This window comes from Rummeliibacillus sp. TYF-LIM-RU47 (genome assembly GCF_008638315.1).
Lineage (GTDB): Bacteria > Bacillota > Bacilli > Bacillales_A > Planococcaceae > Rummeliibacillus > Rummeliibacillus stabekisii.
The window spans coordinates 1,090,793-1,552,165 of sequence record NZ_VVIR01000001.1; the positions used below are offsets into that span (position 1 = coordinate 1,090,793).

The 461,373-nt window shown below is 36.5% G+C and carries 513 protein-coding genes, 2 pseudogenes, 5 riboswitches and 1 other annotated feature (1 of these 521 running past the window's edge); of the genes and pseudogenes, 428 read left to right on the top strand and 87 right to left on the bottom strand.

Features of this window, described 5'->3' with window-relative positions:
• Window positions 1-1,104 carry the 3' end of a DNA internalization-related competence protein ComEC/Rec2 gene (locus F0527_RS05350; protein ID WP_150284022.1) on the top strand. 1,173 nt of this gene lie to the left of the window's left edge, so only the last 1,104 of its 2,277 coding nucleotides appear in the window; its start codon lies beyond the left edge, outside the window; the stop codon is at window positions 1,102-1,104.
• Between the two features lie 24 nt (window positions 1,105-1,128).
• Here the strand turns inward: F0527_RS05350 and F0527_RS05355 are convergent, their stop codons facing one another.
• Window positions 1,129-1,263 carry a YqzM family protein gene (locus tag F0527_RS05355; protein WP_084246865.1) on the bottom strand — a complete coding sequence of 45 codons (135 nt, stop codon included), beginning with the start codon at window positions 1,261-1,263 and terminating at the stop codon, window positions 1,129-1,131.
• A gap of 159 nt (window positions 1,264-1,422) precedes the next feature.
• Here F0527_RS05355 and F0527_RS05360 point away from each other — a divergent pair, with 159 nt between their 5' ends.
• The 3 genes from F0527_RS05360 to F0527_RS05370 all read left to right on the top strand — a co-directional run bounded on the left by F0527_RS05360 (window position 1,423) and on the right by F0527_RS05370 (window position 4,691).
• Window positions 1,423-1,962, top strand: a complete 540-nt coding sequence (locus F0527_RS05360) for a GrpB family protein (RefSeq protein ID WP_150284023.1) — start codon at window positions 1,423-1,425, stop codon at window positions 1,960-1,962.
• A 92-nt stretch (window positions 1,963-2,054) separates the two neighbouring features.
• The gene (holA, locus tag F0527_RS05365) at window positions 2,055-3,065 is read left to right on the top strand and encodes a DNA polymerase III subunit delta (protein WP_150284024.1); all 1,011 of its coding nucleotides are present in this window, start codon (window positions 2,055-2,057) and stop codon (window positions 3,063-3,065) included.
• Between the two features lie 117 nt (window positions 3,066-3,182).
• Window positions 3,183-4,691 (top strand): MDR family MFS transporter, encoded by a 1,509-nt coding sequence (locus F0527_RS05370; protein WP_150284025.1) that lies wholly within the window; start codon window positions 3,183-3,185, stop codon window positions 4,689-4,691.
• A gap of 123 nt (window positions 4,692-4,814) precedes the next feature.
• Here the strand turns inward: F0527_RS05370 and rpsT are convergent, their stop codons facing one another.
• Complete coding sequence (gene rpsT / locus F0527_RS05375; protein ID WP_066786268.1) at window positions 4,815-5,063, bottom strand: 30S ribosomal protein S20; 249 nt, start codon at window positions 5,061-5,063, stop codon at window positions 4,815-4,817.
• A gap of 161 nt (window positions 5,064-5,224) precedes the next feature.
• Here rpsT and gpr point away from each other — a divergent pair, with 161 nt between their 5' ends.
• The 5 genes from gpr (at window position 5,225) to hpaB (ending at window position 12,031) form a co-directional block, all read left to right on the top strand.
• A complete protein-coding gene (gpr, locus tag F0527_RS05380; RefSeq protein WP_150284026.1) occupies window positions 5,225-6,232 on the top strand; it encodes a GPR endopeptidase in 1,008 nt (335 codons plus the stop codon).
• 52 nt (window positions 6,233-6,284) lie between these two features.
• Window positions 6,285-7,127, top strand: coding sequence for a stage II sporulation protein P (spoIIP, locus tag F0527_RS05385; RefSeq protein WP_150284027.1), 843 nt, complete (start codon window positions 6,285-6,287; stop codon window positions 7,125-7,127).
• Between the two features lie 179 nt (window positions 7,128-7,306).
• Entirely contained in the window at window positions 7,307-9,142 is a 1,836-nt protein-coding gene (gene lepA, locus F0527_RS05390) for a translation elongation factor 4 (RefSeq protein ID WP_066786277.1), read from the top strand.
• Between the two features lie 524 nt (window positions 9,143-9,666).
• Complete coding sequence (locus F0527_RS05395; RefSeq protein ID WP_150284028.1) at window positions 9,667-10,209, top strand: hypothetical protein; 543 nt, start codon at window positions 9,667-9,669, stop codon at window positions 10,207-10,209.
• Window positions 10,210-10,597: 388 nt separating this feature from the next.
• Window positions 10,598-12,031: a 4-hydroxyphenylacetate 3-monooxygenase, oxygenase component gene (gene hpaB, locus F0527_RS05400; protein ID WP_150284029.1), complete on the top strand. Its 1,434-nt coding sequence runs from the start codon at window positions 10,598-10,600 to the stop codon at window positions 12,029-12,031.
• 141 nt (window positions 12,032-12,172) lie between these two features.
• Here hpaB and F0527_RS05405 read toward each other — a convergent pair whose 3' ends face one another.
• Window positions 12,173-12,958, bottom strand: a complete 786-nt coding sequence (locus F0527_RS05405; RefSeq protein ID WP_150284030.1) for a phosphotransferase family protein — start codon at window positions 12,956-12,958, stop codon at window positions 12,173-12,175.
• Between the two features lie 101 nt (window positions 12,959-13,059).
• Window positions 13,060-13,458 (bottom strand): hypothetical protein, encoded by a 399-nt coding sequence (locus tag F0527_RS05410; protein ID WP_150284031.1) that lies wholly within the window; start codon window positions 13,456-13,458, stop codon window positions 13,060-13,062.
• A 199-nt stretch (window positions 13,459-13,657) separates the two neighbouring features.
• On the opposite strand from F0527_RS05410, the gene hemW reads away from it, so the two are divergent.
• From hemW to F0527_RS05500, 18 genes are all read left to right on the top strand, one after another.
• On the top strand, window positions 13,658-14,791 hold the full coding sequence (gene hemW / locus F0527_RS05415; RefSeq protein WP_150284032.1) for a radical SAM family heme chaperone HemW: 1,134 nt from the start codon (window positions 13,658-13,660) through the stop codon (window positions 14,789-14,791).
• A 99-nt stretch (window positions 14,792-14,890) separates the two neighbouring features.
• Window positions 14,891-15,910 (top strand): heat-inducible transcriptional repressor HrcA, encoded by a 1,020-nt coding sequence (gene hrcA / locus F0527_RS05420; protein WP_147193844.1) that lies wholly within the window; start codon window positions 14,891-14,893, stop codon window positions 15,908-15,910.
• Window positions 15,911-15,938: 28 nt separating this feature from the next.
• Window positions 15,939-16,547, top strand: a complete 609-nt coding sequence (grpE, locus tag F0527_RS05425; protein ID WP_150284033.1) for a nucleotide exchange factor GrpE — start codon at window positions 15,939-15,941, stop codon at window positions 16,545-16,547.
• A gap of 36 nt (window positions 16,548-16,583) precedes the next feature.
• Window positions 16,584-18,413, top strand: coding sequence for a molecular chaperone DnaK (gene dnaK, locus F0527_RS05430; RefSeq protein ID WP_150284034.1), 1,830 nt, complete (start codon window positions 16,584-16,586; stop codon window positions 18,411-18,413).
• A 270-nt stretch (window positions 18,414-18,683) separates the two neighbouring features.
• Window positions 18,684-19,817, top strand: coding sequence for a molecular chaperone DnaJ (dnaJ, locus tag F0527_RS05435; protein WP_066786293.1), 1,134 nt, complete (start codon window positions 18,684-18,686; stop codon window positions 19,815-19,817).
• 19 nt (window positions 19,818-19,836) lie between these two features.
• Window positions 19,837-20,775, top strand: coding sequence for a 50S ribosomal protein L11 methyltransferase (gene prmA, locus F0527_RS05440; RefSeq protein ID WP_150284035.1), 939 nt, complete (start codon window positions 19,837-19,839; stop codon window positions 20,773-20,775).
• A 17-nt stretch (window positions 20,776-20,792) separates the two neighbouring features.
• Window positions 20,793-21,530, top strand: coding sequence for a 16S rRNA (uracil(1498)-N(3))-methyltransferase (locus tag F0527_RS05445; protein WP_150284036.1), 738 nt, complete (start codon window positions 20,793-20,795; stop codon window positions 21,528-21,530).
• A gap of 15 nt (window positions 21,531-21,545) precedes the next feature.
• Window positions 21,546-22,880, top strand: coding sequence for a tRNA (N(6)-L-threonylcarbamoyladenosine(37)-C(2))-methylthiotransferase MtaB (mtaB, locus tag F0527_RS05450; RefSeq protein WP_150284037.1), 1,335 nt, complete (start codon window positions 21,546-21,548; stop codon window positions 22,878-22,880).
• Between the two features lie 81 nt (window positions 22,881-22,961).
• On the top strand, window positions 22,962-23,792 hold the full coding sequence (locus F0527_RS05455; protein WP_150284038.1) for an N-acetylmuramoyl-L-alanine amidase family protein: 831 nt from the start codon (window positions 22,962-22,964) through the stop codon (window positions 23,790-23,792).
• A gap of 234 nt (window positions 23,793-24,026) precedes the next feature.
• On the top strand, window positions 24,027-24,830 hold the full coding sequence (locus F0527_RS05460; RefSeq protein ID WP_150284039.1) for an SDR family NAD(P)-dependent oxidoreductase: 804 nt from the start codon (window positions 24,027-24,029) through the stop codon (window positions 24,828-24,830).
• Window positions 24,831-24,978: 148 nt separating this feature from the next.
• Window positions 24,979-25,647: a deoxyribose-phosphate aldolase gene (gene deoC, locus F0527_RS05465; RefSeq protein WP_147193830.1), complete on the top strand. Its 669-nt coding sequence runs from the start codon at window positions 24,979-24,981 to the stop codon at window positions 25,645-25,647.
• 118 nt (window positions 25,648-25,765) lie between these two features.
• A complete protein-coding gene (rpsU, locus tag F0527_RS05470) occupies window positions 25,766-25,939 on the top strand; it encodes a 30S ribosomal protein S21 (protein WP_004227078.1) in 174 nt (57 codons plus the stop codon).
• Window positions 25,940-26,317: 378 nt separating this feature from the next.
• Window positions 26,318-27,058 carry an NfeD family protein gene (locus F0527_RS05475; RefSeq protein ID WP_150284040.1) on the top strand — a complete coding sequence of 247 codons (741 nt, stop codon included), beginning with the start codon at window positions 26,318-26,320 and terminating at the stop codon, window positions 27,056-27,058.
• 10 nt (window positions 27,059-27,068) lie between these two features.
• The gene (floA, locus tag F0527_RS05480; protein ID WP_147193827.1) at window positions 27,069-28,073 is read left to right on the top strand and encodes a flotillin-like protein FloA; all 1,005 of its coding nucleotides are present in this window, start codon (window positions 27,069-27,071) and stop codon (window positions 28,071-28,073) included.
• Between the two features lie 23 nt (window positions 28,074-28,096).
• Entirely contained in the window at window positions 28,097-28,552 is a 456-nt protein-coding gene (locus F0527_RS05485) for a hypothetical protein (protein ID WP_150284041.1), read from the top strand.
• Window positions 28,553-28,602: 50 nt separating this feature from the next.
• On the top strand, window positions 28,603-28,842 hold the full coding sequence (locus tag F0527_RS05490) for a hypothetical protein (RefSeq protein WP_066786320.1): 240 nt from the start codon (window positions 28,603-28,605) through the stop codon (window positions 28,840-28,842).
• Window positions 28,843-28,847: 5 nt separating this feature from the next.
• Complete coding sequence (locus tag F0527_RS05495; protein WP_150284042.1) at window positions 28,848-30,014, top strand: sporulation protein YqfD; 1,167 nt, start codon at window positions 28,848-28,850, stop codon at window positions 30,012-30,014.
• The gene (locus F0527_RS05500) at window positions 29,968-30,924 is read left to right on the top strand and encodes a PhoH family protein (protein WP_066786326.1); all 957 of its coding nucleotides are present in this window, start codon (window positions 29,968-29,970) and stop codon (window positions 30,922-30,924) included. Before F0527_RS05495 ends, F0527_RS05500 begins: the two co-directional genes overlap by 47 nt.
• A 41-nt stretch (window positions 30,925-30,965) precedes the next feature.
• On the opposite strand, the gene F0527_RS05505 is transcribed toward F0527_RS05500, so the two are convergent.
• Entirely contained in the window at window positions 30,966-31,607 is a 642-nt protein-coding gene (locus F0527_RS05505) for a GDSL-type esterase/lipase family protein (RefSeq protein WP_190323382.1), read from the bottom strand.
• 545 nt (window positions 31,608-32,152) lie between these two features.
• Between F0527_RS05505 and F0527_RS05510 the strand changes: the two genes are divergently transcribed.
• The 6 genes from F0527_RS05510 to recO are packed head-to-tail and all read left to right on the top strand — an operon-like array spanning window position 32,153 to window position 37,286.
• Entirely contained in the window at window positions 32,153-34,267 is a 2,115-nt protein-coding gene (locus F0527_RS05510) for an HD family phosphohydrolase (RefSeq protein ID WP_150284044.1), read from the top strand.
• A gap of 16 nt (window positions 34,268-34,283) precedes the next feature.
• On the top strand, window positions 34,284-34,772 hold the full coding sequence (gene ybeY / locus F0527_RS05515) for an rRNA maturation RNase YbeY (protein WP_150284045.1): 489 nt from the start codon (window positions 34,284-34,286) through the stop codon (window positions 34,770-34,772).
• Window positions 34,759-35,115 carry a diacylglycerol kinase family protein gene (locus F0527_RS05520; RefSeq protein WP_150284046.1) on the top strand — a complete coding sequence of 119 codons (357 nt, stop codon included), beginning with the start codon at window positions 34,759-34,761 and terminating at the stop codon, window positions 35,113-35,115. The genes ybeY and F0527_RS05520 overlap by 14 nt, the downstream gene beginning before the upstream one ends.
• A 16-nt stretch (window positions 35,116-35,131) precedes the next feature.
• Window positions 35,132-35,539: a cytidine deaminase gene (locus F0527_RS05525; RefSeq protein WP_150284047.1), complete on the top strand. Its 408-nt coding sequence runs from the start codon at window positions 35,132-35,134 to the stop codon at window positions 35,537-35,539.
• The gene (gene era / locus F0527_RS05530; protein WP_066786343.1) at window positions 35,526-36,437 is read left to right on the top strand and encodes a GTPase Era; all 912 of its coding nucleotides are present in this window, start codon (window positions 35,526-35,528) and stop codon (window positions 36,435-36,437) included. The genes F0527_RS05525 and era overlap by 14 nt, the downstream gene beginning before the upstream one ends.
• 21 nt (window positions 36,438-36,458) lie before the next feature.
• On the top strand, window positions 36,459-37,286 hold the full coding sequence (gene recO / locus F0527_RS05535) for a DNA repair protein RecO (protein ID WP_150284048.1): 828 nt from the start codon (window positions 36,459-36,461) through the stop codon (window positions 37,284-37,286).
• A gap of 81 nt (window positions 37,287-37,367) precedes the next feature.
• On the opposite strand, the gene F0527_RS05540 is transcribed toward recO, so the two are convergent.
• Entirely contained in the window at window positions 37,368-37,682 is a 315-nt protein-coding gene (locus tag F0527_RS05540) for a hypothetical protein (protein WP_150284049.1), read from the bottom strand.
• Between the two features lie 286 nt (window positions 37,683-37,968).
• On the opposite strand from F0527_RS05540, the gene F0527_RS05545 reads away from it, so the two are divergent.
• The 5 genes from F0527_RS05545 to F0527_RS05565 all read left to right on the top strand — a co-directional run bounded on the left by F0527_RS05545 (window position 37,969) and on the right by F0527_RS05565 (window position 41,384).
• Window positions 37,969-38,424: a hypothetical protein gene (locus F0527_RS05545; protein WP_150284050.1), complete on the top strand. Its 456-nt coding sequence runs from the start codon at window positions 37,969-37,971 to the stop codon at window positions 38,422-38,424.
• Window positions 38,425-38,454: 30 nt separating this feature from the next.
• Window positions 38,455-39,063, top strand: coding sequence for a hypothetical protein (locus F0527_RS05550; protein ID WP_150284051.1), 609 nt, complete (start codon window positions 38,455-38,457; stop codon window positions 39,061-39,063).
• A 182-nt stretch (window positions 39,064-39,245) separates the two neighbouring features.
• The gene (locus tag F0527_RS05555) at window positions 39,246-39,566 is read left to right on the top strand and encodes an ArsR/SmtB family transcription factor (RefSeq protein ID WP_066786355.1); all 321 of its coding nucleotides are present in this window, start codon (window positions 39,246-39,248) and stop codon (window positions 39,564-39,566) included.
• An 11-nt stretch (window positions 39,567-39,577) separates the two neighbouring features.
• Window positions 39,578-40,540 carry a cation diffusion facilitator family transporter gene (locus F0527_RS05560; RefSeq protein ID WP_150284052.1) on the top strand — a complete coding sequence of 321 codons (963 nt, stop codon included), beginning with the start codon at window positions 39,578-39,580 and terminating at the stop codon, window positions 40,538-40,540.
• A gap of 142 nt (window positions 40,541-40,682) precedes the next feature.
• Window positions 40,683-41,384, top strand: coding sequence for a class I SAM-dependent methyltransferase (locus tag F0527_RS05565; RefSeq protein ID WP_150284053.1), 702 nt, complete (start codon window positions 40,683-40,685; stop codon window positions 41,382-41,384).
• A 4-nt stretch (window positions 41,385-41,388) separates the two neighbouring features.
• On the opposite strand, the gene F0527_RS05570 is transcribed toward F0527_RS05565, so the two are convergent.
• Window positions 41,389-42,231 carry a DUF2268 domain-containing putative Zn-dependent protease gene (locus F0527_RS05570; protein WP_150284054.1) on the bottom strand — a complete coding sequence of 281 codons (843 nt, stop codon included), beginning with the start codon at window positions 42,229-42,231 and terminating at the stop codon, window positions 41,389-41,391.
• A gap of 233 nt (window positions 42,232-42,464) precedes the next feature.
• Here F0527_RS05570 and F0527_RS05575 point away from each other — a divergent pair, with 233 nt between their 5' ends.
• Together F0527_RS05575 and F0527_RS05580 are read left to right on the top strand one after the other, a co-directional pair.
• Window positions 42,465-42,710, top strand: coding sequence for a hypothetical protein (locus F0527_RS05575; RefSeq protein ID WP_150284055.1), 246 nt, complete (start codon window positions 42,465-42,467; stop codon window positions 42,708-42,710).
• A gap of 182 nt (window positions 42,711-42,892) precedes the next feature.
• Window positions 42,893-43,039 (top strand): lmo0937 family membrane protein, encoded by a 147-nt coding sequence (locus tag F0527_RS05580; protein WP_147193796.1) that lies wholly within the window; start codon window positions 42,893-42,895, stop codon window positions 43,037-43,039.
• Between the two features lie 12 nt (window positions 43,040-43,051).
• On the opposite strand, the gene F0527_RS05585 is transcribed toward F0527_RS05580, so the two are convergent.
• Window positions 43,052-43,966: an NAD(P)/FAD-dependent oxidoreductase gene (locus tag F0527_RS05585; protein ID WP_190323383.1), complete on the bottom strand. Its 915-nt coding sequence runs from the start codon at window positions 43,964-43,966 to the stop codon at window positions 43,052-43,054.
• Between the two features lie 208 nt (window positions 43,967-44,174).
• Here F0527_RS05585 and F0527_RS05590 point away from each other — a divergent pair, with 208 nt between their 5' ends.
• Window positions 44,175-45,134 carry a D-2-hydroxyacid dehydrogenase family protein gene (locus F0527_RS05590; protein WP_150284056.1) on the top strand — a complete coding sequence of 320 codons (960 nt, stop codon included), beginning with the start codon at window positions 44,175-44,177 and terminating at the stop codon, window positions 45,132-45,134.
• Between the two features lie 236 nt (window positions 45,135-45,370).
• On the opposite strand, the gene F0527_RS05595 is transcribed toward F0527_RS05590, so the two are convergent.
• Window positions 45,371-45,829, bottom strand: a complete 459-nt coding sequence (locus tag F0527_RS05595; protein WP_150284057.1) for a GNAT family N-acetyltransferase — start codon at window positions 45,827-45,829, stop codon at window positions 45,371-45,373.
• A 147-nt stretch (window positions 45,830-45,976) separates the two neighbouring features.
• Here F0527_RS05595 and uvsE point away from each other — a divergent pair, with 147 nt between their 5' ends.
• The 6 genes from uvsE (at window position 45,977) to F0527_RS05630 (ending at window position 51,173) form a co-directional block, all read left to right on the top strand.
• Window positions 45,977-46,930: a UV DNA damage repair endonuclease UvsE gene (uvsE, locus tag F0527_RS05600; protein WP_150284058.1), complete on the top strand. Its 954-nt coding sequence runs from the start codon at window positions 45,977-45,979 to the stop codon at window positions 46,928-46,930.
• Window positions 46,931-47,111: 181 nt separating this feature from the next.
• Entirely contained in the window at window positions 47,112-47,375 is a 264-nt protein-coding gene (locus F0527_RS05605) for a transcriptional regulator SplA domain-containing protein (RefSeq protein WP_147193788.1), read from the top strand.
• The gene (gene splB, locus F0527_RS05610) at window positions 47,372-48,400 is read left to right on the top strand and encodes a spore photoproduct lyase (RefSeq protein WP_150284059.1); all 1,029 of its coding nucleotides are present in this window, start codon (window positions 47,372-47,374) and stop codon (window positions 48,398-48,400) included. Before F0527_RS05605 ends, splB begins: the two co-directional genes overlap by 4 nt.
• A 982-nt stretch (window positions 48,401-49,382) precedes the next feature.
• A complete protein-coding gene (locus F0527_RS05620; protein WP_150284061.1) occupies window positions 49,383-49,847 on the top strand; it encodes a VOC family protein in 465 nt (154 codons plus the stop codon).
• A 57-nt stretch (window positions 49,848-49,904) separates the two neighbouring features.
• Window positions 49,905-50,582 carry an HAD family hydrolase gene (locus tag F0527_RS05625; protein WP_066786391.1) on the top strand — a complete coding sequence of 226 codons (678 nt, stop codon included), beginning with the start codon at window positions 49,905-49,907 and terminating at the stop codon, window positions 50,580-50,582.
• A 51-nt stretch (window positions 50,583-50,633) separates the two neighbouring features.
• Window positions 50,634-51,173 carry a helicase gene (locus F0527_RS05630; RefSeq protein ID WP_150284062.1) on the top strand — a complete coding sequence of 180 codons (540 nt, stop codon included), beginning with the start codon at window positions 50,634-50,636 and terminating at the stop codon, window positions 51,171-51,173.
• Between the two features lie 89 nt (window positions 51,174-51,262).
• Here the strand turns inward: F0527_RS05630 and F0527_RS05635 are convergent, their stop codons facing one another.
• Window positions 51,263-51,817 (bottom strand): histidine phosphatase family protein, encoded by a 555-nt coding sequence (locus F0527_RS05635; protein WP_150284063.1) that lies wholly within the window; start codon window positions 51,815-51,817, stop codon window positions 51,263-51,265.
• A gap of 14 nt (window positions 51,818-51,831) precedes the next feature.
• Window positions 51,832-52,263 (bottom strand): NUDIX hydrolase, encoded by a 432-nt coding sequence (locus F0527_RS05640; protein ID WP_150284064.1) that lies wholly within the window; start codon window positions 52,261-52,263, stop codon window positions 51,832-51,834.
• A 170-nt stretch (window positions 52,264-52,433) separates the two neighbouring features.
• Between F0527_RS05640 and F0527_RS05645 the strand changes: the two genes are divergently transcribed.
• The 5 genes from F0527_RS05645 to F0527_RS05665 all read left to right on the top strand — a co-directional run bounded on the left by F0527_RS05645 (window position 52,434) and on the right by F0527_RS05665 (window position 57,982).
• The gene (locus F0527_RS05645; RefSeq protein ID WP_150284065.1) at window positions 52,434-52,853 is read left to right on the top strand and encodes a GNAT family N-acetyltransferase; all 420 of its coding nucleotides are present in this window, start codon (window positions 52,434-52,436) and stop codon (window positions 52,851-52,853) included.
• 121 nt (window positions 52,854-52,974) lie between these two features.
• A riboswitch (cobalamin riboswitch) is annotated at window positions 52,975-53,178 on the top strand.
• A 227-nt stretch (window positions 53,179-53,405) separates the two neighbouring features.
• Window positions 53,406-53,580: riboswitch (cobalamin riboswitch) on the top strand.
• Window positions 53,581-53,742: 162 nt separating this feature from the next.
• Window positions 53,743-53,931, top strand: a complete 189-nt coding sequence (locus F0527_RS05650) for a hypothetical protein (protein ID WP_150284066.1) — start codon at window positions 53,743-53,745, stop codon at window positions 53,929-53,931.
• 145 nt (window positions 53,932-54,076) lie between these two features.
• The gene (locus F0527_RS05655; RefSeq protein ID WP_150284067.1) at window positions 54,077-54,823 is read left to right on the top strand and encodes an amidohydrolase family protein; all 747 of its coding nucleotides are present in this window, start codon (window positions 54,077-54,079) and stop codon (window positions 54,821-54,823) included.
• 343 nt (window positions 54,824-55,166) lie between these two features.
• Window positions 55,167-56,186: a C45 family autoproteolytic acyltransferase/hydrolase gene (locus tag F0527_RS05660; RefSeq protein WP_150284068.1), complete on the top strand. Its 1,020-nt coding sequence runs from the start codon at window positions 55,167-55,169 to the stop codon at window positions 56,184-56,186.
• A 179-nt stretch (window positions 56,187-56,365) separates the two neighbouring features.
• The gene (locus F0527_RS05665) at window positions 56,366-57,982 is read left to right on the top strand and encodes a thiamine pyrophosphate-binding protein (RefSeq protein WP_150284069.1); all 1,617 of its coding nucleotides are present in this window, start codon (window positions 56,366-56,368) and stop codon (window positions 57,980-57,982) included.
• Window positions 57,983-58,023: 41 nt separating this feature from the next.
• On the opposite strand, the gene F0527_RS05670 is transcribed toward F0527_RS05665, so the two are convergent.
• Window positions 58,024-58,476 (bottom strand): hypothetical protein, encoded by a 453-nt coding sequence (locus F0527_RS05670; RefSeq protein WP_150284070.1) that lies wholly within the window; start codon window positions 58,474-58,476, stop codon window positions 58,024-58,026.
• A 33-nt stretch (window positions 58,477-58,509) separates the two neighbouring features.
• Window positions 58,510-59,049, bottom strand: coding sequence for a GNAT family N-acetyltransferase (locus tag F0527_RS05675; protein ID WP_150284071.1), 540 nt, complete (start codon window positions 59,047-59,049; stop codon window positions 58,510-58,512).
• Between the two features lie 392 nt (window positions 59,050-59,441).
• On the opposite strand from F0527_RS05675, the gene F0527_RS05680 reads away from it, so the two are divergent.
• Genes F0527_RS05680 through F0527_RS05690 form a run of 3 tightly spaced genes read left to right on the top strand, consistent with a single transcriptional unit; the run spans window position 59,442 to window position 62,450 of the window.
• Window positions 59,442-60,587: an acyl-CoA dehydrogenase family protein gene (locus F0527_RS05680; protein ID WP_150284072.1), complete on the top strand. Its 1,146-nt coding sequence runs from the start codon at window positions 59,442-59,444 to the stop codon at window positions 60,585-60,587.
• The gene (locus F0527_RS05685; protein WP_150284073.1) at window positions 60,584-61,627 is read left to right on the top strand and encodes an acyl-CoA dehydrogenase family protein; all 1,044 of its coding nucleotides are present in this window, start codon (window positions 60,584-60,586) and stop codon (window positions 61,625-61,627) included. Before F0527_RS05680 ends, F0527_RS05685 begins: the two co-directional genes overlap by 4 nt.
• Before the next feature lie 13 nt (window positions 61,628-61,640).
• Entirely contained in the window at window positions 61,641-62,450 is an 810-nt protein-coding gene (locus F0527_RS05690) for an enoyl-CoA hydratase/isomerase family protein (RefSeq protein WP_150284074.1), read from the top strand.
• Between the two features lie 36 nt (window positions 62,451-62,486).
• Here F0527_RS05690 and F0527_RS05695 read toward each other — a convergent pair whose 3' ends face one another.
• Complete coding sequence (locus F0527_RS05695) at window positions 62,487-63,869, bottom strand: glycine--tRNA ligase (protein ID WP_147193751.1); 1,383 nt, start codon at window positions 63,867-63,869, stop codon at window positions 62,487-62,489.
• A gap of 316 nt (window positions 63,870-64,185) precedes the next feature.
• On the opposite strand from F0527_RS05695, the gene ccpN reads away from it, so the two are divergent.
• From ccpN to F0527_RS05745, 11 genes are all read left to right on the top strand, one after another.
• Entirely contained in the window at window positions 64,186-64,824 is a 639-nt protein-coding gene (gene ccpN / locus F0527_RS05700; RefSeq protein ID WP_066786422.1) for a transcriptional regulator CcpN, read from the top strand.
• A gap of 11 nt (window positions 64,825-64,835) precedes the next feature.
• A complete protein-coding gene (locus F0527_RS05705; RefSeq protein ID WP_066786425.1) occupies window positions 64,836-65,651 on the top strand; it encodes a pyruvate, water dikinase regulatory protein in 816 nt (271 codons plus the stop codon).
• A gap of 474 nt (window positions 65,652-66,125) precedes the next feature.
• Window positions 66,126-67,946, top strand: a complete 1,821-nt coding sequence (gene dnaG, locus F0527_RS05710; RefSeq protein WP_150284075.1) for a DNA primase — start codon at window positions 66,126-66,128, stop codon at window positions 67,944-67,946.
• A gap of 33 nt (window positions 67,947-67,979) precedes the next feature.
• Complete coding sequence (rpoD, locus tag F0527_RS05715) at window positions 67,980-69,128, top strand: RNA polymerase sigma factor RpoD (RefSeq protein ID WP_066786431.1); 1,149 nt, start codon at window positions 67,980-67,982, stop codon at window positions 69,126-69,128.
• Window positions 69,129-69,386: 258 nt separating this feature from the next.
• Complete coding sequence (locus F0527_RS05720; protein ID WP_150284076.1) at window positions 69,387-69,950, top strand: hypothetical protein; 564 nt, start codon at window positions 69,387-69,389, stop codon at window positions 69,948-69,950.
• A gap of 324 nt (window positions 69,951-70,274) precedes the next feature.
• A complete protein-coding gene (gene cccA / locus F0527_RS05725; protein ID WP_066786436.1) occupies window positions 70,275-70,649 on the top strand; it encodes a cytochrome c550 in 375 nt (124 codons plus the stop codon).
• A 109-nt stretch (window positions 70,650-70,758) separates the two neighbouring features.
• Entirely contained in the window at window positions 70,759-71,457 is a 699-nt protein-coding gene (locus F0527_RS05730; RefSeq protein ID WP_150284077.1) for a tRNA (adenine(22)-N(1))-methyltransferase, read from the top strand.
• Window positions 71,454-72,572 (top strand): Nif3-like dinuclear metal center hexameric protein, encoded by a 1,119-nt coding sequence (locus F0527_RS05735; RefSeq protein WP_150284078.1) that lies wholly within the window; start codon window positions 71,454-71,456, stop codon window positions 72,570-72,572. The genes F0527_RS05730 and F0527_RS05735 overlap by 4 nt, the downstream gene beginning before the upstream one ends.
• Before the next feature lie 144 nt (window positions 72,573-72,716).
• A complete protein-coding gene (locus F0527_RS17325; protein ID WP_255476066.1) occupies window positions 72,717-72,848 on the top strand; it encodes a cytidine/deoxycytidylate deaminase family protein in 132 nt (43 codons plus the stop codon).
• Window positions 72,849-72,887: 39 nt separating this feature from the next.
• Window positions 72,888-73,346 (top strand): GNAT family N-acetyltransferase, encoded by a 459-nt coding sequence (locus tag F0527_RS05740; protein WP_150284079.1) that lies wholly within the window; start codon window positions 72,888-72,890, stop codon window positions 73,344-73,346.
• Window positions 73,347-73,357: 11 nt separating this feature from the next.
• Window positions 73,358-73,885, top strand: coding sequence for a GNAT family N-acetyltransferase (locus F0527_RS05745; protein ID WP_150284080.1), 528 nt, complete (start codon window positions 73,358-73,360; stop codon window positions 73,883-73,885).
• 148 nt (window positions 73,886-74,033) lie between these two features.
• Here the strand turns inward: F0527_RS05745 and F0527_RS05750 are convergent, their stop codons facing one another.
• Window positions 74,034-75,005, bottom strand: a complete 972-nt coding sequence (locus F0527_RS05750) for a 4-hydroxy-3-methylbut-2-enyl diphosphate reductase (RefSeq protein ID WP_066786454.1) — start codon at window positions 75,003-75,005, stop codon at window positions 74,034-74,036.
• A gap of 69 nt (window positions 75,006-75,074) precedes the next feature.
• The gene (gene vrrA, locus F0527_RS05755) at window positions 75,075-75,902 is read right to left on the bottom strand and encodes a VrrA/YqfQ family protein (protein ID WP_150284081.1); all 828 of its coding nucleotides are present in this window, start codon (window positions 75,900-75,902) and stop codon (window positions 75,075-75,077) included.
• A gap of 207 nt (window positions 75,903-76,109) precedes the next feature.
• On the opposite strand from vrrA, the gene F0527_RS05760 reads away from it, so the two are divergent.
• The 6 genes from F0527_RS05760 (at window position 76,110) to F0527_RS05785 (ending at window position 80,576) form a co-directional block, all read left to right on the top strand.
• Window positions 76,110-77,408, top strand: a complete 1,299-nt coding sequence (locus F0527_RS05760) for a DEAD/DEAH box helicase (RefSeq protein WP_150284082.1) — start codon at window positions 76,110-76,112, stop codon at window positions 77,406-77,408.
• A gap of 17 nt (window positions 77,409-77,425) precedes the next feature.
• Window positions 77,426-78,322 carry a deoxyribonuclease IV gene (locus tag F0527_RS05765; protein WP_150284083.1) on the top strand — a complete coding sequence of 299 codons (897 nt, stop codon included), beginning with the start codon at window positions 77,426-77,428 and terminating at the stop codon, window positions 78,320-78,322.
• Window positions 78,323-78,406: 84 nt separating this feature from the next.
• Window positions 78,407-78,961, top strand: coding sequence for a hypothetical protein (locus tag F0527_RS05770; RefSeq protein ID WP_150284084.1), 555 nt, complete (start codon window positions 78,407-78,409; stop codon window positions 78,959-78,961).
• A 233-nt stretch (window positions 78,962-79,194) separates the two neighbouring features.
• A complete protein-coding gene (locus F0527_RS05775) occupies window positions 79,195-79,671 on the top strand; it encodes a PaaI family thioesterase (protein WP_150284085.1) in 477 nt (158 codons plus the stop codon).
• Window positions 79,672-79,744: 73 nt separating this feature from the next.
• A complete protein-coding gene (locus tag F0527_RS05780; protein ID WP_150284086.1) occupies window positions 79,745-80,002 on the top strand; it encodes a hypothetical protein in 258 nt (85 codons plus the stop codon).
• A 70-nt stretch (window positions 80,003-80,072) separates the two neighbouring features.
• On the top strand, window positions 80,073-80,576 hold the full coding sequence (locus F0527_RS05785; protein ID WP_150284087.1) for a GNAT family N-acetyltransferase: 504 nt from the start codon (window positions 80,073-80,075) through the stop codon (window positions 80,574-80,576).
• A 43-nt stretch (window positions 80,577-80,619) separates the two neighbouring features.
• Here the strand turns inward: F0527_RS05785 and F0527_RS05790 are convergent, their stop codons facing one another.
• Window positions 80,620-81,918, bottom strand: a complete 1,299-nt coding sequence (locus tag F0527_RS05790) for an MFS transporter (RefSeq protein ID WP_150284088.1) — start codon at window positions 81,916-81,918, stop codon at window positions 80,620-80,622.
• A gap of 120 nt (window positions 81,919-82,038) precedes the next feature.
• Here F0527_RS05790 and F0527_RS05795 point away from each other — a divergent pair, with 120 nt between their 5' ends.
• The 9 genes from F0527_RS05795 to F0527_RS05835 all read left to right on the top strand — a co-directional run bounded on the left by F0527_RS05795 (window position 82,039) and on the right by F0527_RS05835 (window position 91,946).
• Complete coding sequence (locus F0527_RS05795; protein ID WP_150284089.1) at window positions 82,039-83,262, top strand: helix-turn-helix domain-containing protein; 1,224 nt, start codon at window positions 82,039-82,041, stop codon at window positions 83,260-83,262.
• Window positions 83,263-83,518: 256 nt separating this feature from the next.
• Entirely contained in the window at window positions 83,519-84,142 is a 624-nt protein-coding gene (locus F0527_RS05800; protein ID WP_150284090.1) for a TetR/AcrR family transcriptional regulator, read from the top strand.
• A 63-nt stretch (window positions 84,143-84,205) separates the two neighbouring features.
• Complete coding sequence (locus F0527_RS05805) at window positions 84,206-85,348, top strand: acyl-CoA dehydrogenase family protein (RefSeq protein WP_147193710.1); 1,143 nt, start codon at window positions 84,206-84,208, stop codon at window positions 85,346-85,348.
• A gap of 32 nt (window positions 85,349-85,380) precedes the next feature.
• Complete coding sequence (locus F0527_RS05810; RefSeq protein WP_150284091.1) at window positions 85,381-87,024, top strand: AMP-binding protein; 1,644 nt, start codon at window positions 85,381-85,383, stop codon at window positions 87,022-87,024.
• Between the two features lie 11 nt (window positions 87,025-87,035).
• Window positions 87,036-88,397, top strand: a complete 1,362-nt coding sequence (locus F0527_RS05815) for an acetyl-CoA carboxylase biotin carboxylase subunit (RefSeq protein ID WP_150284092.1) — start codon at window positions 87,036-87,038, stop codon at window positions 88,395-88,397.
• 98 nt (window positions 88,398-88,495) lie between these two features.
• Complete coding sequence (locus tag F0527_RS05820) at window positions 88,496-88,714, top strand: acetyl-CoA carboxylase biotin carboxyl carrier protein subunit (RefSeq protein WP_066786491.1); 219 nt, start codon at window positions 88,496-88,498, stop codon at window positions 88,712-88,714.
• Complete coding sequence (locus F0527_RS05825; RefSeq protein WP_150284916.1) at window positions 88,710-89,636, top strand: hydroxymethylglutaryl-CoA lyase; 927 nt, start codon at window positions 88,710-88,712, stop codon at window positions 89,634-89,636. Before F0527_RS05820 ends, F0527_RS05825 begins: the two co-directional genes overlap by 5 nt.
• The gene (locus F0527_RS05830; RefSeq protein ID WP_150284093.1) at window positions 89,614-90,393 is read left to right on the top strand and encodes an enoyl-CoA hydratase; all 780 of its coding nucleotides are present in this window, start codon (window positions 89,614-89,616) and stop codon (window positions 90,391-90,393) included. Before F0527_RS05825 ends, F0527_RS05830 begins: the two co-directional genes overlap by 23 nt.
• A 14-nt stretch (window positions 90,394-90,407) precedes the next feature.
• Window positions 90,408-91,946, top strand: coding sequence for an acyl-CoA carboxylase subunit beta (locus F0527_RS05835; protein WP_150284094.1), 1,539 nt, complete (start codon window positions 90,408-90,410; stop codon window positions 91,944-91,946).
• 84 nt (window positions 91,947-92,030) lie between these two features.
• Here F0527_RS05835 and F0527_RS05840 read toward each other — a convergent pair whose 3' ends face one another.
• The gene (locus F0527_RS05840) at window positions 92,031-92,276 is read right to left on the bottom strand and encodes a DUF2624 family protein (protein WP_066786506.1); all 246 of its coding nucleotides are present in this window, start codon (window positions 92,274-92,276) and stop codon (window positions 92,031-92,033) included.
• A 104-nt stretch (window positions 92,277-92,380) separates the two neighbouring features.
• Between F0527_RS05840 and F0527_RS05845 the strand changes: the two genes are divergently transcribed.
• The 3 genes from F0527_RS05845 to F0527_RS05855 are packed head-to-tail and all read left to right on the top strand — an operon-like array spanning window position 92,381 to window position 94,437.
• Window positions 92,381-93,148, top strand: coding sequence for a metal ABC transporter ATP-binding protein (locus F0527_RS05845; RefSeq protein ID WP_147193695.1), 768 nt, complete (start codon window positions 92,381-92,383; stop codon window positions 93,146-93,148).
• Window positions 93,148-93,999, top strand: a complete 852-nt coding sequence (locus F0527_RS05850) for a metal ABC transporter permease (RefSeq protein ID WP_150284095.1) — start codon at window positions 93,148-93,150, stop codon at window positions 93,997-93,999. The genes F0527_RS05845 and F0527_RS05850 overlap by 1 nt, the downstream gene beginning before the upstream one ends.
• A 12-nt stretch (window positions 94,000-94,011) precedes the next feature.
• A complete protein-coding gene (locus F0527_RS05855; RefSeq protein ID WP_066786515.1) occupies window positions 94,012-94,437 on the top strand; it encodes a Fur family transcriptional regulator in 426 nt (141 codons plus the stop codon).
• Between the two features lie 79 nt (window positions 94,438-94,516).
• On the opposite strand, the gene F0527_RS05860 is transcribed toward F0527_RS05855, so the two are convergent.
• The 5 genes from F0527_RS05860 to F0527_RS05880 all read right to left on the bottom strand — a co-directional run bounded on the left by F0527_RS05860 (window position 94,517) and on the right by F0527_RS05880 (window position 98,042).
• Entirely contained in the window at window positions 94,517-95,164 is a 648-nt protein-coding gene (locus tag F0527_RS05860) for a DUF421 domain-containing protein (RefSeq protein ID WP_150284096.1), read from the bottom strand.
• 111 nt (window positions 95,165-95,275) lie between these two features.
• Window positions 95,276-96,118: a zf-HC2 domain-containing protein gene (locus F0527_RS05865; RefSeq protein WP_150284097.1), complete on the bottom strand. Its 843-nt coding sequence runs from the start codon at window positions 96,116-96,118 to the stop codon at window positions 95,276-95,278.
• A gap of 6 nt (window positions 96,119-96,124) precedes the next feature.
• Window positions 96,125-96,592 (bottom strand): RNA polymerase sigma factor, encoded by a 468-nt coding sequence (locus F0527_RS05870; protein ID WP_150284098.1) that lies wholly within the window; start codon window positions 96,590-96,592, stop codon window positions 96,125-96,127.
• Window positions 96,593-96,763: 171 nt separating this feature from the next.
• The gene (locus F0527_RS05875) at window positions 96,764-97,072 is read right to left on the bottom strand and encodes an excalibur calcium-binding domain-containing protein (RefSeq protein WP_150284099.1); all 309 of its coding nucleotides are present in this window, start codon (window positions 97,070-97,072) and stop codon (window positions 96,764-96,766) included.
• A 241-nt stretch (window positions 97,073-97,313) separates the two neighbouring features.
• The gene (locus F0527_RS05880; protein ID WP_066786525.1) at window positions 97,314-98,042 is read right to left on the bottom strand and encodes a ZIP family metal transporter; all 729 of its coding nucleotides are present in this window, start codon (window positions 98,040-98,042) and stop codon (window positions 97,314-97,316) included.
• A 627-nt stretch (window positions 98,043-98,669) separates the two neighbouring features.
• Here F0527_RS05880 and F0527_RS05885 point away from each other — a divergent pair.
• A complete protein-coding gene (locus F0527_RS05885) occupies window positions 98,670-99,152 on the top strand; it encodes a hypothetical protein (protein ID WP_066786528.1) in 483 nt (160 codons plus the stop codon).
• Between the two features lie 45 nt (window positions 99,153-99,197).
• Here F0527_RS05885 and F0527_RS05890 read toward each other — a convergent pair whose 3' ends face one another.
• From F0527_RS05890 to F0527_RS05905, 4 genes are all read right to left on the bottom strand, one after another.
• Window positions 99,198-99,770 carry a 5' nucleotidase, NT5C type gene (locus F0527_RS05890; protein WP_150284100.1) on the bottom strand — a complete coding sequence of 191 codons (573 nt, stop codon included), beginning with the start codon at window positions 99,768-99,770 and terminating at the stop codon, window positions 99,198-99,200.
• A gap of 22 nt (window positions 99,771-99,792) precedes the next feature.
• Window positions 99,793-100,908 (bottom strand): flavodoxin-dependent (E)-4-hydroxy-3-methylbut-2-enyl-diphosphate synthase, encoded by a 1,116-nt coding sequence (gene ispG / locus F0527_RS05895; RefSeq protein ID WP_147193676.1) that lies wholly within the window; start codon window positions 100,906-100,908, stop codon window positions 99,793-99,795.
• Window positions 100,909-101,004: 96 nt separating this feature from the next.
• On the bottom strand, window positions 101,005-101,343 hold the full coding sequence (locus F0527_RS05900) for a hypothetical protein (protein ID WP_066786537.1): 339 nt from the start codon (window positions 101,341-101,343) through the stop codon (window positions 101,005-101,007).
• 50 nt (window positions 101,344-101,393) lie between these two features.
• Entirely contained in the window at window positions 101,394-101,906 is a 513-nt protein-coding gene (locus F0527_RS05905; protein ID WP_221297932.1) for a DUF1189 family protein, read from the bottom strand.
• Window positions 101,907-102,028: 122 nt separating this feature from the next.
• On the opposite strand from F0527_RS05905, the gene F0527_RS05910 reads away from it, so the two are divergent.
• From F0527_RS05910 to pstB, 7 genes are all read left to right on the top strand, one after another.
• On the top strand, window positions 102,029-102,508 hold the full coding sequence (locus tag F0527_RS05910) for a DUF456 domain-containing protein (protein ID WP_147193674.1): 480 nt from the start codon (window positions 102,029-102,031) through the stop codon (window positions 102,506-102,508).
• Window positions 102,509-102,638: 130 nt separating this feature from the next.
• Complete coding sequence (locus F0527_RS05915; RefSeq protein ID WP_147193672.1) at window positions 102,639-103,247, top strand: superoxide dismutase; 609 nt, start codon at window positions 102,639-102,641, stop codon at window positions 103,245-103,247.
• 186 nt (window positions 103,248-103,433) lie between these two features.
• Entirely contained in the window at window positions 103,434-105,614 is a 2,181-nt protein-coding gene (locus F0527_RS05920) for a peptidoglycan D,D-transpeptidase FtsI family protein (protein WP_150284101.1), read from the top strand.
• 148 nt (window positions 105,615-105,762) lie between these two features.
• Complete coding sequence (locus tag F0527_RS05925; protein WP_150284102.1) at window positions 105,763-106,719, top strand: PstS family phosphate ABC transporter substrate-binding protein; 957 nt, start codon at window positions 105,763-105,765, stop codon at window positions 106,717-106,719.
• Between the two features lie 23 nt (window positions 106,720-106,742).
• A complete protein-coding gene (gene pstC / locus F0527_RS05930) occupies window positions 106,743-107,684 on the top strand; it encodes a phosphate ABC transporter permease subunit PstC (protein WP_150284103.1) in 942 nt (313 codons plus the stop codon).
• Window positions 107,684-108,562, top strand: a complete 879-nt coding sequence (pstA, locus tag F0527_RS05935) for a phosphate ABC transporter permease PstA (protein WP_147193664.1) — start codon at window positions 107,684-107,686, stop codon at window positions 108,560-108,562. The genes pstC and pstA overlap by 1 nt, the downstream gene beginning before the upstream one ends.
• Before the next feature lie 13 nt (window positions 108,563-108,575).
• Complete coding sequence (gene pstB, locus F0527_RS05940) at window positions 108,576-109,403, top strand: phosphate ABC transporter ATP-binding protein PstB (protein WP_150284104.1); 828 nt, start codon at window positions 108,576-108,578, stop codon at window positions 109,401-109,403.
• 71 nt (window positions 109,404-109,474) lie between these two features.
• Here pstB and F0527_RS05945 read toward each other — a convergent pair whose 3' ends face one another.
• Both F0527_RS05945 and F0527_RS05950 read right to left on the bottom strand, forming a co-directional pair.
• Entirely contained in the window at window positions 109,475-109,939 is a 465-nt protein-coding gene (locus F0527_RS05945) for an endolytic transglycosylase MltG (RefSeq protein WP_150284105.1), read from the bottom strand.
• Entirely contained in the window at window positions 109,936-110,322 is a 387-nt protein-coding gene (locus tag F0527_RS05950) for a hypothetical protein (RefSeq protein ID WP_066786558.1), read from the bottom strand. The genes F0527_RS05945 and F0527_RS05950 overlap by 4 nt, the downstream gene beginning before the upstream one ends.
• A gap of 162 nt (window positions 110,323-110,484) precedes the next feature.
• Here F0527_RS05950 and rpmG point away from each other — a divergent pair, with 162 nt between their 5' ends.
• The 4 genes from rpmG to F0527_RS05970 all read left to right on the top strand — a co-directional run bounded on the left by rpmG (window position 110,485) and on the right by F0527_RS05970 (window position 113,614).
• Entirely contained in the window at window positions 110,485-110,634 is a 150-nt protein-coding gene (rpmG, locus tag F0527_RS05955) for a 50S ribosomal protein L33 (RefSeq protein WP_066786565.1), read from the top strand.
• A 58-nt stretch (window positions 110,635-110,692) separates the two neighbouring features.
• A complete protein-coding gene (locus F0527_RS05960) occupies window positions 110,693-111,262 on the top strand; it encodes a 5-formyltetrahydrofolate cyclo-ligase (protein WP_147193657.1) in 570 nt (189 codons plus the stop codon).
• Between the two features lie 17 nt (window positions 111,263-111,279).
• Window positions 111,280-111,486 carry a YqgQ family protein gene (locus F0527_RS05965; protein ID WP_150284106.1) on the top strand — a complete coding sequence of 69 codons (207 nt, stop codon included), beginning with the start codon at window positions 111,280-111,282 and terminating at the stop codon, window positions 111,484-111,486.
• A gap of 229 nt (window positions 111,487-111,715) precedes the next feature.
• Window positions 111,716-113,614: an LTA synthase family protein gene (locus F0527_RS05970; RefSeq protein WP_066786572.1), complete on the top strand. Its 1,899-nt coding sequence runs from the start codon at window positions 111,716-111,718 to the stop codon at window positions 113,612-113,614.
• A gap of 110 nt (window positions 113,615-113,724) precedes the next feature.
• Here the strand turns inward: F0527_RS05970 and F0527_RS05975 are convergent, their stop codons facing one another.
• Window positions 113,725-113,904 carry a DUF2759 domain-containing protein gene (locus F0527_RS05975; protein ID WP_066786576.1) on the bottom strand — a complete coding sequence of 60 codons (180 nt, stop codon included), beginning with the start codon at window positions 113,902-113,904 and terminating at the stop codon, window positions 113,725-113,727.
• 187 nt (window positions 113,905-114,091) lie between these two features.
• On the opposite strand from F0527_RS05975, the gene F0527_RS05980 reads away from it, so the two are divergent.
• From F0527_RS05980 to F0527_RS05990, 3 genes are all read left to right on the top strand, one after another.
• The gene (locus F0527_RS05980) at window positions 114,092-114,730 is read left to right on the top strand and encodes an MBL fold metallo-hydrolase (RefSeq protein WP_150284107.1); all 639 of its coding nucleotides are present in this window, start codon (window positions 114,092-114,094) and stop codon (window positions 114,728-114,730) included.
• A 254-nt stretch (window positions 114,731-114,984) separates the two neighbouring features.
• Entirely contained in the window at window positions 114,985-115,866 is an 882-nt protein-coding gene (locus F0527_RS05985) for a GNAT family N-acetyltransferase (protein WP_150284108.1), read from the top strand.
• Between the two features lie 54 nt (window positions 115,867-115,920).
• On the top strand, window positions 115,921-116,823 hold the full coding sequence (locus F0527_RS05990; protein ID WP_150284109.1) for an aminoglycoside phosphotransferase family protein: 903 nt from the start codon (window positions 115,921-115,923) through the stop codon (window positions 116,821-116,823).
• A 101-nt stretch (window positions 116,824-116,924) separates the two neighbouring features.
• Here the strand turns inward: F0527_RS05990 and F0527_RS05995 are convergent, their stop codons facing one another.
• Together F0527_RS05995 and F0527_RS06000 are read right to left on the bottom strand one after the other, a co-directional pair.
• The gene (locus F0527_RS05995) at window positions 116,925-117,164 is read right to left on the bottom strand and encodes a DUF2626 family protein (RefSeq protein WP_066786585.1); all 240 of its coding nucleotides are present in this window, start codon (window positions 117,162-117,164) and stop codon (window positions 116,925-116,927) included.
• A gap of 130 nt (window positions 117,165-117,294) precedes the next feature.
• On the bottom strand, window positions 117,295-117,996 hold the full coding sequence (locus F0527_RS06000) for a helix-turn-helix transcriptional regulator (protein ID WP_223823526.1): 702 nt from the start codon (window positions 117,994-117,996) through the stop codon (window positions 117,295-117,297).
• A 254-nt stretch (window positions 117,997-118,250) separates the two neighbouring features.
• On the opposite strand from F0527_RS06000, the gene F0527_RS06005 reads away from it, so the two are divergent.
• The 14 genes from F0527_RS06005 (at window position 118,251) to F0527_RS06075 (ending at window position 133,670) form a co-directional block, all read left to right on the top strand.
• The gene (locus F0527_RS06005) at window positions 118,251-118,931 is read left to right on the top strand and encodes an ATPase, T2SS/T4P/T4SS family (RefSeq protein ID WP_150284110.1); all 681 of its coding nucleotides are present in this window, start codon (window positions 118,251-118,253) and stop codon (window positions 118,929-118,931) included.
• Between the two features lie 57 nt (window positions 118,932-118,988).
• Window positions 118,989-120,272 (top strand): site-specific integrase, encoded by a 1,284-nt coding sequence (locus F0527_RS06010; protein WP_150284111.1) that lies wholly within the window; start codon window positions 118,989-118,991, stop codon window positions 120,270-120,272.
• Window positions 120,273-122,882, top strand: coding sequence for a hypothetical protein (locus F0527_RS06015; protein ID WP_150284112.1), 2,610 nt, complete (start codon window positions 120,273-120,275; stop codon window positions 122,880-122,882).
• Window positions 122,883-122,895: 13 nt separating this feature from the next.
• A complete protein-coding gene (locus F0527_RS06020) occupies window positions 122,896-124,509 on the top strand; it encodes a site-specific integrase (protein ID WP_150284113.1) in 1,614 nt (537 codons plus the stop codon).
• Window positions 124,496-125,122 carry a hypothetical protein gene (locus F0527_RS06025; RefSeq protein ID WP_150284114.1) on the top strand — a complete coding sequence of 209 codons (627 nt, stop codon included), beginning with the start codon at window positions 124,496-124,498 and terminating at the stop codon, window positions 125,120-125,122. The genes F0527_RS06020 and F0527_RS06025 overlap by 14 nt, the downstream gene beginning before the upstream one ends.
• Before the next feature lie 285 nt (window positions 125,123-125,407).
• Complete coding sequence (locus F0527_RS06030) at window positions 125,408-126,877, top strand: AAA family ATPase (protein WP_150284115.1); 1,470 nt, start codon at window positions 125,408-125,410, stop codon at window positions 126,875-126,877.
• 239 nt (window positions 126,878-127,116) lie between these two features.
• A complete protein-coding gene (locus F0527_RS06035; protein WP_285842936.1) occupies window positions 127,117-127,434 on the top strand; it encodes an ArsR/SmtB family transcription factor in 318 nt (105 codons plus the stop codon).
• A 1-nt stretch (window position 127,435) separates the two neighbouring features.
• Window positions 127,436-128,488, top strand: a complete 1,053-nt coding sequence (gene arsB, locus F0527_RS06040; RefSeq protein ID WP_150284116.1) for an ACR3 family arsenite efflux transporter — start codon at window positions 127,436-127,438, stop codon at window positions 128,486-128,488.
• 6 nt (window positions 128,489-128,494) lie between these two features.
• A complete protein-coding gene (gene arsC, locus F0527_RS06045; RefSeq protein WP_150284117.1) occupies window positions 128,495-128,917 on the top strand; it encodes an arsenate reductase (thioredoxin) in 423 nt (140 codons plus the stop codon).
• 61 nt (window positions 128,918-128,978) lie between these two features.
• Window positions 128,979-129,347: an arsenite efflux transporter metallochaperone ArsD gene (arsD, locus tag F0527_RS06050; RefSeq protein WP_150284118.1), complete on the top strand. Its 369-nt coding sequence runs from the start codon at window positions 128,979-128,981 to the stop codon at window positions 129,345-129,347.
• Entirely contained in the window at window positions 129,347-131,122 is a 1,776-nt protein-coding gene (gene arsA, locus F0527_RS06055) for an arsenical pump-driving ATPase (protein ID WP_150284119.1), read from the top strand. The genes arsD and arsA overlap by 1 nt, the downstream gene beginning before the upstream one ends.
• 1 nt (window position 131,123) lies before the next feature.
• Complete coding sequence (locus F0527_RS06060) at window positions 131,124-131,408, top strand: iron-sulfur cluster assembly accessory protein (RefSeq protein WP_150284120.1); 285 nt, start codon at window positions 131,124-131,126, stop codon at window positions 131,406-131,408.
• Between the two features lie 216 nt (window positions 131,409-131,624).
• Window positions 131,625-133,052 (top strand): NAD(P)-binding domain-containing protein, encoded by a 1,428-nt coding sequence (locus F0527_RS06070; RefSeq protein ID WP_150284122.1) that lies wholly within the window; start codon window positions 131,625-131,627, stop codon window positions 133,050-133,052.
• A gap of 120 nt (window positions 133,053-133,172) precedes the next feature.
• On the top strand, window positions 133,173-133,670 hold the full coding sequence (locus F0527_RS06075) for a GNAT family N-acetyltransferase (RefSeq protein ID WP_150284123.1): 498 nt from the start codon (window positions 133,173-133,175) through the stop codon (window positions 133,668-133,670).
• Window positions 133,671-133,759: 89 nt separating this feature from the next.
• Here the strand turns inward: F0527_RS06075 and F0527_RS16955 are convergent, their stop codons facing one another.
• The 3 genes from F0527_RS16955 to F0527_RS06085 form a co-directional block, all read right to left on the bottom strand.
• Window positions 133,760-133,915: a hypothetical protein gene (locus tag F0527_RS16955; RefSeq protein WP_190323385.1), complete on the bottom strand. Its 156-nt coding sequence runs from the start codon at window positions 133,913-133,915 to the stop codon at window positions 133,760-133,762.
• 505 nt (window positions 133,916-134,420) lie between these two features.
• On the bottom strand, window positions 134,421-134,714 hold the full coding sequence (locus F0527_RS06080; RefSeq protein ID WP_150284124.1) for an HNH endonuclease: 294 nt from the start codon (window positions 134,712-134,714) through the stop codon (window positions 134,421-134,423).
• Window positions 134,707-135,303, bottom strand: coding sequence for a hypothetical protein (locus F0527_RS06085; RefSeq protein ID WP_150284125.1), 597 nt, complete (start codon window positions 135,301-135,303; stop codon window positions 134,707-134,709). Before F0527_RS06085 ends, F0527_RS06080 begins: the two co-directional genes overlap by 8 nt.
• A 109-nt stretch (window positions 135,304-135,412) precedes the next feature.
• On the opposite strand from F0527_RS06085, the gene F0527_RS06090 reads away from it, so the two are divergent.
• From F0527_RS06090 to F0527_RS17195, 3 genes and pseudogenes are all read left to right on the top strand, one after another.
• Entirely contained in the window at window positions 135,413-135,766 is a 354-nt protein-coding gene (locus tag F0527_RS06090; protein WP_150284126.1) for a helix-turn-helix domain-containing protein, read from the top strand.
• Window positions 135,767-136,331: 565 nt separating this feature from the next.
• Entirely contained in the window at window positions 136,332-137,558 is a 1,227-nt protein-coding gene (locus F0527_RS06095; RefSeq protein ID WP_150284127.1) for a hypothetical protein, read from the top strand.
• A 417-nt stretch (window positions 137,559-137,975) separates the two neighbouring features.
• A pseudogene (locus tag F0527_RS17195) lies at window positions 137,976-138,053 on the top strand (ATPase, T2SS/T4P/T4SS family); the annotation flags it as partial.
• A 22-nt stretch (window positions 138,054-138,075) separates the two neighbouring features.
• On the opposite strand, the gene F0527_RS06105 reads toward F0527_RS17195, so the two are convergent.
• Both F0527_RS06105 and F0527_RS06110 read right to left on the bottom strand, forming a co-directional pair.
• Window positions 138,076-139,539: a recombinase family protein gene (locus tag F0527_RS06105; protein WP_150284128.1), complete on the bottom strand. Its 1,464-nt coding sequence runs from the start codon at window positions 139,537-139,539 to the stop codon at window positions 138,076-138,078.
• 80 nt (window positions 139,540-139,619) lie between these two features.
• Window positions 139,620-140,246 (bottom strand): LexA family protein, encoded by a 627-nt coding sequence (locus F0527_RS06110; RefSeq protein ID WP_150284129.1) that lies wholly within the window; start codon window positions 140,244-140,246, stop codon window positions 139,620-139,622.
• Window positions 140,247-140,378: 132 nt separating this feature from the next.
• Here F0527_RS06110 and F0527_RS06115 point away from each other — a divergent pair, with 132 nt between their 5' ends.
• From F0527_RS06115 to F0527_RS06370, 59 genes are all read left to right on the top strand, one after another.
• On the top strand, window positions 140,379-140,615 hold the full coding sequence (locus F0527_RS06115) for a helix-turn-helix domain-containing protein (RefSeq protein ID WP_150284130.1): 237 nt from the start codon (window positions 140,379-140,381) through the stop codon (window positions 140,613-140,615).
• A 19-nt stretch (window positions 140,616-140,634) separates the two neighbouring features.
• On the top strand, window positions 140,635-140,784 hold the full coding sequence (locus tag F0527_RS16965; RefSeq protein ID WP_190323387.1) for a hypothetical protein: 150 nt from the start codon (window positions 140,635-140,637) through the stop codon (window positions 140,782-140,784).
• On the top strand, window positions 140,769-141,485 hold the full coding sequence (locus F0527_RS06120; protein ID WP_150284131.1) for a hypothetical protein: 717 nt from the start codon (window positions 140,769-140,771) through the stop codon (window positions 141,483-141,485). The genes F0527_RS16965 and F0527_RS06120 overlap by 16 nt, the downstream gene beginning before the upstream one ends.
• 5 nt (window positions 141,486-141,490) lie before the next feature.
• Entirely contained in the window at window positions 141,491-141,694 is a 204-nt protein-coding gene (locus F0527_RS06125; protein ID WP_150284132.1) for a hypothetical protein, read from the top strand.
• Between the two features lie 92 nt (window positions 141,695-141,786).
• Window positions 141,787-142,044, top strand: a complete 258-nt coding sequence (locus tag F0527_RS17365; protein ID WP_150284133.1) for an AbrB/MazE/SpoVT family DNA-binding domain-containing protein — start codon at window positions 141,787-141,789, stop codon at window positions 142,042-142,044.
• 14 nt (window positions 142,045-142,058) lie between these two features.
• Window positions 142,059-142,481: a replication terminator protein gene (locus tag F0527_RS06135; RefSeq protein WP_150284134.1), complete on the top strand. Its 423-nt coding sequence runs from the start codon at window positions 142,059-142,061 to the stop codon at window positions 142,479-142,481.
• Window positions 142,482-142,486: 5 nt separating this feature from the next.
• A complete protein-coding gene (locus F0527_RS06140) occupies window positions 142,487-143,239 on the top strand; it encodes a hypothetical protein (RefSeq protein ID WP_223823528.1) in 753 nt (250 codons plus the stop codon).
• A 21-nt stretch (window positions 143,240-143,260) separates the two neighbouring features.
• Complete coding sequence (locus tag F0527_RS06145; RefSeq protein ID WP_150284136.1) at window positions 143,261-144,562, top strand: AAA family ATPase; 1,302 nt, start codon at window positions 143,261-143,263, stop codon at window positions 144,560-144,562.
• Window positions 144,562-145,689 carry an ATP-binding protein gene (locus F0527_RS06150; RefSeq protein WP_150284137.1) on the top strand — a complete coding sequence of 376 codons (1,128 nt, stop codon included), beginning with the start codon at window positions 144,562-144,564 and terminating at the stop codon, window positions 145,687-145,689. The genes F0527_RS06145 and F0527_RS06150 overlap by 1 nt, the downstream gene beginning before the upstream one ends.
• A gap of 22 nt (window positions 145,690-145,711) precedes the next feature.
• Window positions 145,712-146,326, top strand: a complete 615-nt coding sequence (locus tag F0527_RS06155) for a hypothetical protein (protein ID WP_150284138.1) — start codon at window positions 145,712-145,714, stop codon at window positions 146,324-146,326.
• A gap of 11 nt (window positions 146,327-146,337) precedes the next feature.
• On the top strand, window positions 146,338-147,915 hold the full coding sequence (locus tag F0527_RS06160) for a DEAD/DEAH box helicase (RefSeq protein ID WP_150284139.1): 1,578 nt from the start codon (window positions 146,338-146,340) through the stop codon (window positions 147,913-147,915).
• 20 nt (window positions 147,916-147,935) lie between these two features.
• Window positions 147,936-148,511 carry a hypothetical protein gene (locus F0527_RS06165; RefSeq protein WP_150284140.1) on the top strand — a complete coding sequence of 192 codons (576 nt, stop codon included), beginning with the start codon at window positions 147,936-147,938 and terminating at the stop codon, window positions 148,509-148,511.
• Window positions 148,512-148,727: a hypothetical protein gene (locus tag F0527_RS06170; protein ID WP_150284141.1), complete on the top strand. Its 216-nt coding sequence runs from the start codon at window positions 148,512-148,514 to the stop codon at window positions 148,725-148,727.
• Window positions 148,728-148,789: 62 nt separating this feature from the next.
• A complete protein-coding gene (locus F0527_RS16970) occupies window positions 148,790-148,957 on the top strand; it encodes a hypothetical protein (protein WP_190323388.1) in 168 nt (55 codons plus the stop codon).
• A gap of 147 nt (window positions 148,958-149,104) precedes the next feature.
• Entirely contained in the window at window positions 149,105-149,320 is a 216-nt protein-coding gene (locus F0527_RS06175; protein ID WP_150284142.1) for a hypothetical protein, read from the top strand.
• Window positions 149,321-149,380: 60 nt separating this feature from the next.
• The gene (locus F0527_RS06180) at window positions 149,381-149,602 is read left to right on the top strand and encodes a hypothetical protein (protein ID WP_150284143.1); all 222 of its coding nucleotides are present in this window, start codon (window positions 149,381-149,383) and stop codon (window positions 149,600-149,602) included.
• 44 nt (window positions 149,603-149,646) lie between these two features.
• A complete protein-coding gene (locus F0527_RS06185) occupies window positions 149,647-149,826 on the top strand; it encodes a hypothetical protein (protein WP_150284144.1) in 180 nt (59 codons plus the stop codon).
• Window positions 149,827-149,847: 21 nt separating this feature from the next.
• Complete coding sequence (locus F0527_RS16975; protein ID WP_190323389.1) at window positions 149,848-149,988, top strand: hypothetical protein; 141 nt, start codon at window positions 149,848-149,850, stop codon at window positions 149,986-149,988.
• A 30-nt stretch (window positions 149,989-150,018) separates the two neighbouring features.
• Complete coding sequence (locus F0527_RS16980; RefSeq protein WP_190323390.1) at window positions 150,019-150,186, top strand: hypothetical protein; 168 nt, start codon at window positions 150,019-150,021, stop codon at window positions 150,184-150,186.
• Window positions 150,187-150,243: 57 nt separating this feature from the next.
• Window positions 150,244-150,414 carry a hypothetical protein gene (locus F0527_RS16985; RefSeq protein ID WP_190323391.1) on the top strand — a complete coding sequence of 57 codons (171 nt, stop codon included), beginning with the start codon at window positions 150,244-150,246 and terminating at the stop codon, window positions 150,412-150,414.
• A 296-nt stretch (window positions 150,415-150,710) separates the two neighbouring features.
• Complete coding sequence (locus tag F0527_RS06190) at window positions 150,711-152,942, top strand: AAA family ATPase (RefSeq protein ID WP_150284145.1); 2,232 nt, start codon at window positions 150,711-150,713, stop codon at window positions 152,940-152,942.
• A 348-nt stretch (window positions 152,943-153,290) separates the two neighbouring features.
• The gene (locus tag F0527_RS06195; protein ID WP_150284146.1) at window positions 153,291-153,641 is read left to right on the top strand and encodes a MazG-like family protein; all 351 of its coding nucleotides are present in this window, start codon (window positions 153,291-153,293) and stop codon (window positions 153,639-153,641) included.
• 11 nt (window positions 153,642-153,652) lie between these two features.
• Window positions 153,653-154,054: a RusA family crossover junction endodeoxyribonuclease gene (locus tag F0527_RS06200; protein ID WP_066787724.1), complete on the top strand. Its 402-nt coding sequence runs from the start codon at window positions 153,653-153,655 to the stop codon at window positions 154,052-154,054.
• Entirely contained in the window at window positions 154,051-154,293 is a 243-nt protein-coding gene (locus tag F0527_RS06205; protein ID WP_150284147.1) for a hypothetical protein, read from the top strand. The genes F0527_RS06200 and F0527_RS06205 overlap by 4 nt, the downstream gene beginning before the upstream one ends.
• A gap of 14 nt (window positions 154,294-154,307) precedes the next feature.
• Entirely contained in the window at window positions 154,308-154,832 is a 525-nt protein-coding gene (locus F0527_RS06210) for a hypothetical protein (RefSeq protein ID WP_150284148.1), read from the top strand.
• A 395-nt stretch (window positions 154,833-155,227) separates the two neighbouring features.
• Complete coding sequence (locus F0527_RS06215; RefSeq protein ID WP_150284149.1) at window positions 155,228-155,419, top strand: hypothetical protein; 192 nt, start codon at window positions 155,228-155,230, stop codon at window positions 155,417-155,419.
• Between the two features lie 373 nt (window positions 155,420-155,792).
• Window positions 155,793-156,098 (top strand): Acb2/Tad1 domain-containing protein, encoded by a 306-nt coding sequence (locus F0527_RS06220; protein WP_223823529.1) that lies wholly within the window; start codon window positions 155,793-155,795, stop codon window positions 156,096-156,098.
• Window positions 156,099-156,115: 17 nt separating this feature from the next.
• Complete coding sequence (locus tag F0527_RS06225; RefSeq protein WP_150284150.1) at window positions 156,116-156,403, top strand: hypothetical protein; 288 nt, start codon at window positions 156,116-156,118, stop codon at window positions 156,401-156,403.
• Window positions 156,384-156,632: a hypothetical protein gene (locus F0527_RS06230; RefSeq protein WP_150284151.1), complete on the top strand. Its 249-nt coding sequence runs from the start codon at window positions 156,384-156,386 to the stop codon at window positions 156,630-156,632. Before F0527_RS06225 ends, F0527_RS06230 begins: the two co-directional genes overlap by 20 nt.
• A 17-nt stretch (window positions 156,633-156,649) precedes the next feature.
• Complete coding sequence (locus F0527_RS06235) at window positions 156,650-157,012, top strand: HNH endonuclease (protein ID WP_150284152.1); 363 nt, start codon at window positions 156,650-156,652, stop codon at window positions 157,010-157,012.
• A gap of 107 nt (window positions 157,013-157,119) precedes the next feature.
• Window positions 157,120-157,602, top strand: coding sequence for a phage terminase small subunit P27 family (locus tag F0527_RS06240; RefSeq protein WP_150284153.1), 483 nt, complete (start codon window positions 157,120-157,122; stop codon window positions 157,600-157,602).
• The gene (locus tag F0527_RS06245) at window positions 157,599-159,284 is read left to right on the top strand and encodes a terminase large subunit (protein ID WP_150284154.1); all 1,686 of its coding nucleotides are present in this window, start codon (window positions 157,599-157,601) and stop codon (window positions 159,282-159,284) included. Before F0527_RS06240 ends, F0527_RS06245 begins: the two co-directional genes overlap by 4 nt.
• 25 nt (window positions 159,285-159,309) lie before the next feature.
• Window positions 159,310-160,530: a phage portal protein gene (locus F0527_RS06250; protein WP_150284155.1), complete on the top strand. Its 1,221-nt coding sequence runs from the start codon at window positions 159,310-159,312 to the stop codon at window positions 160,528-160,530.
• Window positions 160,514-161,254, top strand: coding sequence for a head maturation protease, ClpP-related (locus F0527_RS06255; protein ID WP_150284156.1), 741 nt, complete (start codon window positions 160,514-160,516; stop codon window positions 161,252-161,254). The genes F0527_RS06250 and F0527_RS06255 overlap by 17 nt, the downstream gene beginning before the upstream one ends.
• A gap of 19 nt (window positions 161,255-161,273) precedes the next feature.
• Window positions 161,274-162,494: a phage major capsid protein gene (locus F0527_RS06260; RefSeq protein ID WP_370454643.1), complete on the top strand. Its 1,221-nt coding sequence runs from the start codon at window positions 161,274-161,276 to the stop codon at window positions 162,492-162,494.
• 50 nt (window positions 162,495-162,544) lie between these two features.
• Window positions 162,545-162,778: a hypothetical protein gene (locus F0527_RS06265; protein ID WP_150284157.1), complete on the top strand. Its 234-nt coding sequence runs from the start codon at window positions 162,545-162,547 to the stop codon at window positions 162,776-162,778.
• Window positions 162,778-163,092 (top strand): head-tail connector protein, encoded by a 315-nt coding sequence (locus tag F0527_RS06270; RefSeq protein ID WP_066785491.1) that lies wholly within the window; start codon window positions 162,778-162,780, stop codon window positions 163,090-163,092. Before F0527_RS06265 ends, F0527_RS06270 begins: the two co-directional genes overlap by 1 nt.
• Window positions 163,085-163,417 carry a phage head closure protein gene (locus F0527_RS06275; RefSeq protein WP_150284158.1) on the top strand — a complete coding sequence of 111 codons (333 nt, stop codon included), beginning with the start codon at window positions 163,085-163,087 and terminating at the stop codon, window positions 163,415-163,417. The genes F0527_RS06270 and F0527_RS06275 overlap by 8 nt, the downstream gene beginning before the upstream one ends.
• Window positions 163,418-163,849 carry an HK97-gp10 family putative phage morphogenesis protein gene (locus F0527_RS06280; RefSeq protein ID WP_150284159.1) on the top strand — a complete coding sequence of 144 codons (432 nt, stop codon included), beginning with the start codon at window positions 163,418-163,420 and terminating at the stop codon, window positions 163,847-163,849.
• Entirely contained in the window at window positions 163,846-164,238 is a 393-nt protein-coding gene (locus F0527_RS06285; RefSeq protein ID WP_150284160.1) for a hypothetical protein, read from the top strand. The genes F0527_RS06280 and F0527_RS06285 overlap by 4 nt, the downstream gene beginning before the upstream one ends.
• Window positions 164,239-164,820: a major tail protein gene (locus tag F0527_RS06290; protein WP_150284161.1), complete on the top strand. Its 582-nt coding sequence runs from the start codon at window positions 164,239-164,241 to the stop codon at window positions 164,818-164,820.
• Window positions 164,821-164,877: 57 nt separating this feature from the next.
• Entirely contained in the window at window positions 164,878-165,204 is a 327-nt protein-coding gene (gpG, locus tag F0527_RS06295) for a phage tail assembly chaperone G (protein WP_150284162.1), read from the top strand.
• A 14-nt stretch (window positions 165,205-165,218) separates the two neighbouring features.
• Window positions 165,219-165,386: a hypothetical protein gene (locus F0527_RS16990; protein ID WP_190323392.1), complete on the top strand. Its 168-nt coding sequence runs from the start codon at window positions 165,219-165,221 to the stop codon at window positions 165,384-165,386.
• 15 nt (window positions 165,387-165,401) lie between these two features.
• Entirely contained in the window at window positions 165,402-170,345 is a 4,944-nt protein-coding gene (locus F0527_RS06300; protein ID WP_150284163.1) for a phage tail tape measure protein, read from the top strand.
• Entirely contained in the window at window positions 170,342-171,991 is a 1,650-nt protein-coding gene (locus tag F0527_RS06305; protein ID WP_150284164.1) for a distal tail protein Dit, read from the top strand. The genes F0527_RS06300 and F0527_RS06305 overlap by 4 nt, the downstream gene beginning before the upstream one ends.
• A 12-nt stretch (window positions 171,992-172,003) precedes the next feature.
• Window positions 172,004-174,529 carry a phage tail spike protein gene (locus F0527_RS06310; protein ID WP_150284165.1) on the top strand — a complete coding sequence of 842 codons (2,526 nt, stop codon included), beginning with the start codon at window positions 172,004-172,006 and terminating at the stop codon, window positions 174,527-174,529.
• On the top strand, window positions 174,529-176,049 hold the full coding sequence (locus F0527_RS16995; RefSeq protein WP_190323393.1) for a tail fiber domain-containing protein: 1,521 nt from the start codon (window positions 174,529-174,531) through the stop codon (window positions 176,047-176,049). The genes F0527_RS06310 and F0527_RS16995 overlap by 1 nt, the downstream gene beginning before the upstream one ends.
• The gene (locus F0527_RS06320; RefSeq protein WP_150284166.1) at window positions 176,049-176,240 is read left to right on the top strand and encodes a hypothetical protein; all 192 of its coding nucleotides are present in this window, start codon (window positions 176,049-176,051) and stop codon (window positions 176,238-176,240) included. Before F0527_RS16995 ends, F0527_RS06320 begins: the two co-directional genes overlap by 1 nt.
• On the top strand, window positions 176,218-177,540 hold the full coding sequence (locus F0527_RS06325) for a hypothetical protein (RefSeq protein WP_150284167.1): 1,323 nt from the start codon (window positions 176,218-176,220) through the stop codon (window positions 177,538-177,540). Before F0527_RS06320 ends, F0527_RS06325 begins: the two co-directional genes overlap by 23 nt.
• A gap of 3 nt (window positions 177,541-177,543) precedes the next feature.
• On the top strand, window positions 177,544-177,873 hold the full coding sequence (locus F0527_RS06330) for a hypothetical protein (RefSeq protein WP_150284168.1): 330 nt from the start codon (window positions 177,544-177,546) through the stop codon (window positions 177,871-177,873).
• Between the two features lie 2 nt (window positions 177,874-177,875).
• Complete coding sequence (locus F0527_RS06335; RefSeq protein WP_150284169.1) at window positions 177,876-178,286, top strand: hypothetical protein; 411 nt, start codon at window positions 177,876-177,878, stop codon at window positions 178,284-178,286.
• A 1-nt stretch (window position 178,287) separates the two neighbouring features.
• Window positions 178,288-178,524: a hypothetical protein gene (locus tag F0527_RS06340; protein WP_150284170.1), complete on the top strand. Its 237-nt coding sequence runs from the start codon at window positions 178,288-178,290 to the stop codon at window positions 178,522-178,524.
• 53 nt (window positions 178,525-178,577) lie between these two features.
• Window positions 178,578-178,718: a hypothetical protein gene (locus F0527_RS17000; protein ID WP_190323394.1), complete on the top strand. Its 141-nt coding sequence runs from the start codon at window positions 178,578-178,580 to the stop codon at window positions 178,716-178,718.
• Window positions 178,719-178,808: 90 nt separating this feature from the next.
• Entirely contained in the window at window positions 178,809-179,207 is a 399-nt protein-coding gene (locus F0527_RS06345; RefSeq protein WP_150284171.1) for a hypothetical protein, read from the top strand.
• Between the two features lie 362 nt (window positions 179,208-179,569).
• Window positions 179,570-180,871, top strand: coding sequence for a M1 family metallopeptidase (locus F0527_RS06350; protein ID WP_150284172.1), 1,302 nt, complete (start codon window positions 179,570-179,572; stop codon window positions 180,869-180,871).
• Window positions 180,872-180,999: 128 nt separating this feature from the next.
• A complete protein-coding gene (locus F0527_RS06355) occupies window positions 181,000-181,365 on the top strand; it encodes a hypothetical protein (protein ID WP_150284173.1) in 366 nt (121 codons plus the stop codon).
• Between the two features lie 151 nt (window positions 181,366-181,516).
• Complete coding sequence (locus F0527_RS06360) at window positions 181,517-181,909, top strand: hypothetical protein (protein WP_150284174.1); 393 nt, start codon at window positions 181,517-181,519, stop codon at window positions 181,907-181,909.
• 11 nt (window positions 181,910-181,920) lie between these two features.
• Window positions 181,921-182,172: a phage holin gene (locus F0527_RS06365; RefSeq protein WP_150284175.1), complete on the top strand. Its 252-nt coding sequence runs from the start codon at window positions 181,921-181,923 to the stop codon at window positions 182,170-182,172.
• 1 nt (window position 182,173) lies between these two features.
• Window positions 182,174-182,989: an N-acetylmuramoyl-L-alanine amidase gene (locus F0527_RS06370; RefSeq protein WP_150284176.1), complete on the top strand. Its 816-nt coding sequence runs from the start codon at window positions 182,174-182,176 to the stop codon at window positions 182,987-182,989.
• 124 nt (window positions 182,990-183,113) lie between these two features.
• Here F0527_RS06370 and F0527_RS17005 read toward each other — a convergent pair whose 3' ends face one another.
• A complete protein-coding gene (locus F0527_RS17005) occupies window positions 183,114-183,251 on the bottom strand; it encodes a hypothetical protein (protein WP_190323395.1) in 138 nt (45 codons plus the stop codon).
• A gap of 145 nt (window positions 183,252-183,396) precedes the next feature.
• Here F0527_RS17005 and F0527_RS06375 point away from each other — a divergent pair, with 145 nt between their 5' ends.
• The 5 genes from F0527_RS06375 (at window position 183,397) to F0527_RS06395 (ending at window position 185,754) form a co-directional block, all read left to right on the top strand.
• Window positions 183,397-183,618, top strand: a complete 222-nt coding sequence (locus tag F0527_RS06375) for a transcriptional regulator (protein ID WP_150284177.1) — start codon at window positions 183,397-183,399, stop codon at window positions 183,616-183,618.
• Window positions 183,615-183,998: a YhjD family protein gene (locus F0527_RS06380; protein ID WP_150284178.1), complete on the top strand. Its 384-nt coding sequence runs from the start codon at window positions 183,615-183,617 to the stop codon at window positions 183,996-183,998. Before F0527_RS06375 ends, F0527_RS06380 begins: the two co-directional genes overlap by 4 nt.
• Window positions 183,999-184,012: 14 nt before the next feature.
• On the top strand, window positions 184,013-184,288 hold the full coding sequence (locus tag F0527_RS06385; RefSeq protein WP_150284179.1) for a YolD-like family protein: 276 nt from the start codon (window positions 184,013-184,015) through the stop codon (window positions 184,286-184,288).
• 285 nt (window positions 184,289-184,573) lie between these two features.
• Window positions 184,574-185,143 (top strand): hypothetical protein, encoded by a 570-nt coding sequence (locus tag F0527_RS06390; RefSeq protein WP_150284180.1) that lies wholly within the window; start codon window positions 184,574-184,576, stop codon window positions 185,141-185,143.
• Between the two features lie 80 nt (window positions 185,144-185,223).
• Window positions 185,224-185,754, top strand: a complete 531-nt coding sequence (locus F0527_RS06395; RefSeq protein WP_150284181.1) for a hypothetical protein — start codon at window positions 185,224-185,226, stop codon at window positions 185,752-185,754.
• Between the two features lie 196 nt (window positions 185,755-185,950).
• Here F0527_RS06395 and F0527_RS06400 read toward each other — a convergent pair whose 3' ends face one another.
• From F0527_RS06400 to F0527_RS06410, 3 genes are read right to left on the bottom strand one after another with little or no spacing between them, the layout of a single operon-like run.
• Entirely contained in the window at window positions 185,951-186,490 is a 540-nt protein-coding gene (locus tag F0527_RS06400; RefSeq protein WP_150284182.1) for a hypothetical protein, read from the bottom strand.
• Window positions 186,491-186,503: 13 nt separating this feature from the next.
• Window positions 186,504-187,106: a replication-relaxation family protein gene (locus F0527_RS06405; RefSeq protein ID WP_150284183.1), complete on the bottom strand. Its 603-nt coding sequence runs from the start codon at window positions 187,104-187,106 to the stop codon at window positions 186,504-186,506.
• The gene (locus F0527_RS06410; protein ID WP_150284184.1) at window positions 187,045-188,340 is read right to left on the bottom strand and encodes an FtsK/SpoIIIE domain-containing protein; all 1,296 of its coding nucleotides are present in this window, start codon (window positions 188,338-188,340) and stop codon (window positions 187,045-187,047) included. Before F0527_RS06410 ends, F0527_RS06405 begins: the two co-directional genes overlap by 62 nt.
• A gap of 448 nt (window positions 188,341-188,788) precedes the next feature.
• Between F0527_RS06410 and F0527_RS06415 the strand changes: the two genes are divergently transcribed.
• Window positions 188,789-189,004 (top strand): helix-turn-helix domain-containing protein, encoded by a 216-nt coding sequence (locus tag F0527_RS06415; protein WP_190323396.1) that lies wholly within the window; start codon window positions 188,789-188,791, stop codon window positions 189,002-189,004.
• Between the two features lie 57 nt (window positions 189,005-189,061).
• Here F0527_RS06415 and F0527_RS06420 read toward each other — a convergent pair whose 3' ends face one another.
• Window positions 189,062-189,271 carry a helix-turn-helix domain-containing protein gene (locus F0527_RS06420; RefSeq protein ID WP_150284186.1) on the bottom strand — a complete coding sequence of 70 codons (210 nt, stop codon included), beginning with the start codon at window positions 189,269-189,271 and terminating at the stop codon, window positions 189,062-189,064.
• A gap of 183 nt (window positions 189,272-189,454) precedes the next feature.
• Between F0527_RS06420 and F0527_RS06425 the strand changes: the two genes are divergently transcribed.
• From F0527_RS06425 to gcvPB, 13 genes are all read left to right on the top strand, one after another.
• Window positions 189,455-190,333, top strand: a complete 879-nt coding sequence (locus F0527_RS06425) for a helix-turn-helix domain-containing protein (protein ID WP_190323397.1) — start codon at window positions 189,455-189,457, stop codon at window positions 190,331-190,333.
• Window positions 190,334-190,441: 108 nt separating this feature from the next.
• Window positions 190,442-190,786, top strand: coding sequence for a hypothetical protein (locus F0527_RS06430; RefSeq protein WP_150284188.1), 345 nt, complete (start codon window positions 190,442-190,444; stop codon window positions 190,784-190,786).
• Window positions 190,787-190,817: 31 nt separating this feature from the next.
• On the top strand, window positions 190,818-191,159 hold the full coding sequence (locus F0527_RS06435; protein WP_150284189.1) for an ATPase, T2SS/T4P/T4SS family: 342 nt from the start codon (window positions 190,818-190,820) through the stop codon (window positions 191,157-191,159).
• Entirely contained in the window at window positions 191,119-192,195 is a 1,077-nt protein-coding gene (gene comGB, locus F0527_RS06440) for a competence type IV pilus assembly protein ComGB (protein WP_223823579.1), read from the top strand. Before F0527_RS06435 ends, comGB begins: the two co-directional genes overlap by 41 nt.
• 14 nt (window positions 192,196-192,209) lie before the next feature.
• Window positions 192,210-192,521 (top strand): competence type IV pilus major pilin ComGC, encoded by a 312-nt coding sequence (gene comGC, locus F0527_RS06445; RefSeq protein WP_150284191.1) that lies wholly within the window; start codon window positions 192,210-192,212, stop codon window positions 192,519-192,521.
• Window positions 192,505-192,963, top strand: a complete 459-nt coding sequence (gene comGD / locus F0527_RS06450) for a competence type IV pilus minor pilin ComGD (protein ID WP_190323398.1) — start codon at window positions 192,505-192,507, stop codon at window positions 192,961-192,963. The genes comGC and comGD overlap by 17 nt, the downstream gene beginning before the upstream one ends.
• Window positions 192,953-193,258: a hypothetical protein gene (locus tag F0527_RS06455; protein ID WP_150284193.1), complete on the top strand. Its 306-nt coding sequence runs from the start codon at window positions 192,953-192,955 to the stop codon at window positions 193,256-193,258. Before comGD ends, F0527_RS06455 begins: the two co-directional genes overlap by 11 nt.
• Window positions 193,259-193,410: 152 nt before the next feature.
• On the top strand, window positions 193,411-193,680 hold the full coding sequence (locus F0527_RS17390; protein ID WP_370454666.1) for a ComGF family competence protein: 270 nt from the start codon (window positions 193,411-193,413) through the stop codon (window positions 193,678-193,680).
• Window positions 193,595-193,864: a hypothetical protein gene (locus tag F0527_RS06465; protein WP_190323459.1), complete on the top strand. Its 270-nt coding sequence runs from the start codon at window positions 193,595-193,597 to the stop codon at window positions 193,862-193,864. The genes F0527_RS17390 and F0527_RS06465 overlap by 86 nt, the downstream gene beginning before the upstream one ends.
• 248 nt (window positions 193,865-194,112) lie before the next feature.
• Entirely contained in the window at window positions 194,113-194,676 is a 564-nt protein-coding gene (locus F0527_RS06470) for a shikimate kinase (protein ID WP_150284196.1), read from the top strand.
• Window positions 194,677-194,760: 84 nt separating this feature from the next.
• Window positions 194,761-194,853, top strand: a riboswitch (glycine riboswitch).
• A 3-nt stretch (window positions 194,854-194,856) separates the two neighbouring features.
• Window positions 194,857-194,930, top strand: a riboswitch (glycine riboswitch).
• Between the two features lie 44 nt (window positions 194,931-194,974).
• On the top strand, window positions 194,975-196,087 hold the full coding sequence (gene gcvT, locus F0527_RS06475; RefSeq protein ID WP_150284197.1) for a glycine cleavage system aminomethyltransferase GcvT: 1,113 nt from the start codon (window positions 194,975-194,977) through the stop codon (window positions 196,085-196,087).
• A gap of 20 nt (window positions 196,088-196,107) precedes the next feature.
• Window positions 196,108-197,457, top strand: a complete 1,350-nt coding sequence (gcvPA, locus tag F0527_RS06480) for an aminomethyl-transferring glycine dehydrogenase subunit GcvPA (protein ID WP_066786615.1) — start codon at window positions 196,108-196,110, stop codon at window positions 197,455-197,457.
• The gene (gene gcvPB, locus F0527_RS06485) at window positions 197,450-198,928 is read left to right on the top strand and encodes an aminomethyl-transferring glycine dehydrogenase subunit GcvPB (protein ID WP_150284198.1); all 1,479 of its coding nucleotides are present in this window, start codon (window positions 197,450-197,452) and stop codon (window positions 198,926-198,928) included. The genes gcvPA and gcvPB overlap by 8 nt, the downstream gene beginning before the upstream one ends.
• A 373-nt stretch (window positions 198,929-199,301) precedes the next feature.
• Here the strand turns inward: gcvPB and F0527_RS06490 are convergent, their stop codons facing one another.
• Window positions 199,302-199,682 carry a rhodanese-like domain-containing protein gene (locus F0527_RS06490; protein ID WP_066786621.1) on the bottom strand — a complete coding sequence of 127 codons (381 nt, stop codon included), beginning with the start codon at window positions 199,680-199,682 and terminating at the stop codon, window positions 199,302-199,304.
• Between the two features lie 104 nt (window positions 199,683-199,786).
• Between F0527_RS06490 and F0527_RS06495 the strand changes: the two genes are divergently transcribed.
• A complete protein-coding gene (locus F0527_RS06495) occupies window positions 199,787-200,620 on the top strand; it encodes a lipoate--protein ligase family protein (RefSeq protein ID WP_066786624.1) in 834 nt (277 codons plus the stop codon).
• A gap of 30 nt (window positions 200,621-200,650) precedes the next feature.
• Window positions 200,651-201,010, top strand: a complete 360-nt coding sequence (locus F0527_RS06500) for a hypothetical protein (protein ID WP_150284199.1) — start codon at window positions 200,651-200,653, stop codon at window positions 201,008-201,010.
• A gap of 19 nt (window positions 201,011-201,029) precedes the next feature.
• On the opposite strand, the gene F0527_RS06505 is transcribed toward F0527_RS06500, so the two are convergent.
• Window positions 201,030-201,920, bottom strand: a complete 891-nt coding sequence (locus F0527_RS06505; protein ID WP_150284920.1) for a DUF1385 domain-containing protein — start codon at window positions 201,918-201,920, stop codon at window positions 201,030-201,032.
• A 183-nt stretch (window positions 201,921-202,103) separates the two neighbouring features.
• Between F0527_RS06505 and F0527_RS06510 the strand changes: the two genes are divergently transcribed.
• From F0527_RS06510 to F0527_RS06640, 28 genes are all read left to right on the top strand, one after another.
• Window positions 202,104-202,541, top strand: a complete 438-nt coding sequence (locus F0527_RS06510) for a hypothetical protein (protein WP_150284200.1) — start codon at window positions 202,104-202,106, stop codon at window positions 202,539-202,541.
• 44 nt (window positions 202,542-202,585) lie between these two features.
• The gene (gene aroQ / locus F0527_RS06515; protein ID WP_066786631.1) at window positions 202,586-203,014 is read left to right on the top strand and encodes a type II 3-dehydroquinate dehydratase; all 429 of its coding nucleotides are present in this window, start codon (window positions 202,586-202,588) and stop codon (window positions 203,012-203,014) included.
• 14 nt (window positions 203,015-203,028) lie between these two features.
• On the top strand, window positions 203,029-204,090 hold the full coding sequence (locus tag F0527_RS06520) for a M24 family metallopeptidase (protein ID WP_150284201.1): 1,062 nt from the start codon (window positions 203,029-203,031) through the stop codon (window positions 204,088-204,090).
• Between the two features lie 24 nt (window positions 204,091-204,114).
• The gene (gene efp / locus F0527_RS06525; protein ID WP_066786635.1) at window positions 204,115-204,672 is read left to right on the top strand and encodes an elongation factor P; all 558 of its coding nucleotides are present in this window, start codon (window positions 204,115-204,117) and stop codon (window positions 204,670-204,672) included.
• Window positions 204,673-205,783: 1,111 nt separating this feature from the next.
• Window positions 205,784-206,014, top strand: a complete 231-nt coding sequence (locus F0527_RS06530; RefSeq protein WP_066786641.1) for a SpoIIIAC/SpoIIIAD family protein — start codon at window positions 205,784-205,786, stop codon at window positions 206,012-206,014.
• Window positions 206,014-206,388, top strand: a complete 375-nt coding sequence (locus tag F0527_RS06535) for a hypothetical protein (protein WP_066786645.1) — start codon at window positions 206,014-206,016, stop codon at window positions 206,386-206,388. Before F0527_RS06530 ends, F0527_RS06535 begins: the two co-directional genes overlap by 1 nt.
• A gap of 20 nt (window positions 206,389-206,408) precedes the next feature.
• A complete protein-coding gene (locus tag F0527_RS06540; RefSeq protein ID WP_066786649.1) occupies window positions 206,409-207,314 on the top strand; it encodes a stage III sporulation protein AE in 906 nt (301 codons plus the stop codon).
• Window positions 207,314-207,457 (top strand): hypothetical protein, encoded by a 144-nt coding sequence (locus tag F0527_RS17010; protein ID WP_158512567.1) that lies wholly within the window; start codon window positions 207,314-207,316, stop codon window positions 207,455-207,457. Before F0527_RS06540 ends, F0527_RS17010 begins: the two co-directional genes overlap by 1 nt.
• Before the next feature lie 257 nt (window positions 207,458-207,714).
• The gene (locus F0527_RS06545) at window positions 207,715-207,969 is read left to right on the top strand and encodes a hypothetical protein (RefSeq protein WP_147193618.1); all 255 of its coding nucleotides are present in this window, start codon (window positions 207,715-207,717) and stop codon (window positions 207,967-207,969) included.
• Window positions 207,966-208,511: a SpoIIIAH-like family protein gene (locus F0527_RS06550; RefSeq protein WP_066786653.1), complete on the top strand. Its 546-nt coding sequence runs from the start codon at window positions 207,966-207,968 to the stop codon at window positions 208,509-208,511. Before F0527_RS06545 ends, F0527_RS06550 begins: the two co-directional genes overlap by 4 nt.
• A 255-nt stretch (window positions 208,512-208,766) precedes the next feature.
• On the top strand, window positions 208,767-209,267 hold the full coding sequence (accB, locus tag F0527_RS06555; RefSeq protein ID WP_147193617.1) for an acetyl-CoA carboxylase biotin carboxyl carrier protein: 501 nt from the start codon (window positions 208,767-208,769) through the stop codon (window positions 209,265-209,267).
• A 15-nt stretch (window positions 209,268-209,282) separates the two neighbouring features.
• Entirely contained in the window at window positions 209,283-210,641 is a 1,359-nt protein-coding gene (accC, locus tag F0527_RS06560; RefSeq protein WP_066786659.1) for an acetyl-CoA carboxylase biotin carboxylase subunit, read from the top strand.
• Window positions 210,642-210,661: 20 nt separating this feature from the next.
• Window positions 210,662-211,063 (top strand): Asp23/Gls24 family envelope stress response protein, encoded by a 402-nt coding sequence (locus tag F0527_RS06565; protein WP_066786662.1) that lies wholly within the window; start codon window positions 210,662-210,664, stop codon window positions 211,061-211,063.
• A gap of 260 nt (window positions 211,064-211,323) precedes the next feature.
• The gene (nusB, locus tag F0527_RS06570; protein WP_150284202.1) at window positions 211,324-211,698 is read left to right on the top strand and encodes a transcription antitermination factor NusB; all 375 of its coding nucleotides are present in this window, start codon (window positions 211,324-211,326) and stop codon (window positions 211,696-211,698) included.
• A gap of 24 nt (window positions 211,699-211,722) precedes the next feature.
• Window positions 211,723-212,592 carry a bifunctional methylenetetrahydrofolate dehydrogenase/methenyltetrahydrofolate cyclohydrolase FolD gene (gene folD / locus F0527_RS06575; protein WP_150284203.1) on the top strand — a complete coding sequence of 290 codons (870 nt, stop codon included), beginning with the start codon at window positions 211,723-211,725 and terminating at the stop codon, window positions 212,590-212,592.
• Window positions 212,593-212,721: 129 nt separating this feature from the next.
• Window positions 212,722-214,071 carry an exodeoxyribonuclease VII large subunit gene (gene xseA / locus F0527_RS06580; protein WP_150284204.1) on the top strand — a complete coding sequence of 450 codons (1,350 nt, stop codon included), beginning with the start codon at window positions 212,722-212,724 and terminating at the stop codon, window positions 214,069-214,071.
• A gap of 2 nt (window positions 214,072-214,073) precedes the next feature.
• Window positions 214,074-214,316, top strand: coding sequence for an exodeoxyribonuclease VII small subunit (locus F0527_RS06585; RefSeq protein ID WP_066786674.1), 243 nt, complete (start codon window positions 214,074-214,076; stop codon window positions 214,314-214,316).
• Window positions 214,313-215,197, top strand: a complete 885-nt coding sequence (locus F0527_RS06590; RefSeq protein WP_147193611.1) for a polyprenyl synthetase family protein — start codon at window positions 214,313-214,315, stop codon at window positions 215,195-215,197. Before F0527_RS06585 ends, F0527_RS06590 begins: the two co-directional genes overlap by 4 nt.
• Before the next feature lie 319 nt (window positions 215,198-215,516).
• Window positions 215,517-217,427 (top strand): 1-deoxy-D-xylulose-5-phosphate synthase, encoded by a 1,911-nt coding sequence (dxs, locus tag F0527_RS06595; protein ID WP_150284205.1) that lies wholly within the window; start codon window positions 215,517-215,519, stop codon window positions 217,425-217,427.
• On the top strand, window positions 217,424-218,245 hold the full coding sequence (locus F0527_RS06600) for a TlyA family RNA methyltransferase (RefSeq protein ID WP_150284206.1): 822 nt from the start codon (window positions 217,424-217,426) through the stop codon (window positions 218,243-218,245). Before dxs ends, F0527_RS06600 begins: the two co-directional genes overlap by 4 nt.
• A 97-nt stretch (window positions 218,246-218,342) precedes the next feature.
• The gene (gene ahrC, locus F0527_RS06605; RefSeq protein ID WP_066786684.1) at window positions 218,343-218,792 is read left to right on the top strand and encodes a transcriptional regulator AhrC/ArgR; all 450 of its coding nucleotides are present in this window, start codon (window positions 218,343-218,345) and stop codon (window positions 218,790-218,792) included.
• Between the two features lie 20 nt (window positions 218,793-218,812).
• A complete protein-coding gene (recN, locus tag F0527_RS06610) occupies window positions 218,813-220,513 on the top strand; it encodes a DNA repair protein RecN (RefSeq protein ID WP_150284207.1) in 1,701 nt (566 codons plus the stop codon).
• Between the two features lie 120 nt (window positions 220,514-220,633).
• A complete protein-coding gene (locus F0527_RS06615; RefSeq protein ID WP_150284208.1) occupies window positions 220,634-221,593 on the top strand; it encodes a SpoIVB peptidase S55 domain-containing protein in 960 nt (319 codons plus the stop codon).
• A gap of 288 nt (window positions 221,594-221,881) precedes the next feature.
• Window positions 221,882-222,673, top strand: a complete 792-nt coding sequence (gene spo0A / locus F0527_RS06620) for a sporulation transcription factor Spo0A (protein ID WP_066786694.1) — start codon at window positions 221,882-221,884, stop codon at window positions 222,671-222,673.
• A 180-nt stretch (window positions 222,674-222,853) separates the two neighbouring features.
• The gene (locus F0527_RS06625; RefSeq protein WP_370454644.1) at window positions 222,854-223,303 is read left to right on the top strand and encodes a site-specific integrase; all 450 of its coding nucleotides are present in this window, start codon (window positions 222,854-222,856) and stop codon (window positions 223,301-223,303) included.
• 37 nt (window positions 223,304-223,340) lie between these two features.
• Window positions 223,341-223,520, top strand: a complete 180-nt coding sequence (locus tag F0527_RS06630) for a hypothetical protein (protein ID WP_150284209.1) — start codon at window positions 223,341-223,343, stop codon at window positions 223,518-223,520.
• The gene (locus F0527_RS06635) at window positions 223,498-224,619 is read left to right on the top strand and encodes a hypothetical protein (RefSeq protein ID WP_150284210.1); all 1,122 of its coding nucleotides are present in this window, start codon (window positions 223,498-223,500) and stop codon (window positions 224,617-224,619) included. Before F0527_RS06630 ends, F0527_RS06635 begins: the two co-directional genes overlap by 23 nt.
• Before the next feature lie 139 nt (window positions 224,620-224,758).
• Window positions 224,759-225,340 (top strand): hypothetical protein, encoded by a 582-nt coding sequence (locus tag F0527_RS06640; protein ID WP_150284211.1) that lies wholly within the window; start codon window positions 224,759-224,761, stop codon window positions 225,338-225,340.
• A 159-nt stretch (window positions 225,341-225,499) separates the two neighbouring features.
• Here the strand turns inward: F0527_RS06640 and F0527_RS06645 are convergent, their stop codons facing one another.
• The gene (locus F0527_RS06645) at window positions 225,500-226,399 is read right to left on the bottom strand and encodes a hypothetical protein (protein WP_150284212.1); all 900 of its coding nucleotides are present in this window, start codon (window positions 226,397-226,399) and stop codon (window positions 225,500-225,502) included.
• A gap of 122 nt (window positions 226,400-226,521) precedes the next feature.
• Between F0527_RS06645 and F0527_RS06650 the strand changes: the two genes are divergently transcribed.
• The 5 genes from F0527_RS06650 to F0527_RS06670 all read left to right on the top strand — a co-directional run bounded on the left by F0527_RS06650 (window position 226,522) and on the right by F0527_RS06670 (window position 229,345).
• Entirely contained in the window at window positions 226,522-226,989 is a 468-nt protein-coding gene (locus F0527_RS06650; protein ID WP_150284213.1) for a hypothetical protein, read from the top strand.
• A 160-nt stretch (window positions 226,990-227,149) separates the two neighbouring features.
• Window positions 227,150-227,560, top strand: a complete 411-nt coding sequence (gene gvpU, locus F0527_RS06655) for a gas vesicle accessory protein GvpU (RefSeq protein ID WP_150284214.1) — start codon at window positions 227,150-227,152, stop codon at window positions 227,558-227,560.
• Between the two features lie 317 nt (window positions 227,561-227,877).
• Entirely contained in the window at window positions 227,878-228,138 is a 261-nt protein-coding gene (locus F0527_RS06660; protein WP_150284215.1) for a BhlA/UviB family holin-like peptide, read from the top strand.
• A complete protein-coding gene (locus tag F0527_RS06665; protein ID WP_150284216.1) occupies window positions 228,138-228,389 on the top strand; it encodes a phage holin in 252 nt (83 codons plus the stop codon). The genes F0527_RS06660 and F0527_RS06665 overlap by 1 nt, the downstream gene beginning before the upstream one ends.
• Window positions 228,390-228,598: 209 nt before the next feature.
• Window positions 228,599-229,345, top strand: coding sequence for an N-acetylmuramoyl-L-alanine amidase (locus F0527_RS06670; protein WP_190323401.1), 747 nt, complete (start codon window positions 228,599-228,601; stop codon window positions 229,343-229,345).
• Window positions 229,346-229,531: 186 nt separating this feature from the next.
• Here the strand turns inward: F0527_RS06670 and F0527_RS06675 are convergent, their stop codons facing one another.
• Entirely contained in the window at window positions 229,532-230,473 is a 942-nt protein-coding gene (locus tag F0527_RS06675; RefSeq protein WP_150284218.1) for a hypothetical protein, read from the bottom strand.
• Between the two features lie 482 nt (window positions 230,474-230,955).
• Between F0527_RS06675 and F0527_RS06680 the strand changes: the two genes are divergently transcribed.
• The 4 genes and pseudogenes from F0527_RS06680 (at window position 230,956) to F0527_RS06695 (ending at window position 234,073) form a co-directional block, all read left to right on the top strand.
• Entirely contained in the window at window positions 230,956-231,282 is a 327-nt protein-coding gene (locus F0527_RS06680) for a hypothetical protein (RefSeq protein ID WP_150284219.1), read from the top strand.
• A 181-nt stretch (window positions 231,283-231,463) separates the two neighbouring features.
• Window positions 231,464-231,559, top strand: a pseudogene (locus F0527_RS06685) (sporulation initiation factor Spo0A C-terminal domain-containing protein); the annotation flags it as partial.
• Between the two features lie 218 nt (window positions 231,560-231,777).
• The gene (locus F0527_RS06690) at window positions 231,778-233,349 is read left to right on the top strand and encodes a flagellar assembly protein A (protein ID WP_150284220.1); all 1,572 of its coding nucleotides are present in this window, start codon (window positions 231,778-231,780) and stop codon (window positions 233,347-233,349) included.
• The gene (locus F0527_RS06695; protein WP_150284221.1) at window positions 233,342-234,073 is read left to right on the top strand and encodes a glycerophosphodiester phosphodiesterase; all 732 of its coding nucleotides are present in this window, start codon (window positions 233,342-233,344) and stop codon (window positions 234,071-234,073) included. Before F0527_RS06690 ends, F0527_RS06695 begins: the two co-directional genes overlap by 8 nt.
• Window positions 234,074-234,141: 68 nt before the next feature.
• Here F0527_RS06695 and F0527_RS06700 read toward each other — a convergent pair whose 3' ends face one another.
• Window positions 234,142-234,381: a DUF2627 domain-containing protein gene (locus F0527_RS06700; protein ID WP_066786703.1), complete on the bottom strand. Its 240-nt coding sequence runs from the start codon at window positions 234,379-234,381 to the stop codon at window positions 234,142-234,144.
• A 133-nt stretch (window positions 234,382-234,514) separates the two neighbouring features.
• Between F0527_RS06700 and F0527_RS06705 the strand changes: the two genes are divergently transcribed.
• The 14 genes from F0527_RS06705 to F0527_RS06770 all read left to right on the top strand — a co-directional run bounded on the left by F0527_RS06705 (window position 234,515) and on the right by F0527_RS06770 (window position 251,850).
• Entirely contained in the window at window positions 234,515-236,563 is a 2,049-nt protein-coding gene (locus F0527_RS06705; protein WP_150284222.1) for a sigma 54-interacting transcriptional regulator, read from the top strand.
• Between the two features lie 171 nt (window positions 236,564-236,734).
• On the top strand, window positions 236,735-237,832 hold the full coding sequence (locus F0527_RS06710; protein WP_150284223.1) for a Leu/Phe/Val dehydrogenase: 1,098 nt from the start codon (window positions 236,735-236,737) through the stop codon (window positions 237,830-237,832).
• Window positions 237,833-237,972: 140 nt separating this feature from the next.
• Complete coding sequence (lpdA, locus tag F0527_RS06715; RefSeq protein WP_150284224.1) at window positions 237,973-239,400, top strand: dihydrolipoyl dehydrogenase; 1,428 nt, start codon at window positions 237,973-237,975, stop codon at window positions 239,398-239,400.
• Window positions 239,401-239,412: 12 nt separating this feature from the next.
• On the top strand, window positions 239,413-240,417 hold the full coding sequence (locus F0527_RS06720) for a thiamine pyrophosphate-dependent dehydrogenase E1 component subunit alpha (RefSeq protein WP_150284225.1): 1,005 nt from the start codon (window positions 239,413-239,415) through the stop codon (window positions 240,415-240,417).
• Between the two features lie 3 nt (window positions 240,418-240,420).
• Window positions 240,421-241,404 (top strand): alpha-ketoacid dehydrogenase subunit beta, encoded by a 984-nt coding sequence (locus F0527_RS06725; RefSeq protein ID WP_066786718.1) that lies wholly within the window; start codon window positions 240,421-240,423, stop codon window positions 241,402-241,404.
• A 17-nt stretch (window positions 241,405-241,421) separates the two neighbouring features.
• Window positions 241,422-242,699: a dihydrolipoamide acetyltransferase family protein gene (locus F0527_RS06730; RefSeq protein ID WP_150284226.1), complete on the top strand. Its 1,278-nt coding sequence runs from the start codon at window positions 241,422-241,424 to the stop codon at window positions 242,697-242,699.
• Between the two features lie 200 nt (window positions 242,700-242,899).
• On the top strand, window positions 242,900-244,564 hold the full coding sequence (locus tag F0527_RS06735) for a methylmalonyl-CoA mutase family protein (RefSeq protein WP_150284922.1): 1,665 nt from the start codon (window positions 242,900-242,902) through the stop codon (window positions 244,562-244,564).
• On the top strand, window positions 244,561-246,711 hold the full coding sequence (gene scpA, locus F0527_RS06740; protein ID WP_150284227.1) for a methylmalonyl-CoA mutase: 2,151 nt from the start codon (window positions 244,561-244,563) through the stop codon (window positions 246,709-246,711). Before F0527_RS06735 ends, scpA begins: the two co-directional genes overlap by 4 nt.
• A complete protein-coding gene (gene meaB / locus F0527_RS06745) occupies window positions 246,704-247,786 on the top strand; it encodes a methylmalonyl Co-A mutase-associated GTPase MeaB (protein ID WP_150284228.1) in 1,083 nt (360 codons plus the stop codon). Before scpA ends, meaB begins: the two co-directional genes overlap by 8 nt.
• 189 nt (window positions 247,787-247,975) lie before the next feature.
• Window positions 247,976-248,710, top strand: coding sequence for an SDR family NAD(P)-dependent oxidoreductase (locus F0527_RS06750; protein WP_150284229.1), 735 nt, complete (start codon window positions 247,976-247,978; stop codon window positions 248,708-248,710).
• Between the two features lie 109 nt (window positions 248,711-248,819).
• Complete coding sequence (dacB, locus tag F0527_RS06755) at window positions 248,820-250,271, top strand: D-alanyl-D-alanine carboxypeptidase/D-alanyl-D-alanine endopeptidase (protein WP_190323402.1); 1,452 nt, start codon at window positions 248,820-248,822, stop codon at window positions 250,269-250,271.
• Window positions 250,272-250,347: 76 nt separating this feature from the next.
• Window positions 250,348-250,788, top strand: a complete 441-nt coding sequence (locus tag F0527_RS06760; protein ID WP_066786736.1) for a BrxA/BrxB family bacilliredoxin — start codon at window positions 250,348-250,350, stop codon at window positions 250,786-250,788.
• Window positions 250,789-250,970: 182 nt separating this feature from the next.
• Complete coding sequence (locus tag F0527_RS06765; protein WP_150284231.1) at window positions 250,971-251,273, top strand: hypothetical protein; 303 nt, start codon at window positions 250,971-250,973, stop codon at window positions 251,271-251,273.
• An 88-nt stretch (window positions 251,274-251,361) separates the two neighbouring features.
• Window positions 251,362-251,850 (top strand): DinB family protein, encoded by a 489-nt coding sequence (locus F0527_RS06770; RefSeq protein WP_150284232.1) that lies wholly within the window; start codon window positions 251,362-251,364, stop codon window positions 251,848-251,850.
• Between the two features lie 39 nt (window positions 251,851-251,889).
• Here the strand turns inward: F0527_RS06770 and prli42 are convergent, their stop codons facing one another.
• Window positions 251,890-251,985 (bottom strand): stressosome-associated protein Prli42, encoded by a 96-nt coding sequence (gene prli42 / locus F0527_RS06775; RefSeq protein ID WP_150284233.1) that lies wholly within the window; start codon window positions 251,983-251,985, stop codon window positions 251,890-251,892.
• Between the two features lie 227 nt (window positions 251,986-252,212).
• Here prli42 and mce point away from each other — a divergent pair, with 227 nt between their 5' ends.
• The 5 genes from mce to F0527_RS06800 all read left to right on the top strand — a co-directional run bounded on the left by mce (window position 252,213) and on the right by F0527_RS06800 (window position 257,583).
• Complete coding sequence (mce, locus tag F0527_RS06780) at window positions 252,213-252,626, top strand: methylmalonyl-CoA epimerase (RefSeq protein ID WP_150284234.1); 414 nt, start codon at window positions 252,213-252,215, stop codon at window positions 252,624-252,626.
• Window positions 252,627-252,628: 2 nt separating this feature from the next.
• Complete coding sequence (locus tag F0527_RS06785) at window positions 252,629-254,185, top strand: acyl-CoA carboxylase subunit beta (protein ID WP_150284235.1); 1,557 nt, start codon at window positions 252,629-252,631, stop codon at window positions 254,183-254,185.
• 235 nt (window positions 254,186-254,420) lie between these two features.
• Window positions 254,421-255,542, top strand: a complete 1,122-nt coding sequence (locus F0527_RS06790) for a M20/M25/M40 family metallo-hydrolase (protein WP_150284236.1) — start codon at window positions 254,421-254,423, stop codon at window positions 255,540-255,542.
• Window positions 255,543-255,556: 14 nt separating this feature from the next.
• The gene (locus tag F0527_RS06795) at window positions 255,557-256,027 is read left to right on the top strand and encodes a chemotaxis protein CheW (protein ID WP_150284237.1); all 471 of its coding nucleotides are present in this window, start codon (window positions 255,557-255,559) and stop codon (window positions 256,025-256,027) included.
• A gap of 179 nt (window positions 256,028-256,206) precedes the next feature.
• Window positions 256,207-257,583: an amino acid permease gene (locus F0527_RS06800; protein WP_190323403.1), complete on the top strand. Its 1,377-nt coding sequence runs from the start codon at window positions 256,207-256,209 to the stop codon at window positions 257,581-257,583.
• On the opposite strand, the gene F0527_RS06805 is transcribed toward F0527_RS06800, so the two are convergent.
• Window positions 257,580-258,206, bottom strand: coding sequence for a LysE family transporter (locus F0527_RS06805; protein WP_066786755.1), 627 nt, complete (start codon window positions 258,204-258,206; stop codon window positions 257,580-257,582). The two genes, F0527_RS06800 and F0527_RS06805, sit on opposite strands and share 4 nt — an antisense overlap.
• A gap of 114 nt (window positions 258,207-258,320) precedes the next feature.
• Here F0527_RS06805 and F0527_RS06810 point away from each other — a divergent pair, with 114 nt between their 5' ends.
• The 4 genes from F0527_RS06810 to rnz all read left to right on the top strand — a co-directional run bounded on the left by F0527_RS06810 (window position 258,321) and on the right by rnz (window position 261,880).
• The gene (locus F0527_RS06810; protein ID WP_150284238.1) at window positions 258,321-258,662 is read left to right on the top strand and encodes a hypothetical protein; all 342 of its coding nucleotides are present in this window, start codon (window positions 258,321-258,323) and stop codon (window positions 258,660-258,662) included.
• Between the two features lie 90 nt (window positions 258,663-258,752).
• Window positions 258,753-259,583 carry an MBL fold metallo-hydrolase gene (locus F0527_RS06815; protein ID WP_150284239.1) on the top strand — a complete coding sequence of 277 codons (831 nt, stop codon included), beginning with the start codon at window positions 258,753-258,755 and terminating at the stop codon, window positions 259,581-259,583.
• Window positions 259,584-259,681: 98 nt separating this feature from the next.
• Window positions 259,682-260,929: a DNA polymerase IV gene (locus F0527_RS06820; protein WP_150284240.1), complete on the top strand. Its 1,248-nt coding sequence runs from the start codon at window positions 259,682-259,684 to the stop codon at window positions 260,927-260,929.
• Window positions 260,930-260,932: 3 nt separating this feature from the next.
• Window positions 260,933-261,880, top strand: coding sequence for a ribonuclease Z (rnz, locus tag F0527_RS06825; RefSeq protein ID WP_150284241.1), 948 nt, complete (start codon window positions 260,933-260,935; stop codon window positions 261,878-261,880).
• A gap of 396 nt (window positions 261,881-262,276) precedes the next feature.
• On the opposite strand, the gene F0527_RS06830 is transcribed toward rnz, so the two are convergent.
• Window positions 262,277-262,621, bottom strand: a complete 345-nt coding sequence (locus F0527_RS06830) for a hypothetical protein (protein ID WP_066786769.1) — start codon at window positions 262,619-262,621, stop codon at window positions 262,277-262,279.
• Between the two features lie 202 nt (window positions 262,622-262,823).
• Here F0527_RS06830 and F0527_RS06835 point away from each other — a divergent pair, with 202 nt between their 5' ends.
• From F0527_RS06835 to F0527_RS06850, 4 genes are all read left to right on the top strand, one after another.
• On the top strand, window positions 262,824-264,350 hold the full coding sequence (locus F0527_RS06835) for a DEAD/DEAH box helicase (RefSeq protein WP_150284242.1): 1,527 nt from the start codon (window positions 262,824-262,826) through the stop codon (window positions 264,348-264,350).
• A 31-nt stretch (window positions 264,351-264,381) separates the two neighbouring features.
• Window positions 264,382-265,161: a YqhG family protein gene (locus F0527_RS06840; RefSeq protein ID WP_150284243.1), complete on the top strand. Its 780-nt coding sequence runs from the start codon at window positions 264,382-264,384 to the stop codon at window positions 265,159-265,161.
• Window positions 265,162-265,308: 147 nt separating this feature from the next.
• On the top strand, window positions 265,309-265,806 hold the full coding sequence (locus F0527_RS06845) for a DUF1648 domain-containing protein (protein WP_150284244.1): 498 nt from the start codon (window positions 265,309-265,311) through the stop codon (window positions 265,804-265,806).
• 27 nt (window positions 265,807-265,833) lie between these two features.
• Window positions 265,834-266,109: a DUF2087 domain-containing protein gene (locus F0527_RS06850; RefSeq protein ID WP_150284245.1), complete on the top strand. Its 276-nt coding sequence runs from the start codon at window positions 265,834-265,836 to the stop codon at window positions 266,107-266,109.
• 31 nt (window positions 266,110-266,140) lie between these two features.
• On the opposite strand, the gene F0527_RS06855 is transcribed toward F0527_RS06850, so the two are convergent.
• Both F0527_RS06855 and F0527_RS06860 read right to left on the bottom strand, forming a co-directional pair.
• Window positions 266,141-267,508, bottom strand: coding sequence for an amidase (locus tag F0527_RS06855; protein WP_150284246.1), 1,368 nt, complete (start codon window positions 267,506-267,508; stop codon window positions 266,141-266,143).
• Entirely contained in the window at window positions 267,487-267,690 is a 204-nt protein-coding gene (locus tag F0527_RS06860; protein WP_150284247.1) for a hypothetical protein, read from the bottom strand. The genes F0527_RS06855 and F0527_RS06860 overlap by 22 nt, the downstream gene beginning before the upstream one ends.
• Before the next feature lie 278 nt (window positions 267,691-267,968).
• Between F0527_RS06860 and F0527_RS06865 the strand changes: the two genes are divergently transcribed.
• The 7 genes from F0527_RS06865 to F0527_RS06895 all read left to right on the top strand — a co-directional run bounded on the left by F0527_RS06865 (window position 267,969) and on the right by F0527_RS06895 (window position 277,186).
• Complete coding sequence (locus tag F0527_RS06865) at window positions 267,969-270,041, top strand: catalase (protein ID WP_150284248.1); 2,073 nt, start codon at window positions 267,969-267,971, stop codon at window positions 270,039-270,041.
• Window positions 270,042-270,195: 154 nt separating this feature from the next.
• Entirely contained in the window at window positions 270,196-271,041 is an 846-nt protein-coding gene (locus tag F0527_RS06870; protein ID WP_150284249.1) for an MBL fold metallo-hydrolase, read from the top strand.
• 99 nt (window positions 271,042-271,140) lie between these two features.
• Window positions 271,141-271,746: a hypothetical protein gene (locus tag F0527_RS06875; protein ID WP_150284250.1), complete on the top strand. Its 606-nt coding sequence runs from the start codon at window positions 271,141-271,143 to the stop codon at window positions 271,744-271,746.
• A 148-nt stretch (window positions 271,747-271,894) separates the two neighbouring features.
• On the top strand, window positions 271,895-273,316 hold the full coding sequence (locus F0527_RS06880; RefSeq protein ID WP_150284251.1) for a polysaccharide pyruvyl transferase family protein: 1,422 nt from the start codon (window positions 271,895-271,897) through the stop codon (window positions 273,314-273,316).
• A gap of 147 nt (window positions 273,317-273,463) precedes the next feature.
• Complete coding sequence (locus F0527_RS06885; RefSeq protein WP_150284252.1) at window positions 273,464-274,276, top strand: metallophosphoesterase; 813 nt, start codon at window positions 273,464-273,466, stop codon at window positions 274,274-274,276.
• Between the two features lie 86 nt (window positions 274,277-274,362).
• Entirely contained in the window at window positions 274,363-275,262 is a 900-nt protein-coding gene (locus F0527_RS06890; RefSeq protein ID WP_150284253.1) for a patatin-like phospholipase family protein, read from the top strand.
• Between the two features lie 211 nt (window positions 275,263-275,473).
• Window positions 275,474-277,186: a methyl-accepting chemotaxis protein gene (locus tag F0527_RS06895; protein ID WP_150284254.1), complete on the top strand. Its 1,713-nt coding sequence runs from the start codon at window positions 275,474-275,476 to the stop codon at window positions 277,184-277,186.
• Window positions 277,187-277,244: 58 nt separating this feature from the next.
• Here F0527_RS06895 and F0527_RS06900 read toward each other — a convergent pair whose 3' ends face one another.
• Window positions 277,245-277,463, bottom strand: a complete 219-nt coding sequence (locus F0527_RS06900) for a hypothetical protein (RefSeq protein ID WP_150284255.1) — start codon at window positions 277,461-277,463, stop codon at window positions 277,245-277,247.
• Between the two features lie 129 nt (window positions 277,464-277,592).
• Between F0527_RS06900 and F0527_RS06905 the strand changes: the two genes are divergently transcribed.
• From F0527_RS06905 to F0527_RS06940, 8 genes are all read left to right on the top strand, one after another.
• Complete coding sequence (locus F0527_RS06905) at window positions 277,593-277,832, top strand: hypothetical protein (RefSeq protein WP_147193571.1); 240 nt, start codon at window positions 277,593-277,595, stop codon at window positions 277,830-277,832.
• A 174-nt stretch (window positions 277,833-278,006) separates the two neighbouring features.
• On the top strand, window positions 278,007-280,442 hold the full coding sequence (locus tag F0527_RS06910; protein ID WP_150284256.1) for a bifunctional diguanylate cyclase/phosphodiesterase: 2,436 nt from the start codon (window positions 278,007-278,009) through the stop codon (window positions 280,440-280,442).
• A 168-nt stretch (window positions 280,443-280,610) separates the two neighbouring features.
• Window positions 280,611-280,943 (top strand): antibiotic biosynthesis monooxygenase family protein, encoded by a 333-nt coding sequence (locus F0527_RS06915; protein ID WP_150284257.1) that lies wholly within the window; start codon window positions 280,611-280,613, stop codon window positions 280,941-280,943.
• Between the two features lie 243 nt (window positions 280,944-281,186).
• Window positions 281,187-282,203 carry an NADP-dependent oxidoreductase gene (locus F0527_RS06920; protein ID WP_190323404.1) on the top strand — a complete coding sequence of 339 codons (1,017 nt, stop codon included), beginning with the start codon at window positions 281,187-281,189 and terminating at the stop codon, window positions 282,201-282,203.
• A 203-nt stretch (window positions 282,204-282,406) separates the two neighbouring features.
• The gene (locus F0527_RS06925) at window positions 282,407-283,081 is read left to right on the top strand and encodes a VOC family protein (protein ID WP_150284259.1); all 675 of its coding nucleotides are present in this window, start codon (window positions 282,407-282,409) and stop codon (window positions 283,079-283,081) included.
• A gap of 286 nt (window positions 283,082-283,367) precedes the next feature.
• Entirely contained in the window at window positions 283,368-284,585 is a 1,218-nt protein-coding gene (locus F0527_RS06930) for an MFS transporter (protein ID WP_150284260.1), read from the top strand.
• A gap of 471 nt (window positions 284,586-285,056) precedes the next feature.
• On the top strand, window positions 285,057-287,030 hold the full coding sequence (locus F0527_RS06935; protein WP_150284261.1) for a thioredoxin domain-containing protein: 1,974 nt from the start codon (window positions 285,057-285,059) through the stop codon (window positions 287,028-287,030).
• Between the two features lie 213 nt (window positions 287,031-287,243).
• A complete protein-coding gene (locus tag F0527_RS06940) occupies window positions 287,244-289,103 on the top strand; it encodes a dynamin family protein (RefSeq protein ID WP_150284262.1) in 1,860 nt (619 codons plus the stop codon).
• A gap of 14 nt (window positions 289,104-289,117) precedes the next feature.
• Here the strand turns inward: F0527_RS06940 and F0527_RS06945 are convergent, their stop codons facing one another.
• Together F0527_RS06945 and F0527_RS06950 are read right to left on the bottom strand one after the other, a co-directional pair.
• On the bottom strand, window positions 289,118-289,360 hold the full coding sequence (locus tag F0527_RS06945) for a hypothetical protein (protein WP_150284263.1): 243 nt from the start codon (window positions 289,358-289,360) through the stop codon (window positions 289,118-289,120).
• A gap of 93 nt (window positions 289,361-289,453) precedes the next feature.
• Window positions 289,454-289,825 (bottom strand): nucleotide excision repair endonuclease, encoded by a 372-nt coding sequence (locus F0527_RS06950; protein ID WP_066786822.1) that lies wholly within the window; start codon window positions 289,823-289,825, stop codon window positions 289,454-289,456.
• A 149-nt stretch (window positions 289,826-289,974) separates the two neighbouring features.
• Here F0527_RS06950 and F0527_RS06955 point away from each other — a divergent pair, with 149 nt between their 5' ends.
• From F0527_RS06955 to F0527_RS06965, 3 genes are all read left to right on the top strand, one after another.
• Window positions 289,975-291,432 (top strand): aldehyde dehydrogenase family protein, encoded by a 1,458-nt coding sequence (locus F0527_RS06955; protein WP_150284264.1) that lies wholly within the window; start codon window positions 289,975-289,977, stop codon window positions 291,430-291,432.
• Between the two features lie 114 nt (window positions 291,433-291,546).
• On the top strand, window positions 291,547-292,011 hold the full coding sequence (locus tag F0527_RS06960) for a hypothetical protein (RefSeq protein ID WP_150284265.1): 465 nt from the start codon (window positions 291,547-291,549) through the stop codon (window positions 292,009-292,011).
• Window positions 292,012-292,075: 64 nt separating this feature from the next.
• Window positions 292,076-292,261, top strand: coding sequence for a hypothetical protein (locus F0527_RS06965; protein WP_066786829.1), 186 nt, complete (start codon window positions 292,076-292,078; stop codon window positions 292,259-292,261).
• 97 nt (window positions 292,262-292,358) lie between these two features.
• On the opposite strand, the gene F0527_RS06970 is transcribed toward F0527_RS06965, so the two are convergent.
• From F0527_RS06970 to F0527_RS06990, 5 genes are all read right to left on the bottom strand, one after another.
• Window positions 292,359-293,519: a cation:proton antiporter gene (locus F0527_RS06970; protein ID WP_150284266.1), complete on the bottom strand. Its 1,161-nt coding sequence runs from the start codon at window positions 293,517-293,519 to the stop codon at window positions 292,359-292,361.
• A gap of 143 nt (window positions 293,520-293,662) precedes the next feature.
• The gene (locus F0527_RS06975; protein ID WP_066786833.1) at window positions 293,663-293,989 is read right to left on the bottom strand and encodes an AzlD domain-containing protein; all 327 of its coding nucleotides are present in this window, start codon (window positions 293,987-293,989) and stop codon (window positions 293,663-293,665) included.
• Window positions 293,986-294,711 (bottom strand): AzlC family ABC transporter permease, encoded by a 726-nt coding sequence (locus tag F0527_RS06980; protein ID WP_150284267.1) that lies wholly within the window; start codon window positions 294,709-294,711, stop codon window positions 293,986-293,988. The genes F0527_RS06975 and F0527_RS06980 overlap by 4 nt, the downstream gene beginning before the upstream one ends.
• 229 nt (window positions 294,712-294,940) lie before the next feature.
• Window positions 294,941-295,036, bottom strand: coding sequence for a YjcZ family sporulation protein (locus F0527_RS06985; RefSeq protein WP_084246876.1), 96 nt, complete (start codon window positions 295,034-295,036; stop codon window positions 294,941-294,943).
• 189 nt (window positions 295,037-295,225) lie between these two features.
• Complete coding sequence (locus F0527_RS06990) at window positions 295,226-295,447, bottom strand: KTSC domain-containing protein (RefSeq protein ID WP_150284268.1); 222 nt, start codon at window positions 295,445-295,447, stop codon at window positions 295,226-295,228.
• A 258-nt stretch (window positions 295,448-295,705) separates the two neighbouring features.
• Here F0527_RS06990 and cyoE point away from each other — a divergent pair, with 258 nt between their 5' ends.
• The 4 genes from cyoE (at window position 295,706) to F0527_RS17015 (ending at window position 300,712) form a co-directional block, all read left to right on the top strand.
• On the top strand, window positions 295,706-296,638 hold the full coding sequence (gene cyoE, locus F0527_RS06995; protein ID WP_150284269.1) for a heme o synthase: 933 nt from the start codon (window positions 295,706-295,708) through the stop codon (window positions 296,636-296,638).
• Window positions 296,639-296,786: 148 nt separating this feature from the next.
• Window positions 296,787-297,251 (top strand): MarR family winged helix-turn-helix transcriptional regulator, encoded by a 465-nt coding sequence (locus F0527_RS07000; RefSeq protein WP_066786843.1) that lies wholly within the window; start codon window positions 296,787-296,789, stop codon window positions 297,249-297,251.
• Window positions 297,248-300,364 (top strand): MMPL family transporter, encoded by a 3,117-nt coding sequence (locus F0527_RS07005; RefSeq protein ID WP_150284270.1) that lies wholly within the window; start codon window positions 297,248-297,250, stop codon window positions 300,362-300,364. Before F0527_RS07000 ends, F0527_RS07005 begins: the two co-directional genes overlap by 4 nt.
• Window positions 300,365-300,547: 183 nt before the next feature.
• Window positions 300,548-300,712, top strand: a complete 165-nt coding sequence (locus F0527_RS17015; RefSeq protein WP_158512568.1) for a hypothetical protein — start codon at window positions 300,548-300,550, stop codon at window positions 300,710-300,712.
• Window positions 300,713-300,766: 54 nt separating this feature from the next.
• Here the strand turns inward: F0527_RS17015 and F0527_RS07010 are convergent, their stop codons facing one another.
• Window positions 300,767-302,029 (bottom strand): glycosyl hydrolase family 18 protein, encoded by a 1,263-nt coding sequence (locus F0527_RS07010; RefSeq protein WP_150284271.1) that lies wholly within the window; start codon window positions 302,027-302,029, stop codon window positions 300,767-300,769.
• A 173-nt stretch (window positions 302,030-302,202) separates the two neighbouring features.
• On the opposite strand from F0527_RS07010, the gene F0527_RS07015 reads away from it, so the two are divergent.
• The 5 genes from F0527_RS07015 to F0527_RS07035 all read left to right on the top strand — a co-directional run bounded on the left by F0527_RS07015 (window position 302,203) and on the right by F0527_RS07035 (window position 307,189).
• Window positions 302,203-302,754: a glycerol-3-phosphate acyltransferase gene (locus F0527_RS07015; RefSeq protein ID WP_150284272.1), complete on the top strand. Its 552-nt coding sequence runs from the start codon at window positions 302,203-302,205 to the stop codon at window positions 302,752-302,754.
• Between the two features lie 2 nt (window positions 302,755-302,756).
• A complete protein-coding gene (locus F0527_RS07020; RefSeq protein ID WP_150284273.1) occupies window positions 302,757-304,313 on the top strand; it encodes a GNAT family N-acetyltransferase in 1,557 nt (518 codons plus the stop codon).
• Between the two features lie 137 nt (window positions 304,314-304,450).
• Window positions 304,451-304,672 (top strand): hypothetical protein, encoded by a 222-nt coding sequence (locus tag F0527_RS07025; RefSeq protein ID WP_150284274.1) that lies wholly within the window; start codon window positions 304,451-304,453, stop codon window positions 304,670-304,672.
• A gap of 122 nt (window positions 304,673-304,794) precedes the next feature.
• Complete coding sequence (locus F0527_RS07030; RefSeq protein WP_150284275.1) at window positions 304,795-305,793, top strand: tetratricopeptide repeat protein; 999 nt, start codon at window positions 304,795-304,797, stop codon at window positions 305,791-305,793.
• A 142-nt stretch (window positions 305,794-305,935) separates the two neighbouring features.
• Window positions 305,936-307,189 (top strand): dicarboxylate/amino acid:cation symporter, encoded by a 1,254-nt coding sequence (locus tag F0527_RS07035; protein WP_150284276.1) that lies wholly within the window; start codon window positions 305,936-305,938, stop codon window positions 307,187-307,189.
• Between the two features lie 233 nt (window positions 307,190-307,422).
• Here the strand turns inward: F0527_RS07035 and F0527_RS07040 are convergent, their stop codons facing one another.
• Both F0527_RS07040 and F0527_RS07045 read right to left on the bottom strand, forming a co-directional pair.
• Entirely contained in the window at window positions 307,423-308,724 is a 1,302-nt protein-coding gene (locus F0527_RS07040; RefSeq protein ID WP_150284277.1) for an aminotransferase class I/II-fold pyridoxal phosphate-dependent enzyme, read from the bottom strand.
• A gap of 230 nt (window positions 308,725-308,954) precedes the next feature.
• Window positions 308,955-311,015, bottom strand: coding sequence for a methyl-accepting chemotaxis protein (locus F0527_RS07045; RefSeq protein WP_150284278.1), 2,061 nt, complete (start codon window positions 311,013-311,015; stop codon window positions 308,955-308,957).
• Between the two features lie 268 nt (window positions 311,016-311,283).
• On the opposite strand from F0527_RS07045, the gene F0527_RS07050 reads away from it, so the two are divergent.
• The 4 genes from F0527_RS07050 to ade all read left to right on the top strand — a co-directional run bounded on the left by F0527_RS07050 (window position 311,284) and on the right by ade (window position 315,824).
• Complete coding sequence (locus tag F0527_RS07050) at window positions 311,284-311,658, top strand: hypothetical protein (RefSeq protein ID WP_150284279.1); 375 nt, start codon at window positions 311,284-311,286, stop codon at window positions 311,656-311,658.
• Between the two features lie 16 nt (window positions 311,659-311,674).
• Window positions 311,675-312,184: a DNA-deoxyinosine glycosylase gene (locus F0527_RS07055; RefSeq protein ID WP_150284280.1), complete on the top strand. Its 510-nt coding sequence runs from the start codon at window positions 311,675-311,677 to the stop codon at window positions 312,182-312,184.
• A 153-nt stretch (window positions 312,185-312,337) separates the two neighbouring features.
• Window positions 312,338-313,918: a long-chain-fatty-acid--CoA ligase gene (locus tag F0527_RS07060; RefSeq protein ID WP_150284281.1), complete on the top strand. Its 1,581-nt coding sequence runs from the start codon at window positions 312,338-312,340 to the stop codon at window positions 313,916-313,918.
• A gap of 139 nt (window positions 313,919-314,057) precedes the next feature.
• On the top strand, window positions 314,058-315,824 hold the full coding sequence (gene ade / locus F0527_RS07065; protein ID WP_150284282.1) for an adenine deaminase: 1,767 nt from the start codon (window positions 314,058-314,060) through the stop codon (window positions 315,822-315,824).
• A gap of 44 nt (window positions 315,825-315,868) precedes the next feature.
• Here the strand turns inward: ade and F0527_RS07070 are convergent, their stop codons facing one another.
• Window positions 315,869-316,192 (bottom strand): hypothetical protein, encoded by a 324-nt coding sequence (locus F0527_RS07070; protein WP_066786871.1) that lies wholly within the window; start codon window positions 316,190-316,192, stop codon window positions 315,869-315,871.
• Between the two features lie 589 nt (window positions 316,193-316,781).
• On the opposite strand from F0527_RS07070, the gene F0527_RS07075 reads away from it, so the two are divergent.
• From F0527_RS07075 to F0527_RS07090, 4 genes are all read left to right on the top strand, one after another.
• The gene (locus tag F0527_RS07075) at window positions 316,782-317,354 is read left to right on the top strand and encodes a YitT family protein (RefSeq protein ID WP_150284283.1); all 573 of its coding nucleotides are present in this window, start codon (window positions 316,782-316,784) and stop codon (window positions 317,352-317,354) included.
• A 127-nt stretch (window positions 317,355-317,481) separates the two neighbouring features.
• Window positions 317,482-319,611 (top strand): type IA DNA topoisomerase, encoded by a 2,130-nt coding sequence (locus F0527_RS07080; protein ID WP_150284284.1) that lies wholly within the window; start codon window positions 317,482-317,484, stop codon window positions 319,609-319,611.
• 456 nt (window positions 319,612-320,067) lie between these two features.
• Complete coding sequence (locus F0527_RS07085) at window positions 320,068-320,250, top strand: hypothetical protein (protein WP_150284285.1); 183 nt, start codon at window positions 320,068-320,070, stop codon at window positions 320,248-320,250.
• 300 nt (window positions 320,251-320,550) lie between these two features.
• Entirely contained in the window at window positions 320,551-320,736 is a 186-nt protein-coding gene (locus F0527_RS07090; protein WP_150284286.1) for a hypothetical protein, read from the top strand.
• A 77-nt stretch (window positions 320,737-320,813) separates the two neighbouring features.
• Here F0527_RS07090 and F0527_RS07095 read toward each other — a convergent pair whose 3' ends face one another.
• On the bottom strand, window positions 320,814-321,410 hold the full coding sequence (locus F0527_RS07095) for a DUF421 domain-containing protein (RefSeq protein ID WP_223823531.1): 597 nt from the start codon (window positions 321,408-321,410) through the stop codon (window positions 320,814-320,816).
• Window positions 321,411-321,554: 144 nt separating this feature from the next.
• On the opposite strand from F0527_RS07095, the gene F0527_RS07100 reads away from it, so the two are divergent.
• Window positions 321,555-322,001, top strand: a complete 447-nt coding sequence (locus F0527_RS07100) for an SRPBCC family protein (RefSeq protein ID WP_150284287.1) — start codon at window positions 321,555-321,557, stop codon at window positions 321,999-322,001.
• Between the two features lie 63 nt (window positions 322,002-322,064).
• Here F0527_RS07100 and F0527_RS07105 read toward each other — a convergent pair whose 3' ends face one another.
• The gene (locus F0527_RS07105) at window positions 322,065-322,271 is read right to left on the bottom strand and encodes a DUF4017 family protein (protein WP_150284925.1); all 207 of its coding nucleotides are present in this window, start codon (window positions 322,269-322,271) and stop codon (window positions 322,065-322,067) included.
• 458 nt (window positions 322,272-322,729) lie between these two features.
• Between F0527_RS07105 and F0527_RS07110 the strand changes: the two genes are divergently transcribed.
• From F0527_RS07110 to F0527_RS07150, 9 genes are all read left to right on the top strand, one after another.
• Window positions 322,730-323,161, top strand: a complete 432-nt coding sequence (locus F0527_RS07110) for a helical membrane plugin domain-containing protein (RefSeq protein WP_066786888.1) — start codon at window positions 322,730-322,732, stop codon at window positions 323,159-323,161.
• A 31-nt stretch (window positions 323,162-323,192) separates the two neighbouring features.
• Window positions 323,193-324,377 (top strand): NAD(P)/FAD-dependent oxidoreductase, encoded by a 1,185-nt coding sequence (locus F0527_RS07115; RefSeq protein ID WP_150284288.1) that lies wholly within the window; start codon window positions 323,193-323,195, stop codon window positions 324,375-324,377.
• Window positions 324,378-324,444: 67 nt separating this feature from the next.
• Entirely contained in the window at window positions 324,445-324,681 is a 237-nt protein-coding gene (locus F0527_RS07120) for a hypothetical protein (RefSeq protein WP_147193532.1), read from the top strand.
• A gap of 25 nt (window positions 324,682-324,706) precedes the next feature.
• A complete protein-coding gene (locus F0527_RS07125) occupies window positions 324,707-325,375 on the top strand; it encodes an HD domain-containing protein (protein WP_150284289.1) in 669 nt (222 codons plus the stop codon).
• Window positions 325,376-325,824: 449 nt separating this feature from the next.
• A complete protein-coding gene (locus F0527_RS07130) occupies window positions 325,825-327,507 on the top strand; it encodes a methyl-accepting chemotaxis protein (RefSeq protein ID WP_066786897.1) in 1,683 nt (560 codons plus the stop codon).
• Window positions 327,508-328,013: 506 nt separating this feature from the next.
• Entirely contained in the window at window positions 328,014-328,781 is a 768-nt protein-coding gene (locus tag F0527_RS07135; RefSeq protein WP_066786900.1) for an alpha/beta hydrolase, read from the top strand.
• Window positions 328,782-328,945: 164 nt separating this feature from the next.
• A complete protein-coding gene (locus F0527_RS07140) occupies window positions 328,946-330,115 on the top strand; it encodes an exonuclease SbcCD subunit D (RefSeq protein ID WP_150284290.1) in 1,170 nt (389 codons plus the stop codon).
• Window positions 330,112-333,189, top strand: coding sequence for an AAA family ATPase (locus F0527_RS07145; RefSeq protein WP_150284291.1), 3,078 nt, complete (start codon window positions 330,112-330,114; stop codon window positions 333,187-333,189). Before F0527_RS07140 ends, F0527_RS07145 begins: the two co-directional genes overlap by 4 nt.
• 112 nt (window positions 333,190-333,301) lie before the next feature.
• Window positions 333,302-333,622 (top strand): LPXTG cell wall anchor domain-containing protein, encoded by a 321-nt coding sequence (locus F0527_RS07150; RefSeq protein ID WP_190323406.1) that lies wholly within the window; start codon window positions 333,302-333,304, stop codon window positions 333,620-333,622.
• Between the two features lie 72 nt (window positions 333,623-333,694).
• On the opposite strand, the gene proC is transcribed toward F0527_RS07150, so the two are convergent.
• The gene (proC, locus tag F0527_RS07155) at window positions 333,695-334,510 is read right to left on the bottom strand and encodes a pyrroline-5-carboxylate reductase (RefSeq protein ID WP_150284293.1); all 816 of its coding nucleotides are present in this window, start codon (window positions 334,508-334,510) and stop codon (window positions 333,695-333,697) included.
• A gap of 78 nt (window positions 334,511-334,588) precedes the next feature.
• Window positions 334,589-334,796 (bottom strand) — a binding site (T-box leader).
• 120 nt (window positions 334,797-334,916) lie between these two features.
• Between proC and F0527_RS07160 the strand changes: the two genes are divergently transcribed.
• The 7 genes from F0527_RS07160 (at window position 334,917) to F0527_RS07190 (ending at window position 341,408) form a co-directional block, all read left to right on the top strand.
• Window positions 334,917-335,861, top strand: a complete 945-nt coding sequence (locus F0527_RS07160; protein ID WP_150284294.1) for an MBL fold metallo-hydrolase — start codon at window positions 334,917-334,919, stop codon at window positions 335,859-335,861.
• Window positions 335,848-336,603 carry an SDR family NAD(P)-dependent oxidoreductase gene (locus F0527_RS07165; RefSeq protein ID WP_150284295.1) on the top strand — a complete coding sequence of 252 codons (756 nt, stop codon included), beginning with the start codon at window positions 335,848-335,850 and terminating at the stop codon, window positions 336,601-336,603. Before F0527_RS07160 ends, F0527_RS07165 begins: the two co-directional genes overlap by 14 nt.
• Before the next feature lie 247 nt (window positions 336,604-336,850).
• The gene (locus F0527_RS07170) at window positions 336,851-338,062 is read left to right on the top strand and encodes an argininosuccinate synthase (RefSeq protein ID WP_150284296.1); all 1,212 of its coding nucleotides are present in this window, start codon (window positions 336,851-336,853) and stop codon (window positions 338,060-338,062) included.
• Entirely contained in the window at window positions 338,059-339,450 is a 1,392-nt protein-coding gene (gene argH, locus F0527_RS07175; protein ID WP_150284297.1) for an argininosuccinate lyase, read from the top strand. Before F0527_RS07170 ends, argH begins: the two co-directional genes overlap by 4 nt.
• 337 nt (window positions 339,451-339,787) lie before the next feature.
• On the top strand, window positions 339,788-340,498 hold the full coding sequence (locus tag F0527_RS07180) for a cytochrome c biogenesis CcdA family protein (RefSeq protein WP_150284298.1): 711 nt from the start codon (window positions 339,788-339,790) through the stop codon (window positions 340,496-340,498).
• 26 nt (window positions 340,499-340,524) lie between these two features.
• Window positions 340,525-340,884 carry a response regulator gene (locus F0527_RS07185; protein ID WP_173668472.1) on the top strand — a complete coding sequence of 120 codons (360 nt, stop codon included), beginning with the start codon at window positions 340,525-340,527 and terminating at the stop codon, window positions 340,882-340,884.
• Between the two features lie 23 nt (window positions 340,885-340,907).
• On the top strand, window positions 340,908-341,408 hold the full coding sequence (locus F0527_RS07190) for a CcdC family protein (protein WP_150284299.1): 501 nt from the start codon (window positions 340,908-340,910) through the stop codon (window positions 341,406-341,408).
• A gap of 41 nt (window positions 341,409-341,449) precedes the next feature.
• Here F0527_RS07190 and F0527_RS07195 read toward each other — a convergent pair whose 3' ends face one another.
• A complete protein-coding gene (locus F0527_RS07195) occupies window positions 341,450-341,878 on the bottom strand; it encodes a DUF2621 domain-containing protein (RefSeq protein ID WP_066786929.1) in 429 nt (142 codons plus the stop codon).
• A gap of 241 nt (window positions 341,879-342,119) precedes the next feature.
• Here F0527_RS07195 and F0527_RS07200 point away from each other — a divergent pair, with 241 nt between their 5' ends.
• From F0527_RS07200 to F0527_RS07215, 4 genes are all read left to right on the top strand, one after another.
• Window positions 342,120-342,242, top strand: a complete 123-nt coding sequence (locus F0527_RS07200; RefSeq protein ID WP_084246878.1) for a YvrJ family protein — start codon at window positions 342,120-342,122, stop codon at window positions 342,240-342,242.
• A gap of 93 nt (window positions 342,243-342,335) precedes the next feature.
• A complete protein-coding gene (locus tag F0527_RS07205; protein ID WP_150284300.1) occupies window positions 342,336-342,932 on the top strand; it encodes an SCO family protein in 597 nt (198 codons plus the stop codon).
• 240 nt (window positions 342,933-343,172) lie between these two features.
• On the top strand, window positions 343,173-343,490 hold the full coding sequence (locus tag F0527_RS07210) for a PadR family transcriptional regulator (protein WP_150284301.1): 318 nt from the start codon (window positions 343,173-343,175) through the stop codon (window positions 343,488-343,490).
• Entirely contained in the window at window positions 343,487-344,218 is a 732-nt protein-coding gene (locus F0527_RS07215; protein ID WP_150284302.1) for a DUF2812 domain-containing protein, read from the top strand. The genes F0527_RS07210 and F0527_RS07215 overlap by 4 nt, the downstream gene beginning before the upstream one ends.
• 102 nt (window positions 344,219-344,320) lie before the next feature.
• On the opposite strand, the gene mscL is transcribed toward F0527_RS07215, so the two are convergent.
• Window positions 344,321-344,689, bottom strand: a complete 369-nt coding sequence (gene mscL / locus F0527_RS07220; RefSeq protein WP_150284303.1) for a large conductance mechanosensitive channel protein MscL — start codon at window positions 344,687-344,689, stop codon at window positions 344,321-344,323.
• A 131-nt stretch (window positions 344,690-344,820) separates the two neighbouring features.
• On the opposite strand from mscL, the gene F0527_RS07225 reads away from it, so the two are divergent.
• A complete protein-coding gene (locus F0527_RS07225) occupies window positions 344,821-346,260 on the top strand; it encodes an MDR family MFS transporter (protein WP_150284304.1) in 1,440 nt (479 codons plus the stop codon).
• 47 nt (window positions 346,261-346,307) lie between these two features.
• Here the strand turns inward: F0527_RS07225 and F0527_RS07230 are convergent, their stop codons facing one another.
• Window positions 346,308-346,856: a cysteine hydrolase family protein gene (locus tag F0527_RS07230; protein WP_150284305.1), complete on the bottom strand. Its 549-nt coding sequence runs from the start codon at window positions 346,854-346,856 to the stop codon at window positions 346,308-346,310.
• Window positions 346,857-347,530: 674 nt separating this feature from the next.
• On the opposite strand from F0527_RS07230, the gene F0527_RS07235 reads away from it, so the two are divergent.
• The 8 genes from F0527_RS07235 (at window position 347,531) to F0527_RS07270 (ending at window position 358,244) form a co-directional block, all read left to right on the top strand.
• Complete coding sequence (locus F0527_RS07235) at window positions 347,531-348,913, top strand: amino acid permease (RefSeq protein ID WP_084247010.1); 1,383 nt, start codon at window positions 347,531-347,533, stop codon at window positions 348,911-348,913.
• Between the two features lie 145 nt (window positions 348,914-349,058).
• The gene (locus tag F0527_RS07240; RefSeq protein WP_150284306.1) at window positions 349,059-350,168 is read left to right on the top strand and encodes a carbohydrate kinase; all 1,110 of its coding nucleotides are present in this window, start codon (window positions 349,059-349,061) and stop codon (window positions 350,166-350,168) included.
• Window positions 350,165-351,076 carry a pseudouridine-5'-phosphate glycosidase gene (locus F0527_RS07245; protein ID WP_066786941.1) on the top strand — a complete coding sequence of 304 codons (912 nt, stop codon included), beginning with the start codon at window positions 350,165-350,167 and terminating at the stop codon, window positions 351,074-351,076. Before F0527_RS07240 ends, F0527_RS07245 begins: the two co-directional genes overlap by 4 nt.
• Window positions 351,077-351,320: 244 nt before the next feature.
• Window positions 351,321-353,372 (top strand): carbon starvation CstA family protein, encoded by a 2,052-nt coding sequence (locus F0527_RS07250; protein WP_150284307.1) that lies wholly within the window; start codon window positions 351,321-351,323, stop codon window positions 353,370-353,372.
• Between the two features lie 13 nt (window positions 353,373-353,385).
• Entirely contained in the window at window positions 353,386-353,589 is a 204-nt protein-coding gene (locus F0527_RS07255) for a YbdD/YjiX family protein (RefSeq protein ID WP_066786950.1), read from the top strand.
• Window positions 353,590-354,059: 470 nt separating this feature from the next.
• The gene (locus tag F0527_RS07260) at window positions 354,060-355,400 is read left to right on the top strand and encodes an allantoinase (protein WP_066786953.1); all 1,341 of its coding nucleotides are present in this window, start codon (window positions 354,060-354,062) and stop codon (window positions 355,398-355,400) included.
• A 35-nt stretch (window positions 355,401-355,435) separates the two neighbouring features.
• A complete protein-coding gene (gene allB, locus F0527_RS07265) occupies window positions 355,436-356,791 on the top strand; it encodes an allantoinase AllB (protein ID WP_150284308.1) in 1,356 nt (451 codons plus the stop codon).
• A gap of 76 nt (window positions 356,792-356,867) precedes the next feature.
• Entirely contained in the window at window positions 356,868-358,244 is a 1,377-nt protein-coding gene (locus tag F0527_RS07270; RefSeq protein ID WP_066786959.1) for an NCS1 family transporter, read from the top strand.
• A 37-nt stretch (window positions 358,245-358,281) separates the two neighbouring features.
• Here the strand turns inward: F0527_RS07270 and F0527_RS07275 are convergent, their stop codons facing one another.
• Window positions 358,282-359,940 (bottom strand): PucR family transcriptional regulator, encoded by a 1,659-nt coding sequence (locus F0527_RS07275; protein WP_150284309.1) that lies wholly within the window; start codon window positions 359,938-359,940, stop codon window positions 358,282-358,284.
• Between the two features lie 169 nt (window positions 359,941-360,109).
• Between F0527_RS07275 and F0527_RS07280 the strand changes: the two genes are divergently transcribed.
• A complete protein-coding gene (locus F0527_RS07280) occupies window positions 360,110-361,012 on the top strand; it encodes an oxamate carbamoyltransferase subunit AllH family protein (RefSeq protein WP_150284310.1) in 903 nt (300 codons plus the stop codon).
• Between the two features lie 21 nt (window positions 361,013-361,033).
• Complete coding sequence (locus F0527_RS07285) at window positions 361,034-362,356, top strand: uracil/xanthine transporter (protein ID WP_066786968.1); 1,323 nt, start codon at window positions 361,034-361,036, stop codon at window positions 362,354-362,356.
• Between the two features lie 53 nt (window positions 362,357-362,409).
• Here F0527_RS07285 and F0527_RS07290 read toward each other — a convergent pair whose 3' ends face one another.
• Window positions 362,410-363,279 carry an alpha/beta hydrolase gene (locus F0527_RS07290; protein ID WP_150284311.1) on the bottom strand — a complete coding sequence of 290 codons (870 nt, stop codon included), beginning with the start codon at window positions 363,277-363,279 and terminating at the stop codon, window positions 362,410-362,412.
• Between the two features lie 257 nt (window positions 363,280-363,536).
• Here F0527_RS07290 and F0527_RS07295 point away from each other — a divergent pair, with 257 nt between their 5' ends.
• From F0527_RS07295 to F0527_RS07345, 11 genes are all read left to right on the top strand, one after another.
• A complete protein-coding gene (locus F0527_RS07295; RefSeq protein WP_150284312.1) occupies window positions 363,537-365,204 on the top strand; it encodes a PucR family transcriptional regulator in 1,668 nt (555 codons plus the stop codon).
• Between the two features lie 327 nt (window positions 365,205-365,531).
• Window positions 365,532-366,764, top strand: a complete 1,233-nt coding sequence (gene allC, locus F0527_RS07300) for an allantoate deiminase (protein WP_150284926.1) — start codon at window positions 365,532-365,534, stop codon at window positions 366,762-366,764.
• A gap of 43 nt (window positions 366,765-366,807) precedes the next feature.
• Window positions 366,808-367,572 carry a (S)-ureidoglycine aminohydrolase gene (gene allE / locus F0527_RS07305; protein ID WP_066786979.1) on the top strand — a complete coding sequence of 255 codons (765 nt, stop codon included), beginning with the start codon at window positions 366,808-366,810 and terminating at the stop codon, window positions 367,570-367,572.
• A gap of 152 nt (window positions 367,573-367,724) precedes the next feature.
• Entirely contained in the window at window positions 367,725-368,774 is a 1,050-nt protein-coding gene (allD, locus tag F0527_RS07310; protein WP_150284313.1) for an ureidoglycolate dehydrogenase, read from the top strand.
• A gap of 31 nt (window positions 368,775-368,805) precedes the next feature.
• Window positions 368,806-369,855, top strand: a complete 1,050-nt coding sequence (allD, locus tag F0527_RS07315) for an ureidoglycolate dehydrogenase (protein ID WP_150284314.1) — start codon at window positions 368,806-368,808, stop codon at window positions 369,853-369,855.
• A 71-nt stretch (window positions 369,856-369,926) separates the two neighbouring features.
• Window positions 369,927-371,672 carry an acyl-CoA synthetase FdrA gene (fdrA, locus tag F0527_RS07320; RefSeq protein ID WP_066786992.1) on the top strand — a complete coding sequence of 582 codons (1,746 nt, stop codon included), beginning with the start codon at window positions 369,927-369,929 and terminating at the stop codon, window positions 371,670-371,672.
• A gap of 62 nt (window positions 371,673-371,734) precedes the next feature.
• Window positions 371,735-373,009: a YlbE family protein gene (locus F0527_RS07325; protein ID WP_150284315.1), complete on the top strand. Its 1,275-nt coding sequence runs from the start codon at window positions 371,735-371,737 to the stop codon at window positions 373,007-373,009.
• A gap of 85 nt (window positions 373,010-373,094) precedes the next feature.
• The gene (gene arcC / locus F0527_RS07330) at window positions 373,095-374,030 is read left to right on the top strand and encodes a carbamate kinase (RefSeq protein WP_066786998.1); all 936 of its coding nucleotides are present in this window, start codon (window positions 373,095-373,097) and stop codon (window positions 374,028-374,030) included.
• 155 nt (window positions 374,031-374,185) lie between these two features.
• A complete protein-coding gene (locus F0527_RS07335; RefSeq protein WP_150284316.1) occupies window positions 374,186-375,469 on the top strand; it encodes an MFS transporter in 1,284 nt (427 codons plus the stop codon).
• Between the two features lie 308 nt (window positions 375,470-375,777).
• Complete coding sequence (codB, locus tag F0527_RS07340; protein ID WP_066787010.1) at window positions 375,778-377,061, top strand: cytosine permease; 1,284 nt, start codon at window positions 375,778-375,780, stop codon at window positions 377,059-377,061.
• Window positions 377,058-378,323: a cytosine deaminase gene (locus F0527_RS07345; protein WP_150284317.1), complete on the top strand. Its 1,266-nt coding sequence runs from the start codon at window positions 377,058-377,060 to the stop codon at window positions 378,321-378,323. Before codB ends, F0527_RS07345 begins: the two co-directional genes overlap by 4 nt.
• A 646-nt stretch (window positions 378,324-378,969) precedes the next feature.
• On the opposite strand, the gene F0527_RS07350 is transcribed toward F0527_RS07345, so the two are convergent.
• Together F0527_RS07350 and F0527_RS07355 are read right to left on the bottom strand one after the other, a co-directional pair.
• On the bottom strand, window positions 378,970-380,142 hold the full coding sequence (locus tag F0527_RS07350) for a site-specific integrase (protein WP_190323407.1): 1,173 nt from the start codon (window positions 380,140-380,142) through the stop codon (window positions 378,970-378,972).
• A gap of 359 nt (window positions 380,143-380,501) precedes the next feature.
• Window positions 380,502-380,894, bottom strand: a complete 393-nt coding sequence (locus F0527_RS07355) for a helix-turn-helix domain-containing protein (protein ID WP_150284319.1) — start codon at window positions 380,892-380,894, stop codon at window positions 380,502-380,504.
• Between the two features lie 170 nt (window positions 380,895-381,064).
• On the opposite strand from F0527_RS07355, the gene F0527_RS07360 reads away from it, so the two are divergent.
• From F0527_RS07360 to F0527_RS07455, 22 genes are all read left to right on the top strand, one after another.
• Entirely contained in the window at window positions 381,065-381,292 is a 228-nt protein-coding gene (locus tag F0527_RS07360) for a helix-turn-helix transcriptional regulator (RefSeq protein WP_150284320.1), read from the top strand.
• Between the two features lie 92 nt (window positions 381,293-381,384).
• The gene (locus tag F0527_RS07365) at window positions 381,385-382,143 is read left to right on the top strand and encodes an ORF6C domain-containing protein (protein WP_150284321.1); all 759 of its coding nucleotides are present in this window, start codon (window positions 381,385-381,387) and stop codon (window positions 382,141-382,143) included.
• The gene (locus F0527_RS07370) at window positions 382,124-382,435 is read left to right on the top strand and encodes a hypothetical protein (protein WP_190323408.1); all 312 of its coding nucleotides are present in this window, start codon (window positions 382,124-382,126) and stop codon (window positions 382,433-382,435) included. Before F0527_RS07365 ends, F0527_RS07370 begins: the two co-directional genes overlap by 20 nt.
• 61 nt (window positions 382,436-382,496) lie before the next feature.
• Entirely contained in the window at window positions 382,497-382,760 is a 264-nt protein-coding gene (locus tag F0527_RS07375) for a hypothetical protein (protein WP_150284323.1), read from the top strand.
• Between the two features lie 291 nt (window positions 382,761-383,051).
• Entirely contained in the window at window positions 383,052-383,387 is a 336-nt protein-coding gene (locus F0527_RS07380; protein ID WP_150284324.1) for a hypothetical protein, read from the top strand.
• A gap of 12 nt (window positions 383,388-383,399) precedes the next feature.
• Window positions 383,400-383,591 carry a hypothetical protein gene (locus F0527_RS07385; RefSeq protein ID WP_150284325.1) on the top strand — a complete coding sequence of 64 codons (192 nt, stop codon included), beginning with the start codon at window positions 383,400-383,402 and terminating at the stop codon, window positions 383,589-383,591.
• Between the two features lie 76 nt (window positions 383,592-383,667).
• Window positions 383,668-384,573 (top strand): hypothetical protein, encoded by a 906-nt coding sequence (locus F0527_RS07390; protein ID WP_150284326.1) that lies wholly within the window; start codon window positions 383,668-383,670, stop codon window positions 384,571-384,573.
• Window positions 384,545-385,348 (top strand): PD-(D/E)XK nuclease-like domain-containing protein, encoded by an 804-nt coding sequence (locus tag F0527_RS07395; protein WP_223823533.1) that lies wholly within the window; start codon window positions 384,545-384,547, stop codon window positions 385,346-385,348. Before F0527_RS07390 ends, F0527_RS07395 begins: the two co-directional genes overlap by 29 nt.
• 172 nt (window positions 385,349-385,520) lie before the next feature.
• On the top strand, window positions 385,521-385,724 hold the full coding sequence (locus F0527_RS07400) for a hypothetical protein (protein ID WP_150284327.1): 204 nt from the start codon (window positions 385,521-385,523) through the stop codon (window positions 385,722-385,724).
• Window positions 385,725-385,741: 17 nt separating this feature from the next.
• Entirely contained in the window at window positions 385,742-386,656 is a 915-nt protein-coding gene (locus tag F0527_RS17205; protein ID WP_150284328.1) for a DnaD domain protein, read from the top strand.
• Window positions 386,541-387,542: an ATP-binding protein gene (locus F0527_RS07410; protein WP_223823580.1), complete on the top strand. Its 1,002-nt coding sequence runs from the start codon at window positions 386,541-386,543 to the stop codon at window positions 387,540-387,542. The genes F0527_RS17205 and F0527_RS07410 overlap by 116 nt, the downstream gene beginning before the upstream one ends.
• Window positions 387,532-388,146, top strand: coding sequence for a hypothetical protein (locus tag F0527_RS07415; protein WP_150284330.1), 615 nt, complete (start codon window positions 387,532-387,534; stop codon window positions 388,144-388,146). The genes F0527_RS07410 and F0527_RS07415 overlap by 11 nt, the downstream gene beginning before the upstream one ends.
• On the top strand, window positions 388,143-388,358 hold the full coding sequence (locus tag F0527_RS07420; protein WP_150284331.1) for a hypothetical protein: 216 nt from the start codon (window positions 388,143-388,145) through the stop codon (window positions 388,356-388,358). Before F0527_RS07415 ends, F0527_RS07420 begins: the two co-directional genes overlap by 4 nt.
• A 550-nt stretch (window positions 388,359-388,908) precedes the next feature.
• On the top strand, window positions 388,909-389,082 hold the full coding sequence (locus tag F0527_RS17210; protein WP_223823534.1) for a DUF6011 domain-containing protein: 174 nt from the start codon (window positions 388,909-388,911) through the stop codon (window positions 389,080-389,082).
• Between the two features lie 138 nt (window positions 389,083-389,220).
• Entirely contained in the window at window positions 389,221-389,445 is a 225-nt protein-coding gene (locus tag F0527_RS07425) for a hypothetical protein (RefSeq protein ID WP_150284332.1), read from the top strand.
• Window positions 389,446-389,536: 91 nt separating this feature from the next.
• A complete protein-coding gene (locus F0527_RS17020; RefSeq protein ID WP_190323409.1) occupies window positions 389,537-389,677 on the top strand; it encodes a hypothetical protein in 141 nt (46 codons plus the stop codon).
• A gap of 36 nt (window positions 389,678-389,713) precedes the next feature.
• Window positions 389,714-389,944 (top strand): hypothetical protein, encoded by a 231-nt coding sequence (locus F0527_RS07430; RefSeq protein ID WP_150284333.1) that lies wholly within the window; start codon window positions 389,714-389,716, stop codon window positions 389,942-389,944.
• A 633-nt stretch (window positions 389,945-390,577) separates the two neighbouring features.
• Window positions 390,578-390,817: a hypothetical protein gene (locus F0527_RS07435; RefSeq protein ID WP_150284334.1), complete on the top strand. Its 240-nt coding sequence runs from the start codon at window positions 390,578-390,580 to the stop codon at window positions 390,815-390,817.
• A gap of 27 nt (window positions 390,818-390,844) precedes the next feature.
• The gene (locus tag F0527_RS07440) at window positions 390,845-391,126 is read left to right on the top strand and encodes a hypothetical protein (protein WP_150284335.1); all 282 of its coding nucleotides are present in this window, start codon (window positions 390,845-390,847) and stop codon (window positions 391,124-391,126) included.
• A gap of 15 nt (window positions 391,127-391,141) precedes the next feature.
• Window positions 391,142-391,660, top strand: a complete 519-nt coding sequence (locus F0527_RS07445) for a Holliday junction resolvase RecU (protein WP_150284336.1) — start codon at window positions 391,142-391,144, stop codon at window positions 391,658-391,660.
• A gap of 19 nt (window positions 391,661-391,679) precedes the next feature.
• Complete coding sequence (locus F0527_RS07450) at window positions 391,680-391,859, top strand: hypothetical protein (protein WP_150284337.1); 180 nt, start codon at window positions 391,680-391,682, stop codon at window positions 391,857-391,859.
• 333 nt (window positions 391,860-392,192) lie between these two features.
• The gene (locus F0527_RS07455; RefSeq protein ID WP_223823535.1) at window positions 392,193-392,672 is read left to right on the top strand and encodes a sigma-70 family RNA polymerase sigma factor; all 480 of its coding nucleotides are present in this window, start codon (window positions 392,193-392,195) and stop codon (window positions 392,670-392,672) included.
• A gap of 137 nt (window positions 392,673-392,809) precedes the next feature.
• Here F0527_RS07455 and F0527_RS07460 read toward each other — a convergent pair whose 3' ends face one another.
• Entirely contained in the window at window positions 392,810-393,565 is a 756-nt protein-coding gene (locus F0527_RS07460) for a DUF4393 domain-containing protein (RefSeq protein WP_150284338.1), read from the bottom strand.
• Between the two features lie 254 nt (window positions 393,566-393,819).
• On the opposite strand from F0527_RS07460, the gene F0527_RS07465 reads away from it, so the two are divergent.
• From F0527_RS07465 to F0527_RS07670, 42 genes are all read left to right on the top strand, one after another.
• Window positions 393,820-394,026 (top strand): hypothetical protein, encoded by a 207-nt coding sequence (locus tag F0527_RS07465; RefSeq protein ID WP_150284339.1) that lies wholly within the window; start codon window positions 393,820-393,822, stop codon window positions 394,024-394,026.
• 70 nt (window positions 394,027-394,096) lie between these two features.
• On the top strand, window positions 394,097-394,990 hold the full coding sequence (locus F0527_RS07470) for a terminase small subunit (protein ID WP_223823536.1): 894 nt from the start codon (window positions 394,097-394,099) through the stop codon (window positions 394,988-394,990).
• Window positions 394,987-396,279 carry a PBSX family phage terminase large subunit gene (locus F0527_RS07475; RefSeq protein ID WP_150284340.1) on the top strand — a complete coding sequence of 431 codons (1,293 nt, stop codon included), beginning with the start codon at window positions 394,987-394,989 and terminating at the stop codon, window positions 396,277-396,279. Before F0527_RS07470 ends, F0527_RS07475 begins: the two co-directional genes overlap by 4 nt.
• A gap of 8 nt (window positions 396,280-396,287) precedes the next feature.
• On the top strand, window positions 396,288-397,640 hold the full coding sequence (locus F0527_RS07480) for an anti-CBASS protein Acb1 family protein (RefSeq protein WP_223823537.1): 1,353 nt from the start codon (window positions 396,288-396,290) through the stop codon (window positions 397,638-397,640).
• On the top strand, window positions 397,641-397,916 hold the full coding sequence (locus tag F0527_RS07485) for a hypothetical protein (RefSeq protein WP_150284341.1): 276 nt from the start codon (window positions 397,641-397,643) through the stop codon (window positions 397,914-397,916).
• Between the two features lie 2 nt (window positions 397,917-397,918).
• Entirely contained in the window at window positions 397,919-398,665 is a 747-nt protein-coding gene (locus F0527_RS07490; RefSeq protein WP_150284342.1) for a phage head morphogenesis protein, read from the top strand.
• Window positions 398,666-398,681: 16 nt separating this feature from the next.
• Window positions 398,682-398,945, top strand: a complete 264-nt coding sequence (locus tag F0527_RS07495) for a hypothetical protein (protein ID WP_150284343.1) — start codon at window positions 398,682-398,684, stop codon at window positions 398,943-398,945.
• Between the two features lie 24 nt (window positions 398,946-398,969).
• On the top strand, window positions 398,970-400,067 hold the full coding sequence (locus F0527_RS07500) for a DUF2213 domain-containing protein (protein WP_150284344.1): 1,098 nt from the start codon (window positions 398,970-398,972) through the stop codon (window positions 400,065-400,067).
• Between the two features lie 11 nt (window positions 400,068-400,078).
• A complete protein-coding gene (locus F0527_RS07505; RefSeq protein ID WP_150284345.1) occupies window positions 400,079-400,360 on the top strand; it encodes a DUF6275 family protein in 282 nt (93 codons plus the stop codon).
• Window positions 400,360-400,806 carry a structural cement protein Gp24 gene (locus F0527_RS07510; protein WP_150284346.1) on the top strand — a complete coding sequence of 149 codons (447 nt, stop codon included), beginning with the start codon at window positions 400,360-400,362 and terminating at the stop codon, window positions 400,804-400,806. The genes F0527_RS07505 and F0527_RS07510 overlap by 1 nt, the downstream gene beginning before the upstream one ends.
• A 15-nt stretch (window positions 400,807-400,821) precedes the next feature.
• The gene (locus F0527_RS07515) at window positions 400,822-401,718 is read left to right on the top strand and encodes a DUF2184 domain-containing protein (protein ID WP_150284347.1); all 897 of its coding nucleotides are present in this window, start codon (window positions 400,822-400,824) and stop codon (window positions 401,716-401,718) included.
• 12 nt (window positions 401,719-401,730) lie between these two features.
• Window positions 401,731-402,030: a hypothetical protein gene (locus F0527_RS07520; RefSeq protein ID WP_150284348.1), complete on the top strand. Its 300-nt coding sequence runs from the start codon at window positions 401,731-401,733 to the stop codon at window positions 402,028-402,030.
• A gap of 17 nt (window positions 402,031-402,047) precedes the next feature.
• Window positions 402,048-402,392, top strand: coding sequence for a DUF4054 domain-containing protein (locus F0527_RS07525; protein WP_150284349.1), 345 nt, complete (start codon window positions 402,048-402,050; stop codon window positions 402,390-402,392).
• The gene (locus tag F0527_RS07530) at window positions 402,392-403,006 is read left to right on the top strand and encodes a hypothetical protein (RefSeq protein WP_150284350.1); all 615 of its coding nucleotides are present in this window, start codon (window positions 402,392-402,394) and stop codon (window positions 403,004-403,006) included. Before F0527_RS07525 ends, F0527_RS07530 begins: the two co-directional genes overlap by 1 nt.
• Window positions 402,990-403,367 carry a hypothetical protein gene (locus F0527_RS07535; protein WP_150284351.1) on the top strand — a complete coding sequence of 126 codons (378 nt, stop codon included), beginning with the start codon at window positions 402,990-402,992 and terminating at the stop codon, window positions 403,365-403,367. Before F0527_RS07530 ends, F0527_RS07535 begins: the two co-directional genes overlap by 17 nt.
• A complete protein-coding gene (locus F0527_RS07540; protein WP_150284352.1) occupies window positions 403,360-403,830 on the top strand; it encodes a phage neck terminator protein in 471 nt (156 codons plus the stop codon). Before F0527_RS07535 ends, F0527_RS07540 begins: the two co-directional genes overlap by 8 nt.
• Window positions 403,830-404,849 carry a DUF3383 family protein gene (locus tag F0527_RS07545; RefSeq protein WP_150284353.1) on the top strand — a complete coding sequence of 340 codons (1,020 nt, stop codon included), beginning with the start codon at window positions 403,830-403,832 and terminating at the stop codon, window positions 404,847-404,849. The genes F0527_RS07540 and F0527_RS07545 overlap by 1 nt, the downstream gene beginning before the upstream one ends.
• A gap of 46 nt (window positions 404,850-404,895) precedes the next feature.
• Window positions 404,896-405,297 (top strand): phage structural protein, encoded by a 402-nt coding sequence (locus F0527_RS07550; RefSeq protein WP_150284354.1) that lies wholly within the window; start codon window positions 404,896-404,898, stop codon window positions 405,295-405,297.
• Between the two features lie 67 nt (window positions 405,298-405,364).
• A complete protein-coding gene (locus F0527_RS07555) occupies window positions 405,365-405,655 on the top strand; it encodes a hypothetical protein (RefSeq protein WP_150284355.1) in 291 nt (96 codons plus the stop codon).
• Window positions 405,639-405,842, top strand: coding sequence for a hypothetical protein (locus F0527_RS07560; protein WP_150284356.1), 204 nt, complete (start codon window positions 405,639-405,641; stop codon window positions 405,840-405,842). The genes F0527_RS07555 and F0527_RS07560 overlap by 17 nt, the downstream gene beginning before the upstream one ends.
• Window positions 405,835-410,223: a phage tail tape measure protein gene (locus F0527_RS07565; protein ID WP_150284357.1), complete on the top strand. Its 4,389-nt coding sequence runs from the start codon at window positions 405,835-405,837 to the stop codon at window positions 410,221-410,223. The genes F0527_RS07560 and F0527_RS07565 overlap by 8 nt, the downstream gene beginning before the upstream one ends.
• On the top strand, window positions 410,223-410,807 hold the full coding sequence (locus tag F0527_RS07570; protein ID WP_150284358.1) for a LysM peptidoglycan-binding domain-containing protein: 585 nt from the start codon (window positions 410,223-410,225) through the stop codon (window positions 410,805-410,807). The genes F0527_RS07565 and F0527_RS07570 overlap by 1 nt, the downstream gene beginning before the upstream one ends.
• Window positions 410,808-410,848: 41 nt before the next feature.
• A complete protein-coding gene (locus F0527_RS07575) occupies window positions 410,849-411,226 on the top strand; it encodes a phage baseplate plug family protein (protein WP_150284359.1) in 378 nt (125 codons plus the stop codon).
• Window positions 411,219-412,181, top strand: coding sequence for a phage protein (locus F0527_RS07580; RefSeq protein WP_150284360.1), 963 nt, complete (start codon window positions 411,219-411,221; stop codon window positions 412,179-412,181). Before F0527_RS07575 ends, F0527_RS07580 begins: the two co-directional genes overlap by 8 nt.
• Window positions 412,182-412,228: 47 nt before the next feature.
• The gene (locus tag F0527_RS07585) at window positions 412,229-412,537 is read left to right on the top strand and encodes a hypothetical protein (protein ID WP_150284361.1); all 309 of its coding nucleotides are present in this window, start codon (window positions 412,229-412,231) and stop codon (window positions 412,535-412,537) included.
• Complete coding sequence (locus F0527_RS07590) at window positions 412,534-412,905, top strand: contractile injection system sheath initiator (RefSeq protein ID WP_150284362.1); 372 nt, start codon at window positions 412,534-412,536, stop codon at window positions 412,903-412,905. The genes F0527_RS07585 and F0527_RS07590 overlap by 4 nt, the downstream gene beginning before the upstream one ends.
• On the top strand, window positions 412,892-414,073 hold the full coding sequence (locus tag F0527_RS07595) for a baseplate J/gp47 family protein (RefSeq protein WP_223823538.1): 1,182 nt from the start codon (window positions 412,892-412,894) through the stop codon (window positions 414,071-414,073). Before F0527_RS07590 ends, F0527_RS07595 begins: the two co-directional genes overlap by 14 nt.
• Window positions 414,066-414,680 carry a DUF2612 domain-containing protein gene (locus F0527_RS07600; protein WP_150284363.1) on the top strand — a complete coding sequence of 205 codons (615 nt, stop codon included), beginning with the start codon at window positions 414,066-414,068 and terminating at the stop codon, window positions 414,678-414,680. Before F0527_RS07595 ends, F0527_RS07600 begins: the two co-directional genes overlap by 8 nt.
• 10 nt (window positions 414,681-414,690) lie before the next feature.
• Complete coding sequence (locus F0527_RS07605; RefSeq protein WP_150284364.1) at window positions 414,691-415,443, top strand: tail fiber protein; 753 nt, start codon at window positions 414,691-414,693, stop codon at window positions 415,441-415,443.
• Between the two features lie 2 nt (window positions 415,444-415,445).
• The gene (locus tag F0527_RS07610; RefSeq protein ID WP_150284365.1) at window positions 415,446-416,528 is read left to right on the top strand and encodes a hypothetical protein; all 1,083 of its coding nucleotides are present in this window, start codon (window positions 415,446-415,448) and stop codon (window positions 416,526-416,528) included.
• Between the two features lie 4 nt (window positions 416,529-416,532).
• Window positions 416,533-416,841 carry a hypothetical protein gene (locus F0527_RS07615; protein WP_150284366.1) on the top strand — a complete coding sequence of 103 codons (309 nt, stop codon included), beginning with the start codon at window positions 416,533-416,535 and terminating at the stop codon, window positions 416,839-416,841.
• Between the two features lies 1 nt (window position 416,842).
• A complete protein-coding gene (locus F0527_RS07620; RefSeq protein ID WP_150284367.1) occupies window positions 416,843-416,983 on the top strand; it encodes an XkdX family protein in 141 nt (46 codons plus the stop codon).
• Between the two features lie 134 nt (window positions 416,984-417,117).
• The gene (locus F0527_RS07625) at window positions 417,118-417,408 is read left to right on the top strand and encodes a hypothetical protein (protein WP_150284368.1); all 291 of its coding nucleotides are present in this window, start codon (window positions 417,118-417,120) and stop codon (window positions 417,406-417,408) included.
• 229 nt (window positions 417,409-417,637) lie between these two features.
• Window positions 417,638-417,913 (top strand): hypothetical protein, encoded by a 276-nt coding sequence (locus F0527_RS07630; protein WP_150284369.1) that lies wholly within the window; start codon window positions 417,638-417,640, stop codon window positions 417,911-417,913.
• Window positions 417,914-418,053: 140 nt separating this feature from the next.
• Window positions 418,054-418,248: a hypothetical protein gene (locus F0527_RS07635; RefSeq protein WP_150284370.1), complete on the top strand. Its 195-nt coding sequence runs from the start codon at window positions 418,054-418,056 to the stop codon at window positions 418,246-418,248.
• A gap of 95 nt (window positions 418,249-418,343) precedes the next feature.
• Window positions 418,344-418,748: a hypothetical protein gene (locus F0527_RS07640; protein WP_150284371.1), complete on the top strand. Its 405-nt coding sequence runs from the start codon at window positions 418,344-418,346 to the stop codon at window positions 418,746-418,748.
• 6 nt (window positions 418,749-418,754) lie between these two features.
• On the top strand, window positions 418,755-419,012 hold the full coding sequence (locus F0527_RS07645; RefSeq protein WP_223823539.1) for a phage holin: 258 nt from the start codon (window positions 418,755-418,757) through the stop codon (window positions 419,010-419,012).
• Between the two features lies 1 nt (window position 419,013).
• Window positions 419,014-419,826: an N-acetylmuramoyl-L-alanine amidase gene (locus tag F0527_RS07650; protein WP_150284373.1), complete on the top strand. Its 813-nt coding sequence runs from the start codon at window positions 419,014-419,016 to the stop codon at window positions 419,824-419,826.
• Between the two features lie 140 nt (window positions 419,827-419,966).
• Window positions 419,967-420,956, top strand: a complete 990-nt coding sequence (locus F0527_RS07655) for a DUF6731 family protein (protein WP_150284374.1) — start codon at window positions 419,967-419,969, stop codon at window positions 420,954-420,956.
• Window positions 420,957-420,974: 18 nt separating this feature from the next.
• Window positions 420,975-421,532: a hypothetical protein gene (locus tag F0527_RS07660; protein WP_150284375.1), complete on the top strand. Its 558-nt coding sequence runs from the start codon at window positions 420,975-420,977 to the stop codon at window positions 421,530-421,532.
• Window positions 421,533-421,790: 258 nt separating this feature from the next.
• Window positions 421,791-422,012, top strand: coding sequence for a WYL domain-containing protein (locus F0527_RS07665; RefSeq protein WP_150284376.1), 222 nt, complete (start codon window positions 421,791-421,793; stop codon window positions 422,010-422,012).
• Window positions 422,009-422,392: a YhjD family protein gene (locus F0527_RS07670; RefSeq protein ID WP_150284377.1), complete on the top strand. Its 384-nt coding sequence runs from the start codon at window positions 422,009-422,011 to the stop codon at window positions 422,390-422,392. Before F0527_RS07665 ends, F0527_RS07670 begins: the two co-directional genes overlap by 4 nt.
• A 41-nt stretch (window positions 422,393-422,433) precedes the next feature.
• On the opposite strand, the gene F0527_RS07675 is transcribed toward F0527_RS07670, so the two are convergent.
• The 3 genes from F0527_RS07675 to F0527_RS07685 are packed head-to-tail and all read right to left on the bottom strand — an operon-like array spanning window position 422,434 to window position 424,795.
• Window positions 422,434-422,973 (bottom strand): pilin, encoded by a 540-nt coding sequence (locus F0527_RS07675; RefSeq protein WP_150284378.1) that lies wholly within the window; start codon window positions 422,971-422,973, stop codon window positions 422,434-422,436.
• A gap of 12 nt (window positions 422,974-422,985) precedes the next feature.
• A complete protein-coding gene (locus F0527_RS07680) occupies window positions 422,986-423,588 on the bottom strand; it encodes a replication-relaxation family protein (protein ID WP_223823540.1) in 603 nt (200 codons plus the stop codon).
• Window positions 423,524-424,795: an FtsK/SpoIIIE domain-containing protein gene (locus F0527_RS07685; RefSeq protein ID WP_150284379.1), complete on the bottom strand. Its 1,272-nt coding sequence runs from the start codon at window positions 424,793-424,795 to the stop codon at window positions 423,524-423,526. Before F0527_RS07685 ends, F0527_RS07680 begins: the two co-directional genes overlap by 65 nt.
• A gap of 491 nt (window positions 424,796-425,286) precedes the next feature.
• Between F0527_RS07685 and F0527_RS07690 the strand changes: the two genes are divergently transcribed.
• Window positions 425,287-425,505: a helix-turn-helix domain-containing protein gene (locus tag F0527_RS07690; RefSeq protein WP_150284380.1), complete on the top strand. Its 219-nt coding sequence runs from the start codon at window positions 425,287-425,289 to the stop codon at window positions 425,503-425,505.
• 47 nt (window positions 425,506-425,552) lie between these two features.
• Here the strand turns inward: F0527_RS07690 and F0527_RS07695 are convergent, their stop codons facing one another.
• Window positions 425,553-425,759 (bottom strand): hypothetical protein, encoded by a 207-nt coding sequence (locus F0527_RS07695; protein WP_150284381.1) that lies wholly within the window; start codon window positions 425,757-425,759, stop codon window positions 425,553-425,555.
• Window positions 425,760-426,639: 880 nt separating this feature from the next.
• Between F0527_RS07695 and acnA the strand changes: the two genes are divergently transcribed.
• Together acnA and F0527_RS07705 are read left to right on the top strand one after the other, a co-directional pair.
• Entirely contained in the window at window positions 426,640-429,345 is a 2,706-nt protein-coding gene (gene acnA, locus F0527_RS07700; RefSeq protein ID WP_150284382.1) for an aconitate hydratase AcnA, read from the top strand.
• A 135-nt stretch (window positions 429,346-429,480) separates the two neighbouring features.
• The gene (locus tag F0527_RS07705) at window positions 429,481-429,903 is read left to right on the top strand and encodes an acyl-CoA thioesterase (RefSeq protein ID WP_150284383.1); all 423 of its coding nucleotides are present in this window, start codon (window positions 429,481-429,483) and stop codon (window positions 429,901-429,903) included.
• A gap of 61 nt (window positions 429,904-429,964) precedes the next feature.
• Here F0527_RS07705 and F0527_RS07710 read toward each other — a convergent pair whose 3' ends face one another.
• Window positions 429,965-430,252: a HesB/YadR/YfhF family protein gene (locus F0527_RS07710; protein WP_150284384.1), complete on the bottom strand. Its 288-nt coding sequence runs from the start codon at window positions 430,250-430,252 to the stop codon at window positions 429,965-429,967.
• Between the two features lie 15 nt (window positions 430,253-430,267).
• On the bottom strand, window positions 430,268-430,870 hold the full coding sequence (gene plsY / locus F0527_RS07715) for a glycerol-3-phosphate 1-O-acyltransferase PlsY (protein ID WP_066787024.1): 603 nt from the start codon (window positions 430,868-430,870) through the stop codon (window positions 430,268-430,270).
• A 240-nt stretch (window positions 430,871-431,110) separates the two neighbouring features.
• Here plsY and parE point away from each other — a divergent pair, with 240 nt between their 5' ends.
• The 12 genes from parE (at window position 431,111) to F0527_RS07775 (ending at window position 448,008) form a co-directional block, all read left to right on the top strand.
• The gene (gene parE, locus F0527_RS07720; RefSeq protein ID WP_150284385.1) at window positions 431,111-433,084 is read left to right on the top strand and encodes a DNA topoisomerase IV subunit B; all 1,974 of its coding nucleotides are present in this window, start codon (window positions 431,111-431,113) and stop codon (window positions 433,082-433,084) included.
• Window positions 433,081-435,519: a DNA topoisomerase IV subunit A gene (gene parC, locus F0527_RS07725; protein ID WP_150284386.1), complete on the top strand. Its 2,439-nt coding sequence runs from the start codon at window positions 433,081-433,083 to the stop codon at window positions 435,517-435,519. Before parE ends, parC begins: the two co-directional genes overlap by 4 nt.
• A 768-nt stretch (window positions 435,520-436,287) precedes the next feature.
• Window positions 436,288-436,536 carry a hypothetical protein gene (locus tag F0527_RS07730; RefSeq protein WP_147193494.1) on the top strand — a complete coding sequence of 83 codons (249 nt, stop codon included), beginning with the start codon at window positions 436,288-436,290 and terminating at the stop codon, window positions 436,534-436,536.
• Between the two features lie 387 nt (window positions 436,537-436,923).
• Window positions 436,924-439,290, top strand: coding sequence for a heavy metal translocating P-type ATPase (locus tag F0527_RS07735; RefSeq protein ID WP_223823541.1), 2,367 nt, complete (start codon window positions 436,924-436,926; stop codon window positions 439,288-439,290).
• A gap of 174 nt (window positions 439,291-439,464) precedes the next feature.
• A riboswitch (SAM riboswitch) is annotated at window positions 439,465-439,585 on the top strand.
• A gap of 92 nt (window positions 439,586-439,677) precedes the next feature.
• On the top strand, window positions 439,678-440,865 hold the full coding sequence (metK, locus tag F0527_RS07740; protein ID WP_149031991.1) for a methionine adenosyltransferase: 1,188 nt from the start codon (window positions 439,678-439,680) through the stop codon (window positions 440,863-440,865).
• On the top strand, window positions 440,865-442,361 hold the full coding sequence (locus tag F0527_RS07745) for an aminotransferase class I/II-fold pyridoxal phosphate-dependent enzyme (protein WP_150284387.1): 1,497 nt from the start codon (window positions 440,865-440,867) through the stop codon (window positions 442,359-442,361). The genes metK and F0527_RS07745 overlap by 1 nt, the downstream gene beginning before the upstream one ends.
• The gene (speD, locus tag F0527_RS07750; protein WP_066787050.1) at window positions 442,362-442,802 is read left to right on the top strand and encodes an adenosylmethionine decarboxylase; all 441 of its coding nucleotides are present in this window, start codon (window positions 442,362-442,364) and stop codon (window positions 442,800-442,802) included.
• A complete protein-coding gene (speE, locus tag F0527_RS07755) occupies window positions 442,802-443,656 on the top strand; it encodes a polyamine aminopropyltransferase (RefSeq protein ID WP_150284388.1) in 855 nt (284 codons plus the stop codon). The genes speD and speE overlap by 1 nt, the downstream gene beginning before the upstream one ends.
• A 4-nt stretch (window positions 443,657-443,660) precedes the next feature.
• On the top strand, window positions 443,661-444,506 hold the full coding sequence (speB, locus tag F0527_RS07760) for an agmatinase (RefSeq protein ID WP_150284934.1): 846 nt from the start codon (window positions 443,661-443,663) through the stop codon (window positions 444,504-444,506).
• A gap of 242 nt (window positions 444,507-444,748) precedes the next feature.
• Entirely contained in the window at window positions 444,749-446,059 is a 1,311-nt protein-coding gene (locus F0527_RS07765; RefSeq protein WP_370454667.1) for an aspartate aminotransferase family protein, read from the top strand.
• Window position 446,060: 1 nt separating this feature from the next.
• Window positions 446,061-446,846: a transporter substrate-binding domain-containing protein gene (locus F0527_RS07770; protein WP_066787066.1), complete on the top strand. Its 786-nt coding sequence runs from the start codon at window positions 446,061-446,063 to the stop codon at window positions 446,844-446,846.
• Window positions 446,847-446,946: 100 nt separating this feature from the next.
• On the top strand, window positions 446,947-448,008 hold the full coding sequence (locus tag F0527_RS07775; RefSeq protein WP_190323410.1) for an SLAC1 family transporter: 1,062 nt from the start codon (window positions 446,947-446,949) through the stop codon (window positions 448,006-448,008).
• A gap of 347 nt (window positions 448,009-448,355) precedes the next feature.
• On the opposite strand, the gene F0527_RS07780 is transcribed toward F0527_RS07775, so the two are convergent.
• Window positions 448,356-448,691, bottom strand: coding sequence for a 2Fe-2S iron-sulfur cluster-binding protein (locus tag F0527_RS07780; protein ID WP_150284391.1), 336 nt, complete (start codon window positions 448,689-448,691; stop codon window positions 448,356-448,358).
• A gap of 645 nt (window positions 448,692-449,336) precedes the next feature.
• Between F0527_RS07780 and F0527_RS07785 the strand changes: the two genes are divergently transcribed.
• From F0527_RS07785 to F0527_RS07795, 3 genes are read left to right on the top strand one after another with little or no spacing between them, the layout of a single operon-like run.
• Window positions 449,337-450,122 carry a transporter substrate-binding domain-containing protein gene (locus tag F0527_RS07785; protein ID WP_150284392.1) on the top strand — a complete coding sequence of 262 codons (786 nt, stop codon included), beginning with the start codon at window positions 449,337-449,339 and terminating at the stop codon, window positions 450,120-450,122.
• A 22-nt stretch (window positions 450,123-450,144) separates the two neighbouring features.
• A complete protein-coding gene (locus F0527_RS07790) occupies window positions 450,145-450,807 on the top strand; it encodes an amino acid ABC transporter permease (protein WP_066787081.1) in 663 nt (220 codons plus the stop codon).
• Window positions 450,800-451,522: an amino acid ABC transporter ATP-binding protein gene (locus tag F0527_RS07795; RefSeq protein WP_066787084.1), complete on the top strand. Its 723-nt coding sequence runs from the start codon at window positions 450,800-450,802 to the stop codon at window positions 451,520-451,522. Before F0527_RS07790 ends, F0527_RS07795 begins: the two co-directional genes overlap by 8 nt.
• A gap of 56 nt (window positions 451,523-451,578) precedes the next feature.
• On the opposite strand, the gene F0527_RS17025 is transcribed toward F0527_RS07795, so the two are convergent.
• The 3 genes from F0527_RS17025 to F0527_RS07805 form a co-directional block, all read right to left on the bottom strand.
• Window positions 451,579-451,731, bottom strand: coding sequence for a hypothetical protein (locus tag F0527_RS17025; RefSeq protein WP_184117487.1), 153 nt, complete (start codon window positions 451,729-451,731; stop codon window positions 451,579-451,581).
• Between the two features lie 102 nt (window positions 451,732-451,833).
• Entirely contained in the window at window positions 451,834-452,679 is an 846-nt protein-coding gene (locus F0527_RS07800; protein WP_150284393.1) for a DUF1129 domain-containing protein, read from the bottom strand.
• Between the two features lies 1 nt (window position 452,680).
• On the bottom strand, window positions 452,681-453,010 hold the full coding sequence (locus F0527_RS07805; RefSeq protein WP_150284394.1) for a PadR family transcriptional regulator: 330 nt from the start codon (window positions 453,008-453,010) through the stop codon (window positions 452,681-452,683).
• A 169-nt stretch (window positions 453,011-453,179) separates the two neighbouring features.
• On the opposite strand from F0527_RS07805, the gene F0527_RS07810 reads away from it, so the two are divergent.
• From F0527_RS07810 to F0527_RS07840, 7 genes are all read left to right on the top strand, one after another.
• Window positions 453,180-453,758, top strand: a complete 579-nt coding sequence (locus F0527_RS07810; protein ID WP_150284395.1) for a hypothetical protein — start codon at window positions 453,180-453,182, stop codon at window positions 453,756-453,758.
• A gap of 130 nt (window positions 453,759-453,888) precedes the next feature.
• Window positions 453,889-454,665: a hypothetical protein gene (locus F0527_RS07815; RefSeq protein ID WP_150284396.1), complete on the top strand. Its 777-nt coding sequence runs from the start codon at window positions 453,889-453,891 to the stop codon at window positions 454,663-454,665.
• 3 nt (window positions 454,666-454,668) lie between these two features.
• Window positions 454,669-455,046 (top strand): GntR family transcriptional regulator, encoded by a 378-nt coding sequence (locus F0527_RS07820; RefSeq protein ID WP_066787093.1) that lies wholly within the window; start codon window positions 454,669-454,671, stop codon window positions 455,044-455,046.
• A complete protein-coding gene (locus F0527_RS07825) occupies window positions 455,036-455,752 on the top strand; it encodes an ABC transporter ATP-binding protein (RefSeq protein ID WP_150284397.1) in 717 nt (238 codons plus the stop codon). Before F0527_RS07820 ends, F0527_RS07825 begins: the two co-directional genes overlap by 11 nt.
• A complete protein-coding gene (locus F0527_RS07830; RefSeq protein WP_150284398.1) occupies window positions 455,745-456,650 on the top strand; it encodes an ABC transporter ATP-binding protein in 906 nt (301 codons plus the stop codon). Before F0527_RS07825 ends, F0527_RS07830 begins: the two co-directional genes overlap by 8 nt.
• The gene (locus F0527_RS07835; RefSeq protein ID WP_150284399.1) at window positions 456,643-457,596 is read left to right on the top strand and encodes an ABC transporter permease; all 954 of its coding nucleotides are present in this window, start codon (window positions 456,643-456,645) and stop codon (window positions 457,594-457,596) included. The genes F0527_RS07830 and F0527_RS07835 overlap by 8 nt, the downstream gene beginning before the upstream one ends.
• 361 nt (window positions 457,597-457,957) lie before the next feature.
• On the top strand, window positions 457,958-458,494 hold the full coding sequence (locus tag F0527_RS07840; RefSeq protein ID WP_150284400.1) for a hypothetical protein: 537 nt from the start codon (window positions 457,958-457,960) through the stop codon (window positions 458,492-458,494).
• Between the two features lie 123 nt (window positions 458,495-458,617).
• On the opposite strand, the gene F0527_RS07845 is transcribed toward F0527_RS07840, so the two are convergent.
• Window positions 458,618-459,787, bottom strand: a complete 1,170-nt coding sequence (locus F0527_RS07845; RefSeq protein ID WP_150284401.1) for an acyl-CoA dehydrogenase family protein — start codon at window positions 459,785-459,787, stop codon at window positions 458,618-458,620.
• Between the two features lie 268 nt (window positions 459,788-460,055).
• On the opposite strand from F0527_RS07845, the gene F0527_RS07850 reads away from it, so the two are divergent.
• Window positions 460,056-460,706 carry a DedA family protein gene (locus F0527_RS07850; RefSeq protein WP_150284402.1) on the top strand — a complete coding sequence of 217 codons (651 nt, stop codon included), beginning with the start codon at window positions 460,056-460,058 and terminating at the stop codon, window positions 460,704-460,706.
• A 152-nt stretch (window positions 460,707-460,858) separates the two neighbouring features.
• Here the strand turns inward: F0527_RS07850 and F0527_RS07855 are convergent, their stop codons facing one another.
• Window positions 460,859-461,197 carry a DUF3889 domain-containing protein gene (locus tag F0527_RS07855; RefSeq protein ID WP_150284403.1) on the bottom strand — a complete coding sequence of 113 codons (339 nt, stop codon included), beginning with the start codon at window positions 461,195-461,197 and terminating at the stop codon, window positions 460,859-460,861.
• Window positions 461,198-461,373: the final 176 nt, after the last annotated feature.

Below are 461,373 nucleotides of genomic sequence, written 5' to 3' on the forward strand. Positions count from 1 at the left end.
GGTATATCTTTACCGCTTTCTAATCTAATTTTTGCAGTATATGAACCACTGAGAACATGGTTAACCTCAGGGATCTTGTTTTGCAAGGAAATACCCTATCAAATGTGGGTGTCAGGCAGGCCGGACATTCTTCTTTGTGTCTTAGCAATGATAGGTGTATTAACTGCTTTTGTTTATATTGAGAAAAAATATTTTGTCCGAGCAGCTGCATGTATTTTATTCCCGGTTTTGGTCATTTATTTTTCATCAAGCTTGCACCGAGATTTACGCATTACTTATCTAAACGTTGGCCAAGGGGATAGCGCAGTGATTGAACTACCATATCGCAAAAAAGTATATGTAATTGATACAGGCGGTTTACTTCGTTTTGGCCAGGAAAAATGGAAGGAACCTAAGAATGAGTATGAAGTAGGTAGGAGGGTGGTGGTCCCATATTTAAAAGGTCGAGGGATACGCTCAGTGGATGCAATGATTTTAACGCACGCAGATGCAGACCATGTTGAAGGTGCGGAAGAAGTAATTGAGGAATTGCGTGTGAAAGAAATACACATAAGTCCAAACTCTTGGGAGAAGGCAGTGATGGGAGAGGTACTTAAGCTCGTCAAGGAAAAAAGAATTCCTCTAAAAGAAAGAATGGCAGGTTATAGCTGGGCAGAACACCGTACTGAATTCAAATATATTTCACCTACGGATACTAATTATGAGGGTAATAATGATTCTCTTGTCCTGCTGCTAAAGTTTGGCAAATTTAAAAGCGTTTTTACCGGTGATTTAGAAGAGTTGGGGGAGAGGCAGCTCATCGGAAATAACGTAGCGGATATAGCGGGACTAACGATACTAAAAGCTGGCCATCATGGAAGTAAAACGTCAAGCTCGGAGCCTTTTTTGAATATAACAAAGCCTTTGCTTACCATATTCTCTACAGGCTTAAATAATCGGTATCGTCATCCGAGCCAGGAAGTGGTCGATCGTTATCAAAGATTAGGTTATACTACTTTAAACACAGCGGAATCAGGATCAATCGAGTTGTCAGTCAAAGAAGACTCATGGCAAATCCATACAACGGCAGAGTTTCTTGAAAAGAAAAAAGCTTTGTCCAAATGACAAAGCTTTTTTCGGAATAAAGACTTATAAATTCACATACTCAATAACTGTTGCGATGATGAACATGATTGCGAAGAATGCGAATGATACGCCGAATCCAACGCCTGAATCGATCGCGTCATTTCTTTTGCTTTGTACCTCTTGTTCAAATGGATTCATTACTATCCCTCCTAGTTCGATTTAATTATACGGTAACGGCTGTGAAAAATCTAGATTGAATGCGGAAAATGGCATTCTCTGCAATAGATTTAAAATAGGGCTTAAAGTAGTAATATGTCAACTAAATTTAAACTTAAACAAATTATTAGGAGGCATTTCATGAAGTTAGGATTGAAGCGGGATGAAGTAAAGTTGATAGATTATTCGCTTGAATGGAATGAAGAGTTCCAGCAAACACGGAAAGCTATAGAAGAACATACAGGTCTAGCTGCAGAGCGTATCGAGCATATCGGCAGTACGGCAATTAAAGATATGCCTGCCAAGCCGATCATTGATATTTTAGTAGGAGTAGACAATCTAAAAAAAGTAGATGAATCATTGCTGAGAGACTTTTTAAAAGTTGGTTTTTTAAGGTTGAAAGTAGAACGGCCTGAAGAAAAGGTGTTGGCTAAGTTTACGGATGATACTTATCAAGAAAAAACCCACTTTGTACATTTGGTTGATTATCAAAAAGATCTTTGGCATAATCTCCTATTCTTTAGGGATTATTTAAATGCGAATGAAGCAGTTAAACATCGCTATATGAAGCTGAAACAAGAATATATTAATAATACAGCTACAGGGTTAAATATCAATGATTATACTAAGTGTAAAGAAGACTTTGTAAAGAATATTTTTAGTATAAGAAATAACAATTAGAAAAATCCACTATCCATTTCCTTAGCGAAGACAGTGCATATCCACCAAAACACATGTATACTTAAAGGAGCAGTAGTAGGGGGAGTATCATTATGTTTTCAAAATTATGGGCTGATATTCAAAAAGGGAAATTGGCGCCTGTTTATCTTTTAGCGGGCCTCGAATCTTATTATATAGACGAAACGATACGCAGAATCAAAGATAAGTTAGAAGAAGAAGGAGAGGTTGAATCAGTTACAATAGATTTGGATGAGAAGCCAGTAGATCTAGTAATTGATGAATCAGATACGATTCCTTTTTTCTCAAACAAGAAGTTGATTATTGCAAAGAATGCTTCGTTTTTAAAGGCAACGGATAAAACAAAAGAAAAAATCCAACATGATTTGACACGGCTTGCTAGATGGTTAGAATTTCCATCAGACACATCTGTGACAATTTTTATTGCACCGTATGAAAAGTTAGATGAACGAAAAAAGGTAACAAAGCAAATGAAAGAGCATGCGGTATATTTGTTAGCTGAAACCCCGAAAGAGCAAGATTTGGCTGTTTGGGTGCAACATGAGGTAGCCAGGTTTGGCAAGTTAATTGAAGATGAAGCAACAGCTAAACTAATTGAACTCGTTGGCTTGGATATGCTTCATCTGAAATCAGAAGTAGATAAAATTTGCTTATATCTTGGTGAAGAAACAACTATCACTGCTTCTTTAGTGGAGGAACTCGTTTCAAAGACATTGGAACAGGATGCATTTAAAATGTTGAATGCTTATATCCGCCATGATGTTTCTGAAGCGCTCTCTATTTATCACGATTTAATACGGCAAAAGCAAGAACCCATTATGCTTGTCGCGCTTTTAGCTTCACAAATTAGGTTGATGTCTAATGTCTATTATTTATTGAAGAAAGGTTATCATTCAGGACAAATCGCCAAGCAGTTAAAGGTCAATCCTTATCGGATCAAACGTATAGTAGAAGACAGACGAAATATATCGGAAGAAGCTTTATTGAAAGCATTGTATGGACTGAGTGAAGTCGACCTCAAGTTAAAGTCGGTCAGCGGTAGACGAGAGAGATTCCTAGAACTCTTTTTAATGAAACCATTATAGATAGAAGGAAAGCTAGCTTATTTGAGCTAGCTTTTTTCTATTTTAAAAACGAATATTATAGCGATACCACAATCCTTTTTACTATATACTGTGAATTAGAGAAGGGAGAGTGAATACATGATTACAAAAGAGAGCAATATCCGGTTTGTTGTTGCGGGATTATTGCTAGGGATTTTGATGTCCGCCATGGACAATACTATCGTGGCAACTGCAATGGGAACGAATGTGTCGGATTTAGGGGACTTTGACATGTTTATCTGGGTAACATCCGCTTATATGGTGGCTGTTATGGCAGGGATGCCGATTTTCGGAAAATTATCGGATATGTTTGGACGTAAGCGTTTTTTTATATTTGGATTAGTCGTTTTTTTAATTGGGTCAGCACTTTGTGGAATTGCACAGTCAATGACACAACTAAGCATTTACCGCGCGATCCAAGGTATAGGCGGTGGCGCTTTAATGCCAATTGCCTTTACGATCGTGTTTGATATATATCCACCTGAGAAGCGAGGGAAAATAACGGGATTATTGGGTGCAGTATTTGGTGCATCTAGTGTGCTCGGTCCGTTATTAGGCGCATACATCACAGAGTATATCAGCTGGCATTGGGTGTTTTATGTGAATGTGCCCATCGGCATTATTTCATTATTTTTCATTCTTCGCTACTATAAAGAATCCTCAGCACTCGAAAATCAAAAAATTGATTGGGGTGGGGCAATTACTCTCGTAGCAGCAATCATCTGTTTAATGTTTGGATTAGAGCTAGGCGGCAAGAAGTTTGATTGGTTATCCATTGAAATTGTCAGTTTGTTTAGTGGATTTATAATTTTTTTTATAGCATTTATTATATTCGAGATAAAAGCAAAAGAGCCAATATTACCATTTTGGCTTTTCCGCAGACGTCTATTTGCTGCTTCACAAATATTAGCTTTTTTATATGGCGGTACGTTTATTATTTTGACGATTTTTATTCCGATTTTTGTTCAAGCTGTTTATGGCGGGTCGGCAACAAATGCAGGGTTAATATTAATGCCCATGATGCTTGGGTCAGTAGTAGGCAGTGCGATGGGTGGTATTTTCCTTACTAAAACAAGCTTCCAAAGATTAATGATAATTTCTGTTATATCCTATTTTGCAGGTATGTATCTTCTTAGTACATTGACGCCTGATACAGCAAGGCTACTTTTGACCGTTTATATGATTTTAGTGGGATTTGGCGTTGGCTTTTCGTTCTCTCTTCTGCCGACAGCTTCTATCCATAACCTTGAACCGAATTTTAGAGGGACAGCTAACTCAACTAACTCTTTCTTGCGTTCGTTTGGCATGACACTTGGTATTACCATTTTTGGTGCTATACAAAGTAGTGGGTTTTCACAAAAATTGACTGATGCCTTTAAGGGAATGGGGAATGGCAACTATATACCGGATACAGATAATTCGAGGCAACTTTTTGAAGCCAGTGAACGCGCAAAGATTCCTAGTTTTATACTTGATAAAATAGTCCATGCTTTGTCGGACTCTGTTACTTTCACATTTTCTATGGCTTTAATTCCTATTGCCATTTCTGTCATTGTTGTACTATTGATGGGGAAAGATAGAGTTGAAGTTGTAAAAAAGGAAAGTTAAGTTAATTCTAGCATTAAATAAAGGAACCTTCCGTAGTCGAACGGTTCTTTTTACATGTTCAAAAGTTATGCAATAAAAAAAGGCTAGAGATTTCTCTCTAGCCTTTTTGAATCCCATCAAGGATTAAGCTTTTTTCATTAAACGAGCTTTTTGACGAGAAGCTGCATTTTTGTGGATCAAGCCTTTTGAAGCTGCTTTGTCTAAAGATTTAACAGCAAGAGTTAATAGTTCGTTTGCGTTTTCTTCTTTAGCAGTTAGTGCAGCGTCAGCTTTTTTTACAGCAGTACGCATTGCTGATTTAGCTTGTGCGTTTTGTGCGTTAGCTTTAGTGTTAACTTTTACGCGTTTGATTGCAGATTTAATATTTGGCATTTCAAATTCACCTCCTAAAAAGGATCGAGATGAGTAAATTCTCAACTGTATGTGTCTATACAACAAGCATCATTATAGCAAATGCCTACTATAAAAATCAAGAGACAATCGCAAAGAATATTTACTTGACACAATGGTCAAACTAACGAAGAGGTGATAGAATGGAAAATTTTAAATGGTCAACTGTTGATTTAGTCGATGAAACAACAGCCTTTATCAATCATAAGACAGAGGAAGAGCGAGAGACACTAAGGGAATCTAATGGAATTGATATAAAAGAAACTTGGGAAAATATTGTAAAGGTCACAGAAGTTATTGTGTCCCAAAAAGGAGAAGAACATATCGGTAAAAAAGAGGGCACGTATGTTACTTTATCTGTACCTACGTTAGACCCTTATGACCAAGAAGGTCTTGAGATGTTCGAAGAGTCAATCATTAGAACACTGCAAAAACTTCATAAAAAAGAGTCGCTTGAAAAAGTATTGATAATAGGGTTGGGCAATCGCACAATTACACCAGATGCCGTGGGTCCAATGACGATTGAACAGCTCCACAACCAGGATGAACTAATTCAAGATAGATGTATGATTTATGCGCCAGGAGTAACAGCGCAAACAGGATATGAAACGAGCGAGTTTGTCAAAGCGTTGGCGGATCGTATTAAGCCATCCTTAATCATTGCAATTGATGCTCTCGCGACTAATTCGAGCGAACGACTCTGTAAAACAGTTCAAATTACAAACACAGGCATTCAGCCTGGGGCGGGAGTAGGGAATGCCCGCAAAGAGATTTCGCTTGAAACAATGGGATGTCCTGTCACAGCAATTGGATTACCAACGGTGGTGGATGGTCCTGTATTGATAACAGATGCAATTGACACCATGTTCAAATATATCTCCGCACAGATATCAGAAGGGAAGTCGCCGTCCAAAGCTTTATCTGTTTCTGCCTATACGCCTAGCGAAGATACGAAGATACAAACAGAGGCACTGATTCCCATCTTTGGTGATTGGGTGAAGTGGGACAAAGAAGAGCGACTTCAGCTATTCCAAGAGGTTCTAACAGGCCAGCAACGGCTTTTTGTGACGCCAAAAAATATTGATGATTGGCTCTCTGCTTATATCAACATGCTATCGAGTGTTTGTACGCGATGGATTAGTAATGCATAACGGTTCTATCTCTCTCTCCTCCTTCATAAGCTGACAGGAGGAGGGATATAGAATGCGAAGACGCAAACAACGATGGAAATTTAGTTTATTATTCTTAGCAATCTTCTTTTCACTACCTATTATTGCAGCTAAGATCCCGGTGTTGGCTGAACAAAAGCCAAATGGAAAACCAGTCATTGAGTCCCCTGTACAAGAAACAAAAGTTGCTTATGCTGCTAAAAAGGGGTTAGCAACAAAAGTATCGGACAAAAAATCAAAAGCTTCTTTTGATGCATTGGTATATTTTACACATTCGCATGAAGCATATGCGCCTATACTTCGAAAGCATCAACAGGCAGTAACTGCGTATCATAATACAGAGAATATCCAATCCCTAGGAAAATTGTTCACAAATCATTTTAAACAAAATAATATTCAATTGGACCTTTTGGATGTTGATACTCAGAAAGTGATGAGTCAAAAACAAATGAAATTTTACCAGGCGTATGATGCAGTACGTCCTTATGTTAAAAAGCAAATTGAAAAAAAAGATTATGATTTAATCTTGGATATTCATAGAGATTCTGCAAAAAGAAATTTATCGACTATCACATATAATGGCACTTCTTATGCACGCATGGCCATTGTCATCGGAACAAAAAATCCAAGTTACCAGGCAAATGAAGCGTACGCTGAGAAGTTGTCTAAAAAAATGGCAGAATTAGTGCCTGGTATCTCGCGTGGTGTTATTGCTAAAAAAGGTGCGGGCGTAAATGGAATTTATAATCAAGATTTGTCGAAGCAATCCATCTTAGTTGAAATAGGTGGTGTGGATAATACGGAAGAAGAGTTAAATCGATCAGTCGCGATTTTGGCACGTGCAATCGAAGAAGCGTTTGCTAATCCTAATTCCTAACATTGCAATATATGGCGTTTCACTGCTATAATTCTTAATAACAACATTTCAGTAGATCACCGCTTCTATAGTGGTGTGATAGAAAGAGAAATGAAGCTGAAAAAAATGAATTAGTCTAAGGCGACGCATGCAAATAGACGATTCAAAAATGAGGCGCATAGATTATAGGAGCGGAACGAATGAATCGAGAAGAATTAATTAACAGACAAGAACATATACGAAATTTCTCTATTATCGCACATATTGATCACGGCAAATCAACATTAGCAGACCGGATACTAGAGAAAACCCAAGCGCTAACAGCAAGGGAAATGAAAGAACAGCTGCTAGATTCCATGGATTTGGAAAGAGAACGAGGCATTACAATTAAACTAAATGCCGTACAGTTGAACTACACAGCGAAAGATGGAGAAACATATATTTTACATTTAATCGATACACCGGGGCATGTCGATTTTACTTATGAAGTTTCACGAAGCTTGGCTGCATGTGAAGGTGCGATTTTAGTTGTCGATGCAGCACAAGGTATTGAAGCCCAAACGCTTGCAAATGTATATCTTGCGCTAGATAATGACTTGGAAATCTTACCAGTCATTAACAAAATCGACCTTCCATCAGCTGATCCAGAGCGTGTACGAGGAGAAATAGAGGATGTCATTGGCCTCGATGCATCTGAAGCTGTGCTTGCATCAGCCAAAGCGGGCATTGGAATAGAAGATATTCTGGAGCAAATTGTTGAAAAAGTGCCGGCACCAATAGGAGATCCGGAAGGGCCATTACAAGCACTGATATTTGACTCTGTATATGATGCATATCGTGGCGTAATTACCTCTATTCGGGTTGTTGAAGGCACTGTGAAACCAGGAGATAAAATTCGCATGATGGCAACAGGTGCAGAATTTGAAGTCATCGAAGTAGGCGTGCATACTCCAAAAATGACGCCAGCGAAGTTTTTAACTGTCGGGGATGTTGGCTATCTCACAGCTTCTATTAAGAATGTAGGAGATACACGTGTAGGGGATACAATTACTTTTGCAAATCGCCCAGCCACAGAAGCATTACCTGGCTATCGTAAGTTGAACCCAATGGTGTATTGCGGTCTTTATCCAATTGATACATCAAAATACAATGATTTACGGGAAGCATTAGAAAAATTAGAGCTGAATGACTCTGCTCTCCAATATGAGCCTGAAACATCACAAGCTCTAGGATTTGGTTTCCGTTGCGGATTTTTAGGTCTCTTGCATATGGAGATCATTCAAGAACGTATTGAGCGTGAATTTAATATTGATCTAATTACAACAGCACCATCAGTTATTTACCATGTGCATATGACCGATGGTGAGGAAGTTAAAGTGGACAACCCTTCAATGATGCCGGATCCACAAAAGGTTGATCGTATTGAAGAGCCTTATGTTAAAGCAAGTATAATGGTGCCAAATGATTATGTGGGTGCTGTAATGGAGATCTGCCAACGAAAACGCGGGAATTTCCTGACGATGGATTATATGGATTCTATACGCGTAAATATCCTGTATGAAATTCCGTTATCCGAAATTGTTTATGATTTCTTTGATCAATTGAAATCCAGCACAAAAGGATATGCATCTTTTGACTATGAATTGATTGGTTATAAACCATCAAAACTAGTGAAGATGGACATTCTCTTGAATGCAGAACAGGTCGATGCTTTAAGTTTCATCGTTCACAAGGATTTTGCTTATGAACGAGGAAAGGTTATTGTTGAAAAATTAAAAGAGTTAATTCCACGTCAACAATTTGAAGTACCAGTGCAAGCTGCAATTGGTCAAAAAGTTGTTGCACGCTCAACTATTAAAGCGATGCGTAAAAACGTTTTGGCTAAATGTTACGGCGGCGATATCTCGCGTAAACGTAAACTTCTTGAGAAACAAAAAGAAGGTAAAAAACGTATGAAGCAAGTCGGCTCCGTTGAAGTCCCGCAAGAAGCGTTTATGGCTGTACTTAAAATGGATGATGATCAACCGAAAAAATAACATTAATACCATAAGGTTATTGAAGAATTTAATAAAGCGGTTAGGTAATACTTGGTGGATTTTCACACCGTATTCCTACCGCTTTTTTTATATGCTAGCAAATTTTAATTTATTTGCAAATGAGTCAAAAATGTCGTCTGTAGCATATCATACAATCTTTTTAGTTAGATGAATGTTTCTTTCTTTAGTAATAGAAGAACTGAATTGCGGATTTAAAGAATGTAGCAGTAATAAATTTATATCTCTGGCGTAAAAAAGAATAATATGCTTCATGATTCTTCCTTTGGGGAAGGGTCACTCGAAAAGAGTGGTCTTTTATTATAAATATTAAATATGGATATGTAATATACTTCCTTCTATGTCTCGACTGAAAGTATTACGTAAACAAAATATGCTGCTGGATAAGATGCTAAGGCTATTGGAAGGGTGTAGTATTCACCCAAAAAGATGTACTTGGTAGTCCAAACAATTAAATTTTTCTAGCATAAAATAATCTAATCGAAATAATAGAAGGGAGGATACATTTGTCTAACAATAATGGATTTAATAAGATTTGCAATGATTGCGAGAGGTTTGAAGAATGTAAAAGTTTATCCAAATTTAAGGTTTCTAGTTGTCCCAATGTACCAACTCAAGAAGAGCCAGTACAATTTACCCCAGTTTTTGGTTCAATATATAACGTAGCTGGAGGAGATCCTACAACTAATCCAAATGTAGATTTCGACACTGTCGGACCTTCCAGTGGAACAACACCAAGTACAGTTGATGATTCTATTACTGTTAATAGTCAAGGGGTATATACTGTTACGTTCACAATTCAATTAAATGCAGAATTAGCAGGAACATTTAACAATATTATTTTCCAGCTCACTATAAATGGGACTCCTCTTCCAACAAAACAGATTGAATTTCAAACCTTTGTAGATGGCGTGACTGAAATAGATGTAGTATCAAGAACGGACCAAATCGCGTTAAACCAAGGTGATGTTATACGAGTTGCCATAGTGAGTACAGCTGGGATTATTACTTATGATAATGCTGCATTGGTAGTAACAAAAGTTGCATAGGGTGTAATTGTGCCATATAGCAAATAACGACAAAATCGTAGTAAAGTGATAGCATAAAGTTTTTGGTAAGATGCTTCATGATTCTTCCTTTGAATATGGGCCACTCGAATTAAGATTGATCTTTTTAAAATAATAATTGTGCAACCGTTTTTCTATGGACACGAAGTTACAGAAAGAACAGATGATTAGTAAACTTTAATTCTTTCCCTCACCCTTACCCTCACCATTAGGTGGAGGGTTTTATCTTCCGCAGTTAGAGAAATAGTAGAAGCTTCCCCTTTACTTTTTACTCCATCAAATTACAATGTCACCGCCTGTAAAGAATTGTCATATGATACTTTTAGACGAATAACTAAAAGTTGATGATTAAATAGGTAGGAGGAGAGTTATGCCCGTAAGAACTGGATCCCAATATATTGAACAGATTGATCAATTGAAGGCTAATATTTGGGTTGATGGAGAACAGGTGACAGGCAATATTTCTGAACATCCTGCATTTAAAGGTGTAATGAAGAGTCAGGCTAGGTTATATGATTTACAACAGGATGAGAAACTAAAAGATAAATTAACCTATCCTTCTGAGGAAACGGGTAATCCTATAGGACTTTCCTTTCTCATGCCAAGGTCTAAAGAAGATTTAGCCAAGAGAAGAGAGGCTATCCAGCTCTTAGCAAGAGAAAGCAATGGCATGATGGGAAGAAGTCCAGACTATATGAATACAGCTCTCATGGCCTTGGCTTCTTCGGTCCATTTATTGGAGGGTGAGGAAAATTGTTTTCCTGAAAATATTCAAAACTTTTATGAATACGTACGTGAAAATGATTTATCGATGACACATACGTTTATTGAACCTCAAGTCGATCGTGGTAGCGTTTTAGATAAACCGACGAGTGAACCAATTTCTGCTGAGGTTGTAGAAAGAACGAGTGAGGGTCTTATTGTCAAAGGCGCGCGTTTACTCGCAACACAGGGTGGCATCACCGATGAAATGTTATTCATTAAAGCGGGGAAGCCATTTGATGAAGAGAGCGGGTTTGCATTTTCCATTCCAAGTAACACAAAGGGACTCAAATTTATTTGTAGAGAATCTTTTGTAGAAGGGGAGTCTGTCTTTAATTATCCTTTAAGTTCTCGCTATGAAGAAATGGATTCAATCGTAGTCTTTGATAATGTTTTAGTACCGTGGGATCGTGTATTTTATTATGATAATATTGATGTCGCACAGTCCTTTTTAGGTAGGAGTTCTTTTCAACCTTTTGGATTACATCAGGTGTTATCCAGACAAATTGTGAAAACAGAATTTATGCTGGGAATCGTTCAATCAATTATAGAATCTATCAATATTTCAGGCTTTCAACACGTACAAGAAAAGGCTACCGAAATTATTGTGGCACTTGAAACTTTAAAAGCCTTGTTGATCAAATCCGAAGTTGAAGCAAAGATGAACGAAGCAGGTTTGATGCAGCCAGATTATACGACTCTTAGAGTTGCCATCAGTATTTTTCCTAAGGTATATCCACGTTTTACTGAGATAGTTCAATTGTTAGGTGCGAGCGGCTTAATGTCTATTCCAACCGAAAAAGCATTTCACTCATCAATTCGAAAAGACATAGACCTATATCTACAATCTGCTGCAAATAATGCAGAAGACCGTGTAAAACTTTTCCGGCTCGCTTGGGATGCGACAATGAGCTCATTTGGTACCCGTCAGACCTTATATGAACGGTTCTTCTTTGGAGATCCAGTGAGATTGTCAATGAGCCTCTATCAAGAATATGACAAGAAACCTTATGTAGAATTGGTGAAAAAGAAACTTAAATAGAATCTTGGCTTTATTTCTAGTCAACCTGAGAGAAAGTACTTAGAAACGAAAAATCGGATAGCCATGGGCTATCCGATTTTAATAATTAAATAATAGATCATCTAATGATGTTGGAGATGCCTTGACTTGGATAGGGTATGATTAAAAGAATTCATATAATCCGTCCGCAAAGTATTTATATTCCTCTTGATTTATAATTCTTTTGCCGTATCCTTCAAAGAAAATCTCTCTATCGCTATTTTCAAAAACATAGGGTTTAGGACGAATGGCAAGCGCTACATCATATCTTGGATCACCATAAGCGCCTCCGGACCAATCAATCACCCCAGACAATGTACCGTTATGGACCAATACATTATCTATTGTAAAATCACCATGTATTAATGTTTGTTTAATAACCTTAGGCTTTTGTGATTGGATTTTTTTTAATATTGCTTCTGATCCATCTACTTCATAGTGTGTGAAGTTATATGCGGCTTTTAGTAGCATTTCATCAATCCAAGGCGTTTTATATTTCAATTCAGCGGGACATGAAGTTGAATGTATACGTGATAATGTCTTGCCAAAGACAAATATTATTTCCTCTCTAGTTTCCTTATTCTTCTCTTTAGATAGAGCTTCTCTAACAGTTAGTCCTTCAAGATATTCAATTAGAGCCCAAGATTGATCTTTGTCACATTTAAATACTTTTATTTGTGGAATCGGTAAATCTGTTTTACCAGATAAACAATGTAGTACAGAAATTTCTTTGTTCAACCAAGTATTATATAAAGGATCTTTTGTTCTTTTAAGCGCGAAAATAGACTTATCACCCTTAATAATGGCAACATCTGATGTACAACCCTGCTTTGGGAAACGAATTGAATGGATGGTACCCATGTACTTTTTTATCTCATTAGGAATTTCACTTATATCAATTGGCTGCAAAACAATACACCTTCTTTACAAAGTATTCTAGTTTTCTATTAAATTATAGTATTACTGTGTACTAAAAAGAACGGACAGCTAGATGCCATCCGCCTTTTATATTAATCTAAATCACGTTCTGTCGAATACTCGTTGCCATCCAAATCACTAATGACACGTTTGCCGACTTTCTTTAATTTTAATTCTAATCCATTAGATCCGGTAATCGTATACGTGTTGCCAGCTGTTTTAATTTTTATATTGTTGTAATGATTTTCGCTACTTTTTTCATTAGTGTTTTTTTGAGGATTAGTAGAGGGTTTAATATTGTTCAAAGTGGGATTTGTAATAATCGTTAAGTTATCCTTATTAAAAATAAGTTGGTTGGCTTCTTCGGTTTGTCCACTAAATACGGTGTTTTCCAAATCACTTTTCTTTGCAATATATTCCCCCGTATCTGTGTTGCTTGCACAACCAGCTAAAACGGAAATTGACAATAAAGCAATCAAAAATCTTTTCATTATACACTCATCCCCTTTAATGTTTATACAAATTATAGGAAAATTAAAATAATTTTACAAGTTATAATCTAAATAAAACTTTTTATATCAACGCGTCTGATTTTCATTAACAGTAAAAATAAACTAAACTATATGACAGGATTAAAAGATGTTAGTTAAGAAGCAGTTTAGAATTTTCAAAAGGAAGAAGGTTTTCAGATTGGCTAGAGGTATTTATATTCATATTCCGTTTTGCCATCAGATCTGCAACTATTGTGATTTCAACAAGGTATTTTTTAAAAACCAGCCAGTCGATGAATATATAGAAGCATTGGGTGAAGAAATGCGCATGTGGGCAAGCGACTATAAGGATCACAAAATTGAAACAGTTTTCTTAGGGGGAGGCACACCAACCGCACTTTCACCTGAGCAACTTCAACGTTTATTGTCATTAATTCGCATGTATATACCAATGGAACATGTCACAGAATTTACTTCAGAGGCTAACCCAGATGAATTGACGGAAGAAAAACTGCGTGTTTTATACAATGGGGGCGTTAATCGGCTTAGCATGGGTGTTCAAGCATTCCAAGAGGAGCTTTTGAGAAACTTAGGGCGTACTCATTCCAATGAACATGTATTTGAAACGATCAACAATGCCAGAAAGATTGGTTTTGAAAATATCAGCATTGATTTAATGTATGGTTTGCCTGGACAAACGATGGAACAATGGAAAGAAACATTAGCATATGCTTTCTCTTTAAACCTCACTCATTTTTCTGCATATTCATTAATCGTAGAACCAAAAACAATATTTTATAATTTGATGGTCAAAAGAAAGCTTAGTCTTCCAGGTGAAGATTTAGAAGCAGAAATGTATGATGTGTTGATGGAGGAGATGGAAAAACACGGGTACCATCAATATGAAATTAGTAATTTTAGCCAACCTGGCTACTCTTCTATTCATAATCAAATATACTGGGACAACGATGAGTATGCTGGATTTGGGGCAGGAGCTCATGGGTATATGAATGGTGTGCGTTATTCTAATATTGGTCCGTTAAAGAAATATATGGAAGCTATTTCTCGAGGCGAAAAGCCTATTCAACAGACACATGTTGAAACAAAGCAAGAGAAAATAGAAGAAGAACTCTTTCTTGGACTTCGCAAAACAGCGGGTGTCAGCAAAAAGCATTTCTACGAAAAATATCAATGTACTATCGAAAATGTTTATGAGGATCAGCTGAAAGATTTACTTGAAAGAGAGCTTATTGAAGATGATGGTGACTTTGTCAAACTCACTCGAAAAGGGCGTTTTGTAGGTAATGAAGTATTTCAGCAATTTTTATTGTAGGGTTAGGCATTTCCGTTGACATCATTCTTGAGAGGTGTTAAATTAATAATTGTATTAGCACTCCTCCTTATTGAGTGCTAACAATGTGAGGTGATGATCATGCTAACGAATCGACAGCTGCAAATTCTGCAAGTAATCATAGATGATTTCATTGCGACCGCACAGCCTGTAGGATCTCGCCAAATTGCGAAAAAAGAAGGTATAGGTTTTAGCGCCGCTACCATACGGAATGAAATGGCTGATTTAGAAGAGCTTGGTTACTTAGAGAAAACCCATACTTCTTCTGGTCGGGTTCCTTCCGAAAAGGGTTACAGGTTTTATGTGGATCATATGTTAAAACCTCAAATTATTACAAATCAAGATATCATAACTATTCAATCCTTATTTCAAGATCGGATGATGGAAACCGAGCAAGTAATTCGCAAATCCGCTGATATTTTATCAGAATTGACCACCTACACGTCGATTATTTTGGGACCGGATGTTCAGCTTCATAAAGTAAGGCGATTTTCAATCGTACCGATTTCAGTGGGATCTGCTGTAGCCATTATCGTAACAGATCATGGTCATGTAGAAAATCGATTAATATCAATACCTGAAAACTATTCGCTATCGGATATTGAAAAAGTCGTTAATATATTAAATGAACGGCTTGTTGGAGTTCCACTGGAGCAGATTCATAAAAAACTGGAAGAAGAGGCAACGGCTGTTATTGCGCAGCATATTGGCTCATATGATGGATTGCTTACGTCAATTTTCGACCTCAATAAGTACCACGGTGAAGGTAAAATATACTACGGTGGTAAAACGAATATGCTGAAGCAACCTGAATTCCATGACTTAAATAAAGTTCGAATGCTGATGGAGCTAATGGAAAAAACAAGTCAAATACAGACTATTTTCCCTCATCATCAATCAGGCATTCAAATCCGAATAGGCTCTGAAAACCATCATATAGCAATGGAGGATTGCAGCGTCATCACAGCAACCTACACTATAGGTGAAGAGCAAAAAGGATCAATCGCGATCATCGGTCCTACTCGCATGGATTATAGGCGAGTAGTTTCTATATTAGATTTAATGAGCAGTGGTCTTAGTCGATTTATCGAACGCCACTAGCATGGCCGGTAGAAGAGGAGGATATTAATTGTCTAAATCAGAAGAAGAAAAAGAACAGTTCGCTGCAAATGAAGAGACAGCTAAAGAAAATGCAGCACCAAAAGCTGATGAAAACGTAGAAGCTGTACCGGAAGAAAAAATGGAAGCAGCTAGAAACGATGAAACAGATGAAAAGGTAGAAGAACAAGTAGACGAGCTAGCGCTACTAGAAGAAAAGCTGGCTAAAGAAGAAGAACGTTACCTTCGTTTGCGTGCAGACTTTGATAACCTAAAACGCCGCACGCAACTTGAACGTGCAGCACAAGAGAAGTATCGTGCTCAAAGCTTGCTGACAGACTTATTGCCAGCACTAGATAACTTCGAGCGCGCTATGCAAGCTGAAGCGACAACGGACGAGGCAGTATCGATGAAACAAGGAATTGAAATGATTTATCGTTCTCTTGTTGAAGCGACTAAGAAAGAAGGTCTTGAGCCGATTGAATCGCTTGGCGCTGAATTTGATCCCAACATACACCATGCAGTGATGCAAGAACATGACGAGTCAAAAGACCCGGGTATTGTTTTGCAAGAGCTGCAAAAAGGGTATATGCTGAAAGACAGAGTGCTTCGACCAGCAATGGTAAAAGTAAACGAGTAGTCGGATTAAGTAATGAATCACTAGGAGGAATTTTTAATGAGCAAAATTATCGGTATTGACTTAGGAACAACAAACTCATGCGTCGCTGTACTTGAAGGCGGCGAACCAGTTGTAATCGCTAATAAAGAAGGAGCGCGCACAACTCCATCTGTTGTGGCATTCAAAAACGGTGAACGCCAAGTAGGTGAAGTAGCAAAACGCCAATCTATTACTAACCCAAACACAATTAGTTCAATTAAACGCCATATGGGTACAGACTACAAAGTAACAATTGAAGATAAACAATATACACCGCAAGAAGTATCTGCCATGATTCTTACACACTTAAAAGAGTATGCAGAAGACTATCTAGGTGAAAAAGTATCAAAAGCTGTAATTACAGTACCTGCTTACTTCAACGATGCAGAACGCCAAGCTACTAAAGATGCTGGTAAGATTGCTGGTTTAGAAGTAGAACGTATTATCAATGAACCTACAGCAGCTGCACTTGCATATGGTTTAGAAAAAATGGACCAAGACCAAAAAGTTTTAGTATTTGACCTTGGTGGCGGTACGTTTGATGTTTCTATTCTTGAATTAGGCGATGGTGTATTTGAAGTACTAGCCACAGCTGGGGACAACCGTCTTGGCGGTGATGATTTTGACCAAAAAATTATTGATTATTTAGTAGCGGAATTCAAAAAAGAAAACGGCGTAGATTTATCTCAAGATAAAATGGCTATGCAACGCTTAAAAGATGCTGCAGAAAAAGCGAAAAAAGAACTTTCTGGTGTGACTTCAGCACAAATTTCATTACCTTTCATCACTGCAGGCGAAGCTGGCCCATTACACTTAGAAGTAACTCTTTCTCGTGCTAAATTCAATGAATTAACAGCTGATTTAGTTGAACGTACAATGGTACCAACACGCCAAGCATTGAAAGATGCTGGATTATCTGCATCAGAAATCGATCAAGTAATTCTTGTGGGTGGTTCTACTCGTATTCCTGCTGTACAAGAAGCAGTGAAAAATGCAACAGGTAAAGAACCTCATAAAGGCGTTAACCCTGATGAAGTTGTAGCAATGGGTGCAGCTGTACAAGGCGGCGTATTAACTGGTGATGTGAAAGATGTTGTTCTTCTTGACGTAACACCTCTATCACTTGGTATTGAAACAATGGGCGGTGTATTCACTAAATTAATCGACCGTAATACAACAATTCCAACATCTAAATCTCAAGTTTTCTCAACAGCTGCAGACAATCAACCAGCTGTAGATATTCATGTGCTTCAAGGTGAACGCTCAATGGCAGCAGACAACAAAACACTTGGCCGCTTCCAATTGACTGATATTCCGCCAGCACCACGTGGTATCCCTCAAATCGAAGTAACTTTCGATATTGATAAAAACGGTATCGTGAATGTTAAAGCGAAAGATCTAGGCACACAAAAAGAACAAAAAATCACAATTCAATCAGATTCTGGTCTATCAGAAGAAGATATCGAGCGCATGGTTAAAGAAGCTGAAGCAAATTCAGAAGCTGACAAAAAGCGCAAAGAAGAAGCAGATCTTAAAAATGAAGCAGATCAACTAGTATTCCAAGTTGATAAAACAATTACTGACTTAGGCGATCAAATTACAGATGAAGAAAAAACTTCTGTAACAGAAGCAAAACAAGAATTGCAAAATGCGCTTGAAGCTGGTGAAACAGAAAACATCAAAAAAGCGAAAGAAAAACTTGAAGGCGTTCTACAACCTCTTGTAATGAAAGTTTATCAACAAGCAGCTGAAGCGCAACAAGCACAAGCTGGCGCTGAAGGAGAAGGCAAAAAAGACGATGGTGTCGTTGATGCTGACTTCACTGAAGTAGAAGACGATAAAAAATAATTGTGCAAAATCTATATAAAATCTGAACTTACGCAATGTACCTTTTATCAGAGTATTAAAAAGGAAGACAATGCTCTCGGTTGTAATCCGGTACTATAGTAAAAGTTCGTTTATGTAGAATAAAAAGATAATCAAAAGCCAAAGACCGCTCTCGGGCTTTGGCTTTTTTAAATGAGAGCTGAAATACACCTTTTCAATAAAAGTGTGTTTTTGCCATTTTATAAATACATGATACAATAATATTTATGTTAAAAGAGCGGAGTGTGAAAGATGGAAAAACGCGATTATTATGACGTCTTAGGAATTAGCAAAACGGCTTCTCAAGACGAAATAAAAAAAGCATACCGTAAGTTATCAAAACAATATCATCCTGACATCAACAAAGAGGAAGGCGCAGATGAAAAGTTCAAAGAAATCGCTGAAGCATATGAAGTATTAAGCGATGAACAAAAAAGAGCGCGTTATGACCAATTTGGACATCAAGATCCTAACCAAGGCTTTGGCGGATTTGGCGGCGGATTTTCAGGTGCTGAAGGTTTCGGTGGCTTTGAAGATATTTTCAGTACCTTCTTTGGCGGTGGCGGCCGTAGCAGAAGAGATCCGAATGCACCGCAAAAAGGCGATGATTTGCAATATCGCATGACTATTAGCTTTGAGGAAGCAGTATTCGGGAAAGAAAAAGAAATTGAAATTCCTCGTGAGGAAACATGCGAAACATGCCATGGTAACGGTGCAAAACCGGGCACATCCAAAGAAACATGCTCACACTGTAATGGTTCTGGGCAAATTTCAGAAACAGTCAATACACCGTTCGGTCAAATGACAAATCGCCGTACCTGTGGCTATTGCGAAGGAACTGGCCAAATCATTAAAGAAAAATGTCCAACATGCCATGGTGCAGGAACAGTTAAAAAACGTAGAAAAATCAAAGTCAATATTCCAGCAGGTGTAGACGATGGTCAACAATTACGCATAAGCGGCCAGGGAGAGGCTGGGAAAAATGGTGGCCCTTCAGGTGACTTATATATCGTTTTCCATGTACGTGCACACGAAAAATTTGAGCGTGATGGCGACGATATTTATTTGAAATTGCCAATCACCTTCCCTCAAGCAGCCCTTGGCGACGAAATTGAAGTGCCAACAATCAATGGCAAAGTAAAAATGAAAATCCCTGCAGGCACTCAATCAGGCGACCACTTCCGCTTAAAAGGAAAAGGTGTTAAAAACGTGCATGGCTATGGCAATGGTGATCAACACGTCATCGTTCAAATCAAAACACCAAGTAAACTAACTGAGAAGCAAAAGGAACTACTTCGAGAGTTCGCAAATATTTCTGGAGATATCCCAGAAGAACAAAGCAGTTCATTAATTGATAAATTGAAGAAAAAATTTAAAGGCGAATAATTAGAGGAGTGATTTGCAAGTGAAATGGTCGGAAATTTCGATTCATACTGCCAATGAAGCAGTAGAACCTATTTCAAATATATTATATGAAGCTGGGGCAAGCGGTATAGTTATTGAAGATTCTCAAGAGCTAGCAAAAACAAGAGAAAATGTATACGGAGAAATTTACGATTTAGACCCGTCAGACTTTCCGGTAGATGGAGTTGTCGTGAAAGCATATTTGCCTGTTACCAGTTTTTTAGCAGAAACAGTAGAAGAGATCAAGCTTGCAATCACAAATCTCCATCAATTTGATATAAATATTGGAGCTAATGAAGTTACCACGAGTGAAGTACAAGAAGAAGATTGGGCAACTGCATGGAAGCAATACTATCATCCTGTTAAAATATCAAATCGCTTCACCATCGTTCCATCATGGGAAGAATATAAGCCAGTTGAGAGTGATGAATTAATCATCGAGTTAGACCCTGGCATGGCATTTGGTACAGGAACACATCCGACAACCGTTCTTAGTTTGCAGGCGTTAGAAAAGTATATTAAGCCAAATTCTACAGTCATTGATGTCGGCACAGGCTCAGGCGTCTTGGCAATTGGCGCGGCGCTCTTAGGAGTGAAAAGCGTTCATGCCTTAGACTTGGATGAAGTAGCAGTTCGCTCTGCGAAAGAAAATGTTGTTTTGAACAAAGTTGAAAATAGTATTAATGTGGTACAAGGAAATCTTCTAGATACAGTAAAAGAACCAGCAGACTTAGTTGTTGCAAATATTTTGGCAGAAATCATCATGACATTTACGAATGACGCTTATTCTATTGTGAAACCAGGTGGATACTTTATCACTTCTGGGATCATTGAAGGGAAAAAAGAAGACGTAAAAAAATCACTGCTTGATGCTGGCTTTGACATCGAAGAAGTGATGATGATGGAAGACTGGGTTACAATTATTTGTCGTAAATCCTAATAGGTTGGAGTGGTATAATGCAAAGGTATTTTATAGAGCAACCCTTTAATGATGAAATAGCCACGATTCGAGAGGACGATGCGCATCACATTATCAATGTGATGCGCATGCGTCTTGCTGATGAGCTAATCGCTGTACATAATGGAGAAGCATTCGTCTGCAAGATAACAAAGATAGATAATGGTTCGGTCGAAGTGCAAAAAACAGGCGAAGTGCGTCCGAACACAGAGTTACCAATCCATGTAACGATTGCATGTGGATTGCCTAAGGGAGATAAGCTTGAACTTATCGTACAAAAATCAACAGAACTTGGTATGTACGATTTTATCCCATTTGAAGCAGAACGTTCCATTGTAAAATGGGATGCGAAAAAAGGGAAAAAGAAACAAGAACGACTTCAAAAAATCGCAAAAGAAGCAGCAGAGCAATCACATCGAACGCATATTCCAACAATTCATGAACAGTATAGCTTTAAACAGCTATTGCAAGTTGTAGGAGATTATGATGTTGTATTTCTTGCAGATGAAGAAGATGCTAAAGAAACATCGCGAACGCGATTTGCCGAAAGATTAAAAAAGGTGTATGATTATAAATCAATGCTTGTGATTTTCGGTCCTGAAGGTGGGATTGATAGATCTGAAGCCCAAGCACTACAACAATTAGGATGTCAGAGTATCTCGCTCGGACCTAGAATATTAAGAGCAGAGACAGCGCCACTATACGTTTTATCTGCTATATCATATGAATTTGAATGAAAGAGGTGAGCAGCCTTGTCATCAGTGGCTTTTCACACACTTGGTTGTAAAGTGAATCACTATGAAACAGAAGCTATTTGGCAACTGTTTAAAGATGAAGGCTATGAACGAAAAGATTTTGATCATCAATCGGACGTATATGTAATCAATACATGTACTGTAACGAATACAGGCGATAAAAAAAGTCGCCAAGTAATTCGCCGGGCGATTCGTCAAAACCCAGACGCAGTCATCTGTGTAACTGGTTGTTATGCTCAAACATCTCCTGCTGAAATTATGGCTATTCCAGGAGTAGATATTGTCGTAGGTACACAGGATCGTATGAATTTGCTTTCTTATATCGAACAATACAAAAAAGAGCGTCAACCTATCAATGCTGTAAAAAACATTATGAAAAACCGTGTTTATGAAGAGTTGGACGTGCCTTACTTTACAGATCGTACGCGAGCGTCTTTAAAAATTCAAGAAGGATGTAACAACTTCTGTACATTTTGTATTATACCTTGGGCTCGTGGGCTGATGCGTTCTCGTGATCCGCAAGAAGTTGTTCGTCAAGCGCAACAATTAGTGGATGCAGGCTATTTAGAAATTGTCTTAACAGGAATTCATACAGGAGGTTATGGTCAGGACCTTAAAGATTACAATTTAGCGCAGTTGCTTCGTGATCTTGAAGCGAATGTGAAAGGGTTAAAACGTTTGCGAATTAGCTCAATTGAAGCTAGCCAGTTGTCTGACGAAGTAATCGAAGTGTTAAGAGATTCTAAAATTGTCGTCAACCATCTTCACATCCCAATCCAATCAGGATCAGACACTGTATTAAAACGCATGCGCCGCAAATATACAATGGAATTCTTCGGTGAGCGCCTTGATCGCTTGCGTGAAGTTTTACCTGACTTGGCTATTACATCAGATGTTATTGTTGGATTCCCAGGCGAGACAGAAGAGGAATTTATGGAAACATACAATTTCATTGCTAAACATCAATTTGCAGAATTGCATATCTTCCCTTACTCAAAACGGACAGGAACACCTGCTGCACGTATGGAAGATCAGATTGATGAAGAAATCAAAAATGAACGTGTTCACCGCTTACTGACATTAAATGATCAGTTGGCAAAAGAATACGCCTCTAGATTTGAAGACCAAGTCCTTGAAGTCATCCCGGAAGAAGTGGTTCAAGAAGGCGAAGATACTGGGCTTCTTACTGGCTATACAGCAAACTACATGAAAGTAGTTTTCGAAGGTAGTGAGGATATGATTGGTAAGTTAGTGAAAGTTAAAATTGAAAAAGCCTACTACCCGCATTCTTATGCACAATTTGTGCGTGTAATGGATACGGTAGAAGTATAAAGACAATAACAGAAAGCCTAGCGAGACGAATGCTAGGCTTTTTGTTATAGTTAGGAGTAACACAAGAATTGAGGCGATTGAATGAAAAAATTAGCACTATCCTTAATCATCTTGGCATTTATTATTTCTGGCATTACATTACTTGTAAATTATAAAACCAACGAAGGTTTAGTAAACACCCAACAAACTCACCAAAAAAATGCGGCTAAAGAAAACCCCCAAAATCATATGAAATCACAGGAAAAGAAAAAGACAAAAGCTCCACACCAGAGAAAGAAAAAACAATTGGTCATTACGATTGACCCCGGACATCAATTGAAAGCGAATGTTGGACAAGAGCCAGATGCTCCACATTCTTTACAAACCAAATATAAAGCAACAGTAGGATCTATTGGTATTACAACAAAAAGACCAGAGTACGCTGTTACATTAGAGGCTGCAAAAAAGTTATCTGCACAACTAAAGAAAAAGGGATTTAAAACGATTTTGACAAGGCATGCGAATGATGTGGATTTATCCAATGTAGAACGAACCAAACAAGCGAACAAGAATAAATCATTTTTGTATATTAGAATTCATGCTGATGGAGCTGAAAATCCAAATGCTTCTGGCTTTTCTGTGATTGCGCCGGCAAAGAATGAACATACAGCTTCTTTCTATAAAGATAGCAAGAGGGCAGCAGAGGATATTTTAAAACAAGTCTCTCACAGGACGGATATTTACCAAAATGGCATAAGCTATCGTGGTGATCAAGCCGGTTTTAATTGGTCAAAAGTACCAGTGGTGTTAGTTGAATTAGGTTTTTTAACTAACCCTAATGACGAAAAAAGACTGTTAGACAGCGATAAACTTGATAAGTTAACAGTCGATATTGCTAAAGGTGTTGAAGTTTACTCAAAACGAAAAAAATAATTATCTATTACCGAACAAATTAATTTGAAATCTAATATTTAAGTGTTAAAATATATTAGTAGAAATAATTAAGTCTATATCACATTACCAACCCTATAATGGCACACACTACCTTTCATAAAGAGTAGTTAACTATGGATTATTAGCTTTGGAATGTCGATTGAAACTAATGATCAGCGAGGATAAAGGTCCCACTGATGAATAGGTTTCATTTTAATTTGGGAGGTTTTTTAAATGGGACGTGTAGAAGGTAAAGTAGCATTAGTGACAGGCGGTGCATCAGGTATTGGTTTATCATCAGCTCAATTGCTTGCAAAAGAAGGAGCAAAAGTAGTTATTGGTGATTTTAATATAGAAGGTGCCAAAAAAGAAGCTGAAGCATTGCAACAACAAGGTTTTGAAGCAACAGCAATCTTTTTAGATGCTGGAAACGCAGATTCTATTAAAGAAGCAGTAGAATTCACAGTCAACACTTATGGTACCATCACTACTTTATTTAACAACGTAGGCCTAACTAATCTACGTAAAGATTTAGATGTTGTGAATATGGATTTAGATGAATGGGATCGTTTGATGAACGTTAACTTAAAATCTGTATTGCTTGGTTCTCGATTTGCTATTCCATATATGCAAAAAGCGGGCGGCGGTTCAATTATTAATACAACATCTATGGCTGCCTTTGCATCTGATGCGGTACGTTCAGCATATGGTGCATCAAAAGCAGCTGTAGCTCAATTAACAAAATACATTGCTACTCAATACGGCAAAGATAACATCCGTTGTAATGCAGTGGCACCGGGATTAATTTTAACTCCTGCTGCTAAGAACAATATGCCACAAGGTATGTTAGATATTTTCTCTAAATATAATGCTTTACCTTATCATGGTGAACCAAATGATATTGGCTATACTGTCGTATTCCTTGCATCAGATGAGTCAAAATTCATGACAGGACAAGTATTGCAAGTTGAAGGCGGTCACTATATCGCAAACCCATCTATTGCAGATGTTCAAGCTTGGACAGAACAACAAAAATAATAATATTAAAATCCATATGCCGAGCATATGGATTTTTTTATTCTACTTTGGGTAAGTGGTTTTAGTTCTTCTTTTTTATGGATAAACTATATTAAGTCATGGTAGACTTTAGAGGTACGTACAACTTTATTTAAAGGAGAATTTCCAAATGGCTAAAAATTATGCATCATATATCGACCACACATTATTAAAACCCGAAGCAACAGAGGAACAAATCAAAAAGATCTGTGCAGAGGCAAGAGAATATAACTTTGCATCTGTTTGCATCAATCCTTCTTGGGTTAGTCTAGCAGCCGAAGAATTAAAGGGTGCTGACTCTAAGGTGTGTACAGTAATTGGATTTCCTCTAGGGGCTTCAACATCAGCAACGAAAGCATTTGAAACAAAAGATGCCATCGCTAATGGCGCTGACGAAATTGATATGGTCATTAATATAGGCGCTTTAAAGAGCGAACAATATGATGTAGTAGAAAAAGATATAAAAGCTGTTGTTGATGCAGCAGACGGTGTGTTAGTGAAAGTTATTATTGAAACTTGCCTACTATCTACAGAAGAAAAAATCAAAGCATGTGAACTTTCAATCGCAGCTGGTGCTGACTTCGTAAAAACTTCTACTGGTTTTTCAACAGGAGGTGCGACGGTTGAGGATGTTGCATTAATGCGTAAAACAGTTGGAGAACATACAGGTGTAAAAGCATCTGGCGGCGTGCGAAGCCTAGAAGATTTAGAAGCAATGATAGAAGCAGGAGCTACAAGAATCGGTGCAAGCTCTGGCGTCCAAATCATGAAGGGCAACCGTGCAAAAACTGACTATTAATTGAAGCAATAGTATTGACCAAAACCTATTAATAAGTTATACTTTTTTAGTACACAATGATATGACGTATGATTTTATTATTGTGTTTTGACGTGTGTTCGGAGGGAGGGAAAGAGAGATGTCAAAAACTGTCGTTAGAAAAAACGAATCGCTTGAAGATGCTCTTCGCCGCTTCAAACGTACTGTTTCTAAAAGTGGTACAATTCAAGAGGTAAGAAAACGCGAATTCTATGAAAAACCTAGCGTAAAACGCAAAAAGAAATCAGAAGCTGCACGTAAACGTAAGTGGTAATTTAAATTCCTAGACAATCCCTACGTTCTAAACACGCACTATCATGATTTATAAACTCGCAAATGAACTAAGCTGAGAAGTCTTACTAGATTTCTCAGCTTATTTTTTTGAAAGAAAGCAATAAAATTACTCAAAGGAACTAGATATTCCTTTGGCCAGATGTGATATTTTCAGTTTTTAATCTACAAACTCTTAAAATATTAGACAAATAAGACATGTTATAAATATTTCTTAAATAACTGCGTAATATAATACACAAGCTTAAATTATGCTACATATCGACCAATTTTAAATGAAAATAAAATGAAACTTCTAGCACTTTCAAACGTAAGTTAGAGTATAAGCTTGTGCGAAGAGGAGGGATCACATACATAACTAATGAAAAAGATCATCATTATATTTATTTGTACGCTATCTGCCGCATTTATTGCGGAAACTAGCTTTGCAGCCCAAGCCTCTGCTGCTTCTTTACCAGGCTGGCAACTTTTTATGACCCATCCCATAACGGTAACAGTATTGCTGTCGCTCGCCAGTTTCGGCCTTGTATTGCAGCTGTTTTCACCGCATTTTGGTTTTGGAGGAATACTCAGCATCCTTGCATTGTTGATATTCTATGTCGTTCATTTTATTGCAGGCTTTGCATCTTGGCTTGGTATTATAATGCTTCTAATTGGTGTTGGGCTTGTTTTATTGGAATTTTTACTGCCAGGCGGCATAGTCGGCATTATTGGTTTTGCGGCAATCATTGTCAGCTTGATAAGTTCAGGCGCAAATACAACGCATATGGCTTATGCAGTCTTGATTGCTCTTATTATAGCAGTCGTAGGAATGGTGATTATGATGAAATTTTTCGGCAAAAAACTAAATTTGTTGAACAAAATGGTGTTAAAAGATTCAACTGATACAGAACATGGTTATGTATCTAATCTGAATCGCACTGATTTACTTGGAAAAGTGGCCGTTACCGCTACGCCGCTCCGTCCCTCTGGCACTGCCATGTTGGGGGATGAAAGAATCGACGTGGTAACGGAAGGCGGCTACATTGAAGCGCATAGAAATGTAATCATTATTAAAGTAGAAGGCGTCCGTATTGTTGTACGGGAGTCTGAAAACGTATAGGAGGATTAGAATGGCCATTACAGGTAGTTTTATCTTTACAATTATCGGCATTGTTGTTGTCTTTTTGGCTTTAATTATTTTATTTACTTTTGTACCAGTGGCTCTATGGATTTCAGCCCTTGCAGCTGGTGTTAAGGTAAGCATTTTCACATTAATTGGTATGAGGCTACGCCGGGTTATTCCTTCTCGTATTGTCAACCCGCTCATTAAAGCCCACAAAGCAGGACTTCCTGTTACCATCAATCAATTGGAAAGCCACTATTTAGCAGGTGGTAATGTAGATCGTGTTGTAAATGCATTAATCGCAGCACATCGAGCGAATATCTCGCTTACCTTTGAGCGTTGTGCAGCAATTGACCTAGCGGGCCGTGATGTTTTAGAAGCTGTTCAAATGTCTGTAAATCCAAAAGTTATTGAAACGCCATTTATTGCAGGGGTTGCAATGAATGGGATTGAAGTAAAGGCAAAAGCTCGTATTACAGTACGAGCAAATATTGAACGTCTAGTCGGTGGTGCGGGTGAAGAAACAATTGTAGCTCGAGTTGGCGAAGGGATTGTAAGTACTATCGGTAGTTCAACAAGTCATACAGAAGTTTTAGAAAACCCTGACTCCATTTCTCAAACGGTATTATCAAAAGGCTTAGATTCAGGTACTGCGTTTGAAATCTTATCTATTGATATCGCGGACGTAGATGTAGGCAAAAATATTGGGGCAGAACTTCAAATCGAGCAAGCCCAAGCGGATAAGAATATTGCACAAGCGAAAGCGGAAGAACGTCGTGCTATGGCTGTTGCATCCGAACAAGAAATGATTGCGAAAGTACAAGAAATGAAAGCTAAAGTAGTAGAAGCTGAAGCAGAAGTGCCGATGGCAATGGCAGAGGCGCTTAGAACCGGTAACATCGGTATTATGGACTACATGAATTATAAAAACATCCAAGCTGATACAGGGATGCGTGATTCAATTGGCAAAATGAATCAACAACATGACGGTGGTTCATCTACTGAAAGCTAGGCCTTTGAAAGGAAGCGTTTTGAATGGAAGCACTAATATTCTTGATTATTACATCACTGGTGGGTTACCTTTTCAAAAATAAAGATGAAGAAGCTTCAAAAACAACGCCTCCAATCAATCGAAAAATAAAGCGTGTTGATCAGTCTATACCGAATCGGACGCTTCAAAAAGCAGAAGAATATACACGTAAAGCGATTGGCGAGCTTGAAGGCAAGATGCCCAGGACTATGCAAAAGCGTGGGGCAGAGACGGTTGAAAAGGCATTGCCAAAAGCTCAGGAATTGATTGAAAGGCAATCGGTAGGAAGAACGCAAAATCCTATTTTTGAAAAGCATAGACATACCACAACTGTACCTGCAGAAATAAAGAAAACAGTTGATAAGAAATCAACCGGTTTCAAATTTCCTCAAAGTACAAATGAAATGGCAAATGCCATCATCATGGCTGAAATTTTAGGCCCACCAAAATCTAAAAGATAACACATGACCTCCTCTCTTCTAGCATATGCTAAAAAGAGAGGAGGTTTTTTATGTCGAAAAGGCTATTGCAAATAGTGCCGCTGATCGAAATCGAAAACTTCCAGGGAATTCGAATCAGAGGGGATATATTGCTAGAAGCTATTCATGATCATCAAATGGTATTCATTCATGAAAATTTTAAGATAAAGATAGAAGCTGATTCATTTCATGTCAATCTTCTCCGAGATGAATTATTGGCGCTTGATATGAGCAATGTAAAAAAAATTGAGCTTACCAGAATTGAGGATTAGGGATAATGAAAAAAAGCAGAGATTATCGTATGATAGAAATTTGCATAAAACGCACAAAGAAAGTAGAAGCTTTCTTAAATGCTTTAACTAAAAATAAAATTATACTTAGAAATTTACGTCTTTCTGAAGAAGAAGTCCGATTTGAAACCATTCGGAAGCATCTAAAAACGATTCGAAGATTACGTTACCAATACGGTGTTACATTTTACATTGAGTCTTTAGATGATAATCAAATTTTAAGGAAAGAATGGACTGTATTTGCCGGCATTTTGATTTTGCTCTTCATACCATTTTTCTTTTCACAATGGATTTGGCAGGTGTCCATCGACAATGCGACACCTGAGCAAGAAGATGAGTTAACTGAAACATTGCATGAATTAAACTTAGACGGCCCCATTATGAAAAAAGACAAACCAGACGATTCAGTGATTCGGCAATATATTCTATCAAAACATCGCGACCTTTCATGGGTTCATATCCATCGGAAAGGCAGCAAAATGAGTTTTGAGCCATTAAATGCTCCAGCTGTAGATCAAGAAGAAGAAAAGAATTCAATGAAAGGTGAATTATATGCTAATAAAAGTGGCGTAATTACACACTTTAATCTACAAAGGGGAGAGCGTGTAGTCGATGAAAATGATGCAGTAAAAAAAGGAGACCTTTTAGTAACTGGTATTTTAAAACAAGGTGAAAAAGCAATTTATTATGGTGCAGATGGAGAAGTGTATGCGGATTATTGGATTGAGTCAACATTTACTATGCCCAAGAAAATCACATATGGAACAATGGGTGAAAAAACGTATCATTTTAGATGGGCAAATGAAAAGAAGAGCCCAAATGAATGGAAGGTCGTAAAATTACCAAAATGGCTATCTTCAATAGGTGAAGTGTCTATTGAGCAAGAACAGATTGACAAAAAAGTAACACTTGATAAGAATGCGGTAGAAGATATGATTGTTCCCTTGCTACATCAAAAATATCTACGGGACTTGCCGCCGAAAACAGTCATCAAAAAAGAAAAACTTTTGAATGTTACCATTGATAATGATACAGTAAAAGGGAAAGTTTTATTTTTAATAAATGAGAATATTGCGGTAAAAAGTGCGATAACCAAGGAGATTGAGAATGACAGAACAACAACCGATCCAACTCAAAATGCAAGATCCGAATGAGGCAGTCATGCTACTTGGCATATCGGATGCCAATTTGAAATTAATCGAAGAAGCTTTCCAAATCCAAATGATCACCCGTGGTGACAGTATTGTCATTGTCGGTGATGAAGAAAATAAACAACAAGCAAGCGAGTTAGTTGAACAATTGCTGAAAGTGATCCGTAAAGGTATAAATATCAATCAACGTGATGTAGTCTCAGCTCTTGAAATGTCCAAAAGTGGTACAATGGAGTACTTTTCTGAGCTATATGATGAGGCGATTGGCCGCAATACAAAAGGAAAGATTATCCGTGCTAAAACCATCGGCCAGCGAGAATATATCCAAGCGATTCGCCATAAGGATTTAGTTTTTTGTATAGGGCCTGCTGGTACAGGTAAAACATATTTAGCTGTCGTTATGGCAACACAAGCTTTAAAAAATGGGCATGTAAAACGTATTATCCTAACAAGACCAGCAGTTGAGGCCGGTGAAAGTTTAGGCTTCTTGCCAGGTGATTTGAAAGAAAAAGTAGATCCTTATTTAAGACCGCTCTATGATGCATTGCATGATGTTCTAGGAGCTGAGCAAACTGCTCGTATGATTGAACGTGGCACAATTGAAATTGCTCCACTTGCCTATATGCGAGGAAGAACGCTGGATGATGCGTTTGTTATCTTAGACGAAGCACAAAATACAACAGAAGCACAGATGAAGATGTTTCTTACCCGTCTGGGTTTTGGTTCCAAAATGGTTATTACAGGAGACGAGACACAAATTGATTTACCTAAAGGGGCAAAATCCGGTCTCATCAGCGCTGAAAAAACATTGCGCTATGTAAAAGATCTTGAAATTAAGTTTCTAGAGCAAGCTGATGTAGTGAGACATCCACTCGTTGCAAAGATTATCCAAGCATATGAACAACAAAAATAAGAAAGAGTAGCGAATCTCTCGCTACTCTTTTTTTCTGGAATTCAATACTCTAAAGGTGCATAGCCAAGCTTAGAAAAAGTTAAAGCCATTTGATGATAGCCCTCTTGGTTAGGATGAACTCCATCTTTTGATAAGAGCGCCTTTTCCTTACCGCTAAAGACATGATAGACATCTGCGACTTTGATATTCTTTTGTTTTGCGAATCTTGAAATGGCGATGTTAAATGTTTTAATTGCTTCATCCGCCACTGGTATATGAGGAAACGGGTTATATAAGTTCATTAATCTCAGGATAGATGGATTTTCTTTATCTATTATCTGAATCTTTTTAATGATTTTAGAATAGTTCTCTTGAGATTGTTGCATCGCATGAATCACACTTTTTTTGTCATTATGCCGTAGAAGATTTTTAGCTGCATTAATTAAATCATTTCCACCTGCTGTGATCGTGATTATGTTAGCGCACTTAATAGCTCTTCTAACAGTTGGGGAATCCAGCATATTTAATATATCTCCTGTTGTTGCGCCAGACTTTCCGAATTTGTGAAGATAAATACGCTTTTCCAATGTATGCTCACTCAGTTTTCTATAAAACTCTGGGAATCCTGAATTGAGGAAAGGGATGCCGATTCCAGCAGTAAGGGAATCACCTATTGCAATATATTGTAAAGAGTTGTAACTCATCATACACCTCGATGCTTTTCTTATTTTTATATCTTATGACTTTTTTGACACAAATGTGCCTAAAGGGTAATTAGTCAATTTAAAGAGCGCTAAAATTCTATCTGAAGGCAAATAGGAGAGTGTTTATATGTAATTATCATTGTCATGTATTTCAATTGATATAAAAAAGCAAGAATCATAAAAATGTCCACCAGGAAAAGATAATGTGATTAAAAATTAAAAATAGGGATTTTTGAATTTCAGTAACTGGTTTAGCATAATGTAAGCACTAATGTTAGTGATATGAAAACGGGAATTGAAAGAGCATAAAACAAGAAATATCAAGAATGTTGAATCCATCATTCTTTTTTATTTTATAATGAATATTGGAGTGATTGTAAAAAGCAACGCACAACCAATAAGAGAGCTCATTAAGATGGAAGAAACTCTATTTAATTTAAATGGAAATTTATTTAATTTTTTTAATATATTATCCTTTATCTCCAAAATAAAGCTGGAAAATATTTGCCTAATTGGTATAGTAATATTAGATGGGAGGCGCTTTAATGAGTAATTTTATTCGGACATTAAACAGATATATACGTTTTCCTATACTTTTAGCGATTCTATTAATAGTAGCTGGCATTCTTCAATTTGCTTTGACAGTTAATGATATAAAGGGAGAGCATTATGATCTAAAGTTATTTCAGCTATCACCTGAAACAATACGATCTGCCAAAACGGTAGAGGATACCGAAAAGACAGAAGCAGATCGAGAAAGAATTGCAGCTGAAGTAAACCCTGTCTATACCTTTTCAACAGAAATAGGGAAGAATCAAGTAACACTGTTGAAAACTACCTTTGATTACATAATAGAAGCAAAGCAAAAGGTTGAAAAAGTAACAAAAAAATCTAAAAAAGAGGATCAAATAAATAAATTAAGAGCAAAACTAGATAAAATTGATCAAAGTGGGCCAAGTGTAAGGTTGACTGAACAAGAAATTGTCACATTGCTTGCACAGGATGAAGATGGTTTAAAGAATACGCAAGATGCCTTAGTTTCAATTGTTAGCAAGCAAATGGCAGAACCGATTAGGGAAGAACAACTGACTGATGCGAAGGGAAGCGTGGAGCGATCGGTTAGAGGAAGCTTTTCAATACCTGATGCTGTTCGTACGATCGCCATTACACTCGCAAGGTCGTCGATAGTTGCGAATGATAAAAGAGACGGAAGGTTGACCAAAGAGCGTATTGAACAAGCGAAGGCAAATGTTGATCCAACGCGCATACTACAAGGGCAGATTATTGTACAGGAAGGCCAATTAATTGACCGTGAAGTCTATCATCAATTAGAAATTACAGGCATGCTGATTAATCAAAAATCTCCAAAACCAATTCTAGGATTAGCATTATTCGTTCTATTGCAAATGGCTTTCTTTTATATTGCTTTATATCATGAGAGAGATGATAAGGAAACTAAAACCCGCCATGCTATGATTACAATGATTATTTATTTGGCGTCTATCATCGTAATGAAACTGTTAAACCTAATTTCTAGCGAGTTTGATGTAATCGTAGGCTTTTTATTCCCGGCTACTATTTTGCCTATGATGTTCCGTATCCTAATTAATGAGCGTATTGCTATATTAGCAACAATTATGTCGGCAGCTGTGGCAGGAATTATATTTCAAAAAGGCTATTCTTCTGTACTGCAAATGGAAGTTTCGCTTTACATTATTTTTAGCGGTTTGGCGAGTATTTACTTTATGCGTAATGTAAGAAAAAGGTCAAGCGTAATGACAACAAGCTTGGGAGTCGCATGTGTGAATATTGCATTTATCGCATTTTATCTGCTTTTATCGCAGTCGAATTATGGACCGAAAGAACTGTTGTTTTATCTAAGTGCCGCCATTGTTTCAGCAATCGTATCTGGCGCTTTAATGCTTGGTTTATTGCCATTCGTCGAATCAGCTTTTGGTATGCTGTCAACTTATAGGCTAGTGGAGCTTTCCAATCCAAACCATCCATTGCTCAAGAAAATTTTAGTAGAAACACCAGGCACATATCATCACAGTGTAATGGTTGCAAATTTAGCTGATGCTGCCTGTGAAGAAGTGGGGGCGAATGGCCTTTTAGCACGTGTCGGATGCTATTATCATGACATTGGTAAAACAAGAAGGCCAGGCTTTTTTGTTGAAAACCAGATGGGCAGTAATCCGCATGATAACTTGCCTGCAGTAACAAGTAAAGATATTATTATCGCCCATGTAGAAGATGGTGTTAAAATATTAGAAAAGCATAAAATGCCAAAAGAAATTGTCGACATTGCAAGACAACATCATGGGACAAGCTTAGTGAAGTTCTTCTATTATAAGGAGAAGAAAGAAAACCCTGATGTGAATGAAGCGGACTATCGTTATGCAGGACCGAAGCCACAAACGAAAGAAATTGCTATAATAAGCGTAGCAGATAGTGTAGAGGCAGCAGTGCGTTCGATGAAAAATCCAACTGCAGAGGCTATTCAACAGCTTATCCACAGCATTATCCAAGACAAATTACAAGACGGCCAGTTTGATGAATGTGATATTTCCCTTCGTGAGTTGCAACGAATTGAATATGTATTTTGTGAAACATTAAAGGGGATCTTCCACTCGAGAATTGAATACCCGAAGTCAGAATAAGATGAGGAGATAACATATGAGCTTGAACATCGACTTTTTAGATGAAACAGAAAAAGTGAAAGAAAAAGATATTGAATTGGTTGAAAAACTATTGCAGCACGCTGCAAAGATTTTAGAGATTGAGGATGAAGCTGAATTATCAGTAACATTTGTTACTAATGAATCGATCCATGAAATTAATCGCACCTATCGTCAAAAGGATGCACCGACAGATGTTATTTCATTTGCATTAGAAGAAATAGGCGAGGGCGAAACACCAATTATTGCGGAAGGCATGCCTCGCGTGTTAGGAGATATCATTATTTCAACCGACCGGACAAATGAACAAGCAGAGGAGTATGGACATTCTTTTGAACGTGAACTAGGCTTCCTTGCTGTTCATGGTTTCTTGCACTTGCTTGGTTATGATCATATGGATCCTGAAGATGAGCGCGTAATGTTCGGTAAACAAGATGAGATTTTAAATTCATTCGGTTTGACTCGCGACGAGAATGGACATTCGTAAATTTTTCCGTTCGTTTACATTTGCAGCAGCGGGGGTTAAGCAAGCATGGCGCGAACAGAATTTTCGTTTTGATATATTTGCAGCATTGCTTGCCATTTTTTTAAGTATTGTTACTGGCTTATCTCAGATGGAATGGATTGTCGTTATCCTGTTGATTGCCTTGATGCTTAGCTTAGAAATGATTAATACGGCGATTGAGAATATAGTAGATCTTGCTTCGCCTGATATTCACCCGCTAGCTCGCGCTGCAAAAGATATTGCGGCGGGTGCTGTATTTGTTTTTGCCTGTGCGAGTGTTATAATCGGAATACTCATCTTTTTGCCAAAGTGGATGAATCTATGAATTTGAGGTGTATAAAATGGAGAAACAACAATTAATGGACCTTGCGAAAGAAGGAAGAGAAAAGGCTTACGTTCCCTATTCAAAATTTAAAGTGGGAGCAGCCCTATTAACAGAAGATGGCAAAGTCTATCAAGGCTGTAATATTGAAAATTCTGGGTACTCTATGGCGAATTGTGCTGAACGTACTGCTATTTTCAAAGCAGTTTCAGAGGGAGAAAGAAACTTCAAGGCAATTGCAGTGGTTGCAGATACAGAAGGACCTTGTGCACCATGCGGAGCATGCAGACAAGTAATGTCTGAATTCTTTCCAAAAGATATGCCAGTATACTTAACTAATATGAAAGGCGATGTACTAGAAACAACTGTTGCTGAGTTGTTACCAGGCGCCTTTTCACCGGAGGATTTAGTGAATGCAGGAAAATAAAGAATTTAAATCAGGGTTTGTTACTATAGTAGGGAGACCCAATGTAGGGAAATCAACATTTTTGAATCGAGTTATCGGGCAAAAGATTGCAATCATGAGCGATAAGCCTCAAACAACACGTAATAAAGTGCAAGGTGTCTATACAACTGAAGATACCCAAATGATTTTCATCGATACACCTGGAATCCATAAGCCAAAGCATAAGCTAGGCGAATTTATGTTAAAGGTTTCAAAAAACGCATTACGTGAAGTAGAGGCCATTATGTTTATGGTCAATGCAACACAAAAGATGGGTGCGGGTGACCGTTTTGTCATGGAAATGTTAAAAGGGACAAAAACACCTGTTTTTTTAATCGTTAATAAAATTGATGCCGTACATCCTGATGAATTGTTATCAATAATTGACGCATACAAAGCTGAGTTTGATTTTGCTGAAATTATACCTATTTCTGCACTGCAAGGCAATAATGTGGATAAATTATTAGAAACATTGAAGAAATACTTGCCTGCTGGGCCGCAATATTATCCAGCAGATCAAGTGACTGATCACCCTGAACGTTTTATCATTGCTGAGTTAATTCGAGAAAAAGTATTACATCTTACTCGTGATGAAATACCGCACTCAGTGGCTGTTGAAATCGAAAAGATTGCAAAAGATGAAAATAAAGACCTAGTGCGTATTAACGCATCTATCATTATTGAACGCGATTCGCAAAAGGGAATTATCATTGGTAAGCGCGGAGCTCTATTAAAAGAAATCGGTACACGTGCAAGGCATGATATCGAAACATTGCTTGGCAGTAAAGTATATTTAGAACTATGGGTCAAAGTTCAAAAAGATTGGCGAGATCGTGCATCGCAATTGCGAGATTATGGTTATCGCGATGATGAATACTAAACGACTAGGAAGTGAGGACAATTGCTGAACAAATGGGAAGGGATTGTCTTAAAAACCAAAGCATACGGAGAAACAAATAAAGTAGTAACTATTATGACAAGGGAAGTTGGCAAAACAGCAGCTATGGCAAGGGGAGCAAAAAAGCCGCAAAGCCGTTTAGCTGCCATTAGCCAACCATTTGTTCATGGTATTTTCATGATTCAACAAGGTCGGGGTATGGGGACTTTGCAGCAAGGAGAACCCCTTGAGAGCATGCGTCATATACAAGAAGATATCACGGCTACAGCTTATGCAAGCTATGTAGTTGAAATCATCGACCGATTGATTGAATCAGACCGTCCAGAGCCTTATGCATTCGATATAATGGTGCAAGCTCTCCATGCGATTGAGGAAGGTTACGATCCTGAATCGATTGCCATGTTTGTGGAGTGGAAAATGCTTCCCTATACAGGCGTACAGCCAGTATTACATGCTTGTGCTAGCTGTGGAGCAGTGGAAGGGGAATTTGCTTTTTCCTTTTCTCAAGGTGGATTTCTATGCCATCGCTGTTTTCATCTAGATCCGTATCTCATTCGACTAACGCCAACACAGGTTAAACTCATACGCATGTTCTATACAGTACCGATCGACCAAATTGGTAAACTGACATTAAAAAAAGAGACAAAGCAATTTATCCGTAAAATTGTGACGACCATTTATGAAGAACAAACAGGTATGCGTTTTAAGAGCCGCTCTTTTATTGAACAATTAGAACGAACGCCATTGTTATTTAATAAGCATATGGACAGTGAAAAACCGGATGAGGGCCAGCCTGATACAGCATTACAAACTGATGAGGATAATGAATAAATGCTTAGAGATTATTGAGTTTATAGATTAAATAAAAAATAAGAGTCACTCTTTGTAAGAGTGACTCTTATTTTTCCATAATCACCTTTTGCCTGTATTTATATTCTTTAAAATAAATAACGATACAGCATGAACAACAAACGTGCCAGTTACCAATAACCATATAGCTGTTTTATAGCTTTCTAAAGAAAAAGGTAAAACATAGCTATCGATTAAATCTATAACAAACCAGCCCAATAAAACTAATGGAAATGCAATTCTGTAAGATATGTTCAATATTTTTTCGCCTTGCTCGTTATGATTTTCTCGACTGAATTGGAATTTTAGACTGTAAATTACACTTATAAAAAACAATAGTATATATCCGAAAATTGCTATCTTTATCATACTCCCCATTATGTTCTCTCCTTTAATCCCTCACCATATACTTTATATTTAAAAGATTAAAATAAACCATGCCTACATTAATTGCTTCATTTAGTCTAACAAGTCTTAAAGTATTTATATACTATAATTTGGAATTTATAAAATTATATATAGATATAGGAGTAATTTATTGTATTATTAAGGGAGAGCTAAATAGTTATAAATAGGTGATTTTTCAATAGCAAAAACGAGGAATATACATTTAAAAATGGATGGCAAAAGTTTCATATACCTAATAAGAAAAAGGAGCAATGGATTGAAAAAGAAAATAATTTATCGCATTGTTGCTTTTTTTTTAGTGATAGGCGGATGTATCTATTTTTATAATGAATACAAAACAAAAAATCTACTGCAAGATCTATTACATATTGAACAGTATAAAAATAAAGATCGAATAACGATAATGGATGATACAAAATATGAAAAGATAAAAACTGAAGATCTTATAGTGAGTATTGATGAAAACAACACAAATTTCAAAAGCCTCTTAAATGTATTAGAAGGTTTGAATATTAAAAGAAATGTTAAAGCTGAACCCTCAGGTACGGAATACATGTTTATCATCCGCCATAATCATCTACCGAATTACGTCTCTATTTATGAGAATGGTGTATTACTATATGAAGACAAAGTTTATAGAATACAAGGCCAGGATTCATTGGAAAGATTGCTGAAGATCATAAAAGAGTGCTTTACCGATGTAGACAATTAAAAGACGAAAATAACTCCGAGGAGAGAAAATATGAAGAAATGGTTTTTCTTATTCATTTGTTGTTTCTTATTATTAATCGGATGTTCAAATGAAAAAAAAGTAAGCACGAATGGACATACAAAAATCTCAATAGAGCCCTACTCATTAAGTGATAAAGAAGAATCACTAATGATGTATGCTGGAGTAAGCCAAATAGAATTCTTTCAGTTTGATGGTGAATTGGGGCAGAAGGATGATTTAGAATTCAAAATTGAGCATTATAAAAAAGGGAAATTTAAAGGGGAATTAACTTCCCTGTCAAACATGGTAGAAAGTAAATACAAAAATACTCTTTTCTCCTTTGCCATTGATAATAATATAGATTATAAAAGAACATCTTTAAAGTTGATTATGGGTACGCCATCTGGAGTTGCCACTACGAATTTCTCTAATAATATGAAAGGGTATTCTTTTGAATCACTAGTAAACGAGCGTATTACGTTAAAGAAGAACAAACCCATTTATTTAGCTGCTTGGTACGGGACTTCTGAAAATCATTTAAGTTCGCCCAGCAGTAAAAATGGGGAGCTGCCACAAGGTATTCAGGATGTAGAAGAAACTATTTTATACAGTGTTGTTTGGAAGGCGAAAGATAAATAAAGAATGAAAGAGAGCTTTTGTTAAAGGTTCTCTTTTGTTATAGTTATTCTGGACTACTATTCGGAAAGAAAATTTTGTTGATTTTCCGTACATATCTTTGACTTGCATGTTTAACAACAATATAATATGTGTATATATGAGTATATGCACATATTATATATAACAAGAGGGGGGCTTTTCCATTGAAAGAGGAACCGCTATCAAAAGAACCAGAAGATTTGGATGAAGAAAGTCTATTCCTTGTAGCGCAAACTTTTAAAGCTATAAGTGATCCAACAAGGATACGAATCTTAAATTTACTTTGCCAAAAAGAATTCTCGGTCAATGAATTGAGCGAAAAGCTGCACCTAAAACAATCTACTGTATCCCATCAGTTACGTTTTTTAAAAAATCTACGTTTAGTGAAATTTCGCCGTGAAGGGACGACCATCATTTATTCACAGGATGATGATCATGTGATGCAGATACTGCAGCAGACGATTGACCATGCGACGCACAATTAGGAGGGAGTATTATGGCTCATTCACATGATGGACATCAGCATAACCATACCCATGGTGCGAATAAGAAAACTTTACTGATAGCCTTTTTCATTATTACAGTTTATATGATTGTAGAAGTTATTGGCGGTTATTTGACCAATAGTTTGGCTTTACTTTCTGATGCCGGCCATATGCTAAGTGATGCAATATCGCTCGGAGTTGGCGTAGTTGCCTTTAGCTTTAGTGAAAGAGTAGCCAATTATCGTAATACATTTGGATACAAACGCTTTGAAATCTTGGCAGCTGTATTTAATGGTGTAGCATTAATTGTTATATCCATCTTTATCTGTATAGAAGCAGTCAAACGTTTCGCCTATCCACCGGAAGTTGCTTCAAATGGCATGCTACTGATAGCTATTATTGGTCTGCTTGTCAATATTCTTGTGGCTTGGATCCTAATGCGTGGCGGTGATACGCACGGTAACCTTAATATGCGAGCTGCCTTCTTGCATGTTATTGGTGATATGCTTGGTTCAGTCGGCGCAGTGTTGGCAGCAATTCTTATCATGCTATTTGGCTGGGATTGGGCAGATCCATTAGCAAGTATTATTGTAGCAATATTGATTTTAGTCAGTGGTTGGCGTGTAACTAAAGATTCTATTCATGTCTTGATGGAAGGAACGCCAAGCAATGTGGAAATTGAAAAGATTATTCAAGTTATAGAAGGAACCGATGGGATTCTAGCCATTCATGATTTGCATATATGGAGCATCACGAGTGGTGAAAATGCGCTTTCATGCCATGCAGTTGTGAATGGTTCACTAACAGTGCAAGAAAGCCAAGGAATCCTACAACACTTAGAGCACGAATTGCTACATATGGGCATTGGCCATATGACAATTCAACTTGAAAATGATGGACATCAACACGGTGACGACATCCTGTGTAACTTAAATGTGAATCAAGAAAAACCACATGACCATAAATTAAGTTAACTCAACGCTAAAAAGCTCTTCCCTACATATATGAGGGAAGAGCTTTTTAAATACGGGTACTTATTCTAGGTTAATGTATGGCTTCTACCTCTTCATTCCTGCATACGATAATTTATATGACTAAAATGGGGGAGAACTAACTATGAATGAGTATATTGATTTGCTTGCATACTTTGGTATCGGGAGTGCACATCCTGGAGGGGCGAGTTTGACGAGGTCTATTTTTGAAAAGGTATCAATTAATCAGGACGACCTGATTTTAGATATTGGTTGTGGTACTGGCCAAACAGCTCAATATTTAGCCAAACAATTTAAATGTAGTGTAACAGCTATTGACCATCACCCTCTCATGGTAGAAAAAGCGAAAAGAAGATTTGCTAAAGAAGATCTACCTGTTCAAGTGATTATTGGTAACGCAGAAAAGTTAGATATCGAAAGCCAAACGTTTAACTTTATTCTTTCAGAGTCTGTTATTAGCTTTACTCATGCAAAAGAGACGATAAAGGAGCTCGCACGCGTGCTCAAAGAAAAGGGTCAATTGCTTTTAATTGAAATGGCGGCAGAAGCTTCTATTCCTAAATCAATGAAAGAAGAAGTTCAAAGGCTCTATGGAATTCATGATATTTATACAGGAGAAGAATGGCGTTCCATTCTAGAAGAAGCGGGATTTGCTACTATTGAGGAAATCCAAACACATTCCTCTCTTATTTCAAGTGAACTTAATGAAATGGATCTATCTGAATCTATTCCAATGTCGCTCTATGATGTATGGGATGAACATAATGAAATGACAGAAAAAGTGCATGGGCATATAGGGTATATAGTTTATCTTGCTTCTAAATAATAGGCTACTCCAATATAAAAGCAGAACCTTTGATAAGCGTATCCGCTGATTTTTGATAGAGTTCATTAGAAGTAAAAGGGCCATTTTTTTCAACATAAGAATGAACAATATGATAACCGATTGCATAACCGATCCATTTAGTAAATGGGCTTCTTTTTTGACCATATAAGAATTTTTGATGGGCATCAATACCTGTCAGATTAAGAGAATTGATGAAATGCTCCTTCCATATTTTTTGCAAAGAATCTAGCGAATACAGATTAACCCAGGGGGCAAGCCACTTCTCGCCATATAACTCATTCACCGCATATTCACCAAGCCCTTCCACGACAAGCGATTCTTTTAATGGTGTTATTTTAGGTGGAATATCTATTAGATTAATTCTACACACATGGTTGTATTCATGGGCAAGCATTGCTTTTAATTCTTCTTTATGCAATTCTGTCGATACAAATAAAAACAATGCATTTTTATAAGCCACTCCGTTTTTTCGAAATTGTTCTTTTTCTGAACGCCGCTTTCCTTTTTTAATAGGAAAAATATATATAGGTATATCGGGGCCTTTCCATCTTTTTTTCAATTTCAAAAATTCGTGTTCAATCCTTTTCCATACTTTTTGTTTTTCTAATTCTTCCATCACATATTCTATTCTGTACCAATCTTTCGGGTCAAATAACCCATACTGAAGCAGTTCATACTGAATCGCTTGAGGGGGCAATTTTTCAAATACATTCTCCAATGGTTTGCAAAGTAAATCAATATGGTTATTATTTATTTCTTTTATAGAGGTTTCCTTACATCTTTCATTAAAAGTATGAAGCCATTTTTGTGTTTCGATTACTGCCAATCAAATCATTCCTTTACATGTTTTCTATCATCCTAGCCAAAATCATAAAATCTAAAGGAATTAACCAAATGCCATTCCTTTAGATGGCGTTACGCTTTATAACTATCATATGTTGACTCCTAAGGTATGCTGAATATTTTTTGAAATTAGACCTTTGTCCAAAGGGAGAAAAGGGCGAGACATATAATATGGAGGCATACACGTATGTAGAAATGAATGGGAGGAGGCATAGGATGAACGCATCAGAAGCTTATAATATGTGTCGTCGTTACCATGGAAGACATGTGCGGATTACAGATCGTGATGGCAGAGTGCATGAAGGTCATATTACTCGAGTAGACCGCAATATGGTATGGATTCGCCCTCAGGGCGGCGGTGGTTATGGACTTGGTTGGGGCTGGGGCGGAGGCGGCTTTGGCTATGGCATTGCATTAGGTGCTATTACAGGGATCGCTCTTTCAGCTGCATTTTTCTGGTAAAATAATAACTCAAACAAACGTGGAAGAAAATTTCACGTTTGTTTTTTGTTCTTTTATTAATACATAAGATCAGGGCATAAGAATTCATTCATTTTCTTGGTTTACGTGCCAAAACACAACCGTATTCAATTTTATTTAATGGGTATATTAGTAAATAAGTATGTAGGAAGGAGGGAATGAAGTTGCTTTGGACCATTATAGGAATACTGATTGTACTTTGGGTGCTAGGTCTTATATTTAAAATTGGCGCAGGCTTGATTCATATTCTTTTAATTATTGCAGTCATCTTGATTATAGTAAAGTTGATTAAAGGCATGGCAAATCGATAAAAGGGGAGCCGTTTAGGCTTCCCTTTTTTGTTTCAATAATCGTTTGTGAATCCAAATAGCGGCTTGGGAACCATCTCCCATAGAAATAGTGACTTGTTCAGAATGGGCGGTAAGATCTCCTCCTGCCCAAATGCCATCAACCGAGGTTTCTTTTGTTCGAGGATTGACTATTATATGGCTGCTGTCATTAAGATTTACACCCACTTGTTCAGCCAACTCTGCATTTATTTTATTGCCGCTAAAACCTGTAAAGCCTTTCTCGCCAGAAATAGTTTTACCATTCTCAAGCTCTACACCAGCAAAATTGCCTTTATCATCTAAAAGAATGCGCGTTAATGTTTCATTGATTATTTCGATATTTAAACTTTCTAGCTCTTTGACTTTTTCTGAGTCAGGTTGCTCTTTGGTATGATTAATAAATGTTACATCATTAGTCCAATAAGTGAGGGTTGCGGCCATAGAAGCGCCTGTATTCCCGCTGCCTAAAACGATCGTTTTTTTGTCAGATACTTCATAGCCATCACAGTCAGGACATACATAAATAGACTTTCCTAGGCAAGGAAGCAAGTTTTCAAGCTTAGGAAGATGATCAACTAATCCTGTTGCAAGAAAAACGGTGCGCGCTTGAAAAGTTTGATTTGACGATGTTTGTATAAGAAAGTGGTCCTTTTCTTTTCGAAGAGATATTACAACACCATTCAAGAATTCGACACCATACTTCTCTGCATGGATTTTACCTAGCTTACGCAATTCCTCTCCGCTAACACCATCCGGCCAACCCAAAATATTTTGATAGCCTTTACATATAGTGGACCGTCCTTGATTAGAGTCAATGACCATAATTGAGTGTTTATATCTTCCCAATTGGATGGCAGCTTGCAAGCCTGCAATCCCTCCGCCAATAATAATACAATCCATTGTCTTCATTTATCTAACCGCCTGTTCTTTAAAGATATTTTAGTATTAGAGGTTCATTTGAAAAATATACCACTGACTTGTTAGTTTTAAACTAGTGAGCGCTTTCTAAGACTTAAAATATGAAAATCAAATTAATTGCCTTTTATACACCAAATTGGTGTTCAATATCTTATAATATGAGTAATAAAGGAAATAGTTCAAACTACTGGAGGTACATATGAAATTAAAATGCGCTATCCTTGATGATTATCAAAAAACGGCACTTGATTTTGCAAATTGGAGTTCCATAGAGGATCAGGTTGAAGTAACTGCATTTCACCAACATTTTCATACTGAGAATCAAATTGTTGATAAAATTAAAGACTTTGATATTGTCATTATTATGCGGGAGAAAACGCCATTTAATGCAGCCATGTTCGGAAGACTGCCAAAGCTAAAATTGTTAGTAACGACAGGTATGCGGAATGCATCTATCGATCTAACAGCAGCTAAGAAATGCGGAGTAACAGTGTGCGGCACATCAAGCGGATCAGAACCGCCGACTGAACTTGCTTGGGGGCTCATACTGAACTTAGCACGCCACATAACAGAAGAACATAATAACTTTAGACAGAAAGGATCTTGGCAATTGTCGGTTGGAGAAGATCTTTATGGTAAGTGCTTTGGGATAATTGGACTTGGAAAAATCGGTACAAAGATGGCAACGATAGCCCAAGCCTTTGGAATGGATGTAGTCGCATGGAGTGAAAACTTAACAAAGGAAAAGACAGATTCGCTGGGAGTAAGAAAAGCGGCTTCATTGGCGGAACTTTTGAGGCAAAGCGACTATGTATCGATTCATCTGGTTTTAAGTGACCGGACAAGAAACTTAATCACCTCAAATGAATTGAAGGAAATGAAACCCTCAGCCTTTCTAATCAATACATCAAGAGCACCCATTATAAATCAACGTGATTTAATAGAAGCGCTTGAAAACGAAGTGTTAGCTGGAGCGGGATTAGACGTCTATGAAGAAGAACCGTTAAGTGAAAATCATCCTTTTAGAACTTTACCCAATGTACTTGCTACACCGCATCTTGGATATGTGACACGATCAAACTATGAAAAATATTATGGAGAAGCTTTGGAGGATATCCGGGCATATTTGTTAGGTTCACCGATTAGAACTTTAATTTAATGATTTTAGAAGTATTCTCAGAAACAAAATTTGTAGCAAAGTTCATAAATACGAAAGTGAAAGGGAGATTTTTTGAAAAAGGATCTAATTAAAGTCATATCTGTGACGACTTTGGGTGCAATTGCTGTATTAATGATTCCTTTCTTGTTTTAAATATAATTGAATATGTATTAGGGAATTAAGGTGTGAGAAATGTTCACACCTTTTTTTAACCCTTGAATAGTACCTCAAGCTTCTTAAAAACTATTATTTTGAATCCATTTATATTGAATGTCAGGCAAATTTTCCTCATTTTCGTGGCCTCTTGCTACTATTTTAAATCCATTCTTGTCATAAAACCGTTGTGCGTTTTTATTAATATCAAAGGTAAATAAAGTTAAACTACCGCTTGATTGTTCTTTAGCCCTATCAAGTAACGTTCTGCCTATCCCTAACCCTTGATAATCGTTATGAATATAAAGCTGGCTTACCTCCTTGTCATTATAGGCAATCATTCCGACTACTTTGTCATCAATTAAAGCTAATTCTATTTGGTGCTGTTCAGGTAAAATATGATTTAAAAAGTAAATGTGATTTTCAAAGCTATGAATTTCTTTTTGACCTATAGCTCGTTCCTTGCTATTTCGCCACATGTCAACAGTCTGTTCAGCATACTCAGGTTTATACTGAGTGATCACGAGTTGATGTTGGTTCAACTTAATCTCTCCTTAAAAACTATTTTCTGAATTATAACAATGTTTAAGCGAAAACAAAAGAAGTCAAAAATGTTAAAGAGGTAGGTAAAAGATAGGGGAATTAGGGAATTACTCATTATGTAGTGACATGTAATGGAGGATAACGACATGAAAATTAATTTTGGGTTTGTAGCAAATGCATTAGGTTTATGGGATGCGAGTCCTTCAAAGACAATGACCTTTGCTCGCTATTCAGCTCTTTCAGAGTATGAGCGAATGGACAAATTAAGAGCTGTAACTGCTTTAAACTTACACCACACTAAAAGAATTCTTCACTATAATATTGCAAACGAAATTGGTTTATATCGTCTTTCAAGCTCACTTGTTCCTTTGGCTACACATCCAGAAGTGATGTGGGATTTTGTAACACCCTTCAAAGATGAATGGCAAGAGCTGGGGGAACTCATCAGGCAATACAACATGCGGCCAAGCTTTCATCCGAACCAATTCACCCTTTTTACAAGTCCACGTGAAGAAGTAACGCAAAATGCTGTAAAGGACATGGAATTCCATTTCAACATGCTTGAAGCGATGGATGTATTGGAAAAAGGGTTGATCAACATTCATATCGGTGGAGCATATGGGGATAAGACTGCTACGTTAAAACGTTTCCATGAAAATTTAAAAATGTTGCCGAGTAAGGTTAAAAAACATATGACGCTTGAGAATGATGATAAAACCTATAATGTTGAAGAAACACTGATAGCCTGTGAAAAAGAAAACGTTCCAATGATCCTTGATTATCATCATTATATGGCGAATCAAGGGGATATCGAACTCGAGGTATATTTACCGCGCATTTTTGATACATGGAATCACACAAACGTAGTGCCGAAAGTTCATTTATCATCTCCCAAATCAGAAGGTGCTTTTCGTTCACATGCAGACTTTGTCTCGTTGGATTTTGTGTTGCCCTTCTTAAAAATGGCAAAAGAGCTTAACCGTGACTTTGATGTAATGATTGAAGCCAAGCAAAAGAATCTCGCTATGCTGCAATTGGTTGAAAATATTTCAAACATCCGAGGTGTCAAACGTGTTGCAGGAGGAAAGGTTGAATGGTAATAATACTGGAATAGACGGCAGCTAGCATCTTTTAGCGCCGTTTTTTTGTATACATAATTTATTTCTATTCGCATCTTGAACAAACTTTTGCTATTTCATCTAAATAAGTAACATAATTTTTATTATGTAAAGCAAAATAGGAATAGGATCACTAAGTAATAGAAAAAGGAGACGTACGAAAATGAACGAGATGAATAGCAGTGAGTCTTATAATCCAGGTGATATCGTCTATGTATTTTATAGAAATCCTCACACGCAAGATGTTGCCAATTTACAAAGTGCAGCAGTTGTAAACCATCCTGAAAATCCAAATGAGCTCGCACTCTTTTTATATGAAAATTATTATCCACTTTCAAATGAAATGGCAGTCTATACAACAGAAGAAGAAGCAAATAGGGCTTTTAATTATTATTATGGAACATCTTCAGAAGGACCATTACAATGAATAAACCATTCTCACCAAGGCTTGTCTATTTTGAACCAAAAGCCCTTGACTATCCGCTCGGCCAACAGTTGCTGAAGAAATTCGAAAACAGTGGTGTGGAAATTCGATACACTACATCTCATAACCAAATTAGAAATCTTCCCGGTGAAAATGATTTCCAAAAGTATCGGGTTGCAAAATCTACCCTTGTCGTAGGTATTAGAAAAACGCTAAAATTTGATACATCTAAACCATCAGCTGAATATGCAATCCCTTTCGCGACAGGCTGTATGGGTCATTGCCACTATTGTTATTTGCAGACGACAATGGGAAGCAAGCCGTACATCCGAACGTACGTCAATGTAGAAGAAATCTTAGAAGCAGCAGATCAATATATGGCAGAGCGCGCACCTGAAATCACGCGTTTTGAAGCTTCGTGTACATCAGATATTGTTGGGATTGACCATCTGACGCATACCTTAAAACATGCGATTGAACATTTTGGAGAATCTGAATATGGTAAATTGCGCTTTGTGACAAAGTTCCATCATGTCGATCATTTGCTAGACGCCAAACATAACGGAAAAACAAGATTCCGATTTAGCGTTAATGCTGATTATGTAATAAAGAACTTTGAGCCTGGCACCTCACCCTTAGCCAAAAGAATTGAAGCGGCGGGCAAAGTCGCAAGAGCAGGGTATCCGCTTGGATTTATTGTGGCTCCTATATACCTACATGAGGGATGGGAAGAAGGGTATTATCATATGTTCGAACGCCTAGATGCAGAGCTTCCTGATGAAGCGAAGAAAGATTTAACCTTTGAATTCATCCAGCATCGTTTTACGAAACCAGCCAAACGGGTTATCGAAAAAAATTATCCCATGTCAAAGCTGGAGTTAGATGAAGAAAGACGAAGATATAAGTGGGGAAAATATGGTATAGGGAAATATATTTATCAAAAAGACGAAGAGGAAGATATAAAAAACCACCTCTATAGTTATATGGAAAAATTCTTTCCACACGCTAAGTTGGAGTATTTTACGTAATTAAAAAAGAATAAAAGCTTCTACTAGTTGGATCGACATTTTATCCTAAGTTTTTTATTGATTATTTCCCAAACAAATGCAAGTAAATCGCCTTTTAATCATTAAGTCTTTGATCTCTTTTGAGATGAAGGGCTTTTTTATTTAAAGTTAACGATAGATGAAAAATAGCGAAAAATAGGGGAAATAGAGAGTTTATTTATGTTAATTCTTATATTTCGTCATTTCCCGCTAAATTTTGCTTAGCTGTATTAAAGGGGGAAGTGGCATTTTTTTCTTCTTTCTATAAAAAGAAAGTGATTTTAAGAGATTGAAATGAATGTATAATTATACTTCTTTTATGCAAGCGCCAGAATATGAAGTAGAGCGAAGTAGTTATTGATGAGAGAATTCAGAAATAAACTAAGGCTTGTTTTAAGAAAGAAGAGCACTGATTATAAGATATAAACCATTGAAACGAAAATAAAAAAGCCCCTGCCATAAGCGAGGGCACATAAAATATTAAGGTTCATTGAATCCATAAATTCCCAATATATAAATACTAGTAAATACAATTAGAATAAATAGATGTAAGACAACGACCACCATTCGAATTTCACCTTTACTCCCGAATAAAGCACTTATTAGGCCTATTAAGACTAATGATAATGGTATAATAAAATGGAAAAGTAAAATAAATTCTGGGGCAAATACGAAAAGAAGAATAGTTAAAAATAAAATAAGTAAGGAAAAATATGTGTAATAGATTTTTTTCATAACACTTCATCCTTTTATATGTTTTATTTTAATTTCTTTATGATGAAGACGTGTATACAATTTATATTTTTAATAACCAATAAATTATTTGAATAGACTACTAGTATAACATGAAAAATTTTACCAGTCAGAGGGCTTTTATTTACATTAAGAGAATTTCTAAAATTTTGATTATTAGTTTCTATGCGATGCTATAATGAATGTATTATTTTGTAAGAAGGAGATCGAAATGATAAAAGGATTATATGAAGCACATTTACCAGTTAGCGATCTAAAACAATCTGTACTTTTTTACAAAGAGCTCGGTTTAGAACTAGATCATATTGTCGACGATAAAATTGCTTTTTTGTGGATAGAAAAAGATAAAAGTTGGTTAGGTTTATGGGAAACTGACAATGTAAAACTGGAATACCATCCTTCCATCAGGCATGTAGCTTTTCAAGTAACTCTAGAAGATTTGAAGACTTCAGTGGCTTGGCTTAGGGATAGAGGAGTTAAACCAAGAGAAGCATTTGGTTTTGAACCGATTGAACCTTTTGTGATGCCCCACCAACAATATGCTCATGCTAAAATCCATTTTAATGATCCGGATGGCAATAGTTTAGAGTTTATTTGCAAACTTAAGAATCCTAAAGAAATTGCTACACGTATGTATTTAAGTGAATGGGAACAATTAAATAAAGATGATTTTTAAAAGGAATAAAGTAGAAGTTAATAAACCCTAGAAATTTGATAGAAAAGGAGAAAGGTAATGTTGAGCTCAATCATTTTTGATATGGATGGTACTCTTTTTCAAACAGACACAATATTAGAGCTAGCGCTTGATGAAACTTTTGAACATCTTTGTTCAATGAATAAATGGGAGGGAGCAACACCTATCGATAAATATCGTGAAATAATGGGGGTTCCTTTGCCTAAGGTATGGGAAACGCTATTGCCCAATCATTCTAGCGAAGAAAGAAGATACACAGATCAATATTTCTTGAAGGTATTAATAAACAATATAGAACGAGGAAATGGTTCTTTATATCCCAATGTAAAGGAAGTCTTCGATTTTTTAAAGGAGCAAGGACTTTCAATCTACATAGCTAGTAATGGATTGCAGGAGTATTTAAACGCCATCATCCGTTATTATGATTTAGATAAATGGGTAACCGAAACGTTCAGTATTCAACAAATCGATTCACTGAACAAATCAGACTTAGTGAAATGTATTGTAGAGAAATACAATATTAAAGATGCAGCAGTAGTAGGTGATCGCTTATCTGATATCAATGCCGCAAAAGATAATGATCTGCATTCTATTGGATGTAATTTTGATTTTGCTAATGAAAATGAACTTTCCCATGCCGATTTTGTTATAAATGATTTAATTGAGCTAAAGACATTAATTTTAAGGTTAAACAAGTCATACTCTCTTCGTGGTTAGTAACCAAACTTTTATTTACTATTATTTTCATTATGTATGGAGTGATATCAAATGGAAATAGAAATAGATAAAATATATCCTGAGTGCCCAACTATTTGCAGGATCATTAAGATTGGCGGCCTTACGAAAACGCAGCTACTTCAGAAGTTACAACATCATTCTATTTTGCTGAATAAATATGGAGAAAAACTTTTTGATGATGATAAATTTACTGTTTCAGAGAAGGCATACAAGGTGAAAACAATTGAGCTCAAAGTACGCAATCTTGGCTTCCCTGAAGGAGCAACAATACCTCAGCTTTTTAATAAAGCAAAAAAAGTTGGTTTAGACTTATGTCCTGTAGAGCTTGGACCATATTTAAGGTTGGCATATCTTGATCAGCCTGAAGGGAATTTGGGGAAGTCTTCTTTGCAACATCAGGCACCATATGGCTCCGTTACAATAGCATCAGAGATATTATCTGAAGACGTAAATTTTCCGAAGGGGTTTTATCTTAGAAGAATTGATGGGGAACTGTGGTTACGAGGATACATCGCTGACTACCTGCACGTATTGGATTCAGAAGATCACTTTGTTTTTTGTCAAAATTAAGCATTGTCGATTCATTAAACGGCATGAAAATAATAAAATGCTGGCCTTTCTGAGGCAAGACACACTGAAAAGCCAGCAAGCGTTACATCCTATAAGCAAGAAGGCCCTCTCCATAGTCTTTTAAAAGTTACTTTATTATCCCTGTTTTCTAAAAGGTACACATCAGGGTTACTGAGACTTCTCCATTCTTTAAAACCAAAGCTTTCATTAAAATGTCTAAGCAGCAGGGACATTAAATTACCATGTGTAACAATTACAGTATTTTGATGATTGCTGTTAAAAATCTCTTCGACAACAGTGATTATACGATTTCCAGCTTCAGCGCTCGATTCGCCACCTTCAAATTTTAATTCATGATTGTTGAATGTTGCTTCAAGTTTTTCTAGCCAATCATTAAAATTGTCTGAACTCAATACACGTTCCTTTAAATTGTTATCAGTAACTATCTGTAAATTCAAATGATTTGCTAGTGGTTGAACGGATTCAATTGCACGGACGAACGGACTGGTAATAATATGATTTATTTCAATATCACAAAAAAACTTGCATAAATCTGTAGCTTGTTTATAACCTTTATCTGTAAGAGTTGCATCTGCAGACTGACCCTTAGCCTCACAGTGTCTTACAATATAAATTTTTTTCAATCAAATCACCCCTTTCAATAACCGTTAGGAATTACTTTCTCAGCAAGATTAATACTTTCCTTTAAATAAATAGGTGCCATTGGATGGTTTAAAATCTCCGCAGTAGTCAACCAAAAAACTTCTTCTACTTCGTCTTGAATAAGAGGTGAGGCACTACCAGAATCATACTCGCATAGAAATACAAGATTTAATACGCTATCACCTACATCAGAAACAAATATACTGCTATGTACATAATGAAGCCTATCCTTTATTTTTACACCGATTACCTCAAGGATTTCTCGTTTTATAGTTCTTTCTAATATATCTGCTGACTGACCATCAGATTCTACCTTGCCGCCTACAAGGGATAGCAATCCAGCAGCATGCTCTTCTTTTTTACTTCTCTCTATGATTAGCCATTTATTTTCCTTTCTTATAGCACCCTCGACATTTACGATAAACATGATAATACCTTCAATCAATTGTTTACTTATTCTATAGAGGTACCTCGTTTTCCTTCTTGTAAAGTGATGTAATAAAGGTGAACATTAGATAAAATATAGGTCAAAATAAATAATAAAAGCCGGCGATAATTAAAGCGACAATTTCTAGAAAACAAGGAGAGGAGTATATTATGGATATATTGATTTGTAATGATTTCACCCATGCAAATCTTGACGAGATGAGAGAAGTTTATGCCTCTGTTGGATGGAAAAAGCATAACCCTGAAGTCATTCAACAAGTCTTCGGAGCAAGTAACGTAATTGCTTTAGTTTATGTGAATGGTCGAATTATCGGTTTTGGCAGAGCGATGTCAGATGGCATTTTTAATGCTGCAATTTATGATATTGTTGTTCACAAAGATTATCAAGGACAGGGCATAGCGAAAAAGGTCATGGAGTATATATTAAATCAACTGAAGGATGTATCATGTGTGCACTTAATCTCTACGACGGGGAATGAAGAGTTTTATGATAAATCTGGTTTTAAAAGGTTAAAAACAGGTATGGCTAGGTATTTGAATTCTGACCTTAGGGATGAATATTTAGAGTAGCTAATAATTAATAAAATAAAAATTAGTTAAAATAATATAGTTGAGTAAAAGACAATAAATTTTAAAATATATTTATTTATTGTAAAATAAAAAGTAGTTTGATAATGTTAAGTATGAAAATTGAATAGCAAACATTTATTGGTACGATGAAGACGAGTTATATTTTCATTGTTTAAATGGGAAGCCTGTGTGATTCAGGCGCTGTCCCGCAACTGTATTTGGGAGTTTATAAGCGGTACCACTGTTTTTCATAAATTAGAAAATGGGAAGGGGCTTATAAATGAAGATCATAAGTCAGGAGACCTGCCATAGATGAGCATCAATTTACCTACGAGGATAGGGAGGTGTTAGTGAGAGGCAATATACATACTTTAGCTGTATGTTTATTTGTTTTGTCTATTATTAACAACTTCGTCATAAATGGATGAAAGTTGTTTTTTTGTTTTTAAATATTGTGTAATCAAGTAATGTAATAGCTTAGTAGTTACCTTATAAAAAAGAGTGTTGAACCCTTATTAATAGGAAATCTACCAGCTTAATCTTGACAATAACATACGTGTCATGAACTGGTGTATACGAAGGTATACTTAAAAGGGAAGCTGGTGAGAATCCGGCACTGTCCCGCAACTGTAATTTGGAGCCTATATTTAAAGCCACTGTGAACAACGGGAAGGCATAGAGGGCGTTGAAGATAAGTCAGGAGACCTGCCAAGATTCAAGTACAGACCAAATACCTACGTGGAAATAGGTGGTGTTTTTGTGCGACTAGAAGCGAAAAAAGAGTTCTTTTTACGCTTATTTAAACTTGCAAAAATGTCCACGCTATTTCTGAAAAGGAATAGCGTTTTTTATTTGGAGTATGTTACTTCTATTTTAAGGAGGAACAATAATGGAGAATAATATGTTTATTGAAGAATTTCGGTCATTAATAATGAATAATCAAATTGTACATAAGTATGGGAACTTGTATGATATGAAAAAGGAATTAAATCGTAAGTTTCCAAATCAGCATCAGCAAATGCAAATTTCGCAAGCTTTTGAAATTGTCCGTAAAGAATTGCTTGGAGATATTAAATAAACTTTTCAGCGCTTTATAATTTCAGTAACCTTTATATGTGAAGTATTTCATATACGTATTTGTTTGAATATGCTTCCCTTGTTATTATTTATATAGCATTAAAAGATTTTTTCTTTCTAAATTCTTTTAAAAGAGGAGAGTTTAAATGAAAATATTCGACGCGCATTTTCATATAATTGATTACGAGTTTCCGGTTTTTGAAAATCAGGGATATCTTCCGCCTTCTTACAATGTAGTAGATTATCAAAGAGATACCGCCTCTTTTGAGATAGCAGGGGGTGCAATTGTATCTGGTTCATTTCAAGGATTTGACCAAGACTATTTAGTCAAATCTTTAAAGTTATTAGGGCCAACCTTTTGTGGTGTGACACAATTGCCTTTTACGGTGTCGGATAAGGAAATAGAAAAATTACATATGAATGGTGTTAGAGCATTGCGCTTTAATGTGAAACGCGGTGGTTCAGAAGATCTTTCAAAGCTCGACTATCTAGCTAGAAGGGTATATGATTTGGCAGGCTGGCATAGTGAGCTTTATATAGATGCCAAGGAATTGCCGAGCATTGCATCTACGATAGAAACCTTGCCGGCCATTTCCATAGACCATTTGGGTTTATCTGCGGAAGGATTGCCACATTTATTAAGACTTGTGGATCGAGGAGTACGTGTTAAAGCTACAGGATTTGGTCGCGTCGAATTAAATGTAGAAAAAGCATTAAAAGAAATTTACCAGGCTAACCCCGACGCCTTAATGTTTGGTACAGACTTACCTTCAACGAGAGCAAAAAGACCGTTTGAAACGGCAGACATTGAAATAATTCGAGGACTATTTAATGAAAAAGAAGCGGAGAAAATTCTATATATGAATGCTTATAACTGGTATTTTATTAGATGAAGTTCAGCTTTTTCAAAGTATGGATGCAACACAAACTGCACCATTCGGATGAAGTCTTGAAAGTTTGTTGGAAATGTACAACGGATGGTTGCCTTTGAAAACTTGGAAGAAGAGAAAATGAGTAGATAATACCCCAGTCTTTTATAAGGCTGGTTTTTTTTGAGGTAAATTATTTTAATTGATCTTTATTTACAATAGATACAAATAAAAAATGTCTAATAAAAGCAACTAATGACAGGATTTATGGATATGGAAATAGTATCTTTCAATTAAGGAGTTGCACTCTAAGAGAGGATTAATTCTTTAATTATGCTCATAAAAAAATAATAGAGGTATATCAGTAATGACAAATTTTGCTGTAGATATTCTTCAAGCAAGAGATAATTCGTTTAATATAGGAGTTCAATTGGCGGATTTCTTTAAAAATAAGCCATCGATATTGAAGACCTTTGAAGTTATAACAAAGCCAGAGATCGATATTCCCAATATGAAATCGATCTATACCACTTTTGCGCCGCAGCTGCTTGAAGAATTAGAAGGGATGGCACAAGGTTTGAATCTCTCCTTCCCAAAAGCAGCATCCTTATTCTCAGGTTATGATGTACCTAAAACAGAAGCAATGGGGTGTTCTGCCATCATAACAAAAGATTATTATGTTAGAAATTATGATTTTACGCCTGATTTATATGATGGCATTTTTAGTTTGGTTCAATCTAAAGGAACCTTTGCTTCTGCAGGATACAACCTTCAGGGACTGGGAAGACATGATGGTGTAAATCAGAAAGGGCTAGTCATAGGATTACATTTTGTGAGTAATAATGATTATACGGTGGGCATATCTCCATGGATTTCAATTCGAATGGTTTTGGATAGCTGTTCTACTACTGAAGAGGCAATTGAAATGTTAAAAGAGATACCACACTCAGCATGCTACAACTTTTCAATAGGAGATAAGAATGGAAGCTTAGCAGTAGTCGAAGCGAGTCCTTTGAATGTAAATATAAGACGAGAAGAATCTTTAATGTCATGTGAAAATCACTTTCGAACAATTGAAATGAAAAACCAAAACAGAGTTTCAATAGATGGTTCAATGAAACGGGAACAATACCTGAAGGGCTTTAAAGAAAAAGCTATTACACATGAAGAAATGTTTGGAAAATTTAAAGAAACTACATCACGATTGTTTTTCACTGACTATGACAACTTATTTGGCACCCTTCATACTTTTTCGTATTCTTATGCCAATGCAAGGATCTTAACAACCATTGCCCAAAGCTCAGAGGTGCTGGATATTGACTTTAATGAATGGGTGAATGGAAAAAATATAGATCAGCATTTTCTAAAAGGAATAATCAGAGGATGATATACATCTGCATTACTAAAATGGTGTTTATCCTAAGCAAAGATTATCTGTTTAACAGCAACACCCTCAAATAGATAAACGAGGGTTAACCTACACTTTTTAGGGGAAGAAATAATATGAACAATAATGGATAGCTAGTTCAAGGCAAGTTGGATAGATTTATCAAGGAGGTTCATATTATGGGAAAAACAGAGCGTACGGTTGCTGAATTAATGCTTGATCAATTGTCTTTATTCGGTGTAAAAAGGATTTATGGGGTTGTTGGAGATGCTAGTTTTGGTCTCATTGATGCACTAGCTAAGCAAGAAAAAATAAAATTCATCGCGGTCAAACATGAGTCGACTGCTGCATTTATGGCTTCAGCCGAGGCGAAACTAACAGGGAAGCTTGGAGTATGTACGGCAACAATGGGTCCAGGAGCTACTAATCTGATGAATGGGCTAGGTGATGCTCATGCAGACAAAGCGCCTGTCCTGGCTATTACAGGTCAAGCACCTAGTAATAAAATAGGTACTGAGTTTCCACAATATATTGATCAGCAGGAGTTAATGAAGCCTTTCGCTTCTTATTCTGCTAATCTAACGAGTCCAGATGCCACGATAGAACTTCTACACAAAGCAGTACAAACATCACTCGGACAGCGGGTTGTAACCCATTTGTCTATACCGAAAGACATTTTCATGATGGTAGCCAAAGGTAAACCACGTTCGTTGCCACAGGTTATAGAGGGCTCAGCCCACTTTACGAAAGAAAGTTTAGAACAGGCAACGGCCATCATGAAAACAGCTAAGCGTCCCATGATACTCGCAGGTGCTGGCGCTGCAAGTGCTTCAGAGGAGTTGGAGAAACTAGCAGATTTATGGGGAGCAGGTATCTTAGCAAGCCTAGGTGGTAAAGGAGTTTTTGATGAATCTTCCCCGCATGTATTGCAAGGGATTGGTGAAGGCGGAAACCCTTATGCCTCTGATTTGTTTAAACAGGCAGACGTTGTGCTTTTAGCTGGAACGACGTGGTGGCCGGAAGGATATGTGCCAACTGATGCACGGATAATTCATATTGATTGCCATTTCGATAAGTTTGTAAAAAGCATTCCTGTAGAGCTTGGTATAATTGGTAAAACGGAAGAAGTTATTCCTCTTCTAACAGATAGCCTTCAAGGATTTTCCCGTTCTGAAGACTGGATAGCAAGCTGTCAGGAGATTAAAGAAAAATGGGCACAGCAAAATGAGCAGGAAGGCAACACTGAGGGGTACCCCTACCATCCATCTCGCATTATCCGTGCTCTTGACCGAACAGTAGCTGCGGATGCTGTCCTTGCACTTGATACGGGAGACAATACAGTATGGACTAACCGTAATTTTAAACAGAAGAATCAAACTGTTTTAATTTCAGGTTACTGGCGCACGATGGGCTTTGGTCTTCCCGCAGCGATGGCCGCTAAGCTTATTAATCCAGAAAAACAAGTAGTAGCGATAGTAGGGGACGGCGGACTCCAAATGGTTCTAGCAGATTTACTAACAGCCACCCGCTACAACTTAAATATTACAGTCGTTGTCTTAAATAACGAGGCTCTGCAAATGGAGAGAGACAAACTTAAAGTTGCTGATAAGAAGGAAGTAGGGGTAGATTTAACAAATCCGGATTTTGTGAAAGTAGCTGAAGCGTGCGGTTGGAAGGGACTTCGTGCTGAATCAGAAACCGAATTAGAAGCGCTGTTGGAAGAAGCGCTGAATACTAATGCTCCCACACTCGTAGATATCAAAACAGCCCAAGTCTTCTTCCCAGAAACAAATTAAAATAGATGTGGTGATTGTATAGGCAGTCACCACATCTTTTATTATTTTGTAATCATAAGATTTCCAACGTACTGAGCCATTCCTTTAGATGTATCAAGTTCTACTACTATCATATATTCGCCCTCTACTTTGGGTAAATAGAAGGTTTTATCTTCTTCAATTCCTAAAATAGTTTCTTGTTGGCCTTTCCAGATGGAAACTTCTATATTTTCAAGATCATCATACCCATTCTCTATATTAAGTTCAAGTTGACTTCCTTTTTTCACTAATATGGGCTCTTGCTTTCTTGCTAAAGCGAAAAGATTGTCTATTTTTTTGTTAAAAACATTGTCTTGGTACCATTTAATATTCGCCTTTGCTAATTTTTCTTTTGAAATAATAGCATTAGATGTTGAAAGAGAGACAGTGGGTGGAGAAAAGTCATAGCTTTCACCAAAACAACCTGTTAATAGAAAAATAGATAGCATCCCGATCATTATTTTAACCAAACGCATGCCTTATTTTCACTCCAATACTATGTTGGCTCTCTATTTTAAATCCGATTTAAGGAGGCCAAAAACATAATGATCCACAAAACCGTTTTGTAACAATTCTGCTTCCCTAATACATCCTTCCTTTGTAAAACCGAGTCGTTCGGGAATGGCGATACTCTTGTTATTTCCAGTAGCAGCCCGAATTTCAATTCGGTGTAATTCATATTCTTCAAAACAGTATTGAATGACCGCCTGACATGCCTTCGTCATCAATCCCTTACCTTCAAAATTGTTTCCCAGCCAATAACCAATTGATGTGGATTTATTCGTCCAGTTGATTCCATGTAAACCAATTACGCCAGCAAGCTCATCTTTATACCAAATGCCTACCTGAAATCCATTGTTTTCGCTAAATTGTTTTAGTGTACCTTCAATAAATTTTTTTGAGTCTTGTACTGTAGTCGTAAAAGCTACCCACGGTAACCACTTCTCTAAGCTTTCTCTGGATTGATCAGTAAGAGCAAAAAGTTCTTCTGCATGTCGAACCTCGAGTAAGCTTAATTTAATATCATTATTAACTGTATATGTAAACATACGAATTCCTCCATTCATTAATTTTCTTATGATTTTAACAGAAGTGTTCCTATCTTATCCATACTTTTCAATAAGAAGAACATTTATAAAAAATAATTATCATAGAAAGAAATAATCTATAATAAGAGATTCTATTTTAAGGGTTTATCGATTCCTTAAGTTCTAAATTTAGAAGTAGATCATATTACAACAATTTAAAATGATGATTTAAAATATTTTATTAACATCATCATTCCTAAATAAACATAAGATGAATAGTTATAAACTATCTTTAGCCCTACCGTTTAGACAAAATATTCAGAAAAAACTTCTTGTGTTAATAGGTGTTCCATTGTTACGATACGCATATAGATGTAAGGTGGCGTGAAAATCGGCAAAGGAGCATGATCAAGATGAAATTACCATCTTCACAATTTACGAAGGATCAAGAGAAATTCCGATTAGAAGTGCGTTCATTTTTACAAAAGGAATTGGCGAATAGAACATTCGAGACCGCGTGTGATTCATGGCTAAGCGGCTGTAATCCACAATTCTCTAAAAAAATTGCTGAACAGGGATGGATTGGGCTGACCTGGCCACAAAAATACGGTGGGCAAGAAAGAAGTGCAATTGACCGCTATATTTTAACGGAAGAGTTTTTAGCGATTGGCGCTCCAGTTGCAGCTCATTGGATTGCGGATCGGCAAACAGGTCCTCTTTTATTGCGATATGGAACAGAGGAGCAGCGAAGCTATTTCTTGCCTAGAATAACAAAAGCAGAATGTTTTTTTGCGATAGGTTTAAGTGAGCCGAACAGTGGCTCTGATCTAGCATCTGTTAGCACAAATGCAAAAAAAGTAGAAGGCGGATGGCTGGTGAACGGCGCTAAGACATGGACGAGCAACGCGCATGACGCTCATTTTATGATTACTTTAGTGAGAACCGCCCCTTACGACAAGGATTCTAAACATAGTGGACTCAGCCAAATGATTATAGATTTACATGATAAAGGTGTTAGCGTCAAACCTATTAAATTCTTGACAGGGGAACGTCACTTCAATGAAGTTTTTTTTGAGGACGTATTTGTCCCAGATAACCGTATAGTCGGGACAATCGGAGAAGGGTGGAAACAAGGACTTGCTGAACTAGCCTTTGAAAGAAGTGGGCCTGAGCGTATTCTCAGCACATTCCCACTCCTTGAAGAAATATATTCGATTCTTAAGCAACAGCAAAATAAAGAAGCAATGAACAAGCTAACTGAGCTTGTCGCGAAGCTTTGGAGTCTACGAAATTTATCCCTCGGTGTTGCGAAAATGTTGGAACAAGGCGGTGAGGTGGCTGTACCTGCGGCTTTGGTGAAAGCAATGGGTACACAATTCGAGCAAAGCATTCCTGAAATGGTACGTCTTTTAACAGAGACATATCCAACAATGGATGCTCAAAAAATGTTAGATCGGTATATGGCTCAGTCTATTCTACATTCGCCAGGCTTCACTATTCGGGGAGGGACGACAGAAATACTATACGGCATCATTGCAAAGGATGTGATTAATGGATGAGCGAGATTAAAGAGCTGTTAGTAAATACGATGGAAAAAATATTTAAAAAGCATATTACAAAAGAAACCGTAGATTTGGTTGATGAAGGCCAATGGGCAGATGATGTGTGGAGAATATTGAAAGAAAATGGATTACTAGCTGCATGTATTTCTGAAAAAGCAGGCGGTGCAGGTGGTGATTTAGAGGATTTATTTTCACTTCTTAAGATGGGTGGCAAATATGCTGTGCCCATTCCCCTGATGGAGTATATTTTTTCGAATTATATACTGGAAAAGTTCCATCTTGCGCCAACCGATGAAATGATTACTTATAATTTATCCGATAAGCCAGATTGTACCTTATCCGAAAATGGGGAAGTTAGTGGGGCGTTTCCTCGTGTAGCATGGGGCAGGTATGCTAGTAACCTTGTTACTATCGCTAAGGGGAGTGGAGGAAATTACCTAGTAAAATTACCGTTAAAGGATGCTCTAGTTAAAGAGGGCGCCAATTTAGCTGGGGAGCCGCGCGACTATATTAAGTTAACGGCTATCCCTGTCCTGGAAAAAAGCAGAATAATAGATAATGAACAGTTAGAAGAAATGATTTTACTAGAAACAGCAGCAAAATGTGCTGTCATTGCAGGTACACTAGAAAAAATCTACGAATCAACCATTGAATATACAAAACAGCGGCAGCAATTTGGACGTTACATCCACCGCTTTCAACTTATCCAGCGTCATATAGCTCAGTTAGCCGGAGAAACAGTTATAGTTGATTCAGCTGTAGATAATATGATGGAGGCTTTAGTGGAAAAACGACATCGCCATGAAATTCCTCTTACAAGAATACGTATAGAAGAAGCTATTCGGACAGTATCCGCATCCGCTCATCAAGTGCACGGGGCAATCGGCGTCACGTATGAACACCACCTGCATCATTATACCCGCCGACTATGGTCTTACCGTGATGAAGGAAGAGGGCATCTTAAATGGAGCCAAAAACTATCAAGAGATTTATTACAATCAAATAATTCAATGTGGGAATTCTTAACGACATATTAGGGAGAGGTGTGGGATGGCAGATTTATTGTTTGAACAAAACGGCAACATTGCAACAATTACCTTAAATAGACCTGAAAGTATGAATGCATTTAGTGAAGAAATGATTCTGAAATGGATTGAAGCTCTTGAAATAGTGAGAGATTCTGAGGATATTCATGTGCTAGTAGTTAAAGGCAATGGGCGGTGTTTTTGTGCAGGGGGTGATATTCAAGCGATGAAGGCGGGAGAAGGCTTCTTTGAGAGCAAGGAGGATATTACCTCTACGGCACTAGCACGGAAAAATTCACTTTGGAAAAAAATCCAACGCATACCTCTTTTGTTGGAAGAGATTGATAAACCAGTGATAGCGCAAATACATGGTTTTGCAATGGGCGCAGGGCTTGATATGGCATTAATGTGTGATATTCGTATTGCAGCAGAATCCACTAAGCTTTCAGAAAGCTATATCAACGTTGGTATAGTACCAGGAGATGGAGGAGCTTACTATTTACCTAGAATCGTTGGGGTTGATCAAGCGCTGGATTTATTATGGACGGGTCGCATACTTTCAGCACAGGATGCAAAGGAAAAAGGGCTTGTCACATATGTTGTAAAGGATACTGACTTAGAAGAATTTACGAACGACTATGCAATGAAATTGGCAGGTAAATCTAAGGTAGTCGTTCAAATGATCAAAAGAGCTGTCTATCAAAGTCAAACAATGAGTTTGCGCTCTTCACTAGACTATATATCATCGCAAATGGGTATTGTAACTGAACTTCCAGATTTTAAAGAAGGTGTAAGGGCAGTTGCAGAAAAAAGAAATCCACAATTTAATAAATAAAAAAAGAGATGTGCGATAAGCACATCTCTTTTTTTATTAGAATACAAGGTGTTTTTCGATATAAGCTTGAACATCGGCGATTGGCATACGAACTTGTTCCATTGAATCACGATGGCGGACTGTAACTTGACCATCTTCCACTGAATCAAAGTCATACGTGATACAGAATGGAGTACCGATTTCATCTTGACGACGGTATCGTTTACCAATTGATTGAGATTCATCATAATCAACAGGGAATGCCTTGCGTAATTCTGCCCATACATCTGAAGCTTTGTCACCCAATTTTTTAGAAAGCGGCAATACGGCTGCTTTAAAAGGTGCTAGAGCAGGGTGGAAGCGAAGAACAGTACGTGAATCGCCACCTTCTAACTCTTCTTCCTCGTAAGCGTCACATAAAAATGCAAGTGTCACACGGTCAGCACCTAGTGATGGCTCGATGCAATAAGGTACAAAGCGTTCATTTGTAGCAGGATCTATATAAGTGAAATCTTCACTTGAATGTTCTGCATGGCGTTTTAAGTCGAAGTCAGTACGAGATGCTACACCCCATAGTTCGCCCCAGCCAAATGGGAATTTAAACTCAATATCAGTTGTTGCATTAGAGTAGTGTGAAAGTTCTTCTTCATCGTGGTCACGAAGACGCATAGATTCTTCATGCATAGCCAAATTTAATAGGAAGTTTTTGCAGAACTCTTTCCAATAAGCATGCCACTCTAACTCTGTGCCAGGCTTACAGAAAAACTCAAGTTCCATTTGTTCAAACTCGCGTGTTCTGAATGTAAAGTTACCTGGTGTAATTTCATTACGGAATGATTTACCGACTTGCGCAATACCGAATGGTACACGTTTTCTCATAGAACGTTGAACGTTTTTAAAGTTAACGAAAATACCTTGCGCAGTTTCTGGACGAAGGAAGATTTCATTAGTAGAGTCCTCAGTTACACCTTGGAATGTTTTAAACATAAGGTTAAATTGGCGAATCTCAGTGAAATCTTGTGCGCCGCAATCTGGACAATGCACATCATATTTTTTCATGACTTCCGCCATTTTGTCGAACGGCATACCATCTACAACAATTTCTTCACCTTGTGCTAATGCTGCATCTTCAATCAATTTATCTGCGCGGTGGCGAGATTTACACTTTTTGCAATCGACCATTGGATCGTTGAAGTTGCCGACATGGCCTGAAGCAACCCAAGTTTTTGGATTCATTAAGATTGCTGCGTCTAATCCTACGTTATACTCAGATTCTTGTACAAATTTTAGCCACCAAGCTTTTTTTACGTTGTTTTTTAGCTCAACGCCTAGTGGACCGTAATCCCATGTGTTCGCTAAACCACCGTAAATTTCTGATCCTGGGAAGACAAAGCCGCGATGTTTCGCTAAAGATACGATACTTTCCATTGTTTTTGCCATTCTAAACCCTCCAATAAAATAATAAAAAGCACCCGTCTCCGGGCACATATTTGTACCCGGGGACGAGTGCTATACCCGCGGTTCCACCCCGATTGATTACCTGAGTAATCCACTTTAAAAAGTTAGCTCCCGGCTGCCTTTTTCTGATTTCGTGTAGACTTTCACCATCTCTACTCGCTTGTCAAGATGAAATCATACTTATTGACCGTTCATCGCTTTATTATGAAGACAATTGTACCACGTGATTCTTTTCTTAGCAATAAGAATGAAAGTAGTATATAATTATTAGGTATTGAGTATAACACTTTTTGAGGCGGTGAGTCCAATAGAGCTCAACAAACGTCAGGAAGAAATCTTAGAAATTGTCAAAGAAAATGGCCCGATTACAGGGGAGCATATCGCTGAGCGTCTATCATTGACACGCGCTACCTTAAGGCCTGATTTAGCGATTTTGACAATGGCTGGTTTCTTAGATGCAAGACCCCGAGTAGGGTATTTTTATTCTGGCAAAAAATCCAATCAAGCTGTAGTTGACAGTATGACTAATATGAAGGTGAAAGATTTCCAGTCTATACCGGTAGTGATTTCAGAAAATGTTTCTGTTTATGATGCTATTTGTCAGATGTTTTTAGAAGATGTGGGCACGTTATTTGTCGTGGATCCAAATTCTTATTTGACAGGTGTACTTTCTAGAAAAGATTTGCTTCGTACAAGTATAGGCAGCCAAGATTTAAACCATATTCCAGTACATATTATTATGACAAGGATGCCGAATATAGCCTATTGTTTTAAATCAGATGGTTTAATACAGGCGGCCCACAAGCTAATTGAAAGACAAATAGACGCATTACCCGTTGTGGTGCAACACCCAGATGGCCTGGAAGTTGTTGGTCGTTTAACAAAAACAAATATAACGCGTGCATTTTTATCGCTCGCAGAAAATCATGATTTGTGAGGTGATAAACCATGAATAATATATCTGTTTTTATTATATCGGATTCTATAGGAGAGACGGGCGATTTAGTTACGAAAGCAGCTATCAGCCAATTTAGACCAGGCATGCAAGATACTAAAATCCAACGCTTTCCACACGTAGAGAGTATTGAACAGTTAAAGGAAATTGTGCTTCTGGCAGATCAACAGGGAGCTATGATAGTTTATACATTGGTGAAAGAAGTAATGCGCGATTATTTGCATAAGAGCTGCAGTGCAAATGGGATTCCTGCGGTAGACTTAATGGGTCCTATGATGGAAATGCTTCAAAATACGTTGCAAATTGAACCAATTGAAGAACCGGGTTTAGTTCGAAAACTGGATGACGATTACTTTAAAAAAATTGAAGCGATTGAATTTGCTGTTAAGTATGATGATGGTCGAGATCCTAGAGGTTTACTAAAGGCTGACATTGTTTTAGTCGGCGTCTCGCGCACGTCTAAGACACCACTTTCGCAATTTTTGGCACATAAGCGTTTTAAAGTGGCAAATGTCCCGCTTGTTCCGGAAGTAGAACCACCAGAAGAACTCTTTTCGGTCGATCCAAAAAAATGTTTCGGACTCGTTATCTCTCCGGATAAGTTAAATAATATTCGAAAAGAACGTTTAATTGCTTTAGGGCTAAATGATGATGCCAATTATGCTCGTCTCGAACGTATTAATGAAGAAATTGTCCATTTCAAAAAAGTAGTGGGCAGAATTGGTTGCCAAGTAATAGATGTAACCAATAAAGCGGTCGAAGAAACAGCAAATGATATATTGCACCGTATCCAAATCTCTAATCAATAATGATTGGAGATTCTTCATTCTACTCAAAAGGTAAATGAAAAGGATAAAAGCAATAGGCTAAGTTGTCTTGCTTTAAAATCCACAAACATACTCAACCTCCATATTTGAGGTATAAAGCCTTCATATTCCAGAAGGTTTTTTTGTTTGCTTAATAAAAATATCAAAATTGTGGTAGAATTTCCGAAACAAATGTTTTATAATAAAAAATTGTGGTAAAAATAATTAATGAGATTTTGTCAATACTAAAGTAAATAAAATAATACCTCAATCGGTGGGTAGAAATTATCTGCTGCTTGTTGAATGAACAATTTAACTTTTACGAGCACTTATTCCACACCTAAATTCCTAATCTTTTCCTTTTAAAGACTATTACCTTGAATAAAGGTTAAAAATTTTATTTTTTTGTCGAAAAATGAAGGAATTTATAATGATAATCTCGAATTGGTTATTTGAACAAAAAAAGATGGTGATGGAATGGCACAAAAAATACCAGAAGAGATTATTGAAGAGATCCGTACAAAGGTAGATATCGTCGATGTTGTATCAGACTATGTCCAGTTGACCAAACGGGGACGAAACTATTTTGGTTTATGTCCGTTCCATGGAGAACAGACACCTTCTTTTTCCGTATCAACAGATAAGCAAATATTCCATTGCTTCGGCTGTGGAGCTGGCGGCAGTGCCATAACATTTTTAATGGATATTGAAAATCTTACCTTTCAAGAAGCTACAGCTAAGCTTGGTGAGCAAGTAGGTATCCATGTTGATGTATCTTCCTCACATGATCATCATCACGTTTCTTCTGCAACACCGGAAGAGGAAAGAATGAAAGAGGCTCATGCCTTTGCAGCAGAATATTATCAACATTTGCTTATTCATACAGAAGAAGGTGAAGAAGGGCTTTCCTATTTACAACAACGAGGATTTTCAAAAGAGGAGATAGAATCTAATGGCATTGGTTTCTCTTTGCCACATTGGGATTCATTGACTCAACTTTTAGCGAGAAAAGGCTTTAGCTTAGACGAAATGGAACAAAGCGGATTAATTATCAAACGTGAGGACGGATCAGGTTACTTTGACCGTTTCAGAGGCCGTGTGATGTTCCCTATTCGTGATGAGCAAGGAAAAATTATCGCATTCTCTGGCCGAATTTTAGATAGCGGTGGTGAGGATGCAAAGTACTTAAATAGCCCTGAATCGCCTATTTTTCATAAAGGACAAGTGCTCTATAACTTAGATCAGGCTAGACCTATTATAAGGAAAGAACGCAAAGTTGTCCTGTTTGAAGGTTTTATGGACGTACTATCAGCCAAAAGAGCGGAAGTGTTTAATGGAGTGGCCTCTATGGGTACAGCTCTAACAACGCAACATTTGGCAAAGATTAAACGTCTAACTGATCACATAATTGTTTGCTATGACGGTGATAAAGCCGGCTGGGAAGCGGCGAAGAAAGCAGCGGAAATGCTCCATGCTGAAAAACTCAATGTTGAAGTCGCCCTTTTGCCTACAGGTTTAGATCCGGATGAATATATACAGCAATTTGGTCCAGAAGCTTTTAAGGAAAAGGTAATAAGCGAGCCGCAAAGCTATGTTGCCTTCATGTTAATGCATGCAAGACGCAATAAGAATTTTCAATACCAAAACGACATATTGCAATATGTCGATGAGGCACTGAACTTTTTAATAGAAGGAATATCGCCCATTGAAAAAGAATTATATATTAAACAGATTTCGATGGATACGAATATATCCTCTGAGACTTTAGAAATGCAATTGCGGCAAAAAGAAGCTCAGGTAGTTAAAAGTTCACAGCATCAAAAGCAACAAATACAGCCTTTAATGCAGCCAACTCTTCAAAAACCCATTACAGCAACAGATAGAGCAGAGCGTTTATTGCTTTCGCATATGCTCCATAACATTGATATAGTGGATCGAATTCGCCAAGAGGAGGATGAGAATCCTTTTGTACGGGAAGATTATATGGCGATATATATACACTTAATAGGGTTTTATGAAGAATATGAACAAGCGGATTATAAGCGTTTCGCTGAAGTTATCAGTGACAGAGAGCTTAGAAAGATTATAATGGAAGCTGCTCTTGTCGAGCGTGATCCGAATCATGCGGATGAAGAAATTGCAGATTGCCGGGCGCATTTAAAGAAATTTAGAATTAAACAACAAATTCATGATAAAACTTCGGCAATTAAAGAAGCTGAAAAAATGCACGATATCAAAGGTGCTATGGAGCTTTCAAAAGAAGTTTTTGATTTAATGAAATCACTTTCTCGTATGTAAGTTGATTGTGATTGGCAGAAGGAGGAAACACCTATGGCGGACAAGTCTAAACGTTCAAATGACGAAAAAGAAGTAAAAGAATTGGATTTAGAACATACATTAGAAGAAACCAAAAAAATCTTGCTTGAAACAGGTAAAAAAAATGGTGAATTAACTTATGCAGAAATTGCTGATAAGCTGCAAACTTATGAAATGGAAGCAGACCAGGTAGAAGAATTCATCGACAAGCTCGAATCGAATGGCATCGAACTAGGCGGAAAAGACGGAGACGAAGAGAATCTTGATCGCTTGCTAAAAGGAAATGCCGAAGAAGAAACGTTTGACTTGAATGATTTAAGTGTTCCTCCAGGCGTAAAAATAAATGACCCTGTTCGAATGTATTTAAAAGAAATTGGACGAGTTGACTTATTAAGCGCGAAAGAGGAAATTGCTTTAGCTGAACGTATTGAACAAGGCGATGATGAAGCGCGCAAACGGTTGGCAGAAGCTAACTTAAGGTTAGTAGTAAGTATTGCCAAAAGATATGTTGGTCGTGGAATGCTTTTCTTGGATCTAATCCAAGAAGGAAATATGGGCTTAATCAAAGCAGTAGAAAAATTCGACTACCGTAAAGGATTCAAATTCTCTACGTACGCTACATGGTGGATTCGCCAAGCGATTACACGTGCGATAGCCGACCAAGCTCGTACTATTCGTATTCCAGTACACATGGTAGAGACTATCAATAAATTGATTCGTGTGCAACGCCAGCTACTTCAAGATTTAGGGCGCGAACCAACTCCTGAAGAAATTGGTGAAGAGATGGATTTAACACCAGAAAAAGTGCGTGAAATCTTGAAAATCGCCCAGGAGCCTGTTTCACTTGAAACACCAATCGGCGAAGAAGATGATTCCCATTTAGGCGATTTCATCGAAGATTCAGAAGCACAATCGCCATCTGATCATGCGGCATATGAGCTTTTAAAAGAACAATTAGAAGATGTATTAGACACATTGACAGACCGAGAAGAGAATGTCCTTCGCCTTCGATTCGGTTTAGATGACGGCCGTACTCGTACACTAGAAGAAGTAGGTAAAGTCTTCGGTGTAACAAGAGAACGTATCAGACAAATTGAAGCGAAAGCGCTAAGAAAATTGCGCCATCCTTCTCGCAGTAAGCGATTAAAAGATTTCTTAGAATAACAGTGAGCACCTGATTGTTGATCAATCAGACGTTTACAGAAGAATTTCTCTAAATCATCTTTCTTATACAGTGATTTAAATCATATCATAAAATTAGACCCTGATTATCAAAGCTATACAGGCAGCTTTGCTCAACTATCTCTTCAAGGGAGAGCATGAGAAGTTGCCCGTGAGTGCAATAATTAAAAGGCACCTATTTAATTAGGTGCCTTTTTTAAAGGTGAAAATCAAAGAGCTTAACAAGTTCGAGGTGAATGGATGAATAGTCAAAAAAAAGAAGTCATATTGAGCGAAATTGCGTTTTGGAAAGAAAATAAGCTGTTGCCGGAGCAATACTGTGATTTTCTCACAACTCTCTACACAGCTGGAGAAGATAGCAAGGATACCTCTATGGATGAAGTAAGCGCATCCACTTCCATATTAGCCAAAGGCTCAGGAAAAACGATTTGGAAAAAAAGCCTAACAATAGCGGGTACCCTTTTTTTATTGATTGCACTTTTTTATTTACAAGCGCCTCTCGTTTTTATTCCGCTTGCCATTAGTATTGCAGCTATCATTGGGATCATTATATTGATTTTTCGGTTGTCTCCTAATAGAGCTATTAGTACAACATTTGCATACGCAACAATCGCTCTTCTGCTCTTTGGGATATCGATAAAAGGAGCAAATATTTTCTTTGAAGGCCAATCAATGGTGTTATATGGTGTTTTGATAGGGAATTGTGTTCTATGGATTATCTCAGGTATATGGTTACGCTTAGTTTATTTCCTTATTTCAGGTGGGTTAGGCTTTCTAGTTTTAATTATTTATTATTTCATATAGTAATAGAAACTAGAAAATCTGTGTCCGACTTTAAAATTGAATTAGGAAGCATAACGACGAATAAAGTGTAGAAAATAAGGATGTAGGTATATGACTATTGAAATGGCTTTCCTACAAAATAGGACAGAGAAATGGATGAAGGTGATACTAATAAGAGAAAATGCAAGAAAAATTTATTTTTTTTGTGTCAAATATGGCAATTTTGTCACAAACGATTGAAAACTTCTTCAGAAGGTCTTTCCGTTTCTTGCGGAATGAAGTACAATATTAAGTGTTGACTGATTCTATTTATAGAAATAGATTGAACTTATGAGGGAGGGTAAATTGATGAAAAATCCTATTATTCCGTATATCTTAATCATGGCTTTTGGCTTAGGTTTAATCTTCTTCATGTCTATTGACGGAGCAGATAAAAAAGCTGAAATCGCTAAAGGCGGAGACAAAGAAAAAACTGAACAAACAGAAGGCAAATCAGCTTCAGGCGAAGCTGATCCTGAAGCAATTGCTCAACAAAAATGTATCTCTTGCCACGGAGACAACCTTAAAGGTAATGTAGGTCCTAACTTACATGGCACAGGTTTATCTGAAGCAGAAGTTAAAGACATCTTAACTAAAGGTAAAGGCGGCGGCATGCCAGCTGGTTTAGTTCAAGGCGCTGAACTTGATGCAATGGCAAAATATATCTCTGGATTAAAATAATTAATTCTCGACTATTTTGCAAACCCTTATCCAACGTGGATAAGGGTTTTTTGAATACAAATACTATCTATTATCAGTTACAATATAAGATGAAAGGACGGGACTTTATATGAATGCTCAAAAATTATCCAAACGGCTTCAAACAGTAGCCTCTTTTGTACCAGAGAAAGCCGTTGTGGCTGATATAGGCAGTGACCATGCTTATTTGCCTTGTTACTTAGTATTGCAGGGGGTTATACATAGAGCCATTGCTGGTGAAGTGGTGAAAGGCCCTTATGAATCCGCATGCAACGAAGTAAGAAAAGAACAATTGCAAGAAAGTATTGCTGTTCGATTTGCTGATGGTCTACAAGCTATAGAAAAAGAGGATGGCGTCACAGCTATTACAATTGCAGGTATGGGAGGTCCGCTAATTGCTTCCATATTAGAAAAAGACGCTGAACGTTTGCAGGGAGTAGAGCGCCTGATCCTCCAGCCGAATATTCATGCGATAGCTATTCGTGAATGGGCAATGGCAAATGGCTGGAAGATTATAAATGAGGAAATACTGAAGGAAGACGAAAAAATCTATGAAGTACTTGTTCTAGAACGAGGAGAAGAAACGTTAAACACAGTACAATTACTATTAGGCCCCGTACTCTATAAAGAGAAAAATGCTGTCTTTAAAGAGAAGTGGCAACATGAAATAAATCAATGGCTACAAGTACTAGAAGCATTAAAACAAGCAGAACCAACTACTGCTATTGCAAAGAAAGAAAGAGAACTTCAACAAAAAATAGAACTGGTCAAGGAGGTTTTGAAAGATTGAAAGTAGCGAATGGACAACAAATCATTGGTATTTTTGAAACATGGTCTCCTAAAAAGTTAGCGGCAATGGAAGGTGATCCCATTGGCTTAGCTATTGGCACCTTAAATAAGCCAATAAAAAGAGTATTGGTCACTTTGGATGTGAATACACAAGTGGTTGATGAGGCTATTGAAAATCAATGTGAATTAATTATTGCACACCATCCGCCTATCTTCCGAAAATTAGCGAATATGCGCACTGATTCCCCACAAGGCCAACTGATAGAAAAATGCATCAAGCATGATATTTCAGTCTATGCAGCACATACGAATCTTGATGTAGCAGAAGGCGGAGTAAACGATTTATTAGCAGAAGCCTTACAATTAGAAAACTGTGAAACCCTTGTACCAACATATACGGAAAGATTGTATAAGCTAGCAGTCTATATACCAACTGATTATGCTGAAGCATTAAGACAAGCGCTAGCAGGAGCTGGGGCTGGTCAAATTGGCGACTATGACTCCTGTAGTTATACTCTTGAAGGTGAAGGCAGATATAGAGCGCAAGAAGGTGCTAATCCATTTGCAGGAAAAGTCGGTAAGCTTCATACAGAGGAAGAAGTGAAGATTGAAGTTGTGGTCCCAGAAGGTAAGAAAAATAAAGTCCTACGTGCGATGCTGAATGCTCATCCATATGAAGAGCCAGCGTATGATTTGTTTGTTCTTGATACACCTGCTAAAGAAATGGGGCTTGGTCGGATTGGTACGATTCATCCAATGACCTTGAAAGACTTTGCAGAACATGTAAAAGCAAAACTGAATGTAAAAGCTGTACGTGTAGTGGGTGATTTATCTTCAAATATTTCAAAAGTAGCAGTGCTGGGTGGCGATGGCAACAAATATATTTATGATGCGAAACGAGCAGGAGCGGATGTCTTTGTAACAGGTGACTTGTATTTCCATGTTGCACAAGATGCAGAAAACTTAGGCCTCCACGTGGTTGACCCTGGGCATCATGTAGAATCAATCATGAAAATAGGCGTTTCAAAAAAGATGGACGAATTATGCAAAGAGCAAAAAATTGATTGCACATTTATCCCTTCAAAACTATCTACTGAGCCATTTCAATTTATTTAAACCAGTTAAGACTCAAATGAACATGGAAATACATCAGCCATGTTTATTTGAGTTATATAATGGAGTCTTTTAAAAAAATGGTGACTCGAAAGGTATCTAACATGAATTTAAAATTACAACTTAATCAATTAAAGAGTCGGAATATTGGAACTTTCAGGGCCGTCTGTTATGGTTGCAGTTAGTGTGGTAGGGAAAGATATTGTCTATAAACCGTTATCAGAAATGCAACCCTATCACTGGACTGCCGCGTATCCAGAGGAAGAATTTTTTAACTAAATGGTGTGAGATTTGTTCGTGAAGGAGAATGTTAAATTAATGGAAATCAGAAGACCGAATGATTTGGAATACCAAAAGATTTTATTATTAACACCACAAGCTATACACGATGGTACTATGGGTGGGAGCGTACCGACAGATGTAAAAGTCAAACAACTTGTTGAGCCTTTATTGGAAAAGGGAAGTTACTATTTAATAGCAACGGAAGACGGTACTTTAATGGGTTGGATTCTTATAGGTAGTAGTAAAGATCAATTTACTGAAAAAGCATATGGATTTATTTATGAATTGTTTGTAATGGAAGAATTTAGAGGTAAAGGAATATCAAAAAAATTGATGGCAACTGCGACCGAAGATTTTGAAAGAGACGGATATTCAGAAGCACGTTTAAGCGTATACGCAGGAAATCAAGCTATTAAACTGTATGAAAAAATGGGATATGAAAATAGAACTATTACAATGAGTATGCCAATTAAGTCAAATTCAAAACTAAAATAAGGAGAGAATAAATGTTTCCTATATTAGAGACAGATAGATTAACTCTGCGAGAATTAACGGATACAGATGTATATGATATTTTTGCTTGCATTTCCAATAAAGAAGTCACACGTTTTTATGGGTCAGAACCATTAAATAGCATAAAAGAAGCAGAAGAATTAGTAGAGTTTTTTAAGAAAAATTATAATGAAGAAAGAGGCATAAGGTGGGGGATTGAGCGAAAAGGAACAAAAGGTATAATTGGTACAATTGGATATCACGCTTGGTCTCAAAAACATAAAAGAGCTGAAATTGGATATGAGATTCATCCGGAGTACTGGAGGAAAGGTTACACTTCAGAGGCAATATCAAAAGTAATTTCATTTGGTTTTGATACGATGGGCTTAACACGTATAGGAGCAATTGTTTTCCTAGAAAATGAAGCATCTAATAAATTATTAGAAAAAGTCGGTTTTCAAAAAGAGGGAATTTTAAGAGGCTATATATATCAACAAGGAAAAGCGTATGATACTAATGTTTATTCTCTTCTTAAGAGATAATTGAATCCTCTGTAGTGTACAGTTAGGAAGATAGTCTGCCTCGCTAGCTGTATAAGCTGTGCCTCACGTATCTAACCAAAAAAGCCTTCTGTTAGAAAAACAGAAGGCTTATTTATGGATCACTCATGAAATCTGAGATTGCCCGTAATTATCCTTTTGGTAAGATCTTTGTCACAGGTGAAGGTTGTTTGATTTTCGGTAGAATTTTGTCTAGTGTGACAGAACGGCTTAAGTCATGTGTAGCAGGATTCTCAGGATCGTATTGGTCTAAGAATTTAATAACCTCTTTAACTATTGGCGTTGGCGTAGAAGCGCCTGCTGTCACGCCGACTTTTTCAACTCCATCCAACCATTCTAGTTTTAATTCTGAAAGATCGGCGATACGGTAAGATTTCGTTTGGGCTATTTCTTCAGAAACCTGTGTCAGGCGGTTAGAGTTATTACTTTTCGGGTCTCCGACTACGATGAGCAAATCTGCTTCACCAGCTTGTGTTGCCACAGCTTCTTGGCGGACTTGTGTCGCTAAGCAAATTTCCTTATGAACTTCTATGTTAGGATATTTTTCCTTTAAACGTTCCATTAAATGTGATACATCCCATTGACTCATGGTCGTTTGGTTTGTAACCAATATTTTATCGTTCGTTAGTTGGAGCGCCTCGATATCCTCAATGTTTTGTACAAGATGGACATGATCAGGAGCTACCCCAATTGCACCTTCAGGCTCAGGATGACCTTTCTTCCCAATATAGATAATATCATAGCCTTCAGCTGACTTTTCTTTGATTAAATCGTGCGTTACAGTTACGTCGGGACAAGTTGCATCAATAGCAATTAGCCCTTTTTCGGAGGCTAATTTTCGCACTTCTGGCGATACACCGTGTGCAGTAAAAATAACTGTGCCTCCATCGACTTTTTCCAAAATTTCCAAACGATCTTTTCCATCTAATGTAATGATCCCGTCATTCTCAAATGCATCAGTTACATGCTTGTTATGAACGATCATTCCAAGTATATATATAGGCCTTGGCAATGTTTTATCCATTGCAGCATTGCGAGCGATAACCATCGCATCTACAACACCGTAACAATAGCCTCTAGGTGTAATTTTAATGACTTGCATAATTGGACCCCTTTCAATGCTCAGTACTACCATTATAACGGAGTCCTTAATCTAATACAAAATTATCGACTAGAAAGGAGGCTGAAAGATGCGTGGTCTTGAAGCTCTTGGCGTTTGGATAAAATTCTGGCCACCTGTTGAGGAGGTACCCGTATTACCTGTATTCAAGTTAGATGCGCCACCTGAAGTACCTCCACTTGCTGCCCTGGCTGTTGCTCCACCTCCAGGGTTAGCGTCGGGCATTGATTGGAATCCTTTATAAAGCTTATACATAGCCGGTATATTTTGGAACATAGGCGAGATTTGTTTTACCATTGGTGAATATTTTTGATAGGTATTATAAAGCTGATCGGCTGTATTCATATATTGTTCAAGTTTCGCAAAACCTCCGCCAAACAATCCAGCTGCACCTGTTGCTGCTGCTGCTTCAGTTGCTGCGACACCAGCTACTTCAGGTCCAGCGCCTATACCATCTCCAGCTTCTACACCACCCAAGTTTTCAGCAACTACTGATTCTTCTGCTACGTTCACTGGACCCCGTGATGCAGTAGCTACCCTGGGGCCTCGAGGTACAGGAGCCATCCGTGGAGGACCTCCAGCCATCATTCCAGGTCCACGCATACCATAAGGTGGCATACCTGGCGCAGGGTAGTAAGTTTCATTATTATTTTGTTTGTTACCTCCTGTTAATGTGTTTTTTAAATTTTGTAAAAGGCCCCCGCCTTTCTTTCTAGGTTTTTGTCCTGGTGCTTGCGGAAATCCTGTATTTGCAATCGGGTATGGCCTATACATATTCGGTTGGTAAGGTGAAGGCGGCCTCAACGTCTGATTGGTTGTATACATCGGATAACTACGTTGAGCTGGATTGCCGTATGGAAAAAAGGATGGGTGAACCATATGATTACTCCTTTCATATTCTTAAATAAAGTAAACCTTTAATCGAACGAAAATTTACTCCTCCTTTAAGCGGGGTAAACAAAAAACCATAGGAAAAATCGCCAACAGAATTGACGAAAGTGCTATTAATAGATATCATATGCAAATGGCTACTTTAATGTACGAATCATGTTACAATGAGTGAAGGAAGTTAGGAGGGACAAATGAATGTCCAAGTATAGTGATTACAATTTTCAACCATTTTTGCGAGAGGCTATCAAAGAACTCGGTTTTACTGAGCCAACGCCAATCCAAAAAGAAATGATTCCGCTGATTTTAAAAGGAAAAAGCGCAATCGGACAAGCTCACACAGGAACTGGCAAAACGCATAGTTTTTTAATTCCTATTGTAGAGCGTATTAAGCAAGACGAGCAAAAGGTACAAGCAGTTATTACTGCACCAACTAGAGAGCTTGCTACTCAAATACATGCAGAGTTAATGAAGATAATCGAAAAAACTGATATCCACGCTAAATTATTTATAGGTGGTACGGATAAACAGCGTTCAATCGATAAATTAAAATCTCAGCCTCAAATTGTAGTAGGGACACCTGGGCGTATACGCGACCTCGTGAAAGAACAAGCGTTGCTTGTGCATACTGCATCTATTTTAGTTGTAGATGAAGCAGACCTAGCATTTGATATGGGCTTTATTGAGGATATTGACCAGTTTGCGACCCAAATGCCTGAAAACCTTGAAATGTATGTTTTCTCCGCAACAGTGCCAGAGAGTTTACAGCCTTTCTTAAGAAAATATATGGAAGCACCTGTTCATATTCACATGAACGACAAAAAACCAGTAGCAGAAAATATTGATTTTTACTTAATTCCAACAAGAAGCAAATCACGCAATACAAAACTCTTAGAGGTTATGGATGCTATTAATCCTTATTTAGCGATTATTTTTACCAATACTCGTAAACAAGCTGAAGCAGTAGCGAATTTCCTTTCGAGCAATGGGAAACGTGTTGGACGGATTCACGGTGATTTGACGCCGCGCGATCGTAAAAAAATGATGAAGCAAATTCGGGATTTAGAATTCCAATATATCGTTGCTACTGACTTAGCTGCTCGTGGTATTGATATCCCAGGTGTTAGCCATGTAATAAACTACGAATTACCGCAGGATTTAGAATTCTTTATACACCGTGTTGGCCGAACTGCACGTGCAGGCAACAAAGGACTTGCCATTACATTATTTGAGCCTTCAGATGAAGATGCGATTGTACGAGTAGAAAAAATGGGGATTCCTTTTGTGCCTAAAGATATTAAAAATGGCGAAATTATTGAAATGAAAGAGCGTCATGCACGTCAAAATCGTGAAAAGAAAGTGGATGAGATCGACCAAATTGCAAAATCTCGTGTCCGCAAGCCTAAAAAGGTCAAACCAGGATATAAACGTAATATGCGTTGGGAAATGGATAAAATCAAGAAAAAAGAACGACGTAAACGTAACCGCAATCGTTAGAAAGGGGACTTTTCATTATGTTAATTGGTTCTCACGTCTCCATGAGCGGCAAAAAAATGTTGCTGGGATCAAGTGAAGAGGCGGCTTCATACGGGGCTACTACTTTTATGATTTATACAGGTGCCCCCCAAAATACGCGCAGAAAAGCAATTGAAGATTTAAATATTGAAGCAGGCCTTGCGCATATGAAAGAAAATGGTTTATCTAATATTGTAGTGCATGCACCGTATATAATTAATATAGCGAATACGACCAAGCCTGAAGTTTTTGCGCTAGGTGTCGATTTTCTACAAAAAGAAATTGAGCGGACCGCAGCTATTGGTGCGAATCAAATTGTATTGCATCCTGGAGCCCATGTTGGAGCAGGAGCAGATGTCGGCATTACTAAGATTATTGAAGGCCTAAATGAAGTCTTATCACAAGACTATCCGGTACAAATTGCATTAGAAACTATGGCGGGCAAAGGATCTGAATGTGGTCGCACTTTTGAAGAGCTAGCTAAAATTATTGATGGCGTTACAAATAATGAACGACTATCTATATGTTATGACACATGCCATACACATGATGCGGGTTATGATATTATTAATGACTTTGATGGTGTATTAACGAATTTTGACAAAGTTATAGGTCTAGATCGTATTAAAGTGTTGCATGTGAATGATAGTAAAAATGTTAGTGGTACTGCAAAAGACCGCCATGAAAATATAGGCTTTGGTCATATTGGGTTTGATGCGTTAAGCCGTATTGTTCATCATGAAGCATTCGAGCAGATTCCTAAAATCCTAGAAACACCATGGGTAGGGAAAGATGCTAAAACCAAAAAAGCGCCATATGCATACGAAATTGAAATGCTGCGTACAGGGCAGTTTATGCCAGAAAAAATCGATGCATTACGTGGTGAGCAAGATTAGTTCTAAAAAAATAAAGCCTTTACCTTTAATTTAGGGTAAGGGCTTTTTCTATCCTAATAATGAATAAAGGAGGAGTCATAATTAATGGGAAACATTCTAAATAAAGCTTTTCCAATTTCTTTAAAGCAAGAAGTAAAATACATACAAAAAAAATTGCCTTTAAAGCTATTTAGTCAAAATTTTTCACATCCATTTCAGATATTTGTAGATCAAGAAAATTTATTTATTCCGGAACGTATTTATTTTAATGAGATCTCTAAAGATGTATATGAAAGCTTAAGCATTACCCAAAAAACAATAGTTGACTGTATCTATACTAGACATTGTGATGGATTTGTACGAGAAAAATATCTTACTAACCTTTTGGAGAGGGGGCACTACGACTACTGGGTGTCACCTTTCATTATAAAACTAACAGGAGAGTATGTAATTGAGATTTTAAGCAGAATTCAAAAACAGGTAGACCAATTAAACGATGCTTTTATAAAGGATTTTTTGCTGGAAAACCCACCATTTCATTATCTTATTACACAAAGAATCATAAGCTACTGGAATTATTATTACCGATGGGACTATTCGAAAGAAATATATGTTGGGTTTGATTTAATTAAGTATTACACAGATTGTATAGAATCATAGAGAGGCCAAAGTAACTGGATTATTAGATTTCTGTAAAGAAATGGCTAATCCAAATTCACTACTTTTTTAAAAAATGAATATAATGTATTAGTGTATTGCGAAGAAGATTAACTAGGTTACTCTTACATTAATGAAATGCATCACTTGCTAAAACTCAATGGTTTATTGTAAAGTAGTTCCAAAACAGGTAGCTAGATGACTGTTCTAATAGTAAAAGGGGTTGGGTTAAAACTATGAACAATTCAAGTAATCAATTGATTGATAATGCGGAAGTAAAAGGTAAGAACGCAACAGGGGGAAAGTATAGTATTGAAAATTTTAAAGATGTAGTTTTGAAAAAAATTCCCTCACCTAACTGTGACCAAACTCTTCAAATCGATCCTGTACTGTCAGAAGATGGATGGGCGAAAGCAATATGGACAATAGATGAAAAATTCGTCAATGGTATTGGTGTCACAATGGGTGGATTTGTTGCTGCAGCTACAGATACAATGATGGCTTATGCAATAGCAACTGAACTAAAGCCAGGCCAATCGTTTACTACAATCGATTTACATACCACATTTTTCCGACCAGTAGTTCCTGGTATAGCTGAGGTTGTCGCAAAAGTAGAAAGAAAAGGGAATAGAACAGCATATCTTACAGCAGAGGTAGTCCAAAATGATAAAAAATGCTGTAACAGTACCTCTTCTATAATGATTTTAGATTAAAAAAGAGTAAAAGAGGAAATTAATATAGTAATCACCGTACTTAAAAAAGACTTTTAAAAGGGGGAGTGCTATCTTGTACAAGAAAGCTATTTTAGGAGTTTTATCAATATTAACGGTTATATTAAATATTATTTTTTTCTTTAGTATAAGAGGTCCAAATGCAAATCTAACTTTAGGTATCTGCGTGTTTACTGTTCTATCAGTGCTTGGGATAATTTTTGCTATAGCATCAAAAAAACTATGGTTCATAGTATCAGGAGTGTTATTAAATAGCGCTGTTTTGGTTTTGTCATATTTCCTTTTAATCGCGATAGGCATTAGTGAATCATAAATTATGAAAAAAATGTTTACAATGTTACGGCCAAATATATCTGAATAAATAAAATTATCAGGAGACTTTTATGAGACTATTAGGATTATGTGATATATCAGAAGAAAAAGTTAAAGATTTTTTAAAGAAACAGTGGGGCAGCACAGAAATGGTTATTTCTTCTGGCGTTTTTGATTGTAGTAAGCTTGATGGTTTTGCTGTTTTAAATGATAACGCTCAAATCACTGGTTTGATTACCTATTATATGACTGAGAAAGAATGCGAAATAATTTCATTAGATAGTTTGGAAGAAAAGAAGGGGATAGGCACTTTATTGGTGGCTAGAGTAGAAGAAGAAGCTTTAGAAAATAAATGTACCCACGTAAAACTCATAACTACAAATGATAATTTATTAGCCATGAGATTTTATCAAAAAAGAGGATACTATCTAGCGGAATTATTAAAGAATGCTGTCGAAACTGCGAGAAAGATTAAACCTCATATTCCTTTTACAGGATACGATGATATACCAATCAGAGATGAAATCGTTTTAGAAAAGTTATTAAATAATGTGAGGCACAATTCAACTATATGAATTGTGCCATATTTTTTGTTAAGTAAAAAGAGTGAAAAATTATTCAGCTTATTGCCCTATTTGTTTGCTCGTTCACGGGCTTCTGATCAAAGGTTGTAGCATTCCGAATGACAGAAGGTCTCATAAGAATAGAAACAGTTAGTATAAGTAGAAAGCTTGAGCCAAATAAGATCCAAGGAGCAGGGAGAACCTCATAAAGAAATCCAAATAAAATCATGGCGGCTGGCATTAATGCCATAGCCATTGTTTCTAAAATAGAAAACACACGCCCTTTGTAATCATCATCGATTAGCTTCATCATAAGAACTTGCAGCGGCGTATTTATTAATGGTAATAAAGCACCGTTTAGTAAAGATAGGGATGCATAAAACGCAAACATTCCGCGATAGGGGAGAGGAACAAGCAATGGTAGGGTTACCAATGACATTAAAATGCCTAATCCAGCAATGCCCCTTTTTGAAATGATAAGTGGTGATTGAAATTCCTTCCTTGTAGCTAAATATCCAGAGATGAAAAGCATCCCGGCTGCCATAGCACCTTCAATGAAACCAAAGTGAGAAGAAATGATTTTTAATTTCTCTATTAGTAAGAATGAATAACCTACTTGAAGCGCTCCCATGAAAAAGTTTATAAGAAGAGCAGTCCATATGATGGCCATTAAAATAGGCTGAAGCCGTATATAAGAAATTCCATCTTTAATGCTGGCAAACATGGATTCTTTAGCAACTGTAGATTTTTCTACATTTCGATTTGCGAAAAGTGAAAAATTCATCGTTGATTCAATGATCGCGCCAAGTAATGAAGAAACCCCATAGATTGCAAGAAAAAAAGGTATAGAAACAGCTCCGTATAATACTCCACCAATCGCAGGACTCGCAACAGTGGCCATAGAAGAAGCCATTTGGTTTAAAGACATCGCCTTTTGAATTCGCTTTTCATCGACCAACCCAGTAATTGATGAAGTAAAACCAACGCTGGAAAAAGTAGATGCAATGGAGAGAATAACAGTCGTAATATAAATTGCTGGTAAAGATAAAGTATAAAAAAGGCTATAGAGCAGCAATCCAAAAATAGCTACTGTGGAAACAAGCTGGGCTGCTATAACAATTACTTTGCGAGAATAAGTGTCTGCAATATAACCTGCAAAAGGTCCGATTAATGTTCGCGGTAGGATATTACAAATTAGATTAGTCGCAAAACTGGAAGCAGAGCCTGTCATTTTCAAAATATAAAAACTGATTGCAAATGCGTAGACTTGAGCTCCAAAAGTGCTGATCATCTTGCTCGCAGTAAATGTCCACAAATGGTAGGTAGCTTTTTTTAATTTCAAACCATCGTTCAAATTATTCAATCCTTTCTGAAAGTTTAATTTAATTAAACAAAGGATATCACAAATGACCTTTCATTTAAAGTAAAAGTTTAATATAATTAAACTAGTTAAATGTAATAGGAGCTGAATTGCATGAATACTCTTGGCGAACGTATCCGCAATCTTCGTAAAAAACATCGATTAACATTAGAAGCATGTGCTGGAGACCAAATGACTAAGGGAATGCTTAGCTTAATCGAAAATAATAAGGCAAATCCATCTATCGAAAACTTACAATATCTAGCGCGACGATTGGAAGTTGAAATATCGGAATTATGGGGAGAAATAAGCATTCAGGAATTTCAGGAGTTATTGCACGAAGGAGAGCAACTCTTAAAAGAACAAGTTGAACCAGATTATAATGCTTGGATTGAGAAGATCAAGCCATTCTTACCAAAGCTTACACAAGGGTATGAGGCAGCAAGGCTGCTTGAGATTTACAGTCGAATCCTTCATTATCTGCAATTAGAGGGATGGCAGGATACAGCAGATCGAGCATCAGCTATTTATGATGATCTAAATATTACTGCTAGACAAGCAGGCATGGTGTTGTTTCGTGTGAATGTATTGTTTGCCCAACATCAGTATCAGGAAGCATTACAAAAACTATTGAATGAGCGCATGTTGATAGAGCGGCAAGGTGATTATATCGATGCACTTACAAAACTGGATTTAGATTATTATGAAGCTATTATGAGATTTGCAGTTGGGGATTCAAAAGAAGCTATCCGTGTCATGAACAAAGCAATTCATTATTCAAAAAAAGAGCGTATTTTTTATCGAATTGACCATTTATACAGATTAGCTGCATTTCAGGCAATGAATGATAAAGATCAAGAGGCTTTTTATTATTATGAGAAGAAGCTACAGCAATACAGCGATTTTGCGGAAGATAACATTACGAAGTGGATTTTATGTTTTATTCAGATTCATTATGTAATAGACAATGATAAGGATTATACAAAAGCGTTAGAACTTATTAACAATGCGCTAGTTGAGCATGTTATGGATAAAGTATCGTTAGACTTCTTACGTATTGAAAAAGGAAAAGCATTATATGGTTTAAAGCGCTATGAAGAAGCAATTGAAGTATTTAAAGGAGTTTGCATTCATCATTCCATTCACCATCCGTTTGATCTCTCAATACTGTATGTTAAAGATGCCTATAGGGCCTTATGTGAGCAGGTAATCGGAAACGAAAAAATAGCAAAGCAACTGGTAAAAATAGCGAAACAAAATATGCAGCTAATGCCTGATTCACCATATAAAGAATTTGTTGAAACCGTTTATTATCAAATCAATAAAGAGAATATATAAGAACAGAGAAGTGCACACTCTAACTATTTTCACAAGAATAGTTAGGGTGTGCTTTTTAAATAGAAGTGGGGCAAAGTAAAATACGATAAATAGTCTTTTACTTTAAGATTATCAACTAAACGAGAGAATTTACGAATAAGGTAGAAATTACTAACTGTTTACTAGACTTGAATTATCTGTTATGTTATATTGAAAATACAGTAAATAGTAAATTTTCTGAATTAAATTTAGTTAGCTAGTTGTAGGTGAAGGTTAAATGACAAAGCAATCGGTGAAAGAAAGAATTCTTGAAACAGCGTTAGATTTGTTTCATGAGAAAGGTTACCACGGCGTCACAATTGACGAAATAGTCGAAGCAGCACAGACATCAAAAGGCGGCTTTTATCATAATTATAAATCGAAAGACGCTCTTCTCTACGAGATACACGATGTTTTTATTTCCGTTGTCTTAAAAAAAACAAAGGAAGCTTATGATACGCATGAAACGCCGATTGAAAAAGTGGTAGCAATGTTGTATGCGTTTACATATGTTTTTGATTACTATCAACGGCATATTACTGTCTTCTATAACGAAGGAACGTATTTGCCGGATGAATACAAGGAGGTTATAAACGAAAAACGAACTGAATATCAGAAGCTAATTGAGCAAGTCATTAGTGATGGGGTGAAATTTGGTTCATTTCGGAAAGAAATTTCAACAAGTATGACCACAATGGCAATCATCGGTCTCGTCAACTGGACATATAAATGGTACAGGCAGAACGGACCAATGACAATGCAGCAAATCACGTCTTATTTTAACGATATAATACTACGGGGAATTGTAACAAAGGAAGGCTACGAAGAAGCATTAAAACAACAACTTTTGATTATTGAATAAGGGGATTTTCATTTTCTGTTTTACAAACCGACTAGTCGGTCTATACACAAGGGGGAAATAAAGATGAACTTTGAATTAACAAAAGAACAACGTATGATCCGTGATATGGTACGCGATTTTGCAAAAGCTGAAATTGAGCCATATGCTCGTGAACTAGATGAAACTCATTCATTTAGAAAAGAGAGCTTCGACAAAATGGGCGAATTAGGATTGCTCGGTATCCCATTCCCAGAAGAATATGGTGGGGCAGGCGGAGATATTGTTTCATATGCATTAGCAGTTGAAGAAATCGGACGTGCTTGCGGCGGTACTGGTTTAAGCTATGCAGCTGCAGTTAGCCTTGGCGCTACGCCTTTTTATAATTTTGGAACAGAAGAACAAAAACAAGAATTTTTAGTTCCGATGGCACAAGGTAAAACACTAGGTGCATTTGGATTAACGGAGCCGAATGCTGGATCAGATGCTGGAGGAACACGTACTCGTGCCTATATAGATGGGGATGAATGGGTAATCAACGGTGAGAAATGTTGGATTACTAATGCGGAGTATTCCCGACAAGTAGTTGTTACAGCTGTTACAGGCCAAAATGAGAAAGGCAGAAATATTATTACTGCTATCATTGTGCCAACAAACACACCGGGTGTTACGATTCGTTCTAACTATCAAAAGATGGGTGTACGTGCATCTAATACATGCGAAATTATTTTAGAAAATGTGCGTGTACCAAGAGAGAACGTTTTAGGCGATGAGAAAAAAGGATTTGGCCAATTTTTAAATACATTAGACGGCGGCCGCATTTCTATTGCTGCATTATCAGTCGGCATTGCGCAGGCTGCATTTGAAAAAGCGCTAGCTTATTCTAAAGAACGTACACAATTCGGTCAATCCATATCCAAATTCCAAGGTATTAGCTTCAAATTGTCTGATATGGCAATGGAAATAGAACTTGCACGAAACATGGTTCTAAAAGCTGCTTGGTTAAAAGATAATGGTAAACCATTTAAAAAAGAGGCGGCATTTGCAAAACTCTTTGCTTCAGAGATGGGCTTTAGGACGTGTAACAAAGCCATCCAAATTCACGGCGGTTATGGTTACATGGCAGAATATGATGTTGAAAGACATCTGCGTGATATTAAGCTGATGGAGATTGGGGAAGGTACTTCTGAAATCCAACGAGTAGTCATATCTCGCTTGTTAGGCTGCTAAATTATCATAAAAGAGAATAAAGGGGGATTATGATGGCAGAACTTGTTTACCAAACGATAGGCGAATTATTGGATCAAAAAACTGCACTACTTCCACAAAATGAAGCGCTCGTATATGCCGATAGAGATATCCGCATGACTTACGCTGAATTTAATGACCATGCGAATGGCGTCGCAAAAGCATTAATGGCGATTGGGTTAGAAAAGGGAGATCATTTTGCCGTCTGGACAACAAATGTGCCAGAGTGGCCAGGTTTGCAGTTTGGCTCTGGAAAGATGGGTGCACCGCTTGTAACTGTCAACACAAATTACCGTTCACAGGAGCTTGAGTACCTTCTGAAACAGTCTGATGCACGCGCGATTATTTTAATTGATCAGTATCGCGACTATTCCTTTATTGAAACTATTTATGATATTTGCCCAGAACTCAAAACAAGTGAACCTGGAAAACTCCAAAGTGAAAGTTTGCCGTATTTAAAAACTGTTGTTGTCATTAGTGATCAAAGCTATCCTGGCACATATTCATATGATGAATTTTTGTCCAAAGGCAATGAAATAACAGATGAACAACTGTTAGAGCGAAAGAATTCTCTCTCTTATGAAGATGTCATTAATATTCAATATACATCTGGCACAACTGGTTTTCCAAAGGGTGTTATGCTAACGCATTCTAATTTGATTAACAACGGGATTAACATTGCAGAATGTATGAAGTTAACGCATGAAGACAGACTCTGTATTCCTGTACCATTTTTCCACTGTTTCGGTTGCGTAATCGGTACGCTCGCCATTACATCTGTCGGCGGTACAATGGTTCCTGTACAGGAATTCCATCCTGAAATAGTTCTCCGAACGGTTGAGAAAGAAAAGTGCACGGCTCTTCATGGCGTACCGACAATGTTTATTAGTGAACTCAATTTGCCGAATATTCATGAATTTGATCTTTCTTCACTTCGTACAGGTGTTATGGCAGGGTCTAACTGTCCAATTGAAGTCATGAAAGGTGTCATAAATGTGATGGGCATGGAAGATGTAACAATTTGTTACGGACAGACAGAATCATCTCCTGTTGTTACACAGACAAGGATTGAGGATCCTATTCAATTAAAAGTAGAGACAGTCGGTCGTGCATTGCCTAATGTGGAAGTAATTATCGCTAAACCAGGCACCAACGAAGAATTGCCGCGTGGAGAACAAGGTGAAATTTGTGCCCGTGGTTATGTTGTTATGAAAGGGTATTACCAAAATCCAGATGCTACACATGAAGCAATCGATGAAGATAACTGGCTTCATACAGGTGACCTGGGAACAATGGATGAAAATGGCTACCTACGTGTAACAGGTAGATTGAAAGATATGTTTATCCGTGGTGGGGAAAATGTTTACCCACGCGAGATAGAAGAATTTTTATATCAGCATCCAAAAGTACTTGACGTACAAGTTGCGGGTGTACCGGACGAAAAATACGGTGAAGAAGCAGCAGCTTGGATTATTTTGAAGGATGGTCAAATAGCAACAGAAGAGGAGATTCGCACATTTTGTGATGGCAAGATCTCCAGACATAAAATACCGCGGTATATTTTCTTTATCGACGAGTATCCGATGACAGCGTCCGGAAAAATTCAAAAGTATAAACTAAGAGAACAATTCAACGCACTCTCTCAATCAATTAACTAGGGGGGCTTCAAATGTTTAAAAAAGTACTAATTGCCAATCGTGGAGAAATCGCAAGGCGAATTATTAGAACATGCCAAAAACTTGGAATTGAAACTATTGCTGTTTATTCAGAAGCAGATGCGAATAGTTTATATGTTTCTGATGCAACTGAGAGCTATTGCATAGGAAAGCCGCCGGTAGCCCAGAGTTACCTAAATATCGATGCAATCGTTAAAGTAGCAAAGGAAGCGGGTGCAGAAGCAATTCATCCAGGATATGGGTTACTTTCTGAAAATGCCGCGTTTGCTAAGCGTGTGGAAGAAGAGGGATTGGTATTTATCGGACCATCCTCAGATGTCATTGCTGCAATGGGCAGTAAATTGGAAGCCCGAAGAACAATGGAAAAAGCGGGTGTACCGATTGTAGATGGTGTGAACGATCCAATAAAAGACGCTGATGAGGCTGTCGAAATTGCCAATAGAATGGGCTACCCAGTGATGTTAAAAGCATCAGCTGGGGGAGGCGGAATAGGAATGCAGCTTGTTCATAGCGAAGTAGAGCTCCGCCAAGCTTTTGAAGGAAATCAAAAGAGAGCGCAAAGTTTCTTTGGAAATGGGCAAATGTTTATCGAAAAATTCATCGCTGACCCACATCATGTAGAGGTGCAAATTTTGGCAGACCGGCATGGACATATTATTCCGATATTCGAACGGGAATGTTCTATTCAAAGACGTCACCAAAAAGTACTGGAGGAAGCTCCTTCTCCGTTTATCTCAGAAGAGACAAGAGAAAAAATGCTTGAGGCTGCAGTAAATGCAGCGAAGACCATCCAATATACTAATGCTGGTACGATTGAATTTTTAGTAGATAAGGATCAAAACTTCTACTTTTTAGAAATGAATACACGGTTGCAGGTTGAACATCCAGTCACAGAAGAAATTACAGGGTTAGACTTAGTTGAGGAGCAACTGAAAATTGCCTATGGTGATGTATTAAACATTTCAAAAGACGATATTGTAGCCAAGGGTCATGCAATTGAAGTGCGCATTTATGCGGAAAATCCCGTAACTTTCTTCCCTTCTCCAGGTACAATTACCAAGCTTTTGTTACCAGGGGATGAAGGGATTAGACACGAGATTTCAATCCAAGAGGGAAGTGAAGTTACACCATTCTACGACCCTATGATCGCAAAATTGGTTGTGTTTGCAGGTAATCGTTTGGAAGCTTGCGAAAAGCTAGAGGAAGCGCTTGGACAATATGTAATTGAAGGAATTCAAACAAATATTCCAATGCTTTTAGATATAGTGAAAAATGAACAGTTTAGAAATGGAATAACGACTACTAAATTTGTAGAAGAACATTACTTAAAAGAAACAGTTGGAAAGTCTAAATAAAAAAATAGAGAGGGGGCACATAGAAATCCAGAACTTTGCCTTCGTTCACTAGGAGTGTACCACCTCTCTATCTACTATTTTAATCGGAGGGATTTATGATGACAACAGTAAAAGCAAGTATGGCAGGAACAGTGTGGAAAATTTTAGTTTCAGAAGGAGAGCGCGTAGAAGCAGGACAGGATGTCGTCATCCTGGAATCAATGAAAATGGAAATTCCCATAGCAGCAGAAGAAGCTGGAACAGTGAAAAATGTAATCGCTGCGGAAGGTAATTTTATTAACGTAGACGACGACTTATTGGAGATTGAGAATGATTAAACTTCCATCAAGCGTCCAAGTGAAAGAAGTTGGTCCACGCGATGGTTTACAGAATGAAAAAACACTTATTAATACAAATGACAAGATTGAACTGATAGATCGCTTAAGCGAAACAGGACTTAATTACATTGAAGTTACAAGCTTTGTCCATCCAAAATGGATTCCGCAGCTAGCTGATGCAGTAGAAGTTTTAAAAGGAATTAAGCGTAAAAAAGGAATTACATATGGTGCTCTCGTGCCGAATAGCAAAGGATTAGAACGTGCAATAGACGCTGACATTGATGAAGTAAGTATCTTTATGTCTGCTAGCGAAGGGCACAACAAAGCAAACATTAACAAATCGATTGTTGAGACTTACCCTGTGTTAAAGGAAGTAGCAGAAGGCGCACTTGCGGCAGGGAAAACAGTTCGAGGCTATATCTCAACTGTTATTGCTTGCCCATATGATGGATTGGTTTCACCAGTCCAGGTCGCAAGGGTAGCGGAGAAGCTATTTGAAATGGGGGTCTCAGAAATTTCACTGGGTGATACGATTGGAGTAGGTGTTCCTACTCAAGTTGATGCTCTCTTAGAAGAAATGACACGCCATTTTAATACAGATCAATTAGCGATGCACTTCCATGATACTCGAGGGATGGCCTTAGCTAATGTAATGGCAAGCCTTGCACATGGCATTCAAAAGTTTGACAGTTCTATCGGAGGGCTTGGTGGATGCCCATATGCACATGGTGCATCGGGAAATGTGGCCACTGAGGATTTACTATATTTGCTCGAAGGCATGGGTATTCAAACGGGGATTCAGCGAGAAAAAATTGTGCAAACTGCATTGTATGTGGAAGAAAAACTGGGGAAACCATTACATTCTAAATTAGTAGCAGTAGCGAGAGGGGAGGAGAATCATGGCGGAGTATGTAAAGCTTGAGGTTGAAGCAGGCATCGCCACTATTCTGTTCAATAGAGCTGAGGCAGCGAATGCCTTATCTCGAAAGATGCTACAAGAAATCAACGATGTATTGGATGAAGTTCAATACAATCCGTCTGTTCGTGTAGTGATTGTTTCAGGAAAAGGTCAGAAAGCATTTTGTGCAGGGGCAGATTTGAAAGAGCGGCATGGTATGACGGAGTTGGAAACAAAACAAACAGTGGCTCTTATTGGCCAAACCGTCTCTCATTTTGAGTCCATTTCTAAACCTGTTATTGCAGCTATCAATGGGGTAGCGTTTGGTGGTGGGCTTGAATTAGCCCTTGCCTGTGATTTGCGTATTGCTAGTAGTGCGGCAAAGCTAGGCTTAACTGAAACTTCATTAGGTATTATTCCAGGAGCTGGCGGTACACAGCGTTTACCTCGATTGATTGGTGTTGGGAAAGCAAAAGAATTAATATACACAGCTCGCCGTCTAACTGCAGAGGAAGCAAAGGACTATGGAATAGTGGAATATGTAGAAGAACCGGACAATGTATGGGATAAAGCTGTAGCACTTGCGAAAGAAATAGCCAAAAATGCGCCACTTTCTTTGGAACAAGCCAAAACAGCGATAAATCATGGGATGCAAACAGATATTGCTACAGCTTTGCAAATTGAATCACTTGCCTATAGCAGATTGCTACCCACTGAAGACCGTTTAGAAGGGTTAAAGGCTTTCCAAGAAAAACGAACACCTGTTTATCAAGGAAAATAAGGGGGATGACAGAAATGGCAGAACTAACAACACGCTCTAAACATGATGAGATGAAAGAGACGATTCAAAAAGGTGGAAACGAAAAGTATCATGTGAAAAATAGTGAACAAGGGAAACTCTTTGTTCGTGAACGTCTTGAATTACTTTTTGATGATGGTATATTAGCTGAAGATGGAACGTTTGCCAATGTTTTAGCGAAAGATTTGCCGGCAGACGGTGTGGTTACAGGCATAGGAAAAATCCATGGACGTACGGTTTGTGTTATGGCTAATGATTCAACAGTCAAAGCTGGCTCATGGGGGGCCCGCACTGTTGAAAAAATCATTCGAATTCAAGAGACTGCCGAAAAACTAGGCGTACCGCTATTTTATTTAGTCGATTCAGCAGGCGCGAGAATTACAGATCAGCTTGAAATGTTCCCTGGAAGAAGGGGAGCAGGACGTATTTTTTATAACCAAGTCAAACTATCCGGACGCATACCGCAAATCTGCTTGTTATTTGGTCCGTCAGCAGCTGGCGGCGCTTATATTCCTGCGTTTTGTGATATCGTGGTCATGGTTGAAAAGAATGCTTCCATGTATTTAGGATCGCCTCGGATGGCTGAGATGGTTATTGGGGAAAAAGTAGACTTAGAAACAATGGGCGGAGCAAAAATGCATTGCACTACATCTGGATGTGGCGATGTTTTAGCAAAAACAGAACAAGAAGCAATTGCCTACGCACGCCAATATATTTCTTATTTTCCTGATAACTTTAAAAGTAAACCGGTAGTAGAAGAGCCTAAACTGCCAGCGAACTTTGAAAAAACGATTGAAGAGATTATTCCTGCCAATCAGAATGTACCATTTAATATGTATGACCTGATTGACCGAATTGTTGATGAGGGATCTTTCTGTGAAGTGAAAAAGCTTTTTGCTGCTGAGCTTATTACAGGTCTTGCGCGAATTAACGGCCAATCAGTCGGTATTATCGCTAACCAACCGAGAGTTAAGGGTGGTGTCTTATTCCATGATTCAGCGGATAAAGCGGCAAAATTCATCCAACTTTGCGATGCTTTCCATATACCGCTTTTATTCTTAGCCGACGTACCAGGGTTCATGATTGGTACTCAAGTAGAGAAGCTGGGCATTATTCGCCATGGCGCAAAGATGATTTTTGCAATGAGTGAAGCAACAGTTCCAAAAGTAACTGTCATCGTTCGAAAAGCATATGGTGCTGGTTTGTATGCAATGGCTGGTCCGGCATTTGAGCCAGATGCGTGCATCGCCTTATCTACTGCCCAAATTGCTGTAATGGGTCCTGAAGCAGCCGTAAATGCAGTCTATGCGAATAAAATCGCACAGTTACCTAAAGAAGAGCAAGCTGCATTTATTGAAGAAAAGCGAAATGAATATCGCGCTGAAATTGATGTTTATCGTTTAGCATCTGAGCTCATAATTGATGATGTTATACAACCAAATGAGTTGCGGACAACATTAGAAGCGAGATTCGAAGCCTATAAAACGAAAGATATATCATTTACAGAACGTAAACATGGGGTTAGACCAGTATAATGAAACTAACAAAGCAACAGAACAAAATTAAGGCGAAATGCATTTTTCATGCATTTCGCCTTTTGCTTTGCCTTCTATTAATGATTAAAGATATTTTGCATATTTGCCTAATAATTCTTTTGTTTTCTTCTTGCCTAGAATTTCTTCCACTTCTCTCAGGACTTTATCCGGAATCCCTGTCAGGACCCATTGAAACGAAAATTTTGAAAGAAGTGGGCGCAGTTTTTGTATTTCTTTTTTCGAAAGTGGAATCTGATGAACTTTGGCATATTCAGCAAGCTCCTTATCCGTTTTTCGATTCATTTCACTAATTAATGCTAAATAATCCATTCGCTTATCCCCTTTAATGTAATTGTCTTTACAAAGCACCTTCAATTCGCTATACTATTTGACATAAATCGTAATGATTATGAATTAGAAAGAAGTGAGGCTAATTGAAACAGCCATTAATAGAACTAGAAGATGTTTCGTTTCAGTATGAATATCAGGAAGTGTTACATAATATATCGCTTGTTGTGCGAGAAGGCGACTTTCTTGCGTTGCTTGGTCCAAATGGCTCTGGCAAATCTACACTGCTTAAAATTATCTTGGGTCTATTAAAGCCTACAAAGGGCTCTGTAAAACTGTTCGGGGAAAAGAGTACATCATTTAAACATCGAGAGTGGATCGGTTATGTGTCGCAAAAATCGAATTCATTTAATGCGGGTTTCCCAGCAACAGTAAAAGAAGTAGTAGCAAGCGGCCTAACTAAAAAAATCGGATTGTTCAAAAGACATCTTCCCAATAAGGAAGAGCGAGTGTTCGAGGCATTGCATGCTGTAGGCATGGAACAATTTGCAAATCGCAATATAGGCGAGCTTTCAGGAGGCCAGCAACAACGTGTATTTATAGCACGGGCGCTGATTGCAGAACCAAAACTGCTTATTCTAGATGAGCCAACTGTCGGAATAGACTACGAAAATGTACAGTCATTCTATGATATGCTCTATCATTTAAATGAGGAACTGCGAATTACAATGATTTTGGTAACACATGATGTGGACACACTGACGGATACGATCAGCCATGTTGCTTGTTTAAACAAAACGATTCATTTTCATGGCTATAAAGATAACTATGATTCGATATCAGCAGATCAGCGTAATGAATGGTATGGCCATTCGGTACGCCAACTTCCTCATATGAAGAAGGAGAATAAATAATGATTTCATCTATATTGCATTATGATTTTTTACAAAATGCATTTCTGTCAGGCATGATTATTGGCGTCATCGCTCCGTTATTAGGAGTTTTCATTGTAGTACGTCGTTTATCTGTAATTGCAGATGCGTTAAGCCATGTAACTTTAGCCGGAATAGCTGGAAGCTTATATCTCAGCCAAACATTCTCAGCATTGGCTTTATTAAATCCGATTTATTTAGGAATTCTGTCTGCTGTCGGCGGTTCAATGGTAATTGAACGATTACGTCGTTTATATAAGCATTTTGAAGAATTGGCTATTCCTATTATTATGTCGGCTGGCCTTGGTGTTAGTGCAATTTTTATTTCTCTTGCACAAGGTTTTAGTACTGATTTATTCAGTTATTTATTTGGATCTGTATCAGCTGTAAGTAGACAGGATCTTTGGGTAGTCCTATCGATCGCTATATTAGTAGTTGTTTTTGTTTATTTCTTTTATAAAGAGCTATTTGTTTTATCATTTGATGAGGAATATGCGAAAGCAAGCGGACTTCCTGCAAAATGGATTCATTTTCTTTTTATGATTGTGACGGCATTAGTCATTGCAGCAAGTATGCGGATTGTCGGAATTTTACTGGTGTCATCACTTATTACATTGCCAGTAGCTGCAAGTCTCCGCATTGCCAAAGGATTTAAACAAACGATTTTCTTTGCAATTTTGTTTGGGGAGCTGGCTGTTATGATTGGTTTGATTTCAGCCTTCTATTTAAACTTGGCACCAGGCGGAACAATCGTAGTGACATCTATTATCATTTTACTATTCGTTATTGTCGGAAAGAAAGCTGCTATAGCTATTCGTGCGAAAAAGAGTTAAGGAGGCATTCTCATGAATATATCGAAAGCATGGGATATACTGAAGGAAAGTGGCTACAAAAAAACGGACAAACGTGAACAGATTTTAGACATGTTCACGAAAACGGGTAAATATTTAACTGCAAGAGATTTGTTGGATGTGATGAAGAAGGATTATCCTGGCATGAGCTTTGATACTATTTATCGCAATCTAGCAACATTTGTGGATCTAGGTATACTGGAAGAAACCGAGCTTAATAGTGAACGCCACTTCCGTATGCAATGTGAAACCGAACACCATCATCACCATTTCATTTGTATGGTATGCGGCAATATTAAAGAAATTCACCTTTGCCCAATGGATATGTTACAAGAACAGTTGCCTGGTTATGAAATTGATAGTCATAAATTTGAAATTTACGGAAAATGTCCGGAATGTGTAGCGAAAAGCCTGTCATAGCAAGATATGACAGGCTTTTGTTATTTGATATTTATTAATTTCCCTAATTTCCTAATCTATTATCCTCTTTCAGCACTAACTATTCGTTGCATTGAACATAAAGGCCTTTACCCTCAGACCATTCTGCATAGTAAACTTTTTTAATATCCTCGTAGCCTTCTTTTTTTAATAAATTAATGACCCATTGTTCATTCTTTCTAATTTGATTTAATGTTCTATTTACGATTTGTCCCTCGTCTATAAGCAGGCGAGGCAATGTATCAGTCGTTATTTGATCGGATGAATCCTTCTTCATTACACTAATTTGACCTCCGGGTTCCAAAATCACATATTTTACTTCTCTAATAGAAAAAATCCCTTGCTGACGAAGCAAGGAAAGCAATTGTTCAGTTTCCATTTTATTTTTCTTTAATTCTTTTATATCTAAGACACCTTTATTTATAAGAATTGATGGTTCTCCTTTAATAAACGGACGTAATTTATCAAATTTCCTAACGACAAGATTTGTAATAAGGCTCAGTACAGTCCATAAAATAATTGCATAGAGAAAATGCCATACCTGTACCTTGTTATCATAAAGAGTTTCTTCAAGGATACCTCCCAGCATCAATAAAAAGACTATATCGAAAGGAGTAACTTCAGAGAGTTCCTTTTTTCCCATTAAGCGAATTACTAGCATAAGTGCTATAAAGCCTAGAATAACTTTAAGTGTAATAGTTAACATCATCTTTTCCTCACACTCCTAACTTAATCTTTAAATACCCTAAGATTATTAGTTTAATCTAAGACTTTACCTTCAATTTAATATTTTAGAAATGGAAGTGAATATTTAGTTAGTTTAATTATTCTTCATTTGTTTTATAATTCGTTTTTGAATAAACCAGTACGTTGCAAGAATTATAGGTATAAACATTACTGTTATTGGTATCTGAAAGACTGTCCAGGTAGAAGGGGCATAGTGTTTAAGTTGAAATGCATTTTCAACTGTTTTGAGATAGGATTCCTTGTATTCATATTGCACTATCCATTGATCATCTGCCATAGCTACTGTTCCAATATCATAATTATGTGGATTGATTGGTTGTGTAATCTTTCCTTTTTCTCCGATAATAAGTTTTGCTTGTGAATAGTCAATAGGGTAAGTATACGTCGGACCTTCTTTCAATACTGTACTATCCTCTATATTCTGCTCTGAAAATACAGCTAGAAATTTTAATTTTCCTTTATATTCTTGGAAAACATCTTGAAGTGATTTAGTATCTATGTGTGAACTATCTGTTAATATCGAGAAGGACTTTTCCATGATCTCATGTTGTTCTTGGTCTATTAGTTTTACTTTTTCTTTCTCACGATTAATTTGTGTAAATACACCTACAGAGTTTATAAAAAAACCCAAAGTAATAATAAGTGTAATCCAAAACGAATAACCTGAAAATTTCATGAATCTGTTCTGAGCATTAAAATAGCACGCTAATTTTTGAAATGGTTTCTTTTGTTCTAAACGACTCGAGAATTCTTGTTGTTTATGAATATTGATTTCATTATGCATTTCTTTTAAAAGTTCTGCACAGGATTTACAAGTGCTTATATGCTGTTCTATAAATCTTGAACTTTCCTCACTACATACTTTGTCAATATAGGATGAAGATAAATCATGCACTATAGGACATTCATTATTCATGTACACTCACTCACTCTCTTTTAATTTTACTTTGGCTCGATAAAAAGTAACTCTTGCCCAATTCTCATTTTTTAGATAAATATCACCGATTTCTTTAAACGACAATGCACCTAGTATTCGAAGTAACACAATTTCTTTAAATGGCTCTTCTAACAAATGAATTTTCCGGTAAAGTGTAATTTTATTTTCACTTTCAATAATTTGACTTTCTGCAGAGGGTATTTGATTCGTTAGGTGAGATGATTGCGGTTGTTTAACCTGCTTATCCACGTACTTATAGTATGTATACTTTGCAATTTGACAAAGCCAAACTGACATTTTGCATTTTCCATTATAACTATCTATTGAACGAACAGCCTGATAAAAAGTCTCTTGTGTCAGTTCCTCTGCAATGTCTGTATTACGGCATAAGACATATAAATATTTAAAAACTTGTTCGCCGTATTTTTCATAAATTTCCGTTAACTCGTTCATGTTTTACCTCCTTTCAACTCATATATCTAAAAAATCTCCTTTTCGTTACAAAGATTTCGTAAAAATTTTTATTTCTACAAAGAGACGTTTTCTAAATTAGATATACAATGAAAGCCTGTCTCGTATACACGGAGACAGGCTTTTAAATTAAATAGAAGTTATATGATATTTTTAGCGTTCACAAGCTATTCCATCTTTATCTCTATCTAAATCACGGTTTTGTTTCATGGCTTTTTTGTAAATACTTGCGGAAACATATGCGCGTGAGTATTCATAAACTACGCTGCCATTGCGCTTGTGTACTGTATTTTTCGTTTTAGCCGAAACTTTCACTCCGTGAGCGTATTTTCCGTTAAAAGCAGTGCAATTTGAATAGATACTACGAGCTTGAACATCTTCATCATTTTTAGAGATTGTAGCACCAAAAAACGTAGTTGTAGCTAAAGCTGCAGCTATACCAATTTGTAGGGTCTTTTTCATTCATTTTACTCCTTCGAAATTATTCCTGTTTATAATAAGTTATTTTTATGAATAAATCAAACTAAAATTTATAAATAATTTGAAGGTTTATATGTAAAAAGTATTATTTAAGAGTATTTCTACTAGGTAAATTTCTATTATAGTAGTGAATTAGAATAAAGTTAAATAGAAGGGAAATGGAAAGGGCAATATAAAACATAAAATGAAGCCGCACACATCCGAAGAGTGAGCGGCAATTAAATTAAGAGAATTGATCAAGCAAGAAAGCAATGAATAAACCACAGGCTGCAACCAATCCAGTAATTGGTCCGCTTTCTTCATAGGCTTCCGGCATCATTGTTGAAGCAATCATGGCTACTATACCGCCACCTGCAAATGCAGCAATTGCTGATTGGGTAGCAGCAGACACATCATCTAAGAAGAAAAATCCTGCCCATGACGCAAATGTCGATATAGCTAAAACTGCAATCCATAACCAAATTATTTTCGCAGTTGAATAGTTGCTTTTTTTCATACCTGTAGTGCTTGAAAGACCTTCTGGGATATTACTGATAAAAATAGAAACAACTAGTAGGAAACTGACACTTTGCTGTCCGATGAGACTAGCGCCAATCATGATAGATTCAGGTATTGCATCCATAATAGTACCTGCAAAAATAGCTAATCCGCTTGATGCTGCTAGATCACCTTGCGATCGTTTACGCTGAATCTTTCCTTTATTAGAAACCAAATAATCAAAAATAGTAAATACTATAGCACCTATTAAGAAACCGATTCCTGTTGCTTTTACACCACCATCATGAGCCGAATCCTCAAGCAATTCGAAAGTTGCGGCACCCATTAATACACCGGTCCCAAATGCCATAATAAAACCGATCCATCTATTTTTAATTGGTAGGAATAATGCGCCTAAAGCGCCTAGCAGGACAGCTGAACCTGACACTGCTCCCCAAAATGCGGCATGCCACATATTAACCACTCCTTTACTTGAGGATCAATACCCTGAACAAACAGGAATTGAAACAATCAAGACATAAAAAGAGCAACCATCTGCTGTTAAGCAGAAGATTGCTTTTGTAATTTTAAAATTAAGGACCACTTATGTGTTAGCATCTTAAAATAGCTGTTTCTCCAATTGAAAAAAACATATCAATTTACTTAATCATCAAAAGGGAACTCAATAACATAACCTAAATTGATATCGCACTCTTCCAGTATAGGGAGGGACAAAAGGACAAGGGCAGATATGACAAGACAATTTATTAATATTTTGGAAAGGCCGCTTTTACGAGAAGCTTTAAAGATTGAGCAAATATATTGGATGAAGAAGAGGAATATAAAGCAATTCATAAATAAATTGAACAAATACTGCCAACTCATCATTACTTCCCACCACTTCCTTTTTGTTTTCTATATATAATATTATAGTGCAGTCTATCAAAACAATAAAGTTTGAAACCTGCAAAATAAAAATTCTGTAAGCGCTTTTTCAATAGGTTTGCCAATCTTGTTACAACTTTAATCATAACCATCTTTTCTTTGGAATCTCTTGTATAATTAGGTACGAAAAGTGGCAAAGGAAAGAGAGGGAGCTAATATGAGAATAGTGAAAGTTGTAGTATGTATGCTAGCTATTATAATGGTGCTTACTGGTTGTGGGGGAGATGGAAAGTCTAAAGTAAATACTCGAGAGATCATTATCCCAAAAACCGAATTTTATAAATATCTTTATATTCAAGGTGTAAATGATCAAGGGGTATCTACTGAAAAGACAGGCAAATTGATTAAAGAACCTGCAAAAGTACAAGACTTCATTCGAATGGTGAATCGGAGTGTTGTAATGGTACCCAAAACAGAAAAACAAGCATCTATAGTAAAACAACTGGACAAGCATGGAAGCTATATTGTGGCACTTGGTGATACGGAAAAAATGGATAAATTAACTTATAAAATATATATGCTAAAAGATGGAACACTTTTTTTCCAGGACACCATGAAAAAAGAAATGACATATATGACTGTGAAAAAAGAACCTAAGAAGTTAGAGGAAATGAAAAAACTGCTAGGTGTTAAATTTTAAAAAGAGCGAAAGAACAATTGGTTTGTTCTTTCGCTCTTGTTTTGTTTAGATGCCGAACTCTTTTTTGACCCAGTTTTCTGCTTCAGACCAATTTTGGACACGGATTACACCATCAGGGATCGCATCACGATTATATGGAGCATCAAAAAGTAAGACAGGTATCTTTAATTCCTCATGTATACGTACTGCATTATCATGCTTATCTTCCATAAAAAGATGGACGCCATGTTTCTTAGCTGCGATTACTTTATCTGTATTTCCAACTATTTCTAGCAAATCATAAGGAAGTAAGTTGGTTTTGAACCAGAGATCTGTAACCTCGCGAGAATTTTCCTCTCGTGCAGTAATAAAGTTTAGCATCACATCATTATGCCATTTTGAAAGAATTCGCTGAGCTTCGAGCTGGACTGGAGGATTGCTGTACATATTAAGTTCTTCTTTACGATACCAGTCATAGAAAGTTTGAGCATCTATATTCAATACTTTTGTTAAATCATATTGAGTGACATCATCTAATAATAAATTTCTGTTAAATGCTTTATTAATATGGGGCAATAGAAACTCTGGAGTTGTTACGGTACCATCTATATCTATGCCAAAACTATATTTCTTCTCCATAGTCAGTTCGCCCTCCAAACGGTTAAAGTTGCACATTTGCAGCTTTTTCTGCTGCTTGTTTTTGGTAATATTCTTCGGCTAAAATATCAATTTCTTTTTTCAATTCTTCTACCATTGTTTCTTCAGGTACTTTGCGGACTGTCTTTCCGTGACGGAATAATAAGCCCTCTCCACGCGCACCAGCAATACCAATATCAGCTTCACGTGCTTCGCCAGGTCCGTTTACTGCACAACCAAGCACAGATACTTTAATAGGAGCTTTAATTGTTTGCAAATATTCTTCTACCTCATTTGCGATGGAAATTAAGTCAATTTCAATACGGCCGCAAGTAGGGCATGAAATCAAAGTCGGGATATTTGAAGCAAGCCCGAATGATTTTAACAATTCTCTTGCAACTTTAATTTCTTCTACAGGGTCAGCGCTCAAAGAAATACGGAGTGTATTCCCGATTCCTTTTGAAAGGATAGCGCCTAAGCCAGCAGCTGACTTGATAGTTCCTGAGAATAAAGTACCTGACTCAGTAATGCCTAAATGAAGCGGATAATCGAAAGCACGAGAGGCTTTTTCATATGCTTCTATCGCTAAATTAACATCAGAAGCTTTCATGGAAACGATAATATCATGGAAATCAAGGTCTTCTAAAATTTTTATATGGTGAAGAGCACTTTCTACCATACCGTCAGCAGTAGGGTAGCCATATTTATCAATGATTTTACGTTCCAAGGATCCAGCATTTACACCTATACGGATAGGAATACCTTTTGCTTTCGCTGCATTTACAACAGCTTCAACTTTTTCTTTACGGCCAATATTGCCGGGGTTAATACGAATTTTATCAACGCCAGCTTCAATTGCTTTTAATGCTAGTTTATAGTCAAAATGTATATCCGCTACAAGCGGTATATGAATTCGTTTTTTAATATCAGCTAATGCATTCGCTGCTCGTTCATCAGGACATGCAACACGGACAATCTGGCAGCCTGCTTCTTCCAAACGCAGTATTTCTGCGACAGTCGCTTCCACATCATGCGTTTTTGTCGTTGTCATACTTTGGATGATTACTTCATTGCTTCCGCCAATTGTTAAATCACCAACACGAACTTTCCGTGTATTCGAACGGTGCGTGATTTCATTCATGAATTACTCTCTCCTTCATAGGCTATTTAAAAAGCCTTACTGTACACTATTTTAGCAGTGTTCAAAAGGAAATGACAAGAGAGAAACATTGTTTACCTAGTTTGTGCAGTTGTTGTTGGCTTTTATACGATAAGGTAGAACCACTTGTTCGTTCTCTTTGAAGCTTTGCTTTAATAGATGGGGATTGAATTTATAGACCAATTCTAGACGATCCGCAAAATTCATATCCTCTGCAGGGTACAAGGCAAATAAAGATTCCCATGTATCGCCTAACGCTACGGTAACTTTAATAGTTTGGATTTCATCTGTTTTCGTACAAACTGGCTCTGGCTGGTTTTTATAAAAATCTGCTTTAGAAACAGTACCTTCAATTAAATCTACTTTTATAAAATAAGCACAAATAATAATAATCAGTGCGGAAACTAGTATTCTCATAAAAAATCCCTCCTTATCATCTACTATATGAATAAGAGAGAGATTCAGAACTATTTTTGTGGTTGATTTGGATATTTTGAAGAAGCGATAAAGACGTATAGGAGTGTCAAAAGCGCTGTAAAGATGGTCATAATATAAGTATGTATCGGCAAGAATACAGATAAAGTCGCGATAATTGTTGGTAATGTGACAGCTAGGGCGGCTGTACGCCAAATATGCCGATATTCGCCGCGTTTTTTACGGATAATTAATATTACCATTCCAGCTAAAGCGTAAATACTAATCTGAAGAAAGAGCGAGAATGAATTAATAAGAAATAACAGAATAAAGCTAGCGGGGTAGATGAGCCATTTCACTTCATTAAAGAATTCCTTCAATCCATTTATTTGACTGGTTTCTATACTGCTACCTGTTACAAATTGAATAAGTGAAACAATCGTAACAAAAAGGACCAGCATTAATACATACTGTATAACTTTGCCAATGGGCAACAATCTATATGCCGCTAGCTTTTTAGGGTGGAATAGACTATCTTTGAATAACTGCCAGTGTTTAATCTTCATATTCAATACCTCCAAAATTATAGTACCATGGAAGCGATTTAGATTCGACAATGCTTGGTGAAAATGCATGGATTTTTGGACAAAGGGTATAGGTGATTCTTTCTAAGAAGGGAGTTAATTAAATGGAATTTATATCATGGACATTAGTTATTGCGAGTTTTATTGTCGCCATGGTTGGTTTGGTATACCCAATCATACCATCGGTGTTATTTATATTTTTAGGATTCATCATTCATGGCTTGTTCCATTCATTTAGTGAATTACCATGGTGGTTCTGGGTGATTGAGGTTTTGTTTACTCTTTTATTATTTGGAGCAGATACATTAGCAAATGCATTTGGTGTGAAACGATTTGGCGGAAGTGAAGCAGGAATTTGGGGGAGTACCATTGGATTGCTTGTAGGCCCATTTGTTATCCCATTTGCAGGTATATTAATCGGTCCATTTATTGGTGCTGTGTTAGCAGAGCTGATTTTTAAGAGGACTTCTTTAAAAACTGCTTTTAAAGCAGGTATCGGATCACTTGTTGGTTTTCTTACTTCCGTTTTTACAAAAGGGGTTATTCAAATCATTATGATTATCATCTTTGTGATGGTTGTATAAGTATTGAGTGAAGGCTCAGTCAAAAGGCTGAATTCTATAAAAACAAGTGTCTAATGTTTGAACAACACTCTAATTTTTGATAATCTAGATTTGTAGTAATTATTACTTAATTTCAGGGAGGACTTTTATTATGGCATTCGAATTACCAAATTTACCTTATGCATTTGATGCATTAGAACCTCATATTGACGCAAAAACAATGGAAATTCACCATGACAAGCACCACAATACTTATGTTACAGGATTAAACGATGCTTTATCCGGTAAATCTGAATTCGAAGGTAAGTCTGTAGAAGAAATCATTGCTAACCTTGATGCAGTTCCAGAAGACGTACGTACAGCAGTACGCAATAACGGTGGCGGCCATGCTAACCACTCATTATTCTGGCAATTATTATCAGCTAACGGTGGCGGCGAACCAACTGGCGAATTAAAAGAAGCAATCGACGCTAAATTCGGCAGCCTTGATGCGTTCAAAGAAAAATTCGCAGCAGCAGCTAAAACTCGTTTTGGTTCTGGCTGGGCATGGCTTGTATTATCTAACGGAGAATTAGAAATCATGTCTACTCCTAACCAAGACTCTCCAATCATGGAAGGTAAAACACCATTATTAGGCTTGGACGTTTGGGAACATGCTTACTACTTAAACTATCAAAACCGTCGTCCTGATTACATTTCAGCATTCTGGAATGTTGTAAACTGGGATAAAGTTGCTGAATTATACAAATCAGCAAAATAATTCTGTTCTAATTGGAACAAAAAACACACCTACTACGTTTATGTAGGTGTGTTTTTTTATTACATAAGCATGACAAAAACACATATCAAATGGGCTAGCAATCAATTAATAGTTTTATGTTTTTTCAAAGGAAAAATGATATACTACTAGTTGTGAATGAAACCGGAAAGGAGGATCCCGTATTCGATGCGCCAAAAAAATAAAAATCCCAAAAAGCGTTCTACTAATGTCAAGGCAAAGCAACGAGCTAGTCTTTCTTTTCGAATGAACGTACTCTTTTTCTCTATTTTTATTTTGTTCTCCATCCTTATTTTACGTTTAGGCTATATGCAAATTGTAAAAGGGGAGGATTATGTAAGAACACTAGAAAAAACAGAAGAAGTTACAGTCAATACTAGTGTGCCTCGCGGCAGGATTTATGACAGAGAAGGGCGCGTACTGGTTGATAATAAACCGAAAAATGCGATTACATATACAAAGCTTCAAACCACTACAAGTGACGAAATGCTAAAAACAGCTAAAAAACTCGCAACACTAATTAAGATGGATACAAGCAAAATCGCACTACGGGATAAACAAGATTTTTGGATTAAACTCCATAAAGAAGAAGCTTATGAAAAAGTTTCGAAACAAGAGCAAAAAGCGATCAATAAAGATGAAAAGCTAACAAGCTCTGAAAAACAAGCAAAAATTGATGATTTAGTGCGGAAACGTATTACAAATGCAGAGCTGAAAAGTTTTTCAAAAAGTGACCTACAGGTTCTAGCAATTTATAGCAAAATGGTGGCGGGGTATAACTTATCACCTCAAATTATCAAAAGCGATGATGTATCAGACAAGGAGTTTGCGATTGTCTCTGAGCATTTGAATGAACTGCCAAACGTAAACACCGCTACAGACTGGAAGCGTGTGAAAAATTCTGATTTAAGTATTCTGGGATCGACTACTACACCTTCTGAAGGGATTCCAAAAGATAAGCTAGAGTATTACCTAGCGCGTGATTACTCTCGGAATGACAGAGTAGGTAAAAGTTATATAGAAAAGGAATACGAAGAGTTGTTACAAGGGCAAAAAGCCGTTGTAAAGAACGAGACGAATGGAAAAGGGCAAGTAGTCGAGACAAAAACAACTTTCCCTGGCTCTCCTGGTAAAGACTTGGTACTTACTGTAGATAGTCAGCTCCAAGAGAAACTTGAAAAATTAGTAGAGGAACAGTTGTTGAGTGCCAAAGCAACAGGTGCATCCAGCTTATTAGACAGGGCATTCCTCGTTATGATGAACCCAAATACAGGAGAAATTCTGTCTATGGTTGGTAAAAAGATTGATACTGATGAAAACGGTAAAACAGAAGTAAATGATTATGCGATTGGTACATTTACTTCTGCTTACGAAGTAGGATCTGTAATTAAGCCTGCAACTTTACTGACTGGTTATGCTTTAAATGCTATTACTCCAAATACAGTTCTGATTGATAAGCCGATTAAAATTGCTGGCACAGCTCCTAAATCATCTATCTTTAACCGATCTGGAGCTATTCCAATGAATGATTTAACGGCTCTTGAGAGATCTTCTAACTCTTATATGTTCCAAGTTGCTATGAAAATTGCTGGAGTGACATATGTTCCAAATGGTGGACTGCGTGTAACAGCAAATGATTTCACTAAAATTCGAAATTCTTATGCCCAATTTGGCTTAGGAGTTGATACAGGTATTGACTTACCAGGGGAATTTGATGGTTTTAAAGGACAAGAAACCATTTCAGGTAAATTACTAGACTTAGTAATTGGCCAATATGACACTTTTACACCTCTACAATTGGCACAATATGTCTCAACGGTTGCAAATGGCGGTAAAAGAATTCAGCCACATCTCGCAAAAGAAATCCGAGAACCTTCTGCAGATGGCAAAAACTTGGGGCCTATAGTAGAAGAGTTCCAACCAAATGTATTAAATGTCATTCGTAATTCTCCTTACGAAATTAATCATGTCAAAGAGGGGATGCATCGAGTGTATTTTGGCAGTCAAGGTTCTGCTAAATCCTATTTCGGCGATGCGAAATTTGATGCAGCTGGTAAAACAGGTACAGCCCAAGTTGTTTATTATGGACCAAAGAGGGCAGCTTATGGAACACAGACACTTAGTGTTACTCATATTGGATTCGCTCCATATAATAATCCGGAAATTGCCTATGCTGTTGTAGTACCATGGATTACAACAAATGAATCATATACAGCTATTAACAACATTATTGCACGTAAAGCTGTCGAAACGTATTTCTCTTTGCAAAAAGACCATATGCAAAAACAAAAACAGTCGACAAAAGAAAAAATCACAAAACCAAAAAATACTGAGTCAGAAAATGAGTAAACAAAAAGCACAGCTTATAGCTGTGCTTTTTTTACATGCCATTTACATTATCTAAATATTCTATTACATTCCCTTTATACTAGCTTAACAATCTATCGATATAGTAGATAGTGTAAGTAATAACTATTTTCTACGGGAGGCAATACGGATGAAAAAAGCAAAAAACTTAGTGGCAGCAACTATGATTGGATCAGCTCTATTACTGGGAGCCTGCGGTCAAGGAGACGGAAAATCAAAGTCCTCAGAAGCCGAGCAAACAGCCAAAGCCGATGAAGTAGCAGAAAGCAATATTTCGGGTGATGGTTCTTCTACTGTAGCGCCTATTTTAGAAGGAATCGTAGAAGAGTACTCAGCATCGCATCCGAAGACTCAAGTATCAGTCGGCGTGTCTGGAACAGGTGGAGGGTTTGAAAAGTTCATAAATGGTGAAACAGATTTTTCAAATGCTTCTCGACCAGTAAAAGATGAGGAAGCAGCTAAGTTAAAAGAAGCAGGAATCGACTACACAGAAATGAAGATTGCATATGATGGCATTTCGATAGTTGTGAATAAAGATAATGATTGGGTTGAAGATCTTACTGTAGATCAGTTAAAAGAAATCTGGACAGAAAACGGTAAAAATAAAAAATGGTCAGATATCAATCCAAAATGGCCAAAAGAAAAAATTTCATTCTACTCTCCTGGTACAGATTCTGGAACATATGACTACTTTGTAAATGATATTTTAGAAGGAAAAGATCTTGTTAAAAATGCAACATTATCAGAAGACGATAATGTTTTAGTCAAGGGTGTAGAATCCGATAAAAATGGAATTGGCTATTTTGGATTTGCCTATTATCTTGCGAATAAAGACCAATTGAAAGTGGTGAAAATCGGTGGTATTGAACCTACACACGAAACTATCAAATCCGGTACCTATACGCCACTATCCCGCCCATTGTTCGTGTATGTGAAAAATAAATCAGTTAAAGAAAATGCATCTATGTACAATTTTATGAAATACACAATAGAAAATGCAGGCGAAATGGCTGAGGCAGTAGGCTATGTAAAAACGCCAGATGAAGACTATAAAAAAGATTTAGAATCACTGGAAGGTCTAAAATAAGAGTTTAAAAAGGAGCGCTTGAATTGGCTACCAAAAAGCTAGAAGAGAAAACAGTACAGGAGTTGATTGAGCAGTCTCAGAATCAAAGCTCACATTTGACTGAAAAATTAATGCCTAAGCTTTTATTTATAGCAGCATTGGTATCTGTACTGACCACAATAGGCATCATATTGACGTTGGTAGTAGAAACAGGTGAATTTTTCACGAGGGTAAGTGTCTGGGAATATCTTTTTGGAAAGGAATGGTTTCCTTTCTCAAGCACTGACCCTACATACGGAATTTGGCCATTATTAATGGGCACTTTAAAGGTCACGGGAATCGCTATAATCGTAGCGGCTCCTCTGGGCCTTGCGATTGCCATCTATTTAAGCGAATACGCTAGCGACAAAATTCGACAGGTCATTAAACCGATATTAGAAATTTTAGCGGGTATTCCGACGATTGTTTATGGATTCTTTGCACTTACATTCGTCACTCCATTACTCCAACATATCGTACCATCGCTTAAAATATTTAATGCACTTAGTCCGGGAATTGTGATTGGCATAATGATTTTACCTATGATTGCATCTCTTTCAGAAGATGCCATGTCTCAAGTTCCCAATTCACTAAGGGAAGGCGCCTTGGCATTAGGGGCTACAAGACTTGAAGTTGCTTTAAAAGTTGTATTACCTGCAGCATTATCTGGCATACTGTCGTCAGTTGTACTTGCTGTATCTAGAGCCATTGGTGAAACGATGATCGTCTCGCTCGCTGGGGGATCAACACCTAAGTTCGATATGCAAGTTACAGATTCTATTCAAACGATGACAGCATATATCGTGCAGGTAGCAAGTGGCGATGCGGGTTACGGTACGACCATTTATTATTCAATCTATGCGATTGGATTTACGCTATTCTTCTTTACTTTCCTAATGAATATAGCGGCACAGTTTTTATCTAAGCGATTTAGGGAGGGATATTGATGAACCTCATCAACCAGAAAGAAATATTGCATAGAATCCAAAGTAGGGTAAACCTAAATCGATTTGTAAAAGGTATTTTTCTAGTAGCGACATTACTTGTTTTAGCTGTTCTCGCGTTATTATTATTTCGTCTGATTAGCCAAGGAGCGGGACATTTATCACTTGATTTCCTGGGGAATTATTCCTCACGTTTTGCTGCCAAAGCTGGTATCAAAGCTGCTTTGGTTGGTTCCATATTGTTAATGTTAGTGGTTGCTCCAGTGACTCTTATTATAGGCGTAGCTACTGCCATCTACTTAGAGGAATATGCACCAAAGACCAAACTGACAAATCTTATAGTAATTAATATTTCAAATTTAGCAGGAGTTCCTTCTATTATATTTGGACTTCTTGGCTTAACGGTTTTTGTACGGGGACTAATGCTAGGGAAAAGTGTCTTAGCAGCAGGATTAACGATGAGTTTACTGGTACTACCTGTTATTATCGTCTCTTCACAAGAAGCAATCAGAGGTGTACCAAGTGATCTAAGGGAAGCTTCCTATGGAATGGGAGCTGCCAAATGGAAAACAATTTTACATGTTGTGTTACCAGCAGCCATCCCTGGCATTGCCACAGGGTGCATCCTCGCTCTCTCGAGAGCAGTTGGTGAAACGGCTCCGCTTGTTATTTTAGGTATTCCTGTTATCGTTTATTTTCTGCCAACTGGTTTATTGAGTGAATTTACCGCATTGCCTATGCAGATATTCGACTGGGCAAAAAGACCTCAACCTGAATTTCAAACGGTAGCAGCAGCAGGGATTGTTGTACTAATGGTATTTTTACTTCTATTGAATTCACTAGCTGTCTATATCCGTTATAAATATCAAAAACGCTATTAAGGGTGGTAAGCAAATGTTACATGTCCAAGTTAGAGAACCAGAGAAGAGAAAAGTAGAAGGTTCCAAGATTATACAAATAGAAAAGCCGAGAGAAATCTTTCAAACCAACCATTTGAATGTTTGGTACGGAGAACAGCATGCTCTGAAAGACATTAATCTTTCCATTAAAGAAAAAGAAGTGACAGCTATCATCGGACCCTCAGGCTGCGGAAAATCAACTTATCTTAAAACATTGAATCGAATGGTTGAATTAGCTTCAAATGTTCGTATTACAGGCGATATCCTTTATAAAGAGGAAAATATTCTGCACAAAAAATATACAGTAGAACGCTTGAGAACGAAAGTAGGAATGGTATTTCAAAAACCAAATCCATTTCCTAAAACAATTTATGATAATGTAGCGTACGGACCTAGAATTCATGGGATAAAAAATAAAAAAATGCTAGACGAAATCGTTGAAAACAGTCTAAGAAAAGCTGCACTTTGGGATGATGTGAAAGACCGCTTGCAGCATCATGCATATGGTTTGTCAGGAGGACAGCAGCAAAGACTTTGCATTGCAAGATGTCTCGCGATAGAACCTGATGTGATTCTGATGGATGAACCGACTTCTGCGCTTGATCCGATTTCTACTTTAAAAGTAGAAGAATTAATTCAGACATTAAAACAGAACTATTCTATTATTATTGTGACACACAATATGCAGCAAGCAGCACGTATTTCAGATCAGACTGCTTTTTTCTTGCACGGTGAGATGATAGAATGCAGCCAAACCAATAAGTTATTTTCATCTCCTGCTGATAGAAGAACCGGCGACTATATTTCTGGGAGATTCGGATAATGGCTTGCCTACAAAAGAATCGAAAACAAAAAGATGCGGAAGAAGGACTGTGCTCTTATCCGCATCTTTTATTATTTTTTTCGAGTTATGATATTTAATATTTCTTGATTGGACATATCAGAAGTTAGCTTATAGTCACCGATTTGAATATTTTTAGATGCATCTTTATCAGCCATGAACCGTTCAAATGCACGTTCATCTTTAATTATGCCGCCTTTTTTTATAGCTTGGCTAACGTCCTCGCTGTCCATCCCTCGATTGATAACTAATGTATAGGAATGAATTTTTTTTACAGCAGAATCATTTTTCAGCTGATTGTAATCAGTTTGAATTTTTGCCAGTTGTTCTTTGGCTTCAGCAGCTTCTTTTTGTAGTGAGACAAGCTTATCTTTTTGTATTTTCACTATATTTACTTTAGATGAGCTCGCTGCAATCCGGTCATTGCTGGGCTTTTCTGTGAATTCATTGTATAAAAACATGGCACTGCCAGCGATGAATAGTCCAAGGCCAAATGAACGAAGAGTTGATTTTCTCATAAACGTCCACCTCGAGAAGTGATCACTGCATGGACTTGTTCCTGTGTAAGAGAAGAACGCTGGCTAATTTCGGGCACTGTATAGCCTTGTTGATGTAATGCGAGTACCTGGCTAATGAGAATTTGATGGATATTATTTATGTTCGTTTTCTCACGACGTTGGTAAGTATCCTGTTTTATAGTTTTAGTTTTTAGCAGAGGGGAATCCATCATTAACTCCTCTTCTACTGCTTTTATACGATGCTTTAATTGGTTAGTTTCTTGATAAAACTGAAGAGAAAGCTCTTCCACTTCATTTTCTAATTTTTTGGGGTGGTTGCCGATAAAAAAAGATGCAATAAAAACAACTGTTCCTACAATTATGAAGAGTACAGGTAGATTCATTCGTTCACCTTCGACCTTTTTAAATTTGCTCAATTTATTGTAACATATGGACAAGTATTTAGAAATGACAGTAGATTTTTTTGCAATCTGTGATATAATAAGTTAGTCGTATAAATCATGCTCACAAAGTTTTATTCTTTATATAGAGTGGGAGGGATAACAATGCGCGTTAATATTACATTAGCTTGCACTGAATGTGGTGAACGTAACTACATCTCAAAGAAAAACAAACGTAACAATCCAGAACGTCTTGAATTAAAAAAATATTGTTCTCGTGATCACAAAATGACACTTCACCGTGAAACAAAATAATGCTCATTGCCAAAACCTCCAGTGGTTTTGGCATTTTCAATTTTAAAGGGGTGGCGAAATGGATAAAAAAGATCTTCGAAATGCAATGCAACTGCAATTGAAACAACTTGCTGCTGATACATATAAAGAAAAATCCGCCATTATACATAGCAAACTTTTGGATGAATCTGCAATTAAAGATGCGTCTGTTATCGGGATTACTTTATCTAATTTTCCCGAAGTTGATACTTGGCCACTTATTGAGGAGCTATGGGCTAGAGGGAGGTCAGTTGCAGTACCTAAATGTCATCCCAAGACAAGAGAGATGACATTTTATGAAATTACATCATTTGATCAAGTTGAAATAGGTTACAGCAGAATTTCAGAACCCATACCAAATCGCACAAAAGTAGTAAAAAAAGAAGAAATTCAATGCTTAATTGTGCCGGGGCTTGCATATGATAAAGATGGTTTTAGACTTGGCTTTGGCGGTGGTTATTATGACCGGTACTTGTCGAATTATAGAGGTTCAACAATTTCTTTAGCATTTCAATTGCAGGTGGTTGAAAAAATCCCGCGAGATGATTATGATTTATCTATTGGAAAAATTATTACAGAACGTGAAATAATTCTCGTGGAGCAGAAATGAAAGGGGGCAATTAACCCTTGGAGACAGTATACGATGTTATGCAGCTTTTAAAACGTTTTGGAACTTTTGTTTATACAAAAAACCGTGTTGGCGATTTGCAGCTGATGGAAATAGATTTAGTAGAGCTCTATAAAGGTGGTTTAATCGAAGCGCAAGATTTTCAATTTGCACGCCATATTTTAAGGACTGAAACGAAAAAACTGGAAAGTCAAAGGTACAGTTAATTTTCGTTTGTAATAAAAGTCCTTTTACAGTTGGGTATTAAATCCAATTTTTGTGAATAAAATTGAAACCTTTTCAGGGTTTAAATCGTTAATTAATGGGTAGTACACAGTATGGGAAATTATTCTGTAACAAAAATGTTGCGTTCCTGTAAAAAAAGGATTAGTATATATTTTGTTTCTTTCAGACTGTGAACAAAAGAATAAGAAAGAAAGTAGGAGGATAATAAGCATGAAACTCAAAAAGCTTCCTAAACATACGATATTAGTGATAGCCATTGTCACTACTTGGATCAAGACCTATATCACATATAAAACGAGCTTTGATATGAAGATTGAAAATGCTATGCAAGAATTAATATTGTTGATTAACCCGCTTGCATTTTTATTATTTATATATGGTATTTCATTGTTCTTCAAGACGGCAAAGGTACGGAATCGATATTTAATTACAATTAGCGCTATTTTATCCATTGTAGTATATGGTAATGTAGCATTCTATCGCTTCTTTAACGACTTTATTACATTGCCAGTTCTATTCCAAACAAATAACTTCGGAGATTTAGGCAATTCAGCAGCTTCTTCAATCTACTGGTATGATATTTTCTTCTTTACAGATGTTATTTTATTAATACTAGCAGTTAAATTGTTGCCAATTGCAAAAGAAGCAACAGTTGTAAGACCAAACTTGCGCAGAACTTACTTTGTTTTGTCTTTTGCGATGCTTTTCTTAAATTTAGGATTAGCAGAAACAGAAAGACCTCAACTATTAACACGTAGTTTTGACCGTGAACTATTAGTTAAAAACATGGGAACATACAACTATCACTTATATGATATTTTTGTGCAATCAAAATCACATGCTCAACGAGCTCTTGCAGACGGCAGTGAGTTGACAGAAGTAACAAATTATGTGAAATCAAATCAAGCTGATAATAATAAGAAAACATTTGGCGTAGCTAAAAAACGTAATGTGATTATTATTTCTCTTGAATCAACTCAAAACTTTGTTATCAATAAGAAAGTGAATGGCCAAGTCATTACACCTTTCCTTAACAAATTATCTAAAGACAAGGATACATTCTACTTCGATAACTTCTATCATCAAACTGGGCTTGGTAAAACATCTGATGCAGAATTTATTGTTGAAAACTCCTTATACGGTACTGGACGTGGCGCAGTCTTCTTTACAAATAGCGGCAATACGTTCAATTCAATGGCAGAACGATTAAATGGGAACGGTTATTATACATCTGTTCTGCATGCTAACAATAAAAGTTTCTGGAACCGTGATATGATGTATCAAGCTTTAAATATTAAACATTTTTATGATGTAGATTCATACAATGTTACAGATGACAATTCAGCTAACTGGGGCTTAAAAGATATTCCATTCATGGATCAATCAGTTAAGATTATGAAAACAATGCCACAACCGTTCTATACACGGATGCTTACATTGTCTAATCACTATCCATTCACTTCAGATGAAGAAGATCAAATGATTGAACCGTATACATCTAGTGACAATACAGTAAACCGTTATTTCCAAACTGTCCGCTATACGGATGAATCTATTAAAGAATTGTTTAAGCAATTGAAAGCATCAGGCCTATATGATAACTCAGTTATTGTTATGTATGGTGACCACTATGGTATTTCTGAAAACCATAATAAAGCGATGGCTCAGTATTTAGGAAAAGATTCAATTACACCGTTTGATTCTGCTCAGCTTCAAAAAGTGCCTTTCTTTATCCATATTCCTCATTCAGGAATTGGTAAACCAATGCACGAGGTAGCTGGTCAATTAGATATTCGTCCAACTGTTTTACACTTACTAGGTGTTGATACATCTAACGATTTACAACTGGGTGCAGATTTATTCTCTAAAGATCACAAAGACTTTGTGACATTCAGAGATGGCCGATTTGTAACAGACAAATTGTTATATGCAGGTGAAGTATGCTATGACAAGAAAACTGGAGAAAAAACAGATGCAGAGAAATGTGATCCTTATATCGAGCAAGCAAACAAAAAACTAGAGTACTCTGATCAGATTATTAATGGAGATTTACTTCGTTTCTATGATTCAAAAACAGGCAAAGCTACTGTTAAGAAAGAAAAAGAATAGAGTGAAAAGCCGTACTGTCTAATGATGACAGTACGGCTTTTAAAATGTTTTTGTCAGCAGATGCAAAAAAAGGCTGTCCTTTAATAGGACAACCTTTTTTTGTTTGTTGATTAATGTAGGCTTGGCGGGAAACCTTGATGTAGGATCGTCATGAAAACGAACCAACCAAAAACAGCAAATGCTGCAAAGTTAAAGATGATGCCAAGAATAGCTTTTTCTTTAATGCTTTGGATTGTGCCAATAAGCCCAAAAATTGCTACTAGGCCAAAAATAACCATTAATAAGTTCAAGTTAGACACTCCTTTCGACATCAGAAAATGAATGTCGCAAACAATATTCCTTCTCTATTGTAAAGCTATTTTTAGTTTTTGTCGAGAACAAAAAGTGACGGATATATGAACAAGCTTAAAGATTTCTAAAGATTAAGGCTTTGGTTCTCGCAAGAAATGATTTATCATGGATATAGAGGTGATTGAAATGTTAAATATACGAACTTATCCGCTTGGCCCCATTCAGGCCAATTGCTATGTTGTAAGCAACAATAATAAAGAATGTTTGGTGATTGATCCAGGAGGAGACGGAGAAGCATTTGTTAGAAAGTTACGATCGTTAGGTCTTAAGCCTAAAGCCATACTCTTAACACATGCCCATTTTGACCATATTGGGGGTGTAGAGGATGTGAGACAAGCTTTCGAAATACCAGTATATTTGCATAAAGCAGAGGCTCATTGGTTACAGGACCCAGCATACAACGGTTCTGGTAGATATGCTGAAATTCCAGATGTGACGGTGAATGCTGCGGACCATTTGATTGATAAGGAGCAAACCTTAGAGCTTTTTGACTTTAAGATGGATATTTTCCATACGCCCGGACATTCGCCTGGCAGTATTTCTTTTTACTTCCCAGAAGATCGGTTTGCGATTGTAGGAGATACTCTATTTGAAGGTAGTATTGGTCGTACAGATTTAGAGGGAGGAAATCAAGAACTATTGCTTAAATCTATCCATGATCATTTATTAAATTTGGATGAGGATACTATTATTTATCCTGGTCATGGTGAACCCACTCGAGTGGATATTGAAACAGAACAGAATCCTTTTTTAAATGGTTTTTAAGTTCTAATGAATTGTATGAATGTTAAAGCTTACTGAGCACCATTCACCATATCTACAGTTTTGTTAAAAAGAAAAGAAGCAATATTTGGCTGAACAAAAGCTAAATATTGTTTCTTTTTTTATATTTTAAAGGATAATCTGTAATCCTTAAATGAAAGATACTTCTTATAATCGTGATTAAAAGGAAAAGACTAGTAGATTATAGAATTAATACTAATAGAGATATTAATAATTCATACGGAGGAGGTAAGCTTATGACATTGACGTTAAGCCAATCATCTATTGAAGAATTAAATAGGATTGCGGAATTCATTGCGAGAATGAATTGTATTCCTGAAAACCACATCGGATATTGCGGAAAAAATGCAGAGGAAATTATGAGTACATGGAAGAAAGATTTTACAGATGTGCCTGCAGAGAATGCATTTATATCAGCTTTAGATGAAAACAATATAATAGGAGTTTGCGGTTTTGATGCAGATTATGAAAGAAAAACTGTGGATATATGGGGACCTTTTATAAAGAATAATGATGCATTAGAGACTTCAAGTATATTACTAGAAGCGCTACTGAAAAAAATTCCTGATCAAATAGATTCTGTTACACTTTTTCCTGACATTCGCAATAGACTAGTAATAGATACAGGGAAGTATTTGGGTTTTAAACCAGTTAGTAAACAAACAATCTTAACTTGTACAAACCAAACTTTAAAGGCAAAAAAGACTCAGTCTGTTAGTAAGTTGCCAGCATCTCACAATGAAGCATTCATTAATCTGCATAATTCAACTTTTCCAAGTTCATATTTATCCGGTGAGGAGATATTGCAAGGATTAAATGATGAAGCGGCAGTTTTCGGAGTAATTGAGGAAGACAATTTGATAGGTTATCTATATGCAGAAGCTAATCCTACATATTGTGAAGGTAGTATTGAATTTTTTGGTGTAGATACCAATGCCCGCGGTAAGGGAATAGGTACAACTCTTTTAACAGGAGGGTTGCAATGGCTGTTTTCGTTTCCCTCTATCAAAGAAATCTCTCTTTGTGTTCGATCAGATAATGAACATGCGATCCACATGTATAAGAAAATCGGATTTCAAGAAGAACATAATCTGATCTTGTTACAAAAAAATAAATAATTTTAGAAAAACAAAAATTCCTAGTTCAAGAAAAGAGCTAATTGAGGTGAAAATATGCATATTTTAAAAGAGAGGGAGAAGTTTAAGCTAATCAAGCCAATAATGAAAGGATGGTCTACCGACAAAAAATACTTTGTTGAAAACGAGCTGAATCAAAACATGTTACTTCGGATTGCAGAAATTTCTCTATATGATGAGAAGGTTAAGGAATTTGAAGCAATGAAACACCTCGCAGAATGTAAAGTTCCCGTGTCAAATCCAATTAAAATAGGAATATGCGACGATGGAAAAAGCGTATATTCCCTTTTTAAATGGTGCGAGGGAGAGGATGCCGAAATAGCGTTAAAAAGTATGACGGAAATAGAGCAATACAGACTTGGTAAGGATGCGGGGCGAATATTGAAGGAGATTCATCGAATACCAGCGCCAGAAAGCCAAGAGGAGTGGAAAGCTCGATTTTCACGTAAAGCTGATAGCAAGATAAAAATGTACCAAGACTGTGGGCTGAAAATAGAAGGCGGGGAAAAGATAATTTCCTATATCCAAAATAACAAACATCTTTTAGAAGGAAGGGCTCAATGTTTTCAACACGGTGATTACCATGTAGGAAATATGATAATTTCATCTAAAGGAGAGCTAAGTATTATTGATTTTAATCGCTATGATTATGGTGATCCTTGGGAAGAGTTTAACCGGATTGTATGGAGTGCTACGATTAGTCCTCACTTTGCAACAGGACAGCTTAATGGCTATTTCAACGGAAGGCCGCCAATAGACTTTTTCAAACTCTTGGTTTTTTATATTTGTAGTAACATGCTTTCATCCATTCCATGGGCTATCCCATTTGGAGAAGACCAAGTAACCATTATGAAAAACCAAGCAAAAGATGTGCTTACTTGGTTCAACGGAATGGATGACCCTATTCCAACCTGGTATTTAGAAGATTATTATATATAAATAACTGAATAGCCAAAAAGTATGTCTTATAAAAAGCAAAAGAGCTATCAATATTAGTAAGATCTAATATCAATAGCTCTTTATTACATATTGTCTGTTTCTTATTCCATGCCAGGAACGTGAATGAATGTAGTCCAATAAGTAAATCCAGCAAAGAATACAGTTAAATATGCTCCGAAAATGTACATATACATGCGTTCTGTAAGGTTTAAGAAGCCTAATAGAAGGAAAAACCCTGTGTTAGCTACGAATAATAGCGAAACCTCTTTCATACCACCTAAATAAAACATAACTGCGAAAATACCTGTCCAGAAGCCAAGCACCTTATACATATTATCCATGTACGATTCCCTCCTTTTCGACGACACAATAATCTCATACTCATTATAAATGATTGAATTTTGCCTGTAAACTGCAAGATGTAAAGACTTTGTGACAATGAAGTGTAAATTCCATTAACATTACGAAAAATTATATATTTATTTGATAAGTACAGTATTCACAGTTTTGCATCATACTTTCTACTTGCACAAAATCGCTTACATTAAACAATGCATCAAATTGGCCTTTCAAATAAGATTCATGTAATGCACAAACAAGTCTTGCATTATGCTTGATTTCAGTGTGGAAAGGGCAGTTATAAATAGCAAAAGACAGGGTTTTCCCAGCAGGGGTTTCTTTGATCATTGGGATATATCCAATTAATGCAGCTGTATCAGTTAAAATTTCCAGCTTGTCTTCAAAAGTTAAGTGAGTTATTTCTTTTCGCTGTTTTTGAATGGTTGCTTCAATCTCATTTCGTCCTTTTTTATAACAAATCTTTTGGCCAACTATATAAGCTTCCTCGCCGAATTCTCCTAAAATGTCGATTGCCCAATCTAGCAGCTCTTCATTATTTCGCTTTGGGAAAGATAACGAAATACCTTCTTCTAAAGCTTTATAACGCCGTCCTGGACGTCCGCCCTTTCCTGTTTTTTCATACTCTGCGCTAATAACATCTATCTCTGTTAGTTTCGTTAAATGGAGTCGCGCAACATTTGGATGAATATGAAAGTGGTCGGCAATCTCTTGCACGGAGAAAGGCTTCTTCTCTTGCAACATATACTGATAAATTGAAAAACGAGTTTCATCTGATAAAGTGCTAGTCACTTTCAGTGGATTATGATTAATCAAAAACAGCCACCTCCTATAAGAATACTACCATTATAAAGCAATTATGGAATAGTGACAGTAGATTTCGCGAGATTTATTGAAACACTTATGGAGATACTTGTTCTATACAGCGAGTTAAATATTTCATGCTGATAGAAAGAGAGAATTATATCGAAAAATTCAGAAATATAGCATTCCAAATCTAATAGATTACTTGTATAATAGTGTTAACAGGTAAAGAGCGGTCCTTGCTTGTTGGTTGAAGAGGAGGTAAAATGCTTTTTTCTGATACAGAAACTGTTGTTGAACAGAAGACAATGCAATTATTAAAAAAGGCGATGGAATTTAATGCTACAGATTTACATCTATTGCCTACAACTGATCGCTATGAAATTTATTTCCGCAAATATGGAAAACTTGTCCCTATAAGCGGGCTCCCCCTAGATATAGGAGATCGTTTGATCTCTTACTTAAAATTTTTATCCTCATTAGATATTAGTGAAAAACGCAAACCCCAAAGCGGCTCATTCGAGCATATTTTCAATGACCAAAATGTTTCTTTTCGTGTATCAACGCTTCCTTCCGTATTTATGAGAGAAAGCCTCGTCATACGTTTAATGCTTCAAAATCGAACAGTACCAATTACTGAATTAAGCATGTTCTGTGAATCGGCCAAAGACTTAATACGACTGGTAGAACAGCCACAAGGTATCTTGCTGATGACTGGACCAACTGGAAGCGGAAAATCGACAACACTCTATTCTTTAATCAATCATCTTTCAACTATGCATCAAAAACATATTATTTCACTTGAAGATCCCGTTGAAAACAACCAGTCTCATCTTTTGCAGATACAGGTGAATGAACGAGCAGGGGTCACATATTCTGTCGGCTTAAAAGCTATTTTGCGCCATTCTCCAGATGTTATATATACAAAAATGTTCGAAATACTGTAAAATGTTACTAAGGCTAATAATTTAATATGTTCATTTGAACATAGGGGGAGATTTTGTTTGAAAAACAAATTTTGTGTGATTCAAAGAAAAGTTGACTTGCCTAATGGAAAAAGAGTCATAAAAACTTTTATGGCAATTAAATTTTCAGATACAGATATATTATTTCCACATCCAGTAACTAAATTTATTTCTCAGAAATATGAAAAAAGAAATTTATCATTAAACACAATAAAATCTTATTCAGAAGATCTTAAGGGTTTTTTAAATCATCTTATAGACTTCGAAGAAAATATCGGTTTAACTAGCCTAAAAGTGAATCATGCTATAAAATATTTGAATTTTTTGAATGAGAGAATTAGCAAGGGTCAGCTTAAAAAAAGCTCTTATAAAAGAAAAGAAATCGTTTTAGAAGAGTTTTATTTGTGGCTGTCTGAGAGCAATTATATAAGTGATCAAATTGAAACTAATATATATAAAAATATTTTTAATGGTGATAGCTTCCTCAAAGTAAAAAAGAGTATATTCAGTCATCCGAAGTATTCGTTAATTACTGCAAATGAAGTTAAGAATGAAAAATTTTTAGATAGTGAAGTAGTTCATGACTTTCCAAAGAATAGAATAGAGTACATACATACTTTTTTGGAATTTACTTTATCTTTGACACCCGAAATAGCATTTGGTGTGGCATTACAGTTTTTAGGTGGATTAAGGAAAGGGGAAGTTGTAAATCTAACCATAAATGCTTTTCCTAAGGAAATTCATAAAAGTGATCCGTATTTTATAATTAAAATAAAAGATAGGTATGAGGAAATTTTTGGAGATAGAAAAAGAAGTTATGTACATGAACAAGTGAAAGTTTCAAGAGATCAATTGATATTAAACTTAGGGATTGTCTATGAAATATATGAACTCCATATGAAAAGAAGAGCGTCCTTTAACCCAGAAAGTCAGGCAATGTTTACCTCTAATCATTCCCAGATTCCAATTAGTGGTCAAATGTATACCAAAAAGTTCAACTACGTAAAGAAAGTTTTTTTAGACTATCTATTGATAAAGGATAGATATGTATATGAATATTTAAGACAGCATGAATGGAGCTCCCATTTCGGTAGAGGCGTATTTACTAACTTTTTAATACAGGATTTAGGCTGGGGAGCAGAAGAAGTAAGATTGATGCGTGGAGATAAAAATTTAACATCTACTCAAGCTTACATAGACAAAATAATGCTGATAAACAATGCTAAAAAGGTTTTAGATATAATACCAAAAATAATGGAGCAAGAAGATATAGCTAGGATTAGCAGTATTGGAGAAATTGTTAAGAAGATTAGAGGTGATTAAATGAGTGAATATATAGCATTTAATAAAGTGAAGCAATTATTTGAATATGGTTGTAAAAGTAAAAATTTTGTTAATAACTTAGTAGACATTGGAATTGTAAGGAAGAAAATTTCAGAAGGAAATATTTCTTATAATAAAGAGGATCTAGAAAGCTATGTTTATAGTGTTGAATCAACTATAAATAATTGTATAAGTTTACCCCAATTATCATTTTATATTAGTGGTGTGAGTTCTAACAAAAATAATAAAAAGAAAGTTTATGAATTTGCAAGAAAGGTTGGATTAGAAGAGGTTAGATTACCTCTGAAAATTGCGAAAGAAAATCATGTCTATTTCAAATTGGATTCAATTGATCAATTTAAAGACGAATATGTCTCTATCGAAGAAGCATTTCACATTAATGCCATGTATTCGGATATTGGAACATTCATCAAAAGGCTGAAAACAAAAAATATTGAGTTATATGAAATGATAAAGTATAACAAAGCAACTTTTGTTAAGAGATCAGAATTAAGTAAGATAAATTCTATCGACGATGTTGTAACTTTCCAACAAGCGATGAAACAATCAGGTTTAAATAAAAATTCTTTCAATGAGGTTTTAAAAGAATATAAATATGAAGTAATTAGGGGGAGAGAAAGAAAAACTTATTTAAACAAAAAAGATGTAGAAAACCTACTGAGAAAACAAAAAGAAATGTTAGATTATTTTGAATCTAATCACTACGATTTGAATACTATTAAATGTTTAGTTAGAGAGGAAGGTTTAGTTAAAGAAAAAGGTGAATTGTTAGCATCTTTTTCTAAAATAGAAATTCCAAATTTAATACGAATATCAAAATATAAAAATAAGGCTATTGTATATAGTAAAAAACAATTTGATGAGTATCTGAATAATTTAAAGTTAAATAACCTGTCTAAGGAAATATTATTAAACATGGAGTTAGATTCTATGCAAACATATTTTGATTTGCTTAGAGTTAATGGAATTATAACAGACAATTTAACAAATTTAACATGGCAAGAATGGTTTAAATGTGTTGAAGCAGAACTGAAATTTCTGGTTAAAATAAAACCACAAACTAGAAATTTAATAGTACAGTTAAAAAATGCAACATTTGTTCTTTACCAATTTATATCAAATAATGAAGTATATGATTTTAAAAATGGAGAAATTAAATTAGGTTTATTTAGCTTAGAAATTCCTCTTGTATATAGAATATTGTTTAGAAAGTTTTTAAATTCATTTAATTTAATATTAATTGATAAAGGAATTAAACCTATTCAGACCTCGAATTTAATTGTAAATGAAGCATCTTCTTTTATAGAGAAAAAAATATATTCTTACGATAATTATCAATATATTTATAACGAAATTAAAGATTACCAAAAACATTTAGATTATATTATAGAGAATGACATATTGAACAAGAAAGATACTAAATATATAGAGTTTTGGATATATTGCTTGCTGCATATATTCACAGGTATAAGAAGTGAAAATGCAACTCGTTACAAAGCGTATATACCTGATTTACTAAATAGATTTGGTATAAATAATATACACGATTTAAATGACCAATTTATTACAGACAAGAGATTAGATGAAATTATTTTTTATGTCTCTAATATTTCATATGTGCATACAAAGAATGGTGAAAAAGCGCTTATTTACTGTCCGCAAAAATTAAAAAGACCTTTTATTTATGCCTTATTATGCTATCAATTAAAGATGTTGAATGGTGTACTTCTTGAAGAGGAGGAAATATACCTTAAGGCAAACAGATTTCCCAAAAACCTTTTAGAGGAATTTTTTGGAAAAGAAGTGGAATTTAAATCCAAAAAAATGACCAAAACGTTAATGACTCTGGTGGATTACTTAGAAACAGAGATATTTAATAATATACAAGGTCAAACAGCTGCAATATTGCGTGGACATAAAAGGAAAAGTACAAGCACAATAAAATATATCGCTGTAACTCAAGAAAGACTAGATAATACAATGCAAGAGATTTATGACACAGGTTTTTTTGGCTATTTATATGAAAATTTGCTTGAATTTTCGAAAGGAAATTTCAAGACGCTACAAAAGGTTAAAAAGTTTGAAATAATTAATGGCTTGAAAAGTATCTTTGGAGATACTTTAGAAATATCTCAAATAGTTGAAGATATAGTTAAAATGTCTGAATTGGACCATGAAGTTATAAATAATTACTTCGATACGAATGAAAATGAGAAAATAATGAATGATATTAGAGGGGTAGTTAGTAGGAATAATATTAGTAAAAGCAAAAATGTTAGTTGCCTGTTTAATGAATGTATTGATGATTATAGGGAATGTAGTAATTGTGTCTTTCATATACCTCATTTTTATTCAATAAACGTTCTTATTAAACGTTTTATGAGAAATATTAAAGAATATGAAATTATCCAATTTAAAGAAGTAGAGAGTGGTCAAAAACTAAAGCAATATAAGCAAATAATAAGAGATTTAAATGAGCTACTGATGTTTACAAAAAAATATGGTAAAGAATCAATTGAATTTTTAATGCAAAAGGATTATTCAGATTTAAAAGATCAAATGATTAAATTAAATAAACCTAGTAAATAAAGGAGGAGGAGATTTGGAGGCAGAGCTGTTAAATATCTTCTCAACAAATGAATATGATGATTATTCTTTAGAACGTACTCTTAACAAATTAAAAGAAATAGAGTCGGGGTCAAAATACAATATGTGCAAATTTGAAGAAGACTACTGGGAGATATTTTGTTCTCAGAATAATAAAATTGTAAAATTTGACTTCACTCTTATTAAGGAAGAATTTAACAAACTAATAATTTTTAATTCAGAATGTAATTTAAAAGTATTTATTAAATGTTGGATTGTTAGTAATTATGATGAGTATAGTCTAGCGACAATCAATAATTCATTTAAAAGGTTATCAATATTTTTTAATCAATGTGTAACATTAAAAGCAGTAGATGAAGAAGTGTTAAATGATTTATTAGATGAGTATTCATACTATATGAAAATGAATCTAACAGCCGCAATCTTAAACTTTAGTTTCTATATTGAAGATTTATTAATAGTGGAGGTTATTTCATTTTTTTCGAAATTAGATATAAAAACAATAAATAGAGCCAGACTTCTACCAAGTACAAAATTTTTATTGGTATTTCATAATAAAATATATGAATTTGAAAAATCATTAAAGAAGAAATCTGCTAGAGTACAAATATTGCATTACCTGATAAAAATTTGGTGGGAATTATCAATATTTGTTCCAATTAGACCTATAGAGGTTTCGAGACTGGAGTATAAAAATATATCTAAAGAGAATGATAAATTTTATCTTAAGATAAAAAGAAACAAATTAACTAAAAAGAGACCTAAAACCACGAAAGTTATAATTCCTCCAAATTTGTATAAATTAATAAGAAAATATTATAGAGATTCTAGGGAATATGGTAAGTCTAAGACATTATTTAACTATAAAGCGCTTCCTATTATAGGGAAAAAACCTCAAAGATTAACTGAATATTTTAATAGTAATAATATGGAATATGCACTTAAAAAATATTTATCGTTAGTGTTTGAAGATGAAGAAAAGGACCTTTATAAAAAAGACCTCAAATTATTTACTCCAATCGTAACAAGACACTTGGCTATTATAAATTTAATAAGACAAGGTTACAATTCATATGAGATTGCAGAATTAGCGGGACATACAACTTTACTTACTCAAAGTCATTATACAAATCATATTAAGAATCTGATAGATGTCGATATGATAAGCATTTTTAACTCATTTAAGTATGGAGCGAATGGAAATGTTCAAAATTTAACAAGGGTATATAGTGAACATATGGTTGAAACAATTGATCCTATAATTAAGCACGACCTTAAAATTGGTTACTGTGTAGAACCTAATATGAATTGTCCTGTTGATGAGTGTTTTGACTGTAAATATTGGAAGTTGTCTAGCGATGATTTACAGATATATAGTGATGAATTAGCAAAACATAAAAATAAAAAAACAGAACAGATTAAAGAAGTTTTACTAGAAGTGATTTCTCTTTTTGTTCAAATTCAAAATTACAAGTCAGATATCTATATCGAAAAATCTGTTGATGATAATTTAAAGAGACAAGCAAAACGATTACAAATGTTAGTTTTACAATATAAAGATTTCAATAAAATTTTTAAAATTGAGGGGGAAATCAATGGGGAGGAGTAAAATAAAATTGGATGTTATAGAAGTTGAATCTTTACTTGATAATTATGTTAAAGAATATGGAATAACATCTAAATTGGCATATAAGGATGTTCATCAGTATTTTAATGGCCTTATTGAAAAAGGGGAATTTGAATATTCTGGAGAAAAATTAAATATTTCTTATTGGAGAATACCAGAACGCCAAGGAAGAGAAATAATTGATAATTACAATGAGAAAAAATTTAACATTCAATCTGCAAATATAGACTTCATTCAAGCGTTAGAAGCTCTTAAGGATATTAATGGTGATAATAAGTATAGGGAAAAGATAATTAAAGAACTTATAAAAAGGTACTTGAATATTCAGAGCAAGCAAAAGTTACTTGAAGATAAAGTTTCAATGTTAGAAGATAAATTAGAAAAAGAAAACAAGAGGAATTTCCATTTAGAGAATATTCTTTTTGCATTTAGTCAAACCAATAGTAAAAATAGAACCAAGCACTTACTACAGATGCAAAATGAATTCATCTCAAATTTAGAAGATAATCTAATTGATGATTTTAACTATAATATAAATAAAGTAACAAAACCTAATGATGAAATTGTTAGTATTTTTGATGATTTTGAAAATTAGTTTTTACGATTTATGAAAAATAAAGATAGTTCGAAAATTGAAGAAAGTGCAATTTATTAATATTGTCCTAACATATCGGAAAAAATATAGTTAAAAATATCTATTATAATCTATAAAACTATGGTAAGATGTTAAATGCAGGTTAGAAGACTTCAAAATTTGAGTTTTAACAGCAGGATGCAAAGGAAAAATCCCTTTGCTTTTTTTTATTAATGATTTTCAGGATTTATTAGTGAAATGAAACGATTAAGATATATTGCTTAGAGGTGAATACTGTGACCGTAAGTGAATTTATTAACATTAGATTTGATGTTTAAGGAAAATTTAGCCGAAGATTATTTGAATGTTGATTCTATTAAGACTAAGGAGTTAGAAACTTTAAGTAGTTTTGTGGGGGAAATACGAAAAAAATATAGCAAAATTAACATCTTTAATGATTATTTATATGATTATAGTATACCTCAAATATCAAAACAATTTGATATTTTAAAAGTTGCCAGCGATTATATTATTAATATTGAGTTAAAAGAAACTAGTACATATGAAAAAATTAAAAAGCAACTTAAAGAGAATAGTTATTATCTAAGAAGTACAGGGAGAGAAGTTTGGACTTTCACTTACGAGAAATCCAGTAATTCTATATATCAATACATAGCCGAAGAAGACCGTTTAGATTTAATAACAGACTTTGAAAGTTTTGTCAATTGGTTAGAAGGAAAACAGGTAAGCTATTTAGATGATGAGGATATAAATGGAATTTTTAATCCTAAACAGTATCTGGTTTCAGTATTTAATGATACAGAAAAGTTTATTAGAAACGAGTATTTTTTAAATGATTTACAGCAAAGGTTTAAAAAAGAATTTGAAGATAGCGGTAAATTATTTCACGCTATTAAAGGAGAAGCAGGCACAGGAAAAACGCTATTATTATACGATATAGCTAAAGATTATAAAAACAGAGGAGAATCATTCTCAATTATTCATTGTGCTAACTTAAACATTGGTCATCATAAATTAAAACAAAAAGGATGGCTTATTACTCCTATAAAAAATTATCTAGAATGTTTAACAACAGAGTATAAAGCCATTTTTATTGATGAGGCACAAAGACTTAAAACTTTTCAACTTCAAAATATAATAAATTATGCTAGAAAAAATAAGATAAAAATATATTTTTCTTATGACCCAGCACAATATTTACACTACAATGAAAAAACAAGTGATATAGCAAATAAAATACTTGATTTAAAATCCGAAGTTATAAATAAAGTTCTTACAGGCAAAATAAGAAATAATAAAGAAATTAGTCTCTTTATTAAGAAGCTATTTGATAATCAACACAACCACACGTCTAATTTTCAATTCAGAAATTTTATTGAAGTTATATATTTTGATCAAATCAAAACAGCAAATGATTATATAATAGAGTTGATAGATTCTTCAAAAGGAGAGGCTACAATTTTAGGTTTTACACATGATCGTATAAAGGCTAGGGAATATGAGCGTTATAATTATGTCCATTCAAAATTAAACGCCCATGAGGCTATTGGTCAAGAATTTAATCATGTTGTTTTGACATTAGGAGATTTTTTAAATTACGATGTTGAGGGGAAACTGTGTGCAACTTGCAGTTCGTTTTACGATGTTGAACGAATGTTTTATCAATTGGCGACGAGAACGAAAGAAAAACTTACTCTCATTATCGTTAATAATAGAGTCTTAGCGCTACGGGCATTAAATGTATTAAATCAGTAATTAATTTTTTAATGTCACCTAAAGTAATTAGTCTTTTATTATTTACAGGCGAGATATTATAAATACTCCTACAACTAGTGCCAATCTAGCCCTTGATTCAATACCGAAGTCACTCTGCTCTTTAGGGCAGGGTTTTTTATTTGGCATAAATAGTGAGTAACACATTATTAACTTCTTGCATATATTTTAAAATAAGCGTATGCTTATATAAGAGAATAATTATATAAAGGAGTGATAAGATGATTCAGCAATCAATAATGGAAAAGCAACTAAAAGCAGTTAGTGATGCTAACCGATTAAAATTATTAGCCAGTTTAAAAAATGGCGAGGTTTGTGTATGTGATTTAGTGGACATATTACAAGTTTCCCAACCAGCTGTCAGCCAACAATTACGCAAATTAAAAGAGGCTGATATTATCTTAGAAAGAAAAAAAGGGACTTGGAAGCATTACAGGTTAAATGAAGTTCAAGCTCCTTATATTAAGGCTATTATCGATGAATTAGAGCCTATCTCATTGAACAATTGTGCATGTACTCTTGAAGAAGGTGAGGCTTAAAATGGAAAAACCTTTAACAAAACAGTTATCTTTTTTAGATCGTTATTTAACGTTATGGATATTCATTGCAATGGGGTTAGGTATAGTATTAAGCATTATTGTTCCAAATTTTAAGGATACATTAGATAAACTATCTGTCGGTACCACATCGATTCCTATAGCGGTAGGTCTTATTGTTATGCTTTACCCTCCACTTGCTAAAGTGAAATATGAAGAAATGTGGCGAGTATTTAAGGATTGGAAGGTACTATTACTTTCTTTAATACAAAACTGGCTTTTAGGACCATTTTTAATGTTTTTCCTAGCAATCATCTTCTTACATGATTATCCAGAATATATGGCCGGTCTTATCCTGATTGGGATAGCACGATGTATTGCGATGGTTATTGTGTGGAATGATTTAGCACGAGGCGATAGTGAATATGTAGCTGGTTTAGTTGCATTTAACTCTGTATTCCAGATTTTATTTTATTCAACTTTTGCTTATTTCTTCTTGGATGTAATGCCTGGTTGGTTCGGTATGGAAAACTTATCTGTTTCAATTTCTATGTGGGAAATTACAAAAAGTGTTCTGATTTATTTAGGAATTCCATTTGCTGCAGGCATTTTAACACGAGTTATCGGCATTAAACTAAAGGGGAAAGATTGGTACCAAGAAAAGTTCATCCCTAAAATCTCGCCCCTTACTTTAATTGCTTTGCTATTTACAATCGTAATGATGTTCTCATTAAAAGGAGATAAAATTGTTGCTTTACCATTAGATGTAATACGCATTGCTATTCCTTTATTAATTTACTTCTTAATTATGTTTATTGTGTCGTTCTTTGCATCTAAGAAAGCTGGAGCAAGTTACCCAGTGACTGCAGCGCTCTCATTTACAGCTGCGAGTAACAACTTTGAATTAGCAATAGCGGTGGCGGTAGCTGTATTTGGAATTAATAGTGGCGAAGCATTTGCTGCGGTTATTGGCCCCTTAGTTGAAGTACCGGTTCTAATAGCCCTTGTAGGTGTGGCTTTAAAATGGCAGAAAAAGTACTTTAAAATCAAATTATAGTGGAGTATACAAATGAAAAAACTTTATTTTTTATGCACAGGTAATTCTTGCCGTAGTCAAATAGCTGAAGGATTTGGAAAAAAGTATTTAGGCACTGAATGGGAAGTACGCAGTGCTGGTATTGAAGCTCATGGATTAAATCCTAATGCAGTTAAAGTTATGGCAGAAATCGGTATAGATATTTCTAAACAACAATCCGAAATAATTGACCTTGAATATCTAAACCATTCAGATTTAGTTGTTACTTTATGTGGAGATGCTGAAGATAAGTGTCCTATGACGCCTCCACAAGTTAAACGGGAACATTGGGGTTTTAAGGACCCTGCAAAAGCAACAGGGTCAGAAGATGAAATATGGAAAGTATTTCAGGAAGTAAGAGATGATATTGGTAAGCGTATAGAAGACTTTGCGAAACAAATGCCTAGATAGAAATTCTAGGCTTTGTTTTAAAGATATATATAAGAGTTTACTTATGTAGGGAGAGATAATAATGGAGAAAATTGAAATTTATGATCCAGCTATGTGTTGTGAAAGTGGAATATGTGGACCATCTATCGACCCAGAATTATTACGTGTGTCATTTATTGTGAAAAATCTACAGAACAAAAATTATCCGATTGAGCGTCATAACTTATCAAGTGATCCACAAGCATTTGTAGACAATATACACGTAAATGAGATCCTTAATTCTTTGGGAGTAAATAAGTTACCTTATGTATTTTTAAATGGTGAGCTAATGATGACTAACCGCTATCCAACAAATGAAGAGTTTGCAGATTGGACTGGGGAAGTTATCGGAGAACTGACTAAAAAACCGAAAGTACGTTTATCTTTAAATACAAAAGGCGGCGGTCTGTAATGGAACGCTTTACAAAACAACACTTCCCTAACACGAAATATCTCTTTTTTACTGGTAAAGGAGGGGTTGGAAAGACTTCTGTTGCAAGTAGCTTGGCATATTCCATTGCTAGTGATAATAAGCGTGTTTTATTAATTAGTACTGACCCAGCTAGTAATTTACAAGATATTTTTAATCAGTCTTTAACAAATGAACCATCCTTGATTCAAGGAACAACTTCGTTATATGCACTAAATTTAGATCCTGTGCAAGCTGCAAATGATTATAAAGAACAAGTAATCGCTCCATATAGAGATAAGTTACCTGATGTAGCCATTCAATCTATGGAAGAGCAAATGTCTGGAGCCTGTACAGTTGAAATCGCAGCTTTTAATCAATTCTCAGCATTATTAACTGACCAAAAGGTTCATGAGGAATTTGACATCATTATTTTTGATACAGCTCCTACAGGTCACACGTTACGTTTACTGCAACTCCCAATGGCTTGGAGTGGTTTTTTAACAGATAATTCATCCGGAGCATCTTGTCTAGGACCTTTAGCTGGGTTAGAAGGTAAAAAACAAATGTACAAAAACGCAGTTGATGTTTTATCAAATGCTAAACAAACTACATTGATGTTAGTTACACGCCCTGATATTAACCCATTAAGAGAGGCGGCAAGAGCTTCACAAGAACTTTCTGAAATAGGAATTGATAATCAACAGCTAATAATTAATGGAGTACTAGAAGCTTTAGATTCAGAAGATGTTTATGCTAGTGCTTTCTATAAACGACAGTCTTCAGCTATGGATAAAATGCCGGAGGAGTTAATTGAATTACCTACGTACACCTTGCCACTCGCTCCATATACAATTACATCGTTAGAACGAATGGATGCATGGTTTAATAATACATCTATCAATGAGTTCTCTTCAGAGAATGTAAGTGAGGATTATCCATTTACTGCGTCTTCCATTCATAAGTTAATTGAGGAGTTAATAGAGAATCCTAAACGTGTTATTTTTACGATGGGGAAAGGCGGCGTTGGAAAAACTACAGTAGCAACACTTATTGCTTTAGGTCTAGCCGAAAAAGGTAAACATGTACATTTAACAACAACTGACCCCGCAGCGCACATTAAATGGATACTCGGTGATAATAAATCAGAATCATTATCCATTAGTAATATTAATCCAGAAACAGTTCTGGAGGAATATAAGAAAGAAGTATTACTAAAAGCAAGTGAATCAATGGATGAAGACGGTCTTGCATTTGTACGCGAAGATTTAGAATCTCCTTGTACTGAGGAGATAGCTGTATTTAGAGCGTTTGCAGAAGTCATTGAATCACATCCAAATGAAATAATCGTTATCGATACAGCACCGACTGGTCACACTCTGTTGTTACTTGATTCTACAGAAAGCTATCATAAGGAAATAAGTCGTTCTTCTGGCGATATACCGATTGCTATACAACATTTATTGCCTACATTAAGAGATCTAGCTAAAACATCGGTCTTAATTACAACATTACCCGAAGCAACACCTGTTTATGAAGCTGAGCGTTTACAAAATGATCTTAAAAGAGCTGGGTTGCATATTTCCCATTGGATTGTGAATCAATCATTTCACAATATAAAAACAGAACATCCTTTATTATCCCAAAAAGCTAAACATGAATCTAAATGGTTAGAGAAAGTTAATTCTTTATCGAATAAAAAAACTGTCTTAATTCCTTGGAGTCTAGAAGAACCAACAGGATTAGATGGATTACACAGTTTATTGGAGGAAAAATAAGATGAATATGACTGAAAAGGCAAAAGAATATATCTTAAATGCATTGAAAGAAAGTAATGTAGACACACTTCGTTTTTATGGAATTGCAGGATGTTGTGGAATGAATCTAGCGGTTGGTCTGGAGCCAGCTAAAGAGGGCGATCAAATAGAAATAGCAAACGATGTGAAAATTGCTATCATGCCAGAAATGGCTAAAGAGTTACAAGGTGTCACTATTAATATTGAAGAACAAAATGGGGAAGTTGGCTTGGTATTAGATGGGTATACACCAGGTTGTGGCTGTTAGGATTTTATTATGACTGTTAATCACTCAAGCACATTATCTGTAGATTATTTTATTAGTTATTTGGAACTTGTGATGAGCGCAAAACAAATCTCCTTAAAAGAAGCAAGTCAATATATGAATGAGCATTTTTTTAAAGGAATCCCTAATTTGTATGGGGAGAATACTGCATTACAATTTAAGAAAGCAATAGAACATATAGAAAAGAAGGGGTAAAAAATGAAAGAAATAAAACTATTTACTTCAAGTCAATCAGCCTGCTGTGGTGAGGAAGTTACTAATAATTCTTGCTGTACATCCGAAACAATAAATGAAACATCGTGCTGTTCTGTACCTGAAACAAAGGTAGTAGAAGCATCAAGCCAAATACAATTTAATTTAGATTTACCAGTAGCAATTATTGGTGCAGGGCCTGTTGGTCTTGCAGCAGCAGCGAATTTAGCATTACAAAAAGTACCTTTTATTGTTTTGGAGTCGGGGCAGAATGTAGCTCATAACATTCGAAAATGGCAACATGTTCATTTGTTTAGTCCATGGCAATACAATATTGATAAGGTTGCGCGCAAATTGCTAGAAGAAACAGACTGGAAATCACCTCAAGATGACATTTTACCAACTGGAAAAGAATTAATAGAACAATATTTGGAACCATTAAGTGAACTACCTGTGTTAAAAAAATCGATTCACTATAATTCAAAGGTTGTTTCTATTTCTCGGAAAGAAAATGACAAAATGAAAACCATAAATCGTGAAAAACAACCATTTGAGATTTATGTAGAATCCAATCGTGGATTGGAAATTTTAGAAGCCCGCGCTATTATTGATGCGACTGGGACATGGGGAAATCCAAATCCAGCTACTTCTAATGGCGTTTGGCTTTCTTCTGAAAGGGATTGCCAAGAACATATTGAATATGGAATCCCAAATATTAGCCAGAATACGACTCGCTATGCCAATAAAACGATTGCAGTAATTGGCGGAGGACATTCTGCTATTAATACATTGCTTGAATTAGCGGATCTTCAAATTAAATACCCACGAACAAAACTAATTTGGATATTACGCAAAAAGCATGTATCGGATGCGTTTGGTGGAGAAGAAAACGATGCTTTAGAGGCACGAGGAGCGTTGGGAACGAAAATTCATTCTTTAGTTGATGCAGGAAAAGTGGAAGTGTATACACCATTCTACACAATGCAAGTTAAATCAATGGACGGACAATTAGAGCTTATGGGTCGCTATAATGATAAAGTGGTATCCATTACAGAAATTAATGAGTTAATTGTTAATGCAGGAAACCGTCCAGATTTTTCAATTGAACAAGAGCTTCGGTTATCTATCGACCCAGCAACAGAAAGTGTAGAAGCACTTGCACCGCTAATCGATCCAAATCTTCATAGTTGTGGTACAGTTCGCCCTCATGGAGAGGCTATTCTTCGACAACCAGAGCAAGGGCTTTATATTGTTGGAATGAAGAGTTATGGACGTGCGCCAACGTTCTTAATGGCAACTGGTTATGAACAAGTACGTTCCATTACAGCCTATTTAGCAGGAGATGTAGAGGCTTCAAAGCGTGTTGAGCTTGATTTACCAGAAACAGGAGTTTGTAGTATAAATCTAAATAATAATGAATCTTCTTGTTGTTAATTGATTAAACAAGTAAAAGAAAAATCTACAAGAAAGAAACCATTGTAATTAATGGTTTCTTTTCTTAAATAAAATTAAATGCTGTTATACATAACATTTTAGTTTTTGGGAGGATACTTTATGACGGATAATATTGTAATTAGAAAGATGTTAGATACAGACTGGCCAGCAGTGAAAAACATTTATTTAGAGGGTATTGCGACAGGAAATGCTACTTTTCAAACTGATGCTCCATCATTTGAAGAATGGACAACTTCCCATCATGCTGCATGTAGACTTGTTGCAGTAAAAGAAGGATTAGTTGTTGGATGGATCGCAATTAGTTCAGTATCTAACCGGATTGTATATAAAGGAGTAGGAGAAGTAAGTATCTATGTATCAACGAAGTCAAAAAATGGAGGAATAGGAACGGAATTATTCACCAAATTAATCGAAGTAAGTGAAAAAGAAGGTTTTTGGACATTACAGTCTTCAATATTTAAAGAGAATACTGCAAGTTTAAATCTACACAAGAAAATGGGATTCCGTGAAGTGGGTTACCGAGAAAAAATAGCAAAGCATCACGGTATCTGGAGAGATGTTTTATTATTAGAGCGTAGAAATAAAAAGGTTAATTAATTATTATTCAGCCTATAAACAAAATTATAGGCTGAAATCTGTTGTGAAAAGTCTATTTTTAGTCTATATAAGTTTGAAATTTCACTCTTTTATTTCATAATATCCGGAGAGTCATATGCTTTATTAAATTCTATTTCTGCTCCCATATTCTCCGTAACTTCAAGCAAATAATCTAGTACTTTAAATGTAAAATCTGTAACTTGGCTTAAGAAGTTTACTAACTTATTCGTTTTCTTTGTAAGCATTGTCTAATCCTAGTTTAACTGCTAATAATTGTGTTTCATTCATATTTAAAAAACAGAATGAGTGATATGTCGAAATAAATCTTCCCTCAGACTATGTATAAAAAAGTCTATCCTTAGAAAGTTTCTCAAGTTTTATCGTGTTTCCAAATTCTCTTCTCATAACACCCTCCCTATGAATTTTTAAAGTCAACTTATTTCTTATTTCTTTGATAGCTTATTCAATTGTTAAAAGCAGAAAATTATTATGCTCAAGTAAAAAGTATTATTAGTTAGAGTATTAATAGCTTATAAATAAGTTGACTAGACTATCGGTATAGGATAAGAGAGTGTTAATTAATGGGGAGAAGATATTTATATGCCATACCACACCTAACCGAACCGTACCGTGCCTTGCCTTACCAAATCATACCTTACCGGTCCGAACCGCACCTAGTTGACCTTGTCTCTTCAGCAATAAGGTGGTCAATCTTATTGGACGATTAAATCTATTTATCGTTTCAACAGTTTATTCTTCCCATACAAAATTTCTCCAATCAGCTGGTATTAAGTTCTTTCTAATTGCACTTTGAATCATACCTCTATGATTAATATCTAGTCGAAGAACATGGCATCTAACACATAAAGTCCTTAAATTTCTAAACTTATTATCACTTTTTAGCCCACTAACTATGTGATCAATATGGCTATTTTTTAAACTTACTTTCATTCCACAATTAACACATCTCCCATTATCTCTTTTCCAAATTATTGGTCGAATATTTTTATACCATGTTTCATTAGGTGTTCTCTTCTTAGGCATATTTTTTTTCTTCCATTATTGTAAATGATACAATTTCAAATCGCCCATAGCCTATCTTTCTTCCATCACCTAGTCCTGAAAATGCTCCTGCATCAATACAAATAGCTTTCATTTGCTCCCGATTTATCAAAGTATTTTCCCACATGATAATAAAGGTGGTTTCCCAACCAGCTGAAGTTGCTAGTCTGTATCTAATATTTTTAACTCCTCTTCTGGAGACCGGTCTTACATCAATATAGATTGTTTGAGAATCATCTTTTGTGATTTGTGATTCATCTTTCGGAATATATCTATTTAAAAAAATCTTATCGCTAATAATTTGTAATGTGGCAGAAACAATTGGTTCCATAGTTCCTCTTCCATTAGGTGTATGCTTCGCGCCCTCTCTTAAGCATGAATATATATAGTCTGTTCTCAGAAATAACTGTCCTTCATCTGTGACTTGAAAAGATTTTTTCCATTCCTCTGGGTTATTACCAGCAACACCACTTTTTTCTTTCTTAATAAGGGGAATAGAGTCAATACTAAAATTATTAAATAATAACGGTCTTATCCCTTTAATCTTAATTTCTGCTTTAATTAACGACATAAAATCCTCCTTTTGTTCTTTTAGAGACAGTTTACCTATTTTTTTGTCCTTTTATGCATCTTAATTTCTTTTTTATTCTCTTCTACTATTAATAAGAGGAGGGATTAAGATGTCCGATTTTCTTAGAGCTGTAGGTAACAAAATACGAAAAACTAGAACTCAGCAAGGCCTAACATTAGAAGAATTAGCTGAAAAAACCGAATTGAATTTTTCATATTTAGGAAAGATTGAACGCGGTGAGAAAAATATCACTTTACTTACACTAGAAAAATTAGTTAATACTTTAAATATACCTCCATCTTCGCTTTTTGATTTTAATGGAACAAGTCAAATTAATAATAATTTAGATAAAGTTCTTGATAATCATGAAAAGTTGCTCCAAACAAGGAATGTTGAAGAAATTAAAACAATACACAGTATATCGGTTGATATATTTAAGTTACTTGATAATAGAAAGCAATAATACAATTAGAATAATTAGGAAACATAAACTTTTATTAAAGACTTTAAAAAGAAGCTTTTCTGTTTACAGAAGAAGCTTTTTTTTAAAACTATCCCAGTAATTTATTTTATCTCACTAATTGAATAAAACCGCTAATATAATTACAGTTTTGTCTAGTCTCCTCTTATTATAAAGTGCGAATCCGCCAATGAATAAACTGTCATGTATGGAGAAGTGCCTAATTTGGGGTGCAAACTAGCTTCAGAAGCAACTAGAGAATTCTTTCTTTATGTCCGCATTCCATAATAAATCATATCCATACGTTCTAATGTCACTTATCTCTACTACTCAAATCATCCTGCTAATTAATGACCTAAACCAATAACATAACAGCTAACCTTACTTAATAATCAATCCAGTTGCTCTTGTTCTTTTGCTAGTTGCTGATCCCAAAATGCATCGCTAATTGTTTCATAACAGTGCATTACCCGATAAGAAAAACTCCCATAGTAATGCCTATATTTATTAAGTTTATACTGGTAATATATAGTTATAATTTGGGGGAAATTGAAGGGGAGATGTGCTAATGAGTAGCATTAATGATGGCGGGAAAATAGATAGACAAATAAGGAGATTATCAAATATATATGATGCATCAGCTTATAGCAAGCTTTCAGAAACAATGCAACGATTGAGCGAAATGAATAATACACCGGCTTATAGCCGACTTTCAGAAACGATGCAGCGATTGGGTGAAATGAATGATACATCGCTTTATAGACAGGCTACAGAGGCAGCTCGACGAATAGGAGGAGCATATGATACACCGGCTTTTAGCAAGCTTTCAGAAACAATGCAACGATTGAGCGAAATGAATAATACACCGGCTTACAGCCAGCTTTCAGAAACGATGAAACGATTGGGCGAAATGAATGATACATCGCTTTATAGACAGGCTACAGAGGCAGCTAGACGAATAGGAGGAGCATATGATACACCGGCTTATAGCCAACTTTCAGAAACAATGAAACGATTGAGTGAAACGTTTGATAAATCGGTTTATAAACAGGCTACAGAGGCAGCGCAAAAAATAGGAAGAGGATTTAATACACCGGCTTACAGCCAGCTTTCAGAAACGATGAAACGATTGGGCGAAATGAATGATACATCGCTTTATAGACAGGCTACAGAGGCAGCTAGACGAATAGGAGGAGCATATGATACACCGGCTTATAGCCAACTTTCAGAAACAATGAAACGATTGAGTGAAACGTTTGATAAATCAGTTTATAGACAAGTTACAGAGGTAGCGCAAAAAATAGGAAGAGGATTTGATACACCGGCTTATAGCCAGCTTTCAAACCTAGCAATGAGCTTGAAGGGAATCACAAATGACTTTCAAGATAGTAGGTGGAATTTTGCTGTAGCAATGGGAAGTATAGGATATTTGGAGAAATCAAACGATAATGAAGATTTTGAAACAGAATATTATTACGAGGAACAATTAGAAACTCTTGTTCGATGGTACTCATCTCTGTTAGGACATTTGCAACAGGTATGGAATGTAATTACTACTGAAAAAGCAAAAGATTTTATGACTGTGGCAAGTTTTATTTTATCAATAATTGGATTTATACTTACTATTCCGAATGAAGATGAGCAGAAGCCCCAAATTCAAATACACAATTCTACTGATAATGTGGAAATAAAAACCAAAACAGATGATAAGCAAGTTGAAATATTCATTGAAGAAAAAGAAATACAACAAGAATTTATTGATGATAAATGGCTTTCTGGGGGAGAAAGAACTTAATAATAAAGAATAATAGTCACTTTATTTCATAATTGAATTAAGTTGTATTTTACTTACACAAATGAAATTTTTGTTTTTGTAAATTTAGAGCAGTGGGAAAGCACTACTCACATTTTTGAGAATTTGATTTGTTAAACACTTGGAACACAAAAGGACCAAATGGTCCTTTTTATTTTTTTGGCAATGCTAAATCTAATAAGATATTTTTATTTAAACCCTTCTTAAAATAAGGAAAATCTTAAAGTAAAATTGTTAAAAAACGTATCTTCCTATTTATTATGTTGAATATAAGAATTTTATGGCCTATTGGGTTGTTATGAGAAAAATCCAGCAGGTCTTTTTGTTTGAAATTATATATAACGTTGATTTAATAAGGTTTAATTAATTTTGAACAAAAAAAAAGTATATATAAAGGCTGTCATTATGATTGGCGAAATCCGGGATCGTGAAACAGCACACATAGCCATTGAAGCTGTTTTGACAGGACATGCTGTATGATTGAAAGGCATACTATATATTAGTTGAAACTGATTTCCTTGATTCCAACAGAATCAGGAGTGCGTTTTTTTATTAATTTATCTACTTTCATTTCTTCTACCAGCATCTCAACTAGCTTTTTCTTTTCGTGCAATTCTAATTGGTTCCAGTTTTCTTCTAGGCTTGTTAGGGCAGTAGCTATCATATTTTCTTTAATATCGTCACTTGTATCTTGTTGTATAGATTCTAATTCATTTCGAAGATGATTCTCTTTTTGTTGTTCTTCTTCATTTCTATTTTTTAAATCATCATCGGAGATTAAGTCATTCAACCAAGCATATTGCCATTTGGACCGTCTTTGGTCAATGTCTTTTAATCCTTTTTGAATCCTTTTAATTTTTTCTTCTAAATCCTTTGTAGTTGATGAATTATTTTTACTTAATCCATTGGGGAGCAGATTTTTATATTTCCAATCTTTTATTGTTTTTAAGAATTGTACTTCTAAATAATTTTGAGAAATTAAAGGTAAATCACAAGTGCCGTGTTTTTGATTAACACAATAATAACTAAAAGTAGTGTACCCACCACGCGCTTCACCAGAAGAAACTTTACCAGCCATGTTTCCACCACATCGAGCGCATTTTAATACGCTAGTGAAAATAAAGCGACTTGTTGCCCTCCGTGGATGATGTTTAGAACGCGTAGAAAGAATTTTTTGTACTTCTTGAAAAGAAGCTTCTTCTACTATTGCTGGAACAGCATTCTCAATTTCGAAATATTGTTCTTTATTAACTCGAAAATTATAACGTATGGTACCAATATAAATGGGATTTGTAAGGACATATCGGATAGTATTTGAATTCCAATCATGTTGAGCTTTAGTTTTTATTCCTTGTTGATTCAACAAACTAGCTATTTTACCTACACCATACTGACCAGTTACATAATAATTAAATATTTCACGGACAATTGATGCTTCTTCTTCATTAATAACGAGTTGATCACCGTCTACTTTATCTTTGTTATAGCCATAAGGCGGTAAACTTACAGTCCATTTTCCTTCTTTGGCTTTTTGGTTCATCCCCATTCTTACACGTTCTCCTAAGTTTTCACGTTCCCATTGTGCTAGTGCAGCTACAAGTGTGATAAATAGCCGACCCATAGCGGTTGTTGTATCATATACTTCTGTTGCTGACTTAAATTTAACGTTATGCTCTTCAAACAAATTAAGCATTTTGTATAAATCTAATACTGAACGGGTTAGACGATCCAATCGGTAGACAAGTACACAATCAAATTTATCCTTTTTTAAATCTGTTAACATAACAGTCAATTGGGTACGCTTCATGTCTTTTGCACTTTCTCCATCATCGATATACGTATGGACAACTTTCCAATCTTGAGAACTGGCATAGGCATTTAAACGGTCTACTTGTGCTTTTATGGAGTAACCTTCTTCAGCTTGTTCTTCTGTAGATACACGTACATAAATTGCTACACGCATTGTTACATCTCCTTTTGATTAAAGAAAAGAGCAAGCAAATGAGCCTACTCTTATCTGTGTTTAATAATTAGCGCTAAGTATTAAAGTGTGACTTTAAAGCTGATTGCTTTGCCAATAATAGTTGCTGGATTTTTTTCTGTAATAATAATTGGCGTATGTTTTGGGTTATCTGGCATTAAAAAAACCGTTTCACCTTGCCGTTTTATCCTCTTAAGGGTAGCCTCAGAATCATCGTTCACACGAACTGCAGCTATTTCGCCACATTCGACTTCAGATTGCTGCCTAATCAGCACTGTAGCGCCGTCTGGGATAGTTGGCTCCATTGAATCACCTTTAGCTTTAAGAGCAAATACAGTGCCACTTGGCAGTGTATCAGCCACTTCGTAAGTATAACCAATGATATTTTCCTCGGCTAAAATAGGATCCCCACAAGCAATAGCTCCAAGGACAGGTATCTTAACAAATTCCTGTTTAATTTCAACCAGGTTTGTTGGCTGTTCAGGAATACCCAGAAGATATTCAATACTTGTATTTAGTGCGTCAGCATATTTCCCCAATTCATTGATGGGAAATTCACGCTGTTGATTTTCATACCTAGATAAAGTTGATTTCGCAACGCCTACTCTTTTTGCAAGTTCTCCGACGGATAAACCTTTCTTCTTCCTTAAGCTTTTAATAATGTCTATAACTTCTGCTGAAGAATGCATTTCTTTATTTCACCTCCACTTCATTATTATATTAGTTCCCTTTAGGAAACACAATGAAATTATTTGTATTAATTTGTTGACAATCGGGAACGTGATAGTTTAATATAAAACCATGCAAAGGAGGTGTTCGACATGGATTTCAATTTACAAAAATTAAGATATGAAAGATTATCGCGAAAAATATCACAAGAAGAGATGGCTAAAGCAATTGGTGTTACGAGAACTACTTACTACAAAAAAGAAAATGGTGACATTCGTATTACTGTAGATGAGTTTTCTAAATTGCTAGAGACAATGGGGATTTCTAAAAACGAAGCTGGTCTTTTTTTTACTCGTAATGTTCCCATCCGGGAACAAAAAGCAATATAAATGGAGAGGTGGGAACAACATGGTGTATAAAAATGGTCGAACACAGCCCTCTGATGAAGCCCTTATACGGATGATTCGCTTTCTAGCGGAAACCAGTGCTCCAAGAATTGTTAGAAAAACGTTAGTGAAAAAGGTAAAAGAGGAGGAACAAAAATGTATGAACAGCTAATCAAAAATGATTTTTTAGACAAAGTTGTCGAAATGTTAGACAGGTTGAAACAAGATGTTTTAGCAATGAAAGAAACAGTTGCAGTTAAAACAGAAACACTTATCTGGTATGAAGGATTGAAGCTTCGCAAGGTAGAGCGTATTGCACGAGAAGGTGACTACGTTCGACCGACCGTGTATTCAGAAAGCGAATGTGTCTTACTAGGTCGAATGTATGGACCCGTTAATAATGATAAAAGGATTAAAGGAGAAGATGGACGGTATTACCAAGTGTATGATGATGGATTCAATCGGGCTCCCTCTAGTGTAGAAGTGTTTGAAGTTGCGAATGAAGTTATACCACTAAGTGGATATATCGTTGGATCGGTTTCATTAACTTCACTCGTTTCTTCCTTATCCGAAAATGAATTAACCAAGGATGTGAATAAATTGAAATTACAAACTGCAGAAACAATGGCTCAAGTATCTAAAGAAGCATATGAAAAATTTAAAGAAGAAGCACTTGAAAGTGATTTGTTTAAGAAGTTGATTAAAGGTATTGAAGAAAGCGCTGAATCTGGTAAAACAGGATTTCTTTTTGAAATAGATGAATATGAGGATTCAGATGTACTGGACGTCTTTGAAGAAGCATTAATACAAGTCGGCTATCGTGTACGAAACGGATTTCCAGATAAATATAAGCTTCGCGTCAACTGGGGTTAAAGAAAATGAAAACGGGCGAAGTATGGTGTACACCTGTAGGCGAATCCTTTTTAGCTTGTCCAGTTCCTGATTGCAAACACATAGCACCAATTATTACAAAAGTGCATTGTCGTATGCATCATAACATGGAGCGCGATGAAATCGAAAAGAAGTATGGTGGACCACGTATTGTAAAAATGAATGGGGGATTCACGAATGTTGATCATTAATAGAGAATGGCGCAAATTGTCAGGCTGGGAACGTTATAAATTATTATTGAATGCACATAAAAATACAATTGCTAAATGGGAGGATAAATAATATGAAATCTACTGGTATTGTTCGCAAAGTTGATGAATTAGGACGCGTGGTACTTCCAATAGAGTTGCGTCGCACATTTGGCATTGCTGAAAGAAATCCACTTGAAATCTTCATCGATGGGAATCAAATCATCTTAAAAAAATATGCGCCGAATGAAGAAAAAGTAGATGTGGCCAAAGGGTTGGAAGAACTAAAGTCACTCGTACGCGATACGGATAAAGACTTGTTGGAGAGAGCTATTAAACTTATTGGTAAATAAGGAGGAAAAAGTTCATGGCGCAAAAAAAGATTGATTTGCCATTATCTGATTTAGCCAATGGAGCTATTCAGGAAAAACTAGATTACGAGTTACAAAAGGTGTTCAACAATATTCACGACAAGAACACAAAAGCAAAGGGCAAGCGCTCCATTACTATCAAGCTGGAATTCAAGCCTGATGATAATCGCCAAACAATTGCTATCTCTAGCGATTTTACAACAAAGCTTGCTGATGTAGAGGGCGTTTCAATGACTGTATTAACAGGTCGTGATTTACAAACAGGCGCCATAGAAGCCAAGGAATTGAAATCTAAAATCCCTGGACAAACCTATTTCGATGATGATTTGGTTCAAAAAACAGATGTTGGCGAACCAGTCGATGTTATTGAACAAGAGCAAAAACGCAAAATTATTAACTTACAAGAAAACAGGGGGTAATCCATATGATTAAAGAAGCTATTAAATTTTTGCAAGATTTGTCTATTCGTCCAAATGAAAGATTCCTAGATTCAGTTGACGAGTCTGGTGTAAAAAGAACTTTTGTCATTGATAACCAAGGCAATCATAACGAAATTCGACCATTGATTTCACGTGCGGCAGAGCCTTTAGAAGTAAATACCTTAACAGGGATGGTTGGCTACATTAAAGCAAATCTTGAAAAACAAAACGCCAACTTTTATTTGCAAGTCTATGATGAAAAAACGGTTTATTTAAAAGGTGTTTTAGATGTAGAAGGTAGACGTGAAACATTAGTAACGGCTAAGGCTATTACACCTAAGTTTCACTATGAGTATTTCCATCAAGCTGAAGAGCTTATTATTGCTCTCCAATCAAAATTTACGCCTACACAAGATCGTGACTTGCTCATGAAAGTGGTTGGTAATGTGAAAGAAGAAGATGTTCGCCAAACTGGTGACAATGGTTTCTCACAAGCTGTGACAATCAAAACCGGCATTGCGTCTGCTGATGATGTATTAGTGCCTAATCCAGTTACTTTAGCACCATACAGAACATTCCTAGAAGTAGATCAACCAACTAGTGACTTCATTTTCCGTATGAAGAAAGGTCCGACAGGCGCTATTTTTGAGGCTGATGGTGGTGTATGGAGAAACCAGGCAATAGCTAATGTCCGTGACTACCTAGAAGAAAAACTAGAAGAGGAAATTAAAAACGGTAAAGTAACAATTATCGCTTAAAGGTAGGAAGGAGAAAATAAGATGCCAATCAAGATTAATAAACTTGAAATTGAAAATGTGAAGCGTGTAAAAGCAGTCAAGATTGAACCTACAGCAAGTGGTTTAACCATTGTCGGCGGTAAGAATAACCAAGGCAAGACAAGCGTTCTAGATGCGATTGCTTGGGGATTAGGCGGCAATAAATATCGTCCTTCCCAAGCTAATCGTGAAGGAAGTGTCATTCCTCCGCATTTGCATATTGTCTTGTCAAATGGCCTTATCGTTGAACGAAAAGGTAAGAACAGCGATTTGAAAGTAATTGATCCAAATGGAGTAAAGGCTGGTCAACAATTGCTGGATAGTTTTGTTGAAGAATTAGCTATCAACCTACCAAAATTCATGAATTCGACGAGTAAAGAAAAGGCAAACATTCTTCTTCAAATCATCGGTGTAGGAAATCAATTATTTGAGCTAGAGAAGCAAGAAAATGAGATATACAGTAATCGTCGGGCAATTGGGCAGATTGCCGATCAGAAAGCTAAGTATGCAAAAGAGCAACCCTATTTCCCGGATGCTCCTAAAGAATTGGTTTCTATCTCCGATTTGATTCAACAGCAACAAGCCATCTTAGCACGGAACGGCGAAAATCAGCGTAAACGTGAACAGCTCGCAACGATTGAACAACAGTATACAATGCGAGCACAAGAAGTTGAACGGTTGAAGCAGCAGTTGGCTAATGCAGAAATGAATCTAGCAAAAACGGCACAAGATTTAGAGATTGCTAAGAAATCATCTTTAGATTTGTATGATGAATCAACTGCTGATCTTGAAGCGAATATTCAACAAATCGAAGAGATTAACCGAAAGGTCAGGACTAACTTGGATAAGGATAAAGCAGAAACCGATGCCCATGATTATCATGTTCAGTACACAAAGCTATCGACCAAGATTGATGAAATCCGTGAGCAAAAAGCTTCGCTCCTGAAAAATGCTAATTTACCTCTTCCAGAATTATCTGTAGAGAATGGTGAATTGATTTACAAAGGCCAAAAGTGGGACAACATGAGCGGTGCGGACCAGTTGAAAGTGTCCACTGCCATTGTACGAAAATTGAAGCCTGATTGCGGCTTTATCCTACTAGACAAATTGGAGCAGATGGATTTAGAAACATTACAGGACTTCGGAAAGTGGTTGGAGCAAGAAGGATTACAAGCCATTGCTACAAGAGTAAGTACAGGCGAGGAATGTAGCATTCTTATTGAAGACGGCTATGTCGCTGGACAGGAGCAAATACCTGTACAACAGCCAGTTGAAACAAAAACATGGAAAGCAGGTGAATTTTAATGGAAGTGATTAGCGGGAAAATTGAAAAGGCCAAAAAGGTAGTGCTCTATGGTCCTGAAGGTATAGGGAAGTCATCTTTAGCAGCACAATTCCCAAATCCTATTTTCATAGATACGGAGGGTTCTACCACTGAATTAACAGTAGATCGTCTCAAGAAGCCTTCAAGTTGGACTGAATTAAATCAACAAGTCGATTGGGTTAAAGGACAAGCCGGAAAATATTTAACGCTTGTCATCGATACGGTGGATTGGGCAGAGCGATTAGCTATTGAATTTATCACAAGTAGATCAAACAAAACAAGTATTACTAACTTCGGTTATGGTGAAGGTTTTATCCAACTAGAAGAGGAGTTTGGTAAATTCTTAAATAAATTATCGGATTTAGTTGAAGTAGGAATCAATGTTGTTCTGTCAGCTCATGCGAAAATAACAAAATTTGAGCAACCAGATGAGATGGGTGCTTACGATCGCTATGAATTAAAGCTTGGTAACAAAACAACAGCAAAAACAGCTGCATTAACAAAAGAATGGGCTGATATGGTTCTTTTCCTTAATTATAAGACATTCAGCGTGGCGGCAGATGAAAAAGGCAAGAAACATAAAGGACAAGGTGGTGTGCGGACCATTTATGCCACTCACCATCCTGCATGGGACGCTAAAAACCGTCATGGCTTGCCAGATGAGTTCCCTTTAGATTATTCCTATATCGCTCATATATTTAATGGCCTAGCGCAATCGCAACCAGTGCAACAGCAACAAACGGTCCAAGAACCAGTTCAAGCACAAATACAACAGGAGCCAGTGCAACAGCCAGCACCAATGCCTATACCAGAGCAACCGGCTCAACCAACAGAACAGCAGCCAATGCAACCGTCTACTCCAGTACAAAGCTCGCCAATTGTACCGGAATTGAATCCCAATATTCCTCAAGCTTTACGTGATTTAATGACACAAAATCATGTGTCGGAAGATGAAATTCAAACTGTTGTAAGTAACAAAGGCTACTATCCGATGGGCACACCCATTTTAAATTATGATCCAGGTTTTATAAATGGTGTGTTGGTTGGAGCATGGCAACAAGTATACGGCATGATTTTAGAAATCAGAGAACAGAATGTACCATTTTAAATAACGACTAGGAGGTCTTTTTATGAATCAAGAAAGAGAATTAGGTTGGGAAGATGAAATCGAAAAGGATGGTGGCGATTTTATATTGCTACCTGAAGGTGACTATGACTTTACGGTAGCTAAATTTGAACGTGCACGCTTTCAAGGAAGCGCAAAAATGCCAGCATGTAATCAAGCGAAATTAGAGTTGACGGTCCATAGTCCAGAGCATGGAGATGTAACTGTGTTTCACAACTTATTCTTGCATACTAAAACGGAAGGTCTTCTTTCTAACTTCTTTGCCGGTATTGGGCAAAAGAAAAAAGGTGAAAAGCTACGCATGAATTGGGGAACAGTTATTGGTTCAAAAGGGCGTCTTCATTTAGAAATCAACAAATTTACAGGGAATGACGGCAATGAAAAAACGAATAATCAGGTGAAAAAATTCTACCCATATGAAGAAGTGTTTGGCGGCAAACAAGCCCCACAACAAGGTGCATATCAACAACCTGCACCACAGTATCAGCAACCGGCTCAACAACAACCAGTGCAACAGCAACCAACGTATCAACCACAACAGCAACAACAGCAATATCAACAGCCGTTCCCAACTAATAACCAACAACAGGGTGGCGGATTCACACCAGGTCAATTTTAGGAGGGAAACCGATGGAGCTTAGAGATTATCAACAAAGTGCTCGCGAATCTATTCAAACAGAATGGGAGAATGGCATAAATAGAACTTTGTTAGTCTTGCCAACTGGATGCGGGAAAACGATTGTTTTCTCAAAGGTAATAGAGGACCGAGTGAAAAAGGGCGAGCGTGTTCTCGTCCTTGCCCATCGGGGCGAATTATTAGAACAAGCTGCAGATAAGTTAGAGAAATCAACTGGCCTAAAAACAGCTACAGAAAAGGCCGAACAAACATCAATTGGCAGCTGGTACCGTGTTGTAGTGGGAAGCGTACAAACGATGATGAGAGAAAAAAGGTTAAGTCAATTCAGTAAAGATTTCTTCGACACTATAATCATCGACGAAGCACACCATTGTATATCTGAAGGTTATCAACGTGTATTAAGCCATTTTGAAAATGCAAATGTGCTAGGTGTAACAGCCACGCCAGACCGTGGAGATATGAAAAACTTAGGGTCTTATTTTGAAAGCCTTGCATTTGAATATACATTGCCCAAAGCCATAAAAGCAGGTTATTTAAGTCCGATTAAGGCTTTAACGATTCCATTACAACTAGATTTATCAAAAGTCGGCCAACAAGCAGGGGATTTCAAATCGAGTGATTTGGGAACTGCATTGGATCCATACCTTGAATCGATTGCAGAAGAAATGTGGAGAGTAGCTAAGGATAGAAAGATTGTTGTATTTCTTCCTTTAGTGAAGACAAGTCAAAAGTTTACCGAATTGCTAAATCAAAAAGGTTTTCGTGCTGCAGAGGTTAATGGAGAGTCAAAAGATCGTGCAGAGGTATTAGCGGATTTCGAGAATGATAAATATAACGTGCTTTGTAATTCGATGTTGCTCACAGAAGGATGGGATTGTCCTTCGGTAGATTGCGTGGTAGTGCTACGACCAACAAAAGTACGTTCACTTTATAGTCAGATGGTTGGGCGCGGTACCCGACTTCATCCGGGGAAAACTGAATTATTGTTGCTAGACTTCTTATGGCACACCGAGCGTCATGAGTTATGTCATCCAGCACATTTGATTGCATCGAATGATGAAGTGGCTAAAGCGATGACCAAGCAAATTGAAGAAGCTGCTATTCCTTTAGATTTGGAAGTAGTTGAAAAGCAAGCGGAAGAAGATGTTATTGCCCAACGTGAAGAGGCATTGGCAAAACAATTAGCTGAAATGAAAAAACGTAAACGGAAGCTAGTGGATCCGTTGCAATTTGAAATGAGTATCCAAGCAGAAGACTTATCAAGCTATGTTCCTTCATTCGGCTGGGAGATGGGCCCTCCAAGCAATAAGCAAGTCAAAGCATTAGAGAAAATGGGCATTTTACCTGAACAAATTGAAAATGCAGGGAAAGCAACGAAAATGCTGGAACGTTTAGACAGGCGACGTGAACAAGGTTTGACTACACCTAAGCAAATTCGGTTCTTGGAACAGCGTGGATTTAATCATGTAGGCACTTGGCCATTTGAAAGTGCCAAGAAGCTAATTGATCGAATTGCTGCAAATGGTTGGAGAATACCTGAAGGCATTAATCCAAAAGAATACAAGGCATAAAAAACTAGGGGGAAGCAATGATGAACATTCAATTACAATTGGAAAAAGCGTCATTAAATATCACGGAAGGTAATGAAAAACATATAGAAATGGCTATAGAGGGTTTCTTTGGAGTTTGTAGGTATTCTCTTCAACAACCAGTTGAAAAGGTTTTACACCAAGCAACAGAAAAAGTCAAAAGAGTTATGGAAGTAGTAGAAGAAATACCAACTAAAATACTTGAAAAAGAAGAAATAAATTCACGTTCAAGACAGCTTCCTTTAATAGGATCTGCTAAATCATTAACGCAAAAGCCATTCGATAATTTAGCTGAAAACTTACCTCAAAGTCCTCAAAGTGGAGTTCGTGAAACCGAAAATGGTCTCAAGTTATATAAATCACATTATATGTGTCCTGCTTGTGGTAATGAAGGAACTCGTTATAACCGAGAATCCAATTGGTATATGAAGTGCCATGATTGTGACACTAAAATCGCACAGGAAGCAGCTACATTTGAATTAGATATTAATGACATTCCAGTTCCTGATAAGGATGGTAACTTCTTTGTTGGCCGTTACTTTTATTTAGAAGAAGATTCGTTTAAGGAAGCTGATTAAATGAAAACAAGACGAAAAAACAAAATCCTAAAAGAAATCGCTGCACAAGAAGCTGAACGTCTAATTCAATCTGGTTGTCAAGCGAAGGTTCACAAAATGGTTGATGAAAATTGTTATGTAGTAACCTCCAACAATAATGCAGGAGAACTTACCATCTTCATTGATCGATTAGAAGGGCCATATCATACATGCTTAACAAAAAATGTTAGCAACTAACTATCTGGCATTTCCGGATAGTTAAAAAATCACAAAGGAATGAATCGATAAGAGGGGGCAAAATGGCCAAAACATTGTTATTTATATTCGTGATCGCTCAAGTAATTAATATGGTATTCGTAATTTCCGCTAAAGGAAGAGCTGATTGGCAAGATATATTGCCACTGTGGAGTGCAATTTCAGTGTTAGCGATATGTGAATCAATTGAAAAAAGTAAAACAGGTGAGTAAGATGGTTCGATTTTGTGGGATATGTCATGAAAAAACATATAAAGAGTTTTGCTGGCGTTGCCAAGAGAGAGCTAATCGAATAAACAGAACAATAGCTAAGAAAAAGTTAGCAATTCAGGCTAAAACGCTTCAGAAGGAGAAGTTGCTATGAATAACATCTATGAAGTAAGTGGCAGAAAGGGTTTCAATGGCTATTCAGCAGTATTTGTTAAAGCTTCAGATAAAAAGTCTGCATTAATTAAGGCTTTATCAGAATTCGAAAGATATTACCCAGGTATATCAGAACGTTATGAAAATGGTTCAAATGACTTTTATATTGTAGAGATGTTTAAGGATTCAGATACCTATTTTGTTGAAGGTTGATAAGTCACATTTGAAGGAAACTGGAACGCAAAAATTAATCAATTAGGAGGGACGCTTGCATTGAGTAAAGACTATATAAAAGTTAATTTTTCGCCTGGTGACACAATAGATAAGGCTGTGAATTTGTTGCTGAAACACAAAGAAAAAGGGCAATTAGCTTGTGGCAAATTTAATGGCGTTACTTTATATTCAGACACCGTAACAATGGATGGAGCGCATAAAGAAATCATTGGAAAGACAAAGGTAGAATTTGACGATTATATCGAATCGGTAAGGTCGTAATACGTAGAAGATGTTATTTGACCGATTCATGAAGGAGTAAATACGTGCAAATTTTAGTGGTTTTTCGAAAAGTAGATAGAAAAGTAATCGCTACATTTGAGTTCAATACATTGATCACAGAAATGAATGTATTAGCAATACCAGAATTCAGTTATCTAGTTACAACCAAAAGAGACATTTTCCATACAGCTGCAGACGGCCAAGTTTTTGTGAAAGACATTTAATATTCGTGTGAGGTGAATAATATGGCCATTCAAGAGTTTAGATTAGGGGATATTGCAGAATGTCCTCATTGTGGAAAAGAGTTTGAAATGAACAACTTGGATGAGGAAGATTACAACGACTTTGATCAATACTTTGAACACGTTTCAGTTTGTGATGGTTAAAGAAAATACAATATATGTGAGGTGCATGATATGGCAATCAATATTGTTGAAATGGTCGAAGTATCTCGTGTTATGAGTGAAATTAAAGGCGGCAGCATTGAAAAATGGATTTCGGAAGATACACACGAAGATATTATTGTTGTTGATGAAAAAGGAAATCGTTATGAGGTGAAATACATCTCAGCCAACTCAAATTAAGGGCCATTTAGACTTTCCTCTAGACGAAGTTCAAAACAGAGAAAAGGAGATGAATAAATGAAAAAGAGAATATTAATCTCACTTATTAGCTTCTTATTTTTATTTGTCGGTGCATTCTCTCTTGCTTTAACAGTTGATGTAAAGCCGATACATGTATTCGCAATGCTACTTCTAGCATCAGGTGGATATGTATTAGCTAATCAAAAAACAGATACGTTTAAAAAATAAAATGCACGCTTGAGGTGAGTCAAACGTGCGATAAGATAGGCGATTACAACGGTAATTTCACCGTCCATATTCATTATATACAAATTGGTAATCTGTTATACGCATAATAATACAACAGTTTATAAAGTAAATTAGATGCACGCTTGAAACGGAAATCCAAGCGTGCGGGGAATCGCGGTGTGAACGACGGTTAAGGTTCCGTCCAATATTATTATGAACAACATGTCTATAGATTATTCGAACGCAGCAATGAAGGATGACAAACAATTAATACAGCAAGGAAGTAGGTGAACACTTTGGAAAATAAATTTGATTTAATCGCCCTGTTAGATCACATCGATCCAGCCTTTCTCGATTACCAGGAATGGCTCAATGTAGGGATGGCTTTGAAATACGAAGGCTATACGGCCAGCGATTGGGATACCTGGTCACAAAAAGATGCAGCAAGGTATCGTTCCGGTGAATGCTTTAAAAAGTGGACCACATTTGATGGGAATGGGATTACTGGTGCAACCATAACACAAATGGCCAAAGATAATGGCTGGCAACCTAGATCACTGAATGAGGATTCTCATGAATTAGATTGGAATGATGAGATTACTAGAGATGAAGACTATAAATTCATCGATAAAAACTGGATTGAAGGCAAAGAAATTAAAGAGCCTATCAATTGGAATCCAGTACGTGAAATCACTCGCTATTTAGAAACGCTTTATCAGTCCACGGAGAATGTCGGGTACGTAACGGAAACGTATGAATTAATCGATGAAAAGACAGGCGAGAAAATCTATAAGCCGACATCGGGTGCCTACGACCGTACAGCTGGCCAACTAATCGAGGCATTGAATAATTGTGAAGGTGACATTGGTTCTGTACTTGGAGATTACAAGGAGGAAGCCGGTGCATGGATCCGTTTCAATCCTCTTGATGGTAAAGGCGTAAAAAATGAAAATGTATCTGATTTCCGATATGCCTTGGTCGAATCCGATAACATGGAGATCGAAAAACAGAATGCGGTTATGCGTGAATTAGAATTACCGATAGCCATTATGGTCCATAGTGGAAAAAGAAGTATTCATGCCATTGTTCGAATTGATGCACCAAATTATGAAGAGTATCGGAAAAGAGTGGATTACTTATATAACGTATGTAAGAAAAATGGGTTAAATATCGATAATCAAAATCGAAATCCCTCTCGTTTAAGCAGGCTACCTGGCATCGTCCGAAATGGGAAGAAACAATTCATTGTAGATACAAATATCGGGAAATCCGATTGGGATGAATGGCATGAATGGATTGAGGATTTGAACGACGATCTACCTGATATCGAGAGTTTAGAAGATGTGTTTGATGATTTGCCTGAGCTTTCTCCACCCATTATTGAGGGCATTCTTCGACAAGGACACAAGATGTTGATTGCCGGTCCATCGAAAGCCGGTAAGTCGTTCTCGCTAATTGCACTGTCTATTGCCATTGCAGAAGGACAGAAATGGCTGGGCTGGCAATGTACACAGGGCAAAGTACTGTACGTCAATCTTGAGCTCGACCGTCCAAGTGCCCTACATCGGTTCAAGGACGTCTACCAGGCGATGGGCATACGCCCAAATAACATAGCCAATATCGATATCTGGAACCTACGTGGTAAGGTTGTACCAATGGACAAGCTTGCCCCGAAATTAATCCGTCGTGCACATAAAAAAGGTTTTTCGGCTGTGATCATTGACCCGATTTATAAAGTTCTAACAGGCGATGAAAACAGTGCTGAACAAATGGCACACTTCACGAATCAATTTGACAAAGTAGCAACAGAATTGGGTGTTAGCGTTATTTATTGTCACCATCATTCAAAAGGTGGGCAAGGTGGCAAGAAATCAATGGATCGTTCTTCAGGTTCCGGCGTATTTGCCCGAGATCCGGATGCGATTATAGATTTAGTGGAGTTGGAGCTTTCAGAGGATTTAATTAAGCAGCAACAAGAGAGCGTGACAGCTCAGATTTATGCGAATGCAATTAAGCAAGTTAACTTTGATTATTTTGATCAGCATGTTGGGTTAGATGACGAACAAAGCTTATCAAGGATGTATGACCATGCAAAACGAGTATTACCACCAGACGTGGCAGCAATAGCAGAAGTTGAGATTGCTCGAGCAGTCCAAACGATTAAAATACGATCAGCTTGGCGAGTTGAAGGAACGCTACGAGAATATCCAAAGTTTGAGCCAGTTAATATGTGGTTCCAGTATCCTGTTCACAAGATTGATGAGACAGGGATATTGAAAGACATTGTGTTAGACGATGGTAATACAGGTTGGAAAAAGAATCTTAGTAAGAAAAAATCATCTAAAGATATAAAAAAGGAACAAAACGAAGCTTTAGAATCTGCATTTGAAGCATGTGGAATAGAGGAAGAAATTACATTAGAAGCAATAGCTGAATACTTAGGTGTGACAGATCGGACCGTTCGAAATCGGATTAAGAATCATGGAGGTTTTAGAATTGCGAACGGATTAGTAGAAAGAAAGCAATAGTGAAATTGTGAAAAACGTCGAGAATTTCATTTCTTCATTTTTTGAAAAACTCGAGTGTTTTCATTTCATTTCATTTTTCAAATCGTGAAAAGTATCGAGAATTTCATTTCATTTCAAATTGTGAAATCGTGAAAATTTCACCGAGAATTTCACTTCAAATCGTGAAATGAAACCCTATACTACGTATAGGTAATTTCCGTTTCACTCCACAAGGTCATGAGAAAAAAAGTGGTGGGCTTAAGCACAGCCCGCCACACCATTTTTCTCTTACCATGACGAAAGCTAATTTTCAAAAATAAAAAAGTTAAATACTGTAAATTAGAAATGAAGCGAGGAAGGTTAAGTAGCATGAATGAATTAACAAATGAAATACGCAAGTGGGCAATTGATAGAGAATTAGAATCGGCAGATCCATATAAGCAAATGCTCAAGCTAGGTGAAGAGTTTGGGGAGCTATGTCAAGGAATGGCCAAAAGTCGAATGGATGAAGTCATCGATGCGATTGGTGATATGTATGTTGTCTTAACTATTTTATCGATGCAGCTGGACGTTGATATTCAATTTTGCGTGCAAAAGGCATATAACGAAATTGCGAATCGAAAAGGCCGTATGGTAAATGGTGTGTTTGTGAAAGAAGCCGATTTGAATTTATGTCCACATCAAGAGGTATGGGATGATTGCCCAGATTGCAGACACTAGGAGGTAGATCCATGATAACTGAATTTTTTATGCCGATGAAAAAAGTGCCAACCACAACGCACCAACAGAAACAAGTCACAGTCCAGAACGGAAAGCCAATCTTTTATGAACCGGAAGAGTTGAAGGCAGCGCGAGCAAAGTTGATGGCCCATCTTGGTCAACATGTACCCAAAAAGAAATATATGAGTTCTATTCGTTTGATGGTGAAATGGTGCTTTCCCATAACAGGCAAACATACAGACGGGGAATATAAATACACCAAACCTGACACGGATAATTTGCAGAAGTTGTTGAAGGATTGTATGACAACATGTGGCTACTGGAAAGATGACGCATTAGTTGTTTCAGAGATTGTCGAAAAGTTCTGGGCGAATGTGCCAGGTATTTATATCCGAATCGAGGAGATTGGATGAACTATAAAGCATTTTATGCAGAAGTTGCTGATTGGATTTTACAAGTTAATCAATTGGCCGTCTCGCATGGGATGGAAAGTCATGAGTTTTGGTCTTGGGTATCTCGATCCATTGGAGAAATGGCCAACAAGTACGAAAATAATCAGTTGGTGACGCGGCAATTGACCATGCTATTCATTTGGCTTGATGACATTTATGCGGACATGCAGACAAAGAAACAGCACCAAAGCCAGCCATAGAAGAGGTGAAGTATGTGAAATTAACAGAGAAGCAATTAGAGATTGTGGCCAGAACTGCAGCTGCAGTAGCCGTTGAGAAATATCAGGCTGAACAACAGGAAAGAGAAAAACATAAACATGATCGACGATTGCGAAACGTGAAATTACTGTTGCGAAACTATCGATCATTCGCTGCACATTCTGCAGATATCAAACTCGATATTGTTGAACTTGATGAAAAGTTAGAACTAGACGATTTAGATACAGATGAGTTTGCCATTATGTCGATTAAAAAATCTAAGAAAAAAACTTTAGCGATGGTTAAGTTTATCAATAAAACGCTAGAGATCTACAAACTCATGTGCGAAGAATCGGGGAATGCTGATGACATACGGAAGTATGAAATTATTTATCACATGTACATTTCCGACGAGAAAAAAACAGTTGCAGAGATTAGTAAATGTCAGTTTACGAAAGAAAGAACAGTTTATAGAATTGCTCAAAAAGCTTATGAAGACTTGACAGTACTGGTTTTCGGAGTAGATGGGCTTCGTTTTTAAGTTGTCAAAAATGCGTCATTATAAATGCAATTAGAACATGTTATACTGATAGTGTGATAATTTATTAGTTATCACTGGCAGATTATTTTCTTTCCAATGTAGGGACCACTCAATTGGGTGGTCTTTTATATTATGAGACAGTGGCGGAATAGGTAGACGCAAGTAAGTCGCACAGCAATGAACTTGTTAACGTGTCTTTGTCACTTAGCATACAAGGTGCAAATCCTTGTCTGTCTCACCAAACATATTCTAATAAGCTAAGGGCCGAATGAATATAGGAGCACACGGCATAACACTTGAGCAGTGTGCTTTATTAATTACATCATTTTTCTACTTTATTACAATTCACATATATTTCTCTCCATTTTATGATTTAATATAGAGGGGGGGATAATATGCTTGTAGATTTAGTTTATCCAGCAGATGTACATTTAGAAACAAAGCGTTTGGAATTATCAGAGATTGAAGTTCAGGTATTACTTTCAAGTAAAAAAATCGGTTCTCAAAAACATTATTATACTGTTGACGAGTTCATATTTGAAGATACTTCAAGTGGTTCCGTTCTTACAGTGAAATTAAAATTTTAAATTTATATTAAGTCACTCAATCGAGTGGCTTTTTCTTATGCTTGAAAATAAAGAAAGGAGATACATTATTGTATTAATTTTAAGTATCATGTAACAACCGCTAGAATTAGCGGCGTCTTCACTCTAAACTTTAAAAAAAGTTCTTAGCGAAGAAGATAAAGAGTAAAAGTTTATACCCAAATATCTTTACGTGATACATAATTGTATCTCCTTTCATTCATATTTATTTATCTACCATATTTTAACTGAATAAGACTGCTGTATCAATGGGAATTTTAGGAGTCACAAAGGGGTTAATATACCTTGATCATTTGATTTCTCATATTAATTATTAAAAAGTTCATTATCATTATAAATCTATGGAGGGATAACGGTGAATAAATGTTTTAACCATCCAATTTGCAAGAATGAAAGTGAAACAGAATATTGTCCAGCGTGTTTGCAGAACGGAGGAATTGTACCAAAAGATTACATCCGTTCAAACTTAGAGAACAGCTTTACATATCATGCGCCGAAGAGTGATCAACCACAAAGGTATGAAGCTATTCGAAATAAAGCAAAAGAGCTGGCTCACATGTTTGACGAACTGTGTCCAGATAGCCGTGAGAAGACTATTGCTCAAGAGAATTTAGAACAGGCAATTATGTGGGCGAATAAATCAATTGCATGTAATGAATAGATGGGGAGGGATGAACAATGAGATATAAACATCAATGCGAGTGTATGGATACCAATTGCAGAACTATAATCCTTGGACCTGAAAGTAGTGTAGATGGGATTAGATGTCCTAGATGTGGAGGTCCAGTCTTTACAAAACCTTTTAAACCAGTAAGTAATCGAGCGTGGTTTGTTAGAAGCAAAATAAAAGAACTTCAAGTAGGACATTGCTTCGATTTGACACCTGAACAGGTAGAAACAGTACTAAGTCTAGGTGATGAGTATCTTAAAGAATCGGAGGAATTACATGCCGAACTTAACTATTGATTTAGGATTTAATAAAAGATCACAACTAAAACTAAAAGCTATTGCAAAGCATGCAGGGGTTATGGCGAAAGAACTTGAAGCATTGGCAGATGAATTAGAAGAGATCGATCAAGCAATTGAGTGTCCGCATTGTGGAAGTTTTGAGGTATCAACCTATATGACTGATCACGTTCAACCTTATCAACTTAAATGTGACAAGTGCAATCGTCTCGTTGATGTAGCTGAATAGTTGTGGAGGTGATATGAATGCCACCTAAACCATTAAAGCCTTGCAACAAGCCTAGATGTGCTAAGTTAACAACCGATCGTTATTGTGAAGTGCATGCCATCGAGAAGACAAATGACAACCGTTACTATGATCGATACGCAAGAGATCAACGGGCTACGAAGTTTTATCATTCAGCTGCATGGAAGAAGGTACGGAAGCTTGTCATCATGGAGTCACATGGCTTATGTGTTCAATGTTATGAAGAAGGAAAGATTGTATTAGGAAGGGTAGTGGATCATATTATCCCATTAAAAGAAGATTGGTCAAAGGCTCTCGATATAAATAATCTGCAATATTTATGCCAAGCTTGTCACAATCGAAAGACAGGGCAAGGAAAGTAACTACCCCCCTACCTTTCAAATCATTTGTACAGGGTCGAAAACAACGATGCTCAATCATCCGCGCAGAAAAACCCGTTTTTGAAATTATTTTTTAGGAGGTGATAGGGATGGCCGGAAGAAACAAACAGCCTTTAACTGTTATTCAAGGAAAAGGTAAATCAAAGCATATTACTAAAGAAGAAGCAGCAAAACGTGCTGCACATGAAGAAAAAATGCGAGGGAATAACGATAAAGTTATTGCGCCTAAATATCTGTTAAAAAAACAGAAATTAGAGTTTGAGAAGATCGCAGAAGAGTTAATCGCTTTGGATATTATCAGTAATCTTGATGTAGATACGCTTGCTCGCTACATTGAAGCAAAAACGGAATATCAGCGCTTAGGTCCTGTTATTAGAAAGTTAAATCCATTAAAGGATTTGGAAGCTTATACAAAGCTTAGTCGAACACGTAAGCAGCTATCTGATGAATGTCGCTCATATGCTTCGGATTTAGGCTTAACTATCACCTCTCGATTAAAATTAGTTATCCCCTCTACAATACCTGCAGAAGCAAAAACAGAAGCGGAAAAACGTTTTGGTAATCGCCTATGACGGTATTAGAAAGAGTATTTGCTTATTGTGACGACATTTTAGAAGGTCGTATAAAAGCATGCATAAAACATAAATGGGCGGTTAAACGCTTTTTAAAAGACTATGAGGATTGTATGAATAATCCAGATAGTCTTTTTTATTTTGAAGAAGAAGAGGGAGAAGACTTTTATTATTGGGCACGTGAATTTCACCATGTAGAAGGTGTGCTTGCGGAACAACCAGTTGAGCTAACGGATTTTCAATTATTTATCAGTGTTAACATCTTTTGTTTTAAAAAGAAATCCAATGGAGCCCGCCGATTCAGAAAAGTTTATATCCAATTAGCCCGTAAAAACGCAAAATCACAATTTTTAGCAATCATTGCTTCTTATATCACATTCTTAGGAGAAGAGAAGCAACGTGCATATATCGCTGGTTGGCAAAAGGATCAATCAGATGAAGTATATGAGGCGGTTAGAGATGGGATAGCCTCCTCGACTTTACTAGAGGGGAAATGGAAAGAAGCTTACGGAAAAATCGAAGTGTTAAACAATAAATCTATAATTGTTCCTCTTTCTCGAGAAACTCGTAAAACTGGTGATGGTAAAAACCCATCCGTTGGTATCGTTGATGAATATCACGCGCACCAGACGAGTGAGATTTATGACGTACTTCAATCAGGTATGGTGGCCCGTAAAGAACCGCTGATGGTCGTTATTACAACAGCTGGGTTTGATTTAAGCCGGCCATGCTATACAGAGTACGAGTATGTTAGTAGAATTTTAAATCCGGATGACGATATCGAAAATGAAGATTATTTTGCGATCATCTGTGAGTTAGATGAAGGAGACGATATTAAAGTTGAATCAAATTGGATAAAAGCTAATCCAATTGTTGCTACCTATGAAGAAGGCTTGGAATCAATTCGGTCAGACTTAAAGGTTGCTTTAGATGTACCTGAAAAAATGCGTTCTTTCATGACAAAAACCATGAATATATGGGTGGATATGAAAGAAGAAGGTTATATGTCTGCTAAAAAGTGGAAAGAATGCGAAGTTGAAGAATTCGATACTACTGGACGAGATGTTTACATTGGTGTCGATTTATCAAAAAAGATTGACCTAACAAGTGTTGGGTTTGCATTCCCTTTAGAATACTCTTTACATGTTGAGCAGCATTCGTTTATGCCGGAAGAAACCTTAAATGAACGTAGAACAAAAGATAAAGTACCTTATGATCTATGGATTGATGAAGGTTGGCTGGATGTAACTCCTGGAGCGGTAGTCGATTATGAATATGTGGAAGATTGGATTATGGATGAAATTATCAATAAGGGTTGGAATCCGATTATGCTTTGCTATGATCCATGGGGTGCTACTCAATTCGCTCAAAATATGGCGAACAAAGGGATTACTACTGTAGAAATACGACAAGGTTATGCGACTTTATCGGAGCCTACAAAAGACTTCCGTGAATATGCATATAAAGGTAGCATCACTCACTTAAAAGACAAGGTTTTAAATTGGGCAGTAGGAAATGCAATAACTGATATGGATTCAAAAGAGAATATACTGTTATCTAAAAAGAAATCAAGAGAACGCATCGATCCAATAGCGGCAATCATAAATGCATTCGTACAAGCTCGTTTTGCACTAACAAAACCTAAGGGTGATGGGAACGTTAAATTTATATCAATGAGATAAGACAATGATAGAAGGTGGTGAGAAAATGAACATCTTTCAAAGGACAAAATTAGCGTTTAAAGCTGCAGTAAGTGGATGGCAGGGAAAATTATTTGATTTTACGTCATGGTTTGGAAGAACTTTTTGGGGAATTGATAATTCGCAACTGGCCACAAATGAAAATATCTTTAGTGTCATCACTCGATTATCAAATACAATGGCTTCCTTACCTTTGAAGTTGTATAAAGATTACGACATTCACAGTAATAATGTAGCCTTTTTAATTGCGAATGAACCTAATCCACAAATGACCTCATTTGAATTCATGCGTACGATGGAAGTGAATAGAAATGAAACAGGCAATGCATATGCTATCATTCAACGAGATATAAGGGCACAAGTTGAAGCTATCTATCCGCTGGATCCAACATATGTAACCCCATTTACTGATTTAGATACGGGTGAATTATGGTACAAAATAATTGCTCAAAATGCTACCTACTATGCAAATAGCGCGGATGTTATCCATGTAAAACATATAACAGGGGCAAGTCGTCTAGCAGGAATTAGTCCGTTAAAAGTGCTTGCTAATACTTTACGCTTCGATAAAGCGGTCCAAGATTTTGCTTTGTCTGAAATGGAAAAACTTGATTCTTTTTTGCTTTCATACGGAGCAAACGTAGATGAAGAGAAGAAGAAGCAAGTGGTTGATAATTTCCGCCAATTTTACGCTGAAAATGGTGGTGTTTTATTCAAAGAACCAGGCGTTGAAATTGCGCAGTTAGAGAAACAGTATATTTCTTCAGACATTATTAATAACGAAAAAATCACACGTGATCGAGTAGCAAACGTTTATAATGTACCAGTTATATTTTTGAATGAAACAGGCGGAGGCTTCAGTAATACGGAGCAACTTATGATTCAATTCGTGCAAATGACCGTTACTCCAATTGTTCGCCAGTATGAGCAGGAATTTAATAAAAAACTACTAACCACTAGCGAAAAACGCAGTGGTTTTTATTTTAAATTTAATATGGGGGCATTGCTTCGAGGTGATACGGCAGCAAGAACCGCTTTCTATCATTCGGCTTCACGAGATGGTTATATGACGCGAGATGAAATCAGAAGGTATGAAGACTTACCACCAATGGGAGGACAAGCAGCAGAACTTTGGATTTCCGGTGATATGTACCCTCTTGAAATGGATCCTGCATTAAGAAAAACAACTTCATTGAGAGGAGGTGAGGGGAATGGGAAATCAGAGTAAAAAATGTTTCTTTGACATTAAGGCATCTGTCGATGGTAATTCAGCAGATGTTTTTATTTATGGAGAAATTACTAAATGGGCCTGGGAAGAATTCGGAGAAATGTCTTCTACAATATTCAAAGAAAAATTAGATGAAGCAGGAGATGTTGAAACCATACATCTGTATGTGAATTCACCAGGTGGATCAGTTTTTGAAGCAATAGCAATGGCGAATATGTTAAAACGACATAAGGCACATGTCATTGCGCATGTAGATGCATTAGCGGCTTCTGCAGCATCATTTTTTATAATGATTGCTGATGAAATTCGAATGCCTTCTAATTCAATGCTAATGATTCATAATGCATGGACATGGACAAGTGGAAATGCAAACGAATTACGAAAGGCAGCTGATGATTTAGATCGTATAAATCAATCAGCAATCCAAATGTATCTCGATAAAGCAGGAAATAAGCTTAGTGAAGAAACCTTAAAAGAATTGTTAGATAACGAAACTTGGTTATCTGCTGATGAAGCGTTTAATTACGGCTTATGTGATGTTGTGGAAGAGTCTAATCATATGGCGGCTAGTATCACAGACAAATATAAGCAACATTACAGAAATGTTCCTAGACAACTGCAAAAACTAATTCCTAGCGCAATGTCTGCAGAAGAAAAAACTCTACGTGAACAAATTTTAGCTGACTCAAAAGTAAATCAATTGTACCTAAAAACAATACTTTAATGAAAAGAGGAAAATGAAAATGAAAAAATCTAATCAAAAAGCGGTATTCCATCCATTAATGTTGAAATTACAGTTTTTCGGCAACCAAACACTATTCGAATTAAAACAAGCGATGGCTACTATTGGTCAGCAACTTCAAAAAACAGAAGGTGAATTAACGTCTTTAGCTTCGAATACATCTTCATCATTAGAAGATATTCAAAATATGCAGAAATCTAAAGCGGATTTGCAAGCGCGTTTTAATGTCATCAAAGAGCAACATGATGCAATGGAAGCTGAACAAAAAGCAAGCTTAGCTGAAAAACAAGCAAGATCAAATACAGGTCTTGGTGGTATTGAAGATCCACAACAAAAAGTAGTTGCGGCAAAAGCTTCATTAATTCGTGCAACTATGAAAAATAAATCAGTTGCCCAAGATGTTCGCGCTGTATTAGGTGATGGAAATAATACAGGTGGTGAGAAATTTCTACCTAAAACAGTTTCTCAAGATGTCATCTTAGCTCCATTAGTTAAAAATCCATTGCGCGAAATCGAGACAGTAACACAGATTACAAATCTTGAGTTGCCACGATTGGCATTCACTTTGGACGATGATGATTTCATTGCAGATACTGAAACAGCAAAAGAAATGAAGCTAAAAGGCGATAATGTTGTCTTCGGCCGACATAAATTTAAAGTTTTAGCGGGTGTATCTGAAACAGTATTAAATGGAACAGACACAGCTCTAGTAACACATACTGAGAATGCATTGCGTTCAGGTCTTGCTGCAAAAGAAAAGAAAGTATCGTTTGCTAAGACGCCTAAAGCGGGAGAAGAGCACATGTCCTTCTATTCTGATGAAACAAATATTGCTAGAGTACAAGGGACCAACACTTATAAAGCTATTAAATCAGCACTTACATCTTTGCATGAAGATTATCGTGAGAATGCCACAATTGTGATGGCATACTCGGATTATTCAGATCTCATTGAAACTTTAGCTAACGGAAACGCTACACTTTACACTGCACAGCCTGAACAAATTCTTGGAAAACCTGTTGTATTTGTTGATGCCGCAGCAGGTGCTCCAATTGTCGGCGACTTCAATTACGCACAGTTCAACTATGATCTTGGTACATTGTTTGAAAACCAAAAAGATGTCAAATTAGGTATTGAATACTTTGTCGTAACTGCATGGTTTGACCACCAAATTAAATTATCATCTGCGTTCCGTATCGCAGAAGTTACACCAGCGCCTTAATAGGGATAACCTATAGGCGCTTTTAAATTCTCTGAAAAGAAGGTGAAACGATGTATAAAGTGATCAATAAATTTATGGACAAAGATGGTCATGTTTATGAAGTTGGTAAGCCATATCCTGCCGAAGGTAAAAAATTAACTAAAACACGAGCTGAATTTTTAACAAAAGTTCATCCTGAATATGATGTTGCATTTTTGGAATTCATTGAGGAAAAAGAAGATAAAAAAGAGGTTAAAACGTCTAAAAATAAAAAAACAGCGGATGAAAAAGGCAGTGATAAGTAATGATTTCACTGAAATTAGTCAAACAATGGCTGAAAATTGATTGGGATGAAGAGGATGTAATCCTTGAATTCTTAATCGTATCGGCTAACTCACATTTACTAGGTTCTGGTTGCGTTATTCCTTCTGTTGACTCACCGGATTATCAAACATATGAATTAGCGGTTTTAATGCTGGTTTCTCATTGGTATAACAATCGAACAGGTGTTGACGATATGAACGATATTCTTTCGAAGCCATTAACATACGGCATACAAGATCTAATATTGAAGCTAAAAGCTATTCCAAAGCCGATTTTAGGTGATATTCATGCGTAAAAGTAACGTAAATCGTTTGAATTGTCGAATACACTTTTTCAAAACAGAAATGATTAAAAATGATTATGGTGATCGTGTGCCAAAGGATATTGTTCTGTTTTCTTGTTGGGCAGAGTTTTTTGGCCAATCTATTCAAAATAAAATTTCTGCTATCGGCACTGTATTTGAGGATACAGTGTTTTTTAATGTGCCTATTCAGATGCAAAAGCAGCTAAAAAAAGAGCCATTAAAAATCAGATATAAAGACCAAGATTACAAAGTCATGGATGTGGGACCTTCAAATGATAAAGATTTAGTAAGAATTACGGCGGAAGTGGTGTCATAAATGGCTGAAATCGATATGAGAAGTGTAGAAGCAGGTTTGCGTAAATTAGCCGGTCAGAATAAAAGGGTGTTGAATAAAGCTGTAAGAAAGGCTTCTGAGGTAGTTGTTAAGTCATTAGAGGAAAATACACCACTTGCACGTGAGAAGAGTCGTGATGGCAGTTGGAAAGCTCAAAGGCAATATGAAAATGCGAACAGTCTAAAACGCACGAAGTATAGCCACTTAAGAGACGACATTGTTACAACTAATGTAAATCAAGAAGGCAGAATGCAAGTTGGGTTTAGTAAAGATACTTATTGGCGTGCTCACTTTCCTGAAATGGGAACCATTAACCAAAAGCCTCAAGGATTTATGGAGAAAACAACTCACGAATCACAGGACGAGTTTTTTAATGAATTAAGTAAAGAGCTAAAAAAGGGGCTGGGGCTATGATTGCGGTAAAAGCAGTGAATGACATTCTATGCACTAATGAAAGTGTTACGTCATTAGTGCCTGATGAGAAGATTTACATGATTGATATCCCAGCTGTATATCAAAAAATTGAGAATGCTCCATTACTACGTATAAATGAAATCTACGATTATGCTGAATCATTTAGTAGCAATAAAGTTTTTTCAGAAATTTATCAAGTGCAAATTACGGTATGGGCTAGAACTATTCAGGAACTTGAGCCATACAAAAAGATACTAGATCAAGCAATGGCAGCTGAAAAGTGGAGTTGCTACTATCGATTTCCGTTAACGAAAGACGAAGATATCGATTTGTACATGTTAGCGAGAAGATACGTTAGACAAATTGTAGAAAAAGAGGAGGAACAATAAATGATTAAAGTTGGTTTTAAACGCGGCACTTTCGCAGTGTTAGATGCTGCAGGACAAGTAGTGCCCGACAAGGTGTTTATTATAGAAGGTAAACCTGGGAAAGGTGGTATGGTTGAAGCCTCTATTTCAGGTATTTCACCTGATTCTATCAAAGTATACGCTTCAAATACTGCTTATTTTGTTTCCGCAAAAGGTACAGGGGATGTAAAAGCGGATATCGATATTTTAGATATCCCGCAAGAAATGCAAGAAGCTGTTCTTGGACGAAAAAAGCATGCTGACGGTTTTACTTTAATTGGAGAAGATACGGATCCTCCATATGTGGCAGGTATTTTAGAATCTGAAGATGCAAGCGGCCAACCGGTTTTATATTCATTGTTACGAGGTAAATTCTCAGCTGGGGATGAAAGCTTTAAAACCAATGAAGATAAACCAGGTGAACCAGAATCAGAAAAATTAACGATGGATTGTACAGCAAATGATGATGGTCAAACGATTGCATACGGTATTGGTACTGAATTGGCAAGTAAATTAAGAGCGTACGCATTCCCAGGATATACACCTGAAGTGCCAGCACCTTAACAAGAAGCCTTCCGTTTTGGAGGGCTTTTATTTTTATTCAAAAATGGAGGAATGAAAATGTACACATTAGAATTAACGAATCCAAAAACGAAGGAAGTTACTACACATACAAAAGATTGGGTGAGTGCTAAAAACTTAATTACAGCACTTAAATTGCAGAATGAAGTGCATGAAAGTGAACTAGATAGTGCGATGGCTTTAGTCGATTTTGTCGCTAATTTATTTGGCATTAAATCAGATGAAATCTTTGAAGGAATCCAGGCACACGAATTAATGAAAAGAATGTATGAAATTTACTACAAAGTGTTGGGGTACAGCGAAAAAAAGGCTCAACGTCTGATCCAGATTATGCAGGACGTGGAGATGGAAGAGGAACTGGATTAACGGCTCAGGAGTACTTGGATGATATTAACCGGTTAGTTAAGCAGTTTATGCAAGATGGTATGAATTACACGGATATTATGAATGCTGATTTAAATCATTTGTTGGAAGTTTTAAGTACAAAAGATAAGAAAAAAGAAGACCAAGTAGTAGATTTAGCAGATTTTGTGAAGGCACTACCTTAAGAAAGGAGGTAAACCATGTCGCAAGAAAAACCTCTCGGCCGGATGATTATAGAGCTCGGCATGGATTCAGCAAAATTTAATAAATCGTTAGATGGTATTAAAGCTGATCTTAAGGTTGCTCAATCCGCTATGAAAGCCAATGTCTCTGTTTTAGAACAAGCAGGTGATAAATATGGTGCTTTAGGTGAAAAAGTTAAGGGGTTAGGCACCGTCATTGAAGTAAATAAACGCAAAATTGAAGAATTACGAAAAAGACATGCCGAAGCTATTACTACTTTTGGTGCTGAGTCTGACCAGGTGGCTAAGCTAGCTAAGGGTATAAATACAGCAGTTGCCCAACAGGCTTCTTGGGAAAAACAAATAACTCGAACTAAAGCTGAAATGATTGAATTCAAAAATTCAACGAAAGATTTAGAAGATGAATTTTCTAAATTAAAAAAATCAACAGATAAAAATGTAGAAAGCCTTAGAAAGAGCGGATTGTCTTTCACAGCACAAAAGGAGAAGCTCAAAGGACTAAGTGATCAGAGCAATAAGCACCGTCAAATAGTTGAACTGCAGAAGCAAAAAGTAGACGAGCTTACGAAAGAATTTGGCGAACATGATCGCAGAGTTGTAGAGGCAACAAGTAAATATAAATCCCTTGTGGAAGAACAAAAAAAGCTAGATAACTCCTTTAATTCGCTTAATCGAAAAGTTGGAACCGTTGGCCCTAGAATGGGTAAGTTTGCGGATAACTTAGGAAAAGCAGAAGCGAAATTAAAAGGGTTATCTGATCGTTCTATAGAGACGGGAAATAAAGTTAAAGATGCCGGAAGAGATATTACATCTACTTTTGGAAGAATTGCTACTGCAGGTGGTTTAGGGCTAGGTTATACCGTTAAACAAGCAGCTGACTTTGAGCAAGCGATGGCAGATATCAAAGCGTTAATGGCTCCTTCGGAATGGTCGCAATATGGTAAAGGTATAACAAAGTTAGTTAAAGATTTAGGTGTTGAAACAAAATATAGCAATAAAGAAGTCGCTATTGGTGCACAAGAATTAATTAAAGCCGGTGTAGATTTAGAAGCTATTATGGGTGGTGGATTAAGAGCAGCCTTATCACTTGCAACTGCAGGCGAATTGGAATTAGGCGATGCGGCAGAAATCTCTTCCACAGTTTTGAACTCATTTAGAGATGATGGAATATCAATGGCTAAAGCAGCAGATTTATTAGCAGGTTCAGCCAATGCTTCTGCCACATCTGTGGGAGAAATGAAGTATTCATTATCTATGGTATCTAGTGTAGCTTCAAGTGTTGGATTTAGTTTTGCAGACACTAATAATGCTCTAGCTGTATTCGCACAAAATGGACTTAAAGGTTCAGATGCAGGTACATCATTAAAAACCATGATTATGCGGTTATCTCCACAAACTCAAGCAGCAGCCACAATCATGGAGGATTTAGGTATTTCAACAACTAACACCACAGCAGGTTATAAATACTTAGTTGAAAAAGGGATTAAGCCTGCATCCCGTACTATCCCAGATTTAGAAAAGGCTTTTAAAGAGTTAGCAAAACAAGAATTAGGTTCGGGTGCATCTAAAGCAGATTTGGCTAAAGAAACGGATAGATTAAGGGAGTCTAGTGGTTATTTATCATCTGCGTTCTTTGATGAACAAGGAAATGTTAGATCTATGTCAGAAGTATTTGACATCCTAGAAAAGTCTACCAAGAATTTATCGAAAGAGCAGAAAATCAATGCATTTAATACCATGTTTGGTTCCGATGCTATCCGTGCAGCAATGATTGCTTCGAAAGCAGGTAGAAAAGCTTTTGATGAAATGGGTGTGTCCATTAACAAAGTCAAAGCTGATGATGTGGCTGCCACAAAAATGAGGACTCTTAAAGGTGCCATCGAAAAAATGTCAGGTGAAGCTTCAAGTGCTGCCACAGCCTTTGGTTTTGCGCTTGTTCCTACTTTAAAGACGGTAGCTGGTACAGTTGAAAAAACGGTTGGATGGTTCAATAAACTGGATGAAAGTACACAGCATAATATCGCTAAGTGGACTGCAATTGGCATAGGAGTTACAGGAGTTGGAGCAGCTTTAGGTTTTGTCACATTTGGAATAGGAAGTCTTATAACTGGTTTTGGTAGATTAGCCAGGGGTGGAACAAGTGTATTAAAACTCTTGTCTAATAGTGTTTTAAATTTAGGTAATTTTAAAAATAAAACAGAAGCTAGTAGACTTGCACTAAACAATGAAACAAATGCTTTAAATACAAATACAGCAGCCTTGCAACGAAATAATGCTGCAAGAGGTGGCGACGTCTCTACTGTTGGTCGTAGGAGTAAGAAAGGTGTTAAAGGTGCTACAGTAATACCAAATGAGGTTGTTACGACTGGGAGCAGAACTGCTAAGAATGCTCAAAAAATCGGCAAAGGTGCAAAGGCTCTTAAGTTTGTCAAAGGTGCAGGCGCAATTGGTGCAGTTGCAGGAGTAGGCTCGCTTGTATATGAGATAGCAAGTGGATCTGGAACTAAACAATCAATTGGAGGATCTCTTGGTGGTTCTGTAGGAGGTATAGCCGGAGGAGCGGCACTAGGAGCTGCTGTTGGTTCCATTGTTCCTGTGTTTGGTACCGCGCTTGGAACAGTAGTAGGGGGTATAGCTGGAGGTATAGCTGGCGATAAACTTGGTTCATCTATTGGTCAAGCGTTTGATAAACGAGACAAAAAAGAAGAGGCACTGAAAAAAGCTAAAAAAGAGTCGGAAGAGGGAGTTAGTCTATCTCTAAAAGTAAAAGGTATCGATAAGTCTACTCAAGTAGCCCTAAAAGAGTACGATAAGTTATACCAAGGCGCTAAAGTAAAGTTAAATCAAATCATGATGTCTAATGCGGTTATCAACGAGAAAATTAAAAATGATACCGTTAAGCAATTCACTGAAATGAAAAATAACGTTTTATCTTCAATCAAAGAGCGCCAACAAAAAGAACGAGTAGAAGCACAAAAGGCCTTAGAATCAAATAAATCTTTATCTGCAAAAGAAAAGCAACAAGCTCTAGCTAAATTAGATGAAAAACATAAAGCTGAGATTGACAAGGTAAACAATAACAACAAACGTATAAATCAGATTATGAGCAATGCATCTAAAGAAAAAAGGGCTTTAACTAGCAAGGAAAAAAATGAAATCAATCGTATTAACAATCAAATGTACAATACGAAAATCAAGAAAACGGCTAAAAGTGAATCAGAAATAACTAGAATCAACAGAGAGCGTAGCAAACAACGCCATGATATAGCAACTAAAGAAATGAATGATACAATCGCCAAAGCTGACAAGGAATATAAGAAAACAGTTAACTTTGCAGATAAAAAGTATAAAGATTCAGTTCAATACGCATGGACACAGTACAAAGAATTAAAAGTAATTTCTAAAGATCAATACGAGAAAATGATTGCTAATGCTATAAAAGAAAAAGAAAAGACGGTTAAACAAGCCAAAAGCAAGCATGACGGTGTTGTAAGAAACGCCAAAGCACAAAAAAGAGAATCGACCAGGGCATCAAGAGAGCAAAAAGAAGCAAACATTAGAAATGCTCAAAAAGAGACAAGCGGTATAGGCAAAGCATGGAGTAGTTTTACTGGTTGGTTCAAAAAAGCATGGGATTGGTTAACTGGCTTCTTCGGTGGTAAAAAAGCTCCTGAAGCACCTTCCTATATAGGAAAAGCAGCGAAGGGACCATATGCTACTTATGCAAAAGGAACATATCAAGGTAAACATAAGGGTGGTACCGCATTAGTAGGGGAAGAAGGAACAGAGCTTTCTTATATTCCGAATCGCGGCTATTCATTGCTTGGTGTAGGTGGTCCCCAATTATTAGATTTACCAAGCGGTTCAGCAGTTCTTCCACATGACAAAACAAAGGATATTCTTAGCAGATACAACTTCCCTGCATTCAAAAATGGTACTGGTGATGATAATTGGTTTAAGAAAACACTTAATAGTACAGGTAGCTTTGTAAAAGATGGTGTACGTTATTTAAAAAACCAAGCAGTTGACGCTTTTGATTTTGTTATGAAGGGTCCAAAATTTGCGTGGAACAAGTTGACGAATGCTTTTAGCTTTGATAATAAATTCCCTAAAATTATGGATAAGTGGACTGCTGGGACAATGTCCGGATGGGTAAAGAAGCAAACTTTAAAAGCGTTTAAAGGACTATTCGGAACAATGGGTGGCGATATTACACTAGGTAATACTTCTGTTACCAACCAATGGGGCGTATATGATTCTTTGTATCAAATCGCTCAAAAAGTAATGAGCTCTCCACTGGGTAGAGGTTTAGTCGTGACAAGCGGACATAGACCAGGCGATACTTATGATCATGGTAGACATGCAGCCATTGACTTGAGTGGTTTTGGTTCTAATGGTGGATATAAAGCTGTTGCGAAATGGGCTTCTATGTTGCCGGGAGTTGCTTACACAATTGGTGATAATACCGTGTATGGTCGAAAATATGGGAATGGTTTAAAACCTTCTTGGGCGACAGGACACATGAATCACGTTCATATCTCTTCTTGGCCGGGCGCTAAGTATGAAGATGGCGGTATCATCAACAAACAACACTTAGCAATGCTTGGTGAAGGAAATAAACAAGAAGTTGTCATTCCGTTACAGCCTAAGCCTGGTATGCGTAGCAGAGCATTAGATTTATTAGCGTATGCAGCACAAAACTTGTTAGGAAATACCACCTCTTCAACATCTTCTTTAGATAAACAGGCAATACATGCAATAATTCAAAGACAAGATGCCCAAATGAGCATGATGCAGCAACAGATTGATTTATTAACGCAATTACTGGCTAAATCTACAGATGTTTTTTTAGATGGCCGTGTGCTTGCTAAAATGGTTAATAGTTATAAAAATAAAGAAGAACAAAGAAAAAATAGAGCGAGGGGGATGCCTACAATATGAGTGCAATGTCAATAATATATGGCGGCGTATCGTTTAAATCGCTCGGTATTTTTATCAATGACAGTATTCCACAGGCTCCACAATTATCAAGGGTAACGCAGGACATCCCAGCCAGAAGGGGTGTCCTTTTTTATGGTAATACAATCGGGGAAAGATTTATTGCAATTAGTATTACAATCCTTGCTTCCACACGACGGGAGCAGGAAGATAAACGCCGAGCATTAGAAAATTATATTATCCAAGATACAAATGTAGAAAAGGAATTATATTTTGATGATATGCCGGACTGGGTTTATTACGGTTCGTTTTCTGAAATTGGGGATTATAGCAGGCTTCAGGGCTATGATTTGCAAACGACTTTAACTTTCACCTGTAGTGATCCTTATCGTTATGGAGAACAAGAACAAATTCAAGTGGATGGCTCCACTTTGCTTCTAACTCCGAAAGGTGAGCAAGAGACGTATCCTATATTTGGAGCTATAGCAAAACAAAACTTAACTGAAATTGGTGTGAGCACAAAAGATCAATATGTATATGCTGGTGGACAAGTAAACGTAGAGACAGGTGAAACTATAGTTGAGAAGTATGAAACAGTCTTCCACGATACAGCTCAAAATCTTGGCTTATGGCAACGTGTTTCAAATGACCCGAAATATCTGTCATGGGAAATTGAAAATGGCCATATTGGGAAAGGCTCAGATTTTCAGCAAGGGAAAGATGCATTCGAGGTGAAAACGTTTGGTGAAAAACAAGTTGCAACGGATGTATGGTACGGCGCTGGTCTTAAACGTATGCTCACAGCAGCACTAACAGATTGGAGAGTAACATTTAGAATTCAATCTATTTCAAAATATCACCGTTCTAAAACGAAACTTGAATTGTACTTACTTGATACAACAGGTAAACGTGCGGGTAAGTTAAGTATAAAAGATACGAGCGATGGGACTGAGCAAGAGGCCTATATGCAAGTTTATCGAAATGACGGCAGTACAAAGACTGTGGGTGAGTTTAAAGCAGCCTCTAAAAATGCTAAGAATAAGAAAATAACGATTAGGGGTAAAAAGAAAGTAAAGAAGACAGATTCCAAAGGCAAGGTCACTTATACTTATCAAACAATAACGGAAACGGTGAACGAAAACTCGGGTGAAAATAAGTACACTGACTTTTATGGGTACTTGGCTCTTGAAAAGATAGGCCAGAAGTTTATCGCAACTATTGTTTCATTAGATCCTAAAACACGTAACGAAGTATCGAGAAATGAAATGATTTGGATTGATTCAAATGGTACTTTTAGAAACCTGCTCGGTGGTTTTGGTCTAGTTGCGGCTAAACAAGATATTCGAGAAGATGAAATAGAAGTTTCATATACTCCAAACTACCTTGCGTTTTGTGATTTAAAAGTAGAAAAAATTAATGTGAATAAACAGGAAGAAGTAATCAGTACATCACCAGAAGTCATTATTTTTACAGGTGACGAGATTGTGATTGATTGTGAAAAAGGTCGCATGTACAAGAATGGGATGTTGTGGATGGATGCATTAGTTATTGGGATTGATTGGATTAAACTCCACGGGAATCTAACAGAAGAAATTGCATTTAGCGATGGATTAGATTGGTCGATTACATACCGGCCTACATCATATTAGGAGGTGTATAAGTTGAACTTATTGGTCATGCATACAGATTCGCGAGGTTATGACAACCTTAATTATAAAGTTGTTGCATCATTGAGTAATGACAATGCACAAAGCTGTCCATTTTATGATGATATGCGAATCGAGAAAATTGAAAACTTCGATGATACTTATACACTCTCTGTTCCTGAAGATCGCCAGGAGGCACTTGCTCTTGTGGCGGGTGCTTTCATTTTATTCGAAGATGAAAGTGAAAAGTTTAGACTGTTTCGTATTTATAGTGAAAGTAGTCGAGCTATTGGCAATATACATTCCAAAACGGTTGAAGCAGAAAATGCTTTTATTAATGACTTGAATAAAACAGTCGTCGCTAAATCGAAACTTAAAAATGTAGATTTTTCCGAAGCTATGGCGCATATCTTGGCGCTTAGCGGTTGGGAAGTAGGAAATGTAGAATGGCTTGGAGAAATACGGTCATTAGAGTTTGACGGCACAACAAATGCCCAGGAAGAGCTACAAAACTTAATCAATACATACCGTGGTGAAATCGATGCGTATGTAAAAGTTAGAAACGGTCGAATAGTTGGCAAATACTTTGATTTAGTCGAAAAAAGGGGCAGAGATAACACAGGCAGACGTTTTGAATATCGACGTGATATAAAAGGCGTAACCCGTACAAAAGTGGATACAGAGCTGTATACGGCGATAAAGGCACGTGGTAAAGATGGATTGTCTTTCGCTTCTATCAATAACGGATTAGACACTCTTTACGATGTAGAAGCTAATGAAATCTATAATGATGGCCGTGAATATCTCGTTAAATACTTCGAGTATGAAACTGAATACCCTTCGGCATTATTAGCAGCTGCACGTGAAGAATTAAACAGGGTGAATCATCCAATTTACAACTATGAAGTCGAGCCAGCTTTGTTAGATGAAACGACTGGCTATGATGAGGGGCCTGTTTTGCTTGGCGATAGTGTTCGAGTTGTTGACTTTGCTATGCAGCCTGAAATGACGGTAAGCGCTCGAGTAATTGAAAAGCAAACCTCATATAGCAATGTGGGGGCAAATACGGTAGTACTGGGTGAATATGTTGAGCTAGACAATGATGTTCCTGGACTCATTCAGAAGCTACAATCTCAACTAACTGATGTAAGCAAAAACATTAATCCAGTTTACCGTTTAGAAATCTTTAGCAGTAATGGCATTGTTATAAAAAATGGAGTAGGTGATACACAATTAACAGCACGAGTTTACAAAGACAACGTGCGAACATTCGGGGAGCCACATCAATACAAGTGGGAGAAAATATTGCCTAATGGAACGCATGACACTGAATGGGAAATGGCTAATGAAGGGGTAGGGCAAACCATTTATTGTGATGCTATTGACTTTGTAAATAACGTTTCTTACAAGTGTAGCTTCTTAACAGATGAATACAATTATGTGGCGACGGCTTATTTCAAAACGGAAGTAGATCGTGTGATTGGTGAAGTCAATAAATTGCGAACAGCTAATAGTATTGTGATTCCCTTTATCACAGACACTCATTATGCTACAGATGCTTTTGAGGACCAACAAGCAAAGTTACGGTCACTTTACCACATCAACAATGTTGTGGAAGTCACACACCAAATTAATTGTGATGCTGTGGTTCATGGTGGGGACATTGTGGACGGAAAAACAAGTAACTATCTTAATAAAGCCAACCTCAAAACGGTTGTGGATGCACTAAACGAATCGGATTGCCCTGTGATGTTTACGAAGGGTAACCATGATGATAATGGTCTTGGTGACGTTCGAACTGCAGGTAATCAAATGACAGCCTGTACGAAGCCAGCAGAAATGAAGCCAATCCTAAGCAAAAATTATATTAAAAGCAACATTGTTTTTTCTTCCACAGACAACGCTAATTATTGTTATTACGACATAAAGGATAAAAAGGTAAGAGTATTTGTTCTTGATAGTTATGATCTGCGGTATGACTTGCTGGGAAGTGATAAGAAAAATAAATATCAATCACGTAAATTCGGAGCTTATCAAAAGGCACAAATCAATTGGCTTATTGATCAACTTAAAAATACACCTAAAGATTATAAAATACTTACTTTCCATCATTATGCAATGTATGGTGCGGCATCCCAGGATGAAACGCCAATCATTAATAGTGAAATTGTAGCGGGTATATTAAATGCTTGGCAAAACGGTAGTAGCTTTACTGGAAAAGGTACAAATAGCGACTTCGCAGTGACTGTAAGTGTTGATTTTTCTACTCGTGGGAAAGGTATGTGGTTGGCGGCATTAAATGGTCATTGGCATAGTGATAAAGCGAAACGTGAAGGGTTAGGCAATGTACCAACCATTATGAGTATTTGTAGTTTAGGTGCTCGTGATAATGATGGGAATGATCGTGCTCTCGGTACTACTGTGGAGGACGGTTGGGACGTGATTGTAGTGGATTTAGATACGAATATGATTAACCTTGTCCGATTTGGTGCAAACGCCATGAGTAAGCCTATAAGGTCTTATTCTGGGGGTGTTAGCTAATGAAAGTAGTTGCAAGTAGCGAAACGACATTAAGCAGCACTAATGATATCTTTGTAGGTCCTAAACCTCCACCTCATCCTGTAATAGGGCAATTATGGTTAGATACGTCTGTTAAACCACCTGTATTAAGAATGTGGGACGGGGAACAGTGGATTGTCCAAGAGATGGACGTAGAAAACTTAGATCCTGATTTTGTAGAAAAGATGCGTGATGAAAATCAAACAGCCTATCAAGAAGCAATGGACTTTGCGAATGCCCTTTCTGAAAGAATGAAGAATGAAGCTTCAAGGCTGGATGGGCTATTCACCAATGTAGAAGCATTGAGTACAAAGGCAAATGAAAATAGCAGTCAAATATCTACGATTAAGCAATCATTTTTCGGATTGGAAACAAAGGTAAGCAACCTAGAAACAAATACTTCCTCCACAATCACACAGCTAAGCAACCAAATTAATATGCGGGTTATGAAAGGTGATGTAATAAGCCAAATCAATCTTGAAGCAGATAGTGCCTACATTTCTAGTAAAGCCATAGTGTTAGATGGTGATACAACGGTGCGAGGGGCGTTTTATGCACCGAAGGTATTAAGTGGTTCGACTGTCGCAGGGAATGCCTACACGTTGATTGAGGGAGCTTATTTAAAGAGTCGAGGCTATTTTTCAAAAACGTGGCTTGAGAGTACAAGAGCGGGATGGCATGAAGTCACTATTGATAAGGGTCATGTGAAGATGAAAGACACCACAAATGGTGGTGCAGTTTACTATACAGCCCGTGGTATTAGTACCCAAATGGATGGAGATAACGATGGACAAGCTTCTGGTACTATCGAATTCATGTCGCAAAAATATTTACCTGGTACCAACGGTTTAACGCTGTCCTCTTCTGGTCGAGTAGCATTAGAATCAACAAGCGGCTCACGTATTTACTTAAATCCAAAAGGTGCAGCAGTTCATGTAGCTGACGAGAAAGACAATTACTACGACTTGTATGCAAGAATTTTTTATGGCGATAGGGCAGGAGTTGGAGGATGGGATATTGGTAGCACTAATATCTTGGCGAATAGCGGAAAAGTGAATATTGGACAGACAGGTATAACTATAAATAATTCATATGTCCCTACTTTCTCCGATTTATCAAATGGCACAACTGTGGGCAGTTGGTTAATCGGTACTTTAAATCTAAACTCTGCATCTGGCAAAATAAAAATGGGTAATGATACAGGAAATATTGTCTGTAATAATCTAACTCAAACATCACAAAGAGAATTGAAGAAAAATATAAAACCATGGGAAGGCGACGGTTATGGCATTGTTAAGAGTGTTCCAGTTCGACAATTCCAATATACCGACGAGCTAGATGAGGAATTTCCGCATGTTGGTTTCATCTTGGATGAAGTAAGTCCTTGGATGGCAGACATTGAGGGATATGGTGTATCAGTAAATCAAACAGTTAATATTCTGTGGGATGCTTTTCAAACTGCCATTGCAAAAATCGAAAAGTTAGAAGGGATGGTGAAATAATGAACAAAGAGGAAGTATATATAAAAATGATAGAATCACTTGGCAGAAAAATTGCTACTGCTGAAGTTGAAAAAGCAGAATCAGATGCACTTTTAATGCAGGCACAGGCTCATATCAATGAATTATTAGTGCAGATTGATGAATTAAAGAAAGGGGGTGAGAAACAAGATGAAGCTCCTGTTACTGAATGATGTAGATACGCTTAAAAGCACTGATAATGCTACTTTAATTAAAATGGCTATCACTGATGAAAATGATCAGTTTGTTGATTTGCAGCAGTTCAAAACTATAAACGTTGGTATTGGCTATCAAGGTAACTTAGTAAATACTGAATCACCTAGGATTGATTATGAAAATAATTCATTCTCCTTCACCATGTCACACAGTTTGCCAGCTGGTAAGTATGTAATTGAAGTCAATTTAGTTCATCAAGATGATACGGTTAGTATAGCGCCCAATGCAGGCGTTTTTATTTTGACCATTGAGAAGTCATTGGGTGAAGTTGGAGAGACAGTTACTGTTATTTCCGTACAGCAACTGTTGAATGATATGGCTGCTGTTAGAGAGTTAGCTGAAAAGACTTCTTCCGATATTGTGGCTGCAGTTACCGCAGCTAATGAAGCGAAGGAAGAATCAACTGAAGCAACAAGGATAGCCCAAGAAAATACATCCACCGTGAAAGCTGCATTGAATATAGCCAATGAAGCTAAAAGTGAATCATTAAATGCAACTAAGACTGCAAATGAAGCAAAAGTAATTGCTGAAAATGTAGTAACTGTTTCAACTGAAACAAAAGCAATTGTGGAAGAAATAAGGGTTACAGCGAATGAAGCAAATGCAAATTCTAATATTGCCGTAAACGATTCACTTGAAGCTAAAAACACTGCCCATAAAGCTAAAACAATTGCCGATAATGTCCGTGCGGAGTTCGATAGTATTATTAAGGATTCCGGTAATGTAGATGCCGAAGTTATACAAGCACGTGGGAATTTCGTAAGTTTGCCAGAAAGGCTATCAGCAGGGGAACTTGCTGTAGATGAAAAAGCTAGATTAACCTTGGAAGATGCAAAGAATTATACGGATGAAAAAATAGCGAGCATACCACCTGTTGATTTATCTGAATACGACAAAACAGTTGATATAGATAATAAGGATAAAGCAACATTACAAAGCGCCAAAGATTATACCAATGCAGAAATCTCAAAAATTCCACCAGTTGATTTAAGTGTATATTCTACTACCGAACAAGTTGAAGCTAAAGATGCTGCAATTTTAGAGCAAGCAAAGCAATACACAGACAATCATGTTCCAGTAATTGATACAAGCGGATTTGCAACAAAAGATTCAGTTGCTGATGTAAACAACGCTCTAGCTGTTCATCAAGTGGATGGTACAAAGCACTTAAACAGCGGCTATTTAAAATTAAATAATGGATCCGCAAGCTTCCTTTTAAAACTGGATGCAGAGGGACTATACCTAGAGGAGGTCTAGCTGATGGCAACAGGAGATAAATATTATTTAGGCGGCCAGAAGGTATTTACTAATTACTATTCTGGAAGTGAACTTGTAGGAAAGACAGAGGTAAAAGTGAACTTGGGATTTAAAACGAGTTGTATAAAGTATATTTCAAATGATAGTGAAAACGGTTCTTTGTACGTATCTTTTGATAGTGTTCCAACAACTGCAACTGCATCAGGTTTAAATAAGGCGATTTTATTAAACCCTGGTGAAGTGATAAATGAATTAAATATTGCAGTTTCGTCAATAAATTTAAGATTAATTGGATATGACGGGATTTCAATTGCTCGTTGGCTGGCGGTGTAATTATGGGATTAAAGAAACAATTGAAAATTAAAGGGGCAATCATTCCAAGTGACACAGAAGTTGCTTATCTAGATGGGAATACCTATGTTTTAGATACTGTAGGTGATCAAACAATTGGTAGAGCTTTAACCATGAAGTCAGATGGAATAGTTCGCTTAAAGGTCTCATATTACGGCGGATATTACAATTTAAACTATCAACTGAATGGAGTTAATAAAAGTATGGGAGGTATTTCAGCTGGTCCAAGTGGTGGTGGAACCTTATCTGCTGATATTACAGTAAAGAAAAACGATATATTGAAAATTATTGCCATTAAAAAAGATGCACAGACCTATGCGAGGATTTCAAATATATACGTATATGGAGTGTTTAAACTCGATAGAAACAAATTCTATATTATAGGAGAGTCTTGATATGATGACAATTACATTTGTTTCAGAAGAAGAAAAAGAGAGATTAATAGAAAAATATTCGCAGGAATATGAATTAAAAGAAACACGATATTTATTCACAGGGAATGAACTTGTTTTTCAAGAAAAAGTAAATGGCTTGACGTTAGAAGAACGGCTTCAAGAACAAGAACAAAAAATTGTATTACAAGAACAAGCACTAGCTGAATTAACAATGTATATTTCTACATTGGGAATTTAATTCAACAGTGCTTTTTATATACAAAAAATTAAAGTGAAAAGGATGATTTCATAATGACATTCACAAAAGATAGTGCTTTGGTAAAAGTATGGGTAGGATTAGTAATGGCAGGTACTTATCAACTTGAACAAGTACCGCCGCTATCTAATTTAAAAACGGTTGTGACAGAAGTTATAAATGGTACAGCAGCGTAAAAGTAGTTATTCGTTTTTATTGTCAAAAATTTATTAAAGGTAAACTCATCTTTTTGTCGAATTTTAGTAGATAGAAAGGGGAGATTAAAAATGAAAGAATACTCGCATGTACTAACTGTTTCATCTGAAGAAGTTAGATCATATGTTGATAGAGGATGGGAAATCTTCGAGACTAGTAAAAATGCATATCCTGAAGGTGGTGTCTCTACCGAGTTTCATATTGGATATCCATTAAGAAAAAATTATGAAGAGTTATTAAAAATAATCAAACTTTATGAAAAGCATGGATTTAAAGAAGAGTTAGGTCAAAAAGTCTTTGATGATAGTATAGATAATTATGATACTGGAAGAGAAGGTCATCATGTTAATAATGATATGACTTCTTTCTTAGAAAACTATGATATGAATGTAAATGGCTATGTCACAAAGTATTATAAAAAGCTATCCTCTGAAGAAATTGAAGAAAAATACGGTAATTATAATTTTTAAATTACTTTGCTAGCACATCCAATCGGGTGTGCTTTTTATATGCTTTCCACAATTTGTGGAGGGTATATTTAGGTTTAACACAATTAAATCCAATGTACTAGCGCTATTTTTATTAATGATATTGGTACACGTACGATGAGTAATATCATTGGAAAAAAGAAGAAACTTTTGGAATAGTAAAAGATAACTTGAATAGACTAATAGAATAACGTGAGGAAATTCACCAGTTAGAGAGGCGAAGGATTATAAAAAAGTATCTCTGGATAGTTGGATGTTTATTAGTAGTCGTATCCATTTGTTTAACATTTATTTTGAAGGAAAAAACAATACCTCAATTAGAGAAGACAGATGTACCTAAGCAAATGAGTCAAAAATATAAGCCGATTACTCAACCGTTCGGGAGCAAGACCAAATACAAAATAAATTTAGAAATGGATTCAAGAGGACATTTCAATATTGAATCTAGAAGTACAATAAAAAATACTTCGAATGATAAATGGAGTGATGTTGTTTTCTACTTTATTCCAAATATTTTTACGAAAGAAAATTCACCTACTTTATCAAATCCTGGGACAGCCCATATTAAAAGTATCCTTGTTAACGGTAAAAAAGCGAAGTTCTCACTTAAAAAGGATTCACTAAAGGTGCTATTACATGAGAATGTTTATCCGACTAAGAAGATTGTCGTTGACATTCAATATAGCTTTACTTTACCAGAGAAAGGATTTCGATTTAATAAAGAGGATGGAAACTATTACTTAGCTCAATGGTATCCTATGGTAGCTACCTATAAAAATGGCAGCTGGAATAAGGAGGAGTATCGTGTAAAGGGTGAAACGTATCATACGGCTTTTAGTGACTTTGAAGTGAGTTACAAAATTCCTAAGGGATTAACGATTGTTTCTACAAGTGATCAAGAATATGTCAATAGTAAAAATAAATCCACATTAAAAATGAAAAATGTGAAAGATTTCTATATCACTATCTTAAAGAAACCATATGAAAATGAAAGAAAGATAGGAAACGTAAATATAAGGGCTTTTACAATTGATGATGATACTCAAAGTCAGAGGGAAGTATTGCAAATTGCTGAGAAAGCACTAAATTATTTTCAAGATAAAATCGGTCCCTATCCTCATAAGCAATTGGATATTATAGTTTCCCAGTCAGGAATGGAGTATCCAGGTATTGTAACAGCAGGATCCATCAAAGGAGGGAATTCTGATTGGAGAGAGAGCGTAGTAGTTCATGAAATAGCACATCAATGGTTTTACGGGATGATTAGTAGTGATCCTTTTCACGATGCTTGGTTAGATGAAGGAATCGCAAATTTTGCTACAAGTTTATTCTATTCTAAATATAAAAAAGAGCCAATATCATTATTAGATGTTAGCGAATTTCAGGATTCTCCATTACCTGTTAATCTTCCATTAAACAAGTATACATTAGGAGAACAAAGTAATTATATCTATGCCAAAGCTCCAACTTATCTATGGAAAGTATTCTCTGAAAACGGCGGCCAAAAAAGAGCAGAAGATTTTTTGAAAAGTTACTACAATCTTTACAAGTATAAAGATATAGACACAGCTGAATTTGTAAGGTTTATAAAATATTATTTGGATTTAAAAAATGATGCTTCGTTAAAAGAGTTTCTCGAATTTTGATTTTTAAAATTATAAATTCTGGAAGTTTACTATTGCCGAGGTTAATCTCTTTTTCGGTCGAATTAAGTGGATAGAAAGGGTCTTGTTGTGTTTGTCTAGAAGGAAAAATAAGTAAAGGAGGAAAGAGAATGAAAAAAATATTAACTATCCCGTTGATTTGTCTTTTAATAACCATATGCTCAAATAATACAGTTAATGGTAAAACAAATAATGCAGATGTGGATTTTTTACTCATCCCTTACAATAAAATATTGACTAAACTTAGTGATGAATATGGAATAAGGATGTATGTTGCTGAAAAAAATAAAGAAAAACTTTTAAATAATATTCATGGAATGACTCCTAAACAATTCGAAAAACAATTGAGAAAGCAGTATGAGGAAGCCTTAAAATATACACAAGATTCTTCTTATGACAAAGGTGAGTATAAAACATCCGAATCTAACTATATTCCAAACTCAAAAACCAAAATTCCAGCAATACCGCTTAAGTAAATCGTATTTTAAAAGTGCGTTTCTACCAACGAATAATTGTTAGTTAAAAATTAATCACCAACTAAACTTCAAGCCTTCCACAATCACTGTGGAGGGTATTTTTATTATAGAGAGAATGGGGGAGATGGAATTGCAGGAAGGGGGTAATTCTATGTATAAGACATTAGAGGATCATGAAGAGCAGCTTCATCAGCATGGTGAAGTGATACAACAGGACATTTTACCACGGTTAGAAATATTGGAAAAAGAACACTTAGTATTTAAGCAAGAGATGACTTCAATAAAGTCAGATTTGATAGGTGTTCAAAAAGGTCAAAAAGAGGTGGAAGTCACAGTGATGAAAGATGGCAAGGAAACACGTGAATTACTTAAACCTTTTGCTGATCACGTTTTAAAACAAGTAGAGTATGAAGCTGAAACCGAAAGGGAAATACAGATTAAAAAACTGGATGGTAAGGACAAGGTGATAGTGGCTCTCTGTGGAGCACTTGGAACTGGAGGACTAGCTACAATCATCTTGGGAATCCTTGCACTATTCTATTAGGAGGAATTATATTGACAGCAGATAAACTTAAACAATATATAGCGTTATTTGGGGGATTGCTATCAGCAATCCTTTTATTTTTGCATACAATAGGAATTGAGATGAAATGGTATACAGATGAATCTATCAATGCTTTTATGAAAGTCCTAATAGCCGCCGTGCCATTTACCTTAGTTATTTATGGTATTTGGAAAAACACTTATGTAGTAAGCAAAGTAGCTAAAATCCAAGAAAAAGAATTAGAAAAGAAAGGGTTGAAATAATATGGGAAAACAATTCGTAATTAGCAGTGGACATGGCGACAAAGTGGCAGGGGCAATTGGGATTTTAAATGAGCATGACGAAGCAAAAAAAGTTGTTAACCGTGTATACGATATTCTAACTAAGGAATACAATGGTGTAGGTTTTAAATATCACGAAACAACAGCTACCACACAGGATCAAAACTTATCTAATATCGTTTCCTTCCACAATGGAAAGACAAGAGAACTAGACGTTAGCATTCACTTTAACAGTGCTACACCTGCTGCGACAGGTACTGAATGCTTATACTATGATGCTTTAACCTTATCAGCTAAAATGAGTGCAGCTATGGCATTTGCTCTTGGAATTGTAGACAGGGGAGCTAAAGAACGTAAGGAATTGTATTTCCTACGCAACACTAATAAGCCAGCAATCCTTTTAGAAGTATGCTTTGTAACGTCTGAAAAAGATGCAGCTGCATATCGTAAAAACTTTGAAGCATTATGCCAAGCTATCGCAAAAGTTATGGCGGGGCATTTGGGGTATACAAAAAACCAAGTCGAAGGTGTATCTAAGCCAGTAGCCAAACCAAAAGAAAGCACCTATTACAGTGAAAAGTTTGACCGGTTAGTTTTATTAACAGACGCAGGTGTATATGCAGACGTAGAGTTTAAAAAAGAACTTAATAGACACAAAAAAGGCACTAAGATAGATATTGAAGCTATTGTATATACAAAGAACGGTACACCTCGTTTCTTGGTAAGAGAAAAAGATAAGTACGCCTTTATCACAGCCAATCGTGAGTATGTAAAAGCTTATACAATAGATAAGAAATAACATTACTTTTACTGCACGAAATGCTATAATTAAGATATTCCAAAAGAACAGAATATTGTGTATATCATCAGACAAAAACGCGGCCTCCCATGTTACTAAAAAGCATGAGACTAGCCGCGTTTTTTTATTTGTATTGTTTTGGTTTCTCTGTCCTGGCAAATATCCAATAGATGATTGCGAATAAAAGGGTTATTCCCAACGCGAGACCTACGAGCACAATCATTGCTTGAATAAATCCCATATCAATATTTTGTATATCCATATGGAATCTCCTTTTATAAGTAGTATTTGTTTAGTCTCTTGTCATTATGTTTGGAAACAATTAACTTTAACTAGCTATTGAAATAGGAACGATTGTTCTATATAATTGAACAAACAAATGTTCTTGTTTTTAAGGAGGAGTCAAAATGAAAGAGCAGTTAATGAAAGCGATGCAGCATAATCAATTGGTTGATTTAATGTACATTTCTCAATCAGGTGAGATAACTAAACGACGAGTAAAGCTAATCAAAAATTTTGGTGACAGATTCCAAGCATTTTGTTTCACTAAGCATGCTAAGCGTACTTTTATTACTGATAATGTTCTTGCAGTGATGCCTGTCCTTAGAAAAGAACGTGTAGTAATATGAATAGTGAACAAGGTAATTTAGTTCATAAGCAGATTATATTAGATTTAGCTATTCGAACCCTAGAACGTGACCGTAAGCTATTAGATTGTTTTAAATCGTTTGGAGCTTTTGATATGTGGTTTGAAATTAAAATAAAAGAAACTAAACAAGAAAAATTGAATATCAAAAGAACATTGGGCGCTATGGGTATACGTATTGAAAACGAATTAAGGGAAGATGATTTTATAACTGTGTACGAAGTGCTTTATAGGGGGGCAACGAAGATTCTTCGTTATTCTAATATCGCACTTAGAAACTGGACAAATGAAGAGATAAAGCGCCTACTAAATATGGAATATAACACAACAGCAAATGTTAATAAAAAAGTGTATCACAAGTAAAAAGGAGAGATAACATGCCTGTAGGGTTTTCGAAACCAAAAAGAGTTAAAAAAGCCGCTAAACACCCTGACCGTGACGAATTCGATTTAGAAGAATTAGCAATGACATTGAACGAGGCTTTGAATACGAACAAAATGTATAGCTTCGCAGTATTTAACCGAGATGAACCGATTGTTGGAAAGGTTACTAAGATGGATCCGAATACAAAGCTGATTACTATTCAAAGGTATGGGGAGATATTTAAAGCTCACTTTTTGGATATTTTAAAAGTAAACTCTTATGAAGGGTGAAATAGGTTAATTTTAACATATATATTTTGAGATATTGAATGCTATAATTTAGCTAACCTCATTCCTACACTAGTATTATTAGTGTGTAGAATATTAAAAACACGGCTTCTCATTTGACCAAGAAATATGAGATTAGCCGTGTTTTTTATTTGGTTCAAGCCCTATAATCTTTAGCAATTATTTTTCGAAAATGTACATTTCAGCCGCTGTGTATTTTAATTTGGTAAATTTTTATTTTTGTTGTACAATGAATTAAAAATTAAAATTATAGGAATGAGAGTAATTATGGATATTGAAAAAGTTAAATTAATGTATGAGAGGATAAGTGAGGATACTAATCTTATATCTATAGTGGGTTGCGTTTTTTGGGCGCTAATCTTACTGGTAACAATTTATGAATTCATAAAAAATAAAAAATCTGGTTCTGCAATTTTAGGATATTCTTTATCAATACTGATAATGTTCTCAATTTTGGGAGCTTTAATTTTTAGCATTGTACAATCAAAGGACTCAATAACTGAACAAGAATGGAAGACCAACTATTTACAACCGTATGTACAAACCAAACCAGTTACTAAAATTGAAATAGATGACATTCAACAAGTATTAGATAAGCCTAAAAACTTAACTAATAGTGTTTTCCTTACAAATAAAGCTTCTAAACATTACTTTAAGATAACCTATAAAAATAAAAAAAGTATTTATATATCAGCAAATGTGAAAAACAGTAAATCTAATAAAAATTATATTATTTTTAAAAAGATAAATACCAAAATTTCGAAGAAGTATAACCAAAATACTTATTTCGACCCGGTAATTTACGTTCGAAAGGGCTTCATACCAGTTTATGATTAAACTGGTATTTAGTCCCTTTTTTTATTTAAAAATTTATGTCATAATTAATTTATATTAAATTACTAATGGAGGGATAAATTGTGAAAAAATTTATATTAACTGGTTTAGCAACAGCATCTCTAATGTCGTTTAGTGCATTATCTACAACTAATGCATCTGCAGAGGAAAAAACGAATATTCAAAATGAAAGTATAATTGTTCAGGGTGACGAAGAAAAGGGAAATGTAATTCCTAATATTGAGCTATATACTGCTGGTTGGCAACATATTCACTCTTCATATGTACCTATTGAAAAAGGACAAACTGTCAACATGGGATTGGGTAATCATGAAAGAGGTATACCAGGTAGAATATATTCTGGTGGAGGTAATTTAAAAGTTTCAGTAACAGCAACTAAATACGGTAAAACTCCAACAGTTAAATATAAATTAATGGAATATGATCCAACTAATGCTGATGAAGTTATAGGAACTCGTACTGTAAATGGTTCAGATACGCATACATTTGACGTTAGAAAATATGTTGATGGCGATAATAAAAAAGCTGAAATTTACATAAAGTTTTATGATGCTAATATGCAATGTGGTATTGATGTAGACATCTGGGATTAAAATATAAAGTAGCCTTAATAGGGCTACTTTTTTATATTCAGTTATATGTAAAGGTGATTCGTCTAATTAGTGCAACTTTAATAAAAAGAGTAGACGTTTCCGCGTCTACTCATACTGTTAACAGTGATAAAATTGTGTTGTTTTATTATAAAAAAGTTTCTGTTCTGTGTCTATAGTTACACGGCCAAGAAATTTATTATTGTGGTTGAACTGCATTGCCAGCTGCTTTTAAAATATTCAAAAGTAGTGGCGACATTTGAATAAGCACGTAAGATAGTCCTGCATTCATCATCATGCTATACGATTTTTCTTTTTGACCAACCATCATCATAAATAATGAGCCAACTAGAATAATTGAAGCTACTGGTAAAGAAAGGGCTACTAAAATATCTATAATTGGATCCATTATGGTTGTGAAGGAACTTAGCGCAACTTCTCCTGCAACCTCTCCTGCTTTATCAGTAAACCCTACTGGCATTGCATTATAAGTAGCCACACTATCAATTGAACGTGTAATCCCACCTGCACTGTCTACATAGCTTGCTACCTCTAATACAGGAGATTGAGTAGTTACTTCAGTTACTTTCTTTAAACTATTCCATGCGACCATCCCAAGGCTCGCTACAGCAGGCACACATGCAGCAATAGCCAAATCCTTACGTGTAGCATGTTGGCTCCCAAAATCAGTCCATTCACTCTCGGGCACGACTTCCACTTTGTTCTTCTTAAAAAACATTTCATCTCTCCTTCTATCTAATTTCATCATAAGTAAAAACTTTCGCTACAGGTAAACCTTCACAAGCTTTCTTTAACTGCAGCCGTCTGAACTCTGTAGTGGTAAGCCAGACTAGAGTAGGGAAGTGACCCAATTGTTGTTCCAAGGCTCCATTGGCATGTAAAGCTTTGTAATTTTCTATTTTCAATCTGTTTTCGGCCATTGTTTGCAAGTTATCAACTTCGACAAAATGAGTAGTATGTAATTTGGTGAACATGGCATCCACAACTACAGTTGTTAGCCCATCTGAAACTTTTATTTCATTTTCCCAATCACTTGGATATTCATAATAGAGATATAATTCGTTCCGCATGATTGTATGTTGCACGTTGCTTGAAACTTTACGCACCTTTTCGCAATCAACATATTCTCTGCCTAGCTTATTCAAGTAATAGATAGATCTTCTGCCGTCTCGAATAACCGATAAATAATCCGACATATCCTTTAGAACTCGATTTGCATTTCTAATAGATTTAAGGGAGAAATAATAACGAATTTGATCTCTCGTCATGAAATCAAGCTTTTTCAAAAGTAACAGTATTTGTTCTTGACGGTTGTTGAGGGGTTGAATTAACATTGTTTACTTCCTCCTTTTTCGGTTGGTCTAATCTGATATGCGGTTCAATGGTCTCCTTTATTATCTGATTAGTGATATAAGGGGTTTGCACAATTTCACGTTTATCAGCTGTTTGATAAATGGCACGACCAGTAATCTGTGGAAGACATTCAGCACCTTCATTATCTAAGACAACACGACTAGCAACTGCCGATTGAACTCTAAACGATAGCTTTGCATCGCTGTTTTGTTTGCACTGTCGGGGAATAACATCACCAGTAGGGTATTGAGTAGCAAGTATTTGTCGAAAGCCTAATCCAGCACCTAGACGGGCAATTTGAGACATATAACGTTGGCATTCTATTTTGATTGCTTTTTCTTCTCTTGTAATAGCTTCAGCAGGGTTTAATTCTCCTACTTCATCCACAATCACAAAGTAACGATCTTTTATTCCAGCTTGCTGTACATTCTTTTTGCCTTTTCTCCTTACTTCTTGCTGTAGTTCTCTCATACGCTCGTATGCAGCTTTCAAAGTTTCCAGTGCTTCCTCTGGCTCGTATGCAATACTTTCTGTTTGCTTAATACGTTCATAATCGGAAAGCTCCACACCGCCTTTTAAATCGATTAAATAAAGGTGTGTGTGCTCTGGTTCACTGTGCACTAGACTTGTAATCATTGAATTAATGAAATTAGATTTTCCATACCGGGTAGCACCACCGAGAACCAGGTGAGGGATTTTTTCAAAGTCATGAAACTTAAAAGCGTTCTGATCGCGTGTTTGACCGACAGGCACTTTCCATCCTTTGCCTGGAAGGTGGTCAACAGTAGAAGGCAAGGGCGAATTGTAGACACGAATACATAACAGTCCATCAAATGACATTTCAACTTCTTTTTGATTGGTTAGCTTAGTTTTGTTTAATTGAAGAATATTCTTTAAGAAATTCTTATCGATTTTTAAATCAACTTGCTGTCTTCGATTGTTTAAGCCATCCTCAATATTTTTTAGTTTAGCTGCATAGTCCTCGAAACTTCGCCCATATGGAATTCGATATTTATATTCCCATCCCCATTCGTACTTTTGTTTTCGGACAAGTTGGGTAGTTAAAGTATCTTTGCCATCCGTAACATTAAGACCCGATAAAGAAATGATCCTTTGAATTTTTCCGCTATCATTGTCGGTTAGATTTTGTTTTGCAATAAAAGCTTTTGCTGCAATACTTCCCATCACTGTTGTAGTTAAAATTTCAAATAACACTCTGCATCTCCTTTCAATAATTTTTTATTTTATTTTCAAAAATTATTTCTAAAAAATTATTAAACAAATTCTGCTTTCTGTTTCATTTAATAACTTGCGCCACTGGTTCTCATACGTAGTATGAGTTGCACCAATCTGGTAGGGAAATATTAGCGTTAACTTATTAAGAATAAAGGATTTTAAGCATTCCACATTGAATACTAGGATAGTAGAAGCATTAGTATAGCTATTGGTATGGGTATCGGTATACCAGTGAGGAATGGCCATTGGCATATCTATAGGAATGCTAATTAAGAATATTCATTAGTACATCTATTGGTAGTTAAGAGGTAGGTATTTATGAAGCTGAATTGGTATGTGGCTTGGTATTAATAATGTATTACGCTAAGCGAAAAAATAAACCTTGTCTAACAAAATTTTTTTCAAATAAACGAAAAAGGTGATGAGAGTGAATCGTGAAATTGAAGTGAAATTGTATAGATTATTGATTGAAAATAAAATGACTTATCAGGAATTAGCAGATAAAACAGGTTTGTCCTTAAGGACTATATCTGTACTGGTTAATAATAAAATGGAACGTATTCCAAAAGCAGCTTTAATAAAACTTGCGGATGCATTTGAATTAGATGACATTCGCGAAATTATCGATTTCAAAAAAGATTAGGTACATAAAAAAAGACCGTTCTTCCACAGTTGATGGGAGAGCGGTTTTTGTTTGTTTTTAATTATCTTCATTAATCAAACTAAACAATTCATTTAAATCATTAATCTGTAAAGCGACAATGATCTTTTCTAAAGCTTCCTTGGGGTACATCTTTACTTTGTTATTAGCAATTTCACTAATTAATCGAGTAGTAAGTCCGGTCTTTTCTGCTAAATCCTTTTGGTTCATGTCACGTTCTGCAAGTAAAATCTTGAGTCTTGATTTCAAGTACAAAAATACCACCTACTTTCATTCCTTTATTGTTAATTCAATTATAAATAAAAAAATAAAATTACGCAATTAGTAATTGTATTTCGTTTTTAATGATGTTATTATATAAGTAATAAAATTACTAATAGGATAATTATATGCTGATAAAGGTAACGATATTATGAATAGGAGGTGGAAATGATGGCAGCGTTCGATTACTTAAAACAATACATAAACTTTGCTTCTGTGGAAGAAATGGACAAGGAAGTTGAAAAGCATATTCAAGCAAACTATTATAATTTAACTGCAAGTGAGCGCGCCATCGTTTTCAAACTTGCTGCACACGCTTTGGAATATCCAGGTGTGACACATCTAAAAGCATCAACAATTGCGGCCGCATTGGAGATTAGCACAAAGACTGTTTACCGAGCTATTAAAAAGTTAGAATCACTTGGAATTATCAAGAAGGAAAATACGATTAAATCAAAAGGTGGGCAAGGTGCTAACATCTTTATTATTTTGAAACACAATGTCCCAGCGGAAATGTCCGAGCGTAAGAATGACGAAAAGCCTTGTGAGAGTAGGACAGAAGAGGAAGTTTCAGAAAACCTATCATCTAAATCTTTTAATCTTTTAAAACAAGCACTACAAAATAATAATATATACAGTAATGGGGTTAATGAGCCTGTAAGTGAGGAAAGCAAAGAGCAAAAGATAAAACAATATGGAAATGAGTATCAACAATCACTATTCAATGTTATAAGAATGATGCCTTTTGCAGAATCAATCGTGAATTCAGCATATGAGATATCCCTAGCATTGGCTATGGAAACCAAAGAAGATTTCATTCTGGCCAAAGATACAGTTAAGAAAGTATCAATGGATATGTTGAGCCATTTGCGTGTTTCTTCCACAGTTAGAGCAGTAGTAGAAGCTTCCTATTATAAGGCGAAAAAACGACGTGACAGCCATTCTAATTTAGTTAGGTGTAATTGGCTTAAATTAGAGCAGAAGCCTAAAAAGGATAATATAAAACGCCATGAGCCATCTTTTGATATTACCAGATATAACTGGCTATAAAATAAAAAGATAAACAATAAGTTCCTATGTATATAAAAATTGTGTATTAAAATGGATGGTATTTGTTATATAATTTAGTATAAATTAACCAAGGGAGAGGCTAATACTATGAATCAGGATGATATTAGACAAAGTATACAAGATGCAAAAACAAATGAAATGGGAGTTGGTTTTGTAGGTGTAGAAATGTTTATCATTTCTGTTGCACTTGGAATTATTTTTTCATCGTGGTGGATTTTTGGTATTGTGTTAATAGGTTCTTTTATCCTTTTTAATATAGAATACACAGCAAAAATTTTACTTCTCATATTAACGCTAGCTTGGGGAGTAATTGCTTATAAAATAGGGCATGTTTTTGGTATTTCAGCAGCAATTGTTTTAGGAGCGCTTGCTTTACTTTTTGCTGGCGGTATACACTTCTCAGCATTCGGTGGCTTTAGAGATATGAAATAAGAAAGACCGTCATAATGACGGTCTTTTTTGTATGCCTATTAACAGAACAGGTCATTTAGTCGTATCGACCATTCATAGTAAGGATACCATTGGCTGTTTATACCGTTTATTGGATTTAGGGATTTCATTGGAAGAGTTAAAGCAGACAGTCATCGGTATTGTAGCTCAGCGTCTTGTCCCCTTGCAGGGGACCAAAAAGTTAACAGCTATTTTTGAGATTTTATCTGACCAATACCTAGACCAATCTTTTGAAGCGATTGAAAGTAAAATTAGTTACGAGCTTCCTTTTGAAAAAACGCTAGAAGGACAGATTGAAAAGGGGGTTCAATTTGGTGCAATCGCCTCCCAACATTCTACAAAGAAAATGGATTGACTTTTTGTTGCTAAAGCGAAAAATCCATTTAAAGGATTCAGCGCAATTACTAAAAAAGATGAGCGTTTTGTTAGAAGAGGGATTTACATTTTCAGATTCTCTTTTTATGCTGCTACCTCATCATCTTAAAAAGGATACTGGCGGTGAGGTTAAGATAAGAGCGCAGCTACGAAATGGCTCATCTATAACTGAAGTACTACACCTTTTGGGCTATCCTAAAATTTATTTAATGACCATTCTAGTTTCAGAAGAACACGGTAAAACTATCCAAGCTTTAAAAGCAGTGGCAAATCAGCTAGAAAAAAAGGAACAAAATAGAGAACGGCTACAGAAATTGCTTGTCTATCCTGCTGTGCTGTTTGTTTTTTTAATCCTACTCTTTTTCGCATTTCGGACTTATTTTCTGCCTAACATGTCTTTTATGATGGCAAACCAATCTTCCGAAACAAGTTTCGATTTAACATTATCCAAGCTGTTTTTACACTTACCAGATTTCTTTATAGTATTAGGCATTTCATTTATATCAATGCTGATCCTTTTCCTCATTTGGTTGAAAAAGAAAAGGGTAACAAGTCAAATTCTTTTTTTATTAAAAATCCCTTATATTAACAAACACTTTAAATTACAGATTACGCGGCAGATCTCTTATGAATTAGGCGGTCTCATTCAAAGTGGAATGTCAATGCAAGAAGCCTTAGAGTTATTGAAAACCCAAACATTACAACCTTATTTAGCCAAAGTAGCGGAGATTCTTCAAAAAAGGATCGTTTATGGTGAGTCATTGTCAACTGCGATTCAACAAGAACCGTACTTTTATAAAGGTTTTTATGCGCATGTGCTTCATGGTGAACAAGGTGGCAACTTAGGGAGAGAGCTGCAAATCTATAGTGAGTTTTTAATTGAACGGACAGAAAATACTATTCAGCGAAGCTTAGCATTCGTCCAACCACTTTTGTTTGTTGTAATTGCACTTTGCATTTTAGGCGCGTATCTTGCGATTTTATTGCCGATGTATAAAATGATGGATTTAGTCTAGAAAGGAAGAAAGGTATGTTGAAAGAGCATTTTCAGAAAGGTTTTACGCTTATAGAAATGTTAATTGTGCTGTTTATCATCTCGATACTCATATTGATTGCTATTCCTAATGTAACAAAACATTTCGCAACAGTTGATAAAAAAGGCTGCGATGCGTATGTCAAAATGGTGCAAGGCCAAGTAGAAGCCTATCGAATCGATCATGGCAATTATCCAAGTTCCACAACTGAATTAGAAACAAATGAATATTTAAAACAAACGGATTCTAAAGCTTGTGAAAGCAAGAAGTTAACGATCACGGATGGTAAAGTTGAAATTTCTAAATAGATCTGTAAATAGTCAAGGGGGCTTTACTTTCATCGAAATGTTGTTGGTCTTGACCATTACGATGCTCATTTCATTGATTGGTATTACTTTGGGCAAAAGTCACATGGATCGACAATTAGAGGACCGTTTCATTAAGCAATTGAAAGCAGATATTGAGCTAACTCAAGCCTTGTCTTTCCGTTATCAAGATTATGCTACTCTCACTATTGTGAAAGGGCTCAATGAAGTAAGAATCAAGGTGCCAGCGCATGGCAATAAGGATTATCTAGTAAGGAAATATCCAACGAACATTCAATTACTTCCATACAGTACTATTCAATCAGTTACTTATACAAAAGAATTAACAGTACAAAAATCAGGCACTATGTACTTTTCTATTAATAATAGGATCGTCAAATTAACTGTTTATTTAGGTGAAGGAAGGGTGCAAATTGAACAATGAAAACGGTCATTCATTGCCGGAATCATTATTAACTCTTGTAATAGTCTTTATAATTTTTGGTACATTATTGCCTTTTTACTATCAATTAGAGACGTCGCTTTATAAAAAGAAATTGAGCCTGCATGCGGCAGAAGCAGCTTTGTATGCAGCTGGAAATATTGTTCGATTTCAAAAGTACCAAGGAAATGTAGAAATTGATGATGTCATCTACCATTGGAAAGGGGATGAAACCTCCATTTGTATTCGTTATTCGGGCATAGAAGAAAAACAGCTCTGTGTAGAGACAAATACTTAAAGAAGAATAATAATCAAAGGGGCTTTACCATTCTGGATTCTATGCTACAGCTTATGATATTAATGATGTTTGCTCAATTTTTCCTACTTTTTTATGTATGGTATGGGCATAAAAAGAGTGGCATATTAAGTGAAAGTGAATTGCAATATGAAATGTTCGTGTATCAACTTTCAAAGGAACTTATACATGCTAGAGAGTTCTCTTTAAGCGAAAAATATACAGCTCTTTATTCATCGAATCGAGGAATTATTGGCATAAAGTCTATTGGTTCGGATATTCGAAGAGTTGGAGGATATCAACCTTTGTTATTTGGACTTCAATATGCGGAATTTGAATATGCTGATTCTATCTTTGAAACGACTATTACGTTTAAAAGCGGAAGTGAAAGGAGAAGAAAATTTATTGTCCCGATTCAGGAATGAACAAGGTTTTTTGCTGCTAACAGCTATGATTTTTTTATTCTTCATCACTAACATGATGCTAGCTGTAGCGGCATCATATGAATCGCATTATCGCTCGTATGATGAATTAAAAATTGCCTATTTAAATCAAACAAAGTCTATCCTGCTCTCGTTGAAAGAAAATAAGAATCATGACATAAAATAATTGACTTCTATACAATTCTTTTTAGCAATTTCCTTTTAAGTTTAAAAATCACCATTTCTCTTTCATAACTATTTTTTTAGCATTCATTGGGACCGAAGATATGCTTCTGCGCCTATCATCACCCATTCTGTTCTTTTGTGTAATGCTGTCAAAAAATAAAGGTGATTGGAATCGACAAGTGTTCATGCTACTATAATTAAAAGTGAACTTTTGGTATAGGGCATTCGCTAGTCGAAGAAGGTGAAAAAATGAAAAAAGTATATCTTGTCGGATTTATGGGTAGCGGGAAAAGTGCGATTGGCAGAAGACTTAGTTATTTTCTACGAATGCCTTACTATGATATGGACAAGGAGATTATTAGGCGAGAAGGGTTAACTATTCCGGAAATATTTGAACAAAAGGGTGAAGCCTATTTTCGCCAAAAAGAAACGCAATTCCTGAAAGAATTTCGTGATGAATTTTGTATAATTGCAACAGGTGGCGGAGTTTCTATCAGTGAGGAAAATCGAAAAATCATGCGGCAAACAGGATTGGTTTTATTTTTGGACGCAGCTTTTTCTGATATCTGGAAAAGGGTACATCGAGATAAAAATAGGCCCATCGTTCAAAAGTCGACAAAAGAAGAGTTAGAAGAGCTTTATTTAAAAAGGCGAAAATATTACCTAAATGCTGCACATATAACGGTACGAACTGAAGGCAGGTCTTTAAGACAAATTGTGGACTATGCCGCGTTCCAAATTAACCGATTAAAAGGCGATCACATTAGTGTGGAGAAAGCGTGGAGTTCTCCTCAAACAATCTTTAGAAAATGATTGCCAGAATTGATTATTCAATGGTAGGATATATTCAAGCAATTGTGTTATACAACATTGGAAGAGTACCAATATAAAAAGCGGATGATTGTGCGGGGAGAGAACATGTTTTTAGTGTCGCCGAAGGAGCAAGTAGGTATCTATGAATCTCTCAGGCAAAAAGACTCGTACGGGACGCAACTCTGGAGAGAGCTAATTTTAGCCACCAAAGAGGCCAGCCTTTATGGTTAAACTTTCAGGTGAACAGGACAGAGAAACCTTTATAGGGGTTTCTCTGTCTTTTTTATGGATAAGGGGGATGACATTGGAAACGACTTTAAAACACACGCCATTATTTGAATCTTATGCAAAGTATGGTGGTAAAACAATTGATTTTGGTGGATGGAACTTGCCGGTGCAGTTTTCTTCTATAAAGGAAGAACATGAAGCAGTTCGAACAAAAGCAGGGCTGTTTGATGTGTCGCATATGGGCGAAATTTTCGTTGAAGGTTCAGAAAGTTTAGCGTATTTACAAAAGCTTATGACAAACGATGTTTCAAAAATTGCAATAGACGGTACGCAATATACGACGATGTGCTATGAAAATGGTGGAGTAGTAGATGATTTATTGATTTATAGATTGGCAGAAAACAATTATTTACTTGTTGTTAATGCAGCAAATATCGAAAAAGACTACGAATGGCTTTTGAAGCATGTGTCTGGAGATGTAAAAATTACTAATCAATCAGACGAAATTGGCCAACTGGCACTTCAAGGACCACTTGCAGAAGAAGTATTGCAACAATTAACAGATGTTGATTTATCGACTATCAAACCATTCCACCTCAAACAACATGTGGAAGTAGCTGGATTTGATACATTAGTCTCTCGCACAGGTTACACAGGGGAAGATGGATTTGAGATTTATGGAGCAAATGACACCATTGTAGCATTATGGGATAAGATTTTAGAAGCAGGGAAAGAAAAAGGCGTTTTGCCATGTGGATTAGGTTCACGTGACACATTACGTTTTGAAGCTTGCCTGCCGTTATATGGTCAAGAGTTGTCCAATACGATTTCTCCGCTTGAAACAGGTATTAACTTCGTTGTGAAAATCAATAAAGAAAGCGATTTTATAGGGAGATCTGTTTTAGCTGATCAAAAAGCTAATGGTGTTCCTAGAAAATTAGTTGGCATTGAAATGATCGACAAAGGCATTCCGCGTCACGGATATAAAGTGTTTGTCGGGGATTTAGAAGTTGGCGAAGTTACTACTGGTACACAGCAGCCTTTGACGAAAAGAAATATTGGGCTAGCGCTTATTAAAAGTGAATACGCTGAATTAGACCAAGAAGTGGAAGTTGAAATTCGCAATAAACGCGTAAAAGCGAAGACAGTTGCAACTCCATTTTATAAAAGATTAAAAAAATAACGAAAAGAGGCTTATGAGATATGTTACATCGGTATCTACCTATGACAGAGCAAGATCAACGAGAAATGCTTGATACGATTGGTGTTTCAACAGTTGACGAGCTGTTTGCAGACATTCCAGAAAAAGTCCGTTTTAAAGGTGAATACAATATTAAACCTGCTAAAGCTGAAACGGCACTATTGAAAGAATTAGCTGGCCTTGCAAGACAAAATGCGAATCATGATGAATATGCAACCTTCCTAGGTGCAGGCGTCTATGACCATTATAAGCCAGTTATTGTTGACCATGTTATTTCCCGTTCAGAGTTTTATACAGCCTATACACCATACCAACCTGAAATTTCACAAGGGGAATTGCAAGCTATCTTCGAGTTCCAAACAATGATAGCAGAATTAACAGGTATGGATTTGGCTAACTCGTCTATGTATGATGGTGGAACAGCAATGGCAGAAGCAGGTATGCTTGCATGTGCGCATACACGCCGTAAAAAACTATTAATCTCTGAAGCCGTTCACCCTATTACAATAGATGTAGTAAAAACATATGCATACGGTCAGTCTATTGAAGTGGTGACTGTACCGCTTAAAGACGGTAAAACAGATATGGATGCATTGAACAACTTAGTAGATGGAGATACAGCAGCCATCATGGTGCAATATCCAAACTTCTTTGGCCAAATCGAGGATCTAGCGACGATGTCAGAGGCAATCCATGCGGTTAAAGGACTTTCTGTTGTAAGTAGTAATCCATTAGCGCTAGGCATATTGACGCCTCCAGGAAAACTGGGTGCAGACGTTGTGGTTGGTGATGCACAACCGTTTGGTATACCGGAAAGTTTTGGCGGACCACACTGTGGCTACTTTGCAACAACAACAAAGCTGATGCGAAAAGTACCGGGAAGACTAGTAGGAGAAACGATCGATGAAGATGGTATCCGTGGTTACGTTCTAACTCTACAAGCGCGTGAACAACATATTCGTCGCGAAAAGGCAACTTCAAATATCTGTTCTAACCAAGCGTTGAATGCGTTAGCAGCTTCTGTTGCCATGACTGCTCTAGGAAAAAAAGGTGTTCAAGAAATGGCGAAGCACAATATCTTGAAGACACATTATGCTAAAGAAGCATTTGAAAAAGCAGGTTTTGAATTACCTTTCAAAGGGCCGCATTTCAATGAAATCGTTGTTAAAGTGGAAGGTTCTGTTGATGAATTAAACGATCACCTGTTTGCAAAAGGAATGATCGGTGGCTTTGACCTTGGCAAGGTTTCAGAAGCACTTGCTAATCATGTATTAATCGCAGTCACTGAACAACGGACAAAAGAAGAAATAGATACACTTGTCCAAGAAATGGGGGCATTACAACATGCATAAGGAAAACCAACCGCTTGTATTTGAATTGTCGAAAGAGGGTCGTGTAGGTTACAGCCTGCCTGAGTTGGATGTACCTGATATGGATCTTTCAAGTTTATTGCCAGAAAACTTGATTAGGAAAGAAGAAGCTGAGCTCCCTGAGCTATCGGAATTAGATATTATGCGACATTATACGGCACTTTCACGCAGAAACCATGGTGTTGATTCTGGATTCTATCCACTTGGTTCATGTACGATGAAATATAATCCAAAAATCAATGAAACTGTTGCACGTTTCCCAGGCTTTGCACATATTCACCCACTGCAAGCCGAAAAAACAGTGCAGGGTGCACTTGAACTTATGTATGATCTACAACAACATTTAGTTGAAATCACAGGCATGGATGAAGTGACATTACAGCCTGCAGCTGGTGCACACGGAGAATGGACAGCGCTTATGATGATTCGCGCATTCCATGAAGCAAACGGGGAACATGAACGTACAAAAGTAATCGTTCCTGATTCAGCGCACGGTACGAATCCTGCTTCTGTATCTGTAGCTGGTTTTGATACAGTGACTGTTCGTTCTGACGAAAATGGTTTAGTCGATTTAGAACATTTACGTGAAGTAGTAGGGAAAGATACGGCTGCTTTAATGTTGACCAATCCAAATACACTTGGTTTGTTTGAAGAAGATATTCTAGATATTGCTGAGATTATCCATGGTGTTGGCGGCAAGTTATACTATGATGGTGCGAATTTGAACGCCATTATGTCAAAAGTTCGCCCGGGAGATATGGGATTTGACTGTGTTCACTTGAATCTGCATAAAACATTTACAGGACCTCATGGTGGCGGCGGACCTGGCTCTGGCCCGGTTGGCGTTAAGAAAGAATTAATGCCTTACTTGCCAAAACCTGTATTAATCAAAACAGAGGAAGGCTATACATTTGATTATAACCGTCCAAAATCAATCGGTCGTGTAAAGCCATATTACGGTAACTTCGGTATCAACGTACGAGCTTATACCTATATTCGTACTATGGGCCCTGATGGCTTGAAAGCGGTGACTGAAAATGCGGTAATCAATGCCAATTACATGATGCGCAGATTAGAATCTTATTATGAATTGCCGTTCAATCGCCACTGCAAGCATGAATTTGTTCTAAGTGGCAGCCGTCAGAAAAAATTGGGTGTCCGTACGTTGGATATTGCCAAAAGGCTGTTAGACTTTGGCTACCATCCACCAACAACATACTTCCCATTAAATGTGGAAGAAGCGTTAATGATTGAACCAACTGAAACAGAATCAAAAGAAACGTTAGATGCATTCTGTGATGCCATGATTCAAATAGCGAAAGAAGCGGAAGAAACACCTGAAGTCGTTCAAGAAGCTCCGCATACAACTGTTATTAGCCGTCTAGACGAAACACGTGCGGCTCGTCACCCAGTATTGAAATATGTGAAAAAGACAGATTTAGTAGAAGTATAATAAGAAAGTGCATTGGGATATTTTTAGCAAGGCCTAATCTTATATAGATAGACTAATTAAAGGGTTCTACATATTAGACATGACTAATATGTAGAACCCTTTCTACTTTTAACTTCGTAAGCTGAATTAGATTAATGCACTTATTTTTTAGGGGTATCAGGGACTTTGTTCTCAATGCTTATCTTGCTGCATTAAAAGAGCGTATAAAGAAGATTCTCTTCTTTATACGCTCTTATCGGTATCAATGTGAGCAATATCCAAATTCGTTACCAAAGAATGAGTCAGATGCAACCCCTTCTTGCTAGCATAATAGCTAGTAGATCAGACTCTCACACTAGAATAAAATACCATATGCAACTTGTATAATTGTTGGTTATTTAACTTTAATTTTGCCGTTCCACTTTTTATAACCGCCTTCTAATTGATAGAGTTGGTCATAGCCCTTTTTCTTTAAAAATAATGCGGCTCTTGAACTGCGAGTACCACTTTGACAATAAAGATAAACAGGCTGGTCGGTTCTTAATTCGCGATAACGATTGCGTAGTTGAGTAGATGGCAGGTTACGTGCGCCTAAAATATGACCGCCCTCGAACTCTTTCAATTCGCGCACATCAATTAATTGCGCTTTGCGATAACCTTTTTTGAATTCTTCTTCATTTAAAGAAGTGACTGCTTTTTTTAAGCGAAGTGCATTGATTAGTGTATAAATAACAATTACACCTACAATAATTAGTATAGTATATAACCAGCTCACAAAATCTTACCCCTTTCTATCTATCATACATATTATAAAAGAAGAACTAGCGATAGTCCAATGGGTTTGTTAAAATAAATAGTTGTGAAGAAGGGATGGTATACATGAAAACGAAGTGGTATTTTATTAATTCGGGACCTTGCAGTCCTGCTTATAACATGGCGATGGATGAAGCGCTTCTGCATTGGCATAGTGAAGGGTTGATTCCTCCAGTCATCCGTTTTTATGAGTGGAACCCTGCGACACTTTCCATTGGGTATTTTCAACGTGCAAAGCAGGATATCGATTTTGAGCAAATACATAAACTAGATTTAGGCTTTGTCAGACGCCCCACCGGGGGACGAGCTGTCTTGCATGAACATGAGCTCACTTATAGTGTAATCGTGACAGAGGATTACCCAGAGATGCCAAAGACTGTAACCGAAGCCTATCGAGTTATTAGTGAAGGGTTATTGAAAGGATTCCAAAACCTTGGGTTGGAAGCTTATTTTTCAATTCCTGATACAGAAGAGAAGCGAGACTTGCTGAAAAAGCCAAAAAGTGCAGTTTGTTTTGATGCACCAAGCTGGTATGAGCTTGTAGTAGAAGGCAAAAAAGTTGCTGGCAGTGCTCAAACAAGACAAGAAGGTGTAATATTGCAGCATGGCGCCATCTTAATTGATTTGGATGAAGAGAAATTAATTTCACTCTTCAACTTTTCTTCAGACAGAGACAGAGAACGCATGCAAAAGCATTTGCCTCAAAAAGCAGTGGCAATCAATCAATTGGCAAACCGTACAGTTGATGTAGAAGATTGCATCGAAGCTTTCTATAAAGGGTTTCAAGAGGCGCTTGATATTGAGTTGGTCCCTTATGAATTGACAGAAGAACAGCAATCCTTTGTCGAAAATCTGGCGAAAACACGTTATGAATCGGATGAATGGAATTTTAGAAAATAATAAAAAGAAAGCAATGCTAGAGGTGAAAAGATGAATAACAAACTCGCCGGCTTGATGTTCCCGGCCTTTACAATCCTTACGTTATCAGTATTGTCGTTTTTAGGATTGTTCGGTGAAGGGGATGTCAATAAATCGTTCTTTATCTTTGGACTATATTTAATCTTCCCATTTGCTTTCCTAGTTCAAGGAATAGCGTGTGCAATCAACCACATCAATCCTTTTATAGCATTGCTTATTTCGTACATTTCTTTTGGGGTTATCATGCTATCTTTTTTTCATTATTTCGCATGGGGCCTTTCAATGTACTATTTGATAGCATGGTTAATCGGTTACTTCGGTATTTGGATGGTTCGAAAAAGAAAAGAAACAAAAAATGCAAAGGCTCAATAGCCTTTGCATTTTTTATTTATTAGACAGCTTTATCAGCTGCTGGTATATTTGCAGGATCTTTCTCAATGTCTAACAGTTTGTTAAAAGAAGCAATCGCTACTTCTACTTGATCATCATGCGGTTCTTTTGTTGTCAACAATTGCAGCCAAAGGCCAGGATAGCCTAGGAAGCGTAAGATAGGAATGTCCCTACAGGCATTGGTTGCTTGCAGTACCTCAAAAGCAACACCTAGAACAACTGGGATTAATAGGATGCGGTCTAGGATACGCAGCCAAAATGGATCTGTTGGCACTAAAAAATAGATTAACATTCCAACAAGTACGGTAAACAACATAAAGCTACTGCCACATCGATAATGAAGCCGAGACTGTGCTTGCACATTTTCTACAGTTAGCGGCTGGCCGTTTTCAAAACAATTGATTACCTTGTGCTCAGAGCCATGATATTGAAACACACGCTTAACCATAGGTGTCAGTGAGACTAGGTAGATATAGCTGACTAATAGTACTAATTTAAATCCACTTTCCAATAAAATTTGAGCTGTTTTTCCTGGCAGCCAAGAATGGAATAATTGGGCTAAAAAGACAGGGATCAGCGTAAAAATAAATTTGCCAAAAATAAATGATAGGATACCGATTGCAGCTACACCCAGCCACATCTCGAGTTTTGATTTTGATTCTTTCTCTTCTTTTATTTCTTCACCTGGATTGACATTAAAGCGTTCACTGGCGAACTGTAAATGCTCTGATCCATTCGCGGCCGACTCAATTAAGGCGATAATACCTCTTAATAAGGGAATTTTTTTAAGTTTTTGAAGTGTAGGATTGTATTTTCGCTCGACATAATAATAGTCGATAGACCCATCATTGCGGCGAATAGCTGATACGGTATGCTTTTTGCTGCCCATCATGACACCTTCCACTAAAGCTTGTCCACCGTATACAGGGAGATTTTGTTGACCTTTCACATACGACACCGCGCTTTCTCACAGGATAAAAACTGTTTTTATTGTACTAAAAAAATCAACATTGCACTAGAGAAAGCATATTATATTTATTTTTTGTCTATCCTCAGGGGGAAGGAGGGTTTTTAGATGAGAATTAACGTTTACCTGTGGACTGTTTTATTCAGTTCGCTTACATTTATATTTAGTTTAAAGATATTAGATTGGTTTTCCTTTATGAAACTTTCGCCGATAGGTTGGGCAAAAAAGTGGCATATTTTTAGTGATTCCCATGGTCTTGTCAAATGGTTTATTCTCTGGATATTTGTTGTAATTATTGCTGCTGTCTTATTTGCGATCGCTGAATTATTGAAAAAAGTACGCATGGATATTGTAGCTATTTTCCTTGCGATTGTGATTGTATGGCTCATTGAATGGTCTGTTCAACATACCTTCTACATTCGTCACTTTTCAATCCCGCTTGCTGTTGTTATTGGTCTTCATTTGCTTTGGATATTTGAAACAGCCACATATCATGCGAAAATGAGAAATTTAGAATCTCGAAATAAACTGCCCCAATCTGTCTAGGATTATGCTAAAATAAGGCTATCAGTGCAGGAGGAGGGCTAACGATGAATTATTTATGCTTGAATGGTCCTAATCTTAATCGACTCGGCAAGAGAGAGCCAGCTGTTTATGGGCATACAACATTAAGAGACCTTGAGTCCCAATTAAAAGTCCTAGCAGCTGAGTTCAATGCTTCAATTGATTGCAAGCAATCAAACGTTGAGGGCCAGTTGATTGATTGGATTTATGAAGCTGAAGATACAGGTGTAGATGGCATTATCTTCAATCCCGGCGCTTACACCCACACGAGCATCGCACTAAGAGATGCAATTGCTGGTGTTTCGGTGCCTGTTATTGAGGTTCATATTTCAAATGTACATAAAAGAGAAGAATTCAGGCATCATTCTTACTTAGCGCCTGTATGTGTAGGGCAAATTACAGGGCTTGGCACATTTGGATATAGCGCAGCTCTTCGAATGTTTTTAGAGGGATAAAAAGGGGGATTATAATGGAAAGAGTAGAGAGATTAGTGAAAGCGTTAAATTCGCAAAATTTAGATGGTTTGCTTATTACCAATAATTATAATTTACGTTATATGACAGGTTTTACAGGGACTTCAGGTGTAGCGGTAGTATCACAAAAAGAGGCAGTGTTTATCACTGACTTCCGTTACACAGAACAAGCATCTAAACAAATTACAGGCTATCGCATTGTTGAACACAAGGGGACAATCATTGAAGAAATTGCTGCAGTCGTGAAAGAACTAGGCATTAAATCGCTTGGTTTTGAGAAAGATGTAGTTAGCTATAGCATGTACGAAACGTATTCTAAGGTTATTCCAGCTGACTTAGTCGGCGTTACAGATTTGATCGAAAAAATTCGTCTCGTTAAGACAGAAGATGAATTAAAGATAATCAAAGCAGCTTGCCAAATTGCAGATGAAACGTTTGAACATATCATTCAATTTATCAAACCAGGCAAAACAGAGCTTGAAGTTTCAAATGAGCTTGAATTCTATATGCGTAAACTTGGTGCAACTTCTTCTTCATTTGATACGATTGTCGCTTCAGGAGTACGTTCTGCATTGCCACATGGCGTTGCAACTGATAAAATAATTGAAAAAGGTGATTTCGTCACTTTAGACTATGGCGCTTTATATAATGGTTATATTTCTGACATGACACGCACAGTCGCTGTGGGCGAACCTTCTGAACAGTTAAAGGAAATCTACCAAATTGTTTTGGAAGCAGAGCTTCTCGGACTTGAAAAATTCAAACCAGGTATGACAGGTAAGGAAGCGGATGCAATATGCCGCGATTATATTAAGGAACATGGCTATGGTGATGCTTTTGGCCATTCTACAGGTCATGGAATTGGTTTAGAGGTACATGAGGGTCCTGGATTATCGTTTAGATCCAATGTCACATTAGAGCCTGGCATGGTTGTCACATGTGAACCGGGTATCTATTTGCCAGGAGTTGGTGGCGTGCGTATAGAAGATGATACGCTAATTACTGAAACTGGCAATGAAAAATTGACACATGCACCAAAAGAATTAATCATCTTATAATTTATTATTGGAGGATATACAGAAATGATTTCAGTAAATGATTTTAAAACAGGGTTAACGATCTTAGTAGACGGGAACCTATTCCGTGTTATCGAATTCCAACACGTAAAACCAGGTAAGGGTGCAGCTTTTGTACGTTCTAAATTACGTAACTTACGTAATGGCAACGTGGCAGAAAAAACATTCCGTGCAGGCGAAAAAGTGGAAAAAGCACAAATCGATACACGCAAAATGCAATATCTATACGCATCAGGCGACGCTTATGCATTCATGGATATGGAATCATATGAGCAAATCGAATTGACTGCAAGCCAATTAGAAGAAGAATTAAAATACCTTCTAGAAAACATGGAAGTTCATATCATGATGTATGAAGGAGAAGTGCTAGGCGTTGAACTACCTAACACAGTTGAACTAGAAGTATCTGCAACGGATCCTGGAATTAAAGGTGATACTGCAACAGGCGGATCAAAACCAGCAACAATGGAAACAGGCCTAGTTGTAAACGTACCATTCTTTGTAAACGAAGGTGACAAACTAATCATCAATACATCTGATGGTTCTTATGTTTCTCGTGCTTAATCTATAAATTAAAGCTATGCATAACTGCATGGCTTTTTTTTATGAGAATTTTACTATTCCTTATCAACTATTCAACTTGTTGAGCAAGTTACACCAGGAGATGTTCGTGTTGCTTCAGCTAAATTAACGGGTACTTTTAAATTTAGTAAATTCTTCCCATGATGCTACGCTACCTTTAAAAAAGGAGATGAGGAAAAGTTGAGTTTGAAAAGAACCACTCAAATGGTTAGCGATAGGAACTGAACAAAACGAGGGAAAAAAGCAATGATATGAGGTTATTTTGTGCAATAGAAGTTATAAATGACTTACTTGATTTCGAAAAAGAATAATAAAAAGACCACATAAGTGGTCATTAAATATTCAAAACTTTAAAAATACACTTCATAGAAAAAAGTAGAGACGATTAAAACGATAGCTACTAATACTACAATTTTCGTTCGATCATTCCAAATTGGTAGACCATTTCTTTTGTTTTCAATCATCTCTTTAATAAACGATACCAAAAAAATTATCGAGAAAATTAAACCGATTAACATTAAAGATGAAAAGAATAGAAGAAAAAGTGTAAAAACAAGCAAAGTCAACCCTCATTTTTAGATGTAATTATACACTGTGTTCTTTTTAAATATTATTAATTCCGTATCAATATAACATACTACCTAGCATATTGCTGGGATTTTTTGATGATTATAATGTCTTTATGTACTAGAAGAAGTAAGCCCACTATTTTAACCGTTATTCTAATTCAAGGCATGCGAAGTTGTTCAGCTGCTAATTGCCTAAGCTGCTAAAACTTTCAAAAGTAATTGCTAAAACACAAACTGCCAATAAGAATGGAATTTGAAAGAACGGTTACGAGATTCAGAGAAGGAAGTTCTTATTTTTACTCGAATAATGTCAATTAACATATTAACAATTTACTTACTAAAAGAAAGTCTACTGTTATCATAAATTTATTTAATTTAAAAGTTCTCGACTGTCAGGAAATTCAAACATATATAATGAAAATTTAAATACAAATCCTTCGTGCACTTATCTTAAGTGCTTTTTTTGTGCGATCTATCAAGATTTCTTCATAATTTCCCTGCATAAATTCTTTTCCCTCTCATAAATTGTAAAGAGAGGAGGGGCGACTTCGGAACTTCAAGATTTGCTTAGAATAGCTGGTATTGGACTGGTCCTGGGACTTTTACACATCTTTTTTGAACAAACAGGTAAAAAAGAATTCTCTTTCTTTCTTAATTTTATTGCCTATTTATATATCACAATCGAGTTGCTTCGATTTTTGCGTCTCTTTTTTGATGAGATTATTACCTTCTTCCAATGGCTGATGACGTCATAATGGAATTCTTATTCTATGTTTTAATGACGTTCCTCTTCCTTATTGGCATAAGAATAGTAATACCGACAATGCATCAATTCTTTGCAGTTGTCTTATTTTTTATTCTATTAAGTTTTTTGATGATGCGAGTTGTATTACCTTTTTGGCAAAAATTAAAGACCTTTTTTTTATTTGATTTGCCATATATGCCGCTTATATTAGGTAGTTCCTTGCTTTACCTATGTTCACTTATTGTATCGCACATATTAGATGAAAACGATTATGAAAGCATTGCCTTTATAAGTCATCTTGCTATAAAAATCTGGATTGTCACGCTTTGGCTCGATGAATTAGCATCATTTTTAAAACAATGGGAAAAGTTAGTAGCACCGTAGGGGGTGTAATAATCGAACAAGTGGCTGCGTTTTTAATCGAACCATTTAAAGAGCAATTCTTCGCACTACGTTCATTTTTTCTTTACGCTATCCTGTTTTTATGTATTAATTGGCTGCTTCCAACAATGAAAGAGTGGACAAGGTTTTTTTTCTTAATAGTAGTGATAATGGTAACTATTCGACCTGTTTTTAAGGCTTTTACACAAATGCAACATATAACAGAACAGCTAATGGATGTTTATCTTGTTCTGTCGCCACTCTTAACATCCTCTTTGCTTCTTGGCTCAGGAATATTTTCAGTGCTTTCCATTAGTCCTGTTTTCCTTATTTTCTTACAGACTATTTTAGTGGTCGTTACAAAATATTTAATCCCTATGTTAATCGCCACATTTGTTTTCGATTTTATTACGCGAATGCTTCCTGAGCTCTCTTTTGCCAAAATGTCAGATTTTTTGCGAATGTCCGTTTTGAGCGTAGTATCCGTATCTGTCCTAATTTATACCATGTTACTTGCTACAAATGGAGTTTTGGTTGGTACATTTTCAGGAGAAATAGCTGAGCCGGTTAAAAGGCTCTTGCAACAAAATATCCCTATCATCGGTTCCCTTGTCACAGAATCTCTCAATACATTTAAAAAATACTCGTCGACAGCTTTAATTACTACGAGTACTGGTTTACTTGTAAGCGTTTGGAGTGTAACGATTCTTCCGACACTCAATATTTTAATACTCGGTTTTTGTTATCGTTTTTTAGCTGCTGTTCTAGAACCGTTCACAGACAGTAAGGTGAATGGATTAATTGAAGATGTCAGCAAAACACTTTTCATTCTATGTGCTGTGTCATTCCTTATTGCATTTGCCTATTTCTTCACGATTATGATGGTCGTGCTTATGGTTCAGATGCAGATGGGGAAAGGGGGGGCATAGTGGCGAGTTTTTTATTTAATTTGCTAGTGTATTGCCTCATCGGAAAAATCCTGCTTCTTATTCTTCCTAAAGATGTGGAAGAGGAGGCCACGCTATTATTAAAAATGGTGCTTGCTTTATATAGTATTCAATACTTTTTGTAACACTTTTGCATATTGCGGAAACAAGATTCATAGATTGTGTTAGTCGTTAATGTTTTGAAGGAGGAGATGTCCTTGGAAAAGCAGCAAATTTTAAAAAACCGTTTCTTGCCGCAGGAATTTTAGTCGCAATACTTCTGGTAAGCGGAATATTCTCGCTTACGAATCAGACCAACAAAGATCCATCGAATGCTGGCAGCGAACAAACAGGGACCCAGGATCTCACTTCTATTCTTAGTTCCATTGAAGGTGTTGGTAAGGTGATGATTTATTTTTACTATGGCCAGACAAACGACCAGCCTAAAAAGGAAGAGTCATCCCTTGGACAATATTTTAACTGGCAGCAAACAAATGGAGAGAGTAAACAGAAAGTAACCGGCGTGTTAGTCGTAGCTGAAGGAGCTGATTCTTTAACAGTAAAAAATGATCTTGTAGCAGTCTTATCTAGTGTACTTGAAATACCAACTCATCGTATTGTCGTACGTTCAATGGAAAAAAAGGAGGATACCCCATGAGAGTAAAAAAGAAAGCAGTATGGTTTTTAACATTATTAAGTTTGGCAGCAGTCATTTCGGTCTATTATTTATCTAATCCAGTAACGCCATTTAACGGACTTGCTATTTTCAGTGATAATTCATTGAAAGATACAAAGATTAGCGAACTTGCAAGTAAGACAAGCAAAACAACTCCTGTTACTACAGAAAGCCACTTATTTGAAGAGATGCGAATGGAGCTGCAAAACGAGCGCAGTCAACTGAAAGAAACACTAACTCAAAAAGTTGCTTCTTCTCAATACAGTGCAGATGAAAAGAACAAATATTTCGATGAGATTGATGCGATTACAAAAAATGAATCAAATGAAGCGATGCTTGAAATGTTGATTCGGACATTGGGATACTCAGATGCATTTGTTCGGGCTGAAGACGATCAAATCCGTGTAACAGTACAGGCAAATGAATTATCAAAAGAAAAAGCGAATGAGATTGTGTATATGGTGAAAAAAGAGTTTAATGAAGGAAAAGTAGTAGTAGATTTCCAATCCGAAACAATTAACTAAATAAAACGTCTTCTAAAGATGGAGAAACAACCTGGTTGTTTTTCCGTCTTTTTTTGTGTGTGATTTATTCTTAAAGATGGATGAATGCAGATTGTAAATACAGCTCTAATAAGTGTTTAGAATTATCTTCAAGGAAAAGGAGGAATTATGCCCAAAATGTTGAAGATATCTATATTCCCAAATAACTGTTTAAAAATATTACCAAACACGATAAAATAAAACTTGTACTATATCACAATATAAGGGGAGTAACATATGTTGAAAATTCAAGAAATACGCGAGATTATTAAATTAGTAGATGCTTCTTCAATTGAAGAATTCGTGTATGAGGCTGACGAAGTAAAAGTCAAACTCAAAAAAAATAGCGGGATTGTTATCTCAAATCATACTCCCGAAGCACCAAAACCAATTGAAACAGTGCAAGCTGCACCAGCTGTTGAAGCGCCTGTAGCTAAAGCAGCTCCAGCTGTAGAAAAACAAGAAGCGAAAACAGTTGAAACAGCTTCAACTGAATCATTGCATAAAATAGTTTCACCTATGGTCGGAACATTCTATCAAGCGCCAAGCCCAGATGCAAAACCTTTTGTCCAAGTAGGAGACAAAATTGGAGAAGAATCCATTGTTTGTATCGTAGAAGCGATGAAGTTATTCAATGAAATTGAAGCAGAAGTTAAAGGTGAAATCGTCGAAATCCTAGTGACTGACGGTGAATTAGTGGAATATGGCCAGCCTTTATTCCTAGTAAAAGAAAACTAAGGGAGGCTATGCTCTATGTTGAAAAAAGTATTAATTGCAAATCGCGGAGAAATCGCAGTTCGCATTATCCGTGCATGCAAAGAATTAGGTATTGCCTCTGTAGCAGTATACTCAGAAGCAGATAGTGAAGCGCTGCATGTACAGTTGGCGGATGAAGCTTATTGCATCGGCTCTAAGTTTTCAAGCGATAGTTATTTAAAGATTGACCGTATCTTAACAGTAGCAGAGAAATCAGGCTGCGATGGTATCCACCCGGGCTACGGTTTTCTTGCTGAAAATGCGAGTTTTGCCGAAGCATGTGAAGATGCAGGTATTACGTTTATCGGCCCAACATCACAGGCTATAAATATTATGGGAATTAAAGATATTGCTAAAGATACTATGATTGCTGCAGGCGTGCCGACAGTACCAGGTTCTAAAGGACTTGTTGCTGATGAACATGAAGCAGTAGCTGTAGCACAAGAAATTGGCTATCCTGTCATTATTAAAGCAACTGCCGGCGGTGGAGGTAAAGGTATCCGTGTGGCACGCGATGAAGAATCTTTGATTAAAGGCGTTCAAATCACTCAAAAAGAAGCACAAGCTGCTTTCGGTAATCCAGGCGTCTATTTAGAAAAGTTCATTGAAGATTTCCGCCACTGTGAAATCCAAGTGCTTGCAGATGAATATGGTCATACGATTCATCTAGGTGAGCGTGATTGCACGGTGCAACGTCGAATGCAAAAGCTTGTTGAAGAAGCGCCTTCACCTGCATTATCTGAAGAAAGACGCACTGAAATGGGTGAAGCAGCTGTAAAAGCAGCGAAGGCTTGTGGTTATCGCGGTGCAGGTACAGTTGAATTTATCTATGACTATAAGGCAGATCGATTCTACTTTATGGAGATGAATACGCGCATCCAGGTTGAACATCCTGTTACTGAGGAAATTACTGGAGTTGACCTTGTACGTGAGCAATTAAAAATTGCCTCTGGCGAAAAACTAACATACCAACAAGAAGATATTGTGGTAAACGGTTGGTCAATTGAGTGCCGTATTAATGCAGAAAACCCATCTAAAAACTTCATGCCTTCTCCAGGCAGAGTGGAAAATTACCTAGCGCCAGGTGGTATTGGCGTACGTATTGATTCTGCTATGTATCCAGGCTATGCGATCCCACCATACTATGATTCAATGGTAGCAAAATTGATTGTTCATGCCGATACTCGTGAAGAAGCGATCGAAAAGATGAAGCGTGCACTTGGGGAGTTCATTGTGGAGGGTCCTGGAATTCATACAACTATTCCTTTCCACGAAAAATTAATGGATCATGAAGTATTCAAATCAGGTAAATTCAATACGAAATTCCTTGAAGAAAATGATGTCATGAATTCATAAGAAAGAAAGGGGCAAGCTAAATGGCTGACGAAATTGTACATTCAGTACCGCAAGAAACACCCGCTGACAAGACGTCTCTTGGCCGTATTGAGGTAGCACCTGAAGTCATTGAAGTGATTGCGGGTATTGCGACTACTGAAGTGGATGGTATTTCAAAAACAAGAGGCAACTTTGCGACAGGTGTTGTAGAGAAGTTCGGCAAAAAAGTGCATGGCAAAGGCATTAAGACTGAATGGACAGAAGAAGGCTTAGTCGTCGATGTTTATTGCTTTGTCCAATATGGTGTATCAGTAGCTAAAGTTGCAAAACAAGTGCAAACACATATTCGCGAAGCCATCGTAAATATGACCTCTCACCAAACAAAAGAAGTGAATGTACATATTACAGGGATCCTATTTGATCAAAGTGATATGAAAAACTAAATAAAAGTCATAATAGAAGCTTCTGGTGGAGGAGAACTCACACCATTCTTGGAAGGGTTCTTAAAGGTATCTTTATGCTTTTAAGAGCCCTTTTTTTTACAGTATTTTAGCCCCATTGTCGAATTTTTCAAAACATGCAAGAATCCATGCTTCTATAGGTGTTTTGTGATAAAATAAATCTATTGTAAATAAATGAAACACTTCACATAATGACAATTATTAAAATGGTCAGATGTAGTAGTAAAAGGAGCACATTTTAGATGAAGCGACGAGAAGCGCGGGAAAAAGCATTACAAACCCTTTTCCAATTAGAAAATACAGAGCTGACAGTACAAGAAGCAATGGAGCATATCATGGGTGAAGAGACAGATACGTTCTATGAAAAAATAGTGATTGGTACAACTGAGCATTTGCAGGAGATTGATGCAGCACTTGCTGAAAAACTTGAAAATTGGACTTTTGATCGTGTAGCAAAAATTGAACGCACTATCTTGCGTTTAGCAGCATATGAGCTGTTATTTACACCTGAAACACCAAAAAGTGTTGTTTTAAATGAAGCAATTGAATTAAGTAAGACATTTGGCGATGAACAATCCAGCAAATTTGTGAATGGAGTTCTTTCTAAATTTGCTTAAAATCCTTAAATAGAGGTGGAAAGAATGTCAGGCAAATTGATCAATGGTAAAGAAATTGGTGGAAAGATTCGAGAAACGATTCAACAGGAAGTGAACGACTTAAAGAGTGAAGGCATTACCCCTGGCTTAGCAGTGATTTTGGTCGGCGATGACTCTGCATCGCATACATATGTGGCTAATAAGCAAAAAGCTTGTTCAGAGCTAGGAATTTATTCGCGTTTAATCCAATTTGAAGCCGAAATATCAGAAGATACTCTGTTATCTCAAATCGAACAATTGAATACTGATTCGGCGATTGATGGCATCTTAGTGCAATTGCCGTTGCCTAAACATATCAATGAACAAAAAATCATCGATGCTATATCTCCATATAAAGATGTTGACGGTTTCCATCCAATTAATGTAGGTAAAATGCTGATTGGCGAACCTTCATTCCAACCATGCACCCCTTCTGGAATTATGAAACTGCTGGAATACTCAAATGTTGATGTAGCAGGCAAGCATGCTGTCGTTGTGGGCCGAAGCAATATTGTTGGCATACCGATGGGGCAGCTTCTACTAAAAAAAGATGCAACAGTTACGTATTGCCACTCTAAAACACAGGATTTAAGTGCTATTACAAAGCAAGCTGATATATTGGTTGTAGCGACTGGCCGTGCCAAGTTAATCGGCAAAGAAGGTGTTAAAGATGGGGCAGTGGTGATTGATGTAGGTATGAATAGAGATATTCATGGCAAACTTTGTGGGGATGTTGACTTCGATGCAGTTTTTGAGAAAGTTTCAGCTATTACCCCTGTACCTGGTGGAGTCGGACCTATGACGATTACAATGCTTCTTTACAATACATTGCAATCTGCCAAAAAGAAGTCAAGTAGACAACCTTTAGTCAAATAATATGAAGACATGGGCTGTTTTTCTAGCGAAAGACAGCCCATTTCACTGATAAGTACAACTATCTTTGTAAAATGGGAAATAGGAATAAACGCTGGTATCTTTACCAGTGTATAGATAAGGAGTTTTCGTATTTTGGCAATGCCTTATTTATCAGTGCAAGCACTTACAAAATATATCAAGAAAAAGTTTGATGCAGATCCCCATTTGCGGAATGTTTACGTTAAAGGTGAACTCTCCAATGTTAAGCATCATATTGGGTCTGGCCATATTTACTTCACCTTAAAAGATGAAAAGTCGCAAGTGAAAGCGGTTATGTTTGCTATGCGCGCTAAAAAATTGAAGTTCAAGCCGGAAAATGGCATGAAAGTTTTAATTAAAGGGGATGTAACGGTTTACGAAGGTGGCGGGCAATATCAATTATATGCTGAAGAAATGGAACCGGATGGTATAGGTAGTCTTTACTTAGCATTTGAGCAATTAAAAGAGAAGTTGCAGCAAGAGGGGCTATTTTCTGATAGCCATAAAAAACAAATTCCAGCCTTTCCACAAAGAATAGCAGTTGTGACAGCTCCGACTGGTGCTGCTATCCGTGATATTTGCACGACGATTAAACAACACTATAAGTTAGTGGATATTGTTATTTTTCCTGCACTTGTTCAGGGGGAAAATGCTGCTAAAAGCATTGCAAAAGCAATTGAACAGGCAAATAATACACCGAATATCGATACATTAATTGTTGGTCGTGGCGGAGGTTCCATAGAGGATTTATGGGCTTTCAATGAAGAGATTGTTGCAAGAGCTATCTTTAATAGTAAGTTGCCAATCATTAGTGGTGTAGGTCATGAGACAGATACGACCATTGCTGATTTTGTAGCAGATGCGAGAGCTGCAACACCGACGGCAGCCGCAAAACTTGCTGTCCCAAGCAGCCAAGAACTTTTGAAATATCTGCTCACCAAAAAAGCTCAACTAATTCAATTGACTCAATCTAAAATTAGAAGCGAACGGAGCCGGTTAGACCGTTTACAAAAATCCTATCCACTCAGCCTGCCTGACAGGCTCTATCGACCGTTTACCGAACAGCTCATGCGCTTAGATGAAAGGCTTCAACAGGGGACAGTACGTTATGTGAAAGACCAAAAACAGCTTATTCAGCGATTGGATCAAGCCTTGGCAATGCGCACGCCGGTAACACAAATCAAGCAAGAAAAGCAAAATATAATCAATTTAGAAAGTGCTTTGCAAAAAGCAATTGTAGGGCAAATCAATCAAAAAAAAGAAGAGTTTCGTTCTGCAATCAGAACATTGGAAGCGTTAAATCCACTTTCTATCATGACAAGAGGATACAGTATTGCATACCAGAATGGTACTGTTGTTAAATCAGTTGATGACCTTCAAACACAAGATCAAATTGAAGTACACTTGCATGACGGCAAAGCTTTAGCATCCATTGTATCTGTTACGAAGAAAGGAGACTAAAAATGGCTAATGAAAAACAAACCTTCCAAACTTCAATCAATGAATTAGAAGAGATTGTACAAGTATTAGAAACAGGTGAAGTACCGTTGGAAGATGCAATTGAAATGTATAAAAAAGGAATGAAACTATCAAAGTTTTGTCATGATCAATTGACAAAGGCAGAAGAACAGCTTGTCTCTATTATGGATGACAGCGGCAAAGAAAAGCCGTTCGAGCCTACAGGAGAAGAGGGAAATAAACAATGACGCTACAACTCCAATCATTCATGAAAAGTAATATTCCACTCGTCGAAAAACATATGGACGATCTTGTGAAAATTATTACAGCACCGGAAATACTGAAGGAATCAATGCTTTATTCGCTGAACGCAGGGGGTAAAAGAGTCCGTCCTTTATTTGTGCTAGCTGTTATGGATCATTTCAATGTAAAAGATGATGCAGCTTACACTGTCGGTGCTGTCATTGAAATGATTCATACCTACTCTTTAATCCATGATGATTTGCCAAGTATGGATAATGATGATTATCGACGCGGCAAATTAACAAATCATAAAGTTTTCGGTGAAGCCTTTGCCACACTTGCTGGTGATGCGTTAAATACACTAGCTTTTGGCATACTAGCTAGAATGCAACATGTGGATGCTGAGAAACGTTTAGAACTCATCAACCTATTAAGTATTGCAGCTGGCGCAGAAGGTATGGTCGGCGGTCAAATTCTAGATATTCAGGGTGAAGAAAAGCAGCTGACGTTAGAAGAACTAGAAAAAGTCCATATTAATAAAACAGGTGCTATCCTTCGCTTTAGCATTGAAGCTGGTGCTATACTTGCTAATGCAACAGCAGATGAAAGAAGCATATTGGCGGAATATGCCCATCACATTGGATTATGCTTCCAAATACAAGATGATATTTTAGACGTAGTAGGTACCACAGAGCAGCTTGGTAAGACAGCAGGCAAAGATGTAGCAAGCGACAAAAGCACATACCCTGCATTATTAACACTTGATGGGGCAAACAAGAAATTGCAACAACATTTCCGTTTAGCAATCGAAGCGTTAGATAAATTGCCTTCTGATAGTATTTTACTTAAAGAATTTGCTGAATATATTGTTCATCGTAACAAGTAACAGCTCAAAATATTTTGTGCAATTGTTTACTATGGTTTTATTGAGCAATTTTCCATGTATGTTTGGGGAATTCTCTTAAAGCTGTTTATAACAGTGAAGATAGGCAGAACGAAGCTGTCTCAAATGATGAGACTAAGTTGAACCAATCGAGTTCTTACTCTATACTGGGTTAGGTCTATTAATGATCATATAGAATGATCCTTAAATTCATGTGGGAAGAAAAAAGACACCCAATGTGTGAAGTTTTACTTTATCACTGTTATAATGGTGTAAAACAACAATGTGCGATGAATCTATAATGAAAAGGTGTGTGATGGCGATGGATTTAACACAGATATCTAGTCCATCCTTTCTAAAAGAATGTACAACAAAACAACTACAGGACCTTAGTGAAGATATACGTAAGTTTCTAATTGAAAAGTGCGCTCATACGGGAGGGCATATTGGCCCAAATCTTGGGGTTGTTGAATTAACGATAGCTTTGCATCGTGCTTTTAATAGCCCAGAAGATAAATTACTTTTCGATGTCGGCCATCAAGCGTATGTCCATAAAATTTTGACTGGACGTGCTTGTGAATTTGATTCACTTAGACAATATAAGGGATTGTGTGGTTTCCCAAAACGCAGTGAAAGCGAACATGATGTGTGGGAAACAGGGCACAGTTCTACATCCCTTTCAGCAGCAATGGGAATGGCAGCAGCCCGCGATGTCAAAGGTGAACATAACTATATTGTTCCAATTATTGGTGACGGTGCTTTAACAGGCGGTATGGCGTTAGAAGCTTTGAACCATATCGGACATGAACAAAAAAATATGATTGTGATTCTAAATGATAATGAGATGTCTATTGCGCCTAACGTAGGTGCACTGCATAATGTTTTAGGCCGCCTTCGCACGGCGAGTCAATATAATAAAGCAAAAGATGAATTAGAGGGACTTTTAAAGAAAATCCCTGCTGTTGGCGGTAAGTTAGCTTCAACAGCTGAGCGTGTGAAAGATAGTTTGAAATACTTGCTTGTGTCAGGCATTTTCTTTGAAGAATTAGGCTTTACCTATCTTGGACCAATTGATGGTCATAGCTTTGAAAGTCTTGAAGACACATTACAAAATGCTAAAAAAACGCAAGGGCCTGTCCTTATTCACGTTGTAACAAAAAAAGGGAAAGGCTATACGCCTGCTGAAAACGATACTGTTGGTACTTGGCATGGCACTGGACCATATAAAATTGAAACAGGAGATTTTATTAAATCTTCAACAACAGCTCCTGCATGGTCAAAATTGGTTGCTGATACAGTCACACGCATTGCACGTAAGGATCCTCGTGTTGTAACCATCACTCCTGCAATGCCAGTGGGTTCCAAATTAGAGGGATTTGCAAAAGAGTTCCCAAATAGGTTCTTTGATGTTGGGATTGCAGAACAACATGCTACTACGATGGCAGCTGGGATGGCAGCGGAAGGTACGAAACCATTTCTTGCGATTTACTCTACATTCTTACAACGTGCATACGACCAAGTTTTACATGATATTTGCAGACAAAAGTTAAATGTATTTATTGGTATCGACCGCGCAGGCTTGGTGGGAGCAGATGGCGAAACACACCAAGGTGTATTTGATATCGCCTTTTTACGTCACATGCCGAACATGGTGATTATGATGCCTAAAGATGAAAATGAAGGGCAGCATATGGTAAAAACGGCACTTGATTACGATGCAGGTCCAATTGCACTCCGTTATCCAAGAGGTAATGGCTTAGGAGTACCGTTGGATGAAGAATTGCAACCGATTGACATTGGTACTTGGGAAGTATTACAGGATGGTGCTGATGTAGCAATTCTTACATTCGGGACCACTATTCCAATGGCAAAAGCTGCAGCTGATCTCTTAGCTACTAAAGGTATCAAAACGGAAATTATTAATGCTCGTTTCATTAAGCCTATGGATGAAGATATGCTTCATCGTTTATTTGAAAGCAAAAAGCCTATTCTTACGATAGAAGAAGCTATGCTTGAAGGTGGTTTTGGGAGCGCCGTGTTAGAGTTTGCAAACGACCATGGTTATGATACGGATTTAGTTGACCGCATTGGCATTCCTGATGTATTTGTTGAACACGGGAATGTGGACTTATTGCTACGTGATTTGCATATGACGGAAGAAGACGCTGTAGAAAGCGTGCTTCATCTTATCAATAAAAAATCTAAGAAGCAAGCGGGTTTAGAAACACAATGACAACGAAAATACCGAAAGAACGAGTAGATGTATTGCTTGTACAACGGGGCCTCTGCGAAACACGTGAAAAAGCCAAACGCTTGATCATGGCAGGCCAAGTTTTTTCTAAAGAAGTGCGTGTAGACAAAGCTGGCGAAAAAATTCCAGTTGATGCTGATCTTCAAATTAAAGGCCAACAATTGCCGTATGTGAGTCGCGGTGGTCTCAAATTAGAAAAGGCTTTAAAAATATTTGAAGTAGATGTTTCAGGAAAGCTTATGTTGGACATCGGATCTTCTACAGGCGGCTTTACTGATTGTGCTCTGCAAAATGGTGCAAAACACTGTTATGCACTAGATGTAGGCTCAAACCAGCTCGCTTGGAAAATACGATCAGATGAACGTGTAACGGTAATGGAAAAAACCAATTTCCGTTATGTCACACCAGTTAACTTCGATTCTGGTTTACCAGACTTTGCAACAATCGACGTTTCATTTATCTCTCTTGAATTAATTTTACCTGTTTTGAAAACATTGTTATTACCAAAGGGCGATGTAATTGCGCTAGTAAAACCGCAATTTGAAGCAGGGAAAGATAAAGTTGGGAAAAAAGGAATTGTACGAGAGGCTAAGACACATCTTGAAGTATTAGAAAAAGTGGCTAACTTTGCTGAAAATACTGGCTTCGTAGTTAAAGATGCATCCTACTCACCAATTACAGGTGGAGAGGGAAATATTGAATTTTTATTCCATCTATACAATCCTCAGAATGGTGAGGAAGTCCATTCATTTACTGATTTCAACAAGTTAGTAAATGAAGCACATCAACAATTGAAATAACACGGCCACGACTCACGGCCGTGTTTTTTCTTGTATAACAATAGGAAAAATGTTACCTTATTTAAGATAAGCATAATTATGCACGAGGTGATCACAGTTGAATAAAAGCCAAAGACATATTCGCATACGCGATATGATCGCAAATAATGAGATAGAAACACAAGATGAATTAGTGGATATGCTGAAAGAAGCAGGCTACCATGTGACACAAGCAACCATTTCAAGAGATATCAAAGAACTTCATTTAATAAAAGTGCCATTGCATGATGGGCGTTATAAATATAGTTTACCGGCAGACCAACGCTTTAATCCGATCCAAAAACTGCATAGAGCTTTAGCGGATGCCTTTGTGTCTATAGATGGTACAAGCAATATGCTTGTGATGAAAACATTGCCAGGAAACGCACATGCAATCGGTTCTTTATTGGATCGATTAGATTGGGAAGGGATTCTTGGAACTATTTGCGGCGATGATACAATTCTTATTATTTGCAGAGCAGATGAAGAAAGAAACCTTATTAAAGATCGCTTGTTGGAAATGTTATAGCTGTAAACGGGGTGTGAAACTTGTTAAAAGAACTGTCAATTAAAAATTTCGCTATTATTGAAGATCTGACGGTCGACTTTCAAGAAGGATTAACGGTCTTGACTGGAGAAACTGGGGCAGGGAAGTCTATTATTATCGATGCTGTGCAACTTCTTGCAGGAGGGCGAGGATCTCAGGAATTTATTCGCCATGGGGCGAAAAAAGCCGAATTAGAAGGACTTTTTACCCTATCTTCATCGATGCATACAGCATATTCTAAATGTGCGGAAGCTGGCATTGATATAGAAGAAGGCTCGGTCATCCTTAGACGAGACTTAAATGATAACGGTAAAAGTGTTTGCCGAGTCAACGGAAAACTTGTCCCACTATCATTACTTAGGGAAATAGGTGCAACATTAATCGACATTCACGGCCAGCATGAAAGCCAAGAATTAATGGATGATAAGCATCACCTTTCGTTGCTTGATCAATTTGCAGGAGATCAAATTACAGATCAAAAAACGCTGTATATTTCGCAATACGAAGAATATCGCCTGTTGAAAAAGGAGCTTGCTGCGATTTCAGTAAATGAGCAACAAGTGGCACAAAAAATTGATCTCTTTCAGTTTCAAATCAAAGAAATTGATGCATGCAAATTTGTGCCTAATGAAGAAGATGAATTAATGGAAGAACGCAGAAGACTGCTAAACTTCAACAAAATATTTGAAGGAGCAAGTACAGCGCACGAAACCATTTTAGGTGAATCAAAAGGGCTTGATTGGATCGGCCAAGCTATGTCCGCATTAGAGGATGTCGCTACTGTTGACGAAAGCTTTAATGAGTATTCAGAAGCTGTATCGAACGCATTTTACAATTTGCAAGAAGCTGCATTTGGAGTGAAAAATATTCTGGATGAGCTTGAATTTGATCCAGAGAGGCTGAATGAAGTAGAGCAACGTTTAGCGCTTATTGGATCAATGAAGCGTAAATATGGGCATACTTTAGAAGAAATTCTGGCGTATCGTGAAAAAATAGGCGAGGAATTGGCATCTCTCTTAAACAGAGATGAAAATATCCAAAAAAAAGAACAGCAATTAATGACATTGCAAAAAACATTGCAAAAAACCGCCGAAAAACTAACAAGTATTCGCAAAAATGTAGGGGAACAGTTGTCTTTTTCCATTATGCAGCAGTTACGTGAATTGTATATGGAAAAAGCTGAATTTAGTGTTCATTTTGAAACATTGGCCCCTGGTCAGTTTGATCAATATGGAATTGACCGTGTTGTCTTTTATATTGCGACAAATATAGGAGAACCGCCTAAACCATTGACGAAAATTGCGTCTGGCGGGGAACTTTCACGTGTCATGCTAGCGCTTAAAACGATTTTTTCTTCATCTAATGGTATTACTTCCATTATATTTGATGAAGTCGATACTGGCGTTAGCGGTCGAGTTGCTCAAGCAATTGCTGAAAAAATTGCAGCGGTTTCAATACATTCACAGGTTTTATGTATTTCTCATTTGCCTCAAGTTGCCGCAATGGCTGATCATCATTATTATATCCAAAAGCAAGAAGATGCACACAGAACATTTACATCTTTGACTGAGATTTTTGATGATGATCGGATTGGCGAAATTAGCAGAATTATGTCTGGCGCAGAAGTAACAGATCTGACTTTCCAACATGCTAAAGAATTGATCGACATTGCAAATGAAAGAAAGAAAATAATGCATGCATAAAATAGCAAAACATCTTACATAAATGTGAGGTGTTTTTTTATACGCCAAATAGGTGCACAAATATTTACCTTTCATAACTATCTCAATTATAGCCATGATAATTAAAAAAGGAGGTGGCATATGAGAAATGCAAAGCGCTCTTTCTTGAGCTTGATCATTTTGCTGGGAATGCTGGTATCCATGTCCACGTTGGCAAGCGCCGCTAAGAAGGTGATACCAATGGGTGATTCAATCGGTGTGGAATTGCAGTTGGCAAATGTGACGGTTTCAAATGATGTCTTGTTGCAAGAAGGAAGCTGGCTAAAAAGAGGAGATATCGTCAAGAAAGTGAATAAGACTAAAATCAAGAAGCTTGAGAACATCCATCAAATCTTGAAAAGCTCATCTAAAGATGCCATTAAGATGACAGTTGGACGAGATGGGGAAGATCAAACCGTCAAAGTGCGGAAAGAAGAAATGGCTTCTGTCATGAATTTTTTGCGCGACGAGACAGATGGGATTGGAACACTCACTTTTTTAGATCCAGAAACAAAACAATATGGAGCGCTTGGCCATCAGATTATTGACCAGATTTTGCAGGAACCGCCGAATTTTAATGATGGGTCCATTTTTTATGCGCGAATCGAACATATTAAGAAAAGTATTCCAGGAGAACCGGGTTACAAAATTTCTTCTGTAGAGAACGGAAATGGCGAAATTGGAGATATTGAGCTAAATAGTTCATATGGCATTTTTGGAAAATGGCAAAACACTTTACAACCATCATTGCCAAAAGCAATTGAAATTATGCAGCCATCTCAAATTAAAAAAGGACCAGCCAAAATTTTAACGACTATTCAAGGAAAAAAGGTAGAAACCTTCGATATCACGATTACAAAAGTGAACAACAAAAGTTTTCAAATAGAAGTAACAGATCCTGTGTTAAAAGAAAAAACAGGTGGAATTTTGCAAGGAATGAGCGGAAGCCCAATTATTCAAAATGGTCATTTTGCCGGGGCAGTTACTCACATGTATATTGAAAGCCCTGAAAAAGGCGCCGCGTTGCCAATTACTGAAATGCTTAAAAATCAACCTGCATAAAATTTATTTTTAGCTGTCTCTAAGAAAGAGGCAGCTTTTTCTTCTTTTTATTTGGTATTCTTTTTACAAAAAATCTGTTACAATAATAGTCAATAAACACCACGAATTAATTTACATAATATTGTCGAAATTGAAATTATTCATATTCCTTCATACTCATTTTTCAAAAAATTGAAGGGCTATCCGTAAAGATGTCGAATTTACCATTTTGTATCAAACGTATGTCTAGATTTATGCAAGAAACAAAAATCAGATTGAATCTTGGGAAAAATGAAGGAGGAGTCCTGTATGAACAAAGTAAAAGTTGCAATTGTGGATGATAATAGTGAGTTGGTGAAAGCTCTGGAGGAGTATCTGTCACAGCAACCAGAAATTGATGTAATCAGCACAGCGACAAATGGCAAACAATGTTTGAAAATGCTGGAAAGCCAAGTGCCGGATGTGCTGTTATTAGATATAATTATGCCGCACCTTGACGGGTTGGCTGTATTGGAAACAATCCATGAAAACCCACAGCTTAATAGTATGCAAGTAATAATGTTGACTGCATTTGGACAAGAAGATGTAATGAAACAAGCGGCAGAGCTTGGTGCATCTTACTTTATGCTAAAGCCTTTTGAATATGATCGTTTAGCGTCTAAAATACTGCAAGTAGGCGGTAAAAAAGTGGAAAAACAAAAAAGGGTTAGTGTCCTGCAAAGTTCCACTCCACAAAAGATGGATCAGCGCCAATTAGATGCAACCATAACGGCAATAATCAAAGAAATAGGCGTTCCAGCACATATCAAAGGCTATGCATATTTACGAGAAGCCATCCAAATGGTCTATCTCGATGTAGATTTACTTGGTTCCATTACCAAAATTCTTTATCCAGATATTGCAAAGAAATTTGATACGACGCCATCACGTGTAGAGCGTGCAATTCGCCATGCCATCGAAGTTGCATGGAACCGCGGAAATTATGAATCGATTTCGAAGATGTTTGGTTATACAGTCCATCACCTTAAATCTAAGCCAACAAATTCAGAATTCATTGCTATGATTGCTGATAAGATTCGTATTGAAATGGTGGCAGTTTAAAGAGGTTTAAAAGCCTTGATATATAAGTGTTTAAGGTAGTTAGGGAATATTTGTATTATAGATTTATATATCTATAAACTACCTTTTTGAATCAATAATTAAATAAATAAAAGTGTACTATTTACAAGCACAGTTTATTTGTTGGGTTTACTAAATTCGACGAGTAAGGGGTGCTTTTTTTTGCGTTCAATTGAAAATAAAATAACTGAAATTGAATTACAACTTGACTCATTCATGTTGTATTGTGATTCAAAACAACTAGCAGCTAAGACTTTAAAAAGTTATCAGCAAACATTAACTTTATTTATTAATTATCTGAAACAAGAAATGAATATTGACGACGCTGGAAAGGTTAAGTCAACTCATATTAGAAAATACATCCAATATTTACGTGAAAGAGGTAAATATACGGTAACTGCAACCGAAAAGTCGCTAAACTTTAATTATCCTGATCGTAGAAATGATTTTAAAAAGCCAATATCTGATACGACAATTGCAAATTACACGAGGAATATTAAAGTATTTTTTAACTTTTTGAAAAGTGAACGAGAAATAAGAGAGAATCCAATGGATAATGTTGCAGAATTTTATATACTCAAGAAATGGCTTTGGCTGATTTGGAAGAAGTAAAACATACAATATTCGAATTAAAAGGGGGCTAATACAAATGAATAATGAGAAAGTTTATCAAAATATAATCCAAAAATTAGGATTGAAAGTAGCTAATCTTGAAGTACAGAATGCAGAATTAAATACATTATTAGAGCAAGCTCAATTGCAAATTAATAATCTAATTAAAGACGCGAAAGGGGGTGAGAAGATAGATGAGGGTAGAGTTACTGAATGATATAGATACAATAAAAAGTGGTGATAATGCTACTCGTATTGAATTGGCAATAAAGGATGAAAATAATCAATTTGTTGACCTAGAACCATTCAAAAAAATTGAAGTGGCTGTCGGATATCAACGTGCGCTCATCAATACAGAGCCGCCAATAATTGATTATGAAAGAAACTCTATTGCCTTTACCATTTCATCTAATTTAGCCGCAGGAAAATATACAATTGAAGTACATTTGATTAACCAGGATGACGGCATTATAAAAGCGCCGAATGCTGGTTTTTTTGTTTTAACAATCGAAAAATCACTTGATGAAATAGGTAATGCGGTTACACTTTTTTCAGTTCAGCAGTTATTGGATGATATAGCTGCTGTAAAAGAATTAGTAAAAAATATTACCGGCGATGGAATTGAAGAAGCTATAAACTCTTCTAAGCTAGCAGTCACTAACAGTTCTTTAGCTTTGGAGCAATCTCAAGAAGCAAATACAAACGTCCAAGGATTGATTGACAAAATAGACACGGCCGCCGAAGAATCAGCCCTAGCAAAAGAACTGGCCGTTACATCTAAAAAACTCGCAGATAAATCTTTTGAGGAAGCTCAAACAGTGAGACAAGAATTTGACAGATTGACTACTGGTAATGCGACCGCTGAAGTTATTAATGCACGTGGGGGCTTTAGCAGCTTACAGGTACGTTTGGATGCAGGAGAACAATCCGTCAATGAAAAAGATACAGCCATTTTAAACTTAGCTAAGACTTATACAAATGAAAAGCTTGCTGATATTACTTCTATTAATTTAGAAGAATATGCGACCACGCTTGAAGTCGACGAAAAAGTACAGAGTGCTAAAAATTATACTGATGAAAAATTCAGCAGAATTCCAGCATTAGATTTAACAGCCTATTCTACAACGATCCAAGTAGATGCAAAAGATGCACAAGTTTTAAAATCAGCAAAAGAGTATACTGATAGCCAATTGTCTAGTGGAGGTGCGGGTACGAGCGATGTTCAATTACGATTGAAAAATAGAAAATTAGAGTTTTTTGATGGTTTTGTTTGGCAAATAGTGAAGAATGATATTACTTTAATTCCATCAGATTAAAATTGTTATTTTTTGAAAAGGAAATTGGGGAAAGTGGAGTATCATAAACACAGTTAATCGACTAGCATAATTTTATTTAGATAATTTTCAAAAAAATAAACTTCCTTTCAGTTATAATTACCTAAAAGGGAGGTTTATCATGAAAGACAAATTAGAATTTCAGTATAGATTAGCGGATATTTCAAACGAAAATTTAGAACAAACAACTTTTGATAAAAAGAAGATGATCAAAGAAATTTCATCTTCAGATTTACTATCTGCTACTTTAAAGTCACAGATGTATGTTGAGCGTGAATTAAATGATTTAATTGAATATTTTATGCCAAATGTCAAAACAATATCGAATTTAAAGTTTGCTAGTAAGCTTAAGTTAATTTATGAATTAGGTATTTTAGAGAAATATTTATTTGATGTAATTTACAAATTAAATAGAATAAGAAATGAATTTGCACATAAATTAAATTTCGATGAAGATAAAGATTGTTACGAAATTTTAAGTGATAGTTTAAGCGGTAGAATTAAAGACTTGCATAAAATTGAAATAAAAATGAGAAAAATATCGCATGGTAATCTAAGTCGTGAAGAAAAATACAAGATATTATTAGCACAAATTTGGATTGAAACTGTGATATTTACTTCTACTAAAGAAAGAAGAAAGATGAATTTTGGTGAAAAAATAGTAAAAGAAGTCGAATTAGATGTAAAACACAAATACTTATAATTGTGTAATGATGAGTATGTAACTAAACAAATAATTAAATTTAAGTTGTTTAACCCTTCATAAATTCCTGTCCCTTAGAAGCCTTGATGGTTATTGAATTACAGAAAGGCGCTCTAAATTAAAGCAAAATCCCATTAATAATGAGATCTTGCTTTTTGTTTATTCATTAATAGACCCAATCTGTTTAATTTTTGACTCGATTTGATCTAGCTTTTTGAAATCTGGGAATAATTCGGTATATTCTTTTTCAGCTAAGTAAGAAGGATGAATCTGTGTTCCTTCATCTATTAATTCAGCTAAAGTTTTTACTGAGTACTTCATTTTTTCTAGGTATTCAGGGTCACACTGAATTCCTTCTTGATTTAATAGATTTTTCGTTTCAATTTCAACTAATGCATCAATGCTTTTGGATAAACCTTTTTGTAAATCTTCAAGACTGTCATTTTTAATATCAAGAGTTCTTAAATGTTGCTCCATTATTTTATTATGATAAATTTTGTTTCGTATAACTGCAGCAGTATGAGTAAGAGCACCTACAAATTTAAATGCAAAAGTACCACCAACCAATAATTCTATCCATAGTGAACCAGAATCGAAATTTTGAATAGTGATGTTGCCTTTAACTTCTTCATTAACTATCGATTGCTCTAAAGACTTATTCAGTTTAGAGAAGAATTTACTTAATTGGTCCAAGTTTTTATAATCTGGAAGTCTAACGCTAATTGAATATTCACGTTGGTCAGGAATGGCTTGGTCAAAGGCTTCTAAGGCAGCAGTACATTTTTCTTCAATTTTTTCAATTATGTTGTTGAAATCATTAAAAGATTTATTATCAACCACTATCCGGTCACTAATTGACTTATCATGATAAATATTTTTTAAACTTGATAACTTGTTGATTTCGTTTTCAAGAAAATTTAGTTCCTTTAGGTTGTTTACTGCTTGAATAGCTTTTTGAAAATCAATTACTTCAAGTTTACTGGAATCTACTCTTTCATATTCAAAATCAAGATCTCCAATATTCTCGATTAATAGTTGCTTCATATCTCTCATTCTCATTACTTTTATCCCCTTTCAAAGGGCAATAATACCATAAAATTAGGGCGTGTGATTATTTTAGACTTATTTCGATATATATTTCGATCTTTAATTGTGGGATAATTATGTCAAGAGGTGGTAACATGGGGCATAAATTAGATCAACTTTTAAGACATAGAAAATTTTTTATAACGTATGCAATAGTTACTTTTTTCGCAATTCCGTGGGGTGCATATGTCATTCCTGATAATGAAATTAAAGGTTTGCTAATTACTCTTTCGCAACTTAATGTATCAATCGCAATTGGTGTTGGAGCAATAACAGTTGCACTCGAAGTATCTAAAGAAGAAAAAGTAGGATTAGTTAAAGATGTACTATTAATTTTAGTTATTAGTATATTAACTTTTATCATAGCACATGTTGAAATCTTGATAGTACAAAGATTGTATTTTGCAGTAAGTGGTCTAATTATTTTATCTTTGATTACAGGAGTATCTAAAGTGGTGTTATCAGAAGAAACAAATAAAACATATGAAACTGAAGAAATAAAAGGACTAAAAAAAACAAAAGGAACCAAGAATCAAAAGAAAAAGAAAAGGAAAAAAAGATAAAATCGAATTAACTTACGAGATAGCATGGAGATTTTTGATTTTTTATGTATCTCTTTTCAATCAATGTAGTCAATTTATTTTATCTAAATTAGTCGAAATTTATTAAAGGGTAATCTTCCTCTTTGTCGAAATTTAGTAGATAGAGAGGAAGTGATAAATAATGGCGAATGACGTATTTTTACAGTCATTGATTCATTTAACTAATACAATTTCAGGATTCCAAGCCGGTATAACTATAAATGTGAACGGTACTATAATTTCTGGATTGATAATAGGTAAAGATGAATATCAAGAAAAATTAATTCAATCATTAAAAGAGTCCAAAGGCATTGCTCCTGTGCTTGGACAAGGAATTGAAGAGTCCTTAGCTGAAGTAAAGAAAGCAAAGGCTGAAGAAGATATTGAAGAAGATATTGAAGAAAAGATTGAAGAATATGAATTTATTAATCTCATAGATGCTCACTTCTTTTCACCAGATGGAAATGCTTTACCAGGGAGAGAAGGGTTCCTTTGGAGAGGGAAAATAGAATCTATAGATGGGTTTACATTGAGCCAAATCACAGTAAACTAAAAAATCAACCTACCTTAGCACACCCAGTATTGGGTGTGCTTTTTATATGCCTTCTACAGATTATTGTGGAAGGTTTTTATTATGAAAAAGGTTAGCTATATTGAATAAGTTACAAAATGATAGCACATATATTATACGACTCACAGTATGTATATATATGTCAGATTAGTATTATCAATTTTAATTTTATGGTTAATTATTTTGTGAGGTTAGTAAGGTTATTTAATCAATTTTTAACTATATTATTCTTTACTATCAATTTATAACTTATTTAAAATTATCACTACTAGATAAATCGGACAGGACTATGAAAGAAGGTGAATGGATTGGATATAGCTACTTTATCAGAAATTGCAACAAGTCAATTTGTATGGGCGATTCTATGTATTGGATTGTTAATTTACGTCATGAAACGTACAGATCAACGTGAGAATAGACTTTTAGAACACTTAGAACGTAGTAATGAGTCACAAGAAAAAACAGCTATTGCACTGGATGGTATTAATAAAAGTCTATCCTCATTAGAAAGTAGAGTAGACCGTATAGAGAAAGTTTCATTTGAAAGGGAAGATAAGTAGTGACAAAAGATAAATTAAAACAATATGTGGCTTTATTCGGTGGAGTGCTTAGTGCAATCCTTTTGCTATTCCAGTCACTCAGAGTTAAATTAGATTGGTTTAATCAAGAATCAATTGACAATTTTACTAACGTTTTATTAGCAATAGTTCCATTTGCTGTAGTCTTATATGGTGTTTGGAAAAATACATATGTTGTAAGTAACAAAGCAAAAGAGCAAGAGAAAGTATTAAAAGACAATGGATTAAAGTAAAACCTATACATAATGTGATTTTAGAGTATTAAACAGGACATGTCATTGTGGTTAATGGCATGTCTTTATTTTTTTAAAATAAAATTAGCCTATCAATACTGTATTGGATAAGATTTAACGTTAACAATACGTATTTCAAATTACGGTATTAATACGTGATAACTATTTAAATAAGGTATTTATACATGAATTGAAAGGAAATGAATCATATGGCAAAACAATTTGTAATTAGCAGTGGACATGGTGACAAGGTTGCAGGGGCAATTGGGATTTTAAATGAGCATGACGAAGCTAAAAAGGTAGTTAATCGTGTTTATGATATTCTTACCAAAGAATATAACGGTGTTGGCTTTAAATATCATGAAACAACAGCTAAAACACAAAATCAAAACTTAGCTAATATAGTTTCCTACCACAATGGTAAAACACGTGATTTAGATGTAAGCATTCATTTTAATAGTGCTACTCCGGCTGCAACTGGCACAGAATGTTTGTACTATGACGCTAAATCATTGTCGACAAAAATGAGTTCGGCTATGGCAACTGCTCTTGGAATTGTAGACAGGGGAGCAAAAGAACGTAAGGAATTGTATTTCTTACGTTACACTAATAAGCCCGCAATCTTATTGGAGGTTTGCTTTGTAACCTCTGAAAAGGATGCAACTGCATATCGTAATAACTTTGGAGCATTGTGCCAAGTAGTTGCAAAAGTAATAGCTGGGCATTTAGGTTACTCTCAAAAAAAAGTTGCTGGAATTTCAAAGCCAGTAACAAACCTAAAAATGGAAACAAAAGGCACACATTATAGCAAAGTATATGATCAATTGGTTTCCTTAAAAGATATAGGGGTCTATGCCGATGTTGGATTTAAAAAAGAATTAAAAAGATATAAAAAAGATATTAAAATTAATATTGAAGCACTTGATACAGTAAGAGTGGTGTACCTCGTTTCTTAGTTAAAGAAAAAGATACATTTGCCTTTGTGACAGCAAACTGTAAATATGTAAAAGCTTATACTGAAGAAGAGAAGTAAAAACATAATCTATCTTCCTCTGACCTTTAATCCAATTAACGATAATATTACAAGTTATCTAGTATAATAAATACCTTCCACAGTCTGTGGAAGGTAAAATAATAAAATTTTATTCTGATGTTTGAATACTAGTTAAATAATGGTCTTCAAAATATAAATAGCCTCTATCATATACCCATTGCTCTTTAACACCATATATAGTTTTTGTTTTATTAATTTTATTTGGCTTTCCCCATGTAGAATCAACTGTTTCATAATCAGTCATTCCAATTGATGGTTCATATTTTGAATTAGTATCTGTTGAAGTGGATTGTGATGTACTAGGCGTAAAGATAGGTTCTTCCTCTTCTTCTAAGCCTTCTAAGGTATCTTTTTTTAACACAGTATATGAAGCCAAATAAGGATTAAACTTATTTTTAGATTCCTTACTTAAAAAACTCGTTGGTTCACTGTCGTTTAAATTAAAAGGTTTATTCATATTATTGTAAGTTACTCTAATATAGTACTTTGTAAGTCCATCGTTAAAAATAAGAGTAGATACTTCCATAGCATCATCTTGAACTTTCAAGAAATCTTTATTGACAGTTTTATCTAAGTTGTCATTTTTCATATTAGCTAAAAAATTTTCAGCCATTTCTGAAGAAGAACTTTTCAATTTTAGAATGGATTTCTTTAATTCTTGTTCTTTTTTAGTTTTTGCTTGTAATTTAATAGTTTCTAGACACTTAATAAAATTTTCAGTGTAATATTCAATCTCAAGTTTTTTCCTATTATTATTTTTATCCCACTCTAAAACCATATCTGGCAGAATACCCAAATGATGATTTAGGTTTAATAAATTGGCATAGACTTTACTTGCAAATTCTACAGAAATACCTTCAGGTAAATCTTGTGGATCTAACGTTTTTTCATAAACTTCAAAGTTGTGTGCTAAATCATCTTCAATATCACTTTGTAGATCCTCCCTTTTTTGTATTGAGTTAATTATAATGAATAGGGAGATTAATCCAATCACCGATAGTGCAACAAACCATTTCACTTTTTTGCTCACTTTACCACTCCTATAAACATATTCAAGACTATTGTACCATTATAATATATCTATTAACTATAATATTTTACTTATTCTTATTAAATTTTCCATTTATATAGTTCTACAATCTAATTTAACTCAGAAAGTCATTCTAACTCATCCTGTTATCTGCAAAGAAACCTCTTACTTTTCTCCCTTTAGCTAATTGCTCATCACTTAAATTATTTACACTTCCAATTCTTCTCGTCATAATTCAATAAACAGTAGATAAAGCTTTATGAACATGCTACAAAGCAAGTAAACAAATCAGCGTACATTAAACGTTAATTCAACCGAATATCGAAAGTGAAAGCAGTTATGTTATACAATTATTCTGACCATATTAATTTTGAGTAATTTCCTATTAATATAATAAGGCTGTACTCTTTTTTTGTTTAAATAATTTACTTTTGCTACATAAATTCCTTAATATTGCAAACTATATCATTGAGGTGATATTCATGAATGAGAAGCGTGGACAATTAAATCAAGAAAGAATAGACGCATATCATAAATTGCAAGGAACTTATATAACTGATATGAATGAGGAACTATTTCTAATTAGTCTTAGAATAGATTACCTTGAAAATCGTTATGTTGATATTAATCATCTATTAGGGGCTCGCTCACATGGTGATAATTTAATAGTAATTACAGAAGAATATGGAAAAGAAATGATACTTGCACGTGATTTTTTAATGGTTACAGGTGATGTTGGTTATGAAGGTGAAAATATTATTGAGTTAATAAAAATTGTAGATACTATTTATGATAGGGAATATTATTGAGTAGCTAAAACGGTTACTCTATTTATTGAAAAAAATTAACGTATATGTTGCAACTTATCTTTTTTCCTTCTATAATTCTAGGTAAGATGTATATTTAATTATCAATGAATGTACAAACGTATACCAACAAATAACTTAAATATTTGTTTAGTTAAAGTGTTCAAAATCCTTATATACCAATGGTTATACAGTCCATCACCTTAAATCTAAGCCAACCAATTCAGAATTCATTGCTATGATTGCTGATAAGATTCGTATTGAAATGGTGGCAGTTTAGAGAGGTTTAAAAGCATTGATATATAGAATAATAGTAAATTGCCATTGTAATAAATTTATAAAGCAATAAACTACTATTAAATATAATTGTATTATATATCACATTTCCATTTATTGAGTTTACGTAAAATTCAACAACTGGAGGTGTGCTTTTTGTTTCTATTGAAATAATATTAGGAAATAAATGCTATAATTATAGGATGATGGGAGGTTTTTAAGTTGGTTCTTTTTGAAAATGATTGGATTATGCTTGTGGAAAAAGAAGCGATTGTCTATGTTATAGTTAAAAAAGAAGGTTATTCTTTAAAAGAGTTTGAACCTGTATTAAAAAAATTCAAAAGAATTAAATTAAATGGTTTTCAAGCATTGCGAAGTGTCTTTTTAAATTGTTCAAAAGAAGAACAAGAAATTGGCTATTGGCTGCCACCAATTGAAATCGTTATAGCACGGGACGGTATGGCAGCTACTATGTATATTAATGATCATCCTGCAACTTTATTTCAAGATGAGTTAATTATGAATAAACAAATTAAAGAAGCAGCAGAAAATGCGGGTGTCCAATATGGTTATTTAACCCTTTCGCTTGAAACTGTTCTATTAGGCAAACCAACAGTCATAGCAAAAGGCCAGCCTCCCCAAACGGGTGAAGATGCGAAGATTACATATAAAAGCTTTCCAAAAAAGAAACCACAAATCCTTGATAATGGCCGTGCAAACCATTATGATATCAACTTTATTCAGGAAGTGAAAAAAGATGAATGGTTAGGAGAAAAAATTCCTGCGAAGAAAGGAATCCCGGGGAAAAGTGTTTTAGGCCAACGAATAGAGGCAATGGATGGTAAAGATTTTATGTTGGTTTATGATGTAAAATCTATTTATGAAAAAGAGACGAGTGGTATAGTGACCATCCATGCACTTTTTGATGGTGTCATCGAGCAACCTTATCCTCCTTTATCAGTTCAGGAACACCTTCAAATACCGAGTGATGTGGGAGTCGAAACAGGCAATCTGGAGTTCACAGGCTCGATTACGATTCGAGGAACTATTCTACCTGGATTTACAGTCAAGGCGACAGGTGACATATTGATTGAGAGCAAAGAAGGTGTAACTGGAGCTGAACTTATACAATCTACTCACGGAGATGTCTATGTTTGTGGAGGTATATATGGCAACAAAATAACGAAAGTGATGGCAGGTCAAAATATTTATGTACAATATACCAATGACTGCTATTTAGCTGCGAAAGAAACCATTTTTATAAGTACGTATGCCATCAGTACAGATATGAAGGCTCAAAATATCAGAGTCGATGAGAATAAGGGTAAACTTATAGGTGGGAGAATTTGCGCAAAAAATTCGATTCATGCAGCATGGGTTGGCAATCAGCTTGGTCGTAAAACAGACCTGATTATTTCACTCCCGGATCGCAAAGACAGCTTAAAAAAGATTAAAGAAAAAAGTGATGAAATAGAGAATCTGGAGCATGACCTGAAAGATTTAAGAGGAAAGCTAGCTCAATTGCAGAAGTTCTTGCATAAAATGATGCCAGCTCAGCGCCAAACATACGATAAGATTGCTAGTAATATTAAAGAAAAGGAATCTCAAATTGAGATACTAGAATATGAAATGGATGAGATTTTGCATCTACTGAAGAGGAGTGGTAATGAGAAAATTTCCATTACCAAAGCTGCATATCCAGAGACAACTCTCCAAATAGGTTCTGAAAGATCAACTATTCAACAAATGACGAAAGGAGAATTTAAATTGGAAAGTGGTGTTTTAAATGTCTAGACCGCTCGTTTTTGCGCATAGAGGCGCTTCTGCTCGAGGTATTGAAAATACGCTAGATGCTTTTGAATTAGCGTTAGAATCAGGGGCAGATGGTATAGAATTAGATATTCAAGCGACAAAAGATCATATTCCGGTTGTTATTCATGATCATAATTTAAGGCGTCTTACAGGGAAAAATGAGCTGATTTCGAATTTGTACTATCATCAGGTTAAACTATTACATGTTGGGAAATTTTTCTTTAGAAGGTTTAACGGAGCTAAAATTAGCACGTTTGATGAGTTTTTAGGTTGGCACAAAGTCCATTCTGTCCCCCTTAATGTGGAATTAAAAGAGTCACTGCTTCAAGATGAAAGCGCTCTAAGAGAGACTGTGGAGAAATGTAGTGAAATACCAAATTTACATATTTCATCGTTTCATCCTGAATTGCTAGAAAAAGCAAAAGAAATAGCGCCAAGAATAGAAACCGCCTTAATTGCAACAAAGAAATTGAACTGGGCAGAGTTAGACAAATTGCCATACGTAGATGTAATCCATGCGAATAAATCCCGTTATTATAAAAAAAGGTATCTTGATGCACTTACTGCTCAAGGAAGAAAGTGCCGCTTTTATAACATTACAGGTGATGAACAATTTTTGGAGGAACCGCATGATGCGGTTATCGGATGGATTACTGACTATCCAGAGAAAGTGCGGAAGATGCAGAAACTAAGTAAATCAATATAAAGCTCAGATAATTATACAAAAAGCACCGAAGAGAACACTACATTCTTGTCGGTGCTTTTTGCACATTTTTATTTTTTTTTAGTATATTTTGGCGCAACTCGTCCATTTCTACGATCACGGTTTAATAAAAAGCCGGCAAAAAATCCAAAGCCGATTAAAAACAATACGATCCCTATTACAAATTGTAGCCAAAGATATGGAATCGGATCGAATAACTTGGCGAAAAATGTATCTCGCATTAATTTTATGCCCGCTGCTGCCATAATAGCGGGTATGGCTAGAATGACAAAAGCAATAAAACGCCCCATTTTTGGTTCAACTCCTCTAATATAATCCATTTTTACTTGTATCCTGCACATTGTCAAGATAGGAAACTTCCGATAAGATGATAGCTAACCATATGAAAGAATTTTCATACATATTTGGAAGGAGTGAAGTAGAATGCATAGGATTATGATTGTAGGTGCAGGAAAAGGAGGTACAGCAATTCTACAATTACTCGCACATTCGTCAGACTGGCAAACAGTGGCTGTTATCGATAAGAATGATAATGCTAAAGGCATAAAAGAAGCTAAAAAGTCAGGAATTGCTACAGCAAATGACTGGCGTGATTTTAAGAATGCTTCTATCGATATGGCGATTGATGTGACTGGTAATCCGAAGGTCTATGACGAATTGATCGAGGAGTTACCACATAATACGACTGTGATACCGGGTAGCGTGATTGAGATTATTATCAAACTTTTGCAGGAGAAAGATTATTATATTCAAAAAATCCAAGCATTTTCTAGAAGACAGCAAATTATCTTTAACTCCATAGATGAAGGCATGATGAGCGTTAATCAAAAAGGAGAAATTATTTTTTATAATCACAGTGCTATGCGACTTACTAATACACCAATAGAAAAAGCAGTTGGCAAGCATTATAAAGACGTTATGAATGCTCTTGAACTCGAGCAGGTGATTGAAACAGGTCAAGCAGAGACAAATCAAGAATTAATTCTTCCATCTGGAAAAAAGGTCGTGCTTTCCAAAATTCCCATGGTAGATGAAAAGTCAGAACAAATTGGTGTACTTGCAATTTTTAAAGATATTTCTGAAGTTGTTGCCTTAGCGGAAGAGATTACTGATCTGAAAGAAGTAAAAAAGATGTTAGAAGCTATTATACAATCGAGCGACGACGCGATCTCTGTAGTAGATGAGAAGGGAAGGGGTATTGTAGTTAATCCAGCTTATACAAGGATTACAGGCCTGTCACCGGAAGAGATTATCGGTAAACCTGCAACTACTGATATTTCAGAAGGTGAGAGTATGCATTTAAAAGTGCTTGAAACCAAAAAACCGATACGCGGAGTTAATTTGCGCCTGGGCCCTTCCAAAAGAGAAGTTATCGTCAATGTGGCGCCAATTCTAGTTGAAGATGAGCTTAAAGGCAGCGTAGGGGTCATCCATGATGTAACAGAGATGCGCAACTTATCTAAAGAATTGAGCCAAGCGAAAACAATTATACGAACACTAGAATCAAAGTATGTTTTCGATGATATAATCGGCGATTCAGAAGAAATGAAGCTTGCGATAGAACAAGCTAAGCTCGCTGCAAAAACGCCGGTGACGGTCTTTCTAAGGGGCGAATCAGGTACAGGTAAAGAATTATTTGCCCATGCAATACATAGTGAAAGTAATCGACACTATGAGAAGTTTATTAGAGTCAATTGTGCGGCAATTGCTGAAAATTTATTGGAAAGCGAATTATTTGGTTATGAAGAAGGTGCCTTTACCGGAGCTAAAAAAGGCGGCAAGCGTGGCCTTTTTGAAGAGGCGAACGGAGGTAGTATCTTTTTAGATGAAATTGGCGAGCTGTCGCTTAGCACCCAGGCCAAACTTTTACGTGTTTTACAAGAACATGAGATTGTTAGAGTGGGCGCTACAAAACCCATTCCTATAGATGTCCGTATTATTGCAGCCACAAATGTCAATATGGAAAAAGCGCTTCATGACCATACGTTTCGAGAGGATCTCTACTACAGGCTTAATCGCATGCCAATTTATATACCACCACTTCGAAACAGACTTGAAGATATCCCGCAGCTTGTAGATCGTCTGCTTCAAAAACTCAACCGTGAGTATGGTCGAAATGTAACAAAGGTGACTAGAGGAGTAATCCAAAAGTTAAGAAACTATCAATGGCCTGGTAATGTAAGAGAATTAGAGAATGTGATTGGGCGGGCAATGATCTTTATGCCTGCTACTGAAACAGAATTACAGGAAAACTATGTGCAAATTTCGGCGCAAAAAACTTCAACATTAGAGGGCAAAGTAGAAGAAGAAATATATAACGGAACATTGGATGAAGCAATGGCCCAATATGAAAAAAGAATTATTGAAACCGCTCTCAAGGACAATAGATATAATAAAACTCAGACTGCTAAAGCGTTGCAAATTTCGATTAGAAGCTTGTATTATAAATTAGAAAAATATGAACTTGCATAAAATGGCGTGCAAATAACTGCACACATCTGCATGGCTATGCATTGAAAAAAACGTCGAAATTGTTTAAACTTTTATTTTATAAGGCAAAAAGTTTTGGCACGCTTTTTGCATTATATATTATTGACTGGATACAACCAGATTTTTTATAACTTCGAAGGAGGAATTATTAAGATGGAAATTTTCGAATATATGGGAAAATATGATTATGAACAAGTGGTTATTTGCCAAGATAAAACTTCAGGGTTGAAAGCGATTATCGCTATTCACGATACTACACTAGGACCTGCGCTTGGTGGTACTCGCATGTGGACATATGAATCAGAAGAAGCAGCTATTGAGGATGCACTTCGTTTAGCGCGCGGCATGACATATAAAAATGCAGCAGCTGGGCTTAACCTTGGTGGTGGTAAAACTGTAATCATGGGAGATCCATTTAAAGACAAAAATGAAGAAATGTTCCGCGCATTAGGCCGTTTCATCCAAGGCTTAAACGGACGCTACATCACAGCAGAAGATGTGGGTACAACAGTTGCTGATATGGACTTAATCCATGAAGAAACAAATTATGTGACAGGAATTTCACCTGCATTCGGTTCATCAGGCAACCCTTCTCCTGTAACAGCATACGGTGTTTATGTAGGTATGAAAGCAGCAGCTAAAGCGGCATTTGGAACAGATAGCTTAGAAGGAAAACGTATTTCTGTTCAAGGTCTTGGAAATGTTGCTTATTCACTATGCAAGCATCTTCACGAAGAAGGCGCAAAACTTATCGTAACCGATATTAATGAAAACGCTGTCAAACGTGTAGTTGATGAATTTGGTGCAGTTGCTGTTAGCCCTGAAGAAATTTATGCACAAGACGTGGATATCTTTGCTCCATGTGCATTAGGAGCAATCATCAATGATGAAACAATCCCACAATTAAAAGCAAAAGTAATTGCAGGATCTGCAAACAACCAATTGAAAGACTCAAAACATGGTGAGATCATTCACGAAAAAGGCATTATCTATGCTCCAGACTACGTAATCAACTCTGGTGGTGTTATCAATGTAGCTGATGAATTATACGGTTACAACTATGATCGCGCTATGAAAAAAGTTGAAGGTATTTATGATAGCATTACAAAAATTGTTGAAATATCAGAACGTGATAATATTCCAACATACTTAGCTGCAAATCGTATGGCAGAGGATAGAATTGAAAGAATGGCTAAATCAAGAGGCACATTCTTGAAAAACGAAAAAAATATCTTATCACAACGCGGATAAGTATCAAGAGATGACAATCTAGCATTTTATGATATAATTTAGTACCAGGTAATAAAATTGAATAGCTGCCGTGAAAAACGGTAGCTATTCAATTCTTTTAATATTAAAAGATATTAGTATAAAATAGGGAGTGTGTTCTTATGGCTAAGAATTATGACCTTGTCATAGTAGGTGGAGGCACTGGAGGTTATGTTGCCGCGATTCGCGCCGCGCAATTGGGTCTATCGACTGCCATTGTGGAACAAGGGAAACTAGGGGGAACTTGTTTACATAAAGGTTGTATACCAAGTAAAGCTTTGCTACGAAGCGCAGAAGTATACCGGACAACAAAAGAGCATGCAGAGAATTTTGGTGTAGATGTAAAAGAAGTCACATTCAATTTTGAGCAGGCTCAAAAAAGAAAAAATAGTATCATAGATAAACTTCATGCAGGAATCCAAGCATTGATGAAAAAAGGAAAAATTGATGTATACGAAGGCTATGGCAGAATATTAGGCCCTTCGATTTTTTCGCCAATGCCTGGCACAATCTCTGTCGAATTTAAAGACGGTCGGGAAAATGAAATGTTAATCCCACAAAACGTAATTATTGCCACAGGTTCTAGACCACGGACGCTTCCGGGACTAACGCCTGATGGTAAAAATATTGTAACATCAGATGATTTAATGTCACTTGAAACCTTACCTCAATCAATTGTCATCGTTGGTGGCGGAGTTATAGGGATTGAATGGGCATCTATGTTACATGATTTTGGAGTGGAAGTTACGGTTGTTGAATATTCGGATTCGATATTGCCAACAGAAGATCATGACATCCAAAAAGCAATGGCAACATCACTGAAAAAACGTGGCATTCAGATAGTTACAAATGCAAAAACGCTACCTGATACGTATAAAGAAACAGGCGATGGTTTTGAGATTACAGCTGAAGTAGATGGCAAAACGCAAATCTTTGCAGCTGAAAAACTTCTATTGTCTGTCGGAAGACAAGCAAACATTGAAAACATCGGCCTTGAAAATACAGATATCCAAGTAGAACGAGGTTTCATCCAAGTCAATGAGCATTACCAAACGAAGGAATCACATATATATGCTATTGGTGATGTAATCGGCGGCTTACAATTAGCTCATGTTGCTTCACACGAAGGTATTCATGCTGTAGACCATATTGCTCGCAAAGAAACATTGCCGATGGAAGCCCATAAAATTGCACGCTGTATATATGGAAGTCCGGAAATTTCCAGTATAGGCTATACAGAGAAACAAGCGAAGGAACAGGGGATTGATGTGGTAGTGGGTAAATTCCCATTCGCGGCAATTGGTAAAGCGCTCGTTTTTGGTGAGACTGAAGGCTTCGTCAAAATGATTGCAGACAAAAAGACAAACGATCTAGTCGGTGTGCATATTATGGGCGCGCATGCAACGGAATTGATTGCAGAAGCAAGCCTTGCAATGTTAGTTGATGCAACACCTTTTGAAATTTCTGCGCATATTCATCCGCATCCATCCTTATCTGAGGCAATTGGTGAAGCGGCCCTTGCTGTTGATGGAATGGCAATTCATTTCTAAGGAGAGATCATAATGATAGAAAATAAACATACTGCTTTAGGTTTATCTGATGAAGTAGTACTTGATATGTATAGAACAATGCTGCTTGCCCGACGTATTGATGAAAGAATGTGGCTATTAAACCGTGCAGGTAAAATCCCATTCGTTATATCTTGCCAAGGACAAGAGGCAGCTCAAATCGGCGCAGCATTTGCTTTAAATAATAAAAAAGATTATATTGCACCGTATTACCGAGATATGGGCGTTGTGCTACATTTCGGCATGACAGCAAAAGAGTTGATGCTTTCTGCATTTGCGAAAGCGGAAGATCCTAACTCTGGCGGCCGCCAAATGCCAGGTCATTTTGGTCAAAAGAAAAACCGCATTATTACAGGTTCTTCACCTGTAACGACACAAGTTCCACATGCGGTAGGTGTGGCACTTGCGGGGAAAATGCAAAAAGAAGATTTTGTCACATTTGTTAGTCTTGGAGAAGGATCTTCAAACCAAGGTGATTTCCATGAAGGGGCTAACTTTGCTGGTGTTCATAAGCTTCCTGTTATTATTATGGTGGAAAATAATCGCTATGCTATTTCAGTGCCGCTTAGCAAGCAAGTTGCGTGTGAAAATGTCTCAGACCGTGCGATTGGCTACGGTATGCCTGGCGTAACAGTAGATGGCAACGATCCACTTGAAGTGTATAAAGTGATGAAAGAAGCAGCAGATCGTGCAAGAAACGGTGAGGGACCAAGCTTAATTGAGACGATCTGCTATCGTTTAACTGCACACTCATCTGATGATGACCATCGTCAATACAGAACAGAAGAAGATTTGGCAGAAGGCCGTGCGAATGATCCGATTGTTCGCTTTGCAGCATATTTAAAAGATTTAGGCGTTCTAACTTCAGAAATAGAAGAAAAGATGCAAGAAGAAATCATGGCTGAGGTTGACGAAGCGACTGATTATGCGGAAAACGCTCCATATGCGGAGCCGGAACATGCATTGCAATACGTCTACGGAAACCATGAGGAGGTGTAGCAGATGGCGAATTTATCATATATTGATGCCATTACATTAGCGATGAAAGAAGAAATGGAAAGAGACGATCGTGTCTTTATTCTTGGAGAAGATGTCGGTTTAAAGGGCGGCGTGTTTAAAGCAACGCAAGGCCTTTACGATGAGTTCGGTGAAGAACGTGTGATTGACGCACCTCTTGCCGAATCAGCAATTGTCGGAGTTGGTATTGGTGCAGCGATGTATGGTTTAAGACCTATTGCTGAAATGCAATTTGCGGATTTTATCATGCCTGCTGTCAATCAAATTATTTCGGAAGCGTCTAGAATCCGCTACCGCTCAAATAATGACTGGAATTGTCCAATGGTTATTCGTGCTCCATTTGGTGGAGGAGTCCATGGCGCGCTTTACCATTCTCAATCAGTAGAAGCAGTATTTGCTAATCAACCCGGTTTAAAAATCGTCATTCCATCAACTCCATATGATGCGAAAGGATTGTTAAAAGCAGCGATTCGCGATGACGATCCTGTCCTTTTCTTTGAACACAAAAGAGCGTACCGCCTGATTAAAGGCGAAGTGCCAGAAGAGGACTATACAATTGAAATCGGCAAAGCTGATGTGAAACGAGAAGGCGAAGATTTGACTGTCATTACGTATGGCCTTGGCGTGCATTTTGCATTGCAAGCAGCTGAACGTTTGGAAAAAGACGGCATCTCTGTCCATGTATTGGACTTACGTACGATCTACCCATTAGACAAAGAGGCTATTATTGAAGCTGCAAAGAAAACGGGTAAAGTATTGCTTGTAACAGAAGATAATAAAGAAGGTAGCGTCATGAGCGAAGTCTCTGCGATTATTGCGGAACATGCGCTATTCGATTTGGATGCGCCAATCAAACGCTTAGCAGGTCCTGATGTACCGGCTATGCCTTACGCGCCAACAATGGAAAAATTCTTTATGATTAATCCAGATAAAGTAGAAGTAGCAATGCGTGAATTAGCTGCATTTTAAGCAAAGGGGGTTTTAAAATGGCAATTGAACAAATTACAATGCCACAACTAGGAGAAAGTGTAACGGAAGGCACAATCGAAAAATGGTTAGTTAAACCGGGCGACGAAGTGAAAAAGTACGATACATTAGCGGAAGTGCAGACAGATAAAGTAACAGCTGAACTCCCATCATCCTTTGCGGGCAAAATCATTGAATTAATCGCAAACGAAGGTGACACCATTGCGGTGGGCGAAGTTGTTTGTAAGGTTGAAATTGAGGGAAGAGCTGCAGAAGAAAAAACAGAGGCTTCTTCTCCTGCAGAAACAAAGAATGAAGAATCAGCAAGCGATCAAAGTATGAAAAAAAGGTATTCTCCTGCAGTCGTTCGTATGGCATCAGAGCATGGCATCGACTTGAATATGGTTGAAGGCAGTGGAACTTCTGGTCGGATTACAAGAAAAGATATTCAAAAGATCATTGATTCTGGAGAAATGCCAGCTACTAAACCAAATCCAGAAGTAGAAGCAAAACCAGTTGCTACTCCAGAGCAACCTAAAGTTCAGGCTGAACCAGTACCTGTTAAAGAAGAAAAAACGTATGAGCCAACTGCTACGGGCGATATTGAAATTCCTGTTTCAGGCGTCCGTCGTGCCATCGCTAAAAATATGGTGAATAGCACACAAGAAATTCCGCATGCGTGGCTAATGATGGAAGCTGATGTCACTAATTTGGTGAATTACCGTGATTCAATTAAAGGTGACTTTAAAAAACGCGAAGGCTATAACATCACATACTTTGCTTTCTTTGTAAAAGCAGTTTCACAAGCTTTAAAAGAATTCCCTATGATGAATTCACAGTGGCAAGGCGATAAAATTATCCAGAAGAAGGATATCAACCTTTCCATTGCTGTTGCAACGGAGGATGCCCTATTTGTTCCTGTTATCAAAAATGCAGATGACAAATCAGTTAAAGGCATTGCCAAGGAAATTCATGAGTTAGCTTCGAAAGTGCGTGCTGGCAAGCTGAAATCAGATGATATGAAGGGCGGCACATTCACCGTTAATAATACCGGTGCATTTGGCTCCGTCCAATCAATGGGCATCATCAATCATCCACAAGCAGCGATTCTACAAATTGAATCCATTGTGAAACGCCCGGTGATTATGGAAGGCGGCATGTTTGCAGCACGAGATATGGTTAATTTATGCCTATCGATTGACCATCGTATTCTAGATGGTTTAGTGAGTGGCAAATTCCTTTCTCGTGTTAAAGAATTGCTTGAGGGCTATTCAAAAGATACAATGTCAATTTATTAATGATTAATACTTTTGAATTGGTTGAGAATCTCATTTCTCCTTCCATCAAAATCTTTTCATATGACAAAAAGAAATAAACTAAAATGAAGTCTGGTAACCTAGTTGAAATGGTTTTCAGACTTCTTTTACTTTTAAGCTATGTACATATTGTGTAAAATAGTAGTAAGAATGACAAAGGGGGGAAGCATCTACGCGTGCGTATGACAAATATGAAAGAAGTAAATTTCCCAAAACCATCTTATGAGGAATGGAAAGAAGCCTCGATTAAAGCATTAAAAGGGAAGCCTTTTGAGTCGCTTTTCACAAAAACTATTGAAGGTATTACAATTGAACCACTTTATACTATGGAAGACTTATTAAATACACTAGATGGAAAATTAGATGCACAAGCTAACACAGTCCGAGAGATGAGGAGTGAAGGTGCTTTTGCGATCGCCCAAGCCGCCTACGCTGATTGTATTGATGAATACATCTCTGAATTAAAGAATTCTGTATCATTCGGTAATCAATATTTAATGATTGACCAAGCGGGCTTTGAGTGGAGTGAAGAGGCTCTGAAAAAACTCGCAGGATTACTTAATGACCATCCATTTTTTATATGGACTGCAGATCCAGAAATCCTAAATGTTTTTGACTTTATAGAAAATAAAGAAGCCAAAGGTTTTGTATTATCTAATGAGCACTGTCAAATCAACGGTTTTCAGAATGTTCGAAAGGTAAGCGCTAACATAATTGATGCTCATTACAAAGGGGCAAACGCTGTACAAGAATTAGCGATAGCTCTTGCTATAGCGAGTGAACGAATGGAAAAAGCAGCAGATTTCAATCAGCTTGAAAATCAATTTTTCGCTGCCTTTTCTGTTGATACACAATTTTTCATGGAAATAGCAAAACTACGAGCTTTTCGAATACTTTGGAAAGCGTTTACGAAAGCTTATGGTATCGAAAATCCAAAACCTGTGAAAATTTATGCAGAAACATCACTTAGAAGATTCTCAAAATTAGATCCTTACGTAAACTTGCTACGGGCAGGGAATGAAGCATTTACTGCGGCTATAGGTGGAGCTGATCTTTTAACAGTACACCCTCATAATATTATAACAAAGCCAACAAGCCAATCAGTTCGGATTGCACGAAATGTGGGCTTGGTAATACGCGAAGAATCGCATGTTACCAAGATAGAGGACCCTTCTGGCGGTGCTTATTATATCGAATCATTAACGCACGATTTAGCTAAAGAAGCCTGGGAAAAGTTCGTTGAAATTGAAGCAATGGGTGGCTATACACAATATGTAGAAAGTGGCCGATTAGAAAAAGAGCTTGAAGAAACAATGACTAAACGTCTTCTTGAAGTGGAAACAAGGAAAACTATACTTGTTGGCACAAACGATTTTGCTGATGCTAATGAAGAGGCTTCAGTTGAAACATTTTATAAGGTTCAACGTCTTGCAGAACCATTCGAAGGTTTAAGACGAACAATGAAAGATGCAAAAATCAAAGCAGCAATTTTGCCATTTGGCGATTTGAAAAAGATTAAGCCGCGTATAGATTTTGCTACAGGGGTCTTAGCTACTGCCGGTATGATTTCTAACGTAATAGAGCCTACATCAGATATAGAAAAAGCTAAGGAGTGGTTAAAAAATAGCAAAGAGGATTATGTCATTTTCTGTGCAACAGATGAGGATACTCTGAATGCAATCCCTGTTTTATTGGAAGAAAAACCAGCCTCAATTATATTGGATGTGGCGGGAAAATTTGATACGGATTGGCACACAAAAGGTTTAAACGGATATTTATACAAAGGCCAAAATATGATCCGAAAGTTGAAGAATATTGCTGAAACATTGAAGGAGGTTCAACGATGAAACCTAATTTTTCAACTATTCACATAGAAGAAGTTTTGCGTGAAGAACTTCCATCAAAAAATCAATCTACATTTATGACAAATGAAAATATAGAAGTTAAAACCAGCTACTCGTTCAATGATATTAAAACCGCAGCTCATCTTCATGATGTAGCAGGAATAGCGCCTAATACAAGAGGGCCTTATCCAACTATGTATATTGGCCGTCCATGGACGATTCGGCAATATGCTGGTTTTTCAACAGCAGAGGAATCGAATGCTTTCTATCGCCGAAACTTAGCAATGGGCCAAAAAGGCCTTTCCGTTGCATTTGACCTTGCAACACACCGAGGCTATGACTCTGACCACCCTCGTGTGACGGGGGACGTAGGTAAAGCAGGAGTTGCCATTGATTCTGTTGAAGATATGAAAATACTATTTGATGGAATCCCGCTTGATCAAATGTCTGTATCCATGACAATGAATGGTGCAGTGCTACCGGTGCTTGCTTTTTATATAGTAGCTGCTGAAGAACAGGGCATCACTCCAGATAAGCTTGCAGGCACAATCCAAAATGATATTTTAAAAGAGTATATGGTGCGTAATACATATATTTATCCGCCTGAAATGTCGATGAAAATCATCGCTGATATTTTTGAATATACATCAAAATTTATGCCGAAATTCAATTCTATTTCTATTTCCGGCTATCATATTCAAGAAGCGGGAGCTACAAACGATATCGAGCTAGCTTATACTTTAGCGGATGGGCTAGAATATGTCCGTACAGGACTGAAGGCAGGCATCGACATTGACAACTTTGCACCTAGATTGTCTTTCTTCTGGGCGATTGGCATGAATTATTATATGGAAATAGCCAAAATGCGTGCAGCTCGTCGCATTTGGGCTCAAATGATGTCTTCATTCAACCCTAAAAATCCTAAGACCCTTGCTCTTCGCACACATTCACAAACATCTGGCTGGTCTTTAACAGAACAAGATCCGTTTAATAATGTGACACGGACATTGATTGAAGCCAATGCTGCAACCATGGGGCATACACAGTCACTTCATACAAATGCTTTAGATGAAGCCATCGCACTTCCGACAGATTTTTCTGCTCGGATTGCACGAAATACACAGCTTTTTCTGCAAAATGAAACGCAAATGACCAAAACAATTGATCCATGGGGCGGTTCTTATTATGTTGAGAAGTTGACTGACGAATTAACAAAGTCTGCATGGACGTTGATTGAGGAAATTGAAGAGCTAGGTGGTATGGCAAAAGCAATTGAAACTGGGCTACCTAAAATGAGAGTTGAGGAAGCATCCGCAAAGCGGCAAGCTAAAATTGATTCTAAAACAGAAACAATCATAGGCGTCAATAAATATCGTTTAGATAAAGAGGATCCTATAGAAATATTAGATATCGATAATACGATGGTACGTCAATCTCAAATTGATCGAATTCAATTAATGAAAGAAAAACGAGATGAAAAGAAAGTACGCTATGAATTAGATCGCTTAACTCAAGCTGCAGAAACAGGGGAGGAAAACTTACTTACAGTAGCTGTAGATGCAGCAAGGGAAAGAGCCACGCTTGGAGAAATTTCGAATGCCATTGAATCAGTTGCAGGACGACATAAAGCAGTCATCCGCTCTATTAGCGGTGTCTATGCTTCCAACTATTCTGATAAGGAAGCTATAGAAGAGATCAAACAAATGACTGAGGAATTCTTAGAAAATGAGGGAAGACGCCCAAGGATTTTAGTCGCTAAAATGGGCCAAGACGGCCATGATCGCGGAGCTAAAGTTGTTGCTACTGGATATGCAGACTTTGGTTTTGATGTGGATATATCACCGTTATTTATGACACCAGAAGAAACCGCACAAATGGCGGCAGAAAATGACGTTCATGTTGTTGGCGTTTCGTCTCTAGCAGCTGGTCATAAAACATTAGTGCCCGCTCTCATCGATGAATTAAAAAAACTAGGCAGAGAGGACATTATCGTGATTGTCGGTGGTGTTATTCCTGCTCAAGATTACGAATTTTTATATCAGAGCGGTGCCCAAGCAATCTTTGGACCTGGTACAGTATTGCCTATTGCATCTCAAAAAATGATTGAACTTATCTATAAGAATTTAGGGTACGAGGAAGTAAATGACTGATAAAAAATCAGCATTATTTGTCCAGCCAGGGGTTCAATCGATACATGACGGGATGCAGGAAACCAAACGAAAGAAGTTTGTTAAAAAGACGAAAGTCAAACAGAATCTAGACGAACTAGCTGAAAATATAAAGGAAGGCTCGCGTCTGCATTTGGCAAAAGCCATTACCCTTCTTGAAAGTGCTCATCCAGAAGATCAATCGGATGCGCAGGACTTACTTAAAAAGATGCTTCCCTATACAGGTGCTTCCATTAGAATTGGCATAACTGGTGTTCCAGGAGCGGGGAAAAGCACCTTCATTGAAGCTTTCGGCAAAATGCTCTGTGAAAGAGGACATAGAGTTGCTGTACTCGCTATTGACCCAAGCTCCACCGTCAATGGAGGTAGCATTCTTGGAGATAAGACAAGGATGGAGCAACTCTCACGCGAGCCCAATGCATTTATTCGTCCGTCTCCTTCAGCGGGGACCTTAGGCGGTGTGCATAAAAAAACACGAGAAACCATGCTATTATGCGAAGCAGCAGGCTACGATATCGTACTAATCGAAACGATGGGAGTCGGCCAGAGCGAGACAATTGTAAGAGGTATGGTAGATTTCTTTTTACTTCTTGTCCTGACAGGAGCAGGAGATGAACTACAGGGAATGAAAAAAGGCATCATGGAATTAGCAGATACAATTATTGTGCATAAAGCTGATGGGGATAATCTTCGTCCAGCGCAAAGAACCATGTCAGAGTACAAACGAATACAGCATTTTTTACAGCCTGCCACACCTGGGTGGGATACGAGGACACACCTTGTATCCTCTCTTGAAAACAAAGGGTTATCAAGAATACAAGAAACGATTGAAGAATTTCGGGAAACCTGTATGAAAACGGGTTTTTGGTCAAGCCGTCGCACCAAACAGACAACTGAATGGTTCCAGGCTATGATTCGAGATCGTTTAATCGACACTTTTTATGCAAATGATGATACAAAACAACGAGTTTCTCAATTTGAAAAACAAATAACTGAAGGACAGATGACTGTATCTCAGGCAGTTGATTTACTATTTTCTGACGAAAAGACTGAGTGAATTTAGCTCGGTTTTTTCGTACTTCTCGGATGAAATAAGCTGATAACGCTTAATCGTAGTTTTCATTCTAAAAATTGAATTTAATAATCCAATAAAATCTTCATTATAGTAGGAAACATTTAAAAGAGACATCTACTAAATAAAATATTTTAAATATTAAAAAAATAGTAATAACTGGGGGAAATAAATATGTTCGCAGGGAAAACAGTAGTCATTACAGGAGCCGCAAAAGGAATAGGTCGATCTATCGCATTAATGTATGCAAGACAACATGCAAATTTAGTGTTGGCTGATATCAATCCTACAGGAGAAGAATTTGCTAAGGAATTGGGTAGCCGTGCCATATTTGTGCAAACGGATGTGCGAAAACTAGATGATATCATCCATTTAATGAGCGAAACTGTAAACCATTGGGGTAAGATTGATGTTCTAGTCAATAACGCAGGGAAATTCGTGCCTGTATCACCATATGAATCTACTATTGATGAATGGGATGACATAATGAATACCAACCTGAGAAGTGTATTCTTATGTTCGAGAGAAGCAGCAAAATATATGCGAAAACAAGAAAATGGCGGATCCATTGTGTCGATTGCATCAACACGCGCATTTATGTCTGAACCGAATACAGAAGCATATGCTGCTACAAAAGGAGGCATTGTGGCTTTGACGCATGCATTAGCACGATCATTTGGGCCAGATGGCATTAAGGTCAACTGTATATCTCCAGGCTGGATTGAAACAGAGGATTATGAGGCACTAACCGAAACTGACCATGCAATGCATTTGAGTGGCAGGGTTGGGAAACCAGACGACATTGCCAATGCGTGTATGTTTCTTACTCATCCTAAAAACGATTTTATTACAGCTCAAAATGTTACCATCGATGGTGGGATGACGAAGAAAATGATGTACGAGGATTAATAAGTTGAAAGGGTAAATGAGAAGATATAGCTCAGTTACTCTTTTTTTCGACATATTTCGCGTGACTTATTCATATACTTGCCCTAAAGCTCTATTGGGGGAGGGTAATATGTACAAAAAGTATATATTCTTCTTAATTATTCTATGTCTTATTGCAATGCCGTTCACAAATATAGCCAATGCTAATTTTGAAAATGATGTAGAAATAGATGGGAATCTAAGAAGCACCATAGTACAAGAATTACCCGCTGCTGATGTCAGTATGGTCATTCGTAATTTAGAAGGTCAAATTATATTTAATTATAATGGGGATAGGTCACAAAAACCTGCTTCGAATTTGAAACTTTTCACAGCGGCGGCTGCTTTAAGTGAGCTAGGGGAAAATTATCGTTTCAAAACGAATGTCTTTATGGATGGAATAGTGAAAAAAGGTGTTTTGCAAGGCGATTTGTATCTTCAAGGGAAAGGTGATCCTACTCTTTCTATGAACGACTTGAAAGAACTGGCCGCATTTCTTCATAGTCAAGGATTAAAGAAAATAAATGGACGTATTGTAGCTGATGATTTCTATTTTGATCAAAAATTGCTTACTCCGCACATTGAAAAAGAAGACCAATCTTATTATTATGCTGCCCCTGTCACAGCATTAATGATTTCACCTAACAAAGATTACGATGCAGCCTCCGTCCTAATAGAGGCAAAGGGTAACAAAGAGGGGAAAAAGCCTACATTGCACATAGAACCTGCTAAAGGAGAACTAATTATTCGTAATGAGGCAAAAACAGTTGCATACGGACAGCCGAATACGCTCAAAATCGAAAGGGCATTTGGCACACGTAAAGTGTATATTACAGGTAATTTGCCAAGGGAACAGACAGTAAGAGAATGGATAGCTGTTCCACAGCCAACAAAACAGACGATGACATTATTTAAAGAGGCATTAAAAAGTCAGCAAGTAGACTATACAGATACCACATTTTACAGAGCCGTACCTCCAAAAAACGCACACCTTATTGCACAGAAGCAGTCGGTGCCTTTAAAAGAAATAATGATTCCATATATGAAGTTGAGTAATAATAGTATCTCCAATGTTTTAGTAAAGACCCTCGGAAAAGAAGTGAAAAAAAGGGGTAGTACTCCTGCAGGACTGAAAGCTATTAAGAAATATGCAGCATCTACTCACATCCCTATAAAAAACACTGTGTTGGACGATGGGTCGGGTTTATCGCAAGAAAATCGTTTGACAGCAGAGGATTTAACTGAATTATTATATAAGATTTATAAAGACGAAAAGTGGTTTAATACGTATTTTAATAGTTTGCCAATCGCGGGGAAGAATGATCGCTTAATAGGGGGATCCCTCCAAAATCGACTGACCTCTCCTCTGACAAATGGGCGTGTATTTGCAAAAACAGGTTCTATTGAAAGTGTAAATACTTTAAGCGGTTATTTCATTGGGCAAAGTGGCAAAATGTATATCTTTAGCTTGCTTGTCGAAAATCAAGAAGATACTGTAGAGGAAATAGATCATATTATAACGGAAGCTGCGCGTGTTCTATAATCCTGAAACGATCATTTTGAAAAGTGGACGAACACCTGTTATAGTAATAGTGATGTAAAAAAAGGAGCGAATACACATGAATATGGATTACGATTTATTTATGCAAGATATGCTGCGCCAAGCTCGCAGTGAATTGTCTGGAAACGGTTATGAAGAATTAAAAACAGCCGAACAAGTAGAGGATGCTTTCAACCGTCCTGGAACTACTTTTGTTATGGTCAATTCTGTTTGCGGCTGTGCAGGGGGTATTGCCCGCCCAGCAGCAGTACACGCGATTAATTATGATAAACGTCCTGATCATCTAGTAACCGTATTTGCAGGCCAAGACCAAGAAGCTACTGCTCAAGCACGTATGCACTTTGGTGAAGACCATATCCCTTCATCTCCATCATTTGTTATGCTGAAAGACGGGCAGCCAGTGGCTGAAATTGGCCGTCATGAAATCGAAGGACATGATCCTATGTCTGTAATTACTTCAATCCAAGCGTATTTTGAAGAATTTTGTGATGAAGTATAATTGAAAAGTAATAAGAGCTTCCTCTATTGGAAGCTTTTTTTGTTTTGATAAACTGGTAGGTGGTATGCTTCTTTCTCATTCAGATCTATCATTTCTTCAAGAAAGAATATATTAAAAGATGAATAATTTTATGAATCTCTCCATACTCTATGAATAACGGAAAATCGTAGAGGAGGGAAAGAATGATAGATATAAAAGAATATACAGATGATGTGGCTACTCTATTGATAAAGGATATACAGCAAGAGATTCAACGATTAACGGAAGAAGCAGTGAAATCTATTCAACAACAAAGAGTTCTATCTCAAAAAAGACGGTTATTAATTGAAAGCTTTGATAGCATTAGCAGTGCCATGACACAATTATTTATTAAAGATTTGATAATGGGGATGGATCAGGAAATTGCCAAACTAGACGAAAAGATTCATAAATGTGAAGCTCATAAAGAATACTATAACGACATCTTAGAAGTAGTAAGAAATTAACAGAGCCCAGTCATTTCAGTATAGAGGTACTAGTATAGTAAACTATGAGTGTAAAGAAGTGAATCTAAACTTAAAGGGAGCTTTCAGAATGAAAATCAATGACCAAGCAAGAGAAGAACTATTAACAGAAATAAGTGGCATATCTGATGAAAACTTAAATAAAAAACCTTCATCAGAAGAATGGTCTATCAAGGAAATTGTAGAGCATTTATATTTGTTGGAATCTAATGTAGCGATGATGATAAAGCAAAATGCTGAAAAAGGGGAGAATGCTACAGTAAGTCATAAACCTATTGAAGCAACTGTTAATCGCGATGTTAAAGTCAACGCTCCTGCCACTGCATTACCATCTGATAAATTTGCTAGCATTAATGAGCTGGAAGAGAAATTATCAACCTCACATCAGCAGTTAGAAGAGGTAGAAAAAGCAGTAGACGTACAATTACTTAAACAAAAAGCATTTCCTCATCCTGCTTTTGGACTGATGGGTCTCGACCAATGGATTCCTTTTGTTGGCTACCATGAAAAAAGGCATATTCTACAAATACAAGAAGTTAAGCAAAAGCTAGGACTATAAAAAAAGAGCAGACTGCTATTTACAGAGTCTGCTCTTTTATTATCGAATCATTGCTAAACCGAATGTTAGAATGGACATGACCATAATAAGAGCCATTAATATAACGACTACTTTTTGAATAGTTTTATTGCTCATTGTTCTCTCTCCTTTTTACCGATACATAAATACTTTAATCCATAACCTCAAGAGGGACAAAGACAGCCTACCCTCAATATATGGAAAACGGAACCTAAATTGAAGTTTCACTTGTTTCGCTAATCTCTTAAAAATATTTTACCAAATCTCATTCAATAAACAAGTATTAGTAGAGTTTTCTGAATAATTCAGCTACAATAGACTAGAATACAAAAGGGGTGTCAGCATTGAAAAACATAGATCATATAGGCATTGCCGTTAAGAATTTAGATGAACGTATTACATATTATACAAATGTATTAGGAATGAAATTATTAAATATTGAAGAAGTAGAGTCAGAGGGAGTGCGAGTTGCATTTATAGATGCAAACAATACGCATATAGAATTGCTTGAGCCGCTTACAAATGAAAGCGCTATATATAAATATTTAGAAAAGAGAGGAGAAGGTATACATCATATCGCTCTTTTAGTAGAAAACATTGAGGATGAAATGGAAAGAATTCGAAAAGAAGGAGCAACCCTTTTATCAGAGAAGCCAAAGAACGGCGCGGGCGGGGCTAAAGTTGCTTTTATTCATCCTAAATCATCGAATGGCGTTCTTTATGAATTAGTCGAACGTAACGAAAAGAAGGAGAGTTAACCATGGATATGTATGACAAAATCAATGAACTATATGATAGAAAAAGAGAAATTGAGCTTGGGGGCGGCGAATCTCGCATTGATAAACAGCATGAAAAAGGTAAATTAACAGCACGTGAACGCATTGATTTGCTACTGGATGAAGGTACATTTGTAGAAATCAATCCTTTTGTTCATCACAGGACAGTTGATTTTGACATGGCAGAGAAAAAGGGACCAGGAGATGGCGTAGTTACAGGCTACGGCAAGGTTAACGGACGCCCGGTATATGTATTTTCTCAAGATTTCACCGTATTTGGCGGTGCGCTTGGCGAGATGCATGCGAAAAAGATTGCTAATGTAATGGATTTAGCTGCAAAAAATGGTGCTCCATTTATTGGTATCAATGATTCCGGAGGTGCCCGCATTCAAGAAGGTGTGTTATCGCTTGATGGCTATGGACATATCTTCTATCGGAACTCTATTTATTCAGGCGTCATCCCACAAATTTCCGTTATTATGGGACCCTGTGCAGGGGGAGCGGTTTATTCACCTGCTATTACGGATTTTATATTTATGGTTGATAATACATCCCAAATGTTTATTACAGGACCGAAAGTTATTGAAACTGTGACAGGCGAAAAAATTACTTCAGAGGGACTCGGCGGTGCTAAAGTCCATAATACTATTAGCGGCAATGCTCATTTTCGAGCGTCTGAAGAACCGGATGCATTGGAACAGGTGAAACAGTTACTTAGTTATTTGCCGCAAAATAATAGAGAGAAAACGCCAACTCAACGACGGGAAGATTCTTCAAACGACGATAATTTCCGTTCAGAATTACTAGACATTGTACCAGTTGATCAAACAAAAGCTTATGACGTTAGGAAAGTTATTGAACAAGTGGTGGATGCAAATTCATTTATGGAAGTGCAGAAAGAATTTGCAAAAAATGTGGTTGTTGGTTTTGGACGAATTGATGGTGAATCAGTGGGCCTTGTATGCAATCAGCCGAAAGTACTTGCTGGCGGGCTTGATATCGACTCATCCGATAAACTGGCACGTTTTGTTCGTACATGTGACTCTTTCAATATTCCGATCATTACATTTGAAGATGTATCTGGCTTTTTCCCTGGAGTCAAACAAGAGCACGGCGGCATCATTCGTCATGGTGCAAAAATTCTCTTTGCCTATTCAGAAGCGACGGTACCTAAAATAACTGTCATTCTAAGAAAAGCTTATGGTGGTGCTTATGTAGCGCTGAACTCTAAATCTATTGGAGCGGATATGGTATATGCATGGCCAAATGCTGAAATTGCAGTAATGGGGGCATCTGGAGCAGCTAATATAATCCATGCTGCAGAAATTTCAGGCGCCAGTGACCCAGAAGCAATGCGTACGAAAAAAATTGACGAATACAAAGAAAAGTTTGCCAATCCTTATGTGGCGGCATCACATGGCTTAGTAGACGATGTGATTGATCCGAGAGAAACACGTATAAAACTAATGCAATCACTTGAAATGCTTCGCTCCAAGCAAGAAACACGGCCATATAAAAAGCATGGCAATATTCCTCTATAACAAATAATAATAAATGTTAATGTTGCCTCCTGAGGCAACTACATAGGTGTTTGGACTGAATTATGATAAACTATTTATTGAAACTTTACACAGTGGGAATATTATTTTCCACTGTGCTTAAAGCATACCCATCCTAACAGTTAAGGCAGTTATTTTTCATTAGGAATTTTGACTTCGTAGTAAGTTAAGGGTTTAAAGTACCATTTTTATTACATAGATAAAGGAGTCTTGCAACATGCCAAGCCGTATTGTAGAAGAATTTATGGAATTAGTTCAAATCGATTCCGAAACATATCATGAGGAAAAAATCTCGCCTGTTTTGATTAGTAAATTAGAAGCATTAGGTTTTGATGTTTTTGAAGATGATTCAGCGAGCCGCAACGGCCATGCATCAGGAAACTTAATCGCAACATTAAAAGGCTCATTAACAGATGTTCAGCCGATTTACTTCACATGCCATATGGATACTGTTGTACCTGGTGTAGGTATTAAACCAGTGATTAAAGAAGATGGATATATTTATTCAGATGGTACAACTATTCTTGGAGCAGATGATAAAGCAGGAATTGCTGGACTGCTTGAATTAGCTAAACGCTTAAAAGAAGAAAATATTGAGCATGGCGACATCGAATTCATCATTACAGCTGGTGAAGAATCAGGTCTTGAAGGAGCAAAAGAATTAGACCGTAACAAAATCACTGCAAAATATGGTTTTGCAGTAGATTCTGACGGTAAGGTAGGGGGCATTGTTACAGCAGCTCCATTCCAAACAAAAATCTTTGCTACATTAAAAGGAAAAACTGCGCACGCTGGTGTAGAACCTGAAAAAGGTGTATCTGCTATTACTATAGCTGCAAAAGCAATTGCCAAAATGAAGTTAGGCCGAATCGATTCTGAAACAACTGCAAATATCGGTCGTTTTGAAGGCGGTAAAGCTACAAATATTGTCTGTGATGAAGCATCTGTATTAGCAGAATGTCGTTCACTTGTAGAAGAAAAGTTAATTCAACAAGAAAATCATATGAAGGAAGCATTTGAAACAGCTGCAAAAGAATTGGGTGGCGAAGCAGAAGTAGAAGTTGCTCGTATGTATCCTGGCTTCAAATTTGGTCCGGATGATTTAGTTGTTCAAATTGCACAAGAAGCTGCAAGCAATATTGGCCGTGAACCAAAATTAATGCAATCAGGTGGCGGCAGCGACGCCAATGTAATCGCAGGCTTTGGTATACCAACAGTTAACTTGGCATTGGGCTATGAAAATATTCACACAACATCCGAAAGAATGCCTATTGAAGAGCTAGAAAAATTGGCTGAGCTTCTTGTAGAAATCGTAAAATGTTCTGCTAAAGTGAAATAGAGGGAAAGCAAACTATGAAAGTTATCGTTTTTTCATGTGGAAAAGAAGAATATGCAGTGCCGGTTGAACGTGTGGACGCAATAGAAAAGGCGGAACATATTACGCCTATTCCGCATCTTCCTGAGTATTTAGTTGGTTTTTCAAAGATTAGAGGCGAATTGCGTCCCATTTTAGATTGTGAGCGCATTTTATATCAAAGAAATGCCGATTTATCGACTGCGAAAGTGATAGTCATTCAATCAGACGAATTAATATTTGGTTTGATGGTGGCAGATGCTAAAGAAATTCTAGACATTGAAGAATCTGCTCTGAAACAAGTTGGACTTGTTAATTATGCCAAAACTCAATTCTTTGAGGCAGTAGCAAACCTAGATGATCGATTGATTACATTGATTTCGCCAGATGTGCTAGTTGATACATTGGAAGGAATTAAAGATATTAAAGCCTACTTGCAACACCTTAAAGACGAAGAAGTCCAAATATAAAATTATTATTATTTTGAGCCATAAGCTTCCATTGCTTATGGCTCTTTTTGTTTTTAGTTCATACAACTAATCGCGATGATATGAGCCAATCTGCTTCTTCTTCTATACTAACAAGAGTAAAGCGTATAAATTTAAATATATTGCTTAAAATAGGCGTGATAAGAAAGGCAGGGATTCTGATGGAAATTCCTTCACGTATTGGGTCGCAAAGCAATGATAAAAAGGAAAAGAAGCTATCATGGTGGCAGCTATCACTTGTTGGAGTAGGAAGTATAATTGGGACCGGTTATTTTCTGGGTTCGGGAATAGGTATAACAAAAACAGGGCCGTCTATTATGATTGCTTTCATTTTAGCAGGCTTAGGTACTTATATTGTAATGGATGCTCTTGGTAAAATGTCTGCGCATAATCCACAAAAAGGTTCATTTCGCTCGTATGCTAAGATAGCTTACGGCAATTGGGCAGGATTTAGTAGCGGATGGGTATATTGGTTTTCAGAAATTCTTATTACCGGTAGTCAATTGACTGCCCTTTCATTACTTACTCGTTTTTGGTTTCCTTCTATCCCTTTATGGATTTTTGCTTCAATTTATGCAATTCTCGGTGTGCTAGTCGTAGTGATTGGTACGAAAGGTTTTGAAAAAATTGAAAATATATTTGCTGTCATTAAGGTAGCTGCGATTTTCATGTTTATTATTTTGGCCATCGCAGTCATATTCGGCTTATTTGGCGGCAGCAAAAATGATTTTAGCATGCCGAGTAATTTTAAAGAATTTTCTCCTTATGGGCTTATGGGGCTATGGGGTGCACTTATATTTGGCTTTTATGCATTTGGAGGTATTGAAATCATGGGTATCCTCTCCACAAGGCTAAAAAATAAGGAAGATGTTAAGAAATCAGGCAACGTGATGTTAGCTATACTCACAACTATATATTTAATATCCATTTTCCTCGCATCCTCGTTAGCGGCATTGGAAAAATTCAATGCAAAAGAAAGCCCATTTGCTATCGCATTGGATCCATACCAGTTATCTTTTTTTCCACATGTTTTTAACGGAGCTATTATTATTGCCGGTTTTTCAACAATGGCAGCATCATTATTTGCAGTAACAAGCATGTTAGTAACGATGTCTGAAGATTCAGATGCCCCAAAAATCTTTTCTAAACAAGGAAAACTGAAAGTGCCTCCATTTGCTCTTGGATTGACGATTTGTGGATTGATAGCTTCTATTATATTTTCAAGGATTATGCCAGACCGAGTATATGAATACATCACTACTGCCGCCGGTCTTATGCTTTTATACAATTGGCTCTTTATTTTAATTTCTTTGCCAAAGATCGTGAAAGCAACCAGTTTTGATCATATCAAACGCTTTGTTGGCATGGCGTTAATCCTTGTAGCAATAAGCGGGACATTGCTTCATAAGTCAACAAGAATGGGTTTTTATATGAGTTTATTATTTGTAGCTTTTGTTGCAATTGTGCTGATTATTCGCCATTTCACTCAGAAAAAAGGTACCAAAAAGAAAGTAAATAGTTATCCAAAAGGCATTTAGAAGAACATTAGTTTTATGGCTTGAATGCCAAAATAAAGACCGAATCCAATTAAAGATAATCCGGAAATGAAAGAAATGGCCACTAACAGCTTTCCAGCAACAAATTTTTTAAAGCTGCTAGCAGTCAAAGCCATTGTCACATCCCACAGCAATAATCCTAAAAAGATAGCGAAACTATAGAGGGCAATGTGCATATTATCATTTTCGGAAATGGTCTTTGCTAATATCGAACCATAAATACCTAACCAAAATAGGATTGTTAGTGGATTTGAGATGGACATAAAAAAGCCAGAGAAGAACGATTTTGACAATGAAGCGTTATTTTTTTTTGTTGTAACTTGTACATTACCAGCACTAACCATACTCTCAATGCCTGTATAAATAAGCACAAAACATCCAAAAGACCATAATAGAGTTTGCATAAAAGGCGTATCAAGAAATTGTACAACCCCTAAATAAACCACAAGCATATAAATCCCATCAGCAAGAATAGCACCTAAACCAACGAACCATGAATGCAAGAAGCCGAATTTCAACGCTTTGTCCAACTGTGCAGCATTTACAGGACCAATTGGTGCAGCTAAGGATAAACCTAGAAAAATATAGCTAAAAAAAATCCCCATTAAGTATCTCCTTCAAGAAAAGTGTTTAGTACATGCTATTCAAAAGCTGTCTATTCTACAACTATTATTTAGAAGAATCTATGATGAAATTAATTAAAGGGAGTTGAAAATAGAATGCCACTATATGTTTACCAAACGTTTGAAATCAAACAAGAAAAATTCAAGGAAGCTGTTGAGAACTTGCAGGAATTAAAAAAATACCGCAATGAAAATTATCATCACATAGTCGATATTCTACTGCCGATTGTGGGAGAAGATTACACGTATGCACTTTTAGCAACATATGATGGCTTGGCTGAAATGGAACTACAAAATAAAAAAATGTACGATGATGACAAATATTTAGAATTGGTTGGTTCATTTTTCTTGGAGAATGTTGTTCAGGGCAGTATGAAGACAATGGTTTACCGCTCAATGAACGATAAAAAAGAGCAGCAAGGAAAAAAGGAAGAATAAACTTAATATCCATGGACTCAGTGGGGGCAATGATTCTTTTCTGAAAGAAAGGGTAATAGATCACAAACAGAATTAGAAAGGAGATTAAGTATGGAACAAGAGATGAAGTATGGCAATGATTATAAATTCATCCCTGCTACTTCCATTGCAAGTGGTAAAGGGGTCGAGGTGCTCCCTGATCTTTATATGTATACAACACAGATCGCAAATATTTGCTTAGTTGGCGAGCCGAATAGCAATGAGTTTGTACTAGTAGATGCGGGGGTTCCAAAGCAAGCTGACAAGATTATTGCAGAGGTAGAGGACCGTTTCGGAAAAGAGAATAAACCAAAGGCGATTATTCTTACACATGGCCATTTCGATCATGTCGGATCTATTATTGAACTGATCGAAAAGTGGGAAGTCCCAGTATATGCACACGAATTGGAGATGCCTTACCTAACAGGAGCAATGAATTATCCCCATCCCGATGCTAGTTCAGATCCTGGGTTAGTTGCAAAAATGTCTCCTATGTTTCCGAACGATGCGATTAACTTAGGCAATCATGTACAAGCATTGCCAACAGATGGGAGTGTGCCTTTCTTACCTGAGTTTCGTTGGATTCATACACCAGGACATACGAGAGGTCATGTCTCATTCTTCAGAGATAAAGACCGTGCCTTAATCGCAGGAGATGCGTTTATAACAGTTAAGCAAGAATCTCTGACAAGTGTGATTTCGCAAAAAGAGGAAATTAGCGGGCCACCAAAATATCTGACGCAAGACTTTGATGAAGCATTAAAGTCGATAAAAAAGTTAATACAATTAAAGCCTGAAGTGGCAATCACAGGACACGGCGTAGCAATGTCAGGTCAAGAATTAAGAGATGGTCTGGATCACTTTGTCCATCATTACGGTGAATATGCAAAGCCTAATCAATAAATCATGAGCAAGCGGAAATCTCGCTTGCTTTTTTATCGAAATAAAACTGAAAAATTTGGTATACTAAAGAGAGAACGTGTGATCGATGGAGGGATTGTATGAATGGTCGTGGAAGGATTATATTTCATATCGACATGAATAGTTTTTATGCTTCTGTTGAACAAGCATACCATCCTGAACTAAAGGGGAAGCCTGTAGCCATTGCGGGTAATCCTAGCGAACGGAAAGGGATACTCGTTACTTGTTCTTATGAAGCAAGGGCGAAAGGCATTTTTACGACAATGGCTGTATGGGAAGCAAAGAGACAGTGTCCCAATCTTATTGTGCTGCCACCTAACTTTGAACGATATCGCCATGCGTCAAAAGCGATGTTCGATATCCTACGCTCATACACCGACCTTGTTGAGCCTGTATCGATCGATGAAGGCTATGTAGATGTAACGGAAATTGCACATGGAATTGAAGCAATACAACTTGCAAAAATGATCCAAACACGTATATTGCATGAGCTTGATTTGCCTTGTTCAATTGGCATAGCGCCGAACAAGTTTTTAGCTAAAACGGCTTCTGATATGAAAAAGCCCATGGGCATTACAATCTTACGGAAGCGCGATGTAGAAAAAATGCTATGGCATTTGCCTGTCATTGAGATGCACGGTGTTGGCTCTAGCACTTCCAACAAACTAAAAGAAATCGGCATTGCAACAATTGGCGATTTAGCGAGAAGCGAAGATTATTTATTGAAAGCGAATCTTGGCAAAAATGGTCTTCGTTTAAAGAAAAGAGCACAAGGAATAGATCAAAGGGAAGTCGATCCTAATTCTATCTACGACACTAAATCAGTTGGGCACTCCATGACATTTCCTTCTGATTTAATGATTCTTTCAGAGCTTCAAACTGCTATAGAAGAACTATGTATGCGCGTAGCTAAAAGGTTGGATGCGAAGAAATTAGCAGGGCATACGGTCTCCATTTTAATTAGAGATGCTGATTGGCATAATTATACACGGAGCAAAACTTCACAAAACGCTATTTTTAAGAAAAAAGATATTGAAGTAATCGCACTCTCCCTTATTGAAAAACATTGGAATGGAAATCCTGTACGCCTGCTTGGTGTGACAGTTAGCAATGTAGTAGATCAGTCAAACACAGTAGAACAACTATCTCTTTTTACATATGAACAATACGCAAAAGAGGAGCCAATTCGTAAAGTTGTTGAACAATTGCAATATAAATTCGGCAAGGATATGATTACAAAAGGCATTAAACAGGCAAAAAAACCTACCTATGAATCAAAAACAAGCTTTAGCAAAGATTTTTTAGATGATCACCGAGAGAGGGGATAATAGATGCAAATCCAATTTTTAGGAACTGGTGCGGGCATGCCATCAAAAGGAAGAAATGTGAGTTCGCTTGCCCTGAAATTATTAGAAGAAAGAGGGACTATTTGGCTTTTTGACTGTGGAGAAGCTACCCAGCACCTCGTATTACACACAACAATTAAACCACGTAAAATTGATAAAATCTTTATCACACACTTGCATGGCGACCATATTTTTGGACTGCCTGGATTTCTTGGATCTCGCTCCTTTTTGGGAGGGGATGGACCTTTAACCATATATGGACCAAAAGGCATTGAGGAATGGATTCTTCTTACCTTCAAAATTACAGGCACACATTTGGGTTATCCTATTCGCTTTGTAGAAGTGAATGAAGGAATTATATTTGAAGATGAGCAATTTATAGTTACGGCGATGCTATTAGAGCACGTGGTACCAAGCTATGGTTATAGAATTGAGCAAAAACAGCAAAAGGGTACTCTTCTCATGGATAAAGCTGTTGCACTTGGCGTACCTAAAGGGCCATTATTGGGAAAACTTAAGAATGGAGAAGACATTGTATTAGAGGATGGGACAGTTGTCAGAAGTATAGATGTTACCGAAGAGCCTAAGAAAGGGTTTACTGTCACCATTTTAGGGGACACGATGTATTCTGAAAATAGTATCAGACTTAGTGAAGAAGCCGATGTTTTGATTCATGAAAGCACGTTTGATGCTTCTCTTGAAGAAGGAGCGGCTGCTTACGGGCACTCAACCAATCTAATTGCAGCCAAGGTTGCACAAAAAGCAAGGGTTAAAAATTTGCTACTAAACCATATTAGTGCGCGTTACTTATCTGAAGACGCATCAAAAATGGTTCATGAAGTAAGAAAGATTATTCCGAATGCTTATATTGTGAGGGACCTCGATGAATTTACCTGGCTACACGGAGAATTAAAACAATCATTAAAAAAATAATATGATTAATTTTAGTTGAATGCTGAAATTCAGCAAATGAAATGGAAAAATGCCCAAATATGCATTTGGGCAAATTGAAACTGAAAAAGGTGGGAGTGTCTATATTTTGAGCCTTCAGACAAAGGGCGTTGCCTGAAGTTATAGGAGGAATTTTCCAAGTGACTAAACGCGCAAATGGCTTCACCAAAGCCATGGCTGTTATCACTTGGATTATTAGTAGTATATTCATTTCAAGAGAAGCTGTTTGTGCGGTTGTCTAGTGATATCAAATCAATTCTGTTATAACAGGTACTCTAGTTACCTTAGTTGAACCGTAAATTAGTAAAAACATTAATACAACTAGCATGACAGCATTCGAAAAAGCTCCACTTCCAAAAATATTATTATTCTTATTATTCAAGAATCATCACCTTTTTGTGTGCGTTGTTGAAAAACATCAAAAACATCGTTCCATCCATTAGTGCCATGCGAAAAATTATTAGGGTTATTATTTTTATTATCATCACCAGTCTTAAATTTCCCTATTAATGTCACTATAAGTGCTGGTGATTCACGGAATAGCTGAACTCCATCCACTTTTAACTTCCCTGAAAGTAATAAAGCAGCTACCACGACATCCAATGGTTTACCACTTGTTAAATCTTCTAAGCTATAGTCATTTACGGCCGGATGTTTTTTGAAGTTGGAAGAGGATGAATTACTGCTTTTTCTTCTGTTTTCTGAATTATTATTTCCACTCATTCAAAAAACACCTCCTTTTTATTGTGCAAATGAGAATTAAAACGAAATGAATACATAATTAATTTATGCTTCCTTCCTCTTCTTAGTATATGAGTAGGACGACAAATGAATTGGTTTAATGCCTGCTTAATTTATTAAGGAAATAACATAGTTTATGCGATATTGGCACATGTTAAGACAAAAGAATATAAGAGGTGATCGCATGAATGTGGAAAAATCGCCTAATTGGGAGGAAGAATTCGCTGAAAGGCTCAACACACAACAGTGGGATAGCTGGAAACTGTACAAAATGTGCTACGATGTTGTTAAAACGAATCTTATCACTGAATTTACTGGCTTAAAGTCATTGAAATATTTGCCCAACGTAACACCGCTTGAACATCAGCTAGAAGCCGCCCAGACGGTGATCGAAAGGATGAACGGTAAAGCTATACTCGCGGATGAAGTAGGACTCGGTAAAACAATTGAAGCAGGTCTAATATTAAAAGAATACCTCATGAGAGGCCTTGTTAAAAAAGCTCTAATTCTTGCACCAGCATCTCTTGTCAATCAATGGTCTGATGAGTTAACGAGTAAATTTTATATACCGGCCATCCCCTATAGAAAGAACACTTCCATTGAGCATACAGATATTCTCGTCATGAGTATGGATACTGCCAAAAAAAGTCCTCATAAAGAGGCTATCTATGCAGAGGCATATGACATGATTATTATTGATGAAGCGCATAAACTTAAAAACCATAAGACTAAAATCTACGAATTTGTTCAAAGCTTAAAGAAAAAGTTTTGTCTATTATTAACAGCTACCCCGATTCAAAATGACGTATTTGAACTTTTCAATCTCATCTCACTTCTAAAACCCGGTCATCTAGGCAACTTCGATGTGTTTCAATCATCATTTAAAGCAAGCAAGCATGATTTAGAAAATGACGAGTTTTTAAAGGAACTTGTTAATCAAGTAATGGTCCGAAACAGGCGTCAGGATACTGGCATTGAGTGGACAACAAGAAAAGTGCATAATATCCCTGTTGAATTTACTGAAAAGGAAAGAGCAGTTTATGATTTAATACTTCAGTTGAAAGACATCTCACCTGTCTTTTCAGGTTCCTTTTCTAAGATTACATTGCAAAAAGAAATGTGCAGCAGTAAAGAAGCTACATGTCTTACACTAGAAAATATGATGAAAAACTGTAATACGAAAGATGAAATTGCATTCGTCGAAGAAGTAATACAACAATTAATGGCACTCCAAACGAATGCTAAGGCTGAAAAAGTGTTAGAGATTGTACGTAGTGCCGAGGATAAGGTGATTATCTTTACAGAATATCGTGCAACCCAGATTTTTCTTCAATGGTTCTTGCATAATAACGGCATAACCAGTGTACTATTTAACGGTAAATATAATAAAAGTAAACGCGATTATATGAAATATTTGTTTAAGGAAAAGGCGCAAGTATTAATTGCTACGGAAGCGGGAGGCGAAGGTATTAACCTTCAATTCTGCCACCATATTATTAACTATGACTTACCATGGAATCCAATGAAGCTAGAACAACGAATCGGCCGTGTACATCGCTTAGGACAAGAACACGATGTCCAAATCTATAATTTGGCAATAGCAGATACGATTGAACAAAAAATATTGGATCTACTGCATTTGAAAATTGACGTTTTTGAAAAAGTTGTCGGAGAGTTAGATGATATCTTAACTTATAAACATCCAATTTAGGTTTAGGAAAATGTTAGAAAGGAGGAAAAGCATGTATTCTTCACAAGTAAACGAATATCTGAGCCATTTTTTTGAAGAAACAGACTGTTCTATTATCGAAAGGCATCCTCATTATATTACGGCTCAATTGACAATCGACATGGACAAACGAATTATGAATCGGCCTTATTATTGGAAATATGTTGAGAGTACGAATGGGGTTCCTTGCCCTGCCCAACTCACATGTATTACACATCCAGAAGAAGTTTTGGAAGATGTAAAAGGGGAGATCGTACGATTTGGTTCTTATCGGCTTAATCAAATCTTTCGTGTAGCACAGCAACTCGGTGCATATGTCCATTTATATGAAGATGTTGATGATAATCAGGGCCAAATATTTTTAACGCCTTTTCTCGGTGTAAACTATAAAGTTTCCTATTACTGTGATCAAACAAAAGAAATGCTTTTTTCTTTTGGCTTGAATTTAATGACTGGGGAAGTAATCGAACAATTCCATGAACAGATTCAAGAACTGTCATTTGTCCCGGAAATACCGGATGCTGCATTTCCATTACAATATATTATAAAACCGCTCAGAGGAATAGAACGACTTGATGAGTTACTTTATAATATCATCCAATGCGATGACCATAATTGGGCAGAGAAAGCAAAACAAAAATGGGTTCGAGATCAAAGGGTTCTCGATTACTTCTATAATGATGTAGAAGATAAACCTGAGTGCTACGAAATCGAAAAAAAAGCACTAGAGGAACGGTATGCAGCGAAGATTAAATGTGAAATTATTAATGGCGGTATCTTTTATTTGAAATAAGTTGGAGCTCAATACACTATGCTGTATTGGGCTCTTTCGTATGGGGATATTGAAATAAAAGCAAAATTTTTATTGAATTATGTTATTATTGGATTATACATACATAAATTCCAACTAAATCATAATAAAGGGGTGAGAAGAAATTTCATGGGAAAAAGACCAAAAATTCACCTGCCTAAAACTAAAAATGAAAAAATATTTGATATGTTTGGCTATTTGTTCTTTGCTGGGTCAATTATCTTTCTAGTGCTTATATGGGGACGCTTGCCAGAACAGGTTCCTGCTCATTACAATGCAGCAGGCAAGGTGGACCGCATGGGCTCAAAATGGGAACTTTTTTTATTGCCGGGGATTAGCTTGATCATCTTCCTTATTATGTTGCCAATTGAAAAGCACCCGGAAATCCATAACTACCCCGCAAGATTAAACGAAGAAAATGCAACAAGCTTTTACTTAATCAGTAGGCAAATGCTCAACCAAATAAAAAATATCTGCCTAATTCTTTTCTCTCTGATTGCATTTGAGTCCGTTTCCATTGCGATGGGATGGTGGAAGGGGTTTGGTATATGGTTTCTCCCTGCCGTTCTTGCATGCACACTTATACCATTAGTTGCGGGGATTATACGGCAACAGAAAATCCAGTAAAGATGTAAGTGAGTAGGGGAGATGCTTATGAATAAAACTATCCAAGAGCGTTACTTTAAAAAAGGACAGCTGCTGACAATACCTAAAAAAGAAAAAAACAAATTGCAGATTCTAGAAATCATCATTCAACGCTTTAAAAAAAATAAAATATACACAGAAAAAGAAGTAAATGAAAACCTACAGCAAATGTATGATGACTTTGCTATTTTGAGAAGATACTTGGTGGATTATGACTATCTGCGAAGAACAAATGATGGCAGCCAATATACAGTCAATTCAGATGACGCCCTATATAACAAATAAAAAGGACATGAAGCCCATTTCATGTCCTTTTTTATATTATAGTTTCAAAAGCATGCCCTGTTTGTAATAGTAATTCCTCAGAGAGATGATTCCCGATGATTTGCATGCCTACAGGAAGTCCTCTGGGATCAAAACCTATCGGCACAGTTAAGCTCGGAGTACCCGTTAGGTTGACAGGAGCAGTAAACGGCATACAACGATTTTCCACATCTAAATTCTGAGATACCCAATCCATACTCCAAGCAGGTGTTTCTATAGGTATGGCTGGGCCTATTAGAAGGTCGACATCTTCAAATATTTGCTGAAGAGCGTAAGTCATTTTTCTTCTTGCTTTTTGAGCCTCTAAATATTGTGTCGAATTGGTTAAGGCTCCAGATAAGAGCGTGGCATGCACATCGGTGGAGTAATCTTTTGGATGAGTCTTAAGCCAGTCAGTATGATAAGCAGCCGCTTCACTTACTACTGTTGTGAAACTTGCAAAAGTTGTCAATTCCAATTCTGGTATCTCAATGTGTACTATATTTGCACCTAAAGCATTTAAGTTGTTCACCGCAAGAAGGAATAGTTTTTCGACCTCAGGATCTAATCCTCTGAGGTAGTATGAAGGAATGCCGATCTTTATCCCCTTTATTCCCTTTGTTAAGTTTTCTGTATAGTTCGGTATCTCCACCCGAATGCTTGCTGTATCGAGCGGGTCATAGCCTGCCATGTATTGGAGCATAAGGGCTAAATCGGATACAGAACGTGCCATAGGACCTGCTGTATCTAATGACATAGCAGTAGGAATAATACCGTACTTGCTTATTAAACCATAGGTCGGCTTTAGACCATAAACGCCGCACATGGAGGCTGGGACACGTATAGAGCCAAATGTGTCAGAACCTGTTGCAATCGTTGTAAGGCCAGCAACTAAAGAAGCAGCAGCTCCACTGCTGGAGCCACCTGGCATGTAATCATTATTCCATGGGTTGTTTGTTGAGCCAAACGTTAAATCAGTACCTGTAACTCCGGCTCCCAATTCGTGCATATTTTGTTTACCCAACATAATGCTACCTGATTTGAGCAATTTTGTTACTACTGTTGCGGATTGATTAGGAATAAAGTTTTCAAGAAGTTTAGAGCCAGCGGTAGTTCGAATACCCTTTGTACAATAATTATCTTTTATCCCAATTGGAATACCATGTAGGGGACCTTTATAGATTCCCCGCATAATTTCATTTTCAGCTTCTTTTGCTTGAATTAAGGCGAGCTCAGGTAATGGCGTGATATATGTTTTTAGTTCTGTGTCATATTTCTCTATCCTATGGAGAAATAGAGAAACCAACTCTACAGGGGATATGGTTTTTCCTTGAATAAGTGGAGCCAGTTCAGTGGCTGTCATTTTGAAAAGTTCTGGCAACAGATCACCTCCTTATCGAAAATAGTTATTGGTGATACTGCGTGAAGATCAGGAAATGCTTGAAGAGAGATCTGAGAATGACGGATAGTAGTAAGGATACTTTCAATATATGGCAATTCTGTTGGTGCAAAAGGATACCCCTGTAAATACATAGATTGCTCTATGAAGTTTTGGTTAGACATATATAGTTACCCCCTATTTATCAGTTGATATTACTATATGTTTTGCCTATAGATGGGTGCATGTCGAGTTTGTTTCTAGAGTTAAATAACTAAACAACTAAAATTTTGATAGTTAAATATTTATGTATGCGTTTTAAAAGAACATAGCTGGGTAAAAAATATTGAGCTAGTAATATAAACAATGTTGTTGGGCAGGTGATTTCTTTTTTTTGAAAAAGTTTATCGTCCAAAATTTAGGGTAAATTCAAGAATGTAGAAGAAAATATTTCAGGAACAGGATGGGTGATTTTGTGGAACAAGATAAATCAACTAAAATGAATGTAAACGAAAACAGTAAGCATGAACAATTGGAAAAATACCGCGTAAAAAATGGCGGCAAGCCATTAACAACAAATCAAGGTAGAAAGATGGCGAATGATTCAGAATTATTAACTGCGGGTGTTCGTGGACCTTCTTTGCACCATGACTACTATTATTTTGAAAAAATGACTCAATTTGTACATGAGCCGATTCCTGAAAGAAAGGTCCATGCGAGAGGATATGGAGCGCATGGTGAATTTGAGTGTTATGAATCAATGAAGGAATTGACAAAAGCGGGTTTCTTGCAAGAGGCCGGCAAAAAGACACCATTATTTGTTCGCTTTTCAACTGTTCAAGGGAGCAGAGGATCAAAAGATACGGCACGAGATTTACGATGCTTAGGTGTTAAATTCTATACTGAGGAAGGTAACTATGATTTAACAACAATTGCTATGCCTGTCTTAATTAATACGGATCCTATGAAATTCCCAGATGTAATTCATGCATATCAACCTGAACCTCGTACGGGTATGCCTCAAGGGGCAGGTGCACATGATACATTTTGGGATTATGTTGCAAACAATCCAGAAGCCCTTCATATGGCTTTATGGGTAATGTCGGACCGCGGTATTCTAAGAAGCTATCGTATGATGGAATCATGGTCGATCAATACGTACTTATTTGTCAATGATGAGGGAGTCGCTACATTTGTTAGATTTGTTTGGAAACCTGTTCTAGGCGTACACTCAATATTGCAAGATGAGGCACAAAAAATTGGCGGGATAGATCCAGATTACCATCGCCGAGACTTAAGAGAAGCGATTGATAAAGGTGCATACCCAGAATACGAATTAGGAGTACAGCTGATTTCACAAGAGGATGAACACAAATTCGACTTTGATATTCTCGACCCTTCAAAATTCTGGCCAGAGGAGCTTGTACCAGTTAAGCTCATAGGAAAAATGACTTTAAATAGAAATGTTGATAATGAATTTGCAGAAATCGAACAAGTTGCTTTCAATCCAGCAAACGTAGTTCCAGGCATCGATTTCTCCAACGACCCTGTATTGCAAGGCCGACTAATCGCATATCAAAGTGCACAATACCACCGTCTTGGTAGTGCTAATTTCCAAGATCTGCCAATAAATAGACCGGTTTGTCCGTTCCATAATAACTCGCAACAAGGCTTTATGCGGTATCCAATTGATGTAGATCAAACTAAATATCATAATAATTCATTAAATGATAATTCGCCTTACACAACACCACCAGAAGAAGGCGGCTATGAGCATTACCCACAAAAGGTAGATGGAACAATTACGAGAGCACGAAGTGATTCGTTTACTGATTACTATACGCAAACAAGAATATTCTGGAATAGTTTAACTGAGATTGAAAAACAACATACAATTAAAGCCTTGAGCTTCCAAATTGGTAGCGTATTAAGTAAATCTGTACGTCAACAATGTGTAGATCAACTTGTAAATGTTGACCAAGAAATGGCCTATATTGTAGCAGACAATCTAGGCGTAGATCGTCCAAGTGGTACACATGTTCCAGTAGACACAAGCTATCCATCTCTTAGTCAATATACGAATATGAATAGTTCAGCTTATACGCGTAAAGTAGGTGTATTAATTGGCAATGGATTCAATGGAAAAGAAGTATCAGAGGCGTTGAGTTCACTAGAGGAAAACGGCGTATTTGTGGATGTTATTAGTGATAAGCTTGGAGAAGTTAAGGGAGATGACGGTACGTCAATTATGGTCAATAAAACGTTCCTCACTTCAAGTCCATATTTAGTTGATTCTCTATATGTTGTTGGTGGTACTTCAACAGACCAACCTATGTTTGATGGCGAAATGGCCATATTCGTTCAGGAAGCTTACAAACATTACAAACCAATAGGAGTAGCATCAACAGGTAAAGCTTATATTCCAACAACTCAAAATAATAACTTATCAGGTGTAGTATTTGCTGCAAATAATCCAAACTTCCATAAAGAATTTGTAAATGCAATTGCGATGGAACGCTTCTGGGATCGCACATAAAAAAATAGTAGATAAAGAAACTGGCTGCCTTACAGCCAGTTTCTTTGCTTTGGTCAATAATCCCTAAAATTTAAATCAATACGTACATACTATCAGGTCTAAAAGCCAACCTAAAAAGTAAAACAAATATTGAACAAGTATAGGAGGAGTTATAGTGGATAAAGAATTAAGCTATGGCAGTGACTATAAGCATATACCAATGAGTTCAATGGGCAATGGCTTGGGTTTAGAAGTGCTTTCAGATTTGTACTGTTATACAATTCAAATTGTAAACATATGTCTTTTGGGAAAAGCAGGCTCAGATGACTTTGTATTAATTGATACTGGAACACCAGGTGCAGCAAATGAAATCATAAAGCTTACAGAGGAACGCTTTGGTTCAAATAAAAAGCCAAAAGCAATTATTTTAACGCATGGTCATTTTGATCATGTTGGTGGAGTAGTCGATTTAGTCAAGCATTGGAATGTTCCGGTATATGCTCATTCGCTAGAATTACCTTATTTAACTGGAAAACAAAGCTATCCAGAGCCAGACTCGACTGTGGAAGGTGGTATGGTGGCCAAAATGTCACCTATGTTCCCAAATGAACCAATAAACCTAGGAGATCATGTACATGCTTTGCCTTCTGATGGGAATGTACCGCATATGCCAGAGTTCAGATGGATTCATACACCTGGGCATTCACCTGGACAAGTATCCTTCTTTAGAGATAGTGATAGAGCATTAATCGCAGCCGATGCTTTCATTACAGTGAAGCAAGAATATTTGAATAAAGTACTGACGCAAGAACAAGAGATCAGTGGTCCGCCAAGATACTTAACAACGGATTGGAAAGCCGCAAAGGAATCGGTTTTAAAATTAGCAGCATTAAAACCATCAGTTGCTGTGACAGGGCATGGTCTTCCTATGGCAGGCGAATTATTAACGGAGAGTTTGGAAAAGCTTGTGAAAGAGTTTGATGAAATCGCCGTACCAGACTATGGGAGATACCTTCAATAAAACAGATCCTCTTATCAGTCAATGATAAGAGGATTTTTAGTTTCTACATAAAGGAAAATAAGGTAAAATTAAAATAATACATATTCGGGGGTGATTATTATGATGTTATTCATGTTATTGCTTTATCTTATCTTATTAGCTGTCCTCCTTTACTTTACTGCAAATTTTATACGACTTGTATATAAATTGAAGGGTCCTGTAATTTTTCCATTAACCATTCAAGACCAAGAGAATATAAAAATATTTCCACAGAGAAAAAATGCTCGTCAATCCCTTAAAGCAATAAAAGAAAGTGCGTTCTTATACGTAATAGCTTTAATGATTGCATATGGTGCGTTAATCTATAGTTATTTAATTTCAATCAACACATTTATTTTAGCTGTTATCCCAATAATAAATATAAAAAACCTTCTTAATCTATTTGCAATAGTTGACGAAGGTTTAGTAATAGGAAACAAATATATTCCTTGGAGAAAAATGAAATCATTTAACTTCCAACCTATCGACTTTAACCATCCTTATTATGGGTACAGTAAGGAGATTAATAACGGATATGAATTAGTTATAAAAAAGCAGCTTTTTTCAGTTAGCTGTATTGTTACGGATGAGGATACTAAACATAAATTACAGAATATTTTAAAACAAAATGGGATAGCTGGATTGGATGAAAGCATCTCAAAAAAAGAGACAGTATTAAACCAGTAAGTTTGATTTAATGCTGTCTTTTTTTATTGGGTACTTAGTTTTAATAAAGCCTCTAGCAATTGAGCTAGTTAGACAACACTTTGAATATATGATAACGTAGTAAACATGTCGAATAATGCATATTTTTGAAAGGAAGATCAAGAAAAGAATGAAACATTATTTAATAAGAGCTGGTATGTCTCCTTATGAAAACTTTACTCCGGCTTATGAAATTGTCCATAATTCGATTGGCAGCAACGTTGGGAATCTAGTGTATGCCTATAGTATTTTCAGAACATTAACCACAGAGGACGTCAAACTGACGCCTGATTACTATAAAATCAATCCAAATAGAGCAGATTATATCAATGCAAATTATGATGGCTATATTATACCGCTTGCGGATGCTTTCAGACCAAGCTTCGCACCGAAACTTAAGAAATATGCCGAATTGATTAATCGCTTGACGATACCTGTCTATGTAATTGGGGTAGGGCTTAGCATTGATTTTGAACCAAATCTTAATCAGTCGTTTGAATTTGATCAAGACGTTAAGGATTTTGTAAAAGCAGTTCTTAATAAATCTTCGATTATTGGTGTCCGAGGCGATATTACTGCAAGATATTTAACCAAATTAGGGTTTACAGAAGGGAAAGACCATACAGTAATTGGTTGCCCATCAATGTTTGGTTTTGGTCGAGATTTGCCGATCCGCAATACTACAATCACGCAGGATTCAATGGTAACGATTAATAACTCGCCAAAATCTCCTAAACATGTTTTAGACTTTATTGACCGCAGTGCCCACGCTTTCCCTGACCACTATTATATTCCACAATGGCTACGGGAACTTCGAATGATTTATTTAGGCGGACCTGACCTGCCTGGTAAAGGATCAAACTTCCCTTATAAAGTAGCACATCAACTATATCAAGAAGATCGTGTCCGTTATTTTACGAATGTTCCATCCTGGCTTGAGTTTGTCGGACAAGCTGACCTAAGCTTTGGAGCTCGTCTTCATGGTAATGTAGCAGCAATCTTAGCTGGAACGCCTAGCATTATCATTCCTAAGGACGGCCGTATGAGAGAACTGGCGGAATATCATGATTTCACTTACTTATGGGCCAATGATATAGATGATAATACTAATATTTTGGATGTGGTGGAAAAAGCAGATTTCCAAAAAGTTAGTAGAAGGGCGCCAGAAAACTTTGATCGCTATATAAACTTTTTGAATGAGAATGGGCTTGACCACGTATTTAAAGAAGATCCAAATGTAAAAAATACAGTATTCGATCAAAGAATTGAAAAGGTAGATTACTACCCTGCAGTCAAATCATTTGTTGCATGTTCACATGAAGAATTGATTGGACGATGGGCAGGAATTTTTGAACAAGAAAAAGCTGTTGAAAAAAGTAAAAGCGAAAAAAAAATTGCTCAGCTTCAAAAACAAATTCAAAAACAAATCCCGCAGCTTCAAAAAGAAATCAATACACTGCAACAAGAAGTTAAAGTACAAAAGGCTACGTTAAATCGTAAATCAGTGCAATTAGCATTAAAGGCAGCAGGGTTATTTGGTAATAAGAAGTAAGCTGGTGAAGCGCTTCTTAAAATTAATAATTCACCTGTACGATTCCGTGATAGAAAGTGTTAAAATTTCATATTCTATAATGGCCATGTTTCGTCCAGCTATTTAGGAGGAACAATAGTGCTATAATGCATGAAAGGTTGAGTAGAGATGAAACGCTTTTTAAAACTCTTGGCAGCATTTGGTTTGATTGAGGGATTCCTTTATCTAAATCAGCAATGGCTCCAATTATCAACGTATAGGATTCGAGTTAACAAGCTTCCAAGTGAATTGGAAGGATTGCGGATTGTTCAAATATCAGATTTGCATCATGCTCGATTTGGAAAGAATCAAAGACATCTAATCGATCATGTGAATGGTCAAAATCCAGATATAATTTTTATCACTGGTGATTTGGTGGACCGATTCTTTTTCAATGAAGTGAGAGGTCTTAACACAGTAAAGTCCTTATTAGACATTGCACCTGTTTATCTCATAACAGGCAATCACGAAGAGTTAATTGAAGGTTGGTTTGACCTTCGCGACCACCTCAAAGAAATGGGCGTTCATATCTTAGCTAATCATTATGAATTGTTCCAACATAACGGCAAGTATCTTCAAATCGCCGGAATAGAAGACCCAGCAGGCGGGAAAGATCCAGAAGTAATGTTAGATAATGCGCTTGCTGGGATTGACTATTCTTTACCTATTCTTTTGCTTGCACATCGTCCAGAACACCATAAACTTTATGCAGAGCGTGGAGTTGATGTAACATTCAATGGCCATGCACATGGCGGCATTATCCGCATTCCGTTTATCGGTGGTTTGATTGATCATAGCTATCGATTATTCCCTTCGAGAGTGGAAGGTGTCCATAAAACAGGAAATATGATTCAAGTAATCTCTCGTGGATTAGGAAATAGCGGGTCAATGTTTCGTCTGTTTAATCGACCCGAAATTGTTGTAATAGATCTTTTAAGCTAGAAAGATTTTCTGTTAAAGAAAATCTTTTTTTATTTGTTCTAAAATCACTTACCTTCTATTACAGTGTAATGAGGAGGGACTGCACTTTGCTAGTTGATGGCGTTTTCTCGGGTGGAGGAATTAAAGGCTTTGCTTTTGTGGGTGCTCTTCAAATGCTTGAAGAGAATGATATATATTTCCATCGTGTAGCAGGTACAAGTGCAGGCGCTATTGTGGCCTGTTTTTTGGCAGCCGGATATACAGCAAATGAAATTGAAACCATGCTTGATGAATTAGATGTAAGTACTTTTCTGGATCAAAGAAAAATGATGTTTAATCTACCTTTCATGAAATGGATTAATCTCTATTTTCGAATGGGGATTTACAAAGGGGTAGAGCTTGAAAGATGGTTTTATGAAAAGTTATCAGAAAAAAACATTTATACGTTTAGTGATCTTCCAGAAGGTTCGCTACGCTTGATAGCATCCGACTTAACGAATGGAAAAATGATTGTGTTTCCAGATGATTTGAACACCTATAATATAGAACCTGGATCTTTTTTAGTCTCTAGAGCTTTAAGGATGAGTTGTGGTGTTCCGTTTTTCTTTGAGCCTGTCAAACTATATGTTGGGCAAGGCGAATCTATTGTTGTAGATGGCGGAGTGCTCAGCAATTTTCCAATCTGGCTGTTCGATGAGGAGGTCAATAAGGAGCGGCCTGTTATTGGCATTAAGCTAAGTAATTCACGAAAGGATATGGAGCCACATAAAATTCGAAATGGATTACAGCTATTTGAGGCGCTTTTTGCGACGATGAAGGATGCGCATGATGAGCGATATATTTCTCGTGTACATGAAAAAAACATTATTTTTTTACCAGTTGAGAAATTTAGCGCTACACAATTTTCTTTAGATGGAGAAACGAAAGAATTACTAATTGACATTGGTAAGAAACGCACAATTGATTTCTTAAAAAGCTGGAGTGGCATGTATTCTTATCAACATTAACAGCATTTTAATAAATAAAATATAAAAATATGAGAGATTGGGAAATCCAGTCTCTCTTTTTTTATGAAAACGAGACGATTGTATGAGTTGTCACAAACTTTTCTCACATAAAAGCTATATTTTAAGCACTACTTTCGTTATAATAAAATTTGGAAATTATCCAATTGATTATGATTATTGGCTGTTTAATAGAAATGAGGAAAATTCAACTATGAAGTTTACAAGAAAATTAACCTTTCAACTAGGTTCTATCATTGCTGGCATATTGATTGTGATGATGGTGATTTCTTCAATCGCTACATATAAAACTGCTTACGATAAACTATATGAAGCGGCAGGCATAGAGGCTTATGGCTGTGCTAATATTACAACTGGTTTAATAAAACCAGAAGACGTGAATCAAGCATTATCCGGGAATCAAGAAGCAAAGGACCGGATCAGTGAACAGCTTAATTGGACAACAGCACATAAGGATATTTTTGAATCACAGTATATCCTTGATTTAGAAGGAAACATTCTAGCATTAGATCAAAATTTAACGGACAAGGGTTTTCATACGGGAGATTCCTTTCATATTGACAAAAGTGCGATGAGTACCCTACTTAGTATGAAACATTCCACTTATACAGAACCGTATACATACGGAGGGCTGAAACGTTTATCTGGTTATGCCCCTATCTATAAGGATAATGATCCGACGAAAGAAATTATTGCTGTTAGTGTAATAGATTTTGATGCAAATATTGTTAGTACGAGAACATGGGGTGTGGTGAGTAAGGGAATTCTAGTAAGTATAATTCCTATGCTTTTAGCGGCAATCGTAACATTCTTCTTAATTCGCCGTAAGACGAAGCCGATTTCTCAATTAATTTCACAGGCAAAAGAAATTGCTTCAGGTAATCTTTCTGTTTCCAATAACCAAATTAAAAGTAATGATGAAATTGGCGATCTTGCTCAAACGTTAAATCAAGTGAGCGATAATTTGGAACAGATGATTGCCACGATGCATACTACATCACATCAATTGAGTGAAAATGCGCAAGAGACTGCAAGTTCGTTAACTGAAATGAATAATGCCGTACAGATTGTTGCCCATAATATAGAGGACGTCTCGATAGCTGTAACTGATGGGATGCACCATACAGAAAACGCTTCGACGGTATTAATATCGCTTGCAGAAGAATCGATAGAAATGAAGCAAAAAGCTGATCAAACTGTAGAAAAATCAAATCAAACAATGGCAGTGGCCAAGCAAGGTGAGCAACGTGCCATTGAAATCAGCCGTGATATGGAGAGAATCAGAGGCGGTTCCCAAGAAGTAAGCCAAACAATATCTGATTTAGTCGAATCTGCTTCACAAATCCAAACCATTACGACAAGCATTTCAGGCATTGCTTCACAGACAAATTTGCTGGCGCTGAATGCATCGATTGAAGCTGCTCGAGCAGGTGAGCATGGAAAAGGTTTTGCGGTAGTAGCGGAAGAAGTGCGTAAGCTTGCCGAACAATCAGATGGCGAAGCATCACAAGTCGAAAAGCTCGTACAAGATATTATGAAAAAAATTCAGTATGTACTGGAATCAGTAGAAGACAATACCAAGCAGATAGAACAAGGTGCAGAAACGGTTAGTCAAACTGTCACAGCATTAAGCGAAATAGCAGTCTCAGTTGCTGAAACTGTAAAGGAAACAACGGTAATATCTAATTTAATGGCAAAGGAAACGGATCAGGCACAGCATGTAGCTGAGATGATCCAGGAACTTGCTACTTCCATTCGCGGTATTGAAAACACGATGAACAGCATCTCTGCGGCTGCAGAAGAAACGACTGCTGGGATTGATGAAGTATCCACTCGTTCAAGTACCACCAATGAGATGGCATGCCAACTTGAAAATCATGTAATGCAATTTCAATTGAAAGAATAAAGAAAATCCCCCATTGAGATAAATGGGGGATTTCTTTCATAACTATAGCATCCAACTATTACTTTTTCTTTTTTCCGAATTGTACAGCGACAGCAGGAGCTTTCTTTTTTACCTCAAAATGAACATTAACATTCACCGATTTTTCGTTATTGTATATAATTTCTAACACTTTACCTTTTCGTCCTTTAATGCGCAAATCATCCCCAACTTTTGGCAGTTGCCTTAAAAGTTGGCTTAATACTATATTTTTTCCGTCTAAAAAATGAACCGTATACATTCATGCACTCCTTTTTGCTAAATTCTCTTTTTATTTTATGTAAGACTTAAGAGAGAATAGAACGAAAGAGGTATAACTTATCCATTCAAAAACAAACTACTAGTGAACACATTTGAATGGAGGATAACTATGGCAAAACAGGATAATTCAAATCACAGAAGATCAAATAGCAGCGCGCGAATTAACAGTATGATTGAAAATACAAAGAAGAATATTCAAGAAGCAGAAATTAGTATGGAATTTGCAGGGAAAGAAGAGTTAGAACATCTTCAAGAAAAAAATGAGCGCAGACGAACAGAGATTTACCGGAAAGAAGAAGAAAAAAGAGAAAAAGCGGCTGAAAAAGCTTGGCGCGATAGCTTCGATTAAAATAGGAAAACAAGACAAGCAGCAAATGATTGCTGCTTGTTTTTACGTACAAAATATTTTGATTTTGATTTCAAAAGCGGAAAAACTCTGTATAATAAAAAAGTGCAATTTTAGCATATGAAAAAAAGATTATTACGACTAGTAAACAATTTTTTATCAGAAGGGATTTAATATATGAATATGATGGGACATTACAATAGTGCCCTTTTAGTGTTATCTGTAAGTATAGCTATAATTTCTTCATATACTGCCTTAAATATTATTATTAGGCTTATGTCGTTAAAAGGAGGGCTTAAGCAGTTATGGTGGTGGGTTGGAGCTGCTACTTTTGGTGCAGGCATCTGGTCAATGCACTTTATTGCAATGCTTGCGCTTAAATTGCCTATGCCAGTATCCTATAGTGTATTTTGGGTATCTTTATCTTTTATATTAGCAATCCTTGCAAGTGCAGTTGCTTTTCTAATTGTTAGCCGAGGACTTAAAAGAAAGATTTATATACTAATAGGTTCATTATTTATCACAACCGGTATTGTATCGATGCACTACATAGGTATGAAGGCGATGAATATGGGGGTGGATATTTCATATGACCCTATTCTATATCTATTATCATGGTTGATAGCATTTGCAGCTTCAGTCGTATCCTTATATTTATTTTTTTATTTCCAATCTAAAACAGTTGGGATGCAATTGCAAAAATGGATGAGCTCTGTAGTCATGGCGGGTGCAATCGCAGGCATGCATTTCACAGGAATGGCAGCTATGAAAATGAAACCAAACCATGAGATGCTCCATTTCAAGAGAACGGCTATTGATAGTGGTGTTTTAGCCTATACAGTAGCCGGCGGTATGCTGTTCATCTTTGCTTGTATTATCGGAGGTTTTTATTTAGATCGTCGTTTTCAACAAACGTCTACTGAATTGGAGTTCAAAGATAGCATATATCAGTCGATAATTCTTACTGCCAGTGATGCTATTGTTTTATGTAATTCAAGGGGCATCATTATTTCCTTTAATAAAGCAGCAGAAATCATTTTTGGTTATAAAGAAGAGGAAGTCCTTGGAAAGCAGCTTGAAATTATTATTCCCTTGGAATATCGTGAAGCACATCGTAAAGGAATAGATCGTTATCTTAGAACAAAAGAGCCGCATGTAATAGGTCGAATGGTAGAATTAAAAGGATTACGAAAAAATAATGAAGAATTTCCATTAGAATTGTCTCTTTCTGCATTAAAAAAAGGCGATGAAACATATTTCAGCGGCATTCTGCGCGATATCTCAGAAAGAAAAAGAACAGAAGAAAAAATAACGGAATTAGTTTATCGCGATCCGTTAACAAATTTACCGAATCGTAGGCTATTAAATACGCATTTAACGATGTGCATTGAACAAGCTGCAATAAGCGGTCAAATGCTAGCAGTATTGTTTATCGATTTAGATCGCTTTAAATATATCAATGATACATTAGGCCATGATGTAGGTGATGCATTTCTGATTGAAGTAGCTAAACGAATGGAAACATGTATACAAAAAAAAGATATGCTTGCACGTCAAGGGGGCGATGAATATATTATCGTTGTGTCGCATACTACACATCAACAAGTCGTAAGTTTGGCAAAAGAGATTTTGGAAAAACTCAACCGTCCGTTTTTACTTGGCGAGCATGATTTGTTTATTACTGGATCGATTGGTATAAGTATGTATCCCTCAGATGGAATGGAGCATGAGATTCTTATTAAAAATGCAGATACAGCTATGTATCGAGCAAAAGAGCTTGGAAAAAACAATTATCAATTCTTCACAGCTGAGATGAATAATATGATGGCGAAGAAAATGAATTTAGAAATAGGTCTGCGAAAAGCTATAGAAAATCATGAATTTGAGTTATATTATCAACCACAAATTGGTGTGAATACAGGCAAGATGACAGGAGTGGAGGCGCTAATCAGATGGAATCATCCAGAAATTGGCCTGGTACCGCCAAACGATTTTATCCCACTCGCTGAAGAAACAGGGTTAATTATTCCGATGGGTTATTGGATTCTACGAGTTGCCTCACGGCAAGCAAAAAAATGGATAGACCAAGGCTTTGATAATTTAAGAATGAGCGTGAATATTTCCTCAAGGCAATTTCAACAACCTGATTTCGTTGAAACTGTCCAGACAATACTATCAGAGACAGGATTGCCAGCAAAAAATCTTGAATTAGAGCTTACTGAATCGATTGTTCAAAATCCAAAATCTGCGCTCCCTGTGATGGAACAGCTAAAAGCAATGGGTGTTAAACTGTCTTTAGATGACTTTGGGACAGGCTATTCTTCTTTGAGTTATTTACGCTCATTCCCGCTTGATACGTTAAAGATTGATAAGTCTTTTATTCGATATATCAATGAAGAAATAAAAGACGAGGCTATTGTTAAGACAATCATAAATATGGCCCATAGCCTCAAATTAAATGTGATAGCTGAAGGTGTGGAGACAGAAGAACAACTCTCTTTATTAAGCGACAATGACTGCCATGAATTCCAAGGTTACCTATTTAGCCGACCTGTGAAGGCAGATGAGTTACAAGAAATTTTAGAAAATCATAAAGACTATAAGACCGATTGATCTTTTCAATCGGTTTTTATATTTGTTCTCTATTTCAACTAAATGATTATCCAAGTGATAGATTCAATTGACTTTCTGTATACATTTGTATACACTAACTATATTGATAGATGAAAATTTTTAGATGAATAAGATACAAAAATCATATAGAAGAAATGGGGCGGAAAAATGTTTGTACAAATACGCAGATGGATTCTAACTGAAGGACATGCTAATAATATTATTGATCGTTTTTCAAAAAAACCAGGTGAAGGACCTTCATTAATTGAGCAACGCGAAGGATTTATCAGTAGAGAATTGTTATTGAAAAATACACGGCGTGGCGAAGAAGAAGTTGTGATGATTATTCGTTGGGATTCAGAAGAGGCATGGAAAGCTTGGGAGAAAAGTCCAGAGCATATTGCCGGTCATAAGAAGCAAATTAAAGAACATGGCGGCAAGCCCCCAAAACCTGAGTATGTTATTAGCATGGAAAATAGTAACTATACAGTTGTTGAATGACAAGAATGAAAGGAAGATACTCGAATGAGTGTCTTTTTTTTATGATTTTTCAGTAAGGAGTATTATTGTATAACAAACTCTTGGAAGGATAATTTGTAATTTAGCTTAGAGATTATCAATGTCCAAAGCACGTTTATTGACTTCTTAATGGACAAGAGTATACTTTTATTTTAACGTATGATAAAAATATTGCATTAAAAAACAATATGAATGAAATATGTAATAATTGAATGGAGGATGAATATGAATCAACAAATGCAAAAACAAATTACTTTAAAACAACGTCCTGTTGGGATGCCGAAAATGGATGACTTTGATTTTATTGATACGCCAATCGGGACAACTTCAGCTGGGGAGGTATTAATCCGTACAGCTTATATTTCGGTTGATCCATATTTACGCGGTAGAATGCAGGATACCAAATCATATATAGCTCCGTTTGAGTTAAATAAGGTAATCACTTCGGGTGTTATTGGCCAAGTAGTTGATTCTAAGTCGGAAAGTTTTTCGAAAGGTGACGTAGTACTAGGTAATCTTGGATGGCAGGAATATTCTATTGTTAATGAGAAAGAAATAAAAAAAATTGATAAAAATTTAGCACCAGTCACAGCTAATCTAAGTATTATAGGCATGACTGGATTAACAGCATACTTTGGTCTACTTGATATTGCGAAGCCAAAATCAGGTGAAACTGTTGTTGTATCTGGAGCTGCAGGCGCAGTGGGGTCGACTGTTGGACAAATTGCTAAAATAAAGGGAACACGAGTAATAGGAATTGCTGGAACAGATGAAAAATGTCAATATTTATTGAATGAACTAGGATTTGATGAAGCCATTAATTATAAAAAAGAAGATGTTCCAACAGCTTTAGCTAAAGCATGTCCCGAAGGAATTGACATCTACTTTGATAATGTGGGTGGCACAATTTCAGATGCTGTATTCCCGCTTCTTAATAAATTTGCACGAATTCCTGTTTGTGGAGCTATATCAACCTATAATGATGTAGAAGTGGATATGGGGCCTCGAGTTCAAACAGCACTTATCAAAACAAGTGCCCTTATGAAAGGTTTTACACTAGGTGATTACTCCGACCGAATTGGAGAAGGGTATAGCGCACTTGCAGCATGGTTAAATGAAGGGAAACTCAAATACGAAGAGACGATCGTAGAAGGGTTTGACCATGTTATTGATGCGTTTCTTGATCTATTTAAAGGAGCAAATTTAGGTAAGCAATTGGTTAAAGTTTCGGATATAGACTAATAAACAGTGTATCTCGTAAGCAAAAAGCATTCCCTCGATGGGAATGCTTTTTTGCTTACAAATAATAGAGTATCATAGAAAATCTCAAAATAATGAAATAAGGAATTATGAAGAATATTCTTCTGACTTTGTTCAGTCTTAGGTCTAGTATTATTTGAAAATATAGAATGTTATATTTTATTTATCGAAAGGAGGAAGAATATTTGAATATCAATCAAGTAATACTTAAGACGAAGCGACTAGAAGAAATGAAAAAATTTTATAGGGATATTCTAGAATTACCTATAGAAATCGTTACAAATGGTAGCTTTAAAATAAAATTTGGTCTTACAATAGTTGAGTTTACCAATGTTCATGAGGCAGAAGAACCTTTTTACCATTTTGCATTTGATATCCCTAAAAATCAATTTCAAGCTGCTAAGGAGTGGGTTAAACAAAAAGTAACGCTTTTAAAAGAAGAAGATCAAGATGAAGTATATTTCGCAAGTATAAAAGCAAATTCTTTATATTTTGAAGATCCATCGGGGAACATAGTAGAATTTATTGCAAGATTAGATAATCCATCGACCCATGTTCCCTTTACTGCAGCAAATATTATAAAAATGTCTGAAATAAGCTTAGTTGTTAAAGATAAAGTGCAGGCTGCAAAACAATTAAGGGAACTTTCCATTGTTGAAAGGGATGGAGAAGAAGTAACGAATGATAATACATTATCTTTTATGACAAAAGGAGATTTGCCAGTCTATTTATTATTAGTAAATCCGAAAAGAAGATGGTTTTTCTCTAATAAAGTAGCTACTGTGTTTCCTTTAGATATAATGTTAGATTCTAAAATTAATATTGGGGTCAATGATGACAATAATTTTTATATTAAATAATCAAAGTAAGCGGTACTGTTTTGAACGCATCCATATAGACAATATAGCTTTTACCAATACCAACCTTATCAGGTATAAACTGATCATGAGAAGTAGTTTCTAATATATTGTAGACCTTAGTCCAGTTTATGAAGGGAAAAACCAAATATCTTTGCTAATTCTAATTCGATAGATGATCAAAGTAGTATGCAAATTACAAATTAAAAGATGGGGAAATGATAAATACGACTCGAAAATCTGTTGTTATTTATCAAATAAAGCCTATTCAATGAAAGGATACTAGCGATTGAAAATTCCCTATAAGGATATTCTAAGTGAAAAAAACTTTACTTTTTTGTTATTTGGAAGACTCTTTAAAAGAAGCTCTTTAACATTGTTTAGTCTGGAACTAATCTGGTTAACAATAAAGCTGACTAATAGTTCACCATTCTATTTGTCTTTGATGATTATGGCGCAAACTTTACCATTTATTGTTTTTGGTATTTATGGTGGAGTAAAGGCGGATAAATGGAATAAGAAGAAAATAACAGTTATATCTGATTCTCTTAGTGCGATATTAATTCTTGCTATTCCAATATTATTTTTTTTAGGATTTATAAATTATTTTATTTTAATATGTACAGCCGTCCTAATTAGCATTCTTAATTGCTTTTCAGAACCAAGTTTTCGTGCTTTGTTACCTGAACTAGTTACAGATATTAAATTACAGAGAAGCAACGCTCTTTTAGATTCAATTCAACGTGGAGCTAGTATTCTAATCCCAGCTTCAGTAGGAATAGTTGTTAAATTTACTGATCAAATACACATTTTCACTCTAGCATTCATTTTAATGAGTATTTCGACTGTATTTCATTTGTTAATTAACTATCAAGTTCCTCAGTTTAATACTAGTCAAAGTGAAGAAGGAACAGTAAGTGAAATTAAATCGACTTTAGCTTATTTAAAGTCAAACAGAAGTATTCTCATTATTATACTTGTTCAATTTATAAGCATACTGATAAATACAGGGCTGTGGCGTGTGGGATTACCTATTTATTTAGATAAAAATTTAGAGAAAGATATTTCAACCTACGGAATTATTACAGGTATACTTGGTGCAGCAGCATTTGCTACTTCTATTATGCTTGGTACATTGAAAAAACTTAATCCATTAATAATTTTTAATATAGGGATTATCCTATGGGGGAGTGGTTTGTTAGTAATTGGTTTATCACCAACGATTTTTATGATCTATCTAGCAACGATTCTTATTGGAGTAGGTCAGGCAAGTGAAGGACTTGGAAGAATTGTATTAATCCAAAAACAAGTACCAAATAATATGCTGGGTAAAGTGTTTAGTATATCATCATCTATTAATTATACAAGTGACACAGTATCGTTGGGTATTATGAGTAGTGTCTTAGCGATTCTTTCTACAACTAGTGTATTTTGGGCTGGTGGAGGAATTATACTAACTATTGGTTTGATAGGTTTTAGTTCATTGAGAAAACAAAATAATTACTGAAAAAGGAAAATCTACGTTAAGGGCTGAATAGTTTGATAAGGCTTTTTAATAATGATAAAGATAATCTTACTAATCTTTAACTATTTAAATACAGTTCACTTAATACTAGGATGTAGAATTCAGCCTGTACTCTCACTTTAAATCAACAGGGTGAAAAGGGTATAGGCGTCATTAAACTCTATAAATTGATGCGTATTACATAAAGGAGCTCCTGTTTCCATCTTGAAAAATTCAAACGTACCAGGAGAAGTGTTAATTATATGTTGAGTCCATATAATAATACCTCCAAATAATTATAGATTATAACATTGAACTGGAAATTAATTTTCATATATCTCATTAAAGAAATCAGTATATAGTATTGAATTGAAGGACAAATATGAAGCGAATAATGATAGGATTATTGGGTAAACTTTATTTAAGGGAGGCAATGCCTCTCTATTTTTTATATGAAAGAAGTGATGAACAAAAATGCCAAATGAGAAAAAAGCTAATAGACTGATAAATGAGACTTCTCCTTACTTACTACAGCATGCATACAATCCTGTTAACTGGTATCCATGGGGGGAAGAGGCTTTTGCCGTAGCTAAAGAGGAAGATAAGCCTGTCCTTGTTAGCATTGGCTACTCGACTTGTCATTGGTGCCATGTCATGGCTCATGAATCATTTGAAGACGAAGAGGTTGCATTTTTATTGAATAAATGGTTTATCTGTATAAAAGTCGATAGAGAAGAGCGACCGGATATTGATTCAATCTATATGAATGTTTGTCAAATGATGACCGGCTCCGGCGGATGGCCACTTAATGTCTTTTTAACGCCAGATCAGAAACCTTATTTTGCAGGGACTTATTTTTCAAAATACAGTATGTATAAAAGGCCAGGGATGATGGAAATTCTGCCTTATCTCGCAAAGGCATATCATAAAGAACGAGATAGAGTTGATGAAGTAGGAGCGCAAATTATGGATGCTCTTTCAGATCTGTCTAAACCTGAGAAGTCTGCAATACATGAGGATGCTGCTGGTAAAGCATATGGCCAATTAAAGCAGGGGTACGACAAAGTCTACGGCGGTTTTGGAACAGAACCTAAGTTTCCAAATCCAAGCCAACTATTATATTTACTAAGGTATTATAATATGACAGGAGAAAAAGAAGCTTTGGAGATGGCCACTAAAACATTGAATGCAATTTATCGAGGCGGGATATATGATCATATCGGCTTTGGTTTTGCAAGATATTCAACGGACCGGATGTGGCTTGTACCACACTTTGAAAAAATGTTATATGATCAGGCGCTTCTAATACAGTGCTACACAGAAGCATATCAAATAACGAAAGACGAAAAATACAAACAGATTGTCTATGAAACAATTAAATTTATAAAACGTGAAATGCAACATCCAGATGGCGGTTTTTATAGCGCAATTGATGCGGATAGCGAAGGAGTTGAAGGTAAATATTATACATGGGATTATGATGAAGTTATAGACATCCTTGGTCCAGAAATAGGAAAGGCATTCGCAGAGGATTATGATGTGACACTAGGAGGTAATTTCGAAGAGGTTAATATACCAAATTTAATTCATACACAGAATAGAAAATTATCAACAGAAAAGCAAGAAGAATGCCGATTAAAATTATTAAAGGCTAGAGAAAAGCGAGTCTATCCTCATGTAGATGATAAAATATTGACTGCATGGAATACGTTGTTGATTGCCGCATTAGCAAAGGCTGGTGGAGTGTTTGAAGAAAAAACCTTTATTGAATTGGCGCAAGAAGCGGATGCTTTTTTACAAAAAAACGTAGTAAAAGAAAACGAACTATATGTTAGCTATAGAGAACAAAAAGTTTCTCAACCTGGATTTTTAGATGATTATGCAAACTATCTATGGGCCCTTAATGAATTATATCTTGCTACTGGTAAAAATGAATATCTTAAACGAGCACATCATATGGCAGATCAAACAATTGAGAACTTTCATGATGCTGAACAAGGAGCATTTTTCCTTACAAGTCATGCTGCAAGCCCTTTGATTGTAAGAGAAAAAACGGCAATCGATAATGCCTATCCGGTAGGGAATAGTACGCTTGCCGTTCAAATGTTTCGACTAGGAAAGCTTTTGGAAGATGATAAATATCGTAATTTGGGAGAAGGGATTCTTCAAACATTTGCCTCTGACATTAATCGTTATCCTGGAGGTACATTTTGGCTGCTTCAAGCTTTACTTGCCTACCAAGGGCCATCAAGTGAAATCCACATCAACAATCCAACTAGAGGTATAAAGAATGCTCTTTTTTCCTTCTATCGACCGTTTGATGTTTGGCATATAAAAGATGAAGGACCATTTGAAATGCAAATATGCGAGGATTATGCATGTCAACTGGCGATCCATAATGAAGACGAAGCTCTCAAAAAATTAAGATATACCAACATCGCCGATTAAAAAAATCGGTGATGTTTTTTTGGATAGTAATACATGCTAGTAAAAATTTATTGATTTAATAAGAGTATAAAGTTATAGCAATGAGATATCATAAAAATAGGTTTGTTTATCATTTAATTAACATATTTAGAAACAAATTTCGAAAAATAATGTCGAATTTACTGATATATCATGTATACTATATAATGTAGAAAAAGAGCGAGGGGATGAAAAATGGTGGATAAAGACCTACAAAATGTGAGTAAATTAAAAGTAAATGTGCCTACCCATGGAGTTTCTCAAAAACCCCTTGATGATATCCACCAATTCATAGGCAAGATAAAAAAAATCCACCTATTACTCACTCAGAATACATACATAAAAGATACAGCAAAAGCATTAGGGTATATTATTGATGATGCGGTCCAAAATCCGACCATTCTATTTGTTGGCATGAGAGGAACGGGCAAAACTACTCTCTTGAACACTTTATTAAAAAGACCTATTTTAAGTCATTTGAAAGAGGCGCATTTAGCAGTGAGTTCTATTTTTCGATATGCCGAAAAGGAAGAGGTACGTGCTCACTTTTATGATGGACAAGTAGCGTCATTTGGCATTGAACATGTGGGGCTATTTACTTCTATTGATACCTCAGGTGCCAATATATTGCGTGAAGGGTTGGATTTTATTGAAATATTTATTCAAAATCCGCTCTTAAAGACTGTGACCATTATGGATGCTACGCTAGTACAGTTTAAAGGGAATAGAACTGCTTATATAAAAGAGAGCTTTTTACAGCGGGCAGAGGATATTTTCTGGATTGTAAACGCTAATAGTGAGATCCAGGAAGTGGAATTAAACTTAATAAAGAAGAGCTCAAACCATATAAAGCCGTTATTTATTTCTAACTTTATGAGCCCAACTGGTTCGGTTTTAGAAGACCAACAGATTGAAAACTATATAAGAAAAAGGGTATCTGTATCTGCATTACAAGCAAATCAAGCACTCGCTCATAATGACAAAGATCAGTGGCAGTATAGCAATATTGACATGATATATAAAGAAATAGAGCAATCAGCGAGCGATCGTTCAAAACGAATACCTTTTATTATTCAACGTTTGGCTCATTGGCTCAAAAGATTTCGAGCCGAATTAGAAATTATAGAAGAAAGAGAACCCTATAACTCATCATTGCAAACATTAACAAGTTTTATAGAAGAAATTGAGGAAATAAAAGATACTCAGTATAAAGAAAATCAATTTGTCGCTGAGATGATATCAGAATATGAAACATTAAGTTGCCTATTTAAAGAGATTCATACACTTTATCAGCTCGTGCAAGCATTAAAACACCACGATTTATTTAAACAAGACATTACTTTCAGAAAATTTAAGGAATTGGCGGAACATTATCTTGAAAAAGTAAGAGATTATCGGAAAATGCGATATCAGTATACTGTTCAATTTGATATGCTAGATCAAAAATACAAAAGGATAAATGGACGATCTATTTTATCTTTTTTATTCGGCAAACGGGAAGAAGACCATTATTTTATTAATCAAGCGAAAGAACTGAACGAAACTCAACAACTACTTGAACGAAAGTACAAGTCCGTGCTACGTCAAGAAGAGCTTTTGATAGAATTGGTTCCCAAAATATTAATTCAGCTCAACCAAACGGTCCGCAATAAATTAGAAGAGATACTTAAAAGTATTTCAGCTGTAGAATATGAAAGACTTGCAGCTCATACAAAGATTCAACAAGCTATTAAGAAATTAAATACTTTTGATGATATTGTAGAAGCAAAGCAATTGGTTATTATACTGGCTAAAGAAGAGTTATTAAATAACTCAATGTGGATGACAATAGAAGAAAGAGATAGAGTAGTAGAGGATATAAAAGCAATTGAAAGCGTACGCTTAGATTATTCTATTTTTATACAAGAGTATGAAAACTTGAAACCAAAAGAACCAAGCCAAGTACAGTCTCTTGTTGTTGTAAAAAATCCTTTTTATGCTTTGTCCTTAAAAGATGGGGATATACGAATGCCTTTAGAACCACCACCACCTTTTTTAGAATTGAATACAGATTAAGAAGGAGCTGCATTTTATGCGCTCCTTTTTACTTTTGTTGCTATAAAAAATGCACCTGCAGCAGCAATCGCCCCAAGTAAAAAAGTAGGGAAGAATACAGGACCTGAAAATACAACATTGCTTGGCAAAGATTTGCTTGCTTGCCATGCCTCCGTTAAATTAGGCGCATACCAGGCAGTAAGAAGGATACCAGATGTAAAGTGGCAGACAAAGTATAGAACGATAAAGGCAAAAAGAAAAACTATCCATTTTCTCACAAAAACACCTCCTTTTAACGTAATACGTACTAGGAGGTGTATATGTTTCAAATGATTTTCAAATGTTTATATTTTCCCTTATTAGGCAAATGATTAATAGAACACTTTATCCGTGTTGTACTTCGCGCGAAGCTTATTAATTGCATATGTTTCGTAGATTTCTCTTTCCATTGGGTCATCAATGATGAATGCTTCAATTTTGTGCACTTCATCACGGTGATCTTTTAGTGGAGATACATTATCTTCAAAGTGTTTTTTTAATCGTGGGCGCATTTTGCGTGCTTTACCTACAAATAAAAGCTCGTTGGCATCGTTAAAGAATAGCAATAATCCACCTTTATCACGAGGAACCTTATGGAAGTCTATAAACCCAAAGACTGAAGGGATGATTGCTTCTCCTTCTTTTGGATTTTGTTCACGTTGGCGAATCACTACATCAGGTTTTGGCATTTCAATTTTAATCAAAATAATTCACGTCCTCTTACATTAATAGAAGTTTATACTAGCACAGTTAAGCAAGAAAAGCTACTCGTCTAGTTGTATTGTAGTATTACATCCTTTATATATCACATACTACAATCGATGGAGAGACTATAAAAAGGAGTTATACAACTATGAATAAATATACTGAACTTAATAAGAGCTTTTTAAACGGTCAATGGGAAGAAGGGAAAGAAAACAATACTTTCGATATAGAAAATCCATACAACAATGATGTATTAACCACCGTCAAACTGGCATCAAAAAACCAAGTTGAAGTAGCCTTTGACAATGCTAAAAAAGCGCAAAAAGAGTGGGCAAAAGATTCACAAAAGCGTCGTGATGTCATGGAAAAAGCAATCCAATATTACAAAGATAATAAGGATGATATAATAGATCTTTTAGTTATTGAGTCAGGAAGCAGTGTTTTAAAGAGTAATATTGAATATAATAATACGGTCGCCGTAATGGAAGAATCATTAAAAATGGTTGATAAATTAGGACAAGTTACTGAAACGCCTTCCATTATTGAGAATAAGGTCAATTATTCTTATCGTTTACCGCTTGGCGTCATTTCATCCATTGCTCCTTTTAACTTTCCAATGTATTTATCGATGCGTACGATTGCTCCAGCGCTTGCGCTGGGTAATGCGGTCGTTCATAAAGCAGACTTGCAGGTGGGGCTTTGCTCAGGTTCATTGATTGCTAAAGCATTCGAAGCAGCGGGAATGCCAGCTGGTGTTTTCCAATCAATTTTGACGAAATCCTCTACGATTGGCGATACAATGATCGAAAACAAAAATGTAGCACTAATTAGTTTTACTGGTTCTACAGAAGTCGGCAAACGGATTGGCTCTATTGCAGGTGGTCTTTTGAAAGGTGTTGCTCTAGAATTAGGAGGAAACGGACCATTTGTTGTATTAAAGGACGCAGATATTGACCAAGCAGTAAAAGCGGCAGCATTTGGGAAGTTCCTACATTCGGGCCAGATTTGTATGATTACCAACCGCATTATTGTTCACAAAGATTTGTATGATGAGTTTGTAGAGAAATTCGTTGAAAGAGTTAAAAATATTCCTTATGGAGATCCGAGTGATCCTAAAACAATCATTGGACCGTTAATTAACGAAGGTCAAGTAAAAAAAGGTGTTGATAATATCCAAAAGGCGATTGATGCAGGTACTGAAGTATTGCTAAAAGGTGAAAGAATAGGGAACGTGTTAACACCAACTATTTTCGGACATGTTAAAAATGACAGTGAACTCGCACAAACAGAATTATTTGCTCCTATTGCTCCAATTATCAAAGCTGATAGCGATGAAGAGGCTATTGAGATGGCAAATGACACACGATATGGACTAAGCTCTTCTATATTCAGCAGTAATATAGAAAAAGCAACAGATTATGCATTATATTTGGAATTTGGTATGACTCATGTCAATGATCAACCTGTCAACGACGAACCAACAGTGCCATTTGGAGGTATGCGTGACAGTGGTGTAGGTCGATTCGGTAATCCAAGTGTTGTGGAAGAATTTACTTATCAAAAATGGGTTTCTGTTCAAACAAAACCGCGAGAATATCCATTTTAAAAAAGAAGCCGCTTGAATGAAACATTCAGGCGGCTTTTCTAATTGAATTAAGATAAAATGGTATTGAGTGGAGAAAAAATATGCATATAATAGAAAATATGGAGTTGATAATTAGTGGAAATTCAATTTGTACCCGGTAATCTCGAGCTTTTAAAAACACCCTATTATGCAGATTTCTTCTATGAAAATATCATCATTTATTTTAATGAGGAGGATACAACAGATGCAGTATTTCAATCAGCAGTACATGGCACTTTTCTACTTAAACTAGGCGAAGCATTGATCAATCTTGTGAAGACAAAAGAAACACAGATGGTCGAATCTATTGGTACTACCATTTCTTATAGTATTTCACAATCGGATCAAACAATTTATATCGTAAAATATAGTGGCGAAGAAGAGATAGAAAAACACTTGTGCCAATATGATTTGTTTTTTGAAGGATTAACTCTTGCAACCAAAAACTACTTACATACCATCAAAAGGGAGAATCCAAGAATTGTTTTGATTGACCAATACCAGCTACTGGCGAGTTGCTTTATCAACTTTGATCAAATGAGACTATTAGAGCTCCACTAAGTTTTTGACCTGGCTCCAAAGAGATTATATAATAAGCTTCAGGAGCATAGAAGGAGTGGGTCTTTTGCAAGAGAAATGGACATTTATGGTAGACGGCACAGCATATTTCTGCAAAACGATGGAAGAGGCGATCTCAGAACTACCCATTGAAGAAATTGATGGGGAAGAGTATGTAAAGATCAAACATAAAGATCTTAAAAGATTAGTGGAATTTTATTTAAAAGAACATGCATCAGATATTCAATTTTAAACATCTCATACGCTTCTTTACCTAGTATTTTCAGCTTAATAATGATAGAAAACCCAAGAATATAGTTATTCTTGGGTTTTAGCATTTTATAATGGTTTTAAACTGAAGTTCTTTTTTCTTTAATGGAAATAATCCATTTTAATAAAGGCGGTGTTACAACAGTAGTAAAGACAACCGCAATAATCAGTGGTGTGTAGTATTCTTGAGTAAATAACCCTTTTTCTAAACCAATACCAGATGTGATTAACGCGACTTCTCCTCGAGAAACCATGGCAATCCCAATTAAAATTGCTGATATTGTTTTAAAACCTGTAATTCGTGCGCCAATGCCTGCACCCACAATTTTCGTTAGAACAGCAACAACACATAGAATAACAATCAGCCCAATATGCTCGCCAATTCCTTTAAAGGTAACGGCAAGACCTATGCCTGCAAAGAAAACGGGAATAAATAAAACACCTACTGTTGGTAAAAGCTTTTCTTCAAATTCGATCCGAGATTTGTCTGCTGCGAGAGAAAGACCTGCAAAGAATGCACCGATAATATTACTTATACCCATGAAATCGGCGAAATATGAATAAGCAAAACAAAGTACGACTGCAAAAACTAGCGAAATATCTGTAGATTTAAATTTTGCTACAATTTTAGAAATGGCAGGAACAACTTTCCAATTCGCAAGAATAATGACCGCAAAGAAAATTACTTGCTTCAATAACACTGTTGGGATCGATACATCTCCCCCGACAGTAATACTGATAACGATTGCCAGTAAAATCAGGCCAAGTATATCATCAGCAATAGCTGCGCCTAACACTGTAGCACTTTCTCGTGTTTTTAATTGATTGAGCTCACGGAAAGTCTGTACGGAGATACTAACCGAAGTAGCTGTCAACACAATACCTAAAAATAATGAATGTGTAGGATCCATGCCAAAGCTTTCACCGATTAAATAGCCGCCCACAAGTGGCAGCACTACTCCGAAAACTGCAACTGTTAATGCGGATTTTGTGTTAGAGGTTAAATCTTTAATATTTGTTTCAACGCCAGCGAAGAACATTAAAAATATAACACCAAGTTCACTAAAGGTATGTAATAATTCATTATCATTGATATTGCCTATCAATCCCAAAACTGCAGGTCCGATAATAATCCCCACAATTATTTCACCGAGCACACTTGGTTGTCCAAATCGAACAGCAATGGCTCCCGCTATTTTTGTTGCGAGTATAATAATTACTAATTGAAGTAGTAACTCCAATAATCTGCCCCCTTAACAAAAAGAAGTTTAAAGATTCGAATAATTGAATACCTAAAGACTCCTTATGTACTTTTATTTTATCTAGTTAAAACATTATGTTTCAATAATATCATATAATGTGTACCTTTGACTAAAATAAACACTCAGATTGGCAGATATATTCGTATAATTGCCATAGATATAACCCCACCTAATACAGTTACAGATAAACTCTTTGTCCATATTGCCAAGAGAAGCGTTGGAATAAAAGCAATTACAACAGACCAGTTAAGAGAAGTTATTCCTTCACCAGAAACAAGCAAATTTTCTACAACTAACGCGCTTAAAATACATATTGGAATGAAAGAGAGCCATTTCATTACTATGGCCGGAAGCTTTACGTGTTTTACAAAAAGAAATGGAATAATTCTTGGGAGCCATGTAACAATTGCACAGCCAATAATTGTCCATATCATTATATTCATACTCATCGATCCATCACCACCCCAATAGTAGCTGCGAAGATTGTTGAAAGTATAACAGCCAAATGTAATGGCATAAAATAGGAAAAAACATACATAAGAATTGCAACAGTTCCGATTAAACATAAGTTTTTTGCGAGCCTTGTTTTTCCAGCGCTTTGCAATTGCAATACGAGAAGCGCTACAAACATTGCTATTAAAGCAAAATCAAGCCCCCACTTTTCAGGCGCTGTAATCCATTTGCCAAGCAGTGCACCTCCAAGACATGATACAATCCAAGCTGCATAAGCGGTAATATTAAGCCCATCCAGCCATCTTCCACTCATTTCTTTTGTCTGCATTAACTTGGTGATTGCGACGCCAAAAGTCTCATCAGTCAACAATGAGCCAAAACCAATGTTGCGCAGGTAGCTGTATTTCGTGAAATAGGGCGCAACAGAAAGACTCATAAGAAAGTGTCGAAGGTTTACAATGAAAATCGTGAAAATAATCACAAGAGGTGGAGTCCCGCTAAGAACAAGCGCACAAAAGATAAATTGTGCTGAACCTGCATAGACCAATATGGTCAATAAAGCAATTTCTATCATGTTTAATTGTGATGATGAGCCCACAATGCCAAATGCCACCCCAATACTTATGTATCCTAACAGTGTAGGAATGCAGTCTCGTATACCTTGCAGGAAAGGATGTTTTACATGCTCATATTGGACATTCTCTACTGAACTGTTCAACGAATCACCCCTTTTATTATATTCTCTTTATCATACATAACTTTATAGATGTTTTATAGCACTTTTTTCGTTACACCCCTTTTAAAAATTACAGGTTGAAAGAACAAATAAAAAGGAGAGCGTTTATCGCTCTCCTCCCTATTTAGAGTGCCATATTAACTTTATATGTGTTTAGTTTGAGCGCAGTTAAACGACTACACTACTATTTTTGTGGATGACTTTGGAATAATTAACAAGCTCCACCGCCGCCGTAACCGTAACCCATGTAAGATGCTCCGACAATAATTAACAAGATGAATAGAACAACTAGTAATGTAAAGCCCATATTTATGCACCTCCTTTTGAAAAGGTATTAATATAATATGCATCTCGCTTTACACTCATTGGGTAAATGTGTAAGTATTCAGGCTAAAATGCATTTAGTATTCTAAATAATGCACCACCAACTACATCCACATCCCGCTGACTGTTCTTTATCTTATGTAGAGCGGGTGGAACTTGCTTGGGTGAATGATTAGGATTGGCTTTGAAGTCGAACGTAACGATACTTATCTTTAATGTATTGTTTAAAAATTCTTTCAGGGTGATTAGTTTCAACTAAGTCTTTATGAACGAATGGTGGAACGCCATAATATTCAAAGATACCATCTTTTATGAATTGAATCCGTAAAATCATTGCGCTCTCGTCATATCCAACTGCTTCTAATTTTGAGGAATCTAACTTTATCCATTGCATTATGAATGCCCCCTTAATCACAATTATATCTTCATCAATAAGGTAACAGAATTTTTAAATAATTTAAAGCGTTTTTTTGCTACTGAGTATTCCAGACAAAAGAAATATAATCAAGTTTGAAATAGATTCATGGCATTCTTGTGAATTAAAATAAAAAGATATATATCAAAGGCGAATTTTGTTACAATAAAAGTATTGTTGTCATTACTATTCTTATATATAGTTTATTTTAGTTAGTAAAGGAATGAAAATAGAATAATGGGGAGCAAACATAAATATAAACAGAGAGAAGCAGAAACGCCTCCTTCTTTCATGCAAATTTTAGCGCAGACAGTAAAAACAGGGATTATTAAGTCGAATTTAATTCCAATGGTTGCCGGTTTAACACTCGCACTATATACGTATAAAATTAATCCATTTGATCATTGGCTTCGTATAGTTTCAGCAATCATTGGCTCTGCTTTAGTTATTGCTGCTGCAGGGGCCTTTAACAATATCTACGATAGGGATATAGATGCTATTATGCAACGCACCCAAAAACGGCCAACAGTGACTGGAGATATTAGAATCGGTACAGTGTGGTTTATTGCTATTGGATCAACGATTGTTGGGTTGCTCGCGCTTTATTTAGCGACACCGCTTGCAGCATTGTTAGGCTTTACGGGAATTTTCTTTTATGTATTCCCTTATACTATTTGGACGAAACGCTATACAGTCTATAATACAGAAGTCGGTAGCATCTCTGGAGCTATGCCTCCGTTAATTGGTTGGGCAGCAATCCATCCAAACATTATGCATCCGGCTATTCTTGGTTTATTTGTAATCACTTTAATTTGGCAAATGCCGCACTTCTATGCAATTGCAATTCGTAAACAAGACGATTACAGTGCTGCTGGGGTTCCTATGCTTCCTGTAGCGAAAGGTATGAAACGCACATATATAACAACAAATATTTATTTAATTCTTCTCACAGCAAGCTGCTTTTTGCTTGGAACTCTAAGCAAGGGTTTAATGCTAGTAGCTTTATTGCTAAGCATAGCTTGGCTTGTTATGAATATTTATGGTTACCATAAAAAAGATCCTAAAAAGTGGGCAACTTTACTATTTGTTTATTCACTTCTTCATATGACGGTCCTATTTTCAACGGTTATTATATACTCTATAGTTGGACTGTATTTAAAATTCCATTAAAAAACGGCAATGCCAAATTCGGCTTGCCGTTTTTTTGCTGTGTTCAAGGTTGTAATAATTTGAAAAACAATTGACAAAATAATTGTTTCTTTTTATAGTTTAACAGATGAATAGTTAAATTGTTGAACTAAATAGCGAGGTGAACAGATTGGCTTATGACAATATCCAAGAGCTTATTGACCAATATATCAAAACTTCTTTCCAAGTGAATCGAATGGGTGAGTCACTTGTAAAAGACCAGCTAAGTAAAGAATTGACGAATGACCAGCATTATACGCTTAGATTTATATTTCAGCATGACCGCTGTACATCAACAGATCTAGCAGAAGCTTTTCATGTCAATAAAAGTGCCATTACGGCAATTATTACGCGCTTGACGGATAAGGGGCTAATTGAGAGAACTCGAGATGAGAATGATCGGAGAGTGGTATATTTATCTCTAACAGAAAAAGGCAAGGAGCTCTACCTTGAAACAGAAGAAAAAATTCATCAGCTAGTCAAGCATTTCATTACAAAGTTTGATAGGAAAGAAATTGAGAGCTTTATGCATACATATGAAAAGCTTTCCCATATTTTAATCAATATGAATAATAAAGAAGGTGAAAAAGAATGAAGGCAATCATAAAAGCAAGATGGTTTGTTATTATTGCATGGATAGCAATTGCAGCTGTATTAATGATGACAGCACCGAATATGGCCAATCTTGTAAAAGAGAAAGGTAGCATTGATGTTCCGGGCAGTTATTCTTCTTCCATGGCAAAGCGTATGTTAGATGATATGCAAGACAATGATAAATCACAAGTAGCACTTGTATTTCATAATAAGAAAAAATTGTCCACAGAGGACACAAAAGAAGTAAAACAAGCCATTCAGAAGTTAGAAAAGGATAAAAAACAACTGGGTATTACTGATATAACTACTCATTTTGATGAAAAAGCTTTAAAAGATCAACTCGTTTCAAAAGATGGGAAAACAATAATGGCTTCACTGTCGATGGAAGTTGGTGACCGCAATCCTCAAAAGGTAATGAAAGCACTCTATAAAGAACTAAAGAGTGTGAAAATAGAACATTACTATACGAGCAGCTGGATGATCGATGAAGACCTTAATACAAATTCGCAAGAAGGCTTAAAGAAAACAGAGGGCATCACAGTTGTATTTATTCTAGCTGTATTGTTATTAGTGTTCAGATCTATCATTACACCATTAATACCGCTTATTACAGTAGGATTTAGTTATTTAGTATCTCAATCTATCGTTTCATTCCTTGTTGATAAATGGGATTTCCCAATTTCTCAATATACACAAATTTTCCTTGTAGCAGTTTTGTTTGGTATCGGAACGGATTACTGTATTTTGCTTTTTAGCCGTTTTAAAGAAGAACTTGCGGAAAAAGAAAGCGTTGCAGAGGCAATAGTTGCCACGTATAAAACTGCAGGAAAGACGGTGTTCTTTAGTGGCCTTGCCGTAATGATAGGTTTTGCAGCAATTGGGCTATCAACATTCAAGCTGTATCAATCTGCAGCTGCTGTTGCTATTGGAGTAGCTATTCTTTTGCTTGCCCTCGTTACAGTCGTCCCATTCTTTATGGCGGTTATGGGAAAAAAGATTTTCTGGCCATCAAAAGGAAAACTTGAACACAAAGATAGTAAATTTTGGGGGATTGTCGGGCGCTTTGCATTAACACGACCGTTAATTGCTCTATTAATAGTAGGAGCCGTATCTATACCGTTTTTAGTAGCTTATGATGGCGATCTCTCTTATAATTCGCTGAATGAAGCAGGTGATGATGTGCCTTCAATTAAAGCATTTGATATTATTGCAGATAGCTTTGGACCAGGCCAATCTATGCCAACTCAAATTGTTATTAAAAATGACGAAGCAATGGATTCTGCGGAGTATTTGGGATTAGCAGAAAAAATCAGTAAAGAAGTAGCTAAAAATGATGATGTTGACTTTGTTCGATCTGTTACACGTCCGACAGGAGAAAAAATAAAAGATTTAGCAGTTGCAAACCAAGCTGAAGGTTTGAAGGAGGGCGTGGGGAAAAGCAACGAAGGCATCAAAAAAATCAGCGACGGCTTGAAATCTGCAGGTGGAGAGTTATCAAAGTCTGGTCCACAATTGAAAAAAGCCACAGATGGTATTGATGGTCTTATCAATGGTACAGACCAATTAAAAAATGGTATGGGTCAAGTTCAAACAGGTTTAACAAAGATTGAGAAGGGCATCCGAGACGGATCAATGGGTGCAGGCGAGATTAATAAAGGGCTTGGGGATATCAAAAATAATTTGGTTGCTATGTCTGATGGGAGTAAAAAGCTTCTAACGGGCTATCAACAAAGTGCACAGAGTTTATCAAAATTGAAAGAAGGCTACCAAGCAATAGGGAACAATCTTTCTAAACTAGCACAAACTATGGGAGCATTAAACCCATCATTTACTAATTTAGAAAAGGAAAAACCAGATTTAAATCAAAATAAAGATTACCTTACAATAAAACAAACAGTGTCTACTGTACAACAGAGTACGACAGCAATAGCCGGAAGTCTTGGAAAATTAACCGGCAGCTTGGGGCAAGTACAAACTGGGCTAAATCAAGCTAATGCTAATTTAGAACCAATGGCAAATGGTCAAAAGCAAATGGCGGAGGGGCTTGGAAAGCTTATCCAAGCAGTAAGTTCACTACAAAGTGGTTTAAACCAAGCTGCAAATGGTCAAAACCAAATTGTTGGAAATATGTCTACTTTTGAAGGTGGGCTTTCTAATTTGAAAAATGGCCAACAACAATTATTAAATGGATTTTCAAATTTAGGCGGACAGATGAGTCAATTGACAGATGGTCTAAATAAAAGTGCTACTGGATTAAATAAAGTCCATAAAGGGCTCAAAGGGGCTCAAGGTTATTTAGATGGATTAGCTTCATCGCCAGATGATATGGCAGGCGTGTATATACCAGAAGAAACGATTCACAGTAAAGAGTTTGAACCATCTCTTAATGCCTATATGTCAAAAGACCGCAAAACTATGACATTGGATGTTGTCTTTAAAGAAAATCCTTATTCAAACGAAGCGATTGCGCAAATTGATCCTATAAAAAAAGCAGTCGCCAATGCTACAAAAGATACGAAGCTTGAAAATGCTAAAGTTGCAGTAGGAGGAATTACAAGCACCTATAACGATATGGGCAAAATGTCAGATGCGGACTATACTAGGACGGTCATTCTTATGCTTTCTGGTATTGCATTAATCCTTCTTTTATTACTAAGATCGATTATTATGCCGCTCTATTTGATTGCTTCATTAATCCTAACTTACTATACTTCAATGGCTATTACAGAATCTATATTCGTGAATTTGCTTGGCTATGACGGTATTAGCTGGGCAGTCCCATTCTTCGCATTTGTAATTTTAATCGCGCTCGGCATTGATTACAGTATCTTCTTAATGGACAGATTCAATGAATACAAAGATCGATCGGTGGGTGAAGCAATGCTAGAGTCCATGCGCAAAATGGGCACTGTCATCATCTCAGCGGCCGTTATTCTTGGAGGTACGTTTGCTGCTATGATGCCAGCAGGTGTTCTATCATTGTTAGAAATAGCAACGGTTATTTTAATTGGCCTAGTGTTGTATGCACTAGTGATTTTACCGTTGTTTATTCCAGTGCTTGCTAAAACATTTGGGAAAGCTAACTGGTGGCCGTTTATAAAAAAAGAGGACTAAATCTCTAATTCTTTCTTTGATAAAATAAAATCTGATTGGATACAGAATTTAGCAGAATTCGGTATCCAATTTTTCACTCAATAATAAAGGTTAAAGTCTTAAAAATAATCAACAAGAATTATATATCCTTCATATGATAGTTAGAGTAGTAGGTTTTTATTCTAATTTTGAGGGAGGGGGAATATGTATTTACTCTTGCTTGTCGTGCTGATTATTATCATACTGATTCTCATTTTGCTCAACAAGCAAAATAGAATGTTAGTTATTTTTTTGGCCGCTGTACTTGTTATTTTAATTATTGAAAGTATTGCGGTTATAAATGATATTATTCAGAATTTCCCTTCATAGTTAATGAAAAAATCGAGATAGAAAAAGCAGGGAAATGATTCCCTGCTTTTTTCTTTATAAAATTCTTCGTATGCGGAAGAATTCATTAAATAATACGGCTGATTGTGTAAATGGCAAGCCAAGATGCCATGATCCAATTCCTCTTAATCGTTTGTCAACAATCATTTGTAGTTTTTGAGCAAGTGCCCTTGCATCTTCAAACCATACCCTATGCTCAGCACCAGTTGCATCCCAATAAGTAAAGAACGGTTGCTGGTACTCTCTTGAGTAGGAGATAGGTACATTATGTCGCATAGCCGTTTTGATTGCCTCAGCCACTGATACAGCTTTTGCACTGACTACTTGGCCGTTTGCAACAGTCCAATCATACCCATATCTAGGGACGCCTAAGAGAATTTTTCTTGCCCCGATTGTTTGAATCGCATAATTTACCGTTTTTCTTACTTCTTGAATAGGAGCTACAGGACCAGGATCACTACCAAGCTCATGCCAGTCGTAAGCCATCAAGAATACAAAATCAACAGCTGCTCCAATTCCCCTATAATCATATCCTCTTCTCCAAGGCGGATCGTTTTCTTCTGTTTTAAACGGTAAAGCAACAGATAGTGAAAACCCTCCTGGTTGAATGCGAGTGCGAAGTTCTCTTAAAAAAGTTGTAAAGTTATCACGCTGTGAAGCAGGGATTTGTTCAAAATCTATATTGACGCCTGAATAATTTTTGTTTCGGAGTAGGTTATAAATATTTGTAATCAAACGCTGTCTAACTGTGGCATTTGATAATATAGTGACGGTCAATTCGGGATCAAATCCTGTGCTTGTCAGGTTTGTAACCACTGCTATAGGTGCAACAAAATTGTCCAGGGACATATTAACGATGCCTTGATCGTTCAGCTCGCTCAAGCTGCCATCCGCTAGAACGTGGTGTTCGAAAATGCCATAATAGGTGTTCAGTGGAGCATATGTTTGTGTAATTAATTGATTACTTTCAGGAGTGGAAACAGTAATATAGCCAAAACTATAGGCGCTGTATTTTTCTCTTGGAGGTAGATACAATGTTTGCCCGACAGATAGTTCATTAGACTGAAGTCCATTATAAGCTTTTATTCGATCAGCTGAGACCATCGCCATTTGAGAAATTGTAAAAAGTGAATCTCCAGGTTGGACTACATACTGGTCTGTTGGAATCAATAAATCTTGGCCCGGAACGATTGTATCACTCGATAATCCATTGATAGTTCTTATACTATCCATGGTTACTTGATATTTTCTGGAGATAGAAAAAATAGATTCTCCAGTTTTTACAACATAAATAAACAAATAACCCCCACCTTCTCTTTCATTCTCATATACAACATATGCGAAAAGAAAAAATTTGCGAAAGTTTTATTGTAAAAGCAAGGGTTTAGGGTACTAATAGCGAATAAATATAAAAAGAACCTAGAAGGCAGGTGAAAAAGCAACTATCCTTATAATTGGAATTGCTGAATTAAATGATAATACTTTTCTATCTTTTGAGTTCTTATTTAATAGGAAGTATCATGGCAGCATGGTTTATCGGCAAATGGTATGGTGTATCTCTTGCTAATCTAAACAGCGGTAATTTAGGAGCAAGGAATGCTGGTAGAACATTGGGGAAGCTTGCGTTCCTTTACACTTTTATAGGAGATGCAGCTAAAGCGGCTGTAACAGCCATGATAGGTCATATACTCATGCTTGATGAGTTTGTAATTGCTTGTGGTGTATGTCTATGTATTCTAGGGCATCTTTTTCCAGTTTGGCTCCATTTTAAAGGTGGGAAAGGGGTAGCAGCATTGATTGGTGGTGTGGCCGTATTGAATCCACTGCTTTTAATGATATTGGCTACTTCTACTGCTATCGCTCTGCCACTTTTCAAAAACCTTACAAGGGGCATGATTTTTGGTTTTGTGGCTTGCAGTTTGGTTATTCTCACCTTCCATATACCTGTCTATACACCGTTATTGTTGAGCTTTTTGCTCATTACATATAAGCACCGCAAAAACCTTAGGGAAAGAGTGAGTTAATCATGTATTATTGCAAAATAGCAAGAACAGATAAAGAATTCGATGAAATTGCTCGGTTTAATTATCAAACTTTTGTTGAAGAAATCTCTCAACATTCGCCAAATAATGATGGGAAATTACAAGATCGATTTCATAATGAAAATACATATATATTAGTATATCGAAATAACGATATTGTAGGTATGCTCGCTTTTCGCGATCAACGTCCCTTTTCATTAGATGAGAAAATAGGGAATGTGGAAGATTATTTAGATAGCAGTGACTGCGAAAAGCTTTGTGAAATTCGCTTATTAGCAGTGAAAAAACAATTTAGGAACGGCCGTGTATTCAGACAGTTAGCAAAAGCTATTTATACGTACGTATATGAAAGAAATTATTCTGGAGCTATAATTTCAGGTTTTACAAAGGAAGAGAAGCTTTATAAGCACTTAGGTTTTACATCTTTTGGTTCTGAAGTCGGAACATCACAAGCGAAATTTATACCTATGATTTTAACTCGAAAAAATTGTGCTCAAATGGCTGAAAAAATTCGTTTGAAACAACATTATTTTTATCCAGGTCCAGTTTTACAAACAAGCTCTTTGACCAACACTAGCTTGTCTCATAGGTCGGGGAATTTTAAGAATCTTTATCAAGAATTATTGGATCGGCTTTTACAAGAAGCACAAGCGAAATTTGTTACAACAATTGTTGGTTCAGGAACATTAGCAAACGATGCAATGCTTGGACAAATGAAAGCTGACTTCCAACAGCAAAAGGGAATCATTCTTTCAAATGGGGAATTTGGAGAACGTCTCATCAGGCAAGCAAGACACTGGGATTTACAATTTCATAGTTGTTTATATCAATGGGGTGAGACATTTCAACTAGCGGAAATTGAAGAAAGGTTTAAAACAGGTGAGTATCGGTGGATAGCCCTTGTACATGGTGAGACATCAACAGGTGAATGCAATAATCTCCAAGCAATCACGAGGTTAGCGGAACAATACCAAGTAAAGGTTTGTGTAGATTGTATTAGTACATTTGGCGCTTTAGCTTTCTCAATGAGAGGTCTCTATATGGCATCTGCTGTAAGTGGGAAAGCACTCGGTGCATTAAGTGGCCTTTCCTTTGTATTTTTAAATCAGGTACCACAAACTAACGATGCGCCACTTTATTTAAATTTAGCACATTATTTTTATCATCCAATCCCATTTACAATTCCAGCATTCCTCGTATCTAATACAGTGGAGGCATTAAAGGAATATCCAGAACGATATAAAATATTGAAGAGTCGCTTAGATAGTGTAGAGGATTCCAGTATATCTCGTTATAAAATATGTGTTTCTTCAAATTATCCGACCATTATGTCCTTTGTTTTTCCGCATTCTCTTCAAAACTTTAGTGATGATGCTAAATTAAACGGATTCTTTTTACATGATGAAAGTGTATACTTGAAGGAGAAGCATATCTTTCAAATTTCCACTATCGGACCAGATTTTGAAGTAGCTTTTGAAAATTTAATTCAATTTTTTGATCAATATATAAATACTTCGTTAGTTCCACAAACAAGTGATTAAAAAAAGTTAAACAAATTGTGATAACACAATCCATTTTATTATTTCATTTATCAGATGCATACGTGCTGCCGGGCGGTCGCCAAGAATCCCTACTCCTTTCATTCATATATTATGGTATGAAGAAAGGAGGGATTGGATTGGCTATGACACCCTTTAATGGCGAAGAATATAAGAATGTTACAGATGTACCCCCTCCGCCGCTCATTAAAGCAGTGCAGACAACAATGGGGCCGCCTCCATTTAAGCCAAATGCTACAAAAGCAATAACACAAGATGAAGTATCAGATGAATCACCTATGGAACAGCAACAAAAAACTCAAGGCCAAAAACCGTGGCTTCCATTGTTCAAAAAATTTTAAACAGCGGAAGATACTTAGTTCTTAATATTAGTAATAGAAACTCAAATAAAGGTAAGGCTATGTGAGTATGGAATTCTTGCGTAGCCTTTTACTATGTAAATAAGAAGGAGAACAATCCCCAAATGAATTTAGAAAAATTGAAACAGCTAATTGAAATAAAAGAATACCAAACTATCCTTAACAATATTTCACAAATAGAATTGAAAGAATGCTCACTTAATGAGTTAAAAGAGATATTAGCATCTTTCAAAGAGGAAAGTCTCGATAACAACTACATATTGCTCTTCCGGCAGTTCATTCAACTGACTGTATACGATAGAAAATATAGTGAAATTATACATCGTGATTTTCTTCTATTGTTACAGGCTTTTCTTGAGCAAAAAAAGACTGAAACTAACAGCTATTGGAACACAAAAGAATTACAGGAAGCATGTCATCTATATCAAAAAGCCATGAACGGCGATTCTGTATCACAATTATTACTCGGTCGATTCTATAAAACTATTCGCCAAGATGATTGGGCATTTGTATGGTATGAACAAGCTGCAGCTGCAGGGAATCTGGATGCGATCTATTGGCTAGGCAATTTTTATTATGATGGAGTGGTTGTAAGAGAAGACTGGGAGAAGACTTACCTTGCTTATAAAGAAGCGGCTTTAAAAGGACATGCTGATGCGATGAATAACTATGCAGATATGTATTTACGAGGAGAGTTTGTTGAAAAAGACGAACACCGCGCATTTGAACTCTTTTCAATTGCTGCAGATAGGGGCGTTGCAGAGGCGATGTATACGCTTGGTTATATGTACGAAAATGGAGTGGGAGTCGATATAGATAAAACCAAATCGCATCATTGGTTTACACAATCAGCACTTGCAGGGGATGTGTTTGCTGCTAATCGTCTAGGACATGAGGCATTTCAAAATGGCGATGGGGTAGAAGCGATGCGCTGGTATCAGCTTGCGGCAGATCAACAAGATGTAGATGGAGAGTTCAATCTTGGTTTTTGCTACGAAGCAGGGATTGGTACATCAGTTAATTTTAAGAAAGCAAAATATTGGTACCAAAAAGCAGCGTTACAAGGAGATCAAGAAGCAAGAGAAAAACTTAAGCTCTTATAAGAAGCCGATCGAATGTAATATATATCCTTTTATAGAATATGATTAGAAAATTTGGATTTTTGTTTACAAAATTCGATGTAATGATATATAATTTTATTAATATTTTAATATATTAGAATATTCTATAAAAGGAGGCGTAAAGATGAAGTTGGCTAGAAATATTTTAATCGCGTTAGTTGTCGGCGCAGTTGTCGGTTTAGTGATGAATTTTGCAGCCCCATCCATTTTTCCTAAAGTTGATCAGTATTTCTTTTCCCCACTTGGAACGATCTTCATTAATTTAATTAAAATGCTTGTTGTTCCACTTGTATTCTTTTCTATTGCACTCGGGACGGCAAATATTGGCGATCCAAAGAAACTTGGGAAAATTGGCGTAAAGGCAATTGTCTTTTTCTTAGCGACAACGGCGATTGCTATTATTATTGCAATTGTGTTGGCTTCAGTTATAAAACCAGGAACAGTCGGCACTTTTGCAACAGATGGGCTTCAATACGAAACAAATGAAGCTCCTGCAGTAACTGATACATTATTAAACATTATACCTGCAAATCCTGTTCTAGCATTTGTTGAAGCCAATATGCTTCAAATCATATTCTTCTCTGTTTTTATCGGTATTGCACTGGCATTCTTAGGTGACCGGGTAAAAACTGCATGGAAAGTTATTGATGAAGGTAATGAAATCATGATGTACTTAGTGACATTAGTGATGAAATTTGCTCCGTTCGGTACTTTTGGCTTGATTGCGTCGGCCATTGGAAAACAAGGATTTGATGCAATTAAAGCAATGGGCCTTTATATGATAGTTGTTATTTTAGGGTTGATTGTGCACTTTATTTTCGTCTATGGTGGAGCGGTAAAATTTATGGCGAAGAGGAATCCGATTCAATTTGTCAAAGATTTCTTCCCAGCAATGACTGTCGCATTTAGTACATCAAGTAGTGGAGCAACATTACCGCTTGCAATGGATATTGCACAGAAGAAACTAGGTGTACCTAAATCGATTTCAAGTTTTGTTCAGCCACTTGGAGCAACTGTCAATATGGACGGAACAGCTATTATGCAAGGAGTAGCAACTGTCTTTATCGCACAAGTATTCGGGGTGGAATTAACAATTATGCAATTAGCTACAGTTGTTATCATTGCAGTTTTGGCAAGTATTGGTACAGCTGCTGTTCCTGGAGCAGGCTTAATTATGTTGGCAATGGTGTTAAATGCAGTTTCATTGCCGGTAGAGGGGATTGCTCTCATTATTGGTATTGACCGAATTCTAGATATGGCGCGTACAGCTGTAAACGTTACAGGAGATGCCGTGTGCGCAATGTATGTTGCCAATACAGAAAGTGATTTGGGAGAAGAGAATGCTGTAAATGAAACTCAATTGCAGCAAGCTCAATAAAAAGTGGTAGTTTTTATGACTATTACAGATGTTTGTCAAAAAAAATATTAGTCCTTCTACAAAATCAATTTTAATTGATTGGTAATCGCATCTACAGCGGAATACTAAATTGTTTTTTGCAAGTTCTCTATTATGATTGAATTCAATTATAATAAAATAAAAAGAAAAACCGGGCATATGTGAATTTTTATCACATGAAGCTCGGTTTTTTATTTTGGTTTTGCCTCTATAAATTATTTAGTCGCTTCTAAATCTTTAATTCCTTGATAGATGCATTCATATAATTCCTCAATATTTTCTTCCTCAATGCATGAGAATGCAACGCGCAAATCTGTATCGCTAAGTGCGATTGTGCCTACTCCATAGTTGTCTAACAAATGTAAGCGGAGTGTATCCGCGTCAACAGATTTTAGATTTAAGCACATGAAATAGCCAGAATTGAATGGATAGTAATCCCATACAGCGTTAAATTTGCTATTATTTAAGACTTCCTTAACACGATTGGCGCGGGCTTTCATGATATCAAATTTCTCTTGTTTTTGAGCTTCAAATTCTGGACTTTGTAAAGCATGAAGCAAGAATGTTTGAGAAGGATGCGAACCGCTTGAAATTGTTGCACGGATAATCCCCAATGTTTTATCTTCTAAAGCAGCTAAGATTGCTTCACTTTTATTTCCGTAAGTGATAAAACCAACTCGGAATCCCCAAATGTATTCTTCTTTTGTAGCGCCATCTACTTTAATTGCTAGGACGCGTTCATGCAAATTGCTCAATGCACCAAATAAAGACTCATGTAAAGAATCCTCAAAGAAAAGGGAGAAGTATGCGTCATCTGTAACAACTACAACATTGATACCAGCATCTGCTGCTTTATGGATAGCAGCCACAATCGCATCGCCTTCATCTTTTAGTGGTGTATAGCCTGTTGGATTGTTAGGGAAATTCAATAAGACTATGGCTTTGCCTTTCTCTTTTTGCGCCATAATCGCATCGTACAATCCATCTGCATTAAATTTATTTTCATTATTATATAAAGGGTAAGTGACAGTATTTGTATGGCGTCGAATGCCAAACACCATATCATAGTTTTCCCAATTTTTATCAGGGATAATAAGCGCATCGCCTTGATCTGCAAATAAATCAGCAACAGTGCTCAAACCATGTGTCAATGCATTCGTCACAATGGGATTGCCAAAGGATTTGCCTTCTAATGAAGGATTTTCCACTAGCATTTTTTTACGCCATTCTGCACGAAGTTGTGGTTTGCCAGCAGGTGGGGCATAAGGATAAAGGTCAGAAGGCTTATAAGCGGATAAAGTTTCTTGAATTACATTTAAATGCATCGGCTCTCCATTCTCAAGAGCAGTTCCGATAGTCGCATTAAATTTATGAGCCTTTTTCCCAGCTTCGGCTGATTGGCTTAGGATTCCTTCTTTTGGATAATATAATGCTTTTCCTAAATCCGATAGCATCTCAAATACAAATGGATTTTCTGATTGAATTTTTTCATTTAATTCTTTTGCTAAACTATGCAAAATTGATCGCCTCTTTTTCTCTATGCTAACGATATTATACATGATTTTATGATGAAAAGGATGGGGGATAGCCAATAATATTGTTATTACTTGAATTTTTTTAAAAAGATAAACCTCGATAGTCTACTTAAAATAAATACAAAAAGAAGCTACAGAAAATGAAGAAATTAAAAGAGAAAAAAAGCAAAAATATGTTAGAGCAATGCCCCTCATATTTTTGCTTTTTATTTTTATTGATTAGTTTTAAATTTAGCTAATGCTGTTTGTAGATCTTCTGCCATTTCACTTAGAGTCTTAGCTGAAGAAGAGATTTCTTCCATAAAGACAGATTGCTGCTCCGCAGCGCTTGCAATGCCTTTAGTATGTTCAAAGGTATTTCTGGTTACTGATGAAATATCATTCATAGCTGCAGTGACTTCTTCTGTACCGGCAGAAATTTCTTCTGCTGCAGCTGAAACTTCAGAAACTTGATCAGCTATAGTCTGGAATGCATTTGTCATCTGTTTAAATGAACTTCCCGCTGTATTAAGAATAGCAGAGCCTTCATCGACATCTCCTACGCCTTTATTCATTAACTTGGCAGCAGTCGCTGTAGACGATTGCACTTTTTGAATGATAGCAGCGATATGAGAAGAGAATTCCTGTGATTCTGCAGATAATTTTTTCACCTCTGCTGCCACTACTGCAAATCCTTTACCGTGTTCGCCTGCTCGAGCGGCTTCAATTGAAGCATTTAAAGATAATAATTGTGTTTGTGAGGCAATATTGGTGATACCTGATACCATTTCATCAATATTTTTCGAATACACTTCTAACTTTTGGATCTCGCTTGAAGCATCACCAACTGAGTTTCTAATTTGTTCCATTTGGTCCATGGCATGTTGGATATTATTATAGCCTTCTGTTGCTTCATTTGCTGACATGTTTGTCTGTTCAGAAACATTTGTTGTTGACTCTGCAACTCGCTGAACGCCGTTAGCCATTTCTTCCATTGAGTAGGATGTTTGGTCTGCACCCTCTATTTGTTGTTCAGAACCTTTTACAATTTGCTGAGTCGAAGAAGCTACTTCATTTGAAAACTTTACGGTTTCATCTGAGATAGCAGTCAATTCTTCTGATGAAGCGGCTAATTGTCCAACAGAGTCGTTCACTTGATTAATGGTGTCAGCAAATGAATCAATCATAAGATTAATATCTGTTGCCATTTGTCCAAGCTCATCGCTTGATTGTACTTTCAATCTAGGTGTCAAATCTCCAGTTGCTAGCACTTTAATAACTTTGGACATATACGGTATTGATTGAAGCATTTTTTTAGAAAGCAAATAGACAATTAAAATAAGAAGCAAGCCGCCGATTGCAAAGAATAAAATCATCTTTTTAACATACTCATTTAGACTAGCAAGTGCTATTTTTTGTGGTATAGACGTACCTACTGACCAGCCTGTAGCTGGTACCTGGGAGTAACCGACATATTGCTTCTGTCCTTTAACTGAAGCTAATTGTAGACCTTCTTTTCCAGTTACCATTTTTTGCCCGATTTTTCCCATATCGCCTGTTAAATCAGACAATTTCTTTTCTAAGATTAATTTTTTATCAGGATGATACAGAATTGTTCCATTATTATCTAGTAAAAATGAATAGCCACCTTTACCTAGTTTATATGACTGCATAATTCCAGGAAGATCATCTAAAAACAAATCAATTGCAACAAATCCTAACGTTTTATTACCATCTTTTATTTGTTTAATGGCACTTAAAATAACCTTGCCAAACACTTGATCCATATAAGGTTCAGTAAAATATACATCATCATCTGCTAAAGCAGGCTGATACCACGGGCGCGTTTTAATATCAAAACTTTTATCCTGCAATAAATTGTTGTTCCCAATTAAGAAGTTCCCATCAATACTGGCAACCCATACCATAGCAATAGACTCATCAGCTTTAGGTATCCTGTCAAGTGATTGCATAACCGTTTTATAATGAGAATCTGTTCTAGCTTCGTTACGTGAATGAGTAGTATGTAAATAGTCCGTAATTTCTTGGTTTGCTGCAATTTGCCGGACAATCGCTTGTTTTTCAGAAAACATGCTATTAACGGACTCTGCAGTGGCATTACTTTTTGTTGAAAGCTCTTCTTCAATATCGTGTATAAGAAGAGATTTCGTATAGGTATAATTCATCACGCCAGTTACTGAAAAAACAATAATGATCGCAACTAGAAGTGAAAGTGACAATTTGGTTGAAATACTTTTTTTCAGCCATGAAAGCGCTAACTTGCTTTTTTTCAATTTTATCTCCTGCCTTAGTAAAATTTTTCTGTAATGTAGTTATTAAACAACTTTATTACTATAAACTAGATTGGCAAATGTAGTCAATACTACTAATTCGATTTTTATCGACAATTCTTTAGTTAAAGAAAATAGATTAGGTATTCAGGCTAAAGAATTACTTTTTAATACACAATTTAGTGGAATCAAACAGCTCATATGTGAAAAAATCCTCGCTATGATATGATAAAAGTAAGCAAAAATATTTAAATAGAAGGGCCGTTATTTTATGAATTCAACAATCAATACCTTACTGGCTGAACAGGGTGAAAATGTTTTAAAAAGCATGAAGGAATTAAAACGTCTCGCCAAGAAAAAAGGAAAAGCTAGATTTGATGCGTTCGAAAAATTTTGTGCGAACCAACATTCTTTTGGCGTATATACATTTACTGATCCAGCTATACAAGAGATGGGTGAGATCAAGGATTTCCAAGAGAATATGGAAGCTTTTAGAGATACCTTCCAGGTAGTTAGTACAAACTTTGATGCAACAATTGATATTTCTTTAGTAGATTCTATTTATGAAGCAACCTTCACTTCTTATAATGAGATGGTGATTGAATTTAATTTGTTGGATCGCAGACTAGATGCCAAAAGATTTTAGAAAAGGTGGTTGAAGAATGCCAATTCATAATGTTTTGGAGCCAATTATCGACCAAGATACCCGTGTGCTGATTCTTGGTTCTATGCCCAGCCAACAATCGCTTACCAAGCAGCAATATTATGGCAATCCCCGCAACCATTTTTGGCCAATTATAGGTGAAATTCTAGGTTCTGATATTCCAAATGACTATCAACTGAAAATCCAACTTCTTATTCAGCACAGGATTGGCTTGTGGGACACTATACAATCATGTGAACGGCAGGGAAGCCTTGATTCTACGATTAAAAAGATTGTTCCGAATGATTTTAGTAAAATACTTAGAATATATCCATCTATTCGCTTGATCTTATTTAATGGAGGAAAGTCTTTTGATGTATTTAAAAAGTATATTGGTTTAGATTTTTTAAAAGATGTAGATGTTGATTTTGCAAAAATGCCTTCTACTAGTCCAATACCTGGAAAGAACATCAAATCATTCAATGAAAAGATAGAAGAATGGCGGATAATAGAAAGGTATATATTATGAACCAGTGAGAATAATTCACTGGGTTTTTGTATGGCATTATACTAGAAGAGTATTTTTTACACTATAAAAATTCGTAAGCAAGGTTTTTAATGACATAATTATCTGAATATTGTAAAATAAATGGTATATTAAAAGATAATGAGGTGTAGGACGATGAATGTGCCATTAGTGCTTACAGATTTTTTAGATCGTGCAGTGGATTTTTATGGAGAGAAAAAAGCGATTATAGATGAAAATAGAGAGCTTACATACAATGAGCTGAATGGTCGGGTAAACCGATTATCACGGGGGATGCATTCAATGGGAGTTAAAAAAGGCGATCATGTTGCTTATTTAGCTTCTAATACCATTGAAATGTATGAAGGTTTTTATGCCATCTATCAATTGGGAGCAGTCATGGTACCTCTTAATATTCGACTGAAACCTGAAGACTATCTATTTATCCTAAATCATAGTGAATCAAAAATATTGTTTGTTGATCAAGATTTTTATCATTTAATTTTACCTATTAAAGATAAACTAGAAACAGTAGAGCATATTGTAGTTCATTATAAGGAGAATGGAACATCCGAACTTGGTTATGATGAGTGGCTTACTGGTTTTAGTGAAGCTCCTTTTCCAAGAGAGCCGCTTGAAGAAAATGACATAGCAAGCCTCTTATATACAAGTGGAACAACAGGCGATCCAAAGGGTGTGATGCTAACACATAGAAACAATTACTTACATGCAATTACAACAATGCACCATTTACGAGTGACAGATGAAGATGTGCTCCTTCATGTTTTGCCGATGTTCCATGTGAATGGATGGGGGTCACCATTTTATTATACAGCCAATGGAGCAACCCAAATATTTTTACGAAAATCTTCTCCAAAAGCAATTTTTGATGAAATCGCTGAACACAATGTCTCCGTTGTCCATATGGCTCCTACCGTATTAAACAGTTTAATTCAATATTTCGATGAAGAACAGCCTGAACGATCTGATAAACTTCGTGTAGTAATAGCGGGTTCTGCTCCTCCAGTAGCATTTGTAGAAAAAGTAGAAAAGGAAATCGGATGGGAATTTGTCCAAGTATATGGCATGACAGAATCCTCGCCACTAAGTACAATTTCACGTATATTACCTCAATATGAGCATCTACCAAAAGAGGTAAAGTATGAATTAAAGGCGAAAGCCGGAACACCCATGATTGGCACAAAAGTAAAAGTTGTAGATGAACTAGGAGAAGAAGTGCCACACGATGGGGAAACAGTCGGAGAAGTCATTGTTCGAGGCAATGGTGTAATGAAAGGATATTGGAAAAATGAACAAGCTACACTTCAAACAGTCAAAGATGGTTGGCTGCATACAGGAGATGTAGGCCATATAAATGAAATGGGCTATTTAACTATTACGGATCGTAAAAAAGATATCATTATAAGCGGTGGCGAGAATATTTCATCTATAGAAGTAGAAGGCGTCTTGTATGACCATCCAGATATCCTTGAAGCTGCGGTAATCGCTGTTCCGCATGAAAAATGGGGAGAGACCCCACATGCATACATTGTATTACGGAAAGGTAGCACATTAACAGAGTCTGAGGTAATTGAGTTCTCTCGATCCAAATTAGCGCATTTTAAAGCAATTACAAGTGTTACATTTATTGATGAATTACCTAAAACGGCTTCTGGCAAAATTCAAAAAGTGCATTTGCGCACTAATTATTCAGATAGCACTCATATTCATAAATGATGGTAAGAAGAGTTCACTTTCTCTTAAAGTGAACTCTTCTTACATAAATGGATTTACATTTTTTTCTTTCAATTCATTTTTTTATAAGGGTGGGGCATATAAAGGTAGTGATTGATCAATTATAAAAGGAGGTTTTTAGATGAATAAAGAAGAAGTGGATAGCAAAATACAAAAAGTTAAAGATAAGATTTCAAGCTCTCAGCATAAAAAGCAAGCAGATTTTATTTTACGTAACGCAAAAGTAGCGGATGTGTTTAACCTTGTTTGGCGAAAGGCTGACATCGTAGTGAAAAATGAAATGATTGTAGCGATTGATGAAGAGGGTAAATTTGAAGCTTTAGAAGAAGAAGATGCGAAAGGCCAACATGTTATTCCTGGCTTGATAGACACTCACATCCATATAGAATCCACTTTACTACCCCCTTCTGAGTTTAGCCGTGTAATCTTACCATTTGGCGTTACGACTGCTATTACAGATCCCCACGAAATTGCAAATGTTGCAGGTACGCTTGGGGTTCAATATATGCTTTTAAGTGCACGTCAGGCAGAAATGGATATATATACAATGGTCCCTTCCAGTGTCCCTGCTGCTTCCTTTGAACATGCAGGCGCTAAACTAGATGCAGAAGCTGTTGGGCTGTTTATGAATGAATATGATGTGCTTGGATTGGCTGAAGTAATGGATTATGAAGCTTTTTTCAAGAGAGAAGATGATATCCTAAAAAAGATTGTGGAAACCAAGAACCTTGGAAAACTTGTAGATGGTCATGCAGCTGAATTGACGAAGACTCAAATTCGAGGTTATCGGGCGGCTGGCATACATACTGATCATGAAAGTATTTCAGCAAAAGAAGCAAGTATTCGTGTACAACAAGGGATGTATGTTCTTATGAGAGAAGGGTCTGCTGCTAAAAATGTTTTGGCTATTTTACCCGCTGTTACCGCAAATAACGCTAGGCGATTTTGTTTTTGTACCGATGATAAGCATGTTGATGAACTAATGAAAGAAGGCAGTATTAATCATGCTGTATCAATTGCGATTGAAGCAGGAATGGAGCCGTTGTTAGCAATACAAATTGCTACGTTAAATGCGGCTGAATGCTATAAGCTAAATAAAAAAGGTGCATTAGCAGAGGGATATCTAGCAGATTTTGTGCTTTTAAAGGATTTAAAAAAATGCGAATCTCAAGCTGTATGGAAAAGTGGGAAGAAAGTCGCTGAAAATGGAAAAATGCTAACCGAGAGAAAGAAAAGAATCCCTGTACCTCATTCAATTTTACACTCCGTTAAACTGCCACTCGTGAAAAAAGAAGATTTGGCGATACCACTTAACCCGAACGAGCAAGTGCATATAATTGAAATTATCCCAAATGAATTAGAGACTAAATTAAAAGTAGAAAAAGTTCCTGTGAAAAATAATGAATTTGCCCCTTCACCTAAAGACGATTTATTAAAATTAGCTGTCATTGAACGTCATCATAACCTAAATTGTATAGGAAAGGGCATTGTCAAAGGTATAGGTATAAAAAGGGGAGCTATTGCTACAACATTTGCACATGATTCTCATAACTTGATTGTATGTGGAACGAACGATGAAGATATGCTGCTAGCTATAGATGAAATAAATAAGATACAAGGCGGTTATGCGATTACAGCAGATGGTGAAGTGTTGAGTTCAATCCCTCTGCCTATCGGTGGATTAATGTCAGATCTAGACGCAAAAGCAGTAGTGGATAAAATGAAAGATCTTCATAAGGCGCTAGGTAAAATAGATACAAACCTATCATTTCATTTGTTTATTACACTCTCGTTTCTTGCACTACCTGCCATTCCAGCTTTAAGACTGACTGATCAAGGATTGTTTAATACGAAAGAGTTCAAATTCATTCCATTAAATCATAAATAAACTATGTAAAGCAGATTCCTTTAAAAGGAATCTACTGTTAAGCTTTACAAGAACAACCGAACTAAAAAGAGAAGGATAGATAATGCGATTAACACAAGCCCTATCCAAACAAGGACGACTGAACTAAATATTAGCCCGATAAATAATAAGAGTAGCCCTATATTGAATAGGTAAAACTGCCAATTTTCCAATTCTCCGGAATTAGTATATTGATATGCATAGCCAATTACTGCATTAGAAAGCCATCCGAGTATAAGCAGGTGTGCATAAATCACCCAATCATATGTGTCGGTTGCATACATATAGATTCCGTAGCCTACGCTAATTGCAAAATAGATAGATGCTATTCTCAACCAACTTGAAACCATACATTTTCACCTCCTATTCTTTGTATAATATGCTTGTTCATTGCTCAGAGGTTGGGTTAAATGGCAATGCATCAATACTCAAAAAGGGGTTGAATTAAAGGACTCAGTGCATATATCAAACTATTCCAGAACTACATTTTTGAAGAGTATATAAAAAGAGACATTGTCTAATGTAGAACAGACAATGTCTCTTTTATAAGGCTAGAATTAATTGCTATGGGGTTTTTTTATAAATCATGAAAGATAACATTCGTTTTTCTTAAAAATATTTCAAGAGTAAATAAGAAAGATTCACTAGCCGCCGTAATATCCTGACTAACCATTGGATAACAATGAAAATGTGACTTATTTCTGTAAAGTCAATTTTTATTGCTGTTTCGCTAAAAAGACCGACAATCCCTGCTACTAAATGAGCAGCCATGATAGGCCTGTTTTAAATTAATCTTCTGTAACTTTTTTCAAGGTGTATTTTTCAGAAAAGACAAAACAAAAATCATAAGGGTGGGAAGGCAATTCTATATTAATTTATCTACTCATAAGATTAACTAATAAATATTTGCAAGGAGGCGGCATTGTTCTGCTTAGAAAGATGAAAATTATATTTAGTGGCAGTATTTTACTGTCTCTAGGAATTAATTTATTTTTGGCACCTAATCAAATATTGGACGGTGGCTTTATTGGATTATCATTAATTCTCTATTATCTTTATAATTTAACACCTGGATTAATGATTATCATCTTAAGTATACCTGTTTTTATAATTGCTTGGTTTAAAAATCGTGCTTATCTTTATAATAGTATCCATGGCTTAATTATTTCTTCTTTGATGATTGATTTATTTAAGCCTTTACGAGTGCTTATGCGGATGGATGCCATGTTTAGTGCAATAATCGGAGGTATACTTATAGGCCTTGGCATTGGAATCATGTTACGTGCGGGTATCAGTACTTGTGGTAGTGATTTGCTTGCTCTCTTTATTAATGGAAAAACCGGTCTAAATGTAGGCCTGCTCATTTTTATCTTTGATAGTTTCGTCATCACGCTTGGCGGGTTATTGCTTTCTGCTAATACATTCTTGCTATCGATTGTGGCTATCTTCTTTGCGGGCATGACAACCAGCTTAGTAACAAGTAGAACATTTACCAGAACGTTGGCGTCTTGAAATTCGCAATTGGCAGGTTATTTCTTAAACAACATATATTGATTTATTTCTATAAGAGTAGCATTATAAGAATATGTGTTCTTTTAAGGGCTGACAGTCAAAGTTAAGCAGAGAGACAGGAGGTTGAATGACAATAGAACAAGTTGTTATACTCGCTGAAAAACCTTCGCAGGCTAAGGCTTATGCAGAGGCTTTTCAAGTTGCTAGAAAAACAAAACATTACATAGAATTAAAACCTTCTCCAGTTTTACCTCATGGAGCAACGATTACATGGGGTATAGGCCATTTAGTAGAACTAAAGCAGCCTGCTGATTATAAATCTGAATGGAAGCGGTGGTCGCTTTCACAATTGCCCATGATTCCCGATCGCTATGAATTTAGAGTAGGGAAGGGAAAGTGGGAACAATTTCAAGAGGTGAAACGGTTGTTCAAGGAGGCGAGCCTCTTAATTAATGCTTGTGACGTCGATCGGGAAGGTTCTAATATCTTTTATTCAATATTAAAACAGACAGGTGTAAGAAATAAGCCAGTTCAAAGGCTCTGGATTAATTCCCTAGAAGCAGAGGAAATCAGAAAAGGTTTCTCAAACTTACGCGATAACCGAAAGGATCTGTTGCTCTATCAAGAAGCGCAAACACGCCAAATTAGTGATTGGCTAGTCGGCATGAATGCAAGCCGTTTATATACAATGCTTCTGAAAGCAAAAGGGTACAATGAAACGATGTCCATCGGCCGTGTTCAGTCACCAACTGTTTTCATGATTTATCAGAGACAACTCGAGATTGAAGATTTTAAGCCTGCCAAATTTTATGAGCTAACTGGTGAATTTGCTTCGCAGCAAGGAATATACCAAGGGAAAGCTAATATAAAAAAGGACAAGCGTGAAGAAGTAGAAGAATTGTTGAAGCAAGCAGGAGTGCAAGAAAATACTCCGTTGAATGGTATTGTTAAAGATGTAAAGAAAGTGAAGAAGTCCATTAGACCGCCAAAGCTCCATTCACTTTCTACATTGCAAGCAAAAGCCAACAAGATGTGGAAATATAGCCCGGCAAAGGTGTTGGAAATCGCTCAATCCTTGTATGAAAAAAAGCTGATTTCTTACCCACGCTCAGATTGCCAATACATTACGGATGCAGAATTTAACTATCTTTCTGGAGGGCTATCAGGATATCAACAACTCATTGGCCAGCGATTTGAAGCAACTCATACTAAACCACAAAGAAGATATGTTGATGGATCTAAAGTGGATGAGCATTATGCTATTATTCCTACTAAAACGATTCCTACTTCAGCTAAGTTAAACGGTTTATCGCTTCAAGAAAAAAATCTCTACCTAGAGGTAGTCCGTACGACTATTTCAATGTTCCACCATGACTATCTATATGAAGAGACAATCATTATTACAGATGTAGTTGGTATTGAGTTTAAGACTACAGGAAAAATTGAACTTGTTCGAGGCTTTCAGGAATTATGGCCAGCTCCAGCGAAAAAGAAAGAAGAACCGTATTTGCCTAAAGTTTTAAAGAATGAAAGTGTGGAGGCTATCCTTCATATCCATGAAGGTACTACCCAACCCCCAAAACCTTATACAGAAGGCCAACTAATTCAAATGATGAAAACCTGTGGTAAAATAATCGAGGATTCAGGAGAAAGTGATATTTTGAAAGAGGTGGAGGGTTTAGGGACAGAGGCCACGCGAGCAGGTATTATTGAAACAATAAAAAAACACGGTTATATTGATGTCGCCAAAAACATTGTTTCCATCACAGATAAAGGACGCATACTCTGTGAAACATTAGAAGGCTCACTTCTCGCAAGTCCGTCTATGACTGCTAAATGGGAAAACTATTTGCGTAAAATTGGTAATAATACTGGCACGCAAGAAGCTTTTTTAAACAGTGTGAAAAAATTTCTCCATCATTTAATAGAGACCACGCCTGATAAAGTGGAGAAGACAACAATTCAGATCCCTCAAGAATCTTTGTGTAAAGAAAAAATAGATATTGTATGTCCTCTTTGCCATAAGGGTAAGTTGGTCTCGCGAAAAAATTTTTATGGTTGTTCTCAATATAAAGAAGGTTGTAGCTTAATTATATCTAAAAGAGTGGCCAGCAAAATGATATCACCAAACCAGATTAAAGAACTATGCCAGAATGGAATCACGAAAGAAATCAAGGGTTTTAAATCCAAAAAAGGTATGACCTTTTCGGCTCAGTTAAAGCTTGAACAAGGGAAAGTAACCTTTGTATTTAATTAGTGGTTGTTATTAAAAGGAAATCGATAGATATACTGGTCGTTTCATATTTGTTAATTTAATAGTTATTCAATTGGGTTGACAATTCGAGAAAAGTAAGAGATAATATAATTTATGCTGATTAGCTAATTTTAAAGTTATTGGCATTCTACGATCTGTTTTTGAAGATACTTATTCATACTGGCGTGGCTATAGGGCTACAAGGACGCGAAAGTAGGTAGGGTTCGCGTTGCTTAAGTTAGAGAACTTTCCAGTAGGATTTTACCGCGGCAACAGTAAACGTGATAGATATTCCCCGGATGATCGGGTTGAAATAAGAACTTTTTTAAATTAGCTAATAAAATATCCAATCCAAAGGGTATATTTGCCATAACGGTAGATATACCCTTTGTCCAATTTAGGGAGTTTATCCGCATGAATGAATGCTTTTTGTGCATTCTAGATGTGGAGGTGAAAAACATGGCTAACAACAAAAAGAAAAAGTCAAACAATTTAGACCGTGAGGAATTTGGTTACGGCTATGATATAAGTCCAGACGATTTAGATGTAATAGGGCAAAATAACTCAGCAAAAGATAAAAATGATAATGAAAACAAGGATATACCAACAAATAAAACAAATCCTTCGCGTCTCAACGAATAATTAAAAGTATTTATTTGATTCAAAGTATTATTCCAATTAGGCAATTTTTCTACAGGTATAAGAACTCGAAAGTAGTTAGGGTTCGCATTGCTTAACTTAGAGGAAAGAACTTATAGCAGGATTTAACTGCGGTAGCAAGATTGGCCAAGATAAAATAAGAATTTTTTTGATATTAGCTTATAGAATATCGATTCAAGGGGTATATATGCATAACGGCAGATATACCCTTTTTACACTTGTGGGCATTTATCTGCATGAATGAGTGCTTTTCGAGCATTCTAGATGTGGAGGTGAAGAAACATGGCAAACAATGAAAAGAAAAATTTATCTACCAAGAAAGAAGCTCGTGAGGAATCTGGTTTGAGTTTTGATTTGAACCCAGATGATTTTGAGGAAACAAAACATGATAATGCTGCCAAGGCGAAAAGTGATACGTATAATGTAGGTAAACAAACTGAGGCAGATACTTCTAAAAACAACGATTAAATAAAAAGTGCCCATTTGATACAATTTATTTATTGTACCGTTTGGGCACTTTTTTAAGCTTTTAATGTGAAGTAATCTTATTGAAGATAATCAGGATGATCATATTCTTTAGGCTTTTCAGTTAATTCATCAAAAATAGTGGGTTGTTGTGTTGCAGGATCAGTAGTTGTTTGTGAAGAAATATCTCGTTGGTAAGTTTCCATTATTTTTTTAAATTCTCCAACAGTTAAGGGTTTGGCTTCATCCATTAATTCGTAACCAAGCAAACCATTAGGTTCAATAGTAGCCGTTTTAATATCTTGATAACGCGATACACCTTGGTTGCGAAGTCGCATTTCCAACTGGTCTATTGTCAATCGAACTTTCTTGATGTTACGAATGTTTAATTTTCCATTTTCGATCACCACTTTGCTTTTTCCCGTAATAAGTTTTTCTATGGCATTAAACTTTAATTGAAGATATTCTAAAAAAAGAACTAATAATACAAGAATTCCTACAGCCATAATTGTATGAGTGACTCCTTGACCTGCAATCGGTTGGACAAGAATTGTTCCAGTAGAAATCATTAAGATGGTGGTGCTTAAGTTCATCTGTGAAATGGATTTTCTGCCTGAAATTCTTAATAAGATTACACCTGATAAAATGAGAAGCAACGTTTTCAAGATTAATGCCACATCATCCACTCTTTTCAATTGAATTTGTCTTTTTAAACTGTGCAATAATTGTATTGCTATACGAATTATGGTTTAGCAGTATTCCTTTGAAATGTTTTTATGTATAATGATGGTGGACTAAAAATATAGAAAGTAGTGATCATAATGGCAACAGCTTCACACACAGTAGAAGTAAATGTTCCACAAAAAGATGTCTGGGATTTTGTTAGTAAAATGGAAAATTGGGCAACTTTAGTGCCTGGCTATAGAGAACATGAAATGATGGATGAGCAACATTCAAATTGGACATTTGCAGGAAATGTTGGTGTATTGAAAAAAGAAGTAAAAGTGGAGATTACTATTACAAGCTGGGATGAGCCTAATAAAATTTCATTTACATTAACAGGTTTGACTGATAAGTTTACTGGTAACGGTTACTTTGAAGGAGAAGCAATTAGTGAAGAAAAAACGAAAATGACTGGTTATCTAGAGGTGAAAGCTGGAGGGTTTGCTGCACCTGTGTTAAACCCGATTTTCCAAGCTGTTCTGCCAAAGGCAACAAATATGTTGACGAATCGTGTAGCTAATCGGATCGGTTTAGTACACGTATAAGAGAAAACAGTATTTGAAGGTTTTACATACACGTATGTATTTTAAAAAAAGAATGGATTGCTTTTAGCAATCCATTCTTTTTTTTGCTTCTGGTGTTTTTTTCTTTAAAATGAACATGATCAAGGAAACAATGAACAACATGGGTATTGCGTAAATTTGACCAACAAATAATTTCCAGCCGACTGAATTGTATCCTTCAGGAGCTGGGAGGGTGGTACAAATTATACAAACAATCAGATAAGCTAGTACAGGGGGGACAAAGTAATTCATTTTCATATACAACTGCCTCCTAGCCTTTATCGTACTCTAAGTGATTTCTATTTCTACTATTTTATTCTAGCATATACATTTCGTTCCTGAAATAGATTTCAATAATATAAAGAAATTAATTATATAAAATTTACCAAAAGAAAACTATGCATTTTGACTTTTTTCACAGAAAATACTCTTTTAAGATGGAAAGTCTGTGAAGAAAGGTGTATTATTCATTATGTAGGTTAAAAGTGGGGAGAATACTCCATTTAAATATTCGAAGCATACTGATTTTCAAGGCGCTTAACATGATTGGCAAACACACTTTTTGAGTGAAAGTGTGTAATTTGGATGTGTTTTGGCATGCTTGGCCAAAAGCGTCTTATTGTTAGATGTCTAAGGATTGTCAAGTAATGCTTCTTTAGGTTACTTTGAAATATGTAGTTAATAATAGTTATTGCAAAGGAGAATTGGATATGTCAGAAACGACTAATCAATTACAAGCTGAACAAAAAGCTGTAAGCCAAGAAAAACTGGATGTATTGGATCAATTATTGAAACCTGAGGTACAAGAATCAATCACTGCTTTGGTTAATGAATTGCCAAAATTGACAGAAATGATGACTACTCTTACAAAAGTTTATGACTTAGCTCAATCTTTAACAACAGATGAAGTTTTGAAAAACGATATCGTTGGTGCTGTTAGTGAAATGGCCAACCCAGTAGTAAAATCTGCTAAAGGACTAGCAGCAACAGCAATCGAAGCGAAAGACCGTGCTGATGCTAGCACTGAAACAATTGGCCTTTTCGGTATGCTTCGCTTGATTAAAGAACCTCAAGTACAACAACTTTTCCGTTTTGCGAATGCTTTCATCCAAGTGAACGAAGAACATAAACATTTAAAATAGAATTATTAATTCTGAACATGGAGGATTTATTATGTCAAAAAAAATCATCATTTTAGGCGGAGGATACGGTGGCGTTTTAGCTGCATTAACATTCCGCAAATACGCAACAAAAGATGACGCGGAAGTAACGGTTGTCAACCAATTTCCTACTCATCAAATTATTACAGAACTTCACCGTTTAGCTGGCGGCACAATCAATGAAAAAGCAGTTTCTTTCCCACTTGAAAAATTATTCAAAGGTAAAGACATTGACCTTCACATTGCTAAAGTGACTGAAATTTCTCCAGACGGCAAATTCGTTAAATTAGATGATGGTTCATCTCTTTCTTTCGATATCCTTGTAGTTGCACTTGGCAGCCAAACAGGATTCTTCGGAATTCCAGGACTTGAAGAAAACAGTATGGTACTTAAATCTGTTAACGATGCAAACAATATCTTCAACCATATTGAATCAAAAATTAAAGCTTATGCAGAAACAAAAGATCCTGCAGATGCAACTATCGTAATCGGTGGAGGCGGCTTGACTGGTATTGAACTTGTTGGTGAAATTATCGACAATATGCCAAAAGTTGCTGAAAAATATGGTGTAGACTTTAAAGAGTTCAATGTAAAATTAGTTGAAGCAGGACCAAAAGTGCTTCCTGTATTACCAGATACTTTAATTGAACGAGCTACTGAATCTTTATCAAAACGCGGTGTTGAATTCTTAACAGGACTTCCTGTTACTTCTGTAGAAGGTAACCAAATTTCATTAAAAGATGGTCAAGTGATCGTTGCCAATACATTTGTATGGACAGGCGGAGTTGCAGCACTCCCAGTAGTAGCAGAGTCTGGCTTAGAAGTAGATCGTGGTAAAGCAACAATTAACGAGTTCTTACAATCTACTTCACATCCTGATGTATTCGTAGTAGGTGACTCTTCTGTTATGATTCCTGAGCCAGGTGCACGTCCACTGTATGCTCCAACAGCTCAAGTAGCATGGCAAATGGGTGAAACAGCGGGTTATAACTTGTTTGCTCTATTGAAAGGTCAACCAATGAAAACATTTGTAGCAGTGAACTCTGGTACACTTGCATCTTTAGGCCGTAAAGATGGCGTAGCAACAGTTGGTGCTAATAATACACAACTAAAAGGTTTGTCAGCTACGTTAATGAAAGAAGCAAGTAATATTCGCTACTTATCACATATTAAAGCATTATACGGATTAGCTTACTAAGCCGATGATAGCAAAACCGACTTCTTTAATGGAAGTCGGTTTTTTTAAAACAAAAGAGGGTGGCAGAATGAAACAACAAATTACCATTATTGATTATGCCTTTCACGGGCCGATAACCTGTTTTATTCATGTTCAAGGATATGACGAAACAAAAGAACAAAAATTTTCAGGAATGATACGTATGGTGGATGGTACACCATATGGAGATATAATTAGCAAAAACAAGAGTCCTTTATCAGCTGAATGCATTCAGTCTATAAAAGACTATGTTATTCAGAAATATAAAAATGGCTATTTTATATAAGTAAGCTTTAAAGGAGGTAAAGAAATTGAATACATACGGAAGTGCTGCTAAAGAAAAAATTATTAACTCAGCAAGAGAATTTGTATACGCAGAACTGGGTGGAGATAGTAGTGGCCATGATTGGTGGCATGTTCACAGAGTAACAGAATTGGCGATGATAATTGCTGAAAAAGAAAGTGCAAATATTTTTATATGTGAGCTTGCAGCCTTATTGCATGATGTCGCAGATGAAAAATTAAATAAAGATGAAGAAACTGGAATTAATAAAGTTAAACTATGGTTGAAAGATAATGGAGTGGATGATGTCACGGCAGCTGACATTCTAGAAATCATTACGACTATGTCATTTAAAGGTGGAACACAGAAAAACGAAATGAGGACTCTAGAGGGTAAAATTGTACAAGATGCAGATAGATTAGACGCAATGGGTGCCATAGGCATCTCTAGAGTTATGTGCTATTCGGGCTTTAAAGGGCGACCAATACATCACCCTGATATGAAACCTAGAGATAACTTAACACTGGAAGAATATCGATCAGGTAAAGATACAGCGATTATGCATTTTTATGAGAAATTATTAAAACTAAAAGACACAATGAATACTAATATGGGAAAGAACCTAGCAGAAGGAAGGCATCAATTCCTAGAAACTTATTTAGAACAATTTTATGCTGAATGGGATGCCAAAAGGTAAATATTATTCGTATTGTTGATAGCTAACATGGGACTACAGCGCATTGTAAATTTCTTACAGGTGTCTGTGGTTTTTGTTTTTTTAATGTTATTTTACGTCCATTCGTATTCAAGCTCTAATCTATGCTAGTTCATCGAGTTTACTATGGCTGCTAATTTGTAAATATATTTTTCGATAAGCTATATTAAATATCTCGGTTTTGTTAGGAATTTGATAGAATGTTGTATAAAAAGTTCAAAAATTTATTCAAGTTTAATAAATCAATAAATTTGGGTACTTTGGACTAATATATTTTGTGTAAAATAATGCTATTATATTAGTACTTAGATATGTCACTATAACTCTAGGTAGATCTTGAAGGGTGGGAATTCTATAAGTAGAAGTTAGTAACACAATTACTGGACTTTATTTGTACTTCTATTTGGAATAATAAAGGGGATGAGAGAATTATGTCTGTTCAAAAGAAAATAAGTGTAGGATTTATTGCTTTATTACTCTTTCTACTGATTCTGATGGGTGTAAATGCAAATAGAATGAACAAATTGGTTGGTTCTTTTAATGAACTTATCAATACAAATATACATACGATTAACCAAATCAATGCAATTAAATCAAATCTTGCCTTTGAAGGTTTATATGTGAGAAGTTATTTGTTAGACAGCAATGCATCTAATAAACAAAAATTATTGTCTTACCAAGAAGCAACAACCAAATCGATTAATGATTTAAAAAAGAATGCTAATACTAAAAAGCTTCGTGACTATTCAGAGATGATGAATGACTTAACAACAGATTACAACAAAGTTATTGATGGGATTGTTCAATCTAAAGAACAAAATATGGATGATAATGCAGCTTCACAATTAACGAGTGCAGAATCTGCAAGTCATGATTTAATGGGGATTGTAGCATCAGCCGATAAGTATGAACAAGACTCGCTGAAGGCTGCACAGGATCAGGTAGATTATATCGCGAAAAATGCGAAAATTTTAAACTTTGTAATAGCAATTCTCGGTATTTTAACAGCCCTGCTATTTATTAATAATGTAAGAAGAATTATTGTTAAGCCACTGTTGGATGTCGTTAAAGGTGCACAACAAATTGCAGCAGGTGATTTGTTGCAAGATGATATTCCTATAAAATCTAACGATGAAGTAGGAAAATTGGCTGCTTCTTTCAATGAAATGAAAAAGAACTTGCAAGGTATTATTCGACATATTGCAGCGGGATCTCACCAGCTCTCTTCTTCGATTGAAGAATTAGCTGCATCCACAGAAGAAATTTCACATGCTGCAGATAAAGTTTCTGATAATGTCGATGAAACATCCCGAGGAGCACAGGACTCGGTAGATGTAGCGCAGGAAGCAGCCAAAGCCATGCAAGAAACATCACTTGGTGTTCAACGAATCGCAGAGGCTTCACAGACACTCTTTGATCGAGCTAAAAATGCAACAGAACTAGCAAATCAGGGCGGTAAAATCTTAAATGTTGCGAAGAACCAAGTTCAGTTAATTTCAGATTCTACTAATCAGACAAATAACTTGATAATCGGTTTGAAAAAACAAGCTGAAGAGATTCAGCATATGACGAATTTAATAACAGATATTGCAGAACAAACTAATCTTTTAGCTTTAAATGCAGCTATTGAAGCGGCAAGAGCTGGTGATCATGGTAAAGGTTTTGCAGTAGTAGCGGATGAAGTTCGAAAATTAGCAGAAGAATCCAAGAACTCAGCAGTGCAAATTGTAAAACTAACTACCACAATCCAAATGGACACTGAGACAGTTGCAAAATCGGTAAATTCGAATCTTAAAAATGTAGACGAAGGTGTTCATATAATAACGGATGCTGCAAACTCTTTTGATGATATCGTAGAGTCAGTAGATGAAATGACGACACGCTTAGAAGATGTAACTACAACATCAGAGCAACTTTCAGCTGCTGCTGAAGAAGTTACCGCATCTGTAGAAGAGATAGCCACACGAGCAGAAATGTCTGCCACCTCAGCAAAAAACATTTCTGGTTCTGTGGAAGAGCAAAATGCAACACTGCAAGAAATTAATGGAGTTGTACAAGAACTTAATAAACAAGCGACAGGTCTCCAAGATCTGACCTATAAATTTAGAGTATGAGAAATAGTGGAATAACTAAAAACTGAAGAAAAAGAAAACCTCGTGAGATATTAACTTCTTCCGAGGTTTTCTTTTTTTACTATATACGATTTGTGAAAAACATGTATAAAAAGATTCCTGAATAAAACAAGTCTATGTTATTAGGAGATTCAAATCGTAGTTTATTATTTTCACGTTCAACAGCAAAATTTATTGTCTTTCTTTCTCAACCTTTGACTGTGAAAAAATATGCATTTTATAGCGTATACAATACACCTTGTAGAATTATTAGAGACTTTAACTCATCAGTGTAACAAGACATATTTCTCATAATAATCATTACAAAAATGCATGATAAAACATAAGATAATATACTGTACATTATAAATAAAAGGTGTTAGTCTTGATGTAATCTAATTGTGAACAAATATTGAGCGTTTTCCTCAAAATAAAGATTAAAATTGTGATTTTTATTTGACAAGAAATTAACTATTATATGCTCATTATATAAAAAGGAGTTTTAAAAAATGAAGTTATTAGCACCTCAACCATTTACATTAAAAGGGGACCACAGAGCTGTCTTGTTATTGCATGGTTTTACAGGAAGCACAAAAGACGTTAAAAAGTTAGGTCAATTTTTAAACAAGCAAGGCTATACTTGCCATGCGCCTATGTATCGTGGTCATGGGGTCAGCGCTGAAGAAATCTTGAAATATGGTGCGAAGTATTGGTGGGAAGATGTAACACGGGGATATCATCACTTGAAAGAACTTGGCTATCAGGAAATTGCAGTAGCAGGTATTTCTTTAGGAGGAGTCTTCACCTTAAAAGTTGGAGCAGAATTTCCTGTTAAAGGTGTGGTATCAATGTGTGCACCGATCAAACGTAAATCAAAAGAAGGTCTTTTCGAACGTTTATACAATTATGCGCAAGTATATAAAAAACTAGAGGGTAAAGACGAGAACCAAATTCAAATCGAATTAGACGCATTAAAAGCTATGCCAAGACAGGCTTTGGATGAGGTCCAAAAGATGATTCAGCATACTTCTGATGAAATAGAAGAAATCCATTCACCTACATTAGTACTACAAGGCAAATTGGATGACTCTTTATACCAAGAGAGTGCACCATATATATATGAAACTGTTGAAGCAGATGAAAAAGAAATCATCTGGTATCAAAATTCTGGCCATATTATAACTTTAGGTAAAGAACGTGAAAAAGTGTTTGAAGATACTCTACATTTCCTTGATGAATTAGATTGGTCTACTGAAGCACAAATTCTTCATGCCTAGTATTATAGCGGTGAAAATATTTATACAGAGAAAGAACATCACTTTTATAACGTGATGTTCTTTTTTTGTATAAAGAGTCATCAAAAAGCCCTATTATTTCAGAACATTCGTTTGCAACATATATGGTATGATAAAGAAAATATTTATCGAATGGAGTGAGACTGTTGAAAATTTTCCATACGGCTGATTGGCATCTAGGGAAATATGTACAAGGGGTCTCCATGATTGAAGACCAAGCATATATACTACAACAATTTATTGCAGAAATTGATAAGGAAAAACCCGACGTTATTATCATAGCAGGAGATTTATATGATCGTGCTGTTCCACCAACTGAGGCAGTCCAACTGTTAGATAACATATTCTTTGAAATAGTGATCAAACGTGAGATACCAGTTCTTGCAATAGCAGGTAATCATGATAGTCCTAATCGTATCCACTTTGGTGCGCGTTTTATGGCTTCACGTGGGCTTCATTTAATTGGGAATCTGACGTTAGATCAAACACCGGTTATTTTAAAAGATGATACGGGAGAAGTTCATTTTCACCTTGTACCATATACAGATCCAACGCAAGTTCGATATCTTTTCCAAGATCCAGCTATAAGAACACAGCAACAAGCGATGGAAAAGATTATTGAATCAATTGTCCCTAATATGGATCCTAAAGCCCGACATATTTTTATTGGACATGCTTTCGTTACAAAGAATGGGGCAGAAGAACAAAATCCTTCTGACGCTGAAAGACCTTTATCTATAGGGGGATCTGAATGCATTGATGCCAAGCTTTTTGAGCCTTTTCATTACACTGCTCTTGGGCATTTGCACCAAGCACACTTTGTCGATTCAGAAAAAATTAGATATTCGGGTTCGCCGTTGAAGTATTCTATTTCTGAAGAAAATCATAAAAAGAGTTATTTGATTGTTGAAATAGATGGTGCTGGGCAAATTACAACAACCAAGAAACCATTAATGCCAAAACGTGATATGAGAACAATCGAAAATACAATGGAACAAATATTAGTGTCACAGACTTGCGAAGATTATTTGTTTATCAAGTTGTTAGATGAAAGTCCCATAATATCTCCAATGGAAAAGATTAGATCCGTCTATCCAAATGCGATGCATGTTGAACGCATATCATTGTTGGATTATAGAAATAAACCATTAGAAGAAAATATATCAAAGAGAAAAATGGATGATGTGACTTTGTTCGAGTCTTTTTATTATGAAATTACGGGACAAGAACCAGATTCGGATACACTTGACCTGTTCAAAGAAGTATTACAAGAAGAATTACTTCACAAGCAAGAAATTGAGGTGGAATCCAAATGAAGCCATTACAGCTGAAATTAACCGCATTTGGTCCATACAAACAAACGGAAATCATTGATTTTAGGGAGCTTGGGGAACATAGACTCTTCGTTATTGCAGGAATGACTGGGGCTGGGAAGACAACAATTTTTGATGGAATCTGTTTTGCCTTATATGGTTCTGCTAGTGGGGAGGACAGAGCAGAAATAAGGGAAATACGTAGCCATTTTGCAGCAGAAGATATTCATACATCGGCTGAACTTTTATTTACAATTAAGGGCAGTACTTACCGTATTTTTCGTCAATTAGCTCACAAGAAAAAAGGAAATAAAAATGCTACGGGCGATAAATTGGAATTTGTTAAAGTGGAATCTGATGGCGAAAAGCCAGTAGTTGAATCACAAAAACTCACAGAAATAAATCGTAAAATGGAAGAACTGATAGGTTTATCGAAGGATCAATTTAAACAAATAGTTATGTTGCCACAAGGAGAATTCCGTAAGTTGCTAACGTCAGAAACGGAGAATAAAGAAGCTATTCTGCGGAAAATTTTTAAAACGGAATCCTATCGCCATTTAGCGGATAGTTTAAAAATCAAAAGAGACTTAGCAATGAATTCTTTAGAAAAAGCGCACGCTAAGAGAGACTTATATATTAAACAAATTCAATCCGTAATACCTGAACGTAATTCACATCTCTACGAAGTGTTAAGCGCAGAACATATTAATATTTATCAGTTGCTATTTGCGTTAGCTGAAGAGGTACAATATTACCAAGAGCAGCAGGCTGAAAAAGAAGCTCTAACCCAAGAGCTTAACTTGAAAATCAACTTACATCATACCCTTCTTGTTGAAACAAAAGAGTTTAACAAACGTCTAATATCCTATCAGGAAAAAGAAGCAGAGCTGAAACGGTTAGAAGAACAAAAAGAGCATTTTGAACAAATAAAGCAAAGAATTGAAAATGCTAAAAAAGCCAGCCATATTATTCCGATAGAAGAAAGATACTATGAAAAATTACAAGATAAGAAGCAGAAAGAACAAGAATTAGCCAAGTTGGAAGAAGAATATCGACTTACAGCAATGGAGCATCAAAAGCAAGAAGTGGAATTCAACGAAGCAAAACAGAATATACCAATGATAGAGCAGCTTACTATTGAGCTTTCAACATTGCAAAAGCTAGAGGTGAAGCTCAATGAACTTGAGAAGGTTTCTGAAAAATTATCGAAAAGGCAACTAGATGTTGAAAACTTTGCTAATCGATTGAAGTTGATTACAGCTGACTTAGAGACGGTTGATAATCAACGAAATCAGCATGCAACACAAATTACTGCCCTTCTTAAACCATTAGAAACCTATGATGAAAAGGTCGTCACTCTAACAGAATTAAAAGAAAAACAATCAACTTGGCAAAAGTGGCAGAGACAAATGTTATCTTTAGAACAGTTGCTCATAGATGAAAAAACCAAAAAGCAAATGTATGAATCAAAACTTGAAAACTATGAGCGTGAAGAGAAGAAATGGATCAATAACCAAGCAAGTGTCCTTGCCACGAAGCTTGTGGATGGTGAACCATGTCCTGTTTGCGGAAGCTTGGAACATCGATCGCTAGAAGGCAATCATGATATTTCGCTAACAGAGCAGCAATTGTCTGCGTTGAAATACGAGGCGGATACAGCTTCTACAGCTTACTTTGAATACCAAGCCAGTGTAAATGCCGGTAGACAACAAAGTCTTCAGTGGGAAGAAGAGCTACGTAGATTGGGTATGGCGCCGACAGATGGTGAAAAAATCTCCCAAGAGTTTCAACTATTAGAGCAAGAAGTTAACGATTTAAAGAGACAAAAGAAGAAGTTAGAAGTACTTCGACAAGAGAAGCAGCTACTTGATGATAAGAGGGAAATGTTACAACAAAAATACGCCACCCTTGAACAAGAGAAAAATGCTAATCTTGAGGGCTTTTATCAAGTACGAGGAGAATTCGAAAGCTTACAAAAGGAGATACCAGTTGGCCTTTCCTCTATACAAGCATTGACCGATAAAATTAAAGAGCTATCTCTTAAAAAAGATGAGTTAGTTAGGCATTATGAAGTAATAGAAAAGAAAATAGAACAGTCGAAGAATAAGGTCGTCTCTCTTAGAGCAACAATTGATAGTGCTGAGAAAAATTATATCTTGGCTAAACAAGCCTTAGAAGAGGCACAAAGTCAGTTTAAAGAAGCGGTCTATTCTGCGGGTTTTGATCAAGGAAGTGCTTATCAAGCAGCAAGGATAAAACTTTCAGACATTGAAACAATGGAATCTTCCTATGAAGCATATAAATTGCATTTATACGCATTGAAGGAGCAAATTAAAGCAGGCTTGGAAGAATATGCAGGCCAACAAACAAAAGATGAAACTAATTTAGAGCGTCAGCTTGCAGCTATTCAATTGGAAGCAAAGAATTTAAATGAACAAATCCACGCTATTAAAAAGTATCAAGCAGATGGGCACCGGTTGGTAAAAGTAATAGAAGAAAGCGGTAAAGAGATACAACAGCTAGAAGAAAAAACCGCGAAAATTATAGATTTGTATAATGTCTTACGTGGTCAGAATTCACTGAAGATTTCTTTTGAACGCTTTTTGCAAATTGAATATTTAGAGCAAATCATCCATGCAGCCAATACGAGATTGCATCCAATGTCAGGGGGACAATATCGACTTGTTAGAAGTGACCGACAAGAAGCAAGGGGAAAACAGAGTGGTTTAGGCTTAGATGTCTATGATGCGTATACTGGACAAAAACGAGATGTAAAAACTCTATCAGGTGGCGAAAAGTTCAACGCATCCTTATCATTAGCTCTTGGTATGTCCGACGTTATTCAATCATTCCAAGGTAATATTCAAATTGACACGATGTTTATTGATGAAGGATTTGGTACTTTAGATGAAGAAGCATTAAACAAAGCAATTCGAACACTGATTGATCTGCAGAATAATGGTAGGATTGTTGGTATTATTTCACATGTGGCCGAATTAAAAGACGCAATGCCCGCTCTATTAGAAGTGAAGAAAAGCAAGGAAGGGCATAGTCATACAAAATTCGTTTTAAAATAGCAAACTTATAAGAAAAAAAATAGCCTAATCTCGATGTTAGGTATATAATGGGGCGATGGGACGTAAAGTCTACAAAGAGCAAGTTTGTATATTAATGTTGAGGTGTGAAAAAATGATAAAGAAATATTGTATAAATCTAGTATGTTCTGGTATTCTAGGACTCACTTTTTTGATGGGACAAGGTTCTTATGCCCATGCACAAACGGCTTCTTCTAGCAATTCAATGAGTGTAGAAAGTAATTCAGCAACTGTTGCTAGCTCACATGATGGTAATAAAGCAGAATTTGTACAAAATACACTACCCCAAACAGGTGTAGAAGCAAACCATTCAGGTTTATATTTTTCAATTGCAGGTTTCTTTTTATTATTGGCTTTGATTACAAGCCGTTCTAAAACAGCAAATCGTAGCAATGAAAAAACTAAAAATAAATAAAATAGTCTAATTAAGACAAAAAGCTGTCGATGCATATATACATCAACAGCTTTTTTAATACAGATTTGCATTTTATTTATCCAATAAAGCTGATAGTTCGCGCGATTTAGCTTCAGCATTTTGTACACAGGCCATAATAATTTCTTTGAAATCATGCTCTTCTAATGCTTTAATGCCTGCTTCTGTTGTTCCGCCGGGACTTGTCACTTTCCTTCTTAATTCGCTAGGCTCTTCATTGGTTTGTTTTAACATTTCTGCAGCACCGGCAATCGTTTGAACAGCTAAATTGCGTACTGTTTTTTGGCTTAAACCAAATTTCATACCAGCCTGTTCGAAAGCCTCCACCAAATAGTATAGATAGGCAGGACCACTGCCCGATAATGCCGTGACTGCATGCAATTCATCTTCCTCGACTTCAATAACTAATCCAATGGCTTCAAGCATGCCTATAAATACGTCTTTTTGTGAATCAGTGACTAGGCGATTAAACGCTATACCACTTGCAGACATTCCAATTGAAGCAGATGTGTTTGGCATAACACGCACAATAGGCCGTTTGCCAAGTTTCTCTTCAATGGACTGCATAGAGACACCAGCTGCCACTGATAACACAGTGGTATTTACACCTAGATAAGGAAATAAATTCTCCATGGCTCCTTGGATATCTTTTGGTTTCATAGCGAGGATTAAAAGATCTGCTTTCGCTAAAATGGCGCGATCTTCACAAACGATTTGGACTCCATATTTATGAGCAATTTTTTGTAGCTTTTCTTTATCCGATTTATTCATAACGTACATGTTTCTCGGCGGTACGACACCTTCTTTCACAAAGCCCTGAATGATTGCTTCTGCCATTGCTCCAACGCCTGCAAATACAATTGTCTCCATAAAATCGCCTCCTACATGTAATTTTTCTATAAGCGCGGAAATTATACTTGCAAATAAAAAAGCATTTTCATCCCCACTAATAAGGACGAAAATGCAGAATCCGCGGTACCACCTTGTTTCGCTGCGAGTGCAGCACAACTATTGCCCTTTATCGCAGAGTTACGGCTATGTTTGCATAGCAGCTCGGAAGCAGGTTCCAAAGAAATTTGAATATGCAGCTTTCAGCACATGGCCGCATTCTCTTGAAACAAATTTTCTGTGTACTATTCTTCGTCTTTGCTTTTAGATATGTAAATGAGATTATAGGCAAAATTGTTAAATCTGTCAAATCAAAAGAATGACGATTGCTCTAAAAAGAGATACAATAAAGTGAATAGTAATTCATTTAAGCAAAAGGGGTTTTCGTATGATACAAAAAATAACGACACCTGTTCCATACCCAGAAGGAACAGTTAACTCATATTTACTAAAAGATGATGCGCTTTCCATTATTGATGTGGGAACCAAAACAAGTATTGCTTTAGAAGCAATGGAAGCGGGAATAAAAAATGCCGGTTATCAAATGACTGATATTGAACAAGTAATTCTAACGCATCACCATCCTGACCATATTGGTTTAATAGATGCATTTCCGAACGCCAAAGTATTTGGACATGTTTATATAGATGCATGGCTTCGACGTGATCCTGTTTTTTTAAATTCTCATAATGACTTTTATCTTGAGCGAATGAAAGAAGAAGGGGTACCAGAAAAATACTTTGGATGGGTAAAAAAAATGACACGTTCAATAGAAATGCTTGGGGAGCGTACCTTGACCGATCTTATACACGAGGGAGATGAAATACCAGGTCATCCCGGACTCGTTGCAATAGAAACACTAGGTCATGCACAAAGCCATTTTGCTTTTTGGAACGAAAAGAAAAGAAGTATTTTTGGTGGTGACCTGCTCCTCGATCGTATCGCTTCTAATCCGTTAATAGAACCACCGTTAAATCCAAAGTCTAAAAGAGCTAAATCATTGTTACAATATAACAATTCATTGAAAAAACTATTAACATTACCAATAGAGGTCCTATACAGTGGACATGGTGGCGATATTCATAATGTTTCAGAACTAGTGAATGCAAGGCTTGAAAAGCAGCATCTTCGAGCAATGAAAGTATTAAGTTTACTAGAAGGAAAGCCTCAAAATACATTTGAGCTGACTAAAATAATCTTCCCTACACATTATGAATCACAACTGGGTCTGACACTTTCCCAAACAATCGGCCAAATCGATTATTTGCTAGATTGTGAGTTAATTAGAGAAGAAACGGATTCCAATGGAGTATTTTGGTATGAAAAAAAGTAAAACCATTTTGGTTACTGGTGCAACGTCTGGAGTAGGACGTCTCATTGCATTAAAGCTTGCTGAACGTGGTGATAATATAATTGCAACAGGCCGAAATTTGTCGGCTTTAGAAGAGGTCCGTACAAAAAATATTACCGTAATACAAAGTGATTTATCAAATGTAGAAGGTGTGATGGGGTTAGTAAATCAGTTGCCAGAGCTAGATGTTGCAATCTTTTCAGCTGGGATTGGTACGTTTGAGTATGCCACAGAAACAGAGAATCAGGATATTATGGACATGATTTCAGTAAACGTACAGGCACCCATTTTATTAACGAAGTATTTAGCAGCAAAAATGAAGGAAGAAAAAGGAGGCGGGCAGCTGATTTATATAGGCTCGCAAGCAGGAAAAGTAGCAACTCCAAAGTCTGCTATCTATGCAGCAACAAAACATGCACTCATTGGTTATACTAATGCATTGCGTATGGAGCTGAAACCCTATTGCATTGCTGTAACCTGCATACATCCAGGTCCTATTGATACACCGTTTCTAGATAAAGCGGACCGTACAGCCTCCTATAGGAGTGCTATGAAAAACATATTACTCGAACCTGAGAAAGTGGCGGATGCTACAATCCGTACAATAGGAACAAGAATAAGGGAAGTCAATTTGCCGAGTGTTATGGGCATTACGAGCAAATTTTATGCTATAGCACCGGCGTTGATTGAGAAGCTGGGGAAGAGTTTTTTTTATAAAAAGTAAGAGTTTTATTCTTACAGCGGTGATACGTACTATGCGTATTACCGCTATTTTTGTGTTTTAAAAATGAAGATTTCCTATGTTGATAGTACTGAATGAAATTTGAGTAAAGAAGACTGATTCAAGTGAAAAAACAAATAATTTATAAAAATGTATGAACATTCACTTGAATTAATAAATATTACATGTTACCATGAATGCATAAATATAAATTAAATGTGTATAAAAATACATAAAGGAGGAATGGGCAATGTCAAAAAAAGTAGTATTAGCTTATTCAGGAGGCTTGGATACATCTGTAGCAATCCAATGGTTGAAGGACAAAGGATATGAAGTAGTTGCTTGTTGTTTAGATGTAGGGGAAGGTAAGGACTTGGATTTTGTAAAGAATAAAGCACTCGAGGTCGGTGCTTCAGAGTCGTATATGGTAGATGCGAAAGATGAATTTGCAGAGGAATATGCGCTGCTCTCATTACAAGGTCATACATGGTATGAACAGAAATATCCGCTTGTATCAGCGTTATCAAGACCGCTTATTTCAAAAAAACTCGTTGAAATTGCACAAAAAACAGGCGCATCTGCAGTGGCACATGGTTGTACAGGAAAAGGGAACGACCAAGTTCGTTTTGAAGTATCTATACAATCTTTAAACCCAGATTTAGAAGTATTAGCGCCTGTGAGAGAATGGGCATGGAGTAGAGAGGAAGAGATTGATTACGCAAAATCTAAAAACATTCCTATTCCTATCAATTTAGATAGCCCTTTTTCAATTGATCAAAATCTCTGGGGACGTGCCAATGAATGTGGTATTTTAGAAGATCCATGGGCAGCACCGCCAGAAGATGCATATGAGTTGACTGTATCCCTAGAAGATGCGCCTGATACAGCAGATACATTAGAAATTGAATTTGTAAAAGGAGTACCTGTTGCAATCGATGGAGTAGAGTATAAGTTGGCAGATCTGATTTTAAAACTAAATGAACTAGCAGGCAAACATGGAGTTGGACGCATTGACCATGTGGAAAATCGTTTAGTTGGGATTAAATCACGTGAGGTATATGAAGTGCCTGGTGCTCACACTCTTCTTCTTGCTCATAAAGAATTGGAAGATTTAACGCTGGTAAAAGAATTGGCTCATTTCAAACCAGTAGTCGAGAAGAAGTTAACTGAATTAATTTATGAAGGTCTTTGGTTTTCACCATTACGTATTGCCATCGAAGCATTTATTAAAGAAACGCAAAAGTTTGTTAACGGTACTGTACGCGTTAAATTGTTTAAAGGCCATGCAATTGTCGAAGGTCGTAAATCACCCAATTCTCTATATGATGAAAAGCTAGCTACTTATACAAAAGATGATGCATTTAATCATAATTCAGCGATTGGATTTATTGAGTTATTTGGCCTTCCTACAAAAGTTAATGCGATGATCAACAACAAAGAAGCAAAGAAGGTGCAAGTATGAGTAGCAAACTATGGGGAGGGCGCTTTCAAAAATCAGCCGAAAAGTGGGTAGATGAATTCGGCGCTTCCATTAGTTTCGATCAAGAATTAGTCTTGGAAGATTTGGAAGGAAGTATTGCCCATGTAACTATGCTCGGGACAACGGGAATTCTTAATCAAGAAGAAGTTGTCGCTATCAAAAAAGGACTTCATACACTACAGAAGAAGGCAGAAGAAGAAGGGCTCCACTATTCCATTGAGCAAGAAGATATTCATCTAAATCTAGAAAAAATGCTAATCGATATTGTAGGCCCTGTAGGTGGAAAACTTCATACGGGACGAAGTAGAAATGACCAAGTTGCAACGGATATGCACCTGTTTTTAAAAAGACACGTAAAGAAAACAATTGCTCTTATCAAATCTTTGCAAAATACAATTATTGAAAAGTCAAAAGAACATATTGAAACGATAGCTCCTGGTTATACTCATTTGCAACGTGCTCAGCCTATCTCTTTTGCACATCATTTAATGGCCTATTTTTGGATGCTTGAAAGAGATAAATCACGGTTTAGTGAGTCAATCAGCAGAATTGATCTATCACCTCTAGGAGCGGGAGCTTTAGCTGGAACTACATTTCCAATTGATAGAGAGTTGACTGCGAATCTATTGGGATTCTCAGATATTTACCAAAATAGCATAGATGCTGTAAGCGACCGTGATTTTATAATTGAATTCTTAAGCAATAGCTCAATGCTGATGACACATTTATCTAGATTGGCGGAAGAAATTATTCTTTGGTCGAGCGAGGAATTCCGATTTATTGAATTAGATGACTCTTTTTCAACTGGCTCGAGTATTATGCCACAGAAAAAGAATCCAGACATGGCCGAGTTAATAAGGGGAAAAACAGGCCGTGTATATGGCAATTTGATCGGTTTGCTAACGGTAATGAAAGGCTTGCCACTTGCTTATAATAAAGATTTGCAAGAAGACAAAGAAGGCATGTTTGATACACTTCATACAATTACCGGCTCACTGCGTATATTTGAGGGAATGATTCGTACTATGAACATAAATAAAGATAGTTTAAATAAAGCAGTTCATAAAGATTTTTCAAATGCTACTGAATTAGCAGATTACTTAGTGACAAAAGGTTTGCCATTTAGGGAAGCACACGAAATTACGGGTAAGTTAGTATACTACTGTATTGAAAGTAGCAATTTTTTACTGGATCTATCATTAGAAGAGATGCAACAAGCGAGCCCTCTTATTGAAAGCGATGTATTCAAAGTATTAGCTCCTGAAACAGCAGTTAGGCGCCGTAACTCTCAGGGTGGAACAGGCTTTGAAGAAGTTCGGAAGCAAATTGAAAAAGCACAAGATATCTTAAGTTCACTAGTAAGTATGTAATGAAATTCATGACCAGTTTCCAATGGGAGGCTGGTTTTTCTTCGATTTCAAGATATTGCACCAAAAAGACTTCCCTTTTCTTGTCATTCCGCCTTATAATAATAGCAATAGATTGCCTCAGTATAGAAATATTCTGTTGAAAGTATCCTAATGAGGGCCAAAAGTATTGTGTTAAATCGAGAAAAGCCTACTCTATGGCAATCGCTTTAACAACTATAACTTAAATCAATAGGTGTATCATCACAAAGTTCAAAAATATGTCACAACCTAAATTTATGTTATTTCGTACAAAGTTTGTTACGATAGAAACAATAATCAAAAGGAGCGACGTACATAAATGAATACTGACGTTAATGTTTTTCTGGCGTTCGGAGCCGGATTTTTAAGCTTTATTTCGCCGTGCACGCTGCCTCTTTATCCAGCGTTTTTATCTTACATAACCGGTGTATCCTTTGATCAACTAAAGAATCAAAAAGGAATGATGCAAAGAAGAGCCATTTTGCATACCGTATTTTTCTTAATTGGATTTTCAATGATTTTCATTGCATTAGGCTTTGGAGCTTCATTTGTGAAAGGCATATTTGTAAGATATGATGAATTAATACGCCAAGTAGGCGGAATTCTTATTGTTGTTTTTGGTTTAGTGATTACTGGAATTTTTACGCCGAAATTTTTAATGAAAGACCGTAAATTTGAGTTAAAAAGTAGACCATCAGGATACATTGGGTCTATACTAATTGGGTTAGTATTTGCGGCAGGCTGGACTCCATGTACTGGTCCAATTCTGGGGTCTATTATGCTATTGGGTTCTACTCATCCAGATTCAGCAATCTGGTATATGTTGGCTTATGTTTTAGGCTTTTCTATTCCATTTTTTGTTCTTTCGTTCTTTGTTTCTCGTATGAATTGGATTAGAAAAAATAGCCAAAAAATCGTTAAAGTCGGTGGCTATATTATGATAGTAGTCGGCATAGTTCTATTTTTTGATGGTATGACTTATTTTAACCGGTTAATATCGCCACTATTTGGTGGTTTCCAAGGATTCTAGTTTAGGAATGGTGATGGGGTGAAAAGGTGTCAACAGTCTTAGTAGTAGATGACGCAGCATTTATGCGTCAAGCGATATCAGGCATGCTAGTAGAAGCCGGATTTCAAGTTATTGGTGAAGCAGTAAATGGCAAAGAAGCAATTGAGCAATATCTTAAGTTGAACCCTGATATTGTCACAATGGATGTGACAATGCCTATTATGTCTGGTTTGGAAGCAACGAAAGAAATTATTAAAGAAGATCCTAATGCTAAAATTTGCATGGTAAGTGCATTAGGCCAACAAAAAATGATCCTTCAAGCGCTGAAATATGGAGCAAAGGATTTTGTTATTAAACCTTTTGAGAGGGAACGTTTAGCCGCAACTATACGTCAAATGACCGAATAATTATTAAAAGATAGGTGACCTTTATGCTACAATCCATACCTTCTCAATATATGTTGGTAGGCTCAACAGTGGCTGTCGTATTCATGGGCATCATGATGATGTTTATCCGTGCGAGATCTGCTAAAAAGCCTGCAAGTGCAAGGAAGATAATTATACCGCCAATTGCAATGTCTACAGGTGCTTTAATGTTTTGTTTTGATTATTTCCGAGTGCCGTGGCCGCAAGTATTTGAGGTAGTTATTGTTGGAGTTATTTTTTCAACCGTTCTAATAGCTACTTCTAAATTCCATATCGTCGATGGGGAAGTATATCTTAAACCATCAAAAGCTTTCTTCTTTATTTTAATAGGGTTGTTGATAATAAGAACTGTTGTTAAAGTTTATTTAAGCAATACTATCCATTTAGGAGAGCTTGGAGGAATTTTCTTCTTGCTTGCTTACTCTATGATTGCACCTTGGCGTATAGCTATGTTGATCCAATACAAAAAGTTGGAAAAACAATTACACTTACAGCAACAGCTGTAAATAACAAAAGGTTCTTTTCCTTAAAGGAAAAGAACCTTTTGTTATTCTAAAATATCTTCGTAAGGGGATATATCAATTTGCATTTGATTGAGTTTTTTGCGCAAAAACTTATGATCCCTTTTCGGCGAGGCCTGTATGTATCCTCTAATGATGAGGTCCATGTTAATTTTTTTTGCTCTTTCTTCAAGAGCAAGCTCACCAATTTTTCCAGCTATCTTTTGTTTTGCTACATCTCGGAATAAATCTGGAACTGGGCTTACTAGCTCATTTAGCAACGCTTTTTCTTCTGGCTGCCACATATGCAAAGTTTTTTGTACATAGTAATCTTGCCAATCAAGTGTGGATTTGCCATCATCTTTTGGCATAGATTTTAAAAACTTGCGGAACATGAAAAAACCACCAATAGCAAATAGACCAACGAGTACAACTACCCAAAATAATATAAAGACTAAAAACCAGCCGTTTAACACACTATTCACCTCATCACCATTATAAAAGGAAAGTAATAAATTTGCATCTATTAGTCTCCTTTTCACTAGAAATGTCTATATAGGAAATGAGTAGGGGGAGTAATTGAATATCTTTGATAATTGAACTACATGAAAGTTAAGTTGCTCAATGATAAAGATTGGATTTTTTGAATTTCTAAAGTATTAAAGAAGCTATTTGTGATAAAGGGGTAGGCGCTTTAATAAGGGAGGAGGAAATGCGTTGGCTGAATGGGTCTCACTCATACAAGAAATAGGTTTTCCTATTTTTGTGTCATTCTATCTCATGCATCGAGTGGAAACCAAGTTACAAGCAATTCACGAGGCACTCTTAGATTTGAAGTAGAAGATTCACAAAGTTGACCAAAGAATTTTTTTGTGCGAGTCATATTCTATGATACAATTTAGTTAGGAATATCGTACATGAGGTGAAAGTTATATGAAAAAAATACTATTCTTACCATGTTTATTGATCGTCTCGGCGATTTTATTATCTGCATGCGGCGGTGGCAATTTTAAGGCTGAGACGGATTGGAAAGTACAAAATTTTAACTATACCAACCAAAATGGTGAGAAAGTTTCACTAGACAGCTTAAAGGGAAAACCTTGGCTTGCCATGTTTATCTTTACGAGCTGTACAACAGTGTGTCCACCGATGACCATGAATATGACAGCGATTCAAAAGGATTTTAAAGAAAAGGGATTAAAGGATTACCATATTGTCGGCTTTAGTGTGGACCCTAAAACAGATACACCTGAAAAGCTTAAAAAATATTTAAAACAATATCCTGTTCCAGACACTTCTAAATGGGACCTACTTACAGGGTACTCACAAGATGATATTGCTAATCTTGGACTTAAATCCTTTAAAACATTTGTCAAAGATGATCCTAACTCTAATCAAGTAATTCACGGGTCAAGTTTTTTCCTAGTAAACCAAGAAGGCGTCGTTGTTAAGAGTTATAGTGGTTATAAAGAAGTACCATATGATACGATTGCTGTAGATATGGAAACAATTATTGAAGATGGAAAATAAGTAAATTGAAATTATCTTAATAAATATTTTTAAAGCAGATAATACCCAATCTTCGCGTACACGTGGCGCGTTGGTTGGGTTTTCTTTATTTCATCACATGTTTGGCTTTTGGTATGATACTTATTTGAAAGTTATATGTATTCAGATAGCAATTGACAGTTATATCATAAAGTGATACATTGATTGTAATTAAATGTATCACTTTATGATATAGCAAAAGATGATATAGGGGGTGCTTGATTGAAAACAACTGAACAATTAACCGATTCGATGTTCTATATAATGGCTGCTTTAGCTAAGCCGAGACATGGTTATGCAATTATGAGTTTAATTGAAGAAAGGACATTTGGGGCGATAACTATAGGTCCTGCATCCATGTATACAATTATCAAGAAGTTGCTTAAGGAAGACTGGATCTATTTGTATGATGGTACAAATCCCAGAAGGAAGACATATCTACTTACTCAAAAAGGTAGAGATGTATTAGTGAAAAATTTAGAAATAAGAAAACTGATGATTCATTTAGCAGAAATGGGTTTAAAGGAGGCTGAGGAATGATTCAAAAATATGTTATTTCAGGCGGATTGGCTTTTTCAGAAGATAAGGATTTGGAGAAACTAAGAAAATACTCTTTGAAAGGTTGGCATGTAAATGGTTTTAAGTTTATGGGGTATACGCTTGAAAAAGGGAAGAGTAAAGATTATATCTATACAATCGATTACCGTACTTTAAAAAAAGAGGAGACCGAAGAGTATTTTGAGTTGTTTTCATCTTCTGGTTGGACACATATATCTTCACAAGCAAATATACACTTATTTCGTGGTCTACCAGGTACCTCTCCTATATTTAGTGATAGAGAAACAGAAGCAGAAAAGCATGAACACTTGGGATATTCTATTAAATGGTTTGTCATATTTTTGGCTTTAGGAACAATTCTGTTATGGGTAGGTACATCAATAACCAAGGGACATTTACAAACGATGTTTGAAATATTGGCAATGGTTTGCACTGTAGTGGCAATCCCCGCTACTTGGACTGGATTTGCCATTAACAATAATAAATGGAAGGCGGAAGGTAAAAAGGGACTGGTCAAATTAACGAGTTGTCTTCCTATAGTTCTTGTTGCTTTCAGTATTTTTCTTCTTTTCAGAATAGTAGAAGATTCTAATAATATATTTCGTCTTATAGCATATTTATTTATTGGTGCTATACTAATCCCAATCGTTGTCCAAATTTTCATTCCAATATATAGCGAATTATCTAAAGTGTTCAACTTTAAGAGATAAAAATTTAATTGTCATAGGTGAAAATTAATTAAACCAAATTAAAAAGGCGAATCATATAAGCCAGATTGTATATATGTTCGCCTTTCCTGTTCCATTCAAGTATTATTTTTGGTTTTCTTTTAGCAAATCTCTTATGTCTTTCAAAACATCTTCTGTAGTCTCCACTGGTACATCAGCTGCTTTTTCTTCTTTTTTATGAAATTCAAGTTTCGAGGCTATCTTTGTTACTAAAAAGATGGAAAAAGCGATAATAAAGAAATCTACAACATTTTGAATAAAAACACCATACATGATTTTATGGTAATGTAACTCTTTAAATTCTACTTTTCCAAGGAAAAGTGCAAAAATAGGCATAATAATATCATTCACTAAAGAAGAAACAATCTTACTAAAAGCTCCACCAATTATTACCCCTATAGCTAATTGCATGACATTACCCTTTAAAGCAAACTTCTTAAAATCTTCCCACAAACTAATTTCCTCTTTCTATTTAAAGTCACAACCATCATATCAAATCTAGTAATTCACCTCTAGGTAAAACACTTATTTCATGATAATATTAATATTTGACGATTATTTATTAGAATAGAGGTTTTGTATATATGAATAAAGTTTTTGCCGCTGTCTTATTAGCAACGGCGCTGGCAGCGATTGAAGGGACAATCGTATCGACTGCCATTCCAAGTATTACCTCAGACCTCTCGGGGGCTGAACTAATTAGTTGGATTTATTCTGCTTATTTACTAACATCCGCGATTGCCGCTATTATTTTTGGTAAATTAGCAGATTTATTTGGCAGAAAAAGAATGATTATGATAGGTATTAGTATTTTCTTATTAGGTTCCTTATTGTGTGGTATCGCAACTTCAATGGAAATGCTCATCATCTTCCGTGCTATTCAAGGGATTGGAGCAGGATCCATTTTACCGATTACCTTAACTATTGTTGGCGAACTCTTCGAAACAGAAAAAAAACGCGCAAAAGGCCAAGGGTATATCAGTATGGTATGGGGAGTTGCCGGAGTTGTAGGTCCATTGATTGGGGGCTTCATAGTCGATCAATTAACATGGCACTTTATCTTTTTGCTAAATATTCCATTCGGACTCGGTGCTATATTTTTAATTGCTAAATATTACGAAGAAGAACGTGTAATTGTTAAACGTTCAATCGACTATGCAGGAGCCTTTCTTTTCTCTGTCGGAATGGTTTCCTTGCTATATGCTTTGATTACAGGGAGTAATACACAAGAATGGCTTACAGTTAAACAAATTATTATGTACATTCTAGCTTTATTATTCCTAGGTTTATTTATTGCTGTTGAGAGACGGGCAAGTGAGCCAATTATCCCGCTTTCATTATTTAAAAATAAGAAGTTAAATATAGTTAATGGCTTGACGTTATTTTGCTTTGGTATCGTCATCAGCCTATCGGCATACTTGCCAGTATATGCACAAGCTGTTTTAGGCAAAAACGCTACTGCAGCTGGTTTAATGCTAACCCCGTTATCAGTGATGTGGACAGTTGGCGCCATCATTGCAGGTAATTTAATTGGACGTATAACAAGTAAAACAAACATTATGACAGGTACTGTCTTTTTATTGATTGCGACATTTATGCTGATGTTCTTATCTTCTACAACACAACCGTTATTTGTCTATCTATCAACGGGGCTTTTAGGACTGGGCATGGGTTTTATCGCACCAATGCTAATTATTACAGTACAAGCTTCTGTTAAAAAAGAACAGTTTGGTATTGGAATAGGTTTGAATTCATTCACGAATACATTTAGCCAATCTATTGGCGCAGCGGTATTTGGTGTATTGTTCAATACTGCTACAAGTAGTAAACTTGCTGACATGCATGCAAGCCATATCAATTTAAACGGTACATTTGACACGAAGTTATTTTCACCAGAACAAATCGAAAGTATTATAAATATTATAGCTGGCGGCATTCACTCTGTTTATACAGGGGCATTTATTTTTGCGATTATAGGATTTATTTTCTCCATCTTTATCGCTAAAAGAAAAACCGAAGCATAACAAAAAGAAACCCATTAAACGAGGAATTGTTTAATGGGTTCTTTTTTTTATAAAACATTCGCTCCCAAAGCTTCTTTGAAGTGTCTTAGAGCCCATGTATGGCCATCTTCGTTAAAGCTTGCAACTGCATCAGAATAAATATGAAGGTGATATCCTAAATTGTAAGCATCGACAGCTGTATGTAATACACAGATATCTGTACACACGCCAGCCAAATATAATTCATTAATTTTTCTTTCTCGTAATAGCAGTTCCAGATTGGTTCCGGCAAAAGAGCTATAACGTGTTTTGTCCATCCATTTGACATTAGGCAGGTGTTTTATCTCTTCATACAGAGTCTGGACGTTATGGTATAATTCTCTGCCCTTTGTTCCTCTAATATTGTGTGGTGGGAAAAGTGAAGTTTCTGGATGGAATGGATCGTTATCTTCATGTAAGTCGCATGCAAAGATGACTAGTTCGCCATTGTTTACAAATTCATTAATGTGTTCAATCATCTTTTCTTCAATCCTTTGTCCAGGCTCACCACAAGTAAGCAGCCCATCTGTAGCTACAAAATCATACGTATAGTCAATAATAATTAATGCTTTCTCCATTAAATAAACAGCTCCTTTGTGTCTTTACATATATCATGACATAATTAAAGTATAATTGTATAAAAACTTAAAATAAAAAATATTTTGCATATTTATATTATCTAGACTATAATAACAAAAAACAAGAAGGGTGTTGGAGCTAATGGATCATAATGTAGGGAAAAAGTTAAATAAGCAAGCATTGCTCTTTGTTTTTATACATTCTATCTTCTTTCTAAATCTTGCTTTTGATTTTATCGAAATTCCAATTCATTAAAATAAACGTGAATATAAAATGATTTTCTTGGCTGCTCTTATGCAAAATACTGCATAAGAGTAGCCTTTTTAATAGGTCTCTATTTGTACAGAAGCGAAAGTTGTCGAAAAAAACATTGACACTTTCGACAATTTTAAATTATATTTCTAGTATAAAGTTTTAGAAATCAGTAGGCTGACACTTTATTTTAGGTCGCTTTATTGTATAGCGGTTTGAAAACTATATTTGTAGAATACAATGATTAGCAAATTTGCTGCTTTAAAGCCTCATACTAATAAATGTTACCGCTTACAAAGGGGTGTTCTGATTGACTTTGCAACAAGATGAACAAAAAGTGTTGGTTAAACAAGGGGAAATATCTGCGGGAGCACAGGAAGAAACACATTTAAAGAGAAAATTAAAATCTCGCCATTTGACAATGATTTCAATTGGCGGTGCAATTGGTACTGGTTTATTTTTAAGCAGTGGTTCAGCCATTCATACAGCAGGACCAGGTGGAGCACTGCTCGGTTATATGTTAGTTGGAGCAATGGTCTATTTCGTTATGACAAGCTTAGGAGAAATGGCTGCATATATGCCAACTAGTGGATCGTTTAGTTCGTACGCCTCCAAGTTTGTTGACCCTGCTTTTGGATTTTCAATAGGTTGGTTATATTGGTTTAACTGGGCGATGACAATTGCTGCAGAATTGACCGCATCTACAATGATTATGAAATTTTGGTTTCCGGATAGCCCCTCATGGATCTGGAGCGGCGGATTTTTAGCTATTATATTCTTGCTAAATTATTTATCAGTTAAGGGCTATGGTGAAGGTGAGTATTGGCTATCGTTAATCAAAGTTAGTGCTATTGTTATTTTCTTAATTGTCGGAGTCTTAATGATTTTCGGAATTATGGGTGGCGAAGCAGTAGGGTTTAAAAACTTTACAATGGGTGACGCTCCTTTCTCAGGAGGCATTCTAGGAGTATTCGTAGTCTTTATTGCAGCTGGTTTCTCCTTCCAAGGGACTGAGATTGTCGGTGTAGCAGCAGGGGAAAGTGAAGACCCTGCCAAGAATGTTCCAAAAGCAATCAAAAGCGTATTTTGGCGTATCTTATTATTCTACGTTTTTGCTATCTTTGTAATAGGATTATTAATACCCTATACAAATGCCAATTTGCAAAATGATTCAGTTATGGTCAGTCCATTTACATTAGTATTGAAAAAAGCAGGGATTGCTTTCGCTGCGTCGCTTATGAATGCAGTTATATTGTCTGCCGTATTATCAGCAGGAAATTCAAGTGTCTACGCTTCAACTCGTATGCTATTTTCAATGGCGAAGGAGGGACAAGCGCCTCGAATTTTTGGTAAATTAAATAAACGCGGTGTACCAGTAGTGAGTATGATTTTCACTTGTGCAATTGGCGCACTTGCATTCTTAGCATCATTTTTCGGTGATGGAACTGTTTACTTGTGGTTAATGAATGCCATTGGTATTACTGGGTTTATATTCTGGTTAGGTATTTCAGTAAGCCATTATCGTTTCCGGAAAGGATTTTTAGCGCAAGGACATTCGTTAGATGAATTGCCTTATCGTGCAAAGTGGTTCCCGATTGGACCAATTTTCGCGGTTGCATGCGGTATAATTGTGATTATTGCACAAAACTTCCAAGCCTTTTTAGCTGATAAAGTTGACTGGGGTAGTGTAGTAGCAGCTTATCTAGGTATCCCACTATTTTTAGTCTTGTTCTTTGGTTATAAATTTGTCAGAAAGTCTAAAGTTGTTAAACCAGAGGAAATGGATTTTACGTTTAAAGATTAACGATACAGAGAAGCAGGTTTATTCCTGCTTCTTTTTTTGTTGATTTTAATGAAAAGGCTTTCATATTTTTATTGACAACAGAAAGAAAAGATATTATGATTAAACAAATGTTTGGTTAATAAACAAATGTTTGAAAGGTGATAAGATGCCTGAAAAAATAACTGATAAAGAGCAGTTGATTTTGAATGCGATACGCAAGAATCCTTATGTGTCTCAGCAAGAGCTTGCAGAGATGTTAGGCTTATCTCGTCCATCAATTGCTAATATGATTTCTGGGTTAACTAAACGAGGTAATATTTTGGGTAGGGCCTATATTTTAAGTGAATCCGAACAGATCATATGTGTTGGCGGAGCCAATATAGATCGGAAATTTCATATCAAAGATAACGCTCAATTAGGTACTTCGAATCCAAGTTATACTACACAAAATGCTGGAGGAGTGGCCCGTAATATTGCAGAGAATTTAGGAAGGCTTGGTTGTGATGTGTCGCTGTTTTCTGCAAGTGGTCTCGATATGGATTGGTCATTCATTGAAGACGCATCATCTCTTTATATGAAGCTTGATACAGTAGCTAAATTCCCTGAAAAGGCGACAGGTTCTTACACTGCTGTTTTGGATGCACAGGGTGAATTAATCATAGCCCTTGCAGATATGGAAGTATATGAAGCTATCACGCCTGATTTGCTGTTAAAAAATGAAGCTTTGTTAAGTCAATCCAAATGCATCGTGGCAGATTTAAATTGCCCTAAGGAGACCATTCAATTTTTGTGCAGCTTTGCTAAAAGCCATAACTTGCCAATAGTAATAATTCCTGTTTCATCTCCGAAAATGAATCGCTTGCCAGATGATTTGGCAGGGGTATCATGGATAATTACCAACCGAGATGAATCAGAAACTTACTTTAAAACTGAAATTAAAACAAATGAAGATTGGGAAAAGGCTGTTGAAAAGTGGCTAGGTTTAGGTATTGCTAATGTAGTCATCACAAATGGCAAAGAGGGGTCTATGATAGGTAATAGAAATGAAGGAATCCTACATATCCCACCCATACCAGTCGAAGAAATTGCTGATGTAACAGGAGCTGGAGATGCGTTTTCGTCTGCTGTTATTTACTCTTGGCTAGAAGGAAAACCTTTAACCGAAATAGCTAGAGCTGCAAGTGTGAATGCTTCTAAAACATTGGCATCACCATATACGGTTAGACAAAATTTATCCGCAATACAATTACAAAAAGACATGGAGGAATTATCATGAATGAATACATCACTTTATCTGAGGAAGTACGTGCAGCAAAAGAACAAGGGAAACCAGTTGTGGCTTTAGAGTCAACCATTATCTCTCATGGCATGCCTTATCCGCAGAATGTAAAAACAGCACGTGAAGTAGAGCAAATAATCCGTGATAATGGGGCAGTCCCAGCAACGATTGCTATAGTGGATGGAAAAATAAAAATTGGCCTATCAGATGAGGAATTAGAAATGTTCGGCAAGAGCTCAGATGTAGCGAAAGCGTCACGTCGTGATTTAGCTTATTTACTTGCTACAAAAAAACTTGGAGCTACTACTGTAGCTGCAACAATGATTTGTGCAGAGGCAGCTGGAATCAATATTTTTGTTACGGGTGGTATTGGTGGTGCTCATAGAGGTGCTGAGAATACTATGGATATTTCAGCAGATTTAGAGGAATTGGGTCAAACAAATGTAGCAGTAGTTTGTGCCGGAGCTAAATCTATTCTAGACTTAGGATTAACTATGGAATATCTTGAAACAAAAGGTGTACCGGTAATCGGTTATAACACGGACGTACTTCCAGCTTTCTATACACGCAAAAGTGAATTCCCAGTCAACTTTAAAGCAGAAGATGTAGAGACAATTGCTTCAACATTAAAAGTGAAATGGGATTTAGGCCTTAAAGGCGGAGCTGTTATTGCCAATCCAATTCCTGAAGAATATGCAATGGATGAATCTGTGATTAATGAAGTGATTGAATCTGCATTAAAAGAAGCAGAAGAAAAACAAATTACAGGTAAAAATGTAACTCCTTTCTTATTAGGAAAGGTAAAAGAACTAACAAAAGGTAAAAGTCTTGATGCCAACATTGCATTAGTGAAAAATAATGCAGTGATTGGTGCAAAACTAGCTGTCAACTACAATCAACTTTAAGTATCAACAAAGTAGATAAATAGAATAGAAAATCAGTGGCCTTAATCTAAATGATTAAGGCCTTTTATTTTGGTGAAATACTTTAAAATTGTCGAGTTTATTCTTTATATATATAAACATAAAAATTATTTTGTTTTGCAGATTATATTATTATATAATTCAGAATAAACTGTATATTAATCGTTTGTCAGGAGGAGAGAAAAAGAGATTTATACAGAATTAGAATCAAAAGGGGGCAGGAAAGTTGAAAGCATTAAGATCCATCTTATTATGGGGAGTAATTTCTGCTATTGGGGCAATAAGTTTTGGTTATGTTGCTTTAAAACGTGGTGAAAGTATCAATGCAATATGGATTTTGACCGCAGCTCTTTGCGTTTATGCTATTGCCTATCGTTTTTACAGTAAATTTATAGCGAATAAGGTTTTTCAGCTCAATGATTCTAGACAAACGCCAGCAGTAGTGAACAACGATGGAAAAGACTATGTTCCTACGAATAAATGGGTTTTATTTGGACATCATTTTGCAGCTATTGCAGGAGCAGGTCCGCTAGTTGGGCCTATTTTAGCTGCACAAATGGGATATTTGCCTGGAACACTATGGATTGTGGTAGGCGTGGTGGTGGCCGGAGCAGTTCAAGATTTTATTATTCTATTCGGGTCAATGCGACGCAACGGAAAATCGTTAGGTGAAATGATTAAAGATGAAATTGGCAAAGTAACAGGCATTATAGCAATGGTAGGAATTTTAGGCATTATGGTCATATTATTAGCTGTATTGGCTCTAGTCGTTGTTAAGGCTTTGGCGGGTAGCCCTTGGGGTATGTTCACCATCGCAGCAACAATTCCTATTGCTATTCTAATGGGGATTTATATGAGGTATATCCGTCCGGGAAGAGTGGGCGAAGGTTCAATTATTGGAATTATTCTATTAATTTTATCTCTTTATTTCGGACAATATGTATCAGAACATGAAACGTTAGCGCAAATGTTTACCTTTAAAGGCGAAACAATTGCTCTTATGATGATCGCTTATGGTTTTATTGCTTCTGTTTTGCCGGTATGGCTTTTGCTGGCTCCGCGCGATTATTTAAGTACGTTTTTAAAAGTAGGGACTATTGCCGGCCTGGCGCTAGGCATATTAATTGTAGCTCCTTCATTAGAAATGCCTGCTGTAACCAAATTTATTGATGGTACTGGTCCTGTCTTTTCGGGTAACCTTTTCCCATTCCTATTTATTACTATAGCTTGTGGATCGGTATCAGGGTTCCATGCATTAGTTTCATCAGGTACTACTCCAAAAATGATTGAGCGCGAATCACATGCGAGAGCAATCGGCTATGGAGCTATGCTAACTGAATCTTTTGTAGCTGTGATGGCCATGATAGCAGCATGTGTTCTTACACCAGGTATCTATTTTGCTATCAACAGCCCTGCAGCTGCAATTGGCACTGATGCTGTTACTGTAGCTGCTACAATAAGTGATTGGGGTTTTAAATTGACTCCTGATGATTTAACAAGGCTTGCCGATCAGGTGGGTGAAGCCTCTATTCTTTCAAGAACGGGTGGAGCGCCTACATTAGCAATCGGAATGGCAGTCATATTCTCGAAGGTAATTGGCGGAACGACTATGATGGCTTTCTGGTATCACTTTGCCATTCTTTTTGAAGCGTTGTTTATTATGACAACTATTGATGCAGGTACTAGGGTTGGCCGTTTTATCATTCAAGATTTAATAGGGAACTTCTATAAACCATTCGCAAAGACTGATGCCTGGGTACCGAACATTATTGCTACGGCACTATGTGTTGCAGGGTGGGGGTATTTCCTCTATCAGGGTGTTGTAGACCCATTAGGTGGAATTAATACACTTTGGCCGTTATTTGGTATCGCCAACCAAATGCTCGCGGGGATTGCGCTCGTCTTGGGAACAACTATTCTCTTTAAAATGGGGAAAAAAGTTTACACATGGGTCACATTGTTACCGACCACTCTATTGTTAGTTGTAACAATGACAGCGGGGTGGCAAAAACTGTTTCATGACAACCCTAAAATCGGCTTCTTATCACATGCGAAAGTATTTCAAAATGCGCTTGATAAAGGGGAAGTATTGGCACCAGCAGCTACTATAGCTCAAATGCGTCAAGTTTTAGTCAATGATTATGTAGATGCTGCTCTTTGTGCCATCTTTATGATTGTCGTGATTACTGTCTTTATTTCCGCTCTACGAATTTGGTTCAAAGTATTAGGTAATAAAAAAGTAACGCTCCATGAAACAGTGTATAAACGAAGTGCATAAAGGAGGAGCTAATATGCTAACTATTTTAAAAAAGGTTCTAGAACAACGAAATCAATTTATCTCGCTTTTAGTTGGAGTTCCGAGCTATGAAACATATGTAAAACATATGATAGAGGCAAATCCAGATCAGCAAATAAAAAGCAGGAAGGAGTTTTTCTGCGAAGCGCAGGAAGAACGTTACAATGGGAAAGATGGTAAAGTTTCACGCTGCTGCTAGGCTTTCAACTATATAAATAGAAATTTACGAAGCCTCCAATTCTTTTAGAATTGGAGGCTTTTATTATACAAAGAATAGAATATTTTGGTTTTTATTACGTAAAATTTAGCAAAAACGGGTAAACAAAACAAAATTAAATATTACTTTAAGATAGTTATTGTAAATAAACGATTTGTTCAAAGTGAACAAAAATTGAAAATCTATTAGAAAAAATGTACACTAGCTATTGTGTAATTTGTTTAAAGTGTCTAACGACCAACTAATACAAAATGATTATAATAATCTATGTATCTAGTATATGACAAAATTCGAGCGTTTTTACGACGAATCTTTGAACATTTCAAGAATATTAGTAAAGACTTTGCCTCTTTATACGCTGCTTGAATAATAAGTGTTTGCGTATTAAACTAGCTAAGCCATGCAAACTATATTAGAAATAGTCAAAACAGACATTGAGAGGAGAAGGAATTATGACTTCATATGATTTGATTATACGAAACGGCAATATAGTAAGTGCTGATTCTGTTCAGCTAGGAGATATAGCGATTAAGGACGGAAAAATTCAAGAAGTGGCATACGGAAGAAAAATTGACGGAGATGCCCTTAAAGAAATTAACGCAGAAGGTCTTCATGTCTTTCCGGGTTTAATAGACTCACATGTTCATTTTAATGAACCAGGTAGAGCTGAGTGGGAAGGCTTAGAGACAGGTAGCAAGAGTTTAGCTGCAGGTGGTGCAACAACATTTTTCGATATGCCGTTAAATAGTACTCCTCCGACAATTAACGCTGAAAACTTAGCTTTGAAAAAAGCACTTGCTGATCAAAAAGCTGTTGTTAATCCTCGTTTTTGGGGTGGCCTAGTCCCTGAAAATATTAAAGATTTAAAGGGATTGCATGACAATGGCGTTATCGGTTTTAAAGCTTTCATGTCTCCAAGCGGCATTGCTGATTTTAATCACAGTGATGATGAAACCATTTTTAAAGGAATGAAAGAAATTGCTTCATTCGGTTCTATTCTTGCTGTGCATGCTGAAAGCACTGTCATTTGTGAGCAGCTTGCTGAAGAAAAAATTAGTCAAGGTAAAACTTCTGCAAGAGACTATGTAGAGTCTAGACCTATCATTTCTGAAATTGAAGCAGTTAGAAGAATTATTTCTTATTCAGAAGCGACAGGTTGTAAACTACATGTAGTACATGCGAGCAGCCGTAAAGTTGTAAAAATCATTGAAGAAGCAAAACAAAGAGGCGTGAATGTAACAGTTGAAACATGTCCTCACTATCTTGCATTAACAGTAAAAGATTTAGAAGAAAAAGGCGGCTTAGCAAAATGTGCTCCTCCTTTACGCGATGAAGATGAAGTAGAAGAGTTATGGGCTGCACTAGCTAATGGCGAAATTGATGTCATCGGTTCAGACCATTCTCCAGCACCAGCTTCTATGAAAACTATTACAGATAATTTCTTTGAAGGCTGGGGCGGAATCTCAGGTGCACAATCCACACTGAATATTTTGCTTACAGAAGGGTACTATAAACGCAATCTGCCATTAGAAAAAATCGTAAAACTAACAGCTGAAAACCCAGCGAAACGCTTTGGACTTTCTACAAAAGGTAAAATAGCTACAGGCTATGATGCTGACTTGGCAATTGTTGATTTAAATGAAAGCTTTACCCTTCATAATGAAGATTTATACTATCGCCACAAACACTCTCCATATGTGGGCATGACTTTCAAAGGGAAAGTTAAAAACACATTGGTTAATGGCGAAGTAGTCTTTGAAAACGGCAAAATTATAGTCGATAAAGTGCAATAAGCTTATTCTTTATTCGAGAGAGGAGTACTTAAAGTATGTTTGATTTATTAATAAAAGGCGGTAACGTTGTTTTTCATGATGGCGTACGCAAAGTAGATATTGGAGTCAAAGATGAAAAAATTTCTTGCATTGCAGAACATATCACTGAAGATGCTAAAGAAGTGATTGATGCAGCAGGACAATTTGTAATGCCGGGTATGATTGATACGCATGTGCATATCAGTGAACCAGGTCGTACAGAATGGGAAGGTTTTGAAACAGGCTCTAAATCAATGGCAGCCGGTGGTACTACAAGTTATGTAGAAATGCCGTTAAACGCTCTTCCTGCTACAATTAATAAAGAAGCATTAGATCTTAAACTGGAAGCAGCCAAAACACAAAACTATGTGGATTATGCGTTTTATGGAGGTCTAGTTCCTGATAACTTGGACAAGTTGGAAGAATTAGATGCAGCTGGAGTACTTGCATTTAAATGTTTCTTATCTGACATAACGAGTGATATTCCAGGTGACTTTACAAATGTAGATGATTATACATTGTATAAAGGAATGCAAAAATTGGCTGAGTTAGACCAACTGCTTTGCATACATGCAGAAAATCCATCTGTAACGAAAAAACTTGCTGAAGACATGGTAAGAGAAGGCCGTACTACTGCAATGGATTACGTGGAATCACGTCCTATCTTTACTGAGGTAGAAGCAGTTTCCCGTGCAATCCTTTTTGCCAAAGAGACAGGCTGTAAACTTCACCTTGTGCATATTAGTACATCTGAAGCAGTACAAGTTATCGTAAAAGCACAACAAGAAGGTGTGGACGTAACACTAGAAACTTGTCCTCATTATTTGGCTATTACTGCTGAACAAGTGGAAGAAATTGGGCCACGCGCAAAATGTCAGCCGCCACTAAGAAAAGCAAAAGACCAAGAAAAACTTTGGGATGAGCTAATGAAAGGCAATATTAACTGGATTACATCTGACCACTCTCCTTGTACTGAAGACTTAAAACAAGGCAACATATTTGAAGCATGGGGCGGTATTAGTGGTGTTCAAAATAATGTCGATTTGATGTTTGACTTAGCTGTAAAACAACGCGGTTTACCAGTTAACAAGTTCGTTGACTTAATTGCAACGCATCCATCTGAACGCTTTAACTTACCAAACAAAGGTGAAATCGCTGTCGGTAAAGATGCGGATATTATTTTTGTTGACCCTAACCAATCTTATGTAGTGAAAAGAGAAGATCTTTACTATAAAAACAAATTTAGTGCCTATGAAGGCAGACAAATTGATTGTCGTGTCACTAAAACAATTGTACGCGGTAACGTTGTGTTCGACTTAAATGAAGGCATTGTCGGGGAGCCAATCGGAAAATTGATGGCTGCTCAAAAATAATTCCTTAAATTAAAAAAGTGAAATGGGCGCGGGTATTGCTGTGCAATGCCCGTGTTAAATGAGAGGGTATTTTAGAATGACAAATAATACAAATGAGGTACAGCCACACAGCGGTGAAGACGAAACTCTACACCCGAAAACGGCTGACAAAAGAACAGTAAATCCACTTTCATATATGTTTATGTGGATTGGTGATGGTGTTAACCTTGGGAATATGACTTTGGGAGCGAGTTTGGTAGTAGCTGGTGCTGCAACATTAAACATGTTCCAAACATTTGCGGCAGCTATTATTGCCATCGCAATTATTTCAACCATTTTCATCTTAAATGACAGACTAGGCTACAAAGAAGGCGTTCCTTATGTTGTACAACTAAGAATGTCATTCGGTTTTAAAGGAACAATCATTTCATCCTTATTGCGAGGAGTTCCTGCGATAATCTGGTATGGTATTCAAAGCTGGATTGGTGGTACTGCATTAAACGAAATCCTAACAATCGCAACGAATGGTGCTTTTGATAATATTGCTATTTGCTTCGTTGCTCTTGTATTATTGCAAATTGTTTTATCTTTATTCGGTTTCCATGCTATTAAATGGGTAGAAACTCTTGCTTCTGTCGTTATCATGGTAGCATTATTGTACGTATTCATCATTTTAGTGCGTTCACATGGTACTGAAGTAGCGAAAAATTGGATCCATGTTCAAGGTTCTTGGGGTCTACATTTCTTCGGTTTCATCATGGTATTCTTAGGTAACTACGCAGCGATTTTCCTAAGTGCTGCTGACTATTCTCGTGAATTAAAAGCAGGTTATAGTGATACAAAACGAGGATTCTTATACTTTTCTCCAATCATGATTGCTTATGGATTTGTTATTACAATTGGTGCAATGCTTGCATCAGTAACTGGTATTACAAACCCTTCAAAAGCATTAGCAATCATTATTAATAATGATGCAATCACAATCGGTGTTTCAGCATTCATTGTGTTAGGTGTTATTGCAACAAACATGGTTGCTAATATTATCCCGCCTGCATACGTTATTACATTGTTAACAAAAGCGAAATACAAAGTAGCTGTTACTGTAACTGGGGTACTTGCACTTGTTTCATTCCCTTGGATGCTTGTTCAAGAATCTTCAGCAAAAGGTTTAAATATGTTTGTTTTAATCTACTCAGCATTCTTAGGACCAATCGTTGCTATTCTATTGGTTGAATACCATATCTTTAGAAAAGGTAAAGTAGACGTTGCGGATTTATATAATGCGAACGGTCCATATAAAGGGTTTAACCCTGCAGCAATCATTGCAATGCTGGTTGGTGCAGCAGCAGCCTTTATTGAAGTAGACTTAGCTTGGATTATTGGTTTCTTCGTAGCTGGTATTGCTTATTACTTAATCACGAAATTTGGATTTAAAAATTCTCCTTTCAAAAAAGGAACAATATTCGAGAAATAAAAGGAAAAGGATTGGAGATTTATCTCCAATCCTTTTTTTAAAATAATATTGACGGATCTTCATTTTCTTCAAGAAGGGTACCGATCAATAATGCCACTCTTATTCGCAGAGAGTCTTGCGGATCGTGAAAAGAACGGCCTAGCATGTCTTCTGCTTTTTCAATCCTATACTTTACTGTATTTCGATGAATAAATAATTTTCTAGAGGTTTCAGATATCTCGCAATGTGAATCTAGATAAACTTGAATAGTTTTGACTAATTCCACATCTTCTTTTGATTTAGGATAAGCAAGGGTTTTAAGTGTATTTTCATATAGTTCTTTTAAATTCTTTTTTGGTATCATATTGAATAATTCTTTTATTTCTCTTGTTTTATAAAAATGAATAAAAGAAGTTTTTTTCAAATCGTACCCATTTGAAATAGCTTCGGCTGCCTCTTGGTAGATCAGTGAAATGTCATTGAGCGATGGAGTAGGGTTACTAATTCCAAACGACAATGAAAAATCTCCGTCAATACTTTGGATGTTCTGTACAATATTCAGTAACTTTTGTCTTTCAGCTTCTGAATATTGTTCAAATTGCAAGAGCAGCACAAAATACTTTTCCTTCGTAAATAATGTTCCGTTCATTTCACCGTTAACCATTTCATCTTCTAACTGATCATAAATACTATTATGCAAATCGCTTACCTTTTTTTCATACAGTTGAAGCGTTTCATAGTTTCTTCCCACAGGATCAATGTTGCAAACAATGCAAATAGTTTCTAATTGCGGGTATAATCCGTAATATTGGCATCTTCCAATAATCTCTTCCTCTGAGCTAATCCTTTTTTCAATTAAATCTGCAAAAAAGTTATTTTTAAATAATCGAGAGTTTTCCTCAATTGCTTGCTCCTTAACCAGAGTGAAAGAGATGACATTGCTTGCTTGTTCAATCGCCACTTTAGAAGCAGGATAAGGAAGGGTCAAAGCATCTACAATTACTAGCATACTTTCATGCTGTCGTTTTGTTTTAACAGGATAGCTTGCAGCTGAATTATAGCTTTCAGAAGTGAGGGTATACGTTGTTCCATGTCGCGCTTCATAAAGATTATTTTTTACCAGTTGGATGATTTCCTGTTCAACAATCTTCATCGGCTCTTTATTAAATTCATGTGTATGAGCAATTTTTTCTCCACGATGATTTAATAATAAGGCAGGGCGTTTAAGGAAAAATCCTAACTGTTCCACAAGAGCTGACAAAGTGTACCCTTTAATCAACATATCAGAGAACTCTTTATGCACATGCATGGCATAATATAATTGTTCTGACTCCGCATCATTTAAATAATTTAGTATATGTCTTGATACATTTCCTAATGTATGCTCAGTTGGCAAATCGATAATAGGGAAGGCTAATTCATCAGCCAGCATTTTAACCGTTTCAGGCAATTGGCCTAAGAAACGATGTGTCTTAATAATAATACCTGAACAGTTACGTGCATGCATTTGCTGGATAAGTTCATATAGCTTTTCTGTATCGTCTTTAAAAGCGTAACCAGTTGTTAGAAGCAAGTGGTTTTCGTTTAAAAATTGTATCACATCGGGTGTATCAGAAATGTTCACAAATTGTACTGAACGGCCAAGACCTCTATGTCCAGCTAGCACAACACAATCCTTCATAACATCTAATATAAATAAGTCATTCATTGTTTTCATAGTTAATCCCTCATTGTAAGGTTATGTGTAGGTAACTATTATACGTTAACAATAAACAAAAAACAAATGGTTTTTTAGTCATTTTAAACAATGACAAGTTTGTAGTAATGTACTAAACTTATAAGGATGTTTTAATATATAGGCCAATATATCGATAGGAGGGAAGATCATGGAGTGGCAAGCTCGCACAATAAGTGCTGAGATTCATCCTATACTTAAAAATAATCCGCAAGGTAACGTCCATAGTGTATTTAACAACAGTTTTAATTTGGCGTTCGGTGGACATCTCATTCATATTGGGACATCGGAGAACGGTACCCCTCCATTTGGTATTACCTTAAAGGAAGGAGCCCAAAAGCTTGCCCAACAGGTAATCCAAAACGAAGAAGTAATGTGGAATTCCGTATTGGATGCGCTTGTTTTAGCACCGAATCTTTCCATTTCATTGAAGAAGGCAGCTATAACAATTCCTGTTCTTCAACATACAGAGGTTAATTCTACTAGCATAAATGAAATTATCCGGGCAATTGCAGTAGAGCTTACTACAGACAACTGGCAAACGGGTCTTACACAAAACCTAGAAGACAATCAACTTATTAAGGAGTATATCTTAACTAAGAATTTCAAATCGGTTCAGCCGATTTTAAAGGAATTGGATAAGTTAAGTTTGCTTGCCTCTGGTGATGAATCAGTAGAACCGAAAAGCGTTTTCGATTTCTGGATTGGTAGAGGATTGGGCTTAACACCTAGTGGAGATGATTTATTAACTGGTTTATGTGCTGCTCTTACGGCACTCGGTAGTCAAAAGAATAGTTTCCAAAAAAAGCTACACTCGTATTTAGTGGAATATGGGATGAAGCGAACAACTTCTATTGCCTTAGAATACTTAATGTACGCCACACAAGGCAAATTTCATTCCCATCTTATAAACATGATGCAAATCATGACAAATCCACAAAATGAAAATTTACACGACGCGCTTTTGGAAATGAAAAAGTTAGGGCATACATCCGGTACAGACACATTATTAGGGATGTTACTTGGCATTAAAGCTCTTTCTATTTTGGAATAATATTGTATAAGAGGTGTACACATGAAAGAATTATTAAAATCTAGCAACTGGATTTCGGGCTTGCAATGGCTCTTTTTTATTTTTACAAATATAGTAGTAATCCCGATTACGGTAGGTGCAGCATTTGATTTACCACAAGGTAAAATTGTCAGTATGCTACAACTATCATTTATCGTAACGGGTCTTGCTTGTATCGTTCAGGCACTTGTAGGACATAAACGGGCAATCATGGAAGGGCAATCAGGTCTATGGTGGGGCGTAATTTTAGCGCTTGGCACTACTGCAGCTGCTCAAGGAATGCCTTTGGACGTTTTAGGCGGAAGTTTAACTGTAGGTGTCATTATATCAGCTATTTTAACATTTCTTATTGGTATTACTGGTCTTGGTCCACATCTTGCAAAGTTATTTACCCCTGCTGTTATGGGCGTATTTATGTTTTTATTTGGATGCCAAATTATTCGGATTTTCTTAAAGGGAATGCTAGGTATTCCTTTTGGTAACGGAGCAGATAATGCACATATTGATTTGCCGATTTCTTTGTTATCTATCATTATTGCTATACTTGTTATTGTGATTAGTGTTAAAGCTCCGGTCAGCATAAGACGCTATGGTTTGTTAATAGGTATTATTGTTGGTTGGATTGCTTATTCATTGATTTTCCATTCAGGTAATACAACAAGCGAATCAGGTTCATTTAGTCTTGATTTGTTTCCTTTAGGTAAACCTGCATGGGATCCAGGTATTATCATAACTGCTGTCTTAGCAGGTTTATTAAACTCAGCCAATACATTTGGAGCACTAAAAGGGACAGAAAGCATGTATAAGGTGAAAACGACGAACTCAGAATATAGAGTTTCATTCGTTATTACAGGTATATTCACTTTTATTGCGGGTTTGTTTGGACTTGTACCTTATTCTCCATATGTGTCTTCTATTGGATTTTTAAGCCAAACAGGTATCTTGAAAAGAATGCCATTTATTTTAGGTGGATTTATGTTCTTAGTTATGGGGTTAATACCGCCGCTTGGTCATTTCTTCTCATTATTGCCGCTGAGCATTGGTAGTGCAGCGTTGTTTGTTTCTTACTTGCTTCTTTTGAATTCTTCTTTCGCTTTCTTCAGACAAGTTAAGTTCAATACAATCAATGCATACCGTTCTGCGGTTCCATTGTTCGTAGGTATAATCATAATGACACTTCCTGCTTCTTATTTTGAAAGTATTCCAAGTGTTATCCGACCTTTGCTTAGCAGTGGTTTGCTAATGGGAATTATTTTAGCACTCTTAATGGAAAACTTAATCAAATGGGATCGTTATGGTGTAGAAGACGATAGTAAAAAAGCGTAAAAATATGTAATGCTAAAAAGAGCTAAAGAATGAAAATTCTTTAGCTCTTTTTCTTATAGATATTGATCTAAGAATTGAACAACCTCTTTAAAGGCATTTTGGACGTCAGAATTACCCCAATTTTCGTCAAAAACATGTTTTCCACCTGGAATGGTGATTAGTTTACTTTGTACACCAGCTTCTTGCAGTTTTTCTTGCATTACGACAGATTGTTCATATGGGACATCTTCATCGTCTGTCCCATGAAGCAACAAAGTAGGAGGAAATTCAGCATTTGCTAAAGCTGCAGGACAATGCTGTAGTAGTTTATCTTTGAATATTACAGGGTGAAGACCGCTGATTTGTTCAATCCAATTGCCACTTTGTCTAGCATACATGTAGATCGCATAGCGTTTCTCTATAGGTCCTACTGATATCGGTTGGTCTGAAACCAGCATTTTTGCGAGATCAGCCGGTACTGCTGTCATTTTTTGATAATGTGGGCTAGGTTTTGTTGCCCAATTGCCTGTAATGTCGCCATAGCCATAGAAAGAAACGATTGCTTTAGGCTTTTGATTAAATAATCCAGATAAGAGAGCTAAATACCCACCTGCAGAACCACCAATAACAGCTATTCTTTCTGGATCATATTTAAATTCATTAGTGCCTTTATTTTCAAGCCATGAGAGAGCACTTTCGATATCCGTACGAATTTCTGAAATTTTCGTTTCAGGTGCTAGACGATAATCGATAGAAAAAATATTGTAGCCTGCTTCATGGTAAAACTCAATTTGTTCCGCTTTCAAATCTTCGCGTGAGCCCCAAAACAAGCCACCACCATGTATATAGACAATTACTGGTTTATTTGCTTCATCAGCTGGATAGAAGTCTCCCTTCAACTCGAAGTTAAATTCCTTTTTAAAGGAAACAGTCGTTTTTAACATATACTTCACTCACACTTTCTTTAAATCGTATAACCATATACTGGCTATAAACGATCATTTGATTATAGCTAAATGAACTATGTTTTTCATTTGCTGTGTTATTATTGTATAATAATATGATGAATGTTTGCATGTATAAAGCAAAATTCATGTAGCAGTCGTTTCTTAACTAAACGTGCATTATCAAAAACTAGGCTATGCTGCTTAAAAGCTTAGCAGGTTAATGATTAATAAACTAATGTAAAGGACCATGGCAAATGGAATTTAAAGTATCCGACCTATTAAACTTAGCCCCACTTCAAAATGCAATCGTATTAGGTGGTGAGCGTTTTTTAAATAATGATGTTTCAGGTATTACCATTATGGAAGGACCTGATATCGTTGAATGGATTAAAGGCGGTGAAGTTATATTAACTAGCCTCTATTCCATTCGCTCGTTCAATGACAAAGAACAAATTGAGTTTATTGAAAGCTTGGCAAGAAAGAAAGTTAGTGCTCTCGTCATTAAGAATCTTGATACAGATATCTCTAATCCGTTGGTTGGTGCTGCTGAACAATTAGGCATGCCAGTCATACAGATGTCGAAAGAAATTCCTTTTATCGATGTAATGTATCCTGTAATGGGCGAACTATTTAATCGTCAAGTGAAGAAATTGCAATACTATAAAGAAATTCATGACCGTTTTACTGAAATCTCTCTGGCTGATAAAGGTATAGATAGTATAATTGCGACTCTTTCCGATTTGATCGGTAATCCTGTTGCGCTCTTCGACAGAAACTTTCATTGCATTGTTTCAACTGTACCTTACCTTGAAACGTTTGAATTGGTGGAAAAGGTTCATTTTTATGAGGAAACGATCAATATTAAATATCCGCATTATCGTCAAATCGTAAAATATCAAGAGATCCCAAATCAAAAAAGTCACCAAATCGTTGTTCCGCTTGAAACCATCAATCATATAAAGACATATCTGCTAATTGGTGAAATCAATAAGTCGTTAGAAGAACTTGATTTTATCGCTGTTGAAAACTCTGCTAATGCATTATCGCTTGAATTGGTTAAACAATTTGCGGTCTCCGAAGTTGAGAAGAAATTTAAAAACGATTTGGTTGATGAGTTAATTAGCGGTAAAATCCGTTCAATGCAATCCATATACGAAAAAGCAAATGTCATCAGCTGGGATTTTGAAGGTTCTTTTGTAGCTGTCTTATTTAAAATTCATCCACTTACTGAGACGTCGTATTCTAAAGAGAGCAACAAAAGTAATCTCCTAGATCGAAGCCATGCAGCGCTATATGATGCGGTAAATCATTATCTCCCTGGGGGAATTATTACTAACAAAGGCAATATGGTAACTGTGCTGTGGAAAGTTAAAAAGAAAAATGAACATGATGATAAGTCATGGCGAAAGGGCGTTCAAAAAACAGCTGCTAATATTCAACACATTATCGAGAAACAAATTCAAGATGTAGCAGTACAGGTGGGAATAGGAAATGTTGCAGAAAGTATTATCGAAATTTCAAAAAGCTACAAAGAAGCGCAAGATGCTCTCGATGTTGGTGAAAAGCTAAATGGTCAAAAATCCATTACTGCATTCGCAGAGCTAGGGATTTTCAGGCTTTTAAGCCAATTTGATGATCCACAAGTGTTAACTCAATTTATCCCACAATCATTACAGCGCTTGCTTGAATATCCCCAATCAAATCGCACAGATTTGCTGATTACATTGCAAACATTCTTGGAATGCCAACAAAATGCATCTAAGACGGCAAAAGTTCTTTTTATCCATTATAAATCTGTAATGTATCGGTTGGATCGAATAAAAGAAATAACTGGCATTAATTTTGATGATTCAGAGGAAACTCTGTCTGTACAAGTTGGTCTAAAAATCATCAACTTTTTGAAACGCGAAAGAGAAAAGTAATCACATTGTGTTTAAAAACCCTACCAACAAGGATGTTGGTAGGGTTTTTGTCTTATGAGGATAAAAAGATAAATAATATTTATCCAAGTATCATAAAGACTATTTGGATAAAAAAACTTACAATAGGAAGTGGAATTTTTATCACGATATAGGGTAAAAATAAACAAGTACGAATGTCCAAAATTAAATGCGGCATTTTATAAACACAGCTTTTTACAGGCTATGCGCAAATTACATAGTACAGTTCAACCCCATTTTTGGAGAATATGTACTGGTGATTTCCCTATAAAGATAGAAAGGAAGATGAGTGATTTGGCAATAGATGCAATGGATTTTTCTGCATTACCTGAAGAAACAGCTGGAAAGCTAGAATGGCTAGGCAGTTTTGGTAAGGATGCTAAAGGCGGTGTATCCCGTCTGCTTTACTCAAAAGAATGGGTCGAAGCACAACACGCTTTAAAAGAGTGGATGGAAAGCTTTGGTCTTTCTGCTCGCTTTGATGAAGTCGGCAACCTATTCGGTACACTAAAAGGTAAAGATGAATCAGAAACAATTTTAACCGGTTCTCATGTTGATTCCGTTGTTAACGGCGGTAAATACGATGGAGCATACGGGGTTATCGCTGGTATTATTGCGATTAAATATTTAAAAGAAACTTACGGAGAGCCACTTCGAAACATTGAGATTGTTTCAATGGCTGAAGAAGAGGGAAGTCGTTTCCCTTATGCTTTCTGGGGTTCTAAAAATATTGTTGGAAGCGCTAAACGTGAAGAAGTTGAATCAATTAGCGATTTCGAAGGCGTTCCTTTTGTAGATGCAATGAAAAATGCAGGTTTTGGCTTCAGAGATGAAAGCAAAGGACCTCGTGAAGATCTAAAAGCATTTGTAGAAGTGCATGTAGAACAAGGTAGCGTTCTTGAGACCGAAAAGAAATCAGTGGCAGTTGTCAATAGTATTGTCGGTCAAAGAAGATATACAATCGAAATTTCTGGTGAAGCAAACCATGCAGGTACAACACCAATGGGCTACAGAAAAGACGCTATGTATGCTGCAAGCCATATGATTTATGAAATCATTAATATGGCAAAAGAAGTTGGAGATCCTCTTGTAACTACAGTCGGCAAAGTGGAAGTAACGCCAAACATTGTCAATGTAGTACCAGGGAAAGCTCTATTCACAATTGATGTACGCCATACTGATAAAGATGCAATTGTATCATTTACAGAAAGCATGACTGCTCGAATGAACGAGATTTCAAAAGAGCATGGTGTGGAAACAGATATTGATATGTGGATGGACGCAGATCCTGTTCCAATGGATAAAAACGTGGTTGAACTTATTGAGAAACAATGTGAAGAAAATGGATTGAACTATAAAGTAATGCACAGTGGTGCAGGCCATGATTCACAAATCTTTGCACCGTTTGTACCAACAGCTATGTTGTTTGTACCAAGCCTAAAAGGAATCAGCCACAACCCTGCGGAATTTACAGAGCCTGCTGATTTAGCTGAAGGCGTAAAAGCACTTATTGGTGCATTGTATGAATTAGGCTATAAATAATCTTCAAAAATAATATAAAAAATAGATTAGGGGATGTATTTAAATGGGTTATCCTAAAGACTTACTTTCAAGCAGATCAATTATTAAACATGGTTTATATGCATTAATCGCTCCAGAAGGTTTAGTAAATAATGTGGTACCTGGTTTTGAAAACTGCTCTATGTCAATCTTAGGTTCACCAAAATTAGGCGCAAGCTTCGTTGATTACATCGTAACAATGCATGAAGGCGGCAAAAACAGCGAAGGCTTCTGCGGCCAAGACGATGTAGAAAGCTTTGTTTATGTACTAAGCGGCCAAGTGAAAGTTAAAGCTGGCAATGAAGAGTACACACTAAAAGAAAGCGGCTATGTATATTGCCCTCCAGGCGTTGCAATGTATTTAGAAAATGTAGAAGCTGGCGATTCTCGCTTGTTCCTTTATAAACAAAAATATAGACCACTTGAAGGCCGTAAACCATGGGTTGTATCTGGCCATTCAAACGATATCGACTACAGAGACTACGATGATATGACAAATGTTCATATCAAAGACTTGCTACCAATGGATATTGATTTCGATATGAACTTCCATATCTTATCATTCGATCCTGCAGCAAGCCACCCATTCATCGAAACTCATGTTCAAGAACATGGCGCTTACCTGTTGTCTGGTGAAGGTATGTATAACCTAGACAACGAATGGATTCCAGTTAAAAAAGACGACTACATTTTCATGGGTCCTTATGTACAACAAGCTGGCTATGCAGTGGGTAGAGAACCATTAACTTATGTATACTCTAAAGACTGCAACCGTGACGCATCACTATAATATCATTTTGCCTTATGCTCAGCGCATTTTAATTTTTGCTGAGGGTTAATATAGCAATCGGGCTGTACGGAACTCCACCTGAGCCTAATAGCTTGAGGTGGGGTTAAAAGCCCGTTAATGAGAGATAATATCGAAAGCAAAGAGGTGCTACGATGAGAGTTAGCAAAGAAGATTTAAAAAGTTTAATCAAAAATAAGCTTCATAAAGCAGGGTTAAATGAAGAACATGCCTCAACAGCAGCTGACGTTCTTGTATTTGCGGATGAAAGAGGAATTCACTCTCATGGCGCAATGCGTGTAGAGTACTACGCTGAAAGAATTGCTAAAGGCGGCATGAACACAAATCCTGATTTCAAATTTGAAAAAACAGGTCCTGCAACAGGTGTTTTCCATGGTGATGGCGGTAATGGCCACACAGCAGCTAAACTTGCTATGGATGAAGCCATTAAAATGGCTAAAGAAAGTGGCGTCGCTATTGTAGGCGTACGTGACATTTCACACAGTGGAGCTATTTCATACTTCACAAATCAAGCGGCAGAATCAAACCTAATTGGATTCTCTGTTTGTCAATCCGACCCAATGGTAGTTCCATTCGGCGGAGCAGAGCCTTATTATGGCACAAACCCGATTGCTTTTGCTGCACCAAGCACAGACGATCGTAAAATGACATTAGACATGGCTACTACTGTTCAAGCTTGGGGTAAAATTCTACATGCTCGTTCTAAAAATCAAACAATTCCTGATACATGGGCTGTAGATGGAAACGGTGAACCTACAACAGATCCTTACAAAGTAAACGCATTATTGCCAATCTCAGGTCCTAAAGGCTATGGTTTAGCAATGATGGTGGATGTACTATCTGGTGTATTACTAGGCCTTCCATTCGGTAATAAAGTGTCTTCTATGTATGAAAACCTTTCAGAATACCGTAAATTAGGTCAACTTCACATTGTTATTAATCCAGAATTCTTTATGGGAATCACAGGCTTCCAAAAAGATATTGCACAATCTATGGACGACTTGAATGGCATTAAGCCTGCTCCAGGTTTCGACAAAGTATTGTATCCTGGACAAAATAATGATGTAGTGATTGCAGATTATAAGGAAAATGGTATTGAAATTGTAGATGATATTTATGATTATTTAAAATCGGATGTTATTCATAACAATCAATACGACCATAAAAATCCTTTTGCAGAATAAAATCAAATGGGGATCATAGGGGTGGAGCACAATGAAAGTAACAAAGGAAAAATTAAAAGACTTAATCTCAACAAAACTTCATAAAGCTGGACTCACAGAAGAGCATGCCAATGGGGTTGCGGACGTTCTTGTTCATGCTGATGCTAGAGGCGTTCATTCACATGGAGCTATGCGAGTTGAGTATTATGCCGAAAGAATCGCTAAAGGCGGAATTAATAATGAACCTAACTTCAAGTTCGAAAAAACAGGTCCTTGTACTGCTGTTTTTGACGGCGACAATGGGGTAGGTCATGTAGCTGCTAAGCTAGCTATGGATGAAGCTATCAAAATGGCGAAAGAAAACGGCATTGCTGTTGTTGGTGTTAAGAAAATAAGCCACAGTGGGGCACTTTCTTACTTTGTGGGGCAAGCAGCACATGAAAATTTAATTGGAATTTCTGTTTGTCAATCTGATCCTATGGTTGTGCCATTTGGCGGAGCGGAACCTTACTATGGTACCAATCCTATTGCCTTTGCTGCTCCTGGTAAAGATGGAGACCAAATCACATTTGATATGGCTACTACCGTTCAAGCTTGGGGAAAAGTTTTACATGCACGTTCAAAAAATGAACCAATACCTGAAACTTGGGCAGTAGACAGCAATGGTGAACCTACAACTGATCCATTTAAAGTTAATGCATTATTGCCTATTGCAGGTCCTAAAGGCTATGGTCTTATGATGATGGTGGATGTGCTTTCAGGTATCTTGCTGGGCCTTCCATTTGGCGGCAAGGTGTCTTCTATGTACCACGATTTGACTGAGTATCGTAATCTTGGCCAATTGCATATTGTCATTAATCCAGATTTCTTCACAACTTTAAGTGCATTCCAAGAAGGCATTTCTACTACTATGCAGGATTTGAATAACATAAAACCTGCACCTGGTTATGACAAAGTTTATTATCCAGGACAAAGAAGTGCTGAAAGAGTTAAGAAATACGAAGAAAATGGCATTGAAATTGTTGACGATATTTATGAGTACTTAACTTCAGATGTCATTCACAATAATGCATATGACCATAAAAATCCTTTCGCGGAATAAAGGATGAATAAGGGGCAATTATTTGCCACCCTTATTACAAAAGCAAATTTTATAAAGAGGTGCATAACAACATGCTTCATACAATTATTAAACAGAACTCCTACCAGGATTCAGTAAACTTAATGCTTCTCACAAACAAACTTTCTACAATGGAAGGCGTTAATAAAGTCCAAGTAATGATGGGGACTCCTGCGAATAAAGATATTTTCAAATCATCAGGTCTATACTCTGAAGATCTTGAAAGAGCAGCTGCAAACGATATGTGTATCGTTGTCGATACAGATGCAGACGAAAAAATCGAAGAAATCCTTGAAGAGATTGACACTTATTTAAATAACCAATCTATCAACAACAGCAAAGAAGAATTCCAAACAGTAAAAACTTGGGATAAAGCAATGAAAGCTTTGCCAAATGCAAACATGGCTCTTATTTCTACACCAGGTCAATACGCTGCTGAAGAAGCTGACAAAGCACTTGATAACGGTTTGCACGTTTTAATTTTCAGTGACAACGTAACTGTTGAAGACGAACGTCGCCTAAAAGAAAAAGCACATGATAAAGGATTGCTTGTTATGGGTCCTGACTGCGGTACATCTATTGTTTCAGGTGTTCCAGTTGCATTTGCTAACGTTGTAAAACCAGGCAACATCGGTATCGTTGGTGCTTCTGGTACTGGTATCCAAGAAGTATCTGTACAAGTCGATCGTTTAGGCGGAGGCGTTTCTTCTGCTATCGGTACAGGTGGACGTGACCTTTCAGATAAGATTGGTGCAATTACAATGTTGGATGCAATCAGAGCATTGGCTAACCACAAAGATACAGAAGTTATCACAATGATTTCTAAGCCACCAGCAAAAGAAGTGCGTGATGAAGTTGTTGAATTGCTACAAAGCGTTTCAAAACCAGTAGTTGCTATCTTCTTAGGTGAAGAACCACACAACCATGAAGGTAACATCTACTATGCAAATACACTTGAAGAAACTGCAGCTATCGCAGTAGATCTTGCAAGTGGCAATACAGTTAAACCTAATTACTATGGTGCAGCTATTGAAGTTCCATCTGTGAACCTAAATGCAGACCAAAAAACAATTAAAGGTTTATACTCTGGCGGTACATTAGGTTATGAAGCTGCTACTCTTATCAGCAGAGGCCTTGGATTGGCTCAAAGTGGTCATCATGATGAAGGGTACTTATTAAGTGCAGATGGATTTGAAGTAGCTGACCTTGGTGATGATATTTATACACAAGGTAAACCACACCCAATGATCGATCCAGATACAAGAATTCAATTCTTCAAAAAAGCTGCAGAAGATGACTCAACTGCAATTATCTTATTCGACGTTGTACTTGGTTATGGTTCTCATGAAGATATGGCAAGCGCTTTGGTTCCTGGTATCCAAAAAATTCAACAAGAAGCAAAAGCAAAAGGCAAAGAAATTTACTTTGTTGCAACTGTTTGCGGCACTAACCAAGACCCTCAAGATATTGCTGATCAAAAAGCAAAACTTGAAAGTGCTGGCGTTATTCTAAGAGACAGCAACAACCAAGCTGTTCGCACTGCACTTGGCATGCTTGATATTCAAATTGAAGAAAAAGATAAAGAAGTGGTTGCTGGTAAAGAAACAGCTTCAAAAGACTTCACTGTTTCAGAAGCAATTGAAAAATTATTGAAAGAAAAACCAAGCGTAGTCAATGTTGGTTTGAAAAAATTCACAGAAGCAATTACTGCTAATAATGGTAGAGTTGTTCAGTTCGACTGGCGTCCAGTTGCTGGCGGAAATGAAAGAATGCGCAAAGTATTAAGTGTTCTTCGTTAATCTGCTTAAGTAAGAGAATCAAAAAATGGAAGTACAGTTCTTGAAATTGGAGGAAAAATAGTATGTACGGACAATATAATACAATCGATGAAGCTAACCGCGCCGTGTTAGATAAAATTGTTGCAGGTGCACCATTCTTATTAGATGTGGTTCCAGCGAAATCAGTTATTGAAGAATTAAACGGAAAGGTCTTGCTTCATGCAGGCCCTCCGACTAAATGGGAAAACATGCCAAGCCCAATGCAAGGTTCTTGCGTAGGTGCTGCATTATTCGAAGGCTGGGCATCTAATGCAGATGAAGCTTTCAAAATGTTAGAAAACGGTGAAGTAGAATTCATTCCTTGCCACCACGTAAATGCTGTTGGACCAATGGGCGGTATCACTTCTGGAAGCATGCCTGTTCTAGTTGTAGAAAACCGTGACGGTGGAAACCGTGCTTATTGCACAATGAACGAAGGTATCGGTAAAGTTCTTCGTTTCGGTGCTTACTCTGAAGAAGTAACAAATCGTCTAGCTTGGATGAGAGATGTTCTTGGACCAGTTCTTTCTAAAGCTCTTAAAGAAACTGAAGATGGCATGAACATCAACGTAATGATCGCTAAAGCTATCACAATGGGTGATGAATTCCACCAACGTAATATCGCTGGTTCACTTATTTTCTTAAAAGAAATCGCTCCTTATATCTTAAAAACAGATGCAAGCGAAGAAGAAAAACAAGCTGTAATTAAATTCTTAGCAGATACAGATCAATTCTTCCTAAATATTGCAATGGCAACAGGTAAATCAATTATGGATACTGCTAGAACTATCGAACATGGTACTGTTGTAACAGCTATGTGCCGTAATGGTTACGAATTTGGTATCCGCATCGCAGGTATGGGCGACCAATGGTTTACTGCTCCTGTAAACACACCACAAGGTTTGTTCTTTACTGGCTATTCACAAGACATGGCATGCTCAGATATGGGTGATAGTGCAATCACGGAAACATTCGGTGTCGGCGGTTTTGCTATGATCGCTGCTCCTGGTGTTACACGTTTTGTAGGTGCAGGCGGATTTGAAGATGCACTAAAAACAAGTAATGAAATGCTTGAAATTTGTATTGACCAAAACCCTAACTTCTCTATTCCAACTTGGGATTTCCAAGGTTCTTGCCTAGGAATCGATGCAAGAAAAGTTGTTGAATTAGGAATTGAACCAGTCATCAACACTGGTATTGCACACAAAGAAGCTGGAGTTGGCCAAATCGGCGCAGGTACTGTTCGTGCACCATTAGCTTGCTTCGAAAAAGCAATCGATGCTTATGCAGTTAAATTAGGTCTTATCGACCCACAATAGTCTGATCAAATGATGAAGGAGAGGCATCGTCCTCTCCTTCTTTCTGACAAGAATATTATTATTTTTACTTTAAGGAGAGAAATTAATGAACAAAATTGTTTTAGCAATCGGCGGTAACGCGATTATTAAAGAAGGCCAAAAAGGTACAATTGAAGAACAACAACAAAATATCAATGAAAGCTGTGAACCAGTTCTTAAATTAGTTGAACAAGGTAACACAGTAGTTATCACACATGGTAACGGCCCACAAGTTGGGAATTCATTAATCAAATCTCAAATGGCAGAATCTGTTATTCCTAACTATCCACTTGATGTTTTAGATGCCGAAACTGAAGGTAACTTAGGTTACTTAATCCAACAAGCATTTAAAAACAAAATGACAGAGAAAAACATTAATAAAACTGTTGCAACTGTTATCACTCAATCAGTTGTTTCTCAAGACGATCCAGCTTTTGAAAATCCAACTAAGCCAATTGGTCCTTTCTTTACTAAAGAAGAAGCTGATAGAATTTCTGCAGAAGAAAATGTTAGCTTCGTTGAAGACAGCGGCAGAGGCTACAGACGCGTAGTTGCTTCTCCAAAACCAACTCGCATTGTAGAAAAAGAAGCAATTGAAGCATTATTAGAAAAAGATATCACAGTAGTTACTGCTGGTGGCGGTGGTATTCCTGTAATTGAAGAAAATGGTATGCTTAAAGGTGTAGAAGCAGTTATTGATAAAGACTTTGCAAGTGCTTTGCTTGCAGCTGACATCAATGCTGATTACCTATTCATCTTGACTGGTGTTGAACAAGTAGCGATTCACTTCGGTACACCACAACAACAAAACCTTTTAGAAATGACTATTGATGAAGCATTGCGTTACATGGACGAAGGTCACTTCCCTAAAGGAAGCATGGGTCCAAAAATTGAAGCTGCTATTTTGTTCTTGAAAAAAGGCGGCAAAAATGTCGTAATCACTTCTATCGACAAACTTCAAGAAGCTCTTGAAGGTAAAACAGGTACTCGTGTAACATTATAAAAATTTAAAGTGAAAGCAGGCGGAGAAGAGTTCATATTTCTCCGTCTGTTTTTATTTATCAGTAGCGATATAAAGATAAAAAATGGTATTACAGTTTTGCATGGAATGTATAGTAAAATGAAAAAAATAAATCTATAAAGCCAGGAGTGTTGCTTTTGAAAAAGCAGGATAGCAAGTTCCGATGGGTTGTTTTCACAACCGTTTTAGTTACATATCTTTTAATAGCAAGCCAGCGAACTGCCCCAGGCTTAATAACAGATCAATTGATGGGTGAATTTAGTATACCTGCCTCAACAATAGGCCTTTTGACAAGCATACAGTTTATGGCCTATGCCGGTCTGCAAATACCGGTAGGAATTCTTTCTGATCGATTTGGCCCAAACTATTTTTTGGTTGGTGGAGCTATTGTAAATGGGCTAGGCACCCTAATGTATAGTCTATCTTCTAATGAGTTTTTCCTTTTCTTTGCGAGGTTATTAGTAGGAATAGGTGACGCTACTATCTGGATTAATCTAGTACTCATATTAAGTCAATGGTTCAAGTTGAAAGAATTTGTGGGTTTGCTAGGGCTAGCAGGTATGAGCGGGAGTCTTGGATTTTTATTTGCAACTGTTCCATTTTCATCCTGGATTACTGCTACAGGATGGAGAACTCCATTCTTAACAGTTGGCATATTGCTATGCCTATGTGGGATTCTTCTCTATTTAGTGCTAGTTAAACATCCTAAAAAGATGGAGAAGAGTATTTCTCGAGACACCACACAGTCAATTAAAAAAGAAAAGCCACAGCGAGAAAAGATTTTGATTTTATTGCGCAGAATTTTTACCGAGCGCCAAGCTTGGGCAACCTTCTTATGCCATTTTGGGTTGGTCGGTACCTATGTCGGTTTCATTGGTTCGTGGGCAGTTCCATTTGGAATGCATCTATATGGTATGAGTCGTCAGGATGCGAGCCAGCTAGTCATGATTGGGTTATTTGGAGCAATAATCGGCGCTCCGCTAACAAGCTGGATAACTAGCCGTATAGGTACAATAAAAAGGCCTTATATAATTGTTCAATTGTTTGTCTTTGCATGCTGGACCGCTTTCTTGTTTTTAGGGGGTAAACCTCCCATGGGCATGCTTTATGTACTTTTCTTTATTATTGGATATGGTAATGGAGCGAGTGCATTGACATTCGCCGTGGTAAGAAATTCTTTCGATATAAAAGAAGTGGGCGTAGTATCAGGCTTTGCAAATACGGGTGGTTTTTTAAGCGCTGTATTATTGCCAAGCATTTTTGGTAGTGTTTTAGATCATTTTCATTCGTCGTCTGTAAGTACTGGTTATCAATACGGCTTTATTATACCGGTGATTTTCTCATTAATTGGTGTCATCGGTGCACTTTTGATTCTAGAGAAACGGAAGGACGCTAATGAATCTAACGACATTACCATATAGTTTAGAGTTTTAAAAATAACATCACTTTCGCTTTAAATAACAAATCTATTGACTATAGCTTTGTTATTTGTGATAATAGATTTAACTTAATACTGGTACCTTTAAATCAGTCCAGAGAGGCTGACAAGGACAGCGGAATTGCTTAGAAAAAGTTGGTGTTAGATTATGCCCTTTTTCTATGCTGAAAAAGAGGCTTCTTGTCAGAATTATGGCAAGAAGCCTCTTTTGTTTTCCCTGCAGGTACGATACCAGAGATCCTATTCTCGGTACCAGTTTTAGATTGTTCTAAAACAGGAGGAATGTTTTGTATGGAAAACAAAAAAGTAGACGCAGACTTTTCATTGCAGGCGGTGCCCGCGTCACACCGAAACGGTTTCTTTAGAATGTTGGTAGTAATGCTTGGCTTTACTTTCTTCTCAGCCAGTATGCTCTCTGGAGGAACACTTGGCTTAGGCTTATCAATGAAACAATTTATTGTCATTGTTCTTTTAGGTAATCTATTACTAGGTGCATACACAGGTACTCTCGCTTATATAGCTGCGAAAACAGGTTTATCTACACACTTATTGACGCGTTACGCATTTGGATTAAAGGGTTCTTATCTGTCTTCCTTTATCCTAAGCTTAACCCAAATTGGCTGGTTTGGAGTAGGGGTTGCGATGTTCGCTGTACCTGTTCATAAAGCAACTGGCATAGATACGTATCTTTTAATCATTATCATGGGATTACTCATGACGGCAACTGCCTTTTTCGGCATGAAAGCACTCACGATCTTAAGTTTTATTGCCGTACCTTTGATTGTTATATTAGGAAGCTACTCAGCATGGGATGCAGTGGACATGCTTGGCGGATTTGACGCTCTCATGCAGCATCAGCCAAAAGAAACAATGAGTTTTGCAGCTGCTCTAACAATTTGTGTAGGATCGTTCATCAGTGGTGGTACCTTAACGCCAGACTTTACAAGATTCTCAAATACGAAAAAGACAAGTGTGATCACTACAGTACTAGCTTTCTTTGTTGGAAATACGTTAATGTTCTTGTTTGGGGCGATTGGAGCGATTGCAACAGGGCAATCAGATATTTCAGAAGTGATGTTTTTACAAGGGCTAATCATCCCAGCAATTATCGTGCTAGGCTTAAATATTTGGACAACGAATGACAACGCCATTTATGCATCAGGTTTAGGGATATCTAACATTACAAAAATAAAGAAAAGTAAGGTAGTTATTGTTAACGGCATTGTTGGGACATTTCTAGCTATGTGGCTATACAACAATTTTGTTGGATTCCTCACTATGCTTGGAGCTGCACTACCGCCAATTGGTGCGATTATTATTGCAGATTTCTTTATCGTACACCGAGGCAAGTATAAAGAGTTTGAAACAATGAAATTTAAAGCGTTCAACTGGAATGCAATTGTAGCGTGGGGAATCGGTTTTGTAGCAGCGAAATTCATACCAGGCATACCGCCATTGAACGGGCTTATCAGCGCAGCTCTAATCTATGTAGTGTTATCCCTTCTATTAAATAAGGAAGCGGAATCTACTTCAAGTGTAAAACCAATGACAATCAATGAGGTGAAAGAAGCATGATCATTAAAAATGCGAAGCTTAGAAAAAGAGAAGGATTATGGCAAATCCATATACAAAATAAGAAGATAGTAAAAATAGCTCAAAAAATTGAAAACAACGATCAACAAATTATAGATGTGCAAGGGTGCCTAGTGATTCCTCCATTTATTGAGCCACACATTCATTTGGATACCACATTGACAGCAGGCGAACCAAACTGGAACGTAAGCGGTACATTGTTTGAAGGGATTCAAAGATGGTCGGAGAGAAAAGAATCTTTAACAGCCCAAGATGTAAAAACAAGAGCAAAAACAGCATTGAAATGGCAAATAGCGCAGGGGATTCAGCATGTCCGCACACATGTTGATGTCACAGATCCAGATCTGACAGCACTAAAGGCAATGCTAGAAGTAAAAGAAGAGATGGCGAAGTTTATTGACTTACAGCTGGTAGCCTTCCCACAAGAAGGGATTCTTTCTTACCCAAATGGCTATGAATTGTTGGAAGAATCATTAAAAATGGGTGCTGATGTGGTTGGCGGTATTCCACACTATGAATTTACACGTGAATATGGTGTGGATTCATTAAAAGCTGCCTTTCAGTTAGCTGAAAAATATGATCGCCTTGTTGATATACATTGTGACGAAATAGATGATGAACAATCTCGTTTTGTGGAAGTAGTTGCGGCAGAAGCATACCGCCTCGGAATGGGCAGCCGAGTAACTGCAAGCCATACGACAGCTATGCATTCCTATAACGGAGCCTATACATCAAAGTTATTTAGATTATTAAAGCTTGCAGATATCAATTTTGTTGCAAACCTACTGGTAAATATACACCTTCAAGGACGCTTTGATACTTATCCGAAACGCAGAGGCATTACTCGTGTGAAAGAACTGCAAGAAGAGGGGATCAACGTATGCTTTGGCCATGATGATATATTTGATCCGTGGTATCCGCTAGGTACAGGCAATATGCTACAAGTGTTACATATGGGCTTGCATGTTACCCAACTAATGGGCTATGACCAAATTGTGAATTCAATTGATTTAATCACAAACAACAGTGCAAAAACGCTTGATATAGAAGAACAATATGGAATAGAAGAAGGGAAGCCAGCAAACTTGATTGTATTAGAAGCAGCTAGTGAATACGATGCAATCCGCAAGCAAGCTTCCGTTCTATATTCAATTAGGAATGGTGAAATAATAGCTGAAACAAAGCCTAGAGATACGAAAATCATGCTAGATGGTGTTACAGAGGGAGTTACATTTGATCGATAATATTTTCCTTAAGAGTTTTGAATAAAATTAGATTTTAAATTCATATAAGTATTTTCTTAGAACATAGTACTAAGTAGAGATGAATATATCTAATGATGTGAAGTAGAGACGGCGACTGCTGCGGTAAAAGCTTAAACCGAAAGCACTGCAGGAAAGCGAGATTGAAGCCAAGCCCGCGGAAAGCGCCATCTGGAATGGAACACAAAACTAAATTTTCGTGATAATTTTTCTTAATGAATAGGAATCAAGCAAAATAATAATCAGAAATCGAACTAGTATGAGATTAAATGTCATACTTAGTTCGTTTTTTATTAGTAAAACCTCTTGTGCAAACTCTTTAATTTTTATATGAGTTAAATTAACGCATATAAATAAAACTGCGGTTATTTGTTTTATATTACTTCTTTATTTCTATATTCCCATAAAAGCCCTATCTTCTATATATATTTTTCTAAAAAATAGGTGTATTCATCCTTGTAACAGGGTAGTGACATAATGAGGAAGCATGCTTTTTTATGAAAATTGAGAAGTGATAAGAAAAATCTATCACATGGCTTTGGGGAAATCCAAGTAGTGGTAGGGGTTGAGGGGTACTTACACGAGTAGGTACCCCATTTTGTACCCCATTTTTAAGTATAGAAGGGCCTTAATTGATACTAGTAATCTCGGATAGAACTTTCATTGCTTTCTTTTCATTTTCTTCAAACGAATGAGCATATGTCTTCATGACGGTTTGCGGTGTATCGCCAATAATCTTAGCAATGCTAGTCACGGGTACATTATTCGAAATAAGTATTGAAACAAATGTATGTCTCAAACCATGAGGCGTTATTCTTTTTAAATCGTAATGTTCGGTAACTTGATCCAAAACAATGGATGCTTCGTTTTGGTTTATCGGATTACAATTACGAGAGATAAATACATAATCACTTTCAGCATGTTTCATGCCAAAAGTTAACTTTCTTTCTTTGCACCATACTTTGTATTTCTCAAATTGTGATGCCAAGAAATCAGTAATGTCAATAGTACGAATACTATTATCTGTTTTAGTTGTCCGTTCACCAAAATGATCCCGCGTATGGTTAATGGAAAGCTTTTTGTTTTGCAAGTCGATTTCTGACCAACGTAATGCACAAGCTTCACCTCTACGCATACCGGTACTGGCTAGTAGCAGTATGAGCATATATCTTGTCAAACTAAACTCACGTTTAACACAACTTAAAAGTTTTTGTAATTCTTGTACAGTCAAATAATTACCTTCGAGTTCATTAGCATTTTGTTTAGCTACTTTTGGTAAATCAGCTTTTGACATCTTGTTACGCTGTATAACTTCTTCATCGACAGCTGCATTAATAGCGCCCATAAAGAAACCATGGTACAACTCAATGCTTTTCGCAGACTTGCCCATGTTCGTCAGTTGATCAACGAATTCTTTCTCATATATCCCACGGGTTAACTTGGACATTTTATATTTACCTAGTAGCGGCTTGATATATAGGATAGTGATTCTTTTGTAATTAGCTGCAGTGGACACTTTCCACTTTGCTTGTTGGCGATCCAGATACACGTCCATCCATTGCTCAACTGTAATTTGTTCATTAAGAGCAATTTTCTCTCCACCATTTAATATAGTCGATTTAATTTTAGTTAATGCTCGTTCAGCTTCAACATCTGAATTAAATCCTTGTTTAGATTTTTCTCGCCTTTTTCCTACGTGATCGTAATATTTATATCTATACGCATACTTTTTCTTTTTATCACTATCTTGATACCAATAAATATTTTCTTTTCTAGTCTTTTGTAGTTTCTGTCTTGCCATATCTATGTTCCTCCTTAACGACGGACAGGTACGTTTTGGAGTAGGAACAATAGAAGTTTTCATTCATATTGACTATAGTCATTAGATATTATTGACTATAAATATAGAAATGATTACTATAAAACCAACATAATGATAAAAAGTTATTGAAAATTATCAAACTATTAAATATACTTAAATAGTAAAAGTATGGTATAATGAAATTAAATAAGAACACACGTTCGTGAAAAACAAGGAGATGTTCGCTATTAAAACAAAAGTTGAGCCCCCTAGAAATCAAAAAATCCAGGTAGTAGATTTAAAACTACTATTAGCGAGTATTGTTTTCCAAAAATCGAACACCAAATTTAATGAGAAAATTAATTAGACTGAGATTTAAAGCGCTGGAATTGTATTTGTTCTAGCGCTGCTTTAATTTCTTCGTCAGTTAATTCTTTACCATCAGATACAAACTTATACTTTCCCCTCAATTCAGGAATAGGAATATTATTATCAAGGTCCACTAAAAGCCTGTTGTTTTCATCTATTACTTCATTGGCGCTTTTCATAACTGCATACATAAGTTGGTCTAACGAGACATCAAAAAACTCGCCTATTTTAAGTAATACAGGTACTTCAGGAAATTGCTCTCCCCGCTCATAATGGGATAAAGAACCTTGTGTTATGCCTAATTTCTCTGCTAGTTCCCCTTGAGTCATGTTCTCCCTTTTTCTAAGAGTACGGAGCATGACATCGAATTTTACGTCCTTCAAAAACTCACTTCCTTTCTATATATAGTTGCCTGCTCTACGCAAAGCACACCTTAAATATTACTACAAATATTAATTTTTTTCACAAATTACTTGATTTATTATTTTGAATAATATATATTGTTTTTAAGGCAACGGAATATTATTTTAAATAATAAATGGGAGGTGGGAAAATGGTTGCCAAAATCGAAAGCAAAACAAAAGCAAATGTAAATCTAATAAATGCGCGGTTAGCTAAAAAACTAACACAATCTAAGTTAGCAAAAAAAGTTGGGATGTCTCAAGGAGCGATTGCCCATTTGGAGCGAGGTATCAACAAGGCCCCTGAATATCCAAATGCTTTAAAAATAGCTAACGCTCTTGAAAAAAGCGTTGAGTTCCTTTTTTTTAACTCAAAATAATATTTTAAATAATAAATTTCACTCTTTATTATTTTAAGTATTTATAATGGAATTTTCAATAAGCAAAAGGGATCAGAAGGGGAGGAATAAAAATGCAAAATAATGAGCACAAAACTTTACAAATCTTCAAAAACGAATTATTCGAAGTCGGAGCAAAAATCGAAAGTGAAACCATCTTATTCGATGCGGAACAAGTTGCTAAGTGTTTAGGTATTACGGATACGAAAAATGGAACTGAGTACGTAAGATGGAATCGCGTAAATAGTTACTTGCCTCCAAATTCGCCACAAGTGGCGAAAGGCAGCTTAATACCTGAACCTCTTGTTTACAAACTTGCATTCAAAGCATCGAATGAGGTTGCAGAACAATTTCAAGATTGGCTAGCTATAGACGTCATACCTGCTATTCGCAAAACAGGTTCATACATACAACCTGTTAATAATCTGGAACTGGCTCTTCAAGCGGCTTTGCAACATGAACAGGATATCAAGAATTTGAAAAGTGATATAGGCGAGCTAAAAGAGACTATGCGAATCGATAGCGATCAAGAATACACCATTCGCAAATCAGGCCAAGCAAAAGCGTTAGAGGCAATGGGCGGTATCGAATCGTCAGCATATAGGCGAATAGGAAGAAAAGTATTTCAAGCTTTCTGGAGAGATTTTAAAAAGTATTTCAAAATCGCTCGTTACACAGGATTACCTAGACTGAAATTTGCTGAAGCATTACGCTTCATTGAAACGTGGAGACCGGAAACTGCTTTACAAATGGAAATCGATGATTGCAACAAATACAAACAGCTTGAACTTGTTGAAGGTGGTGTAATGGAAGTTGCAAATCCAACAATCTGAAAGTTCAGTAATTAAGGTGCTTTTTGAAATGAGCGGTATTACGGAGGAGAAAATTGAACAAGAATTTCAAACTCTTGTCCGTGAAGCTTCAAGACCAGTATTTCTCTTTTGGGATATCAATCAAATGTCGGAGGCCCTGCCATTCGAAAAGAGCTTTTTAGAAGAATATATACTTACGGATCCGCGTGTTAAACAATATCAACGCCAGCGTGGTCCGCGTGGTAAAAGAGTATGGCTTTATGAACCATCATTAACAGCTATTAAAGAAATCATTATGAACGAGTGGGATTAAAAATAAACAAAACGACGGACAGGTACGTTTTGGATAAACAAACTAATTGGAGGGCTAATAATTGGAGCAAATATATAGAGCAGAGGATGTAGAAAAAGTAGTAGTTGAACTGGAATGTGTTGAGGATTTGCTAGTTGAAGCAGATGCGTTAGTAGGCGAGGGAGACTTAGAAAAAGCCATGCAGTGTTTGTTGGATGCTCAAAAATCCATCCAATCATTACATCAATTGCAACTCAAACGTGAAAATCAAAAGCGTTTGAGAGATATAGCAATGAGTATGCGAAAGGAAGGCATCTCTGCTGATACGGTGAGGTTATATGTATGATCCACTAGAAGTTTTATTTATCGTGCTATTTGCTATAGCGGGTACTATCATCTTCACCTCAATGGTTTTTATGTACAGGGATGAAAATGAAAAATAGCTGGCTAACTTAAGGGGTTAGCCAGCTACGTGATAAATCAACTGTACATTCAGTATAACACGACAGGATAACTCCTGTCATGAAGCACATGAAATATAAACAAAGAGGTGATAAGGCCTCCAATTTATTTATCAAATCATGTGCTTCATGATGCGAGTTAATGGCATCAAATTAAATAGAAAGGTGCGATTAGTTTGGTAAAGCAGCTAACAAACGGGATTTTAGATTACTCTCATAATCCTAATTTGGCGAATCAGTTTTTATTCTCACGTAGCCTACATGATGCAGTTGTCGAGATGACCGCAGATGAATTGGAGAATTTCTTTGACAGTAACTTTTATCTGTTTGATGAGCACACGCTACAGCATGAGATTGCTGAACTTGCTATTGATGTATTGGAGCCTCAACATTTCCGAACATTAATGACAAATAACAGTAATAAAACTGTATACGACATGCTAGTTGAAGAAGGCTTCATTAATACAATTGACTGTGTTACAGCACTAAGTGTTGAATATCCAACAAAGTAAGGAGGATTCATCGTGTTAGAAAATCCAATGGTTAATGGACAAGGCTTTCAAGAAACGTACGCTTCGCCAGTAGGACGTTGTGAAGAATGTAAGGATTCAGTTTTTCAAGGTTACGAAGGAGTCCTTTTTCTAGATAAACTTTTTTGCTGCACAACGTGCCTGGAAAACCATCTCAAAAAGAGTGGGGCCATCCAAGAAATATAAAAAAGACCACTCGCACAAGTGGTCCTTAAACAATCATATTTTCAGATATCTTACCACAAATAAGGAGGAACTTTCAATGAATGACTTATCACAACAATATCAGTACCAACAAGCATTTCCAAGTCAAAGTCAGGGGCATGGCGTACCAGCGCAAGCTAGCATTTCTCGTGAGATGGAAGAAGTCAAAGGACAAATTTTCATGGCGAAGCAGTTTCCGCGTAACACGTTTCAATCTGAACAACGAATTCTAGACAACTGTAAACGGCCTGCATTAGCAAATGTTGCGATGTATCAGTACCCACGCGGTGGAACGAAAGTGACCGGACCATCTATTCGATTGGCAGAAGTTCTCGCACAAAATTGGGGAAACCTTTCATTCGGAATTAAAGAGCTTGAGCAACGTGAAGGTGAATCAGTAGCAATGGCATATGCCTGGGATCTTGAAACAAATGTCCGACAAGAAAAAGTATTTACGGTGAAACATTCGTTCAAATCAAAAGGTAAGCTCAAGAAATTAGAAGATCCTCGGGATATTTACGAACGGGTAGCTAGCGATGGTTCGCGACGATTAAGAGCCTGCATTCTAGGAATTATTCCAGGAGACATAGTTGATAAGGCGGTAGAAGAATGTGAACGGACACTAGCAGGGCAAAATAGCAAACCTTTAAAAGAACGTATAGCAAGCGCGCTAGGCGCTTTCAAGGAACAGCATCGAGTTACACAACCAATGATTGAAGAACGTTTTGGATACAATGCTGAGGCATTTACAGAGCGTGATTACCTTGACTTAATTAAGATTTTCAACTCGCTAAGAGATGGTATGTCCAAAGCAGAGGATTGGTTTGACAAAAGCGCTGGTAAAAAAGAGTCGAGTGGATTAGCGGAAGCATTCACTGAAACGAAAAAAGAAGAAGCGCCAAAGCCTGAAACGAAGGTAGAGGAGGACCCAAAAGATGACGATGAAATTAGCTTTGAACAGTGAGAATTACCATTCACAGGAGGCGAACCGAGAGTATTTCTCGGTTTCCCAATTCAAAAGCATGATGCAATGCGAAGCTACGGAAATTGCGAAATTAAACGGCGAGTATATCGAACCTTATTCTAATGCATTAACGGTTGGTTCTTACACTCATGCGGCATTTGAGAGTGATGCAGCATTCAATAACTTTTGTGAGCAAGAACATGATGCCATATTTAAAAACCGCGGCGGAAAATATGCCGATTTTGAACAAGCAGATCGAATGATTGAAACATTGAAGAGTGACGATTTTGCGATGTTTGCTTTATCAGGTGAGAAAGAACAAATTTTCACAGGTCATTTATTCGGGGCTGATTGGAAAGTGAAAGTTGATAACATCAATTTGCAACAAGGTTTCTTTAGTGATTTGAAGACCACACAGAGCCTTTCTAAGCGGTTTTGGAATGATAAGTATCAGAAGTACGTTTCGTTCGTTGAATCCTTTGACTACGTGCTACAAATGGCTATTTACAGAGAAATCATAAAGCAATCAACAGGTTATGAACTAACTCCTTATATTGTGGCAGTAACAAAGGAGAATCCTCCTGACAAGGCAATTCTTCACTTTGATGAAAGTCGCTTCAATTTTGAACTTGAGTATGTCGAAACATATCTACCAAGCATGCTTAAAACGAAGCAAGGTCTAGCCACTCCTATTAGATGTGAAAAGTGTGCATATTGCAGAGCCACAAAAAAGTTATCAAGCACTTATGAGATTGGATTTTTGTTAGATGAATAATCAAACAAAAGTGTGCTTGCCTGCATGGATCTTTGAACAAGCTCAGGGCGATAAAGATGAAATTAAAAGGCTAGTACTCGAATATATGAAGCGTTACGAAGGCTATCGGGTGATTAAAGTCAGGAATAGATTGGCGATTTGCGAAACGAATAGATTATAAGGGGGCAGGACTATGAATTTAATAGAATCGATTGTCAATGCAATCGCTAGAGCAAATCAAAAAGTAGAGACAATAAAAGCATTACATCTTGAGTTGGATTATCAACTTTCTTGGTTACATGAATACATGGAGAAAGATGACCAGAATAATATTCAAATTACAAAGGGACGGTTGAGCCAGATACATCAAGAATTGACACAATTTAAAGTTTTTTAAAGGAGGGAAGGTACGACATGAACCAAGATACTCAAAATATTCTACGGAAAAGTCGTAAGCAACGTGCCTTCACACAAGTTGATAATGAAATTACGAATAACGAGAATCTCTCATGGCAAGCAAAAGGTTTAATGCTGTATCTGCTTAGCAAACCAGATGATTGGAAGTTTTATGAAACCGATATTGTTAAGCGTGCTAAAAATGGACCGGATTCAGTTAAATCTATTATTAAGGAATTGTTAGAAGTAGGTTACCTAATTCGAGGTGAAAGGATTCGAGATGAAAAGGGACACCTTAAAGGCTATAACTATACAGTTGAACCATATTTACATGATTCCTATGACGGAAAATCCTACGTAGGAAAATCCAATGTAGGAAAACCCTATGTAGGGATTCCCTACGTAGGAGAATCCATTAATAGTAATACTAACTATAGTAATACTGATTCTTTAAATAATATTAACTTAAATAATACTAACAACATCCTCCTCAGCAATGAAGAAACTACAGCTACAACGAATATACACAACCCAGGAGGAGGATTTAGGATAGATCCTAATTTTGGGAACTTAATAAAAGTCTATGAAAACAACTTTGGCCTAGTCAGATCTATGGAGCAACAAGAAATAAATTACTTGTACCAAGAATATCCAACAGAATTAATCTACGAAGCTTTGAAAATGACAGCTCTTAAGCGTGATGTGAAAAGCCCAGCGATTTATATGGGGAAAGTCTTAAGAAGTTGGAAAGAACAAAATATATCAGACTTGCGAACTTTGGAACTTTATCGCAAAAGGAGTGAAAATAGTGCAACCAATAAACAAAGCTTTGGAAGAGATGATGGAAAAGAGTCCAGAATTAAAGCGGCGCATGAACGACGTGCAAAGTTATTACAGGGAGAATCCAATCGAACAGATCAACCAAGCGAGTGATAAGTGTCCTTACCATAAATGTGATGGCTCTGGGTTGTTATGGTTCAAAGATTGGAGCATAGCTGCAGAAATCCAAAAGAATGGGAAATTGGATGATGAAGTGGTATATAAAGCTGATAAAAAATTCGAATGGAAAGAACCTTGTAAATGCTATGGACAACGTCAAAAAGCACTGGAGTTAAAAAAGAAACTCTCTACAGCTGGCATTCCAAAACTCTTTCAGGACGCTCACCTGAATAATTTTAATTACGGTGTTTATACAACTGAGCAGCATAAGCAAATCGGCAAAGTTAATCGTTTAGCTGCAGTTAATTACATCAAGAACTTTGAAGAGATGAAAAGTGCCGGAAAGGGCCTATATATTTATTCAAGCATTAAGGGTTCTGGAAAAACACGCTTAGCAATCAGCATAGCAAATGACCTTGTTCATCAATTAGGAGTTAACGTAGCGGTAGTAAAAGCGGTAAATATGTCAAAAGAAGTTCGTAAAACGTACAGCCAAGGGAGTAATATGAACGATTTAGATGTAATCTCAGCATTTCAAAAAGTAGATGTGCTCGTTATTGATGACTTAGCTGCGGAAAAACCTTCCGAATTTGTTGAGGAACTGCTTTATACCATTTTTGATTATCGGGTTGAACAAAAGCTACCAACAATAATTACGTCTAACCTTACCATTGAAGAATTTGGGACGCAGCAATACAAATCTAAAGATGGGCAAATCAAGAGTTATGCAGAAGGTGATGACAGTCGCGTAGGGAGCCGGTTGAAAAAGTTATGTATGGAATTGTTCATGCCAGAAGAATCGGTTCGTGATCGAGAAAGTGAATATGAAAACAATAAATTAGAGCAACTGCTCTTCAAGGAGGAAAACAATGAACATTGAATTAAAGCTAAATAACTCATTTTTAAACATAACTGAAGGTAATGACAAACATATTGAAATGGCTATAGAAGGTTTCTTCGGTGTATGTGGACATTCATTTGAACGTCTTACCAATACTCAAGAAACACCCTTAAAAGAAGTCGTAGCAACCATTACAGAACCAGCTGACCAAACGAGTCTTGTAAATTGTGGAGATGGAGTATGGCATGAAGGAGTATCGATTCCAAAAAATGATATTGCTAGCAAACCAAAACACTCTCGGCAGTTACCGTTGGTGGGAGCAACCAAAACATTATCACATAAACCGTTCGAAATACTGGGAGAGCGACAACCAAAAAGCTGTGACATACGTGAAACAGAAGAAGGCTATAAACTTTATAAATCACATTATTTTTGCCCTCAATGTGGAAATGAAGGTAATCGATATAATCGCGAATCCAATCGTTACATGAAGTGTCATGATTGCGGTACGAAAATAACACAAGAGGCAGCTACATTTGAAACAGATGAGTTAGGTGTTCCTCTTCCGGACAAAGGCGGTAACTTCTTTATCGGTCGTGACTTTTATGAAATAGATAACCCGTTTGAGGAGGGAGAAAAGTGACTCCAACATTCATTGGCTTCAATCAAATCCCTTACGCGCTCATTTTTTGGCTAAACGAAGACTGTGACATGGTAAACAAAACAGTGTGTTATGACGAACAGGATGTCCAAGACATGCTGGCAAAGCATAAGGCTCCAGTTGGTCTATATAGCGAATACAGTGACTATATCCTTGAATATCACGAAAGTGTTGGCAGAAAAGCCATATGCTAAATGAATTGAAGCGGGAAATCCTGATGGCTGAGCTGAAGGAAAGAGGGGTCCATCAAATTGGTGGACGTCCTCTCATTTTCGTAAAATATCGCATACTTCATTCTGTATTGGCTATTAGACGGGTATTAGAACAATAGGAGGTGGGTGCTTATGACAAACGAATTCCTCAACCTATGTGCTCTTATAGTAGCTCTGCTGGGTTTCAACTTAATGATTTATATGGAAATCCGAAGCTTTTCGAAATGGAATAGATACGAAAAGAATAAACGCAATAAATAAACAAGGGCGGTGAAAGAAATGAAAGTCGTCAGCATTAACAAAGATCAAAGCTATCAATCACTCTCTGAAATATATCGAAACTATAAATCTGTCAGTCCTCAACTAGAATTTGAGGGTCGTTTATATAAATATATTAAAACTTCAAAGAGATTATTCCTAACAATCATATATTACTGTCCAGAAGAGCAACATATTCTAGCAATCTCGTTTAAATACCACAACTCGGTTTTTAATGTTCAAGGAATCTACTGCTCTCAGAAGGTGCTTAACAATGTTGTGTCCACGCTGTAATAGACCTTTGAAATCCAAAAAGTCAATCGAGCGAGGTATTGGACCAATATGTAAGAAAAAACAAGCGTATGAAGAGTTCTTAAAAAATCAAATGACCATATTTGAGGTGCTTGATGATGGAAACGATCATGACACTTTACAAGATTGTCGATAGAGAGCGTCGTATCGTTTGCGGCCATTTTAACTGAGAAGAAATCAGCACACTCAAACGGGAAGGATGGCGCAAGGACGCTCCACAAGTTAATGGAAACGGTATACCGGTGAAATTAAAAAAAGAAAAAGGAGTGGGGAAATGAAAAACAGACACAAGCTCAAAGTCTTAAAAGAAGTTGCTGCAAAAGAAGCTTCTCACTTAGAAGGTTTTGGTTACCAAGTAGAAGTCCGAAAAATCATTGACGAAGTCGGCTACATTGTGGAAGCACAGAATCGATATGAGGAAATCGTTATTTTTATCGATAGGGTGAGCGGTCCTTTTAATACCTGGTTGACGAATAAGCCAGGTGTTCTAAAAGTCTAGTTATCATAACAATACGGTGAGTACATACAACATGAGAAACAAAAGGGCCGTCAAATACGCAGTTGAAACAAAATGAGAAGGAGGAAAAATGATGATTCAAATATATTGTGACGGTGAAGATGGAATCAATAAGTGGTTAGCAGAAAATCAAAACGTTGAAATTATTGATATTAAAATGAGTCTGAACAATGATGGCTACGGAATAATGGTTATCTATAAGACAAATGTTTAGTTCACATTACGACTAAAAAGCGAAGGAGGAAATTACATGGAATATAGCAGTGGAATGGGAATTGAAATTCCTGTTTGGGTCATTCAATCAGCGAATGGAAAACGAACGTACAATCGAAAAACTAATTCCTTTCAAACTGAAGTTACCGAGGAGTGCATATTTGATTCGCCAACAAAAGCATACCAGGATTTAAAGCTACTGGATTATGGATATGTAGTTAAATCAAAAAGATATTACCAAGATGCAAATAATAATCGCATTTGGTAATGCTTACTCTAGATATTTAAAAGAAAAGATGCCATTTCACTATTAATTTTATTATCATCCTCAGATAACAACGAAAATCATGTTGTTATCCTTAAACCTTAGTAACCGAATACTTTCGCAACAAGGAGGATAATAAGAAGTTCACGTTCAGTGATCCTCAGCTCAATAGTGAAACGATACATCTCTTCACCACCTTTTTAAACTACAGACATTATATGACCCAGATTCCGAGAAATTCACTATTGAATAAACACTTCGAATGCTTTTTTTCTTCTGGATATAAGTGATTATCATATTAATTATAAGAACAAAATCCTATTGGGAAATACACCAACCGAAGAAAATAAAAAGCACGCTTGAGGTGAGTCAAACGTGCGATAAGATAGGCGATTACAACGGTTATTACACCGTTCTCCTACATTATAATCCTTGTAAGAGCAGTTTATACAAAGAGATTCAAAAAAATTTATTCGGAAGATAAACGAATTACACGCTCGAAATGGAATTCAAGCGTGTGGGGAATAACGGTGTGAACGACGGTTAATGGACCGTCCATCTTTATTATGACCAACGTGTTTATTTATTATTCTGATTTAATTACAAGATTCCAGTTAACTGAATAGGAGGCTACCCATGAACATTAGAAAAACAGGCATCCAGATTAAAGCAAGTAGACCGAGGGTAATGTCTGAAGGGTCTAATAGTCAGCATGGCAGAAGAAGACGATATGAAAGCTATGTTGATATGCAACAGAAGTTCAATAAAAGTGCTACAGCAGTCGTTCCGTTTGCAGAGCATTTTATAAAAGCTATGGAAAAAGAGGGTTATAAGGTTTCAGAAGGTTCTGAAATTAATAATGAAAAGTTCGAATGACTTGTTCTACTAAAAGGGGAGATAATCATGCCTGAATGGGAGAGAATCAGCAAACAGATGAGCGAGCTCCTAGCCGAGAAGAATTATCCTGAATGGAACAATCTAGTTCCACAATTTCGTAAAGCGATCGAGTCACATGACTTCGGTTGGAAAGCTGGTCAAGAAGTTGAGTATTGGGATATGAAGTGGAAACGCGGCAAGATTAAAGAAATTATTTCGAATTGGGAAATCGTGATAGAAGGAATTATTGTTTCTGCAATTTCTATCCGTAATCAAGTAGTAAGACAGGAACAGATGACTTTATTTTAGAATGGAGAGCGACTATTGAGAGGTCAAAATAGAACTTACGCTAATCGTGGAGCAATTCTTGAGCGATTGCTGGATATAACAAACAAGCAATATCTGAACACAAGGAAAGCGGACGTTAAAAAAATTCCGACACCAGTAAAAATACTCAAAGTTGCAGGAAGTAAAGTGTCCGGTACCTTAACGAAAGGTGAGTTTACAGATTATATTGGCATTAGTGATGGGAGATCTATTGTATTTGATGCAAAGGAAACAAAAGAGCCACGGTTCCCACTAAAAAACCTGCATGATCATCAATACCGTTTCTTGAAATCATGGCATGAACAAGGAGCAGCTGCATTCTTAATTGTCTCATTCGCATCTAAACAGGGTGAAATCTATTATTTGCCGTTTGAGAGATTGCAAGAATTCTGGGACGTTGCACAAAAAGGTGGCAAAAAGTCCATTCCATATCAATACTTTTCTGAGCAATGCCAAAAGATTAAGTCGGAAAATGGTATAGTGCTAGATTACTTGAAATACGCAGTAGGTTCATAGAATTGAAGGGGGATATGATATGACACCGAAAGAGCATGATTTAAAAGAGAATGGGGTCTACATTTTAGAAAAAGGTAAATTAACAAAAATTACGCCGATTGCATTTGGACAAGTAGAAATTGTCTATCAAAATGGCTGTGTTCATGATATAAAACGTAACGAAACTATTAGGTACCGAGGACAAGACATGATAAAATAGTAATACATTACAATATTTATTCCTTACGGAAAATACCGGGGATGTTGACAGGAAACAGTGCAAGCAGGCTGTTTCTTTCAGCATCCCTTTTTGCATTTAAAAATATATAGGCGGTGGAGGAAATGAGGACATTAAGGAGAGAATTAGTTGGGAAAGGATTAACAAAGTCAAAACGAGCACCTAAGACAAAGAGAAAAGATGTAGCAAGAAAAAAGAAAACTGAGAAACTGTCCCATTGAGATCTACTGGACTTAATGGGTACCAATCGGCAAATATACGAAAAACGCGGCGGTGCAGTTCGGAGCAGACGTTAATATAAAGGGGTAGATGGATATGGGGAAAATTACTGAGATTACAACAGAAGCAATCAACGACATGATACGTGATTACCGCTGGATGAAGGTAGAAATCAAACGTCTGCAAAATATTCTTTTTGGTGAATCTATCCCTATGAGAAATTGGGGAGTGGCTAAATATGGGGATGAGGCAGCTATGCCAGGTGGATCTTCGATAAAAAGTAGAGCTGAACTAGAACAGATGGATATTCGGGAAGAAAAGCAATATGAACGTTTAATCCGCCTCGAACGAAGAGTGTATGCATTAGAATACGTCTTTCAGATATTAGAATCAGAACTGTACAAGACCATTTATGATTTGCTATTGGATGGGATGACCTACCGATACATATCAACTCACTTAGCTTTATCAAAAGATTATGTGCAAAGTGTCAAAAAAGACATCGTCGTACAAATAAGACAAAATAGACAAATCCTAGACATTATGACAAAACCCATTGATGTTGTAATGGGATAAAAAATATATGTAAAATGGTGTAGGGAATTTTTGAGATGGCGAAATCATAATAATGATATATACCTCAATAAAGTTCCGTATAAAAAGGACATCATAAGGATGTCCTTAAAAGAGTAGTTAACTTGATTAATCTTGCTTTAAAAATTAGCGCAACATGTACGAACAAAGTTACGACCTAAAGGCGTTATAGATATAATACCCTTATTAAAATCAACTTTAGAAAAAGTGTCGTCAATATATTCTTGAGATTTTAAATATGCTGGTGACTGTTCAATATAATCATAAGTGAATGGTTGTGTTAAGTACTGATTATAGTCAATGACTACTAATCCAAGCCTTTGGAGGTTGCTAATAGAGGAAATTGTTGCTTCGAAATCTTCTTTTGGTGTAAACTCCATAATATTTTCATAAATAATTCTATATTCACTTTTAACTTGGTTGCTTACTTTGATACGAGCGATAGGATATATTTCTCCTATAAGAAAATTCTTTAGTATTAAAGCATCCAAAGGACTTAGTTGTTTTATAATTTCCACAAAAGATGGGTGAGTTTTTTCATTTATTCTTGAATCTACAGAAGCAGCAATTAAATTAGCAAACATTTCTCTCAACTCTTCTGAATCAATATAATATTTAGAAGCTTCTATAGCTGGACCAATCATATACATCTCTGGTTCTTTCAGATTTTCTTCCGGGATACTCTCAACCTTAGAATTTGTTCGGGATACAAAATCCTCATAATTTCTTTGGTGTTTTACTTCTTGCTTTTTTAACCAAAGGGATACATGATTACCAAAAACCAAGTTCCAAACACCAGCTATGGAATTACCTACACTTTGTGCTACTGGAGTTGCGGCTTCATCTACGAACTTTGGCAAAATTTCTATTTTCAATAGTTTCACAACCTTTCTAAAAATAGTATAGGGGGAATCAAAAATAGAAACAATATTCAATCACCCTTTTTTGACATCATTCTTCATATTTCAAATTGGCTTTTGGATGACAGTTGCTTGTAGTCAAATAAATAAAAATAGCGAAGTTAAGTAGTTAAGCATCCTTCGGAACGTTTTTTATTATGGTTATCAGAAATGTAATATACTCCCTTGTCGTTTTTTAATATAGTTGATGGGGAAGTGAGGAGAAAAATATGGATAAAATCGATGGCCCTTTAACAAAGATGCTGAATACTATGGGAATGCAACTTATGAGTTTTGCACTCGCAATTGTAATAGCATACGGGCTAACCAGTTTCATCTTAAGTATGATTAAGGTTCCGGCGATAGTTAGAAATTTTATAGCAACCGTTGTCACTTTAATTGTAATGTATTATACATACATAAAACTATTTTTATAGCTAAGGCACCACTTAAAGGTGGTGCTTTTATTTTGCAAAAAATGACCTATCCAGGAGGTGGTGTGAATGAGTGGTTGAGAAATATGAACTCGCCAAAGTCGATTATGATAATGGCATGAAGTATAAGGATATTGCTAAAAAATATGATGTCACTATCAATACAGTAAAGTCATGGAAAACACGAAAATGGAACAAAATCGACAGTGAAGTGGATGAAAAAAGTGTGCACACAAAACAAAGATGTGTGCACACAAAAAACAAAGCTAGTCCGAATAAAAAGTACGTAAAAAAAGAGCCTTGTGAATCGGAAATAGTTGTGAGGGAGGATAATGACTTAACCGATAAACAAAGGCTCTTTGTAGCATATTATGTGAAATGTTGGAATGCTACAAAAGCTTATCAAAGAGCATACGAGTGTGCTTATACTACGGCAATGGTGGAAGGTTCTCGTCACCTAAAGAAACCTAAGATACGTGATGAAATTGTCCGTGTGCGCGATGAAATAACAAATGAAGCTTTATTAAGTAAACAAGTCCTCATTCAAAAGTGGATAGACATAGCATTTGCTGATGTTACGGAATACATGACATTCGGCACTGAAGAAGAGATTGTTTATGAAGAAGATGGCTTCCCTAAGATTGATGCAAATGGAAATATAGTTAAGCAAGCATACAGCTATGTTAGACTAGCCGATTCCACCCATATTGATGGCACTCTAATTGCAGAAGTTAAGCAAGGCAGAGACGGTATTACGGTGAAACTAGCCGACAAGATGAAAGCCTTAGAGTATTTGTCGAAGCATATGGATCTTCTAGATGAAAAGCAGCTAAAGCAGCTGAAAAAGGAAAAGGCTAAGTTGGAGATAGAAAAAACAAAGTCGGAAATCGATAAGCTAAAAGCTGACATTTCTAAAGATGATGACCAGCCGATAGAAATTGTGATTAAGCGAAAGGGTGAGAGATGATGGAAAAGGAAGTCAATCCGCATTTTGATGACTTTCTGTTCGATTGGTCCACCAAGTTCCAATTTCTTGTAGGTGGTTATGGATCTAGCAAGTCTTATCATGTTGCATTAAAACTCATCTTGAAATTGTTGGACGAGAAGCGGACGGCTTTGGTTGTTCGGGAAGTATATGATACGCATAGGGATTCTACTTACTCCCTCTTAGAAGAAATCGTGATTGATTTAGGGTTAGACCACAAAGTGAAATGTATGGTTTCGCCTATGCAAATCCGCTTTCCTAATGGGTCAAAAATCATCTTCAAAGGGATGGACAAGCCGCAAAAGTTGAAATCCATCAATAACATTTCAATTGTATGGCTTGAGGAATGTAGTGAGGTTAAATATGCAGGCTTTAAAGAGTTATTAGGCCGTTTACGGCATCCTACATTAAATCTTCATATGATACTTTCAACAAATCCTGTCAGTACAGATAATTGGTCGTTTAAGCATTTCTTTAAGGATGATTTAAACAATCGATTGGTATTAGATGACGAAGAGCTATACAAAAAACGAACAATCATAACAAACGACACGTATTATCATCACTCAACAGCTGATGATAATTTATTTTTGCCTGAAAGTTATGTTGACCAGCTGGATGAAATGAAGGACTATGATCCAGATTTATATCGAGTAGCCAGAAAAGGCCGCTTCGGTGTAAATGGCATTAAAGTGCTACCACAATTTGAAGTGATGCCACATGAGGAAGTAATGAAGATTGTAAAAACCAGAAAGCCATTTCTAACCTTCCGTGCTGGCATGGACTTTGGCTTTGAAGAATCGTATAACGCTTTAATCCGTGTTGCTGTCGATAAGAAGAGTAAGTATCTGTATATCTATTATGAGTATTACAAAAACAAGATGACCGACGATAAGACTGCTTTGGAAATTGCTGAATTTAAAGAAACAAGAGAGCGTATACGAGCGGATTCAGCAGAGCCAAAAACGATTGAATTCTACCGTCAACAAGGCTTTAACATGGTGGCGACAAAGAAATTTCAAGGTTCGCGGTTGCAATATACACGTAAAATAAAACGGTTTAAGCGTATTATCTGCTCCGATGCCTGTAAAAATACGATTTATGAACTGAAATCGCTGACTTATAAGAAAAATAAGAATGATGAAATTATCCCGGATGAATTTAATATTGATCCTCATACATTTAGTGCTATTTGGTACGCGCTAGATGACTATGAAGTTAGCGATTTGAAGGGTGCAATTGATAGATACGAAAGGTTATTAGGAAAATAGGTGATTAAATGACAGAAACAACAGCAGTAACGCAAAGATTAGATGCAATGGAGCGGTATGTAGCGGACTTTATGGATGGTGTTGGCCGTGGTACCCATCGAGACAAAGTTTCCCGACTTGTACCTGGTGCATACACTCGCATGGCTCCAATAGATTTAAACAACTTATATGCTGGGAATCGTATCGTGCAAAACGTGGTGGATATTCCGGCAGAGGACATGACTAGGAATTGGTTCTCTCTACGGTGTAAAGAAGACGAACTGGCTCGTAATATCATGAGTAAACTTGCTGATTTAAAAGCAAAGGATCAATTTAAGCAGCTATTTCAACTAGAGCGCATTCAAGGTGATGGCTTTATCTCACTGGGTGTCACTCAACGTTCAATTGTTGATTTAGCTAAGCCAATGCCTGACATTGTAAAGTCTGTTGATTATCTTCATGCATTTAGTTCGCTTAAGGTGAGCGAATTCATTTTAAATGAGGATGTATTTAGCTATGACTATGGCAAGTTGCAGTCGCTCATTATCGACCGTTCATCTAAAAACATGCAGAGCGAGCATCAAGGTAATGCAGAAGTGCATACATCACGATTGCTTCATGCTCGTACCAGATGGATTGAAGGAGAACAACAGGGCCAGTCGCTTATTGAAGCCATGAACGATGTATTCAAGGTGTTTGATACGACCTTATGGAGCGTTGGGCAAATACTTTACGATTACACATTCAAAGTGTACAAATCGAGTGATATCAATGACCTAGATGAGGCTGACAAACGAAGACTTTCTTTACTCATGGACTTTATGTTCAAGACTGAAGCATTAGCTATGATTGGCGATAGTGAAGAACTTAGCAAACAAACAACCAACGTTAGTGGAATTGACAATCTTATCAACTTCGTTTGGGATGTCATGTCTGCAAGTGCAAGAATGCCTAAGACAGTATTGAAGGGCCAAGAAGCAGGAACAATTGCAGGTGCACAGTATGATGTCATGAACTATTATGCTCGTATTGCAGCAGATCAAGAAAACGTCATGAAGCCGCTTCTTGAGCAGCTTATTCGATTGATTATGCGTTCTGAAGAATTTAACGTGGATCCTGAAAGTGTTGAATGGGAAATCAAATTCAATCCTTTATGGCAAGTTGACAGCAAAACAGATGCCGAGATTCGCAAGTTAATAGCGGAAACGGACGAGAAATACATTTCAAATGGTGTTTTATCAGTTGATGAAGTACGCTCTGCTCGTTTTGGGCAATTCGGTTTAACTGATGAATTGAAATACAGTGGAGATAGTGCTGATTTTGAAGGCATAGCGAAGTCAGTTTACGAGGGATATGAAAACAGGAAAGGAGATGTTGAGTAAATGGAAATTACAAAGGTGATTGATGTAAAGGAAGAGTATTTACGTGATTTAAGAAGGAAGGGAATTTTAGTACATTGGGACATGCGTACCGAAACTACAACAAGAGATTACGGAGACGACCCCTTTCTATCAAATTTCGCAAAAATAATTACCCTGTGTGACATGAAAGGAAGAGAGCACACGGGAACGACAGGCGAGTACCTTGTAGTAAATGACAACAGAGTTGCGATATTATCCCCTGCTTTATATGGCACTCTATTCCCAGAAGAGATTTAACTATGAAGAAAATACCACCTACAAGATTTCCGGACGCCGTAGCAGCTACTTATCAACGTAGGTTGCTCCAATTGGTTAAAGAAATGCACAGGATAACTTTGCAAGAGTTTGACAAAGGTATTAAACCGCAAATAGTGGCCTATCAAGCTGATGCAAATGAACTCACTGCTTTGCAAAGGATACTTGATTTGATTAAGGCGATGACTTTGAACATTTTCAATGATTCCACGCTAGTTGATATCGCCAATAGCTTCGTTTCTGGCTTGAATTTGTTCAATATGAAAAACATGAACGACCAGGCAAGGGTAGCTGGCATTAATCCGATTAGCTTTGAGGATTGGATTGATGATTATGTCCAATCTTCAATTAATCAAAATGTGGGTTACATCAAATCCATTGCAGAACAGCACCATAGCAAGATTGAAGCTATTGTGTATGAAGGTATGAAGAATGGCACCAGTACAAAAGAGATCCGTGAGCAACTTGTGAATCAGTTCCATGTAAGCCAATCGAGAGCGCAATTTATTGCAGTGGATCAATCAGGGACTATTCATGGTCAGCTAGTTGCAAAGCGACATCAACACATGGGGGTGAATAAATTTGAATGGGTTACTTCTAATGATGAAAGGGTACGCAAGAGCCACCAAGCGTTGGGTAGCAGAGTGTTTAGTTACAAACAACCTCCTGCTGAGGGATTGCCAGGGGAACCGTATAGATGTAGGTGTACAGCATATCCGGTATTTGAATAAGAAAGGATGATTATAAATGATAAAGGGTGCAGTTGAGCATAAAGATTTAGACAGACACATTTCAAATTTACGTAGTAATGAGAAACTTAAAAATCTGACTCTAGACCAGGCTGAAGCTGTAGCTTTGATGATGGAGCATTCGTACCGAGAAGGTAAAAATGAAAGCACTGAAATCAAAAGCTGCACAATTAATATAACGATAGCTGTTAATCCTTGTGAAATTAAAGAACAAATAAGCAAAGCATTTTCTGATTTAGCCGCTAATGGTGTAACTTATTAATTATTTTTACAAATTCGAAAGGTGGTGAGAACAACGAAACTGCAACGCTTTGACCGTACCTATATTAAAGATTATCTAGAAACACCAGAGGGCTATATCACATTTAAGGATGTGCCAATTGCTCGTACTGGTGTTTTTCCGTATCGTCGTAGTGATGGGGCAACGACATATGAAGCTAAATTGCCAGAAGATATCCTGTCTGCTAGTACTATGATATCCGCTCGTACAAAATCCGTTACGGATGAGCATCCACAAGAGTTAGTCACGGTGAATAATCACAAAGATTTATCTAAAGGGCTAACACATACAGATTCCAGAGTCGATGGAGACAAACTTTATGTGTCGTTCACTGTAACAGACAGTGATTTAATCCAAAAGATTAAAAACGGCAAGCGTGAGGTCTCCATCGGTTTTTTAAGTGACATCGTAAGTCAAGATGGGGAATACAATGGCCAGCGCTTTGACGCGGTACAAAGAAACATTGAAATCAATCATGTGGCAGTAGTAGAGAAAGGTCGTGCTGGTCCTGAAATAGGGATTCGTAATGACTCTGACGCATGGCAAATTGAAAATGAAAAAGGAGGCCAATCAAATATGGCAACGTATAAAATAGATTCAGTTGAGTATGAAGTAGACTCAGCTGTTAAATCGCACTTAGAAGCTCAACAAGCAAAGTTAGATGCAGCATTATTGAAAGCGAAAGACGTAGACGCTCTACAAGGACGAGCGGATGCCCAAGAAGTAACAATCAAAGCAAAAGAAGCGGAAATCAAACAGCTGAAAGAGAAACAACTATCTGCTGATGAACTCGACAAGAAGGTTGAACAACGTGTAGAGCTTATTGCTACTGCAAAACCGCTCCTCGGTGATTCATTTGACTTCCAAGGCAAAACTGATCGCGAAGTGAAAGAAGCTGTTATCCAAACGATTAACAAAGAATTCAAAGGTGATAGCAAATCAGATGATTATATCAATGCTTTCTTTGATGCGACTACTGCTCAAGTGCAAGCGAATGGCTTTAAGTCGACAGGTAACCAATCGTTATTTACTCGAGTAGATGGCGCAGAAACTGACAAAGAGCTTGAAGATATAAAAAATCAACGCTTAAACATGCGTAAATAGGAGTGTCGTAAATGAATCCTAGTAATTTTATTCCTAAATGCAAAGAACTAGTTTATGAATACGCTAGATCACATATTGATAAAACAGATGAGGGCGCACTTGCCTCGTTTACTGAAGAAGACGTATATGTGGTTTGGTACTCCAAAACTTTGCAAAATGCTAAAGCGTTATTAAGTACTAACCTACCTGATGGAATGTATTACGAATTAACACTCAATGGCAACAAGAACGAAATTTATTTCGATGCTTATAAAAAATTTGAAAATAAAAAAATAGAATTGGAGGAACAATAATGCCAATTACAAATTACTTTGATTACATGCCGGTCGCAGGTAAAGCCGGTCAACTATCAAACTACCAAGATTATGAAGCAGATACGTATGCCGCAGAAGAAGTTGTTCGTTATGGTGAAGCAGTTCAATTAAATGCAACAGGTGATGCTATTACTCCGGTTAAAGATGGCGGAAAAGTCATTGGTGTAGCCTTAGCAAGAGAAGGTCATGATTACATCGAAAAGAAAGACGACCAAAAATATGAAGTAGGAGATCCAGTGGCAGTTGTAAAACGTGGCCGTATTTTTGTTATGGCTGGTGGTGAAGTGTTGAATGGGCAACCAGTCAAAGTGGACCCAACAACAAAAAAATTTACAGCTGATGGTACTGTATCTGTAGCGAATGCAGTTTTTAAAATGAATGCATCTGCTGATCAACTAGTAGAAATTGAAATCAACTTACCATAAGGAGGAACAACCAATATGCAATACACAACAGATTCTTTAATCAATCCACGTGACTTAAAAGCGTTGGATAGACGCGTATTTGAACCGAAACAAAGCGAATTAAAAGCACGTTCAATTTTTGCTTTAAAAACAGATATACCTGCAGGTGCTCGCACTTACTCCTATAACATCTTGACTCGTTCAGGTGCTGCTAAAATTCTAGCTGCTGGAGCATCTGATGTTCCGTTAGTAGATGCTGATCTTGCAGAAGATACTGTGAAGATTTACTCAATTGCAGCTGCATTTGGTGTCGATATCCAAGAAGTAAGGGAAGCAAACATGCTTGGTATTTCTATCGATACAACAAAAGCTGAATTGGTACGCAAGGCTATTGCTGAAAAAGAAAACCAAATCGCATTTTCAGGCGATGCAAAATACAACATCAAAGGTTTAACTGATATTACAGGTATTCAAGTGCTTGCAGCATCTCAAGGTGAATCAACTAAAACGGCATGGAAAGATAAAACTGGTGAAGAGATTATCGATGATCTCTTAACGGCTAAAGGTAAAGTAGACATTTTAAACGGTCATGAAGCGGATACATTGCTTTTAACTCCTAGTGCAAAACAACAGTTGCAACGTAAAATCTATAACGAATTTACAAAGCAAACGGCACTGCAATACTTGCAATCAGAAAATACTTTTGCACGAATCGAAACAGTAAATGATCTAAAAGGTAAAGGGACAGCAGGAACGGACTGCTTTGTGGTTCTTGATTCTTCTGCAGACGTCGTGGAGCTTGGTATTCCAATGGATATCATGCGTCATCCACAAGAATACGCATTCCCACGTACAAAAGTACCTTTTGAGGAACGTACAACAGGTTTAATTGTTCGTTATCCTATGGCAATTTGCCGTGTAGACGGTATTTAAGGAGGAGATAATATGTTAGTCCAAAATAAAGGAAATCACTCGTATGAAGCAAATGGAACAGTTTTAAATATCGGTACCAACAACGTAGAAGAAAACGCCTTTGAAGCTTTCTTAGCACATCCACTGATGGCAAAGTTAGATGAACAGGGCGTTTTTGAATATTCAAAAGGTAAACCAAGTGCAAAAGACACTATCGAATACATCGACGATACGTTTGATGTCGATACGCTCGAAGCTATGAAGGAAAATGAGAGTCGTAAAACAGTTCTTGAGGCCATTGATAAACGCATTGCTGAAATAAAGGGTGAATAGCCGAAAGGTGGTAAGTTATGGTGCCACTAACTACTGTTGAAAATGTAAAAGCAATAGCCAAGCACCTCTCATCCTTAACAGATGAACAGGTGCTTTTATTAATTGAGGACGCTTCGTTAGAGGTGTCTGAATTAAAGGTGAAGGACAAATATAAAGAGAGACTTACTCGCTATCTAGCGGCTCATTATGGCTCTTTTAATATACGTCAAACTCAATCTGAAACGGTAGGGCCTATCAAACGGACCTTTACTTCAGGAAGTGTCGACAACCGCAAAGGGCTTGAATCTACGGTGTATGGACAAGAATATCAGCGGTTATTGAAGCTATATAGTGATAAAAAAGTAAATTTGACGGTGATCTAATGGAAATATTCGATGATAACGAACAATTAATGCGGTTGCAAAGAGAATTAGATGAATTAGATCGATACGCCATTGAAATCGGTGTTTTTGGTTCAGATGATTCTTTTTATGCGATGCTTGCTTATGTTCATGAGTTCGGTATGCAGATTCGGGCCAAAAAGAAGTATTTGGCTATTCCGACGAAAGCAGCGGGCTTAAAACGTCCTGCAGATTTCGGAAATGAATTGTTCAAACCGAAAGGAAAGAACGTTTTGGCTATCGCAAAAGGCAATGGTGGCATAGAAGTAATGTTCATCTTGAAAGAGTCAGTCAACATTCCTGAACGTTCATTTATTAGATCGACCTTCGATGAGAAGAACGATGCGTGGATGGATTTCCTAGAATCACAGATTGAAAGAGTTTGTGAGTTGGAGATTAAAGCGCGAGATGTTTTTGAGCGATTAGGCGGCATTATCGCGGGGGATATTCAAAAGAAAATGAATGACCTTCATACCCCTAAGAATGCAGCATTAACAGTTGCAAATAAGGGTTCTTCAAATCCGCTGATTGATACGGGACAACTAAAACAACACGTTACATGGAAAGTGGTGAGGGATGATGGCTCCTTTATTTGAGTTTGGTGATATGCTGCAGGATTATGAGACAGACATACAAATTATCACTACAGAGAACGACAAAAGCAATAATGGTGGCTATGATGAGGAAACAGGTGAATGGAAGGGGAATAAAACACCAATAAATCCAAAACCAATTGAAGCTAGAGGAGTTATGCTTCCCTATTCAGCTAATGAGATCTATCAGTCTGGCGGTCGGTTAACTCAACAAAGCCGCCAACTCATCATAAACATGGATATTCCTAGCAAGGCAGAAGTCGTCCATGATAACCAAAAGTATTCAGTTGAAAGTAAAACAGGTTATGAAGGGTTTGCAGATTTCTCACAATATGAATTGAAGTGGGTGAGTGCATTTGGCTGAGTACTTTGATTATAAGGTAATTACGAGTTCTCTCATTAAAGCAGTTAGAACATTAACAAATTACCCATGCATTGAAGCTAATAGCACTGGTGATCAACCGCCTTATCCATTTGCAACATTTTCAATCACGAGTCCTAAAATCACCATACAGCATGACGATGATAACGCTCCATTCGAACTTACAGTATCCCTAACATGGCATGATACAAGTTCATTGAGCGTTTTAAATTTGGCTAAAAAGTGTGAATCCTACTTTAAATCTTCTGTAGGAAGGGCTCTTTTTGCAGAAAAAGAAGTAGTAATTGTCGATGTAACGGACTTTGATAGGAGAGATAACTTTATATCGATTGAATATGAACGTTCGGCAGGTTTTGACGTATTAATGCGTGTGCAAGATCCTTATTCAGATGCAGTTACACCGATTGATCAAATTGAAATTAATAATATTGGAGGTTTTAAATAATGACAGCAAAAGACGTTAATGTAGTCATTGATGTGTTGCATCCAGCACCAGTTATTGGTCTTGGGAGACCATTAATTCTTGTAGCGGGTAGCAAGGCTGGATACAAAGAGTACAGCATAGACACATCATTAGATGAATTAAAGGCAGATTACGATATCACAACAGCTACTTATAAATTGGCTGAGTCGATTTATGTGCAAACAAATAAACCTGATGTGATTTGTGTAGCAACCTATGTGGGTGAGACTCCTGCCCTTGGCGAGTCCTTGGCCGAAGTGTTAGATGAATACTTTGACAAGTCATGGCACTTTGCTTTATTAGCTGATGGTACACCACCAGAAAGACTTGTGCTATCTAATAAAGTAGAGTTACATGATTTTAAATTTGCGGTTGTACAATTAAGTGATCTAGAAGAAGTAGAAGCATTCAAAAATAATGCTCATACGATTATTTACTACCACACCAATGACGGTGAAAGATTGGATGGAGCAGTTATTGGGGATGCAGCCAACTTAATGGTGGGCTCTATCACATGGAAATTCAGAAAAAATCTTAAAGGTGTGACGCCAATAGAGATTGCGCCAAATGCATTAGACAAGCTTCATGAAGCAGGTGCTAATGCTTATGTGCTTAAAGCGGGTATCCCACAAACCTCAGAAGGTTTAGTTGCAACTGGTGAATACATCGACTTCTATCATGGTCGAGATTGGATTAAAGCTAATATGGAAACCAATTTACAATCGATGTTAGCTAATAACGATAAAGTTCCCTCCAATTCAAATGGAGTATCCCTGATTGGTGCAGTTGCAACAAGTACATTAACTACTGCCGGCCAACAAGGCATCATCGAAGTAAACGAGGAAGATAAATATGACTTTAACGTTTATACAAAGTCGTTTGATGAAGGTAAACCGGCAGACATTCTTCGTCGTGTTTATAGCGGCCTAACGTTTGATTACAGTGCCCAAGGAGCAATACACAAAATCAATGTAAAAGGTTCGGTCGTGTCCAGTAACTAATGGACATGGCTTTTCTTTTACCTAAAAACAAGGAGGAATTAATCCTATGGAACCAGCTATCTATGATGCTAGTTTAATCACTACCACGCTCAACAATGCAATCGTTACAGGATACAAAAAAGGCACCTTCGTTACTGCAAACTTTGATGAAGATCGTGTAAATGCCGAATCCAATGCCCAAGGAGAAACTTCTTGGTCTTTAAATAACTCAAAACTTGGCACTATCACATTAACTTTAAATCAGACTTCTGCATTCAATAAAATCTTGAACGGATATTCAAATGCAAAGAAGTTTTTCCCTATCTATGTTGATGATCCAGTCAACAAAGAACGACGCGGTGGAACACAAGGCATTGTGACTAAAATTGCAGATGCCACTTATTCTGATGGTGTTGAAGCACGTACTTATACAATTAAAGTTGGCGATTTTGAAGTTACAAACTATTAATGCTTAGGAGTAGAGCAATCCGCTCTTTTTATTTACCCAAAAACATATTAATTGGAGGAATTTAACCATGGCAAACGCTAAAACAGAAGAAAAAACAACGAAATTCTTAAAACAAGAGGAGTATACACACGAAGGTTCTGGAGTGAAATATACTTTTCAATTCCCAGGTACAAGACGTGTTCAGGAAATTCTAGACGAATCAAAAGGACCGAACGGAATTGTAGAGACAATCTACAATGATAAGCTGATGAACGAAGTTATTGCTTCACCGCAAACAAACTGGGATTACTGGGATGAAAACGAAGGATATCGTGAGGTGTTAAACGCAGCTGACCGCTTTCTTGGAACATTGCTGTAAAACTCAAACAGACGCTTATTATAAGGATTACATCGAATCTAATTATCGAATTTATCTTCCGATTATTATGGGCATTGCAACAAAAGAAGAAGTAGAAGTGATGACAGCGTATGAACTTGGCCTTGCTTATCATCTAGCAAAGATGAAACAAGAAGCATTGAAAGGAAGTGGTGGTGTAGATGGCTAGAACTTTACGAAACACCACCATGAAAGTAGCTGTCGACGTTGATTATAGAAGCTTAAAAGACGTCGACAAGCATTTGAAAGATACTGCAAACGAGGCAAGACACTACGAAAATACCTTAAATAAAACTGGCAAGGCAATCAAGGATGTTGATAAACAGCAAGAAGGTTTAAGTAAACAATATAAGCATTCGAAAGATGCTGCAGAATCACTAAAAAATCAAGTAGATAAAGGTAATCGTAGTCTCGGTGAAGCTGAAAAAGCAGCAGAAAAAGTTTCGGCCAAAAATAAGAAATTAGCAGATTCTAACGAAGAAGTAGGACGAAGTGTAGAAAGACAAGATAGAAAAATAAAGAACCATGCAAATAATCTTTCACAAACGTCTAACCGATTAGAAAAGTTAAGCAAGAAATATAAAGATACGGGTAAAAGTATCAATGAATTTGGTAGAGAAATCACTAGCACATTCGGTAAATTAACTCTAGTGGGTGGAGCGGCTGTCGGTTATTCTCTTAAAAAAGCAGCTGATTTTGAGCAAGGCATGAAAGATTCAGAAGCCTTGATGTCTGTTGATGAGTGGGAACAGTACGGTAATCGATTATCGAAAACTGTTATGAAATTAGGGGCAGACACGAAATATAGCTCTGTTGAGACAGCGCAAGGCCTTCAAGAATTAATTAAAGCGGGTGTAGACACTCAAAATATCTTGAGTGGAGGATTAAAAGATTCTCTTAACCTTGCTACTGCCGGGGAGTTAGATCTGGCTAAGGCTGCGGAAACGATGTCTACAGCTTTAAATTTATTTACTAATGATACTTCGCTTACTTCTGCCAAGGCGGCCAATTTACTTGCCGGTGCGGCCAATGCTTCTGCAACTGACGTTGGGGAAATGTCATTTGCATTATCTCAATCTGCAGCGGTTGCTAATATGGTGAGTCAATCGTTTGAATCTACTTCTACTGCTCTTGCAGTATTAGCGCAAAATGGACTTAAAGGTTCGGATGCAGGTACATCACTCAAAACCATGTTGCTAAACTTATCTCCTCAAACAGAAGAGGCAGCAAAGCAAATGGAAGCGTTGGGATTAGCGCAAATCAGTATTACAAATGGTTACAATTATTTAGTTAAACGTGGATTGAAACCAACTGAGATTTCTTATGATGGTGTTGTAAACCGACTAAAACAATTAGCTGTCGTACAGGCTGGCGAAGGTGCATCGTCAACAAAGATAAGAAAAGAATACGACAAATTAGTTAAACAGTCTGGATTAGTTTCTTCAGCATTCTTTACTCAGCATGGTAAAGCGAAAGATATGAAACAAATCTTTGGATTGCTTCAAACTTCGCTTAAAGGTTTGTCTGAAGAACAAAAGATTAACGCGTTGAAGACTATGTTTGGCACAGATGCTATTCGAGCAGCTACGATTGCTTCTAAAGCCGGTAAAAAAGGCTTTGAGGACATGAACGGAGCAATGCAAGGTGTTACTGCTGCAGATGTAGCCAAGAAGAAGATGGATACCCTTAAAGGGTCCATTGAATATGCAACTGGTTCAGTAGAAACATTAGCAACTGATTTGGGAACAGCATTAATTCCTACCTTCAACTATGCAGCAGAAAAAGTTGAAGGTTTATCTGATTGGTTTAATAGCCTAAACAAGGAAACAAAAGAATCAATTGCGAAGTGGGGATTAATAGCGGTTGGCGCAACAGGAGCCGCTACAGGAATAGGTCTACTGGCTTTAGCGGTAGGCGGAGCAGTAACAGGTTATGGAAAACTTCTTTCAGCTGGCGCGCAATTGAGAAAGTGGCGGAAGGGTAGCGCGGGCGAATACGCTACAAGTGCAAAATCAATCGATGTAGAAACAGCTGCCTTACGACGTAATACAAGTGCTCAATTAGCAAACGCTGAAGCACGTGGTACAGGTGGAACCGTCCTTACTAGCAGTACAAAGAATGGTAAAGAGGTTACTTTCCTTGGGAAAGCGGGGAAAAGTGGTCTCGGAAAAGTCGGCAAGGGTGGTCTCCTTAAAACAGGAACATCTATTGGTAAAAAGATTCCTATCCTTGGCACTTTACTTGGAGCCGGTTTATTAGTTGCGGGTGGAAAAGAGAATCTCGGCTCAAATGGTGGTTCATTAGCTGGTGGCGCAGCAGGGGCAGCTGCAGGAGCGGCGCTTGGTTCGGTGATTCCTGGAGTAGGCACAGCTATTGGTGGTGTCGTTGGTGGTATTGCAGGATCCATATTTGGTGAAAAGTTTGGTGCAAGTGCACAGAAGTCTCTTGAAAAGAATCTACCTAAAGTTAAAAAGTCGTTAAAAGACGGATTGAACTTTGAAGGCGTTTCTAAAGGAACAACAAGTGCTATAAAAGCATATGAAAAGCTTAATACCAAGGCTTCAGAGCAGTTAAATCTTTTATATTATCGTGGACAAAAGGTATCCACTAAAACAGCGGACTCTTTGATTGATACCTATGGCAAGATGGCTAATACGATAGAAAAATCAATGGAGACTAAGTTCGGTAAGACAACAAAAACATTAAGCAGTTTTATTAAGGAGTCTGGTCTATCCGAAAAAGAACAAAAGTTGATTTTAAAGAATATGGATACCAACCATAAAGCTCGTGAGAATCTTGTTCGTAAATCACAGAGTAGGATCAATCGTATTCTTAAAAGGGCTGCAAAAGAAAAAAGACAGATTACTGAAGAAGAACGCCAAGAAATTAACCAAGAACAAGAAAAGATGCGTTCTTCTGCTGTCAAAACGCTATCTAAATCTGCAAAAGAGCAACGTACAATTATGACGATGCTAAAAAACGAAAGTGGAAGAATTAGCGCAAAGCAAGCAGCAAACATTGTTAAGCAATCTAAAAAGGCCAAAGATGCGGCTATCAAAGAAGCTGAAAAAAAATATAAAGCAGTTATTGTAGCAGCAGACACAGAATATAAGGACAACAAGTCTATAACTAAAAAGCAGTATGAGGCTATTAAAGATAACGCTGAAAAAGCTCGTGATGCTGCAAAAGATGCCGCAAAAGATATGCATAAAAATGTTGTGAATGAAGCCAAAAAACAAGCTGAAGAACACGTAAAAGAAGTCGATTGGGAAACGGGCCAAGTGTTGACTAAGTGGGATAAGTTTAAGCAAGGATTAGCGGGCGTGTGGAATGGAATTGCAGGTTTCCTTAACAAGGGATTAAAAGCTCTTGGTTCTGATGCTAGTATTCCGACTTTTTCAACAAACAACACGAGTTATACAACTTCTGCTAAGTCAAAGGTTATCAATAACCAAGGCAACAGTATAGCGTCAAATGCTAGAGGAACTAACTATCATCCTGGTGGACCATCTGTTGTTGGAGAAGAAGGCCCAGAGTTAGCTTATACTCCATATGGGGATGCTCGTTTAGTTGGTTCAAAAGGTGCTGAAATCGTAGACTTACCCCGTGGAACAAGAGTTTTAACGGCATCTCAAACTTCACAGATGATGTCTGGTGGCTTAAAAGGTTCTATGCCTGGTTATGCAAAAGGCATTGGAAACAAAGTGAAAAACGTTGCTTCAAAAGCCGTGGAGTTTGGTAGTAAGGCTTTAGATTTTATAACGAATCCTAGTGAAGCAATCGGTAACTACATTAAAGAACACAGTCTAAAAAGTGACATTTTAGGTGTTGGTACGGCAGCGTTATCTAAATTAAAAGATGCTGCTATTTCCTATGTTACGAATAAAATACCTTTCTTTGGTGGCGGAGTCGGTGGTGGATCCGTTAGCAATAAGTACGGTGTCTATGATTCTTTGTTTAATGTTGCCAAAACAATCATGAGCTCTCCTCTTGGTAGAGGATTGATAATAACGAGCGGTCATAGACCAGGAGACACTTATGATCACGGTAGACATAACGCTATCGATTTAAGTGGATTTGGTTCAAACGGTGGTTATAAGGAAGTCGCTAGATGGGCTTCTCGATTGCCAGGCGTTTCTTACACGATTGGTGACAATACTGTATTTGGAAGGAAATACGGCGATGGTAGTAAGCCTGGTTGGGCAACCGGCCACATGAATCACGTCCATGTTAGTGGTATGGGTGGCAGTCCTAAGAAACGATTTGCTACTGGTGGCTGGAAGAATAACTTTGGCCAAGTTCTTGTTGGCGAAGAAGGTCCTGAGCTTGTAGATCTTCCATTCGGTTCTCATGTTAACAATAATCGTAAAACAAATGAGTTACTGAACAAAAAAGGCGAAACGGTTATTCATTTTAGCCCGCAAATTACTGTCAATGTTGAAACCAAAGATGAAACGACTGAATCAGCAATAGAACGTGCGGTGAATAAGGCCCTAGAAGCAGCGTTCAAAGAGATGAGAGGTTTATTCGATAGTGGGGTGGCGTATTAATGGCGAAAATACACAATTATCATATTGATAGTATGCAAGAAACGTTTAACTCGTCCGTTAACGTCACCGCCTATCCAGTTGAAGATGGATTACCTTTGAATGATAGTGTTCAAAGGAATCCTGATACATTTTCAATTAGTGGGAAAATCCTCGACAAAGGAAAAGTGAAGAACTCTAACGATAAACGTAAGCATTTAAAGAATCTCATGAATGATGGGAAAGCTATTAAGTATGTCGGGCGTTTAAATGCGAAAGATGTATTAATTACAAGCTTTTCAGGAACTTACACATCGAGTGTCGGAAATGGCTTTGAATTCACTATGGAACTGCAAAAAGTTCGAATTACCAAAACACCGTATATCAAAAAGAAAACGAAGAAAAAAACGTCTGGTAAGAAAACAGTGAAATCAAACAAAGGCAAAGCAGGGACTGGTAAGGCTTTAAAAAAATATCACACAGTCAAGCCAGGTGAAAATTATTCTAACATCGCTAAAAAATATGGTACTACAATAGCTGCCTTACGAAAGTTAAATAAATGGCCGGATCGTTCTATTCCAGCAGGGGGACGAATGCGTGTTAAATAATCAAGAGTACCTTAACGGGTACTCTTTTTGGTGGTGAAGCAATGAAAAGAAGTTATATCGACTTAGATGTTTCTGAAATACCCGTACAGTTTGAGATAGACCTAGAACAAGACAATTATACGATGGGGATTAACTATAACGAGACATTCGATTTTTACACCGTAGATTTATGGGATGATGAAGGCTCTATTATTGTGCTTGGTGAGAAAGTGGTACTAAATAGGCCATTGTTTGAATCAATTGTCGATGAGAGACTACCCGCACCTTCCATAGTGCCTTTTGATGAATCAGGCATTGCTACAGATGTTTCGAAAGAGAATTTTTATAAAACCGTCTTTCTAACAATCGATGATTTATCTGATGATGAATTGGATGATGTAATAGAAGATGATGATAATTTAGGTGAGTGGGATGACTAATCAATTGTTTCGTAGAATTACAAAGGTAACTATTGAAACACCTAAAGGCCATTTAAAGTTTAATGGCGATGATCTGGAAATTAGATTTACTGTCCCTTTTGACGATGATAGCAAACCGAATATAAGCAACCTCCAGATTTATAATCTAACCAAGGACACAATTAACAAAATAAAAAAAGGATATAACGTTTCTTTAAGCGCTGGCTATAAAGATGATTATGGATTGCTTGTAGAAGGTAAAATCACTTCAGTTACAACGAAATATGAAGGTGTAGACAAAGTTACAACGGTCAAGTTTAAAGAAGGTAAAGACTATAGCGGAGTTAAAGTTGATCATAAAACAGCTGATGCAGCTAAGAAGTATTTCGTGAATAAACGTGTGAAATTAAAGAAACCAATTAAAACAACACATGTAGGTACAAATGGTCGTAAGTATACGAGGACCACTAACTTTAAAACGGTGAAGGTAGCTAAATGGCGCAAACAGACATTGAATATTACATTTGCCAAAGGAACTAAAGCATCTACTATTATCAAAAGATTATCTAGTATTCTAGGGATTAAATTTGCTGAGTTTAATCTGCCAAGAGATAAAGTATACAAAAAAGGCTACAAAGTGACAGGCAAAATTGAAAATAAATTGAATGCAGTTGTAAATGATTGTGATGCGGTTATGTATTGGCGGCGCGGGAAGATGGTTATTCGAAGCATTGAAACAGGGAATGACGAGCGCTTTACATTGAGCTCTTCGACAGGCCTAATTGAATCACCTCAACAATATGAGGATGATGATTTTAAAGGCTACAGCGTCCGTTGTTTACTGCAACATCGCATTACCACTGCATCTATCATAAAGATTGAAAGCAAAACGGCTAACGGCAAGTATCGGGCTAGAAAAGGCCAGCATATGTATGATGGCACAGATTTTATTACAGAAGTTGAGGTGATTGAATAATGAGCGAATTTTCTAGGTTCTTTACGAATCTTCAAAGAGAAATTTTGTTGTCAGTAGCAACTGCAGCACCAGCGAAATTAATTAAATATAATCCGGCCACTAAACGAGCAGATATTCAACCTCTCTTCTTAACAGCTGACAAAGACGACAATTTATTTAAACAATCGCCTATTGAAGATTGTCCAGTGATGCGTCATTGCCAAAGTGATTGTGAAAGTGGTCAATATCCACTTGTTTTCTATAATGTTATTCAACGTAATATGGATAATCTAGATGGTGTTAAATTCATAGATCCAGATTCTTACGATTTGATGAGTAGTAATGATGCCATAATTATAGGGGTGTTTGATGGGTGAAAACTTTAAAGGTTGTAGATGGTGATTTTGTTTTTGATGAAGCCGGAAACCTTGTAATGGTAGAAGGTGACGAAGAAATCGCACAAGGGGCATTGATGAATTTGAGCATACGAAAGGGAGAGTTTGAACTGGATGAAAATATCGGGTTAGACACTTCTTTTATGCAAAACAAATTGGTCCAAGATGAAGAAATTTCAGATAGTGTGTTAGAAGCTTTGCAAGTGTTAACAGACCAAAATATCATAGAGGGAGCAGAAAATATAATGATCTCCCGTCAAGGCCGTTCCTCTACCATTGACTTAGATCTCGTTAAAACAGATGGGCTGAACATAAGCTTAGAGGGAGTTGATTTAAGTGGCTCTGAATAAGAATGGTTTTTCTCGAAAAACATACTCGGATTTATTAGATGAGATGGAAGAGAAGCTTAAAGAACAATTTGGTGAAAACACAAATTTATCATCATATACACCATTAGGCATCATCATGAGAGTGATGGCTTTTTTTTATGCAAAGCTTTGGGACGTTGTAGAAGCTGTTTACAACAGTCGTTTTATCAAAAAAGCCGATGGCGTATCGTTGGATTATCATGGCGGAGATAAAAATATCCCAAGAAATCCAGCTACAAATTCTTATGTACCTTTACAATTCACTGGAGCACCAGGCTACATTATACAAGCTGAAGAAACCTATTCAACAGAAGGGGATATCCAATTTGCTTTACTAGATGATGTAACTTTAGACGACTCTGGTAATGGTGTGGGACAAGCAATTAGCGTCGATACCGGTAGTTATACCAATGTTTCAGCAAATACCATAATAAATATAGTGAACCCTGTAGAAGATATTCACTCTGTTACGAATCCTGTAGCAGCAACTGGTGGGAGTGATATGGAATCCCTTACCTCCTATCGTAATCGTCTTCTCAAGGCAAACGAATCCAATGGAAAAGGTACTGCATCAGCAATTGAATTAGCATTAAGAAACGTGTCAGGAGTACGTTCGGCAAATGTTATTTATAACAAATCCATGGAAGTAGATAATGACGGCAATCCCCCAAAGTCAGTACATGCTTATGTTTTAGGTGGTAGCAAAGAGGCGGTTGCACAAGCGTTATTTGATAGTATATCAGCCACTACTCAAACAGTAGGTGATCAATCTACTCTAATTGCTGATAACTCACAGAATACTCACGATATCCGTTTTGATTTTGCTTCAGTTGTAACAGTGTTTGTGAAATTAGAAGTACAAACGAATGCAGAATTTGAAGCAGATGGTATTACGCAATTAAAGGATGCTTTAATCGCTGTAATTGGCGGTTTAGATTCGAACGGAGAAGAACAACAAGGTTTAACTATGGGTTCGGATGTAATAGTATCTCGCCTTTACAGCGCTTTATATAAGGTAGCAGGGATAGATGACATATCAATCCAAATTGGTTTAAATTCGGATTCCTTGGGCACTGAAAATATTATCATTACTCAAAGACAAGTGGCCGAACTTAAATTGGATGACATTGAGGTGGTTATCAATGCTTAAAGACATGCTTAATATGTTAACTGATGCCTTGAGCAAAAACCCTGCATCTAACATAGTAAAGATTCTATATGTATTCAACCAACAATATGAAGATGTGCAAGAAACGCTTCAGACGATGCGAGAATGGGTTGATGTAGATAAAGCCGAAGGGAAAGAACTGGATTTAATAGGGGCTGACACAAACCAGCCTAGAGGTCTTGCGAATGATGCTCAATATCGCATGATGATTAAATCGAAAAGAATCAGAAGTAAGTCAGATGGAACCTGGAACGCTATCATTGATTCGATGGCTAATACGTTGAATTGTTCGCCGACTGATCTGCAATTCAAATCAGTTATTGAAAAGGGTGGAAGTGAACCACTTGCATTAGTGGTTGAAAAAATCCCGTTAAAAGTTGTGAATGACTCTCAATTAACTACGGGTCAGTTAATCCAGCTAATTGAACAAGTAACTCCTGGTGATGTTCGTGTTGCATCAGCAAATTTTACAGGAACATTTAGATTCTCAAAGAAATATGACACACCTGAATTTGGAGAGCATGGATTCGATAAAGGTACTTTAAGCCTTATTCTAATACCTGCTCAAGAATCTGTGTTGCCAATATAGGAGGGGTAAAATGACATTTACCAAGAAACCATTAAAATGGAATGCTGTTGGTGTTGAACCATCTGAAGAAAAGAAAATACAAGGATTTGGAAATGGTGAATATCCTGCAGCAGGACATTTCGATTTTAAATTTAACTCGGATTATGAAGCAATTAAAGAGCTACAAGAAAAAGCCGGAGAAGTAAAAACAATTAACGGCCAGTTACCAGATGAAAAAGGAAATATAAAAGTAAATGTAGATACATCGAACTTGGCAACCAAAGAAGAACTTAAAGCCAAATATTCTAAACCTTTAGATGGTATTCCTCAAAGTGACTTTGCTAGTGATGTTCAAACTTCTTTAAGTAAGGCTGATGGATCAGCTAAACAAACAGATCTTGAAGCTTTAGACAAAAAAGTTAATGAACATTCGGCGGAAGATGCGACAAATGCAAAGAAAGGTCATGTACAATTAACTGATGATATTAATGGTAACTCAAACTCATTAGTACCTACTCAAAATGCAGTTCGTAAAGGGATAGAACAATCTAGTTACAAAACTGTCAAAAGTGGTAAAGACGCTAATGGCATATTTACATCCATAATGATATACCGTAAGTCAAATGGAACATTGGTTGAAAAATCGGTATTAAGTGGAGGTACCAGTCCAAATTACACAACAAGAACAGTAACATATTATGGTTTAGACGGAACAACTGCAGAAAGAACGGATACATTCACACTGGCTTATGACTCAGATGGTGTATGTACAAGTGAGGTGTAAACATGATAGATCTTAGAGACCATGGTGGCCCTTATGGTGGCGGAAAATATCGTAAGGGTAGTTTATTGCCATTATCGGATTTGGGAATAACAAAATTATTAAGTGAGAAGTTTATGAGTTATGAGTATTACGATTCTTCATACACTGTTCTAAATGATTATCTGTATAATAAAACGCTTAACCGTTTATATATGCTGTTTTATACTTCTGATAAATCTAAGAATGCAATAATAAGTGTCCCGGTAAACTCCGATGGGGTTCCTAAATCTAGCGACGTTAAATATTTCTTTCCATCGGATGCTACGAGACTTTTGTTACTTGATCCATATCCCACGACCACATCGGCAAATATGTTCTTAGTTACTCATAACAGATGGTACATTATGAACAGAAACATTGAGCAGATCTCTTATGGTACTTTTTCAAATAGCAACACATCTGTTATGTACGCTGTTTACAATGGACGATTGATAATGATGTCTTATAACTATGTATACACTGTTAAATTATCTGATTATACAGCAACAAACGTATATCCTAACTATACGTATCCGGTTGCATACAGTTATCCATTTGATGATGGAACTATTTATATATTCGAATATCCTAATAGCTCAGAACTTGTTCTTATTAAAAAATTTAGATTATCAAGTGACGGTAACTCGGTAACTCAAGAGGCATCCAATACAATAAGTGACTCTACTAATAGAAGTTTACTGATGTATGGAAGTAGAGAAGTATATCCTAGAAAATGGGGCGGGTATACGTATATGGCGAGTGGAAATACACTCCTTAAAATAAATGATTCCAATCTTTCAGTGGTTTCTACAATGCAATTCTCATCAGCTATAACTGATATTCTACTTCAAGGTGCGACATTATACGTATATACAAAAGAAACTGTAAATACAAGTGATTATATTATTAGGAGATACACAATTGATTTGTGGAGTTTTACAACAAAAGAGAGCTATGTAACTCTACCATCTGGTAAGCCTCAGATAATAGATAACAATAGCCAATTATCTATATCAGGTTCAAAACAAGTTATTAAGAGTTATTCAGCAGTTAAAATAGGAGGGTAATATAATGATATTTGTAGAAATAAAAGATAACAATGAAATAGGTCTAATACACAATCGCCCATTTGATGAAATTGATGGACTTGGTCAAACTGAGGAAGAACTAAGTAAGAAAGGACTTCTAGTTGAGTCACTTCCGGAAACTGAAAACATATATGGGAAAGCTCCTTTATTAAAGTATGATGGTTCAAAGCTATATTATGATTACATTGATATAGAGCCTGCTAAGGAAGAGAAAATTGAGCGGGATTTAAAAGAACTTAAAGAACAAAATGCTCAAATGCTAATGGCTCTAATGATGGGAGGCTTGATGTAATATGGATTGGTTTAAGACGGTTAGTTGGTATTATAAAGACGGTTTCTACACAAATGAACAAGTTAAATTGTTTGTCGAGAAGGGTAAAATTACACCTGAAGAGTATAAACGAATAACTGGAGAAGATTACACGGCTATATAAACATCAGGAATATGATACGACATAAACGCTGTTAAACGACTAGCGTTATTTTTATTGCCAAAAACAACCACAAATATAATAAAGGTACTTACTCCTTTTTTGTCGAATTAAGTAGATAGATGGGAGTGGATGATATGGAAGATATGTTAAAAGAATTTGATAAGATAGATATTCTTGCTCAAGGTGAAAAACGTATATTTAAGACTCGAGGTAATTTTGGCGTTAGAGAAAATTCAATTGAAATTAACTTTAGTAAACGAGATGATGCATATAAACATTTCATAAAATTGCATATGAATCACTATATTATTACAAGTTTGCTAATATCAAAAGGCGAGGAAACCAGTGACATGGAAAATTATAAAACTATTTTTATTACAGACTCGGATAAAAAGGTTATGTTAATAAAACAGCAAGTTCAATAGGAGATTGCTGTTTCAATACCTTCCACAATCATTGTGGAGGGTATTTTTATTGCCGAAAGATAAAATGCCAGAAGGGGGTAATTCCATGTTTAAGACATTAGAGGAAGATGATAAGACATAAACGCAGTTAATCGACTAGCGTTATTTTTGATGAAAAAGGGGATAATTGTTAAAGGGTAATATCCATTTCTTTTGAATTTTATCAGTATAGAGAGGGAGGGAGTGAGCCGTGTTAAGGGAATTTGATAAAATAAAAATCTTTACAAAAAATAATTCTTTTGAATTTCAATCTAAAGGAATAGTTGAAGAAAAAGTAAAAGGAAATTTAACTGACCTTGAGTTGGATTTTTATTTTAATGATGCAGCAGTAGAATGGTTTATCAATGCTTATATAAATAGGAGAGAGTTTATTTGTATAATGGTATCAAGAGATGATGAATTTTATATTTCACAAGTGAGAAAAGTGGGGGTAATTATTGAAAAATTGGTTATTTTAATTGATTAAAACACATTCTGTTGAATGTGTTTTTTTATATGCCTTCCCCAATATCCATGGAGGATATATTAGTTTTATCTAAATTAACAAAAAATATTAAAGGTTAATTCTTCGATTAGTAGAATTTAGATAAAGAGGGGGTGTTTTCAATGGATAAATTAGAGCTTTTAAATCGGTTGCTTAAAGTAACAGGTAATTCGCTTTTACTTCAATTTTGGAATAAAAGTAAAGCCGATTTAACTTATCAGTCAGCAGAAAAACTAAAAGAGGAGGGAAAAATAAACATAGGGAAGTTGACTAGACGTAATGATTTTTCCATTTATATTCAAGCGAATTTAAAGTAGCTAATAATTTACCTTCCACAATCTGTGGAGGGTATTTTTCTTGTCAAAAGATAGAGAGAATGGGGGAGAGGGGAATGCCAGGAGGGGGTAATTCCATGTATAAGACATTGGAAGAACATAAAGAACAACTGCAACAACATGGCGAAGTAATTCATCAGGACATTTTACCGAGGTTGGAAATATTAGAAAAAGAACACTTAGTATTTAAGCAAGAAATGACATCGATAAAGACAGATTTGATAGGTGTCCAAAAAGGGCAAAAAGACCTGGAAGTCACAGTGATGAAAGATGGCAAGGAAACACGTGAATTACTAAAACCTTTTGCTGATCACGTTTTAAAGCAAGTGGAGTATGAAGCGGAAACTGATAGAGAAATACAGATTAAAAAATTGGACTTGAAGGGCAAAGTAACAGTGGCTCTTTACGGGGCTATTGGTTCCGGAGGAATAGTCACTATTATCTTAGGAATCCTTGCAGTTTTTAAAGCATTTTTTAAATAGGAGGTCGTGAAATTGACAACAGACAAGTTAAAACAATATATTGCGTTATTCGGAGGATTGCTATCAGCAGTCCTTTTATTTTTGCAATCAGTAGGTATTAATCTCAAGTGGTATACAGATGATTCTATTAATGCGTTTACCAACGTTCTTTTAGCAGCAGTACCATTCGCTTTAGTTGTTTATGGGATTTGGAAAAACACTTATCTTGTAAGCAAAGTAGCAAAAATCCAAGAAAAAGAACTCAAAAAGAAAGGGTTGAAATAATATGGGAAAACAATTTGTAATCAGTAGCGGACACGGTGATAAAGTATCGGGAGCGGTTGGCATTCTAAATGAGCATGAAGAGGCTAAAAAGGTTGTCAATCGTGTATACGATATTGTAACTAAGGAGTACAACGGTGAGGGTTATAAGTATCACGAAACAACAGCTACAACGCAAAATCAAAACTTAGCTAATATCGTGAATTTCCATAACAATAAAGATCGTGAACTAGATGTTGCTATTCATTTTAACAGCGCTACTCCTGCGGCAACAGGAACAGAATGTTTATACTATGACCAAAAACTATTGTCAGCCAAAATGAGTGCGGCCATGGCAACAGCTCTTGGAATTGTAGACAGGGGAGCAAAGGAACGAAAGGAATTGTATTTCCTGCGTAACACTAATAAGCCAGCAATCCTTTTAGAAGTATGCTTTGTGACATCGGAAAAGGATGCAGCTGCATATCGCAATAACTTTGAAGCATTATGTCAAGCTATTGCAAAAGTTATGGCAGGGCATTTAGGATATACAAAAAACCAAGTCGAAGGTGTTTCTAAGCCAGTAGCCAAACCAAAAGAAAGCACCTATTACAGTGAAAAGTTTGATCGCTTAGTTTTATTAACAAACGCAGGGGTATATGCAGATGTTGAATTTAAAGAAGAACTTAACAGATACAAAAAAGATACCAAAATTGATATCGAGGCTATTGTATATGCAAAGAATGGTACACCTCGTTTCTTGGTTAAAGATAAAGACAAGTGTGTCTTTATCACAGCCAATCGGGAGTATGTAAAAGCCTATACAGTAGATAAATAACATTTCATAATCCCCATCTTACACATGGGGGAGGAGGCTTTTTAAAAAATTATCTTTGGAAAGGATTAGGACGTAGTAAAAAAGTATTAAAGACATTTCACTTTTATTACAATAAAATGGTATAAAAGGGGAGTGTTTAAATGGTGAATAATACAATAATAATAGACGAACAAGACCAACTAGAAGAGCAACAAGAACAACTGAAATTGCAAGAAAGTTCAAATGAAAAGGCAACAAAGACCAAGCTTAGATCAAAAGAAATTGGGTTTAATTACTTCTTTATAGTCGGGAAAAAAGAAGACGGTTCGGAATCGAGGGTGGGTATTAAAACGATTCTAGAAGCTATTTACAATAATTACTCAACCAATAAGGGGTCATCAACATTTGAAAAGTTAGTCTATGAATACAATGGAGAATTTGTTCGGTTAGGTGACATTAGCGTTGACAATTTAGGCTATTATCATCTTGTATTCGATAGACTTATTGATTATCATCTTCCTGTAAAAACTACTTTGCATGGAAAATCTGACGTAATAACAATTTTAGATAATGAATATGTAGGACATCAAGTAAGTGTGCTTTATGATACAAATAAAAAAGTCCTTATGATTCAACGTAATAGAGATTCTTTAAGCCCTACAGCATTAGGTGGAGTAATTCGTACTTGGATGGAAGAGTTTGATGTTGAAGAAGAAACGAGCCTACAAGTTATCATGGACAAAACAGCAAAGCGACGAGGTAAAGAAAAAACGCAATTTAGAAAAATGTCTGTACGAACAACAGGAGAAGCTGCTAAGCACATATTGGAAAAAGTAACAGGTAAGAACGATTCAAATAATGAAATTAGGTATGTTGAAATTACAATAGCAAGCCAGCCGATTAAAAAAAGCCATATTCCAGAGGATGTTTCTGATAGCATTTTAGAGAGATACATTGATTCATCAGATGTTGAGAAGTTTCATATTCATGGTAAAGATGATGAAGATTCTAGGGTTGAAAAAATAGATTTATTAGATCAGAAACTAGAGAGTTATTTAAAATTCACTTTCGGCAAAGAAAAGCATCTAAATCCTATAAGCGTATTTAGTGAGATGGTTAATGAATATGAGAAAATGAAAAGTAAAATATAATAGGAAGAGGGGGACCAAGTGCGAAAATTTCTAATGTTTTTTTGGATGCTTGGCATTTTTTCCATTGTCGTGGCTATTATTGTGTTTATTAAAAAAATAAACTTCTTTTCCCTTAATGGATTTGAACAAGCACTATCTGGATATCTAAATGTTTCAAGTATAACTTTAGGCTTTTTTGCAACTTCTATTTCTATTATAGCTTCAATTATGACTACCAAATTAGTGAAAGAAATATTGGGTGATGAAGAATATACAAAGCAATTTTTATATTTACTCATAGCCACCATAGTGACGGGTATTTCCAGTATTGTTTTCACGATTGTCTTTCAAGTGTATATCCAAGGAAAGGCCGGACAACCTACAAACTTTTATAATATATCTAGCCCAACACAAATAATTTTTTCAAGTGTTTGGAGCCTTTTAGTTGTAGCTTATTCAGTATATTTAGCACTTTTTCTGTATGTAGTAGTTTCTCTACTTTTGCAAGCAGGAAAAGACGGTAACGAAGTTTCAGAAAATACTAAGGAAGTAGAACCAAAAAAGAATCCATTTTTAACTAAAGAAAGAGAAATTTAAAACCTTACTTTAATCGGTAAGGTTTTTTGTTTACTTGAAATAAGAACATTAAATTATTTTATTTTGATTGACATTAAAAACGCGGCTTCCCATGTTACTAAAAAGCATGAGACTAGCCGCGTTTTTTTGTTTTTAACTGCATACATAACTTAAAGTTTTGTTACACATAATGGTAATAGGGCTTTTTTTGTCTTGAAACAAGAACAAATGTTCTTTATAATTAGACAAACAAGCGTTCTATTTTGAGGGGGAGACAAGATGAAAGAGCAGTTAATGAAAGCGATGCAGCATAATCAATTGGTTGATTTAATGTACATTTCTCAATCAGGTGAGATAACTAAACGACGAGTAAAGCTAATCAAAATTTTTGGTGACAGATTCCAAGCATTTTGCTTCACTAAGCATGCTAAGCGTACTTTTATTACAGATAATGTTCTTGCAGTGATGCCAGTCCTTAGAAAAGAACGAGAAGTCGTATGAGTAGGGAACACAGCGATCTAGTGCATAAACAAATTATTCTAGATTTAACAATACGGACACTAGAGCGTGATCGTAAGTTTTTAGATAGTTTTAAATCGCATGGAGCTTTCGATATGTGGTTTGAGAGTAAGATTCAAGAAATAAAACAAGAAAAACTGAATGTCAAAAGACAACTAGGATCTTTGGGGGTACGAATAGAAAAAGAAGTAAGAGAAGATGATTTTATTACCGTTTACGAAGTGTTATATCGCGGTGCAACTGAATACCATAGATATTTCAACGTGGCGTTAAGAAATTGGACTAACGAAGAAATAAAACGCCTATTAAATATAGAATATAAAACGGTTGCGGAAGTTAATAAAAAGGTATATCACAAGTAATTGTGAAAGAATCTCATCCCCTTAAATAAGAGGGGATTTTTTTAATGTGGTTGAACTGCTGTACCTGCAGTTTTCAATATGTTTAGAAGCATTGGTGACATCTGAATCAATACATAACCAATCGCACTATTGAAAAATATTGAGTATGCTTTCTCCTTTTGTCCTAAAATTATAAAGAAACATGCACCGACCATCATAAGACTAGCGAGGGGCAATGCTAGGGCGACGAGGATATCAATAATGGGATTCATGATCGTTGTAAGCACATCTAATGAAGTGCCTGCTATATGGTCTGTAACAGCGCCTGTCGGTATAGTTGTATAAGTATCTGGAGTACCTGGAGGCATAGCTGGACCTGACACTGTAGTGCGTGTAATTTCTTCTATACCTATATTGTTGCTAGCCGCTTCTAGAGGAGCAGTTGAAACTTTAGTCAAACTATTCCATGCGACCATTCCAAGACTAGCTACAGCAGGCACACATGCAGCAATAGCTAAGTCCTTACGTGTAGCATGTTGGCTACCAAAATCAGTCCATTTACTTTCAGGCACAACTTCCACTTTGTTTTTATTAAAGAACATTCCATCTCTCCTTTATCGGATTTCTTCATATATAAATACCTTCACAACGAACGGTAATTCTTCACAAGCTTCTTTTATTTGCATCCTTCTTAGCTCTGTGGTGGTAAGCCATACAAGAGCAGGAGGGTGACCTAACTGCTGTTCTAAAGCTATCCCTAAAGATTTGTAACGTTCTATTTTCAAGCGATTCTCACGCATGGTCTGTAGGTTATCAATTTCAACAAAATGTTTCGTATGTAAGTGTGTATACATAGCATCTGCTACCACGGTTGTAACACCATCTGATACTTTAATTTCGTTTACCCAATCAGCCGGACATTGATTAAAGAGAAATAATTCATTGCGCATGACAGTATGCTCTACATTACCAGTTTTTTTACGGATTTTTTCACAGCCAACATATTCACGTCCAGATTTATTGAGATAGTAAATGGATTGATAGCCATCGCGGATAACAGACAGGTAATCAGACAGTTCCTTAAAAATACGATTTGCATTGCGAACGGATCGCAAACCAAAGTACACGCGTAGTTGGTCTCTAGTCATGTAATCAAATTTGCTCAAAAGTAATAGGATTTGTTCTTGGCGTTCGTTTAGATGGGTTTTCAATAGCACTAGGAACCTCCTCTTCCTTTTGGATATATGGGGAAATCTGTTGTTGAATGGTTGAATTCGAGATGTAAGGGGACTGCACAACGTAACGCTTCACGTTATTTTTATAAATACCTCTACCTGGAATATCAGGCAACTTATCCGCACCACTTTCATCTAAAACAACACGGGAAGCTATATCTGTATCGACCACATAGCACAAACGGGCGATAATATTTCTTTTTGTCTGAGAGGGTATGACTTGTGTAGTTGGATATTGGGTACAAAAAATAAGATAATAGCCAGCAGATCTTCCTCGGCGGGCAATATCTGTTATAATATCCATTGCTTTCCCATAGTCAGCTAAATCTGCAGCTTCATCAATAATGATGAAATGACGTTTTTTAATACCAGCTTCTTTCACATCTTCGAACCCGTTGTTTACTACCGTTTCAAATGATTCATTCATATCTAATTGAATGTTCTTCAAAACTCCTTCAGCTTCTTGCGGATCCCGCGAGTAGTATTTGACTTGCTTACAATCCCTAAACCGATGAAAAGCAGAACCGCCCTTTAAGTCGATTAACGATAACTCGGCATGTTCTGGCTGCTGATCAATTAAAGTTGTAGCAATGAGTTTTAAAATTGCGCTTTTTCCATATCCAGTCGCTCCGGCAATTATTAAATGTTTATCTTTATCGAAATCATGTTTAATGGTGTCGTTGTTACGCATACTTCCAATAGGCACTAACCATGTACCTTTTTTCAAGTAGCTTTCGTCCCACTCAATTTGTTTAGGTAATGGCTTGTCATAAACACGAATACAGAGCAAACCGTCAAAAGACATCTCAACTTCTTTTTGTTCAGTAAGCTTAGTTTGTTTCAACATGAGGATGTTTTTAAGGATATTCTTATCGAATTTCAAATCTTGGAGAGTAACCTGTTTCTTACGGTTATTAAGGCCATCCTCAATATTTTTTTGTTTCGCTACATAATCCTCAAAGCTTCTTCCGAAAGGTATGCGGTATTTGTATTCCCATCCCCATTCATGCTTCTTTTTACGGACAAGTTGAGTCGTTAATGTGTCTCTTCCATCTTTGACATTTAAGCCAGACAGAGAAAGAATGCGTTGGATTTTCCCGCTGTCGTTCTCACTCAAATCATTTTTGGCCAGATAAGCTTTTACAGCAATCCCGCCCATTACAGTTGTAGTTAAAATTTCGAATAACATTTATACTACCCCCTTTTTATTTAACATCCACATCGTGTGCAACGAGTACCTTTATGAGCTGTATTCTTCCCGCACATCCCGCAAAAGCTATATAAATAGTCTTTGGAAAATTAATCAATCTTGAATCTCCTTTCGTTTTCTATTTGACTCGCGCCACAGTGGTTCTAATACGTAGTATTAGTTGATGTTAACTGGAAGAAGAAATTAAGCAATAAAGTATTGATATTAAAGGATTTCGCCTATACCTAATTGAATACTAGAGTAGTAGTTAAACTGGTAGGGTATCTGGCATAGCTTTTTACGTGTGATTTGTACCTAATCAGGTAGTACGCTTGGTAGGTTATAAAGTAGTGTGACTGGAATCTAATTTGGTAGTGGCGTTGGTATTTGATGTGGTATTTGACTTGGTAGTAATAATGTACGTTAAACGTACCAAGAAAATACCTTGTCCAATGAAAGAAAGTTAAATTTTTTTAAGGTGGGCTATATGGATGAGCTATATAATCAATATCAAATTGAAGCAATTAATGAAGGAGTTCAATGTTACGCAACGTGATTTAGAAAAAATGACAGGTCTGTCCAGGCGGACCATTTCAGAACTCTCTAATAATAAAATGGAGAGAATACCTAAATCAGCGTTATCGAAAATTGGGGAAGCCTTTGCGATAGAAGATATACGAGAACTCATTGATTTTAAAAATGAACAATAAAAAAGACCACATTAGTGGCCATTAATAAGCAAATTAAGTTTAGAACTTTAATGATACACTTCATAGAAAAACATGCAGGCTATTACAACGATAGCAACTAATACTACATTTTTCATTCGCTCATCTAATAATGGTAAACCATTTCTTTTGTTAGCAATCATTCCTTGTATAAAAGACACCAAGAAAACTAATAAAAAAATTATACCTACTAACAATACAGATAAAATGAAGAAAGCAAATATTAGAAAGATCAAAGCGTAACCCCCTTTTTTAGATGAATTAAACCATTGCACTCTTAATTAGTATTGAATTCCCATATAAATATAACATAATACCTATATTGCATAAATACACTAATTTTTTATATAAATTAAATGTTATTACTTAAAACATGGGAAGCGAAGGTGAACTTATGGAAAGAAAAAATGATTATAAATATATTATGTGGTTTGGTTTGTTATTTATTGTTATGCCCGTTGTCTATGTTGGTAGTTGGATATTATATTATCAATTCAATGAGAGATGGGGGAACGTAGAAGCGTCAATGAATTCTATGTTTGTTTATTATTTATTTGTATCTATATGGTGGTTTATTTACTCCCTAAGAAAAAAATAACAACTATTACCTTTTGTTAAAAATATGCTAATATGCAGTTTGGTTATATTTACAAAAGGTACAGCTGTATTTGTAGGTGTTCCTAGGCATGCGTTGATAGTTAGCTCTTACGATGTTTTGTATACCTTTCAGTATTAATTAGTTAAAGGTATAATCTATGTAAACGCACCTGTCCAGCGTTATTTTCTAATTAAATGTTTTAAATGTCCCGGGTGGGGTACACGTTTATAAAACATGTATAAAACCCCACCTTGTCCCCCGGGGAGTACCCCGTTAAATAGTGTTAAATAACACTATATTGGATATGTGGATAAAATCTATTTTTTTACAAATGCTATTTTAGCAATAACTCAAAAGTTAAAACCTCAATACTGGAAACCAAGGCCATAAGAAAAATTTATATCAATCTATAAAATTAATGTTATTTACTTATGTGTTGTTTTCTATTATTATTGGTATTGGAGAAAAGAAGCTTATATGAAGCCCTTTTCAGTAGATAATTAAAGGGGGAACCGAACATGGCAAACAATAACTTGCACAACAGTCGTTCTTCATTCGAAGTTAACGGTAAATCTTACAACTATTATCGTTTAGCTGCAATCGAAGAAGCTGGTATTGCACAAGTATCACGCCTTCCTTATTCAATCAAAGTTTTATTAGAATCTGTATTACGTCAATATGATGGCTATGTAATTAAAGAAGACCATGTAGAAAACTTAGCGAAATGGGGCAAAGATGCAGACGAAAATGCTGAAGTGCCTTTCAAACCTTCTCGCGTTGTTCTTCAAGACTTCACTGGTGTACCAGTAGTAGTTGACCTTGCATCATTACGCGATGCAATGAAAAAAATGGGCGGAGATCCAAACGAGATCAATCCAGCAATTCCTGTTGACCTTGTTATCGACCACTCTGTTCAAGTTGACAAATACGGTAACGAAGCAGCTCTTAAAGCGAATATGGATCTTGAATTCGAACGTAATGCTGAGCGTTACAATTTCTTGAAATGGGCTCAAACAGCTTACGATAATTTCCGTGCTGTTCCACCAGCAACAGGTATCGTTCACCAAGTAAACTTAGAGTATTTGGCTCCAGTAGTTCACGTGAATGAAAATGCTGATGGCACTTACGAAACATTCCCAGACTCTGTTGTGGGTACTGACTCTCATACAACAATGATCAATGGTATTGGTGTTCTTGGATGGGGTGTTGGCGGTATTGAAGCAGAAGCTGGTATGTTAGGCCAACCATCATACTTCCCAATTCCTGAAGTAATTGGTGTGAAATTAACTGGCAAATTGCCAAGCGGTTCTACAGCTACTGACTTAGCACTTAAAGTAACTCAAGAATTGCGTAAAAAAGGTGTAGTCGGCAAATTCGTTGAGTTCTTCGGACCAGGCGTTTCTGCATTACCTTTAGCGGATCGTGCAACAATTTCTAACATGGCACCTGAATATGGTGCTACATGTGGTTATTTCGCAATCGATGATGAATCATTAAGCTACATGCGCCTTACAGGCAGAGACGAAGAACATATCAATATTGTAGAAGCTTACTTAAAAGCAAACAACATGTTCTTTGACCCAGAATTAGAACCTACTTACACAGATGTATTAGAAATTAACTTAGATGAAATCGAAACTAATCTTTCAGGTCCTAAACGTCCACAAGATTTAATTCCGCTTTCAGATATGAAAACACGCTACCACGAAGTAGTAGTGGCTCCAGCTGGCGTTCAAGGTTTTGGCTTAACTCCAGATGAATTCACAAAAACTTCAACTGCTAAATTTGCAGAGGGTGATGTTGAAATTCCAGCAGGTGCTGTAGCAATTGCTGCGATTACTTCTTGTACGAACACATCTAACCCTTACGTTCTAATCGCTGCAGGTCTTGTTGCGAAAAAAGCAGTAGAAAAAGGTTTAACTGTTCCTAAATGGGTTAAAACATCACTTGCTCCAGGATCAAAAGTTGTTACTGGCTACTTAGAAGATTCTGGTTTACAAGATTACCTAAATACACTAGGTTTCAATACAGTTGGTTACGGTTGTACAACATGTATCGGTAACTCAGGTCCACTATTACCAGAAATTGAAGAAGCAATCATGTCTAAAGATTTATTCGTGACTTCTGTACTTTCAGGTAACCGTAACTTTGAAGGCCGTGTACATCCTTTAGTGAAAGCTAACTACTTGGCTTCACCACCATTAGTAGTAGCTTATGCGCTTGCTGGTACTGTAGATGTAGACCTACGTAAAGATTCATTCGGTAAAGACAAAGATGGAAATGATGTATTCTTTGATGACATCTGGCCATCATCTGATGAAGTAAATGCCGTTCTTTCAAAAGTTGTTACACGTGAATTGTTCCAAAAAGAATATGAAACTGTATTCAATGCAAATGAAAAATGGAATGCAATTGAAACTTCTACAGATTCACTTTACGAGTTTGATGAGAATTCAACTTACATTCAAAATCCGCCATTCTTCCAAAACCTATCTGCAAAACCAGAAGCAATTCAACAGCTTATGGGTATGCGTGTGTTAGCGAAATTTGGTGACTCTATTACAACTGACCATATTTCTCCTGCTGGTGCAATTGGTAAAGATACACCTGCCGGAAAATACTTGCGTGAACATGGCGTAGAACCACGAAACTTCAACTCTTATGGTAGCCGTCGAGGTAACCATGAAGTAATGATGCGCGGTACTTTCGCAAACATCCGTATCCGCAACCAAATTGCACCTGGTACAGAAGGCGGCTTCACTACTTACTGGCCAACAGGTGATGTAGAGTATATCTACGATGCAGCAATGAAATACGCTAAAAACCGTGTAGGCTTAGTTGTACTTACTGGTAAAGACTACGGTATGGGTTCTTCACGTGACTGGGCAGCTAAAGGTACTAACCTTCTTGGCGTTAAAACAGTTATCGCAGAATCATACGAACGTATCCACCGTTCAAACTTAGTAATGATGGGTGTTCTACCACTTCAATTCGTTGATGGAGAAAGCTCAGAATCACTAGGATTGACTGGTGAAGAAACATTCTCAGTTAATATTACAGATGAAGTTAAACCTCGTGATATCCTAACTGTGACTGCTACATCTCCAGATGGCGATATTAAAACATTCAAAGCGCTTGCTCGTTTTGACTCAGAAGTAGAAGTAGATTACTACCGTAACGGCGGTATCCTACAAATGGTTTTACGTAACAAATTATCTAAATAATATGGTTCAAACAAGTGCACAATAATTTTGTGCACTTGTTTTAGTTTATAAGACAAAGGAGATTTAATGAAAGAAGAAAAGCTATGGAAGGATTTTCTCTCAAAATAACGGTATACTTAACATGAGGTGAACAACATGTTTGTAAGTGAAAAAGAAATTGAAATTCGTTATGCGGAGACAGATCAAATGGGCGTTGTATACCATGCTAATTATGTTATATGGATGGAATTAGGGAGGACGCAGCTGATTCATGATTTAGGCTTTAGCGTGACTCAATTAGAAGAAGCAGGCTATGTATCGCCTGTTATGAATGTAAATGTTAGCTACAAAGCTGCACTACGTTATGGTGAAAAAGCGATTATACGTACATGGATTGTATCACAGGAACGTCTTCGTACTGTGTATGGCTATGAAATCGTACATAGTGATGGAACGATTGCGGCAACAGCAACATCCGAACATATTGTGGTGAAAAAAGAAAATTTCCGACCTGTTGCTTTTGAACGGATTAATCCGGTGTGGTTTAATAAATATAAAGAAATTGCAGAAATCAAATAACTCTTGGATGAGTAGTTTAAAAAAGCATGCCCGAATTAGGCATGCTTTTTGCTTTCGTTATCTACTTGTAATCAAATTTAAGTTCATCTAATTGGCGATCTACATCTACATATAAATCATGGTTGTTAAAAAACCATGTATCGTCTTGCTCAATAAAAAAAGTAGTTCCATTATGCTCTAATACAACACTTGGATTAATTGGCGAGTCTTGACTCATGCCGAGAGAAAACCCTTCGTGGAAAGGATTTGAGCCACCATATCTAGCATAAAAACGAATGGTATCTCCTTGCGCTACATCCATTTCATCAGAAAACCACTGAAATGCTTGTTCAGACATGATAATTTTCATAAGAACACTCCTTTTTTATAACCATGTTACTTTTGGTTCAGTTCCCTTTTTTATGCGCGATATATTAGATCTATGGCGATAAAAAATAAAGACTACAATAATGGAAATAATGATAAGTAAAAGATATTCATTATATAAAATACCATAAATAAGTGCGTAAATAAAAGCTACAACAGCTGCAAACATAGATGCTAGACTCACCATTTTATACACTTTTAAGCAAAGAAGGAAGGCGATAAGGAGCAAGATAAAGATTGGCCAATGGTAGCCAAGTAAAATACCTGCAGACGTAGCCACAGCTTTGCCTCCTCGGAAGCCAGCGAAGATAGGGAACATGTGCCCGACGACAGCAATGATGCCAGCAACGAGTGGGTGGATACCACTTCCTTGGAAAACAGCTAGAATAGGAAGTATAGTTGCAAGTGTGCCCTTTAATATATCCATAAGTGTAACGGCTATACCCGCTTTTTTTCCAAGCGTACGGAAGGTATTAGTAGCACCTAAGTTTCCGCTTCCGTGCTGTCTGATATCGGTTTTATAAAAAACTTTACCAACCCATAAACCGGATGGGATGGAACCAATTAGATAAGCCAATACAACAACTAAAATACTATTCATTTAAAACTCCCTCCAACATTAGTAGTTGGTATTATTAGATTGTAATAATATTTTATCACGAGACTGTAAGCGTACACAATGACCAACTTTCTCAATAATTGCCGGTTCTTATTGTCCAATAGATTAAACGAATGATACAATAAAACCTGAGTCTAACTGAACAAGAAGTTGACAGTATCTATTATTGTGTATATGATTTATAAAAGTAGAACGGATGTTTGTGTTTAGGGGGAATATTTTTTGACAAATAAACAAACAATCACCTCTTATAGTGAAGATGATATTCAAGTATTAGAAGGTTTAGAAGCCGTAAGAAAACGTCCGGGTATGTATATTGGCTCTACAGACAGCAGAGGCTTGCACCACCTTGTATACGAAATCGTCGACAATGCTGTTGATGAGGTGTTAGCGGGTTTTGGCTCACATATTGTTGTGAAAATCCATAAAGATCAAAGTATTAGTGTAAGAGATTATGGACGAGGCATGCCAACTGGGATGCACAAGACAGGGAAATCAACTCCTGAAGTAATCTTTACCATTTTGCATGCAGGCGGTAAATTTGGTCAAGGTGGTTATAAAACAAGTGGTGGTTTGCACGGTGTAGGAGCATCTGTTGTAAACGCCCTTTCTTCATGGCTTGATGTAACCATTTACCGAGATGGCCATAAATACAGCATGCGCTTTGAAAATGGCGGTAAGCCCGTAACTACACTTGCTAATCTAGGCAAAACGAAAGAAACAGGCACATTTATTCATTTTAAGCCTGATCCAGAAATCTTTTCTACAACCAAGTATCAATTCGATACATTGGCTGAACGTTTACGTGAATCAGCTTTTTTATTAAAGGGCTTAAAAATAGAGCTTATTGATGAAGAAACCGAGCGACAAGAAGTGTATCATTATGAAAATGGAATTGAAGCCTTTGTAGCCTATCTTAACGAAGAAAAAGATGTATTGCATCCAGTTAAATATGTTGAAGGCGAACTAGATGAAATTGAAGTTGAATTTGCTTTTCAATTCAATGATGGTTATTCCGAAACTATCCTTTCCTTTGTTAATAATGTTCGCACGCGTGATGGAGGCACACACGAAACAGGCGCAAAAGCTGCAATGACGCGTGTGTTTAACGAGTATGCTCGTAAAGTCGGACTCCTAAAAGAAAAAGATAAAAATTTGGATGGTTCAGATATACGTGAAGGGTTAGCTGCCATCATCTCAGTCCGAATTCCTGAAAATCTATTACAATTCGAAGGTCAAACTAAAGGCAAACTTGGCACAGCTGAAGCACGTAGCTCTGTCGATGGTGTCGTATCCCAAAAATTAATGTACATTTTGGAAGAGAATGCGGAGCTTAGTGCATCGCTTGTACGTAAAGCTATTCGTGCACAGCAAGTTCGCGAAGCAGCACGGAAAGCAAGAGAAGACGCACGTCATGGTAAAAAATCCAAAAAACAAACCATCTTATCAGGAAAATTGACGCCAGCACAATCTAAGAATGCTGCCAAAAATGAATTATACTTAGTCGAAGGCGATTCTGCGGGCGGCTCAGCTAAACAAGGCCGTGACCGTACTTTCCAAGCCATCTTGCCTCTTCGAGGAAAAGTAATCAATACGGAAAAAGCAAAGCTTCAGGACATCATGAAAAACGAAGAAATTGCTACCATTATCCATGCAGTCGGTGCTGGAGTTGGTACAGATTTCAATATTGAAGATGCTGCTTACGATAAAGTTATAATCATGACGGATGCCGATACGGATGGCGCTCATATACAGGTATTACTCTTAACTTTCTTCTTCCGTTATATGAGACCACTTGTTGAAGCAGGAAAAGTATATATTGCCTTGCCGCCACTTTATAAAGTATCTAAAGGGACTGGGCGCAAAGAAGTAATTGAATATGCTTGGACAGAGAAAGATCTTCAACAAGCAATTAAGAAAATTGGTAAGGGGTATATTCTTCAACGCTACAAAGGCCTTGGTGAAATGAATGCTGAGCAGCTTTGGGAAACAACCATGAACCCTGAAACACGGACATTGGTTCGCGTTCAAATCAATGATGTTGAAAGAGCAGAAAAAGGCGTTGCCACATTGATGGGTGATAAGGTAGAACCACGAAGAAAATGGATTGAATCGCATGTGGACTTTGGCCTTGAAGAAGACAGTACGATATTAGAAAGCGAATTTATACAACATGATGGAGGGGATCTTACATGACGCAGTCAGAGATATTTCAAGACTTGCCTTTAGAGGAAGTCATCGGTGATCGCTTCGGTCGTTATAGTAAATACATTATTCAAGACCGTGCTTTGCCAGATGCAAGAGACGGTCTTAAACCAGTACAGCGCCGTATTCTATATGCAATGTTTATGGAAGGCAATACACACGACAAGCCCTTTAGAAAATCGGCTAAAACAGTCGGAAATGTAATCGGTAACTATCATCCACATGGTGATAGTTCTGTTTACGAAGCTATGGTACGTATGAGCCAGGACTGGAAAGCCCGCCACATGTTAATCGAAATGCATGGCAATAACGGTTCTGTCGATGGTGATCCGCCTGCTGCTATGCGTTATACAGAAGCCCGTTTATCTTCTATTGCAGCTCTAATGCTGCGGGATATTCAAAAAGATACAGTGGATTTAGTGCCAAATTTTGATGATCAAGATTTAGAACCAACTGTACTGCCTTCACGTTTTCCTAATTTATTAGTCAATGGGTCAACAGGGATATCCGCGGGCTATGCGACCGACATCCCACCGCATAATCTAGCTGAAGTGTTAGATGCAGTATTAATGCGTTTGAAAAATCCTCAAGCTACTGTTCAAGAACTAATGCAGGTATTGCATGGACCTGACTTTCCAACAGGTGGCATTATTCAAGGGGTTGACGGGATTAAAAAAGCCTACGAAACAGGCAAAGGAAAGATCATTGTTAGAGCTAAAGCAGAAATTGAGAAGCTTAAGGGTGCTAAAGAGCAAATCGTTATCACTGAAATTCCTTATGATGTAAACAAGGCAAATCTTGTTAAAAAAATGGATGAAATGCGATTAGATAAACGCTTAGATGGCATTGCAGAAGTACGTGACGAGTCTGACCGTTCAGGCTTACGAATAGTAGTTGAATTAAAGAAAGAAATCAGCGGAGAACCGATTTTAAAATATTTATTGAAAAATACCGATCTACAGGTTACATATAACTTCAATATGATCGCTATATACAATCGTCGTCCAACTATGATGAGTTTACAGATGCTATTAGACGCATACATTGCTCACCAAAAAGAAATTATTGTAAGACGATCTCGGTATGATTTAGATAAAGCTAACAACCGTTTACATATTGTAGAAGGGTTGATGAAAGCACTATCAATTCTAGATGAAGTTATCGCAGCTATCCGTGCTTCAAAAGATAAAAAAGATGCTAAGAATAATTTGCAAGAGAAGTTTGGTTTTACTGAAATTCAAGCGGAAGCAATTGTTTCATTACAGCTTTACAGATTGACCAATACAGATATCACAGAACTTCGGCAAGAACAGAAAGAACTTGAAGAAAAGATTCTTGAACTTAAGAGTATATTAGAGAGCGAGAAGAAGCTTGTGAGCGTGCTACAAAAGGAATTAAAAGAAGTGAAAAAAACGTTCCAAGAACCAAGACGCTCAGAAATAGAAGAAAAAATTGAAGAAATTAAAGTAGACTTAGATGTTTTAGTGCCAAGTGAAGACGTAGTCGTGACAGTTACTAGTGATGGCTATGTAAAGAGGACAAGTATTCGTTCGTATAATGCTTCAAATGGTGAAGATTTTGCCATGAAAGAATCCGACCATTTACTGTACGAGGCACAATTAAATACGCAACAGCATGTATTGGCCTTTACAAATAAAGGTCATTATATATTCCTTCCAGTCCATGAGCTGCCAGATATTCGTTGGAAAGATTTAGGACAGCATATTTCAAGTATAATTCCTTTAGACTCTGAAGAAAAAATTATAAATGTTGAAGGCGTTGCAGATTTTAATACCGATCAATATGTTGTCAGCATTACGAAGAATGGACAAATTAAACGAACTGCTTTGGCAGATTTCCAGGTACAACGCTATAATAAGCCATTTAAAATGATGAATCTTAAGAAAGATGATCTTATAATAGCTTCTGGAATAGCAGATTCGGGTGCGGAAGTCTATTTAACATCTTATCTGAGCTATGCTATCAGATTTAAACTTGATGAAGTACCGGTGGCAGGCATAAGGACTGCTGGCGTAAAAGCGATGAATTTATTGGATGGGGATATGGTAAAAGCAGCAAATATCATTCCGCCAAACCATAAAGGTAAGGTAATGATTGTTACAGAACGCGGAGGCGTTAAAAAGATGGCCCTTGATGAAGTAGAGACAGGCAATCGTGCACTACGTGGTGTACTTACACTTCGAGAGCTCAAAAAGCAACCACACCGTATTTATACGGTTGTCTATGTAGAAAAAGGGGAAGGCATTCAAATAATTACTGAGAATGGCTTAAAAGAAGATTTGCGAGAAGAAAATTATAGCTTGTCGGAAAGATATTCAAATGTATCTTATGTAATTGATGTTAAAACAGACGGCTTCATATCTCATATTTTAAAACTATCAGCTAAAGAGGGAAATACTAAATAAATATGTAAGCATTAATCACTTATTATATGGATGAAATTAGCTGACATTTTTAAGTTGCCACTCTAGCCAATTTTTCTAGGATTACGCAATAATAGTAATGGGCTGGTCCAGTAGAAAACCTGAGCTTGCTATGCCACAGAAAGATAAAACCCTGTGAGAAACTGATTTTCAGTTTTCTCTCAGGGTTTTTGTTTTTTGGAATTAAATTTTAGAGAAATTACAAAAGAATATAGAATGATTAGTAATAATTTCAATCATAACATTTTCATCATCCTCCAGAAAGAAGGATGAATTTCCAATAGAACCAGTTGGAATAGTATAGCCATCTGTCTAATTCAATAAATGCAAGATCAATTATAAATATTTCGTAAGATGGTAATTGTAAAATAATGCGAAGGATTTTTCTTTTGTTTACTGTTGATATGAAACAGGTGCCTATAGTGATAATGGGATATGAAAGCTCGATTGATTCTTATTATAACTTCCAAGGCACATTTTAGAAAATAGGTATTATAAGCAAAATTGGTACGGGTATTTTTTTCTTTTTTACAAGTATTCGAAGTATTAGTGTTGCTTTATTGATTTATTCTTGAATTTAAACAAAAATACTTTTTTATCAAAAAACAGTCAATTTTTCAGCGTTCATACCATATTATAGAAAACTTAAATCGCAGTTACGTGGCCTGACAAGTTATAAGGTTCATTTTTTGCGAAATAATAATATGGCTATTCATTACTGAATAGTAGTTAGAGGAAGGGATTGATGTAATGCTAACGTTAACTATTAATAAGGAGAATAAGGATTATGTAGTAGAGTACCTTTCTAAGAAAGAAAAAGGGGTTTTATGGCTGTCTAAGGATTCCCTTTACGAATCTATTTACAAGCTAGGTCGCAACATTCATCTTAACGATGTGCATTTTCGTATAACGAAGGATTTGCGATTGCCTTTACTTTCTTTTCTGTCGATTGAATATCCTGGTGAACTTTATGAACACAAAATCACCATCATGGATTAAAAAATCAAAGCAAAATTCTAACTAGTATTCCCTGTCATTTCCTTATAATAGGCTGGGAAAATCCTTTCCTTTGGCAAAACCTACACTTTAGTGTAGGTTTTTTATTTTATCCGAAATCCTTTTTATTTGTATTTTAATTAAAATTCTGTTTATTCATTGACGTTTTTTATGTTAATGAATATAATGTAGTCAATACTATATATGAGCATTTGTTCATATATTGCTAGTGAAGTAATTAAGAGCTTAAGTTTGCATACATTTAACATATGAATATTTGATCATATATTATTGAGAGGTGATGGAAATGCAAATAAAAGTAAATAGCTTGGTTAAAAAGGGTAGGGATTGTATGAAAGAGCAGAAAAAAAAGAAAGGAGGGTGAATAAATTGGAAAACAAAAAAGTAAAGCATGAACTTCTGTTAGAAGGACTTGATTGTGCAAATTGCGCGATGAAAATTGAAAAAAGTGTAAATGGTATTCAATCCGTTACTTCGTGTAATGTTAATTTTGCCACGAAGACATTAACGATGGAGATGGATAAGGCAAAAGAAATAGATACCATTGCAGAAGCAAGGCGTAATATTCTCAGGCTAGAGCCACACATCAATATATTAGAAAAAGGACGGAAAGCGAGAAATACTCATAACCACACTCTGTACTTGGATGGACTAGATTGTGCAAATTGCGCAGCAAAGATAGAAAAAAGTGTAGGAGAATTAGAAGGAGTTACCAGTTCTTCTGTAGATTTTGTATCGAAAAAATTAATAATAGAAGTTTCCGAATCCGCCACTTCGGAACAATTGGTGATAAATGAAGCAGTGAAGCTAATTAACCGGATTGAACCACACGTGAAAGCCATTGAAGAATACGACAAAGATCCACATGAACACAATCATGAAACTGGAAATACAAAAAAAGTGTTGGTTCGACTGGGAATAGGTATAGTTATAGGCTCGCTTGGCATGTTTACTCCTGTTTTAGGTATATATGAGTTAGCTCTATTTCTTCTTGCTTATTTAATCGTAGGTGGGGATGTCATCTATAGGGCCTTTAGGAATATCTTGCGTGGGCAAGTATTTGATGAGCATTTTCTTATGGCTCTTGCAACTATTGGCGCGTTTGCAATCAAGCAATATCCTGAAGGTGTGGCTGTTATGCTGTTCTACCAAGTGGGCGAATTATTCCAAGGCATTGCTGTAAACCGTTCTCGGAAATCCATAGGCGATTTGATGGATATCAGACCGGACTATGCCAATATAAAAGTCGGAAATGAAATAAAAAAAGTTTCCCCTGATGAAGTAAAGATTGGGGATATCATTGTCATTAAACCAGGCGAAAAGGTTCCATTAGATGGAAAGGTCTTAGAAGGAAACTCCATGGTAGACACATCCGCGCTAACAGGTGAATCAGTTCCCAGAGAAGTGCAGTCTGGTTCTGATGTACTAAGTGGGTTTATCAATAAAAGTGGGTTATTGAGTGTAGAGGTAACTAAGGTATTTGGCGAGTCGACAGTTTCTAAAATACTAGATCTCGTACAAAATGCTAGCAGTCGAAAAGCACCAACCGAAAATTTTATTACGAAATTTGCTCGTTATTACACACCGGTTGTTGTTATTGTAGCTGCTGCATTAGCTTTCATACCACCGCTATTGTTAAATGGCGCAACTTTTTCGGATTGGATTTATCGGGCGCTGGTATTCTTAGTTATCTCTTGTCCTTGTGCGTTGGTGGTTTCTATTCCATTAGGATTCTTTGGGGGAATAGGAGCAGCATCTAAGATGGGTATCTTGGTCAAAGGAAGCAACTATTTAGAAGCTCTAAATAATGTGAAGTATGTTGTGTTCGACAAGACGGGTACCTTAACCAAAGGCGTATTTGAAGTCACGACCATTTGCCCATCTGGTAATATTTCGAAAGAAGACCTATTGGAATATGCTGCTTTTGCTGAAACTCATTCCAATCACCCGATCGCACAGTCAATACGAAATGCATATGGGAAAGAATTAAGCGTTGACAATATACAAGAGTACAATGAAATTTCAGGCCACGGTACTGCAGTAACAGTTGATGGGAAAGAAATTTTAGCTGGAAATGCAAAACTAATGAACAAAGAAAACATAGCATTCAAGGAACCTAGTGAGATTGGAACGATTGTTCATATTGCCCTAAATCGTAATTATGCTGGGTATATTGTTATAGCAGATGAACTAAAAGAAGATTCTGTTCAAGCAGTTCGTTCTTTAAAAGAACTAGGCATAAAAAAGACCATCATGCTGACTGGTGATGCAGCATCTGTAGCGAAATCTGTGGGCGAGAAACTTGGGCTTGATGAGGTGCATGCTGAATTATTGCCGCAACACAAAGTAGAAGAAATCGAAAAAATTGATGCCCAGAAAAATTCTAAAGAAAAGTTAATTTTTGTTGGGGATGGTATCAATGATACACCTGTATTAGCTCGTGCTGATGTCGGAATGGCAATGGGAGGATTAGGATCAGATGCAGCGATTGAAGCAGCAGATATCGTTATAATGACCGATGAACCTTCTAAGATACCAGCAGCTATAGGTATTGCAAAACGGACACGAGTGATTGTGTGGCAAAATATTCTCTTTGCATTAGGTGTGAAAGGTATATTCCTGCTATTAGGTGCCTTTGGCATTGCCACTATGTGGGAAGCAGTATTCTCTGACGTTGGGGTTACATTGCTAGCTGTGTTAAATGCCATGCGTGTCCTTCGAGTACCGAACCGCTAATTTTCTATCGTGAGAACCCCAAAACTCTAAGTGTTAAAAGAGTTTTGGGGTTTTATTTATCATTATTGAGGGCTTTTTTAGTAGATTTTTAATTCAACAAAATAAAAAAGTTTTAAAAATAGATTGACAGTCAAAAAGAATTCAATTACTATAAGCCTTAGCAAAATAAAGTTGCTCTTATTAAAAACCGTTGAGACGAGGGGTCTAAGATACGGTGGCAAACCAAACTGATATTTATCAGTTCATGGGGCTCAACCTGAGCACAAAATGTACAAAGTTTTGTGAACGATAAGAGGATAAGCAGTTGATATTAATCGAAGCTTTCCTTCTAATGGTTGGAGAGCTTTTTTGTATGCTAATATTTACATTTTTTAGTAGGAGAGGATTATATTGACTGAAAAAATTTTATTTACTTCGGAATCTGTGTCAGAAGGACATCCCGATAAAATCGCAGACCAAATCTCGGATGCTGTATTAGATGCAGCTTTAGCTCAAGATCCATTTTCAAGAGTTGCATGTGAAGTATTTACTACAACAAATATGGTTATTATCGGGGGAGAAATCACAACTTCTGCCATATTAGATATTGAAAGAATTGCTCGTGACACACTACTTGAGATTGGTTACAGTGATGCACAATTCGGTATTGACGGACATACTTGCAATATTCAAGTACTTGTTCATACACAATCACCAGATATTGCAATGGGTGTCGATTCTTCAAGTGATCTAAAGGAGATTGGAGCAGGAGATCAAGGGATAATGTTTGGCTATGCAACGGATGAAACAGAAACATATATGCCGCTTGCAATTGAAATCGCTCATACCTTGATGAAAAAAGCTTCTTTCTTAAGAAAAATTGGAGACTTTAAATGGGCACGCCCAGATATGAAATCTCAAGTGACGATCGACTATACAAATCCGACTAAACCAAGAATAGAAACAATATTACTCTCTATTCAGCATGATGAAGATGTAAATATGGCTGAATTCAAGAATTATATAAACGAACAGATTGTACAAGAAACAATTCGCACATTTGGAATGAATGAAGATGTAAATACATTAATCAATCCAACAGGGCGTTTCGTTATTGGAGGACCACATGGCGATGCAGGTCTTACCGGCCGTAAGATTATCGTGGATACTTATGGAGGAGCAGCAAAACACGGAGGCGGCGCATTTTCAGGGAAAGATTGTACAAAAGTAGACCGCTCAGCAGCTTATGCAGCTCGTTATGTTGCTAAAAATATTGTAGCTGCTAAATTTGCCAAACGTTGTGAAATCCAACTTTCTTATGCAATAGGGGTTAGTGAGCCAATAAGTATCGCAATTGATACCTTCGGAACAGAAACCGTAGACAAAGATCAACTACTGCAAGCTATTCGCAAGACATTCGATTTAACACCTGGAGGAATTATCAATATGCTTAATCTTCGGAATCCTCAGTTCAAACAGGTAGCAGCATATGGACACTTTGGGCGACATGATTTAAATTTGCCATGGGAACAGCTTGATAAAGTAAGTGCTTTAAGGGAAGCCGTTGCAGGCGATTTAGCAGGAGCAACTCGTTAATGGCACAAGTGCTGCAAGAAATCCTTAACGAAAAATATGATATTTGTTCCCAAGAACGGATGCCGTTGTTTGAAGCGCTTGTTAACTATGCAAAGAAAAATACCACCCCTTTTGATGTGCCGGGGCATAAAATGGGAGCTTTAAAAAGCCCATTAAACGATGTCTTTAGTGACTTTACGATGAAAATGGATGTCAATTCGATGAAAGAATTGGATTTATTAAGCCATCCGTCATCAGTCATTCAAGAGGCACAACAGTTAGCAGCAGAAGCTTTTAGGGCAAAAGCGGCGTATTTTTTAGTCAATGGAACATCGATTGGTATCTTAGCTATGATTCTATCGGCGTGTAAGCCAGGGGATCATATACTGGTTCCAAGAAACTGTCATAAATCAGTAATGAATGGCATAATTTTGAGCGGCGCCTGTCCAGTATTTTTAGAACCTGAAGTGGATCAACACTTTGGAATTTCCCATGGTGTCTCTGTAAGAACGATTGAAAAGGCATTAACATTACATCCAAACGCAAAAGCTCTGCTCGTTACGTATCCAACTTATTTTGGGACGATGAATGATTTGGAGAAAATTTGCACACTTGCACATAAGCAAAATATAGCAGTGATTGTGGATAGCGCCCATGGAACGCATTTATCATTTGTTGACTCTTTGCCCGACCCCATCCAAGCAGGAGCAGACTTGGTCACAATGAGTATGCATAAAACTGGTGGTTCGCTTACGCAAAGTTCTATCTTGCTTTTAAACAGCGATCGAATTTCGAGAGAACAAATTCAAAAATCATTGAATATGCTCCAATCGACAAGTGCTAGCTATCTTCTAATGAGTTCCTTGGATGTTGCTAGGCACGAATTAGCATTATATGGTGCTATTCGTTATCATTCTTTAAAAGAAATCATTGAACAAACAATCATTGAAATAGAAGAACATACTTCCTTTGAAGTATTAAAGAATAGCTATGTAAAACATAGATTTAGTCAATTGCATGATTATACAAAGCTTGTCATCAGAGTGAATGAAAGCGGATTATCAGGTTTTGAAGTGTACACGCTTCTAAAAGAAAAATATAATATTCAAATGGAATTAGCAGAAGGTTATGTTGTTATGGCTGTAATCACTCCAGCTGATACAAAAGAATCTTTAGAAAAGCTAGTGACTGCTTTAATTGATATTGAGCGCAAATACGGCAAAGGGAAAAGTATCCGATACCCGCACGTTACGCCTTTTAGTGCAAACACTTTACTTTTAACACCGAGAGAGGCTTACTATGCAGAACATGAAGAAATACCCATTCACGAAGCAATAGGAAGAATAAGTGCTGATTCTCTCATGATATACCCACCAGGAATACCTCTTGTTATACCTGGAGAATACGTTTCAAAAGAAGTTATCGAACAGTATCATTATTATATCCAGAATTTTGGTAATATTTTATCAGATTCACCTAGAAAAAATCATATTACGGTCGTAAAGGAGAAAAAGTAAATGGGTTTAGAATTAAATACTTTAGGAAGACATGTATTAATTGAGTTATACGGGTGTCCAAGTGAAATAATAGAGAATAACGCATTAATTGAACAATATATGTGTGAAGCAGCAGACTATTCTGGTGCAACGATAGTTGAATCTGTTTTTCATCATTTCAATCCGTATGGAGTTTCGGGAGCTGTGATTATATCTGAATCTCATTTAACCATCCATACATGGCCTGAGTATGGTTTTGCATCGGTAGATGTTTATACTTGCGGGGAGTCAGTTAGCCCATGGAAAGCCGGAGATTACTTAGCTGAAAAGCTTAAAGCAAAAAAAGTGGAATCCTTTGATTTTCCTCGAGGAACCGTTGAAAAAATTCGCCAATTTGCTAATCGTGAATTAGGCAAAATTCAAGTGAAACCAGAAGAATATGAATTAGAAGGTGCAAAATAATGAATTGGTATACAGAACAATGGAGCGAGGACTGTAAGTTTTCAATTTCCTATGATGAGCATTTGCATAGTGAGCAATCGCCCTTTCAAAAAATCGATTTCTATAAAGGTAAAGAGTTTGGTACATTTTTCACACTTGATGGACTAATGATGGTAAATGAAAAAGACCAATTCATCTACCACGATATGATTGTCCATCCTGCTTTTGCTACAAACCCAAATATCAAGAAGGTTTTGATCATTGGGGGAGGGGATGGCGGTACAGCGCGTGAAGTATTGCGTTATCCTACAGTCGAAAAAGTAGTTATGGTGGAAATAGATGAGCGGGTGTTTCGCTTGTGCCAAGAATATTTACCTGTCACTGCTGAAGGGGTAGAAGAAGATCCGCGCATGTCTCTAAAATTTGAAGACGGCCTAGCTTATGTAAAAGAAGCTGCTGATGCATCATTTGACTTGATTATTGTGGACTCAACAGATCCAATTTCTGTGGGAGAAGGTTTGTTTACAACTGCCTTTTATCAAGAATGCTACAGAGTTTTAAATACTGATGGAATCTTAATCAATCAACATGAATCACCTTATTTTGCGGAGTATGCGGACAATATGAAAAAAGCACGGCATAAACTATCAACCATTTTCCCAATTGCAGAAGTTTACCAATATCATATGCCAACATACCCTTCAGGCCATTGGCTATTCGGATTTGCATCAAAAACTAAACACCCGATTACTAATTTAGATGCACAAAAGTGGAATGCATTCGGGTTGAAAACGAAATATTATAATACAGATTTACACCTTGGGGCTTTTGCACTGCCTAGCTATGTAAGGGAGGCATTGAAGATTGCAAAGTAAAACAATGAATATATCAACATTTATTGGCTGTGACAACAACTATGAGGAGTCTGAACTAGCTCTATTTGGGATTCCATTTGATGGGACAACTAGTTTTCGTCCAGGTACCCGTTTTGCAATGCAAGCTATTCGCCCTGACTCATATGGGTTAGAAACGTATTCTCCTTACCTTGATCGAGACTTAGAAGATATTGCTGTGCATGATTCTGGCGATCTTGATTTACCACTTGGTAATACTGAAAAAACAATGAATGAAATTCTACTATTTACAAGAGGCCTTGTTGATGACGGGAAAAAGTTTGTAATGGTCGGTGGGGAGCACTTGGTAAGCTACCCAACCATCCAAGCTGCATTCGAAAAATACCCGGATTTACATGTTATTCATATTGATGCACACACAGATCTTCGAGAAGACTATATGGGTGAAAAACTATCACATGCTTCTGTTATTAAACGCTGCCATGAATTCTTAGGCGACGGACGCATCTTTCAATTTGGCATTCGTTCAGGCCTTAAAGAAGAATTCGAATGGGCGAAAGACCATACCTATATGGAACGTTTTTCAATAGAAACATTACCTGAAATCGTAAAAAAATTAGAGAATCTTCCTATATATATAACTATCGATCTCGATGTATTAGATCCGGGCACTTTCCCAGGCACTGGAACACCTGAACCAGGTGGTATTACGTATAAAGAATTGTTAGCTGGATTAAAGGTACTTGATGATTTGAATCATGTGGTAGGAGCAGATGTTGTGGAGTTATCCCCTCCTTATGACCCAACAGGCGCATCCACTGCTATTGCATGTAAAACGATTCGTGAATTATTATTAATCGTAGGAAAATAGATTAAGAACACTGCCACACTTATTATAAGTGTGGCTTTTTTAGTAAATAGCTTCATCTTTAGAAAACTTCTTAGGCACACTTTTAGATTATTAACATAAAGTAACAAGGACGCATTTCAAAAAAGAGATGCGTTTTTTTATAACCCTATTTCTAACAATTTAAAAAACACTTTACTAAATGAATATTTATGCTATTATGTTTATAAATATAATATAAAGTCAATTCAGTTAATAAGGAGGTCATCATGGAGAGTTGGTTAGAATTATATGAACAGATGGGCGATTATCTAGCTCCTAGTATGGCAAAAGATCATCCAAATTTACCGGTGATAAAGGAAGAAGGGTGTTACTATTTTGGAGCAGACGGCAAGACATATCTTGATTTCACTTCAGGCATTGCTGTAGCAAATACTGGTCATCGTCATCCGAAAATTGTTCAAAGTATAAAAGATGCAGCAGATCAATTAGTCCATGGTCCATCTGGCGTTATTATGTATGAATCTATATTAAAGTTATCGAAGAATCTAGCGGAAATCACACCGGGAAATTTAGATTGTTTTTTCTATGGAAATAGTGGCACTGAAGCAATTGAAGGAGCAATAAAATTAGCGAAATTCACTACAGGACGACCTTATATAATTTCTTTCACAGGTTGTTTTCATGGCCGTTCTCTTGGTGCATTAAGTGTGACAACATCCAAAAGTAAATACCGTAAATTTTTGAACCCATCTAATGTCTATTCGATACCGTATGCCAATGTAGATGATGCTCCCACGGGCTTTGATCCAGTGCAATATACAGTGGATCTGCTTGAGAAAAATGTAAAGACACTCTTTAAGCATCAGGTTACACCAGAAGAAGTGGCGGCATTTATCGTAGAGCCTGTGCTAGGTGAAGGGGGCTATATTATACCGCCGAAAGAATGGCTACAAAAACTCCGGGAACTTTGCAATGAGTATGGTATTTTGCTTATATTTGATGAAGTTCAAACTGGTTTTGGGCGCACAGGAGAATGGTTTGCTGCACAAACATTCGGTGTCACACCAGATATTATGGCAATAGCGAAAGGGATTGCTTCAGGTCTTCCTCTAAGTGCAACTGTTGCAAGCCGAGAACTTATGGAGAAGTGGCCAATGGGCTCACATGGGACGACATTCGGTGGTAATCCAATTTCATGCTCAGTTGCATTAACAACGCTTGAAGTAATGAAAGAAGAAAACTTGCTCGAGAATACAAAAGAAGTAGGGGCTTATGCAGTCGATTTTTTAAAAGGCATTCAAGAAAAATATGACGTGGTCGGGGAAGTTCGAGCAATTGGCTTAATGATTGGTATTAACATAATCGATCCAAAAACAGGTTTAGGGGATGGGATAGCATTAAAGGAGATATTGGATAATGCACTAGAAGAAGGCGTCCTCTTTTATCTTTGTGGTAATGACAATGATGTGATACGAATGATACCTCCTTTAACAGTAACGAAAGAACAAATAGATGAGGGCTTAACAATGCTTGATCATGCAATACAAAAATATATGGATAAACGGAGTGAGTAGAATGAAAAAATGGTTATTTGCTGCAATAGCCTTGCTAGCGGTATTGTTGGTAGGCTGTGGAACAAAAGATACGGAGAAAAATTCGGATGCACAAGCAGAAAATAAAGAAAAAGTTCTTGTTATGGGCACAGCAGCAGACTATGCACCTTTCGAATACATTGATGCGAAAGTTTCTGATGAAATAATAGGTTTCGATATTGATCTAGCCAAAGCGGTTATGAAGAAATTAGGTTATCAAGTTCAAGTGAAGGATATGGAGTTTAGTAGCCTGATTCCTGCGCTTCAAGCGAACAAAGTAGATTTTGTACTTGCTGGTATGACGCCAAATGAAGAACGTGATAAGGTAGTCGATTTCTCAAGTTCCTACTATGATACAAAGGAATACATTCTTACGAAGAAAGGAAGTGGTATAGAAAAAGACTCAGATCTTGCAGGGAAAGTGTTGGGATCTCAAACTGCATCTATTCAAGAGAAATTAGCGAAAACATTAGCGAAAAAGTACAAAGGTGTTAAATTAGTAAGCCGAGATCGTATTCCTGAACTTGTGCAGGAAGTAAAGTTAGGGAGAATAGATGCGATCATAACAGAAGATATAGTAGCAGACAATTATCTAAAAGATAATAAGGATTTAACCTATTATGTTATTGAGGAGCAAGAAGATCAATCCAAATCAGCTGCTTTTCCTGAAGGTAGTAAACTAACAGAGAAATTTGACCGTGCTATGGAAGAGCTAGAAAAGGAAGGTAAAGTAGAAGAATTGAAGAATAAATGGTTTAAAGTAAAGTAATCGTATGCCCTGTTTTCTTAACGAGAGCGGGGCTTTTTTGTATCTAATTAAGAATGGAGGTATACTAGAAGACGTATTTTCTGTTAAGGGTTGTGTTATTATGATTGTACTAACTACGATAGTCTGTATATTTATTCTCTTGAATTTATTTATTAAAGTAAGTGAAGTTTCTATTCCTACACCTGCAGGAGCTGTAGTGATGGCAATGGGGATTTTATCAATCGGTATTATTCAGTTATTTCCCCATTATCATGAAGTGATTGGTTTGATATATGCTTGTGTTTTATTCATCATCTATACTTTACTATTTGTTTTATTGCTTCTCAATCTAAAGAGAGGAGATTTTGCAAAGAAACATATTATAGACCCAATCAACAGTTTTGGAATAGGGACATGGATTGCTGCAACATCCATTGTTTTAATGAATATGGACAATCACTTATCTCAGATGAAATGGGATCAAATATTTCTCTATTCTATGGCTATTCTTCTATATGTAGGATATATTGTCATAGTAGTTCGGAATTACTTATTTTTATTTGAAAATAAATCTTTTGCAAATAAGATAAATGGTGTAGCACTATTGCCAAGCGTAGCGACCCAATCGTTAGTGATTGCAGGTTTTACATTATTCCCGGACCTATTTAATAAAGGGAGTATTTCATTCATTTTGCTTATAGATCTGATCTTTTACTGCCTGAGCATATGGCTTTTAATAAGAGCGATGCGTTCACAATCATTTCGTGAACAGATAAAAGAGTGGAAAAGCACAAATTGTATTATTCACGGAGCTCTTTCAATCACTGGATTATCGCTATGTATTACGAAAATATCAGACGGCAAAAGCTTATTTGTACTTTGGATTATTGTCTCACTTATATTTCTTATAGTAGAGAGTATTGAAATATTACGTTTAATTGAACGGTTGAAGGCATATGGAATAAAAAAGGGAGTACTTCAATACCAAACTTCACAATGGGCAAGAAACTTTACATTTGGTATGTACTTAAGCTTTACGATGCATTTGCCGACGGGTCCATTAAGTTCAATTAGATATTACATTATCGATGTAGGGAAATATTTGGTCATTGGTTTCTTTTTGTTTGAGGCCATGCTAATGGTAAGATATTTATTAAAGGTAAAAATTTACAGATTCCACTAGGAGTAATATAAAGCATTTAACCAGTACCTAAATGGAACTGGTTTTTTATGCATAAAAAACAGGAGATATAGAAGTGCCTTTCTTGATTAAGAATTACACTTTAAACGAGGTTGAAAAGTATTTTACTATGCATATAGCTAATGAATAGGTTTAGATTTGCAAGAGTAATCGAGAAGAAATTGGCAAGAAGCCAATTGATGCTTTATTGATATCCAACTACCTGGCTATCAAAACGTTATGTAGCTATGAAAAGCTAAGAAAGGTTACAATAACCAAATAAATAATATTAGGGAATTATAAAAAAACGCGGTATTAGCTTTAACACCGCGTTTTTTATCTTAGCATAGTTAATCTGCAGGTCTAGGTCCTCTAGAGCCTTGTTTAATTTCTGAAGTTATAATTGGCTTAACAGTTATGTCTTCAATTACACGAATTTGACAAGATAAACGTAAACAATCTTCATATAAATTCTCGTCAATATTCTTAATAGCAAAGGCGTTTTTTTCTACTTTCGAAATATCTTTGTATTCGCCAGCTAAGACTTCCACTCTACAAGTAGTACATTTAGCTTTTCCGCCACACTGGTGAAAGATTTCAATTCCATTATCTTCAAGGGCTAAAACTAATTTTTTACCAGCTTCAACTTCAAATGTTTCTCCTCCAAATACTGTGACAAGTGGCATTTATGAATACTCCTTTCAATTTCCTCATTATCAGGTTTTACGAAATAAATGTTAATATCAGTTTGTATTAATCTGACTATTCTCATACAAAAAACATTCATTGACGGAAAGCTTAAAGCTATCGGTTTAATGAGTGTCCGAATGGTGGTTAGTTTGAAGAAGGCTTTTTAAATGTAGTTATATTTAATTTGGTTAGCTGTATAAATAAATTTCATGCAGGATAATGAAGAATACGCCAATGCATGGGATGGCAATAAATTAACGTAATAAACTCGCTGACATCATAAAATACATATTGGAAATACAGAGTATCACGACTTAATGAGATTTCTGATAGAAACCTGGCTGAATCTTGCTTTAGACTGCCTTCATAACATTATCAATTGAATCCGAAATGATTATTGCCTGAGGAATAAGGTAATTAGACAAAATAATACAAATGTAATTGTAATTATTTAAAGATTCTGTTAATATATTTTTAATAGAATATATTTATTTTTATGCAAAAAATACTTTTATTTTTTTATTAATATGTTATTATAATTATAAATTAAAATCTATAATTATTCATTTGAATTCATAATAAAACACGACGTTACATAGAGTGGTTTTATTGAAAGAATGACGAGATAGGAGATTTAGACAATGAAAAAGAAATGGTTATTTACAGCAGCAGCAGTATTATCATTAACTCTCGCAGGGTGCGGATCAGATTCCAGCAAGGATGGTTCATCTTCCGATAACAATCAAAAAAAGGTTTTAGTGATGGGCACATCAGCAGACTTCGCACCATTTGAATACATCGATGCAGCAAAGTCAGATGAAATTATAGGATTTGACGTTGATTTCGCCAATGCAGTAACTAAAAAAATGGGTTATCAATTGAAAATACAAGATATGGAGTTTAATAGTTTAATTCCATCCGTACAAGCAAAAAAAATTGATTTTGCGATGGCGGGTATTACCCCAGATGAAAAACGTGCTAAAGTGGTGGACTTTACGGATTCCTACTACGATACAGAAGATTATCTCATTACTAAAAAAGATGTGTCATACGACAAACTTGAGGATTTGAAAGGTAAAAAAGTCGGTGCGCAGGTTTCATCCATTGAAGAAGATACAGCCAAGGAAATTGCAGATAAAGTGCCAAGCGTAAAAGTAGAAACGCGTGACAGAGTACCAGAATTGATTCAAGAAGTGAAATTAGGAAGACTAGACGCCATTGTATTAGAAGATATTGTAGCTAAAAATTATGTTAAACAAAATAAAGATCTAAAATTCTCGACGATTGACGGTGTCGATAACCAGAAAAAAGCAGCAGCTTTCCCTAAAGGTAGCAAATTAGTGAAAGATTTCAATAAAGCTGTAAAAGAATTAAATGACTCTGGCGAAATCGATAAGATGAAAGCCAAATGGTTCAAAGTTGATTAATTAAGGGAAGTAGGTAGTTTAGATGAATCTAGATTTTTCAGCCATTGCAGACTCCATCCCTTATATCTTAAAAGGGATTGGCGTGACGCTAGAGATAGCCGCGTTCGCGTGTGTTTTTGGCTTTATTTTGGGTGTATTATTATCACTCATTAAGTTAAGCGGAATAAAACCGTTACAATGGCTTGCAGATTTTTATACATCTGTATTCCGCGGTACACCGCTTGTTTTGCAATTAATCATTATTTATATGGGAATACCGCAAATGTTCCCAAGCATTGACATAAGCCCTATGCCAGCAGCAATATTAGCTTTCTCACTTAATTCAGCTGCTTATATTTCAGAAATTATTCGTGGCGGTATTATGGCCGTAGATAAAGGGCAGAGTGAAGCTGCCCAAGCGCTTGGCGTATCCTATACGAGCATGATGAAAGACATTATCTTGCCACAAGCATTAAAAAATATTATTCCTGCTTTAATGAACGAGTTCATCTCGTTAACAAAAGAATCTGCTATCGTTACAGTAATTGGAGCACTCGATATTATGAGACGGGCTTATATTGTGGGTGGAGCTACATTCCACTATATCGAGCCATTGCTAGTAGCAGGTTTAATCTATTACATTATTGTTCTGATACTATCATATGCAGGAAAATTGGTTGAGAAAAGGATGAGAATAGGTGATTAAAGTACAAGACTTGCACAAAACATTTGGCAATAATGAAGTGCTAAAAGGAATCTCAACAACTGTTCAAGATGGAGAAATAATTGCGATCATCGGCCCATCCGGCTCTGGTAAATCAACATTTTTACGCTGTATCAACATGCTAGAAACACCAACCAGCGGTGATATCCAAATTAACGATCAGTTGATCACTGAGAAAAAAACAGACTTAATGAAAATCCGTGAAAAAGTAGGCATGGTATTCCAGCATTTTCACCTGTTTCCACATAAGACGGTAATGGAGAATTTGACGTATGCTCCCATGAAAGTATTGAAAATCTCAAAGGAGAATGCTGAAAAAAGGGGAGAAGAGCTGTTAAAGCAAGTAGGTCTTTTGGAGAAAAAAGATGAATACCCAAATCGGTTATCTGGCGGCCAAAAGCAGCGTGTAGCCATAGCAAGAGCATTGGCGATGGAACCTGATCTTATGTTATTTGATGAACCTACATCAGCGCTAGATCCAGAGATGGTCAAAGAAGTGCTAGATGTAATGAAATCGTTGACTAAAACAGGGATGACCATGTTGATCGTCACGCATGAAATGGGATTTGCTCGTGAAGTGGCAGACAGGATATTCTTCTTGGACGGTGGCCAACTCATTGAAGATGCTGCACCAACAGACTTCTTTAACAATCCTTCCACACAGCGTGCAAAGGATTTCTTAGAAAAAGTATTGTAGTAGAAAAGAAAACAGGCAATTCTTAAGTCCGAAGAACTTAAGAATTGCCTGTTTAATTATTTATTTAATTTTTCCATGAGTTTCTCTTTTTCTTTGAGATACTCTTCTTCTGTCAAATCCTCTTTTTGTAAGAGTTCTGCTAATCGCTGTATTTCCTTTAGTAGTTCTTCAGGTGAATAAGTTTTTTTATCTGGATGTTGTAATGACATGAGACAACCTCGTTTCCTCGTTAAATCTTTCTCTTCTTATTCTACAAAGAATATAATAAGATTTCAAAAGATTTTCTGCCTTTCAACCAAATTTTAAAAAAATTAAGCCTTTTGATCATCCTTCATTTTCCAGAGTGTAAACAAATTAATCAATATAAATAAAGCAAATGGGAGAATAACGCCAAGCATCATATAAATCTGATTTTGATCATTTTGCAGATACTCTCTTGTTTGAGGAATTCTTAATAATAGACCAAAGATTCCTAAGGTTAAGATAAAAGCAAGGGCGCCATAGAATTCTCGTTTTTTTTTGGTAGAGATATACAAGACAGCAGTCAAAACGACACCAATGATCAGAATCCAATCTATTGGAGGACCAACTTTCACGATACCTTGCTTAGGTGCATAAAACTGAATGAGGAAAAAGACGCCGAATGATAGCATAGATATCAACCATAATATGAAAAATTGTATAAACTTCGGTAATTTTGCCTTCATATAAATACTCACATGTATTAATTTAAACACACCATAGATCAAAGCAATTGAAAATACCCCGTTCATTAAAAGAACAAAGATGTTTATTTGTAAAAGGGGAGCTGTAAAACTTCCTATGAATACAAACAAAGAACTAATTAAGAATAGCCAGCCACTCATTTTAAAGATGGATTTCCAAGAGGGTCTATCATACTGTTTTGTTATTTGGTCTACCAATTCTTTAGGATGTTTTCCAAAAAAGCTTTCTGCAGATTCACCATGTTTCTGTGCTTCTAATATATCTTGTAATATCATCATTAATTGCTTTTCTGTTTCCAATTCATTATAGAAAAGACCAAGAGTACGCATATATATTAAAATATCTTCATAGTACGCCTTATTTTCTTTGGACAACAGTTCTCTAAGATGATTATTTTGTTCAACCAATTGTTCGGCTGAAGAATTTGCCACTTTATTCACTCTCCTCATTTTCTACTATTCGGTTAACCTTTATTATTAATGAATTCCATTGTTCTTGAAAATTCATTAATTGCTCTTCACCATAAGCTGTAATAAAAAAGTATTTCCTATTAGGCCCATCTGGTGAAGTTAACTCCTTGCTCTTAATAAGCCCTTGTTTTTCTAATTTCTGCAGTAAAGGATAGATAGTCCCGCCTACAATTGTAGTAAATCCATAATCCCTCATAATTTGTACTAGCTCATAGCCATAAACTTGTTGTCGCTTAATGATGGCTAAAACACAGCCCTCCAATACGCCCTTTAACAATTGGGTTTCTTTCATTTGCTCGCCTCACTACTTTGTATAACATAATAGTACTGTATCATATGTTAACTACTTTGTAAAACATACTAGTGGAGAAATTATTTTATTTTCTGAAAAAACAAGGTTTTTAATTGGGAGATATTGTATTAATATATAGACTGAACGAGTTTCCAAGGGGGACTTCAACTTGACGATACTAAATTTTAGGGAAGAAATGAATGAGATAAATAATTTAACATATTTTGATTCAACAGATTATTTAAGAGAAAAACCCACTAACGGTTCCAAAGTAAAAGAATTGATTATTCAAGCTCAATACTTATTGAAACAGGATTTAAAAGAGGAGGAAATATATATTTTAAATGGAGCATTAGGTAATTTATATAGAATTAATGGAAAGCAAAAGAAGGCCATTGCTTGTTTAAAATACTGTCTTTTGTATGCTCAGAAAGAAAAAAGCACAACAAAAGAAATTATTACTTCCATTCGACTTGGCGAGGCGTATAAGTATGATAATGAACATGGAATAGCTATAGAGCATTTTAATTTTGCGATGAAATTAAGCAAAGAAAATGAAACCGATGAATATCTGGACTTTGTTTTGCAGCACAAAGGGAAATGTCTCTTAGAATTAACGAGATTAGATGAAGCAGAAGCCTGTTTTATAGAAGCTATGAAGTTAAGAGTCAAGAAAGGTAAACCAGCTTTAATTCAATCAACTCAAGATGCACTAAATTTATTAAAGAGAATCAGAAATGAATTATAGCTTGCTATAGATTAATACTTTATTTTCCAGTAATATAATTTTTCTTCAAATTTCTGTTGATTTTTATTTCTGTCTTAGTGTACTATTTAATTAGGACACTAAGACAGAGTGACAGAAGGATGTGTATTACATGTTAGCTTTTCAAGGGCTATTGAAAAAGGACTTTCATATTTCAAAAAATTGGTTCTTTTTATGGATTGGATTTCTTGCGTTGTTTTTGATTTTACCATTCGCACTAGAAGTTTATTTTCACCAGCCATTATCTTTTCTTCCAATAGCCGTCATCATGCTACTTGGTTTTCATGTATTTTTCTTGCCGGGGATGCTACTATCTATGCTTCGTTTAGAAGGGAAAACCCAATTATGGCTTTATAACCCTCAAAACAGCAAATTATTGATTCTGTCAAAGATAGTTATTTCCATTGCATATCAGCTGATTGCTCAATTATTTATAACTTGCGTTGGGTTAGTGATCTATCTGTTCTTCAAAGATTTATTTATTTTGGATAAAGCAGATTTATTTATCGAATTGACCACACTAAATGCCGGTTTAGTATTGATAAGCTTGTATTTTTCTCTCTGGTGTTTGTTTTATTGGACGGTTTATCACTCATTAGGTAAATATCCGAAAATGAAAAATTGGCGCTGGCTCTTCGTGTTTGTTTTATTCATACTGCTGAGCCTAATTTCTTCTTTTTTAGAAAGTATCGATGTTTTACAAGACATATTAACTAAATGGAAGATCCCCGTTATAATGGGTGCGAGTTTTAAATACAGTCATGCGGGTTATACGCTTGGATTAAATACAATGAATTTACCGGTTTTAACTCTTGTTTTGTATGTGGCTATTTCTGTTGGATTATTTGTAATATCCTGTCTGCTTCTCGACCGGAAAGTTGAGGTGTAGAAGATGACAAAAGAATTTCAAGCATCAAAGCCCATCTATATCCAAATAGCCGATCATTTGTCATCCCAAATCGTAAGAGGAGAGATCAAACCAGGCGAGAAACTTCCGTCTGTACGAGAAATGGCGATCGTATCAGGTGTTAACCCTAACACAGTCCAAAGAACGTATAGTGAGATGGAAAGGATGGGAATTGTGGAAACGAAGCGTGGCCAAGGAACATTTGTCATACAAAATGAAGAGATTGTGGATTCATTAAAAACTCAGTTACAAAGAGAAATTATTGATCGTTTTGTCCAAAGTATGAGAGGACTTGGGCTCTCGGAAGAAGATATAACGGAAGGGTTAAAGCAATATTTAAGGGGGGAGCAGGATGGCCGTTAAACTAAGCAATGTTTCGAAAAAGTATGGAAAAGAATTTTCTTTAAAGAATGTTTCTCTTACATTCGAAACAGGCAAAATTTATGGGCTACTGGGACCTAATGGCAGTGGGAAGTCCACTACTCTAAAAATGATTGCTGGTCTTGTTTATCCAAATAGCGGCAAAGTGGAAGTTGGAAATGAAGAAGTATCAAGAAAAATTTCTAAAAATGTGGCTTATTTAACAGAACTTGATATGTTTTATCCAGGCTTTACAGTAGCGAATATGATAGATTTTTATACTACTCAATTTACTGATTTTGATCCTGTAAAAGCAGAAGAACTATTGAAAGAAATGAAGCTAGAACGAGAAAAAAAGATAAAACAATTATCAAAGGGAACTAGGGGCCGGTTAAAACTTGTTTTGGCGCTCTCAAGAAATGCACCTGTACTTCTTTTAGATGAGCCATTTTCAGGTCTTGATCCAATGGTTCGCGATTCCATCGTGAAGAGCTTATTGTCCTACATTAATTTTGATTTACAAACAGTGATTATTGCGACACATGAAATCGACGAAATCGAACCTCTACTTGATGAAGCGATTGTCATCTTTCACGGGAAAATAATTGGTCAGAAAAATGTAGAGGAGTTAAGAGAAGAAGAAGGACTATCGGTATTAGATTGGTTTAAGGATACTGCAAAGAATATGGAGGCGAAGATGAATGGCTAGTCCGGTTGTGCAATTGAACCATGTAACTAAAGTAATCAAAGGGAAGAAAATTATTGATGATTTGAGCTTCAGTATTGAAGAGGGAGAAGTATTTGGTTTTCTTGGTCCTAATGGAGCGGGAAAAACAACAACTATTCGTATGATGGTTGGATTGATGGGAATCACATCAGGCGAAATCTTAATTTGCGGAAAAAATGTAGAAAAAGAATTCGAAGCGGCTCTGATGAATATTGGAGGCATCGTAGAGAATCCAGAGATGTATAAATTTTTAACTGGTTATCAAAATCTTATGCAATATGCTCGTATGATAAAAGGTATATCTAAGCAAAAGATCGACGAAGTAGTCGAATTTGTTGGTTTAAAAGAACGTATTCACGATAAAGTTAAAACGTATTCACTTGGAATGAGACAACGATTAGGCCTGGCCCAAAGTTTACTTCACGATCCAAAAGTAATGATTTTAGACGAACCTACAAATGGTCTTGACCCAGCAGGGATAAGAGAAATTCGAGATCATTTGAAAAAGCTGACGAAAGAAAAAGGAATGTCGGTAATTGTTTCTAGCCATCTATTATCTGAAATGGAAATGATGTGTGATCGTATAGCGATTATACAAAATGGAAAGCTCGTAGACATTCAAAAAGTTCACGATTATGTAAATGACACAAAGCAAAAATACTTCTTCGAGGTCAATTTGGAAAATGACGGTATACTAGAAAACATTCCATATGAAAGAGTAGACAAAGGATATGAGATCGAGCTTGAAAAAGAAGATGTACCGAAAATGATTCAAAAATTCATTGAAGCAGGTATTGCAATATATGAAGTAAAACCAATAGCTAAATCATTAGAAGATCGATTTATAGAAGTTACAACAGGGGGGGAGAAGCATGCTTAATCTTATTAAGAATGAATGGATAAAGATATTTAAACGACCTGGAACTTACGTGATGATCGGGCTACTAGTCCTTGCAGTGCTAGGGACTGGCATCCTGACAAAAGTTTACGGAGATTCAGGCCAGAGTACAAATCCACAGTGGAAGCAGGAATTACAACAGGAAACAAAAGAGTATAAGAAGGAAATGAAAGGCCTTCCAAAATCAGCAAACACCTATAAACAAAGCCTAGAAAGAGATATAGCTATTAATCAATATCGTTTAGATCATAATTTACCTCCTGAGCAAGAGGAAACAGGGTGGTCATTTATTTATGACAGTGCGTCGTTCATTTCCTTTGCTGGATTGTTTACGATCATTATCGCAGCAGGAATTGTGGCAAGCGAGTTTGGATGGGGAACGATCAAGCTATTGCTTATACGTCCAATCAAACGAACGAAAATTCTATTTTCGAAATATTTAACTGTTATTTTATTTGATGTATTTTTATTAGCTATTTTATTTATCACCGCTGCCATTTTAGGATTTGCATTATTTGGTACAGGTGATGGAAATAATGCGCACCTTGCATATGCCAACGGTACAGTTGTTGAACAAAATATGCTGCTGTATTTAATTAAGAGATATTTGTTAGCTTCAATCGATGTTATCATGATTACTACTATGGCATTTATGATTTCTGCTGTATTTAGAAATAGCTCTCTAGCAACAGGCTTATCCATCTTCCTTTTATTTATGGGAAGTTCAGTTACAGCAATCATTGCTTCTCAATACAATTGGGCTAAATATATCTTATTTGCCAATACAGATCTATCTCAATACTTCGATGGAATCCCAATGGTTGATGGTATGACGCTAGGATTCTCTATTACAATGTTATTAATTTACTTCATTGTCTTTATGCTTCTTGCATTTGGTGTATTTACAAAACGAGATGTAGCTGCGTAAGACTAAGAGAAATAATAGTTTAGAACATTATTTAATGGTGTCTGATCCCATTTTTCATGAAAATGGGCAGGCACCATTTTAGTTTTAAAAAATCCTTACAATTATTTGCTTAATTTCAATCAACCTTATCTAGTTTGTTTATATAAGAGCAATTTTATAAACCTCGCTAGTCTATATAAAAATGAAAAAAATGACAGTAACAGAATATTTTAATTTCTTTTAAAAAACGATTGTCAAATTGCTATTTGTAAAATACAGTAATAATAATGAAGTAAACAGGACTATTTTTCAAAGAAAATTTATAAGAGAACGTAACTTGTAACATTGAACGATGTACAAGAGAAAAAGTGGAGTTGAAGAATTGAACTTGATCGCCTGGTTAATCGTTGCTTGTGAAATCGCATTTTGGGTGGTTATATTAGTCGGACTAACTTTAAGGTATGTATTTAAGCGAAAAAAGTTAAGCCTATTGTTTTTGGCGTCTGTCCCTATAATCGATTTAATATTGCTGGTTGTAGCAGGATTGGATATTTACTTTGGTGCTAAGCCTACAGCTGCACATGCTATCGCCGCTGTTTATATTGGCAGTTCTATCGCATTTGGTAAAAGCATGATTGCTTGGCTTGATGAGAAATTTCGGTATTATATTATGAAAGATGGCTCTAAACCTGTTAAAAGATATGGGATCGAATTTGCCCGTCATGGTATGAAATCATTTGGACAACATGTTTTTGCTTATATAATAGGTGCATTATTATTATTTGGTATGATTTTAATAACAAATAATCACGTGCAAAATGCGCCTTTTTATGAAATCCTACAATTATGGACTTTGATAATAGGTATTGACTTTGTAATATCGATTTCATATTTTATTTGGCCAAAGAGATCTTTATAAATGAATTAACAATATTTCCTCATGAACTAATAGATGAACAAGACAAAAGTTGATAAAAAGCCTGTAAATTCTTTTACTAAGATTTTATAGGCTTTTTTATTTTTGTTTATATGGAATTTATGATTATGATTTTGATTGTTTACCCTGGTCAATCGCGGTTTGTGCCAGCTTCGTAATAGTCATGTCATCCATTGGTGGATTATGAAGACCAGCCCGGACATCTCGATAATAGCGTTGTAAAGGATTTGAATTCTGAAGACTTTTTGCGCCTGCAATTCGCATAGCAATATCTACAATTTCAATTGCTGCGTTAGTAACAGTGTGTTTCGCCACTGCCAGTTCATTTGTTAAATATGGACGCCTTTCTAAATCATCGTATGCCTCGGCAGCCCCATATAAAGTAAAGCGTGCTTGATCCAGCTTTAATTCAATATTTCCTATATGCTGCTGTACGTTAGGAAGAGTAGCGATTGGCGCATTCAAGCTATTAGGTTGATGATGATTGGCAAAGTTTATTACATAGTCACGTGCAGCCTGTGCAATCCCAAGATATGTGGCAGGAATTTGCAAAATCCAGCCATTGATATGAGTGCCTCCAAAGGGACTTTGCGGATATTCAACAAGTGCTGAAGCTTCCACCTGGACATTTTCAAGCACTAAATCATGGCTGCCCGTACCTCGCATGGACATTACATCCCAAGTTTCTTCGATTGATAACCCGGGAACATCCTTATTGATAAGGAAAAAGCCGATTACTTGTTGTTCCTCAATCCAAGCGCTTACTAGGAAATAGTCTAAAATTGGTGAAGCAGTTGTGAAGATTTTACGGCCGTTTATAGTCCAACCATTCTTTCCACGTACAGCATGTGTAGCTGGACGGCCGCCGCGCGTTGGGCTACCGGTATGAGCTTCACTTACGGCCCGATTAATAAAGATATTTTTTTGTACTTCTTTTGAAAATGATTCTAATAGCGCTGGATCCCATAGCTTATGTTCATAAAGCTCGCCGATAATGCCTAGTGTCCAGCCAATTGCTAACGAAGTATTTGCGTCATAGCTTGCTAACGTTTCTTGAAGAAGAATCATGTCATACACAGAAAAACCTTCCCCGCCATATTCTTTAGGTAAAGTAATTTTGGGATAACCCGCTTTTCTAAGAGTTTCGAGTTTTCTTATTGGAAAAAGAGCATTTTTATCAATTTCTAAAGAATCTGCGGAAAGCTCGGCTCGTAATGTTTCAAGTTTGTGCAGCCAATTACGCTGTAGATCAGTTCTTATAAATATCTCTTTCATATATACACCCCACAATTAAAATAAATAAGACTTAGAGGTTTACTAGGATTATAGTTAAAATAAAATCCACTCAATTTAAAACAGGGTGGACTACTATAGATGTTTAATATTCTAAATTTATATTATCAGATAATAAAGTCTATACGCAATTAAATAAGTATCTAAATTGACTTATTTTATTAAGAGGTGTAAAGGAGTAAACTTAAGGATTTAATAAGATTCTTTATCATATACTATACTTTAAATAACAAGGATGTGAGAAGGAATAATGAACATAGGGCATATTATTTCTAATTTAGATAAAAACTTAGATAATTTAACAGATATATATGGTGTGCAAGTTTACATTTTCTTATTTCTAGTTGTTTATTTAAAAACCGCGTTTATTGTTTTAACATTTTTGCCGGGGGACTCTATAGTATTTGCAAGCGCTGCACTAGCTGCAGTAGGGGAATTGAATCTATGGATTTTATTAGCTCTCTTTATATTTGCAACAATAAGCGGAGATAGTCAGAACTATTATATAGGTACTTTAATAAGAAAATGGCAGCATAAAAAGCCGAGGCTGAATTTCTTAAAGGAGAACCAAATACAATCAGCAGAAGCATTTATCCAACGTTATAGAGATATTTCTATAATCATTTCACGGTTTATTCCGTTTATGCGAACAACTATTCCTTGTGTAAGTGCGTATACAAATTATCCATTTTATACTTTTTTAAAATTCAATAGTATAGGCGCAGTTCTATGGACGTTCTTTTGGGTTACTTTAGGCTATGTTTTGGGCAATCTTAAGTGGGTTGAAAACCATTTAGCAGTGTCTCTAGCTATTATTTCAATGATACCTATATTAGTTCCGGTAGTTTTTATAATAGTAAAAAAGGGAGAAACGTTTAGAAGAAAGGGAAACATGCAATGAAAATGAAAGAAAACCCTTCTTTACCATGTTGACCACCTATATTTTACGGTAATCACATACAAAACTGGATAAGTACTTATTCATCCATAAAAATATCCGAACTATTCACGGTACTGATAAAGTGCCTTGGGTCAGTTCGGTTTTTTTTAGTATCACTTATTGGTTTCTTTAAACTTAATTCCGATTAATTCTCCAGTTGTATTATCAATTTTAAGATCAACATACACTCCAAATTCTTTATTACTATCTTTTATCCAAAATCTAAACTTTTCTATAGAGTAATCTGTTATGGAAACTTTTCCAATATGAAAATAATCAATAATTTTAGCTTGAGGATATTGCTCTTTTGTTTTTTGAATAGCAACTTGTCCCCATTTGTAATAAGTAGAAATCGTATGTTTATTATTCGTAATTTGATCCAAATCATTATGTGAAATATCACCAAAAAACGTTGAAAAAAGAGCGAATTGGATTAATAAAATTGTTTTCATATCATTGCTCCCTTTGAAATTAGTCTTTGAAATTTCGGATGATTATTTATATAGTCTCATGAAGGATATAGACGCTTTCATAACGAACCTATATAAGAGAAGGAATTACAAATAATGCTAAATTTGGAGGGGTGAAAAGTCATTAAGAACTCCTATAAATACTCGTTTACGATTAT

Coding starts and splice junctions, on each gene's coding strand:
- F0527_RS05355 (WP_084246865.1), bottom strand. CDS start 1,263: ATGAATCCATTTGAACAAGAGGTACAAAGCAAAAGAAATGACGCGATC.
- F0527_RS05360 (WP_150284023.1), top strand. CDS start 1,423: ATGAAGTTAGGATTGAAGCGGGATGAAGTAAAGTTGATAGATTATTCG.
- holA (WP_150284024.1), top strand. CDS start 2,055: ATGTTTTCAAAATTATGGGCTGATATTCAAAAAGGGAAATTGGCGCCT.
- F0527_RS05370 (WP_150284025.1), top strand. CDS start 3,183: ATGATTACAAAAGAGAGCAATATCCGGTTTGTTGTTGCGGGATTATTG.
- rpsT (WP_066786268.1), bottom strand. CDS start 5,063: ATGCCAAATATTAAATCTGCAATCAAACGCGTAAAAGTTAACACTAAA.
- gpr (WP_150284026.1), top strand. CDS start 5,225: ATGGAAAATTTTAAATGGTCAACTGTTGATTTAGTCGATGAAACAACA.
- spoIIP (WP_150284027.1), top strand. CDS start 6,285: ATGCGAAGACGCAAACAACGATGGAAATTTAGTTTATTATTCTTAGCA.
- lepA (WP_066786277.1), top strand. CDS start 7,307: ATGAATCGAGAAGAATTAATTAACAGACAAGAACATATACGAAATTTC.
- hpaB (WP_150284029.1), top strand. CDS start 10,598: ATGCCCGTAAGAACTGGATCCCAATATATTGAACAGATTGATCAATTG.
- F0527_RS05410 (WP_150284031.1), bottom strand. CDS start 13,458: ATGAAAAGATTTTTGATTGCTTTATTGTCAATTTCCGTTTTAGCTGGT.
- hrcA (WP_147193844.1), top strand. CDS start 14,891: ATGCTAACGAATCGACAGCTGCAAATTCTGCAAGTAATCATAGATGAT.
- dnaK (WP_150284034.1), top strand. CDS start 16,584: ATGAGCAAAATTATCGGTATTGACTTAGGAACAACAAACTCATGCGTC.
- dnaJ (WP_066786293.1), top strand. CDS start 18,684: ATGGAAAAACGCGATTATTATGACGTCTTAGGAATTAGCAAAACGGCT.
- F0527_RS05445 (WP_150284036.1), top strand. CDS start 20,793: ATGCAAAGGTATTTTATAGAGCAACCCTTTAATGATGAAATAGCCACG.
- F0527_RS05455 (WP_150284038.1), top strand. CDS start 22,962: ATGAAAAAATTAGCACTATCCTTAATCATCTTGGCATTTATTATTTCT.
- F0527_RS05460 (WP_150284039.1), top strand. CDS start 24,027: ATGGGACGTGTAGAAGGTAAAGTAGCATTAGTGACAGGCGGTGCATCA.
- deoC (WP_147193830.1), top strand. CDS start 24,979: ATGGCTAAAAATTATGCATCATATATCGACCACACATTATTAAAACCC.
- rpsU (WP_004227078.1), top strand. CDS start 25,766: ATGTCAAAAACTGTCGTTAGAAAAAACGAATCGCTTGAAGATGCTCTT.
- F0527_RS05475 (WP_150284040.1), top strand. CDS start 26,318: ATGAAAAAGATCATCATTATATTTATTTGTACGCTATCTGCCGCATTT.
- floA (WP_147193827.1), top strand. CDS start 27,069: ATGGCCATTACAGGTAGTTTTATCTTTACAATTATCGGCATTGTTGTT.
- F0527_RS05485 (WP_150284041.1), top strand. CDS start 28,097: ATGGAAGCACTAATATTCTTGATTATTACATCACTGGTGGGTTACCTT.
- F0527_RS05490 (WP_066786320.1), top strand. CDS start 28,603: ATGTCGAAAAGGCTATTGCAAATAGTGCCGCTGATCGAAATCGAAAAC.
- F0527_RS05495 (WP_150284042.1), top strand. CDS start 28,848: ATGAAAAAAAGCAGAGATTATCGTATGATAGAAATTTGCATAAAACGC.
- F0527_RS05500 (WP_066786326.1), top strand. CDS start 29,968: ATGACAGAACAACAACCGATCCAACTCAAAATGCAAGATCCGAATGAG.
- F0527_RS05505 (WP_190323382.1), bottom strand. CDS start 31,607: ATGAGTTACAACTCTTTACAATATATTGCAATAGGTGATTCCCTTACT.
- F0527_RS05510 (WP_150284044.1), top strand. CDS start 32,153: ATGAGTAATTTTATTCGGACATTAAACAGATATATACGTTTTCCTATA.
- ybeY (WP_150284045.1), top strand. CDS start 34,284: ATGAGCTTGAACATCGACTTTTTAGATGAAACAGAAAAAGTGAAAGAA.
- F0527_RS05520 (WP_150284046.1), top strand. CDS start 34,759: ATGGACATTCGTAAATTTTTCCGTTCGTTTACATTTGCAGCAGCGGGG.
- F0527_RS05525 (WP_150284047.1), top strand. CDS start 35,132: ATGGAGAAACAACAATTAATGGACCTTGCGAAAGAAGGAAGAGAAAAG.
- era (WP_066786343.1), top strand. CDS start 35,526: ATGCAGGAAAATAAAGAATTTAAATCAGGGTTTGTTACTATAGTAGGG.
- F0527_RS05540 (WP_150284049.1), bottom strand. CDS start 37,682: ATGGGGAGTATGATAAAGATAGCAATTTTCGGATATATACTATTGTTT.
- F0527_RS05550 (WP_150284051.1), top strand. CDS start 38,455: ATGAAGAAATGGTTTTTCTTATTCATTTGTTGTTTCTTATTATTAATC.
- F0527_RS05560 (WP_150284052.1), top strand. CDS start 39,578: ATGGCTCATTCACATGATGGACATCAGCATAACCATACCCATGGTGCG.
- F0527_RS05565 (WP_150284053.1), top strand. CDS start 40,683: ATGAATGAGTATATTGATTTGCTTGCATACTTTGGTATCGGGAGTGCA.
- F0527_RS05575 (WP_150284055.1), top strand. CDS start 42,465: ATGAACGCATCAGAAGCTTATAATATGTGTCGTCGTTACCATGGAAGA.
- F0527_RS05585 (WP_190323383.1), bottom strand. CDS start 43,966: ATGAAGACAATGGATTGTATTATTATTGGCGGAGGGATTGCAGGCTTG.
- F0527_RS05590 (WP_150284056.1), top strand. CDS start 44,175: ATGAAATTAAAATGCGCTATCCTTGATGATTATCAAAAAACGGCACTT.
- uvsE (WP_150284058.1), top strand. CDS start 45,977: ATGAAAATTAATTTTGGGTTTGTAGCAAATGCATTAGGTTTATGGGAT.
- F0527_RS05605 (WP_147193788.1), top strand. CDS start 47,112: ATGAACGAGATGAATAGCAGTGAGTCTTATAATCCAGGTGATATCGTC.
- splB (WP_150284059.1), top strand. CDS start 47,372: ATGAATAAACCATTCTCACCAAGGCTTGTCTATTTTGAACCAAAAGCC.
- F0527_RS05620 (WP_150284061.1), top strand. CDS start 49,383: ATGATAAAAGGATTATATGAAGCACATTTACCAGTTAGCGATCTAAAA.
- F0527_RS05625 (WP_066786391.1), top strand. CDS start 49,905: ATGTTGAGCTCAATCATTTTTGATATGGATGGTACTCTTTTTCAAACA.
- F0527_RS05630 (WP_150284062.1), top strand. CDS start 50,634: ATGGAAATAGAAATAGATAAAATATATCCTGAGTGCCCAACTATTTGC.
- F0527_RS05640 (WP_150284064.1), bottom strand. CDS start 52,263: ATGTTTATCGTAAATGTCGAGGGTGCTATAAGAAAGGAAAATAAATGG.
- F0527_RS05645 (WP_150284065.1), top strand. CDS start 52,434: ATGGATATATTGATTTGTAATGATTTCACCCATGCAAATCTTGACGAG.
- F0527_RS05650 (WP_150284066.1), top strand. CDS start 53,743: ATGGAGAATAATATGTTTATTGAAGAATTTCGGTCATTAATAATGAAT.
- F0527_RS05655 (WP_150284067.1), top strand. CDS start 54,077: ATGAAAATATTCGACGCGCATTTTCATATAATTGATTACGAGTTTCCG.
- F0527_RS05660 (WP_150284068.1), top strand. CDS start 55,167: ATGACAAATTTTGCTGTAGATATTCTTCAAGCAAGAGATAATTCGTTT.
- F0527_RS05665 (WP_150284069.1), top strand. CDS start 56,366: ATGGGAAAAACAGAGCGTACGGTTGCTGAATTAATGCTTGATCAATTG.
- F0527_RS05670 (WP_150284070.1), bottom strand. CDS start 58,476: ATGCGTTTGGTTAAAATAATGATCGGGATGCTATCTATTTTTCTATTA.
- F0527_RS05675 (WP_150284071.1), bottom strand. CDS start 59,049: ATGTTTACATATACAGTTAATAATGATATTAAATTAAGCTTACTCGAG.
- F0527_RS05680 (WP_150284072.1), top strand. CDS start 59,442: ATGAAATTACCATCTTCACAATTTACGAAGGATCAAGAGAAATTCCGA.
- F0527_RS05685 (WP_150284073.1), top strand. CDS start 60,584: ATGAGCGAGATTAAAGAGCTGTTAGTAAATACGATGGAAAAAATATTT.
- F0527_RS05690 (WP_150284074.1), top strand. CDS start 61,641: ATGGCAGATTTATTGTTTGAACAAAACGGCAACATTGCAACAATTACC.
- F0527_RS05695 (WP_147193751.1), bottom strand. CDS start 63,869: ATGGCAAAAACAATGGAAAGTATCGTATCTTTAGCGAAACATCGCGGC.
- F0527_RS05705 (WP_066786425.1), top strand. CDS start 64,836: ATGAATAATATATCTGTTTTTATTATATCGGATTCTATAGGAGAGACG.
- dnaG (WP_150284075.1), top strand. CDS start 66,126: ATGGCACAAAAAATACCAGAAGAGATTATTGAAGAGATCCGTACAAAG.
- rpoD (WP_066786431.1), top strand. CDS start 67,980: ATGGCGGACAAGTCTAAACGTTCAAATGACGAAAAAGAAGTAAAAGAA.
- F0527_RS05720 (WP_150284076.1), top strand. CDS start 69,387: ATGAATAGTCAAAAAAAAGAAGTCATATTGAGCGAAATTGCGTTTTGG.
- F0527_RS05730 (WP_150284077.1), top strand. CDS start 70,759: ATGAATGCTCAAAAATTATCCAAACGGCTTCAAACAGTAGCCTCTTTT.
- F0527_RS05740 (WP_150284079.1), top strand. CDS start 72,888: ATGGAAATCAGAAGACCGAATGATTTGGAATACCAAAAGATTTTATTA.
- F0527_RS05745 (WP_150284080.1), top strand. CDS start 73,358: ATGTTTCCTATATTAGAGACAGATAGATTAACTCTGCGAGAATTAACG.
- F0527_RS05750 (WP_066786454.1), bottom strand. CDS start 75,005: ATGCAAGTCATTAAAATTACACCTAGAGGCTATTGTTACGGTGTTGTA.
- vrrA (WP_150284081.1), bottom strand. CDS start 75,902: ATGGTTCACCCATCCTTTTTTCCATACGGCAATCCAGCTCAACGTAGT.
- F0527_RS05760 (WP_150284082.1), top strand. CDS start 76,110: ATGTCCAAGTATAGTGATTACAATTTTCAACCATTTTTGCGAGAGGCT.
- F0527_RS05765 (WP_150284083.1), top strand. CDS start 77,426: ATGTTAATTGGTTCTCACGTCTCCATGAGCGGCAAAAAAATGTTGCTG.
- F0527_RS05770 (WP_150284084.1), top strand. CDS start 78,407: ATGGGAAACATTCTAAATAAAGCTTTTCCAATTTCTTTAAAGCAAGAA.
- F0527_RS05775 (WP_150284085.1), top strand. CDS start 79,195: ATGAACAATTCAAGTAATCAATTGATTGATAATGCGGAAGTAAAAGGT.
- F0527_RS05785 (WP_150284087.1), top strand. CDS start 80,073: ATGAGACTATTAGGATTATGTGATATATCAGAAGAAAAAGTTAAAGAT.
- F0527_RS05795 (WP_150284089.1), top strand. CDS start 82,039: ATGAATACTCTTGGCGAACGTATCCGCAATCTTCGTAAAAAACATCGA.
- F0527_RS05800 (WP_150284090.1), top strand. CDS start 83,519: ATGACAAAGCAATCGGTGAAAGAAAGAATTCTTGAAACAGCGTTAGAT.
- F0527_RS05805 (WP_147193710.1), top strand. CDS start 84,206: ATGAACTTTGAATTAACAAAAGAACAACGTATGATCCGTGATATGGTA.
- F0527_RS05810 (WP_150284091.1), top strand. CDS start 85,381: ATGGCAGAACTTGTTTACCAAACGATAGGCGAATTATTGGATCAAAAA.
- F0527_RS05815 (WP_150284092.1), top strand. CDS start 87,036: ATGTTTAAAAAAGTACTAATTGCCAATCGTGGAGAAATCGCAAGGCGA.
- F0527_RS05820 (WP_066786491.1), top strand. CDS start 88,496: ATGACAACAGTAAAAGCAAGTATGGCAGGAACAGTGTGGAAAATTTTA.
- F0527_RS05830 (WP_150284093.1), top strand. CDS start 89,614: ATGGCGGAGTATGTAAAGCTTGAGGTTGAAGCAGGCATCGCCACTATT.
- F0527_RS05835 (WP_150284094.1), top strand. CDS start 90,408: ATGGCAGAACTAACAACACGCTCTAAACATGATGAGATGAAAGAGACG.
- F0527_RS05840 (WP_066786506.1), bottom strand. CDS start 92,276: ATGGATTATTTAGCATTAATTAGTGAAATGAATCGAAAAACGGATAAG.
- F0527_RS05850 (WP_150284095.1), top strand. CDS start 93,148: ATGATTTCATCTATATTGCATTATGATTTTTTACAAAATGCATTTCTG.
- F0527_RS05855 (WP_066786515.1), top strand. CDS start 94,012: ATGAATATATCGAAAGCATGGGATATACTGAAGGAAAGTGGCTACAAA.
- F0527_RS05860 (WP_150284096.1), bottom strand. CDS start 95,164: ATGATGTTAACTATTACACTTAAAGTTATTCTAGGCTTTATAGCACTT.
- F0527_RS05865 (WP_150284097.1), bottom strand. CDS start 96,118: ATGAATAATGAATGTCCTATAGTGCATGATTTATCTTCATCCTATATT.
- F0527_RS05870 (WP_150284098.1), bottom strand. CDS start 96,592: ATGAACGAGTTAACGGAAATTTATGAAAAATACGGCGAACAAGTTTTT.
- F0527_RS05875 (WP_150284099.1), bottom strand. CDS start 97,072: ATGAAAAAGACCCTACAAATTGGTATAGCTGCAGCTTTAGCTACAACT.
- F0527_RS05880 (WP_066786525.1), bottom strand. CDS start 98,042: ATGTGGCATGCCGCATTTTGGGGAGCAGTGTCAGGTTCAGCTGTCCTG.
- F0527_RS05885 (WP_066786528.1), top strand. CDS start 98,670: ATGAGAATAGTGAAAGTTGTAGTATGTATGCTAGCTATTATAATGGTG.
- F0527_RS05890 (WP_150284100.1), bottom strand. CDS start 99,770: ATGGAGAAGAAATATAGTTTTGGCATAGATATAGATGGTACCGTAACA.
- ispG (WP_147193676.1), bottom strand. CDS start 100,908: ATGAATGAAATCACGCACCGTTCGAATACACGGAAAGTTCGTGTTGGT.
- F0527_RS05900 (WP_066786537.1), bottom strand. CDS start 101,343: ATGAGAATACTAGTTTCCGCACTGATTATTATTATTTGTGCTTATTTT.
- F0527_RS05905 (WP_221297932.1), bottom strand. CDS start 101,906: ATGAAGATTAAACACTGGCAGTTATTCAAAGATAGTCTATTCCACCCT.
- F0527_RS05910 (WP_147193674.1), top strand. CDS start 102,029: ATGGAATTTATATCATGGACATTAGTTATTGCGAGTTTTATTGTCGCC.
- F0527_RS05915 (WP_147193672.1), top strand. CDS start 102,639: ATGGCATTCGAATTACCAAATTTACCTTATGCATTTGATGCATTAGAA.
- F0527_RS05920 (WP_150284101.1), top strand. CDS start 103,434: ATGCGCCAAAAAAATAAAAATCCCAAAAAGCGTTCTACTAATGTCAAG.
- F0527_RS05925 (WP_150284102.1), top strand. CDS start 105,763: ATGAAAAAAGCAAAAAACTTAGTGGCAGCAACTATGATTGGATCAGCT.
- pstA (WP_147193664.1), top strand. CDS start 107,684: ATGAACCTCATCAACCAGAAAGAAATATTGCATAGAATCCAAAGTAGG.
- pstB (WP_150284104.1), top strand. CDS start 108,576: ATGTTACATGTCCAAGTTAGAGAACCAGAGAAGAGAAAAGTAGAAGGT.
- F0527_RS05945 (WP_150284105.1), bottom strand. CDS start 109,939: ATGAGAAAATCAACTCTTCGTTCATTTGGCCTTGGACTATTCATCGCT.
- F0527_RS05950 (WP_066786558.1), bottom strand. CDS start 110,322: ATGAATCTACCTGTACTCTTCATAATTGTAGGAACAGTTGTTTTTATT.
- rpmG (WP_066786565.1), top strand. CDS start 110,485: ATGCGCGTTAATATTACATTAGCTTGCACTGAATGTGGTGAACGTAAC.
- F0527_RS05960 (WP_147193657.1), top strand. CDS start 110,693: ATGGATAAAAAAGATCTTCGAAATGCAATGCAACTGCAATTGAAACAA.
- F0527_RS05970 (WP_066786572.1), top strand. CDS start 111,716: ATGAAACTCAAAAAGCTTCCTAAACATACGATATTAGTGATAGCCATT.
- F0527_RS05980 (WP_150284107.1), top strand. CDS start 114,092: ATGTTAAATATACGAACTTATCCGCTTGGCCCCATTCAGGCCAATTGC.
- F0527_RS05985 (WP_150284108.1), top strand. CDS start 114,985: ATGACATTGACGTTAAGCCAATCATCTATTGAAGAATTAAATAGGATT.
- F0527_RS05990 (WP_150284109.1), top strand. CDS start 115,921: ATGCATATTTTAAAAGAGAGGGAGAAGTTTAAGCTAATCAAGCCAATA.
- F0527_RS05995 (WP_066786585.1), bottom strand. CDS start 117,164: ATGGATAATATGTATAAGGTGCTTGGCTTCTGGACAGGTATTTTCGCA.
- F0527_RS06005 (WP_150284110.1), top strand. CDS start 118,251: ATGCTTTTTTCTGATACAGAAACTGTTGTTGAACAGAAGACAATGCAA.
- F0527_RS06015 (WP_150284112.1), top strand. CDS start 120,273: ATGAGTGAATATATAGCATTTAATAAAGTGAAGCAATTATTTGAATAT.
- F0527_RS06025 (WP_150284114.1), top strand. CDS start 124,496: ATGGGGAGGAGTAAAATAAAATTGGATGTTATAGAAGTTGAATCTTTA.
- F0527_RS06035 (WP_285842936.1), top strand. CDS start 127,117: ATGATTCAGCAATCAATAATGGAAAAGCAACTAAAAGCAGTTAGTGAT.
- arsB (WP_150284116.1), top strand. CDS start 127,436: ATGGAAAAACCTTTAACAAAACAGTTATCTTTTTTAGATCGTTATTTA.
- arsD (WP_150284118.1), top strand. CDS start 128,979: ATGGAGAAAATTGAAATTTATGATCCAGCTATGTGTTGTGAAAGTGGA.
- arsA (WP_150284119.1), top strand. CDS start 129,347: ATGGAACGCTTTACAAAACAACACTTCCCTAACACGAAATATCTCTTT.
- F0527_RS06060 (WP_150284120.1), top strand. CDS start 131,124: ATGAATATGACTGAAAAGGCAAAAGAATATATCTTAAATGCATTGAAA.
- F0527_RS06070 (WP_150284122.1), top strand. CDS start 131,625: ATGAAAGAAATAAAACTATTTACTTCAAGTCAATCAGCCTGCTGTGGT.
- F0527_RS06075 (WP_150284123.1), top strand. CDS start 133,173: ATGACGGATAATATTGTAATTAGAAAGATGTTAGATACAGACTGGCCA.
- F0527_RS16955 (WP_190323385.1), bottom strand. CDS start 133,915: ATGCTTACAAAGAAAACGAATAAGTTAGTAAACTTCTTAAGCCAAGTT.
- F0527_RS06080 (WP_150284124.1), bottom strand. CDS start 134,714: ATGCCTAAGAAGAGAACACCTAATGAAACATGGTATAAAAATATTCGA.
- F0527_RS06085 (WP_150284125.1), bottom strand. CDS start 135,303: ATGTCGTTAATTAAAGCAGAAATTAAGATTAAAGGGATAAGACCGTTA.
- F0527_RS06090 (WP_150284126.1), top strand. CDS start 135,413: ATGTCCGATTTTCTTAGAGCTGTAGGTAACAAAATACGAAAAACTAGA.
- F0527_RS06095 (WP_150284127.1), top strand. CDS start 136,332: ATGAGTAGCATTAATGATGGCGGGAAAATAGATAGACAAATAAGGAGA.
- F0527_RS06105 (WP_150284128.1), bottom strand. CDS start 139,539: ATGCGTGTAGCAATTTATGTACGTGTATCTACAGAAGAACAAGCTGAA.
- F0527_RS06110 (WP_150284129.1), bottom strand. CDS start 140,246: ATGCATTCTTCAGCAGAAGTTATAGACATTATTAAAAGCTTAAGGAAG.
- F0527_RS06115 (WP_150284130.1), top strand. CDS start 140,379: ATGGATTTCAATTTACAAAAATTAAGATATGAAAGATTATCGCGAAAA.
- F0527_RS16965 (WP_190323387.1), top strand. CDS start 140,635: ATGGTGTATAAAAATGGTCGAACACAGCCCTCTGATGAAGCCCTTATA.
- F0527_RS06120 (WP_150284131.1), top strand. CDS start 140,769: ATGTATGAACAGCTAATCAAAAATGATTTTTTAGACAAAGTTGTCGAA.
- F0527_RS06125 (WP_150284132.1), top strand. CDS start 141,491: ATGAAAACGGGCGAAGTATGGTGTACACCTGTAGGCGAATCCTTTTTA.
- F0527_RS17365 (WP_150284133.1), top strand. CDS start 141,787: ATGAAATCTACTGGTATTGTTCGCAAAGTTGATGAATTAGGACGCGTG.
- F0527_RS06135 (WP_150284134.1), top strand. CDS start 142,059: ATGGCGCAAAAAAAGATTGATTTGCCATTATCTGATTTAGCCAATGGA.
- F0527_RS06140 (WP_223823528.1), top strand. CDS start 142,487: ATGATTAAAGAAGCTATTAAATTTTTGCAAGATTTGTCTATTCGTCCA.
- F0527_RS06145 (WP_150284136.1), top strand. CDS start 143,261: ATGCCAATCAAGATTAATAAACTTGAAATTGAAAATGTGAAGCGTGTA.
- F0527_RS06150 (WP_150284137.1), top strand. CDS start 144,562: ATGGAAGTGATTAGCGGGAAAATTGAAAAGGCCAAAAAGGTAGTGCTC.
- F0527_RS06155 (WP_150284138.1), top strand. CDS start 145,712: ATGAATCAAGAAAGAGAATTAGGTTGGGAAGATGAAATCGAAAAGGAT.
- F0527_RS06160 (WP_150284139.1), top strand. CDS start 146,338: ATGGAGCTTAGAGATTATCAACAAAGTGCTCGCGAATCTATTCAAACA.
- F0527_RS06165 (WP_150284140.1), top strand. CDS start 147,936: ATGAACATTCAATTACAATTGGAAAAAGCGTCATTAAATATCACGGAA.
- F0527_RS06170 (WP_150284141.1), top strand. CDS start 148,512: ATGAAAACAAGACGAAAAAACAAAATCCTAAAAGAAATCGCTGCACAA.
- F0527_RS16970 (WP_190323388.1), top strand. CDS start 148,790: ATGGCCAAAACATTGTTATTTATATTCGTGATCGCTCAAGTAATTAAT.
- F0527_RS06175 (WP_150284142.1), top strand. CDS start 149,105: ATGAATAACATCTATGAAGTAAGTGGCAGAAAGGGTTTCAATGGCTAT.
- F0527_RS16975 (WP_190323389.1), top strand. CDS start 149,848: ATGGCCATTCAAGAGTTTAGATTAGGGGATATTGCAGAATGTCCTCAT.
- F0527_RS16980 (WP_190323390.1), top strand. CDS start 150,019: ATGGCAATCAATATTGTTGAAATGGTCGAAGTATCTCGTGTTATGAGT.
- F0527_RS16985 (WP_190323391.1), top strand. CDS start 150,244: ATGAAAAAGAGAATATTAATCTCACTTATTAGCTTCTTATTTTTATTT.
- F0527_RS06195 (WP_150284146.1), top strand. CDS start 153,291: ATGAATGAATTAACAAATGAAATACGCAAGTGGGCAATTGATAGAGAA.
- F0527_RS06200 (WP_066787724.1), top strand. CDS start 153,653: ATGATAACTGAATTTTTTATGCCGATGAAAAAAGTGCCAACCACAACG.
- F0527_RS06205 (WP_150284147.1), top strand. CDS start 154,051: ATGAACTATAAAGCATTTTATGCAGAAGTTGCTGATTGGATTTTACAA.
- F0527_RS06215 (WP_150284149.1), top strand. CDS start 155,228: ATGCTTGTAGATTTAGTTTATCCAGCAGATGTACATTTAGAAACAAAG.
- F0527_RS06225 (WP_150284150.1), top strand. CDS start 156,116: ATGAGATATAAACATCAATGCGAGTGTATGGATACCAATTGCAGAACT.
- F0527_RS06230 (WP_150284151.1), top strand. CDS start 156,384: ATGCCGAACTTAACTATTGATTTAGGATTTAATAAAAGATCACAACTA.
- F0527_RS06235 (WP_150284152.1), top strand. CDS start 156,650: ATGCCACCTAAACCATTAAAGCCTTGCAACAAGCCTAGATGTGCTAAG.
- F0527_RS06240 (WP_150284153.1), top strand. CDS start 157,120: ATGGCCGGAAGAAACAAACAGCCTTTAACTGTTATTCAAGGAAAAGGT.
- F0527_RS06245 (WP_150284154.1), top strand. CDS start 157,599: ATGACGGTATTAGAAAGAGTATTTGCTTATTGTGACGACATTTTAGAA.
- F0527_RS06250 (WP_150284155.1), top strand. CDS start 159,310: ATGAACATCTTTCAAAGGACAAAATTAGCGTTTAAAGCTGCAGTAAGT.
- F0527_RS06255 (WP_150284156.1), top strand. CDS start 160,514: ATGGGAAATCAGAGTAAAAAATGTTTCTTTGACATTAAGGCATCTGTC.
- F0527_RS06260 (WP_370454643.1), top strand. CDS start 161,274: ATGAAAAAATCTAATCAAAAAGCGGTATTCCATCCATTAATGTTGAAA.
- F0527_RS06265 (WP_150284157.1), top strand. CDS start 162,545: ATGTATAAAGTGATCAATAAATTTATGGACAAAGATGGTCATGTTTAT.
- F0527_RS06270 (WP_066785491.1), top strand. CDS start 162,778: ATGATTTCACTGAAATTAGTCAAACAATGGCTGAAAATTGATTGGGAT.
- F0527_RS06275 (WP_150284158.1), top strand. CDS start 163,085: ATGCGTAAAAGTAACGTAAATCGTTTGAATTGTCGAATACACTTTTTC.
- F0527_RS06280 (WP_150284159.1), top strand. CDS start 163,418: ATGGCTGAAATCGATATGAGAAGTGTAGAAGCAGGTTTGCGTAAATTA.
- F0527_RS06285 (WP_150284160.1), top strand. CDS start 163,846: ATGATTGCGGTAAAAGCAGTGAATGACATTCTATGCACTAATGAAAGT.
- F0527_RS06290 (WP_150284161.1), top strand. CDS start 164,239: ATGATTAAAGTTGGTTTTAAACGCGGCACTTTCGCAGTGTTAGATGCT.
- gpG (WP_150284162.1), top strand. CDS start 164,878: ATGTACACATTAGAATTAACGAATCCAAAAACGAAGGAAGTTACTACA.
- F0527_RS06300 (WP_150284163.1), top strand. CDS start 165,402: ATGTCGCAAGAAAAACCTCTCGGCCGGATGATTATAGAGCTCGGCATG.
- F0527_RS06305 (WP_150284164.1), top strand. CDS start 170,342: ATGAGTGCAATGTCAATAATATATGGCGGCGTATCGTTTAAATCGCTC.
- F0527_RS16995 (WP_190323393.1), top strand. CDS start 174,529: ATGAAAGTAGTTGCAAGTAGCGAAACGACATTAAGCAGCACTAATGAT.
- F0527_RS06320 (WP_150284166.1), top strand. CDS start 176,049: ATGAACAAAGAGGAAGTATATATAAAAATGATAGAATCACTTGGCAGA.
- F0527_RS06325 (WP_150284167.1), top strand. CDS start 176,218: ATGAAGCTCCTGTTACTGAATGATGTAGATACGCTTAAAAGCACTGAT.
- F0527_RS06330 (WP_150284168.1), top strand. CDS start 177,544: ATGGCAACAGGAGATAAATATTATTTAGGCGGCCAGAAGGTATTTACT.
- F0527_RS06335 (WP_150284169.1), top strand. CDS start 177,876: ATGGGATTAAAGAAACAATTGAAAATTAAAGGGGCAATCATTCCAAGT.
- F0527_RS06340 (WP_150284170.1), top strand. CDS start 178,288: ATGATGACAATTACATTTGTTTCAGAAGAAGAAAAAGAGAGATTAATA.
- F0527_RS17000 (WP_190323394.1), top strand. CDS start 178,578: ATGACATTCACAAAAGATAGTGCTTTGGTAAAAGTATGGGTAGGATTA.
- F0527_RS06345 (WP_150284171.1), top strand. CDS start 178,809: ATGAAAGAATACTCGCATGTACTAACTGTTTCATCTGAAGAAGTTAGA.
- F0527_RS06350 (WP_150284172.1), top strand. CDS start 179,570: ATGAGTCAAAAATATAAGCCGATTACTCAACCGTTCGGGAGCAAGACC.
- F0527_RS06355 (WP_150284173.1), top strand. CDS start 181,000: ATGAAAAAAATATTAACTATCCCGTTGATTTGTCTTTTAATAACCATA.
- F0527_RS06360 (WP_150284174.1), top strand. CDS start 181,517: ATGTATAAGACATTAGAGGATCATGAAGAGCAGCTTCATCAGCATGGT.
- F0527_RS06370 (WP_150284176.1), top strand. CDS start 182,174: ATGGGAAAACAATTCGTAATTAGCAGTGGACATGGCGACAAAGTGGCA.
- F0527_RS17005 (WP_190323395.1), bottom strand. CDS start 183,251: ATGGATATACAAAATATTGATATGGGATTTATTCAAGCAATGATTGTG.
- F0527_RS06375 (WP_150284177.1), top strand. CDS start 183,397: ATGAAAGAGCAGTTAATGAAAGCGATGCAGCATAATCAATTGGTTGAT.
- F0527_RS06380 (WP_150284178.1), top strand. CDS start 183,615: ATGAATAGTGAACAAGGTAATTTAGTTCATAAGCAGATTATATTAGAT.
- F0527_RS06385 (WP_150284179.1), top strand. CDS start 184,013: ATGCCTGTAGGGTTTTCGAAACCAAAAAGAGTTAAAAAAGCCGCTAAA.
- F0527_RS06390 (WP_150284180.1), top strand. CDS start 184,574: ATGGATATTGAAAAAGTTAAATTAATGTATGAGAGGATAAGTGAGGAT.
- F0527_RS06400 (WP_150284182.1), bottom strand. CDS start 186,490: ATGTTTTTTAAGAAGAACAAAGTGGAAGTCGTGCCCGAGAGTGAATGG.
- F0527_RS06405 (WP_150284183.1), bottom strand. CDS start 187,106: ATGTTAATTCAACCCCTCAACAACCGTCAAGAACAAATACTGTTACTT.
- F0527_RS06425 (WP_190323397.1), top strand. CDS start 189,455: ATGGCAGCGTTCGATTACTTAAAACAATACATAAACTTTGCTTCTGTG.
- F0527_RS06430 (WP_150284188.1), top strand. CDS start 190,442: ATGAATCAGGATGATATTAGACAAAGTATACAAGATGCAAAAACAAAT.
- F0527_RS06435 (WP_150284189.1), top strand. CDS start 190,818: ATGCCTATTAACAGAACAGGTCATTTAGTCGTATCGACCATTCATAGT.
- comGC (WP_150284191.1), top strand. CDS start 192,210: ATGTTGAAAGAGCATTTTCAGAAAGGTTTTACGCTTATAGAAATGTTA.
- F0527_RS17390 (WP_370454666.1), top strand. CDS start 193,411: ATGTTCGTGTATCAACTTTCAAAGGAACTTATACATGCTAGAGAGTTC.
- F0527_RS06465 (WP_190323459.1), top strand. CDS start 193,595: ATGCTGATTCTATCTTTGAAACGACTATTACGTTTAAAAGCGGAAGTG.
- F0527_RS06470 (WP_150284196.1), top strand. CDS start 194,113: ATGAAAAAAGTATATCTTGTCGGATTTATGGGTAGCGGGAAAAGTGCG.
- gcvT (WP_150284197.1), top strand. CDS start 194,975: ATGACATTGGAAACGACTTTAAAACACACGCCATTATTTGAATCTTAT.
- gcvPA (WP_066786615.1), top strand. CDS start 196,108: ATGTTACATCGGTATCTACCTATGACAGAGCAAGATCAACGAGAAATG.
- gcvPB (WP_150284198.1), top strand. CDS start 197,450: ATGCATAAGGAAAACCAACCGCTTGTATTTGAATTGTCGAAAGAGGGT.
- F0527_RS06495 (WP_066786624.1), top strand. CDS start 199,787: ATGAAAACGAAGTGGTATTTTATTAATTCGGGACCTTGCAGTCCTGCT.
- F0527_RS06500 (WP_150284199.1), top strand. CDS start 200,651: ATGAATAACAAACTCGCCGGCTTGATGTTCCCGGCCTTTACAATCCTT.
- F0527_RS06505 (WP_150284920.1), bottom strand. CDS start 201,920: ATGATGGGCAGCAAAAAGCATACCGTATCAGCTATTCGCCGCAATGAT.
- F0527_RS06510 (WP_150284200.1), top strand. CDS start 202,104: ATGAGAATTAACGTTTACCTGTGGACTGTTTTATTCAGTTCGCTTACA.
- aroQ (WP_066786631.1), top strand. CDS start 202,586: ATGAATTATTTATGCTTGAATGGTCCTAATCTTAATCGACTCGGCAAG.
- F0527_RS06520 (WP_150284201.1), top strand. CDS start 203,029: ATGGAAAGAGTAGAGAGATTAGTGAAAGCGTTAAATTCGCAAAATTTA.
- efp (WP_066786635.1), top strand. CDS start 204,115: ATGATTTCAGTAAATGATTTTAAAACAGGGTTAACGATCTTAGTAGAC.
- F0527_RS06535 (WP_066786645.1), top strand. CDS start 206,014: ATGGAATTCTTATTCTATGTTTTAATGACGTTCCTCTTCCTTATTGGC.
- F0527_RS06550 (WP_066786653.1), top strand. CDS start 207,966: ATGAGAGTAAAAAAGAAAGCAGTATGGTTTTTAACATTATTAAGTTTG.
- accB (WP_147193617.1), top strand. CDS start 208,767: ATGTTGAAAATTCAAGAAATACGCGAGATTATTAAATTAGTAGATGCT.
- accC (WP_066786659.1), top strand. CDS start 209,283: ATGTTGAAAAAAGTATTAATTGCAAATCGCGGAGAAATCGCAGTTCGC.
- F0527_RS06565 (WP_066786662.1), top strand. CDS start 210,662: ATGGCTGACGAAATTGTACATTCAGTACCGCAAGAAACACCCGCTGAC.
- nusB (WP_150284202.1), top strand. CDS start 211,324: ATGAAGCGACGAGAAGCGCGGGAAAAAGCATTACAAACCCTTTTCCAA.
- folD (WP_150284203.1), top strand. CDS start 211,723: ATGTCAGGCAAATTGATCAATGGTAAAGAAATTGGTGGAAAGATTCGA.
- F0527_RS06585 (WP_066786674.1), top strand. CDS start 214,074: ATGGCTAATGAAAAACAAACCTTCCAAACTTCAATCAATGAATTAGAA.
- F0527_RS06590 (WP_147193611.1), top strand. CDS start 214,313: ATGACGCTACAACTCCAATCATTCATGAAAAGTAATATTCCACTCGTC.
- dxs (WP_150284205.1), top strand. CDS start 215,517: ATGGATTTAACACAGATATCTAGTCCATCCTTTCTAAAAGAATGTACA.
- F0527_RS06600 (WP_150284206.1), top strand. CDS start 217,424: ATGACAACGAAAATACCGAAAGAACGAGTAGATGTATTGCTTGTACAA.
- F0527_RS06615 (WP_150284208.1), top strand. CDS start 220,634: ATGAGAAATGCAAAGCGCTCTTTCTTGAGCTTGATCATTTTGCTGGGA.
- spo0A (WP_066786694.1), top strand. CDS start 221,882: ATGAACAAAGTAAAAGTTGCAATTGTGGATGATAATAGTGAGTTGGTG.
- F0527_RS06630 (WP_150284209.1), top strand. CDS start 223,341: ATGAATAATGAGAAAGTTTATCAAAATATAATCCAAAAATTAGGATTG.
- F0527_RS06635 (WP_150284210.1), top strand. CDS start 223,498: ATGAGGGTAGAGTTACTGAATGATATAGATACAATAAAAAGTGGTGAT.
- F0527_RS06640 (WP_150284211.1), top strand. CDS start 224,759: ATGAAAGACAAATTAGAATTTCAGTATAGATTAGCGGATATTTCAAAC.
- F0527_RS06645 (WP_150284212.1), bottom strand. CDS start 226,399: ATGAGAATGAGAGATATGAAGCAACTATTAATCGAGAATATTGGAGAT.
- F0527_RS06650 (WP_150284213.1), top strand. CDS start 226,522: ATGGGGCATAAATTAGATCAACTTTTAAGACATAGAAAATTTTTTATA.
- gvpU (WP_150284214.1), top strand. CDS start 227,150: ATGGCGAATGACGTATTTTTACAGTCATTGATTCATTTAACTAATACA.
- F0527_RS06670 (WP_190323401.1), top strand. CDS start 228,599: ATGGCAAAACAATTTGTAATTAGCAGTGGACATGGTGACAAGGTTGCA.
- F0527_RS06680 (WP_150284219.1), top strand. CDS start 230,956: ATGAATGAGAAGCGTGGACAATTAAATCAAGAAAGAATAGACGCATAT.
- F0527_RS06695 (WP_150284221.1), top strand. CDS start 233,342: ATGTCTAGACCGCTCGTTTTTGCGCATAGAGGCGCTTCTGCTCGAGGT.
- F0527_RS06700 (WP_066786703.1), bottom strand. CDS start 234,381: ATGGGGCGTTTTATTGCTTTTGTCATTCTAGCCATACCCGCTATTATG.
- F0527_RS06705 (WP_150284222.1), top strand. CDS start 234,515: ATGCATAGGATTATGATTGTAGGTGCAGGAAAAGGAGGTACAGCAATT.
- F0527_RS06710 (WP_150284223.1), top strand. CDS start 236,735: ATGGAAATTTTCGAATATATGGGAAAATATGATTATGAACAAGTGGTT.
- lpdA (WP_150284224.1), top strand. CDS start 237,973: ATGGCTAAGAATTATGACCTTGTCATAGTAGGTGGAGGCACTGGAGGT.
- F0527_RS06720 (WP_150284225.1), top strand. CDS start 239,413: ATGATAGAAAATAAACATACTGCTTTAGGTTTATCTGATGAAGTAGTA.
- F0527_RS06725 (WP_066786718.1), top strand. CDS start 240,421: ATGGCGAATTTATCATATATTGATGCCATTACATTAGCGATGAAAGAA.
- F0527_RS06730 (WP_150284226.1), top strand. CDS start 241,422: ATGGCAATTGAACAAATTACAATGCCACAACTAGGAGAAAGTGTAACG.
- F0527_RS06735 (WP_150284922.1), top strand. CDS start 242,900: ATGACAAATATGAAAGAAGTAAATTTCCCAAAACCATCTTATGAGGAA.
- scpA (WP_150284227.1), top strand. CDS start 244,561: ATGAAACCTAATTTTTCAACTATTCACATAGAAGAAGTTTTGCGTGAA.
- meaB (WP_150284228.1), top strand. CDS start 246,704: ATGACTGATAAAAAATCAGCATTATTTGTCCAGCCAGGGGTTCAATCG.
- F0527_RS06750 (WP_150284229.1), top strand. CDS start 247,976: ATGTTCGCAGGGAAAACAGTAGTCATTACAGGAGCCGCAAAAGGAATA.
- dacB (WP_190323402.1), top strand. CDS start 248,820: ATGTACAAAAAGTATATATTCTTCTTAATTATTCTATGTCTTATTGCA.
- F0527_RS06760 (WP_066786736.1), top strand. CDS start 250,348: ATGAATATGGATTACGATTTATTTATGCAAGATATGCTGCGCCAAGCT.
- F0527_RS06765 (WP_150284231.1), top strand. CDS start 250,971: ATGATAGATATAAAAGAATATACAGATGATGTGGCTACTCTATTGATA.
- F0527_RS06770 (WP_150284232.1), top strand. CDS start 251,362: ATGAAAATCAATGACCAAGCAAGAGAAGAACTATTAACAGAAATAAGT.
- prli42 (WP_150284233.1), bottom strand. CDS start 251,985: ATGAGCAATAAAACTATTCAAAAAGTAGTCGTTATATTAATGGCTCTT.
- F0527_RS06785 (WP_150284235.1), top strand. CDS start 252,629: ATGGATATGTATGACAAAATCAATGAACTATATGATAGAAAAAGAGAA.
- F0527_RS06790 (WP_150284236.1), top strand. CDS start 254,421: ATGCCAAGCCGTATTGTAGAAGAATTTATGGAATTAGTTCAAATCGAT.
- F0527_RS06795 (WP_150284237.1), top strand. CDS start 255,557: ATGAAAGTTATCGTTTTTTCATGTGGAAAAGAAGAATATGCAGTGCCG.
- F0527_RS06800 (WP_190323403.1), top strand. CDS start 256,207: ATGGAAATTCCTTCACGTATTGGGTCGCAAAGCAATGATAAAAAGGAA.
- F0527_RS06805 (WP_066786755.1), bottom strand. CDS start 258,206: ATGGGGATTTTTTTTAGCTATATTTTTCTAGGTTTATCCTTAGCTGCA.
- F0527_RS06810 (WP_150284238.1), top strand. CDS start 258,321: ATGCCACTATATGTTTACCAAACGTTTGAAATCAAACAAGAAAAATTC.
- F0527_RS06815 (WP_150284239.1), top strand. CDS start 258,753: ATGGAACAAGAGATGAAGTATGGCAATGATTATAAATTCATCCCTGCT.
- F0527_RS06820 (WP_150284240.1), top strand. CDS start 259,682: ATGAATGGTCGTGGAAGGATTATATTTCATATCGACATGAATAGTTTT.
- rnz (WP_150284241.1), top strand. CDS start 260,933: ATGCAAATCCAATTTTTAGGAACTGGTGCGGGCATGCCATCAAAAGGA.
- F0527_RS06830 (WP_066786769.1), bottom strand. CDS start 262,621: ATGAGTGGAAATAATAATTCAGAAAACAGAAGAAAAAGCAGTAATTCA.
- F0527_RS06835 (WP_150284242.1), top strand. CDS start 262,824: ATGAATGTGGAAAAATCGCCTAATTGGGAGGAAGAATTCGCTGAAAGG.
- F0527_RS06840 (WP_150284243.1), top strand. CDS start 264,382: ATGTATTCTTCACAAGTAAACGAATATCTGAGCCATTTTTTTGAAGAA.
- F0527_RS06845 (WP_150284244.1), top strand. CDS start 265,309: ATGGGAAAAAGACCAAAAATTCACCTGCCTAAAACTAAAAATGAAAAA.
- F0527_RS06850 (WP_150284245.1), top strand. CDS start 265,834: ATGAATAAAACTATCCAAGAGCGTTACTTTAAAAAAGGACAGCTGCTG.
- F0527_RS06860 (WP_150284247.1), bottom strand. CDS start 267,690: ATGTCTAACCAAAACTTCATAGAGCAATCTATGTATTTACAGGGGTAT.
- F0527_RS06865 (WP_150284248.1), top strand. CDS start 267,969: ATGGGTGATTTTGTGGAACAAGATAAATCAACTAAAATGAATGTAAAC.
- F0527_RS06875 (WP_150284250.1), top strand. CDS start 271,141: ATGATGTTATTCATGTTATTGCTTTATCTTATCTTATTAGCTGTCCTC.
- F0527_RS06880 (WP_150284251.1), top strand. CDS start 271,895: ATGAAACATTATTTAATAAGAGCTGGTATGTCTCCTTATGAAAACTTT.
- F0527_RS06885 (WP_150284252.1), top strand. CDS start 273,464: ATGAAACGCTTTTTAAAACTCTTGGCAGCATTTGGTTTGATTGAGGGA.
- F0527_RS06895 (WP_150284254.1), top strand. CDS start 275,474: ATGAAGTTTACAAGAAAATTAACCTTTCAACTAGGTTCTATCATTGCT.
- F0527_RS06900 (WP_150284255.1), bottom strand. CDS start 277,463: ATGTATACGGTTCATTTTTTAGACGGAAAAAATATAGTATTAAGCCAA.
- F0527_RS06905 (WP_147193571.1), top strand. CDS start 277,593: ATGGCAAAACAGGATAATTCAAATCACAGAAGATCAAATAGCAGCGCG.
- F0527_RS06910 (WP_150284256.1), top strand. CDS start 278,007: ATGAATATGATGGGACATTACAATAGTGCCCTTTTAGTGTTATCTGTA.
- F0527_RS06915 (WP_150284257.1), top strand. CDS start 280,611: ATGTTTGTACAAATACGCAGATGGATTCTAACTGAAGGACATGCTAAT.
- F0527_RS06920 (WP_190323404.1), top strand. CDS start 281,187: ATGAATCAACAAATGCAAAAACAAATTACTTTAAAACAACGTCCTGTT.
- F0527_RS06935 (WP_150284261.1), top strand. CDS start 285,057: ATGCCAAATGAGAAAAAAGCTAATAGACTGATAAATGAGACTTCTCCT.
- F0527_RS06940 (WP_150284262.1), top strand. CDS start 287,244: ATGGTGGATAAAGACCTACAAAATGTGAGTAAATTAAAAGTAAATGTG.
- F0527_RS06955 (WP_150284264.1), top strand. CDS start 289,975: ATGAATAAATATACTGAACTTAATAAGAGCTTTTTAAACGGTCAATGG.
- F0527_RS06975 (WP_066786833.1), bottom strand. CDS start 293,989: ATGAGTATGAATATAATGATATGGACAATTATTGGCTGTGCAATTGTT.
- F0527_RS06985 (WP_084246876.1), bottom strand. CDS start 295,036: ATGGGCTTTACATTACTAGTTGTTCTATTCATCTTGTTAATTATTGTC.
- F0527_RS06990 (WP_150284268.1), bottom strand. CDS start 295,447: ATGCAATGGATAAAGTTAGATTCCTCAAAATTAGAAGCAGTTGGATAT.
- cyoE (WP_150284269.1), top strand. CDS start 295,706: ATGGGGAGCAAACATAAATATAAACAGAGAGAAGCAGAAACGCCTCCT.
- F0527_RS07005 (WP_150284270.1), top strand. CDS start 297,248: ATGAAGGCAATCATAAAAGCAAGATGGTTTGTTATTATTGCATGGATA.
- F0527_RS17015 (WP_158512568.1), top strand. CDS start 300,548: ATGTATTTACTCTTGCTTGTCGTGCTGATTATTATCATACTGATTCTC.
- F0527_RS07015 (WP_150284272.1), top strand. CDS start 302,203: ATGATAATACTTTTCTATCTTTTGAGTTCTTATTTAATAGGAAGTATC.
- F0527_RS07020 (WP_150284273.1), top strand. CDS start 302,757: ATGTATTATTGCAAAATAGCAAGAACAGATAAAGAATTCGATGAAATT.
- F0527_RS07030 (WP_150284275.1), top strand. CDS start 304,795: ATGAATTTAGAAAAATTGAAACAGCTAATTGAAATAAAAGAATACCAA.
- F0527_RS07035 (WP_150284276.1), top strand. CDS start 305,936: ATGAAGTTGGCTAGAAATATTTTAATCGCGTTAGTTGTCGGCGCAGTT.
- F0527_RS07050 (WP_150284279.1), top strand. CDS start 311,284: ATGAATTCAACAATCAATACCTTACTGGCTGAACAGGGTGAAAATGTT.
- F0527_RS07055 (WP_150284280.1), top strand. CDS start 311,675: ATGCCAATTCATAATGTTTTGGAGCCAATTATCGACCAAGATACCCGT.
- F0527_RS07060 (WP_150284281.1), top strand. CDS start 312,338: ATGAATGTGCCATTAGTGCTTACAGATTTTTTAGATCGTGCAGTGGAT.
- ade (WP_150284282.1), top strand. CDS start 314,058: ATGAATAAAGAAGAAGTGGATAGCAAAATACAAAAAGTTAAAGATAAG.
- F0527_RS07070 (WP_066786871.1), bottom strand. CDS start 316,192: ATGGTTTCAAGTTGGTTGAGAATAGCATCTATCTATTTTGCAATTAGC.
- F0527_RS07075 (WP_150284283.1), top strand. CDS start 316,782: ATGAAAATTATATTTAGTGGCAGTATTTTACTGTCTCTAGGAATTAAT.
- F0527_RS07080 (WP_150284284.1), top strand. CDS start 317,482: ATGACAATAGAACAAGTTGTTATACTCGCTGAAAAACCTTCGCAGGCT.
- F0527_RS07085 (WP_150284285.1), top strand. CDS start 320,068: ATGGCTAACAACAAAAAGAAAAAGTCAAACAATTTAGACCGTGAGGAA.
- F0527_RS07090 (WP_150284286.1), top strand. CDS start 320,551: ATGGCAAACAATGAAAAGAAAAATTTATCTACCAAGAAAGAAGCTCGT.
- F0527_RS07100 (WP_150284287.1), top strand. CDS start 321,555: ATGGCAACAGCTTCACACACAGTAGAAGTAAATGTTCCACAAAAAGAT.
- F0527_RS07105 (WP_150284925.1), bottom strand. CDS start 322,271: ATGAATTACTTTGTCCCCCCTGTACTAGCTTATCTGATTGTTTGTATA.
- F0527_RS07110 (WP_066786888.1), top strand. CDS start 322,730: ATGTCAGAAACGACTAATCAATTACAAGCTGAACAAAAAGCTGTAAGC.
- F0527_RS07115 (WP_150284288.1), top strand. CDS start 323,193: ATGTCAAAAAAAATCATCATTTTAGGCGGAGGATACGGTGGCGTTTTA.
- F0527_RS07120 (WP_147193532.1), top strand. CDS start 324,445: ATGAAACAACAAATTACCATTATTGATTATGCCTTTCACGGGCCGATA.
- F0527_RS07130 (WP_066786897.1), top strand. CDS start 325,825: ATGTCTGTTCAAAAGAAAATAAGTGTAGGATTTATTGCTTTATTACTC.
- F0527_RS07135 (WP_066786900.1), top strand. CDS start 328,014: ATGAAGTTATTAGCACCTCAACCATTTACATTAAAAGGGGACCACAGA.
- F0527_RS07145 (WP_150284291.1), top strand. CDS start 330,112: ATGAAGCCATTACAGCTGAAATTAACCGCATTTGGTCCATACAAACAA.
- F0527_RS07150 (WP_190323406.1), top strand. CDS start 333,302: ATGATAAAGAAATATTGTATAAATCTAGTATGTTCTGGTATTCTAGGA.
- proC (WP_150284293.1), bottom strand. CDS start 334,510: ATGGAGACAATTGTATTTGCAGGCGTTGGAGCAATGGCAGAAGCAATC.
- F0527_RS07160 (WP_150284294.1), top strand. CDS start 334,917: ATGATACAAAAAATAACGACACCTGTTCCATACCCAGAAGGAACAGTT.
- F0527_RS07165 (WP_150284295.1), top strand. CDS start 335,848: ATGAAAAAAAGTAAAACCATTTTGGTTACTGGTGCAACGTCTGGAGTA.
- F0527_RS07170 (WP_150284296.1), top strand. CDS start 336,851: ATGTCAAAAAAAGTAGTATTAGCTTATTCAGGAGGCTTGGATACATCT.
- argH (WP_150284297.1), top strand. CDS start 338,059: ATGAGTAGCAAACTATGGGGAGGGCGCTTTCAAAAATCAGCCGAAAAG.
- F0527_RS07180 (WP_150284298.1), top strand. CDS start 339,788: ATGAATACTGACGTTAATGTTTTTCTGGCGTTCGGAGCCGGATTTTTA.
- F0527_RS07190 (WP_150284299.1), top strand. CDS start 340,908: ATGCTACAATCCATACCTTCTCAATATATGTTGGTAGGCTCAACAGTG.
- F0527_RS07205 (WP_150284300.1), top strand. CDS start 342,336: ATGAAAAAAATACTATTCTTACCATGTTTATTGATCGTCTCGGCGATT.
- F0527_RS07215 (WP_150284302.1), top strand. CDS start 343,487: ATGATTCAAAAATATGTTATTTCAGGCGGATTGGCTTTTTCAGAAGAT.
- F0527_RS07225 (WP_150284304.1), top strand. CDS start 344,821: ATGAATAAAGTTTTTGCCGCTGTCTTATTAGCAACGGCGCTGGCAGCG.
- F0527_RS07230 (WP_150284305.1), bottom strand. CDS start 346,856: ATGGAGAAAGCATTAATTATTATTGACTATACGTATGATTTTGTAGCT.
- F0527_RS07235 (WP_084247010.1), top strand. CDS start 347,531: ATGATTTCAATTGGCGGTGCAATTGGTACTGGTTTATTTTTAAGCAGT.
- F0527_RS07240 (WP_150284306.1), top strand. CDS start 349,059: ATGCCTGAAAAAATAACTGATAAAGAGCAGTTGATTTTGAATGCGATA.
- F0527_RS07245 (WP_066786941.1), top strand. CDS start 350,165: ATGAATGAATACATCACTTTATCTGAGGAAGTACGTGCAGCAAAAGAA.
- F0527_RS07255 (WP_066786950.1), top strand. CDS start 353,386: ATGCTAACTATTTTAAAAAAGGTTCTAGAACAACGAAATCAATTTATC.
- F0527_RS07260 (WP_066786953.1), top strand. CDS start 354,060: ATGACTTCATATGATTTGATTATACGAAACGGCAATATAGTAAGTGCT.
- allB (WP_150284308.1), top strand. CDS start 355,436: ATGTTTGATTTATTAATAAAAGGCGGTAACGTTGTTTTTCATGATGGC.
- F0527_RS07270 (WP_066786959.1), top strand. CDS start 356,868: ATGACAAATAATACAAATGAGGTACAGCCACACAGCGGTGAAGACGAA.
- F0527_RS07275 (WP_150284309.1), bottom strand. CDS start 359,940: ATGAAAACAATGAATGACTTATTTATATTAGATGTTATGAAGGATTGT.
- F0527_RS07280 (WP_150284310.1), top strand. CDS start 360,110: ATGGAGTGGCAAGCTCGCACAATAAGTGCTGAGATTCATCCTATACTT.
- F0527_RS07285 (WP_066786968.1), top strand. CDS start 361,034: ATGAAAGAATTATTAAAATCTAGCAACTGGATTTCGGGCTTGCAATGG.
- F0527_RS07290 (WP_150284311.1), bottom strand. CDS start 363,279: ATGTTAAAAACGACTGTTTCCTTTAAAAAGGAATTTAACTTCGAGTTG.
- F0527_RS07295 (WP_150284312.1), top strand. CDS start 363,537: ATGGAATTTAAAGTATCCGACCTATTAAACTTAGCCCCACTTCAAAAT.
- allC (WP_150284926.1), top strand. CDS start 365,532: ATGGATTTTTCTGCATTACCTGAAGAAACAGCTGGAAAGCTAGAATGG.
- allE (WP_066786979.1), top strand. CDS start 366,808: ATGGGTTATCCTAAAGACTTACTTTCAAGCAGATCAATTATTAAACAT.
- allD (WP_150284313.1), top strand. CDS start 367,725: ATGAGAGTTAGCAAAGAAGATTTAAAAAGTTTAATCAAAAATAAGCTT.
- allD (WP_150284314.1), top strand. CDS start 368,806: ATGAAAGTAACAAAGGAAAAATTAAAAGACTTAATCTCAACAAAACTT.
- fdrA (WP_066786992.1), top strand. CDS start 369,927: ATGCTTCATACAATTATTAAACAGAACTCCTACCAGGATTCAGTAAAC.
- F0527_RS07325 (WP_150284315.1), top strand. CDS start 371,735: ATGTACGGACAATATAATACAATCGATGAAGCTAACCGCGCCGTGTTA.
- arcC (WP_066786998.1), top strand. CDS start 373,095: ATGAACAAAATTGTTTTAGCAATCGGCGGTAACGCGATTATTAAAGAA.
- codB (WP_066787010.1), top strand. CDS start 375,778: ATGGAAAACAAAAAAGTAGACGCAGACTTTTCATTGCAGGCGGTGCCC.
- F0527_RS07345 (WP_150284317.1), top strand. CDS start 377,058: ATGATCATTAAAAATGCGAAGCTTAGAAAAAGAGAAGGATTATGGCAA.
- F0527_RS07350 (WP_190323407.1), bottom strand. CDS start 380,142: ATGGCAAGACAGAAACTACAAAAGACTAGAAAAGAAAATATTTATTGG.
- F0527_RS07360 (WP_150284320.1), top strand. CDS start 381,065: ATGGTTGCCAAAATCGAAAGCAAAACAAAAGCAAATGTAAATCTAATA.
- F0527_RS07365 (WP_150284321.1), top strand. CDS start 381,385: ATGCAAAATAATGAGCACAAAACTTTACAAATCTTCAAAAACGAATTA.
- F0527_RS07390 (WP_150284326.1), top strand. CDS start 383,668: ATGAATGACTTATCACAACAATATCAGTACCAACAAGCATTTCCAAGT.
- F0527_RS07395 (WP_223823533.1), top strand. CDS start 384,545: ATGACGATGAAATTAGCTTTGAACAGTGAGAATTACCATTCACAGGAG.
- F0527_RS07400 (WP_150284327.1), top strand. CDS start 385,521: ATGAATTTAATAGAATCGATTGTCAATGCAATCGCTAGAGCAAATCAA.
- F0527_RS17205 (WP_150284328.1), top strand. CDS start 385,742: ATGAACCAAGATACTCAAAATATTCTACGGAAAAGTCGTAAGCAACGT.
- F0527_RS07415 (WP_150284330.1), top strand. CDS start 387,532: ATGAACATTGAATTAAAGCTAAATAACTCATTTTTAAACATAACTGAA.
- F0527_RS17210 (WP_223823534.1), top strand. CDS start 388,909: ATGTTGTGTCCACGCTGTAATAGACCTTTGAAATCCAAAAAGTCAATC.
- F0527_RS07425 (WP_150284332.1), top strand. CDS start 389,221: ATGAAAAACAGACACAAGCTCAAAGTCTTAAAAGAAGTTGCTGCAAAA.
- F0527_RS17020 (WP_190323409.1), top strand. CDS start 389,537: ATGATTCAAATATATTGTGACGGTGAAGATGGAATCAATAAGTGGTTA.
- F0527_RS07430 (WP_150284333.1), top strand. CDS start 389,714: ATGGAATATAGCAGTGGAATGGGAATTGAAATTCCTGTTTGGGTCATT.
- F0527_RS07435 (WP_150284334.1), top strand. CDS start 390,578: ATGAACATTAGAAAAACAGGCATCCAGATTAAAGCAAGTAGACCGAGG.
- F0527_RS07440 (WP_150284335.1), top strand. CDS start 390,845: ATGCCTGAATGGGAGAGAATCAGCAAACAGATGAGCGAGCTCCTAGCC.
- F0527_RS07450 (WP_150284337.1), top strand. CDS start 391,680: ATGACACCGAAAGAGCATGATTTAAAAGAGAATGGGGTCTACATTTTA.
- F0527_RS07455 (WP_223823535.1), top strand. CDS start 392,193: ATGGGGAAAATTACTGAGATTACAACAGAAGCAATCAACGACATGATA.
- F0527_RS07465 (WP_150284339.1), top strand. CDS start 393,820: ATGGATAAAATCGATGGCCCTTTAACAAAGATGCTGAATACTATGGGA.
- F0527_RS07475 (WP_150284340.1), top strand. CDS start 394,987: ATGATGGAAAAGGAAGTCAATCCGCATTTTGATGACTTTCTGTTCGAT.
- F0527_RS07480 (WP_223823537.1), top strand. CDS start 396,288: ATGACAGAAACAACAGCAGTAACGCAAAGATTAGATGCAATGGAGCGG.
- F0527_RS07485 (WP_150284341.1), top strand. CDS start 397,641: ATGGAAATTACAAAGGTGATTGATGTAAAGGAAGAGTATTTACGTGAT.
- F0527_RS07490 (WP_150284342.1), top strand. CDS start 397,919: ATGAAGAAAATACCACCTACAAGATTTCCGGACGCCGTAGCAGCTACT.
- F0527_RS07495 (WP_150284343.1), top strand. CDS start 398,682: ATGATAAAGGGTGCAGTTGAGCATAAAGATTTAGACAGACACATTTCA.
- F0527_RS07505 (WP_150284345.1), top strand. CDS start 400,079: ATGAATCCTAGTAATTTTATTCCTAAATGCAAAGAACTAGTTTATGAA.
- F0527_RS07510 (WP_150284346.1), top strand. CDS start 400,360: ATGCCAATTACAAATTACTTTGATTACATGCCGGTCGCAGGTAAAGCC.
- F0527_RS07515 (WP_150284347.1), top strand. CDS start 400,822: ATGCAATACACAACAGATTCTTTAATCAATCCACGTGACTTAAAAGCG.
- F0527_RS07520 (WP_150284348.1), top strand. CDS start 401,731: ATGTTAGTCCAAAATAAAGGAAATCACTCGTATGAAGCAAATGGAACA.
- F0527_RS07525 (WP_150284349.1), top strand. CDS start 402,048: ATGGTGCCACTAACTACTGTTGAAAATGTAAAAGCAATAGCCAAGCAC.
- F0527_RS07530 (WP_150284350.1), top strand. CDS start 402,392: ATGGAAATATTCGATGATAACGAACAATTAATGCGGTTGCAAAGAGAA.
- F0527_RS07535 (WP_150284351.1), top strand. CDS start 402,990: ATGGCTCCTTTATTTGAGTTTGGTGATATGCTGCAGGATTATGAGACA.
- F0527_RS07545 (WP_150284353.1), top strand. CDS start 403,830: ATGACAGCAAAAGACGTTAATGTAGTCATTGATGTGTTGCATCCAGCA.
- F0527_RS07550 (WP_150284354.1), top strand. CDS start 404,896: ATGGAACCAGCTATCTATGATGCTAGTTTAATCACTACCACGCTCAAC.
- F0527_RS07555 (WP_150284355.1), top strand. CDS start 405,365: ATGGCAAACGCTAAAACAGAAGAAAAAACAACGAAATTCTTAAAACAA.
- F0527_RS07565 (WP_150284357.1), top strand. CDS start 405,835: ATGGCTAGAACTTTACGAAACACCACCATGAAAGTAGCTGTCGACGTT.
- F0527_RS07570 (WP_150284358.1), top strand. CDS start 410,223: ATGGCGAAAATACACAATTATCATATTGATAGTATGCAAGAAACGTTT.
- F0527_RS07575 (WP_150284359.1), top strand. CDS start 410,849: ATGAAAAGAAGTTATATCGACTTAGATGTTTCTGAAATACCCGTACAG.
- F0527_RS07580 (WP_150284360.1), top strand. CDS start 411,219: ATGACTAATCAATTGTTTCGTAGAATTACAAAGGTAACTATTGAAACA.
- F0527_RS07600 (WP_150284363.1), top strand. CDS start 414,066: ATGCTTAAAGACATGCTTAATATGTTAACTGATGCCTTGAGCAAAAAC.
- F0527_RS07605 (WP_150284364.1), top strand. CDS start 414,691: ATGACATTTACCAAGAAACCATTAAAATGGAATGCTGTTGGTGTTGAA.
- F0527_RS07610 (WP_150284365.1), top strand. CDS start 415,446: ATGATAGATCTTAGAGACCATGGTGGCCCTTATGGTGGCGGAAAATAT.
- F0527_RS07615 (WP_150284366.1), top strand. CDS start 416,533: ATGATATTTGTAGAAATAAAAGATAACAATGAAATAGGTCTAATACAC.
- F0527_RS07620 (WP_150284367.1), top strand. CDS start 416,843: ATGGATTGGTTTAAGACGGTTAGTTGGTATTATAAAGACGGTTTCTAC.
- F0527_RS07625 (WP_150284368.1), top strand. CDS start 417,118: ATGGAAGATATGTTAAAAGAATTTGATAAGATAGATATTCTTGCTCAA.
- F0527_RS07635 (WP_150284370.1), top strand. CDS start 418,054: ATGGATAAATTAGAGCTTTTAAATCGGTTGCTTAAAGTAACAGGTAAT.
- F0527_RS07640 (WP_150284371.1), top strand. CDS start 418,344: ATGTATAAGACATTGGAAGAACATAAAGAACAACTGCAACAACATGGC.
- F0527_RS07650 (WP_150284373.1), top strand. CDS start 419,014: ATGGGAAAACAATTTGTAATCAGTAGCGGACACGGTGATAAAGTATCG.
- F0527_RS07655 (WP_150284374.1), top strand. CDS start 419,967: ATGGTGAATAATACAATAATAATAGACGAACAAGACCAACTAGAAGAG.
- F0527_RS07665 (WP_150284376.1), top strand. CDS start 421,791: ATGAAAGAGCAGTTAATGAAAGCGATGCAGCATAATCAATTGGTTGAT.
- F0527_RS07670 (WP_150284377.1), top strand. CDS start 422,009: ATGAGTAGGGAACACAGCGATCTAGTGCATAAACAAATTATTCTAGAT.
- F0527_RS07675 (WP_150284378.1), bottom strand. CDS start 422,973: ATGTTCTTTAATAAAAACAAAGTGGAAGTTGTGCCTGAAAGTAAATGG.
- F0527_RS07685 (WP_150284379.1), bottom strand. CDS start 424,795: ATGTTATTCGAAATTTTAACTACAACTGTAATGGGCGGGATTGCTGTA.
- F0527_RS07690 (WP_150284380.1), top strand. CDS start 425,287: ATGAGCTATATAATCAATATCAAATTGAAGCAATTAATGAAGGAGTTC.
- acnA (WP_150284382.1), top strand. CDS start 426,640: ATGGCAAACAATAACTTGCACAACAGTCGTTCTTCATTCGAAGTTAAC.
- F0527_RS07705 (WP_150284383.1), top strand. CDS start 429,481: ATGTTTGTAAGTGAAAAAGAAATTGAAATTCGTTATGCGGAGACAGAT.
- F0527_RS07710 (WP_150284384.1), bottom strand. CDS start 430,252: ATGAAAATTATCATGTCTGAACAAGCATTTCAGTGGTTTTCTGATGAA.
- plsY (WP_066787024.1), bottom strand. CDS start 430,870: ATGAATAGTATTTTAGTTGTTGTATTGGCTTATCTAATTGGTTCCATC.
- parC (WP_150284386.1), top strand. CDS start 433,081: ATGACGCAGTCAGAGATATTTCAAGACTTGCCTTTAGAGGAAGTCATC.
- F0527_RS07730 (WP_147193494.1), top strand. CDS start 436,288: ATGCTAACGTTAACTATTAATAAGGAGAATAAGGATTATGTAGTAGAG.
- F0527_RS07745 (WP_150284387.1), top strand. CDS start 440,865: ATGGCACAAGTGCTGCAAGAAATCCTTAACGAAAAATATGATATTTGT.
- speD (WP_066787050.1), top strand. CDS start 442,362: ATGGGTTTAGAATTAAATACTTTAGGAAGACATGTATTAATTGAGTTA.
- speE (WP_150284388.1), top strand. CDS start 442,802: ATGAATTGGTATACAGAACAATGGAGCGAGGACTGTAAGTTTTCAATT.
- speB (WP_150284934.1), top strand. CDS start 443,661: ATGAATATATCAACATTTATTGGCTGTGACAACAACTATGAGGAGTCT.
- F0527_RS07770 (WP_066787066.1), top strand. CDS start 446,061: ATGAAAAAATGGTTATTTGCTGCAATAGCCTTGCTAGCGGTATTGTTG.
- F0527_RS07775 (WP_190323410.1), top strand. CDS start 446,947: ATGATTGTACTAACTACGATAGTCTGTATATTTATTCTCTTGAATTTA.
- F0527_RS07780 (WP_150284391.1), bottom strand. CDS start 448,691: ATGCCACTTGTCACAGTATTTGGAGGAGAAACATTTGAAGTTGAAGCT.
- F0527_RS07785 (WP_150284392.1), top strand. CDS start 449,337: ATGAAAAAGAAATGGTTATTTACAGCAGCAGCAGTATTATCATTAACT.
- F0527_RS07790 (WP_066787081.1), top strand. CDS start 450,145: ATGAATCTAGATTTTTCAGCCATTGCAGACTCCATCCCTTATATCTTA.
- F0527_RS17025 (WP_184117487.1), bottom strand. CDS start 451,731: ATGTCATTACAACATCCAGATAAAAAAACTTATTCACCTGAAGAACTA.
- F0527_RS07805 (WP_150284394.1), bottom strand. CDS start 453,010: ATGAAAGAAACCCAATTGTTAAAGGGCGTATTGGAGGGCTGTGTTTTA.
- F0527_RS07815 (WP_150284396.1), top strand. CDS start 453,889: ATGTTAGCTTTTCAAGGGCTATTGAAAAAGGACTTTCATATTTCAAAA.
- F0527_RS07820 (WP_066787093.1), top strand. CDS start 454,669: ATGACAAAAGAATTTCAAGCATCAAAGCCCATCTATATCCAAATAGCC.
- F0527_RS07825 (WP_150284397.1), top strand. CDS start 455,036: ATGGCCGTTAAACTAAGCAATGTTTCGAAAAAGTATGGAAAAGAATTT.
- F0527_RS07830 (WP_150284398.1), top strand. CDS start 455,745: ATGGCTAGTCCGGTTGTGCAATTGAACCATGTAACTAAAGTAATCAAA.
- F0527_RS07835 (WP_150284399.1), top strand. CDS start 456,643: ATGCTTAATCTTATTAAGAATGAATGGATAAAGATATTTAAACGACCT.
- F0527_RS07845 (WP_150284401.1), bottom strand. CDS start 459,787: ATGAAAGAGATATTTATAAGAACTGATCTACAGCGTAATTGGCTGCAC.
- F0527_RS07850 (WP_150284402.1), top strand. CDS start 460,056: ATGAACATAGGGCATATTATTTCTAATTTAGATAAAAACTTAGATAAT.
- F0527_RS07855 (WP_150284403.1), bottom strand. CDS start 461,197: ATGAAAACAATTTTATTAATCCAATTCGCTCTTTTTTCAACGTTTTTT.